429 protein-coding genes, 3 tRNA genes, 3 rRNA genes, 5 pseudogenes and 1 CRISPR repeat array (2 of these 441 running past the window's edge) are annotated in these 461,373 nt (G+C 40.3%); of the genes and pseudogenes, 234 read left to right on the top strand and 206 right to left on the bottom strand.

What is annotated here, in order from left to right; translation table 11 throughout:
* A protein-coding gene (locus tag ACRAD_RS08380) for a hypothetical protein (RefSeq protein WP_005026526.1) crosses the window boundary here: on the top strand, nucleotides 1-486 show its 3' portion. The gene continues 27 nt to the left of window position 1, outside the view; the window shows 486 of its 513 coding nt (coding positions 28-513); its start codon lies beyond the left edge, outside the window; it ends in the stop codon at nucleotides 484-486.
* A 381-nt stretch (nucleotides 487-867) separates the two neighbouring features.
* Here the strand turns inward: ACRAD_RS08380 and ACRAD_RS08375 are convergent, their stop codons facing one another.
* A complete protein-coding gene (locus ACRAD_RS08375; RefSeq protein WP_005026523.1) occupies nucleotides 868-2,202 on the bottom strand; it encodes a PepSY-associated TM helix domain-containing protein in 1,335 nt (444 codons plus the stop codon).
* A 679-nt stretch (nucleotides 2,203-2,881) separates the two neighbouring features.
* Between ACRAD_RS08375 and ACRAD_RS08370 the strand changes: the two genes are divergently transcribed.
* From ACRAD_RS08370 to ACRAD_RS08360, 3 genes are all read left to right on the top strand, one after another.
* Nucleotides 2,882-3,868, top strand: a complete 987-nt coding sequence (locus tag ACRAD_RS08370) for a DUF1852 domain-containing protein (RefSeq protein ID WP_005026521.1) — start codon at nucleotides 2,882-2,884, stop codon at nucleotides 3,866-3,868.
* A gap of 21 nt (nucleotides 3,869-3,889) precedes the next feature.
* Nucleotides 3,890-4,933 (top strand): methionine synthase, encoded by a 1,044-nt coding sequence (locus ACRAD_RS08365; RefSeq protein ID WP_005026518.1) that lies wholly within the window; start codon nucleotides 3,890-3,892, stop codon nucleotides 4,931-4,933.
* A 185-nt stretch (nucleotides 4,934-5,118) separates the two neighbouring features.
* Complete coding sequence (locus ACRAD_RS08360; RefSeq protein ID WP_005026507.1) at nucleotides 5,119-5,610, top strand: flavin reductase; 492 nt, start codon at nucleotides 5,119-5,121, stop codon at nucleotides 5,608-5,610.
* A gap of 93 nt (nucleotides 5,611-5,703) precedes the next feature.
* Here ACRAD_RS08360 and ACRAD_RS08355 read toward each other — a convergent pair whose 3' ends face one another.
* From ACRAD_RS08355 to ACRAD_RS08320, 8 genes are all read right to left on the bottom strand, one after another.
* Complete coding sequence (locus tag ACRAD_RS08355) at nucleotides 5,704-6,315, bottom strand: LysE family translocator (protein WP_005026506.1); 612 nt, start codon at nucleotides 6,313-6,315, stop codon at nucleotides 5,704-5,706.
* A gap of 529 nt (nucleotides 6,316-6,844) precedes the next feature.
* The gene (locus ACRAD_RS08350; RefSeq protein WP_005026505.1) at nucleotides 6,845-8,413 is read right to left on the bottom strand and encodes a sensor domain-containing diguanylate cyclase; all 1,569 of its coding nucleotides are present in this window, start codon (nucleotides 8,411-8,413) and stop codon (nucleotides 6,845-6,847) included.
* A gap of 212 nt (nucleotides 8,414-8,625) precedes the next feature.
* A CRISPR array of direct repeats spans nucleotides 8,626-12,133; the repeat unit is 28 nt; unit sequence TTTCTAAATCATCTAAGCGATGACGAAC.
* A 97-nt stretch (nucleotides 12,134-12,230) separates the two neighbouring features.
* Nucleotides 12,231-13,184, bottom strand: coding sequence for a type I-F CRISPR-associated endonuclease Cas1f (gene cas1f, locus ACRAD_RS08345; RefSeq protein ID WP_005026499.1), 954 nt, complete (start codon nucleotides 13,182-13,184; stop codon nucleotides 12,231-12,233).
* A gap of 11 nt (nucleotides 13,185-13,195) precedes the next feature.
* Nucleotides 13,196-13,804, bottom strand: a complete 609-nt coding sequence (locus ACRAD_RS08340) for a type I-F CRISPR-associated endoribonuclease Cas6/Csy4 (protein ID WP_026055488.1) — start codon at nucleotides 13,802-13,804, stop codon at nucleotides 13,196-13,198.
* A gap of 2 nt (nucleotides 13,805-13,806) precedes the next feature.
* Nucleotides 13,807-14,868: a type I-F CRISPR-associated protein Csy3 gene (gene csy3 / locus ACRAD_RS08335; RefSeq protein ID WP_005026493.1), complete on the bottom strand. Its 1,062-nt coding sequence runs from the start codon at nucleotides 14,866-14,868 to the stop codon at nucleotides 13,807-13,809.
* A 29-nt stretch (nucleotides 14,869-14,897) separates the two neighbouring features.
* Entirely contained in the window at nucleotides 14,898-15,791 is an 894-nt protein-coding gene (gene csy2 / locus ACRAD_RS08330; protein WP_005026491.1) for a type I-F CRISPR-associated protein Csy2, read from the bottom strand.
* Nucleotides 15,788-16,954 (bottom strand): hypothetical protein, encoded by a 1,167-nt coding sequence (locus ACRAD_RS08325; RefSeq protein ID WP_005026489.1) that lies wholly within the window; start codon nucleotides 16,952-16,954, stop codon nucleotides 15,788-15,790. Before ACRAD_RS08325 ends, csy2 begins: the two co-directional genes overlap by 4 nt.
* Before the next feature lie 110 nt (nucleotides 16,955-17,064).
* Complete coding sequence (locus ACRAD_RS08320) at nucleotides 17,065-17,382, bottom strand: phage antirepressor KilAC domain-containing protein (protein ID WP_005026486.1); 318 nt, start codon at nucleotides 17,380-17,382, stop codon at nucleotides 17,065-17,067.
* 462 nt (nucleotides 17,383-17,844) lie between these two features.
* On the opposite strand from ACRAD_RS08320, the gene cas3f reads away from it, so the two are divergent.
* Nucleotides 17,845-21,081, top strand: a complete 3,237-nt coding sequence (cas3f, locus tag ACRAD_RS08315; protein ID WP_005026483.1) for a type I-F CRISPR-associated helicase Cas3f — start codon at nucleotides 17,845-17,847, stop codon at nucleotides 21,079-21,081.
* Nucleotides 21,082-21,145: 64 nt separating this feature from the next.
* Here cas3f and ACRAD_RS08310 read toward each other — a convergent pair whose 3' ends face one another.
* Nucleotides 21,146-22,036: a LysR family transcriptional regulator gene (locus tag ACRAD_RS08310; protein WP_005026482.1), complete on the bottom strand. Its 891-nt coding sequence runs from the start codon at nucleotides 22,034-22,036 to the stop codon at nucleotides 21,146-21,148.
* 96 nt (nucleotides 22,037-22,132) lie between these two features.
* Between ACRAD_RS08310 and ACRAD_RS08305 the strand changes: the two genes are divergently transcribed.
* The 10 genes from ACRAD_RS08305 (at nucleotide 22,133) to madM (ending at nucleotide 30,351) form a co-directional block, all read left to right on the top strand.
* Nucleotides 22,133-22,564: a PACE efflux transporter gene (locus tag ACRAD_RS08305; protein ID WP_005026480.1), complete on the top strand. Its 432-nt coding sequence runs from the start codon at nucleotides 22,133-22,135 to the stop codon at nucleotides 22,562-22,564.
* Nucleotides 22,565-23,024: 460 nt separating this feature from the next.
* Nucleotides 23,025-24,704, top strand: coding sequence for a malonate decarboxylase subunit alpha (gene mdcA, locus ACRAD_RS08300; RefSeq protein ID WP_005026479.1), 1,680 nt, complete (start codon nucleotides 23,025-23,027; stop codon nucleotides 24,702-24,704).
* A gap of 2 nt (nucleotides 24,705-24,706) precedes the next feature.
* The gene (locus ACRAD_RS08295; protein WP_005026477.1) at nucleotides 24,707-25,603 is read left to right on the top strand and encodes a triphosphoribosyl-dephospho-CoA synthase; all 897 of its coding nucleotides are present in this window, start codon (nucleotides 24,707-24,709) and stop codon (nucleotides 25,601-25,603) included.
* Nucleotides 25,591-25,893, top strand: coding sequence for a malonate decarboxylase subunit delta (locus ACRAD_RS08290; protein WP_005026475.1), 303 nt, complete (start codon nucleotides 25,591-25,593; stop codon nucleotides 25,891-25,893). The genes ACRAD_RS08295 and ACRAD_RS08290 overlap by 13 nt, the downstream gene beginning before the upstream one ends.
* Nucleotides 25,883-26,734, top strand: coding sequence for a biotin-independent malonate decarboxylase subunit beta (locus tag ACRAD_RS08285; RefSeq protein WP_005026473.1), 852 nt, complete (start codon nucleotides 25,883-25,885; stop codon nucleotides 26,732-26,734). Before ACRAD_RS08290 ends, ACRAD_RS08285 begins: the two co-directional genes overlap by 11 nt.
* On the top strand, nucleotides 26,731-27,558 hold the full coding sequence (gene mdcE / locus ACRAD_RS08280) for a biotin-independent malonate decarboxylase subunit gamma (protein WP_005026471.1): 828 nt from the start codon (nucleotides 26,731-26,733) through the stop codon (nucleotides 27,556-27,558). Before ACRAD_RS08285 ends, mdcE begins: the two co-directional genes overlap by 4 nt.
* Nucleotides 27,555-28,169 carry a malonate decarboxylase holo-ACP synthase gene (locus ACRAD_RS08275; protein WP_005026464.1) on the top strand — a complete coding sequence of 205 codons (615 nt, stop codon included), beginning with the start codon at nucleotides 27,555-27,557 and terminating at the stop codon, nucleotides 28,167-28,169. Before mdcE ends, ACRAD_RS08275 begins: the two co-directional genes overlap by 4 nt.
* 1 nt (nucleotide 28,170) lies before the next feature.
* Nucleotides 28,171-29,097, top strand: coding sequence for a malonate decarboxylase subunit epsilon (gene mdcH, locus ACRAD_RS08270; RefSeq protein WP_005026462.1), 927 nt, complete (start codon nucleotides 28,171-28,173; stop codon nucleotides 29,095-29,097).
* 54 nt (nucleotides 29,098-29,151) lie between these two features.
* Entirely contained in the window at nucleotides 29,152-29,553 is a 402-nt protein-coding gene (gene madL, locus ACRAD_RS08265) for a malonate transporter subunit MadL (protein ID WP_005026459.1), read from the top strand.
* A 36-nt stretch (nucleotides 29,554-29,589) separates the two neighbouring features.
* Entirely contained in the window at nucleotides 29,590-30,351 is a 762-nt protein-coding gene (madM, locus tag ACRAD_RS08260; protein ID WP_005026453.1) for a malonate transporter subunit MadM, read from the top strand.
* A gap of 52 nt (nucleotides 30,352-30,403) precedes the next feature.
* Here the strand turns inward: madM and ACRAD_RS08255 are convergent, their stop codons facing one another.
* Together ACRAD_RS08255 and ACRAD_RS08250 are read right to left on the bottom strand one after the other, a co-directional pair.
* Entirely contained in the window at nucleotides 30,404-31,324 is a 921-nt protein-coding gene (locus ACRAD_RS08255) for a LysR family transcriptional regulator (RefSeq protein ID WP_005026448.1), read from the bottom strand.
* A 216-nt stretch (nucleotides 31,325-31,540) separates the two neighbouring features.
* The gene (locus tag ACRAD_RS08250) at nucleotides 31,541-32,329 is read right to left on the bottom strand and encodes a DUF4198 domain-containing protein (RefSeq protein WP_005026446.1); all 789 of its coding nucleotides are present in this window, start codon (nucleotides 32,327-32,329) and stop codon (nucleotides 31,541-31,543) included.
* Between the two features lie 365 nt (nucleotides 32,330-32,694).
* On the opposite strand from ACRAD_RS08250, the gene ACRAD_RS08245 reads away from it, so the two are divergent.
* A complete protein-coding gene (locus ACRAD_RS08245) occupies nucleotides 32,695-33,681 on the top strand; it encodes an AraC family transcriptional regulator (RefSeq protein WP_005026444.1) in 987 nt (328 codons plus the stop codon).
* A 71-nt stretch (nucleotides 33,682-33,752) separates the two neighbouring features.
* Here the strand turns inward: ACRAD_RS08245 and ACRAD_RS08240 are convergent, their stop codons facing one another.
* From ACRAD_RS08240 to ACRAD_RS08215, 6 genes are all read right to left on the bottom strand, one after another.
* Complete coding sequence (locus ACRAD_RS08240) at nucleotides 33,753-35,096, bottom strand: MFS transporter (RefSeq protein WP_005026442.1); 1,344 nt, start codon at nucleotides 35,094-35,096, stop codon at nucleotides 33,753-33,755.
* Nucleotides 35,097-35,567: 471 nt separating this feature from the next.
* Nucleotides 35,568-36,488: a catechol 1,2-dioxygenase gene (gene catA / locus ACRAD_RS08235; protein WP_005026437.1), complete on the bottom strand. Its 921-nt coding sequence runs from the start codon at nucleotides 36,486-36,488 to the stop codon at nucleotides 35,568-35,570.
* Nucleotides 36,489-36,589: 101 nt separating this feature from the next.
* On the bottom strand, nucleotides 36,590-37,624 hold the full coding sequence (gene antC / locus ACRAD_RS08230; protein WP_005026435.1) for an anthranilate 1,2-dioxygenase electron transfer component AntC: 1,035 nt from the start codon (nucleotides 37,622-37,624) through the stop codon (nucleotides 36,590-36,592).
* 10 nt (nucleotides 37,625-37,634) lie between these two features.
* Nucleotides 37,635-38,126, bottom strand: a complete 492-nt coding sequence (gene antB / locus ACRAD_RS08225) for an anthranilate 1,2-dioxygenase small subunit (RefSeq protein WP_005026433.1) — start codon at nucleotides 38,124-38,126, stop codon at nucleotides 37,635-37,637.
* 2 nt (nucleotides 38,127-38,128) lie between these two features.
* Entirely contained in the window at nucleotides 38,129-39,544 is a 1,416-nt protein-coding gene (antA, locus tag ACRAD_RS08220; protein ID WP_005026432.1) for an anthranilate 1,2-dioxygenase large subunit, read from the bottom strand.
* 164 nt (nucleotides 39,545-39,708) lie between these two features.
* Complete coding sequence (locus tag ACRAD_RS08215) at nucleotides 39,709-40,521, bottom strand: IclR family transcriptional regulator (RefSeq protein ID WP_005019800.1); 813 nt, start codon at nucleotides 40,519-40,521, stop codon at nucleotides 39,709-39,711.
* 253 nt (nucleotides 40,522-40,774) lie between these two features.
* Here ACRAD_RS08215 and ACRAD_RS08210 point away from each other — a divergent pair, with 253 nt between their 5' ends.
* From ACRAD_RS08210 to ACRAD_RS08145, 14 genes are all read left to right on the top strand, one after another.
* Entirely contained in the window at nucleotides 40,775-41,080 is a 306-nt protein-coding gene (locus tag ACRAD_RS08210; RefSeq protein ID WP_002117586.1) for a non-heme iron oxygenase ferredoxin subunit, read from the top strand.
* 27 nt (nucleotides 41,081-41,107) lie between these two features.
* On the top strand, nucleotides 41,108-41,407 hold the full coding sequence (locus tag ACRAD_RS08205) for a recombinase-like helix-turn-helix domain-containing protein (RefSeq protein WP_005019803.1): 300 nt from the start codon (nucleotides 41,108-41,110) through the stop codon (nucleotides 41,405-41,407).
* Nucleotides 41,408-41,423: 16 nt separating this feature from the next.
* Nucleotides 41,424-42,491 carry an aromatic ring-hydroxylating oxygenase subunit alpha gene (locus ACRAD_RS08200; RefSeq protein WP_005026431.1) on the top strand — a complete coding sequence of 356 codons (1,068 nt, stop codon included), beginning with the start codon at nucleotides 41,424-41,426 and terminating at the stop codon, nucleotides 42,489-42,491.
* On the top strand, nucleotides 42,484-43,248 hold the full coding sequence (locus tag ACRAD_RS08195) for an SDR family oxidoreductase (RefSeq protein ID WP_005019809.1): 765 nt from the start codon (nucleotides 42,484-42,486) through the stop codon (nucleotides 43,246-43,248). The genes ACRAD_RS08200 and ACRAD_RS08195 overlap by 8 nt, the downstream gene beginning before the upstream one ends.
* 11 nt (nucleotides 43,249-43,259) lie before the next feature.
* Entirely contained in the window at nucleotides 43,260-44,189 is a 930-nt protein-coding gene (locus tag ACRAD_RS08190; RefSeq protein ID WP_005019810.1) for a VOC family protein, read from the top strand.
* A gap of 29 nt (nucleotides 44,190-44,218) precedes the next feature.
* Nucleotides 44,219-45,430, top strand: coding sequence for an NAD(P)/FAD-dependent oxidoreductase (locus ACRAD_RS08185; RefSeq protein WP_005026430.1), 1,212 nt, complete (start codon nucleotides 44,219-44,221; stop codon nucleotides 45,428-45,430).
* A gap of 42 nt (nucleotides 45,431-45,472) precedes the next feature.
* Nucleotides 45,473-46,696, top strand: a complete 1,224-nt coding sequence (locus tag ACRAD_RS08180) for an MFS transporter (protein WP_005026429.1) — start codon at nucleotides 45,473-45,475, stop codon at nucleotides 46,694-46,696.
* Between the two features lie 23 nt (nucleotides 46,697-46,719).
* Nucleotides 46,720-47,241: a cupin domain-containing protein gene (locus ACRAD_RS08175; RefSeq protein WP_005026428.1), complete on the top strand. Its 522-nt coding sequence runs from the start codon at nucleotides 46,720-46,722 to the stop codon at nucleotides 47,239-47,241.
* A 36-nt stretch (nucleotides 47,242-47,277) separates the two neighbouring features.
* Nucleotides 47,278-48,102: an alpha/beta fold hydrolase gene (locus tag ACRAD_RS08170; RefSeq protein ID WP_005026426.1), complete on the top strand. Its 825-nt coding sequence runs from the start codon at nucleotides 47,278-47,280 to the stop codon at nucleotides 48,100-48,102.
* A gap of 15 nt (nucleotides 48,103-48,117) precedes the next feature.
* Nucleotides 48,118-48,912, top strand: coding sequence for an SDR family oxidoreductase (locus ACRAD_RS08165; protein ID WP_005026425.1), 795 nt, complete (start codon nucleotides 48,118-48,120; stop codon nucleotides 48,910-48,912).
* Between the two features lie 15 nt (nucleotides 48,913-48,927).
* Complete coding sequence (locus tag ACRAD_RS08160; RefSeq protein ID WP_005026424.1) at nucleotides 48,928-49,719, top strand: aspartate dehydrogenase; 792 nt, start codon at nucleotides 48,928-48,930, stop codon at nucleotides 49,717-49,719.
* 13 nt (nucleotides 49,720-49,732) lie between these two features.
* Nucleotides 49,733-51,199 (top strand): aldehyde dehydrogenase, encoded by a 1,467-nt coding sequence (locus ACRAD_RS08155; RefSeq protein WP_005026423.1) that lies wholly within the window; start codon nucleotides 49,733-49,735, stop codon nucleotides 51,197-51,199.
* A gap of 38 nt (nucleotides 51,200-51,237) precedes the next feature.
* Nucleotides 51,238-52,878, top strand: coding sequence for a thiamine pyrophosphate-binding protein (locus ACRAD_RS08150; protein ID WP_005026422.1), 1,641 nt, complete (start codon nucleotides 51,238-51,240; stop codon nucleotides 52,876-52,878).
* A gap of 155 nt (nucleotides 52,879-53,033) precedes the next feature.
* Nucleotides 53,034-54,230, top strand: a complete 1,197-nt coding sequence (locus ACRAD_RS08145) for a hypothetical protein (RefSeq protein ID WP_005026420.1) — start codon at nucleotides 53,034-53,036, stop codon at nucleotides 54,228-54,230.
* A 101-nt stretch (nucleotides 54,231-54,331) separates the two neighbouring features.
* Here ACRAD_RS08145 and ACRAD_RS08140 read toward each other — a convergent pair whose 3' ends face one another.
* Nucleotides 54,332-54,535, bottom strand: coding sequence for a hypothetical protein (locus ACRAD_RS08140; RefSeq protein WP_005026418.1), 204 nt, complete (start codon nucleotides 54,533-54,535; stop codon nucleotides 54,332-54,334).
* 139 nt (nucleotides 54,536-54,674) lie between these two features.
* Between ACRAD_RS08140 and def the strand changes: the two genes are divergently transcribed.
* On the top strand, nucleotides 54,675-55,154 hold the full coding sequence (gene def, locus ACRAD_RS08135) for a peptide deformylase (RefSeq protein WP_005026415.1): 480 nt from the start codon (nucleotides 54,675-54,677) through the stop codon (nucleotides 55,152-55,154).
* A 357-nt stretch (nucleotides 55,155-55,511) separates the two neighbouring features.
* On the top strand, nucleotides 55,512-56,315 hold the full coding sequence (locus ACRAD_RS08130; RefSeq protein WP_005026413.1) for a thioesterase family protein: 804 nt from the start codon (nucleotides 55,512-55,514) through the stop codon (nucleotides 56,313-56,315).
* 56 nt (nucleotides 56,316-56,371) lie between these two features.
* Here ACRAD_RS08130 and ACRAD_RS08125 read toward each other — a convergent pair whose 3' ends face one another.
* The 9 genes from ACRAD_RS08125 to ACRAD_RS08085 all read right to left on the bottom strand — a co-directional run bounded on the left by ACRAD_RS08125 (nucleotide 56,372) and on the right by ACRAD_RS08085 (nucleotide 70,126).
* Nucleotides 56,372-58,405, bottom strand: coding sequence for an esterase/lipase family protein (locus tag ACRAD_RS08125; protein WP_035329578.1), 2,034 nt, complete (start codon nucleotides 58,403-58,405; stop codon nucleotides 56,372-56,374).
* A 120-nt stretch (nucleotides 58,406-58,525) separates the two neighbouring features.
* The gene (locus ACRAD_RS08120; RefSeq protein ID WP_005026408.1) at nucleotides 58,526-59,500 is read right to left on the bottom strand and encodes an ABUW_2363 family tetratricopeptide repeat lipoprotein; all 975 of its coding nucleotides are present in this window, start codon (nucleotides 59,498-59,500) and stop codon (nucleotides 58,526-58,528) included.
* A gap of 109 nt (nucleotides 59,501-59,609) precedes the next feature.
* Nucleotides 59,610-60,428 carry a serine O-acetyltransferase gene (gene cysE, locus ACRAD_RS08115; RefSeq protein ID WP_005026406.1) on the bottom strand — a complete coding sequence of 273 codons (819 nt, stop codon included), beginning with the start codon at nucleotides 60,426-60,428 and terminating at the stop codon, nucleotides 59,610-59,612.
* Nucleotides 60,421-61,263 carry an RNA methyltransferase gene (locus ACRAD_RS08110; protein ID WP_005026403.1) on the bottom strand — a complete coding sequence of 281 codons (843 nt, stop codon included), beginning with the start codon at nucleotides 61,261-61,263 and terminating at the stop codon, nucleotides 60,421-60,423. Before ACRAD_RS08110 ends, cysE begins: the two co-directional genes overlap by 8 nt.
* 19 nt (nucleotides 61,264-61,282) lie before the next feature.
* Entirely contained in the window at nucleotides 61,283-64,849 is a 3,567-nt protein-coding gene (gene dnaE / locus ACRAD_RS08105; RefSeq protein ID WP_005026401.1) for a DNA polymerase III subunit alpha, read from the bottom strand.
* Between the two features lie 883 nt (nucleotides 64,850-65,732).
* The gene (locus ACRAD_RS08100; protein ID WP_005019833.1) at nucleotides 65,733-66,428 is read right to left on the bottom strand and encodes a methionine ABC transporter permease; all 696 of its coding nucleotides are present in this window, start codon (nucleotides 66,426-66,428) and stop codon (nucleotides 65,733-65,735) included.
* The gene (locus ACRAD_RS08095) at nucleotides 66,425-67,450 is read right to left on the bottom strand and encodes a methionine ABC transporter ATP-binding protein (RefSeq protein WP_005026400.1); all 1,026 of its coding nucleotides are present in this window, start codon (nucleotides 67,448-67,450) and stop codon (nucleotides 66,425-66,427) included. Before ACRAD_RS08095 ends, ACRAD_RS08100 begins: the two co-directional genes overlap by 4 nt.
* 75 nt (nucleotides 67,451-67,525) lie before the next feature.
* Nucleotides 67,526-68,395 carry a MetQ/NlpA family ABC transporter substrate-binding protein gene (locus tag ACRAD_RS08090; protein ID WP_005019838.1) on the bottom strand — a complete coding sequence of 290 codons (870 nt, stop codon included), beginning with the start codon at nucleotides 68,393-68,395 and terminating at the stop codon, nucleotides 67,526-67,528.
* Between the two features lie 495 nt (nucleotides 68,396-68,890).
* Complete coding sequence (locus tag ACRAD_RS08085) at nucleotides 68,891-70,126, bottom strand: pyridoxal phosphate-dependent aminotransferase (RefSeq protein WP_005026398.1); 1,236 nt, start codon at nucleotides 70,124-70,126, stop codon at nucleotides 68,891-68,893.
* 155 nt (nucleotides 70,127-70,281) lie between these two features.
* Between ACRAD_RS08085 and msrB the strand changes: the two genes are divergently transcribed.
* Nucleotides 70,282-70,701, top strand: a complete 420-nt coding sequence (gene msrB, locus ACRAD_RS08080; protein WP_005026396.1) for a peptide-methionine (R)-S-oxide reductase MsrB — start codon at nucleotides 70,282-70,284, stop codon at nucleotides 70,699-70,701.
* Complete coding sequence (locus tag ACRAD_RS08075) at nucleotides 70,698-71,180, top strand: glutathione peroxidase (RefSeq protein ID WP_005019841.1); 483 nt, start codon at nucleotides 70,698-70,700, stop codon at nucleotides 71,178-71,180. Before msrB ends, ACRAD_RS08075 begins: the two co-directional genes overlap by 4 nt.
* Before the next feature lie 54 nt (nucleotides 71,181-71,234).
* Here the strand turns inward: ACRAD_RS08075 and dapC are convergent, their stop codons facing one another.
* The 5 genes from dapC to ACRAD_RS08050 all read right to left on the bottom strand — a co-directional run bounded on the left by dapC (nucleotide 71,235) and on the right by ACRAD_RS08050 (nucleotide 77,464).
* Complete coding sequence (dapC, locus tag ACRAD_RS08070; RefSeq protein ID WP_005026394.1) at nucleotides 71,235-72,404, bottom strand: succinyldiaminopimelate transaminase; 1,170 nt, start codon at nucleotides 72,402-72,404, stop codon at nucleotides 71,235-71,237.
* Nucleotides 72,405-72,429: 25 nt separating this feature from the next.
* Nucleotides 72,430-75,096 carry a [protein-PII] uridylyltransferase gene (glnD, locus tag ACRAD_RS08065; RefSeq protein WP_005019843.1) on the bottom strand — a complete coding sequence of 889 codons (2,667 nt, stop codon included), beginning with the start codon at nucleotides 75,094-75,096 and terminating at the stop codon, nucleotides 72,430-72,432.
* Nucleotides 75,097-75,118: 22 nt separating this feature from the next.
* Nucleotides 75,119-76,336 (bottom strand): formate-dependent phosphoribosylglycinamide formyltransferase, encoded by a 1,218-nt coding sequence (gene purT, locus ACRAD_RS08060; protein WP_171063306.1) that lies wholly within the window; start codon nucleotides 76,334-76,336, stop codon nucleotides 75,119-75,121.
* Nucleotides 76,337-76,451: 115 nt separating this feature from the next.
* A complete protein-coding gene (ygaH, locus tag ACRAD_RS08055; RefSeq protein ID WP_005026392.1) occupies nucleotides 76,452-76,793 on the bottom strand; it encodes an L-valine transporter subunit YgaH in 342 nt (113 codons plus the stop codon).
* A complete protein-coding gene (locus tag ACRAD_RS08050; protein ID WP_171053894.1) occupies nucleotides 76,790-77,464 on the bottom strand; it encodes an AzlC family ABC transporter permease in 675 nt (224 codons plus the stop codon). The genes ygaH and ACRAD_RS08050 overlap by 4 nt, the downstream gene beginning before the upstream one ends.
* A gap of 181 nt (nucleotides 77,465-77,645) precedes the next feature.
* On the opposite strand from ACRAD_RS08050, the gene ACRAD_RS08045 reads away from it, so the two are divergent.
* On the top strand, nucleotides 77,646-78,128 hold the full coding sequence (locus tag ACRAD_RS08045; protein WP_005019855.1) for a hypothetical protein: 483 nt from the start codon (nucleotides 77,646-77,648) through the stop codon (nucleotides 78,126-78,128).
* Between the two features lie 66 nt (nucleotides 78,129-78,194).
* Here the strand turns inward: ACRAD_RS08045 and ACRAD_RS08040 are convergent, their stop codons facing one another.
* The 9 genes from ACRAD_RS08040 to ACRAD_RS08000 form a co-directional block, all read right to left on the bottom strand.
* Complete coding sequence (locus ACRAD_RS08040) at nucleotides 78,195-79,133, bottom strand: AEC family transporter (RefSeq protein WP_005404483.1); 939 nt, start codon at nucleotides 79,131-79,133, stop codon at nucleotides 78,195-78,197.
* Nucleotides 79,134-79,353: 220 nt separating this feature from the next.
* The gene (gene ychF, locus ACRAD_RS08035; RefSeq protein WP_005026380.1) at nucleotides 79,354-80,445 is read right to left on the bottom strand and encodes a redox-regulated ATPase YchF; all 1,092 of its coding nucleotides are present in this window, start codon (nucleotides 80,443-80,445) and stop codon (nucleotides 79,354-79,356) included.
* Nucleotides 80,446-80,550: 105 nt separating this feature from the next.
* Nucleotides 80,551-81,210, bottom strand: coding sequence for a methionine ABC transporter permease (locus ACRAD_RS08030; protein WP_005019858.1), 660 nt, complete (start codon nucleotides 81,208-81,210; stop codon nucleotides 80,551-80,553).
* Complete coding sequence (locus tag ACRAD_RS08025) at nucleotides 81,191-82,261, bottom strand: methionine ABC transporter ATP-binding protein (RefSeq protein ID WP_005026378.1); 1,071 nt, start codon at nucleotides 82,259-82,261, stop codon at nucleotides 81,191-81,193. Before ACRAD_RS08025 ends, ACRAD_RS08030 begins: the two co-directional genes overlap by 20 nt.
* Before the next feature lie 11 nt (nucleotides 82,262-82,272).
* On the bottom strand, nucleotides 82,273-83,109 hold the full coding sequence (locus ACRAD_RS08020) for a MetQ/NlpA family ABC transporter substrate-binding protein (protein WP_005019860.1): 837 nt from the start codon (nucleotides 83,107-83,109) through the stop codon (nucleotides 82,273-82,275).
* A gap of 10 nt (nucleotides 83,110-83,119) precedes the next feature.
* Nucleotides 83,120-83,950, bottom strand: a complete 831-nt coding sequence (locus ACRAD_RS08015) for a MetQ/NlpA family ABC transporter substrate-binding protein (RefSeq protein ID WP_005019862.1) — start codon at nucleotides 83,948-83,950, stop codon at nucleotides 83,120-83,122.
* Nucleotides 83,951-83,979: 29 nt separating this feature from the next.
* Nucleotides 83,980-85,392 (bottom strand): LLM class flavin-dependent oxidoreductase, encoded by a 1,413-nt coding sequence (locus ACRAD_RS08010; RefSeq protein ID WP_005026375.1) that lies wholly within the window; start codon nucleotides 85,390-85,392, stop codon nucleotides 83,980-83,982.
* Nucleotides 85,392-86,612, bottom strand: a complete 1,221-nt coding sequence (locus tag ACRAD_RS08005; RefSeq protein WP_005026372.1) for an SfnB family sulfur acquisition oxidoreductase — start codon at nucleotides 86,610-86,612, stop codon at nucleotides 85,392-85,394. The genes ACRAD_RS08010 and ACRAD_RS08005 overlap by 1 nt, the downstream gene beginning before the upstream one ends.
* A gap of 11 nt (nucleotides 86,613-86,623) precedes the next feature.
* Nucleotides 86,624-87,826: an SfnB family sulfur acquisition oxidoreductase gene (locus tag ACRAD_RS08000; protein WP_005026370.1), complete on the bottom strand. Its 1,203-nt coding sequence runs from the start codon at nucleotides 87,824-87,826 to the stop codon at nucleotides 86,624-86,626.
* 379 nt (nucleotides 87,827-88,205) lie between these two features.
* Here ACRAD_RS08000 and ACRAD_RS07995 point away from each other — a divergent pair, with 379 nt between their 5' ends.
* Nucleotides 88,206-88,970: a glutathione S-transferase family protein gene (locus ACRAD_RS07995; RefSeq protein WP_005026367.1), complete on the top strand. Its 765-nt coding sequence runs from the start codon at nucleotides 88,206-88,208 to the stop codon at nucleotides 88,968-88,970.
* Between the two features lie 481 nt (nucleotides 88,971-89,451).
* A complete protein-coding gene (locus ACRAD_RS07990) occupies nucleotides 89,452-89,934 on the top strand; it encodes an Lrp/AsnC family transcriptional regulator (RefSeq protein WP_005019868.1) in 483 nt (160 codons plus the stop codon).
* Between the two features lie 50 nt (nucleotides 89,935-89,984).
* Here the strand turns inward: ACRAD_RS07990 and ACRAD_RS07985 are convergent, their stop codons facing one another.
* The gene (locus tag ACRAD_RS07985; RefSeq protein ID WP_005026364.1) at nucleotides 89,985-90,734 is read right to left on the bottom strand and encodes a YebC/PmpR family DNA-binding transcriptional regulator; all 750 of its coding nucleotides are present in this window, start codon (nucleotides 90,732-90,734) and stop codon (nucleotides 89,985-89,987) included.
* A 590-nt stretch (nucleotides 90,735-91,324) separates the two neighbouring features.
* Nucleotides 91,325-91,552: a hypothetical protein gene (locus ACRAD_RS07980; protein ID WP_005405020.1), complete on the bottom strand. Its 228-nt coding sequence runs from the start codon at nucleotides 91,550-91,552 to the stop codon at nucleotides 91,325-91,327.
* Nucleotides 91,553-91,947: 395 nt separating this feature from the next.
* Here ACRAD_RS07980 and ACRAD_RS07975 point away from each other — a divergent pair, with 395 nt between their 5' ends.
* The gene (locus ACRAD_RS07975; protein WP_005026362.1) at nucleotides 91,948-92,802 is read left to right on the top strand and encodes a hypothetical protein; all 855 of its coding nucleotides are present in this window, start codon (nucleotides 91,948-91,950) and stop codon (nucleotides 92,800-92,802) included.
* A gap of 323 nt (nucleotides 92,803-93,125) precedes the next feature.
* Here ACRAD_RS07975 and ACRAD_RS07970 read toward each other — a convergent pair.
* A tRNA-Ile gene (locus ACRAD_RS07970) sits at nucleotides 93,126-93,202 on the bottom strand.
* A gap of 705 nt (nucleotides 93,203-93,907) precedes the next feature.
* Here ACRAD_RS07970 and ACRAD_RS07965 point away from each other — a divergent pair.
* Nucleotides 93,908-94,120: a hypothetical protein gene (locus ACRAD_RS07965; protein ID WP_005026360.1), complete on the top strand. Its 213-nt coding sequence runs from the start codon at nucleotides 93,908-93,910 to the stop codon at nucleotides 94,118-94,120.
* 55 nt (nucleotides 94,121-94,175) lie between these two features.
* Here the strand turns inward: ACRAD_RS07965 and bioB are convergent, their stop codons facing one another.
* The 3 genes from bioB to queG form a co-directional block, all read right to left on the bottom strand.
* Nucleotides 94,176-95,177, bottom strand: coding sequence for a biotin synthase BioB (gene bioB / locus ACRAD_RS07960; RefSeq protein ID WP_005019880.1), 1,002 nt, complete (start codon nucleotides 95,175-95,177; stop codon nucleotides 94,176-94,178).
* 152 nt (nucleotides 95,178-95,329) lie between these two features.
* Nucleotides 95,330-95,503 (bottom strand): hypothetical protein, encoded by a 174-nt coding sequence (locus ACRAD_RS16450; protein WP_005019882.1) that lies wholly within the window; start codon nucleotides 95,501-95,503, stop codon nucleotides 95,330-95,332.
* A gap of 110 nt (nucleotides 95,504-95,613) precedes the next feature.
* Complete coding sequence (gene queG / locus ACRAD_RS07955) at nucleotides 95,614-96,705, bottom strand: tRNA epoxyqueuosine(34) reductase QueG (protein WP_005026358.1); 1,092 nt, start codon at nucleotides 96,703-96,705, stop codon at nucleotides 95,614-95,616.
* A 24-nt stretch (nucleotides 96,706-96,729) separates the two neighbouring features.
* Here queG and ACRAD_RS07950 point away from each other — a divergent pair, with 24 nt between their 5' ends.
* Nucleotides 96,730-98,193 (top strand): bifunctional ADP-dependent NAD(P)H-hydrate dehydratase/NAD(P)H-hydrate epimerase, encoded by a 1,464-nt coding sequence (locus ACRAD_RS07950; protein WP_005026356.1) that lies wholly within the window; start codon nucleotides 96,730-96,732, stop codon nucleotides 98,191-98,193.
* On the opposite strand, the gene ACRAD_RS07945 is transcribed toward ACRAD_RS07950, so the two are convergent.
* A complete protein-coding gene (locus ACRAD_RS07945; RefSeq protein ID WP_005026353.1) occupies nucleotides 98,190-98,807 on the bottom strand; it encodes a LysE family translocator in 618 nt (205 codons plus the stop codon). The genes ACRAD_RS07950 and ACRAD_RS07945 overlap by 4 nt on opposite strands.
* Before the next feature lie 22 nt (nucleotides 98,808-98,829).
* The gene (gene ruvC / locus ACRAD_RS07940; protein WP_005019893.1) at nucleotides 98,830-99,375 is read right to left on the bottom strand and encodes a crossover junction endodeoxyribonuclease RuvC; all 546 of its coding nucleotides are present in this window, start codon (nucleotides 99,373-99,375) and stop codon (nucleotides 98,830-98,832) included.
* 120 nt (nucleotides 99,376-99,495) lie between these two features.
* On the opposite strand from ruvC, the gene ACRAD_RS07935 reads away from it, so the two are divergent.
* Nucleotides 99,496-100,077: an FxsA family protein gene (locus ACRAD_RS07935; protein ID WP_005019894.1), complete on the top strand. Its 582-nt coding sequence runs from the start codon at nucleotides 99,496-99,498 to the stop codon at nucleotides 100,075-100,077.
* A 56-nt stretch (nucleotides 100,078-100,133) separates the two neighbouring features.
* Here ACRAD_RS07935 and ACRAD_RS07930 read toward each other — a convergent pair whose 3' ends face one another.
* Nucleotides 100,134-100,331 carry a hypothetical protein gene (locus ACRAD_RS07930; RefSeq protein WP_005026350.1) on the bottom strand — a complete coding sequence of 66 codons (198 nt, stop codon included), beginning with the start codon at nucleotides 100,329-100,331 and terminating at the stop codon, nucleotides 100,134-100,136.
* A 266-nt stretch (nucleotides 100,332-100,597) separates the two neighbouring features.
* Here ACRAD_RS07930 and ACRAD_RS07925 point away from each other — a divergent pair, with 266 nt between their 5' ends.
* Entirely contained in the window at nucleotides 100,598-100,861 is a 264-nt protein-coding gene (locus tag ACRAD_RS07925) for a hypothetical protein (RefSeq protein WP_005026343.1), read from the top strand.
* A 147-nt stretch (nucleotides 100,862-101,008) separates the two neighbouring features.
* Here the strand turns inward: ACRAD_RS07925 and metK are convergent, their stop codons facing one another.
* A complete protein-coding gene (gene metK / locus ACRAD_RS07920) occupies nucleotides 101,009-102,175 on the bottom strand; it encodes a methionine adenosyltransferase (protein ID WP_005019905.1) in 1,167 nt (388 codons plus the stop codon).
* A 390-nt stretch (nucleotides 102,176-102,565) separates the two neighbouring features.
* Between metK and tkt the strand changes: the two genes are divergently transcribed.
* The 3 genes from tkt (at nucleotide 102,566) to ACRAD_RS07905 (ending at nucleotide 106,140) form a co-directional block, all read left to right on the top strand.
* Nucleotides 102,566-104,554, top strand: coding sequence for a transketolase (gene tkt / locus ACRAD_RS07915; protein ID WP_005026341.1), 1,989 nt, complete (start codon nucleotides 102,566-102,568; stop codon nucleotides 104,552-104,554).
* A gap of 160 nt (nucleotides 104,555-104,714) precedes the next feature.
* Nucleotides 104,715-105,266: a DUF4385 domain-containing protein gene (locus ACRAD_RS07910; protein WP_005026340.1), complete on the top strand. Its 552-nt coding sequence runs from the start codon at nucleotides 104,715-104,717 to the stop codon at nucleotides 105,264-105,266.
* A gap of 274 nt (nucleotides 105,267-105,540) precedes the next feature.
* Complete coding sequence (locus ACRAD_RS07905) at nucleotides 105,541-106,140, top strand: YceI family protein (protein ID WP_005026338.1); 600 nt, start codon at nucleotides 105,541-105,543, stop codon at nucleotides 106,138-106,140.
* A gap of 100 nt (nucleotides 106,141-106,240) precedes the next feature.
* On the opposite strand, the gene ACRAD_RS07900 is transcribed toward ACRAD_RS07905, so the two are convergent.
* The 5 genes from ACRAD_RS07900 to exaC all read right to left on the bottom strand — a co-directional run bounded on the left by ACRAD_RS07900 (nucleotide 106,241) and on the right by exaC (nucleotide 112,435).
* On the bottom strand, nucleotides 106,241-106,966 hold the full coding sequence (locus ACRAD_RS07900; protein WP_005026330.1) for a glutamine amidotransferase: 726 nt from the start codon (nucleotides 106,964-106,966) through the stop codon (nucleotides 106,241-106,243).
* A gap of 96 nt (nucleotides 106,967-107,062) precedes the next feature.
* A complete protein-coding gene (gene eutC, locus ACRAD_RS07895) occupies nucleotides 107,063-107,869 on the bottom strand; it encodes an ethanolamine ammonia-lyase subunit EutC (protein WP_005026328.1) in 807 nt (268 codons plus the stop codon).
* Between the two features lie 9 nt (nucleotides 107,870-107,878).
* A complete protein-coding gene (locus ACRAD_RS07890) occupies nucleotides 107,879-109,264 on the bottom strand; it encodes an ethanolamine ammonia-lyase subunit EutB (protein ID WP_005026325.1) in 1,386 nt (461 codons plus the stop codon).
* Nucleotides 109,265-109,280: 16 nt separating this feature from the next.
* Nucleotides 109,281-110,717 (bottom strand): ethanolamine permease, encoded by a 1,437-nt coding sequence (gene eat, locus ACRAD_RS07885; protein WP_005026323.1) that lies wholly within the window; start codon nucleotides 110,715-110,717, stop codon nucleotides 109,281-109,283.
* 206 nt (nucleotides 110,718-110,923) lie between these two features.
* A complete protein-coding gene (exaC, locus tag ACRAD_RS07880; protein WP_005026321.1) occupies nucleotides 110,924-112,435 on the bottom strand; it encodes an acetaldehyde dehydrogenase ExaC in 1,512 nt (503 codons plus the stop codon).
* A 153-nt stretch (nucleotides 112,436-112,588) separates the two neighbouring features.
* Between exaC and ACRAD_RS07875 the strand changes: the two genes are divergently transcribed.
* Entirely contained in the window at nucleotides 112,589-113,779 is a 1,191-nt protein-coding gene (locus tag ACRAD_RS07875; RefSeq protein ID WP_005026318.1) for a sigma-54-dependent transcriptional regulator family protein, read from the top strand.
* A 4-nt stretch (nucleotides 113,780-113,783) separates the two neighbouring features.
* On the opposite strand, the gene ACRAD_RS07870 is transcribed toward ACRAD_RS07875, so the two are convergent.
* Together ACRAD_RS07870 and mdh are read right to left on the bottom strand one after the other, a co-directional pair.
* Complete coding sequence (locus tag ACRAD_RS07870; protein ID WP_005026316.1) at nucleotides 113,784-114,752, bottom strand: alpha/beta hydrolase; 969 nt, start codon at nucleotides 114,750-114,752, stop codon at nucleotides 113,784-113,786.
* Nucleotides 114,753-114,911: 159 nt separating this feature from the next.
* Nucleotides 114,912-116,084: an iron-dependent methanol dehydrogenase gene (gene mdh / locus ACRAD_RS07865; RefSeq protein WP_005019926.1), complete on the bottom strand. Its 1,173-nt coding sequence runs from the start codon at nucleotides 116,082-116,084 to the stop codon at nucleotides 114,912-114,914.
* A gap of 221 nt (nucleotides 116,085-116,305) precedes the next feature.
* On the opposite strand from mdh, the gene ACRAD_RS07860 reads away from it, so the two are divergent.
* Complete coding sequence (locus tag ACRAD_RS07860) at nucleotides 116,306-118,021, top strand: AAA family ATPase (RefSeq protein ID WP_016801289.1); 1,716 nt, start codon at nucleotides 116,306-116,308, stop codon at nucleotides 118,019-118,021.
* A gap of 105 nt (nucleotides 118,022-118,126) precedes the next feature.
* A complete protein-coding gene (locus ACRAD_RS07855) occupies nucleotides 118,127-118,438 on the top strand; it encodes a 5-carboxymethyl-2-hydroxymuconate Delta-isomerase (RefSeq protein ID WP_227548705.1) in 312 nt (103 codons plus the stop codon).
* Nucleotides 118,439-118,489: 51 nt separating this feature from the next.
* On the opposite strand, the gene thiM is transcribed toward ACRAD_RS07855, so the two are convergent.
* Together thiM and ACRAD_RS07845 are read right to left on the bottom strand one after the other, a co-directional pair.
* Complete coding sequence (gene thiM / locus ACRAD_RS07850; protein ID WP_005026310.1) at nucleotides 118,490-119,320, bottom strand: hydroxyethylthiazole kinase; 831 nt, start codon at nucleotides 119,318-119,320, stop codon at nucleotides 118,490-118,492.
* A gap of 41 nt (nucleotides 119,321-119,361) precedes the next feature.
* Nucleotides 119,362-120,525, bottom strand: coding sequence for a hypothetical protein (locus ACRAD_RS07845; RefSeq protein WP_005026308.1), 1,164 nt, complete (start codon nucleotides 120,523-120,525; stop codon nucleotides 119,362-119,364).
* Nucleotides 120,526-120,832: 307 nt separating this feature from the next.
* Here ACRAD_RS07845 and pepN point away from each other — a divergent pair, with 307 nt between their 5' ends.
* Entirely contained in the window at nucleotides 120,833-123,439 is a 2,607-nt protein-coding gene (gene pepN, locus ACRAD_RS07840; protein WP_005026305.1) for an aminopeptidase N, read from the top strand.
* Between the two features lie 121 nt (nucleotides 123,440-123,560).
* On the opposite strand, the gene ACRAD_RS07835 is transcribed toward pepN, so the two are convergent.
* Nucleotides 123,561-124,004: a universal stress protein gene (locus ACRAD_RS07835; protein ID WP_005026303.1), complete on the bottom strand. Its 444-nt coding sequence runs from the start codon at nucleotides 124,002-124,004 to the stop codon at nucleotides 123,561-123,563.
* 695 nt (nucleotides 124,005-124,699) lie between these two features.
* On the opposite strand from ACRAD_RS07835, the gene ACRAD_RS07830 reads away from it, so the two are divergent.
* From ACRAD_RS07830 to ACRAD_RS07820, 3 genes are all read left to right on the top strand, one after another.
* Complete coding sequence (locus ACRAD_RS07830) at nucleotides 124,700-125,077, top strand: hypothetical protein (RefSeq protein WP_005026301.1); 378 nt, start codon at nucleotides 124,700-124,702, stop codon at nucleotides 125,075-125,077.
* 637 nt (nucleotides 125,078-125,714) lie between these two features.
* Nucleotides 125,715-126,158, top strand: a complete 444-nt coding sequence (locus ACRAD_RS07825; protein ID WP_005026299.1) for an RDD family protein — start codon at nucleotides 125,715-125,717, stop codon at nucleotides 126,156-126,158.
* A 24-nt stretch (nucleotides 126,159-126,182) separates the two neighbouring features.
* Nucleotides 126,183-126,527 (top strand): DMT family transporter, encoded by a 345-nt coding sequence (locus ACRAD_RS07820; protein ID WP_005026297.1) that lies wholly within the window; start codon nucleotides 126,183-126,185, stop codon nucleotides 126,525-126,527.
* Here the strand turns inward: ACRAD_RS07820 and ACRAD_RS07815 are convergent.
* The 4 genes from ACRAD_RS07815 to aceR all read right to left on the bottom strand — a co-directional run bounded on the left by ACRAD_RS07815 (nucleotide 126,524) and on the right by aceR (nucleotide 130,559).
* Complete coding sequence (locus ACRAD_RS07815; RefSeq protein ID WP_034670891.1) at nucleotides 126,524-127,726, bottom strand: benzoate/H(+) symporter BenE family transporter; 1,203 nt, start codon at nucleotides 127,724-127,726, stop codon at nucleotides 126,524-126,526. The two genes, ACRAD_RS07820 and ACRAD_RS07815, sit on opposite strands and share 4 nt — an antisense overlap.
* A 131-nt stretch (nucleotides 127,727-127,857) precedes the next feature.
* Complete coding sequence (leuE, locus tag ACRAD_RS07810; protein ID WP_005026293.1) at nucleotides 127,858-128,511, bottom strand: leucine efflux protein LeuE; 654 nt, start codon at nucleotides 128,509-128,511, stop codon at nucleotides 127,858-127,860.
* 78 nt (nucleotides 128,512-128,589) lie between these two features.
* The gene (tal, locus tag ACRAD_RS07805) at nucleotides 128,590-129,579 is read right to left on the bottom strand and encodes a transaldolase (protein WP_005026292.1); all 990 of its coding nucleotides are present in this window, start codon (nucleotides 129,577-129,579) and stop codon (nucleotides 128,590-128,592) included.
* A gap of 92 nt (nucleotides 129,580-129,671) precedes the next feature.
* Nucleotides 129,672-130,559, bottom strand: coding sequence for an HTH-type transcriptional regulator AceR (gene aceR, locus ACRAD_RS07800; protein WP_005026290.1), 888 nt, complete (start codon nucleotides 130,557-130,559; stop codon nucleotides 129,672-129,674).
* A gap of 87 nt (nucleotides 130,560-130,646) precedes the next feature.
* Between aceR and aceI the strand changes: the two genes are divergently transcribed.
* Entirely contained in the window at nucleotides 130,647-131,072 is a 426-nt protein-coding gene (gene aceI, locus ACRAD_RS07795) for a chlorhexidine efflux PACE transporter AceI (protein WP_005026289.1), read from the top strand.
* 228 nt (nucleotides 131,073-131,300) lie between these two features.
* Here the strand turns inward: aceI and ACRAD_RS07790 are convergent, their stop codons facing one another.
* Entirely contained in the window at nucleotides 131,301-132,791 is a 1,491-nt protein-coding gene (locus tag ACRAD_RS07790) for an acetyl-CoA C-acetyltransferase (protein WP_005026287.1), read from the bottom strand.
* Nucleotides 132,792-133,030: 239 nt separating this feature from the next.
* Between ACRAD_RS07790 and ACRAD_RS07785 the strand changes: the two genes are divergently transcribed.
* The 5 genes from ACRAD_RS07785 (at nucleotide 133,031) to dnaX (ending at nucleotide 140,091) form a co-directional block, all read left to right on the top strand.
* The gene (locus ACRAD_RS07785) at nucleotides 133,031-134,422 is read left to right on the top strand and encodes a 3-oxoacyl-ACP reductase (protein WP_005026285.1); all 1,392 of its coding nucleotides are present in this window, start codon (nucleotides 133,031-133,033) and stop codon (nucleotides 134,420-134,422) included.
* Between the two features lie 136 nt (nucleotides 134,423-134,558).
* A complete protein-coding gene (locus ACRAD_RS07780) occupies nucleotides 134,559-135,413 on the top strand; it encodes a MaoC family dehydratase (protein ID WP_005026283.1) in 855 nt (284 codons plus the stop codon).
* A gap of 84 nt (nucleotides 135,414-135,497) precedes the next feature.
* Entirely contained in the window at nucleotides 135,498-136,760 is a 1,263-nt protein-coding gene (locus tag ACRAD_RS07775) for a serine hydrolase domain-containing protein (RefSeq protein WP_005026281.1), read from the top strand.
* 25 nt (nucleotides 136,761-136,785) lie between these two features.
* Nucleotides 136,786-137,745, top strand: coding sequence for a methyltransferase (locus ACRAD_RS07770; RefSeq protein WP_005026279.1), 960 nt, complete (start codon nucleotides 136,786-136,788; stop codon nucleotides 137,743-137,745).
* 180 nt (nucleotides 137,746-137,925) lie between these two features.
* Entirely contained in the window at nucleotides 137,926-140,091 is a 2,166-nt protein-coding gene (gene dnaX, locus ACRAD_RS07765; RefSeq protein WP_005026276.1) for a DNA polymerase III subunit gamma/tau, read from the top strand.
* A gap of 5 nt (nucleotides 140,092-140,096) precedes the next feature.
* Here dnaX and ACRAD_RS07760 read toward each other — a convergent pair whose 3' ends face one another.
* Together ACRAD_RS07760 and ACRAD_RS07755 are read right to left on the bottom strand one after the other, a co-directional pair.
* Nucleotides 140,097-140,531, bottom strand: coding sequence for an acyl-CoA thioesterase (locus tag ACRAD_RS07760; RefSeq protein WP_005026273.1), 435 nt, complete (start codon nucleotides 140,529-140,531; stop codon nucleotides 140,097-140,099).
* Nucleotides 140,528-141,688, bottom strand: a complete 1,161-nt coding sequence (locus ACRAD_RS07755) for an iron-containing alcohol dehydrogenase (RefSeq protein ID WP_005026271.1) — start codon at nucleotides 141,686-141,688, stop codon at nucleotides 140,528-140,530. The genes ACRAD_RS07760 and ACRAD_RS07755 overlap by 4 nt, the downstream gene beginning before the upstream one ends.
* Before the next feature lie 116 nt (nucleotides 141,689-141,804).
* On the opposite strand from ACRAD_RS07755, the gene ACRAD_RS07750 reads away from it, so the two are divergent.
* The 4 genes from ACRAD_RS07750 to ACRAD_RS07735 are packed head-to-tail and all read left to right on the top strand — an operon-like array spanning nucleotide 141,805 to nucleotide 145,546.
* Nucleotides 141,805-142,314, top strand: coding sequence for a low molecular weight protein-tyrosine-phosphatase (locus tag ACRAD_RS07750; RefSeq protein WP_005026267.1), 510 nt, complete (start codon nucleotides 141,805-141,807; stop codon nucleotides 142,312-142,314).
* Nucleotides 142,286-143,368 carry a UDP-N-acetylmuramate dehydrogenase gene (gene murB, locus ACRAD_RS07745; protein ID WP_005019972.1) on the top strand — a complete coding sequence of 361 codons (1,083 nt, stop codon included), beginning with the start codon at nucleotides 142,286-142,288 and terminating at the stop codon, nucleotides 143,366-143,368. Before ACRAD_RS07750 ends, murB begins: the two co-directional genes overlap by 29 nt.
* A gap of 7 nt (nucleotides 143,369-143,375) precedes the next feature.
* Nucleotides 143,376-144,515, top strand: coding sequence for a YdcF family protein (locus ACRAD_RS07740; RefSeq protein WP_005019973.1), 1,140 nt, complete (start codon nucleotides 143,376-143,378; stop codon nucleotides 144,513-144,515).
* Nucleotides 144,515-145,546, top strand: a complete 1,032-nt coding sequence (locus tag ACRAD_RS07735) for an alpha/beta hydrolase (RefSeq protein ID WP_005026265.1) — start codon at nucleotides 144,515-144,517, stop codon at nucleotides 145,544-145,546. Before ACRAD_RS07740 ends, ACRAD_RS07735 begins: the two co-directional genes overlap by 1 nt.
* Before the next feature lie 115 nt (nucleotides 145,547-145,661).
* Here ACRAD_RS07735 and tehB read toward each other — a convergent pair whose 3' ends face one another.
* From tehB to ACRAD_RS07710, 5 genes are all read right to left on the bottom strand, one after another.
* Nucleotides 145,662-146,531 carry an SAM-dependent methyltransferase TehB gene (gene tehB, locus ACRAD_RS07730; RefSeq protein ID WP_005026264.1) on the bottom strand — a complete coding sequence of 290 codons (870 nt, stop codon included), beginning with the start codon at nucleotides 146,529-146,531 and terminating at the stop codon, nucleotides 145,662-145,664.
* Between the two features lie 76 nt (nucleotides 146,532-146,607).
* Nucleotides 146,608-148,278 carry an FMN-binding glutamate synthase family protein gene (locus ACRAD_RS07725; RefSeq protein ID WP_005026261.1) on the bottom strand — a complete coding sequence of 557 codons (1,671 nt, stop codon included), beginning with the start codon at nucleotides 148,276-148,278 and terminating at the stop codon, nucleotides 146,608-146,610.
* Nucleotides 148,279-148,447: 169 nt separating this feature from the next.
* On the bottom strand, nucleotides 148,448-149,620 hold the full coding sequence (locus tag ACRAD_RS07720; RefSeq protein WP_005026259.1) for a ribosomal protein uL16 3-hydroxylase: 1,173 nt from the start codon (nucleotides 149,618-149,620) through the stop codon (nucleotides 148,448-148,450).
* Between the two features lie 30 nt (nucleotides 149,621-149,650).
* Nucleotides 149,651-150,244 carry a Maf family protein gene (locus ACRAD_RS07715; RefSeq protein WP_005026257.1) on the bottom strand — a complete coding sequence of 198 codons (594 nt, stop codon included), beginning with the start codon at nucleotides 150,242-150,244 and terminating at the stop codon, nucleotides 149,651-149,653.
* The gene (locus tag ACRAD_RS07710; RefSeq protein ID WP_005026254.1) at nucleotides 150,244-150,627 is read right to left on the bottom strand and encodes a DUF2237 family protein; all 384 of its coding nucleotides are present in this window, start codon (nucleotides 150,625-150,627) and stop codon (nucleotides 150,244-150,246) included. Before ACRAD_RS07710 ends, ACRAD_RS07715 begins: the two co-directional genes overlap by 1 nt.
* Before the next feature lie 139 nt (nucleotides 150,628-150,766).
* On the opposite strand from ACRAD_RS07710, the gene ACRAD_RS07705 reads away from it, so the two are divergent.
* The 5 genes from ACRAD_RS07705 (at nucleotide 150,767) to ACRAD_RS16685 (ending at nucleotide 154,663) form a co-directional block, all read left to right on the top strand.
* Nucleotides 150,767-151,954 carry a phosphoglycerate kinase gene (locus ACRAD_RS07705; protein WP_005026252.1) on the top strand — a complete coding sequence of 396 codons (1,188 nt, stop codon included), beginning with the start codon at nucleotides 150,767-150,769 and terminating at the stop codon, nucleotides 151,952-151,954.
* 139 nt (nucleotides 151,955-152,093) lie between these two features.
* Complete coding sequence (locus tag ACRAD_RS07700) at nucleotides 152,094-152,393, top strand: hypothetical protein (RefSeq protein WP_005026248.1); 300 nt, start codon at nucleotides 152,094-152,096, stop codon at nucleotides 152,391-152,393.
* Between the two features lie 121 nt (nucleotides 152,394-152,514).
* Nucleotides 152,515-153,552 (top strand): class II fructose-bisphosphate aldolase, encoded by a 1,038-nt coding sequence (gene fba / locus ACRAD_RS07695; protein WP_005026246.1) that lies wholly within the window; start codon nucleotides 152,515-152,517, stop codon nucleotides 153,550-153,552.
* Nucleotides 153,553-153,640: 88 nt separating this feature from the next.
* Complete coding sequence (locus tag ACRAD_RS07690) at nucleotides 153,641-154,495, top strand: DMT family transporter (RefSeq protein ID WP_005026244.1); 855 nt, start codon at nucleotides 153,641-153,643, stop codon at nucleotides 154,493-154,495.
* 39 nt (nucleotides 154,496-154,534) lie between these two features.
* Complete coding sequence (locus ACRAD_RS16685; RefSeq protein WP_016801188.1) at nucleotides 154,535-154,663, top strand: hypothetical protein; 129 nt, start codon at nucleotides 154,535-154,537, stop codon at nucleotides 154,661-154,663.
* A 137-nt stretch (nucleotides 154,664-154,800) separates the two neighbouring features.
* On the opposite strand, the gene nfsB is transcribed toward ACRAD_RS16685, so the two are convergent.
* From nfsB to ACRAD_RS07675, 3 genes are all read right to left on the bottom strand, one after another.
* Nucleotides 154,801-155,454 carry an oxygen-insensitive NAD(P)H nitroreductase gene (nfsB, locus tag ACRAD_RS07685; protein WP_005026240.1) on the bottom strand — a complete coding sequence of 218 codons (654 nt, stop codon included), beginning with the start codon at nucleotides 155,452-155,454 and terminating at the stop codon, nucleotides 154,801-154,803.
* A gap of 121 nt (nucleotides 155,455-155,575) precedes the next feature.
* Complete coding sequence (locus tag ACRAD_RS07680; protein ID WP_005026238.1) at nucleotides 155,576-156,295, bottom strand: UDP-2,3-diacylglucosamine diphosphatase; 720 nt, start codon at nucleotides 156,293-156,295, stop codon at nucleotides 155,576-155,578.
* 18 nt (nucleotides 156,296-156,313) lie between these two features.
* Nucleotides 156,314-156,823 (bottom strand): peptidylprolyl isomerase, encoded by a 510-nt coding sequence (locus tag ACRAD_RS07675; RefSeq protein ID WP_005019994.1) that lies wholly within the window; start codon nucleotides 156,821-156,823, stop codon nucleotides 156,314-156,316.
* 167 nt (nucleotides 156,824-156,990) lie between these two features.
* Here ACRAD_RS07675 and ACRAD_RS07670 point away from each other — a divergent pair, with 167 nt between their 5' ends.
* Both ACRAD_RS07670 and ACRAD_RS07665 read left to right on the top strand, forming a co-directional pair.
* Nucleotides 156,991-158,715, top strand: coding sequence for a glutamine--tRNA ligase/YqeY domain fusion protein (locus ACRAD_RS07670; protein ID WP_005026236.1), 1,725 nt, complete (start codon nucleotides 156,991-156,993; stop codon nucleotides 158,713-158,715).
* Between the two features lie 57 nt (nucleotides 158,716-158,772).
* A complete protein-coding gene (locus ACRAD_RS07665; RefSeq protein WP_005026234.1) occupies nucleotides 158,773-159,549 on the top strand; it encodes a hypothetical protein in 777 nt (258 codons plus the stop codon).
* Nucleotide 159,550: 1 nt separating this feature from the next.
* Here the strand turns inward: ACRAD_RS07665 and ACRAD_RS07660 are convergent, their stop codons facing one another.
* Complete coding sequence (locus ACRAD_RS07660) at nucleotides 159,551-160,084, bottom strand: lecithin retinol acyltransferase family protein (protein ID WP_005026231.1); 534 nt, start codon at nucleotides 160,082-160,084, stop codon at nucleotides 159,551-159,553.
* Nucleotides 160,085-160,364: 280 nt separating this feature from the next.
* On the opposite strand from ACRAD_RS07660, the gene rutD reads away from it, so the two are divergent.
* From rutD to ACRAD_RS07620, 8 genes are all read left to right on the top strand, one after another.
* Entirely contained in the window at nucleotides 160,365-161,147 is a 783-nt protein-coding gene (gene rutD, locus ACRAD_RS07655) for a pyrimidine utilization protein D (RefSeq protein WP_005026229.1), read from the top strand.
* 20 nt (nucleotides 161,148-161,167) lie between these two features.
* Complete coding sequence (locus ACRAD_RS07650) at nucleotides 161,168-161,767, top strand: malonic semialdehyde reductase (RefSeq protein WP_005026227.1); 600 nt, start codon at nucleotides 161,168-161,170, stop codon at nucleotides 161,765-161,767.
* Between the two features lie 787 nt (nucleotides 161,768-162,554).
* Nucleotides 162,555-163,667, top strand: coding sequence for a pyrimidine utilization protein A (gene rutA / locus ACRAD_RS07645; RefSeq protein WP_005026225.1), 1,113 nt, complete (start codon nucleotides 162,555-162,557; stop codon nucleotides 163,665-163,667).
* The gene (gene rutB / locus ACRAD_RS07640; RefSeq protein WP_005026223.1) at nucleotides 163,664-164,404 is read left to right on the top strand and encodes a pyrimidine utilization protein B; all 741 of its coding nucleotides are present in this window, start codon (nucleotides 163,664-163,666) and stop codon (nucleotides 164,402-164,404) included. Before rutA ends, rutB begins: the two co-directional genes overlap by 4 nt.
* Before the next feature lie 35 nt (nucleotides 164,405-164,439).
* Nucleotides 164,440-164,823, top strand: a complete 384-nt coding sequence (rutC, locus tag ACRAD_RS07635; protein ID WP_005020003.1) for a pyrimidine utilization protein C — start codon at nucleotides 164,440-164,442, stop codon at nucleotides 164,821-164,823.
* A gap of 156 nt (nucleotides 164,824-164,979) precedes the next feature.
* Nucleotides 164,980-165,507: an NADH-dependent FMN reductase RutF gene (rutF, locus tag ACRAD_RS07630; RefSeq protein WP_227548704.1), complete on the top strand. Its 528-nt coding sequence runs from the start codon at nucleotides 164,980-164,982 to the stop codon at nucleotides 165,505-165,507.
* 41 nt (nucleotides 165,508-165,548) lie between these two features.
* Nucleotides 165,549-166,901 carry a solute carrier family 23 protein gene (locus ACRAD_RS07625; protein WP_005026219.1) on the top strand — a complete coding sequence of 451 codons (1,353 nt, stop codon included), beginning with the start codon at nucleotides 165,549-165,551 and terminating at the stop codon, nucleotides 166,899-166,901.
* An 80-nt stretch (nucleotides 166,902-166,981) separates the two neighbouring features.
* Nucleotides 166,982-167,863 (top strand): NAD(P)-dependent oxidoreductase, encoded by an 882-nt coding sequence (locus ACRAD_RS07620; protein WP_005026217.1) that lies wholly within the window; start codon nucleotides 166,982-166,984, stop codon nucleotides 167,861-167,863.
* A gap of 93 nt (nucleotides 167,864-167,956) precedes the next feature.
* Here ACRAD_RS07620 and ACRAD_RS07615 read toward each other — a convergent pair whose 3' ends face one another.
* The 5 genes from ACRAD_RS07615 to ACRAD_RS07595 form a co-directional block, all read right to left on the bottom strand.
* The gene (locus ACRAD_RS07615; RefSeq protein ID WP_005020007.1) at nucleotides 167,957-168,184 is read right to left on the bottom strand and encodes a hypothetical protein; all 228 of its coding nucleotides are present in this window, start codon (nucleotides 168,182-168,184) and stop codon (nucleotides 167,957-167,959) included.
* A gap of 240 nt (nucleotides 168,185-168,424) precedes the next feature.
* Nucleotides 168,425-169,510 carry a tRNA (uridine(54)-C5)-methyltransferase TrmA gene (trmA, locus tag ACRAD_RS07610; protein ID WP_005026214.1) on the bottom strand — a complete coding sequence of 362 codons (1,086 nt, stop codon included), beginning with the start codon at nucleotides 169,508-169,510 and terminating at the stop codon, nucleotides 168,425-168,427.
* Nucleotides 169,511-169,624: 114 nt separating this feature from the next.
* Nucleotides 169,625-171,790, bottom strand: a complete 2,166-nt coding sequence (locus ACRAD_RS07605) for a TonB-dependent receptor family protein (RefSeq protein ID WP_005026211.1) — start codon at nucleotides 171,788-171,790, stop codon at nucleotides 169,625-169,627.
* A 373-nt stretch (nucleotides 171,791-172,163) separates the two neighbouring features.
* Nucleotides 172,164-172,565 (bottom strand): hydroxyisourate hydrolase, encoded by a 402-nt coding sequence (gene uraH / locus ACRAD_RS07600; RefSeq protein WP_005020012.1) that lies wholly within the window; start codon nucleotides 172,563-172,565, stop codon nucleotides 172,164-172,166.
* Between the two features lie 4 nt (nucleotides 172,566-172,569).
* A complete protein-coding gene (locus ACRAD_RS07595; RefSeq protein ID WP_005026209.1) occupies nucleotides 172,570-173,079 on the bottom strand; it encodes a GlcG/HbpS family heme-binding protein in 510 nt (169 codons plus the stop codon).
* A 108-nt stretch (nucleotides 173,080-173,187) separates the two neighbouring features.
* Between ACRAD_RS07595 and ACRAD_RS07590 the strand changes: the two genes are divergently transcribed.
* Both ACRAD_RS07590 and ACRAD_RS07585 read left to right on the top strand, forming a co-directional pair.
* Complete coding sequence (locus ACRAD_RS07590; protein ID WP_005026207.1) at nucleotides 173,188-173,859, top strand: heavy metal response regulator transcription factor; 672 nt, start codon at nucleotides 173,188-173,190, stop codon at nucleotides 173,857-173,859.
* On the top strand, nucleotides 173,856-175,265 hold the full coding sequence (locus tag ACRAD_RS07585; RefSeq protein ID WP_005026205.1) for a heavy metal sensor histidine kinase: 1,410 nt from the start codon (nucleotides 173,856-173,858) through the stop codon (nucleotides 175,263-175,265). The genes ACRAD_RS07590 and ACRAD_RS07585 overlap by 4 nt, the downstream gene beginning before the upstream one ends.
* An 8-nt stretch (nucleotides 175,266-175,273) precedes the next feature.
* Here the strand turns inward: ACRAD_RS07585 and ACRAD_RS07580 are convergent, their stop codons facing one another.
* A complete protein-coding gene (locus tag ACRAD_RS07580) occupies nucleotides 175,274-175,975 on the bottom strand; it encodes an SIR2 family NAD-dependent protein deacylase (RefSeq protein ID WP_005026203.1) in 702 nt (233 codons plus the stop codon).
* An 84-nt stretch (nucleotides 175,976-176,059) separates the two neighbouring features.
* Nucleotides 176,060-177,157: a catalase family protein gene (locus ACRAD_RS07575; RefSeq protein WP_005026200.1), complete on the bottom strand. Its 1,098-nt coding sequence runs from the start codon at nucleotides 177,155-177,157 to the stop codon at nucleotides 176,060-176,062.
* 246 nt (nucleotides 177,158-177,403) lie between these two features.
* Between ACRAD_RS07575 and ACRAD_RS07570 the strand changes: the two genes are divergently transcribed.
* Entirely contained in the window at nucleotides 177,404-178,165 is a 762-nt protein-coding gene (locus ACRAD_RS07570; RefSeq protein WP_005026198.1) for an alpha/beta fold hydrolase, read from the top strand.
* Between the two features lie 75 nt (nucleotides 178,166-178,240).
* On the opposite strand, the gene ACRAD_RS07565 is transcribed toward ACRAD_RS07570, so the two are convergent.
* The 15 genes and pseudogenes from ACRAD_RS07565 to ACRAD_RS07495 all read right to left on the bottom strand — a co-directional run bounded on the left by ACRAD_RS07565 (nucleotide 178,241) and on the right by ACRAD_RS07495 (nucleotide 194,051).
* A complete protein-coding gene (locus tag ACRAD_RS07565; RefSeq protein ID WP_005026196.1) occupies nucleotides 178,241-179,536 on the bottom strand; it encodes an MFS transporter in 1,296 nt (431 codons plus the stop codon).
* Between the two features lie 299 nt (nucleotides 179,537-179,835).
* Nucleotides 179,836-180,993 (bottom strand): annotated as a pseudogene (locus tag ACRAD_RS07560) (OprD family outer membrane porin); the annotation flags it as partial.
* 273 nt (nucleotides 180,994-181,266) lie between these two features.
* Entirely contained in the window at nucleotides 181,267-182,625 is a 1,359-nt protein-coding gene (locus ACRAD_RS07555; protein ID WP_005026191.1) for an aromatic acid/H+ symport family MFS transporter, read from the bottom strand.
* A gap of 328 nt (nucleotides 182,626-182,953) precedes the next feature.
* Nucleotides 182,954-183,730: a 3-oxoadipate enol-lactonase gene (gene pcaD / locus ACRAD_RS07550; protein WP_005026189.1), complete on the bottom strand. Its 777-nt coding sequence runs from the start codon at nucleotides 183,728-183,730 to the stop codon at nucleotides 182,954-182,956.
* A gap of 20 nt (nucleotides 183,731-183,750) precedes the next feature.
* The gene (pcaF, locus tag ACRAD_RS07545) at nucleotides 183,751-184,956 is read right to left on the bottom strand and encodes a 3-oxoadipyl-CoA thiolase (protein ID WP_005026186.1); all 1,206 of its coding nucleotides are present in this window, start codon (nucleotides 184,954-184,956) and stop codon (nucleotides 183,751-183,753) included.
* Nucleotides 184,957-185,001: 45 nt separating this feature from the next.
* Nucleotides 185,002-185,655, bottom strand: a complete 654-nt coding sequence (locus ACRAD_RS07540; RefSeq protein WP_005026184.1) for a 3-oxoacid CoA-transferase subunit B — start codon at nucleotides 185,653-185,655, stop codon at nucleotides 185,002-185,004.
* 18 nt (nucleotides 185,656-185,673) lie between these two features.
* Nucleotides 185,674-186,360, bottom strand: a complete 687-nt coding sequence (locus ACRAD_RS07535; protein WP_005020035.1) for a 3-oxoacid CoA-transferase subunit A — start codon at nucleotides 186,358-186,360, stop codon at nucleotides 185,674-185,676.
* 30 nt (nucleotides 186,361-186,390) lie between these two features.
* Complete coding sequence (gene benE, locus ACRAD_RS07530; protein WP_005026182.1) at nucleotides 186,391-187,611, bottom strand: benzoate/H(+) symporter BenE; 1,221 nt, start codon at nucleotides 187,609-187,611, stop codon at nucleotides 186,391-186,393.
* A gap of 65 nt (nucleotides 187,612-187,676) precedes the next feature.
* Nucleotides 187,677-188,459 (bottom strand): 1,6-dihydroxycyclohexa-2,4-diene-1-carboxylate dehydrogenase, encoded by a 783-nt coding sequence (locus ACRAD_RS07525; RefSeq protein ID WP_005026180.1) that lies wholly within the window; start codon nucleotides 188,457-188,459, stop codon nucleotides 187,677-187,679.
* Nucleotides 188,460-188,476: 17 nt separating this feature from the next.
* Nucleotides 188,477-189,493, bottom strand: coding sequence for a benzoate 1,2-dioxygenase electron transfer component BenC (gene benC / locus ACRAD_RS07520; protein ID WP_005026178.1), 1,017 nt, complete (start codon nucleotides 189,491-189,493; stop codon nucleotides 188,477-188,479).
* 73 nt (nucleotides 189,494-189,566) lie between these two features.
* Nucleotides 189,567-190,076: a benzoate 1,2-dioxygenase small subunit gene (gene benB, locus ACRAD_RS07515; RefSeq protein ID WP_005026176.1), complete on the bottom strand. Its 510-nt coding sequence runs from the start codon at nucleotides 190,074-190,076 to the stop codon at nucleotides 189,567-189,569.
* Nucleotides 190,073-191,455: a benzoate 1,2-dioxygenase large subunit gene (gene benA, locus ACRAD_RS07510; RefSeq protein WP_005026174.1), complete on the bottom strand. Its 1,383-nt coding sequence runs from the start codon at nucleotides 191,453-191,455 to the stop codon at nucleotides 190,073-190,075. The genes benB and benA overlap by 4 nt, the downstream gene beginning before the upstream one ends.
* A 79-nt stretch (nucleotides 191,456-191,534) precedes the next feature.
* Complete coding sequence (catA, locus tag ACRAD_RS07505) at nucleotides 191,535-192,455, bottom strand: catechol 1,2-dioxygenase (protein WP_005026172.1); 921 nt, start codon at nucleotides 192,453-192,455, stop codon at nucleotides 191,535-191,537.
* 174 nt (nucleotides 192,456-192,629) lie between these two features.
* Entirely contained in the window at nucleotides 192,630-192,920 is a 291-nt protein-coding gene (catC, locus tag ACRAD_RS07500) for a muconolactone Delta-isomerase (protein WP_005020051.1), read from the bottom strand.
* Nucleotides 192,921-192,944: 24 nt separating this feature from the next.
* Nucleotides 192,945-194,051 (bottom strand): muconate/chloromuconate family cycloisomerase, encoded by a 1,107-nt coding sequence (locus tag ACRAD_RS07495; protein WP_005020053.1) that lies wholly within the window; start codon nucleotides 194,049-194,051, stop codon nucleotides 192,945-192,947.
* A 109-nt stretch (nucleotides 194,052-194,160) separates the two neighbouring features.
* Between ACRAD_RS07495 and ACRAD_RS07490 the strand changes: the two genes are divergently transcribed.
* Nucleotides 194,161-195,075, top strand: coding sequence for a LysR family transcriptional regulator (locus ACRAD_RS07490; RefSeq protein WP_005026169.1), 915 nt, complete (start codon nucleotides 194,161-194,163; stop codon nucleotides 195,073-195,075).
* Between the two features lie 18 nt (nucleotides 195,076-195,093).
* Here the strand turns inward: ACRAD_RS07490 and ACRAD_RS07485 are convergent, their stop codons facing one another.
* Together ACRAD_RS07485 and ACRAD_RS07480 are read right to left on the bottom strand one after the other, a co-directional pair.
* Nucleotides 195,094-196,008: an alpha/beta fold hydrolase gene (locus ACRAD_RS07485; RefSeq protein ID WP_005026167.1), complete on the bottom strand. Its 915-nt coding sequence runs from the start codon at nucleotides 196,006-196,008 to the stop codon at nucleotides 195,094-195,096.
* Nucleotides 196,009-196,024: 16 nt separating this feature from the next.
* Nucleotides 196,025-196,558, bottom strand: a complete 534-nt coding sequence (locus ACRAD_RS07480) for a PadR family transcriptional regulator (protein ID WP_005026163.1) — start codon at nucleotides 196,556-196,558, stop codon at nucleotides 196,025-196,027.
* A 130-nt stretch (nucleotides 196,559-196,688) separates the two neighbouring features.
* Here ACRAD_RS07480 and ACRAD_RS07475 point away from each other — a divergent pair, with 130 nt between their 5' ends.
* The 4 genes from ACRAD_RS07475 to ACRAD_RS07460 all read left to right on the top strand — a co-directional run bounded on the left by ACRAD_RS07475 (nucleotide 196,689) and on the right by ACRAD_RS07460 (nucleotide 200,762).
* Nucleotides 196,689-198,713 carry an NADPH-dependent 2,4-dienoyl-CoA reductase gene (locus ACRAD_RS07475; protein ID WP_005026155.1) on the top strand — a complete coding sequence of 675 codons (2,025 nt, stop codon included), beginning with the start codon at nucleotides 196,689-196,691 and terminating at the stop codon, nucleotides 198,711-198,713.
* 84 nt (nucleotides 198,714-198,797) lie between these two features.
* Nucleotides 198,798-199,211 carry a nuclear transport factor 2 family protein gene (locus ACRAD_RS07470; RefSeq protein ID WP_005026153.1) on the top strand — a complete coding sequence of 138 codons (414 nt, stop codon included), beginning with the start codon at nucleotides 198,798-198,800 and terminating at the stop codon, nucleotides 199,209-199,211.
* A gap of 54 nt (nucleotides 199,212-199,265) precedes the next feature.
* Entirely contained in the window at nucleotides 199,266-200,366 is a 1,101-nt protein-coding gene (locus tag ACRAD_RS07465; RefSeq protein WP_005026151.1) for a YheT family hydrolase, read from the top strand.
* A 114-nt stretch (nucleotides 200,367-200,480) separates the two neighbouring features.
* Nucleotides 200,481-200,762: a GNAT family N-acetyltransferase gene (locus ACRAD_RS07460; RefSeq protein ID WP_005026150.1), complete on the top strand. Its 282-nt coding sequence runs from the start codon at nucleotides 200,481-200,483 to the stop codon at nucleotides 200,760-200,762.
* 221 nt (nucleotides 200,763-200,983) lie between these two features.
* Here the strand turns inward: ACRAD_RS07460 and ACRAD_RS07455 are convergent, their stop codons facing one another.
* Nucleotides 200,984-201,415: a hypothetical protein gene (locus ACRAD_RS07455; protein ID WP_005026148.1), complete on the bottom strand. Its 432-nt coding sequence runs from the start codon at nucleotides 201,413-201,415 to the stop codon at nucleotides 200,984-200,986.
* 226 nt (nucleotides 201,416-201,641) lie between these two features.
* Here ACRAD_RS07455 and ACRAD_RS07450 point away from each other — a divergent pair, with 226 nt between their 5' ends.
* The 6 genes from ACRAD_RS07450 (at nucleotide 201,642) to ACRAD_RS07425 (ending at nucleotide 207,161) form a co-directional block, all read left to right on the top strand.
* The gene (locus ACRAD_RS07450; protein ID WP_005020067.1) at nucleotides 201,642-203,282 is read left to right on the top strand and encodes a CTP synthase; all 1,641 of its coding nucleotides are present in this window, start codon (nucleotides 201,642-201,644) and stop codon (nucleotides 203,280-203,282) included.
* A 31-nt stretch (nucleotides 203,283-203,313) separates the two neighbouring features.
* Complete coding sequence (gene kdsA / locus ACRAD_RS07445) at nucleotides 203,314-204,171, top strand: 3-deoxy-8-phosphooctulonate synthase (protein ID WP_005026144.1); 858 nt, start codon at nucleotides 203,314-203,316, stop codon at nucleotides 204,169-204,171.
* 45 nt (nucleotides 204,172-204,216) lie between these two features.
* Complete coding sequence (eno, locus tag ACRAD_RS07440; RefSeq protein WP_005026142.1) at nucleotides 204,217-205,506, top strand: phosphopyruvate hydratase; 1,290 nt, start codon at nucleotides 204,217-204,219, stop codon at nucleotides 205,504-205,506.
* 15 nt (nucleotides 205,507-205,521) lie between these two features.
* A complete protein-coding gene (gene ftsB, locus ACRAD_RS07435) occupies nucleotides 205,522-205,914 on the top strand; it encodes a cell division protein FtsB (RefSeq protein ID WP_026055477.1) in 393 nt (130 codons plus the stop codon).
* Complete coding sequence (ispD, locus tag ACRAD_RS07430) at nucleotides 205,877-206,608, top strand: 2-C-methyl-D-erythritol 4-phosphate cytidylyltransferase (protein WP_005026136.1); 732 nt, start codon at nucleotides 205,877-205,879, stop codon at nucleotides 206,606-206,608. Before ftsB ends, ispD begins: the two co-directional genes overlap by 38 nt.
* 205 nt (nucleotides 206,609-206,813) lie before the next feature.
* Entirely contained in the window at nucleotides 206,814-207,161 is a 348-nt protein-coding gene (locus ACRAD_RS07425; RefSeq protein ID WP_005406264.1) for a four-helix bundle copper-binding protein, read from the top strand.
* A 76-nt stretch (nucleotides 207,162-207,237) separates the two neighbouring features.
* On the opposite strand, the gene ACRAD_RS07420 is transcribed toward ACRAD_RS07425, so the two are convergent.
* Nucleotides 207,238-207,891 (bottom strand): A1S_1983 family putative colistin resistance protein, encoded by a 654-nt coding sequence (locus tag ACRAD_RS07420; RefSeq protein WP_005026130.1) that lies wholly within the window; start codon nucleotides 207,889-207,891, stop codon nucleotides 207,238-207,240.
* Between the two features lie 98 nt (nucleotides 207,892-207,989).
* Here ACRAD_RS07420 and ispF point away from each other — a divergent pair, with 98 nt between their 5' ends.
* Entirely contained in the window at nucleotides 207,990-208,484 is a 495-nt protein-coding gene (gene ispF, locus ACRAD_RS07415; protein ID WP_005026129.1) for a 2-C-methyl-D-erythritol 2,4-cyclodiphosphate synthase, read from the top strand.
* Here ispF and ACRAD_RS07410 read toward each other — a convergent pair.
* From ACRAD_RS07410 to ACRAD_RS07385, 5 genes are all read right to left on the bottom strand, one after another.
* The gene (locus tag ACRAD_RS07410) at nucleotides 208,472-208,996 is read right to left on the bottom strand and encodes a hypothetical protein (protein ID WP_005026128.1); all 525 of its coding nucleotides are present in this window, start codon (nucleotides 208,994-208,996) and stop codon (nucleotides 208,472-208,474) included. The genes ispF and ACRAD_RS07410 overlap by 13 nt on opposite strands.
* A gap of 52 nt (nucleotides 208,997-209,048) precedes the next feature.
* Nucleotides 209,049-210,140: a 3-deoxy-7-phosphoheptulonate synthase gene (locus tag ACRAD_RS07405; protein ID WP_005020086.1), complete on the bottom strand. Its 1,092-nt coding sequence runs from the start codon at nucleotides 210,138-210,140 to the stop codon at nucleotides 209,049-209,051.
* A 126-nt stretch (nucleotides 210,141-210,266) separates the two neighbouring features.
* Complete coding sequence (locus ACRAD_RS07400) at nucleotides 210,267-211,145, bottom strand: sulfite exporter TauE/SafE family protein (protein WP_005026125.1); 879 nt, start codon at nucleotides 211,143-211,145, stop codon at nucleotides 210,267-210,269.
* Between the two features lie 436 nt (nucleotides 211,146-211,581).
* A complete protein-coding gene (locus tag ACRAD_RS07395) occupies nucleotides 211,582-213,138 on the bottom strand; it encodes a PepSY-associated TM helix domain-containing protein (protein WP_005026123.1) in 1,557 nt (518 codons plus the stop codon).
* 360 nt (nucleotides 213,139-213,498) lie between these two features.
* The gene (locus ACRAD_RS07385) at nucleotides 213,499-215,631 is read right to left on the bottom strand and encodes a TonB-dependent siderophore receptor (protein ID WP_005026121.1); all 2,133 of its coding nucleotides are present in this window, start codon (nucleotides 215,629-215,631) and stop codon (nucleotides 213,499-213,501) included.
* Nucleotides 215,632-215,853: 222 nt separating this feature from the next.
* Here ACRAD_RS07385 and lpxB point away from each other — a divergent pair, with 222 nt between their 5' ends.
* Complete coding sequence (lpxB, locus tag ACRAD_RS07380) at nucleotides 215,854-217,029, top strand: lipid-A-disaccharide synthase (protein WP_005026119.1); 1,176 nt, start codon at nucleotides 215,854-215,856, stop codon at nucleotides 217,027-217,029.
* A gap of 84 nt (nucleotides 217,030-217,113) precedes the next feature.
* On the opposite strand, the gene ACRAD_RS07375 is transcribed toward lpxB, so the two are convergent.
* A complete protein-coding gene (locus ACRAD_RS07375; protein WP_005026117.1) occupies nucleotides 217,114-217,983 on the bottom strand; it encodes a DUF2797 domain-containing protein in 870 nt (289 codons plus the stop codon).
* 33 nt (nucleotides 217,984-218,016) lie between these two features.
* On the opposite strand from ACRAD_RS07375, the gene ACRAD_RS07370 reads away from it, so the two are divergent.
* Both ACRAD_RS07370 and ACRAD_RS07365 read left to right on the top strand, forming a co-directional pair.
* Nucleotides 218,017-218,493 carry a DUF6231 family protein gene (locus tag ACRAD_RS07370; RefSeq protein WP_005026115.1) on the top strand — a complete coding sequence of 159 codons (477 nt, stop codon included), beginning with the start codon at nucleotides 218,017-218,019 and terminating at the stop codon, nucleotides 218,491-218,493.
* A 108-nt stretch (nucleotides 218,494-218,601) separates the two neighbouring features.
* A complete protein-coding gene (locus ACRAD_RS07365; RefSeq protein ID WP_005020096.1) occupies nucleotides 218,602-219,285 on the top strand; it encodes a YidB family protein in 684 nt (227 codons plus the stop codon).
* Between the two features lie 41 nt (nucleotides 219,286-219,326).
* Here the strand turns inward: ACRAD_RS07365 and ACRAD_RS07360 are convergent, their stop codons facing one another.
* The 3 genes from ACRAD_RS07360 to ACRAD_RS07350 form a co-directional block, all read right to left on the bottom strand.
* Nucleotides 219,327-220,430 (bottom strand): porin, encoded by a 1,104-nt coding sequence (locus ACRAD_RS07360; RefSeq protein WP_005026113.1) that lies wholly within the window; start codon nucleotides 220,428-220,430, stop codon nucleotides 219,327-219,329.
* 263 nt (nucleotides 220,431-220,693) lie between these two features.
* Nucleotides 220,694-221,107 carry an HIT family protein gene (locus ACRAD_RS07355; RefSeq protein WP_005020100.1) on the bottom strand — a complete coding sequence of 138 codons (414 nt, stop codon included), beginning with the start codon at nucleotides 221,105-221,107 and terminating at the stop codon, nucleotides 220,694-220,696.
* Between the two features lie 18 nt (nucleotides 221,108-221,125).
* Nucleotides 221,126-221,395, bottom strand: a complete 270-nt coding sequence (locus ACRAD_RS07350) for a YARHG domain-containing protein (protein WP_005020103.1) — start codon at nucleotides 221,393-221,395, stop codon at nucleotides 221,126-221,128.
* 740 nt (nucleotides 221,396-222,135) lie between these two features.
* Between ACRAD_RS07350 and ACRAD_RS07345 the strand changes: the two genes are divergently transcribed.
* On the top strand, nucleotides 222,136-222,381 hold the full coding sequence (locus ACRAD_RS07345) for a hypothetical protein (RefSeq protein ID WP_005020106.1): 246 nt from the start codon (nucleotides 222,136-222,138) through the stop codon (nucleotides 222,379-222,381).
* A gap of 592 nt (nucleotides 222,382-222,973) precedes the next feature.
* Nucleotides 222,974-223,912, top strand: coding sequence for an LpxL/LpxP family acyltransferase (locus tag ACRAD_RS07340; protein ID WP_005026110.1), 939 nt, complete (start codon nucleotides 222,974-222,976; stop codon nucleotides 223,910-223,912).
* 55 nt (nucleotides 223,913-223,967) lie between these two features.
* On the opposite strand, the gene ACRAD_RS07335 is transcribed toward ACRAD_RS07340, so the two are convergent.
* The gene (locus ACRAD_RS07335) at nucleotides 223,968-224,177 is read right to left on the bottom strand and encodes a cold-shock protein (protein ID WP_005026108.1); all 210 of its coding nucleotides are present in this window, start codon (nucleotides 224,175-224,177) and stop codon (nucleotides 223,968-223,970) included.
* 706 nt (nucleotides 224,178-224,883) lie between these two features.
* Between ACRAD_RS07335 and ACRAD_RS07330 the strand changes: the two genes are divergently transcribed.
* The 3 genes from ACRAD_RS07330 to ACRAD_RS07315 all read left to right on the top strand — a co-directional run bounded on the left by ACRAD_RS07330 (nucleotide 224,884) and on the right by ACRAD_RS07315 (nucleotide 227,037).
* Complete coding sequence (locus ACRAD_RS07330; protein WP_005026105.1) at nucleotides 224,884-225,270, top strand: hypothetical protein; 387 nt, start codon at nucleotides 224,884-224,886, stop codon at nucleotides 225,268-225,270.
* Between the two features lie 668 nt (nucleotides 225,271-225,938).
* A complete protein-coding gene (locus tag ACRAD_RS07320; protein ID WP_005020112.1) occupies nucleotides 225,939-226,352 on the top strand; it encodes a hypothetical protein in 414 nt (137 codons plus the stop codon).
* Between the two features lie 286 nt (nucleotides 226,353-226,638).
* On the top strand, nucleotides 226,639-227,037 hold the full coding sequence (locus ACRAD_RS07315; protein ID WP_005026101.1) for a hypothetical protein: 399 nt from the start codon (nucleotides 226,639-226,641) through the stop codon (nucleotides 227,035-227,037).
* Between the two features lie 142 nt (nucleotides 227,038-227,179).
* On the opposite strand, the gene ACRAD_RS16445 is transcribed toward ACRAD_RS07315, so the two are convergent.
* Nucleotides 227,180-227,326: a hypothetical protein gene (locus ACRAD_RS16445; RefSeq protein ID WP_005026099.1), complete on the bottom strand. Its 147-nt coding sequence runs from the start codon at nucleotides 227,324-227,326 to the stop codon at nucleotides 227,180-227,182.
* Between the two features lie 286 nt (nucleotides 227,327-227,612).
* On the opposite strand from ACRAD_RS16445, the gene ACRAD_RS07310 reads away from it, so the two are divergent.
* Nucleotides 227,613-227,936 carry a GrlR family regulatory protein gene (locus ACRAD_RS07310; protein WP_005020117.1) on the top strand — a complete coding sequence of 108 codons (324 nt, stop codon included), beginning with the start codon at nucleotides 227,613-227,615 and terminating at the stop codon, nucleotides 227,934-227,936.
* Between the two features lie 1,236 nt (nucleotides 227,937-229,172).
* Nucleotides 229,173-229,400, top strand: a complete 228-nt coding sequence (locus ACRAD_RS07305) for a DUF2171 domain-containing protein (RefSeq protein WP_005020120.1) — start codon at nucleotides 229,173-229,175, stop codon at nucleotides 229,398-229,400.
* A 1,080-nt stretch (nucleotides 229,401-230,480) separates the two neighbouring features.
* Here the strand turns inward: ACRAD_RS07305 and arsC are convergent.
* The gene (gene arsC, locus ACRAD_RS07295) at nucleotides 230,481-230,909 is read right to left on the bottom strand and encodes an arsenate reductase (glutaredoxin) (protein WP_005026096.1); all 429 of its coding nucleotides are present in this window, start codon (nucleotides 230,907-230,909) and stop codon (nucleotides 230,481-230,483) included.
* An 85-nt stretch (nucleotides 230,910-230,994) separates the two neighbouring features.
* On the opposite strand from arsC, the gene ACRAD_RS07290 reads away from it, so the two are divergent.
* The gene (locus tag ACRAD_RS07290) at nucleotides 230,995-231,309 is read left to right on the top strand and encodes a metalloregulator ArsR/SmtB family transcription factor (RefSeq protein ID WP_005026093.1); all 315 of its coding nucleotides are present in this window, start codon (nucleotides 230,995-230,997) and stop codon (nucleotides 231,307-231,309) included.
* Nucleotides 231,310-231,370: 61 nt separating this feature from the next.
* A complete protein-coding gene (gene arsB, locus ACRAD_RS07285) occupies nucleotides 231,371-232,351 on the top strand; it encodes an ACR3 family arsenite efflux transporter (protein WP_051005732.1) in 981 nt (326 codons plus the stop codon).
* 275 nt (nucleotides 232,352-232,626) lie between these two features.
* Here arsB and ACRAD_RS07280 read toward each other — a convergent pair whose 3' ends face one another.
* Together ACRAD_RS07280 and ACRAD_RS07275 are read right to left on the bottom strand one after the other, a co-directional pair.
* Nucleotides 232,627-233,499, bottom strand: coding sequence for an NAD(P)-dependent oxidoreductase (locus tag ACRAD_RS07280; protein ID WP_005026091.1), 873 nt, complete (start codon nucleotides 233,497-233,499; stop codon nucleotides 232,627-232,629).
* A complete protein-coding gene (locus ACRAD_RS07275) occupies nucleotides 233,496-234,602 on the bottom strand; it encodes an alpha/beta fold hydrolase (protein WP_005026090.1) in 1,107 nt (368 codons plus the stop codon). The genes ACRAD_RS07280 and ACRAD_RS07275 overlap by 4 nt, the downstream gene beginning before the upstream one ends.
* Nucleotides 234,603-234,733: 131 nt before the next feature.
* On the opposite strand from ACRAD_RS07275, the gene ACRAD_RS07270 reads away from it, so the two are divergent.
* The 9 genes from ACRAD_RS07270 (at nucleotide 234,734) to trpB (ending at nucleotide 242,479) form a co-directional block, all read left to right on the top strand.
* Nucleotides 234,734-235,921 (top strand): O-succinylhomoserine sulfhydrylase, encoded by a 1,188-nt coding sequence (locus tag ACRAD_RS07270; protein ID WP_005026089.1) that lies wholly within the window; start codon nucleotides 234,734-234,736, stop codon nucleotides 235,919-235,921.
* 27 nt (nucleotides 235,922-235,948) lie between these two features.
* Nucleotides 235,949-236,278, top strand: a complete 330-nt coding sequence (locus ACRAD_RS07265) for a YbaB/EbfC family nucleoid-associated protein (RefSeq protein ID WP_005026087.1) — start codon at nucleotides 235,949-235,951, stop codon at nucleotides 236,276-236,278.
* A gap of 13 nt (nucleotides 236,279-236,291) precedes the next feature.
* A complete protein-coding gene (gene recR, locus ACRAD_RS07260; protein ID WP_005020133.1) occupies nucleotides 236,292-236,888 on the top strand; it encodes a recombination mediator RecR in 597 nt (198 codons plus the stop codon).
* 311 nt (nucleotides 236,889-237,199) lie between these two features.
* Nucleotides 237,200-238,342: a ribonuclease D gene (locus ACRAD_RS07255; protein WP_005026084.1), complete on the top strand. Its 1,143-nt coding sequence runs from the start codon at nucleotides 237,200-237,202 to the stop codon at nucleotides 238,340-238,342.
* Between the two features lie 128 nt (nucleotides 238,343-238,470).
* A complete protein-coding gene (locus tag ACRAD_RS07250; RefSeq protein WP_005020136.1) occupies nucleotides 238,471-238,782 on the top strand; it encodes a YcgL domain-containing protein in 312 nt (103 codons plus the stop codon).
* Between the two features lie 34 nt (nucleotides 238,783-238,816).
* A complete protein-coding gene (locus ACRAD_RS07245; protein WP_016801309.1) occupies nucleotides 238,817-239,161 on the top strand; it encodes a hypothetical protein in 345 nt (114 codons plus the stop codon).
* A 22-nt stretch (nucleotides 239,162-239,183) separates the two neighbouring features.
* Nucleotides 239,184-240,035: an AAA family ATPase gene (locus tag ACRAD_RS07240; RefSeq protein WP_005020138.1), complete on the top strand. Its 852-nt coding sequence runs from the start codon at nucleotides 239,184-239,186 to the stop codon at nucleotides 240,033-240,035.
* A 12-nt stretch (nucleotides 240,036-240,047) separates the two neighbouring features.
* Complete coding sequence (locus ACRAD_RS07235; protein WP_005026079.1) at nucleotides 240,048-241,235, top strand: vWA domain-containing protein; 1,188 nt, start codon at nucleotides 240,048-240,050, stop codon at nucleotides 241,233-241,235.
* 38 nt (nucleotides 241,236-241,273) lie between these two features.
* Nucleotides 241,274-242,479, top strand: coding sequence for a tryptophan synthase subunit beta (trpB, locus tag ACRAD_RS07230; protein WP_005020146.1), 1,206 nt, complete (start codon nucleotides 241,274-241,276; stop codon nucleotides 242,477-242,479).
* Between the two features lie 76 nt (nucleotides 242,480-242,555).
* Here trpB and ACRAD_RS07225 read toward each other — a convergent pair whose 3' ends face one another.
* The 3 genes from ACRAD_RS07225 to ACRAD_RS07215 all read right to left on the bottom strand — a co-directional run bounded on the left by ACRAD_RS07225 (nucleotide 242,556) and on the right by ACRAD_RS07215 (nucleotide 243,887).
* Nucleotides 242,556-242,987: a CBS domain-containing protein gene (locus ACRAD_RS07225; RefSeq protein ID WP_005026075.1), complete on the bottom strand. Its 432-nt coding sequence runs from the start codon at nucleotides 242,985-242,987 to the stop codon at nucleotides 242,556-242,558.
* A 152-nt stretch (nucleotides 242,988-243,139) separates the two neighbouring features.
* Nucleotides 243,140-243,514 carry a DUF2750 domain-containing protein gene (locus tag ACRAD_RS07220; RefSeq protein WP_005020148.1) on the bottom strand — a complete coding sequence of 125 codons (375 nt, stop codon included), beginning with the start codon at nucleotides 243,512-243,514 and terminating at the stop codon, nucleotides 243,140-243,142.
* 139 nt (nucleotides 243,515-243,653) lie between these two features.
* Nucleotides 243,654-243,887, bottom strand: a complete 234-nt coding sequence (locus tag ACRAD_RS07215; RefSeq protein WP_005020149.1) for an SEL1-like repeat protein — start codon at nucleotides 243,885-243,887, stop codon at nucleotides 243,654-243,656.
* Between the two features lie 221 nt (nucleotides 243,888-244,108).
* Here ACRAD_RS07215 and ACRAD_RS07210 point away from each other — a divergent pair, with 221 nt between their 5' ends.
* Entirely contained in the window at nucleotides 244,109-244,513 is a 405-nt protein-coding gene (locus tag ACRAD_RS07210) for a hypothetical protein (RefSeq protein ID WP_005020150.1), read from the top strand.
* A 118-nt stretch (nucleotides 244,514-244,631) separates the two neighbouring features.
* A complete protein-coding gene (locus ACRAD_RS07205) occupies nucleotides 244,632-244,958 on the top strand; it encodes a hypothetical protein (protein WP_005026072.1) in 327 nt (108 codons plus the stop codon).
* Here ACRAD_RS07205 and ACRAD_RS07200 read toward each other — a convergent pair.
* Both ACRAD_RS07200 and ACRAD_RS07195 read right to left on the bottom strand, forming a co-directional pair.
* Nucleotides 244,879-246,456, bottom strand: coding sequence for a M16 family metallopeptidase (locus ACRAD_RS07200; protein ID WP_005020152.1), 1,578 nt, complete (start codon nucleotides 246,454-246,456; stop codon nucleotides 244,879-244,881). The genes ACRAD_RS07205 and ACRAD_RS07200 overlap by 80 nt on opposite strands.
* A 13-nt stretch (nucleotides 246,457-246,469) precedes the next feature.
* Entirely contained in the window at nucleotides 246,470-247,798 is a 1,329-nt protein-coding gene (locus tag ACRAD_RS07195; protein ID WP_016801307.1) for a M16 family metallopeptidase, read from the bottom strand.
* 246 nt (nucleotides 247,799-248,044) lie between these two features.
* On the opposite strand from ACRAD_RS07195, the gene ftsY reads away from it, so the two are divergent.
* The 3 genes from ftsY (at nucleotide 248,045) to ACRAD_RS07180 (ending at nucleotide 250,841) form a co-directional block, all read left to right on the top strand.
* Nucleotides 248,045-249,145 carry a signal recognition particle-docking protein FtsY gene (gene ftsY, locus ACRAD_RS07190; RefSeq protein WP_005026067.1) on the top strand — a complete coding sequence of 367 codons (1,101 nt, stop codon included), beginning with the start codon at nucleotides 248,045-248,047 and terminating at the stop codon, nucleotides 249,143-249,145.
* Between the two features lie 242 nt (nucleotides 249,146-249,387).
* Nucleotides 249,388-249,981 (top strand): nitroreductase family protein, encoded by a 594-nt coding sequence (locus ACRAD_RS07185; protein WP_005026066.1) that lies wholly within the window; start codon nucleotides 249,388-249,390, stop codon nucleotides 249,979-249,981.
* A gap of 203 nt (nucleotides 249,982-250,184) precedes the next feature.
* Nucleotides 250,185-250,841, top strand: coding sequence for a DUF2057 family protein (locus ACRAD_RS07180; RefSeq protein ID WP_005026064.1), 657 nt, complete (start codon nucleotides 250,185-250,187; stop codon nucleotides 250,839-250,841).
* A 40-nt stretch (nucleotides 250,842-250,881) separates the two neighbouring features.
* Here the strand turns inward: ACRAD_RS07180 and ACRAD_RS07175 are convergent, their stop codons facing one another.
* Genes ACRAD_RS07175 through cydP form a run of 5 tightly spaced genes read right to left on the bottom strand, consistent with a single transcriptional unit; the run spans nucleotide 250,882 to nucleotide 254,245 of the window.
* Nucleotides 250,882-251,178, bottom strand: a complete 297-nt coding sequence (locus tag ACRAD_RS07175; RefSeq protein ID WP_005020161.1) for a cyd operon YbgE family protein — start codon at nucleotides 251,176-251,178, stop codon at nucleotides 250,882-250,884.
* 4 nt (nucleotides 251,179-251,182) lie between these two features.
* Nucleotides 251,183-251,284, bottom strand: a complete 102-nt coding sequence (gene cydX, locus ACRAD_RS07170) for a cytochrome bd-I oxidase subunit CydX (RefSeq protein WP_000270276.1) — start codon at nucleotides 251,282-251,284, stop codon at nucleotides 251,183-251,185.
* A gap of 20 nt (nucleotides 251,285-251,304) precedes the next feature.
* On the bottom strand, nucleotides 251,305-252,450 hold the full coding sequence (gene cydB, locus ACRAD_RS07165; protein ID WP_005026061.1) for a cytochrome d ubiquinol oxidase subunit II: 1,146 nt from the start codon (nucleotides 252,448-252,450) through the stop codon (nucleotides 251,305-251,307).
* Nucleotides 252,447-254,054: a cytochrome ubiquinol oxidase subunit I gene (locus tag ACRAD_RS07160; RefSeq protein WP_005026052.1), complete on the bottom strand. Its 1,608-nt coding sequence runs from the start codon at nucleotides 254,052-254,054 to the stop codon at nucleotides 252,447-252,449. The genes cydB (ACRAD_RS07165) and ACRAD_RS07160 overlap by 4 nt, the downstream gene beginning before the upstream one ends.
* A complete protein-coding gene (cydP, locus tag ACRAD_RS07155; protein ID WP_005026050.1) occupies nucleotides 254,054-254,245 on the bottom strand; it encodes a cytochrome oxidase putative small subunit CydP in 192 nt (63 codons plus the stop codon). Before cydP ends, ACRAD_RS07160 begins: the two co-directional genes overlap by 1 nt.
* Nucleotides 254,246-255,321: 1,076 nt before the next feature.
* Here cydP and ACRAD_RS07150 point away from each other — a divergent pair.
* The 5 genes from ACRAD_RS07150 to rrf all read left to right on the top strand — a co-directional run bounded on the left by ACRAD_RS07150 (nucleotide 255,322) and on the right by rrf (nucleotide 260,685).
* A 16S ribosomal RNA gene (locus tag ACRAD_RS07150) occupies nucleotides 255,322-256,858 on the top strand.
* A 61-nt stretch (nucleotides 256,859-256,919) separates the two neighbouring features.
* Nucleotides 256,920-256,996, top strand: a tRNA-Ile gene (locus ACRAD_RS07145).
* Between the two features lie 55 nt (nucleotides 256,997-257,051).
* Nucleotides 257,052-257,127: transfer RNA gene (locus ACRAD_RS07140), tRNA-Ala, on the top strand.
* A 363-nt stretch (nucleotides 257,128-257,490) separates the two neighbouring features.
* A 23S ribosomal RNA gene (locus tag ACRAD_RS07135) occupies nucleotides 257,491-260,380 on the top strand.
* A gap of 190 nt (nucleotides 260,381-260,570) precedes the next feature.
* Nucleotides 260,571-260,685: ribosomal RNA gene (rrf, locus tag ACRAD_RS07130) — 5S ribosomal RNA — on the top strand.
* Together the 16S, 23S and 5S rRNA genes with 2 tRNA genes alongside form the textbook arrangement of a ribosomal RNA operon.
* A gap of 358 nt (nucleotides 260,686-261,043) precedes the next feature.
* Here the strand turns inward: rrf and ACRAD_RS07125 are convergent.
* On the bottom strand, nucleotides 261,044-261,655 hold the full coding sequence (locus tag ACRAD_RS07125) for a lytic transglycosylase domain-containing protein (protein WP_372410799.1): 612 nt from the start codon (nucleotides 261,653-261,655) through the stop codon (nucleotides 261,044-261,046).
* Between the two features lie 144 nt (nucleotides 261,656-261,799).
* Here ACRAD_RS07125 and ybaK point away from each other — a divergent pair, with 144 nt between their 5' ends.
* Complete coding sequence (ybaK, locus tag ACRAD_RS07120; protein ID WP_005026046.1) at nucleotides 261,800-262,267, top strand: Cys-tRNA(Pro) deacylase; 468 nt, start codon at nucleotides 261,800-261,802, stop codon at nucleotides 262,265-262,267.
* 96 nt (nucleotides 262,268-262,363) lie between these two features.
* On the opposite strand, the gene ACRAD_RS07115 is transcribed toward ybaK, so the two are convergent.
* On the bottom strand, nucleotides 262,364-262,633 hold the full coding sequence (locus tag ACRAD_RS07115; protein WP_005026044.1) for a hypothetical protein: 270 nt from the start codon (nucleotides 262,631-262,633) through the stop codon (nucleotides 262,364-262,366).
* A 440-nt stretch (nucleotides 262,634-263,073) separates the two neighbouring features.
* On the opposite strand from ACRAD_RS07115, the gene ACRAD_RS07110 reads away from it, so the two are divergent.
* Nucleotides 263,074-263,259 (top strand): hypothetical protein, encoded by a 186-nt coding sequence (locus tag ACRAD_RS07110; protein WP_005026043.1) that lies wholly within the window; start codon nucleotides 263,074-263,076, stop codon nucleotides 263,257-263,259.
* A gap of 645 nt (nucleotides 263,260-263,904) precedes the next feature.
* A complete protein-coding gene (locus ACRAD_RS07105; RefSeq protein WP_010700398.1) occupies nucleotides 263,905-264,234 on the top strand; it encodes a DUF6988 family protein in 330 nt (109 codons plus the stop codon).
* Nucleotides 264,235-264,920: 686 nt separating this feature from the next.
* Here the strand turns inward: ACRAD_RS07105 and ACRAD_RS07095 are convergent.
* From ACRAD_RS07095 to ACRAD_RS16750, 3 genes are all read right to left on the bottom strand, one after another.
* Nucleotides 264,921-265,853, bottom strand: coding sequence for an IS5-like element ISAha3 family transposase (locus ACRAD_RS07095; RefSeq protein ID WP_004812228.1), 933 nt, complete (start codon nucleotides 265,851-265,853; stop codon nucleotides 264,921-264,923).
* A gap of 551 nt (nucleotides 265,854-266,404) precedes the next feature.
* Nucleotides 266,405-266,704, bottom strand: coding sequence for a hypothetical protein (locus tag ACRAD_RS16755; RefSeq protein ID WP_010700372.1), 300 nt, complete (start codon nucleotides 266,702-266,704; stop codon nucleotides 266,405-266,407).
* Nucleotides 266,701-266,925 (bottom strand): PAAR domain-containing protein, encoded by a 225-nt coding sequence (locus tag ACRAD_RS16750; RefSeq protein ID WP_005026038.1) that lies wholly within the window; start codon nucleotides 266,923-266,925, stop codon nucleotides 266,701-266,703. The genes ACRAD_RS16755 and ACRAD_RS16750 overlap by 4 nt, the downstream gene beginning before the upstream one ends.
* A gap of 239 nt (nucleotides 266,926-267,164) precedes the next feature.
* On the opposite strand from ACRAD_RS16750, the gene ACRAD_RS07080 reads away from it, so the two are divergent.
* From ACRAD_RS07080 to ACRAD_RS07060, 5 genes are read left to right on the top strand one after another with little or no spacing between them, the layout of a single operon-like run.
* Nucleotides 267,165-267,812, top strand: a complete 648-nt coding sequence (locus ACRAD_RS07080) for a 2'-5' RNA ligase family protein (RefSeq protein WP_005026036.1) — start codon at nucleotides 267,165-267,167, stop codon at nucleotides 267,810-267,812.
* Nucleotides 267,794-268,312, top strand: coding sequence for a bifunctional adenosylcobinamide kinase/adenosylcobinamide-phosphate guanylyltransferase (cobU, locus tag ACRAD_RS07075; protein WP_005026034.1), 519 nt, complete (start codon nucleotides 267,794-267,796; stop codon nucleotides 268,310-268,312). The genes ACRAD_RS07080 and cobU overlap by 19 nt, the downstream gene beginning before the upstream one ends.
* Nucleotides 268,312-269,364: a nicotinate-nucleotide--dimethylbenzimidazole phosphoribosyltransferase gene (gene cobT, locus ACRAD_RS07070; protein ID WP_005026032.1), complete on the top strand. Its 1,053-nt coding sequence runs from the start codon at nucleotides 268,312-268,314 to the stop codon at nucleotides 269,362-269,364. The genes cobU and cobT overlap by 1 nt, the downstream gene beginning before the upstream one ends.
* Complete coding sequence (locus tag ACRAD_RS07065; protein ID WP_005026030.1) at nucleotides 269,365-269,973, top strand: histidine phosphatase family protein; 609 nt, start codon at nucleotides 269,365-269,367, stop codon at nucleotides 269,971-269,973.
* Complete coding sequence (locus tag ACRAD_RS07060) at nucleotides 269,970-270,722, top strand: adenosylcobinamide-GDP ribazoletransferase (protein ID WP_005026027.1); 753 nt, start codon at nucleotides 269,970-269,972, stop codon at nucleotides 270,720-270,722. Before ACRAD_RS07065 ends, ACRAD_RS07060 begins: the two co-directional genes overlap by 4 nt.
* Here the strand turns inward: ACRAD_RS07060 and ACRAD_RS07055 are convergent.
* The gene (locus tag ACRAD_RS07055; protein ID WP_005026024.1) at nucleotides 270,719-271,420 is read right to left on the bottom strand and encodes an LrgB family protein; all 702 of its coding nucleotides are present in this window, start codon (nucleotides 271,418-271,420) and stop codon (nucleotides 270,719-270,721) included. The two genes, ACRAD_RS07060 and ACRAD_RS07055, sit on opposite strands and share 4 nt — an antisense overlap.
* On the bottom strand, nucleotides 271,417-271,839 hold the full coding sequence (locus ACRAD_RS07050) for a CidA/LrgA family protein (protein WP_005026021.1): 423 nt from the start codon (nucleotides 271,837-271,839) through the stop codon (nucleotides 271,417-271,419). Before ACRAD_RS07050 ends, ACRAD_RS07055 begins: the two co-directional genes overlap by 4 nt.
* Nucleotides 271,840-271,953: 114 nt before the next feature.
* Here ACRAD_RS07050 and ACRAD_RS07045 point away from each other — a divergent pair, with 114 nt between their 5' ends.
* From ACRAD_RS07045 to ACRAD_RS07035, 3 genes are all read left to right on the top strand, one after another.
* Nucleotides 271,954-272,853, top strand: coding sequence for a LysR substrate-binding domain-containing protein (locus tag ACRAD_RS07045; RefSeq protein WP_005026018.1), 900 nt, complete (start codon nucleotides 271,954-271,956; stop codon nucleotides 272,851-272,853).
* A 98-nt stretch (nucleotides 272,854-272,951) separates the two neighbouring features.
* Nucleotides 272,952-273,212 carry a hypothetical protein gene (locus tag ACRAD_RS07040; protein ID WP_005026016.1) on the top strand — a complete coding sequence of 87 codons (261 nt, stop codon included), beginning with the start codon at nucleotides 272,952-272,954 and terminating at the stop codon, nucleotides 273,210-273,212.
* Between the two features lie 2 nt (nucleotides 273,213-273,214).
* Nucleotides 273,215-273,949: a zeta toxin family protein gene (locus ACRAD_RS07035; RefSeq protein WP_005026014.1), complete on the top strand. Its 735-nt coding sequence runs from the start codon at nucleotides 273,215-273,217 to the stop codon at nucleotides 273,947-273,949.
* A gap of 177 nt (nucleotides 273,950-274,126) precedes the next feature.
* Here ACRAD_RS07035 and ACRAD_RS07030 read toward each other — a convergent pair whose 3' ends face one another.
* Nucleotides 274,127-274,813 carry a type 1 glutamine amidotransferase domain-containing protein gene (locus tag ACRAD_RS07030; protein ID WP_005026012.1) on the bottom strand — a complete coding sequence of 229 codons (687 nt, stop codon included), beginning with the start codon at nucleotides 274,811-274,813 and terminating at the stop codon, nucleotides 274,127-274,129.
* 832 nt (nucleotides 274,814-275,645) lie between these two features.
* Between ACRAD_RS07030 and ACRAD_RS07025 the strand changes: the two genes are divergently transcribed.
* A complete protein-coding gene (locus ACRAD_RS07025; RefSeq protein WP_005026010.1) occupies nucleotides 275,646-276,194 on the top strand; it encodes a cytochrome b in 549 nt (182 codons plus the stop codon).
* A 1,167-nt stretch (nucleotides 276,195-277,361) separates the two neighbouring features.
* Here the strand turns inward: ACRAD_RS07025 and ACRAD_RS07020 are convergent.
* The 3 genes from ACRAD_RS07020 to ACRAD_RS07010 form a co-directional block, all read right to left on the bottom strand.
* Complete coding sequence (locus ACRAD_RS07020; RefSeq protein WP_035329559.1) at nucleotides 277,362-279,071, bottom strand: electron transfer flavoprotein-ubiquinone oxidoreductase; 1,710 nt, start codon at nucleotides 279,069-279,071, stop codon at nucleotides 277,362-277,364.
* Nucleotides 279,072-279,349: 278 nt separating this feature from the next.
* The gene (locus ACRAD_RS07015; protein ID WP_005014155.1) at nucleotides 279,350-280,594 is read right to left on the bottom strand and encodes an MFS transporter; all 1,245 of its coding nucleotides are present in this window, start codon (nucleotides 280,592-280,594) and stop codon (nucleotides 279,350-279,352) included.
* A gap of 54 nt (nucleotides 280,595-280,648) precedes the next feature.
* On the bottom strand, nucleotides 280,649-281,803 hold the full coding sequence (locus tag ACRAD_RS07010; protein ID WP_005026005.1) for an acyl-CoA dehydrogenase family protein: 1,155 nt from the start codon (nucleotides 281,801-281,803) through the stop codon (nucleotides 280,649-280,651).
* 336 nt (nucleotides 281,804-282,139) lie between these two features.
* Here ACRAD_RS07010 and ACRAD_RS07005 point away from each other — a divergent pair, with 336 nt between their 5' ends.
* Nucleotides 282,140-283,357 (top strand): CaiB/BaiF CoA transferase family protein, encoded by a 1,218-nt coding sequence (locus ACRAD_RS07005; protein WP_005026003.1) that lies wholly within the window; start codon nucleotides 282,140-282,142, stop codon nucleotides 283,355-283,357.
* A gap of 103 nt (nucleotides 283,358-283,460) precedes the next feature.
* Nucleotides 283,461-284,306 carry an IclR family transcriptional regulator gene (locus ACRAD_RS07000; RefSeq protein ID WP_005014160.1) on the top strand — a complete coding sequence of 282 codons (846 nt, stop codon included), beginning with the start codon at nucleotides 283,461-283,463 and terminating at the stop codon, nucleotides 284,304-284,306.
* 35 nt (nucleotides 284,307-284,341) lie between these two features.
* Here ACRAD_RS07000 and ACRAD_RS06995 read toward each other — a convergent pair whose 3' ends face one another.
* The 3 genes from ACRAD_RS06995 to ACRAD_RS06985 are packed head-to-tail and all read right to left on the bottom strand — an operon-like array spanning nucleotide 284,342 to nucleotide 288,024.
* Nucleotides 284,342-285,520, bottom strand: a complete 1,179-nt coding sequence (locus ACRAD_RS06995; RefSeq protein ID WP_005026001.1) for an MFS transporter — start codon at nucleotides 285,518-285,520, stop codon at nucleotides 284,342-284,344.
* A gap of 49 nt (nucleotides 285,521-285,569) precedes the next feature.
* Nucleotides 285,570-286,847: an MFS transporter gene (locus ACRAD_RS06990; RefSeq protein ID WP_005014163.1), complete on the bottom strand. Its 1,278-nt coding sequence runs from the start codon at nucleotides 286,845-286,847 to the stop codon at nucleotides 285,570-285,572.
* A gap of 22 nt (nucleotides 286,848-286,869) precedes the next feature.
* On the bottom strand, nucleotides 286,870-288,024 hold the full coding sequence (locus tag ACRAD_RS06985; protein ID WP_005025999.1) for an acyl-CoA dehydrogenase family protein: 1,155 nt from the start codon (nucleotides 288,022-288,024) through the stop codon (nucleotides 286,870-286,872).
* 245 nt (nucleotides 288,025-288,269) lie between these two features.
* On the opposite strand from ACRAD_RS06985, the gene ACRAD_RS06980 reads away from it, so the two are divergent.
* Complete coding sequence (locus ACRAD_RS06980; protein WP_005025996.1) at nucleotides 288,270-289,487, top strand: CaiB/BaiF CoA transferase family protein; 1,218 nt, start codon at nucleotides 288,270-288,272, stop codon at nucleotides 289,485-289,487.
* A 43-nt stretch (nucleotides 289,488-289,530) separates the two neighbouring features.
* On the opposite strand, the gene ACRAD_RS06975 is transcribed toward ACRAD_RS06980, so the two are convergent.
* Together ACRAD_RS06975 and ACRAD_RS06970 are read right to left on the bottom strand one after the other, a co-directional pair.
* Nucleotides 289,531-290,382, bottom strand: a complete 852-nt coding sequence (locus ACRAD_RS06975) for an IclR family transcriptional regulator (protein ID WP_005025993.1) — start codon at nucleotides 290,380-290,382, stop codon at nucleotides 289,531-289,533.
* A gap of 109 nt (nucleotides 290,383-290,491) precedes the next feature.
* Nucleotides 290,492-291,697 carry a 3-oxoadipyl-CoA thiolase gene (locus ACRAD_RS06970; RefSeq protein ID WP_005025990.1) on the bottom strand — a complete coding sequence of 402 codons (1,206 nt, stop codon included), beginning with the start codon at nucleotides 291,695-291,697 and terminating at the stop codon, nucleotides 290,492-290,494.
* Between the two features lie 609 nt (nucleotides 291,698-292,306).
* Between ACRAD_RS06970 and ACRAD_RS06965 the strand changes: the two genes are divergently transcribed.
* The 6 genes from ACRAD_RS06965 (at nucleotide 292,307) to ACRAD_RS06940 (ending at nucleotide 298,696) form a co-directional block, all read left to right on the top strand.
* Nucleotides 292,307-293,461 (top strand): acyl-CoA dehydrogenase family protein, encoded by a 1,155-nt coding sequence (locus ACRAD_RS06965; RefSeq protein WP_005025988.1) that lies wholly within the window; start codon nucleotides 292,307-292,309, stop codon nucleotides 293,459-293,461.
* A 61-nt stretch (nucleotides 293,462-293,522) separates the two neighbouring features.
* Nucleotides 293,523-294,794, top strand: coding sequence for an MFS transporter (locus tag ACRAD_RS06960; RefSeq protein ID WP_005014178.1), 1,272 nt, complete (start codon nucleotides 293,523-293,525; stop codon nucleotides 294,792-294,794).
* A gap of 49 nt (nucleotides 294,795-294,843) precedes the next feature.
* Complete coding sequence (locus tag ACRAD_RS06955; protein ID WP_005025985.1) at nucleotides 294,844-295,518, top strand: 3-oxoacid CoA-transferase subunit A; 675 nt, start codon at nucleotides 294,844-294,846, stop codon at nucleotides 295,516-295,518.
* Nucleotides 295,515-296,165 (top strand): 3-oxoacid CoA-transferase subunit B, encoded by a 651-nt coding sequence (locus ACRAD_RS06950; protein ID WP_005025983.1) that lies wholly within the window; start codon nucleotides 295,515-295,517, stop codon nucleotides 296,163-296,165. Before ACRAD_RS06955 ends, ACRAD_RS06950 begins: the two co-directional genes overlap by 4 nt.
* 41 nt (nucleotides 296,166-296,206) lie before the next feature.
* Entirely contained in the window at nucleotides 296,207-297,472 is a 1,266-nt protein-coding gene (locus ACRAD_RS06945) for a DcaP family trimeric outer membrane transporter (protein ID WP_005025982.1), read from the top strand.
* A 24-nt stretch (nucleotides 297,473-297,496) separates the two neighbouring features.
* Nucleotides 297,497-298,696: an MFS transporter gene (locus ACRAD_RS06940; protein WP_005025980.1), complete on the top strand. Its 1,200-nt coding sequence runs from the start codon at nucleotides 297,497-297,499 to the stop codon at nucleotides 298,694-298,696.
* A 117-nt stretch (nucleotides 298,697-298,813) separates the two neighbouring features.
* Here the strand turns inward: ACRAD_RS06940 and ACRAD_RS06935 are convergent, their stop codons facing one another.
* From ACRAD_RS06935 to xseA, 5 genes are all read right to left on the bottom strand, one after another.
* Nucleotides 298,814-299,248: a PaaI family thioesterase gene (locus ACRAD_RS06935; protein ID WP_005025977.1), complete on the bottom strand. Its 435-nt coding sequence runs from the start codon at nucleotides 299,246-299,248 to the stop codon at nucleotides 298,814-298,816.
* Nucleotides 299,249-299,420: 172 nt separating this feature from the next.
* Nucleotides 299,421-300,071: an SOS response-associated peptidase gene (locus tag ACRAD_RS06930; protein ID WP_005025974.1), complete on the bottom strand. Its 651-nt coding sequence runs from the start codon at nucleotides 300,069-300,071 to the stop codon at nucleotides 299,421-299,423.
* Between the two features lie 310 nt (nucleotides 300,072-300,381).
* Nucleotides 300,382-300,720 carry a hypothetical protein gene (locus tag ACRAD_RS06925; RefSeq protein ID WP_005025972.1) on the bottom strand — a complete coding sequence of 113 codons (339 nt, stop codon included), beginning with the start codon at nucleotides 300,718-300,720 and terminating at the stop codon, nucleotides 300,382-300,384.
* Between the two features lie 145 nt (nucleotides 300,721-300,865).
* Entirely contained in the window at nucleotides 300,866-301,060 is a 195-nt protein-coding gene (xseB, locus tag ACRAD_RS06920; RefSeq protein ID WP_005014193.1) for an exodeoxyribonuclease VII small subunit, read from the bottom strand.
* Nucleotides 301,053-302,318, bottom strand: coding sequence for an exodeoxyribonuclease VII large subunit (gene xseA, locus ACRAD_RS06915; protein ID WP_005025970.1), 1,266 nt, complete (start codon nucleotides 302,316-302,318; stop codon nucleotides 301,053-301,055). The genes xseB and xseA overlap by 8 nt, the downstream gene beginning before the upstream one ends.
* Before the next feature lie 290 nt (nucleotides 302,319-302,608).
* Between xseA and ACRAD_RS16680 the strand changes: the two genes are divergently transcribed.
* Nucleotides 302,609-302,731: a hypothetical protein gene (locus ACRAD_RS16680; protein WP_005404932.1), complete on the top strand. Its 123-nt coding sequence runs from the start codon at nucleotides 302,609-302,611 to the stop codon at nucleotides 302,729-302,731.
* A 229-nt stretch (nucleotides 302,732-302,960) separates the two neighbouring features.
* On the opposite strand, the gene ACRAD_RS06910 is transcribed toward ACRAD_RS16680, so the two are convergent.
* Both ACRAD_RS06910 and ACRAD_RS06905 read right to left on the bottom strand, forming a co-directional pair.
* Nucleotides 302,961-305,354, bottom strand: coding sequence for a glucose/quinate/shikimate family membrane-bound PQQ-dependent dehydrogenase (locus ACRAD_RS06910; RefSeq protein WP_005025968.1), 2,394 nt, complete (start codon nucleotides 305,352-305,354; stop codon nucleotides 302,961-302,963).
* Nucleotides 305,355-305,456: 102 nt separating this feature from the next.
* Entirely contained in the window at nucleotides 305,457-306,701 is a 1,245-nt protein-coding gene (locus ACRAD_RS06905; protein WP_005025966.1) for a carbohydrate porin, read from the bottom strand.
* A 364-nt stretch (nucleotides 306,702-307,065) separates the two neighbouring features.
* Between ACRAD_RS06905 and ACRAD_RS06900 the strand changes: the two genes are divergently transcribed.
* Complete coding sequence (locus ACRAD_RS06900) at nucleotides 307,066-307,515, top strand: hypothetical protein (protein ID WP_227548699.1); 450 nt, start codon at nucleotides 307,066-307,068, stop codon at nucleotides 307,513-307,515.
* Between the two features lie 122 nt (nucleotides 307,516-307,637).
* On the opposite strand, the gene ACRAD_RS06895 is transcribed toward ACRAD_RS06900, so the two are convergent.
* Both ACRAD_RS06895 and ACRAD_RS06890 read right to left on the bottom strand, forming a co-directional pair.
* On the bottom strand, nucleotides 307,638-308,633 hold the full coding sequence (locus ACRAD_RS06895; RefSeq protein ID WP_005025961.1) for an ABC transporter substrate-binding protein: 996 nt from the start codon (nucleotides 308,631-308,633) through the stop codon (nucleotides 307,638-307,640).
* Between the two features lie 3 nt (nucleotides 308,634-308,636).
* Nucleotides 308,637-309,224 carry an ANTAR domain-containing response regulator gene (locus ACRAD_RS06890; RefSeq protein WP_005025959.1) on the bottom strand — a complete coding sequence of 196 codons (588 nt, stop codon included), beginning with the start codon at nucleotides 309,222-309,224 and terminating at the stop codon, nucleotides 308,637-308,639.
* A gap of 417 nt (nucleotides 309,225-309,641) precedes the next feature.
* Between ACRAD_RS06890 and ACRAD_RS06885 the strand changes: the two genes are divergently transcribed.
* From ACRAD_RS06885 to ACRAD_RS06820, 13 genes are all read left to right on the top strand, one after another.
* Entirely contained in the window at nucleotides 309,642-310,982 is a 1,341-nt protein-coding gene (locus tag ACRAD_RS06885) for an MFS transporter (protein WP_005025957.1), read from the top strand.
* A gap of 40 nt (nucleotides 310,983-311,022) precedes the next feature.
* A complete protein-coding gene (gene nirB, locus ACRAD_RS06880) occupies nucleotides 311,023-313,569 on the top strand; it encodes a nitrite reductase large subunit NirB (RefSeq protein ID WP_005025956.1) in 2,547 nt (848 codons plus the stop codon).
* Between the two features lie 24 nt (nucleotides 313,570-313,593).
* On the top strand, nucleotides 313,594-315,204 hold the full coding sequence (gene nirD / locus ACRAD_RS06875) for a nitrite reductase small subunit NirD (protein ID WP_005025954.1): 1,611 nt from the start codon (nucleotides 313,594-313,596) through the stop codon (nucleotides 315,202-315,204).
* A gap of 282 nt (nucleotides 315,205-315,486) precedes the next feature.
* Nucleotides 315,487-318,267: a nitrate reductase gene (locus ACRAD_RS06865; RefSeq protein ID WP_005025952.1), complete on the top strand. Its 2,781-nt coding sequence runs from the start codon at nucleotides 315,487-315,489 to the stop codon at nucleotides 318,265-318,267.
* Nucleotides 318,264-318,902: a molybdenum cofactor guanylyltransferase gene (gene mobA, locus ACRAD_RS06860; RefSeq protein WP_005025949.1), complete on the top strand. Its 639-nt coding sequence runs from the start codon at nucleotides 318,264-318,266 to the stop codon at nucleotides 318,900-318,902. Before ACRAD_RS06865 ends, mobA begins: the two co-directional genes overlap by 4 nt.
* 132 nt (nucleotides 318,903-319,034) lie before the next feature.
* Entirely contained in the window at nucleotides 319,035-320,087 is a 1,053-nt protein-coding gene (moaA, locus tag ACRAD_RS06855) for a GTP 3',8-cyclase MoaA (RefSeq protein ID WP_005025946.1), read from the top strand.
* A gap of 1 nt (nucleotide 320,088) precedes the next feature.
* Entirely contained in the window at nucleotides 320,089-320,340 is a 252-nt protein-coding gene (locus ACRAD_RS06850) for a MoaD/ThiS family protein (protein WP_005025944.1), read from the top strand.
* A gap of 1 nt (nucleotide 320,341) precedes the next feature.
* On the top strand, nucleotides 320,342-320,797 hold the full coding sequence (locus ACRAD_RS06845) for a molybdenum cofactor biosynthesis protein MoaE (RefSeq protein ID WP_005025941.1): 456 nt from the start codon (nucleotides 320,342-320,344) through the stop codon (nucleotides 320,795-320,797).
* 148 nt (nucleotides 320,798-320,945) lie between these two features.
* Nucleotides 320,946-321,869, top strand: coding sequence for a bifunctional molybdenum cofactor biosynthesis protein MoaC/MoaB (moaCB, locus tag ACRAD_RS06840; RefSeq protein ID WP_005025939.1), 924 nt, complete (start codon nucleotides 320,946-320,948; stop codon nucleotides 321,867-321,869).
* Nucleotides 321,866-323,107 (top strand): molybdopterin molybdotransferase MoeA, encoded by a 1,242-nt coding sequence (locus ACRAD_RS06835; protein ID WP_005025937.1) that lies wholly within the window; start codon nucleotides 321,866-321,868, stop codon nucleotides 323,105-323,107. The genes moaCB and ACRAD_RS06835 overlap by 4 nt, the downstream gene beginning before the upstream one ends.
* A gap of 14 nt (nucleotides 323,108-323,121) precedes the next feature.
* Nucleotides 323,122-323,883: a molybdate ABC transporter substrate-binding protein gene (modA, locus tag ACRAD_RS06830; RefSeq protein ID WP_005025935.1), complete on the top strand. Its 762-nt coding sequence runs from the start codon at nucleotides 323,122-323,124 to the stop codon at nucleotides 323,881-323,883.
* A gap of 8 nt (nucleotides 323,884-323,891) precedes the next feature.
* Nucleotides 323,892-324,575 (top strand): molybdate ABC transporter permease subunit, encoded by a 684-nt coding sequence (gene modB, locus ACRAD_RS06825; protein WP_005025933.1) that lies wholly within the window; start codon nucleotides 323,892-323,894, stop codon nucleotides 324,573-324,575.
* Nucleotide 324,576: 1 nt separating this feature from the next.
* On the top strand, nucleotides 324,577-325,233 hold the full coding sequence (locus tag ACRAD_RS06820; protein WP_005025932.1) for an ATP-binding cassette domain-containing protein: 657 nt from the start codon (nucleotides 324,577-324,579) through the stop codon (nucleotides 325,231-325,233).
* A 52-nt stretch (nucleotides 325,234-325,285) separates the two neighbouring features.
* Here ACRAD_RS06820 and ACRAD_RS06815 read toward each other — a convergent pair whose 3' ends face one another.
* On the bottom strand, nucleotides 325,286-326,146 hold the full coding sequence (locus ACRAD_RS06815) for an MBL fold metallo-hydrolase (RefSeq protein ID WP_005025930.1): 861 nt from the start codon (nucleotides 326,144-326,146) through the stop codon (nucleotides 325,286-325,288).
* A 223-nt stretch (nucleotides 326,147-326,369) separates the two neighbouring features.
* Complete coding sequence (paaZ, locus tag ACRAD_RS06810) at nucleotides 326,370-328,484, bottom strand: phenylacetic acid degradation bifunctional protein PaaZ (protein ID WP_005025929.1); 2,115 nt, start codon at nucleotides 328,482-328,484, stop codon at nucleotides 326,370-326,372.
* 261 nt (nucleotides 328,485-328,745) lie between these two features.
* On the opposite strand from paaZ, the gene paaA reads away from it, so the two are divergent.
* The 9 genes from paaA to ACRAD_RS06765 all read left to right on the top strand — a co-directional run bounded on the left by paaA (nucleotide 328,746) and on the right by ACRAD_RS06765 (nucleotide 336,286).
* On the top strand, nucleotides 328,746-329,690 hold the full coding sequence (gene paaA, locus ACRAD_RS06805; RefSeq protein WP_005025928.1) for a 1,2-phenylacetyl-CoA epoxidase subunit PaaA: 945 nt from the start codon (nucleotides 328,746-328,748) through the stop codon (nucleotides 329,688-329,690).
* 42 nt (nucleotides 329,691-329,732) lie between these two features.
* Nucleotides 329,733-330,023: a 1,2-phenylacetyl-CoA epoxidase subunit PaaB gene (gene paaB, locus ACRAD_RS06800; protein WP_005014243.1), complete on the top strand. Its 291-nt coding sequence runs from the start codon at nucleotides 329,733-329,735 to the stop codon at nucleotides 330,021-330,023.
* Nucleotides 330,024-330,035: 12 nt separating this feature from the next.
* Complete coding sequence (paaC, locus tag ACRAD_RS06795) at nucleotides 330,036-330,791, top strand: 1,2-phenylacetyl-CoA epoxidase subunit PaaC (RefSeq protein ID WP_005025926.1); 756 nt, start codon at nucleotides 330,036-330,038, stop codon at nucleotides 330,789-330,791.
* Nucleotides 330,792-330,815: 24 nt separating this feature from the next.
* Nucleotides 330,816-331,316 (top strand): 1,2-phenylacetyl-CoA epoxidase subunit PaaD, encoded by a 501-nt coding sequence (gene paaD / locus ACRAD_RS06790; protein WP_005025924.1) that lies wholly within the window; start codon nucleotides 330,816-330,818, stop codon nucleotides 331,314-331,316.
* 35 nt (nucleotides 331,317-331,351) lie between these two features.
* Nucleotides 331,352-332,407, top strand: coding sequence for a 1,2-phenylacetyl-CoA epoxidase subunit PaaE (gene paaE / locus ACRAD_RS06785; protein ID WP_005014249.1), 1,056 nt, complete (start codon nucleotides 331,352-331,354; stop codon nucleotides 332,405-332,407).
* 45 nt (nucleotides 332,408-332,452) lie between these two features.
* Nucleotides 332,453-333,244 (top strand): 2-(1,2-epoxy-1,2-dihydrophenyl)acetyl-CoA isomerase PaaG, encoded by a 792-nt coding sequence (gene paaG, locus ACRAD_RS06780; protein WP_005025922.1) that lies wholly within the window; start codon nucleotides 332,453-332,455, stop codon nucleotides 333,242-333,244.
* 98 nt (nucleotides 333,245-333,342) lie between these two features.
* The gene (gene paaK / locus ACRAD_RS06775) at nucleotides 333,343-334,635 is read left to right on the top strand and encodes a phenylacetate--CoA ligase PaaK (protein WP_005014254.1); all 1,293 of its coding nucleotides are present in this window, start codon (nucleotides 333,343-333,345) and stop codon (nucleotides 334,633-334,635) included.
* Between the two features lie 61 nt (nucleotides 334,636-334,696).
* Nucleotides 334,697-335,635 (top strand): phenylacetic acid degradation operon negative regulatory protein PaaX, encoded by a 939-nt coding sequence (gene paaX / locus ACRAD_RS06770; RefSeq protein WP_005014257.1) that lies wholly within the window; start codon nucleotides 334,697-334,699, stop codon nucleotides 335,633-335,635.
* Nucleotides 335,636-335,671: 36 nt separating this feature from the next.
* Nucleotides 335,672-336,286 (top strand): carbonic anhydrase, encoded by a 615-nt coding sequence (locus tag ACRAD_RS06765; RefSeq protein ID WP_005025919.1) that lies wholly within the window; start codon nucleotides 335,672-335,674, stop codon nucleotides 336,284-336,286.
* A gap of 21 nt (nucleotides 336,287-336,307) precedes the next feature.
* Here ACRAD_RS06765 and ACRAD_RS06760 read toward each other — a convergent pair whose 3' ends face one another.
* Entirely contained in the window at nucleotides 336,308-337,189 is an 882-nt protein-coding gene (locus tag ACRAD_RS06760) for a LysR family transcriptional regulator (RefSeq protein ID WP_005014261.1), read from the bottom strand.
* Between the two features lie 164 nt (nucleotides 337,190-337,353).
* On the opposite strand from ACRAD_RS06760, the gene ACRAD_RS06755 reads away from it, so the two are divergent.
* The 7 genes from ACRAD_RS06755 to ACRAD_RS06725 all read left to right on the top strand — a co-directional run bounded on the left by ACRAD_RS06755 (nucleotide 337,354) and on the right by ACRAD_RS06725 (nucleotide 346,004).
* On the top strand, nucleotides 337,354-338,871 hold the full coding sequence (locus tag ACRAD_RS06755) for a CoA-acylating methylmalonate-semialdehyde dehydrogenase (protein WP_005025916.1): 1,518 nt from the start codon (nucleotides 337,354-337,356) through the stop codon (nucleotides 338,869-338,871).
* 15 nt (nucleotides 338,872-338,886) lie between these two features.
* Entirely contained in the window at nucleotides 338,887-339,777 is an 891-nt protein-coding gene (gene mmsB / locus ACRAD_RS06750) for a 3-hydroxyisobutyrate dehydrogenase (RefSeq protein ID WP_005025914.1), read from the top strand.
* 77 nt (nucleotides 339,778-339,854) lie between these two features.
* On the top strand, nucleotides 339,855-341,513 hold the full coding sequence (locus ACRAD_RS06745; protein ID WP_005025911.1) for an AMP-binding protein: 1,659 nt from the start codon (nucleotides 339,855-339,857) through the stop codon (nucleotides 341,511-341,513).
* A 50-nt stretch (nucleotides 341,514-341,563) separates the two neighbouring features.
* Entirely contained in the window at nucleotides 341,564-342,691 is a 1,128-nt protein-coding gene (locus tag ACRAD_RS06740; RefSeq protein WP_005025909.1) for an acyl-CoA dehydrogenase family protein, read from the top strand.
* 44 nt (nucleotides 342,692-342,735) lie between these two features.
* On the top strand, nucleotides 342,736-343,509 hold the full coding sequence (locus ACRAD_RS06735) for an enoyl-CoA hydratase (protein ID WP_005025907.1): 774 nt from the start codon (nucleotides 342,736-342,738) through the stop codon (nucleotides 343,507-343,509).
* A gap of 12 nt (nucleotides 343,510-343,521) precedes the next feature.
* Nucleotides 343,522-344,547 (top strand): enoyl-CoA hydratase/isomerase family protein, encoded by a 1,026-nt coding sequence (locus tag ACRAD_RS06730; protein ID WP_005025905.1) that lies wholly within the window; start codon nucleotides 343,522-343,524, stop codon nucleotides 344,545-344,547.
* A 119-nt stretch (nucleotides 344,548-344,666) separates the two neighbouring features.
* The gene (locus ACRAD_RS06725; protein WP_005025903.1) at nucleotides 344,667-346,004 is read left to right on the top strand and encodes an MFS transporter; all 1,338 of its coding nucleotides are present in this window, start codon (nucleotides 344,667-344,669) and stop codon (nucleotides 346,002-346,004) included.
* Between the two features lie 301 nt (nucleotides 346,005-346,305).
* Here ACRAD_RS06725 and ACRAD_RS06720 read toward each other — a convergent pair whose 3' ends face one another.
* The gene (locus ACRAD_RS06720) at nucleotides 346,306-346,749 is read right to left on the bottom strand and encodes a hypothetical protein (protein ID WP_005025901.1); all 444 of its coding nucleotides are present in this window, start codon (nucleotides 346,747-346,749) and stop codon (nucleotides 346,306-346,308) included.
* A gap of 33 nt (nucleotides 346,750-346,782) precedes the next feature.
* Complete coding sequence (locus ACRAD_RS06715; RefSeq protein ID WP_005025899.1) at nucleotides 346,783-346,986, bottom strand: hypothetical protein; 204 nt, start codon at nucleotides 346,984-346,986, stop codon at nucleotides 346,783-346,785.
* Nucleotides 346,987-347,089: 103 nt separating this feature from the next.
* On the opposite strand from ACRAD_RS06715, the gene ACRAD_RS06710 reads away from it, so the two are divergent.
* The 9 genes from ACRAD_RS06710 to ACRAD_RS06665 all read left to right on the top strand — a co-directional run bounded on the left by ACRAD_RS06710 (nucleotide 347,090) and on the right by ACRAD_RS06665 (nucleotide 352,854).
* On the top strand, nucleotides 347,090-347,308 hold the full coding sequence (locus ACRAD_RS06710) for a hypothetical protein (RefSeq protein WP_016801541.1): 219 nt from the start codon (nucleotides 347,090-347,092) through the stop codon (nucleotides 347,306-347,308).
* Entirely contained in the window at nucleotides 347,308-348,450 is a 1,143-nt protein-coding gene (locus ACRAD_RS06705; protein ID WP_005025897.1) for a replication initiation factor domain-containing protein, read from the top strand. Before ACRAD_RS06710 ends, ACRAD_RS06705 begins: the two co-directional genes overlap by 1 nt.
* Before the next feature lie 2 nt (nucleotides 348,451-348,452).
* The gene (locus ACRAD_RS06700; RefSeq protein WP_005025896.1) at nucleotides 348,453-348,761 is read left to right on the top strand and encodes a hypothetical protein; all 309 of its coding nucleotides are present in this window, start codon (nucleotides 348,453-348,455) and stop codon (nucleotides 348,759-348,761) included.
* Nucleotides 348,762-348,936: 175 nt separating this feature from the next.
* A complete protein-coding gene (locus ACRAD_RS06695; RefSeq protein WP_005021858.1) occupies nucleotides 348,937-349,248 on the top strand; it encodes a hypothetical protein in 312 nt (103 codons plus the stop codon).
* Nucleotides 349,249-349,407: 159 nt separating this feature from the next.
* Complete coding sequence (locus ACRAD_RS06685) at nucleotides 349,408-349,710, top strand: hypothetical protein (RefSeq protein WP_227548698.1); 303 nt, start codon at nucleotides 349,408-349,410, stop codon at nucleotides 349,708-349,710.
* 123 nt (nucleotides 349,711-349,833) lie between these two features.
* Nucleotides 349,834-351,072 carry a virulence factor TspB C-terminal domain-related protein gene (locus ACRAD_RS06680; protein WP_005021851.1) on the top strand — a complete coding sequence of 413 codons (1,239 nt, stop codon included), beginning with the start codon at nucleotides 349,834-349,836 and terminating at the stop codon, nucleotides 351,070-351,072.
* Nucleotides 351,072-351,356 (top strand): DUF2523 domain-containing protein, encoded by a 285-nt coding sequence (locus ACRAD_RS06675; protein WP_005021848.1) that lies wholly within the window; start codon nucleotides 351,072-351,074, stop codon nucleotides 351,354-351,356. Before ACRAD_RS06680 ends, ACRAD_RS06675 begins: the two co-directional genes overlap by 1 nt.
* Complete coding sequence (locus ACRAD_RS06670; protein ID WP_005021845.1) at nucleotides 351,356-352,549, top strand: zonular occludens toxin domain-containing protein; 1,194 nt, start codon at nucleotides 351,356-351,358, stop codon at nucleotides 352,547-352,549. Before ACRAD_RS06675 ends, ACRAD_RS06670 begins: the two co-directional genes overlap by 1 nt.
* Complete coding sequence (locus ACRAD_RS06665; RefSeq protein ID WP_005021840.1) at nucleotides 352,546-352,854, top strand: hypothetical protein; 309 nt, start codon at nucleotides 352,546-352,548, stop codon at nucleotides 352,852-352,854. Before ACRAD_RS06670 ends, ACRAD_RS06665 begins: the two co-directional genes overlap by 4 nt.
* A gap of 481 nt (nucleotides 352,855-353,335) precedes the next feature.
* On the opposite strand, the gene ACRAD_RS06660 is transcribed toward ACRAD_RS06665, so the two are convergent.
* Entirely contained in the window at nucleotides 353,336-353,779 is a 444-nt protein-coding gene (locus ACRAD_RS06660) for a hypothetical protein (RefSeq protein WP_005025901.1), read from the bottom strand.
* Between the two features lie 33 nt (nucleotides 353,780-353,812).
* The gene (locus tag ACRAD_RS06655) at nucleotides 353,813-354,016 is read right to left on the bottom strand and encodes a hypothetical protein (RefSeq protein WP_005025899.1); all 204 of its coding nucleotides are present in this window, start codon (nucleotides 354,014-354,016) and stop codon (nucleotides 353,813-353,815) included.
* A gap of 103 nt (nucleotides 354,017-354,119) precedes the next feature.
* Here ACRAD_RS06655 and ACRAD_RS06650 point away from each other — a divergent pair, with 103 nt between their 5' ends.
* The 3 genes from ACRAD_RS06650 to ACRAD_RS06640 are packed head-to-tail and all read left to right on the top strand — an operon-like array spanning nucleotide 354,120 to nucleotide 355,791.
* Nucleotides 354,120-354,338: a hypothetical protein gene (locus ACRAD_RS06650; protein ID WP_016801541.1), complete on the top strand. Its 219-nt coding sequence runs from the start codon at nucleotides 354,120-354,122 to the stop codon at nucleotides 354,336-354,338.
* Nucleotides 354,338-355,480 carry a replication initiation factor domain-containing protein gene (locus ACRAD_RS06645; RefSeq protein WP_005025897.1) on the top strand — a complete coding sequence of 381 codons (1,143 nt, stop codon included), beginning with the start codon at nucleotides 354,338-354,340 and terminating at the stop codon, nucleotides 355,478-355,480. The genes ACRAD_RS06650 and ACRAD_RS06645 overlap by 1 nt, the downstream gene beginning before the upstream one ends.
* A gap of 2 nt (nucleotides 355,481-355,482) precedes the next feature.
* A complete protein-coding gene (locus ACRAD_RS06640; protein ID WP_005025896.1) occupies nucleotides 355,483-355,791 on the top strand; it encodes a hypothetical protein in 309 nt (102 codons plus the stop codon).
* Between the two features lie 299 nt (nucleotides 355,792-356,090).
* On the opposite strand, the gene ACRAD_RS06635 is transcribed toward ACRAD_RS06640, so the two are convergent.
* Entirely contained in the window at nucleotides 356,091-357,029 is a 939-nt protein-coding gene (locus tag ACRAD_RS06635) for a LysR family transcriptional regulator (protein WP_005025893.1), read from the bottom strand.
* Between the two features lie 201 nt (nucleotides 357,030-357,230).
* Between ACRAD_RS06635 and ACRAD_RS06630 the strand changes: the two genes are divergently transcribed.
* Nucleotides 357,231-360,710, top strand: a complete 3,480-nt coding sequence (locus tag ACRAD_RS06630) for an indolepyruvate ferredoxin oxidoreductase family protein (RefSeq protein ID WP_005025891.1) — start codon at nucleotides 357,231-357,233, stop codon at nucleotides 360,708-360,710.
* A 335-nt stretch (nucleotides 360,711-361,045) separates the two neighbouring features.
* Here the strand turns inward: ACRAD_RS06630 and ACRAD_RS06625 are convergent, their stop codons facing one another.
* The 5 genes and pseudogenes from ACRAD_RS06625 to ACRAD_RS06605 form a co-directional block, all read right to left on the bottom strand.
* Entirely contained in the window at nucleotides 361,046-364,183 is a 3,138-nt protein-coding gene (locus ACRAD_RS06625; protein WP_005025887.1) for an efflux RND transporter permease subunit, read from the bottom strand.
* Nucleotides 364,173-365,411, bottom strand: coding sequence for an efflux RND transporter periplasmic adaptor subunit (locus tag ACRAD_RS06620; RefSeq protein ID WP_005025884.1), 1,239 nt, complete (start codon nucleotides 365,409-365,411; stop codon nucleotides 364,173-364,175). The genes ACRAD_RS06625 and ACRAD_RS06620 overlap by 11 nt, the downstream gene beginning before the upstream one ends.
* Nucleotides 365,412-366,737 (bottom strand): annotated as a pseudogene (locus ACRAD_RS16720) (TolC family protein).
* Nucleotides 366,738-366,784: 47 nt separating this feature from the next.
* Nucleotides 366,785-367,195 (bottom strand): cation efflux protein, CzcI-like, encoded by a 411-nt coding sequence (locus ACRAD_RS06610; protein ID WP_197736764.1) that lies wholly within the window; start codon nucleotides 367,193-367,195, stop codon nucleotides 366,785-366,787.
* A gap of 172 nt (nucleotides 367,196-367,367) precedes the next feature.
* Nucleotides 367,368-368,636, bottom strand: a complete 1,269-nt coding sequence (locus ACRAD_RS06605; RefSeq protein WP_005025875.1) for an MgtC/SapB family protein — start codon at nucleotides 368,634-368,636, stop codon at nucleotides 367,368-367,370.
* Nucleotides 368,637-369,248: 612 nt separating this feature from the next.
* Between ACRAD_RS06605 and aspT the strand changes: the two genes are divergently transcribed.
* Together aspT and ACRAD_RS06595 are read left to right on the top strand one after the other, a co-directional pair.
* Nucleotides 369,249-370,934: an aspartate-alanine antiporter gene (gene aspT, locus ACRAD_RS06600; RefSeq protein WP_005025873.1), complete on the top strand. Its 1,686-nt coding sequence runs from the start codon at nucleotides 369,249-369,251 to the stop codon at nucleotides 370,932-370,934.
* Between the two features lie 48 nt (nucleotides 370,935-370,982).
* A complete protein-coding gene (locus ACRAD_RS06595; RefSeq protein ID WP_005025870.1) occupies nucleotides 370,983-372,584 on the top strand; it encodes a bifunctional aspartate transaminase/aspartate 4-decarboxylase in 1,602 nt (533 codons plus the stop codon).
* A 274-nt stretch (nucleotides 372,585-372,858) separates the two neighbouring features.
* Here ACRAD_RS06595 and ACRAD_RS06590 read toward each other — a convergent pair whose 3' ends face one another.
* Nucleotides 372,859-373,770, bottom strand: a complete 912-nt coding sequence (locus ACRAD_RS06590) for a bestrophin family protein (RefSeq protein WP_005025868.1) — start codon at nucleotides 373,768-373,770, stop codon at nucleotides 372,859-372,861.
* A 195-nt stretch (nucleotides 373,771-373,965) separates the two neighbouring features.
* Here ACRAD_RS06590 and ACRAD_RS06585 point away from each other — a divergent pair, with 195 nt between their 5' ends.
* Both ACRAD_RS06585 and ACRAD_RS06580 read left to right on the top strand, forming a co-directional pair.
* Complete coding sequence (locus tag ACRAD_RS06585) at nucleotides 373,966-375,270, top strand: type II toxin-antitoxin system HipA family toxin (protein ID WP_005025864.1); 1,305 nt, start codon at nucleotides 373,966-373,968, stop codon at nucleotides 375,268-375,270.
* Nucleotides 375,263-375,541, top strand: coding sequence for a helix-turn-helix domain-containing protein (locus tag ACRAD_RS06580; protein WP_005014332.1), 279 nt, complete (start codon nucleotides 375,263-375,265; stop codon nucleotides 375,539-375,541). Before ACRAD_RS06585 ends, ACRAD_RS06580 begins: the two co-directional genes overlap by 8 nt.
* Nucleotides 375,542-375,567: 26 nt before the next feature.
* Here the strand turns inward: ACRAD_RS06580 and ACRAD_RS06575 are convergent, their stop codons facing one another.
* From ACRAD_RS06575 to ACRAD_RS16610, 6 genes are all read right to left on the bottom strand, one after another.
* Nucleotides 375,568-376,554 carry an NAD(P)H-dependent flavin oxidoreductase gene (locus tag ACRAD_RS06575; RefSeq protein ID WP_005025862.1) on the bottom strand — a complete coding sequence of 329 codons (987 nt, stop codon included), beginning with the start codon at nucleotides 376,552-376,554 and terminating at the stop codon, nucleotides 375,568-375,570.
* 18 nt (nucleotides 376,555-376,572) lie between these two features.
* A complete protein-coding gene (locus ACRAD_RS06570) occupies nucleotides 376,573-377,364 on the bottom strand; it encodes an enoyl-CoA hydratase-related protein (RefSeq protein ID WP_005025860.1) in 792 nt (263 codons plus the stop codon).
* 21 nt (nucleotides 377,365-377,385) lie between these two features.
* A complete protein-coding gene (locus tag ACRAD_RS06565; RefSeq protein ID WP_005025858.1) occupies nucleotides 377,386-378,309 on the bottom strand; it encodes a 2-hydroxyacid dehydrogenase in 924 nt (307 codons plus the stop codon).
* Entirely contained in the window at nucleotides 378,306-379,061 is a 756-nt protein-coding gene (locus ACRAD_RS06560; protein WP_005025856.1) for a class II aldolase/adducin family protein, read from the bottom strand. Before ACRAD_RS06560 ends, ACRAD_RS06565 begins: the two co-directional genes overlap by 4 nt.
* A gap of 674 nt (nucleotides 379,062-379,735) precedes the next feature.
* Nucleotides 379,736-381,031: a DcaP family trimeric outer membrane transporter gene (locus ACRAD_RS06555; protein ID WP_005025854.1), complete on the bottom strand. Its 1,296-nt coding sequence runs from the start codon at nucleotides 381,029-381,031 to the stop codon at nucleotides 379,736-379,738.
* Nucleotides 381,032-381,699: 668 nt separating this feature from the next.
* A complete protein-coding gene (locus ACRAD_RS16610; RefSeq protein WP_005025852.1) occupies nucleotides 381,700-382,035 on the bottom strand; it encodes a hypothetical protein in 336 nt (111 codons plus the stop codon).
* A 551-nt stretch (nucleotides 382,036-382,586) separates the two neighbouring features.
* On the opposite strand from ACRAD_RS16610, the gene ACRAD_RS06545 reads away from it, so the two are divergent.
* Together ACRAD_RS06545 and ACRAD_RS06540 are read left to right on the top strand one after the other, a co-directional pair.
* On the top strand, nucleotides 382,587-383,036 hold the full coding sequence (locus ACRAD_RS06545) for a hypothetical protein (protein WP_227548697.1): 450 nt from the start codon (nucleotides 382,587-382,589) through the stop codon (nucleotides 383,034-383,036).
* A 241-nt stretch (nucleotides 383,037-383,277) separates the two neighbouring features.
* On the top strand, nucleotides 383,278-385,140 hold the full coding sequence (locus tag ACRAD_RS06540; RefSeq protein WP_005025848.1) for a non-contractile tail sheath protein: 1,863 nt from the start codon (nucleotides 383,278-383,280) through the stop codon (nucleotides 385,138-385,140).
* Nucleotides 385,141-385,197: 57 nt separating this feature from the next.
* On the opposite strand, the gene ACRAD_RS06535 is transcribed toward ACRAD_RS06540, so the two are convergent.
* Nucleotides 385,198-385,689: a Dps family protein gene (locus tag ACRAD_RS06535; RefSeq protein WP_005014349.1), complete on the bottom strand. Its 492-nt coding sequence runs from the start codon at nucleotides 385,687-385,689 to the stop codon at nucleotides 385,198-385,200.
* Between the two features lie 300 nt (nucleotides 385,690-385,989).
* Here ACRAD_RS06535 and ACRAD_RS06530 point away from each other — a divergent pair, with 300 nt between their 5' ends.
* From ACRAD_RS06530 to ACRAD_RS06485, 9 genes and pseudogenes are all read left to right on the top strand, one after another.
* On the top strand, nucleotides 385,990-386,298 hold the full coding sequence (locus ACRAD_RS06530; RefSeq protein WP_005025845.1) for an ArsR/SmtB family transcription factor: 309 nt from the start codon (nucleotides 385,990-385,992) through the stop codon (nucleotides 386,296-386,298).
* 120 nt (nucleotides 386,299-386,418) lie between these two features.
* Nucleotides 386,419-388,161 carry a SulP family inorganic anion transporter gene (locus ACRAD_RS06525; protein ID WP_005025844.1) on the top strand — a complete coding sequence of 581 codons (1,743 nt, stop codon included), beginning with the start codon at nucleotides 386,419-386,421 and terminating at the stop codon, nucleotides 388,159-388,161.
* 191 nt (nucleotides 388,162-388,352) lie between these two features.
* Complete coding sequence (gene sstT / locus ACRAD_RS06520; protein ID WP_005025842.1) at nucleotides 388,353-389,546, top strand: serine/threonine transporter SstT; 1,194 nt, start codon at nucleotides 388,353-388,355, stop codon at nucleotides 389,544-389,546.
* A gap of 34 nt (nucleotides 389,547-389,580) precedes the next feature.
* Complete coding sequence (locus ACRAD_RS06515; RefSeq protein ID WP_005025840.1) at nucleotides 389,581-390,267, top strand: YoaK family protein; 687 nt, start codon at nucleotides 389,581-389,583, stop codon at nucleotides 390,265-390,267.
* A 6-nt stretch (nucleotides 390,268-390,273) separates the two neighbouring features.
* On the top strand, nucleotides 390,274-390,810 hold the full coding sequence (locus ACRAD_RS06510) for a DUF2058 domain-containing protein (protein ID WP_005025838.1): 537 nt from the start codon (nucleotides 390,274-390,276) through the stop codon (nucleotides 390,808-390,810).
* 101 nt (nucleotides 390,811-390,911) lie between these two features.
* Complete coding sequence (locus ACRAD_RS06505) at nucleotides 390,912-392,198, top strand: mechanosensitive ion channel family protein (protein WP_005025836.1); 1,287 nt, start codon at nucleotides 390,912-390,914, stop codon at nucleotides 392,196-392,198.
* An 891-nt stretch (nucleotides 392,199-393,089) separates the two neighbouring features.
* Nucleotides 393,090-394,035, top strand: a pseudogene (locus tag ACRAD_RS06495) (GGDEF domain-containing protein).
* Between the two features lie 136 nt (nucleotides 394,036-394,171).
* The gene (locus ACRAD_RS06490; RefSeq protein ID WP_005025828.1) at nucleotides 394,172-395,212 is read left to right on the top strand and encodes an IS481 family transposase; all 1,041 of its coding nucleotides are present in this window, start codon (nucleotides 394,172-394,174) and stop codon (nucleotides 395,210-395,212) included.
* A gap of 270 nt (nucleotides 395,213-395,482) precedes the next feature.
* Nucleotides 395,483-397,054 carry a sensor domain-containing diguanylate cyclase gene (locus ACRAD_RS06485; protein ID WP_017401124.1) on the top strand — a complete coding sequence of 524 codons (1,572 nt, stop codon included), beginning with the start codon at nucleotides 395,483-395,485 and terminating at the stop codon, nucleotides 397,052-397,054.
* 251 nt (nucleotides 397,055-397,305) lie between these two features.
* Here the strand turns inward: ACRAD_RS06485 and ACRAD_RS06480 are convergent, their stop codons facing one another.
* On the bottom strand, nucleotides 397,306-397,728 hold the full coding sequence (locus ACRAD_RS06480) for a DUF6438 domain-containing protein (RefSeq protein ID WP_010700138.1): 423 nt from the start codon (nucleotides 397,726-397,728) through the stop codon (nucleotides 397,306-397,308).
* A 453-nt stretch (nucleotides 397,729-398,181) separates the two neighbouring features.
* Between ACRAD_RS06480 and ACRAD_RS06475 the strand changes: the two genes are divergently transcribed.
* From ACRAD_RS06475 to ACRAD_RS06445, 7 genes are all read left to right on the top strand, one after another.
* A complete protein-coding gene (locus ACRAD_RS06475; protein ID WP_227548696.1) occupies nucleotides 398,182-398,433 on the top strand; it encodes an NADPH-dependent 7-cyano-7-deazaguanine reductase in 252 nt (83 codons plus the stop codon).
* A gap of 18 nt (nucleotides 398,434-398,451) precedes the next feature.
* Nucleotides 398,452-399,387, top strand: a complete 936-nt coding sequence (locus ACRAD_RS06470) for a sensor domain-containing diguanylate cyclase (RefSeq protein ID WP_005014382.1) — start codon at nucleotides 398,452-398,454, stop codon at nucleotides 399,385-399,387.
* 301 nt (nucleotides 399,388-399,688) lie between these two features.
* Complete coding sequence (locus tag ACRAD_RS06465; RefSeq protein ID WP_005014384.1) at nucleotides 399,689-401,545, top strand: ABC transporter ATP-binding protein; 1,857 nt, start codon at nucleotides 399,689-399,691, stop codon at nucleotides 401,543-401,545.
* A complete protein-coding gene (locus ACRAD_RS06460) occupies nucleotides 401,545-401,994 on the top strand; it encodes a MaoC family dehydratase (protein ID WP_005025818.1) in 450 nt (149 codons plus the stop codon). The genes ACRAD_RS06465 and ACRAD_RS06460 overlap by 1 nt, the downstream gene beginning before the upstream one ends.
* Nucleotides 401,995-402,090: 96 nt before the next feature.
* Complete coding sequence (locus ACRAD_RS06455; protein ID WP_005014389.1) at nucleotides 402,091-403,119, top strand: AraC family transcriptional regulator; 1,029 nt, start codon at nucleotides 402,091-402,093, stop codon at nucleotides 403,117-403,119.
* Nucleotides 403,120-403,189: 70 nt separating this feature from the next.
* The gene (gene gcvH, locus ACRAD_RS06450) at nucleotides 403,190-403,564 is read left to right on the top strand and encodes a glycine cleavage system protein GcvH (protein WP_005014391.1); all 375 of its coding nucleotides are present in this window, start codon (nucleotides 403,190-403,192) and stop codon (nucleotides 403,562-403,564) included.
* A gap of 283 nt (nucleotides 403,565-403,847) precedes the next feature.
* Nucleotides 403,848-405,032: an MFS transporter gene (locus ACRAD_RS06445; RefSeq protein ID WP_005025815.1), complete on the top strand. Its 1,185-nt coding sequence runs from the start codon at nucleotides 403,848-403,850 to the stop codon at nucleotides 405,030-405,032.
* Nucleotides 405,033-405,089: 57 nt separating this feature from the next.
* On the opposite strand, the gene ACRAD_RS06440 is transcribed toward ACRAD_RS06445, so the two are convergent.
* Entirely contained in the window at nucleotides 405,090-406,136 is a 1,047-nt protein-coding gene (locus ACRAD_RS06440; protein WP_005025814.1) for a 3-deoxy-7-phosphoheptulonate synthase, read from the bottom strand.
* Nucleotides 406,137-406,957: 821 nt separating this feature from the next.
* Between ACRAD_RS06440 and hppD the strand changes: the two genes are divergently transcribed.
* The gene (hppD, locus tag ACRAD_RS06435; RefSeq protein WP_005014397.1) at nucleotides 406,958-408,016 is read left to right on the top strand and encodes a 4-hydroxyphenylpyruvate dioxygenase; all 1,059 of its coding nucleotides are present in this window, start codon (nucleotides 406,958-406,960) and stop codon (nucleotides 408,014-408,016) included.
* 110 nt (nucleotides 408,017-408,126) lie between these two features.
* Here hppD and ACRAD_RS06430 read toward each other — a convergent pair whose 3' ends face one another.
* Nucleotides 408,127-408,906 (bottom strand): IclR family transcriptional regulator, encoded by a 780-nt coding sequence (locus ACRAD_RS06430; protein WP_005014399.1) that lies wholly within the window; start codon nucleotides 408,904-408,906, stop codon nucleotides 408,127-408,129.
* A 471-nt stretch (nucleotides 408,907-409,377) separates the two neighbouring features.
* Here ACRAD_RS06430 and ACRAD_RS06425 point away from each other — a divergent pair, with 471 nt between their 5' ends.
* Both ACRAD_RS06425 and ACRAD_RS06420 read left to right on the top strand, forming a co-directional pair.
* The gene (locus tag ACRAD_RS06425; protein ID WP_005014401.1) at nucleotides 409,378-410,763 is read left to right on the top strand and encodes an amino acid permease; all 1,386 of its coding nucleotides are present in this window, start codon (nucleotides 409,378-409,380) and stop codon (nucleotides 410,761-410,763) included.
* Nucleotides 410,764-410,856: 93 nt separating this feature from the next.
* Entirely contained in the window at nucleotides 410,857-412,071 is a 1,215-nt protein-coding gene (locus ACRAD_RS06420) for an amino acid aminotransferase (protein ID WP_005025811.1), read from the top strand.
* A gap of 75 nt (nucleotides 412,072-412,146) precedes the next feature.
* Here ACRAD_RS06420 and ACRAD_RS06415 read toward each other — a convergent pair whose 3' ends face one another.
* Entirely contained in the window at nucleotides 412,147-413,256 is a 1,110-nt protein-coding gene (locus ACRAD_RS06415) for an S-(hydroxymethyl)glutathione dehydrogenase/class III alcohol dehydrogenase (protein ID WP_005014406.1), read from the bottom strand.
* A 139-nt stretch (nucleotides 413,257-413,395) separates the two neighbouring features.
* Here ACRAD_RS06415 and ACRAD_RS06410 point away from each other — a divergent pair, with 139 nt between their 5' ends.
* Nucleotides 413,396-414,949, top strand: coding sequence for a phospholipase D family protein (locus tag ACRAD_RS06410; protein ID WP_005025809.1), 1,554 nt, complete (start codon nucleotides 413,396-413,398; stop codon nucleotides 414,947-414,949).
* A 97-nt stretch (nucleotides 414,950-415,046) separates the two neighbouring features.
* The gene (locus tag ACRAD_RS06405; RefSeq protein WP_005025807.1) at nucleotides 415,047-415,487 is read left to right on the top strand and encodes a hypothetical protein; all 441 of its coding nucleotides are present in this window, start codon (nucleotides 415,047-415,049) and stop codon (nucleotides 415,485-415,487) included.
* A gap of 74 nt (nucleotides 415,488-415,561) precedes the next feature.
* Here ACRAD_RS06405 and aspA read toward each other — a convergent pair whose 3' ends face one another.
* The gene (gene aspA, locus ACRAD_RS06400; RefSeq protein ID WP_005025805.1) at nucleotides 415,562-417,016 is read right to left on the bottom strand and encodes an aspartate ammonia-lyase; all 1,455 of its coding nucleotides are present in this window, start codon (nucleotides 417,014-417,016) and stop codon (nucleotides 415,562-415,564) included.
* A gap of 440 nt (nucleotides 417,017-417,456) precedes the next feature.
* Between aspA and putP the strand changes: the two genes are divergently transcribed.
* Nucleotides 417,457-418,947, top strand: coding sequence for a sodium/proline symporter PutP (gene putP / locus ACRAD_RS06395; RefSeq protein WP_005025803.1), 1,491 nt, complete (start codon nucleotides 417,457-417,459; stop codon nucleotides 418,945-418,947).
* Between the two features lie 32 nt (nucleotides 418,948-418,979).
* Here the strand turns inward: putP and ACRAD_RS06390 are convergent, their stop codons facing one another.
* A complete protein-coding gene (locus ACRAD_RS06390; protein WP_005014418.1) occupies nucleotides 418,980-419,468 on the bottom strand; it encodes an Lrp/AsnC ligand binding domain-containing protein in 489 nt (162 codons plus the stop codon).
* A gap of 136 nt (nucleotides 419,469-419,604) precedes the next feature.
* Here ACRAD_RS06390 and putA point away from each other — a divergent pair, with 136 nt between their 5' ends.
* On the top strand, nucleotides 419,605-423,357 hold the full coding sequence (gene putA, locus ACRAD_RS06385) for a trifunctional transcriptional regulator/proline dehydrogenase/L-glutamate gamma-semialdehyde dehydrogenase (protein ID WP_005025801.1): 3,753 nt from the start codon (nucleotides 419,605-419,607) through the stop codon (nucleotides 423,355-423,357).
* Nucleotides 423,358-423,438: 81 nt separating this feature from the next.
* Here putA and ACRAD_RS06380 read toward each other — a convergent pair whose 3' ends face one another.
* From ACRAD_RS06380 to ACRAD_RS06360, 5 genes are all read right to left on the bottom strand, one after another.
* Nucleotides 423,439-424,029, bottom strand: coding sequence for a uracil-DNA glycosylase family protein (locus ACRAD_RS06380; protein ID WP_005014423.1), 591 nt, complete (start codon nucleotides 424,027-424,029; stop codon nucleotides 423,439-423,441).
* 186 nt (nucleotides 424,030-424,215) lie between these two features.
* Nucleotides 424,216-424,959, bottom strand: a complete 744-nt coding sequence (locus ACRAD_RS06375; protein WP_005025800.1) for an SDR family oxidoreductase — start codon at nucleotides 424,957-424,959, stop codon at nucleotides 424,216-424,218.
* 12 nt (nucleotides 424,960-424,971) lie between these two features.
* A complete protein-coding gene (locus ACRAD_RS06370) occupies nucleotides 424,972-425,670 on the bottom strand; it encodes a histidine phosphatase family protein (protein WP_005014429.1) in 699 nt (232 codons plus the stop codon).
* The gene (locus ACRAD_RS06365) at nucleotides 425,667-426,788 is read right to left on the bottom strand and encodes a phosphotransferase family protein (RefSeq protein ID WP_005014431.1); all 1,122 of its coding nucleotides are present in this window, start codon (nucleotides 426,786-426,788) and stop codon (nucleotides 425,667-425,669) included. Before ACRAD_RS06365 ends, ACRAD_RS06370 begins: the two co-directional genes overlap by 4 nt.
* A gap of 20 nt (nucleotides 426,789-426,808) precedes the next feature.
* Nucleotides 426,809-428,050 (bottom strand): acyl-CoA dehydrogenase family protein, encoded by a 1,242-nt coding sequence (locus tag ACRAD_RS06360; RefSeq protein WP_005014434.1) that lies wholly within the window; start codon nucleotides 428,048-428,050, stop codon nucleotides 426,809-426,811.
* A gap of 91 nt (nucleotides 428,051-428,141) precedes the next feature.
* Here ACRAD_RS06360 and ACRAD_RS06355 point away from each other — a divergent pair, with 91 nt between their 5' ends.
* Nucleotides 428,142-429,062, top strand: a complete 921-nt coding sequence (locus tag ACRAD_RS06355) for a LysR family transcriptional regulator (protein WP_005025797.1) — start codon at nucleotides 428,142-428,144, stop codon at nucleotides 429,060-429,062.
* On the opposite strand, the gene ACRAD_RS06350 is transcribed toward ACRAD_RS06355, so the two are convergent.
* The 7 genes from ACRAD_RS06350 to ACRAD_RS06325 all read right to left on the bottom strand — a co-directional run bounded on the left by ACRAD_RS06350 (nucleotide 429,059) and on the right by ACRAD_RS06325 (nucleotide 434,962).
* Nucleotides 429,059-430,531, bottom strand: coding sequence for an aminotransferase-like domain-containing protein (locus ACRAD_RS06350; RefSeq protein ID WP_005025795.1), 1,473 nt, complete (start codon nucleotides 430,529-430,531; stop codon nucleotides 429,059-429,061). The genes ACRAD_RS06355 and ACRAD_RS06350 overlap by 4 nt on opposite strands.
* 53 nt (nucleotides 430,532-430,584) lie before the next feature.
* Nucleotides 430,585-430,734 carry a hypothetical protein gene (locus ACRAD_RS16435; RefSeq protein ID WP_005014443.1) on the bottom strand — a complete coding sequence of 50 codons (150 nt, stop codon included), beginning with the start codon at nucleotides 430,732-430,734 and terminating at the stop codon, nucleotides 430,585-430,587.
* Entirely contained in the window at nucleotides 430,727-431,539 is an 813-nt protein-coding gene (locus ACRAD_RS06345) for a hypothetical protein (RefSeq protein ID WP_005025792.1), read from the bottom strand. Before ACRAD_RS06345 ends, ACRAD_RS16435 begins: the two co-directional genes overlap by 8 nt.
* A 138-nt stretch (nucleotides 431,540-431,677) precedes the next feature.
* Complete coding sequence (locus tag ACRAD_RS06340; RefSeq protein ID WP_005014449.1) at nucleotides 431,678-431,785, bottom strand: hypothetical protein; 108 nt, start codon at nucleotides 431,783-431,785, stop codon at nucleotides 431,678-431,680.
* A 16-nt stretch (nucleotides 431,786-431,801) separates the two neighbouring features.
* The gene (cydB, locus tag ACRAD_RS06335; protein WP_005025790.1) at nucleotides 431,802-432,806 is read right to left on the bottom strand and encodes a cytochrome d ubiquinol oxidase subunit II; all 1,005 of its coding nucleotides are present in this window, start codon (nucleotides 432,804-432,806) and stop codon (nucleotides 431,802-431,804) included.
* Nucleotides 432,799-434,244 (bottom strand): cytochrome ubiquinol oxidase subunit I, encoded by a 1,446-nt coding sequence (locus ACRAD_RS06330; RefSeq protein ID WP_005014452.1) that lies wholly within the window; start codon nucleotides 434,242-434,244, stop codon nucleotides 432,799-432,801. The genes cydB (ACRAD_RS06335) and ACRAD_RS06330 overlap by 8 nt, the downstream gene beginning before the upstream one ends.
* 283 nt (nucleotides 434,245-434,527) lie before the next feature.
* Complete coding sequence (locus ACRAD_RS06325) at nucleotides 434,528-434,962, bottom strand: hypothetical protein (RefSeq protein WP_005025787.1); 435 nt, start codon at nucleotides 434,960-434,962, stop codon at nucleotides 434,528-434,530.
* Between the two features lie 268 nt (nucleotides 434,963-435,230).
* Between ACRAD_RS06325 and ACRAD_RS06320 the strand changes: the two genes are divergently transcribed.
* The gene (locus ACRAD_RS06320; protein WP_005025784.1) at nucleotides 435,231-435,668 is read left to right on the top strand and encodes a MarR family winged helix-turn-helix transcriptional regulator; all 438 of its coding nucleotides are present in this window, start codon (nucleotides 435,231-435,233) and stop codon (nucleotides 435,666-435,668) included.
* Nucleotides 435,665-436,867 carry an MFS transporter gene (locus tag ACRAD_RS06315; protein ID WP_005025782.1) on the top strand — a complete coding sequence of 401 codons (1,203 nt, stop codon included), beginning with the start codon at nucleotides 435,665-435,667 and terminating at the stop codon, nucleotides 436,865-436,867. Before ACRAD_RS06320 ends, ACRAD_RS06315 begins: the two co-directional genes overlap by 4 nt.
* 85 nt (nucleotides 436,868-436,952) lie before the next feature.
* Here ACRAD_RS06315 and ACRAD_RS06310 read toward each other — a convergent pair whose 3' ends face one another.
* The gene (locus ACRAD_RS06310; RefSeq protein ID WP_005025778.1) at nucleotides 436,953-437,444 is read right to left on the bottom strand and encodes a hypothetical protein; all 492 of its coding nucleotides are present in this window, start codon (nucleotides 437,442-437,444) and stop codon (nucleotides 436,953-436,955) included.
* Nucleotides 437,445-437,714: 270 nt separating this feature from the next.
* Between ACRAD_RS06310 and ACRAD_RS06305 the strand changes: the two genes are divergently transcribed.
* From ACRAD_RS06305 to ACRAD_RS06290, 3 genes are all read left to right on the top strand, one after another.
* Nucleotides 437,715-437,921: a hypothetical protein gene (locus ACRAD_RS06305; protein WP_016801363.1), complete on the top strand. Its 207-nt coding sequence runs from the start codon at nucleotides 437,715-437,717 to the stop codon at nucleotides 437,919-437,921.
* A 75-nt stretch (nucleotides 437,922-437,996) separates the two neighbouring features.
* Nucleotides 437,997-438,209 (top strand): hypothetical protein, encoded by a 213-nt coding sequence (locus ACRAD_RS06300; protein ID WP_005014460.1) that lies wholly within the window; start codon nucleotides 437,997-437,999, stop codon nucleotides 438,207-438,209.
* A 1,082-nt stretch (nucleotides 438,210-439,291) separates the two neighbouring features.
* Nucleotides 439,292-439,648: a hypothetical protein gene (locus ACRAD_RS06290; protein ID WP_005025774.1), complete on the top strand. Its 357-nt coding sequence runs from the start codon at nucleotides 439,292-439,294 to the stop codon at nucleotides 439,646-439,648.
* A gap of 182 nt (nucleotides 439,649-439,830) precedes the next feature.
* On the opposite strand, the gene ACRAD_RS06285 is transcribed toward ACRAD_RS06290, so the two are convergent.
* Entirely contained in the window at nucleotides 439,831-440,307 is a 477-nt protein-coding gene (locus ACRAD_RS06285) for a GNAT family N-acetyltransferase (RefSeq protein WP_005025772.1), read from the bottom strand.
* A gap of 392 nt (nucleotides 440,308-440,699) precedes the next feature.
* On the opposite strand from ACRAD_RS06285, the pseudogene ACRAD_RS06280 reads away from it, so the two are divergent.
* A pseudogene (locus tag ACRAD_RS06280) lies at nucleotides 440,700-440,882 on the top strand (DMT family transporter); the annotation flags it as partial.
* Nucleotides 440,883-441,554: 672 nt separating this feature from the next.
* On the opposite strand, the gene fumC reads toward ACRAD_RS06280, so the two are convergent.
* Complete coding sequence (fumC, locus tag ACRAD_RS06275; protein ID WP_005025770.1) at nucleotides 441,555-442,949, bottom strand: class II fumarate hydratase; 1,395 nt, start codon at nucleotides 442,947-442,949, stop codon at nucleotides 441,555-441,557.
* Nucleotides 442,950-443,073: 124 nt separating this feature from the next.
* Nucleotides 443,074-444,081 carry an NAD-dependent epimerase/dehydratase family protein gene (locus ACRAD_RS06270; protein ID WP_005025768.1) on the bottom strand — a complete coding sequence of 336 codons (1,008 nt, stop codon included), beginning with the start codon at nucleotides 444,079-444,081 and terminating at the stop codon, nucleotides 443,074-443,076.
* An 87-nt stretch (nucleotides 444,082-444,168) separates the two neighbouring features.
* Between ACRAD_RS06270 and tusD the strand changes: the two genes are divergently transcribed.
* The 7 genes from tusD (at nucleotide 444,169) to accC (ending at nucleotide 448,762) form a co-directional block, all read left to right on the top strand.
* Entirely contained in the window at nucleotides 444,169-444,537 is a 369-nt protein-coding gene (gene tusD / locus ACRAD_RS06265; protein ID WP_005014468.1) for a sulfurtransferase complex subunit TusD, read from the top strand.
* Nucleotides 444,538-444,580: 43 nt separating this feature from the next.
* A complete protein-coding gene (locus tag ACRAD_RS06260; protein WP_005025766.1) occupies nucleotides 444,581-444,931 on the top strand; it encodes a hypothetical protein in 351 nt (116 codons plus the stop codon).
* An 18-nt stretch (nucleotides 444,932-444,949) separates the two neighbouring features.
* Nucleotides 444,950-445,234, top strand: coding sequence for a hypothetical protein (locus tag ACRAD_RS06255; protein ID WP_005025764.1), 285 nt, complete (start codon nucleotides 444,950-444,952; stop codon nucleotides 445,232-445,234).
* Nucleotides 445,235-445,250: 16 nt separating this feature from the next.
* Nucleotides 445,251-445,565, top strand: coding sequence for a TusE/DsrC/DsvC family sulfur relay protein (locus tag ACRAD_RS06250; RefSeq protein ID WP_005025762.1), 315 nt, complete (start codon nucleotides 445,251-445,253; stop codon nucleotides 445,563-445,565).
* Between the two features lie 913 nt (nucleotides 445,566-446,478).
* The gene (gene aroQ, locus ACRAD_RS06245) at nucleotides 446,479-446,937 is read left to right on the top strand and encodes a type II 3-dehydroquinate dehydratase (RefSeq protein WP_005014473.1); all 459 of its coding nucleotides are present in this window, start codon (nucleotides 446,479-446,481) and stop codon (nucleotides 446,935-446,937) included.
* 16 nt (nucleotides 446,938-446,953) lie between these two features.
* Complete coding sequence (gene accB / locus ACRAD_RS06240) at nucleotides 446,954-447,373, top strand: acetyl-CoA carboxylase biotin carboxyl carrier protein (RefSeq protein ID WP_005025760.1); 420 nt, start codon at nucleotides 446,954-446,956, stop codon at nucleotides 447,371-447,373.
* Nucleotides 447,374-447,388: 15 nt separating this feature from the next.
* On the top strand, nucleotides 447,389-448,762 hold the full coding sequence (accC, locus tag ACRAD_RS06235) for an acetyl-CoA carboxylase biotin carboxylase subunit (protein WP_005025758.1): 1,374 nt from the start codon (nucleotides 447,389-447,391) through the stop codon (nucleotides 448,760-448,762).
* Between the two features lie 98 nt (nucleotides 448,763-448,860).
* Here the strand turns inward: accC and ACRAD_RS06230 are convergent, their stop codons facing one another.
* On the bottom strand, nucleotides 448,861-449,349 hold the full coding sequence (locus ACRAD_RS06230) for a hypothetical protein (protein WP_005025756.1): 489 nt from the start codon (nucleotides 449,347-449,349) through the stop codon (nucleotides 448,861-448,863).
* A 236-nt stretch (nucleotides 449,350-449,585) separates the two neighbouring features.
* On the opposite strand from ACRAD_RS06230, the gene ACRAD_RS06225 reads away from it, so the two are divergent.
* Complete coding sequence (locus ACRAD_RS06225; RefSeq protein ID WP_005025753.1) at nucleotides 449,586-451,076, top strand: amidase; 1,491 nt, start codon at nucleotides 449,586-449,588, stop codon at nucleotides 451,074-451,076.
* 330 nt (nucleotides 451,077-451,406) lie between these two features.
* Here the strand turns inward: ACRAD_RS06225 and ACRAD_RS06220 are convergent, their stop codons facing one another.
* The 3 genes from ACRAD_RS06220 to ACRAD_RS16675 all read right to left on the bottom strand — a co-directional run bounded on the left by ACRAD_RS06220 (nucleotide 451,407) and on the right by ACRAD_RS16675 (nucleotide 453,618).
* Nucleotides 451,407-451,643, bottom strand: a complete 237-nt coding sequence (locus ACRAD_RS06220; RefSeq protein WP_005014486.1) for a hypothetical protein — start codon at nucleotides 451,641-451,643, stop codon at nucleotides 451,407-451,409.
* Between the two features lie 800 nt (nucleotides 451,644-452,443).
* Nucleotides 452,444-452,752 (bottom strand): I78 family peptidase inhibitor, encoded by a 309-nt coding sequence (locus ACRAD_RS06215; protein ID WP_005025747.1) that lies wholly within the window; start codon nucleotides 452,750-452,752, stop codon nucleotides 452,444-452,446.
* 737 nt (nucleotides 452,753-453,489) lie between these two features.
* Nucleotides 453,490-453,618: a hypothetical protein gene (locus tag ACRAD_RS16675; protein ID WP_005014493.1), complete on the bottom strand. Its 129-nt coding sequence runs from the start codon at nucleotides 453,616-453,618 to the stop codon at nucleotides 453,490-453,492.
* Nucleotides 453,619-453,917: 299 nt separating this feature from the next.
* On the opposite strand from ACRAD_RS16675, the pseudogene ACRAD_RS06205 reads away from it, so the two are divergent.
* Both ACRAD_RS06205 and ACRAD_RS06200 read left to right on the top strand, forming a co-directional pair.
* Nucleotides 453,918-455,500, top strand: a pseudogene (locus tag ACRAD_RS06205) (sensor domain-containing diguanylate cyclase).
* A 397-nt stretch (nucleotides 455,501-455,897) separates the two neighbouring features.
* Nucleotides 455,898-456,338, top strand: coding sequence for a BLUF domain-containing protein (locus tag ACRAD_RS06200; protein ID WP_005025739.1), 441 nt, complete (start codon nucleotides 455,898-455,900; stop codon nucleotides 456,336-456,338).
* 134 nt (nucleotides 456,339-456,472) lie between these two features.
* Here ACRAD_RS06200 and ACRAD_RS16605 read toward each other — a convergent pair whose 3' ends face one another.
* From ACRAD_RS16605 to ACRAD_RS06170, 6 genes are all read right to left on the bottom strand, one after another.
* Nucleotides 456,473-456,670 carry a hypothetical protein gene (locus ACRAD_RS16605; protein ID WP_227548695.1) on the bottom strand — a complete coding sequence of 66 codons (198 nt, stop codon included), beginning with the start codon at nucleotides 456,668-456,670 and terminating at the stop codon, nucleotides 456,473-456,475.
* 317 nt (nucleotides 456,671-456,987) lie between these two features.
* Nucleotides 456,988-457,431, bottom strand: a complete 444-nt coding sequence (locus tag ACRAD_RS06190) for a BLUF domain-containing protein (protein WP_005025735.1) — start codon at nucleotides 457,429-457,431, stop codon at nucleotides 456,988-456,990.
* A 992-nt stretch (nucleotides 457,432-458,423) separates the two neighbouring features.
* Nucleotides 458,424-458,993 carry a hypothetical protein gene (locus ACRAD_RS06185; protein ID WP_010700133.1) on the bottom strand — a complete coding sequence of 190 codons (570 nt, stop codon included), beginning with the start codon at nucleotides 458,991-458,993 and terminating at the stop codon, nucleotides 458,424-458,426.
* Nucleotides 458,994-459,255: 262 nt separating this feature from the next.
* Nucleotides 459,256-459,480, bottom strand: coding sequence for a hypothetical protein (locus ACRAD_RS06180; RefSeq protein ID WP_005025731.1), 225 nt, complete (start codon nucleotides 459,478-459,480; stop codon nucleotides 459,256-459,258).
* A gap of 398 nt (nucleotides 459,481-459,878) precedes the next feature.
* Entirely contained in the window at nucleotides 459,879-461,081 is a 1,203-nt protein-coding gene (locus ACRAD_RS06175; RefSeq protein WP_005025729.1) for an alpha/beta hydrolase family protein, read from the bottom strand.
* On the bottom strand, nucleotides 461,074-461,373 hold the final stretch of the coding sequence (locus ACRAD_RS06170; RefSeq protein WP_005025726.1) for a glucose 1-dehydrogenase. Its footprint extends 474 nt past the window's final position; only the last 300 of its 774 coding nucleotides appear in the window; its start codon lies off the right edge, out of view — the gene reads right to left on this strand; its stop codon occupies nucleotides 461,074-461,076. Before ACRAD_RS06170 ends, ACRAD_RS06175 begins: the two co-directional genes overlap by 8 nt.

Below are 461,373 nucleotides of genomic sequence, written 5' to 3'. Positions count from 1 at the left end.
ATTTTACTCATTCCAACTCCGCAACAGTTGGTCATGGACTCATCTGCAGTACAAGAGTGCCGAGCAGAGCAGTTAACTATTCAGGTCGATAATAAAGCAGGTGATTTTAATGGTATGTCACATTCTGGTACAGAAATTAAAATTTATAATAAAGGACCAGAATGCCAATTCCCGGCACGTCCACGAGTTAAAATTTATGGCTCAGAAGATAAGATTTTGCCTTTGGAAAATGGTACCAGACCTGAACAGCTGGCTCAAAATTTAGTAATTAATAACGGGCAATATGCTGTGATGCAATTACGTTGGGTATCAAGTCCTGTCTATAATGAAAACAAAAAATTAAAAGCAATTACTCTGAGCGTAGATACACGGTATTCGGTATTAAAAGTTCCTCTAGCAGCTGAAATCTATATTCCTGCTAATGTGAAAATAGGAACATTTGAACAGACTCCCCTACGTATAGTAGAGGGTAGAAGTGAACGTTAATAATGTATCTACGATAAAAAAGAAAGTAGCTTTTCATAGTAGTCATATATTGGAACACGCTATCTAACTTATAAAATTTTGTAAGTTTTCACTGACATCAATAGGCGCTTATAACTGCTATGCAGTCGATGAGAATATTTTTATGATGAAGTCATGAAGGAACAGGATGTTCCAGAACATAAAACAATAATAATAAGTTTCAGCACCAGGACTGTGAGATAAGACAGGAGTTATATCTAGCAACCTAATATGAGAAACCTCGGCAGGATGCCGGGGTTTCTTATTACTCAATTATTTTTAATCGAAAAACCTATGAAGCAAATTAGCTGTATAAATCTATTTACAGGACACGAATAAATTAAATATTTATCACTTATGCATTTAATTTTTATGGGATTTTTTAAGACTTAAATAGTGGAATACTGTTGCAGTTAATTGTAATAGCACTACACTTATCGTCCATACAGGTAGTAAAAAATATAAGCCAAATAAAATACTGATATAAATAATTTTTTGGAATTGATTACAATTTTTCCACTGTTGCCATAGGCCTTGGTTAAACTTTCGTAACGTATCCAAAGGTCGTTGGTAAGTCCACCATGCCCGATAAGAAAATATTAGTACTAATAAGATTATGGCTGCAGACAGAACTAGCAAAACTTGATTTAGCCAGCCGAACAGAACCCCAATATGTAAATCTACTCCCCAGCGTGTTAATTTTGCAGATAATGGAAAATCACTAAATCTTAAATGGTCAATAATATGTTGAGTTGACATATCTACCGCTAAAGCATCGATTTGAATTGGCCAACGATGATTCATTTCTTCTATCGACCAGGCCCGATCTTTTTGATAACTGGGTTTAATTTGTAATGCTTGTGCGTTTAAACCATTTTGATGAGCAAGCTCGACAATACGATCAAAGTTTTTGAAGTTTAATTTAGTTGAAAGATGTTGGCCTGAAATATCCATCTGCATGTAATGTTCAGCATGTGGATTTGTCACATTCATCGTTTTTGGATTTAATGCCAGATACAAAGTTGGTGTATCACTATTGAGTAAATGGCGAAGTTGTGCAATGTTTGCTCCGCTCCATTTTGACCATGTTAAACCGGTAATAGAAAAGAAAAATAGCATCGGTAATACAGTTAAACCGAAAATATAATGCCATTTGATAAGTGAATGGCGTGAATGAATGGATTTATTTTTTTTACGATAGCTCCACCATTGAATCAGGCCAGTTAAAGCGAATAGTCCTAACCAGCTTGCTGCAAATTCGCTATATATACGACCATACTCACCTAGTAATAAGCTGCGGTGTAACTGGTCTAAAAAAGTTCTTAAAGGTAAAACCCCACTGGTACCGTAAACAGGAAGTTCACCTTGGATCTTTAATGTATATGGATTTATAAATATTGCCTTAACTGTATCAGGGTTGTCGCGCACCTGATAAAGAATGCGTGTGGTATGTTCAGAAGTCTGCGGTGTTCGAACTGCAAATATCTTTGCATCATGAGGTAAAACAGTTGAGGCAGCTGCAACCTGTTGACTAAGAGGTTGAGTTTTATGGTTTGGGCTATGTAGTGCGGATAGCTGCTCTTTATAAATAAAGCTCTCAAGCTGGGGCGTTAAGCCATAGAGTAGCCCTGTTAAAGAGGCAATAAAAATAAAAGGGGCAATTAAAATCCCTAATTGATTATGAAGCAGCTTTAACAATTGGTATTCAACATATGACTTTAAAAATAGATTATATTCAAAAAATGAGCACTAGAAGAATATTAAATTATATAATCTTTATGCGATAAAACTTGAATAAAATCATGCTAGCTATGATGTATAGAAGTATAGTTAAAGGCTTATATAAAAAATTCAGTAATATTCAAAATTCTTAAATCAAACTGTTATTTTTGAAAATTTTTTCTAATGATGATTAAGCTCTGTTATATGTTACTAAAATTACCAGTTCAAATTATAACGCTATAACTCGTTAAATCATGCACCAGCCCTCTATCTGCTTAGATATAACCATATACATGTATGATTTAAATCATAAGTACGATGATTAAATCAGAATAAATATAAGTTCCTACACTATAACATGCAGAAAATTAAAAAATTATTAGTAGGAAAAGAATTTAAAAATCTCATTTTTTTTTACCAATATTCTTTAATTCTAATAGCGTTAGTTTTTAAACATGAATTTAACTCACTTTCCAATGAGACTAAATCATTTTTATTCATGTTGTGATTGCGGTATAAATCTATTCATGTTCTGAAGCGCTCCAGTAATTCACTTTTGATAAGACCAAAAGGCGCAAAACCGATAAGGCTGGAAAGTTTAAAAAGAGCAAAAAGATTTTTTAGGTTTATCTCGGAAATTAGGGTACTGATCACAATGAATAAAGAGTTTACATTTACGATTAAGAGTATTTGTTTCGATGAAAACTATCGTCCAGCAGACAATACGCGCCTTACCACCAACTTTGCTAACTTGGCAAGAGGGATGAGCCGTCAGGAAAATTTGCGCAATACGTTACGGATGATTGATAATCGTTTCAATGCCTTAGCTTATTGGGACAACCCTAAAGGCGACCGCTATGCTGTTGAGCTTGAAATCATTTCAGTTGAAATGAATATTGATGTGCAAAACCATAGCAGTGGGCTCCCTTTGATTGAAATATTGAAAACCAATATTATCGATAAAAAAACCGGTAAATGTATTGAAGGTATTGTGGGCAACAATTTTTCTTCTTATGTCCGTGATTATGATTTTAGTGTGCTGTTGCTTGATCATAATAAAGATCAGCCTACCTTTAGCACACCAGAAAATTTTGGTGAATTACATGGCAACCTGTTTAGAAGTTTCATTAACTCTGAGACTTATAAAGCCAACTTTAAAAAAGCGCCTGTCATTTGCCTAAGCGTTTCAACAAGTAAGGTCTATCACCGTACTGAAAATGTACATCCTGTTTTGGGTGTCGAATACAAGCAAGAAGACTATTCATTAACTGATGAATATTTCCAAAAAATGGGCTTAAAGGTCCGCTATTTTATGCCGGCAAATAGCGCCGCGCCTTTAGCATTCTATTTTTCAGGTGATTTGTTGAGTGATTACACCAACCTTGAGTTGATCAGTACCATCAGCACAATGGAAACCTTCCAAAAGATTTACCGCCCTGAAATTTATAATGCAAATTCAGTTGCGGGTAAATATTATCAGCCAAGTTTGAAGAATCAAGACTATTCACTCACTCGCATTGTGTATGACCGAGAAGAACGTAGCCGTCTGGCTATTGAGCAGGGGAAGTTTGTTGAAGAGCAATTTATCAAACCATACCAAGCGATTCTTGAGCAGTGGTCTGCAAATTACGCTCTTAATTAATATACATACAGGTCATTGATCATGAAAAAATTATTACCGACTTCAACTGCTGGCAGCTTACCTAAACCGTCTTGGCTTGCAGAACCTGAAAAGCTTTGGTCACCTTGGAAACTCGAAAACGAAGGCTTGATTGAAGGTAAAAAAGATGCGTTACGTTTGGCATTACACGAGCAACAACTTGCTGGCATCGATATCGTCAGTGATGGTGAGCAAACCCGCCAACATTTTGTGACGACGTTTATTGAACACTTAAATGGTGTAGATTTTGAGAAGCGTGAAACAGTTCGAATTCGTGATCGCTATGATGCAAGTGTACCGTCTGTAGTGGGTGCGGTATCACGTCAAAAGCCGGTTTTTGTTGAAGATGCCAAGTTTTTACGTCAGCAAACCAATCAACCTATCAAGTGGGCGTTACCTGGCCCAATGACCATGATTGATACGCTTTATGACGGTCATTACAAGAGCCGTGAAAAACTGGCTTGGGAATTTGCTAAAATCTTGAACCAAGAAGCAAGAGAATTAGAAGCTGCTGGGGTAGACATCATTCAATTTGACGAACCTGCATTTAATGTATTCTTTGACGAAGTCAATGACTGGGGTGTCGCGACTTTGGAACGTGCCATTGAAGGCCTAAAATGTGAAACTGTGGTTCATATTTGCTATGGTTACGGCATTAAAGCTAATACAGACTGGAAAAAAACACTCGGTTCGGAATGGCGTCAATATGAAGAAGCGTTTCCGAAACTTCAGGCTTCTAACATTGATATCATTTCATTAGAATGTCACAACTCACATGTACCTATCGATTTACTCGAGCTTATTCGCGGTAAAAAAGTGATGGTCGGTGCAATTGATGTCGCATCTAACCAGATTGAAACACCAGAAGAAGTGGCGAATACACTCCGTAAAGCGCTTCAGTTTGTAGATTCTGACAAGCTTTATCCTTGCACAAACTGTGGTATGGCACCTCTTTCTCGTGAAGTGGCACGTGGCAAGTTAAATGCCTTAAGTGCAGGTGCAGAAATCGTTCGCAGAGAACTTACAGGATTGGAACTTACTGCTTAATATTTACCAATAAGTGGTATAAAGGGTTACTTTTTTGATGGCAGTTGATAATCAAACAAGTAACCCTCATTTTACTTACTACATGTCGTTCTAATCAGAACGCATGTCGATAGTACCTTCCTGATGGAGTTGGGTGGTATAGCAAACACACAGGAAAAAGTACGGTTCAATTTAGGAATAATGTCATGGTTCAGGCAACAGACTTTAAAAATGCAATGTCTTTACTCACAAGTGCAGTCAGTGTTGTGACCACGGCAGGTATGTCTGGCCGTTTTGGATTTACTGCCTCTGCTGTGTGTAGTGTGACTGACACACCACCGACATTATTGGTCTGTATGAACCAGGCTGCAAGCTCACATGCACATTTCCTGGATAACAAAATTTTAACAGTGAATGTTTTAGGCGCGCATCACGAACATATTTCAAAAGCATTTTCATCTAAACTCACGCCAGAAGAACGCTTTAAACATGGTGCATGGATTGAGTTGGAAACAGGTGCACCTGTGTTGGAAGATGCTTTGGTAAGTTTCGACTGCGAGATTGAGCAAATTCAACAAGTGGGAACTCACACTATTTTGATTTGTCCTATTGTTGCGATTCAACAAAGCCAGCATGATCAAAGTCTGGTTTATTTTAATCGTGCTTATCACCAAGTGGGCCAGACAGAAACTGCTTAAACCCACTCTTTATGCAAATGAAAATTTATTATAAAAGTTAAACGTTTAAATTTTTAAAACGCATGATCGTCATTCAGGTAAATAGTATGGGGGTTATCTATTGGTGAAGGTTAATTTCAGCGCGAACAATATAAAAATGGAGCCAGTTATCTGATCAATTTTTTTCAGAGTTTTACCTTGCTGTAGAAATCTCGAAATAGGTTTCATCAAAGTAATCAAAAATAATGACCATAAAATACCTAAACCCACATGAATGGCTACTAAGCTTAAAAGCCAATATGTAGAATTTTCACCAGTTGGAATAAACTGGGGTAAAAATGAGACATAGAAGAACCCGACTTTAGGGTTCAATATATTCGTAATCAAACCTTTTAAAAACCAATTTTCCTGTTTGTTAGGATTTGACGTTATCTCAAAAACTGTTCGAGGTTTAAAAATCAAGCCAATACCTAACCATACCAGATAAACAGCTCCTAACCATTTTAACAGGTTAAATGCAAGTTCAGAGGTAGCTAAAATAGCGCCTATTCCACAAGCTACGAGTACACCCCATGCTAAACAGCCACACGCAATACCTAAGGCTGCATTGAATGCTTTACTTTTATTTCCTACAGTAGCTGTTCGTATAATTAATGCTGTATCCAGTCCCGGAGTTATTGTTAATAGAATAATTGCTATAAAGAATGGTATAAGAAGCTCAGCCATATTCAGTCGATCAGGTGTAAAACTAGAGCCTATATGATAACGTCTGAATAAATAAAAATTAGACTCTATTATCAAAACTCGCTAAAATCGATAGATCAAAAGACCTGATGCGTAGAGCATTTGCTCATGTATATTAAATATGGATTGATATCCAGCCTGAGTACAAGTAAGAAAATATAAAAATTTTAATCATGTTTTTGTTTTTAATAAATATCTGATAATTTTAATAACTGTTATATGAACACTCATCCTGATAAATATCATAATATTTATTATATATTTAAAAATAGAATAGTTCAGTATGCCATTAATTGTTTTAAGGGGAATATAGAAATAGAGAGCGTAATGTTTGCTCATCAAGATTAAGCAGGGTTACTTAATATAGAAACAAGTAACTTCAATTGAGAAAAAATCAGTAAAAATTATATAGAATAAAAAAGCATAACCCTTAAAGGATCAGTTATATATCTGACCATCTAAAGGTTATGCCTTAAAATAGCTGATTCATAAATTTCCTGAATTATATTTTTTAGCTGTGCTTTACCTGGTTGCGGCCATGATTTTTGGCATGGTAGAGATTGTTGTCGGCAATTTTTAATACTTCTGTAAAACTATTTGAGCTCTCGGGCCACGACGCAATACCAATAGAGGCCGTGATTCTGCCAACATTATTAATAATATATGTTTCTACGGCATGGCGAAATCTTTCAGCACTTTCATAGACCTCTTGTTTATTAACATTTGGAATAATTACAATAAATTCTTCACCACCATGACGGCAACAAAGATCATTTTTGCGGAAATTTTCCAACATGATTTTAGCCAAAGTTTTTAGTACTTCATCACCTTCATCATGACCATACGTATCATTAATACGTTTAAAATGGTCTATATCAATTAGAAGTACAGAAAAAGGAACTTTAGAATCTATCATTCCTTTTGTAAAGAACTGCATCCCTCTACGGTTTAATAAGCCAGTCAGTGGATCTGTATTAATACGATGATCCATTTCGGTCAGCTTATGAGAAAATTTACGTGCGCTTAATAAAAGTGATAACTTGAACTTGGTGACTTCATAGTACCAAGGATTAATCCTTTTGATTCTTTCTTCGATTTTAGGCTGATTTAGCAGACTGGCCATATTGGCTAGGTTATGTAACGGATTGGAAATAACAAGTGCAAATCTCCAGACAATATAAAAAATAAGCAGATAAAACAGGAAAATTCCGCCTGTAACTTTATAAATAATAGTCGATGCCTGCTCAAGTAGCTCATTAGTGGGCTGCTGAGAGACAATAAGCCACTTGGTTGAGGGGATGTATGAAAAGCCAGCAAGATTATCTACGCCTCGACTGTTTATCAAACGGATATTTCCATTTTTGGTCGCCTGCATGTATTTCAGGCCTGTATTATTCCTAACAGTTTCTCCAATTCTTTTTGTATCAGGGTGAAAAATAATCTTATTATTCTGATCAATCACATACATGTAGCTCTTTTTATAACTGTAGTTGATCGTTAAGAGATGGTTAATAATATTTTTCTGCTTTAAGTAAATGGCTGAGCCTATAAAGCCCTTATAGTTATTATCTTTATCAAAGATAGGCTGGGACAAGAAAACAATCAGATTATCTTTTACAGAGTAATAGGGTGAAGAAATATAAGTTTTTTTATTTTTAAGTGAGGCTTGAATTCCGGGCGTGGTCTGAATTTTATTCCGGTCAATATTTAAAATGTTGGAAGAAAAGTTGATGAGCCTGCCTTCAGCATCACCAATGACTACACTGTTATAGTGATCCGACTGGTATTTAAGACGATCAACTTCTGCTTCTCTTAACGCAAAACTGTTAAAGTCTTTCCCCAAAGATTGAGCACTGTACTTGAGTTCTTTTAATATATTTTGAAAATGATTGTCTGTATTAAGGGCAATTTTATTTGCATATTCCGAGTTAATCGCTAAAGAGTTGCTGATCAACTGGTTTTTTACGATTAAATAACTCACGCCTAAAGATACAAAGAAGAGTGTAGATACGCAGAATACGATTAATAAAAGTATTAATTTTCTCAAGTCCAGGTCAAAAGACTTACCCAGTTTTCTCATGAACATCATAAATTAATCAAATTCTGACATATTTCGGCTCATAATACCTTTTTAATTTAATAATGTAGATGAAATTGGATGATTTATTGAACAATAATTCTGTTTTTAATAATTTTATTGTTTATAGAAGTTTTTACTATGTCTCTTTAAAAGTCTTAAACCATTTATGGAATAACGAACTTCATAGATGACAAGCCGAAAGATAAAGAATATTTCTAAATCATCTAAGCGATGACAAACCCTGAATCACCACGCGCGCCGTCTAGCTGTTTTTTCTAAATCATCTAAGCGATGACAAACATACCATTAATTAATATTTCATCATTCCATAATTTCTAAATCATCTAAGCGATGACAAACAATCAATTTCAAAAAACCGAACAGGTACTGTCTTTCTAAATCATCTAAGCGATGACGAACATAAAGTGGATTGCACGCTTACTGAGTCGATTTTTCTAAATCATCTAAGCGATGACGAACTATGAGCGCCGTATTGCGGATAAACCAGGTAATTTCTAAATCATCTAAGCGATGACGAACCCTTTGAGCGGCTTGTCTTCAAGAATGACTATTTTCTAAATCATCTAAGCGATGACGAACGGTAAATTGATGTGTTGATTTGGTTTCTTGCTTTTCTAAATCATCTAAGCGATGACGAACACCAGTTTTTCGCTCAACTTTGATTAAGCCTTTTTCTAAATCATCTAAGCGATGACGAACGGTTAAAGTCAATTTCTACGAGCTTGACGAATTTTCTAAATCATCTAAGCGATGACGAACGCAGATGCGGTCAAACAAGAGTTTGGGATAGACTTCTAAATCATCTAAGCGATGACGAACACTTTATCACTTTTTTTTGTTTTACCTTTAGTCTTCTAAATCATCTAAGCGATGACGAACTTGGACTCTGCAATAAAATAAGCAAAGAAGGTCTTCTAAATCATCTAAGCGATGACGAACTTCAAATTCATCGCGCTCATCATTAAGATCACCTTCTAAATCATCTAAGCGATGACGAACAGCTGTCAAATCCATTCCGGCATCACCGTGTTCTTCTAAATCATCTAAGCGATGACGAACATAACTTTTTCTCTATAACAGAAACTTGCTGCCTTCTAAATCATCTAAGCGATGACGAACACTGTCTTGCTTCGGTTCCTTTGGTTCTGTCTCTTCTAAATCATCTAAGCGATGACGAACTTACAAGTAGCAATACCTACGCCCTTGTAAATCTTCTAAATCATCTAAGCGATGACGAACAGAAGGCATCAAACACCCAAACTGCTTTTAATCTTCTAAATCATCTAAGCGATGACGAACGTCAACAGGCTCAAGAACAGAATCAGCAGCAACTTCTAAATCATCTAAGCGATGACGAACCAATCGAACCTACTCGCCAATCTGCCCCCATACTTCTAAATCATCTAAGCGATGACGAACTTTTATATGATTCACGCCGATTAAAAACTTTTCTTCTAAATCATCTAAGCGATGACGAACCAGGTGCTGCGGCAATAACACACAAATGTGATCTTCTAAATCATCTAAGCGATGACGAACATGCACGCGGCAATATTGCATACAACCCTAAACTTCTAAATCATCTAAGCGATGACGAACTTGTTGAATCAAAACCTCTATACGAAGACTCACTTCTAAATCATCTAAGCGATGACGAACAGAACTAAATGCACAAGTATATACACCATATTCTTCTAAATCATCTAAGCGATGACGAACCTCACAAGATTGCCAATTCAGTCTATGCTGTTCTTCTAAATCATCTAAGCGATGACAAACGAACCGCTTGCACCTGATTATTTTGATTTTCTTTTCTAAATCATCTAAGCGATGACAAACTTTCTGGATACTGCTCAATGGTCAACATTTGTTTTCTAAATCATCTAAGCGATGACGAACCTATATTATATTATGAAACCCATTACAAGAGATTTCTAAATCATCTAGGCGATGACGAACTGCTGCTTAGAAAAACTAGAGCGTGGCCCGAATTTCTAAATCATCTAGGCGATGACGAACTGTTAATCGCGATTTCACTGCCGCGACGTGAATTTCTAAATCATCTAGGCGATGACGAACAATCTGATTGAACAGTTGGGCGGGTATGAGAATTTCTAAATCATCTAGGCGATGACGAACATGTTAGTTCAAGTGCAAGTGTCGGAATAGATTTTCTAAATCATCTAGGCGATGACGAACCCGGTTCTAACTTGGATTCAGTCGCGGACCTGTTTCTAAATCATCTAGGCGATGACGAACGGTTTAGGCGGCCCAAATTCAGGATATACATTTTTCTAAATCATCTAAGCGATGACGAACATGCTGCAACTTTAGATCAGTTAGCTTCATCTTTTCTAAATCATCTAAGCGATGACGAACCATTATCAAAAAGCGGAGTACATGACGAAACATTTCTAAATCATCTAAGCGATGACGAACATCTCCGTTTGATTCAACTTTTGTTGCAATACTTTCTAAATCATCTAAGCGATGACGAACGCGGTTCTGGAACTGATTTATCGGGGGTTATATTTCTAAATCATCTAAGCGATGACGAACGTTTGTTTAAAAGATCAACTTTCAAAGGTATCTTTCTAAATCATCTAAGCGATGACGAACTTGAAATATCATCAAACCATTTCGAGCATTCATTTCTAAATCATCTAAGCGATGACGAACCATTCTGTTCGTGATCTGTATCGCTTTAGCAATTTCTAAATCATCTAAGCGATGACGAACGTTTTCTGTGATAAAATTCTCTCGTCTTGTTATTTCTAAATCATCTAAGCGATGACGAACTTCCTATTTCAATTCGCATTTTATTAGGACTTTTTCTAAATCATCTAAGCGATGACGAACTTTAGCATTATTGCGGAGCTGGGTATGAAGTTTTTCTAAATCATCTAAGCGATGACGAACAGCGCTACTTATATGTGAGCAATATCAATTTATTTCTAAATCATCTAAGCGATGACGAACCTTTGCTCATGGGGGTTCCTTAGGCGAATGCTTTTCTAAATCATCTAAGCGATGACGAACTGACCATGCCGAAAAACAAGGACTCTGAGCAGTTTCTAAATCATCTAAGCGATGACGAACTTGAACGGTGCTAAACACATCAGGCTTGAAGATTTCTAAATCATCTAAGCGATGACGAACTCATATCCAAATTCTTGTACTCGTACTGCTTCTTTCTAAATCATCTAAGCGATGACGAACTTACCCCAATCCTTCGCCGAAGCCCTTCAACTTTTCTAAATCATCTAAGCGATGACGAACTTGATCAGCGTGCTAAAGAGCTTGAGGAAAAGTTTCTAAATCATCTAAGCGATGACGAACTAATTGGCTCCAGACTACCACCTCCCACACTATTTCTAAATCATCTAAGCGATGACGAACACAGCAAAACCCTAATTTACTTCAATCACTTTTTTCTAAATCATCTAAGCGATGACGAACAAACTACAGCTAAAAAAGTTCTCGAATATCTTTTTCTAAATCATCTAAGCGATGACGAACCTACCTTAATATCCTTAAGTACTGGCTTTGGCTTTCTAAATCATCTAAGCGATGACGAACGAAATATTGTATTTTAAGCCTTTGATTCTGAATTTCTAAATCATCTAAGCGATGACGAACTACATTGCGAATAAATTGCGTACTTTGGTATGTTTCTAAATCATCTAAGCGATGACGAACTAGAGTTAAGTTAAAACAAAACTCTTGAAATCAATTATATAAGTTTTTAATGAGTGAAAATACTTCGTTATAAAGTATAAAACTTAATTATATGATTTTATTTAATTTTACTACATATGTCAGTAATGAAGCCAAACATGTAATCTAAAATATCTTTGTCTTGGCATGTTTCAATAAGCTGCATTCGGAATTCTTTTTGATTTAATCCTTTTGCTGCACATGTAAAAGCAATTGGCATCACAAAAGCATCTTTCACTAGATCAGCTAGGTCAAAGACTAGACCCCCACGACGTGTTTTACCGTGCAAAATAGGGAGAGCAAAGCTAATTCCCATTCCATTTAAAGCAACTGCCGCATAGCCGTAGGCAATATAGTTTCCATGATCGAGATAACTGTTGGCTATATCAGCAATAGTATCATGAGAATTTTTTCCTTCATCGCGAATGAACTCAACACCAAAGCCTTTAGCAAGTTGCTTGTATAACGTTTTGGCCCAACGACCTTCGGCTGCAAGTAATTCTTGTTGATTTTCTGAACGATCAATATCTTGTTTAAATGTGTTTAAAGCATTCTCATCAATATAAATACCAGATTGAATCAAATCAAAATTTTTTTTCCATGATTGTGATACGAGGGCAATACGTTCGAGTAATAATATTTTTGCCATGAGTAATCGTGCATCATCTTCTAGCCATGCTTTCATCCAGATTTGCATATATTCAGTGGGACGATATTCACTTTGAGGCGCTAAAAATGTTAAGTCTAAGGATGAAAATAAAGGGGAGCCGCCAGAACCGCAAAACCCAACCATGACATTAGATTCTGCTAAACGTCTGGCAGCCGCATCTGTTAATGAACTACCTTTACCAAGTAGTAAAAAGGCTGTGTTTTTCTCTGGAATATTATAAAAATATTCCACAGGCTGTGAGTTCTCCGTCAAGTAAACAATTCGATCATCTTTTAAAACGACACGAACTCTCTCTAAATAAAAAACGCAGGCACGCTTTGAAAGCATAAGTGGGCGGCTGCGTTCCTGACGGAGTTGACTCATATTATATTTCCTTAAAAAACGGGTAGGGCAAAAGGACTTTCCTTACGAGCAAGCCCATAGCTATCTGGTAGTCCGTATCCCGCATTTTCGCTGTCCTGCACATCAATAATTACTGTAAAACCATGACCTGTACTGCTGACCACCTGAAAGAAGGGCATTCCTTTGGCAGTTTTTAAGCGTCTATCTCTTAAAGGTTCATTTTGATGAGAAAGCTTTGTACGTTCAGTTTTCTGAGTTGGAATACGAAACTTACGATAACTTTTCCAACCAGAAATTTTGGCAGTAGGAACAGCAATTGCGGCACCTAAAACGGTATAGTCGCGAATTTTCCAGTGTCCTTTAATTGCCTCGATTAACTCATCTAAATCATCCTGCTTTTCTGCAAAAATTCGCAAAATATCAAAGTTAGGTTTAGCTGAACGACCATGTTTTTTTTCAAACTGTTCCTGCTTCGCTTTCAATTTATCGGATATCTCCAACGCAAGCGCGTAATGCGCAGGTAGTTTTCGAAATGCACCATGAATCACGGTGTAAATTTGATTACGAATATGACCAAGTTTTAAATCCGTATCATCTGATGATTCAAGAACACGGATATCCAGATAGTAATTGGCATCCATCATTATTCACCCTCGGAGTACACGCCACCACGAATTAAACATGCAATCAGGAACATGCCTTTGTCGCTGTTTACATCCAGTTCATCAATTTCTTTTAAAATATCGAATGCAGAAACTTTATCTTTACCCACGCGATAGAAAATCTGTCCTTCTAAATTTGCCCCATTAGGTTCTACTGCAATTGGCTTTTCATCGTTTTCTTTAAACAGTGGATACCAGGTATCAATTGTTCTTAGTGCATTTCCGATTTTTTGGTCACGTAATGCAGCTTGACCTAGATATTGGTTGTCATTGGCTTTGTGGTCTGGTTTTTTCGGTGTTAATTGATATAAAGATCGGGAGAAACCTTTTGGTTTCTCTTCTAGGTAATTTTGAGAAGGGAAAACTTCTACACCGCCCATTCCGAAGTCAACAATCGCTTCAATATGCAAGGCAGCACTTGTGGATTCACCTGTAATTCCTTTTAACAAAATATCTGCTAGTTTTTGTTCTTGTTCAGACGGTTGATCAAAACTCTTAAGGTTGTAAGAAAGTGCATCAAAACTCAATGTTTCAGGGTGGTCCTGAGCAGTCACTTGAATGGTAATGCTTTCAGCGACAATACGATTACGCCATAACCAACGGCCATTCACGATATTACGTACATAACGACGCACAACTTCTTTAAGTCCATCGCTTTCTTTGGCGCGATTTACAAAACTTAAGAAAGCTTGGCGGAAATTATATTCTTCGCTTTTGTCAGCACCAGCTTTAGAAGCACTTGCAAACAGTACATAGCTCAAGTCAATAAAACGAAAGTCCCATTTCACCAAAAGTTTGGCTTTAGGTTGTAATTTTGCAGATTCGGTCAACTGAATATTGGTGACTTCGCGAGCCAGAGAATTACCTGTTGCTGCTCCTTTTTCTTTATTACCTGCGACATTTTGAGTGCCTCGAATACCGTGATACATCACGTGTAAAGGTTCTTGTTTACCATCTTCAAATAAGTTGAAAAAAGCCCCATCACTCACCACCGTGCCGCGTTGTAAAGAAAGGCTACCTGGTAATTTCTTAAAAATTGTCATGTAAAAAATTCCTTATATTCAAAAATGATTTATGCATTAATGCAATTTTGTTTTAAAAGAAAAATGTCGTCTTGCGGCCAGTGGTAGGTCCACAATAGTTTTTGCAAGTTATGCCAAGTGTCATCCTCAGCCTCGGTATTTTTCCTTAGAATCTCGCCTAAAGAAAAATACTGAACAATGCCGGTAAGCGGTTCTGCATAGGCATGTGCTGTAGTTTCCTGATCTTGTGCTTGGCGAATACCTGCTCGTTGGTCTGTGAGTGGCTCAAGTAGGGCGTACCCCAAATTAGTTGCCGATATCCAACTTAAATTTGGGTCATTAAAGAACGTTCTAAGTGCATCTGCTTTTAATGCCAACAGTTGGGTAAATGCCTGAACTCGATTAATTTGTTTACGCTGCTGATACTCAATAAGCAAATCTTGTCGGTCTAAAATGGCAAACCCAGTTTTGATTTTCTTTAAGGCATTTTCTAATTCATTTTCAGCATATATCGTAATTTCTAAAAACTCGATAATTTGTCCACCAGCGAAACGGCTACGTTTAAGTATGTTTGTTAGTTTTTCTGGACTAATCCGAGAGCTAGAAAATTTGATAATAAGGCTAAACTCTAAATGACAAGATGCTGTTGGCTGTAAAGACAATATTGGACGTTTGGCTGATTTTTTACCAATATAATCTTGCATATTTATATATGTTGCAGCTCTGCGTTGAGCAGGCGTAAAGCGCCCATAAGCTTGTCCGCCTAAACGCTGTTGGTCATGATGAATATAAATAATGCCTTGTTCTTGAGTGCCTAATTGTCTTGCTAAATGATGTGCAAACATATTGGCTGCAAACAAAGGCACACCACCTAATAACAGGCCATTGGTTTGTATATTTGCATTTTGTACTCGCATACGAGGAATCACGACATAACGACTCATCGAACAATCTCCCGTAAGCGGCGGGCGATATAACCTTCTGAATTGCTATCTAGGCTAATTGATACAGTTTCATTATTTATTTCTATATCAAAGGTTTCATTGGTGATTTTTCTAGCAAGATAATCGGAGAATTTAATTCTCCAGTGATCATCTCTTAGCTCTGGGTCAATCAAACCTTGCAAAACAAATGGAAGGCTCGGATGAACCCAGAATGAAGGACGCTCAATTTCTTCCATACTTGGTAAAATTGATTCAGCTTCTTCTAAAATATTTTTTTGAAAAGTCGCCTGTCTTAAGACATCTTTAGCAAGGATGTTCAGGAAAATAACTTCCTGATCTCGAACATCCCGATTGGTCGAAGGAGCGAAAATCTCGAGGTCATGCCAATTTTGAATGGTATTCGTCGCGGTGATAATAAGTTGGCGATTTAAAATTTCTGACCACTCTTTAATTGCTTCTTTTGCTCGTTTAGTCCCATTAAGCAGTTTTATTTTACGGGATAGTCGTATCGTAAATCCGTTATAGAAAATCGCTAAGGCTTGACGTACTTTTTCACTTGCTTGAGGAGCATCAACTGTAATAGGGCGTTGCATTGAACGCACTAGGCTTCCCACATTTTGTGGATTGGCTCCACCTATGCCAAAAATAGCAGTTTGAATGCGGTTAAACTCACTGTCTTTTTCTTTGCATAATTCATTTACAGCATCAACTTCTTGGTTCACAAGATAATTTACACCAGCAGCAGTAAGTGGACTTACTGAAACATATTCACCATTTTTGGGAATTAAAAGCTGGCGCATACGTATATCAATGTTTTCTGTACCGGCTTGATACGGCTCATTAAAAATAGATGAAATGGATGGCTTGAGCTGTTCCACTTGTTGTTGAAACTCAGCTTCTTCTGAATGGATGTCATTATTAATCATGGCTGCTTTTACGACTTTAAAAATAGAAGCCGTTTTACCTGCATTTGCCTGATAATCAGTGGGAATCAGGAAGTCTTCATTTAATAAAGTTCGAGCACTGAGATAGGGTAAATCAAGTGCTTGTTGATTACTTAAACGAATCCCGCCTTTTTCAATATTGGAGTTAATCGTTTTTAAACTAAAGTGCACAGATTCTTCTAAGGCATTTATAAAAATATCAGTTTGTGGTTCAGGCATTATCTTCCCCGTTTTTGTTATCTAGCCAATTTTTAACACATTATTTTAAAAATTAAATAAATACTGAATATTATTGCGACATTAAATGTCGCAATAATATCTTCGTAGATTTAAGAGCAAAATCTATTCTTAAAGTATGTTAGACCTTTTAAAGTGACTCTAACTTGTAAATGTGGAACTACTATGCCTGTAGAGTGTTTTATGTTTATTACTCGATGGCATAAGATTTCTCTATCTACAATATTTTGATATGACTCCCATGCAGTTTGCTTACTTCGTTTAAAAATAAATTTATTCCTGTATAAAAGTTCAATAAATACTTTAGGAGATAACTTTAGAAGTTTTGCTGACATACTCAGTGAAAAATCAGGTGATGATTTTTCTTGATTTGACAATGGATTTATATGTTCTGTGATAAGATTACTCATGAGTGAGCTCCTTTTGATACGAGTTAACTTGAAGAGCAGCACAAAAGAGTTGAGATGCTTTGTGCTGCTCAGTTCTAACTCATTATGACTAGTTAAATTTTTATATTAATAATGTAACAATAATCTAGTCTCGGGCGTTATTTTTTATTTGAATTTATGTTATTGTTATTCATTGGAGTTTTAGATGTAACAAAAAGTAATCCATCTAAAGCGATGGTCAACGAGATAATTCTTAAACAAGAATCTAGTCTCTTTCTCAACTACTTATACAGTAGCAGACAAAAAAGATTATACAGAAATAGCGGTAACTGCTTGCAACTATTTGTTAAGTACAGATAAGCTAAAATATAAGTTCAAAACGACATAAACTGTCGTTCTAAGATCGTATCTTGTTATCAGAACTTTCTCTTTTTTAAAACAAGAGATTATATTTTCATTACATTTAAATTTTAACAATAAACTATGCACGTCATTCTCATCTCAGCTTGTGAAAAAAGAGCGTTAAAGAAAACTCGAGCGATTTTGGATAGCTATGCGATTCGTACAGGACATTCATCTTGGCAAGCACCCATGACCATGGATGGCTTAAAAGAAATTCGTAGTGCACTCAAAAAAGTGGCAACCCGACAAACTGCGGTAGCTGCGTACATTAATTTTGGTGTGCGAAGAATGAAGCTTGCATGGGTTGTGGGCGCAAAACATAAATTTGCACACGACGGTGCCTATCCGGTTGCATCGACCAAGAAACAGCAAAAATTACTGATGCTGGATGAATGGGTCAAAGTAAGTAGCTTATTGGCGGGTGCAGCAGGGGACATGCATGATATTGGTAAAGCTTCACAACATTTTCAGAAAAAATTAAGTCCAGAAATGGCGGGGCAAAAAATTAAAGATGACATTCGACATGAATGGCTGTCTTTAAAACTGTTACAACAACTCAGAAAAAATGGATGGGACTGGCAGCTTGCCTGGAAGAATTTAGATAAAGGTTTAGATAAATTTACTTTAGGTGATCGACAAGAAATTGAACAGGGAGTCCAAAACGAATTAGAAGCAGTCGATTATTTGGTTGTTACGCATCATGGGTTATTAGGCGTGGAAGAAGCTTTAAAAAATGATCCACTCGCATTACCTCACTATGAAAATCATGTTCGAACATTAGTTCCAAGCCGTGAACAAATGAGCTGTGCCGGTGAATTGCCAGACTCTATTTTTAAAAGCCATCAAAAACGTATGCAACGTTTAACTGCATTAATACCAAAACAAAAAACAGACCAGCTTTTATACTGGAAAGCCTTAGCACTACATTCACGAGCAGCTTTGATTCATGCAGATCATATTGTCTCGGCACAACAATATTCTTTGCAAAAGCCTGAAAATGTATCGTTATTTGCAAATACAAAGCTTAAAACTATAGACCAAGACAAGCAAGCCAAATTACAAGATCAACCACTAGAATGGCATTTACACCAAGTCGGAGATCGCGCTTCACGAATCGCAGTTCAAATGATGACTGATTTGAGTTTATCTGGTCTATCTGAACAAACCGTTGAATATATTTGCCAGCCAACGACTCACCCGCGGTTCCAATGGCAAAATATCGCAGCAAATGCCTTGCAAAGAAATATACAGAAGCATCCTGAAACACCGGCACTAGTATTTAATATTGCAGGGACAGGAAGCGGTAAAACCCGTATGAATTTGCGCGCTGCTTGTACTTTACGACCAGATGACCCAAGATTAGCGATTGCGCTTAATTTGCGTTCTCTAACTTTGCAGACTGGGCATGCACTTAAAACATCGATGAATCTATCGGAAGATGAAATTGCTGTGATTATCGGGAATACGGTTACCCAGACTTTATTCGATCAAAGTAAAGAGAAAATTGAGTTCTTGGATGAAGATGAAAATCATCCGGAACCTATGTTTGATGCCTGGGGGGAAGACTGCGATTTACCAGACTGGTTACATCCATTATTTACGGTTGAAAAAAATGGACGTAAAGTTTTAGATCAAAAGGAAACGACTATTCTTGCTTCACCATTACTGGTGTCAACGATTGATTATCTGACTGCAGCGGGTGAACCACATAGACAAGGACATCACGTTAAAGCATTACTTAGGATAATGAGTAGTGACCTGATTTTAGATGAAGTGGATGGCTATGAACCTCAAGCCCTCATTGCCGTGTTGCGTTTAGTTCAGCTCGCTGCTTTGTATGGTCGAAACGTGATTTGTTCTTCAGCAACTTTATCACTGACCGTTGCCAAAACAATTCATCGAGCCTTTGAGTCAGGCATACAGATGCGGGCGGCTCTGTATGGAAATAAGAAAAAATCAATCATTGCGATTATTGATAATGAGCTTAAACCAAAAATATGGTTAGAGCAGTCAAATCAAAAATCAGAATTTAATGGAAATTATCAAAAACATTTGGATGATTTGCAAATTCACTTGTGCTCTAAGCCAACTCATCGACTGGCTCAGTTGCTTTCATTACCTGAAACTACAGTTTTATCGTGGAAACAGTCAGTATTAGAAGCAGTAAAGCAACTTCATCAAGCGCATGCATGGAATTTTAAAAAGACAGAAAAGAAAATTTCTTTGGGGCTGATACGGGTTGCCAATATTAAACATGCAATTCGACTTGCCCAATTTTTATCAGATCATTTACCTGAGGCAAATATTGCTTGTTATCATGCAAATGATTGGCTTATTTCAAGATTTTATAAAGAGCAACGTTTAGATCAGCTTTTAACACGTCATAAAGATGGTAAGAAAAGAAAAACGGGTAATGAGCAGATCGAGCAAGATGATGAAATGATTGATCTCATTCAAAAATCTAATTCTTTAAATATTCCCTTTATTGTGGTTGCGACACCAGTAGAAGAAGTGGGACGAGATCATGATTTTGATTGGGCCATTATTGATGCCTCAAGTGTGCAATCCATTGTACAAACAGCAGGACGAGTCAATCGTCATCGATTGGAAAAAGTACAGCAACCCAATATTATGATTCCACAGTGGAATTATCGTTATTGTGAACAACGAGATATTGAAAAAAACAAGCAACAAACCAGACAGCGCAGACGCGTATTTGTTTATCCGGGTTATGAAGGATATGGTTCATCGGTAACATCAACTTATTCATCTCAAGATTTAAACGAGCTTTTGCCTTGGGATCTTCAATCTCAATTAGTGATTAATGCCCGATTGCGTTTTGATCAGTTAAATTGTTTATTTGCAGAATATGATGATCAACAAATTAAAAGTTTTTGCCAGAATTATTTTAATGATCAAGGAGATCAGTTATTTTCTCGGTCTGATGTAGATGCAAGTATCATGACAGAGAATATTTATAATTTAACGCCTTTACGTGAACGTAATTATCAAGAAACCTATATGTTTGAGTGGGCTGAGAGCTTAACTGTTAAAAAGCAAGTATATGGTTTTGATGCGAAAGCGACGAAGACCTTAAAATATCCGAAATATGGTTTGGTATGGGACCAAGTGAAATTCGAAGAAATTCCTGCTAAACCGCAAGCATGGTTAGCCCTCACTCCCCAACAAATGAAAGATTACTGTGACGAGTACCAGATTGCCCATGAGCAAGGCTGCCGTTTATCTTTAACACTTTACAATAGAGATGCAGTATCTATGTGGTCTTATGATTATGGCTTTGGCATCATGTCAAAGTAGATTAATTTTATATTTAAAAGATAAGGTTCAAGAAAAAATTTTCCTATTTAATCTAATCTAGTGATTATGTTGACCAGTCTTCGCGGATCAGCTCTATTAATTCACGAGAGGCTTTAGGAAGTACCTTATCTTTTAACCAGACCAAATAGACCGGCATAGGGAGCTGATTCTGTGTATTTTTAAAATTTAACTGGATTAGCCGGCCGGTATCAATCAGATCTTTTACCAGAGATAAAGGAAAGTTACCCCAGCCTAAGCCTATCTCCACCATATCAATTGCTGTCTGTAGATGGTTGGTTCGCCAGTAAGAAGCACCTATCACAGGCCTTAAATCTGTTATGTCTAGCTCGGTACTTGCAACTAATATCTGCCGTACATTAATCAGATCTTCAATAAAAATTGCATCTTTATTTGTATGTACCAATTCATGGTTTGCTGAAATTGTAGCTACCACTGTCTCTGTAGTAACAAGCTGCAAATATTCCTGCATCTTAATATTTTGACCGGAACTGGCCAGACAGATACTGATCTGTTCTGCATAAAGCATATGTAGAATATCATCCTGTGGCGCTGTAATAACTTCAATATGAAGCAGGGGATATTTTGAGGCAATTTTTTGTATAGCCAGCAAGAGCTTCCGGTTATTTACATCAGAAACGACACCTATTTTTAAAATATTCTCCAGGCCCAAAGACAGTTCACATGCATGCTTCGTCATTTGCTTAAGTTGCTCTGAAATCATTCTGGCCTGTGGTACTAATGCCAGCGCCGTAGCTGTAGGAATAACCTTGCGTGGAGTTCTTTCAAAAAGCATTAGTCCTAATTCTGCCTCTAGGTTGGCTATACCCATGCTTACTGCCGACGGAACCCTGCGTAAATTTCGTGCGGCCGCAGAAAAAGAGCCTGCATCAAGAACAGCAAGAAATAACTCAATATTTTCACTACTAAAATTCATTTGTTATCAGTTCAACTGAAAGCTATTAACTTTATCAATAATTCTAACTGAAATTAAAATAGGGAATCTTATTAATTTGTTCAGGTAATCTCATTCATGCAAGGAATGAAACGTCGAGTAGTTTATATCACTAGCTATGAAATCATCGGAATGGGAATTTCTTCGCTATGTTTCGCTTTATTGACTGGTAGCACATTAAGCCATACTGGACCTCTAGCAATTTTAGTGACCAGTATGGCGGCACTTTGGAATCTGGTATATAACCTGATGTTCGAAGCATGGGAAAGACGTCAAACGATGCGTACCCGTACTGTGAAACGGCGTATAGCCCACGCAATAGGGTTTCAGCTCACCCTAATAATTTTTCTAATTCCTCTTATTGCCTGGTGGATGGAAATTACATTACTCAAAGCATTTATTTTAGATGCTTCTTTAATTGTTATTATTCCTTTTTATACTTTTACCTTTAACTGGATTTTTGACCAGTTATTTGGTGTGCCGCTTTCTGCTCAACCTATAGCTAAATAGATTTTATTAAAATATAGTATTGAGGATTTTTCTGATCTATAGAAAATATACAGAATAGAAGTATATTTTCTATATTTTAAATTAAATAATATGTAAATAAGTTTTTGATTTTAATGATATTATACTTTATGGGATAAAGTATCATTGATTTATCATGATATTATAAAAACATAGGAAGATTATATTTAAAACTAATTTAATATTTGAATTAATCCTATAAATAATGAAATATACTAAATTAAAAATTTATTTTATATAAAAAATAATTGAGAAACTGAAAAAGAATTATATGCCTAGTAATAGTACTTAACTACCTTCTCTTAATTAGACTTTTTAACATGCCACTCCAAAGCAGTTTTGAATCATTAACTTTAGGTTAATGATTCTGCTTTCAGGTTGATTGATCCTGCATACTAAAAAGAGTTTTATAGATCAGGAGATAAGTATTAAGGAAAGCCTCATGGAAGGTTCGGTTCAGAATAAAGAACGTATATGGACAAAACGTCGACATGCAAAACAACTCAAACTGGAAATGGCTGCAAAATATGCCGATGGCTGCATTATTCCGGCAGAAGATATTATAAAAGTATTAGAAATACTGATTACACCAGGCGATAAAGTAGTTCTGGAAGGAAATAACCAGAAACAGGCAGATTTTCTATCTCGCTCACTGATACAAGTCAATCCGGAAATTCTGCATGACCTGCATATGATTATGCCCAGCGTTGGGCGTCCGGAACATCTGGATCTGTTTGAAAAAGGTATTGCCCGCAAGTTGGACTTTTCTTTTGCAGGAACACAAAGTCTTAGAATCAGTCAATTAATTGAAGACGGGCTGCTCGAAGTTGGAGCCATTCATACTTATATTGAACTCTATTCACGGTTACTGGTTGATCTTATTCCCAACGTTGTACTTTCAGCAGGTTTTATGGCAGACCGGCAGGGTAATATCTATACCGGCCCAAGTACAGAAGATTCTCCAGCTTTAATAGAACCTGCTGCTTTTAGTGACGGCATTGTAATAGTCCAGGTAAATGAACTGGTTGATGATGTTACAGATTTACCGCGGGTTGATATTCCTGCTTCATGGGTAGATTTTGTCGTGGTAGCAGATAAACCATTTTATATCGAACCTTTATTTACACGTGATCCGAAACACATCAAGCCTGTGCATATATTGATGGCCATGATGGCGATCCGCGGTATTTATGAACGTCATCAAGTGCAATCTTTAAATCATGGGATCGGTTTTAACACAGCAGCGATTGAACTGATTTTACCTACTTATGGCGAATCCCTGGGTTTAAAAGGCAAGATTTGCCGCAACTGGACACTCAATCCGCACCCGACATTAATACCTGCCATTGAAACTGGTTGGGTGGAAAGTGTGCATTGCTTCGGGACCGAGCTAGGCATGGAAAAATATATTGCTGCCCGCCCTGATGTATTTTTTACCGGTCGAGATGGCTCATTACGTTCTAACCGTATGATGTGCCAGTTGGCTGGACAGTACGCAGTAGATCTGTTTATTGGAGCAACGCTTCAGGTAGATGGAAGCGGGAACTCTTCCACAGTTACTAAAGGCCGACTTGCCGGTTTTGGTGGAGCGCCCAATATGGGCCATGACCCTCGTGGACGCAGACATGCCACACCTGCCTGGCTGGACATGCGGACCACAGAACAAACTGATACAGATACTTATCTCGCTCGTGGCAAGAAACTGGTTGTACAGATGGTAGAAACCTTTCAGGAAGGCAGGAAACCTACTTTTGTAAATACGCTTGATGCGGTAGGTGTAGCTCAAAAAGCTGGTATGGCACTGGCACCTATCATGATTTATGGTGACGATGTAACCCATTTACTCACTGAGGAAGGAATTGCCTACCTATATAAAGCCCGCAGTATGCAAGAACGAGAAGAGATGATTGCAGCGGTTGCAGGTGTAACTGATATAGGTCTTAATCATAACCCTAAAACAACTGAACGCCTGCGTCAGGAAGGTCTGGTGGTCTTTCCAGAAGACCTAGGGATACGCCGTACTGATGCAACACGCGAATTACTAGCTGCCAAAAATATTGCAGAGCTTGTGTCCTGGTCAGATGGCTTATATCAACCACCTGCAAAATTCAGGAGCTGGTAATAATGGCTGTTTTAACCGGAACTTCTTTGACTGTGGCCGAGCGGCTGGCTGAATTTGCCGTCCAGGCATTACTAGATGAAGTAAATCTGACTCCTAAGCCGGCACTGGTCGACCAGCGTGGCAGTGGTGCACATGATGACCTTAGCCTTGAGCTAATGGAGCATTCTGCACAAAGCCTGTTTCCCATGTTTAAGGCAATGGCTCAGGCCGCAGAAAAATATGGAACTGTCTGTCAGTCATTAAGAGAAGAAATTGGTCATATTGGGCGTCAAGGTGAGAAGCAAATGCTGCAGGTAACTCAAGGCATTAATACGCATCGTGGTGCAATCTGGTCACTTGGATTAATGGTCACTGCTACAGCGCTTACTCTTGTAAAGCAGAAAAGACTAACTGTACCTGACTTATGCAGGCTTGCCGGAAAAATTGCCTGTTTGGAAGACCGGTTCATTCCAGTACAGGCATTAACACATGGCCAGAAAATCCGGCAGCAATATGGCATAAATGGTGCCAAACAGCAGGCCCAGCAAGGTTTTCCAGTAATAGTTCAGTATGGTTGGCCGCAATTATGCCTGAGCCGTAGTAAAAGCATAAGTGAAAGTCATGCACGGCTTGATAGCTTGCTTGCCATGATGTCACAGCTTACAGATACCTGTGTCATTTATCGAGCTGGCCTTTCCGGGCTAGAACAGATGCAGGACGGTGCAAAATATGTTCTGGCCTCAGGAGGAAGTTCTACCTTAAAAGGACAGCAGGCTTTACAACAGCTAGAACATAATTTACTGGCCATTAGAGCGTCGGCCGGGGGAGCAGCAGATTTACTGGCAGCCTTACTGTTTCTGGATAGCATAAGCAGAATGGACCATAAAATATTAAAGGATGACCAAGTATGGAAATATTAAATTTTGAATTTAATGCAGGAAAAGTACCTCAAAAATCTATTGTAGTTGGCTGTGTAGGTTCAGGAGATCTGGAAATCCTGGTGGAACCCGGTTCAGAAAGAAAGCTTAAAGTCAGGGTAACAACTTCAGTAGATGGCAGCAGTCAGCGTTGGAATAACCTGTTTGAACGGGTATTTACCAGCCAGCTTCCGCCAGCAGTCAATATTGATATCCACGATTTTGGAGCGACACCGGGAGTTGTCCGTTTAAGGCTGGAACAGGCCTTTGAGGAGATAGAAAATGCCGGATAAAAATAAACTACTAGAACAGCAGAGCTTTATTGAATTAAATGCCCGTGAACGTGCTTGGTCATTTCTGGACCCGAACAGCGGGCGTGAACTGCTTGATCCATTTGCACGAATTATGTCGCCATGGCTGCCCAAGCAAAATATTGTACCGCAGGCCGATGATGGCGTTGTAATTATCAAAGGATTAATCCAGCAGCAACCTACTGTTGTCATCTCAATTGAGGGTGTATTTCAGGGAGGAAGTCTTGGGGAAGTCGGCGGTGCCAAAATTGCTGGCGCACTTGAAATGGCAATCGAAGATAACCGTCAGGGAATTCCGACCGCCGCTATTTTACTGCTAGAAACTGGTGGCGTACGTTTGCAGGAGGCTAACTTGGGTCTGGCTGCTATTGCAGAAATTCAGGCAGCAATTGTTGAGCTTAGACAATACCGGCCTGTGATTGGAATTATTGCAGGAAGTGTGGGTTGCTTCGGTGGAATGTCAATTGCAGCAGGATTATGCAGTTACCTGATCATAACACAGGAAGGTCGTCTTGGGTTAAACGGACCACAGGTAATTGAACAGGAAGCAGGTATACAGGAATATGACGCTAAAGACCGTCCTTTTATCTGGAGTATTACCGGAGGGGCTCAGCGCTTTGCCAGTGGCTTGGTCGATGCTTATGTACAAGATGACCGAGAACAAATGAAACAACAGGTGATTGGCTATATGCAGCAGGGTATACCTCAACTGCATCGCAGTTCAGACTATTCTTTTTATCTGCCCAAACTCAGTCAAATAGATACATCAGAACAATTATTGCCTGTTCAGGTGCAAGCGTTGTATCAGGGAGAACAGACATGAATATGGACATAAACGCCATCAAGTTTTCAGTTCGGGGTAAACACTGGTTTGAAATTTTAACACGAGGTTTCCAGAAAATTGAAACTGGCATTCATTCTCTGCTGGTTGCCGATGGACAAATAGACGGGCAGATGTTGCGGGTATTTGCAGTTGTACCGGATATTCATAATCACTTTCCACGGGCACGCAAAGGCGAGGTAGGACTCCTTGAAGGATGGTCACTGGCAAAAGCTGTAGATCAACTTATTCAACTCGATGAAGGAAAAAAAGATAAGCGTGCAATTCTATGTATTGTCGATGTGCCGAGTCAGGCTTATGGGCGTCGTGAAGAATTGCTGGGGATACATCAGGCTTTGGCCGGTGCAGTAGACAGTTATGTACGTGCACGTCTGGCCGGACATCCGGTAGTCAGCCTACTGGTCGGAAAATCAATGTCGGGTGCTTTTCTGGCTCATGGCTATCAGGCAAACCGGATTTTAGCACTAAAGGATTCTGGCGTGATGGTACATGCCATGGGCAAAGAATCTGCTGCCCGTGTAACATTACGTACAGTAGATGAGCTGGAGCAACTGGCTGCCAATATACCACCAATGGCGTATGACATTGAAAGCTACAACACATTAGGATTACTGTCTGACATGCTGGAAGTCAGTGATGCAGACCAGCCTACCGGCCAGGACATATTTAATGTCCAGCAGGTTCTGGTTCATGCATTTATCAATATTAGGCAACAGGGCATGACTGACCTTAAACACCGTTTGAATGCAGAAAATCGTAAAGCCTCTAAACAGGTACGTGAATTATTACGTGAGCAATGGTCATGAATACTCAGCTGCAGCCACATGACTTGCTGTGGGGAATGACGCCGGCTATGTTACCGCAAAATGCGCCTGAATGGGTAGCACATGAATTGTCACGGGAAGTGCCGGTGGTGATACGCCGTGCATCTACCCGTCCTGCTGTAATTGCAGTCGGTATTCGTGGAAAATGCCGTAGCCTACGCTATGCCACCGAGATGCCTGTTCAGGCGATTACCCAACATATCAAGCCTGAGGCGCTGGTGAAAACAGACCTTGCCGGGTTTCCCCATCTCCAGCAAAGCCTAGAACTGGTAGGGCAGGTTATGGAAAGTATTGGCTTACCTTGGGGTTATACCGGTAGTACAGGCTTTGAACTGGCAACCGGTCTGAGAACAGTGACAGAACAGAGTGATATAGACCTGTTAATACGTGCAGAGTGCTTAATGGAAAAAGAGCAGGCACGAACTATTTTACAGCAGCTCGATGCCCTTAAACTCAAAATAGATGTACAGCTTCAGACCCCTTCAGGTGGCATCGCATTAAGGGAGTGGGCACAAGCAGCAGGAAGTATTTTACTAAAATGTCAAAATGTGGCTGTTTTAGTGCTCAATCCTTGGAACTTGGAAGGAGCTTAGTATGAGTTCGATCTGGGTATATCCGGGACAGGGCGCCCAAAAAATCAATATGTTACATGAGCTGCCAACCCATAAACTGGTGAAACAATATCTTGAACAGGCGTCTGACGTTTTAAAACAGGATGTGCTGCTACTGGACCAACCTGAAAATCTCAGATCAACTTATGCAGTTCAGTTATGTTTATATCTGTCGGGCATAATTAGTTCTGCTCTTCTAACTGAACAGAATATTTATCCAGACTACGTGGCCGGTTTATCGATTGGAGCATGGGCAGCAGCGACCGTCGCCGGTGTAATCAGTTTCGAAGATGGTTTAAAACTTGTGGCCAGACGAGGTGAGCTAATGCAACAGGCTTATCCGCAAGGATATGGTATGACAGCAGTAATCGGCACAGATCGTATGAGGGTTGAACAATGGATATCACAGGTTCGTATAGAAACCCCAGATATATACATAGCCAATATCAATGCCAGCGATCAGATAGTCATTTCAGGTTCAGAGGAAGCAATGCAACAGGTTTCCAGCCTTGCACGTCTGGACGGCGCAATCGTAAAACGTCTGGCGGTTAGTGTCCCTTCACACTGTATATTGCTTGAACCGCAGGCCAGACAGCTACATATCGATATAAAAGGAGTAGCTTCCGCACAACCTAAAATTAAATATTTAAGTGGTACCTCTGCACGTTTACTGCGAACAGATGCCCAGATACTCGATGACCTTACTTTTAATATGAGCCGGATGATTGACTGGGAGAGTACGGTCCAGGCTGCTTGGGAAAGAGGAGTCAGATTACATATTGAAGCTTTACCCGGCACTGTACTGACCGGCTTGGCACGAAAAATATTTAAAGAGGGTTCAGTTTTATGTTTTCAGAATACTCAACTGGACAGTTTGATCACTGCAATGCAAAAAGAGCAGATAAGCTGAAGTAAAATCTAGTTAAAACAATATGATGTAGCTCAATGGATAGAGGAATTTAAAATGATTATATATGGAACAGCAATTCTGGCAATCTGCCATCTGTTAGGTGATTATCTTGGAAATACTTTAGGCCTGCTGTTGGGTGTAAAGGCTAATGTGGGCGGTGTTGCCATTTCCATGATCCTGTTAATTCTGGCCAAAGAAATCTTAATGAAAAAGGGATATTTGCCTCAAGTAACCCAGTTTGGAGTGCTGTACTGGTCAGGAATGTATATTCCTATCGTGGTCGCAATGTCGGCAGGCCAGAATGTAGTTGCTGCATTGTCTGGCGGAATGGTGGGTATCATTGTTGCGGTGACTTCCTTAATAGGCACAGTATTTGTGATTCGTTACCTAAACCGTATGAGTGGTGATTACGAAACTTATAACTGGTCTATCGAAGCCAAAGAAAAGACTGCCTAATAATAATCAGAATTAATGGACTAAAAAGGAAAAATTATGGATGCACTTATTGCAGTTTTAAGTAAAAATGCGCTAGTCACTGCGCTTGCAGTGACAGGGCTGATGATGTTTGTCTCCCATCTGCTTTCAAAATATCTGACTAAAGGTAAGCTGCAGAGCTCGGCTATCGCTATTACGTTAGGGCTGGTCGTCGCCTACTTTGCTGGTGTATATACGCAGGGTACGAAAGGAATTTCAGATATTGCAATTTTCTCAGGTTTTGCCTTGCTGGGTGGGGCCATGATTCGGGATCTTGCCATTGCTTCAACAGCATTTGAAGTTGATGTGAAAGAAGTGAAAAAGGCTGGGAAAATTGGTTTTGTTGCCCTATTACTGGGCTGTGTAGTGCCTTTTATAATTGGTGCTATGATTGCCTGGGTAATGGGATATAAAGACCCTGTTTCAATGACGACTATCGGAGCTGGCGCAATGACTTATATTGTAGGCCCGATTACCGGTACGGCCATTGGTGCCAGTTCTGAAGTTATTGCGTTGTCTATCGCAATTGGCCTGATCAAATCTGTCTTCTTTATGGTCGGTACTCCTTTACTTGCAAAATTTATGTACCTGAAAAGCCCGCGCTCAGCCATGGTTTTTGGCGGCCTTGCAGGTACTACCAGCGGTACTGCAGCAGGCCTTGCTGGAACAGATGTTCGTCTGGTGCCTTATGGTGCGCTGGTTGCAACTTTTTATACAGGACTGGGATGTCTGCTTGGACCTTCTGTATTTTTCCTGACAATAAATGCTCTTTTTGGCTAAAACTGTTAACATCCTCAAATGAGCAATAGCTGAAATCAACTCTGTTGCTCAATTATTCAAGCAGATACTGCTGGGCAAACATCCGGCATTCTGCAATCAAGGCCAAAAGATTCGGATCACGTTCTTTACTTTTAAGAAAGACCAGACCTATTTCCTGCTTAATCTGGTACTTCGCCTGTAAAGGAATAAGACGGACCGAGCTTTCATAAATAGATGAAATACGGCCGGGGAGCAGTGCAAGACCAACACCACTACTCACCATGCTGATTAAAGTAAAAATATCACTAACCTGTAAAAAAACTTTTGGATCAATTCCTGCCTTCTCAAAGACTGTATCACTATCATTGCGGGTTGCGAAACCTTTTGAAAGTGTCAGGAATGTCTCATCTTTAAGTAAACTCAGATCAATTTCATGTTCTTCGGCGAGCAAAGAGTTTTTATTTACAGCCAGGTAAATACTGTCCTGAAACATAGGTAGCCGTTCAAAATCCAGATCATCTGTGGTGTCATTGAGAGCCACAATAATTGCATCCAGCTCGGTAGATTTTAATTTTTTTACCAGATCCAGATTGGAACTGAGCAGAAGTTGAATATCAAGTTCGCCGCGTCGTAATTTTAAACCGCTAATCACATTTGGTATGGTATTTACTGTAAGTGAATAGAGTGAACCCAAATGCAGGACTTTGGCTGCAAACCCTGCGGCTTCACGGGTTTTATTTACAGTGGTGATCATATCCTGAACAAGTTTTTGTGAATGCTCTTGCAGTACATAAGCACTTTTTAAGGGAATCAGGTTACGGCCTTCATTTTTAAATAACGGACAACGTAGCGCGCTTTCCAGAGAATGCAGTGCTTTGTGTACGCTAACCGTACTGATCTGCATTTCTGCTGCAGTTTTCGACAAATTTCCATAGCGCATGAACATGAGAAATATCTGTATTTTTTTTAGAGTGAGCTCTTCATCAATTTCCATATCTTCTGTTATTTCCAGTATTCAAGACATCCAGCTTTTTTATCATAATGATTTGTATGGAAAATGATATTGAATAAAAGCTTCATTTCAAAAATTTATATATAAACTGATGCACTATCTAATTAAAATTAATAAACACGCATAAAAGAATAATCTATTCAAGGCTAAACCGGGCAATTTTAACTGATCCAGTTTAGCCTTAAGCGGGTTTGCAAATTAGTTTACTGATAAAGAAATAATTTTATAGTACTGGTTAACCGGCTCCGCTTTAGGATTTTGAGTTTCTGTTATCTCAAGCAGGTATTGTCCTGCGGCTGGAAACGTCAGATTTGCTCTACCTTTTAAATCGGTCAGAACAGTTTTTGTATTTTGTTCACTTTGACCTTTTTCCTTTATTACTATTTCTGCTTTAGTTAAAAGCTTATTATTTTTTGAAACTGCTAAGCTTACAGGATGTCCTGCCTTAATATTATTCGGATGACTGGAAAACTTGACTTGGAGGGGAAAATCTATTTTTTCTTTAACTTCAGTCAGTTTGGTTTTCGAGAGATATGTTTCAATACTCCACTCACGAGTCACATTTTTTAATTGAGGTGTTTTCTTGAAATCACCAGGAATAACATAGTCCCGCTCAGCAATACTTTTTTCTTTTCCTTCTGTTGTATCATAAAAAATCTTCCATTCTTTATTATAAAGCGCATATTGCAGCGGATAGGAGACTTTTGACGAGATATAGTATGTTCCGTCAAGTTTTAAAGCTAAGTCAAAAACAGTTGCCGATTTTAATTGAGTATTCGGGGTAACCGTCGTTTGACTTTGATCTGGTTGAGTAATATGAAAGACCACATCTTTTAAAGCATATTCACTGGCAAAAGGAACCTCCGCATAACCGGAAATAACAGGTATTTGAGTATTTTCAGTGATAAATGCTAGAGGCGCTACATAAGGTTCATGTGCGAATACAATGCTGGGTATCAGGGCGACTAAAAAAATATAGTTTTTCATTTTAAGCTTATCAAGGGTTTTTGAGCATAAAGTATATATGAAAATGATTCTTATTTCATAATTTATACTGTCTAACCTGTGAGCTGGTAGAACTATTAAAAATGATTATAAAAGTTATTAACTTTGAATCACTATTAAATTTCATCTAGATAAATATATATTTGATTTTAGCTATAATTTTTCTATTTAAGCTATGCTTTTATAATATTAATTTATACTTTAAAAGTATCATAATAATTTTAATTAAATCTAAAAATTAGTTTTATTTTATGGGTCAGATAATGTAGAGTGAATTAATCAGCTTTGTTAAAGCTGGTACAGGAATTGCTTAAAAAACAAGTATGTTTTTAGCTAGGTGAATGGATATGGAATCACTCAGCCAACAGATGGATTTGAATCATTATTCTCGTAAAGCTGATTTTGCGCAAAGCTTGATGTCCCAAATCTGTGGAGAGCACCGTTTAGATACAACATGTCGCGATACTCTTGATTTTCATTATGATGGTTTAAGATTGCCTCATAAACATATGGCCATTGGTACCATCAGCTATGGTGCCAACGTTGCAATTAATATTTCTAAGCTGAGAGCTTATAGCATCAGTTTACCGATTCATGGTAAACAGGCATTGAATGTACATGGGGCAAAATATCTTTCGCATGAGACAAAAGGATTAATTGTTTCAAATGCAGAGTTACAGGACCTGGTCATAGATAAAGACTGTAAAAAAATTCAGGTAGTAATTCCGGAACAGAGCCTGCAAATGGTACTTGCAGACCTTTTAAATAGAAAAGTTGAGCAGCCTGTTATTTTTAATCCTGAAATGTGTCTGGATTCGGGCCAGCTTATTGAAGCATGGTGGAAAAATATACAGAACTTTTTACAGCTTAAGTCTCAATATACAGGTTTTTATGGTTTACAGATGCTGTCTGAAGATTATGAGAATTTTGTGATCAAGGCGCTGCTTTTATCGCAGGAAAATAATTATTCTCATGCATTGAAGGAGCTGTCTCAGCAGCGGGAGCCTTCTTATATTAGCAAAGTTCGGAATTTTATTGTGGCACATGCCCATGAAGAAATTTGTGCTGATGATTTACAGCGTTTAGCTAGTGTATCAAAATCCAAATTATATGAAGAATTCCAGTATTACTACGGAACCAGCCCGATGTCTTATTTGCGTAAATACCGTTTACAGCAAATCTATAAAATTTTAAGTAGTTCAGATCATCACAGAAAACTTTCGATTTCTAAGCTTGCCTATGATTGGGGATTCAACCATTTAAGTCGTTTTTCTCAGGAATATCGAGAAGAGTTTGGTGAAAATCCGAGTGAGACAAGGTCCAGAATTTTATAAACTTCTGGCAGCTATAAAAAAGCTGATTTAGATAAAAATCTAAATCAGCTTTTATTTTTAAGTTTTATACTCTAGACAGAACCTTCCAGTTTTAATGCCTGTCTGGTTTTTGCTTTTTCCTGCATAACTTTTAAACTTAATGCGATAAAAGAAATAAAGGTTGGAATTGCCAAAATAAAGAAGATACCGCTCAGGCTCAGGTTAAATGTAAAGATCAGAGAACCGAAGAAAGCACCTAAAATTGCACCAATACGTCCAATTCCATGCATCCAGGAAACTCCTACGGCACGGCAGGCAGTAGGATAAAAGATTGCCGAGAGTGGAAGCAGAGAAGATTGTGCACCTGCCAGTAATGCACCAATCAGAAAGATGGTGATGCCAAGCAGTAAGATATTTGAACTGACCAGACCGGCAATAATCAGTAAGGCAAATGCACTTAAATATGAGTATTTAATAACAGTGGTTGGATTCAACTTGTCCATGTACCAGCCCATAAGTGTTGCACCAATGACGCCCCCGAACGGGAAGATGGCTGCAATCAGACTGAACTGTTGTGTGGTAAAACCGGCTGTTTTCAAGATGGTTGGCATCCAGCTGGTTAACAGGTAAAACACCAGCAAACTCATGAAACAGCAAAGCCATAACATGCTAGAGCCCCAAAGATATTTACCTAACACCAGTTTGACTGGACTTTCACTGCTCTGGTTTTCAGCTTGAGTGAGCACCAGTTTGACAGGTTCAGCGAAACATTGGCCCTGAATATTTTCCAGAATATTTTGTGCTTTTTGCTGCTGGTTACGTTTGATCAAGTACTGAGTGGACTCAGGAAGCTTGAATAGAAGAAATGCAACAAGAATAAGAGGAATAGCTCCCCCAATAATAATTACTTTAGCCCAGCCTAAGCTTTCGAGCAAATAAGCAGAAAGTACCCCACCACAGGAAATACCCAGCATAAAACCGCAACCAGCCAGACCGGTTAAAAAGGCTTTACGTTTAACGGGCATGTATTCAGATACAATCGTACTAATATTTGGCATGGCTGCTCCTAAACCCACACCAGTAATGAAACGATAAATCATTAGTTCCTGAGTAGTGCTGGCAAAGCCACATAACACGGTAAAAATCCCGAACAGTAAAGTGGTCAATACAATTACTCCTTTACGTCCAAATTTATCTGCCATTGGACCAGAAATAATGGCACCAATTGACATACCGACTAATGCTGCACTTAATACAGGCGCCAGCTGTGGTTTACTGATGCCCCAGTCATCCAGTAATGCGGGTGCGATAAAACCAATAATGCCAGTATCTAATCCATCGCAAAAGAAGACCAGAAAACCCAGAGTGAATACGACCCATTGCAAGGGTGAAAGTTTGTCACGGTTAATTACAGTATTTGCATCTATTGTCTTCATACTGATTCCTTTCAAAATATAAAATGATGACACTCAAATTGTTGAATCTGGTTCATGCGCTACAGATCAAAATTTCTATACAATGTATTAAAAAATAGAATTCGATTATTTTTATCAGCCTCATTATTGAGACTGCCCCAACACCTTGACCATTACAGATCAATAACGCTTAAATCTTGTTGCCAGTGATCTGTTCAATCTCCTGTAAACTGACTAAATGTTTTTAGCTCATCACAGGATATAGCTATAAACGCTCTTTCCAATTGAACTCTTTTTAACCATATTTCACTATCCAATAAATCCTGATATTCATCCGTTTTTTCCATATTGTTTTATCGGGTGATGTTTATGAGTTAAAAAAAAGTAAACATATAATTTAAGGTAAAAACCTGAATTAATTGAAAATTGGAATATAAGTATTTTTAAGAAGAAAAAAAATCTGAGCCAAAAATTTTGGCTCAGATGAAGATATTAAGCAGCTGCACGTCGTCGTTCAACTTCGCTAGAAGGAGCAGCTTCTGCTTCTTTCACGAGCTCAACATTAAAAGTGATGTACTTGAATGGCTTTTCCAGTTCGCGACGGGCTATTTCAGCTTCATCAGTCACATCTGTTGCTGTGGCAACCAGCCCGTCACGGGTAGCAAAGGCAAAGTCATCCCACAGATACTCGTCACCTTCGATATTGAACTGTGTGGTGAGCTTGCGGTAACCCGGTGCCGATACAAAATAATGCACATGAGAAGGGCGGTTACCATGACGGCCGAGCTTGTTTAAAAGCGCCTGGGTAGTGCCTTCTGGCGGGCAGCCATAACCTACCGGCATGGTGGTCAGGGCAACATATTTACCATTCACATCTGTAAGGATGGTACGGCGCAGGTTAAAGTCGGACTGGGACTTGTCAAAGAATGAATAGTTCCCCAGGCTGTTGGCATGCCAGACTTCTACCTTGGCTCCTTCAATAATATTGCCCTCTGTATCAGTAACTGTGCCTTCAATGATCAGAGTGTCGACCTTGTCGGACTCGGAGCCGTCATCCATACGGGCAAAGCCGACAGACTCAGGGGCACCGGCCACATAGAGCGGGCCTTCGATGGTACGGGGAGTGCCGCCAGTGATACCGGCCTTGGCATCTGCCTCATCGGCACGCAGGTCGAGGTAGTGTTCAAGACCGAGCCCGGCAGCGAGCAGGCCGAGTTCATTGGCCTGACCTGCATCGGTCAGGTATTCGAGGCCTTTCCAGACTTCAGAGGGCTGGATGTCGAGGTCTTCGATAGCCTGGAACAGATCCCCGAGCAGGCGGACGACGACCTGCTGAATGCGCTCATCGACCGGGCCTTTGGCAGTATCGACATTCATTTGTTTTACGAGCGCATCAATTTGTTGACGGTTCATACTATCACTCCTTAAGTATGTATAAGACACTAACAGGGGCTGACGAGAGATCAGCCTCTGAAAAAACGTCTTGTTGTTATCTTTCCTTGGTACAACTTGTTTTATGGGCTATGGCTGGTATTACTCTGTAAAAATTTTTCGCTATAAATCCGATAATCCTGCAACTCTTCAATATCCAGCCAGCTTTTAACTGCCTCAATCATGGGTGGAGGACCACACAAATACATATCAAATGCCTGCTCAGCGAGCTGGTCTCTATTTAAATGCTCCTGAATATAGCCAGTTTTTCCTGTCCATGTACTTGAAGCTTTAGTCACAATCGGCTGATAACTAAAGTTGGGAATACGTTCAGCATAACTCTGCAGCCGCTGCTGTTCACATAAATCAGCCTCACTATTTACACCATAAAATAGCTGAACGGCAGGTGTGTTAGGCTGTTCTGCGATATTGTCGAGCATACCCAAAAAGGCTGACAGTCCGGTTCCACCAGCGATAAAAACCAGTGGACGTTCTACTTCGCGCAAATAAAAGCTGCCTAAAGGGGCTTCCATCATTAAGATTTGACCAACCTCACAGCGCTCACGTAAGTAATTGCTCATTACTCCATCCGGCAACAACCGGATTAAAAACTGTAGCTGGTTAGAGTGATTTGGCCGGTTGGCAAAAGAATAAGAGCGCCAGTCTGGTGTGCCTGGAATCTGTAAGCGTGCATATTGTCCTGGCAAAAACTGTAACTGTTCCTTATGTGTGCTGGCATCAAGGTGTAAAATTGCAGTTGTTTCAGAAACCAGCTCAACAGCAGTGACTGTGGTGGCAAGCTTGAGCGTGTCACCTGCGTTACAGATATTTGAGTTATGGTCAAAATAAAAAGCAGCATTTGACATGACCCGGGTCTGACAAGCCAGCATTTTACGCTCAGCGAGATCCCGCTCGCTTAACGCATCTTCATCAACATAATCCTGCTCGTAAATGCCAGTTTCACACTGTCCTTGACAGGTGCCACATACACCTTCACGGCAGTCTAAAGGGAGGTTGATTCCCTGACGAACAGCCGCATCCAGCAATAGCTCGTCATCATTTACCGAGATAAAAAAAGTTTTACCATCTGCAAAGTTGAGTGCAACAGAATGCCCCATGTGTCACTCCTTATACATGATAAAAGTCGAGTACGGAATCAATCTTGTCATTAAGCAAAACAGTGTGCTGACGACGGATCCGAAACGTTTCTTCAGTTTTGCGCAGAATATAAGTTGCATGTCCGTAGAAACAGCCTTCCAGACCTTGACGGTTGTAGAGGGTCTGCCAGACAACATTTGCCTGAATTAAACCATCCTCAAGCATCTTGACCCGTATATTGTTAATACTGTGCAAAGTACGTGGCAGAGGAGTTGCAGATGCTGCTTTACCTGTACGGATACGGAATACCCGGTCTTCTAGTCCTGAACGGTCTGCATAATAAATATAAGACAAGCCCTGATTTGGATCTTGTACATAGGTATGGTCATCTATCCACTGTGGAATATGATATTCGCTGTCTTCATCATATAACTCGAGATAGGCCTCCCATTCATAGGCATCACAAAGCTCTGCCTTACGGTAAAGAAATTGAGAAACGGCGAAATGGAGTTCTTGAGACATGATTACACCTCATCCGTTACAGTATGATTTTCATAAGTAATATCATGCAGTTTTAAAGCTTTCTTTTTTAGGCCGTCTAACATTAACTGTTGCCAGTGACCGTGCTGGTTCACATAAAGTCCTTCATGTGTGAATTCACGCCCGGTAATGACAGGCTCAATACCCAAGTCCTGTGAATTCTGGGTAGGGCCATAACACCACGTATGGTGGCCACGTGAAATATCGCTCCAGCGTTCCAGACGTGCTTGGAAACCTTTCTGCTGTTCACGGAACTCGACCAGATCATCGGGAGTGCCTAGGCCGGATACATTAAAGAAATCTTCAAACTGACGAATGCGGTTACGGCGAGCTTCAGCTGACTCTCCTTTAACCCCAATGCACTGACTGATTACTTCTGTCTTGTTCCAGGCGACCGGGCGTACGATTCGTAACTGCGAACTGATCTGGTCCATAAAAAACAGACTTGGATAGAGGTTTAAGTTTCTGAGACGGTGCATTGCCCACTCAGCACGCTTTGGACCATATTTCTCGACCAGATAGGGCATGACTGTTTCATATCCAGGGCGGACCGTCGGGTTCGGCATATCACTAAATAAAACGCTATGACCGTTTTTAAAGCTAAACCAGCCATCATCAGTTTCATTATCACCCGCACCCAGCTTGCTATAATCAAGAGTATCAAGATCACTACCTTTGGCTGCATTGACCTGCTGGCGATGCTGTACAGTTGAAACATAATTGTAGTGAACAGTACTGACATGATAGCCATCTAGGCCATTTTCATTTTGCAGTTTCCAGTTACCTGCAAAAGTATAAGCCGACTTACCCTGTAACACTTCCAGCTCACCGGTAGGTGACTGCTCGACCATCAGGTCGAGAAATACTTTGGCATCACCTAAAAAATCTTCGAGGCTATCTGTAGCCTGCACATCAAGGCTAACAAATACAAAACCACGATAGCTGGCAATCCGGCCCTGCTTTAGACCACGACTGGATTTGTCAAAATCTTCACAATATTCACTTGGTGCTTTAACCTTAACCAGACGACCATCGGACTTATAGCACCAGGCATGGAACGGACAGGTGAAAGTAGACTGATTGCCTTTGGCAACCCTGGTTAAGGTTGCTCCACGATGTTCACAGGCGTTAACCATAGCATGCAGTTCACCCTTACCATCACGGCTGATGATGATAGGCTGTCGGCCAATCTGGACAGTTAGAAAGTCATGGTTATTGGGAATTTCACTTTCATGACAGGCATAAATCCATACTTTTTCAAAAATGAATTCCATTTCAAGATCAAACAATTCTGGCTGCGTGAACATATCACGCGCTATACGGAAAACCCCGTCATTTGGACGAAAATCAATGCATCCTGCAACGAAATCCTGCCATTCAGTTACGCTACGTGAGGCCATTTTATAATACTCCATTCAATCAGCGCTTTTCTTGATTGAACCGCGATTACCATTTGGCCTCTATCCGATTTTTCCAGAACTTTATCCAGTTTTTGCAGAAACGTCTTTAAAGTACTATATATATAAATAGAAGAAGATTCAGCGATGATATAACTTGCTTGAGATCAATAAATAAATTTTGAAATTTTATTGGCAGAGGCCGTAACCAGATTCGCAATTTCGTCTTTAAATACATTTTCATCATAAGTACTAAGAGGACAGCTCACTGATAAAACTGCAACCATTTCCTGTTTAGACTGTTTAAAGATAGGAGCAGCACAGGCAGCCATATCATGATTAAAATGACCCCAGCTCACCATAAATTTTTGTTCACGTACTAAATCAAGTCTAGCTAGTAACTCTTTTAAATTTTTGGGTGTGCGCTCGGAAAAGGACTTCCAGTCCTGAAATTTGCTATAACGCTGCCGTACCTCGTTCTCAGGCAAACTTGAAAGTAGATATTGTCCAATTACTGTAGCATGGGCTGGCCATCGGGTTCCCACCTGTAAAGTACTCGTAAATGCCCCAATAGCCTGAACATTATGAATAAAAATAATGTGTGTTCCTTCAAGAACAGACAGATGTGCAGCAACCTGAGTTTGGTCCCGCAGTTCTTTCATAATAGGTGTAGCAAGATCGGTCAGCGAAAGTTTGGACAAGCTGTTAAATCCGAGCTCCATAACTTTTGAGTCTAGGGCATAGGTCTTGGCGCTGGCTTTTCTAAGATAACCTGATGCCTCAAGCGTGTAGATCAGGCGAAAAGCGCTCGAACGGTTCACATTTAGAATCTCTGCAATTTCAGAGATGGTCATTTCACTTGCTTCCTGATTAAAAGCCTGCAAAACAGCCAGCCCTCGGACTAGGCCTGGTACCAGATATCGTTCCTCATTCTTATTGTTTGAAAGGTCTTCAGTTGTATCGTCTAGTGCAACAGTCATGATGAAATTACTCAAACCAGTAAATTTTAATATAGTTTCAGATTCATTGTAATGTTAAAGAATAATTAAAACAATTTTCACATATAAAACTTTTGATTCTATTTAAAACAAAATTATTTTAATAAAAATATTAAATATTTGATTATTAGTAAAATATAAAATTTGACATAAAAAATAATTTAAGGGTATTCTTTTATAAAGTTTCTTATATTAAATATTGTTTTATATACAAAACAAAATGAGGACGCAAGGTATGAGTTGGATCTCAGTTTGTCAGCAGGGTGACGTTAGCGAAGATGAGCCGAAAGCCATCGAAATTGAAGGGAAAAAAATTGGTGTTTTTTTTGTCGATGAAAATTACTTTGCTATCGAAAATGTTTGCCCTCATGCGTATGCCTTATTAACCGAAGGATTTATCGAAGATCAGACTGTTGAATGTCCATTGCACGAAGCAATTTTTGACATTCAGACAGGTGAGCTAAAAAGTGGACCAGGGTGTAGAAACCTATGTACGTACCCGGTTCGTGTTGAAGGACAGGATATTCAAATTCAACTCTAGTCCTCACATGTACAAGGAAGCAGAACAATGAAGACATTTAATGAAAAGTTGGCAAGCTGGATTCATGCAACGCCAGCAACCGAAGCAGGTATCAACAATATTCAAGTTCCAGGTCAATCTGAATTGTTGGTTTGGCAGACACGTTATAAAGAACCAACTCTCTACGAACAAGACTTTGTAAAAAACTTGATTCAGGCATTTTCTGCGGGCGCAACTGAGTTAGATGAGGTTGTTTCTGCCCTTAATCAACAGGGTTTCCGTTGTGAATCTGGTGATGAATGGACTTCTGCAAGCTTTACAGAAGAAATGCAACGTTTAGGTTATTGATTCAGGGAAGAATAAAATGAACGCAATCGTATCAACTTCACAAAGCGCTGAAGAATATTTAGAACTTGGTTTACGTGACCAATGGCACCCGGTTTTAGCAAGTTGGGAAGTCGCTGCTAATCCAGTCGGAATTACTCGTTTAGGCGAAAATATTGTAGTTTGGCGTGATGCTGAAGGTCAGGTTCACGCGCTTGAAGATCGCTGTCCACATCGCGGTGCTCGTCTTTCACTGGGTTGGAATTTGGGTGACCGAGTTGCTTGCTGGTATCACGGTGTTGAAGTTCGTGCTGACGGTGTTGTTGCTGATGTGCCAGCCGTTCATGAATGTCCAATGACTGGTACTAAATGTTTAAAGAACTATCCTGTCATTGAGCAACATGGCGCAATCTTTATCTGGTTTGGTCTTGATGCAAATGAACAACCAGCGCCGCTTGAGTTTCCAGAGCAACTTGCAAGCGAAGAGTGGAGTTCATTCCTTTGCCAAGCAGACTGGAAAGTAAACCATCAATACGCGATTGATAACGTGATGGACCCAATGCATGGGACCTATTTACACGCGACATCGCACTCAATGGCAGATGGTGAACGTACTGCAGAGATGAAACACCGCACGACCGATAATGGCTTTGTTTTTGAAAAAGAAGGTCAAACCGGTGTGAACTTTGACTGGGTTGAATATGGTTCAACAGGTGCAAGCTGGTTACGTCTTTCAATTCCATACCGCAAACAATTTGGCCCAGGTGGCGAATTCTGGATTGTAGGTTATGCAACGCCAATTGATGCCAACAATACTCGCGTATTTTTCTGGCGCTGCCGTAAGGTGAGTTGCTGGCAACGTAATGTATGGCGTTTCTTATATCGCAATCATTTAGAACAGTTGCATTGGGATGTATTGGAACAAGACCGAATTATTTTAGAAAACCTTGCGCCAAATGCCCGTGAAAAAGAATTCCTCTATCAACACGATGTGGGTCTTGCACGTTTACGCCGTTTAATGAAGAAAGAAGCCGAGAAGCAATTAAAGAAAATTGCTGCGTTAAATGCATCAAACCGTATCGAGATGCAGGAAGAAGCTCATGGCTAATGTAGCGTTGTTGCAAGGCAAAAAAGTTTTAGTGACTGGTGCTGCACGTGGTTTAGGCCGAGATTTTGCTCAAGCCATTGCTGAGGCTGGTGCTGAAGTCGTAATGGCAGATATTTTGTCTGACCTCGTGCAACAAGAAGCACAGGTCTTACAAAAACAAGGACTCAATGTTCATGCAGTAACAGTTGACCTTGCCAATGCAGACTCTATTGAAAATGCTGTCGCAAAAAGCATGGAAGTATTACAAGGACTAGATGGTCTTGTGAACTGTGCAGCGCTTGCAACCAATGTTGGTGGAAAAAATATGATTGATTACGATCCTGAACTTTGGGATCAGGTCATGAAGATTAATGTGAAAGGCACATGGCTCATTAGTAAGGCATGCGTTTCACATTTAAAGCAATCGGCCGCCGGCAAGATTATTAATGTTGCGTCAGATACAGCACTTTGGGGTGCGCCAAACCTGATGGCTTATGTGGCGAGTAAAGGTGCAATTGTTGCCATGACACGTTCAATGGCAAGAGAGTTGGGTCAGTTTAATATCTGTGTCAACACCTTATCACCGGGGCTGACTCTGGTTGAGGCAACCGAGTATGTGCCTCAAGAACGTCATGATTTATATATCAACGGAAGAGCGATTCAACGTCAGCAACTTCCCCAAGATTTAAATGGAACAGCATTGTATCTACTGTCGGATTTGTCCTCTTTTGTGACAGGTCAAAATATTCCGGTCAATGGCGGTTTTGTCTTTAACTAAGGAGTGGTCAAATGATTACAGGGATCGAGATTTTAAAGTTTGGAGTTGAAGATAGAGCCGCTTCAAACAAGTTTTTGGCAGATTTTGGTTTAAGCCAAAGTACTTCAGATATTGAAGGTGCAGACTTATACCAGACTCAAAACGGTAGCAAAATTTATTTATTTAATTGTGATGATGACCGTTTGCCATCTGCTATTGAGCAAGGTTCAACTTTACGTGAAGTCACGTGGGGTGCTGATAGTCTTCAAGACCTTGAAGACTTGGCAGCTCGTTTGGCCGATGTAGACGGTTTTAAACGTACTGAAACGACAGTTCAGTGTCTTGACCCCAATGGTATGACCATTCGTTTTGAACAAAGTTTTGTAAAAGAAGTACCAGAACTTAAAACGGAAGGCATTAACCAGTACGGTAATATTCAACGTGTCAATGCAGCAAGCCCAGTTTATGAAAAAGGACAACCGGTAGCAATTGGACACGTTGTATTTTTTACGCCTGATCTGGCAACCACCGAGAAGTTTTACATTGAAAAATTAGGCTTTCATTTATCTGATGCCTACAAAAATCGCGGTGCATTCTTACGTTGTCGCGGTGAAGGTTATCACCATGATTTATTCCTGCTCAGTGTTCCAAATAAACCTGCTGGCCTGAACCACGTTGCGTTTGTTGTTCGTGATATTCATGAGGTAATTGGGGGCGGTTTACATATGAACCGTTCAGAGTGGTCAACTTTTATCGGGCCAGGACGTCATCCAATTTCTTCTGCTTATTTCTGGTACGTCAACTCACCATTGGGCGGTGCATTTGAGTATTACACCAATGATGACTATCTGACAGAAGAATGGCAACCACGTACAGAAGAACACTGCCTTGAGCTTTTTACCGAATGGGCAATCGAAGGCGGTTTGGATAACACTACTCGCCGTCAGGTGAAGTCTTTGTAAAAAATGCCTGAGCCAAGGAGAGCAGAATCATGGAAAGAATTGTAATTGTTGGAGCCGGGCAGGCTTCTGGCTGGGCCGTAAGCACATTACGCCAAAATGGGTTTTCGGGTGAAATTCATGTGGTCTCTAATGAAGAACAGGTCTTCTATGAGCGGCCACCCCTGTCTAAGCAGGTCCTGTCTAGAGAGGCTGATTATGAAAGCCTAAGCTTATTTTCAGCCGATCAAATTGAGAGCTTTAATATTCAGTGGCACAAACCGGCTTTTGCTACGCAGCTAGACCGTCAGCACAAACAGGTCATACTGCAAGATGGTAAAACTCTACCTTATGACAAGTTACTGATTGCTACAGGCAGCCGAGCACGTATACCAGTAAAAACCTGGCAGTTTATTCCTAATGTACTGACTTTACGAAATGTACAGGACTGTGAATATTTGGCTGAACGTTTAGAAAAGGCAAATAAGGTAGCAGTGGTGGGTGGTGGGTGGATTGGTCTTGAAATCGCCGCTACTGCGCGAAAACAGGGCAAGCAAGTGCATGTTTTTGAATATGGAGACCGGTTGTGTGCACGTAGTGTCAGTCCAGAGCTTTCCAGTGTTTTAAAACAGATTCATGAACAGCAAGGTACGGTGATTCATTTAGAGAGTAAGCACGTGCATCTGGTTGAGGCGTATCAGCAAAAAGTAGAGGTTGTTAATTATCCTCAGGCGAGTGAACTCTTTGATTGTGTCGTTGTAGGAGCTGGTGCAGAAATTGCAAAAGAGCTGGGCAGCAACGCAGGTCTGGATGTGAAAGATGGGATTGTAGTGAACTGTTTTGGGCAAACCTCAGATCAGGACATTTATGCCGCAGGAGACGTCGCGATACATCCGGGTTTGGGCTATTGCATTCAGTCTTGGGCGAATGCGCAGAATCAGGCTATAGCGGCCGCCAAGTCAATGCTCGGAATAGCAACTGAATATAACGATATTCCATGGCTCTGGTCGGATCAGTATCACTTTAATATCCAGATTTTAGGAAATTATCAACCTGAAAAAACTAAAAAAGTGATCATTCGTCAAGGTGGTGAAAACCAGGTGAGCTATTTATATCTGGACCATGAAAATCTTTTGCTGAACATGGTTGCCATTAATGATTCTAAACTGGTCAAACTGGCAAAACGCTGGATTCAGTCTGAAACCCAGCTTAACCCTGAACAATTACAAGATCCTGAATTTAATGTCATGAAATTAAAACCTTAGACATAGAATCCGGCACTCATTACTAGACTCAAGGAAAGACATATGAGTAATGAAGAAAAAAATGGATTAAAGCACTGGCTTCCAGCTTTTGTCCTGATGGTATGTGTAGTACTGGCATTTTTCGACAAGATCAGTATCGCAGTTTTGTTTTCCGATGCGCATTTCCAGGATGCGATGGGGATCGCAGGTGACAAGGCAAAGCTGGGCTGGCTGATGACCAGTTTCTTGCTGGCTTATGGTTTTTCATCTGTATTTTTGAGTTTTCTGGGCGATATTTTTAATCCTAAAAAAATGCTGTTCTGGAGCGTAGCTGCATGGGGCATACTCATGCTCTTTATGGGATTTACCACCAGCTACGCAGGAATGTTATTTCTACGCGTATTGTTGGGGCTTGCAGAAGGACCACTCTTTGCGCTGGCATATACCATCGTTAAACAGACCTATACAGACCGGCAGCAGGCACGCGCCTCTACCATGTTTTTACTTGGTACTCCAATTGGCGCATTTCTAGGCTTTCCAATTACTGCCGCGGTACTGGCTAATCACGACTGGCATACCACATTCTTTGTAATGGCTGGACTTACGATTGTTGCTTTACTGGCTATTGTATTTGGATTACGTAATCTGCAACTCAAGAAAACCATTGAACTAGAAGCTGGTGCTAAGCGCATCAATTTTCAAGGGCATATTGCAAACACTAAATTCCTGTTACAGAACAGTTCGTTCTGGCTGGTATGTATATTCAATATCGCCTTAATGACTTATCTCTGGGGGTTAAATAGTTGGGTCCCGTCTTATCTCATCCAGGATAAGGGCTTTAATCTTAAAGAATTTGGTGTTTATTCAAGCTTTCCGTTTATTGCCATGCTGGTTGGTGAAATCATTGGCGCCTTTCTTTCAGACAAACTGGGACGTCGTGCTGTCCAGGTCTTTAGCGGTTTGCTGGTAGCCGGAATCTTTATGTATGTCATGGTTCTGATGACTAATCCAATTCTAATCATTGCTGCGATGTCTTTAAGTGCTATGGCTTGGGGCTTTGGTGTCGCTGCTGTATTTGCCTTGCTTGCCCGCGTGACAACTGCAGATGTCGGTGCAACTGCGGGTGGAATATTTAATGGTCTTGGCAATTTTGCAAGTGCAATTGCGCCTGTACTGATCGGTTACATCGTGATGCAAACACATAGTTTTAATTTGGGAATTACCTTCTTGGCTGCGGTCGCTGTCATTGGGTCGTTGTTCTTGGTTCCTCTTTTAAAACGTTATTAATTCACTGTATAGGAGTTTAAAAAATGACTACACAACAATTCGAATCGTGGAAACAGCCAGAAAATGCTTCTTTAGAAGACTGGTTAAACACACGTATTGCTCGCTTTGAGACACGTAAATACGACTTTGATGCCTTGAAGTTCCAAGCCGATTACGATCCGAAATATCGCCGTGCACAAATGCGCTATATGGGTACGGGGGCAACAGGTGTCGTAAATGACGGTAACACCGTTCCGGCAGAAAACTTCACGTTTTCAACCATGGTTCTACCACCACAGTGTGAAGGTCCTTTGCACATTCACCACGACGTTGAAGAAGTTTTCTTTATGCTCCGCGGCGAAATTGATTTGTTCATTGAGCACAACGGCGAGAAATTTGAGACCCGTTTAAAAGAGCGTGACCTGATTTCAATTCCACCGGGTATTTACCGTGGTCTATTTAACCCAGGTCAAGAAGATGCCTTGATGTGTGTGATGTTAGGAACAGGTAAACCAACAATTCCGAACTATCCACCAGAGCATCCATTGTCTCAAATCAAACGTTAATTGTTTGATGAAGTGAATGAAGGGAAAGAATTAAAAATGATGACACTCATTGAAAAGTTAGCAGAATTTCCAGTGAAAACGGTCAATGTTCAAGGCCAGCAGCAAGCCTATCGCGAAGCCGGTCAGGGTGAGTACCTTGTGCTGTTGCACGGCATTAGTTCAGGTTCTGCTTCATGGGTAAACCAACTTGAAGTGCTGTCTCATCATTTTCATGTCATTGCCTGGGACGCACCGGGCTATGGCAAATCAGATGTACTTTTAACTGATCAGCCCAATGCGACCGACTACACAAAGCGTTTGGCAGCATTGTTCGATACTTTAAAAATTGAAAAAGCAATTGTGGTCGGACACTCATTAGGTGCCTTACAGGCGAGTGCATTTGCTGCACTTTACCCAGAGCGAGTGGAACATTTAGTTGTTGCTAACTTAGCTCAAGGCTACCAACGCCACGATGAACAAACACAAATTCAGGTTTTTGAAAAAAGACCAAAAATGTTGAAAGAACTCGGTGCTAAAGGAATGGCCGAAAGCCGTGGACCTCATTTGATTTATAAACAAGAGCCACAGGCCTTAGCTTTAGTTTCAGAGGTGATGCAGCAATTGACCCTACAAGGTTTCACACATGCATCGTACTTACTGGCATATGACGAAATACGTAATTACTTAATCGATTTAAAAGTCCCATGCACAGTGATTGCAGGGCAGCAAGATCAAATCACTCCTGCGTTAGGTATACAAGAGCTTGCTCAGGAATTGCAGTTGGAACAGCGCTTTGTCATAGAAGATGCAGGACATTTAAGTTATGTCGACCAACCGCAAGCATTTAACCAAATTATATTGACGATTCAGGAACAATCGTAAGAGAGATTAAGGATTATGAGCTTCCAAGTTGAAGGAAAAGTTGCAGTTGTTACCGGTGGCTCATCTGGGATTGGGCTGGCTGCTGTTGAAATACTGGTTGCAGAGGGTGCAAAAGTTGCTTGGTGTGGTCGCGATGAAGAACGTTTAAATGCTTCTAAGCACTATATTTTAGAAAAATATCCGCATGCCAATATTTTTACCAAAGCATGCAATGTGTTGAAAAAAGAAGAAGTTCAGCAATTTGCCAAAGACGTCAAACTCAATTTGGGCAATGTGGACATGCTGATTAACAATGCTGGGCAAGGCCGTGTTTCAAATTTTGAAAACACACAAGATGAAGACTGGATGAAAGAAATTGAGCTGAAATATTTCAGTGTTTTACATCCGGTAAGAGCTTTTCTTGAAGACTTAAAACAGTCGGCCAATGCCTCAATTACCAACGTGAACTCGTTACTGGCATTGCAACCGGAACCGCACATGATTGCGACGTCATCTGCACGCGCTGCACTGTTGAATTTAACCCATTCGTTGGCGCATGAGTTTACTCAATATGGTGTTCGTGTGAACTCGATTTTACTTGGTATGGTCGAATCTGCGCAGTGGAAACGCCGTTATGAAACCCGTTCAGATTTAAATCTGTCATGGGAAGAATGGACCGGCAATATCGCAAAAAACCGTGGTATTCCCATGCAGCGTTTAGGCCGTCCAGAAGAGCCTGCACGTGCTTTAGTTTTCTTGGCATCACCATTGGCATCTTACACCACAGGTTCAGCAATAGATGTCTCGGGTGGTTTTAACAAACATTTATAAATATCAGGTGCTGTCATGAAAAAGTTGATGATGATTGGTTTTGGCGCCATGGCAGCAGAAGTGTATGCCCATTTGCCTCAAGATCTGCAACTCAAATGGATTGTCGTGCCATCTCGCAGTATTGAAAAAGTTCAATCACAAGTCTCATCTGACATTCAAGTGATTTCCGATATTGAGCAATGTGATGGTACGCCAGACTATGTCATTGAGGTGGCAGGTCAAGCAGCAGTGAAAGAGCATGCTCAAAAAGTTTTAGCAAAAGGCTGGACCATTGGTCTGATTTCGGTGGGTACTTTGGCTGATAGCGACTTTCTGGTTCAGCTTAAGCAAACTGCCGAAAAAAATGATGCCCATCTGCATTTACTGGCAGGGGCTATCGCAGGTATTGATGGTATTTCTGCGGCTAAAGAAGGTGGTTTGCAAAAAGTCACTTACAAAGGCTGTAAAAGCCCAAAAAGCTGGAAGGGCAGTTATGCAGAGCAATTGGTCGATTTAGACCATGTTGCTGAACCTACGGTCTTTTTCACAGGAACTGCCCGTGAAGCTGCGACCAAATTTCCTGCCAATGCCAACGTTGCAGCAACCATTGCACTTGCAGGGCTTGGAATGGATGAAACCATGGTTGAGTTAACTGTTGATCCAACTATCAACAAAAACAAACACACCATTGTGGCAGAAGGTGGCTTTGGACAAATGACCATTGAACTGGTGGGCGTGCCGTTACCAAGTAACCCCAAAACATCAACTTTGGCTGCGCTTAGCGTGATTCGTGCTTGTCGCAACAGTGTAGAAGCAATACAGATTTAAGAAGGATTTGATCATGGCAAAGGAAATTTATATTGCGGGTGAATGGCGATTAGGCCGTGGTGCAGTCATTCAAAGCCTGTTTCCGGCAGATCAGTCGGTAAACGCTGAGCTTTCAACAGCAACGCTTGAAGATGTAAATGAAGCAATTGAAAAGGCAGATCAGGCTTGGCGTCAACCGAGCTGGAGAAACAGCTTGCCGCATGAGCGTGCACGTATTCTCTACAAAGTTGCAGACATTATTGAAGCGCGTGTAGATGAATTAGCAAAACTACAAACCCGCGATAATGGTAAGCCTTTAACCGAAACTCGTGGTTTGGTGATGAGCGCGGCGGCAACTGCACGCTATGTTGCGGCGGCTTGTGAAACGTTGAATGATGAGCTCACCACTCAGCGTGCTCCAGACTTTATGACCATGAGCGTACATGAACCTGTGGGCGTTGTGGCAGCCATTACCCCTTGGAACTCTCCAATTGCGAGTGAAGTTCAAAAGCTTGCTCCAGCTTTGGCAGCAGGAAATGCAGTGGTGTTAAAACCTGCAGAAGCGACTTCACTGATTGCTTTAGAGCTTGCCAAAATTTTTGAAGAAGCTGGCTTACCAAAAGGTTTACTCAGTGTGTTAGTGGGGCGTGGTTCAGTGATTGGTGATGCCATTGCTCAACATCCATTAGTTCGAAAAATTTCTTTTACAGGTGGGACAACCACGGGTCGTCATTTGGCACACATTGCCGCAGATAAACTGATTACCACTTCACTTGAGTTGGGTGGTAAGTCACCAACCATCGTTTTACCTGATGCAGATGTTGAACTGGCTGCTAAAGGTGTAGCGTACGGTATTTTTAGCTCGGCAGGCCAAGCGTGTATCGCAGGTTCTCGCTTGTTTATTCATAGCAGTCTTTACGATCAGTTCTTAACGCGTTTGGTTGAAATTACCAAAGGCTTACGTGTGGGCCATCCAGAACAAGCGGGTGTGCACTTAGGGCCACTGGTCAATGACAAACATTTGCAGTCAGTTGATCGCTATGTGCAACTGGCCAAAAGCGAAGGTGGTCAAGTTTTGATTGGTGGTGAGGCACTTACCACTGGTGACTATGCCAAAGGAAGCTATTACTTACCAACCATCATCACGGGCTTAAATAATAGTGCTCAAACCTGTCAGGAAGAAATTTTTGGCCCTGTTTTAGTCGTTATGAAATATGACAACGAGCAAGATTTAATTAAGCAAGCCAATGACAGTTGTTTTGGTCTTGCCGCAGGTATCTGGACTGAAAACTATCGTAAGGCTTGGCGTATAGCACGTGCCTTAGAAGTGGGAACGGTATGGATTAATACCTACAAAAAGTTCTCGATTAGTGCACCGTTTGGTGGATTTAAAGACAGTGGAATCGGGCGCGAGAAAGGCCGTTTGGGCATTTTATCGTACATGCAACAAAAGAGTATTTATATGGGGCTGAATGAACAGCCTAACCCTTGGTGCGATTAATAAATTCAAGGACTGAAAACAAATTTTGAGGAACAGACATGACTGAACGTGTAAATGTAGGCGAAGCAATCGCAAGAGTTTTAGAAGCGCACCAAGTTGATAGTATTTATGGTGTTATCTCCATTCACAATTTACCCATTGCCGATGCAGTAGGGCGCCGTGAAAAAATGCGCTTTGTTGCAGCCCGTGGTGAAGCGGGTGCGGTCACCATGGCAGATGCACACTCACGCTTTAAAGGCCTAGGTGTAGCCTTAACCAGTACCGGTGCTGGGGCAGGTAATGCGGTGGGTTCACTCATTGAAGCAATGAATGCGGGTAGCCCTGTATTGCATTTAACAGGTCAGGTTGAGCGTGAATATCTCGATCGTGATGCAAGTTTCATTCATGAAACCAAAGACCAACTTACATTCTTACGTGCATCAAGCAAAGCGGCATTTCGCATTACCAGTCCAGACAATGCTGTTGGTGTAATACGTGAAGCCATCCGTGTCGCAACGACTGTTCCAATGGGACCTGTCAGTGTCGAGCTACCAATTGATGTGCAGGCAGCGGAAATTGATTTACCACTTAATTTAGGCCCAGTGAAAGCACTTGAATTGCCACAGGCAGAACAAGCTGAAATTGATCTTCTTGTTAATGAAATCAAAAAAGCAAAACACCCGATTTTCTGGATTGGTGGTGGAACTTTAAATAGCGTTGCTGAAGTGAAAGCAATTGCAGATTTAGGTATTCCGGTTGTTTCATCGACTCATGCTCGTGGGGTGTTGCCAGATGATCATCCACGTAGTTTAGGTGCTTTCCATAACTCGGCGGGTGTTGAGCAGTTATTAAAAGATGCTGACCTGATGGTTGTGGTGGGTTCTCGTTTACGTAGTAATGAAACTAAAACTTATTCGGTTGAATTTCCTGAAAACATTATTCAGGTGGATGCTAACCCAATGGCTCAGCAACGTAATTACAAAATTCGGAACTTCATTTGTGGCGATGCCAAAGATGTCTTAACACGTGTGTTAGAACAGCTTCAAGGAACTTCAAAAGTTGACGCCGATTACGATGCTGCTGTAGTGACTGCTAAACAGGCTGCAATTGATGCACTGCGTAAACAAATTGACCAATATGCTTTGATCTGTGATCACTTACGTGCAGCTTTACCTCAAGACGGCATTTTTGTACGTGACATTACCATGTCGGGTAGTACATGGGGCAGTCGTTTATTCCCAGTACAAGCACCAAACCAAAACATCCACTCACTTGCGGGTGCAATTGGTTTAGGCCTTGCAACAGCAATTGGTGCTTCGATTGCTAACCCTGAAAAAAAAGTAATTGGTTTAGTCGGCGATGGCGGCTTAATGCTTGGTATTGGCGAAATTGCAACCATGGTGCAAGAAAACACCAACATGGTCTTAATGATTATGAATGATGGTGGTTATGGCGTAATGCGTGGCATTCAAAATAATTACTTTGGTGGCCGCCAGTATTTCAATGAATTGCATACACCTGACTACAAACTTCTTGGCGAATCAATGGGTGTGAAGAGCTGGAAAGTCGGTAGTGCAGAAGAGTTTAAAACGGTTATTCAAGAGGCTGTCGCTTTTGAAGGGCCAACCGTGATTGAACTCGATATGAACTCGATTGGACCATTAAACTTCGCGGGTCCACCGCAAAAGAAATTGTATTAACCAGTTTGGATGGTTTAGTACATATGCGATGGAAGCTGCTAAGCCATCCTTTTTTTAGATAAATTTTTTTGTCTAAAAAACAATAAAAACGGAGTTTTACAGGTAAAGCAAATAAAGTTCCAGCAGGACGCTGGAACTCAATCAAGGATGTAGAGATGAAAAAGACTTCATTAATCATGGCATTCATTGCACCGCTTACGCTGGGGATAAGTGTAAATGTATTTGCAAAAGATTCATTGCTTGAATGGAAAAGTGCTGACGGCACCGACTCATTAAAGTTAGGTGGATTGGTTCGTTTAAATCAGCGCTATGAGAGTTGGGATAGCCCTAACCGTGGAATAGGTAAACTTGATTTTGATATTTTTAGAATTGATTTAAAAGGTACTTTTGATGATGCATATCTAAACGCGAGTTATATCATTCAGGATCAGGAAAAAACATCAATTGAAAAGGCATATGTTGGTTATAACCTAGATGTCAATAACAGCATTGAAGCGGGTCTGGTTTATAAACCTTTTACGATTTATCCCTATCCGCAAAATGGCTGGACTTACCACATTCCATTTTTTTTAGGTTATGGCAACAATATTGCACCGGGGATTAACTGGAATTATCACGACAAAGATTGGGATGTAAAACTCGGTTATTACCCGCAAATGTTAGAAACGAACTTGCGTTATTCACCTGAGAGTGCAACTTATGATGACTTGGCAGGGAATGCATTTCCATCTCAAAAAGCCTATCAAAATGAAAAACGTCATCAGGTTAATACTCGCATTGTTCGCAAGTTAGAAACTGATTTTGGTAAACAGGAGTTTGGTATATCAGGTGCAATTGCACAATTACATAATGATATTACCGATAAAGACGGCAAATATTATGCAATCGGTTTGCATACTGAAAACAACTATAAGCGCTTTAACTTACAAAGTTCGGTCATTCACTATCAGTACGATGCTAAAAATCCGGATGGTGTAAATAGTGATATGACTTTGATGGGGGCAAACGGTTTAACGCCGGCATACTTTATAGCCTCTGAAGGTACAGTTACGAGTTTAAATCTGGCCTACACATTGCCGGTTAAAGATTTTGGGAAATTAAAAGCTATTCGTTTTTATAACGATTATAGCTATTTAGATAAAGCTCGTAATGACTGGTCCGATTCACAAATGAATACAACAGGAATGATGTTTATTGCATCACCATTTATGGTTTGGGCAGATTATACGTGGGGTAAAAACTCCAATATTATTGGTGGTTCAACTAACTCAACAGGCTATACCTCTGCAACTTCACCAAATAGTGATAAATGGCTATACCGTATTAATTTAAATCTTGGATTTACTTTTTAAACTACTAAAAGGATTAAAGGCCAAGCTTAAAAAATGGCCTTTAATTTTATTAATGGCTTAAAAATAGATGAATCTGTCAAGAACTCTATTATATTTAAAAATTAATAACGCAGGAAATAAGGTAAAACGGCAAGCACTAAACCAATACCGCCCAACAGGAAAAGATTCTCTACAAAATAGGGAAAAATGATCAATATCAGGCCGCAGACTAAGGGAACAGTCATACTCTGTTTCCTGCCATATAAGAAATAGCCTAAACCAATAGAGCTAAAGAGCACTCCAAGCAACAGTTGTGTAGCGGTCATAAACTTAACCGATAATATTCTATATTTATTTTATAATACGAGAAATTGAAGAGGGAATGTAGCTGCTTCCGTCATTTTTAATTTATTGTAAATCAAAATATAAATGTCTATTAATCGCAGGGAGAAAGAGGGATGAGGGATGAGTATCAGCTTGCCAGTAGCCCAGCGTGGTGAAAAAGTTTTAACTTTAAAAGCTGCAGAAGTTTCAGAAAATGAATTTAACACTGAATGGCTAAGGCAGCTTGCTCAAGCTATGCACACGACTATGCTTGAGCAAAATGGAGTAGGAATTGCAGCACCACAGGTCTATATCTCTAAACGTATTATTATTGTAGCATCACGCTCTAATCTACGTTATTCCGATGCACCGGAAATGGAGGCAGTAGTGATGGTGAACCCGGAAATATTAGAATTTTCCAGAGAAACTTGTATGGGAGAGGAAGGCTGCCTGAGTGTACCGGATGTGCGGGGTACTGTAGAGCGGGCTGAGACAGTTAAGCTGCGTTATTTAACTTTAGAGGGTGAACCAGTAGAAACAATATATAAAGGTTTCCCCGCCCGGATCATACAACATGAGATTGATCATCTGAACGGAATTTTATTTGTCGAGCGGTTATAGTAATCCAATGGTTCATCTTAGAATTCTATATTTATAAATATAAAATTAATTATATAGAAATAAATTTTTAAAATAGCCTAAGTATAAAAATCTGTTTTTATAAATATTTACGTCTACAATTTTTTGAAATGGGTAGGTTCACGTAAAAATATTGATTCTAATTTTTAGAACTCCTGAGTCATAAAATACAGTAAAAGTGCAGTTTTTTGCCTAACACTTTTCAAGCAGTTATGTTTATTATGAATATTAGTGAACTAAAACTATGTATGTTTTATCAATACAGCTACTTACTTTACCAAGCCTAAAATACCCAGAAAACATGTGGGCAAGATAAACTAAAAATGGATAAGGAAATTTATGTCAGCTTATTATCAGTTACTTGAGCGTAAACAGAATCAGGATGGTACGGTTACAACATTCTATAGCTCTAATCGGCATGCGCAAGGTGCATGGAATCCGCATGAACAGCATATGGCGCCTGCAACCGGAATTATGTGTGCTGAACTGGAACAGTTTATGCCACGTGATGATATGCGTATCGGTCGAATTAGCCTGGATATTTTTGGACTCATCCATTTTGGTGATTTTTCAATTACTTCTCGCGTCATTCGTCCTGGAAAAACGATTGAGCTGATCGAAGCAGAAATGCAAGCTGGAGGGAAGACCTGTATTGTGGCGCGTGCTTGGCGTATGCTGAAAGCTGACTCTTCAAAAGTGGCAGGAATTGAAGATCAATCTGTCACACATCCTGAATCGCTACCCGTTTGGGATGGTATGAAGCGCTGGCCAGGTGGTTATATTGAAAGTATCGAGGCACGTACCGATGAAAACCACCGGGCAGGTAAAGGTACGGTCTGGCTAAAAAATGAACTTGATATGGTTAACGATAAATCTACTACTGATTTTGTTCGTTTACTCGGGATGGTTGATACAGCGAATGGAATAGTGCCACGTCAGGAAGGCAATTTTGAATGGGGTTTTCCAAACCTGGACTTGCAGCTGCATTTATACCGTATTCCACAAGGAAAATGGCTGGGCATAGAAGCTGTACAACAGTATGGAGAAGATGGTATCGGTTTAACTAGCGCTGTATTACACGATACCCAAGGGCCTTTTGGACGCAGCGAACAGATACTTACCTTAAGAAAAATGAAAGCTTGAAATTCAGTAGAGCAAAAAAATGGGCCTTTAAGAGCCCATTTTTTATAAGTTTATATTTAGGGTGACTCAATTTTTATTTCATCAGGATGGTAAAGACCCAATGCAGTTAAATGCTGTCTTAGAATACGACGCAGTTCAAGAATAGTTTCTGGCGTCATTTGAATAGAATGACCACCTTTAAAGATTTTTTCAGAGGCCGCACCTTCTAGGTGAGCACTTTGATAGGTAACTACACCGTCTGTAATCATATTTGGATCTTGACTGTCTGTATTATTTCCAAGAATTGAATGATATACCAGACCATCAACCGGCATCACATCTTCAGTCAAGTCAATAAATTTAGACTTATAGCTTAAATTGCTGGGTCCATTCTGAATTAGTGAGCGATCAACCTGCTGTAAGATATCCTTAATACTCAAGTCATCATTTCGTAGTGATTCGCCAATTGCATTTACGAAAGTACCTGGTATGCGGATAATTTTACGTGCTGCCAAGGTAAACCAACGATCAGCATATCTAGTTCCTTTATGAGGAGTTGCCAGAAATACAGCGCGAGTAAAATTATTGATAGGATGCAGGCGTAGACGCTCGCGAATCATGGGCTCATTTCGATACTGTACCAGCTGGTAAGAGTTCATTTTCTGAAGTGCTGTTTCTGAAAGGTCAGCCTGACTTACCAGTAAACGGCTAATAATACCCCCCATACTATGACCAATCAGAACTGCATCTTTAGCAGAGGGAGTATTGGGGTCAAGATTCTTGAAAGCTTGCTGTAGCAAGGCATAGATCTGAAAACGACTTTCAATGATTGGCATATTGGTAGAGTAGAAAACTTGCCATACCTGATAGTGTTCACGTAATACATTATCACCTATAATGTCGTTAGTTACTGCAATCCAAGCCTCTGGACTGCTGGCCAGTCCATGGACCAATACGATCACTTTTTTGTCCGGGTTATAGGGCTCAAGCATGTATAAATGCGGCATAGTTAAATCTTGCCGCCGGTCAAGCAGGGTAAGATAAGCCGCAATACCCAGATTATTCTGAGCCAGCCACAAACCGTAAGGTGCAGAAAAGTTGGCCGCAAGTGGATAGTTTTCACCTCCTACTTTAACTTTCTCTGTACTGTAAGGATCATATACATTTAACTGAAAGTGCGGACTGTTTAATATTTCTTCTATACTGCTCTCTGTCTTTGGCTGAGCTGTAATAGTTACTGCTAGATAGCGAGCCTTATGAATATTCGGATTTACGCCATTTTCATAAGAAAAGTTCATTGGGTCAAGGATATATTTATCTACTTCCTTACGCTCTTCCTGTGGTAATACTACAACAAACTCAGAGCCAAAACCGTCACGACGGTTAATTGAGCGTAGCCCTGAGAAGTTAAGGTTATAACTTGAAAGCAATTGTTCTAGTGGCTGGTTTTTAAGCTGTGGGTATTGATCTACATTAATACTGTAGATACTTTTACCCACCTTAATTTGGGGTGAAACCGTTTTACTAGGATGGCGTAAACTATAAGTTGTAACCAGCTTTGCTAGCGCCTGGTTATAAAAATCACGAATCTGCACCTGACGGTTATCAAAAATCCGGTCTTCAGGATGGCGTTCTGTTTTAAACAGATAGGCATAGCTATAACGGATGCTTTTGTCCAGCAGATTCAGCTGTTGATCCAGACACTGATTGTAATTATGTTCCTGTAATTTTCGTTTCTCAATAGCTTTAGTTGAGTCACCTTTACTCTTTGGTGCTGTGCACTCGGCTCCTCCAGAAAGTTCAAGCGACTTTGCCAAATATATCTCACTAGCAGCGGAAAGCATCTGCTCATCCATGATCTGTGGAATCTGCTCGAGTTCTTTAATACACTCATCCGGCTTCTCAGTACAGGCCTCAGCTTCACGTCCCGTCATGGACAATACGTTCAGACTGGCCTCACTCATCCGGTCACGGGTTAAAATGCTATCGCGTTCATTTGCGATACTGATATTCAATGCTTGCTGTTTAACACTGACCACCTGGCAACCGCTGAGCAGCACAACGGATAGGGTAGATAATAGCCAGATTCTATTTATTTTATTTCTAAACATGGGCTGAAGAATCAACAAGATAATCTCGATTAAATCATACGTGAATTCTGGCTGTTTTCAATTCAAACCCTATAAAAATAGGCTGCCGAAGCAGCCTAAATTGTGCAAAATGTGTGAGAGTTATGAGGCAGGTTGTGCAGAAGTGGCAGTACCTGGAGCTGCTGTGGCTACAGGTGCAGATGGAGTGGCAGGAACATTTATATTTAATATCTGCCAGACATTCCAGCGGCCCCGCTTGTCAATTTCTTCAATCAAACGGTCAGCAACTTCGGCTTCTTGCGGATATTTTACTTTGTAATTTTTTAGAGTTGTGGTCGCATTCTTTTTCTGTTCCATTGCAATATAGTTATTAGCTGCTGAAAGATAAGCTTCCTGTACGCCAAATTTCATTGCTTTATCCAGATATGGAATCGCTTCACGCTGACCGCCACCTTCAGACAGGGCAAAGCCAAACCAGAAATTGGCTTCTGGATCATCTTGATTAATACGTAAAATACGCTGTGCATAAACTAGTGACTGAGTCGTATAGTTTTTACCCAGGTCCAGATTGCGTGCCATTACACTTGCTTTGAAAGCACGAATTAATACATCGAATGAAGCATTTGGATTAGCTGCCAGTGTATCGAGTCGTTGACTAACCTCTTTAAGTTTATTTTCAAAACCACGACGTTCCTGACGTTCGGTAAAGCGTGGTGGATAATGGCGTGCCTTACCTTCTACCAGCTGTAGAAAGTCATCAATTTCAGTAATATCAATTTCATTTTCACCAGCCAGTACAGCAAATTTCATGGCGCGCTGATTACTGTTGATAATTGGAACAATAAGTTTATTGGTTTCAAGGGTCGTAGTCTGGCCAGTGGTTGGGTCTGTGACCTGAAGCTTGGTAACTGGCTGTGCTGCGGCTGCTTTTAGCGCAACTTCAAATGGAGGCGGAGCATTATAATCAAACGGGTTTAGTGCATAAAATGGTGGAGAAATTTCAGGTTCAGTAAAGACGACCGGTTCATTGTTTACTTTCTGTTTTACTGGTCCGGTTGAACATGCAGTAAGAAATGAAGTAGCAATCAATGCACAGGCCAGTGGCTTAAAAGTCATATAATTCTTCCGTTAATTGTTATCTACATAAGAGAAGCACGTTTGCCAGTCTAAAAAATCCTATGCAAACATGCAATGTCCAGCTTGTGAGTATATGTTTTAATTTAGCTCAAGCTTTGGTCTGGGTACTTTGTGCTTCGCATTCACGGCGCACTTCTTCAATAATCTTTAACTCTTCTTCACTAAATGGGTGCTGTTCATTTTGTGCTGAACGCTTAAATGTCGGGTCAAGTAGCGATAAACGCTGACATAAGGTGTTCATGCGTTTCTCGTTATATTCAATACGGTCCAGCAATACACGCATACCTTCAAGAATAGGATCGGCCTGTTCCTGTGTGGCGGCATAAGGCTGGAAACCTATACGTTCTGCATAAGAACGACGACGCGCTTCCTGTTCGTTATCCTGAGCTTCTTTATCTTTAAAAATGTAACGTGCCGGTCCGCCTACCGCTGTAACCCCTGCAGGTATAGCCTTTGTAACTACTGTATTCGAGCCTACTTTGGCATTTTTCCCCACAGTAAATGGTCCAAGAATTTTAGCACCTGCACCGACTACTACGCCATCTTCAAGTGTAGGATGACGTTTGCCTTTATTCCAGGTAGTGCCGCCTAAAGTAACGCCATGATAAAGAGTAACATCGTCTCCAATCTCTGCTGTTTCACCGATCACTACACCCATACCATGATCAATAAAAAAGCGTCGGCCAATCTTTGCACCCGGATGAATTTCTATACCAGTGGCAAAGCGGCTGAATGAAGATAAAAGCCGGGCTGTACCCTTGCAGTCTTTCTTCCACAGTTCATGGGCTACCCGATGCATAATTAATGCATGAATACCTGGATAGGTCGTTAATACTTCCAATGTGTTACGGGCAGCGGGATCACGGGCAAATACGGCCTTAATATCTTCTTTAAGCTGCTTAAGCATCTGGCTGCTCCTTTTGGCTGTTCGACTTTTTCCATGTGCCATTGTTCAAGGCCTGCACCCGACTAAAAATGCCACGCAATAAATGATATTCCATACGATCTAATTGTATACGTCCGAATAAGCGACGCAAGCGTAAAGGTAACAGGCGTTTATTGTTGGGATCTAAAAATTCAATCTCTTCAAGCATTTTTTCTAGATGGGGATAAAACTGCTCCATTTGCTCATGTGTAACCAACGGCTCATCCCAGTCCATCATAGACTTGCCAGCTACCGGCATTTGATTGGTTTCTTGAGGTGGAGTATCCATCAGCTCCAGTGTAGCCATACGCATTTCATAGCAGATTACTTGAATTGCCTGAGCGACATTAAGTACGCCATAATCTGTATTGACTGGAATAGTGACATGATAATTGGCCAGTGCCAGCTCTTCATTGGTCAGGCCACGGTCTTCACGGCCAAATACTACCGCAATTTCCTGCTGTTTACTGACAACTGCCTGCATAGAGGTTTGTGCTGCCGGGCGGGCATCTAACAGTGGCCATGGGATGGTCCGACTGCGGGCACTGGTACCAAATACCAGATGACAGTTCTGAATGGCCTCTTCCAGTGTTTCGACAATCTGGACCTGTTCAATAAGATCCTGTGCACCTGCTGCCAGCGCATCAATATCCGGATGTGGATAAGTTTTTGGAGCGACTAGAACCAGTCGGCAAAGACCCATTGTTTTCATGGCACGCAGAGCACTGCCAATATTAGCCGGAAGTGTGGTATTGACCATTACAATTCGGACGTGGGATAAATGCTCTGAGATTAAAGCATTATCAAAACTGCTCATAGGATATCCAATTTTTGTATCAAGAATACTGGCTGACTTCAGCCTGATAAAGTTCTAAAGCTTCATCCATGCTTATATCATTCGAAGCGAGGGAAGCTGTATGTACCGGGCGCACGGGCTCTACTACCCGCGCAGCTTTGGATTTGACCTGGTACTCGATATGCAGAGCTTCCTTGCCAAAATAATCACGCAATTTTGCCAGCAACTCATCAAGTGGGGCAACTTTCCAGCTTGGACCCAAATGTAGCTCTGCTGTAGCATAGGGCTGCTCTATAAATAGCTGTACCGGAATATGCTGGTACATGTCTATATTACAATAAGGTGCAAGTATTTTTTGCAACTCCAGACCCAATGCCGGGCCTAACAGATCATCACTCAGCTGTATCTTGATGCTGTTTGCTCGCTTCTGACGGATTTCATTTAAGCTAAAAGCCTTGCTGAGACGCGCCATCGGGCGTTCATAACCTTCGCGCTCATAAATTTCTCCCTCAATGACTACGACTTTTTCAGGCTGGATAATATCTTTAAAGCGTTGGAAACGCTCGTGGTTACAGCTGACTTCCACACGTGCTGTACCATCATCCAGTGTGATCATGACGCGGTTTGGAAAATTGGCGACATCGATTACCAGACCAGCGAATACAGTAGTCACGCCACGACGGGTAGGCGTCAGTTCATTCAGCCGACTTGGAACAAAAGACTTGAGTTCTGGCCGGTAGACATTAATAGGGTGCCCAGTCAGGTAAAGGCCTAAAGTGTCTTTTTCGCCCTTGAGACGAACCTCATCACTCCAAGGTTTTACAGGTTTAGCTGGTTTACGCTGAATTTCTTCAACTTCACCGAAAAGATCCATAATCCCGGTTTCACGGTTTTGACGGGCCTGATCTGCTGCTTGTACTGCCTCAGGAAGCTGTGCCATCAGGTCAGCCCGTTCAATTTCTAGACAATCCAATGCACCGGCACGAATCAGTGCTTCTAAAGTACGCTTATTGATTTTCTTCAGATCAATGCGGTGGCAGAAATCGAATAGATCTTTATACGGTCCTTGCTGGTTACGCGAGTCAATCACTGACTGCATTGCAGCCTCACCAACGCCTTTAATCGCACCAAGACCATACACAATAGTTTTTTCATCAATTGCATGGAACTGGTAAATTGACATATTGACCGAAGGTGGCAAAACTTCCAAATTGTTTTTTCGGCAGTCATCAATCAAAAATACCACGTTATCGGTATTCTGCATTTCCGACGACATTACCGCTGCCAGAAATTCGGCTGGATAGTGCGCTTTTAACCATGCTGTCTGGTAGGCTACTAATGCATAGGCAGCTGCGTGTGATTTATTAAAACCATAGCCGGCAAATTTTTCCATATAATCAAAAATATGGTTGGCTGTAGCTTCATCAATATCTTTTTTTGCAGCGCCTTCAATGAAGATTTTACGCTGCTTAACCATTTCCTCAGGTTTTTTCTTACCCATTGCCCGGCGCAGCAAATCCGCACCACCAAGCGTATAACCCGCACAATACTGTGCCGCCTGCATGACCTGTTCCTGATACACCATAATCCCGTAAGTCGGCTCTAGTACGCCTTCAAGCAGAGGATGCAGATATTCAAACTCACCACCATGCATACGATGAATAAAGTCAGGGATCAGATCCATCGGTCCCGGACGATATAAAGATACGAAAGCAATAATTTCTTCAAATTTGCTTGGACGTGCTTCTTTGAGCATTTTTTTCATGCCCACAGATTCAAACTGGAATACCGCGGTGGTATTGGCATTGGCAAAGACCAGATAAGCGTCTTTATCTTCAAGTGGAATAGCAGCAATATCTAAAGGTTTATCGCTTTTAATACGTTTATTGATATTCTTGACTGCGTCTTCAATCACGGTCAGGTTACGCAAACCCAGAAAGTCAAACTTTACCAGACCTGCTGCTTCTACGTCATCCTTATCGAACTGCGCTACGCGCGCCGTACCATCAGCATCACACATGACCGCAGAAAAATCGGTAATCTTGGTTGGTGAAATAACTACACCACCGGCATGTTTACCGGTATTACGGGTAATACCTTCCAGTTTTAGCGCCATTTCCCAGATCTCTGAAGCATCATCATAATCCGGGTTGGATGGGTTGGTAACAATATCCTTAAGCTGAGGTTCAGCTTGCAAGGATTCTTCCAGACTTAAGCCCAAGGGTTTAGTTGGAATCAGTTTGGAAATACGATCTGCCAGTCCATAAGATTTACCTAGAACCCGGGCCACATCACGAATCGCTCCTTTGGCCGCCATAGTACCAAAAGTAGCAATCTGGGAGACGGCATCACGACCATAAGTACGTGCTACATAATCAATTACACGGTCACGGCCAGCGATACAGAAATCGACATCGAAGTCAGGCATCGAAACACGTTCCGGATTTAAGAAACGTTCAAACAGTAGTTCATAGCGCAGCGGATCAAGATCAGTAATTTTTAAACTATAAGCAACCAGAGAACCTGCACCTGAACCACGGCCAGGGCCTACCGGTACGCCATTATTCTTTGACCATTGAATGAAGTCCATTACAATCAGGAAGTAGCCCGGAAACCCCATCGAGTTAATAATATTAATCTCGTATTCGATACGTTCATCATAAGGCTTACGTATTTCCGGCCAGTATTCATCACGCTCCTCAGGTGGATAAAGGAAATTTAACCGCTCTTCGAGGCCTTCTTTGGACAAATGCGCAAAGAAGGTATCAATAGTATAACCCTCTGGAATCGGATAATCCGGCAGGAAGTACTTACCCAGTTGCAAGGTTACGTTACAACGTTTAGCAATATGATAAGTATTCTCAATGGCTGACGGAATATCCGAGAACAGCTCGGTCATCTCTTCAGAAGACTTAAAATACTGTTCGGGCGAATAGGTTTTCGGACGGCGATTATCACCAAGGACATAACCATCAGCAATACAGACCCGGGCCTCATGCGCTTCGAAGTCGTCTCGGGTCATGAAGTGCACATCATTGTGTGCCACTACACCAATATTATACTTCTGGGCCAGTTTCACCGCTTCTATAATAAAGTCATCTTCGTCCGGACGATTAGTGCGGGTTAGGGCTAAATAAACCCGATTTCCAAATTTGGCGATCCATTCTTCCAGCAAAGGTTCAGCTTTTTGAGGATTAGAGGTAATCAGCATTTTACCGACATCAGAATTCATTCCGAGCAGGGCAATCAAATCCTGGTTCTGGTCCAGTATCCATTCTTTTTGTACACAGGGAATATCTAGCTGTTGACCGCGGATATAACCTTCAGATACCAGTTCTGTCAGGTTTCGCCAGCCTGTATTGGTCATTGCCAATAAGGTCATACGATGTTCAGCATCATTCAGGCGGATTTCTGAGCCTAAAATAGGCTTGATACCTTTACCCAAACATTTTCCGTAAAATTTGACCGCTGCGTGCAGGTTAGACAGATCAGTCAGTGCCAAAGCAGGCATTTCATCTTTTTGAGCAGCTTTAACCAGATCAGGCACACGTACGATTGATTCTGTAATCGAGAACTCTGTATGAATACCAAGATGAACAAACTGCATAGAAAACAACCCTGCCTAAACTGCCCTGTATTTTAACATGCTCTTGTGAACGGCATAGCTCAATATTTACTACATTAGAATCTTTTATAATTTCATTTTAAGCAGGGCTATAAATGGAAAGACAGAAATTCCATTATAAATATACCCTCCTAATAAAAGTACCAGTAATTAACAGGTTATACCTTGGCATATATCGAAAGCACGTAACCTGCCATTTTTGAAAGTAAAGTCAAGATATGGAAAATAAGGAGGGACGTACTCATCCGGATGCTTGAGATAAGCTTTCAGGTCAGCAGAAGTTAGCAGTATTACTGTGCCTGTAATTTTTATCCCTTTTGCATTTAAAAAAACTCCTTTTTAAACTTGGCAAGAATATAATCTCTTGAGATGGAAAGATTGTTTACCAAGGTTTTTTCGCTAAGGTCTGCTGTATTTTTTCAGTTCAGACTAACTCGGCCCTAAGTATCAGTGAGTTGATTAATACTGTCTCTGCTTTTGAATAGTTTTTAGAAAAAGGGGAGTTATCTTCTGGAGATATTTCAAAAAACAGCCCCTTGTGTGGAATAGGAGCAGTTGAATATTCATAGTTACCTATACATTTCGAGTAATTTTTTTGAGTTTTTATATTTTGGATGACTAGCTGTTTGGTTAATTGAGAAGCCGTTACAGACTGTCTAAGCTCTAATACATTTACCTTTATACTCGTATCATAATCTATAAGGTAATGTAGAAGCCTCAGACACTGTACATATGCTAAAAGCAAAGATTACTAATCATATTTTTATCATAAATATTGACCGGTTAATCACAGCTATAGCACGATTATAACAAACAGCAAACCTGAAAAAAGCCCTCTATAGAGGGCGGTTAATCAGTCCTGAACCTATCTGAGACGGGCTAGCCATTCACCGAGCATCTGGACGATTTGAACCAGAATCAAAAGAACAATAACTGTTAAAATAACTACACTGGTATCAAAACGCTGATAGCCATAAGAAATAGCCAGGTCTCCAATGCCGCCCGCACCAACAGCACCTGCCATTGCAGTCGCACCAATCAGGCTAATAGTAGCTGTGGTCAGGTTAAGGATCAGTGAGCTACGGGCTTCTGGCAAAATAAAATTAAAAATAATTTGTAGGGGAGTCGCTCCCATCGCTTGAGCTGATTCAATAATTCCTTCATTTACTTCCAGCAGTGAAGTTTCAACCAGCCGACCGATATAAGGACCTACATAAATAGTCAAAGGCACGATAGCAGCCCATGTTCCAATCGAAGTTCCGACCAGCAGCTTGGTCAGTGGAATGACTGCAATAAGCAATATGATAAAAGGCAGGGAACGTAGCGCATTAACAATAGGGTTTAAACCATGATAAATCAACCGGTTTGGTAAAATACCTCCCGGACGTGTAACCACCAGAGTAATACCCTGAATAAAACCCCAGACACAACCAAATAGCATGGCAAAAAACACCATGTGGAAGGTTTCCTGTAAAGCAGTTACGAACTGGTCAATTGAAAGTGAGCTTTTCCAAAATGGCGCAGTAACGCTAGTGAGCCACTGAACAATCAAGTCTCTCATACCTGCACTCCTGACTGTTCAACCTGCACGCCATTATTTTCCAGAAACAGAATAGCTTGCTGAATCACTTCCGGGTCACCTAAAAGTTGAATAAACATTTGTCCAATAACAGTCCCATGAATTTCAGTCATATTGGCAAACAAAATATTTAAGCTTAAGTCAAACTTTTTGATTACAGCTTGAACTACCGTTTCCTGAGCAGACTTACCCAGGAATTTCAGGCAGTAAATACTATGATGATTCTGGTTTTCCAAATTATTTAGAATATTAACCGGTAATTGCTGTTGCAAAACAGTTTGGATAAAGTTCTGAGTTGTTGGATGTTGTGGCTGACTGAAGATATCTAGTGTAGAGCCTGTCTCAATGACTTTACCATGTTCCATCACTGTGACATAATCACAAACTGATTCAATCACATCCATTTCATGGGTAACCATCACAATGGTAATCCCTTGCTCTTTATTAATTTTTTTAAGCAGTTGCAAAACAGACTGGGTGGTCTGAGGGTCAAGTGCAGACGTAGCTTCATCGCAAAGCAGAATTTTTGGATGATTTGCTAGAGCGCGTGCAATACCAACCCGCTGTTTCTGTCCACCCGACAACTCATCGGGAAAAGCATCTCGTTTGTGCTTTAAATCAATAAAGTCGAGCAGTTCATTTAAGCGTTTTTCGCGTTCAGCCTTGCTATAACCCAACAGTCTCATCGGCATTTCAATATTGGCTGCTACAGTTTTGGTTTGCAGCAAATTAAAATGCTGAAAAATCATACCAATATTGGCACGTTCCTGACGCAATTTACGGGCATCCAGAGCAGTGAAATCCTTCTGGTGAATAATAACCTGACCCTCATCCGGACGTTCTAGTAAGTTAATCAGACGGATGAGTGTACTTTTACCCGCACCACTATAACCGATGATACCAAATATACTGCCATCTGGTATCTGCAGGTTAATCTGGTCAAGGGCACGAATAGTCTGGCCCTTGAGCTGGTAATGTTTGGAGATGTTCTTAAATTCGATCATAGCGTCAAGATACTGTATAAGAATGAAAAAACAGGCAAAGTTCACTTTGCCTGTTTGTTAATCGCAATTATATGATTATTTTGCGTCAGTAAGATAGCTTACCGGCTTGTTTACATCGACTTTAGTACCGCCAAATTTTTCCTGAATGTACTGCTTAACCGGTGCAGTATGGTATAGCGCGCCAACTTTCTGTAGTACAGGATCATTCTGACGATCAGCAGCAGTAGCCAGAATGTTTACATTCATTTTGGTACTCTGGTCAATTGGTTCATAATAAATAGCATCTTTAAGCACATTTAAACCGCCTTCCATTGCTAAAGTATTGCCCAATACTATGGCATCTACTTCATCTTTTACACGGACTGCAGTTGCCATTTGGACAGGCTTGATCACAATCTGCTTTTTATTTTCAACGATATCGGCAGGAGTACCCTGTACCTCGTCAAAACCGGGCTTTAATTTCACCAGACCCGCAGACTGAAGCAGTAGCAATGCACGTGACTCATTTGCCCCATCATTTGGAATAGCAATGGTGGCACCATTTGGGAACTCTTCAACTTTCTTTACTTTGGTTGAGTAAATACCCATCGGTTCTAGATAAGTAGTAGATACCGGTGCAATCTTGTCTTTATTGTTGGCATTATATGCGACCATATAGGCATACGACTGAAATGCGTTCAGGTCGACTTCCTTATTGGCTACAGCGGTATTCATGGCAACATAATCAGTGAAGTTTTTAACATCCAGTTTAATGCCAGCTTCTTTAGTTTCAGGCAGAGTTGCAATGTAGCGCCAGATATCTGCATCTGAACCAGTAGATGCCATAGTTACGGTTTTAACTTCAGCAGAATCCTGTGTAGCGTTTTCAGTTGCAGGCTGTTCAGGTTTTGAGCATCCTGCCAGTCCTACAGATACGCCTAATACAAGGCCAAGCAACTTTTTCATGTATTCGTCCCGGTAAATTTAATATATTTAAATTTACAAATTATAACATTTGATCATTAAATCAAGCTTAAACCAACCGCTCTCGTGAAATGAAGACCGGTTTAAAGCGTTAAGAAATTTGTAGTGGTCTGTTCTAACACTCTATTGTATTAGAGAAACTGACTGCTATCACTACAGCATGTTATTTAACTCAATAAAATTTAGAACCTACTCATGAGCTGCATCATACCAATAAAGCTATATGCAATATAGTGAATATAAAGTCATTCCTTATCTTATTAAGTGCTTTTGAAAATTCAAATTTGAAAAAATTTAATTATTAAAATCATGTGTTTATTTATAATTTTTTATAAAAAATATTTATCTGATAAATTTTTATCCTATATAAAATTTTATTCAATATAAATCTATAAATGAGATAAAACTGAATATAGCAATTTTAAGCTCTACATCTTTCGAATAGAAAGATGCAGAACACTATTTTATTTAACAGACTTATCGCATTTTTGCCAAAAAGCGACTTAAACGGTTGATTGCTTCGCGTAATTCATTTTCGGCAGGCAGGAACACTACACGGAAATGATCTGGAGTTGGCCAGTTAAAGCCTGTACCTTGTACTAACAATACTTTTTCTGCACGCAGAAAATCCAGCATAAATTTTTCGTCGTCTTCAATCGGATACACTGCTGGATCTAAACGTGGAAAACAGTACATGGCGCCTTCCGGTTTAACACAGAAAACTCCAGGAATTTCATTTAACATTTCCCAGGCAATATTGCGCTGCTCATATAAACGTCCGCCTGGACGAATCAAGTCATTAATAGACTGATAGCCTCCAAGTGCAGTCTGAATTGCATATTGAGCCTGATGATTGGCACACAGACGCATTGAGGCAAGCATATCCAGACCTTCAATATAGTCTACTGCACGGCTTTTATTACCGGTAATTGCCATCCAGCCTGAACGGTAACCTGCAATACGATAAGCTTTAGAGAGACCATTGAAAGAGACACATAACTGATCACCTGCCAGTGCTGCCAGGGCTACATGTTCAATTCCATCATAAATAATCTTGTCATAAATTTCGTCAGCAAACAGGATCAGGTCATATTTTTTTGCCAGTGCAACAATCTGTTCAAGTACGTGGCGCGGATAAACCGAACCGGTTGGGTTGTTCGGATTAATCACCACAATACCGCGGGTATTTGGAGTGATTTTACTTTCCATATCAGCGATATCGGGATACCAGAAATTTTCTTCATCACATTTATAGTGAATCGCTGTGCCGCCAGAGAGATTAACAGCTGCTGTCCAGAGCGGGTAGTCCGGCATTGGCACCAGCATTTCATCGCCATCATCTAGCAGACCTTGCATGGCCATAACTATGAGTTCTGATACGCCATTACCAATGTAGACATCTTTTACGCTGACATCAAATACACCTTTTTGCTGGTAATACTGGCAGATCGCTTTACGTGCCGGAAAGATTCCTTTTGAATCGGTATAACCCACTGCATTTGGCAGGTTCAGGGCAACATCATTAATGATTTCTTGTGGCGCTTCAAAGCCGAACGGGGCGGGGTTACCAATATTGAGTTTGATAATTTTATGGCCCTGTTCTTCCATTTCATTGGCGGCTCGTAACACTGGTCCACGAATGTCATAGCAAACATGCTCAAGCTTAGACGATTTTTTGATTTCGCGGGGTGTAGTGTTACCTAAAACGAACATGATCTCATCCAATTATATGTATATTAAGAGAAAAATAGATTAACTGAAATAGCACAATCTATGGTGAAATTTAGCTAGAAATTTTTTGTTGTCTAGCGTAAATATGAAAGTACTGAAGCATGACATTGAATGTCATAGAATTAAAGGAGTTAATGATGGGAAAACTCAATAAAACAGACCGAGAATGGCAAAGAGAGTTATCACCCGAAGAGTTTCGTATTGCGCGACAAAAAGGTACTGAACCTGCGTTTACGGGGAAATACTGGAACAGTAAACAGGACGGGGTATATACCTGCCGTTGCTGTGGTGCAGAACTGTTTTCTTCAGAAACCAAATACGATAGCGGGTGTGGCTGGCCAAGCTTTTTCCGTCCGATTAATTCAACTGCTATAGAAGAACATGAAGACTTAAGTCATGGGATGGTCAGAACAGAAATAGTTTGTCATCATTGTGATGCTCATCTGGGACATGTATTTGAAGATGGTCCACAGCCGACAGGACTGCGCTATTGCGTAAATTCGGCTTCACTCGAATTAAAAACACAAGAAAAAAGTGATGAGGAAACCTATCCATGACCAACATTTATCAGTTTGAAGCTGAGTTGTTAGATGGAAAAACTAAATCAATGGCTGACTATCGGGGCAAAGTCTTACTGATTGTTAATACTGCAAGTAAATGCGGTTTCACACCGCAGTTTGCTGGTCTGGAGAAAGTTTACCAGAAGTATAAAGATCAGGGATTAGAAGTATTAGGTTTTCCATGTAACCAGTTTGGCGGACAGGACCCGGGGACAAATGACCAGATTGGTGCATTTTGCCAGAAAAATTACGGTGTCAGTTTTCCAATGTTTGCCAAGGTTGATGTAAAAGGCCCAGAAGCCCATGCAGTTTTTCGTTATTTAACCAATAACAGTAAGGGAATTTTGGGCAACGGCATTAAATGGAACTTTACCAAGTTTCTGGTAGGAAAAAATGGTGAAGTGCTGAACCGTTATGCACCAACCAGTAAGCCTGAAGCTTTAGAAGAAGATATTGAAAGGGCATTGGCACAGTAAAAGTAAAAATAAAAGGGCGATTTAATCGCCCTTCATTTTTTCAGTAAATTAAGATTAAAGTACTCTCTTTAATCGTTCAATAGCCTGCTCACATTGAGCAATGTCAGCAACCAAGGCCAAACGTACATGATTTTCACCCGGATTACCTTGCGGAGTCTCACGTGACAGGTAACGTCCCGGTAGTACTTTGATATGTGCTTTTTCCATGAGCATTTTGGCAAAATTTTCATCATGGTCTACTTTTAACCAGTAATAAAAACCTGCATCTGGTTTTTGAAGTGGCAGAAGATGCCCCAGTTCATTTTGAAATAGTTCAAATTTGGCCCGGTAAAGCTTACGGTTTTCTTCTACATGGTTTTCATCATTCCAAGCCACAATTGAGGCGAGCTGATGTTGAACGGGCATGGCTGCACCATGATATGTGCGATATTTCAGGTAAGGTTTAAGCAGGTTGGCATCACCTGCGACAAAACCGGAACGCATTCCCGGCAGGTTTGAGCGTTTGGACAGGGAATGAAATACTACACAGTTTTTATAGTCATTACGTCCGATTTCAGCACAGACTTCAAGAAGGCCAACGGGTGCTTCATCGAACCAGAGTTCTGAATAACACTCATCTGATGCAATGACAAAATCATACTGGTCTGAAAGTGCAATCAGTTTTTTTAACTGATCTTTAGACAAAACCGCACCTGTTGGATTACCTGGTGTACATACAAACAGTAGTGCTGTTTTTTCCCATACCTCATTGGGTACATGGTCAAAGTCACCCAGATAGTTATTTTCTTGGGTGCAGTTAATGAAGTATGGTTTTGCACCTGCTAGAAGGGTTGCACCTTCATAAATCTGATAAAACGGATTCGGCATGACCACATAAGGTGTATCTTCTCGTTTTACCAAAGCCTGAACGAAAGAGAAAATGGCCTCACGCGTTCCCGATACAGGAAGAATATTATTTTCGGCACTAATGGTGTTCAGCTGGAAGCGGCGAGTTAACCAGTCTGCAATACTCTGTCTTAATTCAGGTAAGCCTTTGCTGTTCGGATAAGTTGAAAGCTGTTCAAAGTTATCAATAATCGCCTTTTTTACAAAATCAGGGGCAGGATGCTTGGGCTCACCAATAGAGAGGGGAATCAAGGGAAGGTCCGCAGGGACTACATCCTTAAAAAGTTGATTAAGCTTTTCAAAAGGATAAGGATGTAATAATGACAAGCTTGAGTTCATTGAAAAAATACCGTTTGGTTGTAACTTAATGCTGGCTTATAACTTGGCTTGAAGCTTCATCGAGTGCTGATTTCAGTTTTGCAGAAAAAAGCTGAGCTTCTTCAGCATTCATAGGCGTGCCATCCTTCTTTGTCACAAAGAAAATATCTTCAGCCCGTTCACCGAGTGTGACAATTTTGGCAGAATGAATATCCAGCCCCTGCATCATAAACAGACCGCCTACTTTAGCAAGTAAGCCAGGTTGGTCAAGTGTGGAAATTTCCACCATGTTTTGCTGTAAAGCCGGATTTAGGGTGATATCGACAGTATTTTTTACATCAAAATGGCGCAACTGACGAGGAATACGACGCTGCATTAACCCCGGGTAATTGTCGGCATGGCTGAGTGCCTGAACCAGCGCATCTGCAACGGTCTGCTTGCGTTCAGCATCAGTGAGTAAGGTTCCAAAACGGTCCAGTACTACATAAGTGTCTAGACTGAATGCTTTTGTGGCAGTAATAATTCGGGCGTCCTGAACATCGAGATTCATTCGGTCTAGTACTGCAACTGTAGTCGCAAACAGATTTGGCTTATCTTGAGTATAAATAAAAATCTGGACAGCATCTTGTGCAGCTTTACGATGTGCCCGCATCAATACCAGAGGAGCTGGATTATCCCCATGTTGCAGGATTGCACGGGTATGCCAGGCAATTTCATTCGCGGACTCTTTGAGAAAATACTCATCCCCCAGTTCTTGCCAGACCTTTTCTACCTCTTCCAGGGCAAACTCGTCCACCAGAAGTTCACTGGCTGCAAATTTGGTATCTTCAATGAGCATCTGGTATTCCACGGGGCGACCCAGGCCGGTGCGAATTACATCACGTGCATGCGTATATAGCTGACGCATTAATGAGGCACGCCACGTATTCCAGAGTTTTGGATTAGTCGCATTAATATCTGCTACTGTTAAACAGTATAGGTAATCCAGATGCTCCATATCACCCAATTTTTCGGCAAATTCTTTAACCACATCCGGATCGGAAATATCCTTCTTTTGAGCAGTTAATGACATCAGCAGGTGGTTCTGGATGAGCCACGCCACCATTTTGCACTCACGTTCAGTAAAACCATGTGCACGGCAGAATTCGATTGCATCAACTGCACCCAGTTCACTATGATCACCCCCGCGGCCTTTAGCAATATCATGAAATAATGCGGCTAAAAATACGATATCACGACGGGCAAGACGCTGAAAAACCGAGCTGACGACTGGAAAATCTTTCGCAAATTCTGGCTCTTTAAAGCGGTTTAAATTTCTGAGTAACAGGAGTGTATGAGCATCCACCGTATAAATATGAAACAGGTCATATTGCATTAATCCGGTAATTTTCCCAAAAGAAGGTATGTATTTACCGAGCACCCCATAACGTTTCATCGCCACCAATGTGTCGTATAAACGGTAGGGAGAGCGTATAATTGCCATGAAAAGAGCTTGATGCATGGGATTATCACGAAAGCTCTGGTCAATTCGCTTGGCTGCTAGGGTCAGCAGGCGAAGTGTTCGGGCACGCACTCCCTGAATTTCTGGCCGGTTAGCCAGTAAATAGAAAATCTCCAGAATTGCACTTGGATTTTCCGAAAATATTTTATGATGTTGTACTGCGAGTTTACCGTCTACCAGTTTAAAGTGTTCATTGATTTCTTCAATTTTACGCTCATAACTTGGTAGCCGCGGGGTAATAACAGACTCATTAAAATAAGCCAGTAGCATTTCATTTAAAGTTGAAACTTGCTGCGCAGTACGGTAATACCGCTTCATGAACTGCTCAATCGGATAGTTCGGAGATTCACCTTCCTTATGAACATAGCCAAATTTTGCTGCTATTTCGCGCTGGTAATCAAATAGCAGCCTGTTTTCATCACGTTTGACCAGACGGTGCAGGTGGTGACGGATTTCCCAGAGAAAAATTTCAGCTTCCTCCAGAACAGCAAGTTCAAATTCGGAAATAAAACCGAGATGAACAAGATCATAAATCCGATTAACCCGAAAATGCCGTTTAGCAATCCAGCCAATCTGGTTAATGTCACGAATACCGCCTGGCGCATTTTTAATATCGGGTTCCAGATTGCTTTCTGTATGATTATGCTGGGCATAACGCTTTGCCTGCTCCTGCATTTTGGCATCAAAGAAAGTTTTATCTGTCCAGGTCTGTGACACAATCCGGCGTGGCCATCTGGCCAGATGCTGATTTCCAGTAATCAGCCGCGCTTCAATCAGTGCAGTAGCAACAGTTAAATCATTGGTGGCCTGTTCTACACAACTGGCAATAGTGCGTACACTAATACCTGGCTTAAAATTTCCGACATCCCAAAGAGAAGAAATAAAAGTAGAAATTAAGCTTTCCTGTTCAGGAGTGATATCGTCTTCAGATAAAATCATGATATCGACATCTGAGTATGGCAACATTTCACGACGGCCATAGCCCCCTACAGCAAACAGACCAAGATCGGTCTGGTGGAGTCCCGCGTGTTGCCATAAGAAGATCAGAGCTTCATCGATTAAATTGGAGCGGGCCAGAATAATGTCACGGATAGACTGCCCATTTTCATAACTCTCCTGTAACTGCTTTTCAACATCAGTACGCCATACATTAATGGCCTGAATATCATGATTGCTTTTGACATAATTAAGCAGAGGCGAGGTAGTGATCATGAGCATGTTCCGCAGTAAAGCTTTATGGATTTGAGTTTACAATTACTTGTGCGGCTGTTTGCTGCGCAAGTTCACGTGCTTCTTCTATAGTTGCTGCGCGTGCAGTAGCAACACCCATACGGCGCCGTTTAAAACCTTCCGGTTTGCCAAACAGGCGTAAGTCTGTAGAAGGATGAGCTAATGCAAGATCCAGACCAGAAAATGACAGGTTAGAACCATCTTGGCCAGCATAAATAACAGCACTGGCTGCAACACTGTGTCGCGCCGTATTTACAGCTAAGCCCAGAATAGCCCGTGCATGTAGCTCAAATTCACTTTGGAACTGTGAAGCAAGGGTAACTAACCCAGTATCATGTGGACGGGGAGATACCTCACTAAACCAGACCTGATCACCTTTGATAAAAAGTTCAACACCAAAAACTCCACATCCACCCAGTGCCGCAGTGACTTTATCAGCAATCCGTTTAGACTCTTCAAGTGCCACAGGTGACATCGGCTGCGGCTGCCAGCTTTCAATATAGTCCCCGGAATCCTGTCGGTGACCAATCGGATCGCAAAAGCTGGTTTCAATTTTGCCGCTTTGCGGATTCTTGGCACGCACAGTCAATAAAGTAATTTCAAAGTCAAAATCGATTTGTGATTCAACAATGACCTTACCCTGATTTACCCGTCCCCCAGTCTGTGCATATTCCCAAGCTGCATCAACTTCATCAAAACTTTTTACCCGGGACTGTCCTTTACCAGAAGATGACATGACTGGTTTTACAAAGTTAGGATAACCAATATCATCACAGGCACCACGAAAGCTCTCCAGAGAGTCGGCAAAACGGTAAGCAGAGGTGGGCAAGCCTAATTCTTCAGCAGCCAAGCGGCGAATGCCTTCACGGTTCATGGTCAGGTTAACAGCTTTAGCAGAAGGAATGACAACAGCTTGTTGTCCAGCTTCCACCTCTAGAAGAACTTCCGTAGCAATTGCTTCAATTTCAGGGACAATAAACTGGGGTTTGACTTGCTCAATCAGTGCTTTTAACTGTTGGGGATCTGCCATGTTGAGGCTATAAGAAAAATGAGCGGCCTGCATGGCTGGCGCGTGTTCATAACGATCCGCTGCATGTACTTCTACTCCAAGCCTTTGCAAGGAAATGACGACTTCCTTACCTAGCTCTCCCGAACCAAGCAGCAAGACTTTGACCGCTGAAGATTGAAGTGGAGTACCGATAGTCACGCTCATGCGAATCATCCTTGCAAAAGTGGACTTACAGCATAACAGAACTCATGCGCGTGTTAAGTGTTTCAGCAAGAAAAGCTTAAGTTTTTATCAAGTAATCTTCTGATCAATCAAAAGAAAATTTCATTTAGACAGGTATGTAAGTATAGACCAATCCATAAACAATGGCTGCGGTCAGAGTTGCTGGTACGATTTTCCTGAATCTAAAATATAAACCGATCAGTACAAGGAGACCCGCCAGCATGGCCAAGCTTTTATTAGGTGTTTCAATCAGGGGGGGCAATGTAGCAACTACTAGCATAGAGCTAATAGCAGAAATACCGATACTCCCCAGCGCAATTTTTAACCAGATTGCACCACGACGCTGATTCTGCTGCTGATACTTTTGAATGAAGTAAAATGGGCCAAAACGGGAAATGAAATTTGCAATTCCCACGACGAGACCGACCAGAATAATATCCAGATTCATAGTGTTTCCATTAAATCGTCATGCTGCTTGAGGATGTAATGCTTAAACAGTCCGGCCAGAATACCGGCAATAATCCCGATAAAAATTGCTGCAGAAAGATTAATAAAATAACAGGCTAAGGCCGAAACAATTAAGCATACTGCTACCACCAGAGTATGTTTTCTCTCAAAAGCCGCGAGTAAAAAGCTTAAAAACAGCGCAGGTAATAGAAAGTCCAGGGCCGCTTGCAAGAAGCGTGGCAAATTACTCACCTGATTGGCGAACATCCCCCCTAGAAATGAACCACCTGCCCAAGATAGCCAGCTAAACAGACTTAAGCCCAGCATCCATGACTCTGACCATTCCTGTCGGCGTTGGGAGAGTTTAATCATGCCACTGGCAAATACCTCATCGGTAAGTCCCCATGCCCAGGCAGCGGTCTTTTTCAGGTTTAACTGATGGTTAATCAGGTTGTATAAGGCTGGTCCATAGAGCAGATGCCGAATATCTAAAGCGATAACAGTCAGTGCTGTCATCCAGATTGATGTACCACTGCCGAGCAGGGCAACTACAAGAAACTGACTGGCACCAGCATACATGGAGCAGGATAAAAATAGAGCTTCCCAGGCAGTAAACCCAAACTGGGTAGCAGAAACGCCAAAGGCAAACGAGACAGGTAAATAGGTCAGCATAATGGCCTGGCTATCTCTGGCACCTTGCCAAAAACCGGCCTGAGTCAAAACGGAACTTTCATGTTCAGACACAATACACCCTGGAATTTTTAAAGAGTTGAACAATAGGTCAAAACGCAGATTGAGTATTCTACCCGAATTCACTAGCATATGAGGAAAATGTTTGTTTAGGCGACTTAAAATGCGGGCTCATTTAAACCGTTCATTTCTTCTTCTCCCTGTTTTAATCAGCGTGCTGGGCTTACAGGCATGCAGCAACTCATCAAACGAACCAGAGCGAAAAGTCGAGATTAAACCTGCTCCAAAACTGACCAATGATGCCACCAGTTACGCCCAGCAGGCATGGAAACTCATGAATGAGATTGATGCACTGGTTTATCAGAAGCAGACAGAGCGTCTGGAACAGGAAGTTCGTAAACCAATCCGTCAGCTTACCACTGACTGGCGAATTAATGTCAAGATGACAGACTCAGTAACTGAAGGAAAATATGCCCTTTGCCGTAAGGCATTGAGTAGTCTGGATATCTGGACGCGAGAAATTCTTGAAAATGGTTCAGAAGCTGGTCAGAAACAGGCTGATTATGAACGTGATAAGGCACAGTGTAAGGGCGCAATTGATCATCCTGAACTGGGTAATACCGACCCAAAAAAGAAAGGCGTTTAAGTAATTTAAAAAAAATAGCTCAACATATGAGCTATTTTTTATTAAATGATTAGCCTAAACATTAAATTAAAAAGGTGAAGGAATAAATTGCATAATCAGGGCAATACTCACAAGAGATAAGAGGGTACTAAGCATGACAGACGCAACTGACTGCTCAGCAATGCCATTTAATTGCCCATAGATTCCAAATGCTGTCGCCATAGGAAGAGCTGAAAGGATTAAAGCTGCATAAGCCATCTTCGCTGTGCTTCCCGGCATTATATAAATTATACTGGTCACTACAATTGGCATAATCAATAACTTGATAGTGCATACAATCAGTACATCTTTGCTAAGGTCTTTTATGGTCAATGTTGCAAGACTGGCACCAATCACAAAAATCGCAAGTGGAGACGCAGTAAAAGCTAGTGATTTTAATGGAAGCTCTAGCGAGACAGGCCACTGAACGGTATAAACTGAGCAGATCAAGCCCAATATAATTGAAAGAATAATGGGATTTTTAGCAAGATTCTGCAAAGTTGAAAGAATAATAGTGGATAGAGTCTTATCCTGTTGATCTGAAGATTCTATCAAAATCAGCATCAGACTCAGTAAAATAATATTTTCAATCACCAGTGTCATTGCCAGATAGGGGACGGCGGCCTGGGCAATTAGTAAGGTGAGTACTGCTGTACCGATAAAGCCGGTATTTGACATGGATGAACCCAGCCCAATCACAGCAGCCTGATGGCGAGGTAACTTAAAGAATCGGCGATAAAGTGTATATGCACTGAAGAATAAAATCAGTGAACCTAGCAGGTAGCCTAGAAAATAAGGCATCTGCCAGATTTCATCAAAGGAACGGGTAGAGAGGGCGTACAGTAAAAATGCGGGTAGCGAAACTTTAATAATAAACTGGATGATTGCCTGTACATGCGTAGTATTTAGCATGTTTAAGCGCAAGCTTAAATAACCCACACTTAAAATAATAAAGATGGGAAAGATGACTGAAATAATTTGTTCCATGACCTGATCGTTTGCTCCCTGCAAACTTGATTATTCCACTATTTCATTGAGTTTTAAATGTAGTTGGAACGTTTAATTAAAAAGAATACTGGATGAAGATAAAAAGAATATGTTAGCTGTATATTAAAATTATGAACAAAAGGCTTTAGTTAGCAGGGCCTAATAAAAATGCCAGTCATATTAATGAACTGGCATTTTTATTAATTTACTGGGTATATTTTTATACGTTAAAACGGAAATGCATAACATCACCATCCTGAACGATATACGTTTTACCTTCTAGACGCCATTTGCCGGCCTCTTTGGCACCAGCTTCACCGTTGTACTGTACAAAGTCATTGTATGCAACAACTTCAGCACGAATAAAACCTTTTTCAAAGTCGGTATGAATGACACCTGCCGCTTGTGGTGCAGTTGCACCAACTTTAACCGTCCATGCACGAACTTCTTGCACCCCTGCCGTGAAATAGGTTTGTAAGCCCAGTAAAGCATAACCGGCACGGATAACTACATTTAAACCCGGTTCTTCCATGCCCATTGCTTCTAGGAACTCAGCGCGATCTTCATCTTCAAGAAGTGAGATTTCAGATTCAATCTGGTTACACAGAGGTACCACAATGGCATTTTCTTCTTCTGCCAATTTGCGAACAGCATCCAGATGCGGATTATTTTCAAAGCCGTCTTCTGCCACATTTGCAATATACATGGTTGGTTTTAACGTCAGTAAACCAAAACCACGTACCAGTTTGCGCTCATCATCAGCTAAATTTGCTGCACGTGCTGGCTTGCCCTCATCCAGTAAAGGCTGAATTTTTTCTAGTACGGCTTTGGTTGCTACCGCTTCTTTATCGCCACCTTTAGCAACTTTGGTTAAGCGCAAAATAGCTTTGGCTACAGTTTCCAGATCAGCCAGTGCCAGTTCAGTATTAATAGTAGCAATATCATCTAATGGATCAATCTTGCCATTTACATGAATAACATTTTCATCTTCAAAACAACGTACGACATGAGCAATTGCATCAGTTTCACGGATATTCGCCAGAAACTGGTTACCTAGACCTTCACCTTTGGATGCACCTGCTACCAGGCCTGCAATGTCAACAAATTCCATCGTGGTGGGAATAATACGTTGCGGGTTTACAATAGCAGCCAGCTTGTCCAGACGTGGATCGGGTACAGGTACAATTCCGGTATTTGGCTCAATAGTACAAAATGGGAAGTTCTCTGCTGCAATGGCAGCCTTGGTTAATGCATTAAAAAGGGTAGACTTACCCACGTTTGGCAGGCCAACAATACCGCAATTAAAACCCATGAAATGACTCACAAAAATTGTTATCTGAAATTGCCGATGATTTTACATGAAAGCCATGACAAAGTCAGTCATGGTATCTCACAATCCCTGAAAGTCTGTATTGTTTTAAAGCTTGCGCTTATCTAGCTGGCTGGCCAAGGCATCTCCAGTTGCCTGAATAAGCATCACCAGGATCACGAGCACCAAAATAACAGCCAGCATAATCGTAATATCAAAACGCTGATAACCATAACGGTAAGCAATATCACCAAGTCCGCCTGCTCCTATAGCACCAGCAATTGCAGAAGAATTGATCATGGTTACCATCGTAACGGTAAAACCTGCCACAATTCCGGGCAAGGCCTCCGGTAAAAGTACATGCCAGATAATCTGTTTACGGTTACAGCCCATCGCTTGTGCGGCTTCAATCAAACCATGATCCACTTCACGTAAACTGACTTCAGCAATACGCGCAAAAAACGGGGTAGCAGCAATAGTTAATGGCACCACAGCAGCCCACACGCCATAACTGGTACCCACAATAAGACGTGTGAGTGGGATCAGAGCTACCATCAAGATTAAAAAAGGGACAGAGCGTGTAATATTAATGACCCATCCCAAGGGCTGATTAATCATCCGTGATGGATAAATACCATGTTCACTGGTATTGACCAGGATAATTGCAATCGGTAAACCAATTAAAAAAGCTGCAAGAGCAGATATGCCTACCATAATTAATGTATCGATAGTGCCGGTCAAAAGCAGGTTAATGAGCTGGTCGTGCATAGCCAAGTACCTCAATGTGGGCAATATATTTTTTTAGCGCTTCTTTCAAATGCTTCAGATTTAACTGTACGTCGGGTATAGCGACAATCAGTGAACCGATCAGATGCTGCTGGATCGTATCAACATGGCCCTGATATAAGTGAACTGGACCATTTAACTGCTCAAGAATGGCTTTTAAATCTGGTGTGTGGTGTATGGCAGACTCATAACAAAGTTTTAAAATAGTATGTGTAGTCTCTGTAGTTACCTTCGAATTCACTGCAAATGGTAAATCCAGTTGTTCTAGAGTTAATAATTCTTGAGTAATTGGCTGTTCAGGTTTTGAAAAAACACTCCATACCTGACCAGACTCGACAATTTCACCTTGATCAATAACAACTACCTGATCACAAATTTCCCGGATAACCTGCATTTCATGGGTAATCAGGACAATTGTGATTCCCATTTGCTGATTGATTCTTTTGAGTAACGATAAAATGACCGAGGTACTTTCCGGGTCTAGAGCTGAGGTTGCTTCATCACATAATAAAATTTCAGGGCAGTGTACCAGAGCACGTGCAATACCGACGCGTTGTTTCTGCCCACCTGAAAGTTGTGAAGGATAGTTTTCTGCTTTACTGCTTAAACCGACCAGTTCCAGTGCCTCATTAACACGCAGTTCAATCTCGGCTTTTTTATGTCCTGATATTTTAAGAGGCAGGGCAACATTTTCCCACACTGTTTTAGCTGACATCAGGTTAAAGTGCTGGAAAATCATTCCGATACGTTGACGCAGCCGAATGAGTTCCGGATGATCCAGACTGGCCAAGTTTTGTTGGTGAATATGAATACTGCCATTACTGGGCTGTTCCAGACCATTTAATGTACGTAGCAAAGAGGATTTTCCGGCACCGCTTTTTCCAATAATGCCGAAAATTTTACCTTCAGGAATATCCAGACTGACATTTTTGAGTGCATGTACAGATTTGCCTTGTACTTGGTAGTATTTGTTGAGGTTTCTGATCTTGATATGGGAAACCGTAAATTCAGTATGAGAACCAAAACTCACCATTATTCTTCTCCTTATTTCCAACCCTGAAACCACATGCCTTGACCAAAGTCCTGATCCAGTATCGTTTTGACCTTTTCTGAGGTTTGAAAGGCTTGTACAAATCTGGCAAGTTTCTGGTCTTTATCTTGATAATCTGTTCGGGTCACGAACAAGATGGCGTATTTCTTGTCTATCGGATCTAAAAATAAAGCATCCTTCGGGTTAGCTGCTTTTGCCATTTTCAGATAATGCGGAAAACCAAAAATAAGATCTGCTTCATCTATGGCATGGGCTGTTTGTGGACCTTCTACCTCAATAAACTGTAACTGTTTAGGATTGCGTATAATGTCCTGAAGTGTAGTTAATTCATTCTGAATATCTTTAACTTCAATCAGGCCGGCCCGGGCAAGCAGAATTAAAGCACGCGCCGAGTTGACCGGATCATTGGGTATGACTACGCGAGCATGAACAGGAAGTTGCTCTAGTGATTGATACTTTTTTGAATATAAGCCCACATGGCTTCCAGTACCTGGTGCAAATGCATGCAGGTTAAACCGGGTTTCACGAATTGCATTTTTCAGATAAACACTTTGCTGAAAAAAATTGGCATCAATATCACCGTTCTGAACAGCTACATTGGGTGCATGCCAGTCTGAAAACTCAACCAGCTTGACCTGAATACCTTGTGCTTTCATATCATCTGCCACACTTTGTAGCAGATCGGCATAGGGTGGGCTGATGCCGATTGTTAAAGTGTCTTTCTGCAGAGTATTACTGTTAAAACGGTAAGCAGCCAAACCGAGTATAACTAAGAGGGTTGTCAGGCCAATTAGCCAGAACTTATAAGAATCTGATTTTAATAAGGTCATCATCTGTTCCTTACTTCCAGCCAGGGAACCAGAGTTTTTTCCCAAAATCCTCATCTAAAGCGGCTTGCACTCTTGGGGAGTTCTGGTAAATAGTCACGAATTTTTTCAATTGATCGTCTTTATCTTTGTAATCATCACGGACTACAAATAAGATGGCATAGCGTTTGTTGGTATTTTTGTCGAATAACAGTGCACTTTCCGGATCAGCAGTTTTTGCCAGACGTAAATAATGAGGATAGCCAAAAGCCAAATCAACATCATCAATTGCACGTGCGGTCTGTGGTCCTTCAACTTCGATAAACTGCAGATTTTTAGGGTTTGCAGCAATATCCTGTAAACTGGACAGATGATTGTTTACATCTTTTAAGCTAATGAGTTTGGCTTGCTGCAAGAGCAGGAGAGCACGACCCTGATTTACCGGATCATTTGGTATAGCAACTCTGGCATTTTGTGGTAACTCATCAAAGCTTTTATACTTTTTTGAATACAGGCCTACATGAGATGCTGCTCCAGCTGCAAAAGCTTTGAGCTTAAAACCGGTTTCTTTTATGGCATTATCCAAAAATGGCTGATGCTGAAAAAAATTGGCATCAATATCTCCGTGATTTAGCGTAATATTGGGCGTGTTCCAGTCAGAGAATTCAACAAGCTTAATATGAAGTCCTTCTTTTCTGGCTTCTTCTGCTGCAACTTGTAACGGTTTTGCAAACGATGGGCTAATCCCGATGACCAGTTCATCTGAACCTGTTTTTTTCTGTAACGTCCAGCCAGTAAGACCTAAGATAACTATGGTCAATACTGCCCCTAAAATAGTGAATTTCGTTTTTGCTGTTTGTGCCATCATGCACCTCTAAAAATTTTTAAAATGTTTTATGCAAGCTGTTTTTGAATAGGACGGATTTCGGCGGGAGAGGCCGGGGTTAGACATCGGAACTGTTGCACCGGATGTTGTGCAGAAAGCAGGTTACCTTGCTGAAATAACTTATGTCGCAATGTACCTTCGCTATAAGCTGTTTTGTAGCGACCGCGCTGTTGCAGCTCCGGAATAACCCACCGGATAAAGTCCTGATGGGATTCCGGGGCAACCGTACGGGTCAGGTTAAAACCATCAATTCCTGTTTCATCAATTAAATGAATTAATTGTTCCGCTACAGTTGCTCCACTACCCACAATGAGGGGGTAACGTCCTCCCAGCACATGTTGGTCTTTCAGATCTGCCACTGTAATTTTCTGTTCTTTAAATTTATTGTTGACTGAAGCAATACTGTTAGTTTGCTGATAGGGAATGGTTTCTTGTTCTGTAAACTGGGACAGATCAATGCCGACAGAACTGGAATAGTGGGCAAGGCCTGCTTCAGGACTCGCATAGTGGCAATACTCTGCCAGTTTTTCCTGTGCAAGCGCATCAGTTTCAGCGCTAACCACAGTAATGCCAATAAAAATTTTAATAGCTTCTGCTTCACGACCCTGTGCAGTGGCAAGTGTTCGAATTTTCTCGACCTGCTGTTTAATTTTTTCCGGTTTATCGCCTCCAATAAATATGGCCTCAGCATGTTGAGTTGCAAAGGTAAGACCACGTGGCGAAGCACCTGCCTGAAAAAGGACCGGGGTGCGCTGGGGAGAAGGTGAAACCTGAAATACTCCTTCACTCTGGTAAAATTGGCCCTGATGCCGGATTGAATGCACTTTCGCCGGTTCAGTAAATATTCGGTTCTGCCGATCCTTTACAACTGCATCATTTTCCCAAGAGCCTTCCCAGAATTTATAGCAAAGCTCTAGAAACTCCTCAGCCTGTGCATAACGTAAATCATGTTGCTTCAAGCCTTTCTGTCCGATTAATCTTTCAGCACTATCTAAATAACCTGTCACAATATTCCAGGCAATCCGGCCATGGGTTAAATGGTCTAGACTGGCAAAACGCCGTGCAAACTGATACGGCGTTTCATAGCTCAGATTTACTGTAATACCGAAGCCCAGATTCTGGGTAACTGCGGCCATTGCTGAAACCAGAGTAGAGGGGTCATGGCTGGGAAGCTGGATTGATTCTTTTAAGGTCAGCTCAATACCGTTTTGATAGACGTCATATACACCAGTAATATCTGCAAGAAATAACCCGTCAAATAATCCTTGCTCTAAAGTTTTCGCCAAATCTGTCCAGTAGTTCAGTTCATTAAAACGATGTGATTGATCTCGTGGATGTGTCCATAACCCATGGTTAATATGTCCTGCTGAATTCATGTCAAAAGCATTAAGTAAAATCTGTTTAGGTAATTGCTTTGCCATTACAATGTCCCCCTGCGTGGAGGTAGAACTCCATTCAATACATATTGTCCAATAAAGTAATATTTCCAGCGCGCTGCATCATGTAAAGTATGGACACGTGCATTACGCCAGAAACGGTCTAGTCCGTTTTTTAACTGGCTACCCCGGCTACCTGCCAGTTCAATCAGTTTGCTGGATGCTTTTAATGCAGTTTCTGTACTATGTGCACGAACCTTAGCTACCTCAATTGAAGCCTGTGCTATATTTTCCACAGTAGGTAATGGACGGGCTACCTCAAGAGCCTGAGCAGCCTGTTTGAGGAGAACCTCACTGGCACGTACATCAGCAGCCACACGGCCGAGTTCTAGCAGAGTCAAGGGGTCTTGAGTAGCACGATCTAGTCCTGAGTCAATCCAGGGGCGCGCCTGTTTTACCTGCTGCAATGTTTCTTCAAAAGCAGCGCGGGCAATTCCTACTTCAATTGCAGCATGCATAATCTGGGCAAATGGCCCGACTAAGGTGGGCTGAGTGAATGCTGTATCAAAGGCAATCAGATCCTCTTGCTCAACAGCGACGTGATTAAATTTTACCGTACCACTTCCTGTTATACGCTGCCCAAAGCCACTCCAGTCATCCACGATTTCAAGGCCTTGGCTATTACGCTTTACAAAAGCTAAAAATTCCCGACCTTCTGCATCTGTAACTAGCGTAGGAATACGGTGTGCGAAAAGGCTTCCGGTACAATAAAATTTTTCCCCCTGAATTACGTAGTTATTTCCCGTAGCAATCAATTGTGTATGCTTATGAGCGGCAGATCTGGTTTTGAATTCTGCCAGTGCATTACCGAAACGGGCTCCTTTTAAAACTTCTGTGTAAAACTTCTGTTTCTGCTGTTCTGTACCTGTATTACGCAGGACTTCCAGTGCATAGAAATGATTTTGAGGAATCTGTCCAATTGAACCGTCCACTCCACTAAACAGGGCAATGACTCTAGCTACGGTCAGACTTGAAACTTCTGCACCCCCATATTGCTTGGGAACGGTAATCGCCCATAAGCCTGACTGGCTGTAGGCTTCTATCTCTTCAAAAGGCAAAATACGGTTTTGGTCCCGTTGAACTGCCTCGGCTTTAAACTTTTGACTTAAATCCTGTGCAATAGCCAAAGCTTCTTCATCACTTTGGATAATATGTGTCTGATTTTCTAAAACTTCTTTAAGATGAAAATTTTGATATGAGGTCATAAGATATTTCCTTAAATCCAGGCATGACGAGCAGGAAAAGCCTGGTTGAGGTAATAGTTACCAATGGCATGTAACTTCCAGCGTACTGGGTCATGCAAGGTATGAACTCTGGCATTCCGCCAGTACTGGTCCAGATGATGCTGGGATAGACAGGAACGACTGCCGCCAAGTTCGAGCAATTTTTCTGAGATCTGTAGGGCAGCGTCATTGGCATAAACTTTGGCTTCTGCAACCCTTATAGAAGCTTGTGCTGCCTGCTCCGCTGTAACTGTCTTATGCTGGTCAAGTTCATCGAGATATTCAGCTGCTTCATCCAGTAGCAAAATAGATGCATCAAGCAAGATATTTAATTTACCAACTTCCTGTAGTGTGTAATGTTCGGAGCTGGCTTTTTCTACTTGTGCGTCAATAATAGGGCGTGCTTTATGAACAGCAGTTAAAGTTTCTGCAAATGCAGCCTCTGCAATACCAACATCTATAGCCACCTGGAGTAGCTGCGAATAAGCACCGCGATAATTAGGTTTTTCATAAAGTTTTCTTTCATCAAAAATGAGATCAGGATTTACTCTGACCTGGTTCAGACGGACTGTGCCGCTAGCTGTGGTGCGCTGCCCGAAACCGTACCAGTCATTGATGACTTCTACACCTTTTTCCTGTGCGTCAATAATTACCAATACGACATGGCCTTCAGGATGAACTGCTTTAATAGCAAGCCAGTGTGCAAAACTGCTGCCAGTCGAGTAGAACTTTTCACCATTAAGAATATATTGGCCATCTTTAACGCTAAGCGTGGTCTCTAGTGTTTTACTGTCTTTGGTGTGGCGCTCTGGGCCACCATTAGCCAGACGCTTGCCATGCAGAATTTCAGAGAAAATAAAATTTTTTTGTTGCTCGTTTCCCATCATATTAATCATGTTGAGCAGGGCAATCTGGTTTTGCGGGATTTGACCGACATTGGCATCGGCTTTAGATAAAATTCTGAACACCTGAGCAAGTGTTTTGTTTGAAACGAATGCGCCTCCAAAAGCTTTAGGAATACGGATGCCACCTAATCCTTTGAAACTAAACTGTTCAATTTCTTCTATTGGCAAGATCCGGCATTGATCCCGTTCATTTCTTGTATTCAAGGCAAAATCAGCTACCTGATAAGCTGCATTCAGGGCCTGCTGATCATTTTCTATAATATAAGCGGGAGTTTGAGTAATATGAGTCATCTTTATACCTTCCTAAGATGACTCAGAACTTAAAGGAATTATCTGGCAAACTTAAACCAGGTATTATGCGAAACTTATCATTAAAAGCTTATAAGAAAAAAACTGCTGAAATTTATAAAAAATCAGATAAAGCAGATTTATATAAATCAGTAAGTTAATTAAAATTATATAGTTTTTAGCTGGTTGAAATTTATCTTATATATGTAATTGGCATAATTATGGTAAAAAAAACTATAAAAACAGATGGGATAAGGCTATAAGAAAAGAAGTAAATCTGAACAGGTGGTCAGAATTTTTAGAACCATCAGTTTTAAAGTAGAATGATATTCAGGTCTTAATTTAAAAGTCAGTTAAAATACAAAAATAATCCGGAGTTTTTATGCGTACTTTATACCAGTTTCCTTTATCTCATTTTTGTGAGAAAGCTCGCTGGTTACTCGACCATAAAGAGTTAGATTATGTTGCGCATAATTTGATTCCAGGCTTTCACCGGGCCTTTACCCAATTGAAAACCGGACAGAACAGCTTGCCTGTTTTGAAAGATGACAGCTACTGGATTGCTGACTCTACAGAAATTGCCCTATATCTGGATGAGACCTATCCTGAACACAGTTTACTGCGACGTGACCCGGAGCTGCGAGAGCAGGCATTGCAGATCAATAATGTTGCTTCTGAGCTCGGAGAGCATGTCCGTCGCTGGGGGCTGGCCCAAGCACTATCACAGGGCGATGAGCCTTTAGAAATCATGCTCGGTGAACAGGGGTATATGCGTCAGTTTGAGAAATTTTCAAAACCTTTAATCAAAACGCTTGTAACCAAGGGATACCAGCTCGAATCTGAAAAAGTAACTGAATCTAAAGCCAGAATGACTGAGCTGATAGAACAGCTAAATAGCGCATTGATCAAAAATGGAGGACGTTACTTTGTTGGTGACCGCTTAGGTCTTGCCGATATCGCAGTATGTTCCATGCTGGCGCCTTTGCTTGAGCTTGGCGGAACACCTTGGGAAAATGAGCATGAAGAGAACAGAACGGAAGACTTCATGAATTATCAGTCTTATTTACTTGATTTACCTTTAGGTCAATATATTCAGCGTATTTATGAGACAGAACGTAATGCCCGAGTAGACTGGCGTGGAATGTAGCTGGGTATATAAGTAATATAAGCCTTGTTATCGCAAGGCTTTCCAATTTTTTAGGGATAAAAAATATTGTAAAAACACAAAATAATGAGAATATAAAAACTTAAAAGCCATTAATTTGGTAAAGTTTTTAAAGAATAGACTTTAAAGTGAGAAATTTTTTCTAAAAATATTGAAATTAAATGATTAAAGGGAAATAATTCGACTCAGCCGCTGTTAAATTAATAGTCAGGGTGTGATAGGGATCGAAAAGAGGGTCAGCTTATTGGGAGATGGGCACTGACTAAACTCACAAGGTCTTAATTCGACTTCAGTTATATAAACCACAAGTTTATAAAACAGGCTATAGGTTATCCACGTATAGCTACTAGAAGGAAACAGTATCATGTTTTCCCTTGACCCTAAAAATTTATTTGATCATAAAAATAAATCTGACCATAAGTACCACAGCATGATTCAATATACGGTATGACTGGAGCTCAGAATGGGACTGGACCGTTTCGACAAGCAAATTCTTGAAATATTGACACACGAAGACCTGAATTTAAATGAACTCTCTGAGCGAATTAATCTTTCTGTAAGCTCGGTGCACCGCCGTATCAAACAGCTTATTGAAAATCAGGTGATGACTAATCTCAAGCGTGATATCAATTTTCAAAAACTAGGTTTTAAGTTGCATGTCTTGCTACAAGTATCCCTGAGTAAACATGACAGTGATACCTTTGAAAAATTTCTGCAAGAAGTCGAAGAGCTTCCTGAAGTTATTAATGCATTTTTGGTTACCGGCCAGTCTGCCGATTTTATTCTTGAAGTTGTTGCTACCGATATGGAAAATTATAGCGATTTTCTGCTTAAACGGATGGGGAAAATCGAGCATGTTGTAGCGTTGCATTCAAGCTTTGTAATTAAAGAATATAAAGTGTTTAATTGTTATAACTTGCTAAATAAAGTTCCAGAGCAAGTATAAAGCTTAAAAATAAAAAAGCGCCAGTTCTGGCGCTTTTTAATAATATTTAATCAGGCATCAAGCTGAGCCAGTACTTCATCTGAAAACTCAACGTTGGTATAAACATTTTGTACATCATCTAAGTCTTCTAGCATATCAATCATTTTCATGATTTGTTTAGCTTGATCAATATCGGTAATTTCTGCTTTGGTAGAAGGACTCATTACAACCTCAGCATTGTCTGACTTCAAGCCGGCCGCACTAAGTGCATCCTGAACGTCACCGAAGTTCTCTGGTGTGGTAATAACTAAAATCTCATCTTCAGAAATTTCAATATCTTCCGCACCAGCTTCTAGAGCAACCTCCAAGATTTTTTCTTCAAGTGACAGATCATCAAAAGAGATTTCACCACGTTTGGTAAACAAGTAAGCCACAGAACCTGAAGTTCCAAGATTACCATTAGTTTTACTAAAGCAATGACGAACATCAGGAACAGTGCGGTTTAGGTTATCTGTCATGGTTTCTACCAGTACAGCTACACCACCTGTGCCATAACCCTCATAAGTGATTTCTTTTAAATCATCATTATCTTCACCACCAGCACCACGTTGAATGGCCCGGTTAATTGTATCACGCGTCATATTTACTGAAAGCGCTTTTTCGACTACAGCACGAAGACGTGGGTTACTGGCCGCGTCCGGGCCGCCGAGTTTAGCAGCCGTTACAATTTCTCGAATGTATTTGGTAAATACTTTACCGCGACTTGCATCTTGTTTTGCTTTGCGATGCTTAATATTGGCCCACTTGGAATGACCCGCCATGCGAATTATGCTCCAGTTTTATAAACTAAAATTTCGGGTTGAAATGTTAGCATAGCCACTGATTTGTTGAAAACAGGCCACTGCCAGCTTTTAAGCGAAGTTTCCGAAAAATCTTTAGAAGCTGATGCTCTAACAAGAAGATTTAGATAAAACAAATTAATTAAACTGCAGCTTCAACTTTAAGCTCTTAGTCTTGCGAGCACATTCATAGAAAATAGCTGAGCTTTAGGCTCATTAAAACAACCAAAATTTAGAGGCTAAACTCATAAAAAATTATATTAATTAAATTAAAATTATAAAATTACTTGTAATTTGTTTAGAAAAAATTATAAATTAACAGGCTGTATACGACTTTAGTCTAACAGGTGGGCCTAAACTGTTTAGTACTGTAAGGGGAAGCGATTATGTTTTTAACGCTTATCGGCGTTGGTTTGGCTATTTTTATTCTGATCTGTGTCTGGAGTGCGATTGAAATCTACCTGGAAGCTCATCATCGCAAATAATTAGCCTTGTTTTAAACAAAGCACTTTGGGAAATGCTCTGTTACAGCGGTTATCTTCCTGTTTTATCTTTATATAAAGATCAAGAGCCTAACAGTTCTTTGTAGCCAGCCATTTTTCCTTAATATAGAGATCTACCCGATATTGCTCATCATAATCATCAGCAATACAATTTGCCTGACTTTGTGTAGCTAAGTTTTCAACCTTTTTGACAAGGACAGTTGGTGTTGAAGATAATTTATCAATCTGACAAACCCACCATTGTTTTCCAATTCTTCGAACCTGAAAAAACTCACTGTTTTGCTTACGCTTAGCCATAATCATGACACCCTTTTTTCAACTGAGGAGTATTTAGATCTATTATTTTATAGGTGTATAGCTCTAGATAGTTAAGTTTTATGAGCAAAAATCGCTTAAATTTAGAACAATTAAGTGTTTATTTTATAAGATGTGATTACTGTAATACTAAGCTAGATCAAAAATTATATTAAAAATATATAATTATTTTTAATATAATATTTCAATAGGTTGTGTGTAATATTATAATAAAACTGATAGCGCAATACATTTAAGTAAGCTATTAAAAAATTATATTTAACTTTGTATTAAAGGATAACAAGGATTTTAATATATTATAAGGTTCTTTGTTTATTGATAAAATTTAACTCACCTATAATTTTATTAATTCCTGTAGAACAACGATGGAATATATAATGAAAAAACAATATTTATTGTCTGCAATTATCTGTGTAAATACAGGGTTGATCATTGGATGCCAAACAGTTTTACCTTATATCGATACTGCTAAACCGACCACTACTCTAAAGACTTCTTCTGGAACACTGTCTGTAAATACAATTGTGCAAATGGTTTACCCTAAAATACTCAATGAGCCTCTGGCGCATGTGACACCCGTACTCAATGATTATTTTAAATCTTACCCTTATCAACAGCTTGAACCAAATATATTGGGTTTTTTTCATCCTAGTATTGAATATAAAAATCCACAAGGTGAAACTCGTTACCTGGTTATTATTGAAAAAGTAAAAATCAATAATGGATACATTCAGGACTGCCGAGCCTGCTCAAGTACAGTAGATTTATTTATATTTAAAAAACAGGACAACCATTTCCAGTTAGTCAATTCAGCTTTAAATCAGAAAGATATCCCTACAGCCGGTGGGCATTTGTATGTTAGTTTTAAACATGACTTACAGAAAAATTTAAGACCGTTTGGCAAGAACATGATAGGAAGTTATACGCTTGCAACTTTTACAGGTGCAGGGGGGCAAGAAATTTCGACTTGGTATGCGGTCTTGTTGCCTGATGTCGGGAGAGTTCAAGTTCTTGAAATAGGCTCGGCGGGTAACGATACATCAAGTTACTATGCAGATCGTCCTGAGTTTGCATCCATTGTTACATCAACATTAAGAGTGGTTAATAACCAGAACACTTATTATCCTGTTGAAGTGACTTATATTGACCAAGATCAGCCAAAGAAGTCTTACAAAAGTCTATTTATGTATGATCAAGCCAAGCACATCTATGTGGAATATGAAAAAAAATAATCAAAAGACCTTTTAGTTAAATAATAAATCAAATATTGAGTGATAACTTAAAAACAGACTGTATTTTAAAATAAACCAATTTAATGATTTTAAATGATTAGAATAATCTTGGTTTTTAAGAATAACAGGCTAATGAGATTCAAAATTAAAATATGAGTTGGTTTATAAATAAATTTTGCTTTAATTGGTCATATAAAAACTTTAAAAGATTTACTACTAAAAGTATTAATTTATTAAAAAATAAATTAGTGGAATTTATAAAGTTATATAAGTCAACATTAATAAAAAAACCTCATAATTCACGAATTATGAGGTTTAATATATGGTGGGCCCACCGTGACTTGAACACGGGACCAACGGATTATGAGTCCGCTGCTCTAACCAACTGAGCTATAGGCCCTATAAATGCTTATATCTAAAGCATTTTTGCGATAGCAATACTAGCTAAATTCTCAAGTAAACACAAGCATTTCTCAAAAAAAACTGGAGAGATGCTGTTTTATTCATCAAATTTAGGAGATTAAAATGACGAAGCAAATAAATGCGGTGATAAGAAAAGTATTAGCTTGCCATAAAAAATTTCTTTAAGAAGTTAAGCTTAGTAAGTAATTTTAAACTGTTTAATAATTAAGTATTTAGATTTTGGTTTTTTCAAAAACAAAATGAAAACAATTGCTTATTTATTTATAGTGAATTAAAAAATAATATTGGATTTTTGTTTAATTCATGTTAATAAATAAATTGAAAGTACACAACAAACTTTCGATACCGTTTCAGGAAGAAACCATAACTATAGTAACAAGGAGCAAAACTATGTTTCAGTTGTTAAGAAAACTCTTCTGTATGCATGCCTATGAATATGAGCAGTTCTCAGAATTTAATGAGGTAAAAGAGTGTCGTAAATGCGGAGATCATAGGAACTAGATGTATATTTATTGGTTTAAGATACCCATGAACCTGGTATGTTTCAATCAAATCTAATTCGATTTTTATTATAAAACCTGAAGAATTTTATAAAGGCTGCTGTTTTCGGACAGCAGTCTTTTTTATAATTATCTTGAATTCATTCAAAAATTTTAAAATTTGAAAGGCGATAGGAAATAGCATGACTAAGGATTTTAAAGCTGCAACTTATATTGTAGATGATAATCTTGCAGATACGCTTTGTTGGCTATGTCAGCATCAGGACAGTTTCGACAGTTTTTCTTATGATGTGCAGACTGGTGAGTTAATAGTGAATCATGCTGCAGGTAGTGATGTGATTCGTAAAGGTAATTATCTTAATGCAAGTTATGGTGTTTTACTGACGTCTTCCTAGAAAGCAGAGATATAAAAAAGCCCCAGTTTGGGGCTTTTTAAATTTATATATCTATTTAAGCTGACATGGCATCTATACTGAGTTCAGCAACTGTTGGCTTGGCTTTCTCGGCACTTAACCCCAGTTTATTAAAGAGGATACGGTCTTTGCCTTCACCTGCATTTGGTGTCGTTAAAAGTTTTTCTCCAGAGAATAAGGAGTTGGCACCCGCCATAAAGGCCAAAGCCTGATCTGAATCGGAAAGTGATTCACGCCCGGCAGAAAGACGGATATAACTTTGTGGCATGATAATGCGGGCAACCGCAATAGTTCTGATCCATTCGGTGACATCCAGTTTTTCAACATCAGCAAGAGGCGTACCTTCAATCGGTACCAGCATATTGATTGGTACTGATTCAGGATGAACTGGAAGAGTGGCCAGTTCATGTAGTAAGCCAATACGGTCCTGCTTGCTTTCGCCTAACCCGACAATACCTCCGCTACATACCTTCATTCCTGCCTGGCGTACATGGTCAAGGGTATCTAAACGGTCATCGAAAGTACGGGTACTGATGATATGAGAATAGTATTCACGGGATGTATCGAGGTTATGATTATAATAATCCAGTCCTGCATCTTTTAAGCGTTCTGCCTGAGACTGATTCAGCATACCTAAAGTCATACATGTTTCAAGGCCAAGAGCCTTAACTTCACGAACCATTTCCAGTACATAAGGCATATCACGTTCATTCGGATTACGCCATGCAGCACCCATACAAAAACGAGAAGAACCAGACTCTAAAGCTTCTTTGGCTTCACGAATTACTTTTTCTACAGCAATACGTTTTTCTGCCTCAAGATTGGAATCATAATGCGCTGACTGTGAGCAATATTTACAGTCTTCCGGACACTTACCGGTTTTGATCGAAAGAAGCGTGCTAACTTGTATAGTATTCGGCTGAAAATTCTCGCGGTGAATTCGCTGTGCTTCAAAAATCAGATCCAAGAAAGGCTGCTGATACAAAGCTTCAATTTCTTCTCGAGACCAATCATTACGTACCGGACGAGTGCTGCTCATATGTCTGTCCCTAGTCATTTATATAGTTCATTACTGTGCATATTAAGCAAAACCGATGCCAGCTTCATTAGCAAAATATGACGGAATATAAAAAAACAAAGCCCAGCGCATGGACTTTGTTCATTTAAATGTTTTTACCATATTAATTTTAATTATTCACGGTGATTTCCATGAATATTTTGATTTTGTAGATCCGCCCGATGCTGTTTATTCAGCGCGCGGTCGTCTTCTTCATGATGTGTATTTTGTGGTGGTTGTGGGGTGCCTTGCTGTTGCTGGTTTTGGGGCTGCTGATGTTGATTCTGGTCTTTATTTTGCTGATGCATGATAAATTCCTCTTCACAAAAATCATTTGGTATCTTTTTTATGCCATAAACGAGAGTATGGAAATGTAGGGCTTATGTGGGAAACTGTTAGGAGACGTAAAATTAAAAGCTTATGATTTGCTGATCTGTTGTTCAATTGCCCAGTCAATGTGATGGTTTACAATTTCATCATGTTTTGATCTGGCCTGTTCAAGCTGCGCTATAATTTCAGTTGTATAAAGCGCATTTCCCAGCCCGATTGCAATATTACGCTTAAAGCTCTGGTAGCCGGTCCGTCTTAAGGGGCTACCTTCCGTATTTTTAAGAAAAATTTCTTCATCCCACTGCCATAGCTCCAGCAGGCTGATATTATCTAAACCATTACGTGGATTAAAATCTTCTATGTTGGCTTTTTTTGCAAAACTATTCCAGGGACAGATTAGCTGGCAGTCATCGCAACCAAAAACCCGATTACCAATACCATGGCGTAATTCTTGAGGAATAATACCTTTATACTCAATAGTTAAATAAGCAATACATTTACGTGCATCCAGCATATACGGTTCAACAATAGCTTGGGTCGGGCAGATATCAATACAGGCCGAGCAGGAACCACAATGCGCAGTTGCCGGTTCATCAAAAGGCAGGTCTAGCGAAGTAAAAAGCTCCCCAAGTACAAAGAAAGAGCCGGATTTTTTATGAATTAATAGGGTATGTTTACCCGTCCAGCCCATCCCGGCACTTTCTGCCAGCGATTTCTCAAAAATAGGCGCCGAGTCTGCAAAAGGACGTGATTCAAAGTTTCCGACCTTGTCGCGAATACGGCTGGCTAACGTTTTAAGTCGTCCACGCATGATTTTATGATAATCACGGCCACGAGCATAACGGGCAATAATGGCCGAGTTGGGTTCATAGGGTACGTAGCGCGGTTTGGGTGTTTCTACCAGATAGTTCATGCGAACACAGATAATACTTTTAGTTCCGGGTACCAGCAGGGTGGGATCAGCACGTTTTTCTAAATTTTCCTTTAAGTAATCCATATCGGCATGATAGCCTCGATCCAGATACTCCTGAAAACGGGCCATTTCTGCCTGGGCATCGGGCTTGGCAACCACGCAGTCGGCAAAGCCCAGATCAAGTGCCTGAGACTTGATCCATTGCTTGAGTGCCTCGGCATCCAGCTGTGCCAGATCAATTTTTCGGGAAGGTAAAGATTCGGACATAAACCGGATAGGAAGGAAAAAATAATGCTGAAACAAGTGTATCATAGCCAGGCAATTCAAGCATGGGAACGACGCTGGTTTAGCCAGAAAAACTCTTCTTTTGGACTGATGCAGCAAGCAGCCTGGCAAATGACCCAGTATATTATTCAGTGCCTTCAGTATAAAAAGCTTGCTCCGCGTATTGCAGTCTGGTGCGGACAGGGTAACAATGCCGGAGATGGCTATCTGGTAGCAGCTTATCTGGCGGGCGCAGGCTATGATGTTGAAATTTTCGCGGCTGTGCCAGGAGAGTCGGCAGATTTACATTCGGCAATCCAATATGCACAGAGGCAGCATATAAAAATTCATAACAGTTTCGATGTTCCAGAATATTTTAACTCTCATATTGATGCTTTATTTGGAATTGGGCTAAATCGTATTCTGGATGAGGATTGGCAAAAGATTATCTATAGTCTTAACCAGAAAACAGGTCTGAAAATTTCAATTGATATGCCTAGTGGTTTACAGGCAAATACAGGGAAACCCTTGCCTTGTGCCGTCAAGGCGGATCATACCTGTACACTATTGGCTTTAAAAGCCGGCTTATATACCGGGCAGGGCAAAGAGTTTTCTGGTCAGGTTCAACTTTTATCTCTTATCCCTGTAGATGATGAACTGGAACCAATAGCAAGCCTGTGTCCAAAGCAGATTCAACTGCCAAAACGTCAAGCCTCAGGGCATAAAGGCAGTTATGGCCATGTGCTGGTGGTGGGCGGACATGCCGATATGGGAGGAGCTGTGATTATGGCAGCCGAAGCTGCTTTTGCTGCGGGTGCCGGAAAGGTTACTGTGGTATGTGACAGTAAACATCATAGTCCCATTCTGGCCCGTTCTCCCAATATCATGCTTAAAGATATTCATGACTTAAATAAAGACTCTATTTGTGAAATATTGAATCAAGTCGATGCAGTTTGCTTCGGTATGGGATTAGGACGTGATAACTGGGCAGGTCAGCAGTTTCAGCAATGGTTTCCTGAACTAAAACAGGCTAAACAGCTAGAAGTGGTACTTGATGCTGATGCGCTCTGGTTTTTAGCCGCAGCTAATGCCAAATTAGATACTCATTTTTATGCGACGCCCCACCCGGGTGAGGCAGCAAAATTGCTGGGTGTAAAAGTCAGTGAGGTTGAAGCGGACCGAATAGCGGCTATTCATCAGTTGATGCAGAAATATCACGGCCAATGGGTACTCAAAGGTGCAGGCAGCCTCATATTAAGCCAGCAATTGTGGATCTGCACTGAAGGTAATCCGGGTATGGGAACAGGCGGCATGGGAGATGTTTTATCCGGTATGATAGCCGCACTAAAAGCACAGTTCCATGACAATATTCATTTACATGAGATTATCAGCCTGCATGCCCAAGCGGGTGATATGCTGGCACAAAGTGGTGAACGTGGCTTACAGGCCCAGCATATGCCTCAGACAATTTATCAGGTGGTAAACCGTTAGAGCAGACTGCCTAGACCGCTATACAAGCCATATATTGCAATGGTAAACAGTAAAATACCACATATCAGTAGAATTCTCTGATATGCAAAAGAACGGCTAACTCGCTTAAATAGCAAATAGGCTAGGCTCAAGGTCATAAAATCCAGAATTATCCAGACCAGAGTTAATAGAAATAGACTCTGGTTTATTTCTGGCATTACCTGAATAAACTGTGGAAAAAATGCACTAAAGAACAGAATATCCTTAGGATTCGAAATACCTACCAGAAAACCCTTAGTAAATCCGCCGAATTTGGGGTTCAACATCTGGATTTCAGCCTGATGCTTCTGTTTGCTGTCTTGGATTAGTTGCCAGCCTAAATATAAAATATAAAGACTGCCTAGACATTTCAAAATATCCAGAAAAGAAGCATTTAGTGAAAGAAAACCTTTCAGAATAAGTGCTGAAATAAAAATCAGTACTAGTGAAGCTGCATTAGTTCCTAAAATAGTTTTAAAAGCTTTTTGATAGCCGGCCTGTAGGCCTGTACCAACCACCAATAACAGTACCGGGCCGGGGATAATAATCATCAGGACGATACTACTGATGTATAAGAGTAACTCTAAATGGTTCATGTCTTATCCAGTAGAAATCATTTTAACGGCGTCGACTACTATTACGGCTCCGGCCACGAGCCATACCACCCAGCACATTTAATACAGCAAGTTTGCTCATGCTACCAGAAGCATGTGCATGACAAATGGCGGCAGCTAAGGCATCCGCAGCATCCGCTTGTGGGCGAATTGAGAGGTTTAATAGTTTCATTACCATCATTTGTACCTGTTCCTTGTCCGCAGCACCATAACCGACAACAGACTGTTTGATCTGTCTAGCCGTATATTCTGCAACTTGTAAGTCAAGATTAACCAAAGCTGCAATAGCGGCACCTCGTGCTTGACCGAGTTTCAGAGCAGAGTCCGGATTTTGTGCCATGAATACTTGTTCGACGGCGGCTTCTGTTGGTCCATGAAATTTCACAATCCGCTCAATGCCTGCAAAGATACGTTTCAAGCGTTCAGGCATATCCTGGCTTTCTGTACGAATAGTACCGGCATCAATAAAGCGTAATTTATTTCCTTCTTTTTCAATGATTCCATAACCTGTTAAACGTGAACCGGGATCAATACCGATAATTAATGACATACTGGGACTTTAAAAAAGGAATAATGCCCTTATTGTTACATAAGCGTATTAAAAAAGCTTGAAGGTGATGCATTACCTGAAGGCTACACACTTTATTTTGTTGAGATTAGATTAATTTTCATGAAATTATTTCTTACTGTTTTTGCTGTCTTGGTCTTGGAAATACTCGTCTGGATCGGAGTGGGTGACCTCGTTGGCAGTATGTGGTATGTATTTTTCTGGTTTATTGCTGCCTTTTTTATCGGTATGAATCTTATCCGGAAATACTCTGCCGGTGTAATGCCACAGATGCAACAAATGCAGATGGGGCAAATGAGTGCAGATTCGTCATTGACTAATAATCTTCCAAAAATTATGGCCGGGTTTTTACTGCTTGTTCCAGGCCTCATTACAGATGTGCTCGCAGTGCTGATTTTGATTCCAGCTGTACAGAGAGTTTTCCGTGATGCACTCATGAAAATTATGGCTAAACGTCAACAGGCCATGCTTGAAAAAATGATGGGTGGAATGATGGGTGGTAATATGCAGAATATGGGCGGTAGCGGACAGAATCCATTTGCTGACATGATGCGACAGATGCAGGATATGCAGAACCAACAGGGTGGAAAAGGAGGGCGTGACTCTACCATTATTGATGGCGAGGCACGTGAAGTAACACCTGATGCTAAAAAAATAGAATTGAAAGACGTTAAACAAAAATGATTTATCGATAAATTTATAAGCCGGATCTAATGATCCGGTTTTTTAATGAAATTATTTTAACCTTCATCCTCTATCTCACTTATTACATCATTTTCTGGTTTTTCATCTTTATATTCAGGTTGATCATCAGCTGATGGCGCAACGCAGTTATAGGTACGAGGGCGAAGTGCGGTCTGTGAATTTTCGGAATTTTTATACTTTTGGCTCCGGTTTGCCCGTTCACGAAAGCCACCTTTACTGATTAGCTGGACCATATCTGGGGTCTCCTTTGGCAAAATGGCAGTTTAACAAAATATCATGCCAACATTAAAATAGTGTAGTTCTCATCAAGAGTAAAATTACTGAATATTTTTATCATACGTTATTGCTGCTATCGTACTGTCGATTTAAATGCCATTGCCTAGAATTTATGCATTGTAATTGCAATTTCTTTACCATAAGATAATAGTTGTAATACCTATTGTACTCAGCAGTTGTGTAAAACTCACAATAACAAAAACGATAAAATAGGAGGATACCTATGTTGTACCAATATCATTGTGCATGTTGCAATAAAGTGGTCTCATCAACAGAAAAAGAATGCCCTGCTTGCGGCTCTCACTCCATTCGGAGTCCTTTCGGGTTCTGGATGTTTTGTATCACTGCATGCCTGGCAGTAGTCATGACGATTACAGTAGTTCAGGTATATTTTCAGGACCATCAGGATGTGCCTGTACAAACAACCTTGCTAGATGTACTCAACCATGACCGGACACCAGCTCATACTTGGCCTAAGCCTCAGTAGGGTTATCATAAATTTTTAGAGGTGAGGAGATTTTGCGCTAAAGGATGGGCAATTAAGCAAAATTTTTACAGCTTGTATGGGCATGACCTATAAAAAAGCCAATTGATTTCAAATCAATTGGCTTCTTGTCTGATAACTTAGTAAATTTTAAAGACCAGCAGAGGCTTTAAGTGCTTCTACTTTGTCTGTTTTTTCCCAGGTAAATGCAGTATCTGAGCCTTCACGACCAAAATGACCATAAGCAGCTGTCTGCTTGTACATTGGTTGAATCAGATTCAGCATACGGGTAATGCCATAAGGACGAAGGTCAAAGTGCTCACGTACGAGCTGAATGATCAGCTCTTCTGAAACCTTGGCAGTATTAAATGTATTGATTGAAATAGAGGTTGGCTCTGCAACACCAATAGCATAAGACACCTGAATTTCGCACTTTTCAGCAAGACCTGCAGCCACAATATTTTTAGCTACATAACGTCCTGCATAAGCAGCAGAGCGGTCAACCTTTGAAGGATCTTTACCGGAGAAAGCACCACCGCCATGACGGGCCATACCGCCATAAGTATCAACAATAATTTTGCGACCTGTTAAACCACAGTCCCCTACTGGACCACCAATCACGAACATACCGGTCGGATTAATGTGGAATTTGGTTGCTACATGGAACATTTCTGCAGGAATCACCGGTTTGATAATTTCTTCAAGTACTGCTTCTTTTAGCTGTGCCTGAGTAATTTCCGGATCATGCTGGGTGGAAAGAACTACCGCGTCTAAACGCACCGGACGGCCATTTTCATAGGCAAAGGTGACCTGGCTTTTTGCATCTGGACGTAACCATGGCAGAGCACCAGAACGACGTAATTCTGCCTGTCGTTCCATCAGACGGTGAGCATAAGAAATAGGTGCTGGCATCAGCACGTCAGTTTCACGACTGGCATAACCAAACATTAAACCTTGGTCACCTGCTCCCTGATCTTCAGGTTTCTGGCGATCAACCCCCTGAGCAATTTCAGGAGACTGCTTGCCAATCATATTAATGACAGCACAGGTTGAACCATCAAAACCTAAATCAGAATGATGATAACCAATTCCATTGACGGTCTGGCGAACGATCGCTTCAACGTCAACGTTGGCAGTTGTTGTGATTTCGCCGGCAAGTACAACTGCACCCGTTTTTACTAACGTTTCACAAGCAACCCGCGCATATGGGTCTTCTTTTAAGATTGCATCCAAAATGGCATCACTGATCTGGTCAGCCATTTTATCCGGATGGCCTTCGCTTACAGATTCCGAAGTAAAAACAGCGTACTCGCGCATGAAAGTCCTATCGCAGTTATTTCAAAAGACGGAATATGTTACATCGACTTAGACGTTTGGACTAGCTGTAAATGATGAAAATCTCTTGTTTCAAGCTGAAATAGCTGCAACTTCCACCAGCTGTTCCAAGAAAACAGCAAATATTCATCATTATATAATTTAGTGATGAATATTGCATTTTTCTTCATAAGCAAGAATGTTTGTACTTTATATCCTGTTTATATCTGACTTTTAGTGCCTTATACGTATGATAAAAGGGCATTTGCAGAATACTTAACAAGAAATGCCGTCTTCACCCTTTACCCTCAACCGTTTTTTTAAGACAATATGCACTATCGCATAATTCTCTATTCATTTTCTTTTTCTGACGAATTTATTGGAATCTGACCTATGACAACCCCCCTTAATGAACGCCGTATTGCAAATGCAATTCGTGTACTCGCCATGGATGCAGTGCAAAAAGCAAATTCTGGACATCCAGGCGCGCCAATGGGGATGGCAGATATCGCTGAAGTGGTTTGGCGTGATTTCTTGAGCCACAACCCGACCAACCCGCAGTGGGCCAACCGTGACCGCTTTGTCCTTTCAAATGGTCATGGCTCAATGCTGCAATATGCTCTTCTGCATTTGACAGGTTATGACCTTTCAATCGAAGATCTAAAAAACTTCCGTCAGTTGCATTCAAAAACTCCGGGCCATCCAGAGTTAGGCTATACACCAGGTGTTGAAACAACTACTGGGCCTCTAGGTCAGGGTATTGCAAATGCAGTAGGCTTCGCACTTGCTGAAAAAACATTGGCTGCACAGTTCAATAAAGATGATATTAAGGTAGTTGACCATTATACCTACTGTTTCCTAGGTGATGGCTGTCTGATGGAAGGCATTTCGCATGAAGTCTGTTCACTGGCTGGAACTTTAGGTCTGGGTAAACTGATTGCCTATTACGATGACAACGGCATTTCAATTGATGGTGAAGTTGAAGGCTGGTTCAGTGATGATACACAAAAACGCTTTGAAGCATATGGCTGGCAGGTGTTACGTGTAGACGGTCATGATACTGAAGCTATTCGTCAGGCAACGATTGAAGCTAAAGCTGAAACTCAGAAACCAACTTTAGTTATCTGTAAAACGATTATCGGATTAGGTTCGCCGAATAAACAGGGTAAAGAAGACTGTCATGGCGCTCCGTTGGGACTGGATGAAATCACACTCTCCCGTACGACTATGGCATGGACCGATACAGACTTTATTATTGCTGAAGATGTCTATAAAGCTTGGGATGCTAAAGTAAAAGGTCAACAGGCTGAAGCTGAATGGAATGAGGTTTTTGCCCAGTATCAGGCAAAATATCCAACCGAAGCTGCTGAATTGTTACGCCGTCTAAATGGTGACTTGCCTGAAGAATTTGTTGCCAAAGCAGATGCCTTTATTGCGGAAGTTAACAGCAAAGAGGAAACCATCGCTTCACGTAAAGCGAGCCAGAACACACTTCAGGCATTTGGTCCGTTGTTACCAGAACTGTTAGGTGGCTCTGCTGACCTTGCCGGGTCAAATCTGACCTTATGGAAAGGCTGTGAAGGTATACAGACTAATCCGGCCGGTAATTATGTGTACTATGGTGTACGTGAATTCGGTATGACTGCAATTGCCAATGGTGTAGCACTGCATGGCGGTTTTATTCCTTACGTGGCGACCTTCCTCATGTTCATGGAATATGCACGTAACGCCGTACGTATGTCTGCACTCATGAAGCAACGTGTCATTCATGTTTATACGCATGACTCAATCGGTCTGGGGGAAGATGGTCCGACGCATCAGCCAATCGAACAAATTGCTTCGTTACGTTCTACGCCAAACCTGAATACTTGGCGTCCAGCAGACACTGTTGAAGCTGCAGTTTCCTGGAAATCTGCTCTACTACGTAAAGATGGTCCATCTGCCTTGATTTTCTCCCGTCAAAATCTGCCATTCCAGCAACGTACTGAAGAACAGATTCAGAATGTAGCCAAAGGTGGTTATGTTCTGGCAAAAGAAAAAGGCGAGCTAAAAGCAATTATTATTGCTACAGGCTCAGAGGTATCCCTGGCAATGGAAGCATATGCACAGCTTGAAGGTGTACGTGTAGTGTCTATGCCATGTGCCGAAGAATTCATGAAACAGGAAGCGGTATACCGTGAATCTGTACTGCCTGCCCATATTCGTGCCCGTGTTGCAGTAGAAGCAGCACATGTGGATTACTGGTGGAAGTTTGTCGGGCTGGACGGTAAAGTAATTGGTATGACCACCTATGGTGAGTCCGCGCCTGCTAAAGACCTGTTTAAGTACTTTGGTATTACTACTGAAGCTGTTGTAGCTGCGGTAAATGAACTGACTGCCTGATTCTTTGGGTAAGATAAAAAAGCGCTCTTAATCAGGGCGCTTTTTTATTCTGGCTTTAAAAGTATGACTGAGTAAATCCAGTATAACTTACGCATTACTACTTTATTTGGACTGTTTTCTATTTTAAAAATAAATTAAGTAGTTCAGATTATTTTAAAATATGACAGAGCAGCCATCTCAAGAAAAAAAGATTCCGCGACGAACAGCCCGGGTAAAATCAGATAGCTTTGATTATTCGCTCGACTTTAAAAAGATTAACTTTCGTCAGCACCCTGAGCTTTATGAAATTGGCCGTGGAGAGCAGGGTGTTTTACTGGTTGAGCCCTATAAATCCGAGATTTTGCCTCACTGGCGCTTTGCTGATATTGAAAAGGCTGAGCAGAGCAGTCAAAAAATTTATCAACTATTTCTGGACTATTTAAAGCAGCAAGATTTTGTTGGCGCAGATATGGCCCGAAAATTTTTACAGATGGGTTATACCCGTGCCCGGCGTTATGCAAATCATAAAGGGGGAAAAAAATATCAGGGGCCTGTGCCTAGTGACAAAAAAGGTCTTAGTGGCGCTCATGGCCGGCAGGCATTACCACGCGATACTGAGGATCCAATTAAAGCTGCGGCAGCACGTATTTTTAAAGAGAAATGGGATATGGCAAAACAGCATGAATTATATTTGAAGCTGAGACAAAAATTTATAGAAGACTATAAAAATTAATAGAACAGACTGGTTCGAGATGAGTTAAAGAAAAAATCTGGTGAACTACACTCAACCATCTTATTAGAATTGTAAAAACAAAAAATATACGAATTTTACTGACTCTTTGTTACTGTAAAGATTAAATTAAGTGAACAGAAGAGTTATTTAAATTCTTCTTCATAATGATGATTTTTATACGTTCTATATATGAGACGGTACGTTTTAAGCATAAGACTGTAATTTATTTTTCAATCTCTACAATAATGTTTATTCTTCTAGTGAGTTATAAAAAATGAAATCTTTAAAAGTTTTTGGTTTAGGTCTGGCAGTTGCAGTTACAACTACTTTAAGCATGGCTAAACCGGTGGATTATAAAATTGATCCAACACATACTGCGACAGTGTTTTCTTGGGACCATTTTGGTTTTTCTACACCGTATGCCAATTTTTCTAATATTCAGGGTACAATTAAGGTAGATAACGCAAAACCTGCCAACTCATCTGTAGATGTGACTATTCCTGTTTCCAGCCTGAATACGAATGTAAAGGCTTTAGATGAACACTTGGCTAAAGCTGAATGGTTTGATGCTGCAAAATATCCAACTATTACCTTTAAAAGTACTAAAGTCGAACCTAAAAAAGACAAGAAGCATTTTAAAATTACCGGTAACCTGACGGTAAAAGGAATTACTAAACCAGTTGTACTAGATGCTGTGTTAAATAAGCAAGGCGAGCATCCAATGACCAAAGCTCAATCGATTGGTTTTAATGCTACGACTTCATTTAAGCGTTCTGATTTCGGAATTGCAAGCTATGTCCCGAATGTTGGTGATAAAATCACTGTACAAATTACGACTGAAGCTTCTGTAGCTCAGGCAACACCTAAAAAATAATAGATGTTTTCTAGGCTGAAAAAGCGCCCAGTCGGGCGCTTTTTTATATTTTAAATTATAAAAATATAAATAATCTGAAAGTATAGGCTGCCAAAAGAACTTATTTATTCACTGTCTGTTCAAGTCCATTCAGGAAATTTTGAAGAACAAGTGCACACTGCTGTTCAAGCTCATCTGCATATTGCTCATGGTCAGCACGCAATTGGTTAATAGAGAGTTTCGCCTGCTTTAGCTCACAGGTATGTCCCACCAGCCAAGGCTCAAAAGAATCTCCGGCAACTTCAAGATGAAACTGTAGCGCCAGAATATTTTTGCCGAGGGAAAAAGCCTGATTTTTATATAAAGTAGAACTGGCAAGTAAAGTAGCACCAGCCGGTAAATCAAATGTATCGCCGTGCCAATGCAGAACAGGCGTATTTGCTAAAGGTGCTAATGGATTATCCTCTGTCTCATTTAAGAGCAGTGTACTCCAACCTATTTCTTTTTGCGGGCCTGCATAGACTTTAGCGTTCAAGGCATAGGCAATCAATTGTGCTCCTAAACATATACCGATAGTAGGCAGCTCGGATGCAAGCCGCTGCTTTAAAAGATCAATCTCGATCTGTAAAAACGGATATTCTTCAGTTTCATATACACCAATTGGGCCGCCAAGAATAATGGTTAGACCTGCATGTAAGAATGCCGGTTCAAGCACATCTACGCCAGCTTCAAAGTAACGTACACGATACCCCAGTTGATAAAAAAGATCTTCCAGTGATCCTAGATCTTCAAAGGCAACATGTTGAACAACGTAAATAGTTTTAGGAAATACAGATTGCTTTGACATTGTTTAAATTCGTATTCTCGGTTGGCAATATTCTAAGGCGAATTAGTGCTCAAGCAGAGCACTATTTTTAATGAATAATTGAAGAGGTCAAAAAAGTTATTTTACAGACTGATTTTTTATTTCAGTATTTAGAGTATGTTCATCTTTCAGATGGACACCTGAAAGTTGAAGCCGGGCTGATTTTTGCATAAGCGCTATTAAACGTTGAGCAGCTACATGCAGGGAGAGCCCTGCAGGGCGGATATTGGAAATACAGTTTCGGGCAGAATCCTGACAGCCAGTTTTAGCTTGCCAGGTATAATAAACGCCCATACTGTCGGGGGAACTTAAACCTGGACGTTCACCAATAAGCATAATCAACATTCTGGCCTGAAGCGTTTGTGCAATTTCGTCCCCTAGAGCAACCCGACTGCCTGTAGCCAGAATGACCGGTGCAAGCGACCAGCCTTGCTGTTGCACTTCCTGCTGCATTAACTGTATAAAAGGTATGGCATTTTCTTCAATTGCCAAAGCGGACAAACCATCGCCTGCGACAATAACTACATCGAATGTTTGAGCTGACTTTGTTACATATTCTCTGACTAATGTCCGCGATTCATCAGACAGTACCCGGCCAAGATCAGGATGTTTTAAGTAAAGCTCTTTATTGCTGGCTTGGCTTTGCACATGTATGTGTTCTAACTCTAACTGCTCAAGCTGTTGCTGAAGTTTGGGAATATTAAGCTGACACAACACGGCATCTTTAGCTTGTGCATGTGCTAGCTGGAATTTTAGAAGCTCATTTGTGGGGATACTACAACCTGCGCGTCCCAAGGCAATGCGGGCATCTGTAAAACGTTTGAGCTGTGCCCAGTCATTTTCATGCAAGGCAGCAGAATAGTGGGTGTCCGGATAAAGTTTCATCATTTCTCCTTATGATTTTAGAAGTCTGGAGAACTGTTCGGGCATTTGCTTTGCCCATTCAATCTGTTGGTGCTGCTGACGGAGAATTCCTTGCTGCTCCAGCCAGTGAGCGAACTCTGGTGCTGGCTGTAATCCTAAAAGCTGGCGAGCGTATAAAGCGTCATGAAAAGATGTAGTCTGGTAGTTCAGCATAACATCATCTGAACCCGGTATTCCCATAATAAAATTGATTCCTGCTGTGGCCAGTAAGGTCAGCAGGGTGTCCATATCATCCTGATCAGCATCAGCATGATTGGTATAACAAATATCACACCCCATAGGTAAACCCATGAGCTTGCCACAGAAATGGTCTTCCAGACCGGCACGGATAATCTGTTTGCCATTGTACAGATATTCTGGACCAATAAAGCCAACTACAGTATTTACTAAAAAAGGATTGAACTTGCGTGCAACCGCATAGGCCCGTGTTTCAATGGTCTGCTGGTCAACCCCGTGATGAGCATTACTGGACAAGGCACTTCCTTGACCAGTTTCAAAATACATGACATTTTGCCCTATTGTCCCACGCTTAAGGCTTAAGGCGGCTTCATAGCCTTCCTGTAACATGGCCAGTGAGATTCCGAAGCCTCGATTTGCAAGTTCAGTACCGGCAATCGACTGAAACATCAGATCAACCGGAACATTCTGGTTGGCCAGATGAATGCCTGAACTGACATGGGTCAATACACAGGACTGGGTTGGAATCTGATAATCCTGAATGATATGGTCCAATAGTTTTAAAAGCTCAGAAAGATTCTGTAAATTGTCAGTCGCAGGATTAATTCCAATGACTGCATCACCATTGCCGTACATGAGTCCATCCAAGATACTAGCTGAAATACCGAGCAGGTCATCTGTAGGATGGTTTGGTTGTAAACGGGTAGAAAGACGGCCCTTTAAGCCTACGGTATTACGAAAGCGGGTAATAATTTCACATTTGCTGGCTACTAGTATTAAATCCTGATTCCTCATGATTTTACTAACCGCTGCCACCATTTCTGGTATTAAACCCGGGCTTAGTGCCTGCAGTTTTTCAGTAGTTGCCTCTGCACTGAGCAGCCAGTTTCTAAAGTCACCTACGGTAAAATGTGCAATCGGGTAAAAAGACTGTGCATCATGTTCATCAATAATTAGCCGAGTTACTTCATCAGTTTCATAATCGACCAACACTTCATTTAAAAAATTTTTTAATGGAACTTCAGCGAGAGCCATTTGTGCAGCGACTCGCTCGGTTGCATTTTGCGCAGCGATTCCAGCCAGTTCGTCTCCCGAACGTAGCGGTGAAGCTTTAGCCATCAGAGTCTTTAGATCTGGAAAAATATAGTTCTGTTGAGCGATTGTGGTCTGATAACGCATAAGAATCTATCCCTTTTTAAAGTTCCTGTTCTGCCTTTCTGATATTTTCAAACTCTTCTTCAGGTGTTCCCTGTACCAGCCGATGGCGGCTATAAACCAGAAAATAGACAATAAAAGCTATATAAATTCCTGCTGCTATAAACCAGACTTTTGGATCAACCAGAAAACCTGCAATGACTGCAATTAAGGCCAGTATCAAAGCAATACCTGATGTCACTATTCCACCTGGAGTCTTATAAGGCCGATCCATATCTGGACGAGATAGACGCAGTTTGATGTGTGAAAGCATCATCAGAACATAAGAAATAGTCGCACCAAAAACAGCCATAAGAATCAGCAAATCACCTTCACCAGTAAGGGACAGGGCAAAGCCAATAATTCCAGGAATGATAATTGCCAGATAGGGAGCTTTATTTTTATTGGTTAAAGAGAGAGATGTTGGCAGATAACCGGCACGGGACAACGCAAAAATCTGACGAGAATAGGCATAAATGATAGAGAAAAAACTCGCAATCAGACCTGCCAGTCCAACAAAGTTGACAAAACCTGCAAGCCGGGTATGTTCACCATATACGGCAACCAGGGCATCCACCAAGGGAGCTCCAGAGTCTTTTAACTGGTTTGCTCCAGCTGCGCCAGCACCTAAAAACAAAATAAGCAGGGCAAATGCTGCCAGTATCAGCATTGAACCAATCAGACCACGGGGTAAGGAGCGGGTTGGGTCTTTGGCTTCTTCAGCAGCTAACGGTACACCTTCGACTGCCAGAAAGAACCAGATGGCATAAGGTACGGCAGCCCATATTCCTAAATAACCCATCGGTAAGAAAGCACTGGCACCGGCTTTGTCAGATACTGCAATATTAAACAGGTTTGCACTGTTAAAGTGCGGGATCATGGCTATAATAAAGACCAGCAATGCCACAGCAGCAATCGCGGTAATAACAAAAATAATTTTTAATGCCTCACCAGCACCTTTAAGGTGTATGCCCATAAAGACTAGATAACACACCAGATAAATGATCCAGCCACCCACACCAAACAATGATTCACAATATGCACCAATGAAACAGGCGATGGCTGCAGGTGCAATGGAGTATTCAATCAGAATAGCAGTACCGGTCAGATATCCGCCAAAAGGTCCGAATGCGGTACGGGCAAAACTGTAGCCTCCTCCGGCGGTAGGCAACATGGTGGCCATTTCTGACATAGAGAGACACATGCACAGATACATGACTGCCACTACTGCTGTCGCAATAAACATACCGCCCCAGCCACCTTGTGCGAGGCCAAAATTCCATCCGGCGAAATCTCCTGAAATCACATAGGCAACACCTAAGCCGACCAGCAGCAGCCAGCCGACCGCACCTTGTTTAAGTTGCCGTTTGGCAAAATATTCTTTTTGGGTGCGCAGGGTAGAAGAAGCAGTTGCATCAACAATCTTTGGATTGTTCATAATGTACTCCATTTTTTTATTATGTTTGATCTGGTCATAAATGCAATTTTAGTACCAAGATCTAAAGCAGGCTTCCAAGCCTGATATACCATTCTATTTGAGTAGCAGTTTTATTATTTTGCTAAATTTATAAAGTAGTAAAAGTTAAATATCGGAAAAGATTTACGGCTACCTGAAGTAGCCGTAAATAAATCAATTCGGAATTCCTAGAAGAAGCCAGCTGGTTTGGTTGAGTAGCTTACCAGCAGGTTCTTGGTTTGCTGGTAATGATCAAGCATCATTTTATGATTTTCACGGCCAATTCCTGATTTCTTGTATCCACCGAAGGCAGCATGAGCAGGGTAGATGTGATAGCAGTTAGTCCAGACACGACCTGCTTCAATCGCACGGCCAGCGCGGTAGGAAGTATGGGCTGAACGTGACCAGACACCTGCACCTAGACCATAGATTGTATCATTGGCAATTTTAATGGCTTCATCAAAATCTTTAAAAGTAGTTACCGACAGCACAGGACCGAAAATTTCTTCCTGGAAAATTTTCATGCTGTTATCACCCTTGAAGATCGTTGGTTCAATATAGAAGCCTTGACCCACCTCATTACGCTGTCCACCACCTACCAGTACCTGAGCACCTTCTTCGCGTCCGGTAGCAATACATCCTAAAATTTTATCCTGCTGCTCTTGAGAGGCCTGCGCCCCAATCATGGTGTCAGTATCTAGCGGGTGGCCTGTCTTGATGCGTTTAACACGTTCTATGGCCATTTCCAGGAACTGGTCAGCAATTGACTCCTGAATCAGGGCACGTGACGGACAAGTACAGATTTCGCCCTGATTCAGCGCGAACATGGTGAAGCCTTCTAAAGCTTTTTCCAGATAGTCATCTTGCTGATCCATAACGTCAGCAAAGAACAGGTTTGGTGACTTACCGCCAAGCTCCAGCGTAACCGGAATAATATTTTCTGTTGCATATTGCATAATCATCTGGCCCACTTGGGTTGAGCCAGTGAAAGCAATTTTTGCAATACGCGGATTGGTTGCAAGCGGGCGTCCTACTTCAACACCATAACCATTTACAATGTTTAGAATACCTGCCGGCAACAGGTCCTGAATCAGTTCAGCCAGGACCAGAATACTGACTGGTGTCTGTTCAGCCGGTTTTAGTACGATACAGTTACCGGCTGCTAGCGCAGGTGCAATCTTCCATGCTGCCATCAGGATGGGAAAGTTCCATGGAATAATCTGGCCGACTACACCAAGCGGCTCATGAAAATGATAGGCAATAGTATCTTCATCAATTTCAGAAATTCCGCCTTCCTGAGCACGGATACAGCTGGCGAAATAACGGAAATGATCAATTGCCAGTGGAATGTCGGCTGCTAGGGTTTCACGGATAGGCTTGCCATTATCCCAGGTTTCTGCTACAGCGAGTTGTTCAAGGTTGGCTTCTAGGCGATCTGCAATTTTGAGAAGCAGGTTTGAGCGTGTTGTTGGTGACGAGCGATTCCATTGCTCTTTGGCCTTATGCGCGGCATCGAGAGCAAGTTCAATATCTTCAACAGAAGAGCGGGCAACTTTAGTAAAGACTTTGCCATCGACTGGCGAGATATTTTCGAAGTATTCTCCTTTTACCGGAGCTACCCATTCTCCCCCAATGAAGTTGTCATATTGAGCTTTGAACTGAACTTTTGAACCAGGTTGATTAGGATCGGCATAACGCATGTTTATCTTCCTTTGCTTATAATTTAATTTGTGTAGCTGCGAATTTTTATACCGCTTTGGTATAAGGCTACTTTCGCATACTATTTATTTAGCATATAAAAAATAAGGTTGGAGAAAGGTTGGAAAAAGTGACAATTTGCAAGGAATGTACAAATGTTTACAAAACAAGACCTGCAGCAACAACGTAGTACCATTGAAAAGCTTAGGCACAGTAGCAGTCTATCGCCTGGAAATGCCCAGAAGCTCAGTCAGAGTATACTTAGTTCCTGGCAGCGTTCGGCTACAGCCGAGATACCTAAAGGCCGGGTAGCTGCGCCCTTGCAAGATTTAAAATATATTCCAGGCTCTGCTAATCCCTTAAAGTTTGCGCTGGAACATTGTGCTGAAGATTTACGTCATGTAGCTGAACAGTCTGCCATGGTGATTGCGGTAGGGGACATCGGAAGTACAATTATCTGGTCAGCATCGAGTGGACAAATGCGTAATGCAGCAGAAAAAGTGCATTTCGTTGAAGGCGGGCAATGGCGTGAAGAACTGGTAGGAACCAACGCGCTGGCTTTAAGTTTAAAAACCCAGCAGTCTTCCTGTGTGTTCTCTAATGAGCACTATATGGAGTCTATTCATGACTGGGTCTGTTATGCAGCACCTGTGATTGATCCGTATTCCAGACAGGTTCTGGGAGTGATTGATTTATCAACAACCTGGGATCATCATAACAGTCTGGGGCTGCTGGCCGCAGAACGCTGCGCATCGATTATTCAAACTGCTTTGATTGAACATCAGAAACAGCGCTTGTATATTCGTGCCTTTGCTGTACCAAAAGTTATTTTTAATGGTAAAGGGCTGGTTCTTACACCACGGCAAATCGAGATTTTAGCCATTTTGGCTTTATGTCCTCAAGGCTTAAATCTGGATAATTTGCATCAGGCACTCTATGGTGAGCGCAAGATCAGCATGGGAACCTTAAAAGCAGAAATGTCACAATTACGTGATGTACTGGGGGGAATGCTGGGTTCGCGTCCTTATCGCTTGCTGGCGCAGGTTGAAGCAGATTTTTTGCAGGCTGAACAGGCACTCGACGCTGGTTATGTTGAAACAGCGATTCAGGCCTGTCGTGGAATTTTCCTAGCAAAGACCGAAAGCCCATTTTTATGTGCCTGGCGTGACTGTCTTGAATCACGTTTAAGTGAAGCAATTTTCCAGTCGAATCAGAGCGATGTACTGCTTAAGCATATTGCCCACGTCCCGGAAGCAATTGACGCCATTGAACGGCTGGCCGATCTCTTGCCTGCCGGCCATCCTGCCCATCAGTTAGTATTGAAATACCGGGAAATACAGCAATAAACTGTTAAAGTTCCTGTTCGTCTAACCAGTCAAACAATTGTCTGTAGACCTGCATACGTACAGGTTTTTGTGATAGCACCAGATCATGTAAGCCATTTTTTATAGTTTGAATGGTTACCTTACCCTGAATCTTTTGTGCATATTTTTTGATATCTCTGACATTCAGAATTACATCACTATTGAGTGCAGTCTTGTTCCAGCGTCTCGGATTCTTAGTCTGGTGAGAATGCATAACCAGTACAGGCACCCTGATTGTTATGCCCTGATGAATTTCTTTTTGTGCTTCAAAAATAGCGCGGATAAAACTTAATTCAACCTTTGGATAAGCCTGAGGTTTCCAGTTCAGATCAAAAACCCATTCACCATACCACTTTTGATGCAGACTCGGGACATACCAACGGTTTAAGCCACTTGGAAAGCGTAATTTAGGCAAATATTTAGCCACCTGACTCAGCGCCGGCAAACCAAATTTTTTCTCAATAGCTGACAGGTTAAAATCATAAAATGGACTGTTTAGCCACAGAGCCTTAATTAGAGGATGCTCTGGGTAATGAGTTGCATACAAAGTGCTGATCAGCCCGCCAGTTGAGTGACCTGCCAGCAGGACCATATCATGCTGTTCCTGCTGAATCTGTAGCAGTGCCTGAGTGATCTCAGCATCATATTCCTCTAGCTCTTTAACACGGTAGAGTTCCTGATGAGGCAAATATGATCGGCCATAGTTATGCAGATCAACAGCGTAAAAGTCAAAGCCATGCTGGTTAAATTGCTCTGCCATTTCAGTTTGGAAAAAATAGTCCAGAAAGCCATGAATATAAAGCACAGCCTTGCGGGTAGCTTGAGCGGCCTTTTTACGGACTAACGTCGCAATTACCGGGCCGGAGGTATGAGCTTGTACATGTAGGCGCAGCTGCTGGTAGCCTTCACCTAGCACGTCTGGTTGGTAGTTTATTGCTGTTTTTGGGGAAGTCATAAGAAAGATTATAAGGTGTTGTTATTTTCCTTATGCTTGATGAAATGAGCAATTTTGTCAATTCCTGAAACGACCTCAAAAATGTATAAGCTAAAAAAAGGAATATCAAAGTACTGATATTCCTTAAACGTACAGCAAGTCACTGATTGGAGGATTGACTTACATCGCCGCTTTAAACATTTCTACCACCTGTGCATGTGTTGCCTTACGTGGGTTGGTGAGCATACAGGCATCTTTTTGCGCATTTTCGGCCATAATAGCCAGATCAGCTTCTTTTACGTTCAGCTCATTTAAACCTGATGGAATACCAATTGAGGTAGAAAGTTCTCGAATTGCATCAATTGCAGCGTAAGCTGCTTCAGTCACTGTTAAGCCTTCAGTATTTACACCCATCAGTTCTGCAATTTTCCGGTAACGGTCTGGGCAGGAAATCAGGTTAAATTCGCACACATGTGGTAATAAAATGGCATTACATACGCCGTGCGGCAGGTTATAGAAACCACCTAACTGGTGTGCCATAGCATGTACATAGCCTAAAGATGCATTATTAAACGCCATACCAGCCAGATATTGCGCATAGCTCATGGCATCACGGGCTTCAATATTGTCACCATTGGCGACTGCCGGACGCAACCATTCGCTAATCATACTGATTGCTTTTTCAGCACAGGCATCTGTAATCGGATTTGCTGCAGTCGAGACATAAGCTTCTACGGCATGAGTCAGGGCATCCATACCTGTGGCAGCAGTCAAGCCGGCAGGTTTAGCCATCATTAATTTAGGGTCATCAATCGCAATCAGGGGAGTACAGCGCCAGTCAACTATTGCCATTTTAACGTGGGTATCTGTATTGGTAATGATACAGAAGCGGGTCATTTCAGATGCTGTGCCTGCCGTAGTATTGATTGCAATCAGTGGCGTCATTGGTACGGTACTTTTATCAATACCTTCATAATCACGGATATGACCGCCACCAGCAGTGACAAGCCCAATACCTTTTGCACAGTCATGTGAAGAACCGCCGCCTAGAGATACAATAAAGTCACAGCCATTTTCATTGTATGCTTCGACGCCTTTATGCACATTTATATCAGTCGGATTAGGTTCAGCACCTGGAAAAATGTGGCTTTCTACTCCAGCTTCGGTTAGGTAGCCGGCAATCGTATGCGCTACACCAAATTTGAATAAGCCTTCATCTGTCACGATTAAAGCTTTTTTTGCACCCAGATTTTGTGCTTTGCTACCAATTTCCTTTGCACAGCCTGGACCAAATAAAGATACACAAGGAATATAAAAACCGTTAGTTTGATCTGCAATATTTTTAAAAGCCATGAAGAGATTCCTTCTTCTATCATTGTTGTTTACAGGTGACCCTCACCTTAAGCATAGTATTAAAAAAATTAAGTGTTTTTTGCACCTACCAAATACCTACCATTTTTTGTCCAAGGTAAAAATTTAAAAATCAAATACTTGAATTTGTTGCATGACAGGCAGATTTAATTTTTAGTGAAAAGCCGGTAAGCTATGCACGCTCTTATGAAATGATCCGGGTTATGAAACAAGAAACTGCACTTAAACTGATGAAAGCGGGTGAAAATGTCTTTTTGACAGGTTCGGCAGGTGCAGGAAAAACCTATACGCTCAACCAGTACATTAACTACCTGAAAGCACGAAAAGTCCCGGTAGCAATTACTGCCTCAACCGGTATTGCCGCGACACATATGAATGGCATGACCATTCATACCTGGGCAGGCATCGGTATTAAAGATTTTTTAAGTGATGATGATCTAAAGCGCATGAAAGAGCGCAAATACCTCAAGGAGCATCTTGAAAATGCGCAGGTGCTGATTATTGACGAGATCTCCATGTTGCATGCGAAGCAGCTCAATCTCGTTAATCAGGTATTGAAATACTTCAAAGAATCTGACGCCGCATTTGGGGGTATTCAGGTGATTGCAGCAGGCGATTTTTTTCAGCTCCCCCCGGTTGGCAAAAATGATGAGCGTAATCGTGATAAATTCTGCTTTATGTCTGATGCCTGGGTAGAAGCCAAGTTCCGCGTCTGTTATCTGACCGAGCAGCATCGTCAGGACGACGAAGTCCTGAATCAGGTATTAAATGCAATACGTGCCCAGCGAATTCATCCGCAGCATATTCAGGCTTTAAAAAAGTCCCGACAGCATGATATTGGAGAAACCTTTACCCGTCTCTATACCCACAATATGGATGTAGACAGCTTAAACTACCAGCATCTGAATGCCATCGAAGGCGACGAACACCAGTTTGAAGCTGTATGTGACGGTAATGAAAAGCTGGTAGAGACTTTAAAATCATCAGTGCGCGCTCCCGAAAATCTCACTTTAAAAAAGCATGCCAAAGTGATGTTTGTAAAAAATAATTTTGATCTGGGCTATATTAATGGCAGTTTGGGTGAAGTGATCGGTTTTGAAGAAGATGATGAACATGGCCTGTTACCGAAAGTCAAGCTGACCGATGATACAACACTGCTTGTTGCCCCAGAAACCTGGTCAATTGAAAATGAAGCCGGAAAGGTTATTGCAAGTTTTCAGCAAATTCCTTTACGTCTGGCTTGGGCTATTACGATCCATAAAAGCCAAGGAATGACTTTAGAAGCCGCAGAAATTAATCTGAGCCATACTTTTGAAAAGGGTCAAGGTTATGTGGCATTGTCCCGGCTAAAATCACTGGAAGGCTTGAAACTGGTAGGATTTAATGACCAGGCTTTGGAACTGGACAGTTTAGCTATTAAAGCAGATCGCCGTTTTCAGGAACTTTCTCAAGAAGCCGAGACCCATTTTGCCGATACAGATTTAACAGCGCAGCATAAGGCTTTTATCCGGCATTGTGGTGGTACACTTAATGAAACCGAAATCCAGCGCAATGAGAAAAAAATTGCCAAAGCAGGAAATAAGCCGAATTATGGTTCTGCTACGCTTGATGAAACCAAGGCTTTATTTGAAGATGGTTATGATATTCAGGATATTGCACAGGAACGCGGTTTAACAGCAGCGACGGTGATCAATCATCTGGCACGCTTGCATAAAGAACAGGGACTCGATATTTCAGTTGCCCATCCGGGAGAGGAAGTGGTCGAGCAGGTACGCAAACTTTATAAACGTTTGCAAAAGAGCAAGCGCAGTGAAAACTTTAATGATGATGGTTCGATTAAATTACGTCCTATTGTTGAAGCGACCAGTCCACGTATGGGTTATGATCAGGTCCGTCTGGCCCTGCTTTTTATAGAATGAACCTGAAAAATTCAAAAGTTATTATATATAGAACCAGCAGGAAGCGTTATGCCACATGTTGTTGTTGAATATTCCGCAAATATAGAATAGTTAGACCGTCCCAAACTGCTTAAACGGATTAACCAGGTATTAATTGAAAGTAAACTGTTCCAGCCGAATGATATTAAGGCACGTCTTTATTGCAATGAAGATTTCCTGATTGGTGAAGGAGACAGTTCACAAGCATATATATATGTTGAATTTTCCCTGTTCAATGGCCGTACAAATGAACAGAAACAGCGGGTCCGAGAGGCTTTAATGCATGTGCTTACACAGCAGGACTATTATAAGACAGATAATGACCTGCAGATCCAGCTGTGTGTACAGTTATTAGAGATGGATAAAGAAAATTATCTTAAACAGATAGTAAACTGTTAAAAATATATGAATTAAATTGGCAATATGAAGATATTTAGCCGGAATTTCTATCTAGAAATCAATCAGCTGAAAATCAGCATATTGTAGTAGCATTTCACTATTGAGAGTGTGGATATAATCCATAAAGACCACATTAAAACTACCCACACTGGCAATTTTCTCATATGCCAGTTTGCCGGCAATAGCAAAATGCAAGTGGGCTGCCAGAGCTGCAATAGTGGGTGTAGTAACTGCACTATAAGCTGCAATCAGTGCGCCCAGCGCACAACCTGTGGCTGTAACCTTAGGTTGTAGATAGCTACCACCATTGACCTGTATGACCAGTCCAAGCTCGCGTGACAGAATAAAATCTGCTTCACCAGAAATGGCAATACACTCACTATGCACAAGCAGACATTGTGCCTGTCTGTAAACGGTATGACTGCTTATGGTACTGTCTACGCCTTTAGCCTCAACCTGCTTACCAGCGAGTGCGCTGATCTCAGAGGCATTACCCCGGATGACTGAGGGCTTAAATGCCAAGAGCTGATCAACCATACTACTGCGCCATTTTAAAACTGGTCCATAGCCTACAGGGTCCAGTACCCAAGGTGTACTTTTATGATCAACAGTTTGTGCTGAAATCAGCATGGCCTGCATCTGTTCAGTCGTCGGTGTGCCCAAATTAATACTCAAGGCTGATGTAACATTTGCAAAACTTTCTGCTTCAAAAGGGTTATCAATCATGGCTGGTGAAGCGCCCGCTGCCAGTAGAATATTCGCAGCATAATTGGTAGCGACACTATTAGTAATGCATTGTACCAAGGGTTGCTGTTCCTGTAATCGCGTCCATGCCTGTATAACCTGCTGGAGGAGTGTATTTTTTTGTTCAGTAAAGCTCATTTTTTACCTTGATGTAATCTTTAAATATGATGCGCTGATACCTAGCGGATAAAATAGTGGTCCTGATGTTTGCACTGACGACAGAACAGACTGACATATTCTGCTGTATCGTAATCTACATCAAGTTCATGAGAACCACAGTACATACAGCGTTTAGTTGAGTAAAATTCGAGACGTGGTGCAATTTTTTTCCAAGCCTTCCAGACTGGCTGAATAAAGATCTGATCATCATAACCCAAGAATTTAAACAGCAGGATATAGCTCATCTTGCTAAAGGGGATATTGGATGGGCGTGGTAAAGTACAGGTTTCCCATTTTTCCTGTAAGCCACGTTCCCGATACTGTTGTAGGGTTTTTTTCAGCAAGTTGGTATTAATAAAATTTTCATTGCGGGGTTGTAAGGCTTTATGCTTATGCAGGTATTCCAAGGCATTCTGGATCATATAATAAATCTGGCCCACTGCCAGAGAGTCCATTAAACGGTAGCAAAAGGTTGCAAAACCTTTATTACCCGAAATTTGTATTCCCCATGTACGGCAGTAGTGCTGCATAAAACAGACAATTTCCTGATAAAGTACCAGATATAAGGCTTCTTTCACTTCATCACTACTTTTAAATGGAATTCCCAAACTCAGATTATTTAAAAACCAGTACCGGAGTTGCTGGGTAATGCTGAATAAACTTGGCTCGGAATAACCATCAAGGCGTACATTAATATAATAGCTTTGTGCCTCATCACTAAATTCGCTGCATACCAGTACCTGATCTTTGACCAGCTGTTTAAGCAGACTGCTCTGAAAGAAGTAGTTAGGAGTAATAGGTTGGTATTTGATCAGATCCCAATGAATGTATTCATCATGAGGTACATTTTCTTGAATACGGTCGTCTAGCAAGCTCAATAAAAACAGTTTTTGCAAAAAATTAAGCTGATCTAAGCCAATTTCAGTAGTCTGTTTATTTTTATATTTACGTTGTTCCTGTAGTCGTGTTTCTTTTAGTATTTTTTTGCGTGACTTACCACAGCTTTCACAGTGACAGGTATGCTGCTGCTGTTTAAAAAGCCGGTGTTCACAGAAGCTGCACTCATGAAACTCTACAGGCTGTTCATGCTGCTCTGCTTCTACCCACCACATAGAGGCGCGGCATAACGGGCAAGGTGTACTTTCATCAAGCTGTTTATGCAGAACTGAATAGAGGGTACTCATGCCGTGTTTTTTCCAAAAATCGATCGCCTGATGCTCGCACGAATTATATCAAGCCTGTCTGAAAAAGGTGCCGAAACTTGTAGAGATATTCTTTCAGGTCTTTTAATTCAAAGGTTGAAAGATATTTCTATAAATACGATATCAGTTATATATTCATTTACTCAAATACTGGACATTCAGGAATTGAAAAGCTTGAATCATGCCTTACATAAGTTGAATAGAGTATCTATATGTTTAAAGTTCAGCGTATGATAAAAGTATTGATAAAAATGATCTGATCCGATATACGGTCAAAAAAGGAATAGCTATGAATATTGCAGCACAACCTCCTGTTCAGGATACCCAGACGGTCTATCTGAAAGATTATCAAAAGCCTGCTTTTCTGGTTGAAAGTGTTCAGCTAGATATTCAGGTCTATGATGATTATACGCAGGTTGACTCAATTCTTGTGGTGCAACGCCAAACGGCAGGTGACCTGATACTTTTAGGCCGTGATCTGGAATTAAAATCGATTCAAATGAATGACCAACTGCTTTCAGCAGATGACTATCACCAAGATACTGAACAGCTGACTATTTCAAACGCACCAGATACGGTTACATTGCAGATCAGTGTAATTATTCATCCGGAAAGTAATACTCAGCTTGAGGGTCTTTATAAAGCCGGCAACCTCTTTGTAACCCAGAATGAACCAGAAGGTTTTCGCAAGATTACTTATTATCCCGACCGCCCAGATGTTTTATCTGTCTTTACTACACGGGTTGAAGCCGATAAAAAGTATCCGGTTCTACTGGCTAATGGCAACCTGCTTGAAACCGGAGAAGCAGGTGAAGAGCGTCATTACGCGATCTGGGAGGACCCGACCAAGAAACCAAGTTATTTATTTGCCTGCGTAATTGGTGATCTGGCAGTTCTGAAAGACCGTTATGTGACCTCGGAAGGACGAGATGTTGCACTTGAGATTTATGCTATAGAGAAAGATATTCCAAAGTGCCATATTGCGATGGAAGCATTGAAGCATTCTATGCGCTGGGATGAAGAGCATTACGGCCGTGCCTATGATCTCGATAACTATATGATTGTGGCGGTTAGCCAGTTCAATATGGGGGCTATGGAAAATAAAGGTTTGAATATTTTCAATACTTCCTGTGTACTGGCCGATGAAGAGTACACCACAGATGCTGCAATTATGCGGGTGCAATCTGTGATTGCCCATGAATATTTCCACAACTGGACAGGTAACCGGATTACCTGTCGTGACTGGTTTCAGCTCTGTTTGAAAGAAGGTTTAACTGTATTCCGTGACCAGTCTTTCTCTGAAGATTTACAGTCTGCTGCTGTACAGCGAATTGATGACGTGGCTGTACTGAAATCGCATCAGTTTCCTGAAGATGCGGGCCCATTGTCACATCCACCACGTCCAGACCATTTTGTGGAAATTAATAATTTTTATACTGACACCGTATATGAAAAGGGGGCAGAAATTAACCGTATGATGGCAACCTTGCTGGGTAAAGAAAAATTCCGTCTGGGAACAGATGAGTACTTTAAACGTCATGATGGTCAAGCTGTTACTGTGGAAGACTGGATTGCAGCGCTAACTGCCGGTTCAGGTGTAGATCTGTCTGCATTTTTGACGTGGTATAACCAGCCCGGCACACCAACACTTGAGGTACAGGGTGAATATAACAGTATAACCCAAACCTACCGTTTAAACTTTAAGCAAAGTATAAAGCCGAACGTAAAATATCTGAACCTGAAATCAGTTCCAATTCCAGTCGCGTTGGCGCTTTTTAACCAGAAAACAGGGGAGCAGTACACACTGCAATCTCCGGATCTATTTGTAGATCAGGTAAAAGATGGGGTTTATCTGTTTGATCAGGATACAGCTTCGATTGAGATTAGCCATATTCCTGAAAAACCGGTTGTCTCATTGCTGCGAAATTTCTCTGCGCCAGTAAATTTGAAATTTGATTATTCCGATGCTGATCTGGCTTTTCTGATTCAGCATGAAACTAACGGCTTTAACCAGTGGCAAGCTACCCAGACCTTACTTGAGCGTATTTTGCTGGATAATCATCAGGTCGACATCTATATTGAGGCTATTCGCCATACTCTGCCAGATATGGTACAGAAAGATCCGTTACTTGCTTCGCGACTGCTCGATGTGCCGAGTGAAAACTATCTGGGTAGCCGTATAGATCATGATTATAATCCGGTCATTATTCAGGAGCGCCGTGAAGCCTTACTGAATGAACTGGCCCGTGAATTGGGTTCATTCTGGCAAGAGACATATCAGGCACTTAATCCTGATTTACAGCAGGACTTTTCTCAAGCTATGGGAGAGCGTGCACTAAAAAATATCATGTTGATGATGATGGCTCGTCAAGGTGACGAGCTGGCATTTGCATGGGCAGGTGAGCAGTATCAAAATACGCATAATATGTCTGAGCGTCTGGGCGCTTTACGTGTGCTGGTCTGGCATGATGCACCGCAGGCACAGGAAATACTTCAGGATTACTATAATCGATTTAAAGATGAAGCCTTGTCTTTGGATCAATGGTTTATGGTGCAGGCAGCTCATCCAAAAGCCACTGAAGAGACTTTACGTTATTTGACCTCCCATGCAGATTATGATTTAGGTACACCTAACCGGATCCGTTCGGTCAGCGGCGGTCTAAATGCAAATCCGGTCAATACCTGGAGTTTTGGTGTAGATTATCTAGTAGACCTCGCAGCTTATTTAGATGAGAAAAATCCGATTGTAGGCTCTCGTCTGCTTCAGTCGTTGTCACGGTGGTATACACTGGCTGAGCCGCAACGTACTCAGGTTCAGGCTACTTTACAGCAGCTTAAGGGACGGGTTAAATCTAAAAACGTATCTGAAACTTTAAGCAGCATGCTTAATATATAAAGTGGATTATGTGTAATTATGATGCTCCGGATGTGTTGCACTGCCGGAGCATCATTTTATAGTAAATATAAATAATATAGCCTTAGCAAGATTTTAGAAAAAATTATTATAATTTAAGATATTACTGTTTAACAATCATCACTTGCGTTTCAGTATTGGTGAGAACTTCTTGCGCTACACTGCCGAGCATATATTTTTGTAGTCCCTTATGTCCATGAGAACCCATTACAATCAGATCAGCTTTTACTTCTGCGGCTATTTTAAGTATGCCAACTGACGGTATTTCACCCATAACAACACGCGTATCGGCCTTTACATTCTGTTCAATACATAATTGATTTACTTCATCTAGTAGCTTTTCTGCCTCGGCCTTAGCGGCCAGATAGTAATCTTTTAAATTAGGTAAGGCACTATAAAAATCAATTCCTTTGAAAGGGTCAACCGCAACAATACTGATAATTGAAAGCTGACATTGAAATGTTTTAGCAAGTGTAATCGCATGCTTTACTGCTGCCATAGAGACTGAAGAACCATCAATGGGTGCTAAAATATTTTGATATATCATAATATTATGTCCTTTTATAAAGTGAAAAGTTTGGCTTATCGTTTTGTTTATTATATTAAATCGCTGACAACAAGAATATTAGGAAATTATAACTACTTAATTTGGGAAAAGTTAATTCACTACTCTGTGATAAAAAATATACACTTTAATTTTTAAGGTTCTTTAATTTTAAAGATTGTATTTTTATATCTTTGAGGCTAAAAAATAGCCATACTCTCTCCTAAAAATTATAAAAGCTTGATACATTATTTTACCATTTGTTAAAATATTGGTTACAAATAAGTGTATGTAAAATTAAAAGATTATGAATATTTTAAAGTTTATCAAGAGTTTCAATACAATCAATGCCTATCTCGTAGCTGCAATTATTTTACTCATAATATTGGTAGTCAATTTTTATTTTATACATCCTTCTTGACTATGAATTAGCTGAAAAGATAGTTAACCTTTGGTACAAAACAAGGTTATCTATCTTTTAGTTATTAATTAAATTACACAATATATTTAGAATACATAAACGCTATACTCTTCACTTAAACTTTCAATAGCATCAAACAAGAATTGCTTTAATGGATTTTTAGAACCATGTAGTTACGCTAGGTACACTTCATAGCATTCAATACGTTAAACCTAAATTTTTTATTACCTTTAAACATAGTAACTTTATTTCATGTTCTGAAATAAAAAGGACTACTATGAGCCGTAACTTGCGTATAGCTAAAAATATCTATTTAAGTGTAAGTAAAGAAAAGGGATTCTCTTTTGATCCATTGGGAGATCTGAATGCACTTTTATTGAAACTACTAGAAAAAGACAAAAAGTTATTTATCAAATTACCAATAAATTATGAAGACCTGAGCAAAATGGAACTTATATCATCTAATAGCTTGGGAAAAACTGATTTTAGCTGTATTCCTGACCGTTTAGATAGCCAAGAGTTTGTAATATGGCTAGCGAAATTAATTGAAGTGATTAAATCCAGTCCTTTAGATCAAAATCTGAAATCTAAGAAAAAGTATGATCATGCAGAGGCAATCCTTAATCATTTCTCCCCAGGTAATAAAGTAAAATAAAATCAGAGCAAAGAAAAATTTTTTATCAAAGGAGTAAAAAGAAAATTTAAAATAATTTGAGCAATATTTTAATGCTCTTAATAAAGGAGATATTATCTTTAATAAAAGCAAAATAGATTTTTTAAAATAAAAAGTAATTTATTTTTAGATAGACATATATATTTACAATATGACAGTAAGAATTAATAAAGACTAATTTAAATATTTTTTTAGATTAAGTTTAAGAAATAGAGATATTTATAAAAATTATGAAAAAATTAAGGTGGTAAATAAGCAAATATAAGAATCTTTATAAGATAATTGAAATATATTGTCACTTTTTGTTATTGATTATGAGAAAGTAGTGCTGTATAAAAAATATACCACTTCAAAGAAAAAGGTGGACTATGGACGCTTTAGAATTATTATTAACTTCTTCATCTGCCTTTCTGCTTATGATCGTTATATATGCGTTTGGTCAGATGTTTAATTAGCAGTATTTTAGAGAAAAAAGCATCTTCGGATGCTTTTTTTATAGCAGCCTCATAACAAAATTAATTGTTATATTCTGCAATTCTTTGAAAAAAGGCATTTATCCTTTAGGATAAAACTTATTATTTATATTCTTATAAATTTGAAATATAAGGAGAATGCCTAAATGTCTTATAAATATGAGTATGCCGGTTTTTGGGTCAGATTTGGCGCCACTATTATAGATGCTCTAATTATGTTTTTAGCCATTATTCCAGCTGCATGGATTTTCTATGCAGGGGATTTTGATTTGATCTTTGCTACCGGGTTAAGTGATCAGCCACAAAACTTATATTTTGACATACTCATGAATTATATTTTTCCTATATTCTATAGTGTACTGTTCTGGCTATTTGCTGCGGCTACGCCTGGCAAAATGTTAATGCGCTTAAAGGTTCTAGATGAAAAAACGGGAAATAAACTCACTTTAGGACAAAGTATATTACGCTATATTGGTTATATACCCGCTACTCTGGTTTTTCTTATTGGTCTGATCTGGATAGCTTTTGATCCTAAAAAGCAGGGATGGCATGATAAAATGGCCAAAAGTGTGGTAGTGCGTGAAATCTAAAATATTTTTAATGAGTAAATATGGGTGAATCCAGTATTTCTTTCTTATTTATTGCTAGCTATAGCCATAATCTCTGAAGTCATTGGTACTACATTTTTGGTTACATCTAAGGGTTTTACCAAATTAGGCCCGACTTTTGCTATGGTATTGTTTTATATTTTATCCTTTTATCTGTTATCTCAAGTCACTAAAGTTATCCCTATCGGTATTGCTTATGCCATATGGGGTGGTGTCGGTATTGTATTGACTGCATTTATTGGCATATTCTTTTTCAAGCAGTCTTTAGACTCCGCCGCAATCATTGGTATTAGTATGATTATTGGCGGTGTACTGGTAATTAATCTTTTTTCTTCAAGTGTTGGTCATTAGTCTGCTGTGTACCGAGCTTTAGTAACTTTTATTTTGGTTTTAAATTTAAAGACCAACATAACGATTATACCAAAAGTCAGACCCCAAAATGCCGAGCCGATACCTAAAAACTGTACACTTGATGCACTAAATAAAAAGGTCATCAGGGCTGCTTCTCGTTCCTCTATCTCATGAAAAGCTAGAGCAATGTTGTGACCAATAGTACCAAACAGGGCTATACCGGCAAGCGCAGTAATAAATACCTGTGGAAATGACATCAGTAAACTAGTCAGTGTGGCTGCAAAAAGTCCTACCAGAATGTAAAAAAATCCACAGCTCATACCGGCAATATAGCGTTTTGCAGGATCAGGATGAACCTGATCATCCAGACTGATTGCTGCACTGATTGCTGCAATATTTACACTATAACAACCAAAAGGAGCGAGTAGTGTTTGTGACAGTCCTGTCCAGCCAATCAACTGATTAATATGCGGTTTATATCCATAGCTCTGTATCATGGCAATACCCGGCAGATATTGCGAAGCCATGTTGATAACAAAAAGAGGAAAGGCCAGTCCTAAAATCGCTGACCAGCTAAACTCAGGGGCCATCCATACGGGTTGAGCTAACGACCATTGTATGACCGGCGTATGAAACTCCATAAATAGGGGACAGACTGTTATACCACCGATTACAGTGAGCACAATACTATAGCGTGGCCATATGCGCTTGCTGAGTATATAAATCGCGAGAATAGAAACAATAAACCCCCAGTTAGTTTGCAGACTGGCAAAAAGTGCAATACCAAATTTGAGTAATACTCCAGCCAGCATAGCACTGGTCAGACTTTGAGGAATATAAGACAGGGCTTTTTTGAATACGCCTGAAAAACCCAAGATTGCGGTAAGTAGGCCACATATGAAAAAGGCACCAATTGCCTCGTAAAGGGTATATCCGCTACCTGTTGCAATGATCAGTGCCAAGCCTGCAGTTGACCAAGAGGTTGCTACCGGATATTTAAACTTCCATGAAAGGAAAAGACCGGATATACCAATTCCCAGACCTAACGCCCAGAACCATGAACTGATCTGTTCTGAAGTTGCACCTAAAATCTGAGCAGCCTGTATAACCAGAACTGCTGAAACACTAATGCCCACCAGAAAAGTAATGAAACCTGCAAAAATGGCAGGTATTGAAATGTCCTCAAGGATTTTCTGCATCATGACTTATTAATGTTTATATTAAATCGTTTAAAATGCAGACATCATACGCTCGTCAGATAAGTGCTTAAAGTATTTTTCACGTTTATTTATGATAAGAATCAACAATTATTCTCTATATGAGAAAGTGCTCAAGTTAAACTGCTAGTAGCAAGCTTGACTCCAAAACTGAAAAATAAAAGACCAACCAGAAACACGCTGACAGAACTAATTTTCGGGCTCTGCCTAAAAAAGCCTGAAAGTTTTCTACCTGAAAAAATGAGTAAGGTCAGATAACTCATGCTGGTCACCTGTAAAATAATAGCGAGGGTCATAAAACTGAGCGCAGGATGAGGATAATCAGGATCAATAAACTGAACAAAAAAAGAAAGAAAAAAGAGTATGGCTTTAGGATTGAGCAGGCTAACGGTTAAAGCTGTTCGAAAAGGGCGAATACGGTAAATAGTCTGTAACTCAGCTTCTACCTGGCGGTTATAAACTGCTTTACGCCAAGTACTGATACTCGCTTTAAGGAGTTTAAATCCCAGATAGGTTAAATATGAGGCTCCCAAAACTTTCACCACTGTAAACACCCACGGAAAAGCCAAAAGTAAGGAGGCTGCGCCGAGTACAGTGCAAAACATAAGAATAACATCCCCTACAAATACACCAAAAGCGCCCTGATAGCCGGCTTTAATACCGTAACGGGAAGCAATTGACATAACATATAAGGAGTTAGGACCGGGAAGAAGAATAATTAAGACCGTACCAATAATATAGGTGGTCAGATCAGCAATACCAAACACGGGCGATGCTCTGCAATAAAAAACCGCTTGAGGTTATTATAACCAAAAGCGGTCAGTAAAAATGCAGAGAAACAAGATTTAAGGCTTAATTTCAGCATCCATACCAAACATTTGGCGTAACTGGATACTGAGCTGATGACGTGCACTAATAAAGCCATCAATACCGCCTAGAAGCAGCTGATAAGCCATAAGGTCTTTGTCCAGTTCACTGGCAAAGCTCTCTGGGGTCTGTGCCGGGCGTTCAATCAGTTCGGCCTGTTTTGCTTGTTCAATACTTAGAGCTGTCTGAACTTCACGGTCGTTTTCTTCAAGCTGGCTCAGTAAAGAAGGGGCAATAGTAAGCAGGTCACATCCAGCAAGACCTAGCACTTGGTCAATACTGCGGAAACTGGCACCCATAACTTGTGTCTGTATCCCTTGCTGTTTGTAATAGTAATAGATTTTTTTCACAGACTGCACGCCGGGGTCACGCTCAGTTGGATAGCTTTCCACGCCTTCAGACTTTTTGTACCAGTCCAGAATCCGACCTACAAATGGTGAAATTAAAGTAACCTTGGCATCTGCACATGCCTGAGCCTGATGCAGGCCAAACAGCAGGGTCAGATTACAGTGAATACCTTCCGCTTCGAGTATTCTGGCAGCCTGTATCCCTTCCCAGGTTGAGGCAATCTTGATCAGTACCCGTTTTTTATCAATACCATACTGCTGATAAAGTTCAATCAGTTCATGAGCCTTTTTAACTGTAGCTTCTGTTCTAAATGACAAAGAAGCATCAACTTCCGTAGATACACGACCTTCTACTAGTTTTAAAATTTCAACGCCCAATTTAACTGTTAAAATATCAATCGTACGTTCAATCAGGGCATCTTCAGTAAAGTTTTCCTGCTTTGCCTGTTCAAAAGCAGATTGGATTAATGTCCTGTTTTCCGGCTGAGCTGCTGCTGCGGTGATTAACGAAGGATTGGTGGTAGCATCCAGAGGACGAAATTGGCGAATAGCTTCAAGGTCGCCCGTATCTGCCACGACGGTAGTCAAATTTTTTAATTGGTTTAATGCTGAATGTGTCATTGCTATCAAAGTCTAAAATTAAAATAGTTGTGAAATCAGTTATATCACAAAGCCTGACAGGCTAAAGTGAAAATTAATAATCAAAATATTTCTTATACATTTAAACGCTTTTCTCGAAGATGCTGGATTAAAAAACGTGCAGCTGCGCCCAGTTCAGTTTCCCGGCTCCAGACCAGATCGACATAATATTCAAATTTTGGGGTGAAATCGGCAATTTCCAGAATCTTTAAATCTTTGGCAAGCTGTGCATTCTTATTAAAAATTTCTAGGGGCAAAATTCCCCAACCCAAATTCCGGCTGATCATGGCACAGGCTGAGTAGTGATTATCGGTACGCCAGTATTGTTTTGAAAAAAGCAGTTCAGGTTTAATCAGATGATCACGACTCGCGACTACAATTTGTCTGCTTTTTAAAATATCCTCAAATGTTACCTGTTTAGAAGCAGCCAAGCGATGAGTATAGGCAGCTACGGGTACGATGACTTCACGCTTGAGTTCAATAAACTGTTCCCGACTATCCAGCTGTTCACGCTCAAACATAAGCGCCAGCTGGGCACTACGATTAATCAGCATCTGCAAAGCATCTTCTTGTGGTGCGGAAATAACATTAATTTGCAGTTCTGGAAACTGTTTTTCAACAATACTGACATAATCAGTCCAATTGGTATAAAGCAGCTCCGACACCACTATAATGGTTAAAGAGGACTCAAGGCCATTGCTTAATGCAAAGGCATGCTGTTTCCATTGATTAATCTCAACCAGTAGCTGTTCAGTTTTTTCATAGAGCACCCAAGCCTGAGAGGTAGGCACAGGCTCACGCCCATTACGTTTGAAGAGTTGAAGATTTAAATCAATTTCCAGATTTGCAATTGACATACTTACAGCCGAGGGGACTTTTCCCAACTTTCGCGCTGCTGCTGAAAAAGAACCTGTTTCAATCACTGTTTTAAAAATAGTGAGCTGGTCTTGATTTATATTCATCTATCAAAAAAAATGAAAGGAGCTAATTAGATTAGTCAATATTATGCACATAAAATAAACTTATCAATAAATTTGTAGGTGAAAGTCATGTTATTGTCCAAGCGCAGGCTGATCCATGCGCTGAGTTATGAAATTATTTTATTAATTATCATTGCGATTGCACTAAGTTTCCTATTTGAAGTACCAATGGAAGTGTCAGGTACACTTGGTGTGGTCATGGCAATTACTTCAGTGATCTGGAATATGATTTTTAATCATTTTTTTGAAAAATTTGAACACAGGCATCAGCTTAAAAGAACAGTTAAGGTGAGAATTTGTCATGCAGTTGGTTTTGAAGGTGGTTTAATGCTCGCGACTATTCCAATGGTGGCTTATGCTTTAAATATAGGCTTGGGCCAAGCTATTCTGCTGGACCTTGGTATGACATTATGTATATTGGTATATACTTTTATCTTCCAGTGGTTTTATGACCGCATCGAAATGCGGCTGGGATATGCACCAGATTATCGATAAGTCTCGGACAGGAAGGCCGCTGTTAAACAAATTTTTATCATGTTTTGATCTTAAAGTTAGAGATAATTAAAATTAAAGATCATTGTAAATATTATATAAAAGCCAGATTAAATGCCTTAGATAGAATAGGGTGGTAAGAAACCAGCTATTATGATTTTAAGACAAGGAACTACAAGAAAACCGCTTAATCATTAAGCGGCTTTCTTGTATTCATTCACAAAGCAGAAATTATTTTTCTACAATTGCTGTAACACCCTGTCCACCCGCTGCACAGATTGAAATCAGTACCCGGCCAGAACCTTTTTGATTAATCAGTTTTGCAGCAGTAGCCAAAATACGGCCGCCAGTCGCTGCAAATGGATGCCCTGCTGCCAGTGAGGAACCATTAACATTCAATTTAGAGCGATCAATTGACCCAAGTGGCGCTTCCAGTCCTAAACGCTCTTTACAGAAAGCTGGGTCTTCCCATGCTTTTAAGGTAGAAAGTACCTGGGAAGCAAAAGCTTCATGAATCTCATAATAATCAAAATCCTGAAGTTTCAGACCGGCACGTTCAAGCATACGTGGAACTGCATAAGCAGGTGCCATTAGCAGTCCCTCTTTCTTGTTAACAAAATCAACAGCAGCAGTTTCAGTAAAGGTCAAATAAGCCAATACTTCATGACCGTTAGCTTTTGCCCATTCTTCAGATGCCAGCAATACAACAGACGCACCATCAGTTAGGGGAGTCGAGTTGCCTGCGGTCATAGTAGCTGTCTCACCTTTACCAAAAACAGGTTTCAGTTTTGACAGTTTCTCGACAGATGAATCTGGACGAAGGTTCTGGTCACGTTCAATACCGAGAAAAGGAGTAATCAGGTCATCAAAAAAACCTGCTTCATAAGCTGCAGCCAGCTTATGATGGCTTGATGCAGCCAGTTCATCTTGTGCAGTACGAGAAATTCCCCATTCGAGCGCAGTAATCGCCTGATGTTCACCCATAGACAAGCCAGTACGTGGTTCACCATTTTTAGGCGCATCCAGTAGGTTTTTAACATTAATTTTAGTTAAGGCTTTTAGCCGGTCTTTTGCAGTTTTGGCAATATTGAGTTCGAGTAAGGCCTTACGCAAGCCATCCCCAAAAGCGATTGGCGCGTCGGAAGTGGTATCTACACCACCAGCAATACCTACATCAATCTGGCCCAAGGCAATTTTATTTGCAACCAAAAAGGCAGCCTGTAAACCAGTACCACATGCCTGCTGGATGTCGTAAGCAGGTGTTTCAGGTGCAAGTTGAGTATTAAGTACACATTCGCGTGTCATATTAAAGTCACGGCTATGTTTCAGAACAGCACCAGCAACGACTTCACCAATGCGCTGTCCCTGCAGATTAAAACGCTCAACAAGGCCATTTAATGCTGCGGTTAACATATCAGTATTGGATGCAGTAAAGTAAGGACCATTTGAACGTGCAAATGGAATACGATTACCACCAATAATTGCAACGCGGCGAACTGTGTTTTGACTCATGTTTTGATCCTGTTGAACAGAAGATGGATTAGACGAAGTAACTTTAGCTGCAGTAGAGACAGTTTTTTTGCTACGGCTAGAAGTGGATTTTACTGCTTTGGGAGATTCGGTCGTACTTTTAGCAGTACGTGATGCTGTTTTTGATGTATTTGACACGTTTTCCCGAGCAGAATTCTCGACCGCCTGATTTTCTTGAGTTGTTTTAGTCATAAGGCTTTTCCAAGCACGTTTACGATATTCTGATGTGTTACATTAACATATTATAGAATAGCCTGAATTGACTACAATGACATTGCATGGAGCTTTCAGGTCAAGACATCAAAACAGTAACTCAAGTATTATTTTGCTAGAATCCGGTGGACCCTTTGAAATATAACTGTTTGAGATTACTTCTAAAGTCAACAGAACTCCAGGTTCATTCAAATTAAATTGTATGAGAGATAATAAACATGACTGATCAATACCAGGTATTTGCAAAATCTCCAATTGGTAAATTTGTCATCAAGAATCTAGGTTTACCATCGCCAATCCAGCTGGACCGTTTTGAGTCAGCTGCGCCTGTTATTAAAGGAGCAGTACTTTTAGGTGCAGCACCCTCAAGCACATTGTCTGGTGAAATTGCACAGGTTTTAAACAATATCCATGCAAATAGCTATGCAGGTAATAATGCTGAACTACAGCAGGCAGCAGCCCAGACCGGCTTGAACCTCAGTGCTTTTAATGCTGGCGATAAAGAGTCCAAGTTTAAGGCAGTGGTATTTGATGCTTCCGGAATCCAGAACTCTGAGCAGTTAAATGAACTGTATAAATTTTTCAATCCGGTTGCCCGCCAGATTCAGACTTCTGGCAGAGTGATTGTAGTAGGCATTACACCTGAGCATGCCAAAACAGTAAAACAGGCAATTGCCCAGCGCGCATTAGAAGGCTTTATTAAGTCAGTTGGCAAAGAATTCAAAAAAGGTATTACCGCTCAAGTTGTATATGTAGATGAAGGCGCTGAAGCGAATATTGAATCTACTCTACGTTTCCTGCTTTCACCTCGTTCAGCTTATGTATCTGGTCAGGTAATCCGTGTATCTAAAGCTGAAGTGATAAATGTTAACTGGGCTAAACCTTTAGATGGCAAAGTGGCATTGGTAACTGGTGCCAGCCGTGGTATTGGCGAGGCGATTGCACAGGTACTGGCACGTGATGGTGCTCATGTGATTTGTCTTGATGTGCCACAGCAGCAAGCTGACCTTGAGCGGGTTGCAGCAAGTATTGGTGGTTCAGTTTTGGCACTGGATATTACCGCAGCTGATGCAGGTGAAAAAATTAAGACAGCTTCCGCAGAAAAAGGTGGTCTGGATATTATTGTGCATAATGCCGGTGTGACCCGTGACAAGACGCTGGCCAATATGAAGCCTGAACTTTGGGACATGGTACTAAATATCAACCTGTCTGCGGCAGAGCGTATTAATGACTATCTGCTGGAAAATGATGGCTTAAATAACAATGGCCGTATTGTATGCGTATCCTCCATATCAGGTATTGCGGGTAATCTGGGCCAAACTAACTATGCTGCCTCTAAAGCAGGCGTAATCGGTCTGGTTAAATTTACCGCACCACTGCTGAAAAATGGGATTACCATTAATGCAGTTGCCCCGGGTTTTATTGAAACTCAAATGACCGCAGCCATACCATTTGCAATCCGTGAAGCCGGACGCCGTATGAACTCTATGAGTCAAGGGGGGTTACCGGTAGATGTTGCTGAAACGATAGCATGGTTTGCCTCAACTGCATCTACAGGCCTAAATGGCAACGTTGTGCGTGTCTGTGGACAAAGCCTGTTAGGCGCGTAAATTTTTCATAAAAACTCTTTTCCACTAAAGGGAAGAGCAGTATAAAAGGAGAGGTGGATTTAAACCTCTCTGGCCCTCTTCCTGAGCAAGGGAGAGGGAATTTTATTTATAAAAAAGATATTGATGAAGGTTGAGTATGCACACACGTCATTTTAGCCAGTTACCTAAGCCTTATCTGGCTTATCCAAAAGTTATTCAGGGACTGATTTTTAAAAAGCCTAAAGCTGAGAAAGTATTGCCACAAGTTGAATATGTTGTGGACTCTCTTAAGATCGATCAGAAACATCTGAAAGCCTACAATGAAGTGTGCGGCTTTAAAAATAATGGAGAGGTTCCTGCAATTTATCTGGCAGTACTTTCACAAAGTCTGCAAATGCATATGATGACGCAGGAAGCTTTCCCGTTTGCAATTCTGGGGCTGGTACATATTCGCAATATGGTACGTCAAACCCGTAGCATCAATACCAGTGAAGAGCTGACGTTGTCTTGCAGGTTTGGTGAACTTAAACCCCATGATAAAGGTATACAATTCGACTTTATCACTACTGCTAAAGCTGGTAATCAGGTCGTGATGGAAGGGCTGACTACCTATCTGGTTCGCCAGAAAAGTACAGTAAAAGCGGCTGAAAAGGTAAAGGCTGAACAGGAACCCGAATATCAGTTGAAAGAAAAATGGGATATTTCTGAAAATACCGGACGCCGCTATGCTCTAGTCTCAGGAGACTTCAACCTGATCCATATTCATGCAGTTACAGCCAAGGCATTTGGTTTCAAGCAGGCAATAGCACATGGTATGTGGAGTAAGGCTCGGGCACTGGCAAGTCTTGAACTACCAGAAGCTTATGAAGCCGATGTGAATTTTAAATTACCTATGTATTTACCTTCCCGGGTAGAGCTTCTCTCTGCCGAGCAAGGCCAAGATACAGTATTCCTGATTTGTAATGCCAAATCGCATAAACCCCATGTTGCGGGTTGTATTAAAGCGTTGTAAGTTTTAAGCCTGAGTTTCATAACTCAGGCTTTTTTATAGTAAGTATTGAATTAAAATATTTAGATTAAAAATAAGAGTAATGATATGTCAGCCATTCAAGAATGGATTCTTCATGGACACCAGCATTATAAAGGTGAATGTCAATCTGAATTCAGAGATTTAGCAAAGCTGTTTAGCCGATTGCAGTCCAGCCGTTTAAATAGCGGAGGGGCTGGGTTAGCAGTTTATTTTAAAGGAAAAAAAGTTGTTGATATTTATACTGGCAAAAAATCTGCAACTGAAAACTGGCAAGCCGATACGCTGGCAGTATGCTATTCAACCGGAAAAGGCATATTGGCCACTTTGGCTCATATTCTAGTAAGTGAAGGTTTTCTGGACTATGACACACCCATTGGTCGATACTGGCCTGAATTTGCACAGCAAGGGAAAGATAAGCTGACGCTACGACATATATTGTCTCATCAAAGCGGTTTATATGATATCCGCAACCTGATTAATGATGCTGCAGAAATGCTTGAGTGGCAGCATATGTTAACTGTGTTCGAGCAGGCTAAACCGCGTTTTTCAGCAGGAGAGGGCGTTGCTTATCAGGCTTTAACCTTTGGCTGGCTGGTCGGTGGGCTACTTGAGAAAGTTACCGGTCAAACTTTATCTCAGTTAATGCAACAGTATCTGGTAGAACCACTTGGGTTAGATGGTGCATATTTTGGTCTTCCCTTGACTGAACTGGAGCGTGTAGCTCGTCCTTTTGCTGCCTCTAAACCAGTCTGGAAGGAACATAACAATCAAATATCAAAGAAAACAAAAAGAAAAACATCATTCAGTGAAAAGCTGTTTTACTGGAGTGGACAGAACCCTCAAGATTTCCAAGATGCTATGGTTCCTAAAGGAATGAAAAACTTTAGCTTCTTTAATGAGGCCGGCCTGCAGGCCTTGGTTCCCGCAGCCAATGGTGTGTTTGATGCGCATAGTCTGGCAAAAATTTATGCCATGCTGGCTAATCATGGACAGTGGAAAGGTAAGGTCTTGATTAAACCAGAAGTTTTTCAGGAGCTCAGCAGTATTCAGAGCTTTGCCCGCGACCGTGTTATGCCTGTACCCATGAACTGGCGTTTGGGCTATCATCGGATTTTTACGCTGGGTAAGGCCGCCCAACAAGGTTTTGGACACATGGGATATAACAGTTCAGCGGCCTGGTGTGATCCTGAGCGTAATTTGAGTTTTGCCTATACTCATAATTTCCAGATGGGTTCCATGACTGGAGATTACCGTTTGTGGGCACTTACTCAAGAAGCTTTACGCTGTGCAGATGGTGTACTTACTGGCAGGAAAGGATGGTTCTCTTGAATTAAAATAATATAAAAGGACATATATGGACATAGAGCTTTCAGATTTACAAACCAAAAAGCAGGCTTTATTAGATCTGTTAAAACATCTTAAAGCTAATGCTTATCAATTTATCAGTGTAACGCCAGAAACGCATTCACGGGTCTTAAGACATGCGGCGGTAGGAGAAACTTTAGCAGATATTTTTGGCTGGAATCGCTGGTTCTATGCAGCAGATCTCAAGGCACCTTTATTTGAACTATTGAAATATCATGATTTGCTTGAACAGCAGGAGCAACTGTTTCGCTGCAAATTTCGTGTTTCAAGTTTAAATGATGAGATTTTTATCCATAGCAGTTACCCTACAACTAGCCAGAATGCTGTTTTCTTAGGACCTGATACCTACCGTTTTAATTTGCATTTAGACTGTTTCCTAAAACAACAGCAATTCTCTGTGAGCAGTATTCTGGAAATGGGTTCGGGTACGGCAGCCACTGCGATTCTAACAACCAAAAAATTTAACCCTCAGCCAGAACTTACATTGGTAGACATTAATCCATACGCTCTATTATTAAGTGAACTTCATGCAGAATTCTCGGGCATTGAAAAGTTTCGTGCAGTAAATAGTCATTTATATCAGGAAATTCATGAGCAATATGATTTGATTATTGCCAATCCTCCTTACCTGGTAGACTCGGAGCGGCGTCAGTACCGGCATGGTGGCTATAAAATGGATGGTGCACAGCTGGCTTTTGATATTGTGCAGCAAGGAGTTACTCATCTTTACAGAAATGGACACTTGTTTTTATATACAGGGGTTGCCATCCGTAATGGTCAAAGCATATTACAGGAACGAATTGAAGAGTGGTTTAAAGGACAATCAAAATTTACATGGCACTGGCAGGAAATCGATCCGGACATTTTTGGTGAAGAACTCGAACAGCCATATTATTCAGGTGTGGAGCGAATTGCAGCCATTATTCTATGTGTTCACAAGATTGCCTGATAGTTTAAAAGCACAGAAATTTTAAATATACATAAATGTAAAAGCGTATCTGGTTTTAAAAATTATTTTCATATTCAAACGCAAAGTAGTGACTTATCGTTTTAAAAGCAATTGATGACATCGGCTCATTCACTAAGCTGCAAAAAAACAGTATGCTTATACAGGCAAAAAGGAGCATACATGTATCAAGTACTTGCGCGAAAATATCGTCCACGCAACTTTAATGAGCTGGTCGGGCAAAGCCATGTGTCACGGGCGCTGACCAATGCGTTAGAACGTGGCCGTCTGCATCATGCTTATTTATTTACAGGTACACGTGGCGTAGGCAAAACAACAATTGCGCGTATTTTAGCAAAGTGCTTAAACTGTGAAACCGGTGTTACTTCTACACCATGCGAAGTATGTGCTACCTGTAAAGCCGTCAATGAAGGCCGTTTCATTGATCTGATTGAAATTGATGCCGCTTCAAGAACCAAAGTTGAAGATACCCGCGAACTGCTCGACAATGTACCTTATGCACCGACTCAGGGACGCTTTAAGGTTTATCTGATCGATGAAGTGCATATGCTCTCTACTCACTCTTTTAATGCACTCCTGAAAACGCTCGAAGAGCCGCCAGAGCATGTAAAGTTTTTATTCGCTACCACAGATCCGCAGAAATTACCTATTACGGTTATTTCACGATGCCTGCAATTTACCTTGCGACCATTAGCAGTTGATGAGATTACTGAACATTTAACCCGAATTTTACAAAAAGAAGAGATTAATGCCGATAGTGACGCCATCTGGCAAATTGGTGAGTCTGCCCAAGGCTCCCTACGTGATGCATTGTCCCTGACAGATCAGGCTATTGCTTATGGTCAGGGTGAGGTACACCATCAGGATGTCAAAGAGATGCTGGGGCTCATTGACCGCACTATCATCTATGACCTGATCTTGGCTATTCATCAGAATAATCAGGCCCGGGTCAGCCAGCTTTTATTACAGTTTAGACATCAGGCACTGGATGTTTCACTTGTTCTGGATCAGTTGATTTCGACCTTACACGAATTGGCTCTATTACAATATTTGCCTGACCTAGGCCTTAAATACAGTGATGAGATTAACCGTAAAATTTTACAGCTCTCACGCCTGATTTCAGCGCAAGACCTGCAACTGTATTATCAAATTGCCTGTAAGGGGCGAGCTGACCTGCAACTGTCTGTTACGCAAGAGCAGGGCTTTGAAATGTGTATTTTACGGCTGTTAGCTTTTCGACCTTTGGCACCTGATGAAATATCAATAGACAATTCTAGACCGGCGGTTTCTGATAGTAGCTTTTCAGCATCGGCAGAAGTTAATACAGCACCTCGTTCGTCTGAACCACAGGTAACAGTTTTAGCAGAGAAACTTGAGCCTGAGACAAATTTTATTTCTGAAGAGTTATCATTCGCTGGAGCAGAGCCAGACACTGTGTCTAAAACTACGGCAGACTCTTCTAAACCTTTTGAGAAAAAACCGCTAAAATCAGCTGTTCCGGACAGTAATACTGAGGAAAGTTCAGCAGCAAATGAAATGCTGAGCTTTAATTTAAACTCGGCTGATGGGCTGGTCGGGTTTGATGAGGCAGGTTTAAATGTTCAGCCTAAACCGGTAGCGCCTTCTGCTGATCTTTTGGATACTAAATTTCTTGAGCCTGATGCTCTAGTCATTTCAGAACTGGCAATAAACACCCAATCCGATATACCAAAAGATCTTAGCCAGAGTGAAACAGCGCCTACCATATCTGCGGAAGATTTATTTGTTGAGTTACCTGTAGCCGAGTCCTTTAAAACCGGGGGAAAGATTGAGCAGGTATCTCATAGTTTTTCTGATGAAGAATTGTCTGATACTAAGCTGGAAAAAGCTGGTATTAGCGCTCAGCAATATGAAAACTCTGGTCACTTGATGCCTCAGGATATTCTAACACTAACACCTCAGCAGTTAGAGCATGAATGGACTGTAGACAAATGGGAATACTGGTTTAGGAATAGCGAGTTATCACCTGCCGTTCAAGAGCTGGCCCAGCATGGACTGATGACAGGCACGATTAATGGCCTGTCAGTTTTTCAAATTCCACAACAATATGAAGGAATGCTGTCTCAGCTCCAGCATGCTTTAGAGCAAGCCATGAAAGAGCAATGGCCTGATACACAGTTTCAAGTGGAATACAAAGAAATTGAGCAGATCACGCCATATATCATGCAAACGGTACGCAAGGAAAAAGCGTACCAGCGTGCAAAAGAATTACTACAGCAGGAGCCTGCAATTCAGAGTTTAATTCATCTTTTTGATGCCGAGCTGCAAAATATCCAGTTAAAATCATGATTGTTTTATAAACAATAAGTGGCTAGATCCTCCCGCATCTGTTGAGATATGGGAGTGCTTTTTCGTGTTTCACGATTTACAAGCACATGAACAAAGTGACCTTGTGCAGATGCTTGCTGCTGACCCTGTTTAAAAATCGCTAAACGATATGTTAAAGAAGATTGGCCAATCCGTTCAATTGCTACGCCAACCTCAATTATTTCAGGAAAAGACAGTTCCTGAAAAAAGCTGCAAGCAGAATCAACTACCAGCCCAATTACAGGGGATTGATGAATATTAAACCCTGCTTTCTGAATCAGCAGCGAATTAGCCGCCGTGTCAAAATAGCTATAATAGGTTACGTTATTGACGTGCCCGTATATATCATTATCTGCCCAGCGAGTCTGAATCGGCAAGAAAAATCTAAAATGCTTGCGTTCGGTAATTACAGGCTTATTCATGAATAAATGGCTCGGTATATATTGAGCGCATCTTCATAACCCAGCTCACGGGGGTTATTCTGTAATAGCCGGGTTTGTAATACTGCATCTTGTGCCAGCTGTTCTAAAGCCTGCTCAGGTATTGCGAGTGATTGCAAAGTCAAGGGTAAACCAGTGATGTCCAGATAATTTTGCATATGATCAATAAACAGATCACTGAGGCCTTCTACTGAGCCACTACTTTTAGGTTCAATATGTAACATCAATTCAGCATAGTGCTGCTTGGCATAAGTCAGGTTAAATTTTAAGACTTCAGTAAAAACCAGAGCATTGCTATGCCCATGTGAAATATGGAAGTGTCCACCAAGCGGATAAGCCAAGGCATGTACCGCACCCACTGGTGAGTTGGCAAAGGCCTGCCCGGCAAGCATTGAACCGACCAGCATATTCTGCCGGGCTTCCATATTTTGGCCATCTTCAAGTACCGGTCTTAAATTTGTATAAAGAATCTGGAGCGCTTTAACTGCGAGTAAATCCGCATAGAAATTTTTTTTAATTTTAGATGTATAGGCTTCGACAGCATGTACCATCGCATCAATACCGGTCGCTGCAGTAATATGACGCGGTAAATTTCGGGTGAAATTTGCATCGAGTATAGTAGTATCTGCAAAAAGCACAGGTGATACTATTCCACTTTTTGTTGTTTCCCCAGTGGTTACTATCGAAATAGGCGTGACTTCGGAGCCGGTACCAGCAGTGGTGGGAATTAAAATTAATTTCAGTCGTGCGCCTTGGACCTGATTTACACCATACATCTCCTGGAGCTTTTGCTGTTGTTCAGGATGCGCAAGCAGGGCAATAATCTTGGCAACGTCCATAGAGCTGCCGCCACCAAAGCCTAAAATAATGTCTGCTTTTTCTTCTCGGGCAAAACGGGCGGCTGCCAGGACTACGTCTTCTGGTGGATCAGCCTGTACATCAGCATAAATACTATATTCAAGTCCAATGCTATGTAAAATATCTAAAACAGGTTGATGAAGCTGCTGAGCCAGCATTCCCGGATCGGTAACCAATAACAGTTTTTTGGACTTCTGCTCTATCAAGATTTGCTTGAGTCTCTCAATTGAGCCTAGCCCAGCAATAATATTGGGAACGGTTTGAAACTGAAATTGGCCCATACGTTTTCCTTAATTCTTTAAAAAATTGAACATTATTGTTTTACAGTTCTATAGGATTCATCCTGTAAATAACTTAACATAAGACTCTTCAAAAGAAAGCTGTACTTGAGGTCGTTATGTCGTCCAAAGCGCCGTATAAGGTGTTGTGTGTCTGTTTAGGAAATATTTGCTGCTCTCCCACAGCGGAAATTGTCCTGAGGCATTATTGTGACGAGCATCAGTTAAATGTAATCGTTGATTCAGCTGGCACCAGTAATTATCATCCAGGTAAAGCACCTGACCAACGGAGTCAGAAGCATGCTAAAAAACGTGGTTATGATCTCTCAACGTTAAGAGCTCGTCAGTTAAAGACTCAGGATTTTCTTGATTTTGACTTGATTCTGACAATGGATCATCAGAATCTTGAAGATATACAAGCAGTAATGCATCAAGCTGGTCTTGAATATGGCGAAACATGCCTGCGTGCAAAAGTTGCTCTGATGAGTGAGCATGACCCTGAATATTCCAAGCAGGCTTTACCCGATCCCTATTATGGCGGACTTGATGGTTTTGAGCGGGTACTGGATCAGTGTGAATCAAGCAGTCGTGCCTGGATAAATGTATTTAAAAGTCAGTTTGGTCAGTAATTTAAAAGGTTTAGATGTGATTCAGATTCAAAATAATATTCAACTTAAACCTTTTAACAGTTTAAAGCTTAACAGTGTCGCTTCCCATTACATTCACATTGAACAGACTCGGCAGATTCCGGCTGCGGTTCAATATGCTATCCAGAATCAGCTGAATATTCTTGTACTTTCTGGTGGCAGTAACCTGCTTCTACCTGAAAAGATTAATGCACTGGTCATGCATATTGATATTCAAGGTATTGAGTATTTAGATGAAGATGAACAAAGCCGCAGCCTGAGGGTGGGTGCCGGTCAGGTCTGGCATGAGTTTGTACTCTATACCACCACAAAACGCTTGTATGGCTTACAGAACCTGGCTTTAATTCCAGGACGAGTTGGCGCGTCACCTGTACAGAATATTGGTGCTTATGGGGTAGAAGCTGGGGATTTTATTGAATCGGTACAAGTATATGACCGTGAAACTGGCCAGTTTGACTCGATCTGTGCTAAAGATTGCGGTTTTTCATACCGGCACAGTATTTTTAAAGATCAGCCAAATCGCTACATTATTACCCATGTAACATTCAGGTTATTAAAAACACCGCAGCTCAAGCTGAACTATGGCGATCTGAAACTGGCTATGGCAGGTGATCAGAGTGCCGAAAACCTGCAACAGCAGGTTATTCATATTCGACAAAGTAAGTTACCTGATCCGGCACAATATCCTAATGCCGGCAGTTTTTTTAAAAATCCTGTGATTAGTAATGAGGCTTATCAAAAACTGGCAGTGCGATTCCCGAGACTACCGCATTACCCCCAGTTGACTGGTCAGGCCAAGATTGCAGCCGGCTGGCTGATTGAGCAGGCAGGATGGAAGGGTAAGCGTCTGGGTCAGGTAGGCATGTTTGAAAAACAGGCACTGGTCCTGGTCAACTATGCTGAAGCGTCATTAGAAGATATCAAAGCTACATACTGCGCGGTACAGCACGATGTTTATCAGAAATTTAACATCATGCTCGAGCCGGAACCGGTACTCTATAATGAAATAGCCCAGATTTGCTCACATACGGAATAAACAGTTTATGGCTCAGTATCATTGGATGGTGCGTTTAGTACAGCTTGCCGCAGGCATATTTGTACTGCTCGGCTGTCTGATGGTTTTTATCTATACTCCTTTTTATTCGCAGCTGGTGGTCAAGGCTCTTAATACTTTTGTGCCAGTAGAAGTCAATCAAGTGGCAGCAAAAAGTCAGGAAATGGCCGCCCTGAGCGAATATGAGGAACTAGAGCCTGGTTCAAATCTCTGGATTGCCCGTCAGGCATATTTAAAACTGATGGAGCAGTCTATGCAAAACCAGAATGCACAGGATTTGCCTACGCTACAGGCCCGTTATAAAGCATTGCAAAAAATTATTATTGAAGAACAGGAAAAAGAAGAAAACGATAAGGACGACCAACCGGTTATTCCATTACTGGTTCCATCTGTTGATAAAAAAGGACAGGAACAAGAACAGCCAGTCTCCGATTCGGTTGAAGACATGCGTGAGCTTCTGCAATTGAATAGCGCAGAGAATAAGGTGTTAATGGAGCAATATATAGATTTCCTGATGACACATCCGGTTGAACAGCAAGAGGCAGTAGAAAGCGAAATTTATCAAGATATTGCCCAAATACAAAAAGAAAAAAATGAACCAGTCTATCCGGCAAGTTCCAGCAAACCTTATGCAATTGTTGTTTTAGGTGGCGGATTGACTTTAGCTGATAACCAGAAAGATATTGTAGTGAATAAATATACCCGCTTGCGGCTCGAGAAAACCCTGGAAGTCGAAAAACAATACCATTTACCCATTGTTTTAAGCGGGGTAGAAGCCCCTTATATGCAGGCTTGGCTAAAAGAAAGAAATGTAGAAGCAAAATTACTGGAAAACCGCAGTATGAATACCTGTGAGAATTCACGGTTCAGTTCATTGCTTTTACAGAAAAAAGGTGGGGCACCTACAGTAATCTTGATCACGGATGTTTATCATATGCCACGTACACGCCGTTTATTTGCACTAAACGGTATAGAAACCATACCGGTTGAAGCACCTATGCCTTCAAAATTAACAGACTGGCGTCCAAGCCGGCAGAATTATGATCACAGTCGCCGTGCCAATTACGAAATGCTGGCCACAATTCGCGATATCCTATTTGGCTCAAGTGGCTGCCGGGAGGTACCTTAATGTCAGATATCCCGTTTTTAAATCCGAATGTACTTACCCAGCTTGACTTGCCTATACCTAGCCGTGAAATTACTTCACAGCTTCTAGAACCATTAAATCTGAACCGCCCGTATGAGCCCTCAGTTGATATTTTAGCTTATCGCAAACTTTATGGCTTAAATCTGCTGGACTGTGACCAATGGCAGGGTTATGTTCCCATGCCACTTTTTCGATTACATGTACAGGTTTTTAAACCGAGAGTTGCTGAAATTAAAGGTACGGTCTGTTTGCTGCATGGTTATCTTGAACACAGTGGCATTTACCAGCCAATCATCCGTGAAATACTTGAACAGGGCTTCAGCGTAATAACATATGACTTGCCAGGGCATGGCTTAAGTGACGGTTCGCCGGCCAATATCCAGAATTTTGATCATTATCAGCAAGTTTTACTGGCCGTATATCAGTATGTTCGTCAGGCTGACCAGTTGCCGCAACCATGGTTAGGTATTGGGCAGAGTACAGGAGGCGCAATCTGGATGCATCATTTGCTCGAATATGCTGAGCAGCGCCGTAATCCGATTGTTGATCGTATTTTGCTTTTATCTCCACTCATTCGACCTGCAAAAACAGCATGGTGGCATAACCCGGTTGGCCTCGGTATTATCCGGCGTATCAAGCGGCAAGTGCCTCGACATTTCCGGCGTAATAACCATAATCCGGAATTTCTGCGCTTTATTCGCTTAAAAGATCCCTTACAGCCCCGTATGATGGGTATGGACTGGATTCTGGCGATGTCGCGGTGGATGCAGGAAATGGAGCAGAGACCAGCTTGCCGAATACCAGTCTGGCTTGCTCAGGGAGCACTGGACCAGACGGTAGACTGGCGTTATAACATTGAATTTATCCGGCGAAAATTCCGGTTACAGACCCTGCTTATGCTTGAAGAGGGTTCGCATCAACTCATTAATGAGCGGGCTGATATTCGGGCTGCACTTACCGGGCTGATTCCGGCATTTCTACACGCCAGACCTTCAAAATACTATTATGAATAAATAAGCTCATGATCTGGCATTAAGCACTAATAAAATTTACTGTCATATAATCTTCTGGAAAAGCCAGAGTAATGACCTGGCTTTGTAGTTTTTAGTGAATAGTATGCTTTTATATTCAAGCCTGTTTTTTTGCCAGTAATGTAGCAAAACGCAATTTTATCCGGCGACCATGCTCATCGAGCCGATGCAGTTCACCAACATCTTCATTATATTGTAAGATATTCCAACCTGTATAATAACGAATGAGCTCTCCTTCTTTAAAGGTGAAGGGGAAATCAACATTACATGGATAGTCTGGTGTATCCATAGCCGCAACAATCAGATTATAACCTTCAGGCAGAGTTGCTTTTTGCATTTCTTCTATAAGTCGGGGAATAGTAGTGGGCTGTAAAAACATCAGCACAACCGTTGAAAAGATAAAGTTATAGCGTTTTTCAATAATGGGATTCTGGTTCAGGTCACGTATTTCAGTGTGAATATGATCAATTTTCTCTGCACCAATAATTTCATTAAGCTTATTGATGCTAGCTTCATTAATATCCCATGCATCGACCTCAAAACCTTTTTCACTGAGAAAAAGTGTATTGCGACCACTACCACAACCAAGATCAAGTGCGGTACCTGCACTGTGCAGAATTTTACTCGCCATACGTATTTCGGAATGCGTTGGTACTAGTCCATATTTCTTTTCAAAGTAACGCTCAGGTTCACAGAAAAATTCAAGTTGGCAGGCAATATCGGAACTGGTAGAGACAATTTTGTGCCATGCTTGAGGTGAGACTAAGGAAGGTTGATGACTAGCATTAAAAGTTTCTTCAGAAATTATTTCACCATTTTCTGATAGCATGGCAAATACCAGTTCGCCCTGCAATATTGTCAATTTAGCCCAAGTCCCTTCTTGAGTATTATGTTTCTCGCGGAAATTCTGAGGAAGGGTTTTATTAGACCATACAGGCATTTGTTTATAACAGCGCAAGTTACTCATCGTATTTTCCTCAGATAGAGTTTTATGGTGATCAAGTTAGCCAAGTGAAGAATGTATGTACTCAGCTTTTTACAGTTCAGAATTTTTGAGCACTGGCCATTTGCCACATGCGGTAATAAAAATTTTCTTTATCCTGAAGCTGGTTATTAATAAGGGCATTTTCCTCCATAAAATAATGCAACTGGGCATAATTTTTAATTTCCCGGTCATTAATCCGTTGTGTCAGATGGTGTGCATCAAGTTCCGAAGGATGACGCAAGCCTGCTGCTGCTATCATATCTGCCAGGGCATGCAAAGTGTTTTTATGGAAATTAAAAACCCGTTCAGCTTTGGTGGGCACATGTAAAGCTTTTTGTCGGTCACGGTCCTGTGTAGCTACCCCAACCGGGCACTGATTGGTATGGCAGCTTTGTGCCTGTATACAGCCAATTGCAAACATGAACCCCCGACCTGAATTCACCCAGTCTGCGCCCAGTGCAAATGTACTGGCAATATCAAATGCACTGACGATTTTACCCGCTGCTCCAATCTTGATCTGATCACGTAAACCGGTACCCACCAAGGTATTATGTACAAAGCGTAAGCCTTCACGCAGAGGTGTACCAATGTAGTCACTAAATTCAATTGGTGCTGCACCTGTACCACCCTCAGAGCCATCGACTACAATAAAATCCGGTACAATTTTGGTTTCCAGCATAGCTTTTACAATACTCATAAATTGCCATGGATGCCCAATACAGAGCTTAAAGCCTACTGGTTTACCACCAGAAAGATCACGTAATTTTTGCAGAAAGTGCATCATCTGGATCGGTGTACGAAAAGCAGAGTGGGTAGAAGGAGAGATGCAGTCACGATCACGACTTACTCCCCGAATCAGGGCAATTTCTTCAGAAATTTTATGCTTTGGCAAAATACCGCCATGACCCGGTTTGGCGCCTTGGGAAAGTTTGAGTTCAATCATTTTAACCTGTTCAAGTTGTGCCTGTTTAGCAAACTTTCCTTCATCAAACTGTCCGTCAAGCGTCCGGCAGCCAAAATAACCACTGGCAATTTGCCAGACCAAATCGCCACCATTTTCCAGATGATAAGGGCTGATACTGCCTTCTCCTGTGTCATGGTAAAAGTTACCCATCTTGGCACCCTGATTTAACGCCAGAATTGCATTGGCGCTGAGACTGCCAAAACTCATGCCAGAGATATTGAAAATTGAAGCGCTATAGGGCTGAGTACATTGCTCATTACCAATCTGAATACGAAAAGTGGCCGGATCTGCTGGTGAGCAAGGTGCCAGGGAGTGAGTAATAAAACGATAATCTGCCTGATAGACATCTAAAATTGAGCCAAAGGGTTTATCTGAATTTTCATTTTTCGCACGCTGATATACTAGACTGCGCTGTACCCGTGAAAATGGCAGTGCATCATGATCCGATTCAATAAAATACTGCCGGATCTCTGGACGAAAATCTTCAAAGATATAGCGAAAGTGGCCCATAATCGGATAGTTTTTTAAGATCGAGTGACGATTCTGCAAAACATCATAGAGACCCAGCAGGCTGAGCAAAGCTGTGATTAGCCAGACACTGTTAAGCAAGGTATCTGAAACGAAGTAATAAATATAATGTGGCTCATAGAATAGCCTAAGCATGGTAATACCTAATGCGATCAGAATGCACAGGAACCAGACCGATTGTCTTGAGAAAAATGTATTGAGGAGCTTATGACGTATTGTTTGTGCTGGGCTTGCCATTATATTCAGCTTTCCTTTTAATATTTTTCAATAGATTCAACTTGCCAAGCCGGGCTATATTTCTCAATGAGAGTTTTGTTCATTCTCAGTCATATAAGAAGATAACTGAGATAATTTTTCAGATAAAAAAATAACCAGAACAGGTCTGGCTATTTTTTATAAATAAATATTAGTTCTGCTCTTCTTCTGGTGGAAGCAGCATCAAAATAGAGTCAGTCAATAGTTGTGCGATATCTTCAAGTATTTCTTCATCATTTAAATTCTGATCAAGAACCAGAATTTCACCATCAGCAAGGCGCTTTAAATAGGCTGCAAAGCTTTCAGAAATATATAGTGCTTCACCATTTGCCCAAAAAAGTAGCTGGTTGTCTTCATCTGTATAAAGCAGGCGTGAAGCAGGTTCCAGCATTAGCATGTAACCCTGATCCAAAGCTTCTTCCAGATCACCTGTACCGATCTCTTCCGCTTCAGGAATATTCTCCGGATACTTCGGCTCTGACATCAAGCTGATAATAGCATCATCAAGTACAGTAGAGTTTTGCAGACGGGCAAGCAGTTCTGTTTTAAGGTACTCAAGTTCAACAGGTGTAATCTCGCCTGCTGCTGTAGCCTGGTCACGCAGAATATCGGTTAGCGGATTTCTGAGTAACTGGTCTTCAGAAAATTTATCACTCACACGATCCATCATATCTGCAATATTAGGCATGCGAAAACCAAAGGAAAAGGTCAGGCAGTCATCTTCTGCTACGCCATAGTGAGACAGACCTGGCGGAACATATAACAGATCACCTGGAGCCAGTACTTCATCAAAATTTACCTCCATATCTGGTAGCAGTTTAAGAGGCTGACCTGGAACAAAAGCCGTGTCTGCATCGCACATCTGCCCAAGCTGCCAGCGACGGTGACCGTAACCTTGCACCAGGAATACATCATAAAAGTCAAAATGCTTGCCAACTGAACCGCCTTTAGGCGCATAAGACACCATAATATCATCACGGCGCCACTGTGGAATAAAGGGAAATTTTTTCCATAGGGCTGCGAGGTCAAATGAATAATGGTCAACCGCCTGAACCAGCAAGGTCCATAGTTTTGGCATTTTCTGGAAATCGCCTTTAATCAGGGGAGAAGATTTCACTGACCACTGGTTAGAATCTTTATCTTTTTGCTTGATTAAACGGGCAGTAATATTTTCTTCAAGCGCAAGTTCTTTAACATCGTTCGGTTCAAGAATATTGATAATTTCGGGCAGGGCATTACGGACCAGTAGCGGTTTTTTTTGCCAATATTCACTTAAAAATTGTTCGGCAGTTATACCGCCTAAGACAGCTAGAGGTTGGGACATAGAAAAACCTGTAAATATTAAAAAAATTAGCTAGGGAATCTGGAAGTCGAGTTGGCGCAAAATCTGGCATAGCTGAATCATGGGTAGGCCCATTAAAGTTGTCTGGTCATTACCCGTCATCTTTTCAAACAGACTAATGCCCAGACTTTCACATTTAAAGCTACCTGCACAGTGAAGTGGTTGATCCAGTTCGATGTATCGCTCAATTTCGGCCAGATTTAATGTGCGGAATTTTACCTGATAATGCTCTACCAGTGTGTGCTGAAAACCTGTGGAATGCTGCTGTACACTCAGCCCCGTACTAAAATAGACCGTTTTCCCGGAATTGACCTGCAACTGTTGCACTGCCTTTTCAACTGTTAAGGGCTTACCTATAAAATCATCGGGTGTATGTTCCCGCCATGCTACCTGATCGGAACCAATCACTACTGCTTCAGGGTAAAGTCTGGCAACAATATGAGCTTTGTCAAAAGCCAGTCTCCTTGCAAGTTCATCTGCATGTGTCTCACCCTGGGGTAATTCATCAATATCTGGTGAAATACATCGATACTGCAAGCCTAAACGATTCAACAGCGCTTTACGGGTCTCACTACTGGAGGCCAGAATAAGAGGAGGCTGCTTCATCAAATTGCATAATCCATTAAAATATCTAAAGGTACATAACTGAGTACTGCCTGATGGCAGGCATGAATTTTTACAGGCGGAGCCATATCAGCCTGATAGGCTTCAACCCAGCGCGTTACGCAGATACACCAGAAGTCACCAGGTTTTAGACCGGGAAAACCCACTTCCGGTAAGGGTGTAATCAGGTCATTACCCAGTTTTTGAGAAAAACTTAGAAATTCAGATGTCATCTGTGCACAAACAGTATGCTGGCCCAGATCAGTAGCAGCAGTATGGCAAAAACCATTACGGAAATATCCGGTAATAGGGTCATAGCAACAGCTTGCCAAGGGTTCACCTAATACATTTAAGCGGTTAATCTTCGGATCAGGATGAAAAGACATAAGTACTCGGAAATAGACAGGCTTTATCTATCATAACAAATCTTTGGCGAACGTTAGCTTTTATGCAAAAGAAGCTAACCTTTTTAAGCATAATCATTTAAAATCGATGGCATTTTTAAATACATAAAGAGAGTATTACATGAACTTTCAGCGTATGACTGACCTTGACCTGACAGGCAAACGTGTCCTTATTCGTGAAGACTTAAACGTTCCTGTAAAAAATGGTGAGATTACGAGCGATGCACGTCTACGCGCTGCATTACCGACAATTCAGGCTGCGCTGGAAAAAGGTGCAGCAGTGATAGTGTGTTCTCATCTGGGTCGTCCGGTAGAGGGTGAACCTAAACCGGAACAGTCACTCGCTCCTGTTGCGGCTTATCTGTCTCAGGCACTGGGTCAGGAAGTCCAGTTGGTTACAGAGTACTTGGATGGCGTTCAAGTTCAGGCCGGCCAGGTAGTTTTACTGGAAAATGTACGTTTCAATGCAGGTGAAAAGAAGAATAATCCTGAGCTGGCACAAAAATACGCTGCATTGTGTGATGTCTTTGTTATGGATGCATTTGGTACTGCGCATCGTGCAGAAGCATCTACAGAAGGTGTAGCGCGCTTTGCCAAGGTTGCAGCAGCAGGGCCGCTGCTTGCAGCAGAACTGGATGCACTGGGCCGTGCACTAAAAACACCTGAAAAGCCGATGGTAGCAATTGTTGCAGGTTCTAAAGTCTCTACTAAACTCGACGTTTTAAATTCTTTATCTACACTTTGTGACCAGTTAATTGTTGGCGGCGGTATTGCCAATACTTTCTTGGCCGCCGCCGGTTATAACGTGGGTAAATCGCTTTTTGAAGCAGACCTGGTCGACACTGCAAAAGCGATTGCTGCGAAAGTTTCTGTCCCTTTGCCAACTGACGTGGTTGTTGCTAATGCATCTGAAATTAACTTTGAAGATTTCTTGGGTTCATTGGCAAAAGCTCAAGCTGTAGTCAAAAAAGTATCAGAAGTTTCGGAAAATGATATGATTCTGGATGTTGGTCCAGAAACAGCTCAGGCATTTGCAGAGATTCTTAAAAATTCAAAAACTATTTTATGGAATGGTCCGGTCGGTGTATTTGAAGTTGACCAGTTTGGAGAGGGTACCAAAACGCTTTCTCAGGCAATTGCAAAGTCTGCCGGTTTCTCGATAGCAGGCGGTGGAGATACATTGGCAGCTATTGATAAATATGAAGTCGCTGACAAAATTGGCTATATCTCGACTGGTGGAGGGGCTTTCCTTGAGTTTGTAGAAGGCAAAACCTTGCCAGCAGTAGCCGTGCTACTAGAGCGTGCCTAATACATTCTTCTGATTCTATAATTTTTAAAGTTTAAACAGGTTGGCTTGGTCCAGCCTGTTTTCATTTTAGATTCATATAACTGTCATATTTGTGCAATAACATAATCTGCATTAGATCTTCTTTGTTTGGGTAAAGGTAATGAAGTTAAAATTTATGCTTGTGATCTCACTGGTCGCACCACTGGTACTAACTGCGTGTGCAAAGAAAGAAGAAGCAGCTGCAACTGATCAGGGGCAAAATGCACCTGCTGCAGAAGAAAAAATAACACCTGAACAACAAGCTGCAATTGATGCAATCGATAAGCCAGTCATGGATGAAAATAATACAGATATTTCGCCTGAACAAGCGAATGCACCAGCTGAAGATTCTATGACTCCAGCAGCAGAAATGCCTGCACCAGATGCTGAAACAGCTACTACAGGCACAGCCACACAGTAAATTGTAGGCTTTTGTTTAAAAGTCCCTGCAAATGCAGGGATTTTTTTTTAAATCATGTGTTTTGTTGCTGAATTGAAATAAATGACAGGGTAGAATAGGCCGCATTACCTGGGAGGATATTATGGCACTTATTTCGATGCGCCAGCTCTTGGACCACGCCGCAGAACATAGCTACGGCGTACCAGCGTTCAATGTAAACAATTTAGAACAAATGCGCGCAATCATGCTGGCTGCAGACGCAACCAATTCACCTGTGATCGTACAAGCTTCAGCGGGGGCCCGTAAGTATGCAGGGGCGCCGTTCTTGCGTCATCTTATTCTGGCTGCTATTGAAGAATGGCCACACATTCCGGTAGTTATGCACCAAGATCATGGTACCAGCCCAGATGTTTGCCAACGTTCAATTCAGCTTGGCTTTAGCTCGGTGATGATGGATGGTTCATTAGGTGAAGATGGTAAAACACCAACTTCCTATGAATACAATGTTGATGTGACTCGTCGTACTGTACAAATGGCACATGCTTGTGGTGTTTCAGTAGAAGGTGAAATTGGCTGTCTGGGTTCACTTGAAACCGGTATGGCTGGTGAAGAAGATGGCGTAGGTGCAGAAGGGATACTTGACCATTCTCAGCTGTTGACTTCTGTAGAAGAAGCACGCAGTTTTGTGGCTGATACCAATGTTGATGCGCTGGCAATTGCTGTAGGTACTTCACATGGTGCGTATAAATTCACCCGTCCACCAACGGGAGACATCTTGGCAATTGACCGTATTAAAGAAATTCACGCGGCTCTACCAAATACACACCTGGTTATGCATGGCTCAAGTTCAGTTCCACAAGAATGGTTAGCTATTATTAACCAGTACGGCGGCGATATCAAAGAAACTTATGGTGTGCCAGTTGAGCAGTTGGTAGAAGCGATCAAACATGGTGTACGTAAAATTAACATCGATACAGACTTACGTCTGGCTTCTACCGGTGCAATGCGCCGTATGATGGCTGAGCAGCCAAGTGAATTTGATCCGCGTAAATTCTTTGCCAAGACTATTGATGCAATGAAACAGATCTGTGTAGATCGTTATGAAGCATTTGGTACGGCAGGCCATGCAGATAAAATCCATCCGATTTCACTGGAAAAAATGGTTGATCGTTATAAATAACTCACTACGTGATTTTTTATAATATTTAAAAGCCCACAGATGTGGGCTTTTTCTATAAGCTCAAGTAAAACAAGCTAAGAGTGGCAAGATGGAACTGATTTTTGGGGCGGCCTTATGCAGTGTGGCAGTGTCTATATTCTTAAAATGGGGCAAATCACACGGTTTTGATGCTCTGCAAATGATTACTGTCAATTATGCAGTTGCCAGTGTGCTTTGCTATATATGGTTTAAACCGGATTTTTCTCATGTTTCTTTAAGTACCACTCCGTGGTGGCTGATTTTTATTTTAGGTATGCTATTGCCTGGTATATTTCTATGTCTGGCCAGATCACTACAATACGCAGGAATCCTGAAAACCGAAATTGCGCAACGCCTGTCTGTTGTATTATCTCTACTGGCTGCTTTTTCTATATTTCAGGAACAGTTCAGTATTAGTAAACTGCTGGGTATAGGTCTAGGAATAGTCGCAGTAATCAGTTTATTATTCGGTCAACATTTTCAGGAAAAAACGACTTCCGATCATAAAAAAGGTCTGGTTTTTCTATTGAGTGTATGGATAGGCTACGCGTTGGTGGATATTCTTTTAAAATACACCACAGGCTTAGGCTTACAATTTGCACTGGCCTTGAATCTGGCCTTTCTCTTTTCTTTTGTACTCTCAAGCGGTTTTCTGGTTTTACAAAAAAACCGGTGGTCACAAAAAAATATATTAGCTGGTTCAGGTTTGGGCTTGCTTAATTTTTGTAATATTGCTCTGTACATTAAGGCCCATATGCTACTTAAAGATAGCCCGGCTATTGTATTTGCTGGAATGAATATTCTGGTAGTATTACTGGGCGTGATGAGTGGCTTGCTGTACTTTAAAGAAAAACTGAATCTCCCGACATTAATCGGCTTAATTTTAGGATTGACTGGAGTAATCTGTCTGGCATATGCCATGTAATATGCTTTAAGGTAAGTAAATTTTTATCACTGCTACCGGATGAAGCAAATAATCCAGTTTATTGACACTACCAAGTATCTGGCCTGGCTGCTGGCAATTTGGGCATGCTGGATAGGAAAGCATATGCTGTCTATTTATTTGTTCTATGTACATGCTGCCGCAACCTAGACATTCAAATTTAAGCAGACGTTTGGGAATAGGTAACATTGTTTTTTATTTCCAGTTTTTGAATGATTTTAAAATTTTTATATAAAATTATGATGACAATTATAAAAGGAGAGATATCCTCTCCTCAATTTAGAATTTTATAGCTTGGTAAAAATTTGTTCTCTATCCAAGCGTGATTTAGGTAACTTGGCATTAAAATCGCTTGCACTGCGGTAGCCTAATGTAAGTAATACTGATGGAACTAAGCCTAATTCAGTTAGGCCTAATTCTGCACTGATAATATCTTCATTAAATCCACCAATAGGGGTAGCGTCCACACCTTCAATACCTGCTGCCAATAGCATTTGCCCAAGAGCAATAAAAGTCTGATTTTCAGCCCAACGCTGGACATCACCTTTTTCATTGCGGTAATAATCAACATAACCACTACGGCTGTCTTTCTGACCTTGTTTGGCTGTTTCATCCTTGAAGCGCCCACTTGCTGCATCTTGATTTAACAAATGCTCAAGATGTTCTTCAGTAATATTGGCTTTAGTACAAAATAAAATAGTATGGGAAGAGTCTAATACTTTAGGTGCGTTATAACTGTACTTGCCCACCAGAGCTTTCGCAATACGCTGTTTGGCAGATTCATGATCAGCGATAAAGAAATGCCAAGGCTGAATGTTAATTGATGAAGGAGTATAACGAAGTATTTCCAGGAAGCGTTCAAACTGCTCCTGTGAAATTTTCTTGGTTGGGTCATAAGCTTTAGTCGTATAGCGGTTATGTACGATATCAAGCAGATCCATATATGTACTCCATCACTGCATTTAGGTTCAAATCATTGAGATTGATCATACGATATTTTTTAAATAATACTCGTAAATTCAATCAATTTTTATCTTAAAGAAGCAGGATTATATTGTTTGTTTAATAATTCCAGCTTATCAACTTTAACTCTGTTTGCTCTGCTAGCGGATTTATCTCCAGAATTTGAGCAGAACGCTCTCTCCAGTCACCTAGCACAATACGCTTTTTATTATATATTTCATGAATTGCAGGGCGATGTGTATGGCCGTGAATCAAAATATCGGAATTTTCTAGAACCTGCTCAACTGTATGCTGGTTAACATCCATAATTTCATAAGCTTTGGTCTGCTTGGTCTCAGCACTTTTTTGACGGAATCCATTGGCCAGCTTTTGTCTAAAACCGAGTGGTAGACGCTTTAGAAAGCCCAGCAAAAGTGGGTTGCGAATTATCTTTTTAAAGCGTTGATAAGATATATCATCAGTACAAAGTGCATCTCCATGTTCTAGCCGGAACGCTAAAGCACCAATACTCAACTGATATATATCTGGCAATAGAACACCGTGAAACTGGTCCAAGAATTTTTGGCCTAGGGCAAAGTCACGATTTCCGGCCTGAAAATAGATAGTGTTACCAGCTTGTTGGAACTGCTGTAAAGCCTGAACAATTTCATCCAGCCAAGGCGCGGAATAATCATCACCGATCCAGGCATTAAACCAGTCTCCTAAAATATAGAGCTGGGTATGCTGGTTTGCATAATATTTTAATAAGTCTAAAAACCCCCGAACAAGTCGAGGGTGTTCAGGTGACAAATGTAAATCTGAAATAAACAGATAGGTCACAAGGTGTCCTGTATAAAATTATTCAGAGATAATTTTAGCAGATTCGATTACAACATTTTCCAGAGGAACATCGGCATGGTAACCACGGTTACCAGTACGGACATTTTTAATCTCATTAACAACGTCCATACCTTCAACAACCTTACCGAACACTGCATAACCCCAACCTTGAGCAGTTTTACCTGTATGGTTAAGGAAAGAGTTATTTTTCACGTTAATGAAAAACTGGGCAGATGCAGAGTGAGGAGCCTGGGTACGTGCCATTGCAATCGTACCTTCGTCATTGCTCAGGCCGTTATCTGCTTCATTTTCGATTGCATCGCGAGTTGCTTTTTCTTTAAAGTTTTCGTCGAAGCCACCACCTTGGATCATGAAACCGTCAATCACACGGTGAAAGATAACGCCGTCATAAAAGCCGTCACGAACATATTGCAGGAAGTTTTCAGCAGTTTTAGGTGCTTTTTCAGTATTAAGCTCAAGAACAATACGACCTTTATTGGTGTTTAATTCGACTTGAGGAAAACTCATTGGTTAATCTCCTGAACATGGACAAAAATGCCATGGGTTTTTTGGTTGAGAGAAGCATAAGCAAACTGTAAACTACAAGGCAAGTAAAAACGTTATTTTCTTTGTTAAAAAAACTGAATAGCGTTTTAATTATCCTCATTTTTTGATTTAGAAGTGAATTATCTATTATGAAGCCCAATGATGTTGTTTCATCCCTGCCAAATAACCCGACACCAAATAATGAAGCCATAGTCGATCAAGCGCAGCAACAACAACAGGCAGGCTTAGACTTTATCCGTCAGGTCATTAGTGATGATCTGGCTGCCGGGCGTACCCAGAAAGTAATCACCCGCTTCCCACCAGAGCCGAATGGCTATTTGCATATTGGTCATGTAAAGGCTATCTGTCTGAACTTTGGAATTGCAGAAGAATATCAAGGTGCATGTAACTTGCGTTTTGACGACACCAATCCAGATGCCGAAGAGCAGGAATATGTAGATGGCATTGCTAATGATGTGAAATGGCTTGGATTTCAATGGGAAGGTGAGCCGCGTTATGCATCAAGCTACTTTGATCAGCTCTATACATGGGCGCTTCAGTTGATTCAGCAGGGCGATGCCTATGTAGACTTGCAGACTCCAGAACAGATTAAGTTAAATCGTGGCTCTTTTGTAGAGTCAGGCAAAAACTCACCTTATCGTGATGCAAGTGTTGAAGAGAATCTGACACGCTTTGAGCAGATGCGTAATGGTGAACTGAGTGAAGGTGAAGCGGTACTCCGCGCTAAAATTGATATGGCTTCACCAAATGTCCACATGCGTGATCCGATTCTGTATCGTGTGTTGCATTCTGAGCATCATCAAACAGGCAATAAATGGAAAATCTACCCGATGTACGATTATGCCCATCCGTTGTCTGATGCGATTGAAGGCATCACACATTCGCTTTGTACTCTGGAATTCCAGGACCACCGTCCTTTTTATGATTGGGTCGTCGAGAAAGTCCACTCACCCGCTGTACCGCGCCAGTACGAATCTAGCCGTCTGAATGTCGATTATACTATTACTTCAAAACGTAAACTGCGTAAGCTGGTAGAAGGTGGGCATGTACATGGCTGGGATGATCCTCGAATGCCAACAGTTGTTGGTATGCGCCGTCGCGGTTTTACTCCAGAAGGATTGCGTGATTTTTGCAAGCGAGTAGGCGTTTCGAAAACTGACGGTATTGTTGATGTGGCAATGCTGGAGTTCTGCATCCGTCAGTCACTGGAAAATAGTGCAGCACGTGGTATGGCAGTCCTAAATCCACTTAAAGTAATTTTAACTAATCTGCCAGAAGCCATGGATCTGGTTCATGCGCGCCATCCAAATGTAGATATGGGTGAGCGGAGGATTCCGCTGACCTCTGAAATCTATATTGACCGTAAAGATTTTGAAGAAGTGCCGCCAAAAGGTTTTAAACGCCTCATACCAGATGGTGAAGTTCGTTTACGTCATGCTTATGTCATTAAATGCGATGAAGTTATTAAAGATGAAAGCGGTGAGGTAGTAGAATTGAAATGTTCAATTGATACGGAAACTCTGGGTAAAAATCCGGAAGGGCGTAAAGTAAAAGGTGTTATCCACTGGGTTTCTGCAACCCAAGGTATACCGGCAGAAGTCCGTATTTATGATCACCTGTTTACTGAAGCAGATCCAGAAACTGGAGATGACTTCCTGGCTAACCTTAATCCTGAATCACTCAAAGTGCTTCAGGCGGTAATTGAACCTGCACTGGCACAAGCTCAACCGGAAGACCGTTTCCAGTTCGAGCGTGAAGGTTATTTTGTGGCCGATCGTTATGACCATTCTCCTGAAAAACCGGTATTTAATAGAATTCTCGATTTGAGAGACAGTTTTAAACCGGGTAAATAAGCTTAAAAGAAGCCTCTTGTGAAAGAGGCTTCTTTTTTTAAAGGGCATAATATAAATATGATATGGTTAAAGCTGCTAATAGTGCCTGCTTTTATCTTACTGGTCAGTCTGGCTGGCCGGCGCTGGGGAACAACGGTTGCCGGTATATTGGCCGGTATGCCGGTAGTTGCTGGCCCGATAGTGGTGCTGGTTGCTTTAGAGCAGGGGGTTGGGTTTGGTATATATACTGCGACAGCAGCTGTTACAGGTGTAATTGCCTTACTGAGTTTTGGGATAGCTTATTGCTGGTTAAGTCTGAAACTTAACTGGTGGATGACTTTTCTTCTGGCAACGCTGGTTTGGAGTGTTATTTCTAGCTTTCTGGTACTTTTACCACAAAATATTTATCTTGCCCTTTGTATAGCATTACTCGGTTTGATCTTCACACCGTACTTATTACCTCGGAAAAATTGGGTGTATCGACCTGCAGCTCATGCAAAAGATCTGCCGGTACGAATGTTAGCAGGTGGAGTATTCACGCTGATAGTTACACAGGCTGCTGATCTGGTGGGTGGAACATGGAGTGGATTACTGGCAGTTTTTCCAATTATTGGTTCGATTCTGGCAGTTTTTACGCATATTACACAAGGTGCCGACGCGGTCACTACTCTATATCGGGGTACAGTACGGGGCTTATATTCGCTTGTACTTTTCTTTTTTATATTGGTAATGGCATGGCCATATATGAGTTTCTGGTTTGCGCTTATCCTTGCCATAATTGCAGCAATCACTCTGCAATTGCTATTTCAATATGCAATGAAACCACTTATCTTTTTAAACAATAAAACCCATTAGACTACTTTTTTTCTTCCTGTTTATAGATGAGATAAGAAGGAATCTGCATTTTTGCCTTATCCCGCAGTTTTTTCTTGATATACAATACTAGCGCAAAGGATGTGGTAGCCACGGTAATCATCATGCTGTTCATATAGCTCATGATTGAACTGACATAACCGATAGTTGTCAGACGATTCATCATCTTCACCACTTGCGGGCTGCTCTCGACCCCGGTAATGGCCCAGCTACATAAATGCTCACAGTTGTTAATAATAAGATGATACTGATTCTCATGCATGCGGGAACACATACGTCTAACTACCGTGCGGCCACTATATTTTGGAGCTTCATAGTGGCGTACAGAAATTTTCTTGCCATGAGAAAAGTTCTTGAGTGAGGTCATTTCGATAGGATGTTTTTTAAATAGATGGGCAAAACCAGAATAATGAATCACACGACCACGCCCGGCATAAATACCATGGTGAGTATAGCCAAAATGTTTAACAATTAAATGCGCTCCAACAGTGAAGCGTTTTACGCGTCGTGACTGCATATTGTTTTTATTCCAATAAATCGTTGGGATTACTTTATTGAAAGCAGGGTCAGGATTATACCTAAAATTAGTGTAGGCTGTCACAATATAGCGCGTTTTAACACTTTTATTGAATATTCAGATTTTTTAGAAAAAATAAAAAACTGTTAAGGGTGGCTTATACAATTCTTTTAAAATAAAAATATTTTTCATTTAACGCTTCATGGAAAATTGACCGTTTGGTCAAAACTGGTATGTTTTTTGCTGGGAATAAAACAATTCAACTAAAGCAGATGAGTGTATGACTGTTGAAATTTATCCCTGTAAAAACCATTCTGTTCAGACAGTGGTGCTCAGTTCGGGCCTAGGTGGCCACGCGAATTTTTGGCAGCCGCAGATTGAAGCATTAAGAGAATATTTTCAGGTCATTTGCTATGACCATGAAGGCATAGAACCGCAGAGTCCAGAATTACCGGAAAATTATTCCATACAGCATCTGGCAGAGCATCTGGCAAAAATTTTAAAACAGCACCAACAGCAAAACTGTCATTTTATAGGACATGCCCTAGGTGGGTTTATAGGCATAGAACTTGTGCGGCTTTATCCTGAGCTGGTCAATAGACTGGTCCTGATTAATGCTTGGGACCGGCTCGATTCGCATACTGAAAAGTGTTTTAGTACCCGTATTGCTTTACTTCGGTATGCAGGTATTGAAGCTTATATACGGGCTCAGGCCTTATTTTTATATCCGCCTGCCTGGATTTCCGCACATTCACTGCAATTGAATGAACAGGAAAACAAAATGATCGATATTTTTGCACCTCTAGAAAATGTCTTTAAACGGCTTCATGCATTACAGAATTATCAACCTTTTGAAGTGGCGCGTCAGATTCAAAATCCTACTCTGGTGTTAACCAATCAGGATGACTTTCTGGTGCCATGGAAACGGGGGCTGGCACTTGCCAAGCTGATTAAAAATGCTGAACTGGAATTAATACCAAATGGCGGTCATGCCAGTACCATAACCCAAGCTCAAAGCGTAAATGAGATACTAATTAAATTTTTAACTAAAACAACAGATTAATCTGATATAGGGAGTAGAAAATGACAATTTATCAGCAAGGCCTAGAGCAGGATGTACTCAAGCAGTTATTTACTGAAGCACGTACCTATAATGCATGGCAGGAACGTGATGTAAGCGATGAGCAGCTTATGCAGATTTACGATCTGGTGAAAATGGCTCCCACTTCGGCAAACTGTTCACCTGCGCGGTTTTTGTTTATCAGATCTGCAGGAGCCAAAGCCAAACTTAAACCGGCCTTATCATCAGGGAATCTGGAAAAGACAATGAGCGCGCCCGTAACAGTGGTAGTAGCTTATGACGCAGAATTTTATGAGCAGCTGCCTGAACTTTTCCCACATGGAGATGCCCGGTCATGGTTTACTTCAAGTCCAGAACTGGCACATGAAACGGCTTTTCGTAACAGTTCCATGCAAGCAGCTTATCTGATTTTGGCCTGTCGGAGCCTGGGGCTTGATACCGGTCCAATGTCCGGTTTTAATCCAGCTTTAATTGATGAAACTTTTTTTGCAGGCACCAGTTGGAAATCTAACCTGCTGATTAATATTGGCTATGGAGCTACAGAAAAATTGTTTGAGCGGTTACCTCGACTGAATTTTGAAAAAACCTGCAAAATACTCTAAAGCCCATCGAGCAGGAACATACGCGTTGTTGCTGCTCAAGTAATTCTAAAAAATCAAAATACTAAATCTTAAATAAATTATTAATAGTTAAAAAATTAGCTTTGAATAGATTTTTGCTGCGATTAATTGAAGATGCTTATATTTCTGTTCCTGATGCACTATCTAATTAAAAATACTACTCTTGAGCCCTTATCTAATTTATATTTATTAGTATGCTTCGATTATTTTCTTAGGAAACACTTATATTTGATAAGAAGCTTAAAAAAGCCACTGTTGCAGTCGTATTGCGCTTTAAAGCACAGATTACTCGTTTTATTCACAGTATTTATATTTAATAGAACTGCCCTAATTCTGATTTTTAATAATTTTCTCTATATTTATACAACTCAAGATAGATCTTAAAAATAATTTTAATACCTTTGCGAGTAATGTACCGCTGTTTTTTACGTCATGGTGCGCTTGATATTTAAACTTGGTTTAACTCTGTTATTCATTTCTATTCTGGATAGAGCCAGTCTAAGATTCTATGAAAGCTACTCATCTTATTAGTTATTTTCAAAAGCCTTTAAATTTTGCACTGTATGCACATATTTTGTGCGCGTGATACTTTTTGATACACCTATTTAGACTAAATGGTAAAAAAAATAATATCTCAATTTTTTATTAATATGTTGATATTAAAGAATAAAAAATATTGGCATGTACCTTGCATTAATAAAAATACAAGCAAGAAGAACTGATGTACTTGGTCCTTTTACTCGAGAAGTTTTAAAAGAGAGGTACGAATATGAAAGTCGGCGTTTTTTGTCCAATTGGTAATAACGGATGGTTGCTCTCGAAAACAGCACCACAATATCAACCAAGTTTTGAAATGAATAAAGAAATCGTACAGCGTGCTGAACATTACGGTTTTGACTTTGCTTTATCCATGATCAAGTTGCGCGGTTTCGGGGGGGAGACTGAATTTTGGGATTATAACCTGGAAACATTTACATTAATGGCTGGCTTGGCTGCGGTTACGTCCAAAATCCAGATTTATGCAACAGCTGCTACATTAGTTATGCCACCGGCAATTGTAGCAAGAATGGCTTCCACAATTGATTCTATTTCTAATGGCCGCTTTGGTCTGAATGTAGTAACTGGCTGGCAAAAGCCAGAATATAGCCAGATGGGTATGTGGCCGGGAGACGAGTACTTTGGTAAACGTTATGAATATCTTTCAGAATATGTGCAGGTATTAAGAGAGTTATGGGCAACAGGCCACTCTGACTTTAAAGGTGATTTTTTCAAGATGGATGACTGCCAGGTGAAGCCAGTGCCTCAGGCAGACATGAAAATTATCTGTGCAGGCCAGTCTGATGAAGGATTGGCATTTTCAGCAAAGTATGCCGATTATAATTTCGTTTTTGGTAAGGGCTTAAACACTCCAACGGCCTATGCCGGTATTAATGAACGTCTAAAAACACAGACAGATAAGACAGGCCGTGATGTTTCGACTTATGTACTGTTTATGATCATTGCTGATGAAACTGATGAAAAGGCTCAGGCAAAATGGCAAAACTATAATAATGGGGCTGACATGCAAGCTATTCAGTGGTTACAGGACCAAGGCGGAAAAGACAAGATTTCAGGTAATGACACCAATATACGGCACATGGCTTCCAGTGTATCTCCAGTCAATATCAATATGGGAACTCTGGTAGGTTCATATGAAAAAGTGGCTGCCATGCTTGATGAAATTGCAGAAGTTCAAGGTACAGACGGTATTCTTCTGACTTTTGATGATTTTATAAAAGGTGTAGAAGATTTCGGAACCCGAATTCAGCCACTGATGAAAAGCCGTATTGAAGTAGATAGCCCTGTACCAAGCCAGGTCACTGCACTGGAGAAAAGCGCATGAATATGAAATCAGCAATATGTGCCGACTTTACTTCAGATTCTGCACCAATTTTGAATGCTGCTCCTGAAGCAATCAAGCTCGATCCCAAACAGACAGCATTGATTATTGTGGATATGCAAAATGCATATGCCAGTTCAGGTGGTTATCTGGACTTGGCCGGTTTTGATGTATCTACTACACAACCAGTCATTGAGCAAATTAAAAAAGCTGTGGATATTGCCCATCAGGCAGGTATTCAGGTGATTTATTTCAGAAATGGCTGGGACCAGCATTATGTAGAAGCTGGCGGAGCAGGTTCGCCAAATTTTCATAAGTCAAATGCCCTGAAAACCATGCGTAAGCAGCCGGAGCTACAGGGAAAATTACTGGCTAAAGGCGGCTGGGACTATGAGCTGGTTGATGAGCTAAAGCCTGTAACGGGTGATATTGTTATCGATAAACCCCGTTATAGTGGTTTCTTTAATACTAGTCTGGACAGTGTGCTGCGTGCACGTGGTATCCGTAATTTATTATTCACCGGAATTGCGACTAATGTCTGCGTAGAGTCTACCTTAAGAGATGGCTTCTTCCTGGAGTACTTCGGTGTATTACTTGATGATGCTTGCTATCAGGCTGGTCCGCGTGAAGCGCATGAAGCCACTTTATATAACGTTAAAACCTTTTTTGGCTGGGTTTCTGATGTAGCCAGCATGCAACAGTGTTTTAGTCAAAAACAGTCCCAGAGCTCAGCAGCATAAGTTATTTTTTAAATAAAAAAATTGGAAGAAGAAACATGGCAAAAACAGTAATTATACCAGAAGGTACTGGTACGCCTTTGGCACCTTATGTTCCAGCAACCTTGGCCGACAATATTGTATATGTATCCGGTACCTTACCCTTAGACACAAATAATGAGGTGGTCTTTGTAGGAGATGCTGCTGCCCAGACCCGACATGTACTTAGTACCATTCAGAATGTCATCGAGACAGCGGGCGGTACGATGGATGATGTGACCTTTAATTCCATATTTTTAAAAGACTGGGCAGATTATGCTGCCATCAATACTGTCTATAGAGAATTTTTCCCAAATGAAAAACCAGCCCGTTTCTGTATCCAATGCGGGCTGGTGAAACCCGAAGCTCTGATTGAAATTGCTTCGGTTGCTCATATTGGCTAATCGCATCATGGACCATATTGAGAAAGATGCTAGAACAGATTAAAGGCTAAAAAATTCCGCACGAACCTGGCATCTTTCTACTATTGAGGAGAATTACACATGAATTCAGTTGTAGCAAAAGATCTGGCAGTGAGTACAAAACTTTCGGCATCTCTGATGAAATTAAAAGAGTCATCAGCCTCAGAAAAACCGGTTTTAAATGAAACCCAGCAGTTATTTAGGAACGCCATGAGCAATCTGGCGGCAGCAGTCAATATTATCAGTACCGACGGATCAGCGGGACGTGCGGGCTTTACTGCATCTGCTGTATGTAGTGTAACCGATACGCCACCTACATTATTGGTCTGCCTGAACCGTAATGCATCAGTCTATGAAACTTTCAAGCAGAATCAGGTGTTATGTGTTAACACGCTCGCTTTGGAGCATAAAAATCTGAGTAATCTGTTCGGCGGCAAAACACCAATGGCAGAGCGTTTTGCACAGGGCGAATGGCAAACCCTGACGACTGGTTCACCGGTATTGCAAGACGCCATGCTGGCTTTTGACTGTCAGGTTAAACAGATCAGTAGCGTAGGTACACATGATATTTTTTTCTGTGAAGTACTAAGTATTCAACAAAAATCAGGAGCTCGCAGTCTGGTTTATTTTGACCGCGCCTATCACCAGCTTACTCAACACCACTAAATCTATTGCAGAAATAAAAATAAACTTTGGGGGTAGTAGACATGAAAGAACGTTGGTTTGTCAGATGGCGTCCCTATCGGGGAAATCTTGAAAAAACGCCTGTAGCAATGAATGAATATCTGCCAGTAGGGCAAAGCATGGTACTGGGCGCCCAGCATGCTTTTGCCATGTTTGGAGCAACTATTCTGGCCCCTCTATTGATGGGTTTTGATCCGAGCCTGACGATGCTCATTACGGGTATCGGTACGATTTTATTTTTCCTCATTACAGGCGGCCATGTGCCGAGTTATCTGGGATCAAGTTTTGCATTCATTGGCGCCGTAGCTGCAGCCACTGGCTATGCTGGAGCTGGCAGTAATCCCAATATCGCGCTTGCTTTAGGCGGAACAATTGTATGTGGAGTTTTATATGCAATTGTAGGTTTAATGGTCATGCGAACTGGTACTCAGTGGATTGAGAAACTGATGCCACCTGTAGTAACCGGTACAATTGTCATGATTATCGGGTTAAATCTTGCCCCGGTTACCATTAAAAGTGTTTCAGCCAATAATTTCGATGCATGGATGGCACTTGTAACTATTTTATGTATTGGTACGATTGCCGTTTTTACCCGAGGCATGATTCGTCGTCTACTATTACTGATCGGTCTGGTCATGTCCTACGCGATATACTTTGTCTGCGCCAATGTCATGGGTTTAGGCAAACCAATCGATTTTAATGCTATTTCTAGTGCTGCCTGGTTCGGTTTACCTGCTTTTCATCAGCCGGTATTCCAGCTTAATGCCATTTTATTGATCGCACCTGTGTTTATTATTTTAATTGCTGAAAACCTCGGCCACTTTAAGGCGGTCAGTGCGATGACCGGGCAAAATATCTCTCCATATATGGGAAGGGCTTTCTTTGCAGATGGTTTATGTACCACACTTTCAGCTTCAGTAGGTGGTACAGGCATGACGACTTATGCTGAAAATATTGGGGTAATGGCAGCCACTAAAATTTATTCTACTGTTGTCTTTGTTATTGCTGGTGTTTTTGCAATCCTGTTAGGTTTATCCCCAAAATTCGGTAGTCTGATCAGCACCATTCCAGTAGCAATTCTGGGCGGCGCTTCAATTGTAGTTTTTGGTCTAATTACGATCGCAGGAGCACGTATCTGGATTAGTAATCAGGTAGATTTTAGCAAGAATGGCAATATGATCGTCGCTGCGATCGCTCTAATTATGGGTGCAGGTAATTATTCTCTGCATATTGGCAACTTTGATTTAGGCGGAATTGGTACTGCAACCTTTGCTGCAATTCTGATGAATCTGGTTTTTAATCGTGAAACACGGACTCTTAAAACTGGTTCAGGTACAACACCTTTAACTTCACCTGCCATGCCCGTTAAAGAATAAATCTAGAACAGTACAGATACAAAGTAGTTGATAAAAAATTTATCAGTTTTTAAAAAACCTTATCTTTTATGGAAGTAACTATGACAATAAAATCTGTAGCATTCATTGGCTTGGGTGCAATGGGCTGGCATATGGCAGGCCATTTGACCAAAGTATATACAGATGTCCGGGTCTGGAACCGTACTGCCAGCAAGGCCAAAGAACATGCCAGAGTGTTCGCAACACAAGCCACCAGTCTTAAAGAAGCGGGACAGGCCGATATTATTTTTTCCTGTTTACCTACCAGTAAGCAGGTTGAGGAGATTATTCAAGAGGCACAACCTAAAACGGGTAGTATCTGGGTAGATTGTACCAGTGGAGAGCCACAATCAGCACAGCGGCTACAACAACAATTAAAAGAGCAGGGCGTAACCTATCTTGATGCGCCAGTTTCAGGACAGACTATAGGGGCAGAAAAAGGCACCTTAACCGTTATGGTTGGTGGAGACCCGAATATGCTAGAGCAGGCAAACCCGGCCATTCAAACTTTTGCCGGTCTGATTCAGCATGTAGGCGAAAGTGGTTCGGGATTTGCAGTAAAAGCGGTAAACAATATTTTGATGGCAGCAAATTTATGGGCGTTGGCTGAAGGTATGTGTAATTTAAAAAGCCAAGGGGTCGAATTGGATGCAGCCCTAAAATGTATTAATGCCTCAAGCGGTCAAAGTAATATGTCTCATAATATTTTTGCACAGCGCGTGTTGAGTCGTGAATTTCCTTTAACTTTTGCATTAAACCTGCTTGCGAAAGATGCCACTATTGCTACACAGCTTGCAGGCTCAACTCAAACTATAATGCCGGTTTTGCAGTTAACACAGCAGCTGTATCGTTCTGCCAGTAATAATCTACCCTCAGAAAGTGACTTTTCCAGTGTGGTACAGCAGCTGGAGCAATGGAATAATCTAACCCTGCAATCTGCCTGAATAAATCTTGTTGTTCTATATGATTAGATATTTGTTAATAAAAAGTCCTGTATATAAACAGGACTTTTTTATGGTTATTTTCAACAAGGCATTTTACTGAATTGGATGATGAGAAATTTCACTCAATTCTTTGCGGCTATAACCACGTGATACCAATACCCGGGTAATCCCTGCGATGACATCTTCATTGGTGGCTTTCGCCAACGCTTCCAAAAGTTGTGCATTGCTTTTACATGCACAATCATTTTCGACACAAACAACCTGGTTTTTATGTGCGTTCTGTTGCTGGTCTGCGGAGAACAGCTTTTGCCAAAAACTCATAAATTTATATTAATCAACCTAACATATGCGGAAATATAGCCAAATTAAAATAAAATACAAGTCATCCTAGGTCTTAAAAGATGAGCTCAACAGTTAAAACTTTTAATTTTACTGTTACGACTTAACAGTTTTATGACAGAGGAGAAATCTTATAACTTACAACTATATGTATTAGTTATATTTTTTATAAAATAAAAAGAGATTATAAAAATAATCTCTTTTACATATGATACAAATTGTTTAAATCTTTTCCAGCAAAATACCTGTCTCCACATGATGGGTATATGGAAACTGGTCAAACATGGCAAACTTTAAAATTTTGTGGCTTTCTAATAAGATTTTAAGATTATCATGCAGGGTGTCAGGATTACAGGAAATATAGATAATCCGGTCAAAGCGTTGTAATAATTTTAAAGTATCCAGATCGATTCCTGCACGTGGCGGATCAACAAAAACAGTATCGAACTCATAACTCTGAATGTCAATTTCTGCTTCCTGCAAACGTCTGAATTCACGTTCACCATTGAAAGCTTGGGTAAACTCTTCAGCTGAGAGGCGGGCCAACTGGATATTGTTAATTCCATTTTGCTCAATATTCCATTGCGCTGCATAAACTGAACTTTTGGCCAGCTCGGTTGCCAGCACCCGCTCAAATTTTAAAGAAAGCGGTAGCGTAAAATTACCATTACCGCAATAGAGTTCCAAAAGATGCTTTTGTGATGCCTCGGCAGCTTTACATGCCCATTCAAGCATTTTCTGGCAGACAATTGCATTAGGCTGAGTAAAACCACCTTCAATCTGTTTATATTTAAATTTTTGTTCTAATACCTGTAATTCTTCTACAACAAAGTCATCAGTTAATACCAGCTTTTGACCGCGGCTCCGCCCAATAATCTTAATATTTAACTTTTCTGCCAGAGTTCTTGCTGCCTTTTCCCACTCATTGTCGAGTTTACGGTGATAAATCAGTGTAACCAGCATCTCACCGCTTAAAGTAGCTAGGAAATCAACCTCGAACAGACGTTTTTCAAGCAGAGGGTCTGCTTTGAGTTCTGCAAGTAAAATCGGCATAAGCTGGTTAATGCTGTGATCTGCAATTGGAAATTCATCTACACGAATAACTGTTTTTTGCTGGTCTTCAGGATTACGTTCGAACATGGCATAAAAAATATCCTGATCGGTATGCCAGATACGGAATTCAGCACGCATCCGGAAATGCTGTTCAGGTGATTCAAATACTTCCAGGGCAGGCGGGTTAAATTCGGCAAATTGAGTAGAAATACGCTGAATTTTTGCTTCAAGTTGGGCTTGATAGGTCGCGGTCATAAAGAATCAACAAAAACAGGTGAAAATCGATGCTGCATCTTAACAAAGATTGGCAGGAATAAAAATCAGTCCTGCCTTTCAACGTGCTGTGCTTTTGCCGGTCTTTATACAGTACTAGAAGGATCGGATCATTTTTAAACCAGCACTCCAGTTGCGGCCATCTGCGGGTTCGAAGAAACGTTTGTTCCCATCATTTACTATTACTGAACCTACATAATCTTTATCAAGCAAGTTATCTACCCGGGCAAAAGTATTGATTTTCCAGTCAGCATTTTTCCATACATAGCCAATATTCGCAGCCATAACTGTATAACTTGGTGCAGTATCAGAATTAATATCGTCTACATAAATTTTATCATTGTAGCGAACATCAAGTCCTGCCTGAAAACCGGTTTCGGGTTGCCAGTTTAAAGCGATATAGGCCTGATTTTTGGCAATTCCCGGTATGATATTGCCTTTATATACGGTTTCACGGCTGTCTGAGCCAGGAATATCTGCATCAAACTTGGCATTTAGATAACTATAACTTGCCTGTGCATAAAGCTCCCGCCACAAGTTTTTATTCCAGTACAACTCAATACCTTCACGCTGGGTGCGTTTGGCATTTTGAAAAGTATTACGGCCATTATTACTCTCTGCCGAGACAATGTCATTGCGAGTCTGAGTATGGAAAATGGCCGTACTGAAATCGCCCCAATTATTCTGAGTTTTGAAACCAAGCTCATAACTGTCACTGCTGGCTGGCTTCAAATCAAAATTAATCCCCGAAGTTCCTAAGGTAGGGTAAGCCATTTCTGTAAAGGTTGGTGTTTCAAAGCCTTTAGCATAGCTAATATAAAGTGTTGAATCCGGTCTGATATTCCAGCTTAATGCAATTGAGGGAAGAAGCTTCTGATAGTCTGTCTGTCCACTGTCATCCTCATTGGGACCCTTAATGTATTTATCTTTAGATTCATAATGCACATTGCTATAACGCAGACCACTGTCTACCCGCCAGTCTGGCAGGAATTGCCAAGAAGCCTGAATATAGGGGTCAATATTCCATAAAGTATTTTTCTCATCACGACGCAAGTTACCTTTTACGCCATATTGTGGTGTATTGTTATTCAATACAAAATTTTCATAACCCTTCCGGTCTTCATCCATTGCATCGAGTGCCATACCAATACTTAGGGTAGTATTTGGCAGTAGCTCTTTACCGGTCCAGCGCAAATCTGTACCGTAATATATACGGTCAAAATCGATTACACCGCCGGCATGGCGTGCGTTTAGCTGTGTACTATTAGGTATACATTCTTGGGTATCTTTTTTAAATATGCATCGAGGTATAGACTGGTATTGCACCACATGACGCTGCCCGGCATAAGTCATGACATAGAGTTCATGCTGATCATTAATTGGTTTTGTCCACGTTACACCTGTTTGAGTTTGCTCAATATCTTTGCGAACATCATAGGTATTCTTTACATCATTGACTTGGCGAGGATTTTTCTGCCACTGCTCTCGGTTCAAACCTTGTGGATCATCTGCATTAATCTTGACATAGTTGGTTACCCAGTTAACTTGAGAACCATCTTCCAGATTCCAGCTCAGCTTTGCATTGTTCAGGACTTTACGTGCTGCACTATGTTCCCGAAAGCCGTCAGTGTCAAAGTAAGATGAACTGATGATATAGCTTGGTTCACCTGCTTTATTTGCACCACCTTGTAAAACCAGACTGGTTTTGTTTTTATGATGGCTGCCTTCGGCATAACCCAATTCAACAGAATCACGACCTTTGCCTTTACGTGTCGTGGTAAGAATAGTCCCGCCAGATGAATTTCCATACAGGGAAGAGAATGGACCACTTAATACTTCTATATGGTCGAGACTGCCCAAATCAATATTTGAGGTCTGACCTTGACCATCCGGCATGGTGGCAGGAATACCATCAACATATAAGCGTATACCGCGTACCCCGAATGTTGAACGTGCACCAAAGCCACGCATGGAAATTTGCAGATCTTGCGCATAGTTTTCACGGTTATTAATCTGCAGCCCTGGAACACCTTTTAGGGTTTCTGACAGATTCACATCCAGATTATTCTGATTTTGTGGCTGTTCTATACGATAGACAGATGCCGGTGTTTCAAGCCAGCTCGTATCGGTACGTGTAGCTTCAAGCGTAATTGGTGCAAGCTGTACAACTTCTTGTGCTTGAGCCCAGCTTGCCTGAAGAATGCAGGCACTCAGAAGAAGTTTTTTATATGGAAAGGCAGATAGGGAAGCAGAGCTTTTCATAAGTATCCTGGACTGGTAAATACTAATAGCCTAAGAATTTAAGACTAGATTCTTAAGGTAAAAAAGCTGAGTTTTTAAAAGATCAGACCATGTTTATTCATATATAAAACAATGAAAGTATAAGGGAAAGATTTGTTATAAGAATAAGTTAAAGCTCCCCTATGACTCTAAACCTGATTTCAGATAAAAACTCAGCATTAGAAGCGTATTAAAATGGAAATAAATGCAGCTGACCAGAATTTATCTGTAGTATCTTGGTATAAAAGTCGTAGAATAACTTGAGAAATAAGATTATTTATATTTTTAAAATTCAAAGAGATCAATAAAAAGCCAGCGGCTTAAACTATAGCGCCGGCTAATATTTTAGTACTGATTAGTTTCCACGATAAGTAGAATATCCATAAGGGCTGAGTAGGAGTGGAATATGATAGTGGGGTACAGTGCCCTTCACTTCAAAAATGACCGGAATTTCGGGAAAAAAAGTATCCTGTTTCTGTGTTTTAAACCAGTCACCTGTTTTAAAGGTAACTTTATAAAGCCCCTGATGAAAATTCTTGTTTTCCGGATAAAGTGCAGTAATACGGCCATTTTCATTGGTTTTAGACTGGCTGATTTGAACCCATTTTCCTTTAATCTGTTCTTCAAGCGTGACCTCAACATTAGATGAAGGCAAGCCTGTTTCTAGGTTAAGTACATGCACACTGAGCGGATTAGCTGCAGCAAAACTGAATTGGGCTGCACATAGACTTAAACCGGCAATAATGAGTTTTTTCATGTTTTTACTCCTGTGATAAACTTTTTTGGACACCCTGTTCGGCGCATGCTTCATCTTGTGCTGCACCACCTCCACCTGCGACTCCTACTGCACCAATCACTTCATTTTTATAGGTTACTGGAATACCGCCACCGAGTAGCAACAGTTCATTTAGGGTGTTCAAATTACTGGCTTCAGGGTTATTTTGAGCATTACGGTTCAGGACAGAAGTCCGTGTTTTGGTAGACAGTGCAGTATAAGCCTTACGCTGTGCCGCAAGGGTATTATGTGGACCAACACTTTCGTGACGTTTGAGTACCAGTATATTGCCACCCCGGTCCAGTACCGCGACTGCAATATTCTTTTGCTGGGCATGACAGGCAGTAATGGTATGATCAGCTAAATGTTCAGCAAGCTTTAGACTTAAATTATATTGCTGTATTGGTTCAGGTGTTTTCGCAGACAATGTCGTGATAAAACCTGAAGCTAAAATAAAGCTTGCCGTCAGAACAGGCCAGTAAGATGGCTTTAACATGAGTATCTCCTTAAATCCTGAAAACATAATAAAAAGAGATGTGGTCTTGTTGGATGACAAGTAGATTACAGATTTGTCATTTAGGCGTAATGGAAAAATGGTTTTGAAATGAATATCTTGATTATTGAAGATGAACAGAAAATAGCGCGCTATCTGGCCAAGGGTCTGACTGAGTCAGGTTACCGAACATGGCTTGCACATGACGGACGGGAAGGTCTTATGCTATTTGAACAGCATGCAATTGACTTGGTTATCCTAGATGTGATGTTACCAGAGCTTGATGGCTGGCAGGTGATTCAGACCTTGCGCCAGTTTTCGGAAGTTCCGGTATTATTCCTGACCGCCCGTGACAGTGTTTTAGACCGGGTCAAAGGTCTGGAACTGGGTGCTGACGACTATCTGGTAAAACCTTTTTCCTATATTGAGTTACTGGCAAGAGTTAAAACCTTGTTACGGCGTTCATCTACTAAAGTAGTCGAACAGTTGCAGGTCGAGAATCTGAAAATCGACTTGCTCGAACACAAGGTTTACCGTGACCGGGACCTTATTGAATTAACCAACAAAGAATATGCTTTACTCAGATTTCTGGCTGAGCATCAGGGCGAAATCATGACACGTACCCAAATTGCCTCCCAAGTCTGGAATATCAATTTTGATACTGACACCAATGTGGTTGATGTAGCAGTACGTCGCCTGCGTGCTAAGATTGATGATGCTTATCAGCCTAAACTGATTCATACCATACGTGGTATGGGCTATAAACTTGATACAAACACATGAGTATATTCCGGCATTCGCTTGCAGTTCGGCTGAGCTTATTATTTATCGGTATTGCCTGTGCAGTGTTTTTAGCGATAGGTCTACTGGCTTACAATGGTATGGATCAGGTATTAAAGCGCCAGCAGGATGAAGCATTGCGAGCCAGGGTAGAGCGGCTGGAACTCCTGATTCAAAATTCTAGCGATTTAAATAGCCTGATTCAGCGGCCCAAACTTTATGAAAATATGCTTGGAAATCAGGATAATCTGCTTATATTAGAAAATCAGAACGGAACTGCTCTGATTTATATTAATCCCTTACAGATTCATATACCCATTTTGCCTAAAGCCGAACAAACCTGGCTCATTGATAATAAGAAACAGCAGGCCACTACAAGGTTGGCATGGAAAACAATCAATTATCAGGGACAGCAGTATTTGCTGATTGCAGGTAAGCAGTTCGATGAGCGAGAGCAGGTCCTCTATAGCTTTGCCTTAAAGCTTGTAGGTTACATTGGGCTAGGAATCTTGACGGTATGTATATTGAGTGCTTTAGTCAGTTATTATGGCCTTGCACCACTAAGAGATTTAAGTGAGCAGACCCGGTTAATCAATATTCAAAAGCTGAACCAGCGTGTCAGCGAAACCAGTCAAAGTGACGAAATCAGACTACTCTCTACCGCCATGAACAGTATGCTGGAGCGGATTGAGCAAGGTTATCAGCAACTGAGCCGCTTTTCTGAAGATATGGCACATGAGTTTCGGACGCCTTTAAATAATCTGATTGGACAGACGCAGATTCTGCTTAGTCAAAATCGTGAAAAGGCCGATTATCAGGATTTGTTATTTTCCCATTTGGAAGAATATGAACGTCTGAAAAGGATGGTTGAAAATATGCTATTTCTGGCACGTGCTGATCATTCTCAAAATAGCCTAAGTATTATAGAGGTTAATCTAAAAAGTAGTCTGAATGAACTGTTGGCATATTTCGAATTAATTGCTGAAGAAAAAAATCTGCAGATTAACAGCCGCCTCAAGATTACATTTATCCATGCTGACTATTTATTGTTTCAAAGAGCAGTTTCCAACCTTTTAAACAATGCGATTGAATATAGTACAGAGAATGGCCATATTTCTATAATAGCTGAACGGATAACGCTGGCAGGTAAAATATATAATGCAATTCATGTTTTGACATATGATGTATATATTGCTGAACAACATTTGCCACATTTGTTTGAACGCTTTTATCAATGTGATCCGGCCAGACACCAGCAAGGACGTTCTGGAGGTTTAGGGCTTGCAATTGTTCAGTCAATTATGAGTATTCATGAAGGGATAACAGAAGTTAAAAATATGCCAGAAGGGGTCCGGTTTAGTCTGTATTTTCCTGAACATTTAGCTAGCAATTCAGTAAACAGAAAATAAAAACATTCTTATAACCGTTTTAATTTTTCTGTTAAATACCGCATTCCTTCCGTGGCAGTCATGGAAAGTAACTGGTACTGTTCAGGGAGCTGCACATGATCGGCTTTTGGGTCAATATAGTAAGCCTCACAATGAGCAGGAATCTCATTAACCAGAGCTGCAACAGGATATACTGACAGTGTTGAACCTATCACAATAAAAATATCAGCCTGTCTTGCAAGTTTAATGGCCTGTTCATAAGCAGGCACAGTTTCACCAAACCAGACCACATGGGGCCGCAAAGAATAACCTTGCCGACATTTATGTTGCTGGAGGTCAAGCTCCCAGCCGTCAACCGGATAAAACTCTTCAGTATATTGCGCGTCCGGGCCTGATGTCTTTGCTAGGCGAATATTCCCGTGTAAATGTAATACCCGCTTACTTCCTGCGCGCTCGTGCAGATCATCAATGTTCTGGGTAATCACCTCGACATTAAAATTATCTTCTAAACTGGCAATAGCCTGATGTGCAGCATTCGGCTCGGCATCAAGAATATTTTTACGCCGTTCATTATAAAATCGTTGTACCAGTTCAGGATTTTTGGACCAGGCTTCAGGCGTAGCGACTTCCTCAATACGGTATTGCTCCCAAAGTCCATTGCTGTCGCGAAAGGTATTAATTCCACTTTCTGCACTCATGCCTGCACCAGAAAAAACAACCAGTTTCTTCATAGTTATTATGCTCCATTGCTTAAAGTTTATTTCTAATGTAATTCAGCTAAATCAACATATTAAAGCTTTAGCTAGAAGTTTATATCAGTCAGGCATCTCATCAATATTTCGTGGTTCAGCTCGGGGCTGTACATTCATGCGATGGCGAAATGATGAGGAATGTTCATAAGCCTGAATTCGTACCCGCATAATCGACCCTAATGGCTGATGTTCACGAATTCCATGCCAAGGATTAAAAGAAAGGACATCATCTGAATACACCCGTCGGGCCGGACCAAAAGTATCCTGCTGGGGAAAATGCAGAATACCAATATTCTGATGTGGAGATTCTTCTTCACGCCATAAAACTGCTGCATCCTCAACTGGCATCCGTTCAAGATCAGTACAAAGTTGCGCACGTATTACGTAATCAGCAGTATTATGTTTAAAAAAATCCCTGACCAGATCACGGATGGTGGACTCGGATTCAATCTGCATCTGTTGTCCTGTAAGTGTTTTTACTGAATCGGACTCAGGGGCAACACTAATCTTAGTAATATAATCGCCATAGCGTAACGCAGCCATTGTATGATAGGTCTCACCTAATATGTGGTTCTGGCTGCGAGCCAGACCTTGCAAAGTTGCAGGCGCGGGAACTCCTGCAGATTCTACTAACTGATTAACGCCACGTAATACTGAACGCATACCGCGCATCATACTCTCAGGTGCCTGCTCGCCTTGGGTAATGAAAGGCAGCATCTGTTTGTATTTTCGTACTGTCCCGAAAGCCAGTACCGGTATATTGACCATTAAAAAATCCTGATTATGACCATCACTGGGATCATCAGGAAGTAACCGGTGTCCGGGAACATTTAAAATTTTAAGAGCAAAGCCATGAGGTGCCGGAATCTTATCGCTACGCAAATCTCCCGGGGCAGCAGAAAGACGCACCATAACATCATAATGGCCAGGGTGAGCGAACAGGCCTTGGCGCAAATGTTCAGGCAAATTTTCAGGAACCTTCAAAATTCCTTTTAAGAATCCATGTGATTTTGCATGAGCATCACGGACAGCATGACGGTGTTTATCAAAGACTTTACAGTTTGTTTCAGCCATCTGCTCGACAATTTCCTGAATCAGACGGTCCTCATCTGGCTGTTTTTGTTCTACTCCGGGATAGTAGCGCACATAGCGTTCCGGCATGACAAGGCTCCTTTATTATTTGAATATGACTAAATTTAAAAATAAGAAAATAATTTGGTACTAATCTAGCCAACTCTAAAGCAATGAAATATGCAACTTGGTAAACAATTCGAGTGTATTTGGTAAATATAAAGTGCTGGCTTGAAACCTAGAGGGGACTATTGTAGAAACATTTTTTGCCACATGAGCTTACAGTCAGGCATGTTATGCTTGAACTTATTGTTCAGCCATTCAAAGGATAGTTTTGTGCAATTACATCATCATATACAAACTGCTTCTGAGGCCACTACACAAACTCCAGTTGTATTGTTGCATGGTTTATTTGGTAGTTACAGTAATTTGAATATGCTGGCACGGGGTATAAAAGACCGTGATATTTTTCAGCTGGATTTGAGGAATCATGGACAGTCTGGGCATTCGGCCGAACATAATTACGAACTGATGGCACAAGATGTAATCGAAACTTTAGAACCCTTTAAACTGGAGAAAGTCATTCTGATCGGGCACTCTATGGGCGGAAAAGTTGTGATGAAAATTGCGGCTTTAAGACCGGAGTGGGTAGAAAAGTTGATCGTACTGGATATTTCACCTGTGCATAGTAATCATGGTGAACATGAGCAGATTTTTAAGGCATTAAAAGCAGTAGAAGCCAGTGATGTACAAACCCGACCTGAAGCAATGACAATTATGCGTGAATACCTTCAGGAAGAAATGGTTATACAGTTCCTGATGAAATCCTTTAAGGCTGGGCACTGGCTGTTTAATGTCGATGCTCTGGCGAACAATTACCCGAATATTCTGGCATGGGAAACTATTGAGCCCTCATCCATTCCAACCTTATTCATCAAAGGTAGCAAGTCACCTTATATTTCCAAAGAAAAACATTTTCAGGCAATTCACCAGCAGTTTCCATTTGCACGGATTGAAGAGGTTGAGGCAGGCCACTGGTTACATGCAGAGAAAACAGAACAGGTTATGGCACTCATCTTAAATATGCTGTATACCTGAGCCTTATAGTTTTCTAGACTTCATATCTTAAAATATAAAAAACCTGTCATTAGACAGGTTTTTTATATTTATTAATTAGTGGTCATGATGAAGATATTCTGGTTCTTTTGGTAGTGCAAAACTACACAGGAAACAGATAACAAGCATGACAATAACATAAACGAAGAAAGTATTTTCAAACCCTGCTTCTTTAAATTTTAAAGCAACGGCAGGAGCCGAGCCTCCAAATAATGCATTACCTACTGCATAAGAGAAACCGACACCAAGTGCACGAACATGGGTCGGGAACATTTCTGCTTTAACCAGGCCACTAATAGACGTATAGAAACTCAGCAACATCATCAGGAAAATAAGCAGGAGCGTTACGATTACAGGTGAATAGCTGAAGTGTCGCATCCCGACAACCATTACTGGATAGATAAAGATAGCACTGGTGGCACTAAACAGCAGCATAGATGCCCGTCGTCCAATCCGGTCGGAAATCATACCGAATATCGGCTGCGCCAGCATAAATACAAATAGGGCACAGGTCATCATAAAACCGACAGTCTTGCCATCAATACCGATATTGGTTAGGTAGGTTTTTGAATAAACAGTAATAACATAGAAAGTTAATGAACCTGCCGAGGTATAGCCAACCACCAGTAAAAAGGTTTTCCAGTGTTTCTGAAATAATGCACGCAGGCTACCAGACTCTTTACGCTCACTGTCTTCATGTGACAGAGTTTCTTCAAGACGGCTACGGGCCAGCAAAGAAATAATGGCGGTAATACCCCCGATGACGAACGGAATACGCCAGCCGCTGTCCATTAACTGTTGTTCACTCATAAAAGCAAGCAGGATCACACCTAGCAGACTCGCTAGAAGTTGACCGCCGGAGAGGGTGACATACTGAAAAGAAGCATAAAAACCACGCTGGCCTTTTAATGCAATCTCGCTCATATAGGTTGCAACCGCTCCGTACTCGCCCCCAACCGATAAACCTTGTAACAGTCGAACCAGTAATAATAAAAATGGAGCTGCCATACCTACCTGTTCATATGTAGGCAGTAAGGCGAAAAGGAAAGAACTTATAGCCATCAAACTGATAGAAATAACCATCGACTGTTTACGGCCCCGGGTATCAGCAATACGGCCAAAAAGCCAGCTACCGATTGGACGCATAAAGAAACTTGCCGCAAATACTCCCCAGACATAAATACCCTGTGCGGTAGAAGTCATATCTGGTGCAGTAAGTGCATGCTGGAAATACATGGCAAAAACAGCATAAATATAAAAATCGAACCATTCCACCAGGTTACCGGAGGAAGCCCCGACAATTCCCAAGACCCGTTTCCGTTTTTCTTCTTTCGTATATATGACTTCACTCATCTAGATATCCTTATGGCTATGCCAGTTGTACTATTTGCTAGATAATCATTATTTAAAATATATAAATGATCGTATTTTCTCTTCTTCTATATAGGAAGAAGATATACACAGTAGTTAGCATTGGCAATTATAGAGATTAAATATTAAAAAGTAGCCATATGAGAAATTTTAGTAAATATATGGGCATTAATTCGGCATTTTTATTATAAATATAAAAAGACTTTTAATTACAGGTAAAAAAACAAGCCCTAAAATATGAAATTTCAGGGCTTCTGGCTTTGAAGTATATTTAAGCAAGCTTAAAATTTCTTGGTGTAATTTACAAAGAACCGGTTCTCGGTAAAGTCATTACCGTATTTGACGTCGTAATTAATCAGAATATATTGCAGAGCTACACCCTTCAGCGCAGGCTGCTGGAATGCATAATTTACAATAATATTTGATTCACTTTCCTTGTTTTCTCGGCCATCTGCAGTTTTAAAGTCATTGCCATATACATACTTCAGTGTCGTATTCAGGCCCGGTACATGGTCTTTAAAGTCATAACCGTAGATAAAGTGATATGACTTTTCATCTTGCTTGAAGAAACCGGTGGTATTCCAGTTAATAAAATAAGTTTCTGGCAAGAAACCGTCTGGAAGCGGGTAAGCAGACTCACCAATAATTTGCTGGTAACCGATACCAAAGCTATGGTTTTTAATCTTGAGAGTTTCCAGTAGACCTACATTTTGTGCATCTATGTCAAAATTATTTCCGGTATCTTGAGCATTAAAATATTTAAAGCGTGAGTTAACTGAAAACTCTGGCTGTTTCCAGGTATGATCTAGACCAAGGTAATGCTTGTTATATAGATTTTCCAGATTACCAAAATAATATTCTGCTTTAAGATTTGGCATGATCTGATAACGCAGGTCAATATAGTTTAAGCCATCAGAAAATTCGGTTATGCCGTTTGAAGTAAATGAAAACTTGCGAAAGTCTTCTTCATTGCGTGGCGAAACCTTGGTAATATGGCCAATTTCCAGATTTAACTGGTCGGTCAGTTGTGATTTAAGATTAGCTCCCCAATAGGACGTCAATAGTTGTCGGCTGGCATCTACGGCAGTAACCGGTAAATCCAGCTATAACTCACCCAAACTGAGCAATGTTCTGTCATAACCCAGTTTTAAGGTAGCGCCATATTTTAAAAAGTCGCGTGCTTGCGTTTGAGTTACCGGATCAAAAGGTAGAACAGTATCGGCAACGTGTTTGTCTGAACTTAAACGTACCGCGTACTGTACTGAGGCATCTGCACCAATTTTGACTGGCAGTCCTGCAATCTCAAGTGGGGTGTCAATCATTCTGGATTTATAGAATAAAGAAGCAGACTGTGACCAGCTGCCGGTATCTTTTAAATCGGAACGTTCAAAGTTACGATCAATATATGCATTTTTTAAGGTAAATTTCCATTCATCTTCAACTGGAAAAAGTACAGGTAAACTTGGAGCAGCAGTAGAAGCTTTGTTTTGCTGTACGGGACTTCCTGCAATATTCTCTGGAAGCGGTGTACTCTGATGAACTGCTGTATCCTGATTACCTAGCGGAGATTCAGCTGCCCAAAGCGGTAGAGATGCCGTAAATGCTGCCAGCATAACCCCTGAAGAAACTGCAAGATGTTTAGTTTTTAATTCATTCATAGAGTTTAGTTCCATTTCTTGAAATAATGTGCCCATCCTGGGCACATAGATAAGTTAAGTATTTAATGAGGTCGTTGTATTTAAAGGTGGAGCAGGGCTAGCAGTTACAGATACTTTTAAATTGACCAGAAAAATTGCTAGGGCAGCAATAATACCGGGAATAGCAATCGCTAAAAAGTTCATCTGATGTGGTAACACCAGTGTAAGTAAGGCACCTGTTAATACAGGTCCAACAATTGCACCAATCCTGCCTATACCGGATGCCCATCCCAAACCGGTTGAACGTACAGCTGTTGGATAAAACTGTGCGACAAAAGTATAAAGTAGAATTTGCGATCCGATGGTTGCTGCGCCAGCAATCGCGATCAAGCTATACAGCACAAATTGCGGGCTGTTGAAACCTAGTAAGATCAGGGCAAGAGCACCTAATATAAACATGGTAGTAATGACAGGTTTCAGATGGAATCTGTCTGCCAGTACTCCACCACCAATTGCTCCTACCATTCCCCCAATATTTAAGGCAAACAGAAACAGCATGCTGGCACCTAGTGAATAGCCTGCTTGCAACATCAGTTTTGGTAGCCAGCTTCCTAAAGCGTAGACCATCAATAGACACATGAAAAAGGCTATCCAGAACATGAATGTACTGAAAGTACGTCCACGCTGAAATAAGGCACGAACAGGTGCACCCTGATGATCAATGTTTTCATTTAAATAAAGTTCAGTCTCAGACCCTACAGCTAGCTGAGGAGATAATTTCTGAACAATATTTTTAGCTTGTTGCTCGTCTTGGGACTTGATCAGGAATGCAAGAGATTCAGGCAGAAGTTTCCAGAGTAAAGGTAAAAACAGTAAAGGAATACCCGCTATGTAAAACATAATCTGCCAACCATGATCTTTGACTAACCAGGCACCAAGTAAGGCAGATACCATACCGCCAATGGCATAGCCACTAAACATGATTGCGACTAAAGTACTGCGAATTTTCTTTGGTGCATATTCTGTCATAAGGGCTACAACATTTGGCATAACCCCTCCGATACCTAGCCCGGCAATAAAGCGTAATATTGCAAATTCGACAGGACCACTGGCAAAAGCGCCTATAAAAGTAAAACCACTAAACAGTGAAACACAGATTAAAATAGTTTTCTTGCGGCCCAGTTTGTCAGATAGCGTGCCAAAAATCATGGCGCCAAACATCATTCCAAATAATGCTGCACTGGCCAGTAAGCCTGCTTGCACTGCCGATAATGACCATTGCTGCATTAATAGCGGTAGTGCGACCCCATAAATAACCAAGTCATAACCATCAAAAATAATAATGATCAGGCATAAAATTAATACCTTCCAATGAAAAGGCGTAAATTTCGCATAGTCTATAAGATCATGAATATTGATCTGACTTTTATTCATTCTTCACCTCCAATCTGTGAAGTACTGAGTAATTATGCTGATAAATTAGGCGGGAGCTTGTATTAAGTCAAAAACTTAATCAGTATATATTTATGTAATAAAGGTATGACTAAAATTTATTATTTAATTATTTGATCTTGAAAAATATTTATCATATTAATGAAAATAGAAATTTATATATTATTTTTATAGTTATATAAAAAATATTTTATAGATAGAGTAAAATAAAAATGTATAAAATTATTTTAACTTAATAAAAATTTTAATAAAAAACCGGATAAATTAATTTATCCGGTTTTGAAATTTAAAAAGAAAATGAGATTTTAAATTATCTTATAAAATCTGAGATTATCTGTTTAAATATTTCAGGCTGTTCAATATTTGAAATATGAGAAGCATTTATTTTGGCAAGTTGAGCATTTGGAATACGCTCAAGCATAAATTCAGCGTCTTCTACGGTAGTGACCGGATCTGCTGTACCTGCAATAATTAATACTGGCACTTTAATCTCTTTAAGCTGATCACGTAAATCCGCTTTAGCCAGAGCCTCACAACAGCTTGCATAACCTTCGGAGCTGCCAGCTGCTAGGTCGTTACTCAAATGCTTTACAATTGCTGTTTGGCTCTGGATAAAGGGTTCGGTAAACCAGCGTGAAGCAGCAGTTGCAGCAATAGGCTTTAAGCCCTGTTCACGGACCAAACTGGCGCGTTCCAGCCAAGCCTGTTCCTGTCCAATTTTTGCTGCTGTATTGCAGACTACAACGTGATTAAAGCGTTCAGGATAATGGATCGCAAGCCATTGTCCTGTCAGGCCGCCCATAGAAATTCCACAAAAGCTGGCGGTCTGTATTTTAAGGTGGTCAAGCAGGTGAATAACATCCAGACCTAATTGTTCAAGCGTATAAGGACCTGGAGGTGCAGAGGAGCTGCCGTGGCCGCGTGTGTCATAGCATATGACAAAAAAGTGAGCTTGGAAGTAATCTAGTTGCTGCTGCCACATACTCAAATTAGTTCCAAGCGAGTTGGAAAAAATCAGTGCCGGCTTGTCTGTATCGCCAAAAGTCTGATAGTGCAGGGCAATATCATTTAAAGTAAATGTTGGCATTATAATTTCCTTGAAATTGTTCAAACCCGTTCAATAATCATGGCGATACCCTGACCGACTCCGATACACATCGAACACAGCGCATAACGGCTATTACTCTGTTCCAGCTGATTGAGTGCAGTGGTCACCAGCCGCGCTCCCGAAGCACCCAGTGGATGACCTAGCGCAATTGCACCCCCATTCGGATTCACCTTGATACTGTCATCCGGCAATCCTAAATCCCGGGTGCAGGCCAGTGCCTGTGCCGCAAATGCTTCATTCAGCTCGATTACATCCATCTGCTCAAGACTTATGCCCGTCTGGTCCAGCAGTCTCCGGATGGCCGGAGCCGGGGCAAAGCCCATAATCCGGGGTTCAACGCCTACCGTGGTCGCCGCAACAATTCTGGCACGCGGCTTGAGCTGGTACCGGGCAACAGCCTCATCTGAAGCCACCAGTACTGCGGCTGCACCATCATTAATTCCTGAAGCATTGCCCGCAGTGACCGTGCCTTCTGCCTTGACTACAGGTTTAAGCCGGGTCAGGCCCTCAAGCGTGGTTGAGGCACGTGGATGTTCATCGCTATCAACCACTACTGCTTCCCCCTTACGCTGCGGTATCGTTACCGGGGTCAGCTCGTGTGCGAAGAAACCTCGCTGCTGGGCGGCAGCCGTGCGCTGCTGGCTGGTCAGGGCAAAGCGATCCTGGTCTGCCCGGTTAATGCCAAACTGCTCAGCGACATTCTCGGCAGTTTGTGGCATGGTTTCAACACCATACATTTCTTTCAACTTGGGATTGATAAACCGCCAGCCCATGGTGGTGTCTTCAATCTTCTGGCTGCGGCTAAAAGCCGATTCAGCCTTGCCCATGACAAAGGGCGCACGGGTCATGCTTTCTACCCCACCGGCAATGACTAGATGGGCTTCTCCGGCCTTGATGGCACGCGCTGCCATGGCGATGGCATCCATGGACGAGCCACACAGCCGGTTAACCGTCGTGGCTGGTACCTGATATGGCAGACCTGCCAGCAGGGCTGACATGCGGCCGACATTACGGTTGTCTTCACCCGCCTGATTGGCACAACCATAGATCACATCATCGAGCTGGTTCCAGTCCACGCCCGGGTTACGCTGCATCAAGGCCTGAATCGGCACGGCACCGAGGTCATCAGCACGGACGGCTGCCAGACCGCCGCCATAACGGCCAAAGGGAGTACGGATGGCATCAACAATATAAGCATTCTTCATGGGTTCTGACCTTCTATTCTCTGCTGCATGGGGACAGTGAATCTATCAATTTGAGGTGGCATCAAGCAGGCGGGCACCGGTCAGTGACTGCAGCTCGTCAAAAGACAGCCCGTCGACTTTCTCGATGACCTTCAGACCTTCCGCGCTGACATCAATCACGCACAGGTCGGTATAGATACGGTCAACACATTTCAGGCCGGTTGCTGGGTAGCTGAGTTCGGCCACAATTTTTGGTTCACCTTTTTTGGTGACATGGTCCGTGGTTACAAATACTTTCTTGGCACCTACAGCCAGGTCCATTGCCCCACCAACTGCCGGGATGGCATCTGCCGCTCCGGTATGCCAGTTGGCCAGATCACCATTTTCAGCCACCTGAAAAGCGCCGAGTACACAAATATCCAGATGACCACCACGCATCATGGCAAACGAGTCACCGTGATGAAAAAAGGCACCACCTTGCAGCATGGTGACGTATTCCTTGCCAGCATTGATCAGTTCCGGGTCTTCTTCACCCGTTGCCGGTGGCGGACCAAAGGCCAGTAGGCCGTTTTCCGAGTGCAGGAATACATCCTTGTCTTCTGGCAGGTAACTGGCAATTCTGGTCGGCAGGCCAATACCCAGGTTGACATAGGCACCATCCGGAATATCTTGGGCAACCCGGGCTGCAATCTGGTCACGGGTCAGTTTGGTATAGCTCATCATATTCTCCTTGGCGGCTTATGCGTGGGTATTCGGGCTCGATGGCGTGACCGCCACGACATGCTGGACAAAGATTCCCGGGGTCACGATATGTTCCGGATCCAGTGCACCCAGCTCTACCACCTCGGAGACCTGGGCAATGGTGACCTCGGCTGCCATGGCCATAATCGGACCGAAATTGCGTGCAGATTTACGGTAGACCAGGTTGCCCCAGCGGTCACCCTGATGAGCCTTGATCAGGGCGAAGTCAGCCCTGATCGGGTTTTCCAGCACATAGTCCTTGCCTTCGTGGTGCAGGGTAGGCTTGCCTTCGGCCAGCAGGGTGCCGAAGCCGGTAGGTGTATAAATGGGGCCAAGGCCCATACCGGCCGCCTGGATGCGGCAGGCCAGATTACCCTGCGGAACCAGCTCCAGTTCGATCTTGCCGGCACGGTAGAGTTCATCGAAAACCCAGGAGTCGGACTGGCGCGGGAAGGAGCAGATGATTTTACGTACAGCGCCTGACTTGAGCAGTTTGGCCAGACCATAATCACCGTTACCGGCGTTGTTATTTACAATGACCAGATCCTGCACGCCAAGCTCGATCAGGCCATCGATGAGTTCAGCTGGCTGGCCGGCTGTACCGAAGCCGCCAATCATGATGGTAGAGCTGTCTTTAATCTGTGAAAGCACTTCGGCTAAGGAAGTCCTGCTTTTATCAATCATAATATGTCCTAGTCAAATAGATAACCTGTTTCAGCTTTTCGAGCTTTGGGTAGAAGCTACAGCAGCCGTAATTGGCTCATGTTTACTCAGTACCAGATGTGCAATTACACCAATACAGATACCCCAGAAAACCGAGCTGAGGCCCAGAAAATGCATGCCAGAGGCAGTGGCTAAAAATGTAATCAGCGCTGCATCCCGCTGAGCATCATTTTTCATTGCCATACTAATATTGGTGGCAATCGCTCCTAATAATGCAAGTCCTGCTAATGCAGCTACCAGTTCCTTGGGTAACAAACTAAAAAGCATGACAATACTGCCAGCGAACAGACCGCCCAAAATGTAGAAAATACCGTTGGCGATCCCAGCAATATAACGCTTGTCTTTAAGTTCATGGGCATCTTTACCCATACATAATGCTGCCGTGATTGAAGCCAGTACAATAGTGATACCCCCTACACAGGCCACAGCAAGAGAGGCAATACTGGTAACACTGATAATCGGTTTGGCCGGCGTGTCATAGCCGCTCAGTTTCATAATTGCCATACCTGGTAAAAACTGTCCGGACAGGCTGACCAGAATCAGTGGAATAGTCAGGTTTAATGTGGAATTCCATGACCACTCAGGCATGATGAATTGTGGAATGGCAAGGGAAAAATTCATTTCAACCGGATTCATTTTTCCAAGAATCAGACTTAAACCGATGCCAGACACTAAAACCCAGATCATTGCATAGCGTGGACTTAAACGTTTTGCGACCAGATAAACCCCTAGCATGCCAAATACAATGATGGGCATGCTATCTGTAGCTTTAAACAGTCCCAGACCGAACTGGAATAAAATCCCCGCCATCATGCCAGCTGCTACATCCTGAGGAATCCATTTCAATAATTTATCAAAATAGCCGGTGGCACCGATGGCAAAAATTACTAATGCAGAAGTGATATAGGCGCCTACTGCCTCATTTAGGGAAATATGAGGGAATAACGTGACCAGCAGGGCAGTTCCCGGAGCAGACCAGGCAGTAATTACCGGAGTTTTATAACGTATGGACAGGTAAATTCCTGCAACTGCTGCACCGATTGAAATTCCCCAGATCCATGAAATCATCATGGCACTAGAAACATTAGCCTGTTGTGCCGCCTGGAAAAAAATAATTAAAGGACCTGAATAAGAAATCAGCACTGCCAGAAATCCTGCGACAGTTGCTGAAATTGACCAGTCTGCTTTTAATGTCCTGAACAGGGTTGCCATTGCGCATTCGCCTCCATGCAATTAAATTCAATGATCCTGTTGAATCTTTTTATATAAGATCAGGTCTAACCCTGATCACCTCCACCTACCGGTATGACACTGCCGGTAATATACGATGACTCGTCAGAAGCCAGAAAAACAATGGCATTTACTTGTTCCTGAATAGTTCCATAGCGGTGCATTAAAGACCGGTCAATCGTCTGGTCAACCACTTCCTGCATCCAGTGTTTTTCAGCGTCTGAAAGTGGGCTGTCATTCCGGGGCACTTTCCGTGGAGGTGCCTCAGTTCCGCCTGTCGCTACAGCATTGACCCGGATTCCATCTTTGGCATGTTCAAATGCTAAAGATGCTGTTATGGCATTTACACCACCTTTAGAAGCGGAGTAGGGAATACGATTAATACCACGGGTAGCGATAGAAGAGACATTAACAATAACACCGGACTGATTTTTAATCATTTCTGGTAAAACTGCACGACAGCACCATAAAGTCGGGAAAAGTGAACGGTTTACTTCCTTGATGATTTCCTCTTCAGAAAATTCCTGAAAAGGTTTCATCCAGATGGCACCACCCACATTATTGATCAGTACATCAACACGACCATAAGTTTCCACTGCTTTACTCACGACTGCCTGAGCACCGGCAAAAGTTTCCAGATCTGCCTGAATGGTGACAGCGTTACCACCCGCCGCTTTAATTTCGGCTGATACTTCTTCTACATAGTCAGAGCGGTCTGCCATCACTACCTGAGCACCTTCTGCCGCTACACGCAAAGCTACTCCACGACCAATGCCTTGAGCTGCCCCAGTAACAATGACTACTTTATTATTAAATCTTTGCATATTCATAAGCTTCTCCACAGAGATTAATTTGCAGAGAATTTTTCAAACAGGAAGTTTGCAGGTTTAACACCTTCAGCGTCCAGCCAGCCGCGTACTGCCTCGACCATTGGCACCGGTCCGCAAAGATAAATATCTACATCACCGCTATTTAACCAGTCATGATCAATATGATTGGACACATATCCCTTACGTTCATGCAGGCTTTCCGGATTAGCTACAACTGTGCAGTATTCAAACCACGGAAATTTTTCCTGAAGCTCATCAAGTTTTTCAAGAGCCACCAGATCAAAGTCGTTGGTTACACCAAAAACTAGACGTACAGGCTGTTCACAGCCCTTTTCTTGCAGTACCTGTAGCATTGACATGAACGGTGCTATACCTGTACCACCTGCCAACATGAGGACCGGGCGGTTAATATGACGCAGGTAAAAACTGCCAAATGGACCGGTAAAACTCATCTTGTCGCCCGGTTTTACAGTTTTGCTTAGAAACTCACTCATTTTGCCATTGGGTACATTACGCACGACAAAACCAGTCAGGCGATTGCCCGGTTTTGAGCTAAAAGAATAGGAACGGGTTTCCGTAGTTCCCGGAATCTCAACATTAACATACTGCCCAGCCAGAAAATGAATATCCGGCTGGCCTTCATCAAGTTCAATATCAAATGTAATTGTCGAGTCAGACAGGTTTTCAACCCGTGATAGAGTACCCTGAAATTTATGGATTTCAGTTTTACATACATCTGAAGATGCCTGGATCTGGAATACGGCATCTGAAGTAGGGCGGCACTGACAGGCCAGAATATAACCTTCTTCAGCTTCTTCCGGTTTAAGTGCATCTTCAATATAGTTTTCTTCTGGCATGTCATAGCTACCAGATTCACAGAACGCACGACATGTACCACAGGCGCCATCACGGCAATCCAGAGGAATATTGATTTTTTGGCGATAAGCTGCATCTGACAGAGTTTCACCCTGAGCAACACTGATGAATCGGGTAACGCCATCTTCAAATTGAAGTGCTACATTGTGGTTTGACATGGCTTGAATCCTGCAAAAATATTAAAACTGGAGCGCTCAGCCAACATTCCGTTTGGCTGAGATTTGATACATGTTAGATATGGTAGATATCAATGACTTGATTGATATAGTCGTTCTTAAGCACTACATATTTGCTCAGGATTTTTGCTTCATTACCTGAAAAATCAATCACATAACGTGACATACCAAAATAGCTGTAGCTGGTTTTATAACGGTAACTCAAAGTATTCCAATTAAAACGTACCATGACCTTGCCGCCTTCACATTCAACTATTTCAATATTTGAAATATTATGACTGGTACGGGTGTCAGGCATGGTGGCACTTGAACGTTCTGTTTTAATCCGGAAAATCCGGTCTTCAAGTCCTTGACGGTCAGGGTAGTAAATCAGGGAGATTTCAGACTGCGGGTTTTCAGTGAGTTTGTCATCATCATCCCAGGCAGGCATCCAGAAAGAAGCTTCCGGCGCATAGCAGGCCAGCCATTCATCCCACTGTTCATCATCCAGAAAACGGGCTTCTTTAAAAAGAAACTGGCTGACCTGTTCCAGTGTTACGGTTTCGAGGTTCGCTGTTGCATTCATGCGTTCTCTCCTTGATCAGCCAGTGCCTTTTCTGCTGCAATCGCTTTTTTCATCTCATGTAACCAGTGCTGATGCTGGGCTAGATACAGCCCTTCATCTTCAGCTTTAATACCGGAAAGTTTCGGTTTTAAACCAATTTCATTAGCTGCATCATCTGGTCCTTGTACCCAGTGCTTAGATCCACGGCACATATCGTTCCATTCCAGTTCAATACCGGCATATCCTGCTTGGCAGGCACGGAATTCTTCAAGGTCATCCGGAGTTGCCATGCCAGAAGCATTGAAGAAATCTTCATACTGGCGAATGCGGCGTGTACGGGCTTCAGGTGATTCACCTTTAGGGGCGATACAGTAAATGGTTACTTCAGTTTTATTTACTGCCAGGGGACGTAATACCCGGATTTGTGAACCAAACTGATCCATCAGGTAGACATTTGGATACAGACATAAATTTCGTGAGCGTTCAATCATCCATTTGGACATCGCGGCGCCATAACGCTCGGTGTATTCTTCAGCCTTGCTATAATTGGGACGGTCTTCCGGATTGGCCCATTGGGTCCAGAGCAACATATGGCCATTTTCAAAACCATAAGAACCCCCACCTTGCTTGCCCCATGCGCCTGCACTCATGGCCCGAACATTATCACCAGCCTGTTTTTCCTTGCGTTGCTGGGTTGTCGCGGCATAGTTCCAGTGCACGGCAGAAACGTGGTAGCCATCAGCTCCGTTTTCTGCAGTAAGCTTCCAGTTCCCTTCATAGGTGTAAGTCGATGCACCACGCAGAATTTCCAGTCCTTCATCAGACTGGCCAACAATCATGTCAATAATTTTGGTAGCTTCACCCAGAAATTCTTCAAGAGGGGGTACATCAGCATTTAAACTGCCAAACAGGAAACCTTTATAGTTTTCAAAACGTGCCACTTTCTTTAGGTCATGTGAACCGTCTTTATTGAAACAGTCAGAATAATCTGCATCTGCCGGATCTTTTACTTTAAGCAGCTTACCAGAGTTATTAAATGTCCAGCCGTGGAATGGACAGGTATAAGTGGCCTTGTTGCCGCGCTTGTAACGGCAAAGCTGTGCACCGCGGTGCGAGCAGGCATTGATCATAGCATTCAGTTCACCGGTACGGTTACGTGCAATGATGATCGGCTGACGGCCAATATGGGTAGTGTAATAGTCGTTATTGTTCGGAATCTGGCTCTCATGTGCCAAGTATACCCAGTTGCCTTCAAAGATATATTTCATCTCCAGATCAAACAGGGCCTGATCTGTAAAGACTGAGCGGTGAAGTTTAAATTCACCAGTTTCAAAATTGTCTACAAGTAATTCATCAATACGGTCAAGGTGGCTGGTATTGATTACAGGAATACGTGGCATGTCCGTTCTCCGACTTTCCAAATTTGTGGAAGCCACCGGGTTTAGCTAAAAAGAGCTGAACCCGGTATCTCTATAACGCTTAAGCGCTTGCGCGGCGTCGTTCAACTTCGCTAGAAGGAGCAGCTTCTGCTTCTTTCACGAGCTCAACATTAAAAGTGATGTGCTTGAATGGCTTGTCCAGTTCACGACGGGCTATTTCAGCTTCATCAGTCACATCTGTTGCTGTGGCAACCAGCCCGTCACGGGTAGCAAAGGCAAAGTCATCCCACAGATACTCGTCACCTTCGATATTGAACTGTGTGGTGAGCTTGCGGTAACCCGGTGCCGATACAAAATAATGCACATGAGAAGGGCGGTTACCATGACGGCCGAGCTTGTTTAAAAGCGCCTGGGTAGTGCCTTCTGGCGGGCAGCCATAACCTACCGGCATGGTGGTCAGGGCAACATATTTACCATTCACATCTGTAAGGATGGTACGGCGCAGGTTAAAGTCGGACTGGGACTTGTCAAAGAATGAATAGTTCCCCAGGCTGTTGGCATGCCAGACTTCTACCTTGGCTCCTTCAATAATATTGCCCTCTGTATCAGTAACTGTGCCTTCAATGATCAGAGTGTCGACCTTGTCGGACTCGGAGCCGTCATCCATACGGGCAAAGCCGACAGACTCAGGGGCACCGGCCACATAGAGCGGGCCTTCGATGGTACGGGGAGTGCCGCCAGTAATACCGGCCTTGGCATCTGCCTCATCGGCACGCAGGTCGAGGTAGTGTTCAAGACCGAGCCCGGCAGCGAGCAGGCCGAGTTCATTGGCCTGGCCTGCATCGGTCAGGTATTCGAGGCCTTTCCAGACTTCAGAGGGCTGGATGTCGAGGTCTTCGATGGCCTGGAACAGATCCCCGAGCAGACGGACGACGACCTGCTGAATGCGCTCATCGACCGGGCCTTTAGCGGTATCGACATTCATTTGTTTTACGAGCGCATCAATTTGTTGACGGTTCATACTATCACTCCTTAAGTATGTATAAGACGCTAACGGGGCTGGCGACAAGCGAGAAAGGTTCCCTGATGTGCTGGCCATCACTGGCTGGCCTCGTTCCGTCTGTTGTTATTATCCTTCGTTTAAAGGAAAGTACGGATGCAACTGTAGAACTGCATCTTTTTTACTGCATCAACTTTATGAATCGTTTTCACGTACAGAAGATGGATGGCGATTCAGAGCCATGATCTCAATATTCATATAAGGGTAAAGCGGTAGACCCTGCAAAATGTTGTGCAGTTCTTCATTGTTTTCCACATCGAAAATACTGATGTTGGAATACTGGCCGGTAATACGCCAGATATGACGCCATTTACCCTGGCGTTGCAGCTCTTGGGAGTAAGCTTTTTCAACAGCCTTAATTTCGTTCGCTTTCTCGCTTGGCATATCTAGTGGAATATGCACATCCATACGCACATGAAATAACATGTTAAAACTCCTTATCCGCTTGCCTTAACGACGTAATTGTTCAATCTTGTTTTCATCCACTTCAATTCCTAGACCTGGTGCATTGGGCACAACCAGTTCAAAGTTCTCGTATTGCAGTGGTGTTGTTAAAATTTCTTGGGTCAGAAGAAGTGGGCCAAAGAGTTCTGTGCCGAATGCCAGATTTTCAAAGGTAGAAAAGGCATGAGCAGAGGCAATGGTACCGACCGGGCCTTCAAGCATGGTGCCACCGTACAGGTCGATTCCTGCAAGACAGGCAATCTTGGCCACATCACAAGCTTCAATCAGTCCACCAGACTGTTCGACTTTGACTGCGAATACATCGGCGCCATGCTTTTGTGCAATACGGAAAGCACTGTCCGGCCCGGTTAAGGCTTCATCAGCCATAATTGCTACTTCGAAACGCTGGGTCAGACGGGCAAGAGCATCGGTATTCTGGATAGCACAAGGCTGTTCAATCAGGTCAATTCCACCGTCCTGTAGCTGCTGGATTCCGCGAATACATTCCAGTTCTGTCCAGGCACGATTGATATCTACACGAATACTGACCTCAGGCCCCAGAGCTTTCTTGATGGCAATAACATGATCAACATCTTCCTGTAATGGACGTGCGCCAATTTTCAGTTTGAAAGTATTATGGCGCTTCAGCTCAATCATTTTTTTAGCTTCGGCAATATCTTTGTCTGTATCACCAGAAGCCAGTGTCCAGAGTACTGGCAAACGGTCACGTAAACGACCGCCCAGAATTTCACTTAATGGTAGGCTCAGGCGTTTGGCCTGTATGTCCAGCAGTGCAGTCTGAATTGCACATTTGGCAAAACGGTTACCATTAATGGTCTTGCGGATCAGTTTTGAGATCTGTGCAATGTTCTGGTTCTGAACGGAGGAGAGCAGAGGCGCGAAGTAAGTGTCAATGTTGGCTTTAACACTTTCTGGGCTTTCTTCACCATAGCTGAGTCCACCAATAGTAGTGGCTTCACCCCAACCTACAGTTCCATCTGTTGCAGTAATTTTCACCAGAACCAGGGTCTGAGTCTGCATGGTTGCCACAGAAAGTTTATGTGGACGTATGGTCGGAATATCGACGAGTAATGTTTCTACAGATTTATACATTATTGAAAATCTATGCTGACTTATCTCTTGTGTATACCTTAAAAGAATGATTAAAATGTGTCTAAGACTGAATTTGCATTTTAATATATCTTAAAGGTATGGAAGACTCATGGAACTGAGACATTTACGCTATTTTGTGGCAGTGGTAGAAGAACAGAGTTTTACCAAGGCTGCAGAAAAACTATTTATTGCCCAGCCTCCGCTGAGCCGGCAAATACAAAACCTTGAAAGTGAACTGGGTATCCAGTTATTTGAACGGGGCAGCCGGCCATTACAGACTACCCCAGCCGGTCAATTTTTTTACCAGCATGCCGTTAAACTTTTGTCGAATGCTGAAGAAGTTAAATCGATGACCAAGCGTATAGGCTTGGTTGAGCGCAGTATTACCATGGGGTTTGTAGGCTCACTTTTATTCGGTTTATTACCGCGAATTATTTATTTATATCGTCAGCAGCATCCCCATTTAAATATTCAACTGGTAGAGATGAGCACCAGAGACCAGATTCAGGCACTAAAAGAAGGTCGGATTGATGTCGGCTTTGGACGGCTGAGAATCAGTGATCCGGCAGTTCACCGGATTTTACTGCGTGAAGAACGTCTAATGGTCGCTGCACATTCAAGCCATCCGATTGCACAGCATATTGAAGGTATATATCTGGCCGATATTGTTGATGAAGACCTGTTTTGCTATCCAAACACGGCTAAACCTAATTTTTCTACACAGATCACCACGTTATTTTCTGAGCATGGTCTGGAGCCTAGAAACATTAAGGAAGTTCGTGAAATTCAGCTAGCTTTAGGACTGGTTGCTGCGGGTGAGGGCATTTGTATTATTCCTGAGAGTGCCAATACTATCCGTTTTCCACATTTAAATTATGTGCCTTTACTGGATGAGGCAGCAAAAAGCCCGATTTTTCTGACTATTCGAAATATGGACGAAACGGAAAACATCCGGTCACTCTTCGACTGTATTTATCAGGTTTACGATCTGGAAGCGATCAAATATGACCGTGCCTTATTTTAATTATAAAAACCAAACAGGTTAAGGAATCTGAGCCAATAAAAATTGTCGCAGCTCATGAGTGAATTTAACCGGTTCACTTAAAAGCGGCGTATGACCCGAATGCTCAAAATAAACAGGGTGAGCATTTTTCAGGCTTTTAGCAATGATCATTTGTCCTTCTGCCGCATATAAGCTGGAATTCTGCCCAATAAAAAAAGTTACTGGACATTCAAGTTGTGACAGTGCTTCGCGATAATCTTCAGTATGGTACAAATAACTTTCCAGATACCAGCGCAGGTAGTCCAGTCGTTGAAGAGGTAACAGATATTTTTGCAGTTTCGGTTTTTTAAGTGCGGTATGAAACAGCAGGGAAGAAAATCTGCTATTCCCCTGTAAAGATACAAACCTGTACCAAAGCTGAAGCAGTTCAGTACGTGTATGTGTTTCCAGCTGACTGGTGCTGTGTATATCGGATTGCCCAGAGAGAGTGTCAAGCAGCTGGCGCAATAACAGCTTACATTCTGTATGCTTTTCACCCAGCAGGCCATATTTCCAGTTCTCATCTGCCAGAATTTTTGGCGTCTGGTCAATATGTAAATAGGCCTTTAACTTGTTGCCCAGGTTTGCATAGTGCATACCATGCATCGCTGTAGTGGCGCCCATTGAATAGGCAATCAAAATAAAATTATCCAGCTGCAACTGGTTAATCAGTCTGGAAACATCCTGCCAGTGACTGGAAATTGCATCTAAGGATTGAGGAATGGCGCAGTTTCGAGAACTCCCAAAACCGCGCCAGTCTGGAATAATAAACTCAAAGTGGTTCAGGCTGCGTGCAATAAAAGGTAACCATTGCCAGCTTTGCATTCCAAGACCAGATAATACCAGTACAGGCTGACCGCGACCAATCCGGCGCACATACAGGTTTTCTCCATCATACATGCGGTAAAGTGGCATGATTAACTCCTCAGTGCTAGAACTTTTCCAATGCAGGAATAACTTCTTCAAGCCATTTGATCCAGTGAATTTCCAGATCAATACCCAGCTGCAAAATCATTTTATGAATATATAAAGTACGGTCAGTGGTCGCACTTCCAGCAAAGTCCTTCGCATAAATATTCTGGTAGAGTTTTAGATTATTCTGGTGTAATTCCAGATGTCGCTGCAATTCGGGTAGTACAATATTTCCACCCAACTGGGCTTCTGCACGCAGACGTACCATCAACTCTTCCCGTAACTGGGCGGGCGGACTTTGTTCCATCATCCATTTGGCCAGTTCAATACGGCCTGCCTGTTCAACCTGATAGGTTTTCTTTCTACTTTGGCTGGGTGCTTCTTCAACTGTAGAAATCCAGCCCTTTTTCAGCATACCGCTTAGTTCACGGTAAATCTGCTGGTGTGTTGCATTCCAGAAAAAGCCCATAGAACGGTCAAAACGGCGTGCCAGTTCAAACCCGGTACTCGGTCTTTCCAGTAAACTGGTCAATAATACATGGGCAAGAGACATCGGTGAATTCCGCAACTTTAAAAATGACGCTTCAGACATTATGCAACATGTTGCATAAAAAAAGAATATCTATTATAAGTTATGCAATAAGTTGCATAAGCTAGCAAAGATAGCGAGCCAAGGAGAAAAAATGTCGTACTATCCACACTTACTTGCCCCTTTAGACCTCGGGTTTACTACATTAAAAAACCGTGTATTGATGGGTTCAATGCACGTGGGCCTAGAAGAAGCTCCACAAGGATACGAGCGGATGGCAGCATTTTATGCCGAACGTGCGCGTGGTGAGGTAGGGCTGATTGTGACTGGCGGTATTGCACCTAATGATGCAGGTGTAACCTTTGCTGGCGGTTCTAAACTTGACTCTATTGCTGAAGCAGAAAAGCACAAGATTATTACTCAGGCTGTTCATGATGCTGGCGGTAAGATAGCCATGCAGATTTTACATACCGGACGTTATTCCTATCAGGCTGATCCGGTTGCACCTTCTGCGATTCAGGCCCCGATTAATCCGAGTAAGCCCAAAGAATTAAGCTCGGCTGAAGTCTGGCAAACTGTCAGTGACTTTGTAAATTGTGCACAGATGGCACAATATGCCGGTTATGACGGTGTGGAAATCATGGGCTCAGAAGGCTATCTGATCAATGAATTTATTGCTGCCCGCACCAACCATCGTGATGATGAATGGGGCGGAAGTTATGAGCAGCGTATCCGTTTTCCGATTGAAATCGTCAAGCGTACCCGTGAAGCAGTCGGAGAGAATTTTATTATTATTTACCGTCTATCGATGCTGGACCTGGTAGAAGGCGGTTCTACACTGGACGAAGTTGTTTATCTGGCTAAAGAAATTGAAAAAGCTGGCGCGACAATTATTAATACTGGTATCGGCTGGCATGAGGCACGTATTCCAACTATCGCCACTAAGGTTCCACGTGCTGCATTTACCTGGGTGACTGAAAAGTTGAAAGGTGAAGTGAAGCTGCCACTGATCACATCTAACCGTATTAATACCCCGGAAATGGCAGAATATGTCCTGTCTTCCGGACAGGCAGATATGATTTCGATGGCACGTCCAATGCTGGCCGATGCCGAGTTTGTTTTAAAAGCCCGTGAAGGCCGCAGTGACGAGATTAATACCTGTATTGCGTGTAATCAGGCATGTCTTGACCATATTTTCTCTATGAAAATTGCATCCTGTCTGGTTAATCCGCGCGCATGCCATGAAACTGAACTGATTTTTAAAGAATCTGGATCACCGAAACAGATTGCTGTGATAGGTGCAGGGCCGGCAGGTTTAAGTTTTGCAATTTATGCAGCCAGCCGTGGTCATCAGGTCAAGATTTTTGAAAGCAGTAACCAGATTGGTGGACAATTCAATATTGCCAAGACTATTCCGGGCAAGGAAGAGTTTTATGAAACTATTCGCTACTTTCAGCGCCAGATTGAATTACAGCCAAATATCCAGCTACATTTGAATCATTTGGCGACTTATGAAGAGCTAAGCCAGGCCAATTTTGATGATATTGTGATTGCAACAGGTGTAACACCACGCCACTTGGAAATTGAAGGTGCGAATCATCCTAAAGCGTTAAGCTATCTGGAAGTGCTTAAAGAACGCCTGCCTGTTGGAAAGCGGGTTGCAATTATCGGAGCAGGTGGTATTGGTTTTGATACAGCAGAGTACCTTACACATGAAGGGGAAAGTGCCAGCTTGAATCCTGAAAAATTTTATGATGAGTGGGGAATCGATACGACTTATCATCATACGGGAGGCTTGAAACAGCCTAAAATTGAACCCTCACTGCGTGAAGTCTACCTGTTACAGCGCAAGCAAAAGGCTGTAGGTGCAAATCTGGGTAAAACCACAGGCTGGATACATCGCACTGGCCTAAAACATAAGCATGTGCAAATGATGTCTGGTGTAAATTATGAAAAAATTGATGATCAGGGTTTGCATATTACGGTGGACGGCAAACCTATACTACTGGAAGTGGATAACGTTGTAATCTGCGCCGGACAGGAATCTTATACTGCCATGTTCGAACAGCTGCAAGCTGACGGAAAACGTGTGCATCTAATAGGAGGCGCAAGAGAAGCGGGTGAGCTGGATGCTAAACGCGCCATCCGTCAGGGCGCTGAACTGGCAGCCATTATTTAGGTTTTTATATAGGGCAGGCGGCCTGTTAATACCGTCTGTCCACTTTCAACTTTAAAACAATAAATAGTTAAAGAGATAAAACTGATGACCCTGACCACTACTCAACAAGCCATACAGGCTTGGCACCAAATGCTTTGCAGCCGTGATATGACTGTTCTGGACGAACTTTTAGATGAACAGGTGATTTTTCGGTCACCTGTTGCATTCAACCCGTATGAAGGTAAAACAGTCGTTCGTTTTATATTAACTAATGTCATTGAAATATTTGAGGAATTTACTTATCACCGAGAATTCTACACAGAAGATAGTCACAATGTAGTGTTAGAGTTTTCTGCTCATGTCGGAGAAAAACAGTTAAAAGGAATCGATATGATCCGTTTTAATGAGCAGGGCAAAATTATTGATTTTGAAGTCATGATCCGGCCAAAAAGTGGTCTCGAAGCGTTAGCTGCACAAATGGGACAGCGCATGGCAGCATTTATGCCTCCCGCCCATTAAGCTTACTTAAAATTCATTCTTCATACTTTAGAAATATACCGAGAGTTAAATCAAATGATGGTAAAAAAGCTGACTGCCCTGACACGAGAACTATTGGATCAGGTTACAGGCGCTGAACAGCCTAAACTCTACTTTGACCCGAATGGTAAAGTCCAGCAGGTACTGGAGCACTTGCCACAGCTTAAGGAAAAGTATCGGCCAACACCGTGGTTAGCGAACCAGCATGCACACTTGCTATATTTTGACCTGTTCAAAAAAAGACGTATTAAGCTCAAGTATGACAGAATTGAGCCATTAACCATGCAGGATGGTGGGACTACCGGTATTGCCTGGTATGGCGAACAACTTCCGGCTGATGTACCCACTATTGTATTAATGCATACGATTACCGGCTCACCACAAAGTATGAGCGAGCTGGTACGTGATTTACATCACTATACAGGCTGGCGTATTGCGCTATGTTTGCGCCGTGGCCATGCCAAATTGCCAATGACTGTACCGAAAATCTGTCTGTTTGGTTCAACTGATGACCTGCGTGAACAGCTCATTCATATACAGAGCAAATTTCCTGAATCTGTATTGTATGGCGTAGGCTCTTCTGCAGGAACTGGCCTGTTGGTACGTTATCTGGGAGAGGAAGGTCATCATACCCCATTTAAGGCCGCCTTCGCCTTTTGTCCGGGCTATAATACCGAAATTGGTTTTCAGAAGGTGCACCCGTTTTATAGTAAGGCCATGACAAAGAAACTGTTTAAATCATTTATTCATCCTTATCAGGAAGCCTGGAAAAATACAGGGTCATTGCCGAAAGTACTTGCTGTTAAAAGTCTGGCTGACTTTCAGAGCTGTTATTTTGAACTGGCAGGTTATAAAGACTTTGAAAGTTATAATCAGGCAACCAATCCTGTTTGTGTCATGGACAATATCCAGATTCCTCTAATGATTTTAAATGCTGAAGATGATCCGGTTTGCCATATTGATAATTTTGAGCCATATAAAGAAATGATTATGCAGATGCCAAATATTATGGTGATTACAACCCGTAAAGGTAGCCACTGCGGATTTTATGAAGGCATTATCCGTACACGTTCATGGGCGGCACGTTTAATGGCAGACTATCTGATTGCACAACATAAACTGGCTTCAGTAAACTAAGAATAGTCTGCTTAAAACAGATAACATGATAAAAACCTGAAATAGCTGGCCTCTTCCATAACCATAAAACAGAAGGGGCTTTAAAATATAGGAACATAAAAGAGATAAAATATCATGTCTGAACCGATTCATTACCTAATAAATGAACCTGTTAGTACGCAGCAGTATATTGACCTTTTACAGAAAACTTCATTAGGTCCAAGACGGCCCATCCAGAATGCAGACCTGATCACAGGCATGCTACAGCATTCAAATCTGGTCATCTCAGCATGGTATAAACAAGAATTAGTAGGTATAGCAAGATCGGTTACAGATTTTTATTTTTGCTGTTATCTCGCTGATCTGGCAGTGACAGTAAGATTTCAAAAAGAGGGTATTGGAAAAAAAGCTCATTGAAATAACAGAACAGCAATTACAACCGGAATGTACATTGACTTTACTTGCAGCTCCACAGGCTGTTACTTACTACCCCAAAATTGGTTTTTCTCAGCATCCTAGTGCTTGGGTGAAAAAGCCATCTATTTAAATCAAAGTCTTCAACTCATCATTTCATTAATAAAAAACCCGGTATATTTACCGGGTTTTTACTGTTCTGACTGAACAGAAGAACGGATTGTTTAGTTTTCAAGAGCAGGTGAGGCAGCCGCAATAGCAGCTGCAACAGCATCATCTTCGCTCTGTGAATCTGAACTGGATTTCTGCTGGCTGGCGGTACTGTCTGCTTTTGGTGCTGGAGCTGGCTTAGGCTCTGGCTTTTGTGGCTCAGGTTTAGGCTCGGGTCTCGGTTCAACTGGTGCAGGTTCACGATATTCGCGGCGAATTTCGGTTGTGGTATTTGGCGTTTCTTCACGAACAATTTCAACTGTCTCGGGAATTTCAGGTTCAGCTTCAACCGGTTCTAGAGGTTCAATTTGTGCAGGTGCTACAGATTGTTGTTCAACTACTTCAACCTGTTCTTGCTCCTCTTCCTTTGGCGCTTCTTTTTTTACACACGCGGTGAGGAACAAACCTGTTGCGATCGCACCACAAATCAAAAGTTTCTTATTCATAATTGCATAAATCAGGACTTAAAAGAGACCAAGCTATTATAACAGTAAAAGCTGTCAGAAAAATCATGCACATTACGCCTAATTTTTTATCGAAAATGCTGATAGAATAACCAGTTGTTTATTGTTCTATGAATTGATGCGGAATGACTTTGCTTTATAGGTGCCGAGTAAAGTAAAATTGCGCAACATTGCAGGCCGAATTCGGCTCGATTGTACGAGAAACTCAATGACCCATTTTATTTTCGTGACTGGTGGTGTGGTTTCATCACTAGGTAAAGGTATTTCAGCAGCTTCAGTAGCAGCACTTTTAGAGGCTCGTGGTTTAAAAGTCACCATGGTCAAAATGGATCCATACATCAATGTCGATCCAGGCACTATGAGCCCATTCCAGCATGGTGAAGTTTTTGTTACAGAGGATGGGGCTGAAACTGACCTTGATCTGGGCTATTACGAGCGTTTCCTGCGTCGTGCAAAAATGACCAAACTGAATAACTTCACTTCAGGACGTGTTTATCAGGATGTTCTAAATAAAGAACGCCGTGGTGACTACCTGGGTGGTACGGTTCAGGTAATTCCGCATATTACTGACAATATTAAAGAACGTGTACTCCGTGCAGGTGAAGGTTATGACGTAGCAATTGTTGAGATTGGCGGTACGGTGGGTGATATCGAATCACTACCATTTATGGAGTCAGTGCGTCAATTAATGGTCGAGCTTGGTCATAAGCGTACCATGCTCATGCATCTGACACTGCTGCCTTATATTAAGTCTGCAGCAGAGCTTAAAACCAAACCGACCCAGCATTCTGTAAAAGAATTGCTGTCTATCGGCATTCAGCCCGATATTCTGATCTGTCGTACCGAACATGATGTAGATGCTGACACCAAACGTAAAATTGCACTCTTCACTAACGTTGAAGCACGTGCAGTTGTAGTGTGCAAAGATGCACGTTCTATCTATCAGATTCCACGTAACTTCTATGAACAGAATGTAGATGACCTGATCTGTGAACGTTTCGGTTATAACGATCTTCCAGAAGCAGACCTGACTGACTGGGATAACGTAGTTGAAGCTTTACTGAATCCGGAATTTACTGTTCGTGTTGCCATGGTTGGTAAATATGTTGAACTTCCAGATGCTTATAAATCTGTGAATGAAGCATTACTTCATGCGGGTATCCAAAATCGCGTTAAAGTACAGATTGACTATGTAGATGCTGAAAAGCTTGAAGCTGAAGATGTGAATGAAGTGCTTGCCACCGCTGATGCCATTTTAGTTCCGGGCGGTTTTGGTGAGCGTGGTACTGAAGGAAAAATGAAAGCCATTCAGTATGCCCGTGAAAACCAGATTCCATTCTTCGGTATCTGCTTGGGTATGCAGCTTGCAGTGATCGAGTTTGCGCGTCACGTTGCCAATATTGCTGATGCAACTTCTACAGAATTTAACCGTTCAACTAAAGCCCCGCTTATTGGCCTGATTACTGAATGGTTAGATGAACGTGGTGAACTTCAGCAGCGTAGTCTTGAATCTGATCTTGGTGGCACCATGCGTTTAGGTGCTCAAAAGTCTGAACTGGTTGCAGGAACTAAAATCCGTGATATTTATGCTGCAGCTGAAATTAGCGAGCGTCATCGTCATCGCTATGAAGTGAACGATCACTTTATTGCTCAGATTGAAGCGGCGGGTATGAAAATCTCAGGCTATTCTGCACTACAGCATTTAGTAGAAACTGTTGAAATCCCTGAGCATCCTTGGTTTATTGCAGTACAATTCCATCCGGAATTTACAAGTTCACCACGTGATGGTCATCCATTATTTGCTAGCTTTATCGGGGCTGCGAAACAGCAGTATCAGAAGCGTAAATAAGACTGTTCAGGAAATAAACCAGGAAGTTTAAATGGCACTACTAAAACCACAAGAAATTGTACGTTTAGGCGATATACAAATGGCAAATCATTTGCCGTTTGTATTATTCGGCGGTATGAATGTACTTGAATCCAAAGATCTTGCTTTCGAAATTGCCGAAACCTATGTCGATATCTGTAAACGTCTGGATATCCCATATGTCTTTAAAGCCAGTTTTGATAAGGCGAATCGTTCAAGCCTGAATTCTTTTCGTGGACCGGGCCTGGAAAAAGGGATCGAGTGGTTAGGTGACATTAAAAAACACTTTAATGTTCCGATCATCACTGATGTGCATGAGCCGTATCAGGCGGCTCCTGTTGCAGAAGTTGCCGACATTATCCAGCTGCCGGCTTTCCTGAGCCGTCAGACGGATCTAGTTGAAGCTATGGCAAAAACCCAAGCTATTATCAACATTAAAAAAGCCCAGTTTCTTGCACCCCATGAGATGCGTCATATTCTGCATAAATGTCTGGAAGCCGGCAATGACAAACTGATCTTGTGCGAACGTGGTTCAGCTTTTGGTTATAACAACCTTGTGGTTGATATGCTGGGCTTCGACATTATGAAAGAAATGAATGTTCCAGTATTTTTTGATGTAACCCATGCCTTGCAAACGCCAGGGGGCCGTGCCGATTCTGCGGGCGGCCGTCGTGCCCAGATTGCCACATTGGCACGTGCTGGTATGGCTACAGGACTTGCGGGTTTATTCCTGGAAGCACATCCTGACCCGGAACTGGCCAAATGTGATGGGCCATGTGCGTTGCGTCTGAACCAGCTAGAGCCATTTTTAGCACAATTAAAAGAATTGGATACTTTGGTTAAAGGATTCAAAAAATTAGATACCCATTGATGCTGCTGCTTGCATCTTGTTATTCATTCAACTGAGGAATTGTTCATGAGCCAAATCGTTGACATCCGTGCACGTGAAATTTTGGACTCTCGTGGTAACCCAACCATCGAAGCTGATGTAATCTTGGAATCCGGCGTAGTTGGCCGTGCATGTGCACCATCTGGTGCTTCAACTGGTTCTCGTGAAGCTTTAGAACTGCGTGATGGCGATAAAGCACGCTATTTGGGCAAAGGCGTTCAAACTGCGGTTAATAATGTTAATACTTTAATCCGTGATGCTTTATTGGGTAAATCAGTATTCGAACAAAAAGACATTGATAATACAATGATCGCTTTAGATGGTACTGAAAATAAAGAAAAACTAGGTGCTAACGCAACTCTGGCTGTATCTTTAGCCGCTGCCCGTGCTGCTGCTGATGAAAAGAAAATTCCTCTTTTCCAATACATTGCAGACCTGCGTGGCCAGAAAACTTTGACTATGCCTGTTCCAATGATGAATATCTTAAATGGTGGCGCTCATGCAGATAACACTGTTGATATTCAGGAATTCATGATTGAACCTGTGGGCTTTACCTCATTTGCTGAGAGCCTGCGTGCTGGTGCAGAAATTTTTCATTCTTTAAAATCAGTTTTAAAGAAACAAGGCTTAAATACTGCAGTAGGTGATGAAGGTGGTTTTGCACCAAACCTTCGTTCAAATGAAGAAGCAATCACTGTAATTCTTTCAGCAATTGAGCAAACTGGCTATAAAGCTGGTTCTGATATTATGCTGGCGCTGGACTGTGCATCTTCAGAATTCTATAAAGATGGTCAATATATCCTTGCAGGTGAGGGCAATAAGGCATTCACCAGCAACCAGTTTGCTGACTATCTTGCAGGTCTGGTAAATCAGTATCCAATTATCTCGATTGAAGATGGCCTGGACGAGTCTGACTGGGAAGGCTGGTCTTACCTGACTTCTATTCTTGGTGACAAGATTCAGTTAGTAGGTGATGACCTGTTTGTAACCAATCCGAAGATACTACAGCGTGGTATTAATGGGAAGGTTGCTAACTCTATCCTTATCAAATATAACCAGATCGGTACTTTGACCGAAACACTCGACGCAATCTATCTTGCTAAAGCAAATGGTTACTCGACTGTAATTTCTCACCGTTCAGGGGAAACTGAAGATTCTACTATTGCAGATCTTGCCGTAGGTACAGCAGCGGGCCAGATTAAAACCGGTTCACTTTGCCGTTCTGACCGCGTAGCAAAATATAATCAATTACTACGTATTGAAGAAATTACTAAAGCAGTTTACCGTGGTAAAGCTGAATTTAAAGGATTGAACTAACTTTTCATGGCTTTTATGAAAGAAGTTTTCGGTTCAATTTCGAGCAAAGTATTGCTAGCACTGGCAATCATTATGATTGTCGTGCTGCAGTACCGCTTCTGGTTTGGTGAGGGGGGCTATTTCCCTCATCAGACTCTGACTCAGCAAATCCAACAACAAGCTGATATTAATCAAGAATTAAAAGAGCGAAATCGCATTTTAGCAGCGGAAGTGTATGACCTCAAACATGGTATTGAAGCCATTGAGGAACATGCACGTTTAGACCTCGGTCTGATCAAGCCCCATGAAACTTTTGTACAGATGAGTACAATCAGTACTCAATATAAACCCATTTATATTGATCCTAATGCCAAGGTTGATTTAAGAACCAATGAGTCAGAACCAGATCCTGTTACCGAAATACCCTAAACTCTGGGCGGTAATTCCTGCTGCTGGCTCAGGCAGCCGTTTTTCTAAACATGAACTTAAACAATACCAGTTAATTGGGCAGCAAACTGTACTCGAACACACGGTTAGTCGGTTAAATCAGCTAGATTTAGCCGGATATGTACTTGCAGTTAGTGCACATGATGATGTTGCTCGAACTTTACCTTTAGTAAAGGCTGAGAAAGCTCACTTTTGTCTGGGTGGGCAAGAAAGGGTGCATTCGGTACTCAATGCTCTCCATTATCTAAGTAATATTGCTGATGAAGATGATCTGATACTGGTACATGATGCAGCGCGTCCCTGTGTCCAGTTCAGCAGCTTGCAAAATCTGGTTGAGAACGCTATCAAACAGAACTGTAGCGCTATTCTTGCTATAGCTGTACGGGATACTTTAAAACTGGTATCTGATAAACAGCAAATTACCAGAACAGTAAGCCGTGAATGCTTATGGCAAGCCCAGACTCCACAGCTTGCCAGACTAGGATTGCTTAAAGCTGCGATTGAAAAAGCATTGGCCGACCAGATCACAATTACTGATGAAGCCAGTGCAATTGAACATGCCGGATATCCTGTTCAAGTAGTAATGGGGCGTTCGGACAATATAAAAATTACTTATCCGGATGATCTTGAGCTGGCCAAGCTGATTATTGAATCTCAAAATACAGCTTCTTCTTAGTATTATTATATTTATATTCAATGGATTAATTTTTATTCTTAAATTTTGATACTACAGCTGAATATTTCATAAGCTTACCCATTGTTTAAAAAAAGGCACAATTCATTACCTGTAGATGGTTCTACCTTTTCTGCATTCCTGAAATACTTAAAAGGCTCATAAATAGTGAATGAGGTGGAAAGTGCCAATACAACAAGATGAAACAATGACTAATCCGGTTTATTCACAGGCCTCTGCTTCAATTCGGGCCTGTACTGAATGTATTATCGCTTGTCAAACCTGTGCAGCAGAATGCTTGCAGGAAGAAATGGTAGGCATGATGCGTGAATGTATCCGTCGCTGTTTAGATTGTGTGGAGCTATGCCGTCTTTGTATCAGCTATGAAATCAGAGGCTCGGCACTTTTAGACAATGTGATGGCGCTATGTGCTCAGGCATGTGAACGTTGTGCTGAAGAATGTGGTTCACATGAAGATCAGCATTGCCAGCATTGTGCTAAGGCCTGCGAGCAGTGTGCAGAAATCTGTCGCGCTTCAGAAATGCCTATTGATTAATAAGTTTTAGAAATATAAAGTCCGGTCTCAGTAGTCCGGGCTTTTTTATTTAAGTATTAATCTGAAATTACAAAGTTTAGTCGTATAAACGGTAAATACCGTTGAATCGCTCACAACCTTTCTGCTGTGAACTTACTGTAAGCAAGGCTTTCTGAAAGTTAAAATTATATTTACAATCATGTTCATTATCGATAATTTCCTGCTTGTTCTCGGGAGTGGTGTAAGCGAGAAAAGCAATGTTTTGGGTCTCTTTACGATTATTCGGGTTGCGGTATGCAATTCCCTCAATCTTGATTCTGTCTTTAGAGAGTTGGTGTACCTGTAAATGTACAGGCTGTTTCGCAATTAAGCCATTTTCATATTTTAAATAATGCTGGGTTAAACTCTGATTCATTGAAGTATAAATGTCCAGATCATCCATACGCAGTTCGAACTGCTGTTTAAAACAGTCATTACTTTTACACTGTTGCATACGATTTAGCCAAGTCAGATGTGTGTCTTGAAGTAAACGGACCGGAGCATCAGTAATCAGGTAGGCTGTAAGATATTTATTATTTAGCATTTGACGTTCGGAGTCGAACTTATCTGAGCAAATACGCTTTAAAGCAGGCGCAGTAATATCAGATGTACACTGTAACGCTTGAGCTACGGCCATTGATGACCATAAACAGGTCGCTACAAATAATGATCCTATTATTTTAATGTGAGGAAACTCGGTATTCAATAACATGATCGCTTATACTTTTGCTATAGAGTTTGCTTACGTAATATAGCGAAATCACAAGCTAAAATACAACTGATCTAAGATTTATTTATAAGGAAACAGTCATGTTAAGACCGCAGTTCCGTATCGGCCAAGGCATTGATGTGCATGCATTTGAAGAGGGTGAATTTGTTCATCTGGCAGGTGTCAGGATTCCACATACTCATGGTTTAAAAGCTCATTCAGATGGCGATGTAGTTTTACATGCATTAGCTGATGCTCTACTGGGGGCACTGGCACTAGGAGATATTGGACAGCATTTTCCGGATACTGACGATGAATTCAAAGGTGCGGATAGCCGGATATTACTCAAGCATGTATATGATTTAATTTTAAAGGAAGGTTATATGCTGGGTAATGCTGATATTACCGTAGCCTGTGAGCGCCCGAAACTGGCCAAATATAATCTTGAAATGCGGCAGAGCATTGCTGAGGTACTCAATGCAGATATTTCACAAATTAGTGTAAAAGCTACAACTACTGAGAAGCTGGGATTTACTGGCCGTCAGGAAGGCATTTTGGCGACTGCTACAGTTTTACTTTTACTTTACTCAAACTGACGAACCTGCATTAGTGACTGTTCCAGTTCGCGTGTTGCTTTGCGGCCTTGAAGTTGTAAGGCAACCGCATGAATTAATCCGGTCCAGGTATCATCGGGTTCCCAGATTCTGTGCAAATACTCTTGTGCTGTAGGCATATCTATATTCATAAAGTATTGTCGATATAAGTACATGAGCACACTACATTGCCGGTTATCAGCACAGTGCAGCCACACTATCTGCTCACAGACCAAGTGATTAATCAGCTCTAGAACCAGAATAGCCTGATTGGCTGAAGGGCGTTCATTATCTAAAGGAATGTGAATATAGTTGAGGTCAAGGTCCAGGCACAACTGATCTTCATTTCTAAGTGCCATTTCAGCTTTACTAGAGGCAAGATTAATAATGGTCGAGCAACCATAAGCCTTGATTTGTTCGAGATTTTCTGCAGTCAACTGACCTGAGCAAAACAGGCGCTCATGAACATAATCAAAATATGGGATCTGGCTTAAAGCATATTCTAGTTCATTCATATGGTACAAATCCTATATAAAAAACGCCATCATGATGATGGCGTCTCAATGTTTAACGATTTGGTAAAACGTCTTTTAATGCTTCATGCATGGCAAGTAAGGTCTTTTCGGTAGTTTCCCAGTCTATACAGCCGTCTGTGACTGACTTGCCATATTCAAGGTCATCCAGTTTCGCAGGAATATCTTGGCGGCCACCCTTGAGATGACTCTCGACCATAACACCGACAATTGACTTGTTCCCATCAATAATTTGCTCAGTCACATTTTTTAAAACCAACGGTTGCAAATACGGATCTTTGTTCGAGTTGGCATGACTGGCATCAATCATAATCTTGTTACTAACCTTGGCTTTAGCTAAAGTCATTTCCGCATCAGCCACAGCACCAGCATCATAGTTCGGCTTGCCATTACCACCTCGCAGTACTACATGTGCATAAGCATTACCTGCAGTACGGATAATAGAAACCTGGCCATTCTCATTCAGGCCCAGAAAGCTATGCCCATGTTTAACTGACTGCATGGCATTGGTAGCTACTGTCAGGCCGCCGTCAGTACCATTTTTAAAACCTACAGGTGAAGACAAGCCGGAAGACATTTCACGATGGGTCTGGCTTTCTGTAGTACGTGCACCGATAGCAGACCACGAAATCAGGTCTTGATAGTATTGTGGCGAGTTCGGATCAAGGGCCTCTGTTGCACAAGGTAAACCTTTTTCATTAAGTTCAAGTAACAGCTGGCGGCCAATACGAAGACCCTTTTCAATATTAAAGGAGTCATCCATGTCCGGGTCATTAATCAGACCTTTCCAGCCTACAGTAGTACGTGGTTTCTCAAAATAAACACGCATAACGATATAAAGAGTATCCTGAACTTTTTCACTCAAGACTTTTAAGCGGTCAGCATATTCATGTGCAGCTACCGTATCATGAATTGAACAAGGCCCAATCACGACAAACAGGCGTTTATCAATACCATCTAAAATATTACGTATAGTTTCACGGCCTTTCATGACGGTTTGATAAGCCGTTTCACTTAAAGGAAGTTCTTCTTTCAGTGTTGCAGGAGTTACAAGTGGTTGAATGCTTTTCACATTTACATCACTGATATCTGAAGGGGATACTGTTTTAGACTGTAGTGTATTCATTGCCGTCACTGGTGATTGTTCATACAGAAGTGGTTATAGTTACTTGAATATAACATGATTTAAGTGATGAATTGCTATACAAAAACTCTGTTAAAGCCTGAAAAAGCAATTCATTTTACGAATTAATTATATCTTGTGTGTTTTTTCAACAGTACTAATGACTGCGCTTTCTGAAGTAGTTACTGGTTTGGCTTTAACCGGATGCAACATAAAGTTGATACCTAAAGCAAACAGGGTAATTCCCAGAATCTTGCGAATAATACGTTCAGGTAACCGTGAGCTGATTAATGTACCAACGATAATGGCTGGAATGGAACCGACCAGTAACCACATTAATAGAGTGAAATCGACATTTCCCGAACTCATGTGGCCTAAGCCTGCAACCAGTGTTAGCAATACTGCATGAACTACATCGGAACCAATAATCCGGATCATTGGCAAATTAGGGAACATAAGAATCAATGCCATAATGCCAAAAGCGCCAGCACCTACCGAAGAGAGGGTAACAAATATACCCAGTACGATACCCATAAATAAAATATAAAAGCGGCGGCGCGGATTAGCAAACAGCGCTTGTTCCTGACCAGAAACTTCAGGTTTACGAAAACGGCTAAAGAATTTTTCAATCTGCGCACGGAAAATAATTGAAATACCAGTCAGAGTCAGCATAAACCCTAAAACTGTGGTAAGGACAGCTTTATAGTGAGTGGACTGGCTCAGATAGTGCTCAAGCACCCAATGGGTCGCAAAAGATGCTGGAATACTCCCCAATGCCAGCCAGAGAACTATGGGCCAGACAATATTTAATTTTCTGGCATGGACCAGTGAGCCGCAGAATTTTGAAATTGCTGCGTAGAGCAAATCGGTACCAATCGCAATATGGGGTTCGATCCTGAACAAGCTGATTAAAATAGGTGTCATTAATGAACCACCACCTACACCTGTAATACCTACACAAAAACCAACCAGTACACCAGCCAAAATGAATTCTAGAGGACCAACCATTAACTCATGCCAATATAATAAAACATGTCTATGTTATGACTTTTTCATATAAGCAGTTGTGACGATTAATGATTTACTTATGCAAAAAAACGCTAAGCTCGATGATGACTTTGGTGTATAGATACGCTAATAAAGCATTTTCATGATCTTCTTTGATATTTCCCATTCGGTTTTAAGTCATTTATTGTCAAGATCATGAAAAATAAAATAGGGGAAGCGAAAATCCAGACACTAATAAATCCAATGGATAGATGATAGCTACGGATAATGAAGTAGGTTGCTGATATAAATAAAAGGCTGCAAAATAACCTGAGCAATAAGGGGTATTTTACAAGAAAAGCCTTATTAGAACTAAGAGTCTTGGCAAGCTGCTTTGAACTGCTAAGATAAAATCCATAAAAGCAGGCAAATAGCATAAAAAAAGCTAATAACAATGTCATGAATTAACCTCTTGGGTATTCCTTATAATTTTGGCAGAAAGCTTCTGGCTGCTTTTAAGTTGTATCGGTTCAATATTGCGATAAATAAAGAAGGCTAAAAAAGCAAATAGCCATAGCATCAGGTCAATTCTGAGAAAGTTCCAATAGTGCGATAATCCTGAAATATAATTTTGCTGACTCAAGTAATAAAGATCATAAATTGGCAGACTAAAAGCGAGACATATGAAAATAGCAAGCTGTATTTTCCATAACCATTGTTTTTTAGTCATTATCGCTAGAATAAACAGGATCAGCCAGCTGATAAAGAAGCTATAAATTTCATAATTTGTGCCACCTGGCTGGACGCTTACAAGACGGTTAGCGTAGAGATAACACAGCATAGCTGTAGGAAGACCTATAAAAGTAGCCACATTTAACCGGTCTACCAAATAAAAGCCCAAATGAAAGGCTTGAGTCTTGTTTTGTAGATGTCGCTTTAAACTCCATAACAATAAACCAGAGGCAATCATCAAACAGCCCAGTATGCCTGAAAAAAATAAAGCGAACCGTAGTAAAGGCTGGGCAAAAGTTGCCATATGCAAACCATAGACACCTGAGTTAAGTGTGGCTATTGCGCTACGGTTTTTTGTATCAGTTATAATCTGGCCACTTATACCGTTTACTGTTAATTGTGGTGCATCGCGGGTAATCGAATAGTCAGTAGACTGAACCAGAGTTATTTTTGCAGAAGTAGTATTTGGGTTCTTAACCTCTAGTCGTGCATAATCTGTAATACCCCATTGCTGCTGGCTAATAGCCAGAACTTGTTGGATCGGAAGCATCGCAGCAGGTTTTGGATAATCTGCCTTTGTTAAAATTTTCTGATTGATTTCTTCAAAGTACTGGTATTTGTTTTCAGGATAAAATTTTTCAAGGCTCCATGGCAGATATAAATAAAACAAAATAGCCAGACCAGTAAAAGTAATGGTTAAAAAAAAGGGGAGTGCAATGACTGAGCAGATATTATGAAAATCAAGCCAGGAACGCTGGCCTTTAAAAGTACGGAAAGTAAAGAAATCAGTCAGTATTTTTTTATGAGTGATAATACCGGAAATAAGGGCAATCAGCATGATCAGGGCAGCAAAACACGCAATCAGACGTCCAATGAGTACCGGAATACCAAACAGCTGAAAATGGAAAAGATAGAAAAACTCACCGCCTTGGGTTCCGGAGAGTTTTAATTCCTGACCAGTGGCTGGATTTAATAAAGCACTACCATAACTGCCATCCTGTTTCTGCCAGTACATTTTGTTAAACGGCTTTTCTTGAGTTGCTATTTCCAGATACCAGGTTTTAGCGTCGGATGCTTCGTTCTGTAAATATTGATATGCAGTATTTAATGCTGTTGCCTGGTTTACCTGAATCTGAGCCAGTGCAGGCTGCATCCATAAATTTAAATTATGGCGGTAATAGGCGGTAGAACCCATCAGGAAAATAGCAAACAATAGCCAGCCTAGTAAAAGACCGGTCCAAGAATGCAAAGATGCCATCGATTGCCGGATAGATTTTTGCATAATTTAACCTGTATAAAGCGAAATAAAATAGAAAAAGCCGCAGCTGATGAGACTCAGCAGGGTTAACTTCCAAAGGCAATTAATGCAAAAACTCGAAATAACGAAGACCAAATACAGTAAAATCGCAGTGATTGCCGCCAAGTAAATTGATTCGGCTTTTGGAAAATAAAAACTTAATAAGTGAGCTAGATCATAAGCTAGATAGGCCATAAATATATAACCCGCTATAAAGGCTAGCAGGGTTCGATAAAAAGCTGCACAGTATGGATAAGTCTTCTGTAAAAAATTCAATCTGCTTCTCATCATTTTCTATATATAAAATAAACAGTTCAGCTCTTTAGAGAGCTGAACTGTTTACTATTAATATTTGAAGTTTACCGCGACTGTATAGTTAGCGGGCGCACCGTAATAAGTCTGGCCATATTCTAGAGAATTAAAATATTTTTCATTGGTAATATTTTTTGCATTGGCCTGAAAACTGACATGGTCATTTAATTCATAGCTGGCCATTAGATCAAGTAAAGCATAACTGTCCTGTATCAGATTACTTTTATCTGTCTGGCTGATTTTATCTTGCCAGACCAGATTTGCGCCTACTTTTAATTGGGGAAATTGCGGAACCGTGTAACTGGTAAGTACATTAAAGGTGCGTTCAGGTACAAAGGTACGGGTTCTTGCTCCAGTATTACGGTCTTTCATGTTCTGCTGTACATAACCGGCTGATATATTCAGCTGGTCAGTTAGCTGACCGGCAATATTAAACTCATAACCTTGTGATTTAATATTTTGTTGACTGTATAAGTTAGCCTGATCCCATTTTTCATAAACTGGAAATTTGTCATATTCGTTGCGGAACACAGCACTAGAGACAATGAGCTGATCATCGAACCATGAACCTTTAATACCAAGTTCATAGGAGCTTCCTTCTGTAGGTTTTAAAATCTGCTTGTCTAGACCAAGTTTTGAAGTCGGTTTAAAAATCGTACTGTAACTTGCGTATGCTGTATAAGTTGGGTCAATATCATAAGTGATCCCTGCATAAGGCAACACCTTCGAATCTCTATAATTGGTTGAGTCGCCGTAATTTTGGCCTTTTGAAGTAGCATCAGTATAATTAGCACCCGCCAAGACTTTTAACTTATCTCCCAAATGTAAACGTGTCGCTGCATAAACACGTTTCTGTTCCTGCGTATAATCTGCCTGATTAGCCGGATTGTTTGTATCGTCAATAAAGTCTGGATAAGTATTGTTGTAATAATTGAACCAGTCAGGAATTGGTCTGCTACGGTTTGCAATATATCTTGAGTTCTGTTTTACATCATTTTTGGACCAGCTGCTGCCGGCCATCAGGTCATGAGTTTGACCAAATAACGAATATTTTCCTAATATACTGATATCAATATCATGATTCTGGTTTTTTTCTATGAAAGCTGAGGGATATTCACTGACCCCTTGTCCTGTTTCCCGATCTGGAACGCCGGTAAAATACAGCATGGCTCCATCTTCTTTTTGTTCGGCATAGTTATAACTGGCTTTTATACTCCAGTTATCATTAAACTGATGTTTGAGTTCTATAAAAGCATTCTGTTTTTCCATATCCCAGTGTACCCAGTCCGGCATCGGATTATAACTACGGCTATAGTTTAATAATTTCCCCTCACTATCCAGCATGGGAAGGGCGCCCCAGTTGTTTCCATTAGGCCGGTCTTTCTGAAAGTTATACCCTGTGCTTAAGAGTGTCTGTTCTGTCAGGTCAGCTTCAATAATTAGCCCGGCAACAGTTTTTTCCTGGCTGTAATGATCCAGATAGGAGTTTCCGGCTTCCTGTGCCAGCATTACTCGTCCGCGTATACGATCATCAGAAGTTAAACTGCCTGAGATATCTGCTTCACCCCGAACTGTGTCCCAAGATCCATAACTGATAGAGCCTTGTGTCCGGGTGTCTGTAGTTGGCCGTTTGCGAATGTAATTTACAGTTGCAGAGGGATTACCCGTAGAAGAAGTCAAGCCATTTGAGCCTTTCACGACTTCAATCCGGTCATATAAAAATGTATCTATATCTCCATTCTGATAATCACTACCAGTTAACTGAAGGTTTGTTCCATCAATCTGGTAATTACTGATATCAAAGCCGCGTGCTGTGTAAGTAGTACGGTTAGTTTCCTGACTGGACACGACTACACCTGGTATTGCTGCTAAAACATCACGTGCGTCGGTCAGATTGAAATCTTTAATTTGCTGATGGGTTACCACATTCACTGTTTGTGGAGTTTCTTTAATACTCAGATTCAACCCGGTAGCACTGTTTGAATCCTTGACTATATAGGCTTGCGTTTGTTCAGAAGATTGGCTACTCATAGTATTGGCTTGCAGCTGAATAACAGGAAGTGCCTGGGTATCTGAAGCCTCTGCTGCAAGAGCAGCTTGTACATTTAATAGTGCCAGAGTAAGGAGAGAAAGTTTAAAACAACTGGCATGGAAATGAGAATTCATAATATTAGTTAATGAAAATTATTATCATTTATATTATTATTTGTTGTGGTGATTTACAATTGGTAAACAATAGATTATTTAGATAATTTTTGAATTTCTAAAAGGAAGTTTAAATTTTTTAAAGAGTGTAATCGGATTAAATTAGATGCGGATACAGTGAGCCTGATTAAATCTAAAAGGGTTATGTTAAAATAGCTTGATCTTATAGTGGAGATAAAACTCTTGGAAAATCGGAAACTTAAAATTGGTATAGTGGTAGGTGAAGTTTCTGGTGATACTTTAGGTGCCAAGCTGATTCGTAGTTTTCGCGAGCAGGGGATAGAAGCTGAATTTGAAGGGATTGGTGGACCACAAATGATGGCAGAAGGCTTTAAGAGCTATTATCCAATGGATATTCTGTCAGTTATGGGAATTGTTGAGGTCTTAAAAGATCTGAAAAAGCTGTTTGCTGTACGTGATGGACTTGTTGAACGCTGGAGCCAGAAACCTGTAGATATTTTTATTGGAATTGATGCTCCAGATTTCAATTTGCGGCTTTCTAAAAGTCTGAAACAGAAACAACTTAAAATAAAAACGGTACAGTATGTAAGCCCATCAGTGTGGGCATGGCGTCAGGGCCGTGTGCACGGAATCAAGCAGTCTATTGATTTGGTACTTTGCCTGTTCCCGTTCGAAAAAGCTTTTTATGAGCGTTATCAGGTTCCTGCTGCATTTGTAGGACATCCTTTGGCAAGTCAGTTACCTTTAGATAATCCTCTAATTGTAGCCAAACAGCAGTTAGGACTCGACCCGGCCAGACAGCATATTGCACTATTACCCGGCAGCCGTCGTGGAGAAGTCGAGCGTCTAGGTCCTTTGGTGCTTGATGCTGCACAGATTATTTATCAGAAATATCCTGAAATTGAATTTTTATTACCTGCTATAAATGAAGCAAGAAAAGTTCAGATTGAAGAACAATTAAAAAATTATCCTGCTGAGTTTAAGGCACAGGTTAAGGTGCTAGAAAACACCGGCACTGACTCCAAAATTGGCCGTATGGTAATGAATGCCAGTGATATTGTGGCCCTAGCTTCAGGTACAGCAACACTAGAGGCCATGCTATTACATCGGCCAATGGTGACTTTTTATAAGCTGAACTGGCTCACTTATATTATTGCCAAGTTATTGGTCAAGATTCCCTATTATTCACTGCCAAATATTATTGCAGGTAAGAAAGTTATAGCCGAGCTAATCCAGACCGATGCCACTCCACAAAAGTTAGCTACAGAAATTGAAAATTTAATGAATAGAGAAGTCGCACAAACTCAGGTGATGCAACATATTGCGATGCATAAGCGACTACTTGCCGGTAACAGTGAAAATCCTGTAGAGGCCATTCTGAAAGTACTGTCTTATTAACTTTTATCCATCAACAGATCAGACGCTCTCTTGAATAAACAGTACCGTACTCAAATTATGGTACTGTTTATTTTTATGAAAGACTTACGCTCTCAGAATTAATTCATAACCCGTATATTTTCTGATATTAATAACACCCGTGTCTAAAATAAGATATTGGCCTTTTATACCCTGTAACACTCCTCGAATTTTCAGTGTTTTATCAAGGTTATGTGACTTGATCTTTTCAGGATATTGCTCAACCGGATAAATAAACTCACGTGGTAGTTCCTGATCAAGCAACTCTATTGACTCGTTAAAGTGTAAATTCTGACTGAACTCATCCTGAATCTGGGCAATTTTAGGTGCAAATTCTTCAATTAACTGATCACGTTTTTCAATTAGGTTAACGGGTTCCGCTTCGCCTTTAAGCAATTTGCGCCAGTCTGTTTTATCAGAAATCTGGCTACCAAACATTACCTCAATATGCCCAGACAAACGCCGTGAACCGACTCTAAAAATTGGTAAGGCCTGAGTCGCTCCCTGATCCAGCCATCGGGTAGGCATATGACCAGTACGGGTAATGCCGACTTTAAGACCACTTGAATTAGCCAGATATACAATGTGAGGCTGAAAACAGACTTCTTTGGCAAATGAGTCTTCCCGGCAGGTCCCTAAATGGTAATGACAGGTTTCTGGTTTTAAAACACACATGTCACAGGATGCTTTGGTTTTAAAACATTTAAAACAATGCCCTTGTGAAAATGATTTCTTGGTTTTTGCACCGCAAGATACGCAATAGATATTACCAGTCCATTCAATTTCAATTTCTTGCCCTAACGTAAAAGGAAGATCAATTTCTGAACGGTCCAGAGTAAATTTGTACTCAACATTTGCCTTTAACGTTTGTTGATCAGTTACACTTGGCTTGCTAAGACCGGCATGCATTTTATGGCAAATGCCTTGTAATTCCATATAATTCTCACTCACGTAATTCAGGATGCAGTTATGGTCAAGCTCAACGTCATCACTTCTATGCTAGACGATCTATTTGCCGAACAGCCCATCCATACTACACTGTCGATTGGTCAGCAGCTTGAAATAGTTCAAGATAATTCACATCTGGCTATACAATGGTATTATTTTAACGCAACTGAGTTTTTAAATCTGCCCTTTACTGAACGTTATGATCTGGCAATGGTCATTTTAACCGGTCCAGAATTCAAAGAATTAAAACTGCCTGATATTTCTAGACTTCTGGTGAAATTACGTGATCTTATGGCGAAGCGTATTATTGTGGTTGGCCGTCTTCAGGATGAGCAGTTACTTCGCTCTTTAGGTTTTATCCAACTGGTTGAGAGAACAGAAAACAGCAGTGATTTCGCATTATGGCAATTCAATATTCTAACCTATAAGCACGTACCGGACTGGTTTAACTCTAAATATTGGGCCAATCCGGAAAATTGGGACAAATATCGCTGGTAAGGGCCAATATACTTATAAAATCTTGCAAAAATATACAAATCAGACTTTGTTTCACCCGGTCGGGTACACTTATGCTTTAAGGAAGATAACACTTTCAAGGAGTAAGTGATGACCAACTTGACCAATATAGTGGAAATGCTGGCGAAGCAGGCATTAGGAAACCAGCAACCACAAAATAATCAGCAGCAGAACACGCAGCAGCCAAGTGGTCTCGGCGGAATTCTTGGAGCAGTTCTAGGTCAGCTCGGTGGCCAGAATACGCAGGCTAACCATCAGAATACCCAGAATCAGGGCCGTCAATCCGGTTTAGGTGGCGTTTTAGGTTCAGTACTTGAGCAATTTGGTCATGGTAACCAGCGTCAACAGCAACCACGCCAGACTCAAAATGAAGTACCGCATAACAGTGGAAATAACAGTACCAAAACTTTATTGATCGCCGTGTTGCCACTGGTTCTAGCCTGGATTCAGAAGCAGGGTGGTCTTCAAGGTGCATTAGACAAATTGCGTAATGCCGGTCTTGGAAATCAGGTACAGAACTGGGTAGACCCAAACCAGAGCAATAAAGAAAATGCGCCGCAGCAAAATATACAAAGTTTATTTGATGATCAGGAAGTCGAGAAAGTTGCTGAACAGACACATGCACCTAAACAGGATGTATACAGTGCTATTTCTTCAGTATTACCACAAATCATTGATGCGCTGACTCCACAAGGTGAGAAGACTAACAAACAGGAAGCCAACAATGATATTCAAAATGTTTTAAATATGGTTTCCGGTTTTCTGAAACGTTAAATTAAAAAAGGGCATATAGCCCTTTTTTTAAATTGCCAGAATTAGAATTTTATTTCCATACCTAAACCGTATACGCTTTCATCTGCATTACCTTTAGCTGGGGAGTTATCCCATTCACGCTGAACAGCACTGGCAAAGAGTTTAGCCTGGCTATTGAGTTTGTAATCTGCGCCAATTCCCCACTGGTCAACTGAGCTGTCACCTGACGCACCTGCAAGAACTGCATAGTCAGTGTCTGCTGACTGATACTGTGCCTTGAATGTCCAAGGCGTGTTTGCAAGTTTATAAGTCGCAGAAATTAACCATGCTTTTTCTTCTACGTTGCTATAATCTCCAGCATAGGTAACAACACCATCAGTTACTACACGGGGCTTGATATTATTATAATCCGAAATTTCAGCAGTCTGCCACATTGCCCCTAAATACAGGCCTGGCACACCGATTTTACCCAAGTCAAAAGAGGCACCTAGGCGGAATGCATCAGCAGGAATATCCTTAAGACCAACCGCAGCAAAATCGCCAATTGATTTAAAGTTTCCAGCAATCACACCTTCAAAACCATAATCTTTATTAGCATAAGATAGTGAAGTTGAAAGGCCATCTCCTAGGCTGTCACGAGCACCGTCTGTATATTTGTTGGTTTCAGTATTTGACTCGCCTTGCTGAGCCTGTAGGGCAAATACTACACCGGCGAGTAATTTCGGATCTGTCTCAAGACTGATCACATTTTCAACCCGCTCTTCACCATACATCATTTCTTTAATATCGGCGTGTGCATAATCATTAAATACATCACGATAACCGCCTGCTGCATCTTTAAATGGTGTATCTATAATACCGGCTCTTAAAGTACCGATTTCTGCCCATTTTAAGCCGGCAAAAATGTTACGTTTCTTGAATACATCATCGCCACCATCTACATCAATTTCCCATTCAGCCTGATACACTGCAGATAACTGATCTGTCAGTTTTTCTTCGCCTTTAATCCCCAGACGAGAAGCATTCGAGTTAACTTCAATTTTGTCATCTTTGCCATTATCGTAACTGTCAACGCTGACATTTACTTTACCGTACAAAGTTGGCGCTGCTTGCGCTGCGTTTAAGCTTAAAGTTGCTACTGTAGCAGCGAGAAGCAATTTTTTCATTGAGATTTCTCCAAAAACAATTCTTTAAAATGGCTATTTGCCTTGCTAACTCTTTTTTATAGTTTGCCTGTGTACAAAAAGTTACATAAGCTCACCAACTTGCTAAGCAGTATCTGCAAACTGTGTGACAGAGAAGTGAAAGAAAAATGACAGTTTAATGAAGGATAAAAAGAGGAAAGAAGAATTAGATTATTTTTTATACTTTTGAAATTTAAACAAAAATGGAGCCGAAGCTCCATTAGGTTTTAATTGAAAATAAGGCTTTAAAGAGCAGCACGGATTCTCTCTGCAATAGCCTTAATTTTCTCCTGATCTCCTATTTCAGCCGCATGGCGACCTAGCTGGTGCACTGAACTTGGAATCAGATGAAAATGAACGTGCGGCACAGTTTGTCCAGCAGCAGCGCCTGAAAGCTGCATTAAAACAATTCCCTCGGCATTCAATGCTTTCTCTATTGCTTTTGCAATTTTCTGTACTATCTGAATACTATAAGCAGCGGCTTCTGCTGGCAGGTCAAGTAATGTAACTGCCGGTGTTTTAGGGATGACCAATGTATGACCTTCGGCTTGCGGCATAATATCCATAAAAGCAAGAACCTGATCATCTTCATAAACTTTAATTGCAGGTAATTCACCACGAATAATTCTTGCAAAGATATTTTGGTCATCGTAAGCCATAGCTCTTCCTTTCAGTAGTTATTTACAGTTCAGCTCTTTCTGGCGCTCTTTAATTTCATCAAGACGTTGCTGCTCTTTTTCAGAGAATTTAGGTTTTGAAGTATAGCAGTTTTCATTACCAAACTTCTCTTTTGCATCCTTATCTTTAAAACAGAAGCCTTTAGAAGCGTAAATAACATTATAGTCATTTTTGAGCTTTTGACACTCCTGTTCCGGAGTGGCAGCCTGTGCACTTATACCTGCCAAGCTAATCAGACCAGCAAATAATGCAACAGTAAAATTTTTCATAAGAGTTTCCTCTAGACCTGCAGTGTATATCAATATACTCACAATATCGGGTCTACTTGTGTTTATTCAATGACTAAAAATTACTCGAGTGTAATTCTAGTCCATAATTACTCCATATAGTATAAAAACTTCATATCCTAATAATTTTAAAAAAATATAAAAAACACTAACTTAAGTTGTTTTATATCCCTTTTTACCTTACTAGGTTTTGCTACTCGTCGCTTTTTGTATGTTTATTTACCTGCTACTTTGCACTACTATTATCTGATGATGTTGAGGCGCACAAGCAAAAAGGTTTATATTTCTCTTTTCTTATCAGGCAATACAACCAAATCAATATAACGCTTAGAAAATAAATTTAATCAAATAGAGTAGAAGTATTGAGTTGAGTAAAGGGAAAGGTAATGCCATATATCGCTGAAAACAGCTCGCCCTGCTTTTCATTGGCAGACTGAGCTGGCGAAGACTATTAGATTTACCCCAGCGGCCACTTTAAACAAGACATCGACATTGAATACAAGGCCATACTTAAGATAGCCAGAAAGATTAGTACTAAACGGGTTGAGGCCTAACATTTGAAGGGTATCAATAGACGAAAATATATACCAAAATATTTCTATTACAGAAAATCTGATATACAGATAAAAATTTTTGGCTTACAAAACTAATTTTTATCGCCAAGTAAGTTAGATAGAAAAGTGTTAATACTGGTTTATATTTTTAAGAATTGAGAATGAACTATGTTAATTAAACAATTGATCGCAAGATTACAGACCTTTGATCCGGATCTTAAAGTTCTAATCGCTAATGAGGAAGATGGAATTACTGCTGAAGGTGAAGCCCTTAGAATATTTGATATTAGTGGAATGAATATTGTAGAAACTGAAATGAGTAAGAAATATGAGGAAGAAATTAATTTTAAATTTGAAGGCCCCACTGAAAAATCTCAGAAAATTCTATTCATTAAAACCTTAGCTCAAGGTTAATATAAAGAACTTGATATATCTTTAAAAAGGCACTTTAGAGTGTTTTTTATTTAACTTTTCTAATTTGCTTGTGTATTTTAGTGATGAATACACCTTCGATGTAATTCTCACCATTCGAGCCAGTAGTGTAATACAAAATACATTTTTACGATGGGATGAGTATCGAATTGGATAAGCTTAACTTCGATAGTTTGAATCTTTTGATCTAGCTTTGAAAAAAGTTTATTTATATAGTTATCCGAATAATTTAAATAGATAATCAGGATCTTCTTCCATTGCCTTGTACAGGTAAAAAACCACTATTAAAACCGCCAAAATTGCTAAAATTAGTATCCAAGATAATTTATTCATTAAGACTGATGTTATCACTAATAATTATAAGAATACCCATCAATACAGCACTCATGTAATAAAGACAACCATTGTTCGGTAAGGCTTTAAAACAGGTAGCTATTCTTAGGTTGAAAAGGGCTATTATGTTCATGCCTTGGCGAGCTTTGACCTATAAAACTTTACTAATCATGCACGGGATAGGTCTACTGTTAATCTGTTGAACAGGTATCATATGGTTCAGCTTTAATAATATATTTACATGAATATAAAAACTTCACATAAACCGACTGATTTTCAGTGGTCCTTTCTTCTTCCCAAGTATTGGGCAATTTGGTTAATAGTTTTTATATTTTCCTTTTTAGCTGTCTTGCCCTGGTGCATTCAATGGAGGATAGCTAGACTGCTCACTAATCCTGCATGGAGATTTTTATCTAGCCGTCGGCAAACGACTATCCGGAATCTGGAGATCTGTTTTCCTGAAAAGAGTCCAGACGAAGTCGAGCTGGCTGCAAAAGAAGTATTTTTTAATGCCTTGATTGGCCTGTTTGAGGCATTAAATGCTTGGTACGCTTCCAAATGGTTTAAATCTCGTGTATACATTCAGGGACTTGAACATATAGAAAATGCAAAGGGTCAGGGTATTCTGCTTTTAAGCTCTCACACTACTTTATTAGATGCAGGGGGATATATGTGCAGCTTGTTCTTTGAACTGGATGTTGTATATCGACCTCAAAATAATCCTTTATTAGACATGCTGATTTATCGGGGCAGAGCAAAGGTATACAAGAACCAGATTTCAAAAAATGATATGCGAGGTTTAATTAAGGAGTTAAAACAAGGCCGGGCAGTCTGGTATAGTCCTGATCAGGACTTTGGCCTCAAGCAGGGCGTAATGGCCCCTTTCTTTGGAGTTCAAGCCGCCACAGTAACTGCCCATAGGCGTATAATGCAAATATCAAATGCCTTAGCTATCCCTCTGTACTTTTACAGAACAGGAGATATTAGAAATCCTCAATATCATATTTTGCTGGAGCCACAGCTTGAGGACTTTCCGGGTAAGGATGAAATTACTGATGCCACTAGAGTAAACAAAATATTAGAACGTCAGATACGTATGGCGCCTACACAATATATGTGGTTTCACCGGCGCTTCAAAACCCGTCCTGATGGCTATGATAAGATTTATGGAAGTAAATAATCTCAAACAATAAAAAAAGCACTCTAGGGTGCTTTTTTTAATTACTTGCTATGTGTTATAGAGCAACAATATTTACAGCATTAGGGCCTTTTTGACCTTGAGCAACACTGAAAGATACCTGCTGACCTTCGAATAAAGTTTTAAAACCAGAGCTGGCAATTTCACTAAAGTGAGCAAAAACATCTGGTCCAGATTCTTGTTGAATAAAACCGAATCCTTTAGCTTCGTTAAACCACTTTACTGTACCATTGATAGTATTAGACATAATAAATCCTATTGAATTTTAATAATTTTTAGTCGTTTTTAATGACTGAGTATAACTTTGAAAATAATAAAGAATGGAACTTAAAATCTGAAAAAAACGAAGAATTATGACTAAAACTGCGATACTTAAGAAGATTTACCGGACAAGACTTTTTTCTAGTTAAGGCAATAATACATGAAAATAATTAATATTCAAGTTTTTTATATTATATATTTATTTTTTTGATAAATAGTATTAATTAACAGCTACTTCTTAAGAAGTTAATTTTTATATCAGATTTAAACAATGAAAATGATATGTGGAAACTTATCACCTCCCTTGGTATGACAACTATAAATGCTAAGGCCTAAGTCTATGAATTTCAGGTATGGGGCTTTTCTCTGATCTTAAGGTATAGCATAAATATCTGTATTGAGGATGATCTGGGCAAGCAAGTTGTGTAATATTCAAGTCCAAGACTCAGAAACAATCGAAGATATGAATAAGATGAGTGACGTAAAATGCCATAAATAAAGTTTTATTATAGGAAGTGAACATTACATGGTTTGAGCTATATTCTGTTTTGTGTACATGAGATGGGATTACAAATACAGGAAAGAATTACGCTTTATAAAACTGCTATTGGGTCTTATCATTACATATTTACCTCAATGAAGTTGATTAAACAGCTCATACTAAGTCTCTTATATAGATAGAAGTAAAAAAGATGGATACATGTTTACGTATAGCTGAAGAAATTTATAGAAAGATTGAAAATAGAAATGGTTTCTTGGGTAATAACTCTAAAGACATGAGCCTTTTCCTAATAGAGTTTAAAAGGGAAATCAGAAATACAGATATCAAATGTAAGTATGAATTTAATAGTTTAAAGGAACTTATTGAGCAAATTGAAAAACACAATGGTAAAACACTTGATTTAAGTCTTATCCCTAGTCGACATCAAAAAGATGAATTTATACTATGGTTAGCAGTAATATTTGAAAGCTTGACCGATAAAATTGTGGTGGATTCATTTCAAGAGAAGCCTACTTTAGAACCAAAATCTCTACTTTTAGATAATAGCGAAGCTACAACAACCTATCTTCGAATCTAGCAAAAATAAGCAAGCTAATTAATCAATATTATTGCAATCACTATAAATATCTTTCAAATGATGAGATAGGTACTTAACAAACCCATTTTTATCATCTATCTCTGGCATTTCTACACTCCAAAACGTATATCGCCGTGAATTAAATTTAAAGATAACAGTTACTGTCTTTATCATAATAGAGCATTTCACCACTTCAATTTCAGAAAATAATTTTAGAGCTTCAGCCAGAAAATTTAACTTATCCGTAGCACTATTTGCTCTGGAATGGTGTGTGCTCAATGTCTCTGTATAAAGACGATAACAAAGATCTTGAAGGACCTCACTATTATTAACCATGAGTGTTCATACATTCTTTTTAAAGAGATAGAGTAAAATAAAGGTAGGGTGCATATTTGTACTCCTGTAAGCTAAGCCAAGAATCAATAGACTTATAGAATTTTAGAAAATTCAGTTCATTAAAATTTTATAAATGTCTAGCCTCACTTACTTTAAATGAGAATAGTACAATTTAATGTATATGCGTATAGAAAATTAATCTTTATTTTATAAGAACTTCTGACCTTAAAACAGATTAGTAAGTTAGTGTTTACAATAAGTTTTCGGATTCTTTGATTTTCATTAGTCATAAAAGGGTATCATATGGCCCATCTAAATAATGAGAGTGTGGTATGCAACAAAGCTTTTTTGGTGAGCTCTTTGGCGTAAAAATTCATTTACCTGTCTCACGCAATGAAGTAAAACAACTAATCTATGCTAAATCTGATTTTGCGGGATATCTGGTTCAAGAAAAGTCCATTCCACTCCATCGAGCCCAGACAGAACTTGATCAAGATATACATAAGTTTGTCCGGAATATGGAAAAATCACAGGCAAATCGCTTTTATGAATATCTTATAGAAGAGAGTGCAGTTTCTGCTGAAGAGTTCAGAAACCAGATTCATAACCCGATGACCTTGAATTATCCAAAACTTAGAATCTCTGGTGACAATACAGTTAGAAGAAAACATTCTGTCTGGAGTTATATGAGTTGGTTCTTGCTGATAGGTTGTGTATTTTTAGGTACATATTGGTTCGACCTATAAGCAACTATTTTCTGCTAAAGTCTCATTTTTTATTTCCGTTAAAAGTCCCTCCTGTCTTTGATCAGGTAAATAGTGGTTCCCTGAGTAATGATTGCAGCGTAGGTCGAAAACGCAATACGATTTTAAGAAGCTTTCCAAATGGTGAGCTTTTTTAATTTTTTGAGCTCATTCCTTGTCATAAGGCTTAATTTTCCAAAAAAATTAAAAAAATAAACAATTTGATTATACCTTTCTTGATTTAGATTCAATATAAATGATACTCCACGCGCCATTAAAAGGTATAAGAATGAAGGAATGTATTCAAATAGCAGAAACGGTTTATGACCGAGTCTATAAAAAAAATGGATTTCAAGGCGACAGCTATAAGGATATTGATATTCTTTTAATAGAAATTAAAAAGGAAATTAAAGATAGTGGAATTGGATTTAAATACAATTTTAATAACTTTGATGAGCTATGTAAGGAGATAAATAAGAACAAAGGTAAAATGATTGATATGAGCCTGATGCCAAACCGCAATGTAAAAGATGAGTTTGTACTATGGCTAGCCACTGTATTTGCGACAATAACCGATAAAGTTATTGTTGAGATCCCAAAAGTTTCGCCTCTGAGCCCCAAGCTTGAAAATAATGGTGAAGCTATCTCTGCTTACTTACGGTCTAAAGAATTTAATCAGACCACTTAAGCAATACTTGTAATTCAATTTCGTAGTTCTAAAAATAATACAAAATTTTCATTAGAGCTTATTAAGTTAATAAAAATGGGACCTTGTTTAGTAACAGGTCCTAATAAAGTTTAGAAGTATTATTCAGCTTTTAGGATATCACTTAACTTTTATTTTGTGGTTCATGAGGGGTAGGAGACTTTTCATCTTGCTTTACTTCATCGGGAGTTTGTGTAGAGATCTCTGGAGTAGGCTCGGCTGACTCATTGTCTTTTGTAGCTTTTTCGGAAAAATCTTTAAAATTAGACATTTCAATCTTCTTTATTATGTGAAGGAAAGTCATCATGCTCTTTTATGTCTACTTACACTAAGATAGTTGTGAGAGTGATGTGTGAGCTATGTGTCTTTTACTACAAAATTTCTGATTGGCTAATTACTTAAAGACTTTTTACTTTGAGAATAGACTAATTGAAATTTGTGGTGCTTTATTATACGAATATACAATTGAATAATGAGATATTTATCACTATATTGTTAAGATATGATGACATGATTGGGATTTTTAATTTGCGTATTTTTATTGATAGGATTTCTTTATGAAGGATGGAATATTTTATGTTGTATTTAGAAATAGTGGCCATGGCTTTGGAGAGGGTACTGTCGTTATAAACAATAATAAGATTAATGGTGGAGATTCTAACCATACATATTCAGGCCACATCAAAGATAATCTTGTCAAGCTAACTGTCCATAAGCACAGGAAGTCGGCGCTATCTATCTTTGATCAAGAATCTAATTACAGAATTAACCTAACTTTTCAAGAGTCAGGATTTGGTTTCTCGCTTAAAGGCCATGTTGAAGATAACCAGAATATTACTATAGAAGCCGACGCCAAATTTATTGGTGAACTTGTAATCTGATTATTTAAAAACCTATTTTTGTTTTCTTCTATTATCTTTTAAATCATATAACGGTCTTGTTCTTATCAAAGGCAACTCTATAGCATAGTTTCTTGCTCATCATTTTTATATCGATAACGTGTTATTAATACATATTTTTTGGATTGATGTGATTTTTAAATCGTTTAGTAACTCTGTTGAATCTTCTTTTCACTCAATCTTCTAAAACTGAAAATAGTAATTAAATAAGTACTTAAACTATTTATTGGGCTACTTCTTTATCTTTATTGAATATAGAAAGCAATTAGTCATAGTCTAGTCTTACAGTCTTTGCAGTTTATAACTGATGAGGTTTCTTCTATAGTCTTCATAACATGATAACTAACTACTAACAGTCAGTTTTTCCAAATATATACTTGCCTGGCAAACAAAACACAGAAGAATAGAGACTATATGTACTTCATGATGGAAGGTGATCAGAAAGTAGAAAACAGATTTATTAAGGTAATCACCCATTGAGAAGGACATATTATTACTATATGTCATGTCTGAGTCTAATAATGAAGTTTGCCCTATACAGTAAACTTTCGGACCGGCTGAGCAATCATCTATTTTTTCATCATGTCTGGAAGAGTTACGATGCCAGATAATTCAAGCTTAATATTCTTCAGTTTATAACCCTTAACTATGCAGCCTTCAAAAGCTACAAAGGTAGTCTTCAAGCCAAAAAATCTTTTAATAGTAAGTTTATTAATGTATAAGCTCACTATATTTTCCTAAAATTTTCTAAATATTTGAGTATTGTTTAGTGTACATGAGATTTCTGGTAACGACTTCTATAGTGTCGAGTGTATTATTCTTTTGTTTGTATTCTCATACTGCTCCTGCATTTACCCATCATAAAAATTTGGATAGTGCTGCTATTGCTTCTTTTTATCCACGTAAAAGGAATGCTTTCAAGAGTTTTAAATTTGCCAGAATTGATCATAAAAAAAGATTAGCGGTAAAAAATAGTGTTTAAAAACGACTAGGAGACTTAACGTAGCCGGTCAACACAAATTTTAAAACTGATATTAAGGTCCATAATCTATTTAAACCGGACCCCATATTTCATAGTCTGTAGCTTTTGTCCCTCTAAATTACCTAATTTAAAAATCTACTATATTTGATCAACATACAAACATTATTAATTTACACTTCAAATTTTGCCAGTTGCTATAGTGGTTTTTCCCTTGAATTAAATAATAAGGCTTAACAATGCAAAATATTAATGAACATGACGTAGTAATAGCTTCTTGTGGAACTCAAGTTGGAAAGGTAGATCATTTAGAAGGCCAAGATTCAATTAAATTGACTCGTAGTGATGATGAAAATAATGAGCACCATGTCATCCCGTTAAGCTGGGTTGCCAAAGCAGAAAATGGTGAAGTTCATCTCAATAAGAATGCTGAAGAGGTTCACCAGCAGTGGAAGACTCTTCAGTAAAGGGTCGATTCTTAGTAAGTCAAACATAGTATTGCATAGGCAATACTATGTTTTTTTAAATTTATTTATTCAAAATTTGTAGATCCAGCCCGAAATCTACTTTTCTACTTTTCTACTTTTCTACTTTTCTACTTTGACGTGCGGTATTTACTATCTGGTAAATCTGTACTGACCATTTGCTGGCAGTTTACTGTATTACTTATAAGTATAGCTTCTGATTCTTCTGGTTTATTGCCCGGCGCAAAAATATTGATATAAGCTAAATCACTTGTACTCGAGATCCTAAATTTTAATCACTGACCAGCTTTGGCCCGGAAGGTATATTAACTATTATAGTATCTTGTAAAGCTACCTCTATCTAACAGTTGCGTTGTTAATATCTTTTTTGAACGATAAAGATAATCTGGTTTTCAGCAGCTTTGAAACTACAGGCAAACTGCAAAAAGAAATAAAAAAGCTAGGAAAGCAGAACCTAAGTATTTATTAATAAATATCGAAAGTCATTCTTATAGTGATGTATGTGAATATTATATCGCCAGAAAAATTACTGATCTTTATAGGTACATGGGCTATAACTGATAAATATGTATTTATAGTCCGGCACTAAAGTTAAGAATAAAGGGAAATATTATTTAAAAACCGATAAAGGAAATAGAAATTATAAAACAGAATTATTTATATATCAGTGATATAAATTTCTTTTACTCTTTATATTTTTAACGTATAAGTATAAAAGCAAATTACTTAATAAAGTCACTGCGAATTACTACTATATAAGGCTCATTCAGATGCATATAAGGATTTTAATAACTTTATTTATAGGTATGAGCTGTTTTTTCTACTGGACATACAATACCCGGAATAATTTTTTCGGCAAAAACGATGATATAAAAAGAATTGCAAAAGCCTCTTTTTATCCTGATAAAATGAGCACAGGCAAGAATTTTACCTTTGTAAAAGTGGGACCGGATGACAAAATTATTCTTGAGAAAGTGGAATTCGCTCAATAACATTTTCCTCTGAAGAGCCCCTTGTGAAAAATTAAGTATTCACTTTGGTTTATTATATTGAACTTGAATTTTATCTCACTCTTTTGCCATTTTGATCAATTATTAATTCACCATCTTCTTTACTAAATGCCTTACGTTGAGGTGCGGACAGTATATCTAGCACTATTTCTGAAGGCCTACATAGTCTGGTTCCAAGTTCTGTGACGACAAAAGGCCGGTTAATTAAAATAGGATATTCAAGCATCAAGGTGATTAATTGCTCATCTGTCCAATGTAATTTATCTAAGTCTAGCTCTTTGTAGGGTGCTACATTCTTGCGTATGGCTTCACGTACAGTTAGCCCGGAATTCTTGATTAATTGAATTAACTCTGCTTTTAAAGGTGGAGTCTTTAAGTACTCAATAATTACAGGCTCTTGCCCTGTATTACGGATTAGGGCTAATGTATTTCTAGAAGTTCCACATTCCGGATTATGATAAATTTTGATTGATTGAGACATAGGTTACTCGATCTCTTTAGTATTGTTTGCCTTTATATATGGATATACGTATATTCGCAATAGTAAATATTTGAGATTTCAAAAGATGGAACAGACAGATTTTTTTAAATGCCTTGCTGATTCAACACGTTTAAATATTTTAAAATTAGTTATGAACAGAGAAAACGTATGTGTATGTGAATTTACGGCACAATTAAAATTAAGTCAGCCAAAAATCTCTCGTCATTTAGCCCTGCTTAGAAACTTGGGAATACTACTGGATCAGCGTAAAGGGCAGTGGGTATATTATCGCCTGAACCCTGATTTACCAAATTGGGCACATGATATTTTAAAAATAATAGCATTAAACCCGATACTTAATCCCTTAACTTCAAATATTCCGGACTATTGTGAAGAGTAATATTGTGCCTGCTAAAATATCATTTCTGGATCGTAATCTTACACTTTGGATTTTTATTGCTATGGCGCTAGGCATAGCTATAGGAGTGTTTTTTCCGCAAGTCTCTGTGAACTTAGATAAGTTAAGTATAGATTCAATCAATATTCCAATAGCTATTGGTTTAATTCTGATGATGTATCCACCTTTAGCCAAAGTCGATTATGCAGCTTTGCCAGAGGTATTTAAAGACAAGAAAACGCTAATTTTATCTCTAGTTCAGAACTGGGTTATTGCACCAGTTTTAATGTTTGTTTTAGCGGTTATCTTTTTACCTCACTATCCTGAATATATGACAGGATTGATTCTGATTGGTCTGGCACGATGTATTGCAATGGTTTTGGTGTGGAACGGCCTAGCTTGTGGCGATAATCAATACGTTGCGGCCTTAGTCGCATTTAATAGCATTTTTCAAATCCTATTCTTCAGTACTTATGCCTGGTTGTTTTTGACTTTTTTGCCACCTTATTTTGGTATTGCGGGGCAAGTGATCAATGTTGATTTTTGGACTATCACACATGCGGTACTCGTGTATTTAGGTATTCCATTTTTTCTTGGTTTTATGACTCGCTTTCTTCTAGTTCGGGCCAAAGGTTTAGCTTGGTATCGAAATATCTTTTTGCCAAAGATCAGCCCAATGAGTTTACTGGCTCTATTGTTCACAATTGTGGCAATGTTTAGTTTGAAAGGAAATGATGTGGTGAGCTTGCCGCTGGATGTTTTGCGGATTGCAATTCCTCTGATCATTTATTTTATATTAATGTTCTTTATCAGCTTCTTTATGAGCAAATGGATGGGAAATGATTATCCAAAAACCACAGCCATTTCTTTTACAGCTGCGGGAAATAACTTCGAATTAGCATTAGCTGTTGCAATTGCAACTTTCGGCTTGGCGTCACCCGTGGCGTTTACTACCGTAATTGGTCCTCTGGTTGAAGTACCAGTGCTCATTATACTGGTGAGTGTTTCACTATGGCTGAAGAAAACCTGCTTTAAAGAAAAATAATTATTCTGAATTTCTTAATCTGAAATTAGCTTTACTTGATATTAATTAAGTAAGTAAGGATTACTGTGAGATATAAATTATTATTCTCGAGTTGTGGAAAATAATGAAGAACCATTAGATATATAAGTCTAAAAAATTTTTAAAGATGAATAAAAATTAAAGACAATAAAAAGCCCCGAAAAAGGGGCTTTTTATCACGTTATATTTATAAGTTATGCCTTATTTACACCAAAAGTTATATCATTTTTATGAAGCTTTGCTTTAGGAAAATAAAATTATTCTAAAATAATCTTGGTCCAGGCTTCATACATTTTTACAGCAGCGGAAAAATCACTATCGGGCTCTGCTGTCAGATTTGCTGCCTGAATCAGACTTTGTGTGAGCGCAAGAAGTGGGGCAGGTAACTTTGCTTCATTAACCAGATCTAGTGCTATTCCTGTATCCTTTGCAAGCAAAGGTAAAGCAAAGGTTAACGGGAAACTACGGTTTAATATTCGTGCGGGCAGTGCCGTTTCAGTGATGCCACTTTTACCACTTGAGGCATTAATACATTCAAGGGCCTGATTCAGATTGACACCATGGGCTTTTAAAGTCGTAAAACCTTCAGCTACTGACCATAAGTTCACTGCAAGTAACATATTATTCACTGCTTTCACAGCAAACCCAGCCCCTGAGTCACCTACATGTTTAATCAGCTTGCCAAAGGTCTGCATAGCTGGCAGGGCACGATCAAATACTGCAGCATCGCCTCCAACCATTATGGTTAAAGTGGCATTTTCGGCACCAATAGTTTGACCACTGACAGGCGCATCTAAAAATTCGATGTCCTTTTGTTTTAAACTCATTGCCAGCTCTTTTGCTGCTGCAGGAACACCACTTGTACAGTCTATCCATATAGCGCCAGCTTTAATATTTAATGAGTCAATAAGCTGCTTCACATCCTGGCTGGTAGGTAAACAGGAAAAGATAATATCTGCCTGTACCGCCTGATGTAGATCTATTGCCTGTGTACCGTACTCAGTTGCATGCTGTTCAGCCTTTTCAAAGCTGCGATTCCAGACATAAACAGTATCAAAATGTTTGGGTAGATGTGCAGCCATGCGGTAGCCCATTGCTCCAAGACCAATAAATGCCACAGTTTGAATCATAATGTATCCTTTATTCTTGATGAGCGTTGTACCAGCCATTCGGTCAATTTTGGCCAGAATTCATTGGCACTTGCCTGGCTTGACATTAAACCGATGTGCCCTCCAGGAATAGCAGTAAACGAAACATCTGCACTATTTGTCAATTGGCTAAGGGGTTGAATAGCTGCTTCTGTCACAATCTGATCTGTGGTGCCGGCACCTAATAGTAATGAGGACTCAATATTTTTTAAGTCAATTAACTGATCTTTTAAATGAATAATTCCTGTTTTCAGTGGATTTTTAAGCCAGACTTTAAAAATCATATCTTTATTGATTGCCCCAGGATAATCATTCATATGATTTAAAAATGTCTGCACCGTAGTGTGTTCTCGCAGAAATTTTTCATTGTCTATATATTTAAATAACTGAATACAGCTGTTTAACCAGCCCGCCGGATCAATTATTTTAAACCCCAAGGCATTGATAAAACCTGGTGTATGGATCAGCCCCTCAGGAATATTTTCAATACTGTGCCTGATTTTTGCATGTCTGGTAAGTAGCTGATTTACTGTTTCAAATAGCCTGCCAATCCGACCCGAAGCGTAACTGTCAATTGGGCTACCTAAAATAATCAGATTTTTAACATGACTCTGTTTCGCCAAGGCACTGTAGAGTAAAGCAAAAATACCCCCCATACTCCAGCCATGCAGGGAAATTTTTTCACTCTGCGAATGTTCACAGACAGTTTTAATATAGTGCGGCAAGCAATCATCAATAAAAAATAGAAAATCGCGATATCGGTCCTGAAATGTGAAGCTTCCCCAATCAACCAGATAAACATCAAAACCTTGCAGCTGAAAATGCTGTACTAAAGAACGGTAAGGATATAGATCATAAATCGCCATATTGACTGCCAGCGGTGCTACAAAAACTAATGGCTCCTTGTAGCGTTTATGAGCGGCAGCATAATAACGCAGCTGGCTGCCATGATACTTGCTGATTACCTGAAAGGGTGTGGATTGGGAAAGAACCAATGACTCGGGGTTAAGTACACGGCGTGAAAGATGAAAAAATCTGGTCTTCTGCTGTCGAATTCTGGCTTTTAAGGTAAACATTTTTGGCATTCATTTCTCATTTCAAAAGATTTGTATGAAGACTAAGCGATAATTATGCATTTTACCTTGACCAGAAATACTCTCGACGCTCAAAATGTTGGCAATTTCTATCAAGGGCAGTCTTGCGGACTGAGTCAGACATGAACCAACCAGACGAACCAGATTATCAAATTGACACTTTAGCTATTCGCACTGGCCATACACGCAGTTTTGAAGGCGAACATGGCGAACCAATCTTCCTGACCTCTTCATTTGTTTATGCCAATGCTGAGGAAGCAGCAGCAAAATTCTCGGGTCAGATTCCAGGTAATATCTACTCGCGCTTCACTAACCCGACAGTTTCTATGTTTGAAAAACGTCTTGCTGCATTAGAGGGCGCAGAACGTGCCGTTGCTACTAGTTCGGGTATGGCGGCAATACTGGCTGTAGTCATGTCTTATCTAAAGGCAGGTGATCATGTCATCTGTTCACGTGCGGTATTTGGTTCTACTGTATCGCTGTTTGAAAAATATGTTGCCAAGTTTGGTGTAACGGTAGACTTCGTTGATTTAACAGATACAAGTGCCTGGAAAGCTGCATTACGTCCTGAAACACGACTGCTTTTTGTAGAATCACCTTCTAACCCACTGGCCGAGATCGCTGATATTCAGTCTCTGGCAGATATTGCGCATAGCAATGGTGCTCTACTGGCGATTGATAACAGTTTTTGTACTCCGGTTTTACAACAGCCTTTAAAATTCGGTGCTGACCTGGTGATTTATTCTGCTACCAAGTATCTTGATGGTCAGGGACGTGCTTTAGGTGGTGCAGTGGTTGGCGGTCATCAACTGCTTGAAGACGTTTTCGGTATGGTGCGTACTTTAGGGCCATCAATGAGTCCTTTTAATGCCTGGATCTTTTTAAAGGGCCTTGAGACATTAAACCTGCGTATGAGAGCTCATACGGCCAGTGCTCAAAAACTGGCTGAATGGTTAAAACAGCATCCAAAAGTTGAAAAAGTCTATTATGCCGGCCTGCCTGAACATATAGGCCATGAACTGGCAGCCAAGCAGCAAAGTGGTTTTGGTGGGATTGTTTCTTTTGAGGTAAAAAAAGGACGAGAAGGGGCTTGGAAAGTCATTGATCAGACCCAATTTATTTCTATTACCGGTAATCTGGGCGATACCAAGTCTACTATTACTCATCCGGCGACTACCACGCATGGTAAATTGTCAGCAGAGGCGAAAGAAGCAGCAGGTATCCGCGAAGGCTTGATCCGGGTTTCTGTCGGCCTTGAAGACATTGATGATATTATTCGCGATTTATCGCGCGGTTTAGATTTAATTTAGCCATTTAAATTTTTTTGGAGAGTAATAATGAATATTAATATGTTGATGCAGCAAGCCCAGCGTATGCAGAAGGATGTAGAAAGTAATCTGAAAAAAGCCAAAGAAGAGCTAGCCCAGATGGAAGTACATGCAGAAGCGGGTGGTGGGCTGGTAAAAGTAAGCATGACATGCCGTAATGTAGTAAAGCGTATTGAAATTAATCCGGACCTTTTACAGGATGAACCGGATATGATCGAAGACCTGATCGCTGCTGCGATTAATGACGCTGCCCGTCAGGCAGAAGCAATTTCTGAAGAAAAAATGAAGAGTGCCAATAGTGGTATGGGCTTACCACCAGGCCTGGCCGGATTATTTTAAGGATTAATATTACGTGTTCAGTGAACGCTTTGATCAGCTTGTACAGGCATTGCGAATTTTACCTAGCGTTGGGCCGAAATCGGCTCAGCGTATGGCATTGCATCTGCTTATGAAAAATCGGGAAGGTGCATCAGGACTGGCTCATGCTCTAAATGAGGCAACTTCCTATATTCATGAATGTAAAGTCTGTCATTCACTGACAGAAAATGAAGTGTGTGATATATGTGCATCTTCTGAACGTGACGAGCAGCAGCTCTGTGTAGTGGAATCACCAGCCGATGTCATGGCAATAGAGCAAAGTGGCAGTTTTAAAGGTAAATATCATGTCCTTGGTGGTCACTTATCTCCACTTGATGGGATTGGTCCAGAAGAGATTGGTATACCTTATCTAGTCCGGCGTTTGAGTGAAGGTCATATTACAGAAGTTATTCTGGCGACCAACGCTACAGTAGAAGGCCAGGCGACAGCTCATTATTTGGCTGAAGCTACCAAACATTTGCCTTTGCATCTAACTCGAATTGCCCAAGGGGTACCTCAGGGTGGTGAACTCGAATATGTAGATAGCCATACGTTAAGCCAAGCTTTACACAATCGGATGCGAATAAAATAAGCACTTATAAGTGCTTATTTTATTTGTAATGGTAAAAAAACTGCATTTTGTCGTACATTCTGTCACTGGAAAATAGATATAACTATGACAATATAAAAAAACTCACTGCTAAATAAGGCTAATTCCAAAGTAAATATAAAAAATCATCTAAAATATAACCAATCAAATTGATTAGAAAATAGTTAATACGTATTAATTCTATTTAAAAACATTGAATTAATAAAGATTTAGACAAAAGACTAATAGTAGAAACCTATATATAAAATAACCCTAACTTGTTAATATGAACAAAAAATTACTGTTGAGCTCCTATGTTTCAGTTTATCGAACAGCAAACTGATTTAGAAAAAGTGCTCTACCTCATGGATCAACATCCGGTTTATGCACTTGATACTGAATTTATTAAAGTCGATACCTTTTGGCCTAAACTCGGTGTTTTCCAGATTAATATTGCAGAGCAGATATTTTTACTGGATGGTACAACTTTAGACCTTACAGCTTTCTGGAAAAAAGTTTATCGGGCCCAGCAAAATATTTTTCATGCCTGTAGTGAAGATATTGATCTGATTTATCATTATGCTGGCCCTTATAGCCTAAGCAATGTATTTGATACTCAAGTTGGCTTGTCTTTTTTAGGCCAAGGTTTACAGGTAAGTTATCAGAATGCTTTAAAACTTGTGCTTGATATTGATATTGAAAAAGATCAAACCCGTTCTGACTGGCTAGCTCGACCACTGACGGATGAACAGCTACATTATGCAGCAAATGATGTGTTGTACTTGGGACAGTTAGCCGAACAGATTAAAACTGAACTTAAGCAGAAAAACCTGTATGAGTGTGTACTTGAAGACTGTAAGCACCTGACCCAAGAAATTGCTGAGGAAACACCCCTACATTTACTGTATCAGGATGTGGGCAATTACCGGCATACACGTCGCCAGCTTATGCAGCTTCAACATTTAAGTGTGTGGCGTGAGCAAATGGTTAAGGCACTTAACCAGCCTCGTAGCTTTATTCTACGCAACTCAACCATGATTGATTTGGTCGAGAAAAATCCACGTAATAATTTCCAGCTGGCAAGTATTAAAGATATTCGTGCCGGTGTGGTACGTGAATATGGAAAAGTTATTCTGGACTTGCTGAAATTTTTGCCTAAAGCAGAAGAGTGGCCATTACGTATGGCTCGTCCCATCAAACAGGCCTCAAAAACTACTGCCGAGCAGGTAGATAACCTGATTCAAACAGTTGTTGAAGAGACTAAAGTACCCAAAGAGGTTCTACTGCGTAAAAAATGGATGAATTCTTTATATCAGCATGTCGTCTTTCATGGAGATGAGCAGAATTTGCCAGACTATCTGCTGGGTTGGCGCTATGAAATATTAACCAAGCCGCTTATCCAGATTTTACAACAGGATGAAAGCTATTTATCGACCCAGATGAAAGTAACAAATTAACTAAATATGAATTGACGAAGAGCGGCATATTTAAGTAAAAACACGACTGATGCGTTAATGATGGCTAATGTAACCGTCGTCTTTTTCATGTATGCTTTGATTTGAGTTTTATGAGTTCTGTTTCAAAAATGCATTGTGATATTTATAGATCTAGTAAGAAAGATGAGATGTACCTTTATATTGCACGTCCTGATTATTCAGCCGAGTCTGACTCTTCGGAACTTGATCCGCTTGAGATAGTGCCTGAAGTATTACGTCATGCTTTTGGGCGGGCTACTTTTGTAATGCATCTTGAACTATCTGAAACACGCCGTCTGGCTCGGGTAAATGTATTACATGTACTCGATTCCCTACAAACCAAAGGCTTTTTTATTCAAATGCCTCCAGAAGGTTTAATTAACCCTAATGCAGTAGAACCAGAGGGCTTGCGTGGTGCTTGATCAATTTTCAGGAGTTTGGAACAGTTTACTTTCGATGCTCGATTCAATTCCTGAAGATAGCATCGCTGTAACAGTTTATGGTCTTGGTACATTAATTATTTTATGGTGCTGGACTAATATCGCAAGACGTATTCTAGCGCCGGTTGGAGCAATTAGCTGGATTATCGTTTTTGCAATTCTGGTCACCCCGACTGTTTCAGAAGGGCCAAATGCTTCCATTGCGCCAGCAACCTTTGGGCTGATCTTTGGTGTACTCACTAAAGAGTACCCGCTTGTCTGGTCCAATCTGGCGGCTATTTTGTTTGTAATTGCGCTTGGCCTGCTAATCGGGTATCTGTGGACACGTTATACGGCACCCAAAAAGACTTCGCCACTTTAAGTAATAAAAATAAGGTTTAATTATGTCTTTGGATTCTCAAAAATTTTCTGGTACAGAGCAATATATTGCCACTGAAAGCCTTAAACTTGCAGTAAATGCGGCCCGTATTCTGCAAAAGCCGTTACTGGTTAAAGGAGAGCCAGGAACAGGCAAAACCTTGCTTGCAGAGCAGGTAGCAGCGAGTCTGGGTTTAAAGTTGATCACCTGGCACATCAAGTCGACCACTAAAGCGCAGCAGGGATTATATGAATATGATGCGGTATCGCGTCTGCGTGACAGTCAGCTTGGTGATGACCGGGTATACGATATTGCAAATTATATTAAGCCTGGGAAACTGTGGGAAGCATTTACCAGTGAAGAACGCTGTGTACTGCTGATTGATGAGATTGATAAAGCAGATATCGAATTTCCAAATGACCTGTTGCATGAAATTGATAAAATGTCATTTTTCGTATATGAAACGGGTGAGACAGTCACAGCAATTCAGCGTCCGATTGTGATTATTACTTCAAATAACGAAAAAGAATTACCAGATGCATTTTTACGTCGATGCTTTTTTCACTATATTGAGTTCCCGGATGAAGCTACCATGCGGGCTATTATCAATGTCCATTTTCCAAATATTTCGGCTACTCTGGTCAGTGAAGCCTTGCAGATATTTTTCAAGCTACGCCAGATACCAAGCTTGAAAAAACCACCTTCAACTTCTGAACTGATTGACTGGTTGAGCCTGCTGATGGCTGATGAAATGCCAGAAGATATTTTGCGACATCATGATAAGTCTAAGGCAATTCCGCCTTTATACGGTGCCCTGATCAAAAATGAACAGGATGTGCAGCTTCTTGAGCGTCTTGCTTTTATGTCACGACGTTAAGAGGCTCCTGCTATGTTCGTGCGGCTGTTTTATACATTACGCAAATATGGAATACCGGTGACTACCCGGGAGCTGATCGATTTAAATCAGGCAGTTGCGCAAGGGTTAGTCTTTGCTGATGAAGAAGTTTTTTATCAGCTGGCACGGATGATCTTGGTCAAGGATGAACGATTTTTTGACAAGTTTGACCGTGCCATGAAGGACTATTTTGATGGGATCGAAAGTATTGATCTGGATGAGTTGTTAAAACAGGTTCATAAACTGCCAAAAGACTGGTTTGATCTGGAGCTGCTTGAAAAACATCTTACTCCTGAACAGCGCGAAGAACTCAAGAAAGCAGGCTCACTTGAGGAGCTGATGAAAATGCTTGAAGAGCGCTTGCGTGAACAGCATAAAAAACATCAGGGTGGCAACCGGATGATTGGTACAGGGGGTACTTCTCCGTTTGGTGCTTACGGTGATCATCCTGAGGGAGTCCGTATCGGAGGGCCGGGGCGAAAGCGCTCAGCAGTTAAAGTGTGGGAACAGCGCAAATACAAGAACCTTGATGATGAGCAGATCCTTGGTTCGCGGCAGATGCAGCTGGCATTACGTCGTTTACGTAAGTTTGCCCGTACCGGTGCTGCCGAAGAGTTAGATATTGACGGTACTATTCGTGAGACAGCCAAGCAGGGGATTCTGGATGTACAGATGGTACCAGAGCGTCGTAACCGGGTTAAAGTATTGATGCTGTTCGACGTGGGTGGTTCTATGGATGCCCATATCAGTGAATGTGAAAAACTGTTCAGCGCCGCACGTACCGAATTTAAAACATTGGAATATTTTTATTTCCATAACTGCCTGTATGACTATGTCTGGAAAGATAACTATCGGCGTTCCTCAACCCGTATGGAAACGCAAGAGCTGTTTAATACTTATGCCAGAGATTATCGTGTAATTGTAGTTGGCGATGCCAGCATGGCACCTTACGAACTCAGATCGGTTGGCGGATCAGTTGAATACATGAATGATGAAGCGGGTGAAGTGTGGCTAAGACGCCTGCGTCAGCACTTCGATAAAACAGCTTGGCTGAACCCGGAGCAGGAAAGTTATTGGCATTATACTCAGACTATAGCCATGATTAAGGAAATTTTTGAAGATCACATGTATCCAATGACGCTTAAAGGAATTGAAGAGATGACCCGCTATCTGGCACGTTAATCTCCCTGTTTAAAAATGTATACAAGCTGGAACTTATTATGAATCATCAAATCAATGGCGTAGCTTTACCGGATGAACAGGGGTTCTTTGGTGAATATGGGGGCCAGTTTATTCCACCACATTTAAAACAGGCTATGGATCAGATTAATCTGGCTTATGAAGAAATACGCCATACTCCAGAGTTTCAGCAAGAGCTGGCTGATCTTTTTGCACATTATGTTGGCCGTCCAAGTCCATTATTTCATGCGAAGCGACTGTCTGATCAATTAGGCGGGGCACAAATCTATCTGAAACGTGAAGATCTGAACCATACTGGTGCCCATAAAATTAATCATTGTCTGGGTGAGGCATTACTGGCCAAATATATGGGTAAAACCAAAGTTATTGCCGAGACTGGAGCCGGGCAACATGGCGTGGCCTTGGCAACTGCCTGTGCATTGGTGGGTATTCCTTGTGAAATTCACATGGGGCAGGTAGATATTGAAAAAGAACATCCAAATGTTGTAAAAATGAAAATTCTGGGAGCAAAACTGGTCTCAGTAACGCGTGGTACTGCTACTCTTAAAGATGCAGTGGATAGTGCTTTTGAAGAATATTTAAAAGACCCTGATCACTTTATTTATGCGATTGGTTCTGTTGTCGGTCCTCATCCATTTCCTAAAATGGTCCGTGATTTTCAGTCTGTTATTGGAAAGGAAATTAAAGAGCAAACCCATGAGCGTTTTGGAAGTAATCCAGATTATATTGTTGCCTGTGTAGGCGGCGGCTCTAATGCAATTGGTGCATTTAGTGCATTTTTAAATGACCGGGATGTTAAATTAGTCGGAGTTGAGCCGGCTGGTCATGGTTTAGATACTCCTATGCATTCAGCATCTCTAACACTTGGTAAACCAAGCAAACTACATGGTATGGCCTGTTATGTGCTGGAAGATGAGCATGGTGAGCCACTACCTGTTCACTCTATAGCCTCAGGGCTGGATTATCCTGGAGTAGGGCCACAGCATAGTTACCTCAAGGATATTGGTCGAGTAGAGTACGCTACCGCCAGTGATGAGGAGTGTCTGGCTGCCTTTATGACGTTATCGCGCGTGGAAGGGATTGTACCTGCACTTGAAAGCTCTCATGCAGTTGCATGGGCAATTCGTGAGGCACCTAAAATGCCTAAAGAGATTCGGATTATTGTAAACCTTTCTGGCCGGGGTGATAAAGATTCAGATTATGTGGCAGCAAAACTGGGTCTCTAATCTTTACATTTTAAGATAATTAAACAGGTATCTTTATGTATACCTGTTTAATTAAGGGTTGTTAAAAGTTCTAAATTTAACCTGAAATGTATTGCTGTAACTGATCAATCATCAGACGCTGGTCTTCCATTGCAGCTTTGACCAGATCACCGATTGAAATCAAACCTACCAGCCGCTCGTCTTCAAGCACGGGTAAATGTCGCAAATGGCGGTCAGTCATCAGTTGAAGACAATCTTCTACAGTATTATTAAGACCCACGGTTAAAACCTTATTGGTCATAATTTCACTCACTGTGGTGTTATAGGAAGAGCGTTCCATTAATGCAACTTTACGGGTGTAATCGCGCTCAGACAAAATTCCAACGACACGCTGTTCATCAGTTATGATTAATGCACCGATTCCCTTGTTGGCCATAAGTGAAATCGCTTCAAGTACAGTAGCTTCTGGTGAAATAGTAAAAATGGCTTTTTCTGTTTTATTGTGAAGAACCTGAGAGACAGTAGTCATATAATGATTCCTTGGTATTACTTATCGTTTTAATTTAACTTAGCCTGATTTTTAGAAAATGCAAAGAGTTTAAAATAATCTCGTTAAAAAATGCTGAAAATGTATATCGAGATATACAGGTTTCAGCAAGCTTATCTTATGAATTCACTTTTTTAAAGTGCATCACAGTTTAATTCACTAAAGAAAAAATGACACATCTGATTGGCAGAAAGTTTAAACTTACGGTTAGATGAGTTAAATAGTGCTGGTGTAACATTCAGACGAGTTAATGTCGGTAATAGTGATTTCTGAAAGTCTTTCGGAGTAATACGGCGTGGCGTATAGTTTGGCCAATGTACCTGAGCATAACGGTGTGCCTGCACACCATTAAGCCAGAAAGGAAAGACATAGTCTTCCTGGTCTGATTTGATTGCCCAGCCATCATTATAAAGGCCCCAGACCACACCACAATACATCATTGTTTTTAAAATAGAGAGTTTAATTATAAGTTCTTTAGAAGCAGGTTGAAGTTGGCTATAAGTATTCATGATCATTCATGGCTATAAGAATTTCGAAGTCAGGCCTATTGTAAGGTTTAATTATGAAAGTACAGTTTAAGCTTTAGGTATATTCGGTAAGAAATTATTATTTTAAGGTATTAAAAAACGCCACCTAGGTGACGTTTTGTTAAGCCTGCATCGTGGCCATCTTTTGCCAGTACTGAGCTTTTAAGGAATCCCGTTCTACACGGAAACCCTGGTAATAAAGCTCGGCAAGGAAAAGGGCCGCTTTACCATGACCTGCACGAGCAACTTCTTCTAGCTGCTGTACAGCCTCGCTAAAATTCATTTGAGACTGTATTGTATTTACAGCATTAGCGTACACATGTTCTAAGTCATGATGAGAGATATTTTGAATCATAGTAAACTCCTTATTGTAATTATGATTGCGAATATAAAAGACAAATTGTCTTAATATTAAAATAACAAATCTATGTGAAACTAATATTACATTAGTCTTAACTTGTCAATGTACATATTGGGTAAAGATTCTGTTTTTCAAGCTTACATGTTTAAACATTAAACAAAAAATGTTTTTATTAGAATGAAAAAGAAAATTAGATAAATAAGAGGACAATAATTATGGCTTCCACAATAATAGCGGATACTTCAACTGTCAGTAATGAAAGATATAATACCCTTGATGGTTTGCATTTTGACTATCCTCCAACTGAGCAGCAAATTGTCGCACTGGCACATGCTCATCGGCGTAATCTGGATGCGGCATCATTAGATCAGAACGTACATTTGGGGAATTTTTGTTTGAAACAGCGCAAGCATGTTTATGATTTTACTCGGCAGTATGAATATGATGACCGTGTACGCTTTTACTCAATTTATAATGGAGAACTTTTACGTATTGCAGATGAAGACGACCTGCATCCGGCAGATTCAGAACGTGGAGTCGGTATTTTTGCAATATTTGTAGTAATGGCGATTGTTGCTGCTGTGCTCTACTACACGGTAATCCGGGTAGTCTTTTACTGAGCATTGATATGCAAATAGTGAACCGGTCTAATAATATACAGCTTGCGCTATTATTAGACCACTTTACTTGTACTTTTACCTGCGAGCACTTTAAACTACCTGTTATTCGAGGTAGGTTATGCTCATATTCCCACATAGTTTCCAGAAAATTAAAGCAGTTCTAACACTAGATCGTATCTATGATATTTTTGTACTGCTTGTTATGGGCCTAATTTTTTTAATGGTTTGTATTGGTCTATCTCGACCTGTTGCCACCAACCAATATCAAAATATTTTAATACTTTCAAAACAGGCTGTTCATCCCAAAACTCAGAAAATGGCTCTTGAACTATTACAAACTAAAAAGATTCAGCGCATCTATTATCTTAAATTGATGCGGGCGTATCAGTTTGAACAGACACAGGTGAAGCATTATCCGGCACAGGCGGCAGAGGATTTGCGCTAGGTATAGGTTTAGAAGCCGCAGGCGATGTTATCTGTGAATTCAGGTTTTGCTCTAAAATGCTCTGTATAGCCTGTTTGTCCAAGGTTTCACTCACAATAACTAAAGTCAGATTTTCAGGATTTAAATGTAATTTTACGGCCTTTTCTACATCCTTGGTGGTCAGATTAGCCAGCTGTTTGGAATATTGAGTCAGATAATTGGCAGGTAGACCATAAAACCCGATAGCACCTAACTGTGCATTCATGCTGGCATTACTGCTGAAATTCATTGGAAATGCGCGTAATATGCCTGCTTTAGTTTCTTCTAGCTGTTTCTGGTCAAGTGGCTGTTGAACAAAATCAAGCAGCGTTTTGTGCGCAACCCGGATACTGTCTAGCAGCTGGTCTTGACGGGTGGAGTAGCTAATATTAAAGACACCACGGGCTTGAGTTGAGTTTATTGTGCTATAAGCGCCATAGGTATAACCACGTTTTACCCTTAACTCACGCATCAGTAGCGAGTTAAAGCCGCTTCCTCCCAGCATCTGGTTAGCAACTTCTAGGGCGAGTCTGTCTGGATCAAAACGGGTAATGCCCAGTTGGCCCATGCTGACATGAGCCTGTGATGAATTAAATGGAATATGTTGAATATTAAAACCGTTGTGCTCTTCCGGAACAGGAAGTGTTGGAGCTCTTTGACCTTGTGGTAAATTTCCTGCAATACGTTCAGAAAGTTTAAGCGCTTCCCGCTGATTGAGTTTACCCGTAATAGCAATATTCATATTCTGTGCTACTAAAAAAGTGTCTCTAAAAGCTCTCAGGTGTTTAGTGGTGATTTTACTAATACTACGCTGGGTACCTGGAGTGGGTTCTGCATAAGGATGAGTCCCATACAAACTCCGATAGAAACGTACATCCCGCATTCTGCCTGGATTCTCTTGAACCTGTTTCTGACCTGCCTGGGTATTGTTTAAAATCAGCTTAATGCCTGAATTATTAAAACTGGAGTGATTCAATAGATGAATCATCATTGCTAAAGCTGGTTCAAGCTTTTTTGGATCTGATAAAACCCGCAAGCGTACAATAAACATATCGCGATAGGCATTTATACTGAACTGCGCACCAAGACGCTCAAAAGTATTTGCAACCTCTTGCGCAGTATAAAACTCTGTGCCTTCATCTAGCAGATTAGCTGTCATATTTGCTAATCCGTATAATCCTTTTTCTATACTTTCATCTCTTGCCGAACCTGCATTAAAGGTGAGTTGTATATCTATGATAGGTAAATCTTGTGATTCGACGAACAGACTACGGACCTTATAGCGATTTGTCAGATCATGTACATAAGGTGCCTGATATTCCTGCTTCTTAGAAATGCTGCGTAAGCTTTGTAAGGTAGAAAGAGAATATAGTTTACTATTATCCTGCTCAAAGTCAGCTTCCTGTAAATTGACTTCAGCAATTGCCGACAAACTTAGAGAAAGGCTGGCCATTAATAAAGGCATACGTAGATGAATCATAGCAATCCTTTCTTTATTTTGAATCTTGAGGAAGCGGAGATAAATAAAGCGTACTCAGATTTTCACGGACAAAATAGGCATTTGCAACTCGCTGTATATCTTGTGGCGTCACTGTTTCATAGTGCTGTGGCAGTTTATCCAGTAAGCGATAACTTAAGCCATTAATCTCCAGATTCCCGATCATTTTAGCTTGCCCAGCGATATCATCTTGACTGTAAATTAAACTAGATACGAATTGTGTAATTACACGTTCCAGTTCATTGGAATTCACCGCCTCAGTTTTGAGCTGATCCAGTTCTTTCTGTATGGCTTCTTGTGCCTCTTGGAAACTGACTCCATCTGCAGGTAAGGCTGTAATATTAAAAAGAGTATCTCCGCGGTTATAAGGATCATAACTTGCACTGACAGCAGTCAGTATTTTTTTATCCCTTACCAGCCGGTTCTGTAAACGTGAAGAAATACTGCCATCAAGTAGGGACTGAATAATGGTAAGGGCATAGGCATCCTGAGGATTTTTGGCAGTTTTTAATGAACGGACATTCCAAGCCATATACAGGTTATTAATTTGGACCGGAAGAGAAAGCTCCATATGTCGATAACCTGGGCGGTCAAATTCGATGACATCATTACGTTCTGGTGTTTTACGTGCAGGAATTGACCCAAAATATTTTTCTACCTGCTTTAAAGTTGCTTCCACATTTACATCGCCCACTATAATTAAAATAGCATTGTTAGGGGTATACCAGTTGTGATACCAGTTCTTCAGGTCATTTAACTGAATATTCTGCAGATTTTTCATATAGCCAATTACGGGCTGGCGATAATGACTTGTAGGATAGGTAATCCATTTAAATCGTTCAAAAGCCAAAGTTCGTGGATTATCATCAGTACGTAACCGGCGCTCTTCCATGATGACTTTAATTTCTGGCTCAAAGTCTTCCTGTTTAAGCACCAGGTTAGTCATACGGTCAGCTTCAAGTTCCAGTGCGAGTGGTAAATAGCTTTTCGGATAAAGCTGATAATAGTTGGTATAATTGGTAAAGGTTGAGGCATTAACACTACCGCCATAAATGCGGCTTAAACGGGTAAACTCATTATGAGGTACTTTGGTTGTTCCCTTAAACATCATATGTTCTAAAGCATGTGATATACCTAGCAGATTACCAGACTCATCACTACTGCCGACCCCATACCAGATTTGGGTCATTACTACAGGTGAACGATGGTCCTCTCGAATAATAACTTTTAAACCGTTGCTTAATGAGGTTTCTACAGTTGTTCTGGAAAGTTCAGTCGTGGTTTGAGCCTGTAGGGTTGTAGATATCACCACTGTACCAGCCATAATGCTTAAAGATATAAAAAGAAAAGGAGAGATAGATTTAAGATGTTTTTTGAACTGTCGTGTAACTTGAGACACTATTATTTCCGGTCAAGTATGTATAATTTTGTTCTATTGTTCAAAAAACAGGGCTTTAACGCAAGCCATAGTTGTTGAGTTTTGGTTGAGACTTAGCCTAAGCATCATGCGCGGTCAGGAATCTATGCTAAACTCTTTCTTTTTTAACGCGATGCTTTTCAAGGAATCGGCATGCAACAGCAATCTAATGTGCAAAATAAATTCTTGATTGATTCTGATATCGGGGATGACGATGTCACTTTACCTAGCTTACCTGCTGTTGACGTTCCCATTATTGATACTCCAAAACAAGAACAACCTGTCACTGCCAGTATTCAGAGTGTAGAGGCAGATGAAGAGAAATCTAAAGGCAGTTTTTTTAGCCGGATGAAACAGGGGCTGACTAAAACCCGTAAGAACTTGGCAGATGGAATGGTCAATATCCTGATCGGGGGTAAGGAAATTGATGATGAGTTGCTTGAAGAGGTTGAAGAGCAATTACTGGTTGCCGATATTGGTGTAGAAGCAACCAAGACAATTATTAATAATTTGACTGAGCGGACTGCTCGGGGTGATTTGATTTACTCACATTCACTTTATAAAGCTTTACAAGAAGAACTGGTTGCCTTGCTTGCGCCGCGTGTTAAACCCTTACATATTGACCCGAATAAAAATCCTTATGTGATTTTAGTGGTAGGTGTAAATGGTGTAGGTAAAACCACCACGATTGGTAAGCTGGCTAAGCGCTTACAGGGAGAAGGCAAGAAAGTTATGCTGGCTGCGGGCGATACTTTCCGTGCGGCTGCAACTGAACAGTTGCAAATCTGGGGGGAGCGTAATGATGTTCAGGTGGTTGCGCAGGGACACGGTGCCGATAGTGCATCAGTTATTTTTGATGCTTTCGAAAGTGCTCGTGCTAAAGGAATTGATGTGCTAATCGCCGATACTGCAGGACGTTTGCACAATAAAAGTAATTTGATGGAAGAGCTTAAAAAAGTTAAGCGTGTTATGCAGAAAATTGATGCGACAGCTCCACATGAAATTATGCTGGTTGTTGATGCTGGTACAGGCCAGAATGCTATTAATCAGGTGCAAATGTTTGATGAAGCTGTTGGTTTAACCGGTTTAACTATTACCAAACTTGATGGTACTGCTAAAGGTGGTGTGCTGTTTAATATTGCAAGTCGTACTCATGTACCAATCCGATTTATCGGGGTAGGCGAAAAAATTGATGACTTGCGTCCATTCTCTGCCAAAGCTTTTGTTGCTGCTTTATTTGAAACTGATAAGTGATCTGGCTTATATCTTAAAGAACTCCGCTAAATGCGGAGTTCTTCATTTTTTAAAGTATAAAATAATAAATCTGCTTTATTTTAGAGTCAGAAATAAAGAAATTTAAGAAATTTTTAAAGTATTGTTCCAAAAATAAAACACTATGTTATTGATTTAAGGCTGACGTTATTCCCGGATTCTTATAAACTGATTTTAACAAACAACAGATTATCTGTCTTTAAAGTACAGAAAGGACTAAAATTATGTCATTTATGAATCACGTTAAAAATCGTCGTACAATTTATGCAATTGGTAATAATGTCAACGTAAACCAGGCAAAAATCGAAGAAACAATTCGTGAGGCAATCAAGCACAGTCCATCTTCATTCAACTCACAGTCTTCCCGTGCTGCGATTCTGTTTGGCGAATCTCATACCAAATTCTGGGAAATTGTACGCGAGACTTTACGTAAAATCGTACCGGCTGAAGCATTTGCAGCAACTGATGGGAAAATCAGCAGTTTTGCAGCAGGTTATGGCACAGTTTTATTTTATGAAGATCAGGATGTAGTTAAAGGCTTGCAGGAACAATTTGCCGCCTATGCAGATAATTTTCCAGTGTGGTCAGAACATTCTACTGCAATTGCGCAGTTTGCTGTCTGGACGGCTTTATCTGAACAGGGTATTGGAGCTTCACTACAGCATTATAATCCAATTGTAGATGAAGAAGTCGCCCAAACTTTTGGTATTCCGGCAAGCTGGAAATTACGCGCTCAACTGGTATTTGGTTCAATTGAGGCTCCGGCAGGTGAAAAAACTTTTATGGATGACGCAGCACGCTTTAAGACATTTAACTAAACTTTCTAAAATTGAAAAAGAGTACCTGTAGGTACTCTTTTTTTATTTTAAACATATAGATCATTCTTAATAAATTAAAAGAAAAACTTAGCATTTAATAATTTAATCAAAATTAAAATCTAAGGTTCAAGATGTCATAAAATAGTCATAAATGCATAGCATAGTGCAGCTAGAATTTAGATATAACATGTAGAGTACCTATTATGCTTTCAAGGTTGTTCATTGCAGCTTTAATATTTTCACTAGGAAATGTCGCATATGCTGCAGTAACTATTGCAGCGCCAGAAGTTATTGATGTATTGGCAGTAAATGATCAGGAAGTAAAAAATAACTTTCTACGTTCACAAGAAAGTACGTATGAAATTGATGCAGGCAAGGCAAGTTTAAGCATACGCTATAGGCAGTTCTTTCAACATTTAAATGGCGAACATGACATTCTGAAATCAGGTGTGGTAACCGTTCAGACACCAGATCTAAAAGATGGTGAAACTTATACTTTGGCATTGGTAAATCCACCCCAGTCTTTTGAAGCAGCAAAAATATATGCAGCTCAGCCAACAGTGGCTTTATATAACAGCAAAAATGAACTGGTCGTGCAACAGACCGGTGCAAATACTGAAGCTAAACCTTGGTTAGGTAGCGGTTTGCTAGGACGCAGTTTTGATTTGACCCAAAAGCAGATAAAGCCATCAGTTCATCAGCCTGAGCCTACTTATACTGCTTCAATTGTAGATACAGTAAAAACTGCTATGACCAGTAGAAACACTCAAACAGATCAGCAGTTAATTGAACTCTGGAAAAAAGCTTCTAAAGCAGAGCGGCAAAGTTTTATGAATTGGATAGCCGAACAGGCGCAATAAAAAAGACCTCAAGATGAGGCCTTTTTAAAATAAGAATTTACTACTGAAGCAGCCAGATATAATAGCCTAGTAGCATAAGGGGCCAAGCGATAACTGGGCTAAACAACCATTTCCATAACCAAAAACGGGGCACAAACCCTACGCCATAAATAAATCCCCCTGAAATTCCTAACATAATCAGCATGATCATACGATGGTTATACTGACCATGCTGATCCAGCATAAGTGCAGGATGGATCAGCATAATGGCTGCAAGTGGCAATGCCAACAGGAAAGAAACAGCCATAATCAAACGATGAACGGTAAGCCTCATTGATGTTGTCATTACTACAGCCATGCTATTACTCCTCATCCAGATTTTGATGATGTTCGATATAGAGCGCGCTGAGCACACCTGCAAAACAGGCCATCAAGATTCCTAAAATCCACGCGAAATACCACATAAGCATTCTCCTGATAAAACTTAGTACAAGCTGTGTGAATTGGCTTTGATGTGTTTGTTGGTAATCACGCCCCACATTTTGTAATAACACCAGGTGGTGTAACACAAAATAATTGGAACAAAAATACAGGCTGCAACAGTCATTACAGTGAGTGTATTTTTACTTGATACTGCATCCCACATGGTCAAGCTAGCGACAGGGTTGATGCTTGAAGGCATAAGGAATGGGAACAACGCAAAACCAGCTGTTAAAATGGCACCAATCACCATGAAGGATGTGCCCAGGAAGCTTAAACCAGCTTTGGCTTTCGCAGCAGCTACAATCACAATCAGGCTTCCCAAGATTGCCATGATCGGTGCCATCATGGTGATTGGATAAATTGAGTAGTTATTCATCCAGCCATGGTTGCCATTGGTAATCACTTCTTTGGCAAGAGGGTTTGCTACAGCGTTAGTGTCAAATGGTTGAGCTAAAGTATAGCCTTCAATATTACCGAAATATAACCATGCTCCAGCGCCCAAGAAGCAGACTAAGAATACTACGCCCATCAATTGAGTTGCTTTAGCAGAGCGTGCATGCAAGTCGCCATCAGTACGAAGCATTAACCAGGCACCGCCATGCGCACTTAGCATAGATAAGCTGACGATACCGCAAACTAGTGCAAATGGGTTAAGTAGGGCAAAGAAGCTACCAGTATAAGTTGAACGTACGGTTTCATCTAAAGTAAATGGTACGCCCAGGAACATATTACCGAAGGCAACACCGAAAACTAAAGCAGGAACTGCACCACCAACAGCTAGACCCCAGTCCCAAGAGTTACGCCATTTTTTATTCTCAAGTTTAGAGCGGTAGTCAAAACCAACAGGTCTTAAGAAAAGAGCGAACAGTACGAGTAATAATGCCCAGTACATGCCCGAGAAGGCTGTTGCATATACCATTGGCCATGCAGCAAAGAGTGCACCGCCAGCTGTAATGAACCAGACCTGATTGCCGTCCCAGTGAGGAGCAATGGTATTGATTGCTGCACGACGTTCTTCATCATTTTTACCTACAAATGGCATAATTGCCATGGAGCCCATATCAAAGCCATCGGTGAGCGCAAAGCCAATCAGCAGCACACCAACCAAAACCCACCAGATTATTTTGAGGAGTTCGTATTCAATCATGATTGGGCCTCTCCAGATACGTGTTGTGGAAGAACAATATCATCTTGCTCGGCATTTGATTTTTCAAAATGGTATTTGCCAGTATGTAAAGAACTTGGGCCTAAGCGAGCAAATTTAATCATCAAGTACATTTCGATAATTAAAAGTACGGTATAGAATGCTGCAAGTGCCAGGATTGAACCCCAAATGTCTCCAGTGCTTAAGCTTGAAGCAGAGAGGTGTGTAGGTAGAACTTCACCAATTGTCCACGGTTGGCGGCCACCTTCAGCCACATACCAGCCAGTTTGTGTAGCAATCCAAGGCAGTGGCAGGCCGTAAAGAGCAAATTTAAGCAACCAAGGTTTGTTTTCTGCATTGCGTTTAGCCACTGCATAAGTTGCAAGAATAAATAGAAGTAGCATGAGGAAACCTGATGCAACCATGGCACGGAACGAGAAGAACAGGGCAGTAACGTTGGGAATTGTATCCTTGGTTGCTGCTTTGATGTGCTCTTCAGAAGCATCTACAATATTGGGTGAATATTTTTTCAGAAGCAGTCCGTAACCCAAGTCTTTCTGGTTTTCTGTAAATGAAGCCATGAGTTCTGGAGAACGGTCACCTGCACGAAGTTTTTCAAGTTCAGCATATGCAGTCATACCATTACGGATACGAAGCTCATGTTGAACCATGAGATCCTTCAGACCTGTTACTTCTTTATCAAGAGAACGTGTTGCAATAATACCCATCACATATGGAATTTTGATGGCATAGTCAGTACGCTCTTCTTCCTGATTTGGAATACCAAATAGTGTAAATGGAGCAGGTGCCGGATGAGTTTCCCATTCTGCTTCAATTGCAGCTAATTTGGTTTTTTGTACATCGCCAAGTTCATAACCTGACTCATCGCCAAGCAGAATCACTGAAAGTGTAGAGGCTAGACCAAAGATTGCAGCAATGGCGAAAGAGCGCCGTGCAAAAGGCAGATCACGTTTTTTGAGCAAGTAGTAGCTTGAGATGGCTAAAACGAAAACCGCACCAGTCACATAACCTGACGATACGGTATGAACAAACTTAACCTGGGCTACAGGGTTGAAAATTAGTGCGCCGAAATCAACCAGCTCCATACGCATGGTTTCAAAGTTGAACGCTGCGCCTACCGGGTTCTGCATCCAGCCATTGGCGACTAAAATCCAAAGTGCCGACATGTTGGAACCGAGCGCCACCAGCCAGGTCACGCTCAAATGCTGAACTTTGGAAAGTCGGTCCCAGCCGAAGAAAAACAGACCGATAAACGTCGATTCAAGGAAAAATGCCATCAGACCTTCAATAGCAAGTGGCGCACCAAAAATATCACCGACATAATGTGAATAGTACGCCCAGTTTGTACCAAACTGGAACTCCATGGTTAAGCCTGTCGTTACACCTAAGGCAAAGTTAATACCAAAAAGTTTTCCCCAGAATTTGGTCATATCCTTATAAATTTCTTTGCCAGAAATCACATAGGTGGTTTCCATAATGGCAAGAATAAAAGCTAAACCAAGAGTAAGAGGTACAAATATAAAGTGATACAACGCGGTCATGGCAAACTGAAACCGCGAGAGATCGACCACGCTTTCTGAAATCATCAACGTGTCTCCTTAAATTGAGAGGGAGTACCGGCAATATGCTCGGCAACTTGAGTGTCAAAGTTCTTGGGAATTGTTGGAGAATCGAACCAGATATTCTTAATAGTAATTAAAATTACAATCTTGATTATTAAAATAAGTGTAATTTCTCTAACTATACGCTGGTTAAAATTTTTGGGAGTTAAGCTCATGGAAATAAGCCTATTTAAATACCTGTCTATATTATTAACCAAATAAAAACAAAAAATAAATACTTAAAACAGTTAAAATAAAAATATATTATTAAATAATTATAAATCAATAATTTGAAAATAAAAAAATAATTTTTTATTTAATAAAAATAAAGTTTACTAAAATGGTTAGATTAAGAATTTTATAATTCCGACTAATTTAGTTTAATTAATAATTAAATCAGATTAAAACAGTTGTATTTATAAATTAAAGTAGATTAAAAAACTTGGGATTAAAAATAAAATTTATTAATTATTTAGTTTGGATTAACAGTATCCTGTAAGTAAGGAAGTCAAAACTAATAAATAACCAATATACTAGATATGTGTAAGTCAACACTTATACAAAAGCTACTGGTATATCCATAGAATAAAACTCAGGCGATAAAGGAGATAAAAAATTAAATACTCATAACAATTAAAAGGTCCTATATAAAAGCATAAGGCGGCTACATACTTTCATGTATATTGGCGAGAGAGAAATGTAAAACTATGACAAAAATCAGCTGTAAAAAGCTATTTCCTAATGACTATTAGCTATAATTAAGTAAGAAATTAAGAAAATAGTTTTTTAATAATAAGGAAATGGTCACTACTCACTAAATTGATTGCTACTTTATTTTGAGTTGAAAGAAATCTGGTTAAGAGCTATTTAAGGTGAGTTAGATTTAAAAGTTTAAAATTACTTTTTAGTTTAAAAAATAGACACTCGTTAAGAGGGTGATGAAATAGGGGTTGCAAGGTTTTAAAAACTGTATAGAATACGCTGCATCCCGACGCGATTAAGACAAAGATCTTCACTAAAGGGTGAAGGTAGTGGTTCTTATTTGCGTTAATTCTGTCTCTGACGAAGAGCAGAAAGATCATTAAGAGAGTATGAAGAACAACTTGTGTGGATTTTTACTGGTTGATCGATCGAAATAATTTTCATTGATTGAATGGTAGAAATTTCTCGAAGTTTATTTGAGTAAATTTTTAGTCAGAAGATTAATGAGCCAGAATTGGTACCTTGTCTATAAATAAGGTACAAATGATTTTAACTGAAGAGTTTGATCATGGCTCAGATTGAACGCTGGCGGCAGGCTTAACACATGCAAGTCGAGCGGATGAAGGTAGCTTGCTACTGGATTCAGCGGCGGACGGGTGAGTAATGCTTAGGAATCTGCCTATTAGTGGGGGACAACGTTCCGAAAGGAGCGCTAATACCGCATACGTCCTACGGGAGAAAGCAGGGGACCTTTGGGCCTTGCGCTAATAGATGAGCCTAAGTCGGATTAGCTAGTTGGTAGGGTAAAGGCCTACCAAGGCGACGATCTGTAGCGGGTCTGAGAGGATGATCCGCCACACTGGGACTGAGACACGGCCCAGACTCCTACGGGAGGCAGCAGTGGGGAATATTGGACAATGGGGGGAACCCTGATCCAGCCATGCCGCGTGTGTGAAGAAGGCCTTTTGGTTGTAAAGCACTTTAAGCGAGGAGGAGGCTACCTAGATTAATACTTTAGGATAGTGGACGTTACTCGCAGAATAAGCACCGGCTAACTCTGTGCCAGCAGCCGCGGTAATACAGAGGGTGCGAGCGTTAATCGGATTTACTGGGCGTAAAGCGTGCGTAGGCGGCCAATTAAGTCAAATGTGAAATCCCCGAGCTTAACTTGGGAATTGCATTCGATACTGGTTGGCTAGAGTATGGGAGAGGATGGTAGAATTCCAGGTGTAGCGGTGAAATGCGTAGAGATCTGGAGGAATACCGATGGCGAAGGCAGCCATCTGGCCTAATACTGACGCTGAGGTACGAAAGCATGGGGAGCAAACAGGATTAGATACCCTGGTAGTCCATGCCGTAAACGATGTCTACTAGCCGTTGGGGCCCTTGAGGCTTTAGTGGCGCAGCTAACGCGATAAGTAGACCGCCTGGGGAGTACGGTCGCAAGACTAAAACTCAAATGAATTGACGGGGGCCCGCACAAGCGGTGGAGCATGTGGTTTAATTCGATGCAACGCGAAGAACCTTACCTGGCCTTGACATACAGAGAACTTTCCAGAGATGGATTGGTGCCTTCGGGAACTCTGATACAGGTGCTGCATGGCTGTCGTCAGCTCGTGTCGTGAGATGTTGGGTTAAGTCCCGCAACGAGCGCAACCCTTTTCCTTATTTGCCAGCACTTCGGGTGGGAACTTTAAGGATACTGCCAGTGACAAACTGGAGGAAGGCGGGGACGACGTCAAGTCATCATGGCCCTTACGGCCAGGGCTACACACGTGCTACAATGGTCGGTACAAAGGGTTGCTACACAGCGATGTGATGCTAATCTCAAAAAGCCGATCGTAGTCCGGATTGGAGTCTGCAACTCGACTCCATGAAGTCGGAATCGCTAGTAATCGCGGATCAGAATGCCGCGGTGAATACGTTCCCGGGCCTTGTACACACCGCCCGTCACACCATGGGAGTTTGTTGCACCAGAAGTAGGTAGTCTAACCGCAAGGAGGACGCTTACCACGGTGTGGCCGATGACTGGGGTGAAGTCGTAACAAGGTAGCCGTAGGGGAACCTGCGGCTGGATCACCTCCTTAACGAAAGATTGACGATTGGTAAGAATCCACAACAAGTTGTTCTTCATGACGATGTATCTGAGGGTCTGTAGCTCAGTTGGTTAGAGCACACGCTTGATAAGCGTGGGGTCACAAGTTCAAGTCTTGTCAGACCCACCACTACTGACGAAAGCAGTAATGCAGAAAAACAGATATGTTGACTTATTGATAAGCTGGGGACTTAGCTTAGTTGGTAGAGCGCCTGCTTTGCACGCAGGAGGTCAGGAGTTCGACTCTCCTAGTCTCCACCACGAATCAAACATGATTTGATTCGAAGCTAGAGATTACAGAATTTAGTAAATGGAAGGTTCAAGAATCCTGGTTTATTAACTTCTGTGATTTATCACAGTTGACTGCAATCCGACGAGGATGCAGTGAATCATTAACAGATTGGCAAATTTGAGTCTGAAATAAATTGTTCAACTCATTCAATAGACGTTACAGGGCAACCTGTTGACTAACGTAGATTGAACTGAGAACTAGCAAATTAACTGAATCAAGCGTTTTGGTATATGAATTTAGATTGAAGCTGTACAGTGCTTAAATGCACAGTGCTCTAAACTGTAATGTTGAAGTTGCTCCTTGTAGGTAACGTCGACTGTTTGGGGTTGTATAGTCAAGTAATTAAGTGCATGTGGTGGATGCCTTGGCAGTCAGAGGCGATGAAAGACGTGATAGCCTGCGAAAAGCTTCGGGGAGGCGGCAAATATCCTGTGATCCGGAGATGTCTGAATGGGGAAACCCACTTACCATAAGGTAGGTATTGCATGATGAATACATAGTCATGCAAGGCGAACGAGGGGAAGTGAAACATCTCAGTACCCTCAGGAAAAGAAATCAATTGAGATTCCCTCAGTAGCGGCGAGCGAACGGGGATCAGCCCATTAAGTTATGTGTGTTTTAGCGGAATGCTCTGGGAAGTGCAACCGTAGAGGGTGATAGTCCCGTACACGAAAGGGCACACATAATGATGACGAGTAGGGCGAGGCACGTGAAACCTTGTCTGAATATGGGGGGACCATCCTCCAAGGCTAAATACTCCTGACTGACCGATAGTGAACCAGTACCGTGAGGGAAAGGCGAAAAGAACCCCTGTGAGGGGAGTGAAATAGATCCTGAAACCGCATGCATACAAGCAGTGGGAGCACCTTCGTGGTGTGACTGCGTACCTTTTGTATAATGGGTCAGCGACTTATATTCAGTGGCGAGGTTAACCGAATAGGGGAGCCGTAGAGAAATCGAGTCTTAATAGGGCGTCTAGTCGCTGGGTATAGACCCGAAACCGGGTGATCTATCCATGAGCAGGTTGAAGGTTGGGTAACACTAACTGGAGGACCGAACCCACCGTCGTTGAAAAGCCGGGGGATGACTTGTGGATAGGGGTGAAAGGCTAATCAAACTCGGTGATAGCTGGTTCTCCCCGAAAGCTATTTAGGTAGCGCCTCGGACGAATACCATTGGGGGTAGAGCACTGTTTCGGCTAGGGGGTCATCCCGACTTACCAAACCGATGCAAACTCCGAATACCAATGAGTACTATCCGGGAGACAGACTGCGGGTGCTAACGTCCGTAGTCAAGAGGAAAACAATCCAGACCGCCAGCTAAGGCCCCAAAATCATAGTTAAGTGGGAAACGATGTGGGAAGGCATAGACAGCTAGGAGGTTGGCTTAGAAGCAGCCACCCTTTAAAGAAAGCGTAATAGCTCACTAGTCGAGTCGGCCTGCGCGGAAGATGTAACGGGGCTAAAACTATGTGCCGAAGCTGCGGATGCACATTTATGTGCGTGGTAGGGGAGCGTTCTGTAAGCCGATGAAGGTGGATTGAGAAGTCTGCTGGAGGTATCAGAAGTGCGAATGCTGACGTGAGTAACGACAAAACGGGTGAAAAACCCGTTCGCCGAAAGACCAAGGGTTCCAGTCCAACGTTAATCGGGGCTGGGTGAGTCGACCCCTAAGGCGAGGCCGAAAGGCGTAGTCGATGGGAAATTGGTTAATATTCCAATACTTCTGTGTAATGCGATGAGAGGACGGAGAAGGTTAGGTCAGCCTGGCGTTGGTTGTCCAGGTGGAAGACAGTAGGCATGCATCTTAGGCAAATCCGGGGTGCTCTATGCTGAGAGTCGATAGCAAGCCAGTTTACTGGCGAAGTGGCCGATACCATACTTCCAAGAAAAGTCTCTAAGCTTCAGTTACACAGGAATCGTACCCGAAACCGACACAGGTGGTCAGGTCGAGTAGACCAAGGCGCTTGAGAGAACTCTGCTGAAGGAACTAGGCAAAATGGTACCGTAACTTCGGGAGAAGGTACGCTGCTGATGGTGATAGGACTTGCTCCTTGAGCTGTCGGCAGCCGCAGAAACCAGGCCGCTGCAACTGTTTATTAAAAACATAGCACTCTGCAAACACGAAAGTGGACGTATAGGGTGTGATGCCTGCCCGGTGCTGGAAGGTTAATTGATGGGGTTAGCGTAAGCGAAGCTCTTGATCGAAGCCCCAGTAAACGGCGGCCGTAACTATAACGGTCCTAAGGTAGCGAAATTCCTTGTCGGGTAAGTTCCGACCTGCACGAATGGCATAATGATGGCGGCGCTGTCTCCAGCAGAGGCTCAGTGAAATCGAAATCGCTGTGAAGATGCAGTGTACCCGCGGCTAGACGGAAAGACCCCGTGAACCTTTACTGCAGCTTGACACTGAACTTTGACCTTACTTGTGTAGGATAGGTGGGAGGCTTTGAAGTAGGGACGCCAGTTCCTATGGAGCCATCCTTGAAATACCACCCTGGTAATGTTGAGGTTCTAACTCTGACCCATAATCTGGGTCGAGGACCGTGTCTGGTGGGTAGTTTGACTGGGGCGGTCTCCTCCTAAAGAGTAACGGAGGAGTACGAAGGTGCGCTCAGCGTGGTCGGAAATCACGCGTAGAGTATAAAGGCAAAAGCGCGCTTAACTGCGAGACCCACAAGTCGAGCAGGTACGAAAGTAGGTCTTAGTGATCCGGTGGTTCTGTATGGAAGGGCCATCGCTCAACGGATAAAAGGTACTCTGGGGATAACAGGCTGATACCGCCCAAGAGTTCATATCGACGGCGGTGTTTGGCACCTCGATGTCGGCTCATCTCATCCTGGGGCTGAAGCAGGTCCCAAGGGTATGGCTGTTCGCCATTTAAAGAGGTACGCGAGCTGGGTTTAGAACGTCGTGAGACAGTTCGGTCCCTATCTACCGTGGGCGCTGGAAATTTGAGAGGATCTGCTCCTAGTACGAGAGGACCAGAGTGGACGAACCTCTGGTGTACCGGTTGTGACGCCAGTCGCATCGCCGGGTAGCTATGTTCGGAAGGGATAACCGCTGAAAGCATCTAAGCGGGAAGCCTACCTCAAGATAAGATTTCCCCGTGACTTTATGTCACCTAAAGAGCCGTTCAAGACCAGGACGTTGATAGGTTGGATGTGGAAGCATAGTGATATGTGAAGCTGACCAATACTAATTGCTCGTGAGGCTTGACTATACAACACCCAAACAGTTGTATACAAAGCATCAATCGATTCATAAATATGCAATATCCCTTGATTCAGCCTAATGCTGGAACATACAATTCAGACCCGGATCTGCCCGCTGTTAATAACTCATTTGGACTAAAGTACGGCATATACTGCACCGCAGTTAAATCAGACCCGAACAAGTCCATCAACAGTTGTGCTGGCGACCATAGCAAGAGTGAACCACCTGATCCCTTCCCGAACTCAGAAGTGAAACCTCTTAGCGCTGATGGTAGTGTGGGGTTACCCATGTGAGAGTAAGTCATCGCCAGCTCATTATTCCAAAAAGCCCCCTCACATGAGGGGGCTTTTTTTATGCTTTGATTCTGGAATAGAGGGGAAGTTAGCCATCGCGATGCTGCTAGATGTTGATTTGTATATATGATGAAATGCAAGAGCCTTAATAAGGCTTAAAAAGAATTTAAATTTTTGTATTATCGAAGTTGATATTTTTTCTATAGATAAGCAATAACACGATTATTCAGAATAACATAATTTATATAAATAAGAGTATGCAGCTAATATTCGCTTTATCAATTTTCTTAATCCCCTAAAAAGCATCTATACTTTTCAAATATATAATTATTATCAAAACTGTTTAAGTGATTACTTAAATATAGATTAAGCTTCTCTTATAAAGCCTGCTTCAGATTTTTCTGATGTTGCTTTACTTGTTTCGCATACTTTTTTCCTTGACGGCGCATTTTCCAACTGGAGTTATAACCTGTTGGGCCTACGTTATAATAAGCAAGTGCCTTTTTCCAGCTTCCCGCTGCCTGATTGTAGTTTGCTAGAACATAGCTACCGCAATTGATATTATTATATTCTTCAAAAAGATCACCAGGGCAACTTTGTTGCCAGTATCTTGGAATAACCTGTGTCAAACCAATTGCACCAGCTGGTGAGATTGTATAATTACGATAGCTTGACTCTTGACGGATCATAGCTGCTAAAAGTAAAGGATCGATTGCATACTTATCTGCACTTTCTACAATAATAGGCGATAACCGATTGGCTGTTTCAGCTTCAACCGTATAAGCTTTTTGTATGCCCATAGCTAACTTGGCTGAACGTTTAGCAACTGAGCCTCCTCCCAAGGAGGAACAGCCACTAATAATTACAATGCTCGTAATTATAATTAAGTTTTTTATAAGAAATTTTTTTTTATTAAAAGATTGTGCATTTGAAGAATTGATCAAAATCAAAATGTATAACCGACTATAGAAAAACTTATAGAAAAACATATTAAGATGCAGTATAAGGGCAGTCAAGCACCCTATACTTTTTACTACATTTTTCATATATTATTAGATATTAAAAATAGCCTAAGCTAATCTGGATTTTTAAATATAAAAATATAAAATATACTGATTTAAAGGTAATAAAAAATGACGCCTGCATGTAGACTATTAAAAGTAAATAAAATTGATTTTAGTATTCATGAATATGAGCATGATCCTCATACTAAAAATTTTGGATTAGAAGCAGCACAAAAACTGGGCTTGAAAGTTAAAGAAGTATTTAAAACATTATTAGTCACCGATGATAAAAATTATTATGTCGCAGTTTTACCAGTAGCCCATCAATTAAGCTTAAAGAAAATAGCTACAGTAGTAGGAGCTAAAAAACTACATATGGCAGACCCTAAAGATGCCGAACGCCTAACTGGTTATTTAGTAGGTGGGATTAGTCCCGTTGGTCAGAAAAAAAGATTAAAAACAGTTATCTCTATTAGTGCTACAGAACTTGAATGTATGTATGTAAGTGGTGGGAAAAGAGGGCTGGATATAGGGATTAAACCTAATGACCTAGCGCAGGTTTTGGGTGCTAAATTTGCTGATATTATTGATGAATAATCACTTTATTTCAGCTTATTAATTTGAAGATATATTGAAGTCTAACTCACATTGTTACTCACTTATGCAGATCATATAAAAAAGATAAAAGCCGCATTAAGCGACTTTATGATTTGATTCTACATCAAGAATCACAAACTGAACATAAGAGTAGAACCAGAACCTTTTCCTTCCATCTTTATAAGGTTTTTTATATCTTCTTGCTCTAATTCGTGTATTTAGTATTTCGGACCCTAGATTTAATAATTTGGAGAACTCTGCACGACCAATACGTCTTTCACTTTGATGCTTGATTTCTTTTTTAAATTCTTGCATCTCATTAAAGATGGCTTGAAGCCAACTATTTTTAGATTCAGTTCGCATCATGAGGCCTCCTTTATTTTAGACTTGATTTCTCCATATGGTCTCCTTAAATTTTGTATTAGTCAGCAATGCTTCAATTTCAAACAGACCCACATTGGTAAAGATGTGATCCATCTTGCAGCCAAAGACAGCCAGGGGGCGGAGTTGATATTAGTTCAATCCCCTTGCTATCCTCAAATAGCTGCTTACGTGCTGCATCATCCTGATTTTTAAGATACATACGTTTATATGAGCAATCAGTTCATTTTTGGCCATAACAGCTTCTTTGGCCTCCAGACCAGCCGCAGCTTCTACTTCTATAAGTCCGATAAGCTTTTTAGGGCTATAAGGGACAGTCGCTTTACATATCGGATAGACTTATTGGTCTATTCCATTTGTAGGGTTTTTGATGTAAATATGCTACTTCAAATTTGCAGAAAGCAAATTTTCTCCTGGTGAAGCAAATGAAAGAAAAATTAGGCGTAGTTATTTTTTATGCACTGTGCATTTTTGGAATTATCCTTGAATTGGTGGGGTTATTGAATATTGATGTAATGTTTCTAATTGTTGGGGCTGCATTTTTCATTAGTGCATTATTAATAAAATCTGAGTTCAAGCTATATGTCACTTTCTGGAAAAAAGTTGAATAGCGCTATTTAAGTTGGTAAGAATCAAAATCCGCATTGACTAAAGTTAGTGCGGTTTTTTTATAAAATGTGAGAGTGCTTAGTACTTTTTGAATCAATGGGAGTGTAATACCTTAAAAAGAAAATCAGTCGAACGTGTACTAATTGCGAAAAGTATAATTAGAAAAAGATATGCACAGTACTCAACAATTCCATTGGTTGGATTATTGAGGCAATAACGATAAATAATATATGCAATAATTATAAAAATAATTGAAATTAAACTAGGCATTTTAAACTCTATTTTTTAGAAAATATAACACGGCCTGTAATTGTAAGAATAGCTAAAAGCCTCCTTTAGGGGGGGGAAATGAGTAAATATAGTGCACTGATAATTTTTTTCTGCTATATCATTATTATTACTAATCTTTAAAAAACTATCTATTGATAAATGAAATCTGAAGAACTTTTTGAACTTCTCTAGAAATGATCGCTGAGCTGCAACATGAAATTATAAAAAGCGATGTATTGAATTGTGGGCCGCGCTTAGAACTTGTTGAGCAGTGTATTTATATCTCTTTCGAGCATGGAGTCGGTGTGAATCGCCTTTTGTCGATGGGGTAGCCTATCTAGGCGAGGGCGCTTTTAAGGGCGCAGTATGAAGCGGTAGTGAGAGCTTATTGGTTATTATTTATTGCATCTAATTATCAGATTAGTAATTTTAAAAAGTATCATCTTAAGCAGCTTAACTCTTTTGTTCATACAGGAAAACAATCCTTTACCCGGGATATAATGGGCTTTAAAGGTGAAATATTATTAACGCTAATGAGGCAGTCGAATAATCTGATTACTATTGCTGCACAAATAATGTTAAAACATAGAGTACCGGATAAGCAAAAAGTTATTCATTACCTTATTGAAAAATATAGGCAGTGTTTTTATCTGGACGCTGATGTGGATCCAGCAGTAAGAGTGCGAGTTGAAAAATATTTCGAGTGATTGGTTTTTTAACGAAGGACTACTATAAGGCGGCTTCTTTAATAAATAAAATATTAAAAAATCTAACAAGTTAACTTGCATATCTTAAAGCACGATAAATAATTGTGAGTATAGTTGCGATCAGAATATATAAAATATAGTGACCAATACCATCGGAAGGATGGTTTCTAAAGTAGAAGGATAAACCTAATACAATAATAAATATTACTAACTCTTCCATATTAATAAAATCATAAGTTTAACTGAATTTTATTGCACCGATAATAAGTAGACAAGTTTAAAGAAAATTCGAAACTATCAGAAAAACTATATTTAGAAGATCACTTCCTCCGAAGGGTTTTTTTAATAGGTGAGAGTTATGAATATAGACCAGTAAAAAATTCTAACTAAAAAGAAGCCATTAAAAAGGGTATCAAGTGCAAAGTCTTTACCTAAGGTAACTGAAAAATATCTTGAATACCAAGAAAAACTGAGCGGATTCTGAATATTTTAGAAATCAAATTTGAAAATTTTTCACTTTAAATCTACCAAATACTGGCGTTTTGACTTTCATTTGAACGAACACAGTATCTTGATTAAAATAACAGGGAGACCCTTGATCGATGCCATTGAGGATGAAGTTTTAATGTTGAATGGCTTTGTTGCATAAACATTCAAAAGCTGAGTTCTCCCCAATCCATTCAAATTTAAGACACAACTTGGGTGCGAGGTCTACCTAATTCCGTAAATCTATTCAGAACTGCCACACGCGCATGAATTTCATTGACCTGACTTTGAAAATGTCTTGCCGTCAGCCTATCACCTAATAATTTGATGCAATGCATCTTGGTTTCCACCAAACTACGACGGTGATAACCCGACCATTTTTTCCATAGGGTTCTACCTAAATGTTTAACCGTTTGAAGTAACTCATTTCGTTCTATTGAACTTATTTTAGAATCTTTCCAGGGCTTGGCATTCTTTCTGGGTGGAATTACTGCATGTGCTTGACGATCTGAAATCACTTTTCTGCAGCACTTCGTGTCGTACGCGCCATCGGTATAGACAGAATCTATTCGCTCATCTAGTGGAATTTGATCCAGTAAATCACCTAGTACTTGTGAATCACTGACATTATTTGTAGTAAGCTGAACGGCACGTATTTGCAGTGTTTCAGCATCTATACCAATATGCAGTTTACGCCATTGCCGACGGTATTCAGGCTGATGTTTTTTACGCTTCCATTCGCCTTCACCTAAAAACTTTAAACCCGTAGAGTCGACAAGTAGGTGTAACCCATCATGACTTTTCTGATAGCTTATCGCAATATCAATATGCTTTTGTCGTCTACAAAGGGTGGAGTAATCTGGTGCTGTCCAATTCAAGCCACAGAGTTTAATCAGGCTTTGAACAAAGCCAGTAACCATACGTAAAGAAAGACGGAATAGAGATTTGATCATTAAACAGCATTGAATCGCTGTATCGGAATAAGTTTGATTTCGTCCTTGCTTGCCTTGTGGTTGTGCATACCATTGCGTCTTAGGATCAAACCAGATTGAAATATTTCCTCGCTTGATTAAAGCTTGGTTATACGAGGACCAATTGGTTGTACGATAGATTTTAGGTGTAGGCTTCTTCATCTGGAAATTATATTACTGAAGAAGCCTTCAAGAATAGCTTTGTGCAACAAAGCCATGTTGAATTATAGCCCGCCGGATTCATAGATTTTATTATGGTTAAAGTAAAAAAGGTGAATCTCAAACAGCTTGAGAGTTAAAAGCCGATTTCAGTAGGTATGTACTCTCATGAAGCTGAACTTGCTCTCATCAACTAAAAATTAAAAAGCCTTGAGAAATCAGAGCTCTTTTTTACTGAACAACTTCGTTGTCATGTACAATTTGCAACTGTGACTTTAATTCTTGGTCTTGAGTATCAGCAATCAGTTTTTGCATTTTCTCTTTGCATTCTGGATACCCACTTTTATATTTTACGAGAAAGTATGAAAATTCAGCTCGTCTATAGTACGGATCCCTCTTGTTCTCAGGCTTATCTAATTCAACTTTTGTAGCTTCAGCCGCTGTGTCGTAACACTTACTAATCACGTCGCTGCTTTTATTTTGCAAAGTAAGTAGCTGACATCTAAATGTAAGTCTTGCAAGATTGTTTGGCTTTTCGGCTAACTGTTTTTCGTTTAGAGTTGCCTTTTTTCAATTTTATGCGATACCTCAAAAGAACAAGCATCAGAAAGTGCTTGCACAACAACGCCGAATAGATTTGACTTGTCTTGATTGTATGGAGGTAACAAATTCTTGAACTCAACAATTTCAGTCTTTGAATCTTCAATGCAGTAGTTCTCAGATTCATCGTTAACAAAGCTATCTGGGCTTGATTGCTGCTGTGACCTTGTAGCTGTTGCTGACTTAGCAGCAGAAGATACGGATCCACTGCCATTTTCCTGAACAACTAAATCTTGTGTAGTTAATAATTTCAATCACATAATAAAGAATCATTGACTCGTGCGGCAGCTTTACCAAAGATTTGCATGTGTGGATCACCAAATATAATCGTAGTAACTGTTTTATGTTTGGGGTAAGTTGCTTTATCACCAGCACATGCGATAGCAAAGCCATCAATCAGGAATATACTGTTCCAAGAAATTACCCGACCGCCACTAGTCGTGGGACAGCCAATAATAATATACGGTGTTGTCATCTTATTCCTTTTTATAGACATGAGTTGATCAAATAATAGCAGACAGAATGGAGGAATCTTTTTGAATTAAGATTCACATGCACAGCCTGAGCTAACTTGAACATTATAGTGACTTTTTTATTTTATATTTAAAAGCTGTTGAAATAGTGAGTGAGAAAAGCTTATTTCATAAATTTCACCCAAGCAAAATTGATGATTAAATGCTTTAATAGCAGGGTTGTAATAGATGTGTAACTAACGTGTTTTTGAAGCCTGATTTATATACGGTTCCTACCATTACACGGAACTATCCCGAATGGCATCATGGCCGCCAGGAATACGGACTCTGGTATATCGAGATTACTGATCCAGAAGTAGTAGCCAATTTAAAAAATATTCGTGAATCTTTTCGGGATTTGCTGCTTGAGCCTAACCAACGCCAGTTTCATATTACACTGTTTATATGCGGCTTTAAAATGAATGATTCAGTAGCACTTTATGATGATGATTTTAGTGCAGTGCAATTTCGACAACAATTACAACAGCTACAAAGACTTTCACCTCCTGTATTCAGTTTAAAAACAGGTCTATTAAATAGTTTTGAAACAGCTTTATTTATTGATATAGAAGATTCTGGAAAATGGCTTAGCCAGTTAAGACAAACTTTAAATTTAAATTGTCCAGAAATTGCTTCTTTAGAATATTATCCACATATTACATTAGGTTTATATCGTGATGCCTTTCCGGCAAAACAAGTATGGGATCGAATTAGGAAGTTTAAAGTAGATCGGTTTAATTTAAATATATCTAAATTAATATTTGGAACTTATCAGGCAAAAGTTCTGCAAGGCCCTTTATATCCTCATACTACTTTTAAGTTAGGTCATATATGTTACAGCTCATTTTAGGAGGCGCCCGTTCAGGTAAAAGCAGGCTGGCAGAAAAAATAGCTCTAGAGAGCGGGCTAAATGTTATTTATATTGCTACTGCACAGCCACTTGATGAAGAAATGCAAGAGAGAATCTTGCACCATCAGGAATCACGGCCACGAGAATGGCAAGTAATTGAAGAGCCTTTATATCTTTCAGAAAAATTACAAGAAATTGATGCTCAAAATCAACTTATTCTGATTGACTGCCTGACCCTGTGGATGAGTAATCTGTTGTTACAGGATGCTTCAGAACTGCAGATGAGTCAGTGTCAAAAGCTGTTAACTATTTTACCAAATCTGAAGTCCGAGATTATTTTGGTGAGTAATGAAACAGGTCTTGGTGTGGTGCCGATGGGGAACATCAGCCGTAAATTTATAGATGAATCTGGACGTTTGCACCAGCAGATTGGACAAATCGCACAAAAAGTAGTGTTTTGTGTAGCTGGATTCCCCATAATACTCAAAGAGGAAAAATAATGAACTGGTGGTTAGAACCTTGTAAGCAGCCAGATACAGAAATAAAAATACTGGCTGAACTACGACAGTCGCAACTGACTAAACCGTCCGGTTCTCTTGGAGAACTGGAGCAGGTTGCTGTCCGTTTAGCTGCCCTGCAGGGTAATGAACGTCCAGAGATTAACTACCCATGGATTACAATTTTTGCTGGTGATCATGGAGTGATGGAAGAGAATATTTCTGCTTATCCTCAAGCTGTTACCCGCCAAATGCTGCAAAATTTTATGACAGGTGGGGCGTGTATCAGCGTTATTGCCAAAGAATACAATGCCAAGTTGAAAGTAATTGACTGCGGTTCAGTTGGGGAACCTTATCATTATCCTGGCGTTGAACGTCACTGTATTGCGCCAGGAACTGCTAACTTTGCCACACAAACTGCCATGACCGAAGAGCAGTGTAAACAGGCAATGGAACTTGGTGCAAAAAGTGTAGAGGAGGCTGTGGCAGAGCAAGCTTCACTCTTTGTTGCCGGGGAAATGGGGATTGGAAATACTTGTTCTGCTTCAGCTGTAGCATGTCTATTATTGAATGAACCTGCAGAGAAATTAACAGGTGTAGGGACGGGTATTCGGCAAGAGCAGTTATCTCATAAAAAGCAGGTTATTGATCAGGCTATTGAGCTACATAAAAGTTATGCAGGATCAGATGCTTTTAAAATTCTTAGTGCTGTAGGTGGTTTAGAGCTCGCAGCGATGACAGGAGCTTATATACGCTGTGCACAACTTGGCTTACCTATAATAGTTGATGGTTTTATCAGCTCAGTATCTGCATTATGTGCTGTACGTTTGAATTCAGCAGTGTGGCATTGGATGCTATTTGGACATCAGTCCGCTGAGTATGGCCACCAGCGTATACTTGCTGAACTTCAAGCCCAGCCACTTTTAAAATTGAACTTGCGGTTGGGGGAAGCCAGCGGCGCTGGTGCTGCCTTAGGTATAATTAAATTAGCTTGCGCTTTACATAATCAAATGGCGACTTTTGCCGAAGCAGCAGTAATTGGTGAAAAAGTTTAGATGTTACAGCTAGACCTTTTGCGCCATGGTCAGACTGAGTTGGGACATACTTTACGTGGCTATACTGACGATGCACTTACACCTGAAGGTTGGCAGCAGATGCAGCTTGCAGTTCTAGAAAAATTACAACAACCGGTTCAGTGGCAGGCTATTTATAGCTCTACACTTATACGTTGTTCACACTTTGCCAGACAGCTCTCACAACAGCTGAAATTACCCTTAATTCTCAATTCTGACCTTAAAGAAATGAATTTTGGACAATGGGAGGGATGCAGTACTGAAGAGATTTATCAACGTGAACCTGAACTCTTAGCCAGTTTCTGGGAGAAACCTTCATTTTATACACCGCCTGAAGCTGAGCCATTACATGAATTTCAATATCGTATTCAACGGGCTTTCCAGCTTATTCATCAGCAAATGTTAGAAAATAACTGGCGACAGGTACTGGTTATTTGTCATGGAGGCGTAATTAAATTGATGAAATGTCTGGCTTTAGATCAGTCACCAGATCATCTTTTAAAAATACCGGCTGAATTAGGCCAGCTCCATACTTTGTACTTAAACCCGCATAATCCCCAATCATATGCACTGGAAGCATCTGAAAAATGATTCGCTTAATGATTGCTTTACAGTTTTTGACGGTCTTTCCAATTAAATTAAAACAGATGCCCAGTCTAAAGCAGAATGCGGAATCCTTACTGTTTTATCCACTGGTTGGGTTGATGATCGGTGGCCTGCTTTTTGCCTTGACTTTGGTTTTACAGGCCTTACCCAGTTTAGTGCTAGCTACTTTTATTCTAGTTATATGGATTTGGCTCACAGGTGGTTTACATCTGGATGGACTCGCAGATACTGCTGATGCCTGGGTTGGCGGTTTTGGTGACCCAGAACGAACTTTAAACATTATGAAAGACCCAAATTGTGGTCCAATTGGCGTGTTAAGCCTGATATTAATCAGTTTATTAAAGCTAGCTGCTTTATATTTGCTGATTGAAATGCATCAATATGATTTGATTATTTTAATCCCACTCTTGGGCCGTTTAGCGCCATTGTTTCTGTTCTTGACGACTCCATATGTACGTAAGTCCGGTTTGGGTTCAGCTATAACTGAATATTTACCTCGCACTATAGCTTTTAGTATATTGATTATCACTACTTTTCTTTCGTGTTATTTAAGTCTTGCCGGATCAATTGGACTTGCAAGCGGAATCGTCACTCTGCTTTATTTAAGATTTAAATTTATTCAGCGCATCGGGGGTATTACTGGAGATACTGTAGGAGCAGCTATCGAAATAAGTGAAACCACAATTTTATTAACATGTGCATTGTCTGTATTTTATCTGCCAGCTTTGGTTTAACCTGTTAAGCGCAAAATAAGCCGAATTAGAAAGGGTCCGGCAAGCACCATAAATACGCCAGCTAAAACCATAGTCAGACTGGCTACTACACCTTCTTCACGGTGACGCATATAAGCCTTGGTAGTACCAAAACCATGTGCAGCATTGCCTAAAGCCGCGCCATGTGCAAAATGGGACTTGAGTTTTAATGCGATCAAAACTAGATCACCACACAGCATTCCCGCAACGCCTGTCATCATGGTAAATAAAATGACCAGTTCTACTGAACCGCCTACGTGTTCAGTAAGTTCTATGGCAAACGGAGTAGAAATAGAACGTGACATTAAACTATAAGTGGTAGCATCATCAAACTTGAATAATCTTGCCAGATAGAAAGCACTTAAAATACCAGCTAACATTCCCGCAAATACCCCTAAACTGATTGAAAATAAATGTTCGCGTATAATGTTACGGTATTCATAAATCGGTATGGCAAAAGCAACAGTGGCCGGGCCTAGCATCCATACCAGCCAGCGACTCTCCTGCATATAGGTTGTATAAGGAATATGAAAATAAACCATTCCAGTGACCAGTACGATTGGTACAAAAAAAGCTGGAGATAATAGTAAATAAGGAAACTGCTGATACAGTCTTTTAGCAAAGTAATAACTGACTAAGGTCAGCAATAATAGTAAATAAGCCAGAACTGTAGTACTCATGCTTTTTCTCCAGCATGATCAGTTGGCACCTGTCTTTTAGCTTTTAAATAATGTTCAAATTTAAAGCCTAGGTAAATACTATAGGCGGTAACTATCATAACGCAAATAGTACCTAATAGGACACTTACAATTAACTGCCACCCCTGATTAAGCAAGAGTGTCTTATAATTCATCACACCAATAACACAGGGAATAAAGAACAGGACCAGTTCATTTAAAATAAAATCCGAACCTTTTTTAATCCATTCAAGTTTAAATACTCCACTTGCTAGAGCCAGCAGAGTAATTATCAGCCCGAGCACCGCTGCAGAGATCGGTAAATTTAATACCTTTTGCAGTAAGTATCCTATACCCCAAAATACAAATAACAGTCCAATCTGGATGAGTAGTTTTAAGGAATAGAAAAGCCGTAACCGCATGATGGTGTCCATAATTTAAATAAAAATAAAAGCTCTACGCTATTTTAAATATAATTTTTATATTAAATTATGAATAATATAAAAATGATTATATCTATTTGGAATAATTTATTTATGGAGTTTAAAGCTTTAAAAATTTTTGTTGAAATTGTGCGTTCTCAAGGGTTTAGTCAGGCAGCTGAACGGCTTTTTCTTACTCAGCCTGCGGTAAGTAAAGCGAGTGGCCAACTTGAAAGCGAATTAGGCTGCGAGCTATTCAAGAAGGGTAAAGCCGGCCGCAAACGTGACATCAGACTAACGTATCTTGGAGAGCAGATTTATCAGCATGCTTTAATTATTCTGGATGAACAGAAAAAAATAACTGATACTATTCAGCAGATCCAATCTTTACAGAAAGGTAAGCTGACTCTTGGCTTGCCGCCTTTAGGGTCTGTATTGTTCAGCTCACTTATTGCATTGTTTCATCAAAAATATCCAGAAATTGAGCTGAATTTTCTAGAAGTAGGTGCAAATGGTATAGAACAGGCAATTTTAGCTAAAACAGTTGATGTCGGTATATTGTTAGGTGAATTGAAACCGGTATTTAATTCAATCCCGGTGGTTAATTCTTCCTTATGCTTACTCTCCGTGAGCAACTCGATATGGAAGGGCAGGACTACAGTCAGGCTTGCAGAGCTTAAAACCGAAGATTTCCTTTTTTACGATGACAGTTTTAGTTTAAATAATATGATTACTGAAGCTGCACATCAGGCAGGTTTCGTACCTCATGTAATCTGTAAAAGTAGCCAGTGGGATTTTATTGCGAAGATGGTCGAGTCAGGTATGGGTGTCGCGTTATTACCTGAGCTTTATTGTAATAAGCTTGATCCTGCTAAATTTAATATATCTATTTTACAAGAGCCCTCTTTAAACTGGACTTTAAGCATGGCTTGGGACTCTACTGTCAGTATGTCAGCTGCCACTCGAGCATGGTTAAATATTATTGAGGATAACCGGCAGCTGATTCATCTATAAATAGATAAGATTTAAAATGGTGAGCTGTAAAAATAGACAAAATTCAGCTTTGTGATAAGATAAACTAAATGCGTACAGATTGGCGCAGAGGTGAATCAATGTCAGCACTTACAATGATGAATATGTCCATGCATGAGGAAGCAATGATTCCTAAACTTGCAATACAGGCATTTCGAAATGCATTTGAACAGGCATGTGCTTCTTCTGAAGTCGTTTATACAGAGCAGCATAAACTGGTTAAACACTTGCCAGATGGTGAAAAAGTCTTTCTAAAAGATACTGGACATGCATATCAGTCTATACAGCCGCAGCAGCGTCAGGTAATGAAACGTCGTAAAAAACAGGAAACGGCTATTTAAATATGCCTCAACCTAGAATCAGAATGTTTGCCGGTCCAAATGGTTCCGGTAAAAGTACGATTAAAGAATATTTATTGCCCCATTATATTGGGGCTTATTTAAATGCAGATGAGCTGGAAAAAGAGCTTAAAGAAACCTGTCGATGTAATCTCAAGAGCTATCATCAAGCTTTAAAAGCAGTAGAGCTTATTGAGTTTTTACAGACCAAGAAGCGTAAAAACGGGCCCTTACTTAGTACCTCTCCAATTCTAGAGCCAGATGAAAATATTATCTTCCAGCCAGATGAGGTGGACTCTTACCTGGCTGCCCGTATTATTGACTTCATACGTTTAAAGTTTATCGAACTCAAAGTAAGCTTTACTTTTGAAACAGTCATGTCACATATCAGTAAGATCGAGTTCTTGCGTGAAGCTCAAAAACAGGGTTTTCGCACTTATCTTTATTATGTCTCAACAATTGACCCTGATATTAATATTGCCAGAGTTGAATATCGCGTAAGCCAAGGTGGGCATCCAGTGCCTGAAATTAAAATCCGTGAGCGTTACTACCGGAGTATGGATCTGCTGATGCAGGCTATAGAAGCTTCAGACCGCACCTATATTTTTGATAATTCTTCAAATGGACAAAAAGCTGCATTTATTGCAGAAGTAGAAAATGCGGAAAAACTTCGTGTTAACCCAGAATTACTGGAAGTCCCACGGTGGTTTGCAGAAAAAGTTTTAAGTGAATTTGAATAATAATATTATTTATATATAGAATTGCTCAGTTTCTTTCAAGCTTAGCCTGCTTATTAATAAAGCTAATCTAAGAAAATAGCTATGACAACTTTTTTGATTTAGATACTAAATTATATAAATTCTAACTGATACTTGAACAGCTAGAATTATTTTGATATCTAAATAGCCTAAGTTGTTTTAAGCTTTTTCTAGTTTTAACAACTCTAGTAATTTTACAGCAGCTTCTTCAGAACTACCCGGATTTTGTCCAGTAATGAGTTGCCCCTCAACCAGCACAAAAGATTGCCAGTCTGGACCTTTTTCATATAACGCACCCTGAGCTTTAAACTCATCTTCTATAAGGAAGGGTACGACCTCAGTTAAGCCTACAGCATCTTCTTCACTATTTGAAAATCCCGTCACTTTTTTACCTTTTACAAAGCTTTGACCATTTGAAGTCAAATTTTTAAGCACAGCTGGAGCATGACAGACTAACGCCATTGGTTTTTGTGCCTGATCAAAATACTGCAGAATATTTAAGGAATTCTGATCATTGCTCAGGTCCCAGAGTGGGCCATGACCACCTGGATAAAAGACTGCATCAAACTGTTCAGGTTGTACTTCCGCCAGAATATGTGTATTTGCCAGAGCCTGTTGTGCTTCCTGATCTGCTTTAAAACGCTGAGTGGCTTCAGTTTGTGCATCTGGCTCATCACTTTTTGGGTCCAAAGGAGGTTGACCGCCTGCTGGTGAAGCAAGCGTGATGTCTGCTCCAGCATCTTTAAAGACATAATAAGGAGCTGCAAATTCTTCTAACCAGAAACCAGTTTTTTTACCTGTATTACCTAAAGCACTATGAGATGTCAAAACCATAAGAATTTTCATAAATTTATCCTGAGAAAACGCTAGTATTAATTTAAATAGAAAGTTCAGAATTAGCTTGTAAGTGAAAGAGTTAATGTTCAAGTAAGCTTATGCATCTTTTCACATTAAAAGTGTAAGTCAGGTGAATTGATATTTTTATTGTTTTTGATAAGGAACACTAAACTTTATAAAAATAAAATGATCAATCTAGATGAGTTTATAAAAAGTTTAAAATTTTCATTTTAGACCTCTCAGTTAAAAAATATCTGATCAGCCCTCTGCATTTGATCCTGCTTTTCTTATTACTTCTTTACTCATAGCTTATTTTTTATTCATAGCTGGAAAATTACTGGTTAGCTAATTACAGTGAGTTTTATAGGTTTTCAAACTGAATAAACAATCTATTACTTTTGATTATTCTCGTATACCCAGCTGAACACTGGGCTAAGCTTTTTCTAGAAATATTTACTGTATAGGTTTAAAGATATTCATTTTATGAAGTGCTGGGTTATTTCATGCATTTCCAGATGAGTTGCTAGATTTATAGAAACACTTTCAATGGCTGGTAATTTTGAGTTGGATAATTAATTATAGGAGTAGGTACTCTTGTCTACACTAATTAATTTTTATTTAAATAAAGATAATTATTTAGAATAATAATTAATACCTTACTATTGGTCATTCTAACTTCATGGAGAGGATAAGCATTTCAATTTCGAAACGATGTGTTTTATTTACTCTCGTTTAATCCAGCCAAGAATATAATTAGAATTCAATAAAACAGGCTATAGACAGAAAAAATGCTTCTCTGTCTATTTTTTTATAACAGCTTAAAATAACTTCAGGAATATTTATGACGAATTCGTCAGTTTATTATACCCGTACAGCACAAATCCTGCATTGGGTGATGGCATTTATTTTTCTTACAGCTTGGCTTATAGGTTTTTATAGTGGAAATTTTTTAACTTATGAAATTAATGGAAGTTTTAAGGGCGATATTATTACTCTTCATAAAAATATAGCGACCATACTTATTTTCCTTTTAGTAATCCGTATATTATGGCGCTATACGCATCCCGTACCTGAGCTTCCAGTAAGTATGTCTCCCATGATGAAAAAAGCAGCTCATGCTGGACATTTATGTTTATATCTTGTTTTGATTGCTTTGCCTGTTACAGGCTGTTTATTTAGCTGGTCCGCTGGACATCTTGCTCCTGTATTGTATTTATTCAATTTACCGACGCTTATTCAGCCAAATCAGGAGGTACTTGCAGTAGTAAAGCCTTTACATATTTATCTATCTTGGGGAGCAGGTCTATTAGTCGCCGGGCACATACTTGCAGCTTTAAAACATCATTTTATTGATAAAGATCATATTCTGAAAAGTATGATAGGCCATTGAAGTCTTGAGATGAGTTATATCTAAGCTAACAGGCTAAATCTAATAAGCTTTTTTAATATTAAATATATATTTAAATGATTTAGAAGGTAAATAGATTTAAATCTGTTATTTATTTTTAGGTATATAAATTAAATATTATCTATCTTATTATAGAAATGTCTGTTAAATAGGCAAATCTTGTGTAATCAGCGCAATTGAATAAACGCCCGCTCAAATGAGCGGGTTTTTAATTTTAAAGATCAAATTTTATCAGGCCACTAAATTAATTTAAAGTTTTTCCTAAAAAGCGTATAATAATCAGTTACTAATCATAAGAATTAATAGTGAAAGCACTATGCCAAAATAGGTATTGTTATCAGACCAAGCAGATCAGTAGAGCTCCTGCTAACAGAAATTAAAAGCACAACTTGATACCGAATTTGTAAACCAAGCTGAAAATGTCGATATTTTTGAGAAAAAGTGGTTATATTAGACTCTTATTACCTTTATAAATTGAATGATTGTAGTAACCATGCTGCCTGTAGTTTTAAAATTTATCCGGACTATAGAAAGTAAATAAAAGTAAAAATCGATATAAAATACTGGCCGAATGCTTGTTTACATCTTATGAACTTATAACTTGGTTGCCATTACACATTGCAATTAATACTTATTGTTTAGGTAAGCAGTAAATAGAGGAAGGGAGATAACTGAACCCTGCCATTTTTCTTTTATAGATGATAGAAAATAGGATAAGTAAATATCAATCAGAATGACAGTATAGATAACTTTTAATAGTACTCGTGGCGATATAGAGTTAAAGCATAATAAATCAGAAAAAGTTGTTCTATTCGCATCCCTTGTGCGCCGTATTTAAATAAAATAGTTTTTAGTAAATCAAGTATATGAATTTATTTAATTTAAAAGATAACTTAAATCTTATTTTTCTGCACGAGCACAGCTTATAACTCAGAATGAGAAAACTGTAGAGAATCTAAAAGTTAGTTGGTAATTTTAAATTAAGCATTAAACATAAATTAAAGAGCTACAAAGTATAAAGATTGAAAATCTGATATAGCTAGTTAAACAGGGCTCTGTAAGTAAGCCCTTGCAGATCCTTTAATTTAAATAAGCCCTCTAGAGGGCTTATTTACCTAAAAAATAATAAATGAAGAGCTAAAATAGCTGCTACATATTTGGGTAGTTAGGACCACCACCACCTTCCGGTGTTACCCATGTGATGTTTTGTGAAGGGTCCTTGATGTCACAGGTCTTGCAGTGCACACAGTTCGCTGCATTGATCTGGAACCGCGGTCCAGTCTCTTCCTGAACAATCTCGTAAACCCCGGCCGGACAGTAACGCTGTGCCGGCTCGTCATATTTCGGCAGGTTGACCTCAACCGGAATAGACGCATCAGCCAGCTTGAGGTGAGACGGCTGGTTTTCCTCATGTACCGTGTTGGATACAAAGACAGAAGACAGACGGTCAAAGGTCAGCTTGCCATCCGGTTTCGGATAGTTGGGCTTGAAGCTTTCTGCCTCTACAGTTTTCAGGGCCTTGAAGTCGGGCAGCAGGTCATGCAGGGTAAACGGAACCTTAAACACATTCTGGTCAATAAAGTTAAATGCACCGCCAATCCACTGGCCAAACTTGTGCATGGCCGGGCCAAAGTTACGGGAGCTGTACAGCTCTTCTTTCAGCCAGCTATGGTTGAACTTGTCGGTATAGGCAGTCAGTTCCTTTTCAAAGAAGTCTTCGCCTTCGGCCGCACGGGCATAGCCCACTTCACCACCTTTTTCTACACCGCGGGCAATCGCTTCAAATACCGCTTCACCGCAGAGCATGCCGGACTTCATGGCAGTGTGTGAACCCTTGATCTTGGCAAAGTTCAGGAAACCCGCATCATCACCGATGAGGCAGCCGCCCGGGAAGGTCAGCTTTGGCAACGAGTTCAGGCCACCTTTGGTGACTGCACGCGCGCCATAAGAAATCCGCTTGCCGCCTTCGAGGTATTGTCTGATCAGGGGATGAGTCTTCCAGCGCTGCATTTCAGCAAACGGGAACATATGCGGATTCTTGTACGACAGGTCGACAATCATGCCCAGCGTCACCTGGTTATTTTCGGCATGGTATAGCCACCAGCCCCCAGACGAACCGGTCTCTGACAACGGCCAGCCGGCACCGTGCATCACCAGACCCGGCTTGTGCTTGGCAGGATCAATTTCCCATAGCTCTTTAATACCGATGCCGTAGTGCTGCGGATCGGCATCTTTATCCAGGTTGAATTTCTGGATCAGGCGCTTGCCCAAATGGCCACGGCAGCCTTCGGCAAACAGGGTATATTTGGCCAGCAACTCGTAGCCTGGCATAAAGTTATGGGTTGGCTGTCCATCTTTGCCAATGCCCATGTCACCGGTCTGGATTCCGCGGACCGAACCATCTTCATGGTAGAGGATTTCTGATGCAGCAAAGCCCGGGAAGATCGAGACTTCCAGCTCCTCTGCCTTGGCACCCAGCCAGCGTACGATATTGCCCAGCGAGATGACGTAGTTGCCATCATTATGCATGGTTTTTGGTACCATCCAGTGCGGTGCTTCTTTGGAGGTGGTGTCAGAGAGCAGGAAAAAGGTTCTGTCTTCAGTCACGGGGACATTAAGCGGAGCACCGAGCTCTTTCCAGTCGGGGAAGAGTTCATTCATGGCCCGGGGTTCAAGTACAGCACCTGAAAGAATATGCGCACCAACTTCGGAACCTTTTTCGACGACACAAACGGAAAGATCGGGTAGGTTGTTTTCAATCGCCAGTTGACGGATGCGGATCGCAGCTGAAAGACCTGCAGGTCCTGCACCAACGATCACTACGTCAAACTCCATCGATTCTCTTTCTATATTTTCCATAATTAGAAACACCATTTCGCTTAGCGATATATTAATTTGTTATTTGTAAAAAGGCAACTCTCTACTGAATAGCACATATATTGAGATGCTAAAATAAACTATCTTTTCACTATAAAGGTGAACAGGAAAAATAAATGCAGAGAACTGTATCTAAAACTCTTTTAAAAGGCTGAGTTGAATATATTTAGAAACTATTAAATCTATATATGTTTTAGATTTGGATTTTTATATAAAAAATTCCAATAACTGGTTTTTGGCCAGTTATTGGGGAAAAGAACTCAAGAGTTCTGGGGGTCATATTGTTTCTCTTTGATAAAGAGGGCTGGAATAACTCCACAGATAAAGTAGGCTGCTCCCATGACTACAAAGCCTAAGCCAATTGAACCACCAGAAGCCAGATAACCAATAGTTGCAGGAGCAATCGCTGCGCCCAGACGCCCGACATTATATGCTCCTCCAATTGCTGTACCACGAATTGCAGTTGCAAAACTTTCAGTCATGTAGGTTGCATTTACACCATATGGTACGCCATACAGAAAACCGAAAATTATCAATAAGTACAGGATATTCTCTGGCGAATTATAAAATACAATTAATGGTAGAAATACAGCAGTTCCTATAGCACCAAAAGCATAGGTAAAGCGGCGACCCAGTTTATCCGCCATATAACCTGCAAGAACTTTACCTAGAATCATTGCAGTATAAGTTCCTACCATATAAGCAGTCATTTCTTTGAACTTCATTCCAAGTTCACTTTCCAGATAAGAAGGCATCCAGTTATTTACGCCATAGTAGCCAAACTGAAGGAAGCCGGCAGTAAGTGCCCAGAGTATAAACATATTGCGGTTACGTTTATCTTGGAAAATAAGTTTAAAGGCTGACTCTTTTTTCTGGTGATGATTATTTATCGCTTTATTCAAGCGAGATTGTTGCCAGGCTTCCGGTTCTGGAACCAGAATGTGCATAAAGATAGCGATAGCAATTGGAATAATTGCAACATAAAACAGCATGCGCCATCCATGATCAGGAATAATCCAGCCGGCTAGCAAAGTTGCTACAATATAACCCACTGTCCAGCCAGCTTGTAAGGTACCTAATACAGTAGTGCGGTATCGGGTAGGAACATATTCTGCCATTAAAGTATTACAGGCGATGTAAAGAGAACCTAGACCTAATGAAGCAAAAAAACGTAGAATACCAAACTGCATAAAGCTTTGCGTAAAGCCCAAGCCACAGGTCAAAACTGAAAAGGTTAAAATTGAAATTACAACTATTCTGACCCTGCCAAAGCGGTCGCAGGCCCAGCCCCCAAAGATACCGCCAATTGCCATACCAGCTAAAGTAAAACTACCCAGCATGCCAGCCTCAACAGTACTCAGTCCGAAATCTGCCTTAATACTGTTGAGGCTATAAGAAAGCAGCATTAAATCAGCGCCATCGACCAGTAAAGCTAAAAATGCAAATAAGAATGCAATTTTCCAGGTATTCGGGCCAATGCTTGAAGTTATTGTGTTTATAGACATAATCCATTACTTACTATTAAGGGCGCTTTAATTTTCCTTAAAGCGCTTGAGGTTTTATTGAGTCATTTCACGAATCATATTGCGTGCAATAATAATTTGCTGAATCTGTGTGGTTCCTTCATAAAGACGGAACAGGCGTACATCCCGATAGAAACGTTCAATGCTGTATTCACTGATATAGCCAGCTCCTCCATGAATCTGTACGCAGCGATCTGCAACACGGCCACACATTTCCGTTGCGAACATTTTTGAGCATGATGCTTCCGTACTGGTATTTTCACCCTGGTCCCGACGCCGGGCAGCATCGAGCACCATACATCTGGCTGCATAGATTTCAGCTTTGGTGTCTGCCAGCATGGCCTGGATTAACTGGCCACTGGCAATTGGCTCACCGAACTGTTTACGTTCAACGGCATACCGCAGTGCGTCATCCAGCATACGTACCGCAGCACCTACACTTAAAGCAGCAATATGTAGACGTCCTTTATCAAGGACTTTCATGGCCGTTTTAAAACCGATCCCTTCCACTCCTCCAATCAGGGCAGAGGCGGGTACACGACAGTTTTCAAAGATGACGTCACAGGTATGAGCACCTTTTTGCCCCATTTTTTGGTCACGTTTACCTAGAGATATTCCGGGTGTCTTGCTATCAATAATGAATGCAGAAATACCGCCTGAGCCTTTAACTTCAGAGTTAGTACGTGCCATGACTGTAAATGCACCTGCATGTGGAGCATTAGTAATAAAACGCTTGGTACCATTCAGGATATAAAAATCGCCATCTTTCACTGCAGTCGTGCGTAAAGATGCGGCATCAGAACCTGATTCTGGTTCAGTCAGGCAAAACGAGCCAATAATTTCCCCTTTAGCAAAACGCGGGAGATAATACTGTTTTTGCTCCTCCGTGCCATCAATCAAGATTGCGCTAGAACCAATACCATTATTTGTTCCAATAAGTGAGCGAAAGGCAGGTGAAGTGCGACCCAGTTCAAAGGCAACTCGTACTTCTTCTTCCATGGTTAAACCCAGACCTTCATATTCTTCAGGAATAGTCAGTCCAAATAATCCGAGTTCACGCATTTGCTGAACAATATCTGCTGGAATTTCATCTGTTTCTGCTACTTCAGTTTCCCTCGGAATAAGTACGCCTTCAACAAACTGACGTAACATATCAAGTAGTTGATCCAGGGTTTCCTGATCACGAACCATTTCATCTCCTTGGTCGTTATTTTCACCACAGAAGTGGTATAAGCGGACGAGCCGGTATATTTCTTTTTGGGCATACTAAAGAAAATGATTTCACATGACAATATATTTTGATAATTTATTTTGCAATGCGATATTAATTTCTATTACAGCTAACTTATTAAACTTTTGATTTTGCTTAGACAGTTCTTATATTTCAGAAAATATCTTATCTCTAGAGTTTTGTTTTACATAAATTGAGAGTATATTAAAATAAATAATATCGCTAGGCGAAACTTAATCTTGAGTAAATAGAGATTAAGATTTGTTATAGCAAACTAAACAAATAGTGAGATAAAAATGGGAGCACTAACAGGAATTCGTGTACTTGATCTGAGTCGTGTATTGGCAGGCCCTTGGTGTGGGCAAATACTGGCAGATCTGGGGGCTGAAGTAATTAAGGTAGAGCGACCTCAGCATGGTGATGATACTCGTAGCTGGGGGCCACCCTGGATGAAGAATGATGCAGGTGATGACACACGTGAAGCTGCTTATTATCAATCTGCGAACCGTAATAAACTCTCTGTAGCAATTGACATTGCCAGTTTGGAAGGGCAGGAGCTGATCAAAGCTTTAATTCAGGATACTGATGTAGTTATTGAAAACTATAAGACAGGTTCACTGAAAAAATATGGTCTGGACTACGACAGTTTAGCTGCAATCAATCCGCAACTGGTTTACTGTTCTATTACCGGTTTCGGTCAAGACGGACCACGTGCTGAAGAACCTGGTTATGACTTTATCATCCAGGGGATGGGTGGGTTAATGTCTGTTACTGGGGAAAAAGATGATTTGCCTGGAGGCGGCCCACAAAAGGTTGGTGTGGCATTTTCTGATTTGGCTACAGGCCTTTATTCTACGATTGCCATTCAGGCAGCACTGCTGAACCGGCATGAAACCGGATTGGGCCAATATATTGATATGGCTTTGCTGGATGTACAAATTGCCACGCTGGCAAATCAGGGGATGAACTATCTGGCTTCAGGAAAAGTACCGGGCCGTTATGGCAATGCGCATGCCAATATTGTTCCGTATCAGGTATTCAAAGCGGCCGATCGGGATTTTATTATTGCTTGTGGGAATGATAAACAGTTTATCCAGTTGTGTCAGAGTATTGGATTAGCAGAATTACCAAATGACCCACGCTTTAGCCGTAATGCTGACCGAATCAAACATCGTACTGAAATTATTGATATTTTATCGAAGCATTTCTTGAAGAAAACTGCAGATGAATGGGTAACAGCTATTCATGCAGTTAAAGTACCTGTGGGAGTAATTAATAACCTGGAACAGGCTTTTCGGGAACCACAAGTAATAGCCCGAAAAATGCTGGTTGAGATGCCACATCCATATAAGCAAAAACTGACAGTTATTGGTTCACCAATAAAAATGTCGCGTACACCAGTAGAATACCGTCGCGCGCCTCCAACGCTAGGAGAACATACTGAGCAGATTTTAAGACGCGTTGCCTCTCAGGAACACTTAAAAAAATTAAAAGCCGAAGGTATTATTGAGTAAACTGATAAAAAAGAAGCAATCGGCCAGTTTGCTTCTTTGCTATTTAATATAATTATAGATTATAATTTCGCAATGCGAAACATTAGTAGGTTGAGAAAGAGTCATGGATAATACCAATGATATAGAACAAACAGAAAAAATTTTGGCTCCTTTAAGACATGAGTTACTACATCCAATTGAAGATATGCAGGATGAGAATGATCGGCAGTTTATTACTGCCTTGGCCCGTGGTCTGGAACTGCTACGTTGTTTTACACCTAAGCACCAACATTTAGGAAATCAGGAACTAGCTCAATTAACCGGTTTACCTAAACCCACTATTACCCGTCTGACTCATACGTTGTCACGTCTGGGTTATATTAAGCAGGTTCCAAATTCGAGCAAGTTTCAGCTGTCTGTTGGGGTACTGGCATTCGGTTACTCCATGCTGGCTAATGTATCGATTCGTTCAATTGCTAATCCTTATATGAAAGAACTCGCTGACTATGCAGGTGCAGCAGTAGCCATGGCAACCCGAGACCGGTTAAACATGATTTATTTGGATGTCGTGCAGGGGAAAGGCAATATCACCATGCGAAGACAGGTAGGAACTTATTTACCTATTCATTTAAGTTCTATGGGTCGGGCTTGTCTGGCAGCTATGCCAGAAGATGAACGTGATTTTCTGCTTGATGCTATCCGTTTAAAATATAAGGAAGACTGGTTCAAGATTAACCGTGATCTTGACCGTGCCTTTAAGGATTATCAGGATTTTGGCTACTGTTTCTCGATTGGAGAATGGCATAAGGATGTGAACTCGGTCGCGGTGCCTTTAATTCATGAACAGCATGGTTTACTGGTTTTTAACTGCGGTGGACCAAGTTTCATTATGAAACGTGAAAAACTTGAAGAAGATATTGCACCGCGCCTGCTACATATGGTGAATAATATCCGTACTGAAATCAGTTAAAATATGATGCATTGGTCAGGAAGATCAATGCATTGTTATGATTGAAGCGGTAAAGCAGTTCGTTCTTCCAGAATACAAATCACTAGACAGGTAATTGCAAATATCATGCCTAACGTGCAGGTGCCTGTCCAGCCAAAATGAGTCCAGGCATAGGCTCCGGCGGTAGTCCCTAATGCTCCTCCTGCAAAATAACCTGTCATATAAATAGCATTAAAACGAGATCTGAGGTTTTCACTTAATTTAAATACTATGCTTTGATTGGTTACATGAATTGCAGAGAGTGATGCGTAAAGGATAAGCGTTGCCATCATATAAAACGCTAATTGATAAGGTGTAAGTAAAAATAATAGCCAGCAAATGATAAGACCCAGACTACATAAAATAGAAATCTGGTGAATATATCCCCGGTCAATAAACTTACCCGTGAAATTAGCTATAAATACACCAACGATGCCAACCAGACCAAATAATCCAATACTAAAATCGCTCATATGATAAGGAGCTGGTGCAAGTAGTAGTGACGTAGTAGTAAATGTCATACTTACCCCAGCAAAGGTTAATCCGCCAATATAGCTGCGCCGGCGTAAGCGTTGATTTGTCAAAAAAATAGAGGCTAACGAGCGTAGAGTATAAGCATAGCTTTCAGTGCTGGTAGGCGGAAAAACCCCGATATTTCGATGTAATATAAAAGCAATACAGAAAAGTAAGATACCACTGGCCAGATAGATAAAATTCCATGCAAATAAACTTGAGGCCAAACCTGAAAGGGAACGGGCAAGAAGAACCCCCATCATTAAACCGCTAAGCAGGAAACCCACCACCCGACCACTCTGTTGTGCTGGAACCAGACTGGCTGCTAAAGGTAATAATAGCTGCGCAGCTACAGAAAATAGACCAGTAATGAGTGTACCCAGTATAAGCAGACTTATATGCTGTGAAATACCGCTGATGATCAGGCCAAGTGCAGCAAATAGCATGAAACAGAAGAGTAGGCGGCGTTTTTCGAGAATATCTCCAAGAGGCATCAGCAGGAGCAGGCCACAGGCATAAGCAATTTGTGCCAAAGTAGGTACCCAGGAAACAAGGGTTTCTGGTAATTGCAAATTTTGACTCATAGAATGAATGAGTGGCTGACTAAAATAATTACTACCGGTACAGATACCGGCAGCAATTGCCATTAATATAATTGTTGGAGTATAAAGCGTATTTTTCATATTCTCTTAGTATTAAAAGCCTCTGTAGAGGCTTTACCAAGTTAAGCCTTTAAGCTGTTTTCTGCGGGTCATATTGACGGTCTTTAATAAAGATTCCTGATACTGCACCGCATAAGAAATAAGCTCCGCCCATGATCAAAAAACCAAGACCGATAGAGCCACCACTTGCAGCCGCACCAATAATTGCCGGAGCAAACATGGCACCAATACGGCCAGCATTATAAGCTCCACCCACAGCTGTTCCGCGAATATTGGTAGCAAAACTTTCAGTCATGTAAGTGGCATTGATGGCGTAAGGAATTCCATAAAGGAAACCGAAGAAAATCAGCAAATAGGCAATATTATCTGGAGAGTTAAATATTACAATCACAGGTAAAAATATAGCTGTACCAATAGCCCCAAAAGCAAATACAAAGCGTCGGCCCAAGCGGTCAGCTGCATAACCGGCAATAATCTTGCCAAAGATCATGGCAATATAGGTTCCAATCATGTAGCCAGTCATGGCTTTAAAGTTCATCCCCAGTTCGGATTCGAGATAAGCTGGCATCCAGTTGTTTACACCATAATACCCAAACTGTAAAAAGCCGGCAGTTAAAATCCACAGCATGAACATTCTGCGATTACGCTTATCTGCAAAAATTATTTTGACTGTACTTTGCTGTTTTACCGGCTGTGCCTGTACAGTAACCCGTGAAGCGGATAGACGCTCCAGACGGGCTCGCTGCCAGGATTCCGGTTCGGGAACCAGTTTCTGAATAAATAATGCCAATACCGAAGGAATAATGGCTATAAAAAATAATACCCGCCAGCCATGTTCAGGAATAATCCAACCCGCTAGCAAAGTTGCTACAATATAGCCGACTGTCCAGCCAGCCTGTAGAGTCCCCAGTATTGTAGTTCGATATTCAGTAGGTACGTACTCAGCCATTAACGTATTGGCTGCAATATATAAGGAACCAATGCCGAAAGCTGAAAGAAAGCGGATGATAGCAAACTGCTCAAAACTTTGTGTAAAGCCGAGTGCCGCAGTTAATAATGAAAATACCAGAATCGAGATCACGACTGTTCGAACCCGTCCAAGATAATCACAGGCCCAGCCACCCATGAAACCTCCTAGTGCCATCCCTGCCAGAGTAAAACTGCCTAATGCACCCGCCTGTAAATTGGTCAGTCCAAATTCGGCTTTTAAACTGGTTAAGCTAAAAGACAGTAGCAGCATATCGGCACCATCAATTAACAGTGCCAAAAATGCAAAAACAAAAGCGATTCGCTGTGTAGTTTTAGAAATTGGCCGGATAAGGGTTTCCGGCATCAGTGGTGTGGTCATAATTCATCCTGAAACTCAAAGGTTAATCCTTAACCTGATTAATCATATTTTTAGCAATAATGATCTGCTGGATTTGTGAAGTTCCCTCATAAAGACGGAACAGGCGTACGTCCCGATAAAAACGTTCAATACTGTATTCACTGATATAGCCAGCCCCTCCATGAATCTGCACGCAGCGGTCTGCAACGCGGCCACACATTTCCGTTGCGAACAGCTTGGCACAAGATGACTCAGTAGAAACATTCAGTCCTTGGTCCCGACGCCGGGCAGCATCGAGTACCATACATTTGGCTGCATAGATTTCAGCCTTGGAATCTGCCAGCATGGCCTGAATTAACTGGAAACTGGCAATTGGCTGACCGAACTGTTTACGTTCAACGGCATACCGCAGTGCGTCATCCAGCATACGTTCGGCTGCACCAACACTGACTGCTGAAATATGTAAACGTCCTTTATCGAGGACTTTCATGGCTGTTTTAAAGCCAATACCTTCCACACCTCCAATCAGGGCAGAGGCAGGTACACGACAGTTTTCAAAGATAACATCACAGGTATAAGTACCTTGCTGCCCCATCTTTTTATCTTTTTTACCTAAGCTAATGCCTGAAGTATTCCGGTCAACTACAAAAGCGGAAATACCGCCTGCGCCTTTAATATCAGGATTGGTTCTGGCCATTACGGTATAGGTACTTGCTAGCGGCGCATTGGTGATATAGCGTTTAGTACCATTCAGGATATAAAAATCACCATCTTTCACTGCTGTAGTCTTTAAAGATGCAGCATCAGAACCTGATTCCGGTTCAGTCAGGCAAAATGAACCGATGATTTCACCACTGGCATAGCGTGGTAAATACTTCTGTTTTTGCTCCTCAGTCCCGTCAATAATAATACCGCTTGAACCAATTCCATTATTAGTTCCAAAAATAGAGCGGAAAGCAGGTGAGGTACGACCAATTTCAAAGGCTACATAAAGTTCTTCTTCCATGGTCAGTCCTAAACCGCCATATTCCTCAGGAATAGTGAGACCAAACAAGCCTAATGCTTTCATCTGGTCAATAATGTCCTGAGGCATTTCATCTTTTTCAGCCACCTCATGTTCACGTGGCATTAATTCATTTTTAACAAATTGCTGAATCATATGAAGTAACTGATCCAGTGTTTCCTGATTACGAATCATCCTGACTCCTTGGAGTTATATTCTTTACAAAGGAAAAGACTAAAAATCTATATAAATAATTTTTGGTACTAAAATTAATTAATAATAAAAATTAATTTTACTCTGCAAAATTAATTTATCTAAATATAGCTTCATATTTTATTTAAAATCTATAGTTTTGTGTTATAAATAAAATATTATTTCGTTTGATGAAATAAATATACTTTATTTCTAGGGAAATTAGAACAAGAGTAAGGAGTAGAATGATGGGTGCTTTGACAGGTTTTAGAGTGCTGGATCTAAGCCGTATTCTGGCAGGCCCTTGGTGCAGTCAGATTCTGGCTGACCTGGGTGCTGAAGTCATCAAAATTGAAAAACCCTATAGTGGTGACGATACCCGTCGTTGGGGACCACCCTGGTTAAAAGATGATTCAGGACAAGACACTCAGGAGTCTGCTTACTATCTTTCTGCAAATCGGGGTAAGCATTCAGTCGCTATTGATCTTGCAACTCTGGAAGGGCAGCAGCTTATCCGGACACTTGTACTTGAATCTGATGTATTAATTGAAAATTATAAAGCGGGTTCACTTCAAAAATATGGTCTTGATTATGAAACGTTAGCAGCAATCAATCCGCGACTCGTTTATTGTTCTATTACAGGGTTCGGACAGAAAGGACCTCGTGCAAATGAACCTGGATATGATTTTATTATTCAGGGTATGGGCGGTATGATGAGTGTTACCGGCGAACGGGATGACCTGCCGGGTGGTGGTCCCCAGAAGGCTGGCTTGGCTTTTGCAGATTTAACCACCGGGCTCTATTCAGCTATTGCTATTCAGGCAGCACTGCTTTCCAGAGAAAAAACGGGCGAGGGTCAACATATTGACATGGCCTTGCTAGATACACAAGTTGCTTCCTTATCTGTTCTTGCCATGAATTATTTAACCTCGGGAAAAGTCCCGGGCCGTTTCGGCAATGCTCATGCTAATATTGTACCTTATCAGGTATTTAAAGCTAAAAAAGGCGAGTTTATTATTGCCTGTGGTAATGATAGCCAGTTTAAAATACTGTGTGAAAGTATTGGTCTGGCTGAATTAGCTCTTCATCCACATTACAGGCAAAATTCCGGGCGTGTCATTTATCGGGAAGAATTGACTGCTTTATTACAGCAACACTTTATGACACGACCAGCCGAGGAATGGGTAAAAATCATCCATCAGGTTAAAGTCCCGGTCGGCATGATTAACAATTTAAAGCAGACTTTAGAAGAAGAGCAGGTGATTGTCCGGGAGATGGTAGTTAACATGCCTCATTCTTTGCAGCAGAACTATACATCTATTGGTTCACCTATTAAACTTTCAAAAACACCGGTAGAGTATCAAAAGGCGCCGCCGTGTTTAGCACAAGATACTGAAAATATTCTAAGCCGGTATTTATCAGAAACAGAAATTATAGAACTGAAAGAAAAGAAAATTATTCAGTAAATTTAAAAGTCCCCGTTCTTACAAGTCGGGGACTTTTTATATTTTACATAATTTCATTTAATGAGTCCTGAATATTGTGCACCATATGAATCAGGCGCGGACCGATTTCATCTTCGAGGCGCTTGGGACTGAGTTGAAAGCTGGGTGCTCCACAGTTAAAGACATATAAACCATGCTGACTGCTTACCAAGGGTACCGCCACAGAATTTACTTCCTTATGCCATTCTCCTAAAGATAAACAATAGCCATAGTCCTGATAATCACGAAAAGCACGTTCAAGTGAACGTTTGATTGAAGGCCAGTTCTCCGGATTTTTCTTGGCTAGTGCATCCATCAAGAAATTGCGCTCATGTTCTGGTGTAGCTGCCAGACAGGCCCGTCCCATAGAGCTGCTATAAATGGGTAAAGTCGAACCAATAGGGCGACGCATATTCAGTGAGCTTTCTACTTGTACTACATCAATATAAATCATATTCAACCGGTCACGGGTTGCCATAGCGACCGGTGCCTGAGCATATTTACTCATCTCTTCCATAAGCGGATGAGCAGTATTGCGAATAGAGATATTAGACAAAGCTGAATAGCCTAAGGAAAGCACACCTATATCAAGCATGTACTTCGTAGAATTTGGTAACTGTTTTAAATAGCCTAAGCTTACTAGAGTATTAGTAATACGGGCAATTGTCGGCTTCGGTAAACCTGTCATCTTAGCCAGTTCTTGATTACCCAAGACCTGTTTGTGAGCAGAAAAGCAGCGCAGTAACTCTAATCCACGTGCCAAAGAGGCAATAAATTGCGGATTATTTTCACGATGTATATGAGAGATAGGGTCGAGACGAATTTCATCCAGATTGGTTATTTTTTCAGTTTTTTCTACTCTGGTACTTTCAGACATTCAAGCCTCAAATATAATGAAAAATAAATATGTTATCCATTATATTTCGTTAAACAAAATTAATCCATTCACCACTTTTATAGTGAATGGATCTTTAAACTCAAAAAAATCAAGAAACGTTTTCAATGACCATAGCCAGACCTTGACCTACACCAATACAAAGACTAACCACTGCATATTTTTTCTGGCGGCGCTGTAATTCACGTGCAACCGTTAGTGTAAGACGGGCGCCAGAAGCACCAAGAGGGTGGCCTACTGCAATTGCTCCTCCATTTGGATTAACACGCGGATCATTAAAATCTACATCTAAACCTTTCAAACAGGACAATACCTGTGAAGCAAAAGCTTCATTGATTTCAATAATGTCCATATCATCAAGAGTCAGACCAGCACGGCTGACTGCTTTTTTAATTGCCTCAATAGGACCTGCACCCATAATACGTGGTTCAATACCTGCCGCTGCCGCTGACAAAATTTTTGCCATTGGTTTTAAGCCGTATTTTTCCTGAACTGTTTCTGAACCGATCAGTAGAGCTGCTGCGCCGTCATTAATACCAGAAGCATTTCCTGCAGTAACTACACCACCTTCAAACAAGGGTTTTAATTTAGATAGAGCTTCAAAATTAGAAGATGGACGTGGATGTTCATCTTCACTAACCAGTTTAGGCGGTAACTTTTTACCTTGAGAAACTTCAATAGGAGTAATTTCTCCTTCAAAGAAGCCTTCAGTCTTTGCCTGCTGATATTTCGCCTGTGACTGTGCAGCAAAGGTATCCGCCTGTTCACGGGTAATTCCAAATTCGACAGCTACATTATCGCCTGTTTCAGGCATTGAATGGCCACCATACTGCGCAGTAATTTTCTTATTAGGAAAACGTGAACCAATAGTGGTATCAAAGATTTTTGCCTCACGACTAAATGCAGTTTCTGCTTTGCCCATAACAAATGGTGCACGGGTCATGCTTTCTACACCACCAGCAATATACAGTTCACCTTCACCACAGGTAATGGCACGAGCCGAATCGATAACAGCCCCTAAACCACTTGCACATAACCGGTTTACTGTCTGTCCGGGTACAGTAACTGGCAAACCGGCCAATAACACAGCCATACGTGCTACATTACGGCTGTCTTCGCCAGCCTGATTCGTATCACCCAGAATAACATCTTCAATATCTGTCCCTGGTACACCTGTTTTTTCAATGAGCTTTTTAATAACTTCTGCTGCCAGATCATCAGGACGTATAGACGCGAGTACACCCCCATGACGGCCAATCGGACTACGTAAACCATCGTAAATATAGGCATTTAGCATTTGAAAACTCCATTTCAGAGATAGTAAGAGAGTAATTTTTGATTACTCAAAAAATATTTTGGTATCACTACGGCTTAAGGCTTATAAGTCATTCATCATGCTACATTTATTTGTCAGTTCAATCTGTGAAGAGCTTGGCAGTCAGTGATGAGTACATATAAGGCCTATAAATTTGGGATTTCTTACATTCCATCTTCTTAATTAAGATTCTAGAAAAGCACTGGGTTTTTATGTTTTAGCTTAAAATTTCAGTGCAATGAAAAAGACAAGTATTGCCTTTAACTCTTGATTCCTAGGTCTTAATTATATTGATTACTTTGTTTCGTATAGCAAAACTATATTCTTTTTATCCTGTTATGTCTAAATTTTTTTGCAATTAATTTCGAAGTAGAATTAAAAACATTTTTATTATTTTATTAATTATTTGATTTATATTAATTAAAAAAATTAATTTCGCTCGACGAAATTAATTTTCAAAAAAGCTTGAATTTTGTGCATTTTATCTTTTACTATTCAGAACAGCATAAGTAAAACCAGATTTTTCATTGTGAAATTTAAATGAAGTGAAAAATCTATAGCGTTTAAAATAAATAGGTAGGGAGATCTCTGATGATCCGTGATGAAGGAATGCTTGAACAGCTGCTTTCAACGATTCGAAATTTTGTTAAAAATGAACTTATTCCACGTGAACACGAAGTTGCCGAAGCAGATAAAATTCCTGAAGACCTCATCCAGAAAATGCGTGAACTCGGTTTATTTGGACTCACTATCCCTGAAGAGTATGGCGGTTTAGGAATTACTATGGAGGAAGAGGTACGAGTTGCCTTTGAACTGGGCCAAACTTCACCAGCCTTCCGTTCACTTATTGGAACAAATAATGGTATTGGTTCTAGCGCAATCTTGATTGATGGCACTGAAGAGCAAAAACAGAAGTATTTACCACGCTATGCCAGTGGTGAAATCATTGGTTCGTTTTGCCTGACTGAACCGGAATCAGGTTCTGATGCTGCATCTTTACGCACGACTGCAGTCAAAAATGGCGATTTTTATATCCTGAATGGCACTAAACGCTATATCACCAATGCTCCACATGCTGCAACCTTTACCGTAATGGCCAGAACCAATCCTGAAATTAAAGGCTCAGGCGGTATTTCTGCCTTTCTAGTTGAAGCCGATAATCCAGGTATTACTCTTGGAAAAATTGATCAGAAAATGGGGCAGAAGGGTTCACATACCTGTGACGTCATCTTTGAAAACTGTCGTGTACCCGCCTCTGCCCTGATTGGAGGAGTGGAAGGGGTCGGTTTTAAAACAGCCATGAAAGTCCTCGATAAAGGACGTCTGCATATTGGAGCCTATAGTGTAGGGGTAGCAGAACGTATGCTGGATGACGCATTGCGGTATGCCGTTGAACGTAAACAGTTCGGTCAGCCAATTGCCAATTTCCAGTTAATCCAGGCCATGCTGGCAGACTCCAAAGCTGAAATCTATGCAGCCAAATGTATGGTGCTCGATGCTGCACGTCGTCGTGACCAGGGTGAAAATATCAGTACAGAAGCATCATGCTCAAAAATGTTCGCAACGGAAATGTGTGGCCGTGTTGCAGACCGCTGTGTACAGATTCATGGAGGAGCTGGCTATATCAGTGAATACAGTATTGAACGTTTCTATCGGGATGTACGCTTGTTCCGTCTTTATGAAGGAACCACACAGATTCAGCAAATTATTATTGCACGCAACATGATTAAAGAAGTGTCTTCGTAATGAGGACATGATGGGGATAAGGCATCAAAGCTAAGATGCCTTTTATTACAAGGAAATGGACATGATGGATCAGGCTGTTCAAAAAACAGATAACACAACAAATGCAAAAGTCTGGAAATTTGCTTTTATTTTTTCCTTCCTGGCTTTATTGGTTGATGGCGCTGATATTGCTTTTTTATCTTATAGTCTAACCAGTCTGAAAGCTGAATTTGGTTTAAGCAGTATACAGGCAGGCGCACTCGGAAGCTGGACACTGGCAGGCATGGCAATTGGTGGCTTCTTTGGTGGCTGGGCCTGTGACCGTTTTGGACGGGTGCGGGTTATTGTTATTGCAATTACCTTATTCTCGTTGCTGACCTGCTGGCTGGGCTTTGCACAAAGTTACCAGCAATTTGTGACACTACGTTTTATTTCAGCGATTGGTTTAGGGGCACTCTACATCGCCTGTAACACCTTAATGGCTGAATATGTGCCTACAAAATATCGCTCGACTGTATTAGCTGCCCTTATGACTGGCTGGACCTTGGGTTCAATTGTGGCTACGGTACTTGCAGGCTGGCTTATTCCTGAATTCGGCTGGCGCATGCTGTTTTATATTTCAATTATTCCTATTGTTCTGGCAGTAGCCATGCACTTTCTGGTGCCTGAACCACAGTCATGGAAAGATGCACGTGCCCAGCGCCTCACCACTACCACTTCAGTAGATCAGAGCCAACCTAAACCTAAAGGTGCTTTCAAGACAATTTTTGCAGATGTCATGAACCGCCGCATGTTCATCCTGTGGTCATTCAGTACTGCTTTTCTACAGTTCGGCTATTATGGGGTAAGTAACTGGTTGCCAGCCTATTTAGAATCCGATCTTGGTATCAAGTTTAAAGAAATGACCATGTATATGATCGGCACATTCTTTATCATGATCTGTACAAAAATTATTGCAGGCTATATTGCAGACCGGATTGGACGCCGTGCTGTATTTGCCTTCGGTACAATGGGCACAGCAATCTTTATTCCCATCATTGTATTTGGTAATACGCCTGACAATATTTTATGGCTAATGCTGTTATTCGGTTTTCTGTACGGTATTCCATACGGAATCAATGCAACTTATATGACAGAGAGCTTTCCAACCAAGGTTCGAGGTACAGCTGTAGGCGGTGCATACAATATTGGCCGTCTGGGTGCAGTACTTGCGCCGGTTACTATTGGCTACTTTGCACAAGGCGGTTCCATAGGTACAGGTCTGTTGATTATGGGTGTAGCCTATTTTCTTTGCGGTTTAATTCCAGCCTTGTTTATTAAAGACCGTTTATATAATCCTCAAAAAGCAGAGTAATGGTATTTACCATTGCTCTTTTTTTATATTTGAGAAGGTAAAAGTTCAGATGATCAATAAAATCACTCCGGATATTGAAACGATTTTAAAGGGTATTCCAGACGGGGCCAGTATCATGACAAGCGGCTTTGGACTAGCTGGACAACCAGTTGAACTCATTGAGGCCCTGATTGACTTTGGCCCACGCGACCTGACCATTATCAATAATAATGCAGCCTCAGGTGACCGTGGTCTGACCAAGCTATTAATGGCTGGACTGGTCAAAAAAATGATCTGTTCTTTCCCAAAAGCTAATAATACCAAAGTATTTGATGAACTTTATAAAGCAGGAAAAATAGAGCTGGAGCTAGTACCACAGGGCAATCTGGCCTGCCGGATTCAGGCAGCTGGTGCAGGGCTGGGAGCAATATTTACTCCGACCGGTTATGGGACCAAGATTGCTGAAGGTAAGGAAACCCGTATTATCAAAGGCAAAGCTTATGTACTTGAATATCCGATTGAAGCTGACTATGCACTGATCTATGCAGACAAAGCAGACCGTTGGGGTAATCTGACTTATCGAAAAGCTGCGCGAAACTTTGGCCCCCTTATGGCTAAAGCTGCAGAGATCACAATTGCTCAGGTTCATGAAATTGTTGAGCTGGGTACATTAGATCCTGAGTGTGTCGTCACACCAGGAATTTTCGTTCAGCATGTATTTCAGTTACCAGGAGGAGGCGCATGAGTATCCAGAAGCGTACACGTGAGCAAATTGTACAGTTAATTGCACAAGATATCTCCGATGGTTCTTATGTGAATCTAGGCATAGGTCTGCCAACAAAAGTTTCTAAATACCTGCCAACAGACCGGGAAATTATTCTTCATTCAGAAAACGGTATATTGGCTTTTGGTGCACCACCAGAGCCAGGGCAAGAAGACCCCGACCTCATTAATGCAGGAAAAGAATTTGTCACTTTACTGGATGGTGGCTGTTTTATGCATCATGGTGACTCATTTGACATCATGCGCGGCGGGCATCTGGATATTTGTGTGCTTGGGGCTTTTCAAGTTGCAGTAAATGGTGACCTGGCCAACTGGCATACTGGTGAAGCAGATGCAGTACCAGCTGTAGGTGGTGCAATGGATCTTGCAGTCGGCGCAAAAACTATTTTCGTATGTATGGAACATGTGACTAAGCATGGTGAGCCTAAAGTGGTTAATGCACTGACTTATCCCGTAACAGGGGAGCAATGTGTGAACCGGATTTATACTGATCTCTGCATTATTGAACTCAGCAATGGCAAAGCATTAGTTAAGGAAATAGTTGAAGGCTTAAGTTTTGAAGAATTACAGTCTATGACTGGATGTGCACTTGCCGACGCCAGAACTTAAAAAGCTTTTTATACGGATTTAATATCTTTAAGGATTAAAGAATGAAAAAAATGATTTTAGCTGCAGCCTGTGCTGCGGCCTCAGGGAGTATTTTCGCCGATTCTACCGAGCAGCGTATTTTACTGTTGGAAAATGAATTACAGCGCTTAAAGACCGAGCTTAAAGAGCAAAAACAGCAGCAAAATGTTCTGCAAGCACAGCAGCAGGAAGATCGGGCTTTAACACAGAAAATTAATACTTCCTCATGGAAAGACAATGTCGACTTTTATGGCATCTTGCGTATGGATGGTGCAGTAGACTTTAAAAGTACAACAGGCCGTTCAAGCGGAGGGCGTACCAGTAATAAGATTAATAGTGTCCCTTTTGATGGAGTTGAGGGAAACCGTTCAGATTTTACCGTAGCCGCCAGCCGCTTTGGAGTAGACATTAATCATCTGGGGGGACGTAAAGATGTTAAAGCCAAGCTGGAAGCCGACTTTTGGGTGGACAGTGGTAAAGGCGATGGCAAACTCAGGATACGTCATGCTTATGTCAGTTTTGATGACTGGTTATTTGGCCAGACATGGTCGCTTATGTCGAATATGGAAACAATTACTGAGTCAGTTGATTTTACCCAGTTACTCGGTGCTTCAATCCTGCGTGATCCGCAAGTCCGCTATCAGTGGCAGTTTAGCCCCGCACATACATTGCAGATGGCTCTTGAGTATTCAGGTGAAAGAACTTCAGAATTTCCAAGCCTGACCAGTAAATACACTTACAAGAATGGACCATTGCATTTGATGGGGCAGGGCTTCATCAACGAGAAGCAGGCACAAGCTACCACTGGTGATATTGAAAAAGTCAGTTGGGGTGTAGGAGCGGGTGCCAAATATAAATTTAATGCTCAGCAATCAGTTCAGGCGAACTATTACCATGTGAAAGGTGACCAGAAGTTTGTATTTTATACCAATCAGGGTTCAACCTCGGATAACGCAAACTGGGGCGGCGACTTCTCTGTAAATACAGATAATAATGAGTTACTGTTAAATGAATTTGATAGCCTGAGTATTGGTTACTCTCATAAATTTAATGACCAGTGGCGAGCAAATATTGCAACTTCATTACTGCAATATGATGATAATAGTGCATATGCCAAAGCCAATCCAGAAAGTAATAAACGCCTAACTGACCATGTAGTTAATGCATTTTATACCCCAGTGGAACACGTAGATCTAGGGGTAGAATATCATCATGGTAAACGTGAAAACCTTGCAGGAAAAGAGGCGGATATTTCACGTGTTAATATGTCAGCACGTTATAAGTTTTAATTTAACCAGACAAGGATGTCATTTATGCAAAATAGCCAGCCAGAACATTATGACCTGTCACGAGGTCTGATTCTGATGTTGGCAATTACCTGCGGTTTATGCGCAGGCTCGAATTATTTTAATCAGCCATTGATATATTCAATTTCAGAAAGCCTTGCAGTGAGTGCAGAACAGGCAGCCTTTACAATTGTGATCAGTCAGCTTTCATATGCTGCCGGTTTATTTGTATTGGTTCCCTTAGGAGACCTTTTTGAGAAACGGAGTTTTATCTGCCTGCTCATGTGTTTAACCGGAATTGCCCAGATTGGGCTTTCCATGAGTCATTCAGTTTCTGTACTTTATGGTTTTACATTTTTAGCCACATTCTTTTCTATAGCAGCTCAGGTACTTATTCCCTTCATTTCCAATCTGGTATGTCCGCGTAAAAGTGCTGAACTTGTCGGTATACTGATGAGTGGTTTACTGATGGGAATACTTTCCGCCCGAACAATAGCCGGGTTAGTCTCTACCATGTGGTCTTGGCACTATATTTATCTGGGTAGTGGTATAACCATACTTTTATTTGCACTGGTGATGTGGAAACGTTTGCCTCAGTCCAATAAAGTATCTGGCTTAACAATATGGAAAATTTACCAGTCTTTATTCAGCTTTGCTGTTCATGAACCCCATCTGATCCGTAGGGGTATTGTAGGAGGACTCGGCTTTGGCATGCTTACTCTTATCTTTACAACGATGACCTTTCTTTTAGCAAATGCTCCTTACCATTTTAACGATTTTCAGATTGGCCTTTTTGGAATTGTAGGTTTAGCAGGGGTTTTTGCTACACCTTGGGCAGGTAAACTCATCAGCCGTGGTCAAGATCACCATGTAGCACGCATATGCATCTGTTTATTAATCATATCTTGGTTACCACTCTATTTTGCTCAGCAATCATTATGGATGTATGGAGTAGGGGTGATTTTAGCCTATTTCGGGCTTTCTGCCTTGCATGTATTAAATCAGAATCTGGTTTACCGGATTTCAGCTACAGCACGTTCAAGGATTAATTCAATTTATATGACGATGTACTTTGGTGGCGCAGCTATAGGTTCATTTTTGGCGGTCTTTTTCTGGAAACATGGAGGCTGGCCAGTATGTGTAATATTAGGAGTTTGCATCGCATTACTCATCTTTTTATTTGATCGCTATGATTACCGAGCAATGAAGCAATCCACAATCCCTTAATAAGATTTATCGCTCTACTAAAATAATAGCCTAAGCAAACTAATTCTCAATCAAATAGCCTAAGTATAGTTTTAAACTTTTAAAGCAAACCTCTCAACATAAGCCTCACAAAAAAATTCAAGAACGATTGGTAATCATAAGAGTAGCTGAACCAAAAGCATAAACTTTATCACTCTCATCAACTATACGAGCTTCAGACGTTAAAATATTACGTCCCGTATTAATCACATCCCCAATGGCAATATATGTTTTATCTTTCTGTAAAGGCCGAATCATTTTGACATTCAAATCCAGTGTCGCAAAACTTACTCCATTCTCAACAGTTGTATGAACTGCACCTCCAGTTGCTGTATCTAGTACTGTGGCACAAAAGCCACCATGAATTAAACCCTGTAAATTAAGATGACGTTCATCTGGTGTAACTGCATATTTAATATGACCAGGATGCACATCAATAATACGCATAGGAATAGTTTGAGCCATAGCAGCAGGACTCTTGATTTTCCCATCCTTTATGGCCATCAGAAATTCAAATCCATTTTTAAATTCCATATATTCTCCAAAATAGTTTATTTAAGTCTTTATTATATTTTGCTAAATAGAAATTAATTTCGCAATAAGAAATTTTTATATTTTATTAATAATAGTTGAGAAAGCTAACTGTTAAAGCTTAAACCAGCTGATCAAGAATATTTTTATGATCTAAGATAGAGTTATACTGCGTTTAGAATGAATTGATATTAAAATCGTGCTGTGCTGAATAGGGCATATGTTCAGCTATAAAGTCTTCAGCAGGAAAGCTGGTTAAAAAATTTTGAGCTTCTTGATGGGTAGCTTGTAACCAAGCTAGACGTAGCTCGGGTGGAATCACTACAACAGAGCGTTTTTCTTTTCCTGGCTTATGAAACTGTGACATTAATGGATGCTTCTCAGCATTTATAGTGAGCATAGACATAGAATGTATAAACTCTTTTTCAAGTTTTGTGCGCTCATAAATTGCTGCTATTGTAAAAGGTTGGCCATCTTTACGATAAATTCCCCAGCGTTGTGCTTTTCCCTCGATATAGCGAGGCTCAAAAAATACTTCAACTGGAATGAGTGCAAACTGGTCTGATTTCCACGCATGTCTGAAACTTGGTTTCTCGCTTGCAGTTTCACTCCGGGCATTAAAAGTTTTTTGTACTGTTTTTAAATCCTCTGCCCAAACCGGAACCAGACCAAATATGGCACGGCGCCATTCAGGCTGTTGTTCTGGAGCAATAATGATCGGACTCCGATCACTAGGGTAGACTTCAGCCTGATAGTCAAATGTCATTTGCGGTAAATCTAGTAAATGTGCATGTTCAGGTCGGATAGGTAAATAATTAGCACACATAATGCTCTACTATATTTATAATTTCTTATCTACTTTAAAATTACTCGAAATAGAAGAACAGCTAGCTATATAAAAAGTTGCAGTATAGATATATAAAATAAAATTTTTGCTAACCAAGACAGGTTGAGAGAAAATTATTTTTTAAAATAATAGCGAACCAGCAGAAGAAGGATGATAGTAACTATTAGCATGATAGCTGTAGTAGAATCAAAAAATTGCATAGATATTTTTACCTGATGATTATTTTTAAAGAATACCAGATGTCAGAAACTGTCTGGTATTCTACAATATAATAAATTAATTCCAAAAGTTAGCGATGATATTCCTGCTCAATGGCTGCAAGTTCTTGCGCATAATGTTCCAGTTTGTCCGATAAAATTTTTAATTCGTTATCACTGTAGTCATTATCAATAAGAGTGCGATAAATTACTTCCAGATTATCTCTCACAGATTCATTTTTATTAGAAAGTTTGGCATACCATGCTGAATCGACACCATAGTCCATCCTTTCATCATTGCCTGTGGAATGAATAAACAGGTTGCTCTGATATTCTTTATTCCCTGCATTATTCAATTTTTCCGAAATATTATAGGCACGAACCTGTAAATCTTTAATGCGGTCATGTAGTTGATTTTTAGTTATGCTCATAATTTTATTTCCTGTCATTACTCTATTCTTATTAGTGACTATGAAGACAGCTTTAGACTATTTCAATTATAAGTTGTTAAGTTTTAACAGGTCGTTAACATATCCAAGCTAAGCATATTATACTTTTGATCTCGCTAAACCATCTTCATTCTTTAAAAGTTTCTGTTAATGCCTGCTGAACTGCTTCTACACGACTTTTACAAGCCTTATAGGCTCGCATGGATTCTTCTACAATCTCCATCAGATTATCAATGTCTGGTTCTTCCTGTGTTTCCAAAAACTCGGCATTCTTTTTCAAGATCTCATAACCCTGTTTAAAGCTGAGTTCTTCATTATTCATTTTGACTTCCTTTTACAATTTCTGCCTGAATCGTACCATCCTGCAGCTCGAGCTGTATATTTTGCATAATATTTAATTGCTGTATAGAACGAATGGCCCTACCATTATGCCGGACAATTGCATAGCCCTTATTCAAAATATGTCGTGGATTTTGCAGTAAGGTCTCTTTTAATAGGCTGTCAATATGTTGTTTAGTCTGACGAACTTGCTGCTGGGCACAGTAATGGACCACATCCTTTAAAACGTCTAGGGTTTTAGCTGACTCAGAAAGTTGGCTATGAGACAAAGTTCTGATTAAACGCATATATTGATCATTTTGACTCTGATAAACCGTAAGCTGATATTGAGATAAAGCCTTAATATGCTGAAAGGTATTTTGAACCTGCTGTACGTTTTCACTGATAGTATTTCGAATTCCTGCAATAACCTTACTTGGGGTATCAAAAGAGCGATGGGCAATTTCATCCAGAATGGTCCGGTCTTTTTCATGACCGATACCTACCCATACGGGAACCGAACGTTTGCATAAAAGGGCAGCCAGTTCATAATCATTTAAATAGGCCAAATCATTTACAGCACCGCCTCCGCGAATAATTACAATTAGGTCAGGAGGGTAGTTAAAATCATTAGCCCAGTGTTTCAGAGCACTACGTAGAGCCTCTATAATACTTTTTGGAGCTGTTTGGCCCTGAAATGTAGCTGTTTGATAGATGAAATTACAGACACCATATTTTTGTAGTACATCAGCATCTTTTTTAAAGTCACCTAAACCGGCTGCCTGTTGCGGGGCAATAACCAGTACATGCTGGATATCAAATGGCGTAACAAGCTGACGGTTTCGTTCGATCAGTCCTTCCTGAGTTAACCGTTCAACCAGTTGTTGATATTGTCTGGCGATATCACCTAGGGTAAAGCTGGAATCTATATCTTCAATATTGACTGAAAACCCATATTGCGGATCAAAACGAGCCTTGACCTTAATAAGCACATTTAAGTCTTTAGACAGTTCTATTCCACTTTCACGCTCGAATTTAAGCACAATGTTTGCCGCACTAAATTTCCAGATTGTTGCCCGGCAACTAGCAATGACCTTATCGCTCTGCTGTTCTTTTTCAGCAAGTTCCAGATAATAGTGACCACCTTTAATATTTAAATTACGTATTTCTGCCCTGACCCAAACGGGCTCGTCAAAAGTCAGCTGAATAATTTCCTGTACGCCAGATAAATATTCACTTAAAGAAAGTTGTGGATCAGCCATAGGTCTCTGGTTAGAGTAAAACGTAATTAAAAAATATCAGGAATATTATAAATCATCTGTTGAATAGTCGTGAGAATGGCTAAAAGATTTAAGCTTAACTATAAAAGGGACTTATATGAACATCACGCTAGTAAAACTTCTCAGATGTAACAATCAAAAGGTTATGTTATCTCTGCACAAATATTTTGTTACTTTTTATAGGACAAGAATTCTGTTTCTTTAAGAAAGCTTATAACGCACTTTGAAAAGAGTATATTGAATTTCATCATTACTGTTTAGGAGTTAAGGACATGCTTAAACAAGTATTGAAATGCTGGTTATGCTTTCATGTCTGGTCATTTACCAAACAAGATGGACATAAGCTCAAGCAATGTCATAAATGCGGAACCATTAAAGACCAGTTCGAATTCTAACTTGATGCTGTCTTTTAAAAATAAAAAGCTGAAGTAACTGATAAGGATTACTTCAGCTTTTTATTTTTCATATCTATTTAGAGAAAGATTTTTATTTAGGTATTTAATACCTAAAATGCAATTTCTAATTGCAAAAATCTTTTCTATTAATAAGCTGATTTTTTATACAGATGAAAAATTAATAGACCTCCAAGGAGGCCTATTAACTCATTATAATCTAGTGTTAATATCAGTCTGGCAAGGCATAAGCGATTAAATAATCACCCATTTTGGTTCCAAAGGAACCATGCCCACCTGCCATAATAACTACATACTGTTTGCCATTTATTGAGTAGGTCATAGGTGTAGCCTGACCACCTGCCGGTAAGCGGGCTTTCCATAGCTCATCACCATTGGAAACATTAAAGGCGCGGATATAATTATCCTGAGTACCTGCAAGGAACATCACATTACCAGCAGTTGAAATTGGCCCACCTAGCATTGGTACACCTAACTTAAATGGCGGTAATGGAATACCTGGCAGACTGTCACGGATTGTACCCACACGTTTCTTCCATGCTATCTGATGGTTATCCAGATCTACACCGGCAATATAACCCCATGCTGGCTGCTTACAAGGTAAACCTAAAGGAGAGAGGAATGCATTAATTTCTACGCCATACGGAATACCGTATTGTGGTTGAATGCCTGACTCTGTGCCTGTACCTTTTACTCCACCTTCAGGCCAGATCGGATTACCCGGACCACGTGGAATGAGTTTAGATACGAATGGCAATGCCATCGGATTCATTACAGCCACCTGACGGTCCGGATTCACAGAGATACCACCCCATTCAAACATACCAAGATTACCTGGGAATACGATGGTTCCATTTTCAGAAGGAGGTGTATAAGGGCCCTTATAGTCCAGGCTATGGAACATTACACGACACATTAGCTGGTCAAACATGGTCGCACCCCACATATCTTTATCTGTCAGATGATTTTTAGGGCGGAAGGTAAACTCGGAAATCGGTTGAGTCTTAGATACCCAATCACCTTTAGCTGCACCTTGTGGAACCGGTTCTTCATGAACAGGAACTACCGGCTGGCCAGTACGGCGATCCAGTACAAAGATATGACCGGTTTTTGTCGGTGCATAAATTGCAGGCACTATTTGACCATTTTTAGCCTTTACATCAACAAGAGTAGGCTGTGAAGGCACATCCATATCCCACAGGTCATGATGTGTAGTCTGGAATGACCAGACCAGTTTACCTGTGCTTGCATTGAGAGCTACTACGGCATTTGCATAGCGTTCCATTTGTGGTGTGCGGTGACCACCCCAAATATCTGGGGTAGAAACACCAGTTGGAATATAAACGATATCCAGTTGAGAGTCATATGCAAGAGGTGCCCAGGCATTTGGCGAGTTATGTACATATGTACCACCAGTCGTTGGCATAGCATTTGGATCGGCTGCGCCTGTATCAAATACCCAGAGCAGTTTACCTGTATTTACGTCATAGCCGCGAATAACTCCTGAAGGCTCTTTAATTGACAGGTTGTCGGTTACAGAACCTGCAATAATGATCGTACTGCCAGTTACAATAGGAGGCGAGGTTGGGTTATAGCCGCCCGGATAAGCATTTGGCATATAGAGCTGAAGGTTAACTTCACCATTTTCACCAAAATCTGTACAGCGCTGACCATTATCTGCATTAATAGCAACAAGGCGCCCATCATTAACAGGCAAGATCACCTTACGTGGACATATCGCAGAGGTAGAGGTACGGCCCTGCAGGCTTGTAGCAAACTCGGCAGTATTGTTCTGATCATAGTAAGAAACACCCCGACAGGTTAGATGCTGAAAACTTGGATCTGTTTTGAGTTTTGGATCAAAACGCCATTTTTCCTTACCTGTAGCGGGATCAAGAGCCACCAGAAACTGGTGGGTAGTACAAATATACATGTTATTGCCAACTTTAATTGGCGTCACCTGATTTGTAGTTTCTCCAGAGTCCTTGTCAGTTTTAAAGTCACGGGTCCGATAGGTCCATGCAACTTTAAGATCTTTAACATTGTCAGCATTAATCTGAGCTAGGGGAGAATAGCGCAAACCTGACTGGGTACGGCCATATGCCGGCCAGTCTTCAGGGGGTATACCAGGAAGCGCTTGCCCTTGAGCTGGCTGCTGTGCTTTTAACTCACCATGAATCTCTTGCGGGTCATTAAATATTGAATAAATCATGACTAAAATTGTCAAGGCCAGTACTGCACCCAAAGCCATGATTGCCGGCTTGCGATTTATAAAGTTGTAGGTAACCGCTGGAATTAACAACCAGAGACCAAGCAAGCCTAGAATATCCAGACGTGGTGCAAGGGCCCAAAAGTCGGTTCCAACTTCCCAGATAGCCCAGATTACAGTTCCAAGCACTAAAGCGGCATATACCAGTAATGCTGAAATTCTGCCTTTATATAGCAAGAAGGCAGTAAGTAACATAAGAACGGCAGCAATAATATAATATATCGAGCCGCCAATTGCAGCGAGCCATATACCGCCGATGAGCAATCCGATTCCGATAATTGTAAAAATGAACACGGTAATCAGATTCATTTTTGACCTTGAAGATGCACGATTCATTTTCTGTGATCTCCTCCTAGTTTTAAGTTTTTTAGTGAGTTAAGCATTTTCATCAAGATAGAACAGGGTTCATCAAATCCTTTAATCAGAATCAACATATAATTAAAAAGCAGCCTGTAGTTTTAAACCACCGACCCAGACATTTTCGCCATTCTTATAACCACCGACGTGACGGATGTACTGAATATTCGGGCGAAGAGTCAGCCAATTTGTAGCGTGAATACCGTAGTAAAGCTCGGCATCATATTCTTCGTGTTGACCGGTTTGGACCTTGTCATTCACAGAAATCCGGCCAAATGCTATAGCGAGCTGATCATCTGGGCGTTGTAAGCTAAGACCGGTATAGACCAGACCAATATTTTGCATGTTATCTATAGTATTGGTTGCATCATCATGCAGGGTAAAATTAATAAAGCCTTTTAGACCACGATTCGAATCAGGTTCAGGCTGAGTAAGTTTCTGCTGAATTACTGCCCACATTCCCTGTTTATGGCTATTTTTTATAGGGTTTTCAATTTCTTCTACATCTGCGGTACTATAATAATAACCAAGGCGGTATTCACCTGGTAACTGTTGTAAAAACGCTCTAGGCTGCCAGACCAGTTCTACAGGAATAATTGCACCTTTGGAACCATCTGTACTCAAGTTAAATCCTTTACTGCGTTTCAGATTTTCAGGGTTATATTCATATACTCCTACTTGGCCATAAAGTTCTGGCTGTACCTGGTATTTAACTCGCATGGCCCATTGACTCACAGGCCAGTTATACCACTGGTCACCCACCCAGTTACCTACCTGTGAACCACAAAAAGTAAGATTCTGGAAATCACAGTCAAAACTGTTAAAATCTTCGCCTTCACCGAATCGGCCAACTTTAATATCTAACTTCTGGTCTAAAAACTGTTTTTTTATCCATAAATCAGTCAGACGCCAAGTTTGCCCACGTCCCCAGACTTCCTGTACCGAACTCAAATGTCCTTGTAGGGCCTCATGTGTCTGCGAAAGTGAACGGCCATTCCGGTGAGTAACAGTAATCTGGGCTTCTGTATCTTCCCAACCTATAATTTTTTCCAGATCAAAATGTGCGCCTAGAGCAAACTGGTCGGTGTATTCAGTTTTATGTTTATCATTATTCTTTGCATCTATAAGGCTTGCCATTTCACCTGTATAACCCAAACTAAATTGATAGCCTTGCTGTTCAAGCTGAGTTCTGTTGCTATTCCAGTCGCCCAACATCCAGGGAGATTGCATAGAAAATGCAGGTACAGCTGCGTAGAGACCGCTTGAAGTTAGCAGACCACCCAATAAGCCAAAAAGACTTACAAAGTATTTACTTTCAGTAGGCATTATGAATATCCTGAACAATATTTGTAATTGTTAATAAAGAGAAGTATGAAACTTTCAAAAAATAAAATGTAGGTATAAGATTTTTCTATGTATTCTTTTTATATATTTAAGTTAATAAATATTAACAATTCTTAAATATTCTATAGTTGTGAGATAATAAAAGGTTTTTTATAAAAAATAAGTAGATAGACGATTTTTTATAAGCATTTAATTTTAAGTAAAAACTCTAATTTAAAATACGAAATTACAGTAAATAATGCTTAATATTTTATACAGAAGCGATATAAATTTAAAAAAAAAGCCGTACAAAATTACTTTACATTTCTTTCAGATTTATGCAAGTTTAAAAACAACTGATTAAAATATGAAGAACAATATGCAAGATATTAATGAGCCGAAAATTAATCTTCCTGAAGAGATAAAATTAGAAGACGGAACAGTTATCCCCGTCGGTGACATCAGCTATGAGGCTTCCTATCTGGATGGAACCCATGATCCGGAAAGTTTTAATGGCTATATTCTTACATTTGAAGTATCAGGAAAGGGAATGGCCGCAATTCGGATTATCCCAAGTATGACTGATCCAGATGATGCCGAGCATGGAGTCAACTATACTGAATTCACTGAAGATGATGAAGCCGGTATCGACCTTTCACCTGAAACCGCCAGCCAGATTCGAATTATACCAGCAGAAGAAGATGATCTGGTTAATGAAGATGACTACGGCGACGGAAATGAACATGATGGGGGTGTAGTACCAGAGGACTATAATAATGAGGATATTGAAGATATAAATGATATTATAAACCGCTAGGTTACTGAATTATAAAATTAATCCTAGTATCTTTAAAAACGTTTCATGAGATAAAAAGTTTTGCTATAAGAACTTTTTATCTCATTTCTGATAGTGGTCAATACAACTTCCCGGAGCCAATATCAGCATTGAAGTTTGTATATACAACTTTGACCAAGTTGGTGGAAATCAGATGAATAGGAATCAAGCTGTTCCCATTTTAGCATTTTTTCAGTTAACCATATAAAATCGGCTAGTTGGGGCTGAGCAGACTCACCAATAAAGTTCTGTATAATATTTTTTATAAAATAAAATCTGTCTACATGTATCTCAGCAGAACATTGAAACCGGATAATATTGTAATGAATGAGTAGCTGCCAGATTTGCTGATAATCTTGCATCTGTTTTAATTCATATTGTGCCTTTTGAATAGCCTCGACTAAAGCGGTTAATGTATTTGGATGCTGGCTAGCCCATTCGGCCGTTACTGCCAATACTTTATCGGCGACTTTAGGAATAATGGTTTGGCTTGAAGTAATTATTTTTGAATAACCTTGTAATTCTCCTTGGGTATTCCAAGGTTCACCTGCACAAAAACCATCAATTAAGTGATTAGAAACAGCCTCAACCATATACGGCGGTGGCAGAGTCTTTAATTCAAACTGCTGGGCGACTTGTTCATCGGCCAGAGCCAGCCATTCTCTTAAACAATAATGATGAAGCGAGTATTTAAAAACCTGCGCTAATTGAATTGGACGACCCTGTAAGTAAGCCTGCACTACTTTTTGTGCAGATTGTTGTGCTGTATCACTAGAGTTAATATCCAGTTCAAAACACAGTTTCTGGCTTAAACTGATATAAGCCTGATTGGTACTTAATATTAATGGTGTTTGAAAAGGTATCCCTGACTGATCAAGACCTATTGCAGCAGCAGGTAACATTGCAGAAAGACAATGTGCAGCATCGAGAAAACCAAAAGCTAGCCGATCACGCAGACTGGCCCACGATGGTTCTTTAACCAGCTGGACATTTAAACCAGTTTCTGTAAAAAAGCCACGATGTTTGGCCCATAAAATAGCAATACAGTCCAGTAATGGTATATAGCCTAGCTGAATATCTGTTTTTTCAAGCTGTTTCATAACCTAATCCTTTAATCTGGTCTGTAATAATTGCTGTGCGTCAAGAAGCCTTCTGGCCATTTTACCCATGGTCATACGATGGCTCATGGCATTTTTTCTTAACAGGCGAAATGCATCTTCTTCACTGAGATGATGCATTTGCATGAGTAGCACTTTGGCTTTTTCAATATCCTTACGGTCAGCCAGTTTTCCTTCGGTTTCTTTTAAAGCATTAAGCAATTTTCGGTGTTTTTTAAACTGTTCAATCGAGATCTGCAAAATACTGTCAAGTTTGGCCGGATCAATCCCATCAACGATATAGGCGGTTACTCCAGCATCGATAGCACTTTTAATCGTATCCTTGTGGCTATTTTTGGTGAAAAGAACAGTAGGCAAATCAAAATGGCTGACACAGTTTTCAATAATATCTCGATGCGGATTTTGTATATCAAGCAGAATTACATCTGCGTGCAACTGCTGCAAATAAGACATATTAGAGTGGTCAATGACAAGACAGGCCACCACATCAAAATGATGTTCCAGCAGAGAAACTCTAATATATTCTGCTCGCTCCAGATCATCATCGATTAAAACTATTTTAAGCTTTGACATGCAACACTCGGGTTGTGTCTCTAACAATTATTAAAGATCTAAAGCAATTAGAATGCCAATCTGATATAAAAATTTAAGACACGATGATTAAAATTCAATGGAGAAATACAGAAAATGCAGAATAAGTGCTCTTTGCTTTAACCCTCTGCACCTTAATAATGCAATTCTTAGATTCGAACCAGTAAACTTATATAAAATTAAAACTATTAAAATCAGTTAATTGATAAAAATTAAATAAAATCAATAGAATATAAAATAATTTTTAAAATTGGCATATTAACTGCATATTACTGAATGGGTCAAAGAAGACTCTCAAAATTTGTAAGACGGCCAATGACGTCCGTTCTGATCGCATCTGGTGTGCAGCGATTCGCATAGCAGATAAGCCTATACGTTCAGTTCTGGAAGGAGATGGTGATGTCTTCAAATTTATATGAAAAGAAAGCAACAAAAATAAGTCTTTTGAATTTCAGCAGCGCAGCAATGAGAGCCTTCCATATGAGTTGGCTCGCATTTTTTGTCTGCTTCTTTGCCTGGTTTGCCTGTGCACCGCTAATGCCAGTTATTGCAGGAGAGTTTCATCTGACCAAAGACCAGATAGCCAATATTAATATTGCTGCAGTTGCAATCACCATTCTCGTAAGACTCATCGTTGGTCCTTTATGTGATAAATACGGCCCGCGCAAAACTTATACCGCATTACTCATTATTGGCAGTCTTCCAGTCTTTGGAGTAGCCTCTGCCAACAGTTATGAATCCTTTCTGTTCTTTCGTTTACTGATTGGCGCTATTGGTGCCAGCTTTGTAATTACTCAATATCACACCAGCATCATGTTTGCATCCAATGTAGTAGGTACTGCCAATGCTGCCACAGCTGGCTGGGGAAATGCCGGTGGTGGTGCAACTCAAGCCTTGATGCCCTTACTTCTAGCTGCGTTGGTGATGTTCGGTGTTGAACAGGCGATGGGCTGGAGAATTGCCTTAATTGTTCCAGGCCTGATGATGCTGATTGTCGGTGCCTTGTACTGGAAATTCACTCAGGACTGCCCACAAGGCAACTTTAAAGAACTGCGTGCAGCAGGAATTCAGGTTGGTAGCGAGAAAAAAGGTGGCATGGCAATTCTGATGCATGCTGCACGTAACTACCGTGTCTGGATTCTATTTGGCGCTTATGCGGCCTGTTTCGGTATCGAAATCTTCATTCATAACATCGTAGCCATGTACTACGTAGAAAACTTCAGCTTTGGTTTAAAAGAAGCAGGTATGACGGCCGGGATCTTCGGTCTGCTAGCCCTGTTTGCCCGTGCACTGGGTGGCATCGTTTCAGACAAAGTTGCCATCAAAAAAGGCCTGGACGGACGTACCAAAGTGCTGTTTGCCATGATCTTGATGGAAGGCTTATTCCTGATTTTATTCTCGCAAATGAACAGTGCCATGCTGGCCATTATCACAATGACTGTCTTTGCATTATTTACCCATATGGCATGTGGTGCAACATATGCGCTGGTGCCATTTATTGACCGTGATGCTTTAGGCGGTGTGGCCGGCATTATCGGTGCAGGCGGTAACGTGGGTGCGGTCGCAGCAGGATTCTTACTCAAAGGCATGCTGGATATTCAAACCTGTCTGATGGCACTTGGCGGCCTGGTCGTGATTGCAGCAAGTTTTGTTCTGATGATTCGCTTCTCGGTTGAGCATAAGGCCAAAGAGCAAAAGCTATATGAAGAAGCTGTTCTTGAACGAAACAACCTGGCTTAAAACACAAGATACAAGATTTAGAAAATTTAGGAGAAGGAATATGAAACTGGTAATGATTGGCCATGGCATGGTAGGACACAAATTTATTGAATCTGTGCTTGAGCATACGGGTGATGACGTTGAAATCACGATTCTGGCAGAAGAGCCGCATCTGGCGTATGACCGTGTTCACTTAACAGAATATTTTAGCGGTAAATCAGCCAAGGATTTAACCCTTTGCCGTACAGACTTCGCCGATGCTTATGGAATTGATCTACGTTTAAGCACTAAAGCCACTGCGATTGATACAATTAGTAAAACAGTGACTACCAATCATGGCGATGTGATTGCGTATGACAAACTGGTTTTAGCCACTGGCTCTTATGCTTTTGTTCCACCAATTCCGGGTAATGATCGTGAAAATTGCTTTGTTTACCGTACTATTGAAGATCTGGATGCCATTCGTGCAGCCAGCCTGAATTCAAAAACCGGTGTAGTAATTGGTGGTGGTCTGTTAGGTCTGGAAGCAGCTAAGGCACTACGTGACCTGAATCTGGAAACGCATGTGGTTGAATTTGCACCACGCCTAATGGCAGTACAGATTGATGATCTTGGCGGTAAAGTATTACGCAGCAAAATCGAAGATCTGGGCGTTAAAGTCCATACCCAAAAAGCCACCTCGTCTATTGAAGATGGTGTCAATGCCAAGCACGTGATGAAGTTTGGTGATGGTGCTGAGCTGGAAACCGACATCATTCTGTTCTCTGCAGGGATCCGTCCACGTGATGAGCTGGCACGTCAAAGCGGACTGGCAATCGGTGAGCGTGGCGGGATCATGATCAATGATTATTGCCAAACTTCCAATCCAGACATTTACGCGATTGGTGAATGTGCGCTGTGGAATAACAAGATTTTTGGTCTGGTTGCACCAGGCTATGACATGGCACGTATTGCTGCGAAACATGTACTACAAGAAGAATGTGCAGCATTTGCTGGCGCAGACATGAGCACCAAGCTGAAACTGATGGGTGTGGATGTTGCATCAGTTGGCGATGCACATGCCATGACACCAGGTTCACTGAGCTATTTCTATGCCGATGAAGCGGCACAGATCTACAAGAAAATTGTGGTTAATGCAGAAAAAACCAAACTGCTCGGTGCAGTGCTGGTCGGTTGTGCCAAAGAATATAACGACCTGCTGCAAATGATGCTAAATGGTCTGGAAATCCCGGAAAATCCGGAAAGCCTGATCATGCCGGGCTTTGATCAAGCGACTGCAAAAGCAGGCGGTAGCGGTGTAGACCTGCTCCCAGACAGCGCAACGATCTGTTCATGTAATAACGTATCTAAAGCGGATATCTGTTCAGCGATTGCCGATGGTTCAACTTCACTAGGCGCTCTGAAAAAATGCACCAAAGCAGCTACTGCATGTGGTGGTTGTGCACCTTTAGTCACTCAAGTATTGAAGTCTGAACTGCAACGCCAAGGCGTGACAGTGAATAACCATCTGTGTGAACACTTTGCTTATTCACGCCAAGAGCTGTATCACCTGGTGCGCGTCAATGAGATCAAAACTTTTGATGACCTGATCCAGCAACATGGTCATGGTCTGGGCTGTGATATCTGTAAGCCAACAGTGGCCAATATTCTTGCATCTTGCTGGAACGACTTTGTCCTGAAACCAATCCATGCCGGCCTGCAAGACAGTAACGACTACTACCTCGGTAACATTCAAAAAGATGGTACTTACTCTGTCGTTCCTCGTATGGCAGGTGGTGAAGTCACTCCAGATGGTCTGATCGTAATTGGTCAAATTGCTAAAGAATATGGTCTGTACACCAAATTGACTGGCGGCCAGCGTGTCGATATGTTTGGTGCGCAACTGCATCAATTACCAGAAATCTGGGAAAAACTGATCAATGCCGGTTTTGAATCGGGGCATGCTTACGGTAAATCGCTGCGTACCGTGAAATCTTGTGTGGGTAGCACCTGGTGCCGCTATGGTGTGGATGATTCTGTGGGCTTGGCGATCTATCTGGAAAACCGCTACAAGGGCTTACGTTCTCCGCATAAACTGAAAATGGCGGTATCTGGCTGTACCCGTGAATGTGCCGAAGCACAAAGCAAAGACGTGGGTGTGATTGCCACTGAAAAAGGATGGAACCTGTATGTTTGCGGTAACGGCGGTATGAAACCGCGTCATGCTGAACTACTAGCATCAGATCTGGATACACAAACTTTAGTTCGCTATATCGACCGTTTCTTCATGTTCTATATCCAGACGGCTGATCGTCTGCAACGTACTTCAGTATGGCGCGACAATCTCGAAGGTGGCCTGGATTATCTGAAAGATGTCGTTGTGAATGACTCACTGGGTCTGGCAACAGAACTCGAGCGTCGTATGGAGCATGTGGTGGGCACTTATCAGGATGAATGGCGTACTGCAGTTGAAGATCCAGAAGTCCGTAAACGTTTCAAAACCTTTATTAATGCCAAGGCTGAACAGCAAAACGACTCACATATCCAGTTTACAGAAGTTCGTGGCCAGATTCGTCCAAAAACAAAAGCTGAACGTGATGCAAACCGTATTGCAGTAGTGGAAGCCTGATTCAAATAACAAAGGAGCAAGAAGATGACTATTTTTAAAGACATGAATGAACTAAATTGGGTAGAAGTGTGTGCACTGGACGACATCACCCCAAATACTGGTGTAGCAGCATTAGTAGAAGATCAATCAATTGCGATCTTCCGTGTAGGATCAGAAAAACGAGTATATGCGCTGAGTAACCAGGACCCATTTAGTAAGGCTTTTGTGATGTCACGCGGCATCATTGGTGATTTACAAGGTGAGCGCGTCGTCGCTTCACCCATTTATAAGCAGCATTTCAGCCTGGCGACGGGCCGCTGTCTGGAAGATAAAGACCAGAAGCTCCTGGTATTTCCAAGCAAAATTGAAAATGGCAAGATATCCATTAGCCCTGTGCCACAAAAAACCTATATTACCAATAACGGTGTTTCACCTGAAAAAATGAAGCTGGTACTGGTCGGTAACGGTCTGGCGGGCATGCGTTGTCTGGAAGACGTGCTGGATATGGCGCCAGACCGTTATGAAGTTACCGTGATTGGCGAAGAACCGTGGGGCAACTACAACCGTATTATGCTATCACCTGTACTTTCGGGTGAGAAAACCATTGATGACATCATGCTGCATCCGCATGCCTGGTATGCCGACAAAGGTATTCGCCTGATTGCCGGTGATCCGGCAGTCCGCATTGACCGTCCGCGTAAGCATGTGTATACCGAAAAAGGTGAAGTAATCAGTTATGACCGCCTGATTCTTGCCACCGGTTCTAAACCATTCGTTCCACCAATTCCAGGTAGTGATTTAAAAGGCGTACTCAGTTTCCGTAATATTTATGACGTCAACCAGATGCTGGCCTATTGCAAGACTAAAAAAAATGCGGTAGTCATCGGCGGTGGTTTGCTGGGTCTAGAAGCGGCGTATGGCCTGAAACAGCAAGGCATGAATGTCACAGTATTGCATCTGATGGATCGCATCATGGACTGTCAGTTAGATATCAAAGCCAGCCAGATGCTAAAAACAGCAATTGAGCAGAAGGGCATTAAAGTCCTAACTGAAGCCAATACTGAATGTCTGATCGGTGAAGATGGTCATGTCACTCAGGTAAAACTCAAAGATGGTACTGTGCTGGATGTTGATCTGGTGGTATTCGCTGTGGGGATTCGTCCCAACATAAGCTTGGCGCAAAGTGCAGGTCTGCGGTGCAACCGCGGTGTATTGGTGAATGACACCATGCAGACTTTTGATCCGAGTATTTATGCTGTAGGTGAATGTATCGAGCACCGTGGTCAAACCTTTGGCCTGGTTGAACCCCTATGGGGCCAGGCATTCATTTGTGCATCGCATCTGGCCGGGCATGGCATCCTGATTTTCAAAGCGCCAACAGTTCCAACTCAACTTAAAGTCAGTGGTTGTGATGTGTTCTCGGCAGGTGACTTTGAACCGAAAGAAGATTTTGAAGATATCGTGCTCAATGACGAAAAACGTCAGATCTACAAGCGCATTATTATTCAAAAGGATAAAGTGATTGGTGCAGTGTTGTTTGGCGACACTGAAGACGGCGCATGGTATGCGGAACTAATTGCAGATCAAACCCCAATTACAAATATTCGCAACAAGCTGCTTTTTGGTCGGGATTTTGCATTAAAGAAAGCAGGTTGAAAAATCAATTTGTCATGGAAAAAAACAGGATATGCAGAAACGTTATCCGCAACTGTTTAAGCCAAGACAACATAAGAAAATGAATGTTCCTGCAAGTTTTTTGATAAATAATGAATTAAGACGAGTTTTACGGATGACAATAGTTTTGCCTACTTTTCCCGAAAGAAAAATAGGTCGAACCGAATGTTCATTCAGAAAAATGAGTCGAATTGAAAAGACACCGTTGTAATGAACCCCTTTTAAAAGAATTAAATGGCCCGTTACAAAACTTAAGGAGCATCCATGAACAGTATTCCCATTGTGGAACTTGAAAGCTCTACAGACTTAAAAACAATAATTACGCAAACGACCTGTCCATACTGCGGCGTGGGCTGTGGAGTAACGGCACATGTGACGCCAACACCATCAGGACTGAAAGTAGCGATAGAAGGCGATGTCAATCATCCTACTAATTATGGCAAGCTCTGCATTAAAGGCAGTAATCTGGCAGATACTTTGGGACTGGAAACCCGTGTCCTAGAACCGATAATCGGGCGTAAAGATCAGCAAGAAATCACTAGCTGGGATACTGCGACTTCTATTATTGCCAAAAAATTCCAGCAATGTATCGATCAGTATGGACGCGACAGTATTGCCTTCTATGTATCGGGCCAATTACTAACTGAAGACTATTATGTCGTCAACAAATTTGTTAAAGGCTACTTTGGTACAGCTAATATCGATACCAACTCACGACTTTGCATGTCATCGGCAGTTGCCGCGCATAAGCGCGTCTTTGGTGAGGATATTGTCCCTGCAAGTTATGAGGATTTTGAACATACCGATATGGTAGTACTAGTGGGTTCCAATACTGCATGGTGCCATCCGGTGCTGTACCAGCGCATTATGAAAGCCAAAGAACAGCGTAACCTGTTTGTAGTCGTAGTTGATCCCCGCTTTACCAGCACCTGTGAAGCTGCGGACTTGCATTTGCCGATTTTACCCGGACAAGATGTGGCACTGTTTAATGGTTTATTGCAGTATCTCTGGAAAAATGGTCACACAGACCAGAAATTTATTGCTCAATATACACAAGGCCTAGAACAGACTTTAGTACAGAGTGAAACTGAATCTTCCATTGAAGCAGTGGCTCAGCGTACTGGCATTACTGCTGATAAACTGCGAAACTTTTATGAGAAATTTGCCCAAACTGAAAAAGTTATGACCTTATTTTCAATGGGAGTTAATCAGTCTTCTCAAGGAGTAAACAAGGCTAATAGTATTAGCAACTGCCATTTATTGACGGGGAAAATTGGCAAACTGGGTGCCGCACCATTTTCTATGACCGGACAGCCGAATGCGATGGGCGGGCGTGAAGTGGGTGGACTGGCCAACATGCTGGCAGCCCATCTGGAGCTGGAAAATGAAAGCCATCAGCAACTGGTGCAAAATTTCTGGCAAAGCCCCTATATTGCCAAGCAGGCAGGGCTAAAAGCCGTTGATTTATTTCAGGCAGTTGAAAGCGGCAAGATTAAAGCAATCTGGATCATGGCGACCAATCCAGTTGTGAGCATGCCGGATGCCGATCAGGTCAAACGAGCTCTGGAAAAATGTGACTTTGTGGTGGTGTCGGATATTTGCCAAAATACGGATACCAGTCAATATGCCGATGTCTTGTTACCTGCACTTGGTTGGGGAGAAAAAGATGGCACCGTAACCAATTCGGAACGTCGTATTTCCAGACAGCGTGCTTTTTTAGATATACCAGGACAAGCCAAAGCTGACTGGTGGGCCATCAGTCAGGTGGCTCAAAAAATGGGATTTAGTGGTTTTGATTTTAATAATAGCCATGACATTTTTCTGGAACATGCCCGATTATCTGCCGAACAAAATTCTCATTTAAGTCAGCGATCTGAAACACCATATTTCCGTTATTTCAATTTAAAGGGTTTAACCGATTTAAGCTTGGCTGAGTACAATGAGCTAAAACCAGTGCAGTGGCCAGTGTGGAGCAAAGATCAGGCGGATCATCTAGTCACTCGACTATATAGCCAAGGTCAGTTTAGCCATGCCGATGGCAAAGCTAAATTTATTGCGGTCTCTGCAGTAGATCCATTTTATCCAATCTGTAGTGAATTTCCTTTAATTTTAAATACTGGCCGGATCCGAGATCAATGGCATACCATGAGCCGTACCGGACTCTCTGCCAATTTAAGTACACACCGTGCTGAACCGTATTGTGAAATCCATCCGCATGATGCCTTGAAATACGGGATTAAAGATGACGAGCTGGTAGAAGTTAAATCCAGATGGGGAAATTGTGTTTTACGTGCAATGGTCAGTGACAATATTCGCCGTGGACAGGTCTTTGCACCGATTCACTGGAATGACCAGGTGGCCTCTGACGCCAGGATCGGCAAGATCGTGAATCCGGTAGTCGATGCTATTTCCGGTGAGCCAGAATTTAAACACACACCAGTGCTCATACAACCCTTTCATATTCAGTGGCAAGGCGTATTTTATGTACGTCAGGGTTTTGAAAAAACCGTGCAATCGTCTATTGAAAATATGGTTTGGTGGGTAAAGATCACCACCACCAAAGCTCTCCGTTATGAACTGGCAGATCGTCAAAAATTCGCTCATACTACTGAGCATTTAAAAGAATTATTCCCATTTCAGGATGAAAGTTTTGAATGGCTAAATCTTGAAGATCAAACTGCTCACATCAGCCATACTGTAGTACTGAAAGAAGGTCACTTAATTGCCAGCCTGTATATTGCACCGAAGGCTTTATTACCAGACCGGGACTGGATAGCCAACCTGTTTAAACGTGAACGTTTAAGTGCCATGCATCGTAAAGCCTTACTCGCCGGGCAGCCAATGTCCATGGTGAATAATGAAGGTCCCTTGGTGTGTAGCTGTTTTAAAGTCGGTAAAAACCGCATTATTGAAACCATTAAAACTAAAAATATTACAGATGAGAAACAGATAACTGCATGTTTAAAAGCTGGAGGAAATTGCGGTTCATGTCTGCCTGAAATCCGTGGTCTGATTAAAGCATGCCAAATGGAGGCGGTAGAATGAAAAAAGGGAGCAAGAGAGAAAATAATAAAACAGTTTATCCGCGTACTGATCTGGTGATACTAGCCGGTGGACAGGCCAGACGGATGAATGGCATCAACAAACTGTTGCAGAAATTTGATGAACAGATTCAGCTGATTAAAATTTATCAACAACTGAAACCAAATATTGCACAGGTCTGGATCAATAGTCATCGTGACTATTCTATTTATCAAAAAATTATTCCAAATATTTATTATTATCAGGATGATGAGACCGGTTTTCAGGGGCCATTAATGGGCATGAAAAGTGCTTGGTCGCATGTGCAATCAGACTATGTGCTATTTGTACCCTGCGATGTAACCTATATCCCATCCAAAGTACTGCTCAAGCTACATGTGGCTCTAGCTAAAAATAATCTGGCAGAAGTCGCTTATGTCGAAATCAATGGTAAGCCACTTTATCCATTTTGTCTGGTCAAGCGCAGCAGCTTGGTAACCCTGAATTTACATATTGAACAAGAACAGCGCAGTCTTAAACACTGTTTTAGTAATTTGCACGCTCAAGTCGCATGTTTTAAAAACCCTGCCCTATTTTTTCACAGTATTAATTCGCTGGATGAGCTGCAACAGTATCAGCAGCTCAAATTTCTGCACTGAAACTGAATATTTTTCTTTTAGCGTAAAGTTGGAACACTTATTGCAAACCTGATTATTACAAGATTGAGCAATGCAGGTATCAAGCATGCAGATGCGCATAACCAGCCCGCAGTCTGAAGATGGATATTCAACATGAAGACGATGACACAGCTTGAAAACGTTGCATTATTTGTCGACCAGTTTGGCCGCAGCAAGCGCAAGCTACGTATTTCAGTGACTGATCGCTGCAATTTTAAGTGTGTCTACTGTATGCCAGAACATCCTGAATGGATGAAAAAACACGACCTGCTCAGTTTTGAAGAGTTATATCAATTCTGTGATTTTATGGTTCGTCATGGTATAGAGGCTATCCGCATTACTGGTGGTGAACCCTTAATGCAGCAGGGAGTAGTGCATTTCGTTGAACAGCTTCAAGCTCTGAGAAAGTTTGGACTAAAGCGTATTTCGATGACCACTAATGGACACTACCTCAAGCAATATGCAGATAGTTTAAAACAGGCCGGGCTGGATGATTTGAATATCAGTCTGGATAGCTTAAATAATGAGCAGTTCAAGCAGCTGACCCAAAAAGATTTGGCACCCGTTTTGGAAGGGTTTCATGCAGCCAAAGCTGCTGGTTTACCAATCAGGATCAATTGTGTATTGATGAACGGAATCAATGACAATCAAATTCTGCCTTTGGCACGCTGGTCGGTTCAGCAAAAAATTATGCTGCGTTTTATTGAGTTTATGCCCCTGGATGGGGATAGAAAATGGTCTACGGAACATGTGGTCAGTGAAAAATACATTTTAGAAACCTTGGCGACTGAATTTACTCTCACTGAAAAAAACAATGACTCTGCACAGTCAGGTTCGGAACCTGCAAGACAGTATTTAATTGATGGCCATCCGATTGGAATTATCTCGACCATTACCAATTCATTTTGTGGCAGCTGTGACCGGTTACGGTTGACAGCACAAGGTGAATTTTATAACTGCCTGTTTGCACCACAAGGTTTGAATATTAAAAATGAAATCCGCTCTCTGGGCTCTTCTTTACCTTTGGGTGAAGTGAATTTATACAGCATTTTATCTCCATACATCTGGAACAAAGAACAAGGCTTTTACGCTATAGCACAGCGTTTAAAAAGTCAGAATATGAACCAAAACAGCCGCAAGATTAGCATGCATATGATAGGAGGCTAAGATGTCACAGATCAAAATCAGGATTGAAGCCTTTGGTGCGGTAGAACGGCAGTTACCGCAAAATTTCGAAATTATCTGTAAATCTCAAAGTACAGTTTCTCAGGTCTTGGATCAGGTGGGACTTAACCATCCTGAAGCCCTTGCCATAATGGAACGCTGTGCCTGTGCAATTGGTGAAGATATTATTTCACGTCAGACTTCACTCATTACTGACAGCACGCTAGTACTACTTTCACCTGTAGCAGGAGGTTGAAATGGGCGAATACAAACAGTTTCTCCGGATTCAGGAGGCTGCTTTAAAGCTGGAATTTTTTGATCTGATTCAGTCTTTTCCTGAATGTGGTGGGATTGGAGTATTTATCGGTACGGTTCGGAATCACCATGAAGGCAAAGCAGTAAAAGCACTAAAATATACTGCCTATACACCCGTTGCAGAAAAAATGATTCGTCAGATTGAACAGGAAATTCAGCTTAAATACGGCGTATCTTATGTACGTGTAATACACCGGATTGGGACACTGGAGATTGGTGAAAAAGCCATTATTGCCATTGCTTATGCAGCACATCGCCGGGAAGCCTTCGCAGCCTGTGAAGAAGCTGTAGAACGGGTCAAACATGAGGTACCTGTCTGGAAAGAAGAGTTCTATATAGATGGCAGTAGTCAATATGTTGAGGGTTGCTGTATCCGTAAAGATGAAAACAGACCTTAGCCATGCACATCATCCAGAATATTCAGCCGAAAAGCATCAGCATTGCCGTCACACCAAAGAGAACACTCCATTGATTTATCAATGGCCGCTATAAGCTACAACTGAAAATACGCTCGTTTAAAGAAAGAATGAACCACAGGAATAGGCAATGAAAAATGTCGGGATGAAGCCAGAAAGTTACCGTACTGCAGTGGCCACAGGAATTCTGCGTGCTCCGCCACATTGCATTGAATTATTACGCAATGGTAATACTGAAAAAGGTGATGCTCTCAAGACGGCTCGCATTGCGGGAATTCTGGCAGCTAAACGTACCGATGAGCTCATTCCACTATGTCATCCATTACCCATTTACCGGGCTGACGTAGAATATAAACTGTTTGATACGCATGTTGAAATTATTGCGATAGTTGAAACCATAGGCCCAACGGGTGTGGAAATGGAAGCTTTAACGGCAGTTAGTCTGACCGGTTTAACACTGTATGATATGTTGAAGCCTCATTGTGAACCAGAAGATTTATCACTGGATCAATGCAAGTTACAAAAGAAAAAAGGGGGGAAATCACATTTTACCCGCGTTTTAAAAAACAGCTTGCCTGCTTCTATCATTGTATTGTCAGACACGGTTGCTGCCGGTAAAAAGCCGGATACAGCAGGGCAAAATGTCCTGGAAATATTACAAGAAGCTAATTTCGCAAATATTGCCTATCAGATCATTCCGGACAATCCTGAACAGTTACTAGCACTAGTTGAACAACAGAAAAATGATTATCCACTCATTTTAGCGGTAGGCGGGACAGGACTTGGCCCTAAAGATTTAACTGTTGAAACCATACAGCCTTTGTTAAGGCGGGAAATACCCGGCTTGATGGAAGCTTCACGCAATTTTGGTCAGAAACGTACGCCCTATGCTGCTTTAAGTCGTGGTGTCGCTGGTTATATCGAGAATAGTCTGGTCATGACTTTGCCAGGCAGCCGTCAAGGTGCCAAAGAATCTTTGATTGCGGTTTTACCCGCTTTGATCCATCTGTTTGATGTGCAAAAAAATATTCCACATCAGGAAGGATATCAATGAATACTATCAGCTCAAGGTGTGGTGCTGAATATGGCCTGATCAGTGTAGATCAGGCATTGGATCGCATTTTGCAACATGTGCAGCCCTTAGATACTGAGAAACTTGAATTACAGAACGCCTTAAATCGCTATCTGGCTGAAAATATCTATTCTTCAATCAATTTACCCTTATTTTCACAAAGTGCAGTCGATGGATATGCCATCTGTGCCAAAAAAGCGATTGAACCGGAAAGTGAATTCCAGCTCATCGGTGAAATTCGGGCCGGTCAGCAGGTCGAAGTACAACTCCAGGCAGGGCAGGCAGTCCGAATTTTTACTGGGGCCAAAATTCCATCTGGAACTACTACAGTGGCGCGTCAGGAAATAGTTGAGCTAATCAATTCATCCAGAATTAAAATCATCGAAAACCTAAAAGCTAATATTGATATCCGGGATGTAGGCGAAGAAATTGTAGCAGGGCAATTATTGGCAAATGAAGGTCAGCAATTGTCTGTCGGAGTAATTGCTTCCTTAAGCATGGCAGGGATCAATACCGTTGAAGTCTTGCAATATCCTAAAGTTGCCATAGTTATTTCAGGAGATGAAGTTGCTGAAAGTGTAGAGGACTTTGCAGCAGGAAAAATTTTTGATGCCAATGGACCCTTGATTAAAGCATGGTTTCAGCAGGCAGGGCAGCAAGTAGAAATCTTTCATATTACCGATACCAAAGAGGCTGTACAGGCACTCATCCAGCAATTATCGTCAAGTTATGACCTGATTTTAACCACTGGGGGCGTATCGGTGGGAGATTATGATTTTATTCGTCCCGTTGCTTTAGAGTCAGGTTTTGAACAGATTTTCTGGAAAGTAAAACAGAAGCCGGGTAAACCCATATTCTTTGCGTACTTACAGCGTAATGACAAGTCCGATTGTTATCTGCTAGGGCTACCGGGCAATCCTGCAGCGGTTTATGTAGGTATGCAAGTCTATACTTCCACCTTATTAAACGTTTTACAAGGTCAAAAAAATCAGCCGAGCTGGTTTAATGCGGTACTGAGCCATGATCTAAAAATGGATGCCAGAGAACGTTTTTTAAGAATGTACGCAAGCTTTGATGATTCGGTTTTAACAGTTAAGAGTTTGTCCAGGCAGCAATCACATATGTTGAGTAATTTAATGCAGGCTAATTGTCTGGTACGGGTTCCGGCAGAACGAAGCCTGAGTCAAGGTGATATGGTTCAGGGCTTATTTATTCAGTAATAAGGAAAATGCACATGAAAAAAATCCTGTTTTCTTATATGTGCCTGACACTGACATTTTCCTCTACACAGGCCGGTACGGTTAAGATCTATGCAGCGGCCAGCCTGAACAATGCCATGACTGAAATCGCTAAAATTTATCAGGCTCAATATCCACAAACTAAAATTGTCACAGTATTTGGTGGCTCTTCAACTTTGGCTAAACAGATTGAAGCCGGAGCCAGTAGTGATCTATTTTTTTCAGCAGATCAGGAGTGGATGGCTTATCTGGTCAGAAAAAATAAAATTCATGCGGATCAAGTGAGGCCTTTATTGGGTAATCAGCTAGTTATGATTAGCCCCAAATACCTACATATTCCATTCAAGCCGCAGCCGGACTTTAAAATAGCTAAAGTTTTTAATGGATATTTGTGTACAGCACAGATGGAGACTGTTCCCGCAGGCAAATACGCTAAACAGGCCTTGACCAGATTACGCTGGCTGAATGATTTGAAAGGACGCATTGTAGGTACAGATGATGTACGTTCTACGCTGACCTTTGTAGAACGGGGAGAATGTAAACTGGGAATCGTGTACAAGACAGATGCTTTGATCAGTCAAAAGGTAAAAATTCTGGGAGTCTTTCCTGAGCATTTGCATAATCCTGTTATTTATCCGCTTGCCTTGACCAAGGCAGGAAGTAACAGCCCTGAAGCGGTACGATTCCAAAAGTTTATTGTAGAGTCAATACAGTCAAAAACTATATTTCATCACTACGGCTTTTCGCTTAAACCTTAAGGATAATCATGTTCGGACCAGAAGAGCTGAGTGCACTTTATTTATCAGCCAAAGTTGGCCTGTTTGCAACGCTGGTCTGTTTACCGTTTGCTATTGCATTGGCCTGGTACTTGGCTCGTTATGAATTTCGTCTAAAATTTATGGTTGAGGCCTTATTACAGCTTCCAATGGTCTTGCCGCCTGTCGTATTAGGTTATCTGTTACTTATACTATTTGGTCAGCAAGGGCTAATCGGTCAGTACTTGCATATTCTTGGACTGGAACTGGCCTTTAACTGGAAAGGTGCTGTGCTGGCTTCAATGGTAGTGGCATTTCCATTAATGGTACAGCCAATCCGCCTGTCTTTTCAGTTAATGAACCGGCAGTTAGAACATGTAGCAGGTACACTTGGTGCTACACCTGTTCAGGTCTTTTACAGTATTAGTCTACCTTTGGCCTTACCCGGCATGATCATTGGCAGTATTTTATGTTTTAGCCGGAGTCTCGGAGAGTTTGGCGCGACAATTACTTTTGTAGGCAATATTCCTGGTGAGACCCGTACTATGCCTATTGCTATATATTCTTTTTTACAGCAGCCCAATGGTGAAGAAATGGCTTTACGGCTAGTGATGTTATCTCTGGTACTGGCTTTTTCAGCCCTCATCGCCAATTACTTCATTTTACAGAAATATCAGAAAAAACTGGAGGGGTGATATGCTCAAATGCAAATTTCACTATCAACAGTCAGGGTTCAGATTAGATGTAAACCTGACCATGCAACAGCAGGTATTGGGGATTGTGGGAGCATCAGGAAGCGGGAAAACAACATTCTTAAAAAACATTATAGGTTTATTATCTCCGGTAGAAGGCCAGATTGTCTTTAAAGAAACTACTTTGCTCGATACAGTAGAGAATGTGAACCTTCCTACTCATCAGAGACATATTGCTCTGATATTTCAACATGCCTTATTATTTCCCCATATGAATGTATTACAAAATCTGCATTACGCGAAAAAATTCTCAAAAACAGTCCATCAAAAAATTAGCCTTGAACATATAGTTGACTTACTTGAATTAAAAAAATTACTCCAGCGTAAATCTCACCAACTTTCGGGCGGTGAAGCACAGCGGGTATCAATAGGTCGGGCTCTGCTTTCATCTCCAGACTTGCTGCTTCTTGATGAACCTCTAAGCGGCTTAGATCAGCAATTAAAACAGCAGGTTTTACCCTTTCTTAAACAATTGCAAAGCCATATTGAACTCCCAATGATCTATGTTACTCATCATCCGGCAGAACTGGATTTTTTAGAGGCAGATACCATAATGCTACAGCAGTACAAACCGAACTGTTCCATGTTAACCGGCCCATAAGCAGATATTTTTTCAGGTATTTAAAATTATTATAAAATTTACTCGAAGCGAGCTATTTGAAGAAGGACGCAGGTAACTCTGCCGAACGGCCACTCAGGCGTTCAAAATCATGACTATCATGCGAGCAAAATATATCAATTTCATGTGCATGGTGCTGATGAAGCTGGCGTAAACGGGCCTGATTAGAGAGACGCGCTTTACGGTCTTTTTCCAGCATGGTCTGGTAAAAACGCAGGCCAGGGGTACAGCATGGGCTGACGGGATCTATTTCCTTATGATAAAAATAGGCATCAGCAGCATTAAGTAGCCATTTATCTCCAGCCTGAATGGCAATGCCGGCATGACCATGTGTATGACCTGAAAGAGGAACAAATAAAATCTCAGGTGGTAACCCATCCAAATCTCTTACTGAATTAAAACCATACCAGCCTTCTCCTGCATCAGGGTTATATACTTTCCATTTCTCGCGATAAGACCACTGCTGTGGACGAAAACGCTGCCGGTCCAGCCAGGTCTTTTGCGAAAGGGCATAATCCCGTTCTGTTTGCATCATATGAACAGTAGCATGGGGAAAATCATCCAGTCCGCCAGCGTGGTCAAAATCCAGATGCGATAAAATGATATGTCTTACATCACGCGGGTCATAGCCTAAACGTTCAATCTGCCGGATTGCTGTCATTTCTTCACGCCACTCTGGACTGACCAGAAAACGGAAAAACCAGCCAAGGCGGGTACGTGGAGAAGCAATGTCACGTAATCCAAAACCAGTATCAACCAGTACCAGACTATCAGCTGTTTCAATCAGCACACAGGTACAGGTTAAACGCCCCCGCAACTTGGCATAAGAAAAGCCATCCATCAAGGCACCACCTAAAGGACAGGTTGAAATACTGTTCAGGAAATGGATACGCATCAGATCATCTCTTTATCAGCTTATATGTTTCACTTCTAACATGGTATAGAGTGAAGTACAGTATCCTAATTTTATGTTTTGTTATAAGTAAATGATTTAGGTAAATTATGACTATTTTTACTTATTATATCAAATAGTTATTTTTTTTAGGTTTATTCTATAAATAGCTATATTTCAGGATAAAAGCCCTTCAGCAGACTTTTATCCCGAACTTTACCTGCATTTATGCAGCGCGTTCGACCAGCGTCAGAATGTCATAGGTTGCTACCAGTTCATTACGCTGGTTTTTAACCTTGATATCCCAGACAACCACACCATGTGATTTCTGGTCTGGCTCACGTTGAGGTTTTGGCGTTTTTTGCTTACAGGTTAATTCAACCTGAATAGTATCATCTATTTTTACCGGCTCAACAAAACGCAGGTTATCCATACCATAATTGGCAATAACCGGTCCTGGTGCTGCCTCTACAAACAGGCCCGCTGCGGCAGATACAACAAAATACCCATGAGCCACGCGTTCACCAAATAATGAATCTGCCGCGGCAATCTTGTCCATATGGGCATAGAAGTGGTCACCACTCAAGTAGGCAAAATTTACGATATCCGCTTCGGTAACTGTCCGACGTGCTGTAAGCAGGCGTTCACCAATTTGCAGCTCGTCAAAGCTTTTCTTAAATGGATGTACGCGATCTTCAAACACCCTTGAACCTGCTGTCCAGCTATGTCCAATCTGTGTCATGACGTCAGGTGAACCCTGAATGGCTGTACGCTGCATATAATGTTTTACTGCTCGCAGGCCTCCGAGCTCTTCTCCACCACCTGCACGGCCTGGCCCACCATGAACCAGATGCGGTAAGGGTGAGCCGTGACCGGTACTCTCTTTTGCATTTTCTGTATCCAGAATATGAATACGACCATGCCACGGCGCAATTTTTGCGATCAGACTTTCAATATTTTGCTCTGTATTGCGAACAATTGAAGCAACGAGACTACCTTCACCACGGGCAACCAGCTCAGTCAGCTCAGTTTGGTTTTGATAAGGCATCAAAGTTACAACCGGACCAAAAGCCTCAATCTCGTGCACATATCTTGCAGTGACCGGATTTGAACAGCACAGTAAGGTAGGCGGATAAAATGCACCTTTTTCAGGAGAGTCTGAGTGAAACTGAAAATTCTGATCATTATGTCCACCAAAGACAATCTTTGCTTCTTGGCTCAGCAGTTCGACTTTTTCAGCGACATCATATTTTTGTTTGAGACTGGCAAGCGCACCCATCGTCACATTTTCATGTTCTGGATCACCGACTACAACTTTTTCCAGTCGGGCCAGCAGTTTTTGTTGCACTGTATCCAGCAGGAAAGCCGGCACGAAAGCCCGACGAATGGCAGTACATTTCTGCCCGGCTTTTGAGGTCATCTCCCGATAAACCTCACGGACGAACAGTTCAATAGTTTCTTCGCTGGCTCCTTCGGTTAAAATGGCACTGTTTACTGAGTCTGCTTCCATGCTGAACGGAATCGAGTAGCGGTTAAGATGAGGGTGGGCGCGTAATTTCTGTCCGGTTGTTGCAGAGCCAGTGAAAGTTACGATATCTTGTGGACCTAATTGTTCCAGCAGATCATAAGTTTGACCACATATTAACTGTAAAGTGCCTTCAGGCAGAAAACCGCTGGCATAAATAGCCTGAACCACAGCATGTGTAAGTTCTGCGCCTTCTGTCGCAGGTTTAACAATACAAGGGACACCGGCAAGCAGCGCTGGTGCAATTTTCTCTAGCATCCCCCAAACCGGAAAATTAAAGGCATTAATATGTACGGCAACACCAGCCTTAGGAGTAAGGAGATGCTTTGCTCCAAAGGTGCCCTGTTTGGAAAGTGGAATCCAGTTATCTTCAATCAATACTATTTCATCACTGAGTTCACGGCGTACCAGACTGGAGTAGGCAAACAGTGTACCTATACCACCTTCAATATCGACCCAGGCATCCTTACGGGTACAGCCGGTTGCTTTCGCCAGTTCATAATAGGCCTCCTTACGTTCCAGCAAATATTGTGCTACCTGCTTGAGCGCATGTGCGCGCTGATGAAAACTCCATGTCGCAATAAGTGAACCTTGAGTTTTGGCATAGTTAACCACTGTCTGCATATCAATACCATAACTGCTGACCTGATAAACAGCTTCACCAGTAATGGCGTGATAGACAGTACGTAAATCCTGCTGGGCAATATATTCCTGTCCACAGACAAGCGAGCTTAAGGTTTTTACCGGTCTTCTTGGATTGCCTGCTTGGGTATGATCATTTTCCGTATAAGGTGTACCTGTTTCCAGTTCGAGCATTACAAACTCCCTTTTATGATACTTATTTAAATAAATTTTAATTATCCTGTCATATAATTTGATTTCTAAAAATGAAATTGTCAATTAAAATTGAGTCAAAAGAGAAGTAACAAAAACTAGTTAAATTAAAAATTGTATAAAAATCAATTTATTAAAAGTTATAAATAAATTATTTTAAATGATACCTAAAAATTTATATTGATTTAAATTTAGTATCGCTTTAATTTTAAATTATAGCCACTTGGGATAAGTGAGGAAATAATGAAAAATCATGCTGAAGATTTTGAACAAGCCATACAACAAGATATTACCATTGAGCCAAAGGACTGGATGCCAGAAGCGTACCGAACAACGCTCATTCGCCAGATTGGACAGCATGGCCATTCGGAAATTATAGGTATGCTGCCGGAAGGAAACTGGATTACCCGAGCACCCACCCTGAAACGTAAAGCAGTACTGCTGGCAAAAGTTCAGGACGAAGCAGGTCATGGGTTGTATTTATATAGTGCCGCCGAAACACTCGGTGCTGACCGGGACGATATGATGGACAAGCTTATTGCGGGACGCATGAAGTATTCATCTATTTTTAACTATCCAACTTTAAGCTGGGCAGATGTCGCCGCAATTGGCTGGCTGGTCGACGGCGCCGCGATCGTTAATCAGGTAGCCTTGTGCCGTACATCTTACGGGCCATATGCACGGGCAATGGTACGAATTTGCAAGGAAGAAAGTTTCCATCAGCGGCAGGGGTTTGAAGCCATGATGCAGCTTGCAAATGGTACACCTGAACAGAAACAGATGGCACAGGATGCGGTCAACCGTTACTGGTGGCCAGCACTGATGATGTTTGGCCCAAATGATGATAATTCCCCTAACAGTGCACAGAGTATGGCCTGGAAAATTAAACGCTTCAGTAACGACGAGCTGCGCCAGAAATTTGTCGATAACACTGTACCGCAAGTACTACAACTTGGCCTGACTGTACCTGATGAGAAACTGCATTTTAATGAAGAAACTGGCCACTACGAATTTGGCGAGATTAACTGGGATGAATTTTTTGCTGTGATTGCCGGGAAAGGCCCATGTAACCAGGAACGCATTGATGCCCGCCGTAAAGCATGGGAAGGCGGAAAATGGGTCCGTGAATCTGCTGCTGTATATGCCCAAAAACAGCAGGCACAGCAACAATCTAAAAAGGTTGCCTGAAATCTGGTTTTAGCTATTCAATAAAAACAGGAACAAAACGACATGGAACATAAAAATAACTGGTCATTATATGAAGTCTTCATACGAAGCAAGCAGGGTTTAAGCCACCGTCATGTAGGTAGCCTGCGTGCACCTGATGCTGAAATTGCCTTGCAAAATGCCCGTGATGTTTATACCCGCCGTAATGAAGGTATCAGCATTTGGGTGGTGAAGTCAGAACTGATTACTTCTTCGCAGCCAGATGAAAAACCGGAATTTTTTGATCCCTCTCTGGACAAGGTGTACCGCCATCCAACTTTTTACCATATACCAGATGGCATCGAGCATATGTAAGGAAGGTATTGTATGAATCATCCACTTTTAGCACAGTTTCTTTTACATATTGGCGATAGCCAGCTGATTTTATCGCACCGGCTCTCTGAATGGTGTGGTCATGCACCTGAGCTGGAAATTGATATTGCCCTAGCCAATATAGGCCTGGACCTGCTGGGTCAGGCACGGACGGCCTTAAGTCTGGCTGGTGAACTCGAAGGGTTAGGCCGTGATGAAGACAAACTGGCTTATTTTCGTACTGAGCGTGAATACCGTAACCTGCTGCTGTGTGAACAGCCAAATGGTGATTTTGCCCAGACGATTGTCCGCCAATGGCTGATGGATCATTATCATGTACTCCTTTTTACGGCTCTAGCGAAAAGCTCTCAAGCCGAGCTGGCAGCTTTCGCAGCAAAATCATTAAAAGAAGTGAAGTATCACCTGCGGTTTTCTACTGCCTGGATGGAACGCTTAAGTCTGGGAACAGATGAGGCACATGAAAAAACCCAGACAGGATTAAATCAGCTATGGCGCTTTAGCGATGAACTATTTGTTTTAAATGCTGATGAACAGTTACTGGTTGAACAACAGGTTCTCATGGACCTTGAACCATTAAAAGCTGAATGGCTTGAACAGACGACTGCTGAAATTGAACGTTTTAAGCTGACTCTTCCGGAAACCGGTGCTTACCGTAGTGGTGGCAGACAGGGTCTACATACTGAACATCTGGGTTATGTACTGGCTGAAATGCAGTATTTGCAGCGTTCATATCCAAATATGAACTGGTAAGCAGGGAACACAGGAGTAACGGGTATGGAGCTAATTAAACACTGTCTGGATGAATGCTGGGAAACTCTGAAACAGGTGGCTGATCCTGAAATTCCGGTTCTTTCAGTCGTTGACCTAGGTATGATCCGTGGAGTGGAACTAAATGAAGAAGATCAAATTATCGTTCGTTTAACTCCAACCTATAGCGGCTGTCCGGCTACAGATCTGCTTAAGGCAGAAATTACCCAGGCATTTACTGTTCAGGGTTTGGTTCCGGTACAGGTAGTAGTGGATCTGTCCGAAGTCTGGACTACTGACTGGATGAGTGAAAGCGGTAAACAGAAATTACAGCAATATGGTATTGCTCCGCCACAGGGTGAAGCACATAGCTGTGGTACCCATGTTGCTCTGTCCGATGGAATTGAGTGCCCACGCTGTCATAGCCAGCATACTAAACTGTTAAGTGAATTCAGTTCTACTGCCTGTAAAGCACTGTACCGATGCCAGCAATGCCTGGAACCTTTTGACTATTTTAAATGTATTTAAATAACCGAATGGTCAAAATAAAGAAGGATTTTTATATGAACCAATTTATTCCGCTAAAAATTAAATCAGTCAGCCCACAAACTGAACAGGCGATCTGTATTGCTTTTGAAATTGCACCTGAACAGCAACAGCAATTTCAATATCAGCCAGGTCAGCATCTGACTATCCGGCATATGAGTGAAACCGGTGAAATCCGTCGCTGCTATTCAATCTGTAGCGATACTCAGGAAGACATGAGTATCGCAATCAAAAAGATTGAACAGGGGCAATTTTCAAACTGGGCCAATAACCGCTTAAAAGCCGGTGATGTGCTGGAGGTCATGCCACCCCAAGGTGTTTTTTTTCAGAAGGCTGCAAAAACTGGCGGAAAAAATTATCTGGCATTCGCAGCAGGTAGCGGTATTACACCTATTCTTTCTATTGTTAAATCAGTCTTGTACCAGCAGGAAAATGCAAATCTTACTTTAATTTATGGTAACCGTTCATGGAAACAAACCATGTTTTCAGAACAGATTATGGACTTAAAAGATCGCTTTAAAGAACGTTTTCAGCTTATCAATATCTTTTCACGGGAAATGAACGACAGCCAGCTGCTTAATGGTCATATCGATACTGAAAAACTGCAACAGCTTTATAGTGCCGGTTTGATTAATCAGGACATTGACCACTGTTTTGCCTGTGGACCGCAGGCCATGATGGATGCCGTCGAGCAGACATTACCGCAGTTCGGTATTGAGCACAGTAAAATTCATACCGAGCGTTTTAATACCGGCACCACAAAAGTAACAACGAGAGAAATTGAAGGCCGTAATGAAGAAAAAGTTCAGATTATTCTGGATGGACGTGAGCTGGTGGTAGAGGTTTCCAGACAGGATGACAGTATTCTGGATGCTGCACTGCGCGCCGGAGCCGATTTACCCTATGCTTGCAAGGGCGGAGTCTGTGCCACCTGTAAGTGCAAGATAATAGCAGGTAAGGTTGATATGGCTGTTAATTATAGTCTGGAAGAGGATGAAATCGCTCAAGGTTATGTCCTGAGCTGTCAGGCACGACCGGTAACAGCCAATGTACGCTTAAGTTTCGATGAATAATTAATCTATTTTAAAATAAAAATCAGGTTCAAAGGGAAATACTGAATGGACTACCAGACAATTCTTGTTGAAGAAAAAAATACTGTGGGCTATTTAAAGTTTAATCGTCCAGAGCAGCTCAACAGTTTTAATGAAGTTATGCATAAGGAAGTTGCTCAGGTCCTCAACAAATGGGCTGTGCAGCCCGATATTCGTGCTGTAGTTATTTCAGCACAAGGTCGAGGTTTTTGTGCCGGGCAGGACCTGAATGACCGGGTAGTCGATCCTGATTCAGCAGTACCAGACCTGGGCCTTTCAATTGAAAAATACTATAACCCGCTCATTAAACTGATTACCGAGATGCCAAAACCGGTTATTTGTGCGGTTAATGGTGTTGCGGCTGGAGCAGGGGCCAATATTGCATTGGCTTGTGATCTGGTTCTGGCAGCGAAGTCAGCCTCATTTATCCAGGTTTTCTGCCGTTTGGGGCTGGTTCCAGACTCTGGAGGCACCTGGTTCTTGCCGCGGCTGGTTGGTCGGGCACAAGCCATGGGACTGGCATTACTGGGAGATAAGATCCTGGCTGAGCAGGCATTACAGCTCGGTATGATCTGGCGGGTAGTTGAAGATGAGCAGTTACAGGTTGAAGCTGAGAAAATGGCTGAACATCTGGCCAAGCAACCAACTTATGGATTGGCATTAATTAAAAAAGCAATCCATGCTGCTGCGCATAATACTCTGGATGAGCAGTTACTTCTTGAACGTGACTTACAGCGTCTGGCAGGCCGTTCAGAGGATTACCGTGAAGGTGTACAGGCCTTTATGCAAAAACGTACACCTGAATACAAAGGCTGCTAGAACAGGCAGGGCTACACAATTCTTAAAGAATATGGATGAAAAGAGCATCGTCTTTTCAGAATCATACAGGCAGGATGACTGTACATGGAGTATAGAATATGAATAACAATACGATGGAATATATTGAAACGGTTTCAACCGATGAGCTGCGCAAGGTACAACTGGAACGCATAAAGAAAACTTTGGTGCATGCCTATCAGAATAGTCCGGTTTACCGGAAAAAATTTGATGATGCAGGCGTGCATCCCGAGGACTTTCAGCATCTGGAAGATCTGGCAAAATTTCCTTTTACCACTAAACAGGATCTGCGTGATCATTATCCGTTCGGCATGTTTGCCGTGCCTCAGGAAAAAATTGTAAGGGTACATGCATCCTCAGGTACAACCGGACAGCCAACGGTAGTAGGTTATACGCAAAATGATATTCATACCTGGGCTGATCTGGTTGCCCGCTCGCTAAGAGCTGCTGGCTTAAGTAATCAGGATATTATTCAGGTCTCGTATGGTTATGGGCTATTTACAGGAGGTCTGGGTGCACACTATGGAGTGGAACGTCTGGGAGCAACCGTTATTCCCATGTCGGGCGGACAGACAGAGCGTCAGGCACAACTGATTCATGACTTTAAACCAACTGCATTAATGGTTACGCCGTCTTACTGCCTCAATATTATCGAATGTCTGGAAAAGAAATTTAATACTGCAAAAAATACCTCAATTAAAACTGGAATTTTTGGTGCAGAGCCATGGACTAATGAGATGCGCCGTGAAATTGAAGAACGTCTGAATATTGATGCTCTAGATATCTATGGACTTTCTGAAGTTATGGGTCCCGGCGTAGCAATGGAATGTCTAGAAAGTAAAGATGGCCCCACCATTTGGGAAGACCATTTTTATCCGGAAATTATTGACCCTGAAACTGGTGAAGTATTGCCAGATGGTGAGCTGGGAGAACTGGTATTTACCACAATTACCAAAGAAGGTATGCCGGTTATCCGTTACCGTACCCGGGATTTGACGCGTCTATTACCCGGAACTGTACGACCAATGCGCCGTATGGACAAAATCGTCGGTCGTAGCGATGATATGATGATTATCCGAGGAGTCAATGTTTTTCCATCACAGATTGAAGAGCAGATTCTGCATATCCCGCAGCTCATTCCCAATTACCAGATTCATATCTGTAAACATGGACATTTAGATAGCCTGCACATACGTGCAGAAATGCGTAAAGAAATTAATGATATGATGGCACATCAACTATCCCAGCAGCTTATCAGTCAGATTAAAATAATGGTGGGTATTACGGTGAGTGTAGAGATAGTGACTGAAGGCACCCTCCCGCGTTCAGAAGGTAAGGCTCAACGGGTGTTTGACATACGGCAATCGGCATAAATTGGTCTAGGTGGTTTATCCTGTGATAAATCACTTCGTTTCAAAGGTGAATTTAAACGTGATGAACCCAAAACTCAAACAAGTCATCGATGATTTTATCAGTAATGAGCCTTTGAGCGGCACTTCGCTCATTATGACTGTATTTGGTGACTGTATTTTCCATCGTGGTGGAATCATCAGTCTCGCCAGCCTGATTCAGCTGATGGATGTATTCGGATTCAATGAACGTTCGGTACGTACAGCCGTTTTCCGGCTGGCACAAAACGGCTGGCTGATTTCTGAAAAAATAGGCAGAACCAGTTATTATCGCGTTACAGAAAGCAGTCGCCAGCGCTTTGTGAATGCTGACCAGAAAATTTATAATCTGAGCCATAAAGAATGGGACCAGAAATGGGACCTGGTGCTACTCAGTTCAGTTGAGCTTGAAAACAAGATTATTTTAAAAAAAGAACTGGAATGGCTCGGTTTCGCCAATATTGCTACCAATGTTATGGCATATCCGGGTTGTGATCATCTTAAACTGCAAAGTCTGCTACTTAACCTAAAAATGAGTGATCAGGTGGTTCTTTTCAAGGCGGAGGCTCTGGAACTCTGGCAAGAGTCTTATCCAACTGTAAAACGTATGGTCGAGACTAACTGGCCGGTGCAGGAATTACATCAGCGTTATGAAAAGTTTATTGGTGATTTTAGAGAAGTCCTGAATCTGATTGAAAGTATAGATGACCTGGACCCAATACAAGCCTTCCAGATCCGTATTTTACTGATTCATCAGTACCGCCGTATTTTACTTAAAGATCCAAATCTGCCTTTTGAATTACTGCCTTCTAACTGGCTTTCACTAACTGCCCGCAATCTTAGCAGTAATGTATATCAAATGGTTTTTCATCCGGCAGAAGATTTTTTTCTGGAGCTGGCCAGAACTGCAGAAGGCTCTATGCCACCAGCACATCCACAGTTTTACAAACGTTTTGGCGGTTTAAAACAGGAAGTTACCATATAGCTTTAGGTAAATAGAATAAATTAAAAGGAAGTAAAAATGCCATGTTATGAGATTGATGGAGTTATTCCGGTAGTAAGCCCCGGAGCCTATATTCACCCAACAGCCGTATTGATTGGTGATGTTATCATTGAAGAGGGAGTATATATTGGTCCATTTGCCAGTCTGCGGGCAGATTTTGGCCGTATACATGTTCGGAAAAATGCGAATATTCAGGACTCATGTACTGTGCATGGCTTCCCGGCCAGTATCACTTTAATTGAAGAGTATGGACATATCGGTCATGGCGCCATTTTACATGGCTGTAAAATTCGTAAAAATGTTCTGGTAGGTATGAATAGCGTCATACTGGATGACGCAGAAATTGGTGAAAATACTATTATTGGTGCCAATAGCACGGTCAAGGCAAAAGCAGTCATTCCTGAAAATGTGCTGGCTTTGGGTAGCCCGGCTAAGGTTATTAGAGTATTAGAAGCCCAAGAAATTGAATGGAAGCGAAAAGGAACTGAAGAGTATATACGTTTGGCTGAGCGTAGCCGGCTTACTTTAAAAGAAGTACAACCTCTGGCTCATGAATATTCTGAACGCAAGACCTATCATGACTTTGAGTCAGAGCATGTCATTAAAGCCGCACTGGATAAAGCTCAGATTTAGTCAATATTTTAGTTAAAAAGTTTAATCCATAAGTAGATGCTGGTATTTGTCAGCCTGTGTTCTTAAAAAATCCCATACCAGCTTGATGCGTGGCTCATGCTGTAAATCTACCAGTGTCAGCATCCAGAAAGTATGAATAAAACGGACTTCTTTGTGCAGTACCTGTTCAAGTTCTGGTTGTTCATCTGCCAAGAATTTGGGCAAAATTGCCAGACCTGCTCCGGCACTAACAGCGATTTGCTGAGCTAAAATACTGCTACTCCTGAAGCTGGCACTCAGTTGTAGGGGCAAACGTTCCAGACAGTACAGTTCAGGACTATATATCAGGTCATCGATATAGTTCACAAAACGATGCTGTTTTAAATCTTCAAGCTGATGGATAGGTGAACTGGCCGCCAGATAATCTTTGCTGCCATATATTTTTAAACAGTAATCACTAAGACGGGTAATGATATAAGGCCCGGATTTTGGACGGTCAATCGAAATGACAATATCGGCTTCACGGTGAGAAAGCTTGATCATTTTAGGTACAGGGATTAAATCAATGGTAAGCAGAGGATACTGTTTGGATAATTCTGCCAGTAATTTTGCTAAAAATGCAGTACCAAAGCCTTCTGGTGTGCCAATTCGCACACGACCTTGTAAAGGCTGATGAGGCTTTTCTATCTGTAAAAATGCCTGTTCCATCTGTTCCACTCGCGGAACCAGAGCCAGCCCTTCAAGCGTCAATTCATAACCCGTGGCTTCCCGTTTAAATAACGGCGTCCCTAATGCCAGCTCCAGTGCCTGAATCCGTCTAGATACCGTACTATGTTCTACTCCAATAATACGTGCTGTATTGGTGAGGGTTTTGGCTCGTGCCAATACCAGAAAAAACTGTAGATGATCCCAATCCACTTTCATTTTTATTTTATCCCTTGTGCATATTTGCACAGTAATCGTGCGCGAATTTGTATTGGTAGTCAAAACCTTCTTTGTTAGTCTCAAGTGAAACCGAAAAGATGAAAATACGGCTTTAGGATATTTTCTGATTACAGCACAACAAGAATATCGCCCATGGAGAGGCTATGAACACAATGACAAATATTCAGACCACAACAGCCAAATTATTAATTAATGGGCAGTTTGTAGAATCTACTACTTCAGAATGGCAGGATATTATTAATCCGGCCACACAAGAAGTTGTGGGTCGTGTGCCGATGGCGACGCCAGATGAAGTAGAAGCTGCAATTAATGCTGCACAAGACGCTTTTAAAAGCTGGCGTTTAACCCCGATCCAGGCACGTATGCGTATTATGCTCAAGCTGCAAGATTTAATCCGTGACAACATGAAAGAGATTGCCCATGTGCTGACTACTGAGCAGGGTAAAACCCTGGCAGATGCTGAGGGCGATATTCAGCGTGGTCTGGAAGTAGTCGAACATGCCTGTTCAATTGGCACATTACAAATGGGGGAATATGCCGAAGGGGTAGCACGCGGGGTAGATACTTATACCTTACAACAACCGCTAGGAGTCTGTGCCGGTATTACACCTTTTAACTTTCCAGCCATGATTCCCCTCTGGATGTTCCCGATGGCGATTGTATGTGGTAATACATTTGTTCTCAAGCCATCTGAGCAGGACCCGTTATCTACCATGATGCTGGTTGAGCTTGCGGTTCAGGCCGGTATTCCGGCAGGCGTCTTAAATGTTGTGCATGGTGGCAAAGACGTAGTCGACCGTTTGTGTACACATCAATATATCAAGGCAGTTTCTTTCGTAGGGTCAACCGCTGTTGGAACTCATGTCTATAACCTTGCCGGTCAGCATGGTAAGCGTGTTCAGTCGATGATGGGTGCGAAAAATCATGTCGCTGTCATGCCCGATGCCAATAAAGAGCAAACTCTTAATGCTTTAGTCGGCGCCGCATTTGGAGCTGCCGGGCAACGTTGTATGGCATTGTCTGTAGCTGTTATGGTAGGTGAAAGTAAGAACTGGATTCATGATCTGGTAGAAAAAGCCAAAATGCTGAGTGTAAATGCCGGTCATGAGCCAAATACAGATATTGGACCAGTGATTTCAAAACGTGCTAAAGCCCGAGTGGTAGAGCTAATTAATAGCGGTGTAGAAGAGGGCGCCGAACTTTTACTAGATGGCCGTGATGTTGAGGTTAAAGGCTACGAAAATGGCAACTTTGTTGGCGCTACGATTTTCAACCATGTCAGCACAGACATGCGTATTTATAAAGAAGAAATCTTTGGGCCTGTGCTTTCGATTATCTGTGTGGATTCTCTTGAAGAAGCAATCGAACTGATCAATGCCAATCCATTTGGTAATGGCGTTGGTTTGTTTACCCAAAGTGGTGCAACAGCACGTACTTTCCAGAACATGATTGATATTGGCCAGGTTGGTATCAATATTCCGATTCCAGTACCAGTACCGTTCTTCAGTTTTACAGGCTCACGTGGCTCAAAACTTGGAGATCTCGGGCCTTATGGGAAACAGGCTGTCCAGTTCTATACACAGACGAAGACCATTACCAGCCGCTGGTTTGAAGATACGCAGGAAGCAGGCGAAGTAAACACAACCATCAGCTTACGCTAATTCAGGAGTTCAAGGATGAATATTGCTTTTATTGGTCTGGGAAATATGGGCGGGAAAATGGCCCAGAATCTCCTCAAAGCAGGTTTAAATGTCTACGGTTTTGATTTAAGTGAAACTGCAGTTACCTACTTTACAGAGGCTGGAGGGATTGCTTGTGACAGCCCTCAGGCCGCGGCGCGAACGGCAGATGTCGTTATTACCATGTTACCTGCGGCAAAGCATGTAAAGGATGTATATCTGGGGGAAAATGGCGTTTTGGCAGTACTTAAGGCGGGTAGTTTATGTATCGACAGTAGCACTATTGACCCACAAACAATTAAAGATATTGCAGCAAGTGCAGCAGAAAGAGAGATTACTATCTGTGATGCACCAGTTTCTGGTGGAACCATAGGTGCACAGGCAGGAACATTGACCTTTATGGTCGGCACAGATGAGGCTACTTTTATACGGGTTAAAACGGTGTTAACTCCGATGGGCAAAAACATGGTGCACTGTGGTGATGTAGGTGCAGGACAAATTGCTAAAATCTGTAATAACCTGATTTTAGGCATATCTATGGCCGCCGTCGCTGAAGGTATGGCACTTGGAGTCAAGCTAGGGATTGATCCACAGGCACTTGCTGGTGTTATTAACAGCTCAAGTGGCCGCTGCTGGAGCTCTGAGGTCTGCAACCCTTGGCCAGATATCTGTGAAAATGCGCCAGCTTCCAAAGGCTATAAGGATGGTTTTGCCACACAATTAATGCTGAAAGATCTTGGTCTGGCGGTTGAAGCAGCGGGGCAGGTCAAACAGCCCGTAGTATTGGGTGGACTGGTACAGCAGCTTTATCAACAGCTATGCATGCAGGGTAATGCCAACCTCGATTTTTCAAGTATTATTCAGCAGTATCTTCCAAAACAAGCATAATCATTTAGCCAGTGGATGGCATAAAATCAAAACACCCGTGTCATGAATAACAATAAAACCAGACTGAGGTAACAATCATGTTGGATTATCACGATGCAGTAAAAGAATTTGATTTAAATACGGTGGTAAGAAATCTGTTAGCAGGGTCACCAGAACAACTTAATGCATGCCATGAATGTTGTGATCGCCATGCTGATGTAGATAGCGACCAGATTGCGTTGTACTGGCAGGGCAAGGATGGGAGAAAGGAACAGTATACGTTTGGCCAGTTAAAGCAATGGTCAAGTCAGTTTGCTAATTTTTTAAAATCTCAAGGGGTAAAGCCCGGTGACCGGGTATCCGGTTTATTACCCCGAACGCCTGAATTACTGGCAACCATTTTAGGCGCTTGGCGTATTGGCGCAGTATATCAGCCCCTGTTTACGGCTTTTGGACCTAAAGCTATAGAACATCGCTTACAGCTGGCAAAAAGCAAACTGGTCATTACCGATATTGGCAACCGCAGTAAGCTCGAAGAAGTCGAACAGTGTCCGAAAATTGTGACCGTGGCAGACCGGGAGGGCAATGTACCACAGGGTGATCTAAACTTCTGGAATATGGTTAATGCGCAATCTGACCAATGTGAAATGGTTATGCAAACCGTTCAGGACCCGTTCTTGCTCATGTTTACTTCCGGCACAACTGGTCCTGCAAAACCACTGGAAGTACCATTGAAAGCCTTAATCGCTTTTGGCAACTATATGAAGGATGCTATTGGACTGAAAACTGAAGATGCCTTCTGGAATATTGCCGATCCGGGCTGGGCGTATGGTTTGTACTATGGAATAACCGGACCATTACTTTTAGGTCATGCCACCTTGTTTTATGAAGGGGGCTTCAGTATCGAAAGTTTATGCCAGATTGTAAATGATTATCAAATTACCAATTTGGCAGGCGCACCTACCGCTTACCGTATGATGATGGCTGCTGACCCTGCACAGATGGGCCAGCTTAAAGGAAAGTTTCGTGTGGTTAGCAGTGCAGGTGAACCCTTAAATCCAGAAGTATTTCGCTGGTTCAGACAGGTTCTGGATGCACCAATTTTTGACCATTATGGCCAGACCGAGGTAGGTATGGTGGTATGTAACCACCATGGACTAAATCATGAGATCCGTGCAGGTGCAGCCGGCTTCGCAAGCCCGGGTTACCGTATTGCTGTCGTAGATGAGCAGGGAAATGAACTTCCTGCAGGTACTCCAGGTATTTTGGCAGTAGACATTAACCAGTCTCCCATGATGTGGTTTGGTGGTTATAAAGAGAGCCGTAAAACTCCTTTCGTAAAGCATTATTACCTTACAGGTGACACTGCCGAACTCCATGAAAATGGCAGTATGAGTTTTGTAGGCAGAAGTGATGATGTCATTACAACTTCGGGTTACCGTATTGGACCTTTCGATGTAGAAAGTGCACTTCTCGAGCATGATGCCGTAATTGAAGCAGCTGTGGTTGGAGTACCTGACCCGGAGCGCACTGAAATTGTAAAAGCTTTTGTCGTTCTGGCAGAAGGCAGAGCTCCCTCAGATGAGCTGTCAGAGCAGCTTGGACAATTTGTAAAAAAACGTCTATCCGCCCATGCTTACCCAAGACAGGTTGAATTCGTGACCGAACTCCCTAAAACGCCAAGCGGAAAGATACAGCGCTTTTTACTACGTAATCAGGAAATCGCAAAACAGCAGGCAAACAGCAAGGCTGTCTGATGAGGCAATACCTCATTCATAAAGAGGATAACTTACTCAAGGATCATGAGATGCAATTTACGGAAGAACAGTTATTAATTCAGGATATGGCAAGAAGTTTTGCGCAGGAACAAATCAAGCCCAAAGCAGCCGAGTGGGATAAACATAGTACTTTTCCTAAAGAAGTCTTATCGCAAATGGGCAAGCTGGGTCTTATGGGTATGCTTATTCCAGAGCAGTGGGGTGGTTCAGACACCGGGAATCTGGCCTATGTGTTGGCCCTTGAAGAAATTGCGGCTGCAGATGGTGCGACCTCGACCATTATGAGTGTCCATAATTCTGTTGGTTGTGTACCTATAGCTAAATTTGGCACAGCCGAGCAAAAACAGAAATATCTGATGCCATTGGCTCAAGGTGAGATGATTGGCGCATTTGCACTGACTGAACCTCATACCGGTTCAGATGCAGCTGCTATCAGAACCCGTGCGGTAAAAAATGGAGATGACTGGATTATTAATGGTGCCAAGCAGTTCATTACTTCTGGAAATAATGCAGGAGTTATTATTGTGTTTGCCATAACTGATCCGGAAGCAGGTAAAAAAGGAATCAGTGCATTTATTGTGCCTCGTGAAACACAAGGCTATGAAGTCGTTCGTACCGAGGAAAAGCTTGGCTTACATGCTTCAGATACCTGCCAGATTGCCTTAACTGATGTACGTGTACCTAATACTTTAATGTTGGGACAACAAGGCGAAGGGCTGAAAATTGCACTTTCCAATCTGGAGGGTGGCCGTATTGGAATTGCCGCACAAGCTGTTGGACTGGCACGTGCTGCAATTGAAGAAGCGACCCGTTATGCTAAAGAACGCATTACCTTTGGCCAGCCTATTTTTGAACATCAGGCTATTGCATTTCGTTTAGCCAGTATGGCGACAGAAATTGAAGCAGCCCGTCAACTGGTTCATCATGCAGCCCGTCTTAAAGAAGCAGGTAAACCCTGTCTGAATGAAGCGTCTATGGCGAAATTATTTTCTTCGGAAATGGCAGAGCGGGTATGTTCGTCAGCTTTACAAATTTTTGGCGGCTATGGCTATTTAAAAGACTTTCCTATTGAGCGGATTTATCGTGATGCTCGTATTTGTCAGATCTATGAAGGTACAAGCGATATTCAGCGTCTGGTGATTGCGCGTAGCCTATAAGGTTCTAACAGTTTGGAAGGATTATAAAAATATAAGGATGAAGTATGCAGTTTGAAACAATCTTACTAGAAAAACGTAACGGGGTAGGTCTCATTACCTTGAACCGGCCTAAGGCCTTGAATGCATTAAATTCCGAGTTGATCAGTGAAATAAACCTGGCACTTGATGATCTGGAAAAAGATCAGGAAATTGGCTGCATGGTTTTGGCAGGTTCAGAAAAAGCTTTTGCTGCGGGCGCAGATATCAAGGAAATGGCTGAGCTTGCCTTTCCCGGAATTTATCTTGATGATTTTTTCAACCTTGCCGACCGAATTGCACAGCGCCGTAAACCTTTAATTGCAGCAGTAAGCGGTTATGCGTTAGGGGGCGGCTGTGAATTAGCATTAATGTGCGATTTTATTTACTGTGCAGATAATGCCAAGTTTGGCTTGCCAGAATTAACTTTAGGTGTGATACCGGGTATAGGGGGCACACAACGCCTGACACTTGCAGTAGGTAAAGCCAAAGCAATGGAAATGTGCCTGACCGCACGCCAGATGGAGGCTGTTGAAGCAGAGCAGTGCGGTCTGGTTGCCCGCATTTTCAGTAAAGAGCAACTGCTAGAACAGACCATGCAGGCAGCTGAAAAAATTGCATCCAAATCTTTAACTGCAAGCATGATGATTAAAGAGTCGATTAATCGTGCCTTTGAAGTAAATCTAGCTGAAGGTTTACGCTTTGAACGCCGTGCTTTTCATTCTGTATTTGCAACGCTAGATCAGAAAGAGGGTATGCAGGCATTTATTGAAAAGCGCCAAGCTCACTTTAAAAATCAATAGGAGAATGATGAGATGGATATGGAAAAGCATTTAATCATTGAACAGCAGGGCGTTCTGGGAATAATCAGTCTAAACCGTGTCGCAAATCTTAATGCACTTTCAATTGAGATGATTCATCAGATTCATATGCAATTTGAGACATGGCAACAGGATCATTCTATTCAGGCTATATTGATTAAATCAAACAGTCAAAAAGCTTTTTGCGCAGGTGGCGATATTCGTTATCTATATGATAATTATAAAAACCAAACTGAAGCGCATAAAGCATATTTTAGTGCTGAATACGACATGCTTAACAGGATTCGTGATTATCAGAAACCGGTTATAGTCATACTGGATGGCTATGTGCTGGGTGGAGGTTTCGGTCTGGCACAGGCCTGTCATATTATTGTGAGTAGTGAAAAGTCCCGTTTTGCCATGCCGGAAACAGCAATCGGCTTTTTCCCTGATGTTGCAGCAACACACTTTCTATCTCGTCTTGATGATATCGGCGTCTATATGGCGATTACCGGCGAGCAAATCAGCAGTAGTGATGCACTTTATCTTGATCTGATTGACTACCATGTGCCTGGAGAAAAACTTCAGGCTTTACAGAATGAGCTGGCTCATTCATCCAGTTTAAATAAAGAAAAAATACAACAGATGATTGGAAAGTATATTACCCGTCCTGCTGAGAGTGATCTAAGTTCACGGTCTGAAAATATTCGAAAACATTTCGGTTTTAAAAATTTGCAGGATATCGAACAGAGTCTCGAAAATGAACAAGACGAGCAGTACAAGGCATGGACAAATAAAATACTGATTACCTTGCAGCAGCGTTCCCTGATTGCGAAACAGACCAGCCTGAGACTTCAGCACTTAGGACGAAGTTTGTCATTACAACAGTGCATGCAGATTGAGCGTGATTTACAGGATATCTGGTTTGAACATGGTGACTTCATTGAAGGTGTCCGTGCACTTATTGTTGATAAAGACAAACAGCCGCAATGGAAAAAAGGCAATCCAGAGCTTGAACAAATTCTAGAGCGACTCGGCTGAGTCATTCATATAGAAGTTATACATTCAAGGAGACTAGAGAGAAACTGAAAATACTTATGGTCAGGGCTGATTATACGTATAAAAACTCAAAACAAGAAAATCTAAAAAGGAATATGACAATGCAAACAATACATGGAAACGGTTCGCATTCTAAAAAGTCTTCTCACCGCCTGGCAGGTATCTCAAGTATGGTAGGGACGACTATTGAATGGTATGACTTTTTTATTTATGGTGCTGCTGCTGCACTCATTTTTAATAAATTATTTTTTCCAAACCTTGATCCGCTCACCGGTGTACTCGCAGCTTTTGCAACCTACGCTGTTGGATTTATTGGTCGACCATTAGGCGGTATTGTATTTGGCCATTTTGGTGACAGGGTAGGCCGAAAATCCATGTTATTAGTGACTTTAATGTTAATGGGTATCCCGACAGTCATGATCGGACTGTTACCTACATTTGAGTCGATCGGTTACTGGGCTACGGTTTGTCTGATTATTTTAAGATTTATTCAGGGTATGGCGATGGGCGGCGAATGGGGCGGGGCAGTTCTCATGGCTGTTGAACATGCTCCAGAAGGTGGAAAGGGTTTTTGGGGAAGTTTACCACAGGCCAGTACTGGAGGCGGTTTAATGCTGGCTTCGGTGGCTTTGGGTCTAGTGTCTTTACTACCCGAGGAAGCATTGTTTAGCTGGGGCTGGCGCTTACCATTTTTAGCCAGTATAGTGCTGTTGGCGGTAGGTTGGTATATCCGGGTGAAAGTTCCTGAGTCGCCAGACTTTGAAAAAATTAAAGAAAAAGCGAAAGAAGTTAAAGTTCCTGCATTACAGGTGTTTAAAAATCATCCAAAACAGTTAATTACAATTATTCTATCACGCGCTGCTGAAAATGCCTGGTTCTACTTGGCTTCCACCTTTGCTTTAGCCTATACCACCACGCAGTTAAATATTCCTAGACAAGATATTCTATTTGCAACAATTTGTGGCGCTGCTGTCATTATGGTAATGACTCCATTATGCGGACATTTATCCGATAAAGTCGGCCAGCGTAATATGTTCAGATTTGGTCTTTGTATGCTTGCACTATATAGCTATCCATTCTTTGCAATGTTAAATACAAAAGATCCTGTTTTAGTATGGACAGCAATCGTATTGGCAATTGGTGTAATTTTTCCAATTATGTATGCACCGCAGTCACAATTATTTGCTCGCCAATTTCCTGCTGAAATTCGCTATAGCGGTATTTCAATTTCGGTACAATTTGCAGGTGTGTTAGGTGGCGGTTTGGCGCCATTAATTGCTACAAAGCTATTGAGTATTGGTGAAGGAAGTCCGCACTTAATTATTATGTATATTATAAGCTTTGCAGTATTGGCAATTATTGCTTCTTCATTCTTAAAGCCTGACCAGAAGCTCAAGCCTACAGAAACGTTTACACAGAAAGAAATTAAAACTTTATAGAGCTTTCTAAAAGCTTTTAACAAGTTTTACTGAAGCTGGATTTTTGAATACCGTTATACAAAGTGTATGGCGGTATTTTTATAGAATTTAACTTTACCACAGCATTTCGCATAATGTAGTCCAGATTATGTTACATAGCTGATTTGCAATCATTTCTCTGCAAATCGGCGTCATTTAACATTAATCTGCATTATGCGACATCCGCGACTGCGCTGAGTGAGGAGGAGGAGGAGCTTGCCGACCGACCGACCGACGAACTTTGCAGCAGTCGAAGATAGGGCACACTGCTATTAAACTTGTTTTACCCTATATTAAGCGATAATTTATCTTCTAAAATTGATTCACTTGAGAGAATAGCTTTGTATAGGAAAACAGGAATACCATCTTCATTATCTTTAACTTTTAATTCTTTTGTGCCATCTCGATATTCAAATATAGCAATAGGATAGTAATCTTGGTCTGCAATATAAAATCTCTTATCTTTAATAATAATTTTATGTTCTGTGAATTGGTATTGTAATAACCTCATGAATTTACTTTCATTTGTAGAGAGTAAGTTTAGTTCTCTTATTCTTTCAGCATCATTCTGATGATATATTTTTGCTCGTTGTCTTTCGTTGTAGCTTAAATAAATATTTCTATTTTTTACCTTTGTTTTTTCTTTTTTAATTTTTTCTGACTGTGAATCTCTCCATAGGTAACCCACAGTAAAACCAAATATTAAGCAGAATAATGCTAAGCCCATCTTTTTTCCTAATCTAGACTAAATGTAGTTATTTTAGTCATCTTTCCCTTTGATCTCTCTTCTGTATTCTTTTACATCAGATACGCTGATTTGATCTAAGAATTTATATAGAACCGCATTTACTACATCAGATTCTTCTACTTTCTTTTTAGTTTCAATTGTTGTTTCTAACCATATTTTTTTAATCCGTTTTAGAAATATTGGATTAACGCGGTATACCTTCGATTCTTCAGTCATCATAAATTCCTTAAATTTGTAACAGTGTATTGTATTACGTGTTGCTTTGTAACGGTGTAACGTGTTACTGTTCATCCATTATGTAACGTGTAACGGTGTTACAGTGGATAAAGAACAGGCTTTTGAAGTCGTCTCTAAGATAGTTTTCGATAGGGCAGTACAAATGATTATTTCAGGGAATCCTGCTTATGAATCAGAAGCTGTTCTGCATCATCTTGAAATGTGCATGGTGGAGTGGGGCTATAAGTCAGCTTCAGTCGCTGAGTACTGCGATTCAATTCGTGCTGAGAATAACAACTTTAGAGAAATGGGGATTTGCTAATGGGTCAGTATAAAAAACAACCAAACCCCACTGCATTACGGGGGGGATTAAAAACCCCCATTAATAAGATGGGGGTAACGGTTTCTGATACGCAGCCTCAAGATGCCGATCTCCCGTTTCAGCGGCATGAACTATATACAATTCCATCAACTCACATGCTTATGACTAATGATGGTGTAAAGCATGTTGAATTCCGCATGCCTGCTGACAATGAAATTGCTGTTATTGATTGGGTTAACTTCACCATTGGCATAGAAACAATGGGGGATAAGTTCTGGCAGGAAGATGAGTTCATTACAGAATCTCATCGTTTTACTGCTGCTGTTGATGCTCTTGATATTCACCTCGAGCACATATTTGGATTTACAACCAGTTCGTGTCGTCATAAGGGCCTAAATTTCTATGATGAAAGCTATGTGCTAGGTGAAGACTTCGGTTTTATCTGTATTGGTGGCCAGAGAAATACTGTTCTAATCATGATCAATGGTAGAGGTTGTAACTTTGCTAAATCAGGTTGGGAATTAAGGCTTTATCACTTTCTTGTATCACTTGCGAAGCGACCTAAATTGACGCGTGTAGATATTGCTCATGATGACTTTGAAGGTAAACAGATCAACGTTGATTGGGGAAATATGCAGGATGGGCTAGGTGGCTTTAGCTGTGGTAATCGTGCTCCAAATATAGAACATAAAGGTAACTGGAAGCGTCCTAATGGTCGTGGTCGTACGCTAACTATCGGCAGCCGTGAATCAGGCAAGTTATTACGTTTATATGAAAAGGGTCGTGCTGAAGGTGATCCGAATGATAACTGGCAACGTGCTGAGGTTGAATTTAAGTCTGTAGATCGTGTACTGCCATTCGATATGTTACTTGCACCCAGTGAATATTTTATCGCTGCTTATCCATGCTTTAAGTTTCTTGCTGAAGATATGCAGCCAGCCCGAATTGAGACAATCCAGAAGACCGCACAGATTAACTTTGATACCGCTATCAAGAATTTGAAGCACCAGTACGGTAAGTACATCAATATCTTTAAAGAAGTCTTCGAACCTGAAGAACTCATCAATTTAATTTCTTGCTCTGATCCGCTTGCGTATCCAAAGCGTCTGGATCATGTGCTTATAACTGCTCGGAGAATGTAGCAATGATGCAATTTAAAAACAAAGTAACCATCCTTGGTGCTAAAGCTGTTGATTTTAAAACAGATGATGGTCGTCATTATGATCATGTAGCTTTGTACTGCCTGATTCCATTGGATCAGTCTCAAGGTAATTCTGTTGGTAATGCCTGTGAGACTTTTAACTGGCAAGACCGTACAAATTTGACGTTATTACGTCAGCACAAGTTTCCACTGGAAGCAGATATTACATTTGAAATGGTTACTTCAGGCAAAACAACTAAGTATGTTGTTAAACACGTAGAGCTACCAAATCCAGTTAAATCAGTAGCTTAGTATAGGAATCTGGGCAGAAATGCCCAATTTCGCATAATGTATATTATGTTAAAAATCAATTACTTACGGTAATAATTAATATGACACAGTTTATGTATAAGTGCAAGAAGTGTGGCAAACAGTTCAGCATACATGCTCAATACTGTGTCCATTATTACCAGTGCAGGGGCTAGAAATGTTTGGTTCATCAGAGAAGAACGACACTGCAAAAAAAGTACAAGCAATGCAGAGTAAGGCAGAAGTTTTTTATTCAGTCATTGCTAATGCAAAGCCTGATGATCTGGTTTTTATTGGTAATAAAGCATTGAGAAAGTCCTTTATTACTTCTATTGAGCCTATCCGCAATCCAGATACTAAGCTGGAAGGTTCTCGTATTTATTATTTCTCTTTTGATCTTAATGATTATAGAGATCGTCTTTGCAGCTATATGGATTTCTGGGAACCAGAAGTTAGTTTTGAAGACATAAAAAAGATTTTACAGGATTAAAGAAATGGCATACGTCTGTGAAACAGTTGAATTAATAAACAACGTTCAGACGTGTGTTTCATACGTTCAATTTACGCCAAATTGGTTGGATGAATTGAACAATTTAGGACGAGCCGAAACCAATAGGCTTTTGGTCGAGATTATTGGCTTCTGGCTCTTATGCTCTGGGCTGCGACTGCTGCTCAAATTTATCGAAAGGTGAACATTATGACACAAGTACAAAATGAACAACGTAAAGATACTTTACGCGAAAAAATCAATCACGCGACAACTGTTGCTGCTGTAGCTGCAACTCCTGTCTTGCTTGCATCAAATGCAATGGCTGCCGAAGGTGATATTGATGTTTCAAGCCTTGCTCTTGGTGGTCTCGGTGCTGCTGCTGCTGCCGTGTTTGTAATTAAAGCAGGACCATCGCTGCTGATGTGGGGTTACAAGAGAATTCTCGGCTTCGTTGGTCGTTAATCAATTCGCCCAGTGTTTCGGCACTGGGTTTTACTTCTGTGAAGTAAACCTATGAATACTTTATATATACTTGCTGCACTTGTCGGGTTCTTCATATTACTTAGCTAGTGCTAGGGGTCAAATATGGTTCACCGCTTAAACGTCTTTCTGTTATCTATTCTGATAGCTATTTCTCCAGTCTTTATGATGAATCAGGCGTTAGCTGCCAGTCTTGGCGGTTGGTCTCTAGGTTCTCCAGTAGCTTCGGGTGCTTCTGCGATTGTCAACGGAACAAAAGAAATCATTCTTAACGGTGCTTCAAAAATTGCTAAGGGCACTGCAAAAATAACGCCGAATGCTGCACAAGTTGCAAATGTACTTAAACGTGGTGCAGCGGGTTATGCATTGTCTGTTGCTGTAGAACAGTTGCTGGGAGCGGTCGATTGGGTTCTTGATCCTGAAAATAACCGTATTAAATATTGGGAAGAAGGAGGCGGTGTATATCAAGTTGGTGCCTATGCCGATACACGAGCTCAAACAAAAGAAGCTTCTTGTAGAAAATATTACGATTATTACAAAACTGGTTCTTATGAATATAAAGGCGCTATCGGTGATGAATGTTATTGGACTCATCCCGATGCACCTAACAGAACTTATAAATGGCCAATTTTTACCGTTCAAACTGGTGAAAAAGAAGAAAAATATCTACCTTTGCCAACTGCTGCACAACAAGTAATTTCAAATGCTGCAGGCGGTGATGTATCAGCACAACAAGCAATTACTGCTGCTGCACAAGATGTAATTAATGAAGCAGAAAATGATAGTGCCAAAGCTGCTCCCATTGTTCAGCAATTAGAAGCATCAAAAGCAATTGAAGCTGAAAATACAGCGACAGGTGAACAAACACAAAATCCAGATAAACCAAATGTCACAAACATAAAGCTAGAATTTCCGGCATTCTGCGGCTGGGCACCTCTTGTATGTGAAGCTGCTCAAACTGTAATTTCGTTTCCAGTCACTCTGACGAGCTGGTGGAATACAGCTAATCAAAAAGCCGATGGATGGGCTAATTCAATTTCTCAAGCTTGGTCTGAAGCGAAAAACTGGATGACCAAAGATGAAACACCTCAAGAAGAAACAAAAGTCGAGATTGAACAAACTGTTCCTCAAATTCCTAATACAAATTATTTCAACTGGTCAGCATATTGTCCTTTTTCTCCAGGCTCTCAAACTGTGTCATTAGAAAATACAACTGCTGCTATTGATTACGATTTGACGTCCTGGTGTGAGCTTGCTGCCGATCTGCGACCTTTTGTACTTGCTGCGGGTTCTTTAATGTCTTTTTTAATTGCATCAGGTGTGATCATGGGGAGAGATGACTAATGATGAAATTACTTGTTGCTTTTGGCGAATGGTTACTTAAGGGTTCAGTACGTTCTGCATTACTCGGTGCAGGATTGGGAATAGGTACAGGTGCAGGTGTATTAGTAGCATTGCAGATTTATATAGATCGTCTTGTTACCCAGTTCGGAACATTATCAAATGATGTTTTAGGATTATTAGCACTTTCGGGGGTTCATATTTCGTTGGCTGGGGTTATTGGTGCAGTTGTATTTAGATTAACGATGAATAGTGCAAAAGTTTCACTAATTAAACGGGGTTCATAATGTCAAAAATTAGATTAATTACTGGCGGTATCGGGACTGGTAAATCATTATGGACAGTAGAACAACTATTTAAAGAACATGAAAAAACACCTGAGCGCCAGATATTTACTGATATTACAGGGATTAAGCATACGGGTATTTTAAAAGCGCCTGACGATTGGCGAGAAATACCGAATAACAGTTTGATTGTCTATGACGAAGTACAATATCGAGAGTTATTTAGTCGTCATAATTCAAAACGTGATAAACAGATTCTTGATTTAACAACGATTCGTAAACGTGGTATTGAATTGTGGCTTATTACTCAACGCGCAAGATTCTTAAATGCTGATGTGCTGGGACTGGTGAATGAACATGTTCATTTAGAACGTGTTGGACAGAAAGTAAGTAATGTTTATATATGGCAAGAAGCTGAATTAAATATTACAAAGACTAAAAAAATGTTCGCATTCGATAAATATAGATGGGCTTATCCCGAACATATATTCGGATTTTATGAATCTATTCAGCCGGATGCTAAACATAATAAACGCTCTTATTTAAACAAGGCTGTTGTGAGTATTATTATTACTCTTGTACTTGCGATTATTGCAGGTGCAATATTTGTTAAATTTGCAGCTTCCAAGGGTATTTCTGCAAATGGCGTTGATAATAAGAAACCTGAAAAGCAACAGATTACTCAACCAGTTCAGACACAGAATACAACTACGGTTACGCCTGATATGCAAAGCAAAATTAACGCTTGTGTAAAACAGTTTGGTTGGACTGCTGAACAGTGTCACGAGGCTTACGATCCGAGTATCACAGAAGCACGTCATAAAGAATTACAGGCTAGAAATAGAAATGATATGGAAACTATTGTATTTGACTACAATGCTTCTAAACCATTTCAAGATTTAAGCTCACAAGTTAGCTATCAGCCAACTGCAAAACCTGTATTTGCCGGTTGTATGAAGAAAGGCAATAAATATGTTGCATACACTCAGCAGGGAACAATTCTGAATGATGTCTCCAGTAGCGACTGTAAAAGATTAATTGAAAACGGTGATAGACCTTTTAATTACTTTCAGCAGCCACAGCAACAGCTACAAGCTCAACAACAACCACAACAACCACAACAGCAGAAGCTCACATCACTAGATGCAGAGTTTTTAGCTAAATATCAGCAAGCAAAAGCCGAGGGCTTAATATGAACTACTTAACACCATCAGACCTTCTTTCTGTTCAGCAACTATTTCAAAACTTACTTGTCTTTTCACTGATAGTCGGAATGTTTATTTCAGCTATTATTTATTCTTTTTATTTGAAAATAGTTAGAGCTATTAACGTACCTAGTCGTATAAAAACCGAGACAGGATACCTTTATCGTGCTCATAACGGTTTATATGTCACCAAACAACGTAAAGAAGACTTATTGATAGATCTTAAGTTAAAGAACAAACAGCGTTATATACGTTATCACACATATATTTTACAACGTCTTGAGTCAGCGGATTGAGCATCATTGATGCTCATAAGCTTTTTAACAAAAAAAGCTTATCGATCTGCTACGCAATGAAGAACACTAGAAGAAAAGTATTAAGTGAGTGTCTACGAACTGACACAATGGCAATATGAATATTTCCCCCTCTGATTACGCTTTTACTGGAGACATTGATGGTCATTTTTATTAAAGCATTTATAAGAATTTTACCCCTATTTCTTCTTTTAATTTTACTTCTGTTTGTTTCTAAATCATGCCAACAAAGTGCTTGTGAATCTAAAAGAATTTACTGTGATTGATTTCGCATAATGTAGTCCAGATTATGTTACATAGCTGATTTGCAATCATTTCTCTGCAAATCGGCGTCATTTAACATTAATCTGCATTATGCGACATCCGCGACTGCGCTGAGTGAGGAGGAGGAGGAGCTTGCCGACCGACCGACCGACGAACTTTGCAGCAGTCGAAGATAGGGCACACTGCTATTAAACTTGTTTTACCCTATATTAAGCGATAATTTATCTTCTAAAATTGATTCACTTGAGAGAATAGCTTTGTATAGGAAAACAGGAATACCATCTTCATTATCTTTAACTTTTAATTCTTTTGTGCCATCTCGATATTCAAATATAGCAATAGGATAGTAATCTTGGTCTGCAATATAAAATCTCTTATCTTTAATAATAATTTTATGTTCTGTGAATTGGTATTGTAATAACCTCATGAATTTACTTTCATTTGTAGAGAGTAAGTTTAGTTCTCTTATTCTTTCAGCATCATTCTGATGATATATTTTTGCTCGTTGTCTTTCGTTGTAGCTTAAATAAATATTTCTATTTTTTACCTTTGTTTTTTCTTTTTTAATTTTTTCTGACTGTGAATCTCTCCATAGGTAACCCACAGTAAAACCAAATATTAAGCAGAATAATGCTAAGCCCATCTTTTTTCCTAATCTAGACTAAATGTAGTTATTTTAGTCATCTTTCCCTTTGATCTCTCTTCTGTATTCTTTTACATCAGATACGCTGATTTGATCTAAGAATTTATATAGAACCGCATTTACTACATCAGATTCTTCTACTTTCTTTTTAGTTTCAATTGTTGTTTCTAACCATATTTTTTTAATCCGTTTTAGAAATATTGGATTAACGCGGTATACCTTCGATTCTTCAGTCATCATAAATTCCTTAAATTTGTAACAGTGTATTGTATTACGTGTTGCTTTGTAACGGTGTAACGTGTTACTGTTCATCCATTATGTAACGTGTAACGGTGTTACAGTGGATAAAGAACAGGCTTTTGAAGTCGTCTCTAAGATAGTTTTCGATAGGGCAGTACAAATGATTATTTCAGGGAATCCTGCTTATGAATCAGAAGCTGTTCTGCATCATCTTGAAATGTGCATGGTGGAGTGGGGCTATAAGTCAGCTTCAGTCGCTGAGTACTGCGATTCAATTCGTGCTGAGAATAACAACTTTAGAGAAATGGGGATTTGCTAATGGGTCAGTATAAAAAACAACCAAACCCCACTGCATTACGGGGGGGATTAAAAACCCCCATTAATAAGATGGGGGTAACGGTTTCTGATACGCAGCCTCAAGATGCCGATCTCCCGTTTCAGCGGCATGAACTATATACAATTCCATCAACTCACATGCTTATGACTAATGATGGTGTAAAGCATGTTGAATTCCGCATGCCTGCTGACAATGAAATTGCTGTTATTGATTGGGTTAACTTCACCATTGGCATAGAAACAATGGGGGATAAGTTCTGGCAGGAAGATGAGTTCATTACAGAATCTCATCGTTTTACTGCTGCTGTTGATGCTCTTGATATTCACCTCGAGCACATATTTGGATTTACAACCAGTTCGTGTCGTCATAAGGGCCTAAATTTCTATGATGAAAGCTATGTGCTAGGTGAAGACTTCGGTTTTATCTGTATTGGTGGCCAGAGAAATACTGTTCTAATCATGATCAATGGTAGAGGTTGTAACTTTGCTAAATCAGGTTGGGAATTAAGGCTTTATCACTTTCTTGTATCACTTGCGAAGCGACCTAAATTGACGCGTGTAGATATTGCTCATGATGACTTTGAAGGTAAACAGATCAACGTTGATTGGGGAAATATGCAGGATGGGCTAGGTGGCTTTAGCTGTGGTAATCGTGCTCCAAATATAGAACATAAAGGTAACTGGAAGCGTCCTAATGGTCGTGGTCGTACGCTAACTATCGGCAGCCGTGAATCAGGCAAGTTATTACGTTTATATGAAAAGGGTCGTGCTGAAGGTGATCCGAATGATAACTGGCAACGTGCTGAGGTTGAATTTAAGTCTGTAGATCGTGTACTGCCATTCGATATGTTACTTGCACCCAGTGAATATTTTATCGCTGCTTATCCATGCTTTAAGTTTCTTGCTGAAGATATGCAGCCAGCCCGAATTGAGACAATCCAGAAGACCGCACAGATTAACTTTGATACCGCTATCAAGAATTTGAAGCACCAGTACGGTAAGTACATCAATATCTTTAAAGAAGTCTTCGAACCTGAAGAACTCATCAATTTAATTTCTTGCTCTGATCCGCTTGCGTATCCAAAGCGTCTGGATCATGTGCTTATAACTGCTCGGAGAATGTAGCAATGATGCAATTTAAAAACAAAGTAACCATCCTTGGTGCTAAAGCTGTTGATTTTAAAACAGATGATGGTCGTCATTATGATCATGTAGCTTTGTACTGCCTGATTCCATTGGATCAGTCTCAAGGTAATTCTGTTGGTAATGCCTGTGAGACTTTTAACTGGCAAGACCGTACAAATTTGACGTTATTACGTCAGCACAAGTTTCCACTGGAAGCAGATATTACATTTGAAATGGTTACTTCAGGCAAAACAACTAAGTATGTTGTTAAACACGTAGAGCTACCAAATCCAGTTAAATCAGTAGCTTAGTATAGGAATCTGGGCAGAAATGCCCAATTTCGCATAATGTATATTATGTTAAATAGGATATCTGAGACTGTAGCCTGCACAACACTGTTTGTTGCTATAGCTCAGCAACGTGAATACCTGCATCTAATTCACATTGATAAGTATCCTAATGCATAATTACCTAATACGAAATTTCGCAAATGTTATAGCATGGTCCATAGTATTTCGTACATTTATAAAGATAGCTGACTGTTTTATAAATTGTTTATCACAGAACCCTTCTGATTTTATATCTTAATAATTTTGACAGTGAATCAGAGTTATAAAAAATATTCTGTATCATTCTGAATCTTAGGCGAAATATGCTGATCGACCCACCTTAACCATGCTCTTGTTTTAGCATCAATAAAATGACGTGATGGTAATAAGGTATAAACACCAATATCAGGTGATCTCCAGTCTGCTAAAACGCGACATAATCGTCCAGTACGTACAGCTTCGATAACAGTAAAAGTTGGAAGCAAAGCAATACCCATGTCTTGCTGTACCATATCCAGTAATAATTCTGGTGTGTCTGCAATTAATGGTCCTGTAATATCGACTTGGTACGAACAACTATTTTTACTGATGAGATGCCATTGTGGTGTAATAGATGGGTTCACCAATCTTAAGCAGGCATGCTTTTGCAGGTCATCTAATGATTCTGGTTCACCGTATTTTTTTAAATAGGCTGGTGATGCACAAAGTAATGAAAATATTGTCCCAATTTGACGAGCAACAAATCTTGAGTCAGTCAATGATTCCGTAAGATATAAACTTACATCAATTCCTTTACCTAACAGGTCTGGCACATTCTGTGAAGTACGGTACTCAACCGTAAGCTTTGGATGGTTTTGACAGAACTCCGCCATTACTGGTGATACATAATGATGTCCGAAGCTTCCCATGCTCAAAACACGTAACCTCCCCTGCGGTTCGGTTGCCATTCCCATTGCCTGAGTTTCAGCTTCTTCTACCATCGCAAGTACTTGCCGGCACTGCTCTGCATAACTTGCACCAATATCGGTTAATGCGTGCTGCCTCGTAGATCTCTGTAGTAATTTTGTGCCTAAACGCCCTTCTAACTCGCTAATAAGTCGGGACACTTGCGCTGTTGTAAGCTCCATCTGCTCTGCAGCAGCCGTAAAACTCCCACTATCAATGACTTTTAGAAAAGCATGCATTGCATGTAGCAATCCACCATCAAGATTTTTGCGCATAACGTAAATATCTTTTTCTTAATTACGCATTGTTGCACCAGTATGGATCAACCACAATGACATTAATGTACATACATTAATCAGTTCCATTATTTTTAATTAAACTGATCAATCCTTTTTTAAGTATGTCATTTACTCCAAATATTCAACCGGATGTTGAACATAAAGTAGCTTGAACTACAAGATTCTAAGGAGACATAAATGAATATATCTACAAAATTTACTCCAAATAAGATTTTAACTAAGGACGTATCACTTGAAGACAAATATCTAAGTGATAACGGTACTGCTTACATGACAGGTATCCAGGCATTGGTGCGTTTACCACTCGCGCAAATACGGCGGGATACTTTAAACGGTTATCATACTGCTGGTTTTATATCTGGTTATCGTGGTTCCCCTTTAGGGAATTATGACAATTTTCTCTGGCAGGCTGAAAATATACTTAAAGACCATCATGTTGTTTTTCAGCCTGGTGTAAATGAAGATCTAGCTGCTACTGCAATTTGGGGTACGCAACAAGCCAATCTCGCAGGTCAAGGTAAATATGACGGGGTAACCGCCTGGTGGTATGGCAAAGGCCCTGGTGTAGATCGTTCTGGAGATGTACTCCGTCATGCCAATCTTGCAGGAACATCAAAGCAAGGTGGCGTGGTTGCCTTCTTTGGAGATGATCACTCTTGTAAATCTTCTAGTATTCCACACCAGTCAGAACATGTCATGATTGGTTGTGGCATTCCAATTTTTTATCCTACTTCAATACAACATATTCTTGATTTAGGTGCTCATGCGGTAGCAATGTCACGCTTTGCAGGTGTATGGACTTCGATGAAATTAGTCAGTGAAATCGTCGAAACCTCTGCTTCTGTTCATGTTAATTTAGATCGGGTCATTCCTGTATTACCCAAAAATATTCAAATGCCTGAAGATGGCGTAAATATTCGTTGGCCAGATCACGGCATTCAGCAAGAAGAACGTCTTTATAAATATCGCTTACCCGCTGTGTTGGCTTATGCGCGTGAAAATGAACTGAATCAGGTGACATGGCATTGTCCTGATGCACGTATTGGTATTGTAGCAAGTGGTAAAGGTTATTTAGATACAATTGAAGCGTTACGTATTCTAGGAATTGAAGGTCAGACAGCCCAACAGCTCGGACTGAGAGTATACCAAGTTGCGCTGATTTGGCCCCTGGAACCTCAAGGTCTTCGTGAATTTGCCGAAGGTTTAGAGGAACTTATCGTTGTAGAAGAAAAACGCCCTATCCTGGAAGCACAGATTAAAGACGAGCTATATGCACTTTCAGATGCCAAGCGCCCTCGTGTCATCGGTAAAGCCTGTGATGGAAAGGGTGAATGGAGTACATCTATTGATGAAGCGCCTTTGATTGGTCATTATGAATTTCAGCCTGAACCTATTGCCAAAATGCTGGCAGCTCGATTCTTGAAACTGGAGATTCCAGAAAGCTTAAAAACACAAATCCAAAACAGAGTTGAGCTGTTAGAAAAAGCAGAACAGGAATCACGTCGTGTTCTTGATATTGCAGAACGCAAACCTTTCTTCTGTAGTGGCTGCCCTCATAATTCATCAACCGCATTACCAGAAGGTAGCCGTGCATTAGGGGGAATTGGTTGTCATTTTATTGCTGTTTCACTGGATCGTGGTACAGAGACCTTCTCGCAGATGGGTGGTGAAGGTGTGAGTTGGGCTGGTGCCTCTCATTTCACCAACGAAAAGCATATTTTTGCTAATCTGGGAGATGGAACTTATTTCCATTCAGGTTATCTTGCAATACGTCAAGCAATTGCTGCAAAACTCAATATTACCTACAAGATTCTCTATAACGATGCAGTAGCAATGACCGGCGGGCAGCATGTCGATGGTCATCTCAGCGTGGCGCAGTTAACACGACAACTTGATGCTGAGGGAATCAAAAAACAAGTGATTGTTACAGATGAACCTGAGCTGATTCATACAGAAGAAGGTATTGCGCCTCACGTAGAAATTTACCACAGAAATGAGTTGGATGATGTTCAACGCAAATTACGTGAAATTTCAGGCGTTACGGCGCTAATTTATGTTCAAACTTGTGCCAGTGAAAAACGCCGCCGCCGTAAACGCAACGCTTATCCGGATATTGCAGAGCGAGTCTTTATCAATACTGATATTTGCGAAGGCTGTGGTGACTGTTCCAGAAAATCTAACTGCTTATCTGTTGAACCCGTTGAAACAGCGTTAGGAACGAAACGACAAATCAATCAGAGTAGCTGTAATAAAGACTTCTCCTGTGTAGAAGGTTTCTGTCCAAGTTTTGTGACAGTCCATACTCGCGATATGAAACGCCCGGAAATATTCAAAGGTATAGAAGCTGGCTGGCCTGAGAAGCCAATTCTTCCTGAACTCGATCAACAACCAGTACGTATAATGGTCGGTGGTGTTGGTGGTACAGGTGTGGTTACCGCAGGCGCTTTACTTGGAATGGCTGCTCATTTGGAGGGTAAAGCTGCACGTATTATGGATATGGCTGGACTGGCTCAGAAAGGTGGTACGGTTTATTCTTACGTACAGCTCGCTACAGAAGATGATCAAATCTCTGCTACCAAGATCCCTGCTGGTCAATGTAATCTTTTAATCGGTGCAGATCCTATTGTCGCAGGTAGCAATGCAGCACTTTCTCGCTTAAAGGCCGAGGCTATGGTAATAGTCAATGAAGATGGTTCCCCTACATCTGATTTCCTTGAGTCTCGTGACTGGTATGCTCCCATTACTGACTTGATTAATCGGCTGCGTAATCGCACTACACAAGGAAAACTCTTATCTTTGCCCGTAACACGTATTGCTACACTAGTGCTGGGTGATGCAATCTTTGCAAATCAGATACTACTTGGAATGGCTTGGCAATCAGGTCAGATCCCGTTAAATCGTGAAAGTATTGAAAAGGCCATCTATCTTAATGCCACTGCAGCTGAAAAAAATCTTGAAGCTTTCCGCATCGGTTGTCATCTGATGAGTGATCCTGACTTAGCAAAACGCATTATTGCAACAATAACAGTAAAGAATAAACCAGCTACATTGGCCGAATTAGTTGAAGACCGCTCTTCTCGCCTTGTCGAGTACTGGAATCAGGATTATGCAGCCCAGTATCGAGCACTTGTGGAACAGGCTGCCAAAGTCTTACCAGAAGACCTGGCTGAAACAATAGCGACTCAGCTATATAGAGTCATGGCATATAAAGATGAATACGAAGTTGCACGCTTACTCACAGGAAAAAGTTTTAAACAGTCTATTGAAGCGCAGTTTGGTCAAGGTCTGCGTTTAACTTATCATTTAGCACCTCCAGCTTTGGGGGCTCATGGTACTATACGCAAACGTGCTTTCGGATATTGGATGCGCATTCCAATGATGATTCTTGGACGACTGCAGTGGCTTCGGGAAACGTTCCTTGATCCCTTTGCGTTACAGCAAGAACGACAAAAAGAACAGGCTTGGCGTGATCGTTATATCACATTTGTGAAATCCATTACTTCTGCACCTGAAAATTATGATTTATCTGTTGCTCAGCAAATCGCTAAATTACCTGCAGATGTAAGGGGTTTTGGCCCTGTCAAAATGCAAGCAATGGAAACAGCAATACAATGTTGGGATGAGCTTTCGTTAAGTCTCCATAGAGCTGATCAATAAACAGGATAAGTGTATATAGTAGCTGAAACAGGATTAAACCCAGACTTGAATCTTGCTGTACCTGTTCAGCTACTTAATTAAGCTATACAGAAATAAATCTCATGGCTTATTTAATACATAGCCCCTATTTCACCATTCAGCATTTTTTATATATAAGTCTTTTCATGTGAATTCGTTCTACTCTCTGAGGATTATTATTCTAAATAGCAGTTAAAGCTTGGACCTACTTCTCCTGAAGTCACTTATTATATATTTACACTTTTGAAATTTTTCTACTATAAAATTACCTTTAAAAGAAAGCCTTTGAACAGTCAAAGGCTTTCATAAGACTCACTTTACCTCTGAGGACTATTCACCCATCTATAGAGAATAGGCAACAGTACAAGTGTGAGCAAGGTAGACGATATAATTCCACCGATGACTACAGTTGCAAGGGGCCTTTGTACTTCAGCACCTGTACCTGTAGCAAGCGCCATAGGAACAAAGCCCAGTGATGCCACGCAAGCCGTCATTAATACAGGACGCAATCGTAAAATCGCCCCCTGCCATACCGCTTCATGCAAGTTGTACTTCAAGCGTAACTCTTTAATAAACGTCAGCATTACCAGACCATTCAGTACAGCCACACCAGATAAAGCAATAAATCCAATCCCTGCTGACATGGATAATGGAATATCTCTCAGCCAGAGAAACAGAACTCCTCCCGTCAATGCAAAAGGAACACCTGTGAATACCAGAAAACTGTCTTTCATATTATGAAAAACTGCTATCAATAAAATAAAAATCGTAATTAGAGCCAATGGAATAACAATTTGCATACGGGTTTTAGCTGAAGCCAGATTTTCAAACTGGCCACCATATTCTATCCAGTAGCCACTTGGTAAATCATAGGTTTTAAGCTGTGTCTGCAAGTCACTGATAAATGAGCCCAAGTCTCGCCCTTCAACGTTGGCAGTGATAACCATACGGCGTTTACCGTTCTCACGACTTACCTGATTGATACCTTCAATACTGGCAACTTTTGCGACATCAGACAATATAATACTGCCGCCATTTGGGAGTCGTATTGGCAATTGGGAAACATCAGCCACATTTCTGTCCTGATCTCTTAAACGAATAACGAAATCAAAACGGCGGTCTCCTTCCAGAATTTCTCCAACCTGCTGTCCGCCAATGGCAGTAGCTATCACATCTTGAATAGATTTAACACTTAAGCCATATTGCGAAGCTAAAAACTTATCAACCTCAACATTGAGTAAAGGCAAACCTGAGGTTTGCTCAACCTTTACCGCACTGCTTCCTGCGACCTGCTGAATAATTTTGGCAATTTTAGCAGCCTCGCCATTGAGAACTTGCATATCATCACCAAAAATCTTGACTCCTACATCGCTACGTACCCCTGAAATTAACTCATTAAAACGCAGCTCAATCGGTTGAGAAAATTCACTGTTATTCCCCGGAATTGTTGCAAGGTAACTTTCCATCCGGGATCGGAGCTCATCAATGCTCTCTTTAGGGTCAGGCCATTTTTCATTTGGTTTAAGCATGATATAGCCATCAGAAATATTAGGTGGCATGACATCTGTTGCGACTTCAGCGGTGCCGGTACGTGCAAATACTGCTTTAATTTCAGGAAAATTCTTTAATAAAAGCTTTTCTGTGTTTTCCTGCATACGTAAAGATTCTTCTAATCCTGTACTAGGAGAACGTAATTGTTGTACGGCAAAATCACCTTCACCAAGCTGTGGCGCAAACTCGCTCCCAAGTTTAGTAGTTAAAACACCTGTAACCACCAGAAGACAAATAGCAAATGTTAAGACTACTGCTTTATATTCATAAGCAACATTTAAAGTCTTTTCATAAGATTTCTTGAGCGAAGTCATCCAGCCACTTTCAGTTTCGCGAATATCTCCTTTAACCCATAAAGCGACTGCAGCAGGGACAAAAGTTATAGACAGAATCATTGCAGCAATCAGTGCCAGGACTACAGTCAAAGCCATCGGATGGAACATTTTCGCTTCTATACCACTTAAAGCAAAAATTGGTAAATACACCACTAAAATAATAAGCTGCCCGAAAATCAGGGGACGTCGTGCCTGTCGAGCAGCTAAAAACGCCTCTTTAAATCGCTCACTTTGTGTTAATGGACGTTTAAGTAACTGCTGTGCATGGGCCAAACGGCGTATACAGTTTTCAACAATTACCACTGCACCATCAACAATAATTCCAAAATCTAGTGCCCCCAGACTCATCAAATTAGCACTAATATTTTTTTGTGCCATTCCTGTTAAGGTAAATAGCATGGAGAGCGGAATAACGCAGGCGGTAATCAGAGCTGCTCGTATGTTTCCCAAAAATAAGAATAGTATAACAATAACAAGTACCGCTCCCTCAACCAGATTTTTCTGTACAGTTTTAATCGCTTTTTCAACCAGAGACGTACGGTCATAGACCGTTTCTATAAATACTCCCTTGGGTAAACTGTTTTGAATATCCCGGATTTTGGCATCTACCGCTTTAGAAACAGTCCGGCTATTTTCTCCCATTGCCATCATGGCAATTCCCAGAACAGTTTCTTCACCATTATAGGTTGCGCCACCTGTTCTTAGATCATGTCCTATGGAAACTTGCGCAATGTTACTGACCCGAATGGCACGACCACTGGAACTGGTGACTAAAGTATTCTCAATATCTGAAATGTTGTTGAGTGTGCAAGGAATACGGACTGTAAGTTGCTGTCCATTATCTTCAATAAATCCTGCTCCTCTATTTTCATTATTTTGGTTTAGAGCCTGCTGTAGCTGTTCTAAAGAGATATTAAGCTGTTGCATGTAGCTGAAGTCAGGTGATACCACATAGTTTTTTTCAAAACCGCCAATACTGTTCACTTCAGCCACACCTTGTACACGCTGCAACTGAGGCCGAACTACCCAATCCTGAATTTCACGTAAATCCATAGCGGTATAAGCAGTTCCATCAGATTTTTTCGCCTTTGGCTCTGCTCTTAGTACCCATTGATAAATTTCTCCAAGCCCTGTAGAAACAGGTGACATGATTGGACTGGTTTGTGCCGGTAACTCTGCCTGAATCTCTTGTAACCGCTGGTTAATCTGCTGACGTGCCCAATAAATATCGGTACCATCTTCAAATACAATGGTAACTTGAGACAGTCCATAGCGGGAAATAGAACGAGTTAATTCCAGATCAGGAATTCCGGCCATTGCATTTTCAATGGGATAAGTAATACGTTGTTCTACTTCAAGTGCAGTAAACCCATTTGCCTGGGTATTAATCTGTACTTGGGTGTTCGTAATATCTGGTACTGCATCAATAGGTAACTTTTGATAACTGTAAATTCCAACTGCAATCCAGATACAGGCAAACAGCATGACCCATATAGCATGTTGAATAGAGAACTGGATAATACGTTCAAACAGGCCTTCTGCTCTTGGCAGTTCAGAGTTAGTGTTCATGACCGGCCTCATCTTTTTCCAGTTCAGACTTCAGCAGAAAACTACCTTCACTAATATACTTCTTGCCGTTAGCAAGCCCGGAAATTACCTCAAGCCATTCCCCGTTACCTGAGGCTTGGCCCAATTTCACCTGTTGAGCCTTTAGATGAACCTGTCCTTTTTCTTCAGATTGCAAAATAAAAACGGTATCTTTGCCTTCAATACGTTGTACGGCTGCTTTTTTTACCCGAAGAGACGTTTTAGCAGCAGGCTTGGCCATCAAAACACTCACTAATACATTAGGACGTAAACTGGCAGACTGCGTATCAAGCTTGGCACGGACTATTAGCCGCCCTGTCTGACTGTCTGCCTGCGAGGTTAAACTTTGTATTCGTGCAGTATGGGTCTGCTCTGTACCCATTAGTTTAAATAAAACTTTCTGTCCGGCTTGTAGTGGTCCTGCGTATTGAGCGGGTAAAGTAAACTCAAGCCATAAATTATTGAGCTGTTCAATGACAAAAATTTGATCAGCCAATTGGACATTTTCACCTACTACAATATCTTTCTGACTAATGACACCAGAAATCGGTGCCCGAATAACAAAGCGCCCATGAGTATTACTACTTGCCCCTAAGGCATTTAAGCGTGCCTGTGAGGCTTGTACAGCAAGCTGTGCCTGACGGTATGCATTTTCAGCACGCTGATAATCCTGTTTGGCTGAAATACCCTGTGTCCAGAGCTGCTGTTCACGTTGATAGTCTTGTTTGGCAAGCTGAAGATTTGCCTGTGCCATACGTAAATTTGCCTGCTGATCAATCAGTTCAGGAACCAAAAGCACGGCTAGAGTTTGTCCTTTTTGAACACTTTGCCCTAAAGACACCTTTACTTGCTCAACATGACCACTGAAACTCGGCGATACATGAGCTTGCTGGTCAGTATTTACGACCAGTTTACCTGGCAACAGAGTAACCTCTTCCACTGGGCCTGTAGTTGCTATGGCGACTTTTAGACCCTGTTCAGCCATTTGCCGGGCTGTCAGTTTTATCTCGCCTTCCTTTTCCTTAACATGCTCTTCTGTCGCATGAGCCTCAGCCTCGCCGTCTCCGGTATGTTCATCCTCATGTCCATGTTCAGCAGTTCTCGTTTCCTGCTTATTTAACCAGATGATCAGGCTGACCAGTGCGGTTAGTGCAATCAGAATCGCAATCATGAGAGGCTGGGATAATTTTCCATATTGTTTCAAGTTCATTTATCGTGTCCCCTCATTAATTAAATTCTGTAATGTTTCAGCCGCACTTTGATTTAGTTGTATGTAGGCATCAGAACGGCTGATTTCTTCATAGCTTGTTCCAATACTCAGGGCTTCAGCACCAAGTGCACTTTGCCAGGCTTGCCGTAATGTCTGTAACATTGCCAAACGTAGACTGTACAGTTGTGAAGTCGCCTGCTGGACATCTGTAATTGACAATTTACCTGCCTTAAAACCCTGTAAAGTTCGGCTCTGGACTTTTTCAGCCAAGTCAATTTGACTTGTAATCAGTTCATATTGATTCCGTAAAGCCTTGAGCTGATGCATGCTATTTGCAATATCAAGTATTTGCTGTTTTAGTTCACGCTGCTGCTGTTGATTCAGCAAGATCTGCTGCTGTTGCGCAATAGGAATAGTATATTGCTGACGGTCGAAAAGATTAAGGGGAAGATCGACCCCCAGTGTTAACACCGTCTCATTATTTTCATCAGGAGACCTTGTACGGTTCATCCCTACATTTAAGGCGGGCTGTGGACGAGCTTGAACTTTTAAACGTTCAATCCGGTAATTGGACTGCCGAATATTTAAAGCATAAAGTTTTTCTAGCCATCCTTCAGAAATATAATGCTGTACTGTCTGATTACTCTGATCTGGCCAAGGAATAGAAGTTTTGCTTAAATCAATTTGTGCATAGGTTTCACCCCATAAATTTGAGAGTTGACGCCCTGCCTACTGCTGATTTAATACAGCCTGCTGATAAAGCCGTTCCATTTCTAACGCTTCAATCTGAGCCCGCTCATAATCAACCAGAGCAATGCTTCCTGCCTGATAGCGCTTCTGGGCACTCTCTAAATTAGCTTTACTTACTCTAAGCTGCGATGCATAAACAGTACGTTCCGTTTCTGCAATTGTTAACTGTGACCATGCATATCTGACAATTAATTGGCTTTGCGCATTCCATAACTGTTGTTGCAATTGCAGCTGCTGACCTGATGTATTGGCTATGGCCTGGCTAAGCTTGCGCTGACCAAAAATATCTAAGGGCTGGCGAATACCGAGGCTGAATTCCTGCTCCTGATCTGAACCGAATCCTGACTGTTCAACCGTTAGGCTCGGATTTTGCCATAATTCGCTTTGGCGAATATTTAAATCAGAAATTTGTGCATAATGCCGAGCTATTTCAGCTTGTGCCTGATAGCTCTGTACTTTGGCATACGCAGATCCAAAATTGCTAATATTTTCAGCATAACTATGTGATGGCACAATAACTGTAAATAGACAGGCCATCAGAGCATGACGTAATAACGTCCTTGACTGTAAAGACATGATTTTTCCCACTTAATTAAATTTAGAAGTGGTGAGAATGTTTTAGGCTACCCCACCATAAGCGGGGAAAATTCGGGAGGTGGACTTTGCTGAAACAGGTCAGGTGCCTGATAGCTGTTCTTCCAGTGAAACTCTGGAATGACATGAGTTTCAAAAACTGGAATTAAAACCGAGATTTTTTCATTTTGCACAATCAGATGCGTCATGGAAGGCAGATGATCCTGATGATCTTCACCAAGCTTTAAATTATTATTCTTTATGTCTTTATGATCTGATTGGGTATCATGCTTATGCGGGCGGTCATGACTGATACATAGGGTATTTTGATGATGGCCAAAATGATAACTCTGCTGTACTAAAGTTTGCTCTTCATGGACGCAAAAGGCCGCTGCCACGTTCCAAAGACTTTGGAACATGAATAATCCAACCAAGACTGTAATCCATGTGGTAGACCGCATACGGTACTTTAACGAATTAAATTGCTTGTTATTATAGAGAGTATGTGTTGGCTAGCAAGTTCTATGTAGTTCTTATTGAGAATCGGCTCATTTGAACGATATTTTTAATAAATTTAGCTGTTTTGGTAAAATTGCAAAAGTACTTCAGAGATCTGGATTTTAAATTATGCTTTCAGATTAAGATTTGATGAAAGTAAATAATCAGCATTATAACAACCGCCATATGAACAACTTGCACAGGTGCAAAATATAAAAAAAACTTCCAGCCACCGGTTAGAAAGGCATTAATACTTTTTGAAAGTGCATGTGCAGCCAAACCAATGACAACTGCATAAATCAGAGTCAAATTAGCTGGGTTTCCTTGTACTACTACCCCGGCCATAGCAGCATGAACTTCAAATAGTGACGCTAAAAAAGTGCTCAAGATTAAGCCTTTATCTCCTAATATAAGATTTGCTCCATAAATTCCGGCCTGAATGAGAGTGAGGCTAACTGCAATAATGACGGCTTCCTTGAGACTAAACATGCGGTCATCTGCTTGATCAACTTGTTTTATTAGACGGGTATCTGAATGATTTGACCGGTACATAAATAAGCCTGTAGCAGCACATAGTATGCCTATCCCAGCCAGACTTGGGATAAAAAGCAGTTTGAACCACATTAAACTTACACCTGAGACAATCAGCAGTAATTGCAGTAAAGTCGCTACACATGACATCAGAGCAGCACCGGCATTCACTTTGGCAGTGGCTTCTCCGGAGCGGACTTGCATGCCAAGACTGGCGATAGTGGCAGTACTAGAGACAAAACCTGAAGCTAGAGCAGATAAAATCAATGCTTTGTCATTTGATAAAATGCGTTTTGCCACATGTGCCATAGATTGCACAATAAGGATTAAAACCAGTAATTTTAAAATGACATATGGGTTTAGTACTGAACCCCATAGGGGTTTATTTGGCATGATCGGTAAAGCGATCAAAATGAGGGCCAGTAAAAGGAGTCCATCCCGGAGTTCATAATCTCGAATGGTTTTTCCAGCAAAGCGATGAAGGCTAGTTTTCCCCATTAAAATAAGGGTAAGCAATACTGCCATACTGGCTGCTAATGGAATATTCCAGATGCACGCCGCCCCAATAAGGTAGGTCATTAAAAAAGCCAGTTCAGTGGTGGAACCAATATCTTCTTTTTGTTGAGATAAACTATACAGGCAGAACAGGCTTACGGCTATTGCCCCCACTACTCCAACATACGGGTGTATAACAAAACACAAAGCCCCCAATAAGGCGCTGATCGTAAAAGACCTTAATCCCGCGAAACTTTGTTCATTGCGGGTATTTTTATTACGTTCCCGCTCTAGCCCGATTAAAAGACCACATCCTAATGCAGACAATATAATTGTGAGAAGCTCTTGAAAAGTTAGACTTTGCAAAAGAATATTCAAATGCCTTTCCTTTTATCAGTTCATATTTATCTTTATAAGATATTATTATTAAAAAGCAACCAATTTAAAATACATAACTGATTGAACCAATAAAAGTATAATATTATCGAATGAAAAAACTCAGAATCCTAAAGAAATAATTAATTTTATTATTCTCATCTTTATAAAAATTTCAGTTTTTAGTAAAAAGACCAAGCAACTATAAAATATTTTTGAATTATTAAAGATATATTACATTTACCTATTAATTATTTAAGCCTAGCATGAATATTAAATAATTTAATTAAATTAACTTTAATCAATTAATTATGTTTAATTTTTTCTCAAAATTTTATTTAAAACCCAACATAAAATTTTACAATTTACTATTAAATAAAAGTTATTTTAAAAATTTTATAATCTAAAAATAATTAATTATTATCAATATCTTAATTTTAATTATATAAGTTATCTTTATATTATATAATAATTAAGCCATTGAAATTAATATATATTTGTACTTAAGTAAAGTAAATTTGTTTTCTCATAATTAGAATAGTAGTTTAAGTAAATATTTAAAAAAACCATGATTCTCTACCTAAAAATATATTAATAATGAAGTGAGAATATAAGATGATTGAATGGTTACAACATGAATTAAGTCATAGTCCAGAAATTTTATTATTTTTATCACTTGCAATTGGTTTCTGGATTGGTCAGTTTCAATTTGGCAGATTCCAGTTTGGTGGCGTTGCTGGTTCGCTTCTTGTTGCAGTGGTTTTAAGCCTGATTGGTGTCTCTGTAGATAATGGTGTAAAAGCGATTCTTTTTGCGTTATTTATTTATGCTGTAGGTTTTGAAAGTGGACCGCAATTTTTTAAATCATTAGGACCACACTCTATTAAAGAGATTCTGCTTGCAGTATTTATGGCAGTGAGTGGCTTAATTACGGTACTGCTCATGGCCAAGCTTTTCCATCTGGACAAAGGGCTGGCAGCAGGACTAGCGGCAGGTGGCATGACGCAGTCAGCTATTATTGGTACTGCTGGAGATGCAATATCACGACTGGATTTACCTCTTGCTGAAATACAAAAGCTACAGGCAAATGTCGCAATTGGCTATGCAGTAACTTATATTTTTGGGTCACTTGGCGCAATTATTATCTGTGTCAATATTCTTCCTAAATTTATGGGAAGAGAAATCCATGATGATGCCCTGAAAGCACAATCTGAACGTTTGAAAGGTGCTTTTGAGCTGGCTCCGGGTCAAGAGCTGGCTATTCCGGAAATAGTCGGACGTATTTATCAAGTCAAACAGGGTAATGGTCTGAAAATAGAAGAACTTGAGGCCAAACAATCTAGCACTACCATCGAACGCTTAAAACGTGATGACCAGTTTATCGATGTATCTCCAGATATCATTTTGCAGACAGATGATATTGTACTGATTGTAGGGCGACGAGCTAGTGTGGTTGCAATTTCTGAGTATATTGGTCCAGAGCTACAGTCTTCTCCTGGTATGGAAATGGTGATGCAGACCACGGATGTAGTACTCAGAAATTCTAAATATCTTAATCATAGCTTGGGCGAGGTAAAGGCCAATACGCCTGCCTATTTGAAACACGGTATATATGTACTTGGTATCAAACGAAATAATGAAACACAGGTTCTAAATGATGATCTGGTTTTGAAACCAGGTGATGTAGTCACAGTATATGGAACAAAAACCGATCTTGAGCGGTTAGTAAAAGAAGCCGGAAAAGCTTTACCTGAGAGTTTAAAAACAGACTGGATGTTTCATGGAGCAGGTCTTGTAGTCGGTTTGGTTATTGGCCTTTTTGTTATTCGTATTGGAGGGGTGCCCCTTACTTTAGGTGCAGGTGGAGGTGCGCTACTTTCTGGCCTGTTATTTGGATGGTTACGTAGCCGTAATCAAGTGCATGGCAATATGCCTTTAGCAGCATCACAGCTACTTAAGGATTTGGGACTTGCAGGATTTGTCGCTGCTGTCGGGCTGCAATCAGGCTTACAGGCGATTCAGACCATCAAGCAAAGTGGTCTATCACTATTTATGATTGGTGTGGTGGTTACTGTTGTTCCTCTTATCCTTTCAATGTTCTTCGCCCGTTATATTCTTCGTTATGACAATGTCGCCATTATGGCAGGTGCATTATCAGGTGCACGCAGTGCCAACCCCGCTTTTGGTGGTGTATTGGATAAAGCCGGAAACTCTATACCTACCGTACCCTTTGCTATTACCTACGCCCTAGCAAACGTTTTTTTAACCTTACTCGGTCCAATTATTGTCGGATTAGCCTAAAAATTGTTTCAAGCATTTTAAGATCACTATTCACTAAGGAGATTTCCCATGGGGAATGTAGATTATTCTAAATATTCAAAACTTAGCCCATTCGAGTTAAAAGATAGCCTGATTGCTTTGGCACAGAGTAAGCGGGACCGCTTAATGCTCAATGCTGGACGAGGAAACCCTAATTTTCTGGCTACCCTGCCACGTAGGGCTTTTTTTCAATTAGGTTTATTTTCTGCCACAGAATCAGAATTTTCATTTTCTTACATGCCAGAAGGCTTAGGTGGGTTCCCCCGTCCTGTCGGTTTGCAATCACGTTTTGATAATTTTCTCATGCAGAACCGGGATAAACCTGGAGTTTTATTTCTGGGAAAAGCAGTGTCTTATGTGAGAGACCAATTGGGTTTAGATCCAGATATGTTTCTGCTTGAAATGGTCGAAGGGATTCTAGGATGTAACTACCCTGTACCTGATCGCATGCTCCGTGTCAGTGAAACAATTATTAAAGAGTATCTGTTACAGGAAATGGGCATAAAAAGTATGCCCAAGGAAGGCTTGGACCTGTTTGCGGTTGAAGGCGGAACCGCAGCCATGGCTTATATATTTAACTCCTTAAAAGAAAACAGGATTATTAATACTGGCGACCGAATTGCAATCGGCAGACCGATTTTTACGCCGTATCTGGAAATTCCCAAACTGAATGACTATCAGCTTGAAGAAATTTTTATTGAAGCTGATCCCAATCTGGGCTGGCAATATCCTGAGTCTGAATTAAGAAAGTTAGAAGACCCTTCAATCAAGGCATTCTTTTTAGTCAATCCGAGCAACCCGCCTTCTGTCAAAATAAGTGATGAAGGATTGCTAATACTGGCAGATATTGTAAGAAAACGTCCTGACCTGATTATTTTGACAGATGATGTATATGGAACTTTTGCAGATGACTTTAAGTCACTTTTTGCAATTTGCCCAAATAATACTATTTTAGTTTATTCATTCTCAAAGTACTTTGGGGCTACAGGCTGGAGACTTGGCATTATTGCGCTGTCGAATAACAATATCATTGATCAGAAGATTGCAGCGCTTTCAGATCAGGAAAAGCAGGAACTTGAAGAACGTTATTCATCATTAACTACTGAACCAGAAAAAATCAAGTTTATTGACCGTTTGGTAGCAGATAGCCGTAATGTTGCACTGAATCACACCGCAGGTCTGTCAACACCGCAGCAGGTACAGATGGTTCTTTTTGCCCTGTTTAATATGATGGATTCTCGTCAGGCTTATAAAAAAGCTGTCAAGTCTGTAGTCCGGGAACGCGATGCTGCACTTTATAGACAGCTTGGTGTTGAAGTCCCTGAAGATCTTAACGCTGTTGACTATTACACCTTGGTAGATCTGGAAAGAACAGCCCGCATATTATATGGTGACGATTTTGCCAACTGGGTCATGGTCAATAAAAACCCGACAGAATTATTATTTCGGGTAGCAGATGAAACCGGTGTCGTTCTGTTGCCAGGTTCTGGCTTTGGGGTATCCCATCCATCGGCACGTGCTTCATTAGCCAATCTGAATGCTTACCAATATGCTGCAATCGGTGATTCTCTACGACGCTTTGCCGAAGATGCCTATCAGGAATATCTGGGAACTAAAAAAGATGAGTCCTGAAGTTTCTAAGGAAAAATAGTTTTATATCATCATAGGGGTAATCGGGTATTAAAACTCTATAATTTTAATACCCATTTTTATGATTAATTCAAAATTAACCATATGAATAATAATATTATTTCATGATGTAGAAATAACCATCTGATCATTTTAGATGAATTTTATTCTAAAACGAATAAATGCTAGTGAGGAGATTGAAGATTTTGAGTTAAAGAGTTCAGCCCTATATAAATAGCTTTTTTAATTTGCGAAATACCTGTAGCGCAGCACTTGATTAACTTAAATTGCCCCTAATAGGCAAAATAGTATCGGGCAATTCCTCTCCAAGCGAACTCAACATCTCCCGTTCGACCAAGCGTACAATCGAATCAAGTGGCAGATCATTTTCTTCAAGCCCAAAGGGTTCTTCAAGCTGGGCACTTAAAGCATCCAGCCCTAAAAACAGATAAGCAATTAATCCAACTACAATAGGTGTCCATATACCTAAGTCAGCTTCCAGACTAAAAGGTAAAATAAAACAGAAACAATAAACAGTACGGTGTAATAAAACTGAATACGAAAATGGTAAAGGTGTACTTAATATACGGTCACAGCCAGCCTGAATATTACCCAATTCAACAATATGCCGGTTCAATGTACTATAAATGATATCGCTGATCAGGCCCTGCCTCAGGAGTTGAACCAGGTCTTTCTGAATACATTCAAGCACAAACTGTGCAGCATTAATATGCTGATCCAAATGATTCAGTGCTTGTTGCTCCAGCGCCAGATGATGAGTATCTAACTTGAATGGAGTATTGGTTTTTCTCAGGCGATTTCTTAAAAGATGAGTAAAAAACATTACCCTGTACATGAGAATCCGGCGCTCTCGATCAGGTAATACATGAGAATCACGGGCAATATGCCTGGAATTCGCAATAAGGGCTCCCCATAATTTACGCCCTTCCCACCAGCGGTCATAGCAGGCGTTATTTCGAAAACTTAAAAAAATAGAAAGAATAATGCCGAAAATGGTAAACCCTATAGCAGGCACTTCCGGTACATTCAGCATATGATGAGAGGTCAAATAACCAATTACCGCAGAGATTAAAACAACAAAGGTGAGCGCAGGTAAAACTGTAGGCAGTATTGTTCCTTGCCACGCAAAAAGTAAAGCCAGATTACTAGTTTTATCACGAATAATCATAAGATTTAATTGAAAACATTACTTATGTTGAGTGGACTATCTTAAACCATTCTCTATGATTTTTATAATCTATTATCTCACACGCCTGAGTATCTTTTAATCCGGTTAATTTCTTGGCTCATAAATTCATAATATTTTATTCTAATAAATAACTACCCTCTATTCTACTTATTATTTTTATATTATAATAAAAGAATGAATAATTTTTGCACTATACAGATTTATCAGGACCATCAGTGGCTCGATTGTGCTCTAGTAGAATTACTCAATGCTACACACTTGGGGTGGGAGGCAGGAACCCGTACATCTTATCTGTTTGAATATGCTATTTCTTATATGGACTGCCGTGATGCACGAGCAGTGTCTTTTAATTTGCCCGTAAATGTGCAAAGTAATTATGCAGAGACTTGGCCCGCTTTTCTGATGGACCTGTTACCCCAAGGATATGGACGTAAAGAGCTGCTTAAACAGCTGGACTATAATGAAACAGCACAACAAACAGCTGACTGGGCTTTATTAAAGGCCGGTGCCGGTAATCCCATTGGCCATCTTCGTATTAAAGAGGCTCATGATTGGTTAAATGCAAAGTTTCCTGATCCTGACCTGAAGGGTTTTACCCTACATGAAATTGCTGAACGCCGTGAATATTTTATTGAATCATTAGCATCTTATGGACTGTTTGTGGGCGGTTCCTCCGGAGTGCAGGGAGAATGGCCTAAACTATTGCTAACCCAAGCGAATGATGGACTGTTTTATCTGGATCATACCTTGCCAGATGAGCATGCAGCCAAACACTGGCTGGTCAAGTTTAGCCGCGGTGATCATCCCCGGCTAGAAAAAATCCTGGCTCAAGAAGCCTTATATATGCAAGTAGCAGAATATCTTGGTCTGCGAGTGCATGAAAAGCTAGAACTTCATGACCGTACTCTTTTTATTCCCCGCTTTGACCGCCAGACAGTCAATGGGAAGGTCAAACGTATTGCCCAGGAAAGTATTGCGTCACTGAGCAATCAGGCCGGGTTTGGAGTACGCCTTACTCATAACCAGATCTGTATGCTCATCCTCCAAAGCTGTACGTATGCAGAAACTGAAATAGTTGAATATTTAAAAAGAGACATTGCCAATGTAGCTCTAGGAAATAAAGACAATCATACCCGTAATACAGCGATCCAACGCCATGAAAATGGTTTGATCCAGCTTACGCCACTTTTTGACTTTGCGCCAATGTGGTTACATCCTGATGGAATAGCCAGAACCACCCGCTGGGAAAGAAATGATCAGGGCGGCGCTCCATGCTGGGCATCAGTCATTGAGCAGATTCAAACCATTATTCCTATTGCGCGGGATACTCTTCGCTCAGCACTGGCTGAACAGTACCTAAAATATCAAGGTCTGCTCAGTTATATGCAACGTATCGGTATCGATCCGGAAATTATCGAAAACAGCGAGCCAAGAATAGAAAATATCTGTCAGCAACTTCAGGAGCTGAGTCATGGATAAACGTTTTAAATCGATGACGCCGATTGAGCAGATGCAACGGCGCCAGCAGGTACTTGATACTATAGAACAGCATCCAGAGTGGGAAATTCATCAGGTTGCCAGGTATCTGCGGACTGAATTGCGCCTGACCTTAGAGGATATGGCAAAAATTACAAAAATTGCTCCGCAAACACTACAAAAGCTGGAACAGCCGCATAGTAATCCGACCCTGCATTCTATTTTAAAACTATTTAATGCTTTTGGACTGACTTTAGTCATTAAAAAGTGTTAATACCAACCAAAACCAGAATTACTTTTTTATTCATTGGCTCGAATAAATTTTGTCAGTCTGCTGTCAATAATCTGGTTTGCTTCCTGAATAATACGCTCTATCAGCTCTTTACAGGTTGGAATATCATGGATCAGGCCCTGCACTTGCCCCGCTGTAATTAGCCCGGCATCGATATCTCCAGTTTCTAAAGCCAGTTTACCCTTTAAGCCAGAGACATAAGGCTGAATATCTTCAAATTTCAGGTCAGGCTTTTGACTGATCTCCAGCACACGGTCTGATATACTATTTTTTGCTACGCGTGAAGTATTTCGAAAAGGTCTAAGCAACAGATTGGTATCACGTTCGTCATTGTCCAGATAGAACTGCTTGATCCGTTCATGTACGGGCGCTTCTTGTGTTGCACAAAAGCGGGTACCCATATTTATACCTTCAGCCCCCAATGCCAGCGCAGCTACCAGCCCACGCCCATCGGCAAACCCTCCACTGGCGATGATTGGAATGTCAATCTGGTCAGCAGTAGCAGGAATCAAGACAAGTCCAGGAATATCATCTTCACCAGGGTGGCCAGCGCACTCAAAACCATCAATTGAAATTATATCTGCTCCGATTTTCTGGGCAGAGAGTGCATGACGGACTGCCGTACACTTATGAATAATTTTTATACCGTGCTGTTTAAAATGCTGAATATGGTCATGTGGTTTATTTCCTGCCGTCTCTACAATTTTGACTCCGCTTTCAATAATGGCCTGACGGTATTCAGCATACGGTGGTGGTTTCACAGCAGGCAATAAAGTGAGATTTACTGCAAAAGGCCTGCCGGTCAGGTTACGGCAATGTGCAATTTCTTTATATAAAGCTTCTGGTGTAGGTTGGGTCAGTGCAGTAATTGTCCCTAAACCACCAGCATTAGAAACTGCACTGGCCAGTTCGGCAGTTCCTACCCACATCATTCCACCCTGAACAATAGGATACTGAATGCCTAAGAGTTCTGTTACACGCGTATTTAAATTCATTTTTAAATTCTCACCTGATTATTTACCTATGAATAGTGGTGTTCTCTTTTCAGTAAATGCTTTTACTCCTTCTTTATAGTCCTGGCTGTTACTCGCTAGATATTGCAAGTTTTTCTCCAGCTCAAGCTGTTCAGTCAAAGTATGATGAGTAGACCGGTGAATAGCCTGTTTAATGAGAGACAAAGCATAGGTTGGCTGTTGTGCCAATCTTTGGGCCAGTTGCTGTACTTCAGAATCAAACTGTTCATCTGGTACAACCTGCCAGATCAGTCCCAGTTTTTCTGCCTGTTCAGCGGAAATTTTATCGCCTAGTAAGGCCAGCCCCATTGCTTTAGCATGTCCAGCCAGTCGTGGTAAAAGCCAGGTTCCACCGGCATCTGGAATTAGACCAATTTTGCAGAAGGCCTGAATAAAAGATGCGCTCTGTTTAGTAATGACCAGATCACAGGCCAAGGCAATATTGGCACCCGCGCCAGCCGCCACTCCATTAACTGCTGCAATCACCGGTTTAGGGGCGTGGGTAATCGTTTCAATTAGAGGATTATAATATCTAGCCAGTGTACCTTCATTAGGCAATGCAATCTGGTCAAGCTGACCGGCACGCTCTTTCAAGTCTTGGCCAGCACAAAATGCCCTGCCTGAACCGGTTATAATAATGACCCGGACCTGCTCCGAATCGACCAGTTGGCGTATGGCAATTTGAACTTCCTGATGCATTTTTTCATTAAAACTGTTCATAGCTTCAGGCCGGTCTAGCTGTAGTCTACCAATCTGAGCATCTATACTGACTTTAATCGTCTCAAAATCCATTTTTTACTCCTAAGTGTTATTTTAATATCCTCTGGCAGAGTCAATCTGATGGTTTAATGGCTTATGTTCTTTATAACGACGGTCATTTTCCAGAATCTGCTCGACGACAATTGACATTGGCGCATGCGAAGCCACATGAGGCGTAATCAGAACTTTTTCATGAGTCCATAACGGATCGGCTTGCTCAAGGGGTTCCCGTTCAAAGACATCAAGAACTGCCCCCCTTAAATGACCAGAATCAAGTGCTGCAACAAGATCTGGCAAAACCAGATGTTGACCGCGGCCACAATTAATGACACAGGCCTGTTCTGGCAGCTTTTTTAAAACCTGGGCTGATAAAATAGAATGATTCTGTGCAGTTAACGGCAAAAGATTGATCAGGATTTGACTCTTGGCTAAAAAGCCATCTAGCTCTTCATTTCCTGCAAATGATTGAACTCTGTGCAAGTTTTTCTTGGAACGTGCCCAGCCTGAAACCTGATAGCCCATCTGTGCGAAATGGGTTGCTACATATCCCCCCATATGCCCAAGACCCATCACTCCAATCTGGATATCCTGACTGGAGAATTGCCGGTACTGTTTCCATAATTGCTGTTTCTGCTGGTTAATAGCCCGGTCAAACTGACGCTGATAATACAGGACAGCCCATAACAGATATTCAAACATTCCCTTCTGGTGCTGCTCATCAATAACCCGACACACTAGATATGAAGGGTCAATAAGATTTAGATCCAGATGTTCAATTCCTGCCGCAATGGAATGAATGACTTTCAGTTGGGGAAGCTGTTTTAGCTGTTCAATATCCGGAAACCAGCAAGCCGCCGTAGTAGCCTGTTGTGCCTGTTCACTTTCTGGCAGACAATAGGTTCCTTCGGGTGCATATTTTTGAAAGACCTTGAGTAGAATTTTCTCGATTTCAGGTATTTTGCAGGAAATTACTATCATGAACAGTACTCTGCTTTCTGATTTTCAATCAGACTGAGTGCAGCATTCCATGCGTTCAAGATAATTGGCTCTACCGCGGAGCTGTTAAACTGTCTTGCGGTACGTTCACATACTTCGGGCGCAGGATAATGTAACTCAGATCCTCCCGCCAATGCCTTAATCTGTGCCTGACAGGCTCTTTCCAGAAAGTAAATTTCATGGAAGGCACGCTGGATGGTTTCGCCTGCAGATAGTAAGCCGTGATTCCTTAAAATCATGACCCGGTTTTGTCCTAAATCATGAACCAAACGTTCTCGCTCATCGGTAGAGAGTGCCACTCCTTCATATTCATGATAGCTCATCAGGTTATAAAATTTTAAAGCATGCTGGGAAATTGGTAAAAGACCGTGTTTCTGCGCTGAAACGGCAATACCATCGGCTGTATGAGTATGAATTACGCAGTTTATATGTGTATGTGCAGTATGCAAGGCTGAATGAATTACAAAACCTGCCACATTAACTGGTTTTCCCTGATCATAATCAGAAACAATATTTCCATCATGATCGATTTTGACCAGCTGAGAAGCTGTCATTTTATCAAATGTTACGCCGTACTGATTAATCAGAAAGTATTCAGATTGGTCTGGTACTCTCAGGCTGATATGCGTATCAATCAAATCAGTCATGCGATAATAAGCAATCAAGCGATATAGTGCAGCCAGTTGGCAACGTGCTTCCCACTCCGAAGCTGACATCTTGTCTTGTAAACTCATAATCTTGGTCCTTATGACAGAGTTAATTTTATTATTGAGCGAATTAGAACAATTTTTTCTATAATATAGAATTTAATTTCGTTAAGCAAAATCAAATTCTATTATTCAATTAAATCTATATGCATGCCTAATAGTATTAACTATCTAATGTATATTGACTCGCTAGTTTTAATACTATAAGTCTTTGTTTTTTATTTTCTTTCTGCTTTTTCTAACTTATAGCTTTAGTACGAGACATTATTATCTTTACTGCCAGATAATTATTTGTACTGGATTACTGAAGTTAGCCTGCTACAGATGCTTTTCTAGATTCAATCTCTGTTATTGGTTTATTAAGGTATTGGTGCCTTTTTTAGTTTAGTGTTATGAGTATGCTTTCTAGATTTACTTTTTTTAATAAGGTTTCGGTCTATAAAATTAATTTTTTATTTTTTATCTGATTTATATTATTGGGATAGGTTTTCATTCTTTGGAAATTTTTATAAAATTACTTAGGCTATTTTATTAAAATATAAAATAATTTTTCTAGCTATGAGTAAAATAATTACATTTGATAGAAGTGATCATTTATATTTTATATCTATATGTTTTTTATAGGTAAAAAAGCCCATAAGATTGATGGGCTTTTTTAAATAAATTAATGTAAATAGTTGTTAAATCTGGTTTTTATCTATTTAAAAGTCATAAATAGCCATCATATTGAAACGATTATCTACGCCGGTCCGATTATTGAAAGTTTCACGCTCTCCATAAACATATTCCACTCCAAAAGTTACCGGCTTATAAGGGTTATACATGGCATTAATCCATCCCTGCCAGAGTTGCTTGTTCTGAGATGCATCGTCATATTTCAAGCGTGAAAATTCATTGTCATCTTGAGCTTTCATATAGCCATAACCTAAAGTTGATCTGATTTTAGGCGTAAAACGATGGGTAATACCGGCAGCAATTACATCGAACTCATTACTGTGCATATTATTATTTTCATCAATTGCATATCCGCTGTTACTCCATAATACGAAGCGTCCATCCCCTTTTACATGATAATAATCTGCCTTTAATAAAGTCTCTGGGGTAATCTGATATTTCCCGCCTAAGCCAATACCCCAAGCCAGCTGTTCATCTTCACCGGTTTTTTTCTCTGCAATAAAGCTACGGCCGGAAATCGTTGAGCCATCAGCAAACTTATGGTTCAAACGTCCGACAAGGGCTGGCATACGCATTCTGTTAGCCGGATCAGTCGCTTCAGTATATTTCGGGTCTTCTATACTGATGGCATAATTAGTATTTTCAGAAAGCTGATCACTATAACGAATTAATGGAGAACGCTGTAAGGCTCCTCCCACAAATGTTGCTGCGTCTACAGTATCTGGTATGTATTCTGGTGCAACAAAGGTCGACCAAGTCTGACCAACTAGCCATTTATCATAAGTTAAGTACGCATGACGTATACGGAACTGGTCTCGGGTTGAACCTCCGAAAAAGTCCATTTCGAGTTTACCGCCAATATCACCAATAGAGGTGGGTGTCTTAAAGTTCAGGCCTAGGCGTGTCACATTAACGGTAGTTCTCAAGCGATCTTTTTGATTAGTTGCTTCTACTGTATCTTTAAGCGGTACTCCACTAATATTGTTATACATGGTTGCCGCGCCTTCCGTCTGGTAAGAAGCGTCAGCACGAATATAACCATAAAGATTCACTTCAGCTCCGGAAGGCAATATATTTGTTTTAACAGATTGGGATGTATTTAAAGGGGTAGTTTTGACCTGAGGTGTCACATCACTCTGGGGCTTAAGAGTTACAGCAGGCTGTTGTAGTGAGGCATTTAGTAAAGTTCGCAGCTCTTTTACTTCCTGACGTAATTGTTCTATTTCTGTTGTGTTCTCTCCTGCATGTGCTAGCGACATGACTGCCATGCTACTTACAGCAAGTACCAAATGTTTTGACCGTAAATTAATAAGTTTATCCATAACTTTAATATCCATATTACTAAAGATTTGCTGAGTATTCAGATCTAATTGTTATTGTTCAGCTTTCTAGATAAAATTTTTAAATAACTCTAATAAGATATTTAGAAATTTAAAAAGCTGAAATATAAAAACTATTTTTAATTTTCTACTAAAGCTTGTTTAAATTTTTGGCTGGCATCACTTTGTAGATGCCAGACACTACTCTTCACCTTCATCCCTTTCATGCTATTGTCCCCTTTTCTATTAAATTTTATAAATTATTTGCTTACAGAACTTAACGAAAAAGGAAATTCATTTCAATCTGTATTAGAGAACTGATTATTCTATATATTTCTTAATGCACCTAAAAATAGAATATATATTTCATTTTAAATATATTTTTCAATTTTAAAGAAATAAAAATAAAATATTTTGTTACATTTACAGTGGTTTCTAAGATGGAATTTATGAATCTTAATTCATTTTATGCTTGAATTTTAAAATTATTTTTGTTTGTCTGTTGTCAAATTTAGATATTGTCTGATGTGGATGATTTAATTTTACTTAGGCTAAATTGTTTAGAAATAAGTTCTATAATATAAAGCGCCTGCTATTTTTCAGCACGTAAATGAAGAAGTACTCCAAATACATCTCTGTAGCAAAAGTCATTTTATACAGTTTCAAATTAGTCAGTGCTTCAGCAGGTTCAAATCCTGAAAGCCAAAAGTTTGGGCCTGCTGTATTTTATTAGCAGGAATTTTAAATACTACAATTTTACCGTCTGATGCACCGCAGAGAGAAATCCGTATCTGACCGTCATCAGTAATATAAGAAGAGAGGACTTTAATCTGGTTTTGAACTAACTGCTGCTTCATCGCTACGATATTCTTCGTCCTGTCAATTTGTTCACATTGTCTGGAACCTAAAGATTTATATACTTCAGCTGTTTGGTACTCTGATTCTGGTATTGTTGAGCATGCTCCCAAACTTAACCCAATCCAAATTATGCTTGTCATTCTCTTCATGATTGAATATTCCTTTATTTGATATGTTTCAAAATAACGCAAGTGACTTGATCTATCGTGAAAATCAGTATTAGACTAAATTCAAATCAACAAGTTTTAAAAATCAAAGTTAACTTTGATAAACAGTTAATTATATAAAATATATATATTTAATTTTTAGAAGTAGTCATAGATATATCACCTTATTTCTTTATATGCTTATTGTTTTAATTTATAAATGAAAATGGATCCTTGTCCTTAACTTTCTGTATAAGCTCCCTGCCCCTTCTTGTAACAAGTATTAATCTCTGTGAAAAAATAATGACTTAATATTTTTAGCCTTATTATCAAAATGTTAAAAATTTTTATGTATTAGATACACAAAAATTATTCAATTCTCGTGCAAAAAGTATCTTTTTTTACCATAATACAACAGTTTTTTTAATCTGATTTATTTCTAAAGATATATCGCCATGATCCGGACTTATTTTTTACGCTGGGAAAAACATCTCTCAAGTACTGTTACAGGTAACATTACCCGTATTGGTTTGCTGTCTATCGCTTATAGTCTCATGCCAGTTACGCTGGTCAGCATGGGAATGTCTGGAGAAAAAGGTGACCTGACTTATGAGCTTGCATTCTTTTTACTTATGAATGTATGGTTTATTTTTGCTTTAATTACTCTTTTCGATACGCTTTGCCGCTTAAAAGCAAAAGTAAAAGTAAATATGAGCAGCTGGTTCGATTTAGCTTATATGACTTTAACGCCTATAGGTATGTGGCTATTCCTTTTTATATTCAGGGCAGATCAAGTTCCACACATTTATCTGGCCAATACATTTGCTATTTTTGCTATTGCATCATTCTTCATGGATAAATATGCAAAGTATTTTATTAATATAGAAAGACGCGACAGTTTTGTTCCTAAACCAGAAGTGGTTCAAAATATAAAGCATAAGTTTACGGGACTAGCTGTCTTATTTATGATTATTTCTTTGAGTATTCAATTTTTTCTAATTTAATATGCCTATTGAATCTATTTTAAAGCCCATAATTTAAAAAATTATGGGCTTTCATTATAATTACATGATATATATTCTGATTTATGCTCAATTATAAGTATCAATTACATTCTTATCTTACAAAATCAAAGAATTAAAACGGGTTTTTTTATAATACCTCTTTAGTATCTAAATACGACTTCCAAAAATCTGAAAAATATACTCTGGAAAACCGTCTTAATTTATTAAAAGGGTGCCGGTTATGCAAAATGCTTTTCCCTATCAGAAAATACCCCCTCAACTTTCATGGGCAACTCAAACCCTGCCACGTTTTCATCCTCATTATTGGCGGGTAGAAGGCCCAGATACAGCATCGTTTAGTCTTACCAATTACAGAAACGGTTTTGAAGTACTATTCAAACCCCGCCTCAGTAGTGATCTTATAGGTATTATCTGGGAGTCTGAGGATCATAAAGATCATCAGTTTTTAAGTTATGAAACACTATATGACTACAGTGGTGTGGTCTGGGATTTTGATATAGAAGTTTCTACATACATGCCTATGATCAATAATGAACAGATGGCACTTACGCTAGCAGTATACTATCTGGAAAATGGAATTGAACAAATAGCATATATTCCGCTTTTCAATTATGCAGATCAGCCTGTGTCCAGACAGGCTCATATCCAGATTGACTGGGATACTGTAAAAGCAGGTTTTAATGCGACCATTCCTTTTCCAGTCAATCATATCCAGCGTATTGTATTGAATGTGGTAGCAAGCAGTTATAATCCTGCGACTTTGCCTTATCCACTGCCTGATCCTGAACTTTGTTATGTCAGAATCACCAACTCTACAGTTCAAGGAACTCACACACAATTAGAACTTAAACAGATAGTAGTATCTGCACATCATAAAGGTATATGTACCAGTTATGATGATCATTATGATTTAAATCCTCAACGTATAGTCGATAATATTGTGGCGCTTGGTTATCGGGGACTACTTAATCATTATTGCGGAATGTCACGTTATCCAGACATGTACTGGGACACACAAGTAAATAGATGGCAGATTCCTGATACACTTGCTACACGTGTAAATGTAGTTAATCCATGTGCGTTAAAATGGCATCAGGTTTATGCTAAAGCATTGCATGAAGCAGCCTTTGCTCCTGTTTTCAGCTTAAGCTTTGAAATGTACTCTCTTGCTGCCAACGAATATTGGGCACAAAGAGACATTCATGACAATCTGGGTAAAACGGCTTATGAGCCACCCAGCTATTTTTTCAGTCCTAGCAATATAAATGCTATGGCATATTTACAAAAAGGTTTTCTGGAATTCGCTGAAACTATGCAGATAGGCGGCTGCCAGGTCAATATGCAGATTGGAGAACCTTGGTGGTGGTATAATCCTGCAACCAACTTACCCTGCATATATGATTACTCTACCCGATTAGCCTTTAACCAAGATACAGGCCTATATGCACCAGATTTAGGAGACATTTTTCAATCAGTCTACCAGACTGGTACACCTTATGAAGAATTCAGACAGTGGCTACGAATAAAGCTAGGTCAGACATGTCAGGATATCCGCACTGTTCTCAAAAAGAATTATCCAGATGCGCAGTTTTGTCCCTTATTATTCTTACCTGCTATACGTACTCAGCAGCCCACTCTGTTAACCAGTATCAACTATCCACAGGAATACTATAGGTACCCTAATTTTGACTACATTATAGTCGAAGCTTATGACTGGATTTTAGAAAATAACCTGGAACAAGCCCACCGTACAATTATGGAAGTTGCCTTAGATGAATTAGCATATCCTAGTGACAAAACAGCTTATCTGGCAGGTTTTGTACCACCAGAGAATTTGACATATCTTTATGGTTTCAATAATAAGGAACCTTACCATAGGGCTATCTGGCAAAGGATTTTAGGAGATATGCAGAACAATGAAACTTTTGGGTTAATGAAACAGTTAATCTGGGCATATCCACAAGTTATGGCTCATTCCCTTACAATTGATATCAAAAATGCACCAGATGGCTTTTTTTTGGCAGAACAATATTATTCTGCAATAAATGATAATACGCCCTACCCGCCTGAAATTTACTTATAAGTTAAAGCCAGAACCAAACCTGCTCAAATAGAGCGGGTTTGGCTCTAAAAAACTTTTTTACTGTAGCAGGCTACGCAGCATCCAGGCAGTTTTTTCATGCACATCAATACGCTGGGTTAATACATCAGCAGTTGGCTGGTCATTTACTTCATCTACGACAGGAAAAAGTTCACGTGCAGTGCGTGCAGTTGCCTCTTGAGCATTGACCAGATAACGGATCATTTCCTCAGCAGTAGGCACACCCTCTACTTCTTTAATTGTAGCGAGGTCATTAAACTGTTTATAGGTGCCGGGCGCAGGAAATCCAAGAGCACGAATACGTTCAGCAATAATATCAAGCGCATTCCATTGTTCTGTATACTGCTCCATAAACATTGCGTGCAGACTACTGAACATTGGGCCCGTAACATTCCAATGAAAGTTGTGCGTCATCAGATATAGAGTATAGCTATCTGCTAAAAGACGGGATAGTCCCTCAACAATTTTCTTGCGGCCTTCAGTGGAAATCCCGATATTAATTTCAATTTCATTAGTCTGGTTCTTAGCCATTTTTTACTCCAGATTATAGCTTTTTGAATGGTTTACCATATTTGTTATACCTGAGCAGCTTATGAGGTAGTAGCATTCTTAAGTAAAAAGATTTATTAATATGTTTATTTTTACACGCTGAATTGATTTTAAAAAAGAAAAAGTATATTTTTCAAATTAAAAACTTGGATTTATATATACCATGTATCAGTTTTACTGATTAACTTCTTCATCAAAAGCCATGAATTATTCTTCTTAATTAATCTTTATTTTCTCTTAGTACATTTATACTATGGCGCACTCAATTTAACGGATTTGATTATGCAACCTGCTCTCCAAATCGATGTCATGCGCGATTCTGCTGACACCGTCGTGAGTATACTAAAATCGCTGGCCAATACAGATCGCCTATTAATCTTGTGCCATTTAGCTCAAGAAGAATTAAACGTTTCTGAAATTGAGGAAAAAACTCAAATTACTCAGCCTACCTTATCTCAACAGCTGATGATGTTACGTAAGAGTGATGTAGTTATCACACGGCGTCAGGGAAAGCAGATTTTTTATTCAATTAAAGATCAGAAACTAACCCAAGTTTTACATACACTTTATGACCTCTATTGTCCAAAATAATAATAAAATTCTATATATTCAGTAAATTAATAGCAGTTTATTAAGTAACACTTTTAAAGGCAGCGACTTTTTATCACTTTTTATGCATAATATATGAAAAAATGTGATTTAGGCTATTATATGGCTATGCGTCGTTTATCTATACCCACTCTTTTTCCGGCATGGCAATGGCTGAGTAGATATAACGGACCAAAATTTAGATCAGATTTACTGGCAGCATTAATTGTTATTGCAATGCTGGTACCACAAGGTATGGCCTATGCCATGGTCGCCGGTCTGCCTCCTGTAATGGGGTTATACGCCAGTATCCTGCCCATGATTATTTATGCCATGGTCGGTGGCAGTCCAACGCTTTCAATTGGTCCAGTTGCTATTATCTCCATGATGGTCTTTGGCACCCTTGCCCCGCTATACGAAGTAGGTTCGCCAGTTTATATTGAAGCAGCTTGTCTGCTAGCGCTACTCACCGGCTTTATTTCTTTACTTTTAGGTATATTCCGTTTTGGTTTTCTAATTCAGCTGATTAGTCATCCGGTTATAAAAAGTTTTATTATTGCTTCAGCTCTGCTTATTGCATTAAGCCAATTTAAATTTCTTTTTGATATTCCCTTACAAACCAATAATGTTCCAGAATTCTTGGTATCTTTTTGGCAGTATGTACGTTATAGCAACTTTGCTACTCTGGCGCTTGGAATCACTGCTGTATTGTTTCTGGTATATATTCCTGCCTTTTTAAACTCAGCCTTTATAAAAACCAGAGCAGGTTCACTGATTTTTCTGATTCGTGCCTTACCCCTCATTCTGGTTATAGTTTCGATTGGACTGATGTATTTTCTGAACTTGCAGCAGGCAGGCATTAAAACTGTAGGAGAAATTCCTTCAAGTTTCCCCCCTATTGCTATACCACACTGGAACATGCAAATGGTAATTGATTTGCTTCCTGGTGCTGCTCTTATTGCAATGATCAGCTTTGTAGAGTCTCTTTCAATTGCACAGGCCACTGCATTGCAGCAGCGTAGTAACCTGAACAGTAATCAGGAACTTATCGCACTTGGCTTGGCGAATATTAGTGCCGGAGTCACCTCTGCCTTTCCCGTAACAGGAAGTTTGTCACGTACAGTTGTAAATGCCGATGCTGGTGCACGCACTCCAATGGCTGGCGTACTCTCTTCACTGTTTATTATTGTGGTTAGTATGTATTTTACCGGGTTCCTGCGAGATTTACCGCTGGCTATCCTGGCTGCAACCATTATTGTTTCTATCTGGAAGCTGGTTGAATTTAAACCATTTCTTGAAACTTGGCGTTATTCTAAGGCAGATGGCATCGCAATGTGGATTACATTTTTCAGTGTTATTTGCATTGATATCTCTACCGGTCTGATAATCGGAATTATCTCTACATTTATTTTAATGCTTTGGCGAATTAGCCGTCCTCATATTGCAGTGATTGGGTTGGTTAAAGGAACACAACATTTCCGTAATATTTCACGGCATCAGGTTATAACCAGCCCCAAAATCTTTTCGATCCGTATTGATGAAAACCTGAGCTTTTTAAATGCGAATACCTTAAAAGGCTATATCATTACTGAAGTAAGTAAAAATGCCCAGCTTGAGCATGTCATTATTAACTGCTCAAGCATTAGCGCTATCGACTTAAGTGCACTGGAAATGCTTGAGGAAATAAATGCAGAGCTCGCTAAACTTCATATTCAGCTGCATTTTTCAGAAATCAAAGGCCCTGTTATGGATAAGCTTAAAGACTCCCCCTTATTGCAGCATTTAAATGGCCAGGTTTTTTTCTCTCACTTTCAGGCAATGCAGAACTTGGCACCAGAGCTTTTTTTGCCTGAAATGCCCCATTAAAATTTAAATATTAACAATGCAAGTGATCTATGGATATTCAAATGTAATAAAAGTATTTAGCTTTTATTATATTTATATCATTCGAAAGACCATGGACGGGTCAGTAAAAATTAATTTCAAGCTTTATGTATTTTATGTATAAAATAGCCGGCTTGTACTTTTGGCCCTTATAGGTCTCATAAGGCTTTCCTATGTTCTCATACTTATTTCGCTTAAGCCTGGTTACTCAAATTGTCATTGCCATTATTCTGGGCATGCTGGTAACCTGGCTTTTTCCTCAAGCAGCTCCCTATCTCAGCTTACTGGGTGATCTTTTTATTAAGGCACTTAAGTCAGTGGCCCCGATTCTGGTTTTTGTTTTAGTTATGGCTTCCATTGCCAATTTCAAACTGGGTCAGACTGCACATATCAGACCTATTTTAATGATGTATATGGTTGGTATGCTTCTAGCTGCATTTAGTGCTGTCTTTGCCAGTCTAATGTTTCCAAGTACATTGTTCCTGGATGTGCCAAGTCAGCTCGAAGTACAGGCTCCAGGGGGGTTGGGAGAGATACTGAAAAACCTGTTATTGAGCTTTATTGCCAATCCAGTTGTGGCGCTGAGTGAAGCGAACTTTATTGGAATTCTAGCGTGGTCTGTCATATTGGGGCTAGCGTTTCGACACGCGTCTGAGACTTCACGTGTGGTACTGACTGATGTTTCCAATGCCATTAGTAAAGTGATCGCAATTGTAATCCGCTTTGCTCCATTGGGTATATTCGGTTTGGTTGCTGCAACTTTCGCTGATGCTGGCTTAAAAACGCTGGAAAGTTATGCACAGCTTTTAGCAGTGCTGCTTGGCACTATGCTTTTTGTTGCCCTTATCATTAATCCTTTGCTGGTTGCAGTTGTTACCCGCAGTAACCCTTATCCGCTAGTCTTAACATGCTTACGCGAAAGTGCCATTACTGCTTTCTTTACCCGTAGTTCCGCTGCTAATATTCCGGTTAACCTCGACCTGGCACGACGTTTGGGTGTAAATGAAGCAACTGCCAGTGTATCTATTCCCTTGGGTGCTACTATCAATATGGCAGGTGCGGCGGTCACTATTACTGTGCTAACACTCGCGACTGTACATACTTTAGGCATACCGGTCAGCATTTCAACCATGTTAATCCTTTCCGTGGTTGCTACAGTATCGGCCTGTGGAGCTTCTGGGGTTGCTGGCGGTTCATTGCTACTGATTCCTGTGGCCTGCGGCCTGTTCGGTATTTCATCTGAAATTGCTATGCAGGTGGTTGCAATCGGAATGGTGATCAGTGTGCTTCAGGACTCGACTGAAACTGCATTAAATTCATCAACTGATGTACTATTTACTGCTGCTGCTGACCGTGGAATGCGTTAATCTATTGAAAGGACAATAATTCGCGAGTGTAGCGATGCCTTTTCAAAAACTGCCTGCATGGATTCAAATAGGTGCTTTTTTACTGGCAATCAATGCGGGCATGATTAATGTACTTGGACTGGTGACTGTCTTGCATCAGTCTGTCTCACATATGACCGGTAATATTAGTATGCTGGCCATGAGCCTGATTAATTGGGAACCCTCTAGTGTTCTGTACCTGATATTGGTGGTCCTTTGCTATGTTACCGGTTCATTTTATAGTGGCCTGATTCTTGGAAATAGTCACTTTCAGCTTGGACGCCGTTATGGTTTGCCACTTAGTCTGGTTGCGCTATTCATTTTCCTGTGCTGGATATTGTTACCCTATTTCCCACGATATGCTTTATTGTGGGCCTGTGTTGCAATGGGCGTGCAAAATGCAATGGTTAGCCATTATAAAGGTACAATCATTCGCACTACCCACTTATCAGGGGTATTAACTGATCTTGGGCTGGCGCTAGGTTATTGCCTACGTGGCCTGAGCGTTGGAAAGCGTCGTATTATTCTTCATTTACTTATTCTCTTCGGCTTTTTAATCGGTGGTATTGTTGCCAGTCTGATTTATCCTTATCTAAAATTACAGTCATTTCTCGTACCGGCAGTTTTGAGTTTATTGCTCAGCATCATCTACTGGTCTATATACTTTCGTCATAAGTCTACACAGCATTCAAGCTGGGAGTAATCAAACATGGTTAAAAATGCACTACAGGCCCAACTTTTAAAAGCCGGCTTGGTAGATAATAAAAAAGCAAAAAAGCTGAGCAAACAGGCACAGCATGAACAGCGTACCGGTCAAAGTGACGAGGCTGCACTCAAGGCAAAAATTGAGCAAGAAAAACAGGAAAAGTTAGCTAAAGATCAGGCTCTAAATCAGGAAAAACAGCGTCAGCTTGAAGAAAAAACTTTAAAAGCCAATATTGTCCAAATGATCTCTCATCATAAGATCAAGGAAACTGACGGCGATATAACTTATCAGTTTATCGATGAAGGCAAAATCAAAAAAGTCTATATCTCACAACAGGTTTATAATGCACTGGTTTCAGGCAGTTTAATGATTGCACGAGATAATGGCAGCTATGCCTATTTACCAAAAGCCTTGGCAGAAAAAATTGATGCGCGCATGGAAGGGTTTATTTTACATAATAGTACGCAGGCCAATGATCAATCAACTGATGAAGAAGATCCATATGCAGCATATGTTATTCCTGATGATTTAATGTGGTAAAACACCTCTTCTTGAGGTAATACTATAAAGTTTCAATTTGCTAATAAAACGTATATAAAAAGTTGTTTATAGCCTGTTTCAAGCAATAAACTTTTACAATCATGCAATTAATCATAATTGTAGGGGTAAATGGCTTGGAACAGCTGGCTTTTATACAAAATATTCAGGACTGGTCAGATCAGTTTCCTTGGTTAGAGATGTTGACATCATTAGGCATTCTTATTCTGCTAGCCGCTCTGGCTAACTTTATTGCCAAACAGGTCGTAGTAAGAGGCCTACGTAAACTCATCAGCAAGATGAAGTTTGCCAATAGCAGTATTTTCGCTGAACATAGTGTAATTCGTCGCATAGCTAATATTGTTCCGGCTATCGTCATTATGAATGGCATCACTACGGTTCCACATCTTTCACTCAAGCTTGTAACTTTTGTACAAATGGGAGCACAGGCTTTTATTTTCCTTACATTAGCGCTGGCTTTGAGCGAACTTCTTAATATTTTTAACCTGATTTATCAGCGCAATCCAAAATCAAAAAATAAGCCTATTAAAGGATACTTGCAGCTGGTTAAATTAATGCTGTATATCGTCTGTGCTTTAATGATTTTAGGTACTTTCCTGAAGAAAGATGTGTTTACCCTGCTAGCAGGCTTTGGTGCTATGGCGACTGTGCTGATGCTGGTTTTTCAAAATACTATTCTTTCGCTGGTGGCCAGTGTACAAATTTCTTCTTATGATATGGTACGTATCGGAGACTGGATTGAGATGCCATCATTAAATGCGGATGGCGATGTCATTGATATGTCATTACATACGGTCACAGTACAAAATTTTGACAAGACCTTTACGACTATTCCCACCAATAAACTGATTACTGATACTTTTAAAAACTGGCGTGGTATGAGCAATGCCGGTGTAAGACGTATCAAACGTGCTATTTACATTGACCAAAGCACAGTGCATTTTATGACGAATGAAGAGCAGCAAAAGCTAAAGGACTTTTTGCTTCTTGACCAGTATTTGAATATTAAAGAAAGTGAAATTCAAAAATTTAACCAGCAGCTTGGCAATCAGGCTATTTATAATCAGCGTCGCTTGACAAACTTAGGTACATTTCGTGCTTATATAGAGTTTTATTTAAAACAGCATCCAGGTATTGCTCAGCATCAGACAATTATGGTGCGTCAATTACAACCTACCAGTGAAGGACTTCCCCTTGAGATTTATGCATTTAGTAATACAACTTCATGGGTAGATTATGAAGCCATTCAGTCAGATATTTTTGACCACCTGATTGCCATTATTGGAGAATTTGGACTACAGGTTTATCAAGCCCCTTCTGGGCAAGACTGGAAAGTCTTGTCTAATGCAGAAGTTATTGAACATTCCTGATTTTTTACACACTGTATAACAGGCTTTTACAACGAAGCCTGTTATATAAGTACTTATTTTTTAAATTATAGTATTGTGAGAAGTTCATTCTATTTTACTATCTCAGGCGTTGGCTTATGCATTATTTAAACGACACTTATTAATATTAAAAATTTAAACACCAGATGAAATACTAAAGAAAATTTTATAATACTAATATTTATAAAGCTCAATTAATATACAGCCCTATTTTACCTATATAAAATTATAGAGTTAATTCAGAAAATACAATGATTAAAATACATACCGCCATTGAGCTCATTCTTCTTTTCTCTTAAAAATGATCTGTCCATTTTGATCAATTTTAGTAAATTTAAAGTTTTTTCCTGAATAAATACGGTCTGGAGAAGTATGGAAAGGTGCTGTAGACATAATATTCGCTCTTCTTTTAAGTACATGTTCATGCTGAGATTTATAAGCATAATAGAATAATCCACCAACAAATAATAAGAAAAGTGCAACTAATCTTATCCTCACAATTTTTACCTTCTCTTTAATAAATTCTGACTAATTTTGTATGATTTAATTTAATATGTATACAAAATAATAAAATATTTTTTTATTTAAATGGATTTTAAACACAATTAACCTCTTGTATTCTTATAAATTTTATATTTCATGATCATCTATTTAATATAATTAATCCTTCTCTTAAAATTAAAAATGAATTTTTACTGAAAAGCTTCTTGTATGATAAGGGCTGATAGCATAATTTTCTCTTAAGGATATAAGCTTTTAAAAGACTAAAGTTTAAGAAAAATAGTTTTCTGCAAGAATAAGTTCAACTTTGAAAGTAAGTAAGCTCTAGCTATTCATTTTGAACAGAAGCTATTAATCAGGTAAATAAAATATATGATAAATGGATTTAATTACAAAAGTTTTGAAGAGGCTGGGCAAGCTGTCCTGCACTACTTGCATGCCCATCTTGGTTTTAACCTGTGGATGATTACCCGAGTAGAAGGTAAAAACTGGATCATCTTACAGTGTGAAGATCATGGATATAATGTCAAGCAAGGCCAAGTCCTGAACTGGACCGATACGCTATGCTCGCAGATGGTGACGGAAACAGTACCCAGAATTGTACCTCGCTCTAGAGATATTCCTCTATATGCTAATGCACCTATAAACAAGCAGGTCAACATAGAAGCTTATTATTGGTCAGCCCCTGCTTAATGAAGATGGCAGCCTGTTCGGTACATTATGCGCAGTTGACCCACAACCACAACCAGAATCAATTTTACAATATGCTGAAATGATTGAGCTTTTTGCACAGTTATTAAGTTATATCTTACAAACTGAGCTACGTGAAAACGAGAAAATTCGACAACATGAAAGACTTGAAGCTGAAGCATTAAGAGATAGCTTAACTGAGCTATATAATCGTAGAGCTTAGAATAATTTGGTCAGTGCTGAAGAAGACCGTTGTAAACGGCATGGACACCCTGCTTCAATTCTCATTGTTGATCTCAATAATTTAAAAACTGTTAATGACAGTCTGGGGCATACTTCCGGCGATGAATTAATTCAAAGAACAGCCTCTGTACTTCTTGCTAGTGTAAGGCGTAAAGATATTGTGGCTCGCTTGGGTGGAGATGAATTTGGTATTTTAAGTATAGAAAATGATCAAGAAGGTGCTTTAGCTTTATTTCACCGTATTCAGGAGGCTTTTAAAGAAGCCGGAATAGATGCCGCTATTGGAGTTGCTTCGCGGCGACCTCATCATGGCCTTAACAAAGCAGCAATCGCAGCAGATAAAAATATGTTTGAGCATAAACTGTCAGGTAAAACTAAAACTTAAAAATATAAATATCTGTTTTAATTAAAAAATTTATATGTATTAGTTCAGACTTGATCGTACATTCTTCTTGAAAAAGAGAAAGTTACCCGTTTTGATAAAGGTGTCGAAATCTTAATCAAACAAAGGTAACTTTCTTATGTTGCATACTAACAATCAAATCATTAAACACAAAGTAGGTCTGCTCAATTTAGCTGAAGAGCTTCAGAATGTATCCAGAGCATGCAAAGTGATGGGTGTTTCAAGAGATACATTTTATCGCTATCAGGAATTAGTGAAGTCTGGTGATATTGACGCACTGATTAATAAGTCCCGTCGAGTACCAAATTTAAAAAACCGTGTAGATGATGCTACTGAACAGGCTGTTATTGATTTCGCAATTCAATATCCCGCATATGGTCAGCACCGTACTAGTAATGAATTACGCAAGAAGGGTGTATTCGTTTCAGGGAGTGGGGTTCGCTCTATATGGCTTCGTCATGATTTAGAAAACTTTAAGAAGCGTTTAAAAGCACTTGAGGCTAAAGTGGCACAGGATGGTATTGAATTAAATGATCACCAGGTTGCGGCACTTGAACGTAAGCATGAGGATGACGTTGCTTGTGGTGAAATCGAAACAGCTCATCCAGGCTATTTAGGCGCGCAAGACACCTTTTATGTCGGGAATCTCAAAGGTGTTGGACGAATCTATCAACAAACATTCATCGACACTTATAGCAAGGTCGTTCATTGCAAGCTCTATACAACAAAAACACCGATTACAGCGGCTGATTTACTCAATGATCGTGTGTTGCCATTCTATCAATCTCAGGACTTACCAATGCTTCGCATCCTCACAGACAGAGGTAATGAGTATTGCGGTAAGGTAGAACAACATGACTATGAGTTGTATCTGGCAGTTAATGATATTGATCACACGAAGACAAAAGCAGCTTCGCCGCAAACAAATGGTATCTGTGAGCGTTTCCATAAGACGATTTTGCAGGAGTTCTATCAAATTACGTTTAGGAAGAAGCTTTATAGCTCATTGGAAGAATTACAAGTTGATCTAGACGATTGGCTGAAATTCTATAATACTGAACGGACTCATCAAGGAAAAATGTGCTGTGGTCGTACACCACTTGAAACTTTACTTGATGGAAAACGGATTTGGGCTGAGAAAAATTTAGCTCAAATTTAACCTGACAGGCACAATAAAAAATGGGTAACTGTCAGATCAGGTTTGAGCTAGTACAATTTATAGCCAGATTTAATTTAATAACTTAACTATACTACAGTATAACTAAATAAATTACGCTCTTATATATGTGTTGGCAATATAATAAAATTTATGAGAACTGTTTTGATCCTGCCTGCCTATGGTCTAACTTATAGAAACAAAGAATAAATATTTAGTAATATTAAATACAGTAGTATGAGAGATGTACTCTACCTTAATGTCAGCTCATCTATGCTCACTTATAATTTAAAAAATTACTTTAAGCTTAATTTAAGGAAATTAATTTTAATTTTAACTATTTTAGCGGTTTCCGCCTTATTTGTTATTTCTCTCCTTATAAGCTATAGCATTCTCAAGCAGGAATTAATAGAAAACTCACTTTCAATTAATTATGAATATGCTTCTAAAATTGCTTTAAACACAGATGGTCAATTTCAGACAGCTTTGGATGAGCTCAAATATAGTGCTGAAGTTATAGGAAAGTCTTTTAACAACGAAACTGTAAGAGCATCAGAAGTTGATCGTCTTAGGAGACAATCACATCACTTCAATACTGTAGTTATATGTAACTCTAAAGGAATTATTGTTGAATATACTCCTGATTATCTAAACCTAAGCAAACAGCAGGTTCAAATGTCACTAGGAACACAAGAATCTCTGAAAAATAAGCAATCCTATGTTTCTCCTCCATATTATTCAGTTAAAAATAATTTAATTGTTTTTATCTCCCAGCCTATCTTTGACCATAACCATGTCTACAAAGGCTATGTAGGCGCAGCAATTTATCTGAAAGAAAAAAATATCATCAATGAGCTACTGACCATTCAATACAGTTATAGAAATAGTTATATGTATGTATTAGACCAGAATAATAAAATTATATTTCACCCTGATATGAAAAGAATAGGTCAAACTATAACCGGGAATACAGGGTTGAGTTATATGAATAAAAAGAAGAACGGTAAAATTCAATTAGTAAACAGTATGGGAGTAAAGAATCTGGTCGGTTTCGCGCATATTCCCACCACTAATTGGATTGTAGTCTCACAACAGCCTACAGATGAATTACTTGAACGCGCGAAATCAATTATTTCTAGAGTGTCTGCAGGAATTTTTCTTTTTTATCTCCTAATTTTTTATCTAGTATGGAAGGCCTCTACCTTTATAGCCTCTCCTCTTCATGACCTCGCCAAAATTGCCAGCTCTTTAAACCAGCCAGAAACTGAAGTGAAAATTAAGGCGATCAAACCATGGTACTACGAAGTGCAAAAATTCAAATTTTCCCTACTTTCCAGTGTAGAGAAGTTTAGTCATAAAATTGATGAAATGAATTTTCATATTAACTCTGACCCACTTACTGGCCTTTTTAATCGCAGAGGACTAGAAATCTTTATTGAGGAAATGACTCGTACCCAGACTCACTTTGCAGTTTTACTGATAGATATTGATTATTTTAAAAAGATTAATGATTCTTATGGTCATGCTCAAGGTGACAGAATTTTAAAGCAAGTGGCTCAACATATTTTAAATAACTTTAGGAAAAATGATTTATGCTGTCGTTATGGTGGTGAAGAATTTGTTGTGCTTATGCCTCAAGCTGATATAGAAAACGCATATAAAAGTGCTGAACGTTTAAGAAAGAAAATGGAAAATACCTTAACCGATGGTATCGGCCCGATAACAATTTCTATCGGTATCGCATTCTGGCCAGAAACTTCGAGAGAAGTAGCAAAAGTTTTTGAAATAGCTGATGCAAAACTTTATCAGGCTAAAATTGCAGGCCGCAATCAGGTTCATTATTAGAAATAGTACTTAGGCTATTTTTTATAAAAGGCTTTTTTAAGTCCAAGGTCTCATAATCAAATAAGATTTTTCTATGTACAGTTTTACTGCCCTATAAAACTTGAAAATAAAAAAGTATTTTTATTTTATAGACCTTGTTAATATTAAAATTTATAAAATACTAATCTTAAAAATATATATTTATTAATCTTTTATATAAATAGAACCTACATAAAAGATTAATTTTTTATAAATTTAGATTGTTTTTGTTTTTAGCGTATTAAATCATTAATTCCAAGCATTTCAGGTAATTGTTCGATAAATTGATTAAAACTTTTATCAGATGAATTCATACACCCCATATAATGGTCTAACTTTGTTTCTACTCCACTTTTATCCGTCCATACAAAACTAACCGTTTGATGATCAGTAGCTTTATTTACACAATTATAATTATTTTCTACTTTTCCTGGTGCGGGCTTATATCTGCTTAATTGACTAGAAAGCTTTTTATAGATTCCAGGGGAAACAATGATATCTTGCTCTCCGACGACTTTTGTAAACCGCTCTCCGTTAAAATGTACAGCTCCACTAGGCTGAATTGTTACAGAATATACCGGACAAGCACCAAAACAACGTGACGTAGAATAACTAATTGTTTCTTCTACAATCCTATTCTGATCTGGATAAGACACAGAAGCGCACCCTGTTAAGCAGAAAAATACAGTAGACAAAAGAAAGAATTTATTCATCATTTTATTTTTTAAAATAAAAAAATATTATTATATACAATATTCATATTTTATTCTGTATTTTTTTTATTATCTAATATAGAAAAGGAATAAATATTTTTAGATTAATAGTTTTTATTTAAAGTTTAATAATGCTTCATTATATATTTTTTTGAAATCTGTTTACCAAAAAAGTAGTCTTCATAGACAAATATTTAATTTTATGCTTTTTAGTATTTAGAATTTTTGTATATCTTTTATTAATTTTTATATTATTGAGAAGATAAAAGCATGAGATATATAAATGTTATTATAGCATTACTTTTATTAAGTTATATATGGAGTAGATCCTATGCTGTTCAAATCTCTCCAAATCAAATAGTAGCTACCCAGATGACATCTAAACAGGTTATAAATATGAATGAAGAGGAACAGGTACTCAAATTCATAGATCCTGATAATATAGTAGTCACTCTCAAAACCACAAATAATTTCGAAAATGCGGAACTTACTGATCAGAGAGGCATTGTTTATTATCTTAAGCGGGTTAAAACAAAAAATGGTATACGACTGGAAAATGGAAACACATCGATTCATTTTAACAGTGGCAGTGGAATCTTGAAAATTGGTCAAGGTCGCCCTATTAAGGTTATAGAAGTTAAATCTTGAGATATAAAGGCTGGTTATATGGGTATTTCATATTCGAAAAACTTTGAGGAAGCAGGCCAGGCTGTTTTACGTTATCTTCATGACCGCTTCGGTTTTAATCTATGGATGATTACACGGGTTGAAGGCGATGACTGGATCGTGCTGCAGAGTGAAGATCATGGCTATAATGTTCAACCTGGACAAGTTTTTCGCTGGGCAGATTCTTTCTGTTCACATATGGTCACAGGTAATGCACCAAGAATTGCACCACGTTCTGATGATATACCCTTATATCTAAACGCTCCTATCAGGAAACAGGTAGAGATTCAGGCTTATATTGGACAGCCCTTAGTAAGTGAAGATGGTCATTTATTTGGTACACTCTGTGCGATTGACCCTCACCCGCAAGCGCCTGAACTGGTTCAAGAAGCAAAACTGATCGAAGTCTTTGGAGAGCTTTTAAGCCGGATTCTACAGGCTGAACTGCGTGAAATTGAACAGGTCAGACAACGTGAGCGTCTTGAAGTAGAAGCAATGAGTGATGGTTTGACTGGTTTATATAACCGGCGGGCTTGGGATAAATTAATAAATGCAGAAGAAGAACGTTGCAAGCAATTAGGTCACCCTGCTGCTGTGGTTATGATAGACCTCAACAATCTTAAAACTGTTAATGATCATCTGGGTCATGAGGCTGGTGATGAGTTAATTCGCAAGACAGCTGTCGTATTGCGTGATAATGTACGTAATAATGATATTCTAGCCCGCTTAGGAGGTGACGAGTTCACCATACTAAGTATTGAAAATGATCATTCAGGTGCTGAATCGTTGGTTAATCGCATTACACAGGCCTTTGAAAAGGCAAAGATTAGTGCTTCAATCGGGCTGGCTATGCGTCATCCGACTTTTGGTCTATCAGCTGCTATCAGAGAAGCAGATCAACAGATGTATACACATAAGCGGCTCAGCAAGTCCTGATTTTATTAATCCGGTAAAGTTACAAGCAGATTTTTTATCCTTCAAAATCGCACCAGCTTTTCAAGTCTACCGCTAGCTAATAATTTTTTCATATCTGTTTTTCCTGTTGAATTCACAATTTACGCCATTATCTTTTCTCTTATATGGCGTAAAATTAAGTGTAGTACGGCTAAAAAACTCATATTTTGAATATTATTATATGGCGGAATATGGCTAAATTAATGATTGATCAATCTCTATCTCTCCTATAAATTGAATTAAACTTATATTAGTTAATATATTGTATTCAGAGGAAAAAATAATGTTGAAGTGGTTCGAAAAGCGTGTCGATGCCTATCCCACTGAAGGTCTTTACGAATCATTACCAAGAAGGTTTTTTCCATTTATCTGGCAAGCCACTAAAGGCTTGCGTCCTTATATTTTTTTATTAGTCCTTGTAACTGCGGGCGCCGCAAGCTTTGAGGCTTTACTCTATTCGAAAATAGGACAACTGGTTGACTGGCTAGGTACAAGCCAACCTGATACTTTTTATGTAAATCATGAAACCAATCTGCTGATTCTGGCCAGCTTTCTGTTTGCCAACATCCTCTTTGCCAGTATGCAGTCTATTGTTAAGCATCAGATTTTATATAGCAATTTTCCAATGCGTCTGCGCTGGCGTTTTCACAATTTTCTTTTACAGCAAAGTCTCGATTTTTTTCATAATGATTTTGCCGGGCGCTTATCTGCCAAGGTCATGCAAACAGCGTTAGCAGTACGAGAATTCTGGGTTATTTTAGGCGACATGATGGCCTACGTAGTGGTCTATTTCACTACGATCAGTATTGTGTTTATAGGTATTTCACCTGTTCTAATGATACCCCTACTCGTCTGGTTAGTTCTGTTCATGATCGCAGCTTACTACTTTATTCCACGCCTGGGTAAAGTGTCAAAACAGCAAGCTGATGCCCGTGCTGTCATGACTGGACGTGTTACAGATGCCTATACCAATATTCAGACTGTCAAGCTATTTGCACACGCCGGCCGTGAAAGTCGTTATGCCAAAGAGTCCATGATGGAATTTATGGTGACAGTATATCGGCAAATGCGTCTTGGAGCTAAATTTGAAATCAGTGTAAATATGCTGAGTGCTGTACTTTTTCTAGGTGTATTGGGAACAGCCATTCATCTATGGGTAGAAGGTAAAGCCGGTCTTGGAGTGGTTGCCGCAACCACAGCCATGATTATGAAGCTTAACAGTATGGCATTCTTTATCATGTGGCAAATTTCTGCCCTTTTTGAGAATATCGGAACAATTCAGGATGGAATGGGAACTTTAAGCAGACCGGTAGAAATACAGGATAAAAAAGATGCCAAGCCATTAAAAGTAACTGCGGGTGAAATTCGTTTTGATAATGTATCTTTCGCTTATAATGAAAAAAATGTAATTGATCAGTTGAATCTTACCATTCGGCCAGGTGAAAAAATCGGGATTGTTGGCCGTTCTGGCGCAGGTAAGTCAACCCTTATTCAATTGTTGCTGCGGTTTTATACCATTCAAAATGGCCGTATTTTAATAGATGGCCAAGATATCCAGAATGTAACTCAGGACAGCCTGCGCGCTAATATTGCTTTGGTTACTCAGGATACTTCTCTGCTACACCGTAGCGTATCAGAAAATATTAAATATGGCCGGCCAGATGCAACTGATGAGGAAATGTATGAAGCTGTACGTAAAGCTCAGGCAGAAACCTTTATTCCTCAGTTAACTGATCTGGGGGGGCGTCGGGGCTATGATGCGCAGGTGGGTGAACGTGGTGTCAAGCTCTCAGGTGGACAGCGTCAACGTATTGCAATTGCCCGCGTATTCTTAAAAGATGCACCTATTCTGATTTTAGATGAAGCTACCAGTGCACTGGATTCTGAAGTCGAAGCTGCCATTCAGTCAAGTCTAGACGCTCTTATGACTGGAAAAACAGTCATTGCAATTGCTCACAGGCTTTCGACCATCGCCCAGATGGACCGTTTAATTGTACTGGATCAGGGCCGGATCGCTGAACAGGGTACTCATGAGCAACTGATTCAGCAAAATGGTATTTATGCTCAACTATGGCAACGTCAAACTGGTGGCTTTTTAGTTGAACAGCAAATACCAAAGAAAGTTGAGGACACAGAATAATGCCTTATCTGGAAGATTTGCACATTGGTGATCGTTTTATCAGCCGTGAATATGAAATGACTACTGAAGAAATCAAAAAATTTGCCACTCAATATGATCCACAGGTTTTTCATCTGGATGAAGAGCAAGCAAGCCGGCATCCTGTTTTTCAAGGTCTGGCCGCAAGTGGCTGGCACACCTCTGCAATTACCATGCATTTATGGACAGAGTGCTTTCCGGTAGCAGGCGGTTTAATTGGTACCGAAACCAGTTTACGTTGGCCCAAGCCTACCAGACCGGGAGATCTCATTCATGTTGAAGTCGAAATTACAGCAATCATTCCATCCAGAACTAAAAATGATCGGGGTATTGTTACTTATGTCACTCAGGCTTATAACCAATTTCAGGATCTCCTATTAATCTCTACTACAAAAATAGTAGTATTTAAAAAAGCAGCAATTGAAAATTAAGCAACTGATTTGTCCAACAATTCTTCTAGTTTAAAGTTTAATTTCATGCCAAGATGTAAACAGCACGTTGGAAAGCATGAGAGCAATGGATAGCGCATGGAGATAATTTCATCCCGGCAAGATGTGGGTATTCCAGGGGTATATGGCCTGTTATTGCTAGATGTGGTGTCACGCTGGGGCTATAGCGCAGAGACTTTATTTGCCCCCTTTCATTTTAGTAGTGAACAGCTCGCACACCCGGATTACCGTATTCCAACTCCTCTTGCCAACGAACTGATAAAACATGCCTTAAAAATTACAGGCGAGCAATCTTTAGGCTACCATCTTGGTACCCAAATGCGAATTTCAATTCATGGCTTTATTGGCTATGCAATCATGACAGCCAGCAATATATCTGAAGCCCTGGTTCTTGCTGCACGTTTTATTCAACTTCGTATGCCCTTTCTACAGCTTTATTTTTCTACTTTTGGTGATAAGGCAACCCTGCAATTACAGTGTGACATACAACTTGAACCTTTAAGGACCGAAATTATTCTTGCCCTGACTATTGGTATTATCAGTATGGCCAAGGCTATTACTGGCATTAATAACCTTGAAGGAGAAATTGATTTTGATTTTGCCAAACCTGAAGGATTTGACCGCTATTTAGCCAAAATGCCTTCACATCATTTCCGTTTTAATCAGCCACACATACTTTCCAGCTTTGATAAAAAGTTTCTGGGTTTACAGATGGTTAATGCTGACCCGATTGCCAGTCAAATCGCAATTAACCAGTGTGAAGCTGAACTTTCTGCTTTGGGTGAACGCCGACGTCTGGCCATGCGGGTGCGTGATATCCTCACTCATTCAGAACAGCACTATCTTAGTATAGAAAGCGTGGCCGATCGGTTGCATATGTCAGACCGTACCTTAAAACGCCAGCTGGCTGCTGAGGGCACCTCTTTTTCTAGTCTGGTTGATGAAGTGCGCTACCGGCATGCTACATCACTTCTCTCACGGACTGACTATACCCTTGAACAGATTGCCGACGAGCTGGGCTATTCTGACGTTGCCAATTTTAGCCGTGCCTTTAAGCGCTGGAGCGGCCGCAGTCCTAGTAATTGGCGTAAAGATCCGTATTTATAGACTTTAGTTTTTAAACAAAAACCTGTATAACACAAAGCAAAAATGCTTTAAAACTTTTTGAGGAATCGGCATGAATCATCCTTCGGAACTGAAGTATGCAAGTACACATGAATGGGTAAAAATTGTAGGTGATCTTGTGGTTACTGGTATTTCCGACCACGCTCAAGATGCTTTAGGTGACCTGGTCTATGTAGAAATGCCAGAGGTTGGCAGTCAGATTACAGCAGGTGCACAGGCTGGTGTGGTCGAATCCGTAAAAACTGCTTCTGATATTCATGCACCAGTTTCAGGCACAGTTGTAGAAATCAATTCTGCACTTGAAGATGATCCAGACTTTATCAATGAAGATCCGTATGGTAAGGGATGGATCTATAAAATTCGTCCAGATAATATGCAAGATGTAGACACATTACTTTCTAATACAGCTTATGAAGCTGGACTTTAAAAATTAATTTCATCAGCTTCTTTTACATAACTTGAGATTCACTCATACACTGTAGAAGAAGCTGTTTTTGTATTTATATATCATATGTAGCTTAATCGCTATTTCTCATAATCTTGCTTTAGTTCATCGTCTCTATACAATTTACATACTTTCACTTATAATTTACAGGTTATATGACTTTATGACGTATTTACTTTTTATTTATCTCCCTCTTTTCCTATTATAAAAAATATCAATTTCTCTACGTCTCAAGTCATGCTCTCCCGGTTATTATAGGTTTATCATGGCATCCATAGACTCCTCTCAGTTATGGAATAAGTTCTTTATTTTTTGCTTATTCAATAACATGTTTTTGTTCATATTTTATTTCGCACAAACTGCAGTACTACCCGTTTATATTATAAGTGACCTGAATGGTACTGTAGCTCAGGCTGGTTTAGCCATGACTCTATTTATGGTCTCTTCTATTGTAGTGCGACCATTTAGTGGCTTAATCATTGAAAAATTTGGCAAGAAAAAGACCTTTTTAGTTTCTGAGCTGATTTTTTGTCTTTTTTCATTCGCTTATCTTCTGGCAGACAATCTTAGTGTTCTGCTGGTTATCCGTTTTCTGCATGGTATCTGGTTTAGTATTCTTACTACGGTTTGTGTACCGATTGCCAATGACTTCATTCCAGAAAAACGTAAAGGCGAAGGCATGGGCTATTTTATTATGTCAATAAACTTGGGGCTGGTGCTGGGTCCACTTTTAGGGCTTAGCTTGATTCAACCATTAGGCTACACTACCGTCGCGCTGATTTTAGCAACCATTATTTGTCTAGGCTTTGCTTTCTGCCTGCTTATCCCCATTCGCGAAATTAAAAAATCACCTGAAGTTACTGAGAAAAAGAAAATCAGCTTACAGGATTTTGTTGAAAAACGTGCTTTACCCGCTTCCCTGATGGTTATGCTCCTGGCATTTGGTTACTCTAGTATTATGTCTTATATTTCAACTTTTGCTGAAACTAAAGGCTTACTCAGCTCTGCTGGATTGTTTTTTGTAGTATTTGCTGTGGCTATGATGAGTATTCGTCCATTTACTGGCCGACTGTATGATATTAAAGGCCCAAATATCATTATTTATCCATCTATCATTCTTTTTATTATCGGTTTGATACTTCTTAGCCAGATTGAAACTTTAACCGGTCTAATGATCAGTGCAATATTTATCGGTATGGGTTTCGGCTCACTTCAGCCCTGTTTACAAACTTTGGCAATCCAGCGTTCGCCTAGATATCGTATTGGCCATACGACTTCAACCTTCTTTACTTTATATGATACAGGGATAGCATTAGGGGCTGTATTACTAGGCTATGTAGTTGCATTGTACGGCTATACGGTGATGTACCTGCTTTGTGCTTTTATTATCGCTTTAAGCTTGATATTTTATAAGATTGTTGTAGACAGACAGAACCCCCTACAACCCTAAATTTACAGATATAGCCCGTATTCTTTAAGTATACGGGCCCCTGCTCTTATTTATATTTTATACTACACATTCATAGCGCATCTGCTCTGCAACAGAAAGCAACAAGGCAGATGTCTTATCCCATCCCAAGCAACCGTCTGTGACTGACTGACCATATATCATATTACAGGAGATTGCTTGGTTTCCATCTACAAGATGGCTTTCCAGCATTACTCCCCGTACATCAGTTTCACTACGCTCAGCAATAATTTGCTGGAGTACTGAGGTCTGTAATAAAGGATTTTTAGAACTGTTGCCATGACTGCAATCAATAACTAAAGGTGGAAGCACAGCTTTGTGACAGGCACGTATCCGTTCAATTGATGCAAGGTCATAATTAGGGCCTGAATTTGCACCACGTAATATCAAATGTGGTAACTTGTTACCCAGACTGTTTAACATACAAGGTAAGCCATTTTGGCTCATACCCATGAACTGATGGGAGTTTCTGGCTGACTGTATGGCATCTAGTGCGATTTGAATTGAACCATCGGTACCATTTTTAAAACCAATGCTGTACGGCATATGGCTGGATATTTCTCGATGAATTTGTGATTCGCTGGTTCGTGCGCCAATGGCTCCCCAAGCCAATAGGTCATCAAAATATGCCGTAGCCATCGGATTTAAAATTTCGCTCGCAATAGGTAAACCCATACTGATGAGTTGCAGATATAAAGCTCTGGATTGCTCTAAGCCTGACTGCAAGTCTGAAGAACCATTTAAATGTGGATCATATAAAAACCCTTTCCAGCCGACCGTAGTACGAGGTTTCTCAATATAAGCGCGCATGACCAGAAAAATCTGGTCTGAAATTTTAGTTTGGAGCTGTTTTAATTTTTGGGCATATTCGAGTGCAGCAACCGGATCATGAATAGAACAAGGTCCTGTAATTACCATAAGACGAGAGTCTTCGCCTGAAAGAATATTTTGTATAGTTGTACGATGCTCAGCAACTTGCCGGGCTAATGCAGGAGATAAAGAATATTGTGCTTTTAATTGATGAGGCAGGCTTAAAGTTTTTTCTGTTGTAGCCGATTGGTTTAAAGCAGTATTGAGAGCATTCATTGGTTATTCCTCTGGACTGTTTATTTCAGTCCGATGATTTATTTGAGCGTAAGAGATCTAAGCGATTGCATGTGCGGGCCAAAATAAAACCAATAAAAATTGCCAAAATAAGTAAAGTTAAATGTATACATGAGGGAAGCTCCATAATTATCAATCTATAAGACATAAAAAAACCTGATCAGGTTTGCCGATCAGGTTTTAATTTTGATGGGCAACCTTTATTTGCCCGAACGCATTCAGGCAATCATTTAAACTGCCAGAAATAATAATATGCGTTCATAAGTTCAGGTTGCTTTAACATCTTGTACCAATGTTTGAGAAAATATCTATTTTCTAAAATACGCGTACATTGTTTCTTTGACAAGAACTTAAACTAAAAAAATTATTTATTATTAAATAAACTTCTATTTATGATTAAGATTTAATGAATAAAACCTAGATAAAACAATTGATAAACTCTATAAGGAAGAATTTTTAGCCTGTTTTGCCTCAACATGAACTTATATAATTATTGCCCAAATTACAGACTACATAATTTAATTATGTATTGCATAACTTTTTGTTTTGAGTATCATTGAAACAAATGGGATGTAGTCTGTAATTTATCTAGGGCATGGAAATAAGCAATAGAATTAATTATGGGACATTCTGAAAATTTCACTAAAAATTTTAACTCTGTAACAGGCTCGGATGCTTAAGAGTAGAAAAACATATTTGAGTATTTCTATATTTCCAATCCGGATTCATGTTCAGAATTAAAAATAATTTCAGGTAGAAGGCAAAAGCTGAACAGGCTTTTGAACACAACAAGAGGAAGTTGTATGAACGTTTTAGAAAATCCTTTAGAACTCTGCGGATTTGCTTTCATTGAATTCGTATCGAAGGATGGTGAACTAGATCAGGTGTTTCAAACGATTGGTTTTACTAAAGTAGCCCGCCACAAGTCTAAGAATGTTTATTTATGGCGCCAAGGCAATATCAATATTATTTTAAACTATCAGCCAGAATCATACGCATCTTATTTCTTTAATGAGCATGGCCCTTCTGCCTGTGCTATGGGTTTTAAAACTAAAGATGCTGCAAAGGCTTATAAAAAGGCGCTTGAGCTGGGCGCTGAACCAATGCTAAACAAGGTAGGTCCAATGGAACTGAATATCCCGGCGATTAAAGGGATTGGTGGTATGCCAATTTTCCTGATTGATCGGGATATTTACCAGAGTGACTTTGAGTTCCTAGAAGGTGTAGATGCAAATCCGGTTGGAACTGGTCTAAATGAAATTGATCATTTGACCCATAATGTTTATAAAGGCCGTATGGAATACTGGGCTAATTTCTATGAAAAGATTTTCAACTTCCAGGAAATCCGCTATTTCGATATTAAAGGCGAATACACTGGCTTAACATCAAAAGCCCTGACTGCTCCAGATGGCATGATTCGTATTCCATTAAATGAAGACAGTGATAAAGGAAATGGCCAGATTGCCGAATTCCTGGCTGACTTTAATGGTGAAGGTATCCAGCATATTGCATTCATCACAGATGATCTGGTTTCGACTTGGGATAAGCTACATGACTTAGGAGCCAAGTTCATGACGGCGCCACCAGAAACCTATTATGAAATGCTGCCTGAGCGTTTACCAAATCATGGTGAACCAACAGAAGAGCTGAAAAAACGTGGCATTTTACTAGATGGTAATACTAAAGACGGCGAAAAACGTCTTCTACTTCAGATCTTTTCTGAGAATATGATCGGACCAGTCTTCTTTGAATTTATTCAGCGTAAAGATGACGACGGTTTTGGTGAAGGCAACTTCAAAGCCCTGTTTGAATCAATTGAACGCGATCAGATTAAACGTGGTGTACTCAGTGTAACTGATTAATTTATAATCCCTATGTTTAGAGAATGCAGGAGTTTTTCCCTGCATTTTTTGATATTTTTATAAAATCAAGAAGGCGCTCTAATAGCGCCTTCTTGTCTTTAACCAGTTAGTTATCTTTCACGGATGTACTGGTTAATTGATTCGGCCATCTGCTTTAAAAATATAATTTTTTCATGGTTCGCTTGAATGGGCAGCATATCTTCACTATCAATTACCACAATACAAAACTCGATAGCATTGTAAGTATTAAAAATAGGTAAACCAACTGCATTAATCCCGGTCAGAAGATCACCTTGTGCCACCGACATTTTTTGTGCCTGTATCTGATTCTTTAATATTAAGAACTCTTCCCAATTTTTAGGGGAAAGTGTTTTATTTGATGAGGTATGTTTTTTCCACTCTTCTTCCATAAGTGGCCGCACCAGATGTTCAGGCAAGTAAGACGCATAGATCCGGCCCGCAGCAGAGTTGACTAATGGCATGATTGAGCCTACACGCGTCACGATCGATACCGGATGCAACGATTCAATTGACTGGACAACCAGAGGGCCCCGCGGCGACCATTTACTAATCTGAATACTTGAACCGATTTTGCCCTGCATTTCATAAATCTGGCTTTGAACCAGTTGCAAGGTGTCCGTATGCTGGATACAACGTAAACCTAGACGCCATGCTTGTTCACCAAGGCCATACTGGCCATCTTCAAGCTGTCTGGCATAATTCATGCGTATCAGACTGGCCAGATAACGGTGGACTTTAGCAGGATGCATGCCGAGTTTGTGTGAAAGGTCTTTCAGCATGATGGGGTTATTATGTTCTACCAGTGAATTGAATACGTGTAGCCCTATTTCTAGAGACTGAACACCACCAGAGACCTTTTCTTCACTCATGTTTTAACCCTTTTCATCCTTTTTAAATATCCGTCTTCGCTCGTCTATTCCGGTTTTTCATGCTGAGACTTTAGCAAGTTTCAGCCTGCCTGATCATAGAGAGTTCATTATTTTTTAGCAATCACCAAGCCCGACAAAGCTGGAAAAAACTGAAAAATATAGTTTTCTTCTTTAAAGCTGAATGTTTTAGCTCATTACAGACTTGGCCAAAAGAAAAAATTTAGCGTTGAGTAACTTTTCTCATGCCATATAAAGATACAGGCTCAACGGCAATTAGAATAAAATTTATGAATAATTTTTATTTATTAAAACAATAACTTATTTTTATATAATGGCTAACCCAACAATATAACTAGACTTTTCAGTCAAAAATTTAAAAAATCGGCTATGTTCTCAAGGTTTAAATTATGTTATACGTAATTAAGTATAAAATTATTACGAATGCGAAAAACACAAGGAAGAAAGGATCATATGGATAATCCTCAACAAGGTGATTTAAACGCAGGTTTAAAGAATCGTCATATTCAGCTGATTGCTCTTGGAGGAGCAATCGGTACCGGTCTATTTCTGGGAATTTCTCAAACAATTAAAATGGCCGGCCCCTCAGTTATTCTGGGCTATGCAATAGCAGGACTGATTGCTTTCCTGATGATGCGCCAGTTAGGTGAAATGATTGTAGAAGAACCGGTAAGCGGTTCATTTAGTCATTTTGCTTACAAGTACTGGGGAAAATTCGCAGGATTTATGTCTGGGTGGAATTACTGGGTACTGAACGTACTGGTGTGTATGGCAGAACTCAGTGCAATTGGTCTTTATATCCACTACTGGTGGCCTGAAATTCCAACCTGGATGACCGCCTTAGGCTTTTTTATTCTGATCAACGGCATTAACCTGCTTCATGTCAAATTTTTTGGTGAAATGGAATTCTGGCTCGCTATTATCAAGGTGGTGGCGATCATTTGTATGATCGGCTTCGGTAGCTATCTGCTCACTACCGGTAGCGCAGGACCACAATCGACCATCAGCAATCTTTGGGCACTAGGTGGGTTTTTTCCGAACGGCATCAGTGGTCTGGTTATGGCCATGGCTGTAATCATGTTTGCTTTTGGTGGTATTGAACTTGTCGGTATTGCTGCAGCAGAAACGCACGAACCCGGGAAAACCTTGCCTAAAGCTATTAACCAGATTGTCTACCGTATCCTAATTTTTTATATCGGTACTCTCGTAGTAATTTTATCGCTATTTCCATGGAACAAAATGGCCGAAGGCGGCAGTCCGTTTGTGCTGATTTTTGATTCTCTTAACAGTCAGGGAGTTGCGACTGTACTGAATTTTGTAGTACTGACAGCAGCAGTTTCTGTTTATAACAGTACCAGTTACTGTACCAGTCGCATGCTGCTCGGTCTGGCCAAACAGGGTAATGCACCTGAGTTTTTGAGTAAAATTAACAAAAATGGTATTCCGGTGCCGGCCGTACTAATCTCTGCTTTTGTTACCCTGCTCTGTGTACTGCTCAATTACATGTTTCCAGAGAAAGCGTTTAGTCTGCTGATGATGCTGGTTGTTGCTGCGATCGTTATTAACTGGATGGTCATTTTTATCACTCACTTAAAATTCCGCAAACAGATGATACGTGAAAACAAAACCACGCAATTTCCAAGTTTGGCTTATCCATTCACAAACTATCTCTGTATAGTCTTTATGATTGGTATTTTAGGCATTATGATAATGACGCCAGATATGCGTATTGCAGTTATGATGATCCCAGGATGGCTGTTGTGCCTGCTGATCGCCTATCAGATTAAAAAGCGCAAGGCACTTCAACGTCATAATATGGTTCTGGAAACTGACACCTGAGCCAGTAAATCCCCTCCAGAACATGGATGATGGACTGGAGCAGTTTTTAACAGAGTACAGTTAGAAGGCTGTACGACTTAAGGAAGTAATTGAATGTTTGAGCATGTAAATCCTTATCCGGGTGATCCGATTCTGTCTCTAATGGAAGAGTTCAATACGGATGCCCGTACAGACAAGGTAAACCTGAGTATTGGACTTTATTATAATGAAGACAGTATTGTGCCACAGCTCGAAGCCATTAAAACAGCGTACAAGCATATTGCCAAGCTGAACGATACGACCAAACTGTACCTGCCAATGGAAGGCTTCAAACCTTACCGTGAAGCCATTCAAAACTTGCTGTTTACTGAAAACAGTCCGGCTCGAGCTCAGGGACGTGTTGCTACAATTCAAACATTAGGCGGATCAGGTGCTCTTAAAGTAGGTGCAGATTTCCTTAAGAAATACTTTCCTGAGTCTGAAATCTGGGTAAGTAATCCAACTTGGGATAATCATGTAGCCATCTTCAATGGTGCAGGTATCAATACACATTACTATCCATATTTTGATGCTGAAACCCATGGTGTGGACTTTGCGGGTATGCTAGATACCTTAAAGCAACTGCCAGAACAAAGTATCGTATTATTGCATCCATGCTGTCATAACCCGACTGGCGCCGATCTTGTTCCTGTACAGTGGGATCAGGTAATTGAAGTATTAAAAACAGGAAACCTGATTCCGTTTTTGGACATTGCCTATCAGGGCTTTGGCCACGGCATGCAAGAAGATGCTTATCTGATCCGTGCACTGGATCAGGCAGGAATGAACTTTATTGTCAGCAATTCATTTTCCAAGATTTTCTCGCTATATGGTGAACGTGTTGGCGGACTTTCCTTTGTCTGTGACGACCAAGAAACAGCTCAGCGCGTTCTGGGCCAGCTCAAGGCTACCGTTCGCCGTATTTACTCTAGCCCCCCTACAACGGGTGCATTACTGGTTGAAAATGTGCTCAATGATGAAGAACTACACTCCCTTTGGCTGACTGAAGTTGAAGGTATGCGTACCCGTATCCAGAAAATGCGTCAGATTCTAAAAGATGAATTAAGTCGCGCATTACCAAATCAAGACTTTAGCTACTTGGTAAACCAGAACGGTATGTTTAGTTATACCGGGTTGACTGCTGAACAGGTCGATCTGCTTAAGGAAAAATACGGTATTTATCTGGTTCGAAGCGGACGTATGTGTGTTGCAGGTCTAAACCAGAAAAATATTTATTATGTGGCTGAAGCAATGGCTGCTGTTTTGAAAAAGAGTTTAGTCACTGTTTAATTTTAAATAAATAAAAAACCGGGAAAGTTCCCGGTTTTTTATTTTTTAGCTTATAAAGTTTAGGTTTGCCTAGAACTAAAAATGAATCACTGTACGGATAGATTTACCCTCATGAAGTAAATCAAAAGCTTCATTAATTTTACTCAAAGGTAAATTATGCGTGATGAATGGATCAATTTTAATTTCACCACGCATTGCCTGCTGTACCATACCTGGTAGCTGGGTACGCCCCTTGACGCCACCAAAAGCCGAACCACGCCATACCCGGCCTGTTACCAGCTGGAATGGACGGGTACGTATTTCCTGACCGGCGCCGGCAACGCCAATAATGACTGACTCGCCCCAGCCTTTATGGCAGCATTCCAGTGCAGCACGCATGATGTCTACGTTACCAATACATTCAAAGCTATAGTCAACTCCTCCATCAGTCATCTCAACAATGACTTCCTGGATAGGCTTGCTATAGTCTTTCGGATTGACAACATCAGTCGCGCCCATTTCCTGAGCCAGTGCAAACTTGTCCGGATTAATATCAATTGCAATAATACGGCCAGCTTTGGCTTGCACTGCACCCTGAATAGCTGCCAGTCCAATTGCACCTAAACCGAAAATCGCGACAGTCGCACCTTCTTCAACTTTTGCCGTATTATGTACTGCACCGATTCCTGTCGTTACACCACATCCGAGCAGGCACATTTTTTCAAGTGGGGCTTCCGGATCAATTTTAGCAAGAGAGATTTCTGCTACTACAGTGTATTCACTGAATGTAGACGTACCCATATAATGATAAATAGGCTCACCATTATAAGAAAAGCGGGTCGTACCATCCGGCATTAAGCCTTTACCTTGAGTTGCACGAACTGCCTGGCACAGGTTAGTTTTGCCTGAAGTACAGAATTTGCACTTGCCACATTCTGCAGTATAGAGCGGAATAACATGATCACCGGGCTTCACCGAAGTAACCCCTTCTCCGACCTCAACTACAATACCGCCACCTTCATGCCCTAGAACCGCTGGAAAAACGCCTTCCGGATCTTCACCTGATAAAGTAAAAGCATCAGTATGGCATACACCAGTGTGTGTAATTTTAACCAGTACTTCACCAGCTTTTGGCGGAGCAACATCTATTTCAACAATTTCCAGGGGCTGACCTGGCCCAAATGCGACTGCTGCACGTGATTTCATTACATTTTCATCCTGTAATCTGTAAGGCTGACTGAAAAATTAATACCTAACAGTAACTCTAATACGCTAAAACATTCAAGTATTTACTCAGGCATGATGTTATCTTAAATGTGAAAGAGATACGTGACACATAATTAAAATGCAATTAGATAATCATCTGAAAGGTATAATTATTGGTATGACATTGACGGGTTTAACTGGCTGTGAGCTCCCTCCCAATATCTCGGAATATACGGAGCATAAACATACGCCTTCTCGCCCCTGGATTAATGATGATGCTAAAGACGAAAAAATCCGACAGGGACTCACTGCCTATTTGGCCATGGAAGATGCATTTAGTAGTATAGCATCACGTATCCACCTGATTCGTAATGCAAAAAATACTTTAGAATTACAGTATTATATCTGGAATAATGATTTTATTGGGCACCTGATGTTTGCTGAACTCCTAAGAGCAGCTGATCGTGGTGTAAAAATAAAGCTTTTAATTGATGATCAGAATGGTACACAGCTCGACCCGACTTTAAAAGTACTCAGTCTGCATCCAAATTTTGAAATTAAAATATTTAATCCTTACAAATACCGGCATTTGCGGGTATTGGACTATTTTTTTCGCATGAAATATGTCAATCAGCGTATGCATAATAAACTTATTATTGCTGATGGAGTCATGGCCGTAACAGGTGGACGGAATATTAGCCGCGAATACTTTGATGCGAGTCAGGAATTCCAGTTTACCGACATGGACATTCTGTTTTCTGGTAAAGCTGTTGAGCAGGCTAATCAAGTATTTGCAGAATTTTGGCTGCATGAATTGAGCTACTCATCACAACAGCTGCTCGGTTTCGGTACGGTTGACCAGTTAATTGCATTACGTAAAGAATATGACCTGATTGAAAATTCTCGCAACCCGACGGAAGAACGGATTTCTCAGGCTCAGGAACTGATTAACCAATATTTGCAGGAACGCCCGATCAACTGGGCCAAAGCATATTTTGTAGCAGACTCTCCCAAGAAAATTAAAGGACTAGCAACTGGCAATGAACTGATTTATAACCAGATGATTTCTATATTGGGTGAGCCTAAAAACCATCTTGAACTGGTTTCAGCTTATTTTGTACCTACAGAAATCGGTCAGAAGTACCTTTCTAATATTTCTAAAAATGGAATTAATGTCAGAATTTTAACCAATTCTCTGCCAGCCAATGATGTTGCTTTGGTCCATGCCTTTTACGGAAAGTACCGTAAAAGTCTGCTTGAACATGGTGTACAGCTTTATGAATTTAAGCCTTATCAGGAGCGAAAGCGTCGTACCTGGTATGAAGTCGCCACCGGTAACGTAATACCCTCCAAAGGCAAGAACAGTTCCAGTTTGCATGCTAAATTTTTTGATGTAGACGGCAAGGTTTTTATTGGCTCATTCAATTTTGATCCACGTTCAGTTAATCTGAATACAGAAGTAGGCTTGGTGATTGAATCTGAAGCTTTACAAAAACAGATTACATTAAATCTCGATAAGCACCTTCCCCAGATTGCTTATAAGCTCAAATTAGATCAAAAAGGTAACATTGTCTGGTTAGAACAGAAAAAGGACGGCAAAGTGATAGAACATCAGAATGAACCCGGGACTAGCCGTTTTCAGTGCTTCATGATGGATACAGTCTCAAGACTGCCTATTGAATGGATGATGTAAGTCTGATTTTCAAAATTTGCATTTATATACTGTAAAAGTTGTGCCTGACGACCTGATCTTTTAAGATGGCCACTTTTACAGTTCACATCTCCCCGTAATGCAATTTTTTGATTTAAGCCGGCAATTTAATTTAAATGATATTTTGACGCCCAAGAAAACTCTGGATGACTTAGGTGGACAGGAATGGTTCCTGAGCAAAATCCGTGTGGAATATGACTGCCTGGCTTCCGATAGTAATATTCTTGAAGGTCAGGCTATTTTAAAATCCAGTGAAAATATCCAGATTGAGCTAGAGTGGGTAATTGTCGATACAGGTTATGAGCTGCAAATACTTTTTAAAGGTATTGAAGACTATCGCAATGAACACGTTATAGTGACAGTTAAAGGCGCCCAGCTTGTAGAACTTTCTGGAGAACCATTAACCAGCCAGGCTTTGGCATTATGGATTGAGGGGACTTTACTGATAAAGCTCCCTCATATTCGCCGTGAAATTAAAAGCCGGTTAAATCTATGGGATTATATAGAATATCAGGATTAACCTGATTAATATAAAAGGATAGCTGCATGGGCTATCCTTTTGAATTTTAAAAATACTACTTTTACCTAAATTATTTAGCTTACCTGGTCTAATGTTTGTGAAACACTTCCGGACAATACTTCACTCACCAGATTTTCAAATGAGAAAATTTCTTCCAGCTGTTTTTCGGTCAGCAGTTTTTTCTCTAAAACTACGTCCTGAATTGTACGATTCTCAGCAATACACTGCTTACCGATTTCATCACACGCACCATGACCAAGAATCGGTTCAAGCAAGGTAATTATTCCAACACTGCGCATTACTGCTTCGTAGCAGGTCTTTTCATTGGCATGAATGCCCTGTATACATTTTTCATCCAGTGTTTTTATGCCTTGGGTGAGTAGCCCGATTGATTCATTTAAGGCTTGCGCAATGACAGGCTCCATGACATTAAGCTGTAACTGGCCTGCTTCAGCAGTAAAGGTAATGGTTAAATCATTACCTATAACCTTAAAAGCAATCTGGTTAACTACTTCAGGAATCACAGGATTTACTTTAGCCGGCATAATAGATGAACCTGCCTGCATTTCAGGTAAACTGATTTCAGCTAGTCCGGTACGTGGTCCCGAACTTAATAAACGCAGGTCATTACAAATTTTTGATAGTTTGCAGGCCAGACGTTTTAAACTGCTCGACAGAATAATAAATACACCACAGTCACTGGTTGCTTCTACATAGTCTTCTGCTCCCGAAAGCGGCAGACCAGTAATTTCCTTTAAGCATTCTACCACTTTAGCCGCATAACCCTGTGGCGTATTTACACCGGTACCAATCGCTGTTGCACCCAGGCTAATTTCCAATAATAGCTGGCGCATCTTTTGAATTAAACGTACATCTTCTTTGAGCAGAGTAGCAAAAGCACGAAACTCCTGTCCTAGGGTCATAGGTACTGCATCTTGCAGTTGGGTACGTCCCATCTTTAAGACAAAACGAAATTCAGTTGCCTTATATTCAAGTGAAGTAATTAAATTTTCGACCTGCATAAACAGTTGATCTAAAGCATAGTAGGTCGCAACTCTTAAGGCAGTCGGATAGACATCATTCGTTGACTGTGATTTATTCACATGGTCATTGGGATGAATAATATAGTATGAGCCCTTGTCATGACCGGTCATTTCTAGCGCCAAGTTGGCAATTACCTCATTGGTATTCATATTAATAGAAGTACCAGCGCCGCCTTGATAGACATCTAGCGGGAAATGTTTTTCCCAATTCTCTGGAGTATCAATTAGTTCTTGACATGCTGCCTGAATGGCCTGACTCTGCTGTTCGGTAAGTTTTCCAAAAAACTGGTTAGCTTGTGCTGAAGCTTTTTTTACCTGAGCCAAAGCGCGGATGAAATGGTGCTGTTCACCTATTTTCTGCTGAGAGATCTGAAAGTTTTCTAAGGCTCTTAAAGTATGAATGCCATAGTAACTTGAAGAAAGCACCTCTTTGGTGCCTAATAAGTCCTTTTCGGTGCGAAACCTGTTGTTTTGTCCAATATTCATTCCGTTAACTCTTAAATTGTGCACAATTATAGTGCAATAGAAGTATAATAGGACTTGTTATAATTTTCACTACTTACAATATGAAACATTTGGAAAGTTTTTACTAATTTTTATCAAGTTCTGCAACTAACGTAATTTTATGTAAATTTTGGCAGAAATTTGAATTTTCTATTTGAAGCGCTGTATAAAAGTTAAATTTTTTCACTATTTTACATTAATGCAAAATTGTAGTTATAAGTTTAAAAATTAATCTTTATAAATCACTATAATAAATTTATTGTAACTAAAGTTACACAAAGTAACATTTTGCATGTAAAATTGTATTACAAATGTAACAGTACAAAAATCACTTTTGTGCTTGAATCACAGCCTTTCCAGGTGAATCAGATATAATGCGCTATTTGCTGGAATGCACATATACAGCATAAGGACAGGCAGGCATGGAACAGTTTAACCCTACCCTCATCACATTTATATTTTATATCATCGCTATGGTAGGTATAGGTTTGTATGCCTATAAAGCCACAAGCGATTTTTCAGATTATATTCTCGGTGGTCGAAGCCTCGGCAGCTTCGTCACCGCTCTTTCAGCCGGTGCTTCAGATATGAGTGGCTGGCTACTCATGGGCCTTCCAGGTGCAATCTACCTGTCTGGACTTTCTGAAGCATGGATTGCCATCGGCCTAATTATTGGTGCTTGGCTAAACTGGCTACTGGTTGCAGGCCGTCTGCGGGTACATACCGAAGTCCAGCATAACGCTTTAACTCTTCCAGATTATTTCACTAGCCGTTTTGCAGACCACAAGAAAATCCTGCGGATTACATCAGCAATGATTATTCTGATTTTCTTCGCAATCTACTGTGCTTCAGGTATGGTTGCAGGTGCACGTCTATTTGAAAGTATTTTCGGAATGTCTTACCAGACTGCTCTATGGATCAGTGCTATTGCAACTATCAGTTATGTATGTATTGGCGGATTTCTGGCTATTAGCTGGACTGATACATTCCAGGCTGGCCTGATGATTTTTGCTTTACTACTAACACCCGTAATTACATTTTTAAGTATTGGCGACACTACTCAAGTTATGACACTGCTGGAAACTGCTCGACCTGCTGCATTCGACATGTTCTCCAATTTGAGCATAGTGGCTATTTTATCTCTCATGGCTTGGGGTCTGGGTTATTTTGGCCAGCCGCATATCCTTGTACGTTTTATGGCAGCAGATTCAGTCAAGTCAATTCCGGCTGCACGTCGTATCGGCATGACCTGGATGATTCTATGTTTAGGCGGTGCAGTTGGAGCAGGTTTTTTTGGTATTCCCTACTTTGCACAGCACCCTGAACTTGCAGGTGCAGTGACTCAGAATCCAGAAACTGTATTTATGGAATTAACCAAGATCCTTTTTAATCCTTGGGTAGCAGGTATTATTCTTGCTGCGATTTTAGCAGCTGTGATGAGTACATTAAGCTGCCAGTTACTGGTATGTTCAAGTACTTTAACTGAAGACTTTTATAAGACTTTCCTACGCAAAAATGCTTCTCAGAAGGAACTGGTTTGGGTAGGCCGCCTTATGGTTCTGGCAATTGCAGTGTTGGCGATTATTCTTGCAGGTAATCCAGAGAGCAAGGTTTTAGGTTTAGTTTCTTATGCATGGGCAGGTTTTGGTGCTGCATTCGGTCCACTCATTATTCTGTCTTTGTTCTGGAAGCGCATGACTCTAAATGGTGCTTTAGCCGGAATGATCACAGGTGCAGTGGTAGTAATTTTATGGAAAAACCTGTTTGCTGAAACTGGTATCTATGAAATTATTCCTGGTTTCATTTTGGCGTGGGCAGTGATCATGCTGGTCAGCCTGATGGGTAAAGTGCCAGGTCGCGAGGTGACTGATCGTTTTGAAGAAGCTGACCGTCTGTATCATGAGCAGAAATAAACCGGTTATCCATATCTAAAACAAAGGGGCTTTTAAGCCCCTTTATTTTTAACTGCTGTTTTACTTTTAAGCTTTAATCGGGTTGTGGTTTTGAGCTCTTCCATCACCGGATAACTGCGTGTTTCCTTTACGCCTGGCAGTTGCCAGAGCACCTGTCCTGCCATTTTACGAAATTCTTCCATATTGGCACTGCGCACCTTAAGCAGAAAGTCGAATCCTCCACTCATTAAATGGCATTCAGAAATTTCCGGATAGTCCAGAATTGCCTCTTCAAACTCTTCAAGAGCATTTGGGGTTGTCTTGTCCAGCATCACCTCGACAAAAACAACAAAGCCGGCATCCAGCTTGTTTGGGTTAAGTTTAGCTTCATAACCAAGTATATATCCTTCCTTGGTAAGCTTTTGTACCCGTGAAATTACAGCTGTGGGAGAGAGGTTAACTAACTCAGCCAGTTTACTGTTGGCAATACGTCCATCACACTGTAATAGTTCAAGTATTTTGAAATCTGTACGATCCAGCATAATTTCCTGTCTTCCATGAATAATTCACTAAATTATGAACTATTTTTAGTGAGTTATTCGCTATTTATTTTGTAATTATAAAATTATCTAAAGTGACTGATCATCACAGTTTTTAATATTGTCATCGGATACTGACATGAATGTAATGGATACATACAGCGCTCGGGAAAATGCCCAGCCACACTTCGGCTACATCACTGCTTTCAAGGAAAAAAGCAATTTTGAAGAACAGATTAATACTGCCTGGCGCCGTGCGGAGCCTGAAGCGGTAGAAGAGCTATTACAGGCAGCTGAGCTTTCTGCAGAGCTGGACCAGAAAATTTATGAACTGGCTTTTAATCTGGCACACAGTTTACGTGACCGTAAATCAGGTTCGGGCAAGGCTGGAATTGTACAGGGACTTTTACAGGAGTTTTCTTTATCTTCGCAGGAAGGTATTGCACTGATGTGTCTGGCTGAAGCTCTTCTTCGTATTCCAGATACAGCTACCCGGGATCTGCTCATCCGTGACAAGATTAATCAGGGCAACTGGAAAGAACATTTGGGCCAAAGCAACCTGATGTTTGTAAATGCGGCAGCTTGGGGGCTAATGCTGACCGGTAAACTGATGGAAACACCAACCCGTACCAGCCTGTCAAGCATCCTGACAGGTATTCTGGCACGTAGCGGGCGTGGCATTATTCGTAAAGCTGTTGATGTTGCCATGCGTATGATGGGCGAGCAGTTTGTAACGGGTGAAACCATTGGTGAAGCACTGAACAATGCAAAATCACTTGAAGATAAAGGTTTCCGCTATTCTTATGACATGCTGGGCGAGGCTGCCCTCACAGCTGAAGATGCTGAACGCTATTATGATGATTACAGCCAGGCCATTCATGCAATCGGTCAGGCTTCTAAAGACAAAGATGTATATGATGGCCCGGGTATCTCAATCAAGCTTTCTGCCCTGCATCCGCGTTATCAACGTGCTCAGGTTACCCGAGTACATGAAGAGCTTTATCCTAAGATTCTCAAATTAGCCGAGCTGGCCAAAGGATATAATATTGGCCTGAATATTGATGCTGAAGAAACTGAACGTCTGGAACTGTCTCTGGAACTATTAGAACGTCTATGTTTCGAGCCATCTCTGGCCCAGTGGAAAGGTATTGGCTTTGTTATTCAGGCTTACCAGAAACGCTGCTTCAATCTGGTCGATTATCTGGTTGATCTGGCAAAACGTTCTGAAAAACGTTTGATGATCCGTCTGGTTAAAGGTGCTTACTGGGATAGTGAGATTAAAAAATCCCAGATTGAAGGTATGTCGGACTATCCGGTATTTACTCAAAAAGTCCATACTGACCTGTCTTATATTGCATGTGCTAAGAAACTTCTCGCCGCGCCTGAACAGATTTATCCGCAGTTTGCCACACACAATGCGCAAACACTGGCAACGATTTACCAACTGGCTAAACCGGAACAATATTATCCGGGTCAGTATGAATTCCAATGTCTGCATGGTATGGGTGAGCCGTTATATGAACAGGTAGTAGGTTCACGTCAGGATAAAAAACTGGGCATTCCATGTCGTATTTATGCGCCTGTCGGCAGCCATGAAACTCTTTTGGCCTATCTGGTACGTCGCCTGCTCGAAAATGGCGCCAACACTTCATTTGTAAACCGTATTGCTGACAAGAATCTGAGCATCGAAAGCCTGATCCGCAATCCTGTTCAGGAAATTAGAGAGACTGCAGCCTTTACCGGAAAACTGGGACAGAAACATCCTTCTATTCCTTTCCCTCAAGATTTGTATGGCAATCTGCGTCACAATTCTAAAGGTCTGGATCTGGCAAATGACCAGGTATTGAAAGCTCTAAATGATGCAGCAACCCGTTTTCATGATCAAACCTGGTCTAGCCAGCCTATGCTGGGACAGGAAATTGATTCCAGCCTGGAACGTAGTCTGGTCACGGTATTAAATCCATCTTCTCATCAGGATATTGTGGGTTATGTACATGAAGCAGAAGCTCAAGATGTAGAACTGGCACTGACTCTGGCACAAAAAGCTGAATCAGACTGGGCAAATACCACACCGGTCCAGCGAGCAGGTATGCTGAAAAAAGCAGCCGACCTGATGGAAAAACGTATTCAGGAGTTACTGGTTCTTCTTTCTCGTGAAAGCGGTAAAACCTATGCAAATGGCCTTGCTGAAGTTCGTGAAGCGGTAGATTTCCTGCGTTATTATGCTACTCAAATGGAATCAATTGCGGCTCAGAGTGTAGTCACACCGCTGGGTACCGTTTTATGTATCAGTCCATGGAACTTCCCGCTGGCAATTTTCAGTGGGCAAATCGCTGCGGCACTGGTGGCCGGTAATTGTGTAGTTGCAAAACCGGCAGAACAAACTCCTCTCATTGCTGCTCTTGCTGTTGAACTGCTATGGGAGGCTGGTGTTCCTCATAGTGTGCTACAGCTTATGCCAGGCCGTGGTGAAATTGTAGGGGCATTACTTAGCCAGGATGCACGTATCCAGGGCATCATGTTTACCGGCTCAACTGAAGTTGCCAAGATTCTGCAAAAAACTGTATCAGGTCGTGTAACCCGTCATGGTCAGCCAGTGGTATTCATTGCTGAAACAGGCGGTCAGAATGCGATGATTGTGGACTCCTCTGCCCTAACTGAACAAGTGGTGCTCGATGTCTTGAGCTCAGCCTTTGATAGTGCCGGCCAACGCTGTTCCGCACTACGTATTTTATGTGTGCAGGAAGATAATGCAAAACCGCTTTTACATATGCTAAAAGGTGGCATGCAGCAGTTACGGGTTGGCAATCCGGTTTATCTGAATACAGATATCGGACCGGTAATTGATCAGGAAGCAAAAACCAATATAGAAAATCACATCCAGAAAATGCAGAAACAAGGTTACCCGGTATACCAGTTTGCGCATAATCCGGAGCAAAACCAGTTCAAAGATGGGACTTTTATTCTTCCAACACTTATTGAGTTACCAAACCTTAATGAACTCAAACGTGAAGTCTTTGGACCGGTATTGCATGTAATTACCTACAAACAGGGCCAGCTTGCACAGTTACTTGATGCCATTCATGCTAAAGGCTATGGCTTGACTATGGGTTTACATACACGCATTGATGAAACAGTTCAAACGGTTATTCAACATGCAGAAGTAGGCAACCTTTACATTAACCGTAATATTGTAGGTGCCGTGGTAGGTGTACAGCCTTTTGGCGGAGAAGGTTTATCTGGTACAGGGCCAAAAGCGGGCGGTCCGCTCTATTTATACCGCTTGATGCAAGATTGTCAGCCTAAAAAACTGGAACAGCCGTTTGCAGTACAGACGGTGAACCATACAAGTGCTAATCCGTTATATGTCGATTTTCTGGCTTGGGTAAAACAGAATCTGCCACAATATACTTTGGGCCAAGAGCAAAGCTTCTTTGCAGGGAAAGTATTTGAATTGCAGGGACCAACCGGGGAATCAAATCAGTATGCTGTGTTACCACGTAAAAGAACTTTAAGTCTGGCAGAGAGTGAGCAGGAACAGATTGCTCAACTTATTGCAATTTTCTCGGTAGGTAGTCAACCAGTTTTACTTAAAGGTAATGACTTCTATCAAAAACATGCAGCCAGGTTACCTGAAGTTATACGTCAGCAATTCCACATCATTGAAAATATTCAAACTGGTGATTTTGATGCTGTGTTACATCATGGTAGTCAGAACCAACTCATGAATCTGCAGAAACAGATCGCACAGCGCGAAGGTGCAATTGTTGGAATTACTCACTTAGAGCCGCAACAGTTACAGATTCCGGTTGAGCGTTTAGTTATTGAACGTGCAATCAGTATTAACACTGCTGCTGCAGGTGGTAATGCCAGCCTGATGACGCTGGTATAAGCTGGCTATAAAAGTCTAACAAAAAGGCGGTCTATATAGGCCGCTTTTTTAATATGGATCCTTTTGAAATGATCATATTCATTAAATCAGGCCAATTTCCTGAAAAAAGTTCCCATATAATTCTGCTTTTTTTTCAAGTGCTAATGGATATGCACGTGATGAAGATGGCATACGGTATAGATTCAGGTCTCTGCCCATAAAATGGGTATGGCTCGGCATGGCAATAGTGGGTTTTTCAGTTCCTTCAGGTAAAAGGGAAATTAGTGTTTCTGTTGCTTTATCTCCTGTGGTCATTAGAGTATGACATTCAGGAATCGGCATAAGCAGCTCTTCAAGCTTGACTGTAGTCACGATTTGCAAGAATTTATCTGAAGCATTGCCCTTTAGACGAATTACTTTTTCCGCAACATCATAAATGGCTATACCTTTATCTACCAGAAACTCACAAATTAAAGTTTCATTAAAGCTTTTTTTATCAATATCAAGAAAATAGTTTTTATTTTCAAAAAAAATAAGACCGAAGATTCGCCACATATCATTTTGAAAGTTCGGATAGTAAAACTCCATTTTCCAGCGCTCACGCGATGGTGGAAAACTTCCTAACATCAACAGCTTTGCATTTTCTGGTAAAAAAGGTGTAAAAGGATGAGTTTCAATCTGGTTTTCAAGCATACTGACTAATTTCCTGAATCACGTGTGCACTTTGATTTTTTGGTTTTCAAAATCTAATCTTTATAAAAATTACTTTAGTTTCAGATATAGTTCCATGCATACTTTGTTCAGGCTGTTAATTTCGGTAAACAGTACCTACATTTCTTTTTAATTCTGTTCAAAAAAAGACTCCGGAGAGTCTTGGTACTAGCTAAGTTTATTCACCAGTTTTAAAGGCAATATCTTCATTGCGATACCCATGGGTAACCATGGCCATTTTGGAACATAAGCTTTAACGGGCTCTCTTTCAATGGCTTCGACGAGTGCTTTGCTACCGGTTTTTTCATCCACTTCAAATGGAAGTTTTTTAGCCCCTTCATTCAGTTCGGTTCGAATATAACCAGGGAAAATTGTTGAAACCTTGATGGGAGTATTTAAAAGTTCAGCACGGATTCCTTCTGCCAGATGCGCTACAGCCGCTTTACTGGCAGCATAGGTAGAAAGGTGCTTTGGCAAGCCACGCATAGCACTCATGGATGAGATTACGACAAGATGACCGGCATTTTGTGCACGGAAAATTTCCACAGCTGCTTCACACTGGGCTAAAGCAGAAATAAAGTTAGTTTCTGCTGTAGCACGGTTAACTTCAAAATTTCCCTTACCAATACGGCGGCCTTCACCCACTCCTGCATTTACAATAATTCGATCAATTTTTCCGAACTCTTGCTTAAACGCCTTAAATACTTCAAAAACTTCATTGTAATGCGTTACATCCAGAGTTTTTGCAATAACTCTAATACCGTATTGAACCTCCAGCTCCTGCTTCAGCTGCTCCAAGCGCTCCATCCGTCGCGCACAAATTGCGAGATTATAGCCTTTTTGTGCAAATTCGCGTGCCATACCCGCGCCTAACCCAGAACTGGCGCCAGTAATTAAGATTGTTTTAGCCATGGTTTATTCCTTTTATATCCATGTAAGTAATTCAGGGTGAGTAGCCTTGATAAAATGATGTTCATTTAGGCTGAGCAATTGTGGCTCATTACCTACCAGACGCATAGTAGTTAGACTGGTATTGGCGATTGCCCAGTTAAGCGCAAAAGTCCGGTCAGGATTAAGCTCCAGAAGTTTGCCGACTGCTACCGATATAACCCCTCCTGAAGTGAAAACAATTGCATAACGTGGTTTAGATTTTTCTAGCTCATTACACAGGTTTACGAGTGCTGTTTCTACACGTTGCTTGAAGTGAGGCCATGATTCATCATATTCATGATGATAATCACCTCCTGTCCAACGCTGAATGGCACCTTCGAAGATTTTAGCCAGGTAAGCGCGTGGATTGCTTTCTTTGGCAACATCCTGCTTGAGCAGTGCAGGCTCATTAAAACGGGGTTCATAGCGAGAGAAAACCTGCTGATGGTTAAACTCATTCCATTCGCTCAATGTCTGGACCGGAACTTCAGGAAAGTATTCTGCAAGTGCCAGTTGAGCGGTCTGCTGATGACGCCGCATGCTTCCTGCTACTACATAAGGTTCATCTTTTAGAATCTTATTGAAGTACTGACCTAGAAGTTTAGCCTGCAGTTCTCCATTAGGAGATAGCTGGTCATAACTAGTGGCGCCAAACGAAGCCTGACCATGTCTAACCAGATATATTGTAGTCATTTTTTCAGGATCTCCTGCAACTTATGTACATATTTCTGGGCCAGCGGGTTTTCATGAATTTTCTGCTGAGCAATCAGTTTCAATGCACGTACATGCAAGGCCTGAATTATGATCCAGAAGTTTTTAAAGGCTGGATTTCGAGTTTGCCTATGAAAATAACGATAATAAATCTGTTGGGCAATGACCGCTAAACGAAAAATACCGAATACCTCATAAAAGGTCCAGTTATCAGGTTTCAGGCCAGTTTTATCCAGATAATATTCAACCACTTGTTTGCGGCTAAACATACCCGGTAAATGAGTTGGTTGACGTCGGGTAGAACGGAAGATCATATTATCAGTTGGTTCTACCCAGTAAGCCAAGGCGCTGCCCAGATCCATTAATGGATCACCCAAGGTGGCCATTTCCCAGTCTAAAACACCAATAACTTGTGTGGGCTGCTGCGGACTCAACACTACATTGTCAAAACGCCAGTCGTTATGAATTAAGCAGGTCTCTGAATCCTCTGGTATGTTATCCAGCAGCCATTTTCGGACATACTTAAAAGAAGGTACATTGATGGTTCTGGCCTTTTCATAGCGTTTGTCCCAACCTTCTACCTGACGCCGGCAATAGCCTTCGCCTTTACCAAGTTTTTCCAGCTCAGTTCCCTGATAAGGTACTTGATGTAATTCAATGAGCTTATCAATGACATTAATACATAGCTCATGTACTTGTGCTTCACCCAACTGAAGCTCTGGCGGCAGTTTGGCACGTGGAATAATTCCCTCTATACGCTTCATCACATAAAAGTCGCAACCGATGACAGACTCATCCTCACAAAGGGCGACCATTTGTGGTACTACCGGATAATAAGGTGCCAGATTTTTCTGTACTGTATATTCACGAACCATATCATGTGCAGATTTGGCTTTAGTCCCTTTAGGTGGACGACGTAGTATCAGATCCAGATTTTCATAGTTCAAGCGGTAAGTCCAATTTGAAGCCCCTCCCGAATACTGAGTTACTTCAACCTTACCCTGCAGATCAATACCCTGCTGTTTTAGCCATTGTTCTACAGCTTCAATATCTAGTTCTTCGCCTTTTTTGATCTGTCCACCAACATCAATTACCGTCATTTATTCTATTCCTGGAATTTTTAAGCTTTTCTTCGGGTACTATAACCACGTTTTGCCAGTTCTAGTTTGGCGATCATACCCTTATGTACTTCATCAGGGCCATCTGCCAGACGCAGACTGCGTGCCTGTGCAAAGAAACCTGTTAATACCGTATCACGTGACATACCAGCGCCACCGTGAATCTGGATAGCCATATCTACAACTTTCTCAAGTACACTAGGCGCCACCACTTTAATTGCAGAAATCTCCGTTAAAGCTGCCATATTTCCTAAAGTATCCATTTTATAGGCAGCATACAAGGTTAAAAGTCGGGCCTGATCAATGGCTACACGTGCTTCTGCAACCCGCTCGAGATTGCCTCCCAGTTTTAGAATTTCCTTACCAAATGCAGTTCTGGACATACCACGCTCAATCATTAAATCTAATGATTTTTCCGCAGCTCCAATACATCGCATGCAATGATGTATACGGCCTGGTCCCAAACGTCCCTGGGCAATTTCAAACCCTTGACCTGCCCCGCCAATAAAATGACTGAGTGGTACTCGTACATTATTAAAGCTGATTTCACCATGTCCATGCGGAGCATCATAATCACCAAAAACAGGTAACATACGCTCAATAGTCACGCCTGCTGTATCAATGGGTACTAAAACCATAGAATGCTGGTGATGCCGGTCTTTACTCTCATCTGGCGTATGGGCCATAAAAATAATAACTTTAGCATTTGGATCCCCTAAACCTGATGACCACCATTTACGGCCATTAAGTACAATCTCATCACCTTCAATGACTGCTGTTGCCTGCATATTGGTAGCATCACTAGAAGCCACAGCAGGTTCAGTCATACAAAATACTGACCGGATTTCGCCTGCCAGCAATGGACTGAGCCACTGCTGCTTTTGCTCTTCACTACCATAACGCCAGAGTAGCTCCATGTTGCCACTATCTGGCGCATTACAGTTAAATACAGTAGGCGCCAGCAGACTACGGCCGGTCAGTTCAGCTATATGAGCATACTCCTGTACAGAAAGCCCTGCACCAAGCTCAGCATCTGGTAAAAACATATTCCACAGGCCAGCAGCCTTAGCTTTTTCTTTTAATACCGTCAACTGTTCAGGCCATTGCCAGCTCTTCCAGTTTCCATCGGGATTAAGTTGATGTACTTCTTCCCAGAACACTTTTTCTACAGGTTCAATTTCTGTTTCTATAAATTTACGGGTACGTTGAACAAAATCTTGTGCACGTGAAGAGAGCTCAAACATTTTTTATCCTTAGAAATCATCTTATTTTCTATTTACATTACCATAGCCCAAACCTTAATATGAACCAAATGATTTTATTCAATACTTAAATATGCATGAAATTCATAAAGAAAACTATCTCGACATTGCCATTTTTCATCATATTGATATCAACTTATATCCTCTTTTCATTGCAGTTTATGAGCAAAAAAGTATCTCCAAGGCAGCCCAAGTTCTATGCATCAGCCAGTCTGCAGCAAGCCATGCCTTGCAACGGTTACGATTACATTTAAAAAATGAACTGTTTATACGTAGCGGAGCGAGGATGCGGCCTACTCCTTTTGCCGAACAAATCTATTTACCTGTCAAACATGCCTTACTGGTGCTTCAGGGAATTTCAGTCCTTCAGCATCAAAATTTTGATGTCGGCATGGTTCACAATTTAAAGATCGCTATTCACGATGAAATCGAGCCATTAATTTTCCCCAAACTGATTCATCATTTTCAGAAGCTGAACAGTGATATTGAATTTTTGAGCAGTAAACTTGACCGAAAAATGATTATTAGTGATCTTGCTACACAACAAACTGATTTTGTCATTGATCTCGAACAGGATTTTGGACAAAAACTTTGCAATAAAAGGCTGGTTGAAGACCGCTTTGTAGTGTGTACACAGCTACCTGAAATGTCTAAAGAGTTATACTTTTCGGCCCAGCATATTGGTGTGTCATCACGGCGTAGTGGTGTATTGCTGGAAGATATTTATTTAAACCGTCAGGAACTGGTCCGTAAAATTTTTCTGCGCTGCCAGCATTATTCTACTGCCTTACAGGTTTTGGAACAGAGTGATCAGTTCATATTAACTATTCCAAAAAATATATTAGACAATCTTCACTACTCAAAACAGGTGCAGGTATATGAGTTACCTTTTGAACTGCCAGCCTTAAATCTGGCAATGTATTGGCATAAAGATCTAGATAAAAATATAAGACATCAGTTTTTAAGGAATGAAATTTTTAATCTGTTTTCCTAGGGAACAATAATATTATTCACTCGCTTCAGTTCTGTCGTAATCAGGCCATGCAGTTGCAGCATACATGACTTAATTTCTGTCGGGTTCAGTGAGCTGAATCCCAGTACAAACCCATAGCTCGGATGCTGTGCATAAAACTGACTTAAACGAGTCAAACTAATATTCTTGAGTGCTGCCGCCTGGACAAGACTTTCCTCAAGTTCATCAGGTAAATTTTCTTTAAAGTAACAGGCAACCTGCATTGCAGGCGAATTCTCATGGATAAAACAAAATTCACTTAAATACTGATGAAAATAAAAAATAAAGGCTTCATAACGCTCGTGATAGATCCGCTGCATTTGAGTAAGGTATTCAGCGTAATAACCCCGCTGCATAAATTTCCCAAGAATGGTTTGAAAATACTGGGAAGGTGCACTGCCATCTATATAGTTCCGATAACGAGTAAAGGCATCTACCAGTGCACTGGGCAAAATCATGTAAGACATACGCAGGCTTGGTAATATATATTTGCTAAAAGACCCGATATAAATAGTGCGCTGACAGGAATCCAGACCCAGTATTGCATCATTTTCAGATCTATTTAAAAGTAGGGCATCATAATCATCTTCAATAATAAAACTATTCTGCTGCCGGGCGTATGCCACAATTTCTTTTTTGCGCTGCATACTCATTTGTATTCCAGTGGGATACTGGCTTGCCGGTGTCACATAAATAGCTTTAATATCAGTTAAATGATGGCACCGCTCAATCATTAAACCTTGGGCATCAATATCACAATAGTGTATATTTAGCCCCATCATTTTAAAAAGATGACTGGCATTGGAATAGTAAGGATTTTCCATGATCACCCGGTCATTAGGGTGAAATAATACTCGTCCGCATAAATATAATGCCTGCTGTGTACTATTTACGATCAGTATATTTTCTGGTTGTACCCGGCTATGACGCTGTGTATTAACCAGATTGGCGATTTCCTGTCTGAGTAATGGAAGACCTTGAGTATTATCTTTTAAAAAGATATTTAATCCGTTCTGCTCTAAAGCCAGTTTTTCGGTGTCATACCATTTTTTAAACGGAAAATTTCGTACCTCTGGCATACCATCTGCGAAAAAATCCAGATTTTGGTCAAAAAATAGAGTCTCCAGTTGAATCAATTGTTCAGGCAAGCTGAAGTTGCTTTCTTCCTGAATAGTACGTGGAATTTGAGAAGGAATACTAAAAGTCCCTTTACCCTTGACCCGATATACCAGCTTTTCGTTTTCTAAAAGTTCGTACGCTTTTTCAATAGTATCCCGTAAAATCCCCAAACTTTCAGAAAGGAAGCGGCTAGAGGGAAACTTAAATTCCTGAATATAATCTGATTCTTGTAAAAAATTCTTAATGACCTGAAAGACTTTAAGAGTAAGCTGCCTTTCGGAGCTATGTTTGAGCCCATTTTTAACGCGCTGGAGAAACTCATTATTATTCATTAGTCACCTGAAACAAGCCCCAGATTTACTGAGGCTACTATTTTATAATGCTATCACTGATTCGCCATTTTTTTCTGATATGAAGGCATATATTCCGGTTCCTGAGTAACAGCCAGATAAAAGAATCCTAAAAACATACAGCCAAGTAAAATACTGATCAGTACTGTAATAATAGGAAACTTGGAGGAGGATTTTTTAGACATAAGAGGCTCTCTTGGTTAATTCGGTTTTATGTTTAAAAATAGTGTCTATAAATTCTTCATAAACAGATATTTTTTCCAGAATATGTTCGCTATATAGTAGGTCTTGAATAAGCTTTAAATTATTATTAATACTTAGGCTATTATTTAAGGTACTAAGTAATTCTGCATTGGTCTCAGCAATGAGCTCACATATTTCTGCCGCCGACTGAGTTTTTTTCTTACCTAATAAGCCAGCTAAGCTTGACCTGGTTATTTGCAGTTTACTACTAGAAAACGGCAGATAGATAATCTTCGCATGCAGAGATTGCTCTAACATTTTCAGATTTTTATCATCGTAATTTTGAAGGTCAATAAAAATCAGCTGTCTAAGTTTCGGATCAAGAAAAGCTCTTAATAGGCTGTATAGCTTGGTTTGCACACTGTTTAACTGCTGTGGTGCTATCTGAATAAAAAGTCCCATTTCATCCAGAGATTTTTCTTGTTTTATAAAATGAAGATTATCTATATTTAAATAATGACCTAACCATAACTCGGAGCTTACAGGTAAATAACAACTTGTCTTGTACTGGAGAACAGCAAGAATAAATGGAGAAAAAAGATAAGCTATATTTTCCTGCTTATTTTCAATTTGGGCTATATGTACATATTCACAAGATTCAGGAAAATTCTGGCGCTGATAGATAGCATAGCCTAAACTCTGCTCCATCATCTGGCCAGAAGTGGTATTAAAAAAAGGAAGTACAGTATCAAGATCGGAAGCTGTAGCTTGAAACGTCTGAAGAATTCGGTCAAGCAAAGGAGTCATACTTATTCCAAAAATATCGGCCTTAAATATTACTGCTTCACTATAGAGAAGACTGCTGGGAAAGTGGTCTGAAGCACTAAATGGAAGTGGTCTGTTTTAAACAGACCACTTTTTAATACCATACTGCCAACTGTACAATTAATAGGCAAGCTGTATTAAGACACGAAATAGACCGGCCACTAAAACCAGACTGAAAAATCCCGCCAGCCATAACACTGCAAACCACTGCTTTTCTGAAAGCTTCATTATAACCTCCTTCTAGTTAGTGGTAGCCTTCATCTCCTACCCGAACTTTATGGCGGAATACCCAATATGCCAAGCCGGTATAAGCCAGAATAATCGGAATAAGAATTACAGCGCCCACCAATGTAAACAGCTGGCTGCTATGTGGGGCTGCTGCCTGCCAGATCGTTACGTCATAAGGAATAATGTAAGGCCATAGACTGATCAGGAAGCCAGTGAAAGCCAGAAAAACCAGCGCTAGAGTAAAAATAAATGGCTTATGTTCATTTTGTTTCTTGACAGCACGTAAAGCAAGAACTGTGAAGATTACTACAAGAATTGGTACCGGACTGAAGTAGGTTAAATACGGCTGAGTAAACCAGCGCTCTGCTATAAGTGGCTGAGCAAAAGGTGTATATAAACTAATAGCTGCAAAGATAACCAGTAAAGCGATTAGCATTTTTGGCATTAAATGAAACATTTTCTGCTGTAGATCATGATCAGTTTTCATAATGAGCCAACCGCAGCCCAGAGTTGCGTACATTACGACCACACCTACTCCAGTGAACAGAGAAAATGGCGTTAGCCAGTCTAATGCACCACCTATATATCGGCCATCTGCAATTTTAATTCCCTGAATGTACGCACCCAAGATCACACCCTGGAAAAAACTTGACAGCAAAGAGCCTAAAATGAATGATTTGTCCCAAAAATGTTTTGTCCGGTTAGCTTTAAAGCGAAACTCGAATGCCACTCCGCGAAAAACCAAAAACACAACCATCAAAATTATGGGCATATATAATGCAGACAGCACGGCGGAATAGACTATTGGAAATGCTGCGAATAACCCGGCACCACCGAGCACCATCCAGGTTTCATTGCCATCCCAAACGGGAGCTACGGTATTCATCATTACATCGCGTTCCTGTTCCCCTTGAATAAAGGGAAACATGATACCAATGCCCAGATCGAATCCATCCATTACTACATACATCAATACACCCAAGCCAATAATGGCTACCCAGATCAGAGATAAATCAATCATGATGTTTCTCCTTTGTATCTTGATCGGTTGTGTCTGTTTTTTCAGTAGCCGCACTAAGTGGGCGCATTGGTGTTTTAAAATGACCCGGTCCGCCATGATCGACAGGATCTGCATGAACAAATTCCGGACCTTTATGCATCAGACGCAGCATATAATAAATGCCGATTCCAAATACCACCGTATAAACCACTACAAAAATGATTAGTGTCAGACCCACTTGACTTGCCGGTACAGGCGACAAGCCATCTGCAGTCCGCATAACGCCATATACTACCCAAGGCTGACGCCCTACTTCTGTTGTAAACCAGCCAGCAAGCAGCGCTATAAATCCCGCCGGTCCCATTACTAAAGCAAAATATTGTAGCCCTCTATTTTCATATAAACGACCACCTTTACGTAGCAGTAGCCCTCCTAAAGCCAGTAACAGCATTAATATGCCCAGACCGACCATAATCCGGAAACTCCAAAATACAATCAGAGAATTTGGACGATCTTCTGGAGCAAAATCCTTGAGGCCTTTTACGGTACCATCCATACTGTGAGTCAGGATTAAGCTACCTAGGTTGGGAATACCGACCGCATATTTGGTTTCTTCTGCTGCCATGTCTGGAATACCGAACAGGTAAAGTGGCATGCCTTCATTATGGTTGGTTTCCCAATGTCCTTCCATTGCGGCAATCTTTGCTGGCTGATGCTTCAAAGTATTCAGACCGTGCATATCGCCAATGAAAATCTGTAATGGGGCAAGCACCAGCAACATCCAGAGTGCCATAGAGAAAGAAGTTTTTACCATAGCATCGCGACGGCCCTTTAACAGATGCCATGCTGCAGTTGCACAGACCAGTAAAGCTGAGACCAGAAAAGCTGCCATTCCCATATGGAATAAACGGTATGGAAATGAGGGGTTAAATATAATCGCTAGCCAGTCTTGCGGTACAATGATGCCATTTTCAATAGCATAGCCCGCAGGTGTCTGCATCCAGCTATTGGAAGACAGAATCCAGAACATTGAGATACAGGTACCTAGAGCGACCATAAGAGTGGCAAAGAAATGGGCTTTAGGACCAACCCTGCCCCAGCCAAACAACATAATACCCAAGAAACCAGCTTCAAGGAAAAATGCGGTTAACACTTCATAGGTCAGCAATGGCCCGGTGACACCACCTGCAAAACGTGAGAATTCACTCCAGTTGGTACCAAATTGATAACTCATTACGATACCGGACACTACGCCCATACCGAATGCTACAGCAAAAATCTTAATCCAGAACTTGTAAAGATCTTGAAAAATTGGATTTCGGGTTCTCAACCATCTCCATTCGAGTACAGCAAGAAAGCTTGCCAGCCCAATGGTAATTGAGGGGAAAATGATATGAAAAGAAACCGTAAAGGCAAATTGTATTCGTGCAAGCTCAAGCGCTGTTAAACCTAAGTCCATTACTTCACCTATATTATTCTACAGAGCACTGTATTGTTATTGTTAAGCACAAGTTGAGGTTGGAGCTTAAAGAAGCTTATCAATTCACAGTACTGAGATTGTTCAAAAGAAGCATGTGGCTTTATGTTTTGTTTTGTACGCAAGATATTGGTAATAATCCATGCGATAGATTTAACTTGCCGTACTGTATCGTCTGAAGATAGTAATAACATAACTATTCTCTTTCTAAATTTAGATAAAACTGGTCTAGAGTAATGATTACCCTAAAGTTTAAGTTAATGATTTAGACAGGAATATATAAAGGAGGCGCTCGTCCCTGCGGAAGCAGGAACAGTCTTTGCAGACTAAAATAGATATGCCGAAATAATTGTTCAAGTGTAATGAGACGAATCTGTATACGAATCAGGATTTCTTTAAAATCTAAATAAGGGGGAAGAACTAGATTTCCATAGACTGTACAGTACTGGCATTGATGATTAGGATCATGGTGACTGCTGTCATGATCATAAACTGAGGAATCAGAGAGAAACCGGTGCTGTGATGTGTCATCCAAAGAAAAATACAGCTCATGCTGGTGCGGAGGCGCAAGTAATACATGAGTAATTTTCTCACAGACTGGCGCAACCTGATATCGCTGCGGTAATAATGGCTGCAAGAATACTGCAATCTGTAAACATACTGTTGCCAAGGCCAGCAACAATCCAGCACGTAATAGCAAAGCTTAATCTCGACCTGAACGGGTTTCCGATTGATAAGCTAAAGCATGAAAAACATTGAAAAATAATTCCAACTTTTTGTGTATGCTTTCACTCTTTCCTTACTATAGTTTATAAAAACATATTTTAAAAGTGGCCTGAGTTAAAAACTTAATGTGGTCTGTTTTTAATACCTTTCCAAACACAACTTATAACAGATATGTAGTAGGACCTTGATTCTTACTGAACTCGGAACTATATTATCAGATTTTAGTTACCCTAGTTAACTATATGTCTAATCTTCCTACTTTTCGTTCTGCACTTCTGGTTTCGGCTAGATTGATGAGTGATCAGATTAATACCATTCTTGAACCTTACAGCTTGAATTATTCATTATGGCAGGTACTACATACCATTCACTTTAAACATTCATGTACCTCAATTGATATTGCTGAATATTTAAATATCTCCAAGCCTGCTGTTGCAAAGCGAATACATATATTGATAGAGCTTGAGCTTCTGGAGCAAATTGATACAGAAGATAAACGGCAAAAAATGCTAACTTTATCTTCAAAAGGCTTATCCCTGTTTGAACAATGCAGCAGTTGTATTGATCAATTTGAATATTCATTAATTCGGCACATTGAACCAGAACAACTGGCCCTTGTAAGAGCCACGTTGGAATTAGTGTTGAAGCAACTTCAAGACTCCAAAAGAGGTGCAATATGAAAGACAGTGCTCCCTTATGGACCCGAAATTTTATTCTGGCCAGTGCTATTAACTTTCAGCTTATTCTGGTTTTCTATCTTCTAATAGTGGTTATTGTAGGTTATGCAGTCGCTGAACTAGGTGCTTCCACCGCACAGGCAGGTCTGATTTCTGGTCTTTATATTGTAGGAACCTTATTTGGGCGCCTGCTGATTGGAAAATTTTTATCTCGATTTGGACACAGGCTTACTTTGCTTACTGGCCTGAGTGGATTTTTCCTGTTTTCTGGCCTTTATTTTATAGAATATGGTATTGGCTTTTTACTATTTGTACGTGCTATTCATGGTTTCACAATGGGTGTAGCTTCTACTGTTCTAGGAACCCTGATTGCACAGATTTTACCAGTGTCTCGCCGTGGTGAAGGTATTGGTTATTATAGTATGAGCAGCACCTTGGGCACTGCTATCGGACCATTTCTAGGAATCTGGCTTAGTTTAAATTTTGATTATAATGTAATTTTTATATTCTCAAGCATAATTGCATTCTGCTGCCTGTTTACTGCTCTAGGTATAAAAATGCCCAACTTAGTAAGCAGACAGGAAACAGCAACAGCTCCACCTCCAAAATCTAGCTGGATTACACAGTTTATTGAGCCGCGTGCTGTGCCGATTGCCATTATTGTACTATTAACATCAGTCTGCTATTCAGGTGTTCTTTCCTTTATTAATTTTTATGCAAAAAGTTTAGATCTGGCTAAGGCGGCTTCTATTTTTTTCCTGATGTATGCATTAGCGATACTATTTTCTCGTCCTTTTACTGGCCCTTTAATGGACCGAAGAGGTGAAAATATCATCATGTATCCGGCTATTTTAATTTTAGCATTCGGCTTGTTCTTGCTGAGCCAAGTTCAAACTGCAAGTATGCTGCTAATTTGTGCGGTTTTACTAGGATTAGGTTTTGGAAATATTCAGTCAGTGTGTCAGACCATTGCTGTTAAAAGTACCAGTTTAGACCGCATGGGGCTTGCTACCTCAACCTTTTTCATTTTTCTGGATGCAGGGTTGGGATTTGGGCCTTATATACTCGGAAAATTACTGGAATATATAAACTACTCGCAGTTATATTTTATAAGTAGTCTTCTGGCCCTTATTTGTGTTGTCCTATATTATCTGCTGCATGATCGCAAGGTACGCGCACCATTTAAAACAGTAAACTTATAGAATATTTTTCTATTCTGATTTTAAGAATAAATTATCTTTAAATAAGAAGGATAGCTGTTGCTATCCTTTCTCAATCATTTTTAAATTATAGCTTTGCCATTAAAACCCGGTCTGAAACAAGTGATTTCCAGCTATCACGTAAAACAGGTAAATAAAATTTTTCACCCACTTCTACCAATTCGGCATCAATCAAAGCATGGATTTCATGCATAAATAGATAATCTAAATCTATATCTGATAAATCAGGATGCTCTAATGATAAAGCTTTACGTTTTGCTTGGGTCTTTTTAACTAACTGATCTGCAAATTTTTTATCTTTAAATTTGGCAATAGCACCTAAACGCAGCTCAATGATTCCCCAGCCATTCAAAAGTTTCTTGAATAGTTCAAAATCCTGGGTTGTTGATTCCCAAGTCATTTTTTCCAGATCTTCATCATCCGGTAAAACGGGTAAAATCAGCTCCATCACGCTAGGAAAGATCTTTTTAAAATTCAGAATAAATTTAACTGGATGTTCACCTGGATAATCCTTAAATTGCACTTGTTTCTGAACATCTGTTAAATAAATATCGAGCATTAAAAATTTCCACAAATAAGTTACTGTTTTATAATGGCTTAAATTTTACCCAGCAAAACTTTAGCAAAATAATTGCAAAACAGTGTTAAAAAGCAGTTTGCATTTTAGCAATTATGCCAACTAATTCAATGTTATTTGGCCAATGATTGAACTTATAAAAAGCCCTCAGTTGGGGGGGTTACTCTTGCATGTATTACGCTCTAGTGTTTATTAATTAGCTAGACATCTCACATCATTCTCTTTTTATGATCAATGTGCGCAAATTTAGTCATGTTGGGCTTTACAACCTCTGCCGATGAGTGCAGTCAGGATTGTTTCGGATACTATTACGAAGTACTAGAAGTTTTATTAACTGCTGAGGAAATAGAAGAACAACAATTCAAGGTGATTGGCGGGGTTTGGCAAATCTCATCTATAAAGATGGTAGTTAAATTTCGGGTGTTAAATGTTCAAATATTCGGCATAATAAAATTATAATCGACATATAAATAGTCAATAAAACCTGTTAATTGTGAAGCTATACTATTTCAATATTTATGGAGAATAAAAAGAATGACCACCAAATCTGAAATTTGCCATACGGCAAAAGAACAAGTGGCTTTTGAGCTTATGAAGTACATAGCCGAGGTCGAAGCCTCAGAAGACCAGGAAAAGTACCATAAGCCTACTGTACGCGAATATTATTTACGTCTATATGGTAAGTGCCTACATGTGATTGAGTTTCCGGACTCAGACTTTAGAAAGCTGATGGATGATAGAGAATGACGAATATTAGGATAGAAAATAACTAAATAAGAGAGCGTGTTAGACACAGTACTCTAGTAATGCTGCTTAGATTTTCCTAAAAAAGGAATACAAGTCAGTTTTTTATAAGAGTTAAGTATTGATATTTATGAATTAGCAGAGAATTTGATAAATGGCAAAATTGGCTTCAACTTTTTGCTAAAAATATCAATTTGTAAACCAGGTCAAATGGTCTAATAGAACCGCTTGCGGGGGAGTTGCGGCTTTACTTTTTCTCTAATTTTTTCCTCTTTGAAGAATCTTTATATTTTGATAAGTTTAATGCTCTAGATAAGATTAAATATTTCTGTAAATCACACAAATCTACATTTATTGAAAATGGTTATCTAATGGCAGGATTCTCCATTAAACAACTCGACTTTAAAGTTATTGAGTATACTGAACTTCTTAGTAAACTAATTAATTACCAATATAGGTCTAGAAGACTTCAAGCTATAGAGGATATTTTAACTTCTATAAGAGTGGTTTTTTAAAGAAAGTTTTCATCTATTGAAGTTAGTCCTAAACTTATAGGACATTTAGGATAGAAATATGATTTCAACTTTGCTCACCATGCGACATTTATTGATTATATTAAAGCGGATAAAATAAGAAGAATGCTCAATCCAGAAAATGATTGAGACTAAAAACCTTAATAGTGATATTTCATTCAATAAGATTATTGATGATTTAGAGAATGATTAGTCTAAATCAGAATAGATGATTTTTTCTGGTTATAATAAGGTTCAGCCTCTATCTAAATTTCTAGCAAGTTGAATATTCTTAATACTTTCCACCTTCAACGGTAGGTTTTTCTTTTAAATAGAATTCTGAAAAATTAAATAAAAAGATACTTAGCAACATACTCAAGAAACCCGCACCTCTTGCATCCATATGATTTCTGATTTTATTATGCAGGATATGAGGTCCAAAAATCATCTCAGTAAAAGCTTACACATTCAATTCTATATTTTTATTTTAAATCAAAGAATAAATTTTTTTAAAGTTTCTTTTTTACAAACTAAAATTTATAATTAGCAAGCTTTAATTAAAGACAAACCTCGATGAAAACAGAAGTAGTCCTTATCCTTCTTTTCACTTTAACCATTACTGCATGTCAAAAACAACCAGAACAGCCTATGGCTGCTGAGCCTTCGAATGAACCTGCAGTAACAACAGAATTTGATCAGGCAGATAAAAAAATCACAGACTTTCTGGACCAGCTTGATCATCCTAATACATCACAGGAACAGCGCACCCAGATCATCTGTAAAGACTACCCTGCTGTTTATAAAAATGAGTATATACCGGCTTTACTAAAGCTCTCACCAAATGAGTATACTGAGCCTAAACTCCTTCAAGATATGAAGATTGCCTTAAACTATTATGTTCAGAAAGATAAGGTAATCTGTAACGAGTAATACCAGACTCGCTTATTCGTTAATTAGCTGATCTTCTAGCTAGCGTTGAACCAAATCTATTTTATTTACACTTATAAGCACTATTTTAAGGATTATAGAATAAACTGTAATTTATGAGGATGCCACCTCAGCTTTACAAATACAGGTAACTAAGAGCTAATAAACAGTTAATAATTAATCTATTACTTATTAACGAGGGTCAAGCTATAGCGAAGCCTTGGAGCGGTATGAGTCACAGTAAGTCCTAGAGATTTCCAGAAAAAATTTGCGGGTTTAAGCTCATCGGTTTCAAGTTCGACAAGAACGGCGCCAAGACTCTGCCCCCAACTTATTACATTCCGCCATAGCGCTTTTCCAAAACCATGCCGATGGTATTCATCACGGACATAAAACTCTGCAACATTTAGGATAATATCATCATCTTTGCCAAGCCAGGCATTAGCAATGGCAACAGGTTCATCGTTGAGATACATAATAAAAAATCCTCGATCTCCCTGCCTAAATCGTTGCTTCAAATCGGATGAGATCAGTTCTTGAATTTTGGTTTCACTATTATTAGTGTAGACAGTCGGCCAGTGACGCTGAAAATATTCACAGCACAATACAATAAAATCCTGCCACGCTTTCGATTGGGGATCAATACGTTCTATCCTTAGCATTATAAGTATCCAATGGTGGCATGAATAATCTCAACAACCCAGATTGTACATAGCCATTTGACACAGTGTCTATCCGGTTTTAATTAAAAGTAAATTTAGATGAAAAAATAACCCTCACCTTTCTTTTCGTTAAGAGGATAGATAACAGTAAAATTAGGGCTAACTAAACTCAATTATCTTGTTATTATATCCATACTAGTCCTGTGTTTTTATTATTTTTATTCAAGCATATATTGAGTAAGCAATACCCCTTTTACTATTCTCTTATTAGTTTTACTTTAAGGTCCACTTATTATATTCAAAGTAGACGACTTCTACTGGTGCATTTTAAACTAAGCTGCACCAGTTTACACTTGTCGGGACGAGCTGATCACTATTTAAAGTTAGCGATTATGGCATGGGTTATTCTGATTCTTGCAGGTATCTCTGAGATTGTCTGGGTGTATTCAATGAAGCTATCAGCAGTTTTTATTAAACTCACCCCTAGCATTATTACCCTTTTCTTTATGGTTCTTAGTTTTGGTGTGCTTGCCTATTCAATGCGCACCCTTTCCCTTGGTACGGCTTACACCATCTAGACAGGCATTGGTGTAATGATCTGAGTGTAGAAATTGCTGGTAACATTGAGCAGAGTTATCAAGCTTCGAACATAAGTTGGGGATTTTAAGCCTTAAATCTAGCAAGAATTCTGCTTCACACGACACAATATCTATCAAGAACATTTTTAACAGCGATTAAGCAAGTCATTGTATATCTTGGATTAAGTAGTCGGCACTTACCAAGCTTTCATGAAATACCTATACTTCCATTCCCTTGTATAAGAAAGCTGGAAAATTAGTCCAAACTCTCGCAGGCCATACAACCAAAAAAATGACAGAAATATATACTTCAAGGCATAAACTTATCTGAAATGATGCAGATATTGGGATTGATCTTCCCTTTGATATGAATAAAAAAATAAGCCCGCTCTTATTCTTATAGCTTATTTATTGGCTAAAATAACAGGAAAGTAGCCAGCAAAGCCAGATCATAATCATTTATTTTATATAGGTTCCCAAGTAGCGATTTGAGCAAATTTTTAAGTAAAATTAATCATATAAATATTATGAAAAATAGCTGTTATATCTTTCTTGGAAATTAATATATATCCAAAAAAATCATCATTAGCAGTTAATACCTATTGGACGAATTTATTCGCCTGTAAAAACTGCCGATGTTTAATTGGCTAGAAAATAATCCTATCTGGATTACTTAGTATTTGGTGAAACCATTTTTTCCGGTCTGACCACTTCATCAAATTGCTGTTCAGTGACCAGATTAAGTTCTACAGCAACCTGCTTTAGTGTCTTTCCTTGTTTATAAGCTGTTTTAGCTACTTTGGCCGCATTTTCATATCCAATCACTGGATTTAAAGCCGTCACAAGCATAAGCGAGTTATGCAAGAAATAATCTATTTTTTCACGATTTGGCTCTATACCTAGTGCACAGTTATCATTAAAACTATTACATGCATCACCTAGAAGCTGGATTGATTGTAATAAATTGAATGCAATCACTGGCATAAAAACATTTAACTCAAAGTTCCCTGAAGCTCCAGCAATATTAATTGTAGTGTCATTGCCCAATACCTGAGCAACCACCATAGTCATAGCTTCACTTTGGGTCGGGTTCACTTTTCCAGGCATAATACTTGAGCCCGGTTCATTTTCAGGAATATATAACTCTCCCAAGCCACAACGTGGCCCACTTGCCAGCCAGCGAATATCATTAGCAATCTTGTTTAGGCTTGTAGCAAGCGTCTTTAAAGCACCTGATGCAAATACAGCTGCATCACGGCCTGCCAAAGCCTCAAATTTGTTAGGGGCTGTGATAAAAGGCAAGCCGGTGAACTGTGACAGTCGCGTTGCAGCTTTTTCAGCATATTGGGGATGAGCATTTAAACCTGTTCCTACTGCCGTACCCCCTAGTGGCAATTCGTACAATCCTTCAAGAGCCTGATTCAGACGTTTTAATCCATGATCTAACTGTGATACATAGCCACTAAATTCTTGACCTAACGTTAAGGGGGTTGCATCCTGCAAATGGGTACGACCAATCTTAACAATATCTTTAAATTCTTCAGATTTTCGTTCTAAGGTATCTTTTAATCTGGTGACCGCCGGTATAAGAAGTTCATTAATTTGCAAACTGGCTGCTACATGAATTGCAGTCGGAAATGAATCATTAGTAGATTGGGCCCGATTTACATGATCGTTTGGATGAACCGGCTTTTGTGAACCTAAAGCATTTCCCAATTTCTGGTTGGCAATATTGGCAATTACCTCATTACAGTTCATATTACTCTGGGTGCCTGAGCCAGTTTGCCATACAACTAGCGGAAACTGGGCATCCCATTTACCTTCAATCACCTCTTCAGCAGCACCAACGATATAACCAGAAATTTCATCTGTGATCTGGCCAAGTTCGGCATTGGTCATTGCTGCCGCCTTTTTAACCAGCCCCATTGCACGAATCATAGGACGCGGCAGACGTTCCTGTCCAATTTTAAAGTTCTGCAAACTGCGCTGTGTTTGAGCTCCCCATAAAGCTTCATTCGAGACTTCAACCTCACCCATAGTGTCGTGTTCGATTCGAGTTTGCATAAACGTCCTCTATCTTTGTACTGAATTAAGAATATATTGGTTCAATCATTTAAAACTGCTCGTAATCTATTATGCTAAGCAATAATCACCTTTATGTAAATAATAATCATTTTTATTAAATTAATTATTGCCCTTGTAGTGTATTCTGATAAAAACGCCACTCATCCTCAATCATCTGTTTCAAGGTGCGTTTAGGTCCCCACTGAAGCTGAATTCTAGCTTTATTCAAATTAGCACCTAACTGTTCAAGCTCATCGAGTTTATGGGTTGCATCGATGGTACGAATGTCTGATTGAGTATAAGTCGCTACCTGATCTAATAGAGCTTGTATAGAAACTACTTTCTCTCCGGCAATATTAAATGCTTCACAACAATGATATTGATTTTGCAGCCAGAGCAAACTAGAAATTATTGCATCACATGCATCAAGTACATGTAAAAAACTTCGCTCTACAGTCTGATCCTCTGTATTTGCATGACGCTGTAATTCAATATATTCCCGTTGCATTGCTGCGGCCTGCATAGCCATCGGCATAATGTTTTTTGGTAAAGGTGTCACATATTCACCTAAAACTCCGTGTTCAAAAGCTCCCGCCACATTACCCAGCCTTAAAATAGCTATTTTCCATTCATTATCTGTTTTATAAGTATCATAAATAATCTCTTCAACCATCTGTTGAGATTTAACATAAGGATTTGGATAGGTATAGTTAAATGGCTCATCTTCTGTGAGATCCAAACCGGATTTACCATATACGGCCAAAGAAGATAAATGTACTAGAGAGCGGACACCTGTGCGCTGCATTGAACGTAACAGACTCATAATACAACTGACATTATCATTGTAATATTCAAGTGGTTTTAATCTAGATTCTTCAAGAGACTTGAATGCAGCAGCATGAATCACAGCATCAACTGAATACTGTTCAAAAACTTTATTCAGGGCAGGCGTATTACGTACATCAATTTTTACAAATGGCACATACATTCCAAAAATGTATTCAAGTCTTTCCAGAGTTTGCAAATTAGCATTGGCCAGATTATCAACAATAATGACCTCTTGCCCTTGAGCTAGCAAGTTTAAAACTACATGCGAGCCGATAAAGCCTAAACCACCAGTCACTAAAATCATTGTATACTACCCTTAAATGATAATGCGTATTGCTCCGTCATAACCCTGATCGAAACAAATCACTGATCTAAACCGAATGAATATTTAATGAGTACCTTACTACTAATTACCTCTGCTCCGACTTCAATATATGCCTGGCATGCACTTGGTCTTGCTCAGGCCTTAAAAACTAAAGATGAAAACTTTCGTGTATTTTTTTACCAAGATGGTGTAATGGTAGCCAATAGCTTGCAATGGTTACCAGATGATCAGCGCAGTTTGACTCACGAGTGGCAAAAACTAAATATTCGCTTACCGGTATGTGTCAGTGCAGCACTAGCACGTGGCATTACTGATGAGCAGAATGCACAGCGTCATCAGATCAGTCAATACAACCTTGCTCAGGGATTTGAACTGGTTGGATTAGGTGAACTGGCAGATGCCGTACAGTCTGCTCAACGTTTAATTCAATTCTAAGTTGTTATTTTCAATAGATTGTTGCTTTTAAAAGGTGAATTGTGTGAGAACTGTACTTGTTATATTAACCCAGCCTAACCTTGGTAGTTTACAGATACATGAAAGCCTTTCAGCCACAATGGTTTTGGCGACTTTTGGCTGTCAAGTCAAAGTGTTACTGCAAGATGCAGCTCTCACTCTATTACGCTCCAAATTAGAATTTGACCAGTTACGCCATGCCTTCAAGATTGCTTCAAATCTGTTAGATAGTTTTGAATTTTATGATTTAACACCTGTACTTATAGAGGAAGAAGACCAAAACTCTTCTTTTGTAAAAAATACACAGCAGGAAATTCAAATTGTAAAGTTTGATGCGGAATTCATCCGCTCTTTTGATCATGTTCTGTATTGGTAATTTTCACGAGTAATATATATGACAGATAAAACCCTTTTTCTTGTACAGTCAGATTACTCCTCCGCTCCTCAGGCATTAAGCAAATTACAGAAAATTTATAGTCCTGAAGATACCATAGTCCTTATGGGTGAAGCAGTGCTGTATTTTTCTGTCGAGTGGTTAAAAGAGTGTGCCTCCCTTTACATATTAAGAACTGATACAGAACTTTTAATAGAAAAACTCCCTGATTTTATTGATCTAATTGATTATTTAAAATTTGCAGATATTATTTTGCAATTCAATCGTTGTATTCGCTTGAAATAATACTTAGGCTATTTTTATGAATCTTAAACTGGATCAGGACGGCCATCTGGTCGATTATACGTTGTGGAATGAAGAGGTTGCTCAGCAACTGGCAAAATCACTGGAGCTTGAATTAACTCCTTGGCACTTCAGAGTCTTACAAGCCGTACGTCAGTTTTACCATCAGTATGGGCATTCTCCTGCCACCCGCCCGCTAATTAAGTATCTGATCAAGACTCTGGATGATCCATTAATTGATAATGCCCTTTTACAGGAAAAATTTAATACCGGCCTAGTTGCTCGGCACTTGAGCCGTCTTGCTGGTATTCCTAAACCTGCTAACTGCCTTTAAGAGTATTTTAAATAGGAAATGAGCAAGATGAAGCCAATTAAAATAGAATAACTTCTTGTTTCCTCTTCTTTTTGCTCAAGATATAAACAGGAAACTTACTGGTAATTAAGATTTTGCCAATATGACTTGCTGAATATTCAGACTGGGATGAGATCAAGTTCCAGCTAGTATGAACAAAAAGGTCAACTTGCTGTATGATATTTATACTATATATTTTTACTGAAAATTTATTTAGATTAAGTAAATCACCTATTTATTTCATTTAGATCTATTGGCTACTTAATAACTATAAATTCACCTTTAGTAAATTTTTCAATTAAAAATTTTTAAATAGATTCATGAGTAAATGAAGAAAAACCCAACTTTATGTATGCAAACCTTCTTTAATAGGACTCTCGTTAAGATCCTCATTTTTTTAAAATATTTATTTAATTTCAATATTTTAATTATATATCATTAAAAATAAATTTTTTATTTCTCATTCAGTTAAGATATTAAATCAAAAAATAGAATCCTCGAATTTCTGCATAAATCAAACATTTAATTAGATTTAAAAATTTATGTAATAATTTTTAAATCTATAAAAAAATATTTACAGAAAACTTAATGATAAAATTCGTAAATAAAAATATTTTAGAAGAGCAATAAGTAAACTTTTAACCCATTACTAGAAATTTTAATACATCTAGCCAGTTCATGATATCTTTTAAAATTTAAAAAAATTATAAATTTGTCATTTTTTAACATTGCCAATTCCCTGCAAAGTTTTCAATATATAGCTCAATTTTGGCATTGATCTTCTGTTTCAATTAATACAAATTATAAAGAATTTGCAGAATAATATGCCATAATACGCAAACTTTGCTGACATCTTGCAAAGAATGCATATATTTTTGATATTGGAGCAGGCTGGATGAGTTCAACCATTTTGGTTATTCATGGACCGAATTTAAATTTGCTAGGTAAACGTGAACCGGAAGTATATGGTCGTCTTAGCCTTCAGGATATCAATCAAAGTCTGACTTTACATGCTCAAAAAGCAGGATTTTCTCTGAATACTTTTCAAAGCAATTGGGAAGGTGCAATTGTTGACCGGATTCATCAGGCTCAAGATGATGGTACACAGTTTATTATTATCAACCCTGCTGCACTGACGCACACTTCAGTAGCTTTACGCGATGCCTTGCTTGGCGTTGCGCTTCCTTATATTGAAGTCCATCTTTCTAATGTGCATGCCCGCGAAACTTTTCGTCATCATTCTTATTTATCCGACAAAGCAGTCGGTGTGATCTGTGGTTTAGGAGCAAAAGGCTATCATTTTGCTCTGGACTATGCGATCGAAAAAATTAAACCCTCTTCTCACCAATCATAATTAGGAAGACTCATCCATGGATATCCGCAAAACCAAGAAACTCATCGACTTGATGATTGAATCCGACCTGCAGGCGATTGAAGTCAAAGAAGGCGATCAGTCTATCGCCCTGACACGCCGTATGCCGGTCGTTGCAGCGGCGGCTACTCCTGCGATGCCAACTCCAGCTGCATCAGCCCCTGCAGCTAAAGCACCACGTGGTGCAGTAGAAACGTCTCCAATGGTCGGCGTGTTCTATGCAGCACCAAGCCCAGGTGAAGCGCCATTTGTTAAAATTGGCCAGACTGTTTCTGCCGGTGATACGTTAGGTATTATTGAAGCAATGAAAATCATGAATCCGATTGAAGCCACTCAAAGCGGTGTAATTGAAGAAATTCTGGTCAAAAATGGTGAAGTCATCCAGTTTGGTCAACCATTATTCCGCTATCGCGCTTAATACCCGGGGATTCATATGTTGCAGAAAGTTTTAATTGCAAACCGAGGTGAGATTGCCTTGCGCATCACCCGGGCTTGTAAAACTTTAGGAATTAAAACCGTTGGTATTTATTCCGATGCCGACAAGGATCTGATGCATCTACGCTTTTGTGATGAAGCAGTATGTATAGGGCCTGGTACCAGCAGTGAAAGCTATCTAAATATTCCGGCTATTATTACAGCAGCAGAGATTACCGGTGCAGATGCAATTCATCCGGGTTATGGTTTTTTATCTGAAAATGCTGAATTTGCAGAAATCGTAGAAAGTTCAGGATTCATTTTTATTGGTCCACGTCCTGAACATATTCGCCTGATGGGTAATAAAGTTTCAGCAATCATGGCGATGAAAAAATCTGGTGTACCGACCGTACCTGGTTCAGCTCATGCTGTAACGACCAATAATGCTCTTGCTGAAGCAAAAGAAATCGGTTTTCCGCTGATTGTTAAAGCTGCCTCAGGCGGTGGTGGCCGTGGTATGCGTATTGTCGAGCGTGTAGACACTCTGCTTGAATCTGTCCAAGCTGCCCAGCGTGATGCTGAAATGTGGTTTGGTGATGACACGGTTTATATGGAGCGTTTTCTGCAAAAACCTCGTCATGTAGAAGTTCAGATTTTGGGTGATGGCAATGGTCATGCCATTCATCTTTATGACCGTGACTGCTCTTTACAGCGCCGTCATCAGAAAGTTCTAGAAGAAGCACCTGCACCATTTCTGCCAGAACAGGCACGTGCAGATATTCTTGAAGCATGTGTGAATGCTTGCAAATTAATGCAATACCGTGGCGCAGGAACATTCGAGTTTTTATTTGAAGATGGTGAGTTCTTCTTTATTGAAATGAATACGCGAGTTCAGGTTGAACATCCGGTGACTGAAATGGTAACGGGTGTAGATATTATTGAACAGCAGTTGCGTATTGCAGCAGGTATCGGGCTTGATCTTCAACAGGAAGATATTAAAGTACGCGGCCATGCAATCGAATGTCGAATCAATGCAGAAGATCCTTCAACCTTTATGCCGTCACCAGGTAAAATCGAGCAATTTTATGCTCCAGGTGGCGCAGGTATCCGCTTAGATTCACACATATATCCAGGCTACAGTATTCCACCTTATTATGACTCTATGATTGCCAAGCTGATTTCACACGGTAAAGATCGTGAAACTGCAATTGCCCGGATGAAACAGGCACTAGATGAAATGATTCTTTCTGGAATTAAAACCAATATTCCATTGCATAAAGATCTTATTTTACAAGATAAGAATTTCTGTAGCCAAGCTATGGATATTCACTATCTGGAAAAGCATTTACTTAAACAGCTTGAAGGTCAGCAAGAGGCCACCAAAGCCAGCTAGTGATGTATCATGATAAAAAAGCCTTTTGATTCAAGAGGCTTTTTATTACCTGATTTTTTATGGTTTATGAAAACTAAAGTTAAATAGTACAAAGAAGTTTAAGGCAAAATTCGCTTTAATGTAGCAAAACACTCCTGCCCTTTTTCTGTAGCACAAAAATTGATCGTATGAGTATTTTTCCATTGGACAAAGTACTGAGAAATCTCACCCGTCTGGTCTTCTCGTCGACCAGAGCAATCCGTCTGATTATTATCGTATCTTACCTGCATGATTAACGCAGGCAACTTGTCTTTTAAGTCATCTGAAGGTTGATAATCATAAAGTGCATACGACCACTCTTGACCACTTTTAATCATTACTTCATTGTCATTTCGAAAATTATAATATTCTACACATTTTTTATTGTTAGGAATTTCCATGCCCCATAGACCCATAATTTCAGGACGAGTAAAAATACGGATCGTATTAGCAGATAATTTTTCTGACTGGGCTTCAGTTTGCGCAGAAGATGTTGATACTGGTTGCTGTTCTGCCCATACCCAACCTGAACAAAGTGTAATAAGAGCTGTAAGATATAGTTTTTTCATGAATTTTTTAACCTTGTCCCCATAAAATTTAAGTTAGCATAAATTTGTAAAAAAACTTGTTTGAATAACGTTATAAAACAATATTTATCTTCACTCTTGATTTATTGCAGAGGGGTTTTACAATTAGGTAATATTATAAAAATCAGCTAAGCTAAATTGCTCCGTATCATAATATACGTGTACATCCCAGAAATAAAAGATCAAAGATATAAAAATACATAGGAAATATTTAAATAATGAAAATTCAAGAATATATGCAATATGATGGCTTGGGACTAGCTCATCTTGTTAAGAATAAACAGGTACAGGCTTCCGAACTTTTAGAACTTGCTATACAACGCGTAGAAATTGCAAACCCTGAGCTCAATGCAATTATTATTCCTATGTATGAGTATGCTCAAAAGCGGACAAAACTGGATTTAAATGGTCCATTTGCCGGTGTACCTTTTTTAGTAAAAGACCTGTTTCAAGAATACAAAGGCATACCGACCAGTTATGGCTGTCAGGCATTAAAAAAGCTCCCCTACATTCCCGAGTTTAATGCGGAGATTGTAAATCGCTGGGAGAATACAGGTATTATTACATTAGGCCGCACCAATACACCTGAATTTGGTATCAAAGGAATTACTGAACCAGATGCATGGGGGAGCTGTGCTAACCCATGGCATTTAAAACACAACAGTGGCGGTTCTTCTGGTGGTTCTGCCTCAGCTGTAGCAGCAGGTATTGTACCGGTAGCAGGTGCAGGAGATGGTGGAGGTTCTATCCGGATTCCTGCATCCTATTGTGGTTTGTTCGGACTTAAACCTAGTCGTGGTCGTACGCCATGGGGCCCTGGTATGAGTGAGGCCATGCACGGCGCAGCTATGCAGCATGTTCTGACACGAACAGTACGAGATAGTGCAGCTATGCTTGATGCAACACAAGGATTTGAATCTAGCTCGCTCTTTAAAATTGAGGCTCCTTTACAGCCTTATAGTGAAGTTATTCAGCAGCCACCCAAGCAATTAAAAATAGCTTTTTCTACTGTTTCACCTATTGGTACACCAGTTTCTAAAGATGCTGTTAATGCAATTCAGCATACTGCTAAAATTTTAGAGTCTTTAGGGCATATTGTTATAGAAGACCAGCCCGCAATCGATGGTATGGCCTTAGCCAAAGATTTTATTACGACATGGTTTAGCCAGTTCTCTTATATGTTGGCACAGATCAAGCAGCAGACTCATGCTAAAGATCAGGATTTTGAACTGGATTCTCTAGCCTTGGCTGCTTTTGGAGCACAAACTAGTGCTAATGAGTATATTCATAATCTCAATAACTGGGGCGATTATGTCAGACAAATGAATTATTTTTTTGATCAGTATGATCTTTATTTAATACCAGCTACTGCTTCAGTAGCCCCTAGAAATGGAGAGGTTACCACACCAAGCTGGCAAAAACCGATCCTGAAAATGTTAATTAAATTAGGTAAAGCACATTATCTTGTACGCGGAAAACTGGTCGAACAAATTATTCGTGAAAATCTGAAATGGGTACCCTTTACCCAGCTGGCAAATATTACTGGACTTCCAGCAATGTCAGTTCCACTATATTGGAACAAGGAAAATCTCCCACTAGGTTCGCAATTTATTGCACCGTTTGCCCGTGAAGACCTCCTCTTCCAATTGGCTGCTCAGTTAGAACAGGCTCAACCATGGATAAGCAAGTATCAAGAAATTAAGGTCTAGCTCTATAAAAGCCTGTTATCACACAGGCTTCATTCCAGTTGGTATGAAACCTCAGCGATTTTATATATAAGCGCAGTTTATATATAAAATTATAAATTAAGACTCTAATATTTTTTCAGAATGATTTGTCGAATTCTATACAAAGATTAATATTCGCTTGACCTTGACGCGCTTGTAATCATAAAAACAGTCTACCCCTCCAAGATCTGCCAGTAATAGCCTTCCAGTGCATTGTCTGATGCTATACCTCATCCCCATATAAGTACTATCTAATGCCTGATCCCGACTTTGCTTGCTGCCTGGGTGTGAAGTTATCCCAAATAAGTCGCTTTAGTTCTTACACTTTACTTCAATCTGATACTCATCTTGAGTAACTTTAATTTTAATCTTTTTATATCTTCTTTTATTAGGGTCTATAGCAGAGCCTGCTACCTCTTCAAAAAAGGCTCTATCATTCATTAATTCCCCATAAGCCTTATAACCAATCAATATTTTTTCTGGCGACTGATTTTCTTCCTTAATTCTAGCAAGCATATTGTCTAGATTTTTAACATTGATATTTGGCATAATTGAGCTACTCAAAAAGTTAAGACTCAATTTTCTTCTATTTTTATGACTAAAAGATGAATTTACTCTTTATTAGATTCAAATATATATTGAAAGTTCATTGTTTTAACTAGAATTAATTAAAAATTTTATGGTTTTTAATATATCTTGATTTAACTTTATGCAGCCTAATGTCTGGATTGAAAAAACTAAAAGTGACTTTATTTGCTCAATGGATATTAAACTATTTTTAACTAAGAAACAGGTCCCAGGTCTCTTGTATTAAAAAATGAATAATAAGCTAGAAATTTAGATGTCTTTTTTAGCATTATTATATTAATATTTTAATATATTATAGACAATTAAAAAGCTCATCTTTCAATGAGCTTTTTAAATTGTATTCACATATGAGTTTTATTAGTTACTTTAACTATGAAAATCCCTTAATATAAACTGTTTAATAGTTTCATCAAAATTAGCTTGTGAAAAGTTTAGCTTATTATGTTTTAAATTTTTATAGCAATAGCTAACTGCCATACTCATACCAAATAAAGTCAACAATTTCATTGCTCACCTCAAATTATTTAACTGACTGAATATAAAACTATCATCTTAATATGTAGCCTTCCAACCCATTTTCTCTTACTTTCTGTACCTCATGTAAAAGGATGTATATAAAAAAAGCTTGTCAAATGACAAGCTTTTTTTGCATATTCATAGAGTAAACTTAATAAATCTTCATCCCTGTAGTAGACTCTTTTTTAATCAAAAAACATACTACCCACAAGATGTAACTATATTGTAGTTATGATTTAAACTCTTTAACCACATGAAGCATCTTTAATCTGGTTAGTTACAGGATCTATAATTACTGTAATGCGCTCAATACGATAGTCCATCGTAGCTGGCTGATTAGGAGTGAGAGTGCGAACAATTTTAGAACCAGTTTTCTGTTTAATTTGCTCATCACTTAAACCAGTATGTCCAACCAGTTTTTTAGCTTCTGCCGGAAGACACTGAGCCTGACCCATATTAGTATTATTGGATACTCCATTTTCTGGAGAGTTTGCACAAGCAGTTAATCCTGTAGCTACCAGCGTTAAAGCTAAATAAGTAATTTTTTTCATCATCTTTACTACCCTTCTTCAAAAAAACAACCCTAACAAAAAAGTATTCTTATAATCAATAAATATATATAGTTCGTTTGTAGAATTAACTAGTCATTCGAACTACTACCATCAGAGCTTGAAGATGTATCGTTATTAGTATTACCCCAAGAGCCAGTAGCTCCACCTCCACTAAATGAACCATTATTCCCTGTATATTCTGTATGCTTTGATGAGGAATCCTGCTCTAGGGTGCTTATATAATGATAACTACAAGTAATTTCATGAAATGAGTTTTTAATTGGTTCGCAGTAGCGTAAACTTTTAATTTTTCGATGCCTAAATTTTTTATAGCCTATAAAAATTAAGAGTAATATAATTGAACCAGAGATTACATAAAGCATAATAATTACTCTGTTGTTAACGTATAACTTACTTTTAAAGCTTAGAGGTTAATATATTAAATATTTTGTTATTCGTATTAGGTTGAATTATTATCTGACGCAGAATTATTATCTTTTGGATATCTATTGTTATAGGATTCATTTTTGCTCTTCTTTCTAAAAAGCTCTATATTTATTAAAACATACAGAACACATAATAAAATTAGACCCAAAATCATGAAAAATAAATTCATCTAACAAGAGCCTACATATAAATTAAGTAGTCTATTTTTTAAATAAACTCTAATATTTAATAAATGAGCTACTATTAACTAAAATAGATATTTTGATAATTTACTTAACTTCATAAATAAATTTTTATGAATCCTGCTCTAATGTATGAGGAGACTCAGGTTGGTTTTTATCACTTTCTTCTTTCTTGTTCGCACAAGCAGTTAGACTAAGAGTTACAGCTAAAATAACACCAGTTATAGTTAAATTTTTCATATTTTTCCTAACTTTTCATTACCTAGTTCGTTATTATAGAAGATATAAATTACTAATTCTTTCTACTTATATAGTACAAATGTTATAAATACGTATAAAAATTTGTCTTTGAAAATATATAAAATTTATCTTTTCTCCTGTAAACTACATATATATTTAAGTAAAAAATGATTCATTTTAATTATCTATTTATATAATTTTTTTACTCTTGTGATAGAATTTACAAAAACAAATTACTACCTGGATACTCATATCGTAGTGTATATTTAATAGAATTAATAGCTGGCTAACTTTCTGGCATGCCAAATACTTACCAAAGAAAAATTTTTAAACTTAATTTAAGAAAATTAATTCTAATTTTAACTGCTTTAGCAGTCTCATTTTTATTTGTTATCTCCTTAGTAGCAAGTTATATCCTTTTTAAGAAAGAATTAGTCAAGAAATCACTTTTCTCAACTATGAATATGCTTCTAAAATTGCTTCGAATACTGACAGGAAACTTCAAGTTACTTTAAACGAACTGAAATACAGCGCAGATATAATAGGTCAGGGCTTTGATCAGCGTACATTTAAAGAACATGAAGTTGAGCGACTTAAAAATCTTTCTCATCACTTTGACACTTTAATTATAGGTAATAGCCAAGGATCGGTTACTGAATACACATTAAAGCAGCTTAATCTTGATCAAAGACAAGTGTCTACCTCACTGGGAGTTCAGGGATCTTTACGAAGTAAGCATGCTTATATCTCACCGCCCTATTATTCAGTCAGAAATAATTTGGTAATCTTTATCTCACAGCCAATCTTTGATAATAAACATATCTATAAGGGGTATGTAGGCACTTTAATTCATTTAAAAGAAACTAACATGATTAATGAATTACTGCCACTGGAATATAACTATAAAAATAACAATATCTATATCATTGATAGAAATGGAAAAATTGTATTTGATCCGAATAGGAAAAAAATCGGGGGTCTCGTAGCCCAGAATAGTAGTATGGCCTCTATAGAGTATAGAAAAAGTGGAAAAACTGAATTAATCAATGATATAGGAACAAAATATATAGCTGGTTTCGCCTACATACCTACAACCGGATGGATTGTTGTTTCACAAGAACCATTGGCCGATTTAATTGATGAAACCAAATCAATTATTTTTAGATTAAGTGGTGTAATCTTTATATTTTATCTATTAATTTTCTATATTGTCTGGAGAGCATCTGCTTTTATAGCCTCACCTCTCCATGAGCTTGCCAAGATGGCGAGTGCTTTGAATCAACCTGAGACTAAAACAAAAATTAAGAAAATTAAGAAAATTAAGCCATGGTATTACGAAGTACAAAAATTCAAATTTTTATTACTTTCTAGTATTGAAAAATTTAGCAGTAAAATTGATGAAATGAACTTTCATATTAATTCTGACGCCCTTACTCAACTCTTTAACCGTAGAGGTATGGAAATTTTTGTTAAAGAAATGATAGATTCTGATATACATTTTTCTATATTACTTATAGATATAGACCGTTTCAAACGCGTTAATGATACTTATGGCCATGATATAGGAGATGAGGTATTAAAAATTCTAGCGAAACTTATACAGGAAAATTTTCGTAAAGAAGATCTGTGCTGTCGTTACGGAGGTGAAGAGTTTATTGTGGTTATTCCAAATAATAATAAGCAGGAAATTTATGAAAGTGCAGAGAGATTTCGACGTATTGTAGAAGCATTTGAAATTAATAATGTAGGTAGAATTACCATTTCTATAGGTATCGCATCTTGGCCAGACAGTGCAGAAGAATTTGCACAAGTTTTAAAGATTGCTGATAATAATCTTTACTATGTAAAGAACAATGGCCGTAATCAGATTAAATATAGCTAATTATAATAAAACGACAGAAATAATCTGTATAATAAGTATTTAATTATTTCATTTAATAAAATTATATAATATTTAAATGTAAAGTAAAATGCTGACCTTATATCAATATAAGAGACTAATGTTTTGTTTTTATCTAAATATATTGTACCATCCCCTTAAAACTATAAAATAAAAATTATTATATAAAATTAAAAATATCATAGGGTTATCACATTTTTCATACAAAAAAACAAGTTATTTAAAACCTGATTAAAAAATTAACTCTTTGTTTTTTATAAATTTAATTTTTAAAAACCGATTTTTGGATTTTATGCAACTTGTTGAAATAACTATTTTTTTATTAAAAATTCTATAAAATAAACCGAGGAACTAAAATCATTACCTTGAGCAAATATATATGAATCTGGTGAGGCTGCTATACGTAAGTAAGCTTAAAAAAAATAAAAATGCCGTTAAAGATTTAATGGATATACTTACAGAAGCTATAACATATAATAGTCCCCATGAGATTTATGGAGCATTATATTTTGGAAATGGATACTTCGTACAATGTCTTGAAGGCGAAAGAGATAAGCTTGAGCATCTTTTTTATAAAAAAATCATTAGAGATCCTCGACATGAGCAATGTGAAGTTATTTACTTTGAACCGATCAAAAGTCGCCTATTTGCAAATTGGCATATGAAATATGCAGCTTTTAACAAGGAAGTCATGCACTTTTTTAAAGATCATCATCTAGAAGCTTTTAATCCTTATTTATTAACGAACCATACTATCTCTCCTTTTATTAATTTACTGGCTAAACAAAAAGACGGTATTAGTACTCTAAGGTTAAAATAGTAACCTCAAAAAATTAATTTTTATAAATTCATTTAGTTTAATAATCAGTTGATCTAAAATAAATTTTTATGTTAATGTTTGTTAATTTAACAGGGAATAATGATGCTATATAATTAAATATAAAAACTCATTATTTAAGTTTTTAAAAAAATATTTTCCAGTTGAGAGCCAAGGTATTTTACAAATTGTGTTTTATTTTCAATCCTCGGCATCTCTACACTCCAAAAGGTATAGAACTTAAGATTAATTTCTAATGTTATACTAATAGCTCCAATTTCTAAATCATAGTCTATCGCTTCTAGGTTTGAAAAAACTTCTATGACTTTAGCCAAGAATAAAATCTTATTTCGTTCTTTCGACTTTACAGGTTTATATGCCTTTAAAGTCTGGCTATAAAGGTAATCATATAAGTCTGGACAGAAATTTTCATGATGCTTTATCAAAAACTTTAGAACCTAATATCATTAGAAGAATTTATTTATAACATTATCTTATTCAAAATCTGGTAAGCATATTGTAAGTTTTAATATTATTTTTATCGACATAAATATATTTAATATAATCTTCTAGTTATAAATATTTTATAGCTTATTTTTTAATACAAGTTGTTAGACTATATAGCTTCTAAAGCTATATAGTCTATTTGCTGTTAGCAGTTTTGCTTTAAGCTATAGTAGCTATCTGGCTGTTTAGCTAGAAGATCTATAAAATTAGGTATAGTTCCAGTATTAAGTAAATATGGATTAAACTCATCAAGGTGATGTTCACAAAAAAATCTTAATATATCCTTATGGAAAATTGCATATTTCATATGCCAATTTGAAAATAAACGTTCATTTATATTCTCAAAAGACATAATTTCACATTGTTCATGACGTATGTCTCTTAAAATTTTATTATAAAATAAATGTTCTACTTTTTCTTTGTTTCCTTCAAGACACTGAACAAAATAATTATTACCGTAGTAAAGGGCTCCATAAATTTGATTAGGGTTATTAAAATCTAATGCTTCTGTAAGAATGTTGAATAATTCATTCATTGGATTGGCACAGTCTTTTAACTTACTTACATACAACAATCTTACATCACTCACGTTCACCTCCAAACCAGACATATAAAAACCCACATAGAAAACTTTAAAAACCGACCTTATATAAATTATCTTTTTCCTGTATGAACAAATGATGAACCACAACTCTATTAACATCAGTGATGCTACTTATCTTTCTTATGAAGATTAAGATGAAGACACACCTATTGGCCTGTTACATCGTTGGCCATTTTGTCATCATGCATTTAAAAGTGAAACGGCTTATCCGGCAACCTATAGTTTTCTTACATCTAGCTACGGCTATCATGATCATTCTTCCCGATTTTGGGAAAGTCGTAACATAAATCAATACGCTAAGGATCTTGCAAGCTTTATGCAAAGTTAAACCATAAAGAATAATACTCATTAGCTCTCTACAACAGCAATGTCATAGCACACTATTTGAAGAACTATGGAACCAAATTAACAAAAAACTATTTTTACTTTCAACAGTTAACCTTTTTAATGAAGCCTGATGATAATCCAAAAAATGTATCATAAGAAATATTTACTACTATATATGAACAAATATTGAGTAATTGAGTGGCTTTTTATCTTTGATTCGCTAAAGACTCTATGGTTTTAATGAACTACTTCTTCTAAAGATATTCGAAGTCTCATATAAAATTTTCTTATATAAACCTTAACAGGCTTAATTAAAACACCCGCTGTTTGAACTACCGCGTTTTCTGAAAGAGACCACGAAGATGACTTAAAATTTATGTATCTAATCTGGTATTTTACTAAAATAATAACGAAATCATTTCTTCGAATGCCTCTGGTACAGAAGTACTTAAAGTTACTTGCTAATGTTGAGAGTTTAGAGATATGAGGTGCTCCATATGGATAATGCAATACCTACGTAAAGATAATTATTTTATTCTTACTCTATTTTTATATTTTACGAGTACTAAATAATAATATACTTTTAGTTAGAGTCTATAAGATAAAATATATCAGGACCATCTGCAAATTTTATTAGCCTATCTTGTAATCTATAAACTTATATATTTTTCAGCTTGACGATTATTTATAGATATCAAACTACATTTACAGCCTTTTTTTGGTTTACTCCAGTGTTCTGTAGCTGATCTTTGAAATTCTATATCAGTAATTTTAAAAATTTTATTATTGAAGTCATAACATTGTTGAGGAGTAGCACTATCAATCACAGGAGACCATAAAATATGACTATAGTTCTCACCTTTACTTAAATCGAAATTACTTTTTGCAATAAGATAGTTAAATACAAACATTTGCCGATTAATTAGCCAAGCCCGATAATCAGAGTCTGCTTCTAAAGATTCCCTATCAATATAAGAATGGATATTTTTTGGAATAAGTGCAAGAAATCTATTAATAAATTTATTGAATAATAGTCTATTCTCTTTTAACTTGGGATTATTTAAGTGACTATGAATATCTAAAATTTCCTGTTTAAAAAATTGAGCATCGGCTCTGCATTGTATACCTATTGCACTTAATTCTTCTCTTTCCTCATCAGACATAGAGTTAAACCATAATTTATAAGATTTCCTGCTACTCTCTATTAACTTCTTTTTCATTATAATCATCTTTTCAATAAAAATTTTTAATTATTTTAAATACTAGTATTTTTAAAAAAGATGTAAAAACGTAACATTAGTTAATAGATTTGTTTTTATAAAACTAAAGTTTTAATTATTTCAGGCTAAAACATTAAGAAGTTTAAGTTAAGATTGTTTTAGTAATTATAGTTAAATAATTTTTTATATTAAAATAAAAAAGCCCAGACTTTAAGAGAGGGCTTTTTTAACAGGCAAGAGTTCAGCTTGCCGATATTTACTATTACATATGCTGATCATTCTGATTTTGATCATTCTGTTGACGCTGCTGATCATTTTGCTGATTCTGCTGGTCATTATTGCTCTGCTGACCCTGCTGGCGTTGTTGATCATTTTGCTGATTCTGCTGGCCTTGTTGACTGCTCTGCTGACCTTGTTGACCACTTTGCTGATTCTGTTGGCCCTGTTGATGTTGTTGATCATTTTGCTGATTTTGTTGATTTGACATTTTAAAATTCCTCATAATCTTAATAGAGTGGCTAGATTCCTATCTAGTTCTATTAACATACACCTTTCTTTTAAATATATATTCCAAGAATGTATCAAATAATATAAATGTAATTTAAAATTATACTCCTTAAAAATAAGGCCTTATATTTATTAAATTTATAAAGTTGCTTATTTACATAAATTACTTAAAATTATTTTTATAGGTTAGAGATTCCATACTCAAGCTCGGGAATTTAAATCCTCTTAATTTAATAAAATATATTCTATTAGAATATATTTTTAATTCCCAATTATTATAAAGACACTGAAATAATCTTAATTTCAGTGTCTCATCACTAATACAATTATACTATTTCAAACTATCTCTCTCGAAATAATTTTTTATTAAGTTAACTATTATTTTGCCGAACAAGAAGTTGGTATTTTTCCATTATTGAGAGTCTTTAAAAACTCTGCTGAAAAATTTGGACTTTGACGTACTGCATCTCGGTGGTCACCTCCATTAATAGAATGGTATACAACTGGTTTATGAGCTTTACAAACTTGCTGATAATAAGCATAGGTTCCGCGTGGATCTACCAGCTGATCATTCGTGCCTTGTACAAGCATGAGAGGTACAGTAGGAGTCATACGCTCAATAGACTGCAATTTAAGGTAATCAAGCAATGGTTTTAAATTGGCTTCTGGCTTAAATATACGATCTGGCGACTGCTTTAGCTCTGTTTGCATTTCACTCAGACAGCGTTTACGTCCTTGATCAAGTAAAAGCTGCATTTCTGGACTTACCAGATTATCAGGATTTATAGCAGGGTCAGCAGCTTGAGCGCCGAGTAGAACTATTGGAAAAAAAGCAGCAACGTTGGTGTCAGGTTTAGGATGAGTTTGGGCATACTCAGCAATACCCTCATACTGATATCCGCCTGGTGCAAGAGCCAGTGCCGCCTTCAGATTAAGCTCAGGTGCATCTTTTTGTCCATATGCAGCTACCGCTAATGCAGCTGCTCCTCCCTGACTATGACCCATTACTAACCATTGCTTGTTAATCTGGCCTGGCATTAAAACATGTAGTGCACGCACTGCATCAACTACTGTATGTAATTGGCTAGTAGCATTCATATAAGGATGTCCGCCTGGAGTGCCTAAACCTTGATAATCAGGTGCAACTATCGCATAACCGCGTGCTAACCAAGTATCTAAAGCAGCATCAGCGACTTGTTGATAACTATGGACTGGCCCGCCTGCATAATCCTCTGAAGGTGCACATGTGTCTGCAACCCCTGTAGTACCATGTGCCCAGGCAAGTACTGGCCAGCCCTGTCTTGGTGCTTTGCCTTTAGGGAGAATAATAAAGCCTGAGGCAACAATAGGCTCCCCATATACTCCCCGACTACGATAATTAATCAGAAACCGTTGTCCTGCATGTGCATAGTCCGCTCCAGGCTGCTGTACCTGAGCAGATAAAATTGTGCCAGGTTTAGTACTGGAAATATGATAATTTTTAGAAGCTACAGTAGTGTTAGTTTGGCTAACAGCTAAAGTTGTACAGCCAAAGGTAAGGGCTGCGATTAGAAATTTTAAAGGATGAGATAATTTAATCAAGGGTTTGTACTCCGCCGCCATTTACAAATAAGGTTTGACCACTGATCCATGAAGAGATAGGAGCAGCAAAGAATAAGACTGCTTTAGCAATATCTTCAGGTTCACCTAAACGCTGCAATGGGGTATGAGCCAGCATGCGTTTTTCAATTTCAGGAGTGAGAACTTTTGCCAGTGCAGCTGTGCGAATAGCCCCTGGTCCTACAGCATTAATGCGTACTATAGGCCCAAAGTCATGTGCTAAATTAGCACCCATATGATTTAACGCAGCCTTAGAAGCAGCATAGCCGCTCAT

It is taken from the genome of Acinetobacter radioresistens DSM 6976 = NBRC 102413 = CIP 103788 (assembly GCF_006757745.1).
GTDB lineage: Bacteria > Pseudomonadota > Gammaproteobacteria > Pseudomonadales > Moraxellaceae > Acinetobacter > Acinetobacter radioresistens.
The sequence above is the reverse complement of the archived record's forward strand: the minus strand, read 5'-3'. Positions and strand labels throughout refer to the sequence as shown.

Bases quoted from the DNA above. Each gene is read 5' to 3' on its own strand.
- ACRAD_RS08370 (WP_005026521.1), top strand. From the start codon at position 2,882: ATGAATAAAGAGTTTACATTTACGATTAAGAGTATTTGTTTCGATGAA.
- ACRAD_RS08365 (WP_005026518.1), top strand. From the start codon at position 3,890: ATGAAAAAATTATTACCGACTTCAACTGCTGGCAGCTTACCTAAACCG.
- ACRAD_RS08360 (WP_005026507.1), top strand. From the start codon at position 5,119: ATGGTTCAGGCAACAGACTTTAAAAATGCAATGTCTTTACTCACAAGT.
- ACRAD_RS08355 (WP_005026506.1), bottom strand. From the start codon at position 6,315: ATGGCTGAGCTTCTTATACCATTCTTTATAGCAATTATTCTATTAACA.
- ACRAD_RS08350 (WP_005026505.1), bottom strand. From the start codon at position 8,413: ATGAGAAAACTGGGTAAGTCTTTTGACCTGGACTTGAGAAAATTAATA.
- cas1f (WP_005026499.1), bottom strand. From the start codon at position 13,184: ATGAGTCAACTCCGTCAGGAACGCAGCCGCCCACTTATGCTTTCAAAG.
- ACRAD_RS08340 (WP_026055488.1), bottom strand. From the start codon at position 13,804: ATGGATGCCAATTACTATCTGGATATCCGTGTTCTTGAATCATCAGAT.
- csy3 (WP_005026493.1), bottom strand. From the start codon at position 14,868: ATGACAATTTTTAAGAAATTACCAGGTAGCCTTTCTTTACAACGCGGC.
- csy2 (WP_005026491.1), bottom strand. From the start codon at position 15,791: ATGAGTCGTTATGTCGTGATTCCTCGTATGCGAGTACAAAATGCAAAT.
- ACRAD_RS08325 (WP_005026489.1), bottom strand. From the start codon at position 16,954: ATGCCTGAACCACAAACTGATATTTTTATAAATGCCTTAGAAGAATCT.
- ACRAD_RS08320 (WP_005026486.1), bottom strand. From the start codon at position 17,382: ATGAGTAATCTTATCACAGAACATATAAATCCATTGTCAAATCAAGAA.
- cas3f (WP_005026483.1), top strand. From the start codon at position 17,845: ATGCACGTCATTCTCATCTCAGCTTGTGAAAAAAGAGCGTTAAAGAAA.
- ACRAD_RS08310 (WP_005026482.1), bottom strand. From the start codon at position 22,036: ATGAATTTTAGTAGTGAAAATATTGAGTTATTTCTTGCTGTTCTTGAT.
- ACRAD_RS08305 (WP_005026480.1), top strand. From the start codon at position 22,133: ATGCAAGGAATGAAACGTCGAGTAGTTTATATCACTAGCTATGAAATC.
- mdcA (WP_005026479.1), top strand. From the start codon at position 23,025: ATGGAAGGTTCGGTTCAGAATAAAGAACGTATATGGACAAAACGTCGA.
- ACRAD_RS08295 (WP_005026477.1), top strand. From the start codon at position 24,707: ATGGCTGTTTTAACCGGAACTTCTTTGACTGTGGCCGAGCGGCTGGCT.
- ACRAD_RS08290 (WP_005026475.1), top strand. From the start codon at position 25,591: ATGGAAATATTAAATTTTGAATTTAATGCAGGAAAAGTACCTCAAAAA.
- ACRAD_RS08285 (WP_005026473.1), top strand. From the start codon at position 25,883: ATGCCGGATAAAAATAAACTACTAGAACAGCAGAGCTTTATTGAATTA.
- mdcE (WP_005026471.1), top strand. From the start codon at position 26,731: ATGAATATGGACATAAACGCCATCAAGTTTTCAGTTCGGGGTAAACAC.
- ACRAD_RS08275 (WP_005026464.1), top strand. From the start codon at position 27,555: ATGAATACTCAGCTGCAGCCACATGACTTGCTGTGGGGAATGACGCCG.
- mdcH (WP_005026462.1), top strand. From the start codon at position 28,171: ATGAGTTCGATCTGGGTATATCCGGGACAGGGCGCCCAAAAAATCAAT.
- madL (WP_005026459.1), top strand. From the start codon at position 29,152: ATGATTATATATGGAACAGCAATTCTGGCAATCTGCCATCTGTTAGGT.
- madM (WP_005026453.1), top strand. From the start codon at position 29,590: ATGGATGCACTTATTGCAGTTTTAAGTAAAAATGCGCTAGTCACTGCG.
- ACRAD_RS08255 (WP_005026448.1), bottom strand. From the start codon at position 31,324: ATGGAAATTGATGAAGAGCTCACTCTAAAAAAAATACAGATATTTCTC.
- ACRAD_RS08250 (WP_005026446.1), bottom strand. From the start codon at position 32,329: ATGAAAAACTATATTTTTTTAGTCGCCCTGATACCCAGCATTGTATTC.
- ACRAD_RS08245 (WP_005026444.1), top strand. From the start codon at position 32,695: ATGGAATCACTCAGCCAACAGATGGATTTGAATCATTATTCTCGTAAA.
- ACRAD_RS08240 (WP_005026442.1), bottom strand. From the start codon at position 35,096: ATGAAGACAATAGATGCAAATACTGTAATTAACCGTGACAAACTTTCA.
- catA (WP_005026437.1), bottom strand. From the start codon at position 36,488: ATGAACCGTCAACAAATTGATGCGCTCGTAAAACAAATGAATGTCGAT.
- antC (WP_005026435.1), bottom strand. From the start codon at position 37,624: ATGGGGCATTCTGTTGCACTCAACTTTGCAGATGGTAAAACTTTTTTT.
- antB (WP_005026433.1), bottom strand. From the start codon at position 38,126: ATGTCTCAAGAACTCCATTTCGCCGTTTCTCAATTTCTTTACCGTAAG.
- antA (WP_005026432.1), bottom strand. From the start codon at position 39,544: ATGGCCTCACGTAGCGTAACTGAATGGCAGGATTTCGTTGCAGGATGC.
- ACRAD_RS08215 (WP_005019800.1), bottom strand. From the start codon at position 40,521: ATGACTGTTGCACTAGACGATACAACTGAAGACCTTTCAAACAATAAG.
- ACRAD_RS08210 (WP_002117586.1), top strand. From the start codon at position 40,775: ATGAGTTGGATCTCAGTTTGTCAGCAGGGTGACGTTAGCGAAGATGAG.
- ACRAD_RS08205 (WP_005019803.1), top strand. From the start codon at position 41,108: ATGAAGACATTTAATGAAAAGTTGGCAAGCTGGATTCATGCAACGCCA.
- ACRAD_RS08200 (WP_005026431.1), top strand. From the start codon at position 41,424: ATGAACGCAATCGTATCAACTTCACAAAGCGCTGAAGAATATTTAGAA.
- ACRAD_RS08195 (WP_005019809.1), top strand. From the start codon at position 42,484: ATGGCTAATGTAGCGTTGTTGCAAGGCAAAAAAGTTTTAGTGACTGGT.
- ACRAD_RS08190 (WP_005019810.1), top strand. From the start codon at position 43,260: ATGATTACAGGGATCGAGATTTTAAAGTTTGGAGTTGAAGATAGAGCC.
- ACRAD_RS08185 (WP_005026430.1), top strand. From the start codon at position 44,219: ATGGAAAGAATTGTAATTGTTGGAGCCGGGCAGGCTTCTGGCTGGGCC.
- ACRAD_RS08180 (WP_005026429.1), top strand. From the start codon at position 45,473: ATGAGTAATGAAGAAAAAAATGGATTAAAGCACTGGCTTCCAGCTTTT.
- ACRAD_RS08175 (WP_005026428.1), top strand. From the start codon at position 46,720: ATGACTACACAACAATTCGAATCGTGGAAACAGCCAGAAAATGCTTCT.
- ACRAD_RS08170 (WP_005026426.1), top strand. From the start codon at position 47,278: ATGATGACACTCATTGAAAAGTTAGCAGAATTTCCAGTGAAAACGGTC.
- ACRAD_RS08165 (WP_005026425.1), top strand. From the start codon at position 48,118: ATGAGCTTCCAAGTTGAAGGAAAAGTTGCAGTTGTTACCGGTGGCTCA.
- ACRAD_RS08160 (WP_005026424.1), top strand. From the start codon at position 48,928: ATGAAAAAGTTGATGATGATTGGTTTTGGCGCCATGGCAGCAGAAGTG.
- ACRAD_RS08155 (WP_005026423.1), top strand. From the start codon at position 49,733: ATGGCAAAGGAAATTTATATTGCGGGTGAATGGCGATTAGGCCGTGGT.
- ACRAD_RS08150 (WP_005026422.1), top strand. From the start codon at position 51,238: ATGACTGAACGTGTAAATGTAGGCGAAGCAATCGCAAGAGTTTTAGAA.
- ACRAD_RS08145 (WP_005026420.1), top strand. From the start codon at position 53,034: ATGAAAAAGACTTCATTAATCATGGCATTCATTGCACCGCTTACGCTG.
- ACRAD_RS08140 (WP_005026418.1), bottom strand. From the start codon at position 54,535: ATGACCGCTACACAACTGTTGCTTGGAGTGCTCTTTAGCTCTATTGGT.
- def (WP_005026415.1), top strand. From the start codon at position 54,675: ATGAGTATCAGCTTGCCAGTAGCCCAGCGTGGTGAAAAAGTTTTAACT.
- ACRAD_RS08130 (WP_005026413.1), top strand. From the start codon at position 55,512: ATGTCAGCTTATTATCAGTTACTTGAGCGTAAACAGAATCAGGATGGT.
- ACRAD_RS08125 (WP_035329578.1), bottom strand. From the start codon at position 58,405: ATGTTTAGAAATAAAATAAATAGAATCTGGCTATTATCTACCCTATCC.
- ACRAD_RS08120 (WP_005026408.1), bottom strand. From the start codon at position 59,500: ATGACTTTTAAGCCACTGGCCTGTGCATTGATTGCTACTTCATTTCTT.
- cysE (WP_005026406.1), bottom strand. From the start codon at position 60,428: ATGCTTAAGCAGCTTAAAGAAGATATTAAGGCCGTATTTGCCCGTGAT.
- ACRAD_RS08110 (WP_005026403.1), bottom strand. From the start codon at position 61,263: ATGAGCAGTTTTGATAATGCTTTAATCTCAGAGCATTTATCCCACGTC.
- dnaE (WP_005026401.1), bottom strand. From the start codon at position 64,849: ATGCAGTTTGTTCATCTTGGTATTCATACAGAGTTCTCGATTACAGAA.
- ACRAD_RS08100 (WP_005019833.1), bottom strand. From the start codon at position 66,428: ATGAGAGACTTGATTGTTCAGTGGCTCACTAGCGTTACTGCGCCATTT.
- ACRAD_RS08095 (WP_005026400.1), bottom strand. From the start codon at position 67,450: ATGATCGAATTTAAGAACATCTCCAAACATTACCAGCTCAAGGGCCAG.
- ACRAD_RS08090 (WP_005019838.1), bottom strand. From the start codon at position 68,395: ATGAAAAAGTTGCTTGGCCTTGTATTAGGCGTATCTGTAGGACTGGCA.
- ACRAD_RS08085 (WP_005026398.1), bottom strand. From the start codon at position 70,126: ATGTTCGTTTTAGGTAACACTACACCCCGCGAAATCAAAAAATCGTCT.
- msrB (WP_005026396.1), top strand. From the start codon at position 70,282: ATGGGAAAACTCAATAAAACAGACCGAGAATGGCAAAGAGAGTTATCA.
- ACRAD_RS08075 (WP_005019841.1), top strand. From the start codon at position 70,698: ATGACCAACATTTATCAGTTTGAAGCTGAGTTGTTAGATGGAAAAACT.
- dapC (WP_005026394.1), bottom strand. From the start codon at position 72,404: ATGAACTCAAGCTTGTCATTATTACATCCTTATCCTTTTGAAAAGCTT.
- glnD (WP_005019843.1), bottom strand. From the start codon at position 75,096: ATGATCACTACCTCGCCTCTGCTTAATTATGTCAAAAGCAATCATGAT.
- purT (WP_171063306.1), bottom strand. From the start codon at position 76,336: ATGATTCGCATGAGCGTGACTATCGGTACTCCACTTCAATCTTCAGCG.
- ygaH (WP_005026392.1), bottom strand. From the start codon at position 76,793: ATGAATCTGGATATTATTCTGGTCGGTCTCGTCGTGGGAATTGCAAAT.
- ACRAD_RS08050 (WP_171053894.1), bottom strand. From the start codon at position 77,464: ATGCTGACCTATTTACCTGTCTCGTTTGCCTTTGGCGTTTCTGCTACC.
- ACRAD_RS08045 (WP_005019855.1), top strand. From the start codon at position 77,646: ATGCGGGCTCATTTAAACCGTTCATTTCTTCTTCTCCCTGTTTTAATC.
- ACRAD_RS08040 (WP_005404483.1), bottom strand. From the start codon at position 79,133: ATGGAACAAATTATTTCAGTCATCTTTCCCATCTTTATTATTTTAAGT.
- ychF (WP_005026380.1), bottom strand. From the start codon at position 80,445: ATGGGTTTTAATTGCGGTATTGTTGGCCTGCCAAACGTGGGTAAGTCT.
- ACRAD_RS08030 (WP_005019858.1), bottom strand. From the start codon at position 81,210: ATGCACGACCAGCTCATTAACCTGCTTTTGACCGGCACTATCGATACA.
- ACRAD_RS08025 (WP_005026378.1), bottom strand. From the start codon at position 82,261: ATGGTGAGTTTTGGTTCTCATACTGAATTTACGGTTTCCCATATCAAG.
- ACRAD_RS08020 (WP_005019860.1), bottom strand. From the start codon at position 83,109: ATGACCTTATTAAAATCAGATTCTTATAAGTTCTGGCTAATTGGCCTG.
- ACRAD_RS08015 (WP_005019862.1), bottom strand. From the start codon at position 83,950: ATGGCACAAACAGCAAAAACGAAATTCACTATTTTAGGGGCAGTATTG.
- ACRAD_RS08010 (WP_005026375.1), bottom strand. From the start codon at position 85,392: ATGGCAAAGCAATTACCTAAACAGATTTTACTTAATGCTTTTGACATG.
- ACRAD_RS08005 (WP_005026372.1), bottom strand. From the start codon at position 86,612: ATGACCTCATATCAAAATTTTCATCTTAAAGAAGTTTTAGAAAATCAG.
- ACRAD_RS08000 (WP_005026370.1), bottom strand. From the start codon at position 87,826: ATGACTCATATTACTCAAACTCCCGCTTATATTATAGAAAATGATCAG.
- ACRAD_RS07995 (WP_005026367.1), top strand. From the start codon at position 88,206: ATGCGTACTTTATACCAGTTTCCTTTATCTCATTTTTGTGAGAAAGCT.
- ACRAD_RS07990 (WP_005019868.1), top strand. From the start codon at position 89,452: ATGGGACTGGACCGTTTCGACAAGCAAATTCTTGAAATATTGACACAC.
- ACRAD_RS07985 (WP_005026364.1), bottom strand. From the start codon at position 90,734: ATGGCGGGTCATTCCAAGTGGGCCAATATTAAGCATCGCAAAGCAAAA.
- ACRAD_RS07980 (WP_005405020.1), bottom strand. From the start codon at position 91,552: ATGGCTAAGCGTAAGCAAAACAGTGAGTTTTTTCAGGTTCGAAGAATT.
- ACRAD_RS07975 (WP_005026362.1), top strand. From the start codon at position 91,948: ATGAAAAAACAATATTTATTGTCTGCAATTATCTGTGTAAATACAGGG.
- ACRAD_RS07965 (WP_005026360.1), top strand. From the start codon at position 93,908: ATGACTAAGGATTTTAAAGCTGCAACTTATATTGTAGATGATAATCTT.
- bioB (WP_005019880.1), bottom strand. From the start codon at position 95,177: ATGAGCAGCACTCGTCCGGTACGTAATGATTGGTCTCGAGAAGAAATT.
- ACRAD_RS16450 (WP_005019882.1), bottom strand. From the start codon at position 95,503: ATGCATCAGCAAAATAAAGACCAGAATCAACATCAGCAGCCCCAAAAC.
- queG (WP_005026358.1), bottom strand. From the start codon at position 96,705: ATGTCCGAATCTTTACCTTCCCGAAAAATTGATCTGGCACAGCTGGAT.
- ACRAD_RS07950 (WP_005026356.1), top strand. From the start codon at position 96,730: ATGCTGAAACAAGTGTATCATAGCCAGGCAATTCAAGCATGGGAACGA.
- ACRAD_RS07945 (WP_005026353.1), bottom strand. From the start codon at position 98,807: ATGAACCATTTAGAGTTACTCTTATACATCAGTAGTATCGTCCTGATG.
- ruvC (WP_005019893.1), bottom strand. From the start codon at position 99,375: ATGTCATTAATTATCGGTATTGATCCCGGTTCACGTTTAACAGGTTAT.
- ACRAD_RS07935 (WP_005019894.1), top strand. From the start codon at position 99,496: ATGAAATTATTTCTTACTGTTTTTGCTGTCTTGGTCTTGGAAATACTC.
- ACRAD_RS07930 (WP_005026350.1), bottom strand. From the start codon at position 100,331: ATGGTCCAGCTAATCAGTAAAGGTGGCTTTCGTGAACGGGCAAACCGG.
- ACRAD_RS07925 (WP_005026343.1), top strand. From the start codon at position 100,598: ATGTTGTACCAATATCATTGTGCATGTTGCAATAAAGTGGTCTCATCA.
- metK (WP_005019905.1), bottom strand. From the start codon at position 102,175: ATGCGCGAGTACGCTGTTTTTACTTCGGAATCTGTAAGCGAAGGCCAT.
- tkt (WP_005026341.1), top strand. From the start codon at position 102,566: ATGACAACCCCCCTTAATGAACGCCGTATTGCAAATGCAATTCGTGTA.
- ACRAD_RS07910 (WP_005026340.1), top strand. From the start codon at position 104,715: ATGACAGAGCAGCCATCTCAAGAAAAAAAGATTCCGCGACGAACAGCC.
- ACRAD_RS07905 (WP_005026338.1), top strand. From the start codon at position 105,541: ATGAAATCTTTAAAAGTTTTTGGTTTAGGTCTGGCAGTTGCAGTTACA.
- ACRAD_RS07900 (WP_005026330.1), bottom strand. From the start codon at position 106,966: ATGTCAAAGCAATCTGTATTTCCTAAAACTATTTACGTTGTTCAACAT.
- eutC (WP_005026328.1), bottom strand. From the start codon at position 107,869: ATGAAACTTTATCCGGACACCCACTATTCTGCTGCCTTGCATGAAAAT.
- ACRAD_RS07890 (WP_005026325.1), bottom strand. From the start codon at position 109,264: ATGCGTTATCAGACCACAATCGCTCAACAGAACTATATTTTTCCAGAT.
- eat (WP_005026323.1), bottom strand. From the start codon at position 110,717: ATGAACAATCCAAAGATTGTTGATGCAACTGCTTCTTCTACCCTGCGC.
- exaC (WP_005026321.1), bottom strand. From the start codon at position 112,435: ATGCGTTATGCCGATCCTAATCAACCTGGTTCAAAAGTTCAGTTCAAA.
- ACRAD_RS07875 (WP_005026318.1), top strand. From the start codon at position 112,589: ATGTTTACAAAACAAGACCTGCAGCAACAACGTAGTACCATTGAAAAG.
- ACRAD_RS07870 (WP_005026316.1), bottom strand. From the start codon at position 114,752: ATGACTTCCCCAAAAACAGCAATAAACTACCAACCAGACGTGCTAGGT.
- mdh (WP_005019926.1), bottom strand. From the start codon at position 116,084: ATGGCTTTTAAAAATATTGCAGATCAAACTAACGGTTTTTATATTCCT.
- ACRAD_RS07860 (WP_016801289.1), top strand. From the start codon at position 116,306: ATGAAACAAGAAACTGCACTTAAACTGATGAAAGCGGGTGAAAATGTC.
- thiM (WP_005026310.1), bottom strand. From the start codon at position 119,320: ATGAGCTTTACTGAACAAAAAAATACACTCCTCCAGCAGGTTATACAG.
- ACRAD_RS07845 (WP_005026308.1), bottom strand. From the start codon at position 120,525: ATGAGTACCCTCTATTCAGTTCTGCATAAACAGCTTGATGAAAGTACA.
- pepN (WP_005026305.1), top strand. From the start codon at position 120,833: ATGAATATTGCAGCACAACCTCCTGTTCAGGATACCCAGACGGTCTAT.
- ACRAD_RS07835 (WP_005026303.1), bottom strand. From the start codon at position 124,004: ATGATATATCAAAATATTTTAGCACCCATTGATGGTTCTTCAGTCTCT.
- ACRAD_RS07830 (WP_005026301.1), top strand. From the start codon at position 124,700: ATGAGCCGTAACTTGCGTATAGCTAAAAATATCTATTTAAGTGTAAGT.
- ACRAD_RS07825 (WP_005026299.1), top strand. From the start codon at position 125,715: ATGTCTTATAAATATGAGTATGCCGGTTTTTGGGTCAGATTTGGCGCC.
- ACRAD_RS07815 (WP_034670891.1), bottom strand. From the start codon at position 127,726: ATGCAGAAAATCCTTGAGGACATTTCAATACCTGCCATTTTTGCAGGT.
- tal (WP_005026292.1), bottom strand. From the start codon at position 129,579: ATGACACATTCAGCATTAAACCAATTAAAAAATTTGACTACCGTCGTG.
- aceR (WP_005026290.1), bottom strand. From the start codon at position 130,559: ATGAATATAAATCAAGACCAGCTCACTATTTTTAAAACAGTGATTGAA.
- aceI (WP_005026289.1), top strand. From the start codon at position 130,647: ATGTTATTGTCCAAGCGCAGGCTGATCCATGCGCTGAGTTATGAAATT.
- ACRAD_RS07790 (WP_005026287.1), bottom strand. From the start codon at position 132,791: ATGACTAAAACAACTCAAGAAAATCAGGCGGTCGAGAATTCTGCTCGG.
- ACRAD_RS07785 (WP_005026285.1), top strand. From the start codon at position 133,031: ATGACTGATCAATACCAGGTATTTGCAAAATCTCCAATTGGTAAATTT.
- ACRAD_RS07780 (WP_005026283.1), top strand. From the start codon at position 134,559: ATGCACACACGTCATTTTAGCCAGTTACCTAAGCCTTATCTGGCTTAT.
- ACRAD_RS07775 (WP_005026281.1), top strand. From the start codon at position 135,498: ATGTCAGCCATTCAAGAATGGATTCTTCATGGACACCAGCATTATAAA.
- ACRAD_RS07770 (WP_005026279.1), top strand. From the start codon at position 136,786: ATGGACATAGAGCTTTCAGATTTACAAACCAAAAAGCAGGCTTTATTA.
- dnaX (WP_005026276.1), top strand. From the start codon at position 137,926: ATGTATCAAGTACTTGCGCGAAAATATCGTCCACGCAACTTTAATGAG.
- ACRAD_RS07760 (WP_005026273.1), bottom strand. From the start codon at position 140,531: ATGAATAAGCCTGTAATTACCGAACGCAAGCATTTTAGATTTTTCTTG.
- ACRAD_RS07755 (WP_005026271.1), bottom strand. From the start codon at position 141,688: ATGGGCCAATTTCAGTTTCAAACCGTTCCCAATATTATTGCTGGGCTA.
- ACRAD_RS07750 (WP_005026267.1), top strand. From the start codon at position 141,805: ATGTCGTCCAAAGCGCCGTATAAGGTGTTGTGTGTCTGTTTAGGAAAT.
- murB (WP_005019972.1), top strand. From the start codon at position 142,286: ATGTATTTAAAAGTCAGTTTGGTCAGTAATTTAAAAGGTTTAGATGTG.
- ACRAD_RS07740 (WP_005019973.1), top strand. From the start codon at position 143,376: ATGGCTCAGTATCATTGGATGGTGCGTTTAGTACAGCTTGCCGCAGGC.
- ACRAD_RS07735 (WP_005026265.1), top strand. From the start codon at position 144,515: ATGTCAGATATCCCGTTTTTAAATCCGAATGTACTTACCCAGCTTGAC.
- tehB (WP_005026264.1), bottom strand. From the start codon at position 146,531: ATGAGTAACTTGCGCTGTTATAAACAAATGCCTGTATGGTCTAATAAA.
- ACRAD_RS07725 (WP_005026261.1), bottom strand. From the start codon at position 148,278: ATGGCAAGCCCAGCACAAACAATACGTCATAAGCTCCTCAATACATTT.
- ACRAD_RS07720 (WP_005026259.1), bottom strand. From the start codon at position 149,620: ATGTCCCAACCTCTAGCTGTCTTAGGCGGTATAACTGCCGAACAATTT.
- ACRAD_RS07715 (WP_005026257.1), bottom strand. From the start codon at position 150,244: ATGAAGCAGCCTCCTCTTATTCTGGCCTCCAGTAGTGAGACCCGTAAA.
- ACRAD_RS07710 (WP_005026254.1), bottom strand. From the start codon at position 150,627: ATGTCTTTTCATCCTGATCCGAAGATTAACCGCTTAAATGTATTAGGT.
- ACRAD_RS07705 (WP_005026252.1), top strand. From the start codon at position 150,767: ATGAACTTTCAGCGTATGACTGACCTTGACCTGACAGGCAAACGTGTC.
- ACRAD_RS07700 (WP_005026248.1), top strand. From the start codon at position 152,094: ATGAAGTTAAAATTTATGCTTGTGATCTCACTGGTCGCACCACTGGTA.
- fba (WP_005026246.1), top strand. From the start codon at position 152,515: ATGGCACTTATTTCGATGCGCCAGCTCTTGGACCACGCCGCAGAACAT.
- ACRAD_RS07690 (WP_005026244.1), top strand. From the start codon at position 153,641: ATGGAACTGATTTTTGGGGCGGCCTTATGCAGTGTGGCAGTGTCTATA.
- ACRAD_RS16685 (WP_016801188.1), top strand. From the start codon at position 154,535: ATGAAGCAAATAATCCAGTTTATTGACACTACCAAGTATCTGGCCTGG.
- nfsB (WP_005026240.1), bottom strand. From the start codon at position 155,454: ATGGATCTGCTTGATATCGTACATAACCGCTATACGACTAAAGCTTAT.
- ACRAD_RS07675 (WP_005019994.1), bottom strand. From the start codon at position 156,823: ATGAGTTTTCCTCAAGTCGAATTAAACACCAATAAAGGTCGTATTGTT.
- ACRAD_RS07670 (WP_005026236.1), top strand. From the start codon at position 156,991: ATGAAGCCCAATGATGTTGTTTCATCCCTGCCAAATAACCCGACACCA.
- ACRAD_RS07665 (WP_005026234.1), top strand. From the start codon at position 158,773: ATGATATGGTTAAAGCTGCTAATAGTGCCTGCTTTTATCTTACTGGTC.
- ACRAD_RS07660 (WP_005026231.1), bottom strand. From the start codon at position 160,084: ATGCAGTCACGACGCGTAAAACGCTTCACTGTTGGAGCGCATTTAATT.
- rutD (WP_005026229.1), top strand. From the start codon at position 160,365: ATGACTGTTGAAATTTATCCCTGTAAAAACCATTCTGTTCAGACAGTG.
- ACRAD_RS07650 (WP_005026227.1), top strand. From the start codon at position 161,168: ATGACAATTTATCAGCAAGGCCTAGAGCAGGATGTACTCAAGCAGTTA.
- rutA (WP_005026225.1), top strand. From the start codon at position 162,555: ATGAAAGTCGGCGTTTTTTGTCCAATTGGTAATAACGGATGGTTGCTC.
- rutB (WP_005026223.1), top strand. From the start codon at position 163,664: ATGAATATGAAATCAGCAATATGTGCCGACTTTACTTCAGATTCTGCA.
- rutC (WP_005020003.1), top strand. From the start codon at position 164,440: ATGGCAAAAACAGTAATTATACCAGAAGGTACTGGTACGCCTTTGGCA.
- rutF (WP_227548704.1), top strand. From the start codon at position 164,980: ATGAAATTAAAAGAGTCATCAGCCTCAGAAAAACCGGTTTTAAATGAA.
- ACRAD_RS07625 (WP_005026219.1), top strand. From the start codon at position 165,549: ATGAAAGAACGTTGGTTTGTCAGATGGCGTCCCTATCGGGGAAATCTT.
- ACRAD_RS07620 (WP_005026217.1), top strand. From the start codon at position 166,982: ATGACAATAAAATCTGTAGCATTCATTGGCTTGGGTGCAATGGGCTGG.
- ACRAD_RS07615 (WP_005020007.1), bottom strand. From the start codon at position 168,184: ATGAGTTTTTGGCAAAAGCTGTTCTCCGCAGACCAGCAACAGAACGCA.
- trmA (WP_005026214.1), bottom strand. From the start codon at position 169,510: ATGACCGCGACCTATCAAGCCCAACTTGAAGCAAAAATTCAGCGTATT.
- ACRAD_RS07605 (WP_005026211.1), bottom strand. From the start codon at position 171,790: ATGAAAAGCTCTGCTTCCCTATCTGCCTTTCCATATAAAAAACTTCTT.
- uraH (WP_005020012.1), bottom strand. From the start codon at position 172,565: ATGAAAAAACTCATTATTGCCGGTTTAAGTCTATGTGCAGCCCAATTC.
- ACRAD_RS07595 (WP_005026209.1), bottom strand. From the start codon at position 173,079: ATGTTAAAGCCATCTTACTGGCCTGTTCTGACGGCAAGCTTTATTTTA.
- ACRAD_RS07590 (WP_005026207.1), top strand. From the start codon at position 173,188: ATGAATATCTTGATTATTGAAGATGAACAGAAAATAGCGCGCTATCTG.
- ACRAD_RS07585 (WP_005026205.1), top strand. From the start codon at position 173,856: ATGAGTATATTCCGGCATTCGCTTGCAGTTCGGCTGAGCTTATTATTT.
- ACRAD_RS07580 (WP_005026203.1), bottom strand. From the start codon at position 175,975: ATGAAGAAACTGGTTGTTTTTTCTGGTGCAGGCATGAGTGCAGAAAGT.
- ACRAD_RS07575 (WP_005026200.1), bottom strand. From the start codon at position 177,157: ATGCCGGAACGCTATGTGCGCTACTATCCCGGAGTAGAACAAAAACAG.
- ACRAD_RS07565 (WP_005026196.1), bottom strand. From the start codon at position 179,536: ATGAGTGAAGTCATATATACGAAAGAAGAAAAACGGAAACGGGTCTTG.
- ACRAD_RS07555 (WP_005026191.1), bottom strand. From the start codon at position 182,625: ATGAATAAAAGTCAGATCAATATTCATGATCTTATAGACTATGCGAAA.
- pcaD (WP_005026189.1), bottom strand. From the start codon at position 183,730: ATGCCAACATTTACTTTAAATGATATTGCCCTGCACTATCAGACTTTT.
- pcaF (WP_005026186.1), bottom strand. From the start codon at position 184,956: ATGAAGAATGCTTATATTGTTGATGCCATCCGTACTCCCTTTGGCCGT.
- ACRAD_RS07540 (WP_005026184.1), bottom strand. From the start codon at position 185,655: ATGAGCTATACCAAACTGACCCGTGACCAGATTGCAGCCCGGGTTGCC.
- ACRAD_RS07535 (WP_005020035.1), bottom strand. From the start codon at position 186,360: ATGATTGATAAAAGCAGGACTTCCTTAGCCGAAGTGCTTTCACAGATT.
- benE (WP_005026182.1), bottom strand. From the start codon at position 187,611: ATGGCAACCCTGTTCAGGACATTAAAAGCAGACTGGTCAATTTCAGCA.
- ACRAD_RS07525 (WP_005026180.1), bottom strand. From the start codon at position 188,459: ATGAATATGCAAAGATTTAATAATAAAGTAGTCATTGTTACTGGGGCA.
- benC (WP_005026178.1), bottom strand. From the start codon at position 189,493: ATGTCAAACCACAATGTAGCACTTCAATTTGAAGATGGCGTTACCCGA.
- benB (WP_005026176.1), bottom strand. From the start codon at position 190,076: ATGAATGCAACAGCGAACCTCGAAACCGTAACACTGGAACAGGTCAGC.
- benA (WP_005026174.1), bottom strand. From the start codon at position 191,455: ATGCCACGTATTCCTGTAATCAATACCAGCCACCTTGACCGTATTGAT.
- catA (WP_005026172.1), bottom strand. From the start codon at position 192,455: ATGAACCGTCAACAAATTGATGCGCTCGTAAAACAAATGAATGTCGAT.
- catC (WP_005020051.1), bottom strand. From the start codon at position 192,920: ATGTTATTTCATGTGCGTATGGATGTGCATATTCCACTAGATATGCCA.
- ACRAD_RS07495 (WP_005020053.1), bottom strand. From the start codon at position 194,051: ATGTATAAATCTGTAGAAACATTACTCGTCGATATTCCGACCATACGT.
- ACRAD_RS07490 (WP_005026169.1), top strand. From the start codon at position 194,161: ATGGAACTGAGACATTTACGCTATTTTGTGGCAGTGGTAGAAGAACAG.
- ACRAD_RS07485 (WP_005026167.1), bottom strand. From the start codon at position 196,008: ATGCCACTTTACCGCATGTATGATGGAGAAAACCTGTATGTGCGCCGG.
- ACRAD_RS07480 (WP_005026163.1), bottom strand. From the start codon at position 196,558: ATGTCTCTTGCCCATGTATTATTGACCAGTTTACTGGAAAGACCGAGT.
- ACRAD_RS07475 (WP_005026155.1), top strand. From the start codon at position 196,689: ATGTCGTACTATCCACACTTACTTGCCCCTTTAGACCTCGGGTTTACT.
- ACRAD_RS07470 (WP_005026153.1), top strand. From the start codon at position 198,798: ATGACCCTGACCACTACTCAACAAGCCATACAGGCTTGGCACCAAATG.
- ACRAD_RS07465 (WP_005026151.1), top strand. From the start codon at position 199,266: ATGATGGTAAAAAAGCTGACTGCCCTGACACGAGAACTATTGGATCAG.
- ACRAD_RS07460 (WP_005026150.1), top strand. From the start codon at position 200,481: ATGTCTGAACCGATTCATTACCTAATAAATGAACCTGTTAGTACGCAG.
- ACRAD_RS07455 (WP_005026148.1), bottom strand. From the start codon at position 201,415: ATGAATAAGAAACTTTTGATTTGTGGTGCGATCGCAACAGGTTTGTTC.
- ACRAD_RS07450 (WP_005020067.1), top strand. From the start codon at position 201,642: ATGACCCATTTTATTTTCGTGACTGGTGGTGTGGTTTCATCACTAGGT.
- kdsA (WP_005026144.1), top strand. From the start codon at position 203,314: ATGGCACTACTAAAACCACAAGAAATTGTACGTTTAGGCGATATACAA.
- eno (WP_005026142.1), top strand. From the start codon at position 204,217: ATGAGCCAAATCGTTGACATCCGTGCACGTGAAATTTTGGACTCTCGT.
- ftsB (WP_026055477.1), top strand. From the start codon at position 205,522: ATGAAAGAAGTTTTCGGTTCAATTTCGAGCAAAGTATTGCTAGCACTG.
- ispD (WP_005026136.1), top strand. From the start codon at position 205,877: ATGAGTCAGAACCAGATCCTGTTACCGAAATACCCTAAACTCTGGGCG.
- ACRAD_RS07425 (WP_005406264.1), top strand. From the start codon at position 206,814: ATGACTAATCCGGTTTATTCACAGGCCTCTGCTTCAATTCGGGCCTGT.
- ACRAD_RS07420 (WP_005026130.1), bottom strand. From the start codon at position 207,891: ATGTTATTGAATACCGAGTTTCCTCACATTAAAATAATAGGATCATTA.
- ispF (WP_005026129.1), top strand. From the start codon at position 207,990: ATGTTAAGACCGCAGTTCCGTATCGGCCAAGGCATTGATGTGCATGCA.
- ACRAD_RS07410 (WP_005026128.1), bottom strand. From the start codon at position 208,996: ATGAATGAACTAGAATATGCTTTAAGCCAGATCCCATATTTTGATTAT.
- ACRAD_RS07405 (WP_005020086.1), bottom strand. From the start codon at position 210,140: ATGAATACACTACAGTCTAAAACAGTATCCCCTTCAGATATCAGTGAT.
- ACRAD_RS07400 (WP_005026125.1), bottom strand. From the start codon at position 211,145: ATGGTTGGTCCTCTAGAATTCATTTTGGCTGGTGTACTGGTTGGTTTT.
- ACRAD_RS07395 (WP_005026123.1), bottom strand. From the start codon at position 213,138: ATGCAAAAATCTATCCGGCAATCGATGGCATCTTTGCATTCTTGGACC.
- ACRAD_RS07385 (WP_005026121.1), bottom strand. From the start codon at position 215,631: ATGAATTCTCATTTCCATGCCAGTTGTTTTAAACTTTCTCTCCTTACT.
- ACRAD_RS07375 (WP_005026117.1), bottom strand. From the start codon at position 217,983: ATGGAATTACAAGGCATTTGCCATAAAATGCATGCCGGTCTTAGCAAG.
- ACRAD_RS07370 (WP_005026115.1), top strand. From the start codon at position 218,017: ATGGTCAAGCTCAACGTCATCACTTCTATGCTAGACGATCTATTTGCC.
- ACRAD_RS07365 (WP_005020096.1), top strand. From the start codon at position 218,602: ATGACCAACTTGACCAATATAGTGGAAATGCTGGCGAAGCAGGCATTA.
- ACRAD_RS07360 (WP_005026113.1), bottom strand. From the start codon at position 220,430: ATGAAAAAATTGCTTCTCGCTGCTACAGTAGCAACTTTAAGCTTAAAC.
- ACRAD_RS07355 (WP_005020100.1), bottom strand. From the start codon at position 221,107: ATGGCTTACGATGACCAAAATATCTTTGCAAGAATTATTCGTGGTGAA.
- ACRAD_RS07350 (WP_005020103.1), bottom strand. From the start codon at position 221,395: ATGAAAAATTTTACTGTTGCATTATTTGCTGGTCTGATTAGCTTGGCA.
- ACRAD_RS07345 (WP_005020106.1), top strand. From the start codon at position 222,136: ATGTTAATTAAACAATTGATCGCAAGATTACAGACCTTTGATCCGGAT.
- ACRAD_RS07340 (WP_005026110.1), top strand. From the start codon at position 222,974: ATGAATATAAAAACTTCACATAAACCGACTGATTTTCAGTGGTCCTTT.
- ACRAD_RS07335 (WP_005026108.1), bottom strand. From the start codon at position 224,177: ATGTCTAATACTATCAATGGTACAGTAAAGTGGTTTAACGAAGCTAAA.
- ACRAD_RS07330 (WP_005026105.1), top strand. From the start codon at position 224,884: ATGGATACATGTTTACGTATAGCTGAAGAAATTTATAGAAAGATTGAA.
- ACRAD_RS07320 (WP_005020112.1), top strand. From the start codon at position 225,939: ATGCAACAAAGCTTTTTTGGTGAGCTCTTTGGCGTAAAAATTCATTTA.
- ACRAD_RS07315 (WP_005026101.1), top strand. From the start codon at position 226,639: ATGAAGGAATGTATTCAAATAGCAGAAACGGTTTATGACCGAGTCTAT.
- ACRAD_RS16445 (WP_005026099.1), bottom strand. From the start codon at position 227,326: ATGTCTAATTTTAAAGATTTTTCCGAAAAAGCTACAAAAGACAATGAG.
- ACRAD_RS07310 (WP_005020117.1), top strand. From the start codon at position 227,613: ATGAAGGATGGAATATTTTATGTTGTATTTAGAAATAGTGGCCATGGC.
- ACRAD_RS07305 (WP_005020120.1), top strand. From the start codon at position 229,173: ATGCAAAATATTAATGAACATGACGTAGTAATAGCTTCTTGTGGAACT.
- arsC (WP_005026096.1), bottom strand. From the start codon at position 230,909: ATGTCTCAATCAATCAAAATTTATCATAATCCGGAATGTGGAACTTCT.
- ACRAD_RS07290 (WP_005026093.1), top strand. From the start codon at position 230,995: ATGGAACAGACAGATTTTTTTAAATGCCTTGCTGATTCAACACGTTTA.
- arsB (WP_051005732.1), top strand. From the start codon at position 231,371: ATGGCGCTAGGCATAGCTATAGGAGTGTTTTTTCCGCAAGTCTCTGTG.
- ACRAD_RS07280 (WP_005026091.1), bottom strand. From the start codon at position 233,499: ATGATTCAAACTGTGGCATTTATTGGTCTTGGAGCAATGGGCTACCGC.
- ACRAD_RS07275 (WP_005026090.1), bottom strand. From the start codon at position 234,602: ATGCCAAAAATGTTTACCTTAAAAGCCAGAATTCGACAGCAGAAGACC.
- ACRAD_RS07270 (WP_005026089.1), top strand. From the start codon at position 234,734: ATGAACCAACCAGACGAACCAGATTATCAAATTGACACTTTAGCTATT.
- ACRAD_RS07265 (WP_005026087.1), top strand. From the start codon at position 235,949: ATGAATATTAATATGTTGATGCAGCAAGCCCAGCGTATGCAGAAGGAT.
- ACRAD_RS07255 (WP_005026084.1), top strand. From the start codon at position 237,200: ATGTTTCAGTTTATCGAACAGCAAACTGATTTAGAAAAAGTGCTCTAC.
- ACRAD_RS07250 (WP_005020136.1), top strand. From the start codon at position 238,471: ATGCATTGTGATATTTATAGATCTAGTAAGAAAGATGAGATGTACCTT.
- ACRAD_RS07245 (WP_016801309.1), top strand. From the start codon at position 238,817: ATGCTCGATTCAATTCCTGAAGATAGCATCGCTGTAACAGTTTATGGT.
- ACRAD_RS07240 (WP_005020138.1), top strand. From the start codon at position 239,184: ATGTCTTTGGATTCTCAAAAATTTTCTGGTACAGAGCAATATATTGCC.
- ACRAD_RS07235 (WP_005026079.1), top strand. From the start codon at position 240,048: ATGTTCGTGCGGCTGTTTTATACATTACGCAAATATGGAATACCGGTG.
- trpB (WP_005020146.1), top strand. From the start codon at position 241,274: ATGAATCATCAAATCAATGGCGTAGCTTTACCGGATGAACAGGGGTTC.
- ACRAD_RS07225 (WP_005026075.1), bottom strand. From the start codon at position 242,987: ATGACTACTGTCTCTCAGGTTCTTCACAATAAAACAGAAAAAGCCATT.
- ACRAD_RS07220 (WP_005020148.1), bottom strand. From the start codon at position 243,514: ATGAATACTTATAGCCAACTTCAACCTGCTTCTAAAGAACTTATAATT.
- ACRAD_RS07215 (WP_005020149.1), bottom strand. From the start codon at position 243,887: ATGATTCAAAATATCTCTCATCATGACTTAGAACATGTGTACGCTAAT.
- ACRAD_RS07210 (WP_005020150.1), top strand. From the start codon at position 244,109: ATGGCTTCCACAATAATAGCGGATACTTCAACTGTCAGTAATGAAAGA.
- ACRAD_RS07205 (WP_005026072.1), top strand. From the start codon at position 244,632: ATGCTCATATTCCCACATAGTTTCCAGAAAATTAAAGCAGTTCTAACA.
- ACRAD_RS07200 (WP_005020152.1), bottom strand. From the start codon at position 246,456: ATGATTCATCTACGTATGCCTTTATTAATGGCCAGCCTTTCTCTAAGT.
- ACRAD_RS07195 (WP_016801307.1), bottom strand. From the start codon at position 247,798: ATGGCTGGTACAGTGGTGATATCTACAACCCTACAGGCTCAAACCACG.
- ftsY (WP_005026067.1), top strand. From the start codon at position 248,045: ATGCAACAGCAATCTAATGTGCAAAATAAATTCTTGATTGATTCTGAT.
- ACRAD_RS07185 (WP_005026066.1), top strand. From the start codon at position 249,388: ATGTCATTTATGAATCACGTTAAAAATCGTCGTACAATTTATGCAATT.
- ACRAD_RS07180 (WP_005026064.1), top strand. From the start codon at position 250,185: ATGCTTTCAAGGTTGTTCATTGCAGCTTTAATATTTTCACTAGGAAAT.
- ACRAD_RS07175 (WP_005020161.1), bottom strand. From the start codon at position 251,178: ATGGCTGTAGTAATGACAACATCAATGAGGCTTACCGTTCATCGTTTG.
- cydX (WP_000270276.1), bottom strand. From the start codon at position 251,284: ATGTGGTATTTCGCGTGGATTTTAGGAATCTTGATGGCCTGTTTTGCA.
- cydB (WP_005026061.1), bottom strand. From the start codon at position 252,450: ATGATTGAATACGAACTCCTCAAAATAATCTGGTGGGTTTTGGTTGGT.
- ACRAD_RS07160 (WP_005026052.1), bottom strand. From the start codon at position 254,054: ATGATTTCAGAAAGCGTGGTCGATCTCTCGCGGTTTCAGTTTGCCATG.
- cydP (WP_005026050.1), bottom strand. From the start codon at position 254,245: ATGAGCTTAACTCCCAAAAATTTTAACCAGCGTATAGTTAGAGAAATT.
- ACRAD_RS07125 (WP_372410799.1), bottom strand. From the start codon at position 261,655: ATGTTTTTCTATAAGTTTTTCTATAGTCGGTTATACATTTTGATTTTG.
- ybaK (WP_005026046.1), top strand. From the start codon at position 261,800: ATGACGCCTGCATGTAGACTATTAAAAGTAAATAAAATTGATTTTAGT.
- ACRAD_RS07115 (WP_005026044.1), bottom strand. From the start codon at position 262,633: ATGATGCGAACTGAATCTAAAAATAGTTGGCTTCAAGCCATCTTTAAT.
- ACRAD_RS07110 (WP_005026043.1), top strand. From the start codon at position 263,074: ATGAAAGAAAAATTAGGCGTAGTTATTTTTTATGCACTGTGCATTTTT.
- ACRAD_RS07095 (WP_004812228.1), bottom strand. From the start codon at position 265,853: ATGAAGAAGCCTACACCTAAAATCTATCGTACAACCAATTGGTCCTCG.
- ACRAD_RS16750 (WP_005026038.1), bottom strand. From the start codon at position 266,925: ATGACAACACCGTATATTATTATTGGCTGTCCCACGACTAGTGGCGGT.
- cobU (WP_005026034.1), top strand. From the start codon at position 267,794: ATGTTACAGCTCATTTTAGGAGGCGCCCGTTCAGGTAAAAGCAGGCTG.
- cobT (WP_005026032.1), top strand. From the start codon at position 268,312: ATGAACTGGTGGTTAGAACCTTGTAAGCAGCCAGATACAGAAATAAAA.
- ACRAD_RS07065 (WP_005026030.1), top strand. From the start codon at position 269,365: ATGTTACAGCTAGACCTTTTGCGCCATGGTCAGACTGAGTTGGGACAT.
- ACRAD_RS07060 (WP_005026027.1), top strand. From the start codon at position 269,970: ATGATTCGCTTAATGATTGCTTTACAGTTTTTGACGGTCTTTCCAATT.
- ACRAD_RS07055 (WP_005026024.1), bottom strand. From the start codon at position 271,420: ATGAGTACTACAGTTCTGGCTTATTTACTATTATTGCTGACCTTAGTC.
- ACRAD_RS07050 (WP_005026021.1), bottom strand. From the start codon at position 271,839: ATGCGGTTACGGCTTTTCTATTCCTTAAAACTACTCATCCAGATTGGA.
- ACRAD_RS07045 (WP_005026018.1), top strand. From the start codon at position 271,954: ATGGAGTTTAAAGCTTTAAAAATTTTTGTTGAAATTGTGCGTTCTCAA.
- ACRAD_RS07040 (WP_005026016.1), top strand. From the start codon at position 272,952: ATGTCAGCACTTACAATGATGAATATGTCCATGCATGAGGAAGCAATG.
- ACRAD_RS07035 (WP_005026014.1), top strand. From the start codon at position 273,215: ATGCCTCAACCTAGAATCAGAATGTTTGCCGGTCCAAATGGTTCCGGT.
- ACRAD_RS07030 (WP_005026012.1), bottom strand. From the start codon at position 274,813: ATGAAAATTCTTATGGTTTTGACATCTCATAGTGCTTTAGGTAATACA.
- ACRAD_RS07025 (WP_005026010.1), top strand. From the start codon at position 275,646: ATGACGAATTCGTCAGTTTATTATACCCGTACAGCACAAATCCTGCAT.
- ACRAD_RS07020 (WP_035329559.1), bottom strand. From the start codon at position 279,071: ATGGAAAATATAGAAAGAGAATCGATGGAGTTTGACGTAGTGATCGTT.
- ACRAD_RS07015 (WP_005014155.1), bottom strand. From the start codon at position 280,594: ATGTCTATAAACACAATAACTTCAAGCATTGGCCCGAATACCTGGAAA.
- ACRAD_RS07010 (WP_005026005.1), bottom strand. From the start codon at position 281,803: ATGGTTCGTGATCAGGAAACCCTGGATCAACTACTTGATATGTTACGT.
- ACRAD_RS07005 (WP_005026003.1), top strand. From the start codon at position 282,140: ATGGGAGCACTAACAGGAATTCGTGTACTTGATCTGAGTCGTGTATTG.
- ACRAD_RS07000 (WP_005014160.1), top strand. From the start codon at position 283,461: ATGGATAATACCAATGATATAGAACAAACAGAAAAAATTTTGGCTCCT.
- ACRAD_RS06995 (WP_005026001.1), bottom strand. From the start codon at position 285,520: ATGAAAAATACGCTTTATACTCCAACAATTATATTAATGGCAATTGCT.
- ACRAD_RS06990 (WP_005014163.1), bottom strand. From the start codon at position 286,847: ATGACCACACCACTGATGCCGGAAACCCTTATCCGGCCAATTTCTAAA.
- ACRAD_RS06985 (WP_005025999.1), bottom strand. From the start codon at position 288,024: ATGATTCGTAATCAGGAAACACTGGATCAGTTACTTCATATGATTCAG.
- ACRAD_RS06980 (WP_005025996.1), top strand. From the start codon at position 288,270: ATGGGTGCTTTGACAGGTTTTAGAGTGCTGGATCTAAGCCGTATTCTG.
- ACRAD_RS06975 (WP_005025993.1), bottom strand. From the start codon at position 290,382: ATGTCTGAAAGTACCAGAGTAGAAAAAACTGAAAAAATAACCAATCTG.
- ACRAD_RS06970 (WP_005025990.1), bottom strand. From the start codon at position 291,697: ATGCTAAATGCCTATATTTACGATGGTTTACGTAGTCCGATTGGCCGT.
- ACRAD_RS06965 (WP_005025988.1), top strand. From the start codon at position 292,307: ATGATCCGTGATGAAGGAATGCTTGAACAGCTGCTTTCAACGATTCGA.
- ACRAD_RS06960 (WP_005014178.1), top strand. From the start codon at position 293,523: ATGATGGATCAGGCTGTTCAAAAAACAGATAACACAACAAATGCAAAA.
- ACRAD_RS06955 (WP_005025985.1), top strand. From the start codon at position 294,844: ATGATCAATAAAATCACTCCGGATATTGAAACGATTTTAAAGGGTATT.
- ACRAD_RS06950 (WP_005025983.1), top strand. From the start codon at position 295,515: ATGAGTATCCAGAAGCGTACACGTGAGCAAATTGTACAGTTAATTGCA.
- ACRAD_RS06945 (WP_005025982.1), top strand. From the start codon at position 296,207: ATGAAAAAAATGATTTTAGCTGCAGCCTGTGCTGCGGCCTCAGGGAGT.
- ACRAD_RS06940 (WP_005025980.1), top strand. From the start codon at position 297,497: ATGCAAAATAGCCAGCCAGAACATTATGACCTGTCACGAGGTCTGATT.
- ACRAD_RS06935 (WP_005025977.1), bottom strand. From the start codon at position 299,248: ATGGAATTTAAAAATGGATTTGAATTTCTGATGGCCATAAAGGATGGG.
- ACRAD_RS06930 (WP_005025974.1), bottom strand. From the start codon at position 300,071: ATGTGTGCTAATTATTTACCTATCCGACCTGAACATGCACATTTACTA.
- ACRAD_RS06925 (WP_005025972.1), bottom strand. From the start codon at position 300,720: ATGAGCATAACTAAAAATCAACTACATGACCGCATTAAAGATTTACAG.
- xseB (WP_005014193.1), bottom strand. From the start codon at position 301,060: ATGAATAATGAAGAACTCAGCTTTAAACAGGGTTATGAGATCTTGAAA.
- xseA (WP_005025970.1), bottom strand. From the start codon at position 302,318: ATGGCTGATCCACAACTTTCTTTAAGTGAATATTTATCTGGCGTACAG.
- ACRAD_RS16680 (WP_005404932.1), top strand. From the start codon at position 302,609: ATGCTTAAACAAGTATTGAAATGCTGGTTATGCTTTCATGTCTGGTCA.
- ACRAD_RS06910 (WP_005025968.1), bottom strand. From the start codon at position 305,354: ATGAATCGTGCATCTTCAAGGTCAAAAATGAATCTGATTACCGTGTTC.
- ACRAD_RS06905 (WP_005025966.1), bottom strand. From the start codon at position 306,701: ATGCCTACTGAAAGTAAATACTTTGTAAGTCTTTTTGGCTTATTGGGT.
- ACRAD_RS06900 (WP_227548699.1), top strand. From the start codon at position 307,066: ATGAAGAACAATATGCAAGATATTAATGAGCCGAAAATTAATCTTCCT.
- ACRAD_RS06895 (WP_005025961.1), bottom strand. From the start codon at position 308,633: ATGAAACAGCTTGAAAAAACAGATATTCAGCTAGGCTATATACCATTA.
- ACRAD_RS06890 (WP_005025959.1), bottom strand. From the start codon at position 309,224: ATGTCAAAGCTTAAAATAGTTTTAATCGATGATGATCTGGAGCGAGCA.
- ACRAD_RS06885 (WP_005025957.1), top strand. From the start codon at position 309,642: ATGTCTTCAAATTTATATGAAAAGAAAGCAACAAAAATAAGTCTTTTG.
- nirB (WP_005025956.1), top strand. From the start codon at position 311,023: ATGAAACTGGTAATGATTGGCCATGGCATGGTAGGACACAAATTTATT.
- nirD (WP_005025954.1), top strand. From the start codon at position 313,594: ATGACTATTTTTAAAGACATGAATGAACTAAATTGGGTAGAAGTGTGT.
- ACRAD_RS06865 (WP_005025952.1), top strand. From the start codon at position 315,487: ATGAACAGTATTCCCATTGTGGAACTTGAAAGCTCTACAGACTTAAAA.
- mobA (WP_005025949.1), top strand. From the start codon at position 318,264: ATGAAAAAAGGGAGCAAGAGAGAAAATAATAAAACAGTTTATCCGCGT.
- moaA (WP_005025946.1), top strand. From the start codon at position 319,035: ATGAAGACGATGACACAGCTTGAAAACGTTGCATTATTTGTCGACCAG.
- ACRAD_RS06850 (WP_005025944.1), top strand. From the start codon at position 320,089: ATGTCACAGATCAAAATCAGGATTGAAGCCTTTGGTGCGGTAGAACGG.
- ACRAD_RS06845 (WP_005025941.1), top strand. From the start codon at position 320,342: ATGGGCGAATACAAACAGTTTCTCCGGATTCAGGAGGCTGCTTTAAAG.
- moaCB (WP_005025939.1), top strand. From the start codon at position 320,946: ATGAAAAATGTCGGGATGAAGCCAGAAAGTTACCGTACTGCAGTGGCC.
- ACRAD_RS06835 (WP_005025937.1), top strand. From the start codon at position 321,866: ATGAATACTATCAGCTCAAGGTGTGGTGCTGAATATGGCCTGATCAGT.
- modA (WP_005025935.1), top strand. From the start codon at position 323,122: ATGAAAAAAATCCTGTTTTCTTATATGTGCCTGACACTGACATTTTCC.
- modB (WP_005025933.1), top strand. From the start codon at position 323,892: ATGTTCGGACCAGAAGAGCTGAGTGCACTTTATTTATCAGCCAAAGTT.
- ACRAD_RS06820 (WP_005025932.1), top strand. From the start codon at position 324,577: ATGCTCAAATGCAAATTTCACTATCAACAGTCAGGGTTCAGATTAGAT.
- ACRAD_RS06815 (WP_005025930.1), bottom strand. From the start codon at position 326,146: ATGCGTATCCATTTCCTGAACAGTATTTCAACCTGTCCTTTAGGTGGT.
- paaZ (WP_005025929.1), bottom strand. From the start codon at position 328,484: ATGCTCGAACTGGAAACAGGTACACCTTATACGGAAAATGATCATACC.
- paaA (WP_005025928.1), top strand. From the start codon at position 328,746: ATGAAAAATCATGCTGAAGATTTTGAACAAGCCATACAACAAGATATT.
- paaB (WP_005014243.1), top strand. From the start codon at position 329,733: ATGGAACATAAAAATAACTGGTCATTATATGAAGTCTTCATACGAAGC.
- paaC (WP_005025926.1), top strand. From the start codon at position 330,036: ATGAATCATCCACTTTTAGCACAGTTTCTTTTACATATTGGCGATAGC.
- paaD (WP_005025924.1), top strand. From the start codon at position 330,816: ATGGAGCTAATTAAACACTGTCTGGATGAATGCTGGGAAACTCTGAAA.
- paaE (WP_005014249.1), top strand. From the start codon at position 331,352: ATGAACCAATTTATTCCGCTAAAAATTAAATCAGTCAGCCCACAAACT.
- paaG (WP_005025922.1), top strand. From the start codon at position 332,453: ATGGACTACCAGACAATTCTTGTTGAAGAAAAAAATACTGTGGGCTAT.
- paaK (WP_005014254.1), top strand. From the start codon at position 333,343: ATGAATAACAATACGATGGAATATATTGAAACGGTTTCAACCGATGAG.
- paaX (WP_005014257.1), top strand. From the start codon at position 334,697: ATGAACCCAAAACTCAAACAAGTCATCGATGATTTTATCAGTAATGAG.
- ACRAD_RS06765 (WP_005025919.1), top strand. From the start codon at position 335,672: ATGCCATGTTATGAGATTGATGGAGTTATTCCGGTAGTAAGCCCCGGA.
- ACRAD_RS06760 (WP_005014261.1), bottom strand. From the start codon at position 337,189: ATGAAAGTGGATTGGGATCATCTACAGTTTTTTCTGGTATTGGCACGA.
- ACRAD_RS06755 (WP_005025916.1), top strand. From the start codon at position 337,354: ATGAACACAATGACAAATATTCAGACCACAACAGCCAAATTATTAATT.
- mmsB (WP_005025914.1), top strand. From the start codon at position 338,887: ATGAATATTGCTTTTATTGGTCTGGGAAATATGGGCGGGAAAATGGCC.
- ACRAD_RS06745 (WP_005025911.1), top strand. From the start codon at position 339,855: ATGTTGGATTATCACGATGCAGTAAAAGAATTTGATTTAAATACGGTG.
- ACRAD_RS06740 (WP_005025909.1), top strand. From the start codon at position 341,564: ATGCAATTTACGGAAGAACAGTTATTAATTCAGGATATGGCAAGAAGT.
- ACRAD_RS06735 (WP_005025907.1), top strand. From the start codon at position 342,736: ATGCAGTTTGAAACAATCTTACTAGAAAAACGTAACGGGGTAGGTCTC.
- ACRAD_RS06730 (WP_005025905.1), top strand. From the start codon at position 343,522: ATGGATATGGAAAAGCATTTAATCATTGAACAGCAGGGCGTTCTGGGA.
- ACRAD_RS06725 (WP_005025903.1), top strand. From the start codon at position 344,667: ATGCAAACAATACATGGAAACGGTTCGCATTCTAAAAAGTCTTCTCAC.
- ACRAD_RS06720 (WP_005025901.1), bottom strand. From the start codon at position 346,749: ATGGGCTTAGCATTATTCTGCTTAATATTTGGTTTTACTGTGGGTTAC.
- ACRAD_RS06715 (WP_005025899.1), bottom strand. From the start codon at position 346,986: ATGACTGAAGAATCGAAGGTATACCGCGTTAATCCAATATTTCTAAAA.
- ACRAD_RS06705 (WP_005025897.1), top strand. From the start codon at position 347,308: ATGGGTCAGTATAAAAAACAACCAAACCCCACTGCATTACGGGGGGGA.
- ACRAD_RS06700 (WP_005025896.1), top strand. From the start codon at position 348,453: ATGATGCAATTTAAAAACAAAGTAACCATCCTTGGTGCTAAAGCTGTT.
- ACRAD_RS06695 (WP_005021858.1), top strand. From the start codon at position 348,937: ATGTTTGGTTCATCAGAGAAGAACGACACTGCAAAAAAAGTACAAGCA.
- ACRAD_RS06685 (WP_227548698.1), top strand. From the start codon at position 349,408: ATGCTCTGGGCTGCGACTGCTGCTCAAATTTATCGAAAGGTGAACATT.
- ACRAD_RS06680 (WP_005021851.1), top strand. From the start codon at position 349,834: ATGGTTCACCGCTTAAACGTCTTTCTGTTATCTATTCTGATAGCTATT.
- ACRAD_RS06675 (WP_005021848.1), top strand. From the start codon at position 351,072: ATGATGAAATTACTTGTTGCTTTTGGCGAATGGTTACTTAAGGGTTCA.
- ACRAD_RS06670 (WP_005021845.1), top strand. From the start codon at position 351,356: ATGTCAAAAATTAGATTAATTACTGGCGGTATCGGGACTGGTAAATCA.
- ACRAD_RS06665 (WP_005021840.1), top strand. From the start codon at position 352,546: ATGAACTACTTAACACCATCAGACCTTCTTTCTGTTCAGCAACTATTT.
- ACRAD_RS06660 (WP_005025901.1), bottom strand. From the start codon at position 353,779: ATGGGCTTAGCATTATTCTGCTTAATATTTGGTTTTACTGTGGGTTAC.
- ACRAD_RS06655 (WP_005025899.1), bottom strand. From the start codon at position 354,016: ATGACTGAAGAATCGAAGGTATACCGCGTTAATCCAATATTTCTAAAA.
- ACRAD_RS06645 (WP_005025897.1), top strand. From the start codon at position 354,338: ATGGGTCAGTATAAAAAACAACCAAACCCCACTGCATTACGGGGGGGA.
- ACRAD_RS06640 (WP_005025896.1), top strand. From the start codon at position 355,483: ATGATGCAATTTAAAAACAAAGTAACCATCCTTGGTGCTAAAGCTGTT.
- ACRAD_RS06635 (WP_005025893.1), bottom strand. From the start codon at position 357,029: ATGCGCAAAAATCTTGATGGTGGATTGCTACATGCAATGCATGCTTTT.
- ACRAD_RS06630 (WP_005025891.1), top strand. From the start codon at position 357,231: ATGAATATATCTACAAAATTTACTCCAAATAAGATTTTAACTAAGGAC.
- ACRAD_RS06625 (WP_005025887.1), bottom strand. From the start codon at position 364,183: ATGAACACTAACTCTGAACTGCCAAGAGCAGAAGGCCTGTTTGAACGT.
- ACRAD_RS06620 (WP_005025884.1), bottom strand. From the start codon at position 365,411: ATGAACTTGAAACAATATGGAAAATTATCCCAGCCTCTCATGATTGCG.
- ACRAD_RS06610 (WP_197736764.1), bottom strand. From the start codon at position 367,195: ATGCGGTCTACCACATGGATTACAGTCTTGGTTGGATTATTCATGTTC.
- aspT (WP_005025873.1), top strand. From the start codon at position 369,249: ATGATTGAATGGTTACAACATGAATTAAGTCATAGTCCAGAAATTTTA.
- ACRAD_RS06595 (WP_005025870.1), top strand. From the start codon at position 370,983: ATGGGGAATGTAGATTATTCTAAATATTCAAAACTTAGCCCATTCGAG.
- ACRAD_RS06590 (WP_005025868.1), bottom strand. From the start codon at position 373,770: ATGATTATTCGTGATAAAACTAGTAATCTGGCTTTACTTTTTGCGTGG.
- ACRAD_RS06585 (WP_005025864.1), top strand. From the start codon at position 373,966: ATGAATAATTTTTGCACTATACAGATTTATCAGGACCATCAGTGGCTC.
- ACRAD_RS06580 (WP_005014332.1), top strand. From the start codon at position 375,263: ATGGATAAACGTTTTAAATCGATGACGCCGATTGAGCAGATGCAACGG.
- ACRAD_RS06575 (WP_005025862.1), bottom strand. From the start codon at position 376,554: ATGAATTTAAATACGCGTGTAACAGAACTCTTAGGCATTCAGTATCCT.
- ACRAD_RS06570 (WP_005025860.1), bottom strand. From the start codon at position 377,364: ATGGATTTTGAGACGATTAAAGTCAGTATAGATGCTCAGATTGGTAGA.
- ACRAD_RS06565 (WP_005025858.1), bottom strand. From the start codon at position 378,309: ATGATAGTAATTTCCTGCAAAATACCTGAAATCGAGAAAATTCTACTC.
- ACRAD_RS06560 (WP_005025856.1), bottom strand. From the start codon at position 379,061: ATGAGTTTACAAGACAAGATGTCAGCTTCGGAGTGGGAAGCACGTTGC.
- ACRAD_RS06555 (WP_005025854.1), bottom strand. From the start codon at position 381,031: ATGGATAAACTTATTAATTTACGGTCAAAACATTTGGTACTTGCTGTA.
- ACRAD_RS16610 (WP_005025852.1), bottom strand. From the start codon at position 382,035: ATGAAGAGAATGACAAGCATAATTTGGATTGGGTTAAGTTTGGGAGCA.
- ACRAD_RS06545 (WP_227548697.1), top strand. From the start codon at position 382,587: ATGCCAGTTACGCTGGTCAGCATGGGAATGTCTGGAGAAAAAGGTGAC.
- ACRAD_RS06540 (WP_005025848.1), top strand. From the start codon at position 383,278: ATGCAAAATGCTTTTCCCTATCAGAAAATACCCCCTCAACTTTCATGG.
- ACRAD_RS06535 (WP_005014349.1), bottom strand. From the start codon at position 385,689: ATGGCTAAGAACCAGACTAATGAAATTGAAATTAATATCGGGATTTCC.
- ACRAD_RS06530 (WP_005025845.1), top strand. From the start codon at position 385,990: ATGCAACCTGCTCTCCAAATCGATGTCATGCGCGATTCTGCTGACACC.
- ACRAD_RS06525 (WP_005025844.1), top strand. From the start codon at position 386,419: ATGGCTATGCGTCGTTTATCTATACCCACTCTTTTTCCGGCATGGCAA.
- sstT (WP_005025842.1), top strand. From the start codon at position 388,353: ATGTTCTCATACTTATTTCGCTTAAGCCTGGTTACTCAAATTGTCATT.
- ACRAD_RS06515 (WP_005025840.1), top strand. From the start codon at position 389,581: ATGCCTTTTCAAAAACTGCCTGCATGGATTCAAATAGGTGCTTTTTTA.
- ACRAD_RS06510 (WP_005025838.1), top strand. From the start codon at position 390,274: ATGGTTAAAAATGCACTACAGGCCCAACTTTTAAAAGCCGGCTTGGTA.
- ACRAD_RS06505 (WP_005025836.1), top strand. From the start codon at position 390,912: ATGCAATTAATCATAATTGTAGGGGTAAATGGCTTGGAACAGCTGGCT.
- ACRAD_RS06490 (WP_005025828.1), top strand. From the start codon at position 394,172: ATGTTGCATACTAACAATCAAATCATTAAACACAAAGTAGGTCTGCTC.
- ACRAD_RS06485 (WP_017401124.1), top strand. From the start codon at position 395,483: ATGCTCACTTATAATTTAAAAAATTACTTTAAGCTTAATTTAAGGAAA.
- ACRAD_RS06475 (WP_227548696.1), top strand. From the start codon at position 398,182: ATGAATGAAGAGGAACAGGTACTCAAATTCATAGATCCTGATAATATA.
- ACRAD_RS06470 (WP_005014382.1), top strand. From the start codon at position 398,452: ATGGGTATTTCATATTCGAAAAACTTTGAGGAAGCAGGCCAGGCTGTT.
- ACRAD_RS06465 (WP_005014384.1), top strand. From the start codon at position 399,689: ATGTTGAAGTGGTTCGAAAAGCGTGTCGATGCCTATCCCACTGAAGGT.
- ACRAD_RS06460 (WP_005025818.1), top strand. From the start codon at position 401,545: ATGCCTTATCTGGAAGATTTGCACATTGGTGATCGTTTTATCAGCCGT.
- ACRAD_RS06455 (WP_005014389.1), top strand. From the start codon at position 402,091: ATGGAGATAATTTCATCCCGGCAAGATGTGGGTATTCCAGGGGTATAT.
- gcvH (WP_005014391.1), top strand. From the start codon at position 403,190: ATGAATCATCCTTCGGAACTGAAGTATGCAAGTACACATGAATGGGTA.
- ACRAD_RS06445 (WP_005025815.1), top strand. From the start codon at position 403,848: ATGGCATCCATAGACTCCTCTCAGTTATGGAATAAGTTCTTTATTTTT.
- ACRAD_RS06440 (WP_005025814.1), bottom strand. From the start codon at position 406,136: ATGAATGCTCTCAATACTGCTTTAAACCAATCGGCTACAACAGAAAAA.
- hppD (WP_005014397.1), top strand. From the start codon at position 406,958: ATGAACGTTTTAGAAAATCCTTTAGAACTCTGCGGATTTGCTTTCATT.
- ACRAD_RS06430 (WP_005014399.1), bottom strand. From the start codon at position 408,906: ATGAGTGAAGAAAAGGTCTCTGGTGGTGTTCAGTCTCTAGAAATAGGG.
- ACRAD_RS06425 (WP_005014401.1), top strand. From the start codon at position 409,378: ATGGATAATCCTCAACAAGGTGATTTAAACGCAGGTTTAAAGAATCGT.
- ACRAD_RS06420 (WP_005025811.1), top strand. From the start codon at position 410,857: ATGTTTGAGCATGTAAATCCTTATCCGGGTGATCCGATTCTGTCTCTA.
- ACRAD_RS06415 (WP_005014406.1), bottom strand. From the start codon at position 413,256: ATGAAATCACGTGCAGCAGTCGCATTTGGGCCAGGTCAGCCCCTGGAA.
- ACRAD_RS06410 (WP_005025809.1), top strand. From the start codon at position 413,396: ATGCAATTAGATAATCATCTGAAAGGTATAATTATTGGTATGACATTG.
- ACRAD_RS06405 (WP_005025807.1), top strand. From the start codon at position 415,047: ATGCAATTTTTTGATTTAAGCCGGCAATTTAATTTAAATGATATTTTG.
- aspA (WP_005025805.1), bottom strand. From the start codon at position 417,016: ATGAATATTGGACAAAACAACAGGTTTCGCACCGAAAAGGACTTATTA.
- putP (WP_005025803.1), top strand. From the start codon at position 417,457: ATGGAACAGTTTAACCCTACCCTCATCACATTTATATTTTATATCATC.
- ACRAD_RS06390 (WP_005014418.1), bottom strand. From the start codon at position 419,468: ATGCTGGATCGTACAGATTTCAAAATACTTGAACTATTACAGTGTGAT.
- putA (WP_005025801.1), top strand. From the start codon at position 419,605: ATGAATGTAATGGATACATACAGCGCTCGGGAAAATGCCCAGCCACAC.
- ACRAD_RS06380 (WP_005014423.1), bottom strand. From the start codon at position 424,029: ATGCTTGAAAACCAGATTGAAACTCATCCTTTTACACCTTTTTTACCA.
- ACRAD_RS06375 (WP_005025800.1), bottom strand. From the start codon at position 424,959: ATGGCTAAAACAATCTTAATTACTGGCGCCAGTTCTGGGTTAGGCGCG.
- ACRAD_RS06370 (WP_005014429.1), bottom strand. From the start codon at position 425,670: ATGACTACAATATATCTGGTTAGACATGGTCAGGCTTCGTTTGGCGCC.
- ACRAD_RS06365 (WP_005014431.1), bottom strand. From the start codon at position 426,788: ATGACGGTAATTGATGTTGGTGGACAGATCAAAAAAGGCGAAGAACTA.
- ACRAD_RS06360 (WP_005014434.1), bottom strand. From the start codon at position 428,050: ATGTTTGAGCTCTCTTCACGTGCACAAGATTTTGTTCAACGTACCCGT.
- ACRAD_RS06355 (WP_005025797.1), top strand. From the start codon at position 428,142: ATGCATGAAATTCATAAAGAAAACTATCTCGACATTGCCATTTTTCAT.
- ACRAD_RS06350 (WP_005025795.1), bottom strand. From the start codon at position 430,531: ATGAATAATAATGAGTTTCTCCAGCGCGTTAAAAATGGGCTCAAACAT.
- ACRAD_RS16435 (WP_005014443.1), bottom strand. From the start codon at position 430,734: ATGTCTAAAAAATCCTCCTCCAAGTTTCCTATTATTACAGTACTGATC.
- ACRAD_RS06345 (WP_005025792.1), bottom strand. From the start codon at position 431,539: ATGACTCCTTTGCTTGACCGAATTCTTCAGACGTTTCAAGCTACAGCT.
- ACRAD_RS06340 (WP_005014449.1), bottom strand. From the start codon at position 431,785: ATGAAGCTTTCAGAAAAGCAGTGGTTTGCAGTGTTATGGCTGGCGGGA.
- cydB (WP_005025790.1), bottom strand. From the start codon at position 432,806: ATGATTGATTTATCTCTGATCTGGGTAGCCATTATTGGCTTGGGTGTA.
- ACRAD_RS06330 (WP_005014452.1), bottom strand. From the start codon at position 434,244: ATGGACTTAGGTTTAACAGCGCTTGAGCTTGCACGAATACAATTTGCC.
- ACRAD_RS06320 (WP_005025784.1), top strand. From the start codon at position 435,231: ATGTCTAATCTTCCTACTTTTCGTTCTGCACTTCTGGTTTCGGCTAGA.
- ACRAD_RS06315 (WP_005025782.1), top strand. From the start codon at position 435,665: ATGAAAGACAGTGCTCCCTTATGGACCCGAAATTTTATTCTGGCCAGT.
- ACRAD_RS06310 (WP_005025778.1), bottom strand. From the start codon at position 437,444: ATGCTCGATATTTATTTAACAGATGTTCAGAAACAAGTGCAATTTAAG.
- ACRAD_RS06305 (WP_016801363.1), top strand. From the start codon at position 437,715: ATGTTGGGCTTTACAACCTCTGCCGATGAGTGCAGTCAGGATTGTTTC.
- ACRAD_RS06300 (WP_005014460.1), top strand. From the start codon at position 437,997: ATGACCACCAAATCTGAAATTTGCCATACGGCAAAAGAACAAGTGGCT.
- ACRAD_RS06290 (WP_005025774.1), top strand. From the start codon at position 439,292: ATGAAAACAGAAGTAGTCCTTATCCTTCTTTTCACTTTAACCATTACT.
- ACRAD_RS06285 (WP_005025772.1), bottom strand. From the start codon at position 440,307: ATGCTAAGGATAGAACGTATTGATCCCCAATCGAAAGCGTGGCAGGAT.
- fumC (WP_005025770.1), bottom strand. From the start codon at position 442,949: ATGCAAACTCGAATCGAACACGACACTATGGGTGAGGTTGAAGTCTCG.
- ACRAD_RS06270 (WP_005025768.1), bottom strand. From the start codon at position 444,081: ATGATTTTAGTGACTGGTGGTTTAGGCTTTATCGGCTCGCATGTAGTT.
- tusD (WP_005014468.1), top strand. From the start codon at position 444,169: ATGAGTACCTTACTACTAATTACCTCTGCTCCGACTTCAATATATGCC.
- ACRAD_RS06255 (WP_005025764.1), top strand. From the start codon at position 444,950: ATGACAGATAAAACCCTTTTTCTTGTACAGTCAGATTACTCCTCCGCT.
- ACRAD_RS06250 (WP_005025762.1), top strand. From the start codon at position 445,251: ATGAATCTTAAACTGGATCAGGACGGCCATCTGGTCGATTATACGTTG.
- aroQ (WP_005014473.1), top strand. From the start codon at position 446,479: ATGAGTTCAACCATTTTGGTTATTCATGGACCGAATTTAAATTTGCTA.
- accB (WP_005025760.1), top strand. From the start codon at position 446,954: ATGGATATCCGCAAAACCAAGAAACTCATCGACTTGATGATTGAATCC.
- accC (WP_005025758.1), top strand. From the start codon at position 447,389: ATGTTGCAGAAAGTTTTAATTGCAAACCGAGGTGAGATTGCCTTGCGC.
- ACRAD_RS06230 (WP_005025756.1), bottom strand. From the start codon at position 449,349: ATGAAAAAACTATATCTTACAGCTCTTATTACACTTTGTTCAGGTTGG.
- ACRAD_RS06225 (WP_005025753.1), top strand. From the start codon at position 449,586: ATGAAAATTCAAGAATATATGCAATATGATGGCTTGGGACTAGCTCAT.
- ACRAD_RS06220 (WP_005014486.1), bottom strand. From the start codon at position 451,643: ATGCCAAATATCAATGTTAAAAATCTAGACAATATGCTTGCTAGAATT.
- ACRAD_RS06215 (WP_005025747.1), bottom strand. From the start codon at position 452,752: ATGATGAAAAAAATTACTTATTTAGCTTTAACGCTGGTAGCTACAGGA.
- ACRAD_RS16675 (WP_005014493.1), bottom strand. From the start codon at position 453,618: ATGAAAAATTTAACTATAACTGGTGTTATTTTAGCTGTAACTCTTAGT.
- ACRAD_RS06200 (WP_005025739.1), top strand. From the start codon at position 455,898: ATGAATCTGGTGAGGCTGCTATACGTAAGTAAGCTTAAAAAAAATAAA.
- ACRAD_RS06185 (WP_010700133.1), bottom strand. From the start codon at position 458,993: ATGAAAAAGAAGTTAATAGAGAGTAGCAGGAAATCTTATAAATTATGG.
- ACRAD_RS06180 (WP_005025731.1), bottom strand. From the start codon at position 459,480: ATGTCAAATCAACAAAATCAGCAAAATGATCAACAACATCAACAGGGC.